The organism is Pseudomonas sp. NPDC088890, assembly GCF_044900155.1.
In the GTDB taxonomy this organism is placed as follows: Bacteria; Pseudomonadota; Gammaproteobacteria; order Pseudomonadales; family Pseudomonadaceae; genus Aquipseudomonas; species Aquipseudomonas urmiensis.
The window spans coordinates 1-356,041 of sequence record NZ_JBJDNG010000007.1; the positions used below are offsets into that span (position 1 = coordinate 1).

Sequence of the window (356,041 nt, forward strand, 5' to 3'; positions counted from 1 at the left end):
GCGGTCGACGCAGGTTTTGTGCCCAACGACATGCAGGTCGGCCAGACCGGCAAGATCGTCGCCCCGCAGCTGTACATCGCGGTCGGCATCTCCGGTGCGATCCAGCACTTGGCCGGCATGAAGGATTCCAAAGTGATCGTTGCGATCAACAAGGATGAAGAGGCGCCGATTTTCCAAGTTGCCGATTACGGCCTGGTCGCGGACCTGTTCGAGGCATTGCCTGAGCTGCAAGCCTCGCTCTGATCGATTCGTAGTTGTTTGTTCCCCGACGCGGCATGCCAGCAGGCATGCCGTGATCGGGCAGTTGTGCGCCCAACACTCATAGCAATAACAACAGAGGTCGGCAGAACATGTACAACACTCACTCTTTTGCGGGGTCTTCGCACGCCTTCGACAAAGCCTCCCTGGCCCTGGCCTTGCTGCTGGCTGGCAGCGGCCAGGCCAACGCCGCCGGGGCCTTCGACCCGCAGGCAGCCGGCATGACCGGCGATTGGGGCGGCACGCGAACGGCGCTGATCGAGCAGGGTTATGACTTGACCCTCGACTACGTCGGCGAGCTGGGCTACAACGCCCATGGTGGCTATGACCAGAACCGCACGGCGCGCTGGAGCGGGCAGTTCACCCTGGGTGCGCAGTTGGATTTGCAGAAAATCCTTGGTTGGCAGGATGCGACCTTCAAGCTGGCCATCACTGAGCGTGAAGGGCGCAATATCAGTAACGACCGGATCAGTGATCCGCGTGCGCCGATGTACTCCTCCAACCAAGAGGTCTGGGGGCGTGGGCAGACCTGGCGGCTGACCCAGATGTGGCTTAGCCAGTCTTATTTCGACCAGCGGCTCAACGTCAAAGTTGGTCGTTTTGGCGAGGGAGAAGACTTCAACAGCTTCCCCTGCGACTTCCAGAACCTGGCCTTGTGTGGCTCGCAGATGGGCAACTGGGCGGGCAGTGGTATCTGGTACAACTGGCCGATTTCCCAGTGGGCTGCCAGGGTCAAATACGCCTTGGCGCCGCAGCTCTATATTCAGGTCGGGGTATATGAACACAACCCCAGCCTGCTCGAAGACAACAATGGCTTCAAGCTGAACTTCAGTGGGGGGGAAGGGGTGATCCTGCCGGTCGAGCTGCTGTGGACGCCGACCGTCAATTCGTTGCCAGGCGAGTACCGCGTGGGCGGCTATTACAGCAGCGCCGATGCTGCCGACGTGCAGTCGCGTGTGGTACCGGGAGACCTGTCCAGTGCGATGGCCAGCCGCGACAGCAAATATGGCTACTGGCTGGTGGCCCGCCAGCAAGTCACGGCCCATCAGGGCGACCGGGCACGGGGCCTGTCGCTGTTCGCCAACGTCACCGTGCAGGATCGCGAGACCAGCCAGGTGGGGCACTTCATCCAGGCCGGGCTGACCTACAAGGGGCTGTTCGACGCCCGGCCCGAGGATGAAATTGGTTTCGGGGTGGCCCGCATCAGCACCAACTCGCGCTATCGCAACAATCAGAAGGCGATAAACCAGGCCAATGGTCAGACCGACTACCACAGTCCGCTGTATCAGCCCGTGCAAGGCAACGAGTACGACGCCGAGCTGTACTACGGCGTGCAGGTGGCCAAGTGGTTGGTGATTCGCCCTAACATCCAGTATGTGCGCAACCCGGGCGGGGTCAGTGAAGTGGATGACGCTTGGGTGGTGGGGCTGAAGATGCAGAACAGTTTCTGATCTGCCATCAACGACACCGAGCTGCAATGGCTCGGTGTCGTTCCTCCCCAGCGTGTCGCCTAGAGTGCTACCGCCGGGGTCAAGGGCGCAGGCTCACGACGAATGCTGGCCAGCGGTACGCTCACCAGCAGCAAGGTCAACACCACGGTCACGCCGATTCCCCAGGCCGCGAGGGTGAAGCCGCCCAGGGAGATCAGCCCACCGGAAATCGCCGGGCCTACCGCCAGGCCCAGGCTCAGGAAGCTGCTGGCGGCGGCTACCACGCGACCTTCGCGATCCAGCGCTGCGGCCAGGCCAGTCAGGTAGCTCAGGGCATAGAAATAGGTCACGCAAATGGTCATCACGCCTGCGGTATAGAGGGTCTTGGAGTGCTCGCCGAGCACGTAGCTCAGGCTGGTTGCGCCGGTCAGCAGGATCGCCAGGATCACCGGGGTGCTCATGCCGAAGCGTTTACCGACCATGGCCGCGATCAGCGGACCGATCAGGCCGACGAACGACTGGAACGACAACAGTACGCCCAGCTCATCGCCGCTGTAGCCGACCATCGTGCCGATCCGTTCGACGAAGGCCCAGCCCATGGTGTCGCGGGCCTGGAACACGAACATCGCCAGCATCATGCAGATCGCCGGCAGGCTGAGCAGGATATTGCCGCCGCCCTTGCCGTTGCCCAGGCTCACGGGTGCAGCGTCGGCCACTGGCGCACGTTGGGCCATTGCGGGGATGGCCAACAGCATCACCGCCATGGTCGCGGCCATGGCGTAGTACAAGCCCGACAGACCGTATAGGGCCATGACCTTGGCGTATCCGAGCATCACCACGATCATCAGGACCACCGAAAGCACGTTCATGTGCCCGGCGATCCGGTCAGGGTGCTTGGCGCTGGACACCGCCGCATTGCCACAGGCCAGGGCCAGGCCGGCGCCGATACCCGCGACGCAGCGGACTGCGGCCAGGCCATAGAGGCTGTCGACATTGGCACTGACCAGGTTGGCGGCGATCGCCAGCACCGTGCCGAGGAGGGCCAGGGTGCGTCGTGGCGCGCGGCCCATGAACGGCGCGACCAGCAACGAGGCGAGCATGGTGAAGCCAAATTCTGCCGACATCAGCAGCCCGGCCTGGGCCTCGTTGAGCTGCAGGTCATGAATGATTGCACTGATCAGGAACGGCAAGGCCCACAGGCCAAGCAAACCGACCCCGTAGGCGGAACCGGCGGCAGAGAACACCAGGCTCCAGCTTTCGGGCAAGACGTTGCGTATTGTTTTCATGGGTGAACCCTTGTTAGAAGCACGTCGTGGGGTAATGGCGCGCCCTCATCGGCGCGCCTGCGGGTTTGCATTTATTGCTGGCTTTCGTCGACCGGGGTGCCGTCGTCGTATTGCGCCAGCCAGCTGACCATGGCATCGCGGTAGCGGGTAAAGCCCTTGTAATCCACCAGCTCCTGGTCGAGGTCGCGGATCACCCGGTGCATGCGCTTGGCCCATTGCGGGGCAAACTCGGCCAGTTGCGCGAGGCTGACCAGGTAGGTGCGCACCGGGAACAGCACGGCGTTGCTGCGCGGCAGGCGGTGCAGCGGCTGCAGTTCGACCCGCAGGTTGACCAGCTCGCCGGCGTTTTCTGGGGTGACGATGGTGCGATCAGGCGCCCAGTCCGGCAGGGTTTCGGCGGAGGTTTCCAGGCGCGGATTGACCGTGATCGACCAGTTGGTCCGGCGCACCGGGTGGCCTGGACGCAGGCGCAGGAGGAACTTCAGCGCGCGCTGCAAGATGCCCATCTCGTGCAACTTGGGCACCGGGCCGTGGAACTCCATGAAGCTCATGCCCAGGTTGAAGCGCAGCGAGTAGTCGGCGCGCTGGGTGGCCATGCCGGCGCCCATCACCAAGGTGTCGTCACGTTCTTCGAGGAGGATGAACTCGCCCTGGGCCTGGCGGGTGATGTACTCCATCGGCTCCATCGGCAGGGTGCTGGCGTCGCCGAAGGTGAAGGTGTCGTCGATTTGCAGCGGGCGGTTGACCCAGTGCCACTGGCTGCCGTTCTTCTCCAGGCTGAAGTGCTCGGGGAAGTCCCGCGAATACGACTCCATCAACAGTTCGAGCAAGTCCCACTGGGCTTCCATCATGTGCGGCAGGGCGGCGTAGTGCACCCCTGGCTGGCTGTCGAGGGTCTGCGCGCGGTGATGGCATTCGGAGATGTAGTGCTCGTCGATGTCGAACTGCGCGCGCAGGGCGCCGTTGCCAAACGGTACATGCGGCTCGACGTTCATCGAGTACATGTACTGGTCTTCCGGATAAGGGAAGGGCAGGCGCAGGATCGCTTCGCGGCTGTTGCTGTAGGTGTGGCCGGCGCCAACGTCGGCGTAGGTTTCGATAGGCTTGAATACGGTCATGTTGTTGTTTTCCTGTCTCAGAGGTCTACGACCAGGCGGCTGCAATTGGCGCGGGATACGCAAGGCATGAATTTGCGATTGCTCAGCTTGTCTTCATCGCTGAGCCAGTCGTCGCGATGGTCGAGCTCGCCATCGACATGCAGGACTTCGGTCTCGCAGTAGCCACAGGCGCCGCCGCGGCACAGGTAGGGCACCTTGTAGCCGGCCTGCTCGGCGGCTTCGAGCAGCGACTGCTCGGCCGGCACTTCGAGGGTGACGCCCTGGCGCGCCAGGGTGACGCTGAACGGCTGGCCGCTGGAGCCTTGCTCGACGAAACGCTCGTAGTGGATGTGGCTGTCGGTCCAGCCCAGGGCGTGGGCGCTGTCGAGGGTGTCGTCGATCATGCTGTCCGGGCCACAGACGTAGACATGACTGCCCAGCGGGCGAGCGGCGAGGATGGTGCGGATATCCATGCGCGTGTCCTGGCCCTGCACATACAAGTGCACTCGATCGCCATAGCGCGCTTGCAGTTCATGGCCCAGGGCGGTGTGCTGCGGGCCGCGCACGGCCAGATGCAGCTCGAAGGTCGACTGCTTGAGCTGCAGCTCCTCGAGTTGCGAATACACCGGGGTGATGCCCACGCCGCCAGCGATGAACAGGTGCTGACGAGCGTGCTTGGCCAGGGGGAACAGGTTGGCCGGCTGCAGGATCTGCAGCAGCGCGCCTTCGCTGACGTGCTCATGCAGGTAGCGTGAACCGCCACGACCGTCGCTGACCCGGCGTACGGCGATCTGGTAGGCGCTGGAGTCGTAGGGCGAGCTCATCAGCGAGTAGGCATTGCGGTGGGTCTTGTCGCCGTCTTCCATTACCACCACCACATGGCTGCCGCCGGAGAACGCTGGCAAGTGCTTGCCATCCGGGTCGACCAGGGTGAAGCGCTTGATCTCAGGGGTCAGTTGCTCGATGCGGGCAACCCGCACGCTGAGCGTGCCGTTATGGGTATTCATGTGTCGAGCTCCTCGGCTGCGGGCAGTTCGCCTGGGACTTCGCCATCGGCCTTGATGCCCTGGAAGGCGGCCAGGCGGCGGGAATAGTGGTCACGCACCACCAGATCGAGCTGGCAGCCCGGGCAGCTGAAGACCCTTTGCGTTACGTTTTCGGTGTAGGTGTCGCAGTGCGCGCACCACACTCGGCGGACCAAGGTGCCGCTGTGTTCGCGTAGCACTTCGTCGCGGTTCAGGTCGACGGCGTTGGCCGCTTGCATGGCGGTGCCGATGAAGCTTTCCGAGCCGCTGAGATACAGCCGAGTGCCCATGCACGCCACGCCGAGCTGCGCACGCAGGGCGTCGAGCAGCGCTTGGTTGCTGGGGAACGCTTGCAGGTCGGCAACCTGCGCCGCTTGCAGCGCCTGCAAGTGGTCGTGGCCAGAGAACGACTCGCTGGAATAGAGCACGGTGCTGTGCTGGCGTTGGCCGGGGGTCATGTCTGCGATCAAGCGCAGCATGGCCACACCGCCGCTACCCTGGCCCGCGATCAAATGGCGCAGGCCACCTGTCATGGGTTGCAGCCGGTCGTAGACCGGACGGCTCTTGATGCCGGTAATAAGCATGGTGACACACCTCGTAAGCCGTTACCCCGGTTGTGCCGGGAAGTAACAAAGACGGCTGGTTTCAGGCTAGAGCAGGGTGCAAAGCAGAACCCATGCCATATTGCCTATGGTTTTATATGTTTTATGTCGAGGACGCGTTTGAAGCGTTTTTCATCAGGTTTGTTTGAGTGATGGTGCTGCTCGGTGGTGCGCGCCGCCCCGATCAGGTGCGCCGCGCATACCGGGGTTAGTGCTTGAACATGACGTGGCGCACGCAGGTGTAGTCTTCCAGGCCGTACATGGACATGTCCTTGCCATAGCCGGACTGCTTCATGCCGCCATGGGGCATTTCGCTGACCAGCATGAAGTGCGTATTGACCCAGGTGCAGCCGTATTGCAGGCGCGCAGCGAGGCGGTTGGCGCGGCCGACGTCGCGGGTCCAGACCGAGGAGGCCAAGCCGTAGTCGGAGTCGTTGGCATAGGCCAGGGCCTGGGCTTCATCAGTGAACGGGGTGATGCTCAGCACTGGCCCGAACACCTCGCGCTGAACGATCTCATCGTCCTGGCGGGCATCGGCCAGCACGGTCGGCTCGAAGAAGAAACCCGGCCCAGGGCCGCGCTTGCCGCCGGTGATCACGCGGATGTGCGGCTGCGCCTTGGCGCGTTCGACAAAGCCTTCGACGCGTTCCAGGTGTTCACGGGTGATCAGCGGCCCCAATTCGGTCTCAGGATCGTCCTGCAGGCCCATGTGCAGGCTGCCAACCGCCTCGCCAAGCTTGCTGACGAACTGCTCGTAGACCCCTTGCTGCACATACAGGCGGCAGGCGGCGGTGCAATCTTGGCCTGCGTTGTAGAAGCCAAAGGCGCGAATACCCTCGACGGCGGCGTCGATGTCGGCATCGTCGAAGATCAGTACCGGTGCCTTGCCGCCCAGTTCCATATGCGTGCGTTTGACGCTGCTGGCAGTGCTGGAGATGATCCGCGAGCCGGTGGCCACCGAACCGGTCAGCGATACCAGGCGCACCTTGGGGTGGTTGACCAGCGGTTCGCCAACGTTGGCGCCGCGACCAAAGAGGACATTGACGACGCCAGCGGGGAACAGCTCGGCCATGATCGCGGCCAGGGCCAGGGCGGTCAGCGGGGTCTGCTCGGATGGTTTGAGGACCACGCAATTGCCAGCCGCCAGGGCAGGGGCGAGCTTCCAGGCGACCATCATCAGTGGGTAGTTCCACGGTGCGATCGAGGCGACCACGCCGAGCGGGTCGCGGCGGATCATCGAGGTGTGCCCCGGCAGGTACTCACCACCGGCAGAGCCCGACAGACAGCGGCTGGCCCCAGCGAAGAAGCGGAATACGTCGGCAATGGCCGGAATCTCGTCGTTGAGCGCAGCCTGATAGGGCTTGCCGCAATTCTGCGACTCCAGGCGGGCCAGGTGCTCAGCTTCAGCTTCGATGCGATCGGCGAGTTTGAGCAGCAGCTGCGCGCGTTCCTTGGGCGGGGTCTGCGACCAACTGTCGAAGGCCTGGTCGGCAGCTTGCACGGCGGCGTCGACCTGGGCCGTGCAGGCTTCTGGGATGTGCACCAGCACTTCGCCCAGGGACGGGTTGTATACGGCGTAGGGCTCGCCTTGGCCCTCGACCAACTGGCCGTTGATCAGGAGTTTGGTTTGCATGGCGTATTCCTTGGTCGGTCTTATTGGTGGAAGTCGCTTGACGCAGGTCGCGCAGAACCCTGTTGCGGCCCGCTGAATCTCTAAACCTATGAAACCATATCTTAATGTTTGAAGTTTGCCAATATCTTCGAAAAGCTCCTTTTGCCCGGTAGAATGAGAAATTCAACGGTATCGGACGGGCGGCCGTTCGCTATAAGATGCGAAACTGAACCTTTTCGCCGAGGCCCCCGCCACGCCTTGCAATGCTTGTTAGGGAGAGGCAATGACTGCCCTGAATACTGCTCGAAATACCGCGTTCATCCGGCTGCGCCAGGAAGGGCGTACCGATGAGGTGGCGCGGCGGCTGGTCGAAGCCATCGAGCTCGGACTGTTCGCCGAGGGTCAGCAACTGCCCAGCGAGTCGGAGCTGGCCCTGCAGCTGGGGGTTGCCACAGTGACCTTGCGCGAGGCTTTGGTAGTGCTGCGTCAGCGCGGCCTGATCGAGACACGCCGGGGTCGCAATGGCGGCAGTTTCGTCTGCACCCCGGTCGAGTTGCCCGAGGCGTTGCTGATGCAGCGCCTACGCGAGATGAGTGGCCCCGATCTGCGCGACCTGGGCGATGAGCAAACTGCTATTTCGGGCACTGCAGCACGCCTGGCAGCCAAGCGCAGCTCACCCGAGCAGCAAGCGCGCATCGCCCAGCATATCGAAACCCTCAGGCAGGCGGGCTCGCGCCTGGCCCGCCACCGCGCCGACGCGCGCTTTCATATCGAAGTGGCGGCTGCCGCGCAGTCGTTGCGTTTGACCCACGCCGAGATGCGCTTGCAATCGGAAGTCGGGGAGTTGCTGTGGATGGAAGCCGCTGGTGGCGGCGATGTGAGCGTGGTCGAACACGAGCACCAGGCGATTCTACAGGCGCTGGTCGCAGGTGACGCGGTGTTGGCTGGAGCGTTGGCCGAGGCCCATGTCAGCCGCGGTATCAAGCGCTTGATCAGCTTGCGCCTGGAGCTGCTGGCCCAGGCCGAGGAGCACTGACGCCCCTTACCGCTGTGCCATCGCCCTATAACAAGAAAGCCGAAACCTGCGTGAGGTAATGCCATGTTTGCCCTGAGCGATAACGATCCCTTGTCGGCCTGTGCCGAACAGCTCGACACCACCCTGGGGACCATCTTCAGCCAGGTTCGCCTGTTGGTCGAAGAAACCCGAGCGCTGTGGCAACGGGTCCTGGCCGAAGGGCGCCAGCCGCTCGCCAAAGACCTGGCCACCTTGCGTCCAGCCATCGACCAGCAATTGCTGGCCACCGGCGCCTTTGGCTGTGGCGGCGGGGTTATTGTCGAGCCCCATTGCCTGGCCGACCGCGAGATGCACCTGGAATGGTGGTACTTGGCTGATGGCGGCAAGACCCTGCCTCTGCGGCCGAACTTCGACCGTCGCCGGGAGAACTTCTACGACTACACCGCAATGCCCTGGTACCGCCGCCCGCGCGATACCGGCAAAAGCGTGGTGGAAGGTCCGTACGTGGATCTGTACGGTACCAACATGTATGTGCTGACCTTCACCATGCCGATCGTGGTAGAGGGGCGCTTCATTGGCGTCGCCGGGCTGGATTTGTCGTTGCACAACCTTGAGCGCTTGCTGGTACGCAGCCTGATGCGCCTGGACCACGAAGCGGTGCTGATTTCCGCCGATGGCCGGGTGATCGCCTCCAATACCGCCAACTGGATGGTCGGTGATCTGGCTCAGGCCTTGTTGAACACGGTACCGCAGAATGGCGTACGGTTGGCGTTGGCTGAGTCGCAAGCGGGCTGGTCGCTGGTACGCTTGCCGGCGCTGCGCAAAGCGCCTTGACCTGCGAGCCCAGCCGCCCAGGACTCAGCCGGTGTTGCGCTGCTCCAGGCGCTGGGCAAACTGGCCAATCACCTGCACCACTTGCTGGGCGCCTTGATGGATGTCGCCAATCACCGCGCCTGCCTGGTTCGCCAAGGCAACGCCTTGCTCGGTTTTCAGGGTGCTGGAGTGCATGCTGGCAACCGCCTGTTGAGCCAGTTGGCGGTTTTTCCCGACCACCTCACTGATTGCCACGGTTGCCTTGCTGGTCCGTTGGGCAAGATTACGCACTTCGTCAGCGACCACGGCAAAACCCCGCCCTTGCTCGCCCGCACGGGCGGCTTCGATGGCGGCGTTGAGGGCCAGCAGGTTGGTCTGCTCGGCGATGCTGCCAATCGCATCGACAATGCTGCCGATCTGTTCGGATTGCGCGCTCAGGGCGCTGACCCCGCTGGCCATCTGCTCAAGCTCGTCGGCAATGCTCTGCACCACGGTCACGGTCTGTTGGACCACCGCAGCACCGCGCTGGGTATGTTCATCGGTCGCTCGGGAGGTCTCGAACGCCAGCAGCGCCGCGTGTGATTCGGCCTGGCGCTGCTCGACATCGGGGGTCACGTTGGTGGCGAACTTGACCACCCCATAGAGTTTGCCTTGGTCGTCGTAGAGCGGGTTGTAGCTGGCCTGTAACCAGATGCTGACGCCGCGGCTGTCGACACGCTGGAACAGCCCTGTTTTGTATATGCCGCGGTTGAGCTCAGACCAGAACGCTTGATAGCCGTCACTGTGGCTTTCACTGGGCAAGCAGAACATCTGATGATGCTTGCCGCGCACCTGCTCCAGGCGATAGCCCATCACCTTGAGGAAATTTGCGTTGGCGTTGATCACCACGCCATCCAGGTCAAACTCGATCACCGCCATCGAACGATCGATTGCGGTGTTGTAGCTGGATTGCTTGTGCGCCCGCAGCTTATAGCCGTCGATCTCCCGTTCAAAGGTCACCACCGATTCCCGCAGGGCGGCCAACTCACCTTCCAGGGCGGTCTGGTGTGCCTGGGACTTTTGCAACAGTTGCTGGTGGATGCGGGTGCGCATGAACATCTGAGAGGCTCCGAGGGACGATGCTGCGCAGCGGTAATCATCCGAGGAGGAGGGCGGCAGCAGTGGCGCTATTAAGCCATCATGCGCGGAATAATTGTACAAATATCTATCCTTGTACAACTTTTCGCGCTACTGCCAGTCGATCAACCGCTGATTGGGGGGCGGGCCTGTACGGTCTCGGCAACTGCTTCAGCACGGTCGGCGCGTAGGATCGACGCCCTGCGCTGCTCATATTGTTCCAACGTCAGGCCCTGACGGGCGAGGGCTTCGAGCTGCAACTGGCGAGTTTCTTCGGCGCTGTAGGGGCGCAGTTCGGGATGATTGGCACAGCCGCTTAGCACACTAAGGCCAATGGCTAGCAAGGTAGCGAAAAGCAGGCGGGCTGTGATGGTCATCGAGGGAGCTCCTTGGCGCGAGATTGGTGAAGGCGAGTCGATGACGCAAGGTTAAGGAGGGGGTGTATTGAGTTGAAATTGCTTTGGTCGATAGTGGGTATTGGTTTTGCCTAAGGGTAGATTTGGCGCCGCTTGCGCAGCGCCACGCTAGCGGGAGGCACAAGCCGTTCGATTATCGAGCACAGATCGCATGTTAGCGCTAAACCTTCCGCGATCAATGCCGAACGTAATGGGTAGTACATTTTACTGCCACCCGGATGCGTCGCCATGTCACTACGCCACCTCACCATCGCCACTCGCTCTTACTTGAGCTTCAGCCTGATCGCCGCCCTGGTGGTGGTGCTCGGGCTGTTTTCCATCGACAAGATCTCCAGCATGCGCGAAGCGGTGGTGTACACCGAACAGGTGACCAACGTCGGCACTCGCTACCTGGGCGAGGTGCGCAGCCACATGCTCGGCCTGCGGGTGATCACCCTGCGTATGGCCATCGCCCGCGATCCTGCCCAGCTGGCGCCAACCGTGGCGCGCCTGGAAGTGCTCAAGGGGCTGCTCGACAAAGGCGTCCAAGGTTACGGCGCAGTGCTGCCGGCAGCGGGCAAACCGGCGTTTGCCGAAATGCAGCAACTGATCGACCAGTACCGGGTGCTGCTCGACCAGTACAAGGACTTGTCCGAGCGCAATCAGTTGGCGTCGATGCAGACCATGCTCAGCGGCGCCATGCAGGACATCTCCAACCGCATCGGCGAGCTGTACGACAGCCTGGTCAGGTTCAGCAGCGAAGCCGCCGAGCAGCACACCGCTCAAGCCCGCGCCGATTACCAGCGGGCGCTGTACCTGACTTTCAGCGTCATTGGCCTGGTGCTGTTGCTGACCATTGCCCTGGCCTGGCTGCTGACGCGTAGTATCGTCAGCCCACTGCGCGAAGCCATCCGCGTCGCGCAGAATATCGCCGAGGGTGATCTCTCACATGCCGTACAGGCCACTGGCCGTGACGAGGCGACCCTGCTGATGCATGCCCTGGCGGCGATGCAGGCTAGTCTCACGGATGCCCTGCGGCTGATCGGCGATTCCTCGCATCAGCTGGCGGCAGCCAGCGAACAGATGTCGGCGATTACCCAGCAGACCTCCGGCGACCTCAATCGACAGAGCGACGAGATCCAGCAAGCCGCCACCGCGGTGACCGAAATGAGCGTTGCGGTGGAAGAAGTGGCGCGCAACACGGTGAGCACCTCTGAGATCTCCCGCCAGTCGGAGGATGCCGCACGGCGCGGGCGTGAGCGGGTGGGCGAGGCAATCAATTCGATCAGCAAGATGAGCCACGATGTGCATGAAGCATCGCGGCAGATCGAGGCCCTGGCATTGTTATCGCAGCAGGTAGGCAAGGTGCTCGATGTGATTGGCGCGATTGCCGGGCAGACCAACCTGCTGGCGCTCAATGCGGCAATCGAGGCGGCGCGGGCGGGTGAAGCTGGACGGGGCTTTGCCGTAGTGGCCGATGAGGTCAGGGCGCTGGCGGCACGGACCCAGAGCTCGACGTTGGAGATCGAGGAGATGGTCAATGCCATTCGCGAGGGCACGGCGCGGGTCGTCGAGTCGATGCACAGCAACAGCCAGCAGGTCGGTCATACCCTGCAGGTGGCTGAGCTTGCCGGGCAAGCGCTGGATGAAATCACCAACGGCGCAACCACTATCCATGAGCGCAACCTGGTGGTAGCCAGCGCCACTGAAGAGCAGGCTCAAGTTGCCCGCGAGGTGGACCGCAACTTGCTCAACATCCGCGATCTGGCGGTGCAGACCTCCGAGGGCGCGGATCAGATCAGTGCGGCAAGCCAGGAATTGGCCAGCCTGTCGATTGGCTTGAGCGGCATGATGAAACGTTTCCGCCTCTGAGCTGCGCTCAAGCGTGGCAACTAGGCAAGAAACTCAGACTCCGCAGGGCAAGCGGCCTGCTTGTCCTGCTGGATGCTGGTGTACACCGCGAGACTGCACACCCCGACCAGCCCAACACTGGCCAGCAGGATATCGCCCAGCAGCATACCGACCACCAGCAGGAATACGGTGATGCGAAAGAGGGTGGTCATGACTGCCTCCGATGCAGATGCGATGGTCTCCAGAGCCTCACCATAACGTCCTGCCCGCCAGAGTGCAGCCCGCTTGAGCGGAGCTGGCACTCCTTCCCTCTGATTTGGCAGATCGAGCGTCGCCGGCGCTGCTTTAGGGGGGAAGAGCGGGCTTGCCCCGCGTTGAGGCCAGAGCGCCCACAACCTACGCCCTAGCAATCAGCCCCCGGCATAGCCAACCGATTTCCCCGCCAACCGGCTGCGCATCACGAAATACGCCGCCACCACAATCAACGACGTCACCGTGGTGAACCAGAACTGGAACCGCGAGGCCGGATCGAATGCCTGGGTAACGATCACCGCCAGCAGGGCAAACAGCGCAACGATGTTGGCGTACGGGAAGAACCACGCGCGGAACGCGCTCGGGTCCACCGGCTCATGCCGGGTTTTCCAGCGCATGGCCCAGTGGGCAATGATGATGAAGATCCACACGATCATCACGAACGTGCCGCTGCTTTTGGCCAGGGTCATGAACAGGTCACCACCGCTGATGAAGTGCACGGTCAGAATCAACAAGCAGATACTCAAGCTGAGCAACAACGCGTTCAGCGGCACGCCTTTGGAGGTAGTGCGCGAGAACAACTTCGGCGCATGGCCACGCTGGCTCAGCGAGAACAGCATGCGCGAGTTGGAGAACATGAACGAGTTCATCACCGACATGAACGAGATGAACAACACGATCTTCATCGCCACCGCGGCACCGCTGAAGCCAGCCAGGGTGAACAACGAGACATACGGTGAGGCCAGGTTGGCGGTGTCGGTCCAAGGCAGGCACAGGATCAGGATCGACACGGAGCCCACATAGAACAGCATCACCCGCAGGATCACGCTCTTGATCGCGCGAATGACGTTCTTGCGTGGATTTTCCGATTCACCGGCCGCCACGGCGGCGATTTCACTGCCGCCCAGCGAGAAGATCACCACCACCACACCTGCCATGACTGGCGACAGGCCATTGGGCATGAAGCCGTCGTGAGCGGTCAGGTTGACCCAGCCAGGGGAGGGGATATCGTTGTGCAGGCCAAGCAGAATCGAGATGCCCAGCGCCATGAAGATGACAATTGTGGCCACCTTCATTGCCGCCAGCCAGTACTCCACTTCGGCGAAGGATCTAACCGAGTAGGCGTTACTCGCCATCAGCGTCACCAGCATGATGAAAGCGCCTGCCCAGATCGGTAGCCCTGGCAGAAAATCATTCAGGATTGCGCCTAGTAGCACTGCTTCCAAGGTGATGGTCAACATCGACTTGAACCAGTACAACCAGCCGACAGCAAAGCCTGCCCATTCGCCGAGGTAGGTGTTGGCGTAGGTCGAGAACGAGCCGGCATCTGGGTTGCGACAGGCCATCTCGCCCAGCATGAACATCACCAAGGTGACCACTATGCCGCCGATGAAGTACGACAGAATCGCGGCAGGCCCGGCCGAGGCAATCAGTTTGCCCGAGCCCATGAACAGCCCCGCACCGATCACCCCGCCCAGCGCGATCATGGTGATATGCCGTTGTTTGAGGCTTTGCTTCAGACTGTTGGAATGCATTTCCTTGTCCTCTCTTATTATTCGGGAGGAGTCGGCGACAGTTGCGCAGCGCACCAACCGGTGTCCCCCGCAAAGACTGTCGCCCCCCAACGCAGGCATCGTCGTGCGCCTGCGTCCACGCCCTGTAGCCTTTCTTTAGGCAATGGCTATCAGGCTGGCCACCTTGGACAAGGCAGGCGCGTAGCTCAAGCGAATTCTGCGCACAACATCCTGCGAATTTTTCTTGAGGGCGGTGCTTGCAAAGCGCCGGCGTCCGCCGAGCCAGGGCTAGAGGAACTTGATCGGGTAGTTGACGATCAGGCGGTTCTCATCGATGTCGTAGCTGCTGAAGTCACGGCGCAGGGTGGAGTTGCGCCAACGTAGCGACAGGTCTTTGAGCGGGCCGCTTTGCACCACGTAGGCCAGCTCCGATTCCCGCCCCCATTCCTTGCCGCGCCGGCCAGCGCTGGTTTGCACATGATCACCGGACAAGTAACGGTTCATCAGGGTCAGGCCGGGCACACCCAGTACCACGAAGTTGAAGTCGTGCCGCAGTTGCCAGGAACGCTCATGGGCGCTGTCGTAGCTGGAGTTGTAGGTGTCATTGGCCAATGGGTAGCCGGCCGTGCCGTTGACCCGCATCCAGCCGGTTTCACCAGCCACTCGCTGCAAGCCCAGGTAGACGGTATGCCCACCGATTTTCGCGCTCAGTAGCAACGAGGTGGTCTTGTTATCCAGTTGGCCGGCTTTGGCTGCGCCGTGTTCATCGCCGACGAACAAGCCGAAGTTGACGCCAAGGGTCCAATCACCGGCAGGCTGGCTGTGGATCACGTTGAGGTAGCGCTGTTGATAAATGTCCTCAAGCTGGGCATACCAGAGGCCGACTTGTGTGGCGTTGTCGTTGAACAGGTACTCAGCGCCAGCGAAGTTGAAACGCTCGGAGCTGGCGTCCGGGCGCCCGGCCATGAACATACGTTCCATGCTGGCGTCATTGCGCGGGCTGTTGCCGCGCATCTGGCCGGTATACAGGATCAGGTTGTCAATTTCTCGAGACGTCAGCTGAGCGCCGCGGAAGGTCTGTGGCAACGAACGGCCGTCATCGGAGCGCAATATGGGCAGTAGGGATAGCCACTCACCCACTTTCAATTCAGTGGTCTTGTAGCGGGCCTTGAGCGCTACGCCCAGGCGGCCAAAATCATCTGCAGGGCTGCCGTCAGCATGTACCGGCAGCAGTTGCGTGCCCGCCGTGCCTTGGCCGCCATCGATCTTGAGTGCATACAGCCCTAGCACGTCGACGCCAAGGCCCACAGTGCCCTGGGTGAAGCCCGAACGCAGGTCGAAGATGAAGCTCTGCGTCCATTCCTCGGCTTTGGCCTGGGGGTATGCGGGGTCGACGAAGTTGCGGTTGTGATAAAAATTGCGCAGGTTCAGCGTGGCTGTGCTGTCGTCGACCAGGCTGTCTGCCGCAACGCCGAGTGCGGCTGTGGTGCAGAGCAGGCCGATGGCTATTGAGCTTACGTCGCTGGTAGAGCGAGGCGGTGTAGCGCGTGCAAGGATGTTCATTATTGTTATGTCCTTTACGATCGGGCGCAGAACACCCTCACAGCGCCAAGGCTGCGAAGCAGGAGGGTGTTTGCGCTTGAGGGAGGAGGGGTTAGGCGCCCGTCAGGGCAATCAAGGCGGGTACGGTCAGTACGGCGGTGTAGTAACCCATGAATTGCACGCCGATGTTGAAGCCGAGCAAGCGTGAGAGGAAACCGCCCAACAGGCCGATGGTGACAATCACCAGCAACCCGAGCAGGCCGCCTTCCCAGATGCCGATCACCAGAATCAGCCCAACGAAGGTCGCGATCACCGCCTCATGGCTGATCTTGCGCGATACGTAGGAGGCGGCGCGGTGGGCATAATTCATGGTAAAGGGGTAGGCGATCAGGATCGCCACCACCACCGCCAACAGCCCGTAGCCGAGAAACTCCCAGGTGCTGAGCAGGGTGTGCAGGTTGTTTACCTGGCCGCTGGCAGCATCGACGCTAAAGCGCGGCGGCGCATTGAACAGCGGCGCGGCAGGGCCGGCGGCAACCGGGCTCAGCGGGAGGCCGAAGGCGATCAGCGGAATCAACGCCTCGGCCAGGTAGGTCGACTCGGTGACGCCGTTGCGGGCGGTGATGACGGTGGTCAGGCGGTGGTAGACATGCTTGACCCGCGAGCCGACAGCCTCGCCCATGATCACGGTCATGGCCACCGGGCTGAACACGAAGGTGGCACTGGAGACAACGGCAGTGGCCGCCGTCCACAGGCTCTGCTTGCTGTCGAGAACACGCAGTGGGTTGGGGAAGAACCCGCCCCAGCTTTTCACATCCGGCGACAACGAGAAGGTCCGCACTTGCTCACGACGCATGTTGGCTCGCTCAGAGGGGGCGAGCAGGCAGAACAGCGCGGCGATCAGCGGGCCGATGGCGATGCCGAGAAAGTAACTGACACTGAGCTTGACCCCGTACTGTGCGGTCAGGCTTTGCAAGCCGACAATCACCATGACGAACGGGATCAAGGTCAGCACTGCCGCCAGACGGCCTTTGGAGAACCAGGCGATGGCCACTGCCGCCAGCAGGAACACCCAGGGCGCGGCATGCTTGATCAGGTCCCCGAACGGCGCGAGCATCACCGCGAACAACACCGCCACAGGCACGGCAATCAACGCCGCGATCACCGCACCGGAGATCATCTTGCGCAGGGCAATATGCGGCACGCCCAGGTTGCGCAAGAAGTTGGCCTCGCGCATCAACGGCGTGGCCATGGTATCGCCCGGGATACCCAGCAGCGCGGTCGGTACGGCGTGGGTCATATGCTTGGCCACGGCACCGGCCAGGAAGAACGTCAGCACCCCGGCCGCCGGCACTCCGAGTAAAACCACCAGCAGGGTCAAGGGGGCGAGGGTGGTGGTTTCATCGCTGCCAGAGATCAGGCCGATGCCGGCAAAAATCACCGCGCCCACGATGCCCATGCCCAGCGCGATCAGGAACTGATCCATCACCAGGGCGATCATGGGCGGCCACCGGGGACGCTGACTGCAAGCACCGCGCCGGCAGGGGCAACATCGGCGTTGCTCGGCGCGCAGTGCAGGCTTTTTTCGTAATCGGCGAACAGATCATAAAGATCCATTTCCTTGAGCTCGGCAATGGTTGCCGCTGGCAGGTCTGCCAGACTGCCCAGTGGGCCAAATTCGTTCTGCAGTTCGACCAGGATCTTCGCCCGCCAAGCCGGGTCTGCCAGCTGCTCGACGACATTACGCTTGGGCTTGAACAGCGCCGCACAGATGCCGCCGCCGACCAGGCAGCCGACAATTCCCACCAGCATCGCGTAGGCACGGGCCATCTGCGCGGACTCCACCCAACCGAGCAGCAAATGTTGCGCGGTAGAGAACGCACCGAGGCTAACCAGCGCGCCAATGGCGATGGAGTAGAGCAGGTGGCGACCGTCTACGGTGTCGCCCCAGACTTCGAACAGTTCGGGTTTCATTGATGTTCTCCCACTGCCCTTGCGGGCTTTTATTGTTATCAGCGTGAAGAGATCGCGTTCAAGCCATTGTGCCTGAGGCGCGCTGGGCGAGCAGGGCACGGGCGACCCTGGATGCTGTTGGCCGGCCCAACTGGGCACTGATGAACTCACCCGCCGCGATCACGCCGTGCAGATCGACGCCATGGCTCATGCCCAGGCCATCGAGCAGGTACAGCAGCTCTTCGGTGGCAACATTGCCAGTGGCGCCTGGCGAGTAGGGACAACCGCCCAGGCCTGCGACCGAGCTGTCGAACACGCGAACACCGGCCTGCAGCGCGGCATGGATATTGGCGATGGCCATGCCATAGGTGTCATGAAAATGCCCGGCCAATGCGCTCACCGGCACAACCTGGCGGCAGGCGTCGATCAACGATTTGGTCGCCGCGGGAGTTCCCTTGCCGAGGGTGTCGCCCAGGCTGATTTCGTAGCAGCCCATGGCAAACAGCGAGGCACTGACGGCCGCCACGGCCTGCGGCGTGACCGGGCCACTGAACGGGCATCCCATGACACAGGAGACGTAACCGCGCACCCTCACGCCTGCCTCGCGAGCGCGTACCAGCACCTGTTGGTATTGGCGCAGGCTTTGCTCGATCGAACAGTTGAGGTTGTTTTGCGAGAACGCCTCTGACGCTGCGGCAAACACCGCCACCTCGCAGCAGCCGGAGGCTATTGCCGCCTCCAGGCCTTTGAGGTTGGGCACCAGCGCCGTCCAGGTCACTCCAGGGCGGATCGGCAGCGCCTTGAGCACTTGATCCGAGCCGGCCATCTGCGGCACCCAGCGAGGCGAGACAAATGCCCCGGCCTCCAAGGTTCGCAGCCCGGCGTCAGCCAACATTTCCAGCAGTTGCACACGACTCTGTGGCGCAAGGGTCAGCGCTTCATTCTGCAGGCCATCCCGTGCGCCAACCTCGACCAGCCGTACGGCGTCCATTACTGCGCCCGCTTGTGCTTGAGCAGTTCAGCCGCTTTGTCGGCGCGCACATCCCGGGCCTCGACCATCCGCTTGACCAGCCAGCCGATCTCCTCGCCCCTGGCGCCTGCGGACAGGGCAATGTTGCGCGCATGCAAGGCCATGTGGCCACGCTGAATGCCCTCGGTGGCCAGTGCCCGCAGCGCGCCGAGGTTCTGCGCCAAGCCCACGGCAACGGCGATTTCGGCCAGCTCCTGGGCAGTTTTAACGCCGAGAATGCGCAACGACAGCTGCGCCAACGGATGGGTCTTGGTAGCGCCACCGACCAGCCCGACCGGCATCGGCATCTCCAGCGTGCCGACCAGGTGGCCTTGGTGGTCTTTCTCCCAGCTGGTCAGCGAGCCATAGTGCCCATTGCGGCAGGCGTAGGCATGGGCTCCGGCCTCAACCGCGCGCCAATCGTTGCCGGTGGCGACGATCAGTGGGTCGATACCATTCATGATGCCCTTGTTGTGGGTGGCGGCGCGGTAGGGGTCGATCACGGCAAAGTTGTAGGCATCGAGGATGCCCTCGATGACCTCTTGGCCCGAGTAGGCGCTGGTGCTCAGCAGTTCAGGCGCGATACGCAGCTGTGCCCGGGCCAGGCGCAGGTCGGCCAGGTTGGAGAGGATGCGCAACCGCACCTTGCCGCCAGTGATCTCCTCCAGCAACGGCGCCACCGCTTCAGCCATGGTGTTGACGGTGTTGGCGCCCATGGCATCGCGCACATCGACGATCAGGTGGGCGACCAGCATGGGCCCGCGCGGGCTCTGGGCGAAGGTGTGCACTTCGATATCGCGGCAACCGCCGCCGAGGCTGTTGAGCAGTTGATCCTTGCGGTTGGCCAGCTCGATGATCTGGTCTTTGCGGCGCAGCAGGCTCAGGCGGGCATTGAACGGATCGGCAATGTCGACGATCTGCACCTGGGCGCGCATCAGCGGCAGCGAACTGGACGTGTGGAAACCGCCGGCCTCGCGGGCCAGCTTGGCCATGAATGAAGCGGCGGCCACCACTGACGGCTCCTCCACCACCAGCGGCACGATGACGTCGCGGCCGTTGATCTGGAAGTTGCTGGCCACGGCGTAGGGCAATTCGAAGGTGCCGATCACGTTCTCGATCATGCCGTCGGCGAGCTCCAGCGGCAACGCACCGGCATTGCGCAGCAGGGCGGCGTCTTGCTGAGGCAGGTCGAGGGCTTCTTGCAGGTAGTTCAGGCGTTCAGCGGGCGTCATGGCGCGGAACATGGGCAGGCGCGAATCGATGCTCATGGGAGGCTCTCGTGCAGTTATTGTTGTCAGTTGCCGCCACCCTAGTCCGATCTGTCCGGGCAAAGAAGGTACAGTTTGGCCAGACAGTACCTAAGCTGTACCCTCATTGGATAAAACCCCTTCAGGACACCTGACGATGGCGCGGCAAACACTCGCAGAACAGCTGGCCGCATCCTTGGTCGAGCAAATCGGCAATGGCACCTACCAGGTGGGCGAGCGCTTGCCGTCGCTGCGCGAGTGCATGCGCTTGTTTGGTCATTCGAAAAATACCGTGATCAATGCCTATGAGTCGCTGGCGTCCCAGGGCCTGGTGGAGGCGCGTCACGGCCAGGGTTTTTTCGTCAAGCAAGGTGCGCCGCGCAGCGCTGAAGCGGAGGAGCCACTGCCTTACACACGGGCGATGGACACCATCTGGCTGATGCGTCAGCAGTTCGTCCGCGAACCGGGCCATTCGCCGTTGGGCGAGGGCTTCCCACCGGTGGAGTGGTTGATGGACATGCGCCTGGACAAGTTCACCCGACAGATCATGCGCACTGGCGTCACTACGCTGTTTCGCTATGGCAACCGCTTGGGCAACGCCGGCTTGCGCCAACACCTGGCGCAGAAGCTGGCCAGCTACGCGATCACCGCCAGCCCGCGGCAAATCGTCACCACCCACGGCGCCAACCATGCCCTGGACCTGATCATCCGCCGCTTCATCGCCCCAGGCGACAGCGTGCTGGTCGAGGACCCAGGTTATTACCCGCTGTTCGGCAAGCTGCAGTTGCAAGGCGCACGTATGCTGGCGGTGCCCAGGCTTGCGGATGGTCCGGACATCGATGTGCTGGAGCAGCACCTGCGCGGGCACAAGCCCAAGTTGTTTTTCATTCAGTCAGTCGGCCATAACCCGACCGGCTCCGACATCTCTCCCAGCAAGGCGCATCGGCTGGTGCAGTTAGCTCAAGAACACGACTTCATTCTGGTAGACGATGATGCCCTGGCCGATTTCAAACCCGCCTCGGCGATCAAGGTGTCGGCCTTGGATCAGCTGCAGCGCTCGCTGTATGTCGGTAGCTTTTCCAAGTCGGTGTCGGCGGCCCTGAGAGTGGGCTTCATCGCTGGCAGCAAAGAGGTCATCGATGAATTGGGCGATCTGAAAATGCTGCTGCATACCAGCACCTCGGAGCTGTGTGAGCGCACGGTGGACTTGATCCTCACCGAGGGGCACTTTCTGCGTCACGTGATTCGCCTTCAGGAGCGCCTTAAAGCTGCCACCGCTGCGGGTTTGCAGAGGCTCGACGAGATCGGTGCCGAGGTGTTCGTGCGGCCTGAACAGAGCTTGTATCTGTGGGCCAGATTTGCCCATGTCGACGATGCCAGGGAGCTGACCCGGCAGTTGCTGCCCAAGGGTTTCATGATTGCCCCGGGGCATATCTTTGCGCCGGAGCAGGCGCGGGTTAATCCTTGGACGCGGTTGAATGTGGCGTATTTGAACGACGCGCAGCTCATGGCGGTGTTGCGCCAATAGCCAAGGGGAGGGCAGCCCCAACAGGGCTATTCTTAAACGATGATCCGTTGGGGGTATTCGTCATGAACAGGTTGATGCTGGTGCTAGCGATCACACTGCTTGCCGGTTGTCAGACGCCGATGCCGGCGGCCAACCCGCAGATGGCCTGGGTCGATTTCTCGACGCCATTTCCCAACGACAGAGTGCTCATGGCCGAACGCTTGGATAACCAGCGCCTGCGCGATGGGCGGTTTTTTCAAGTGACCCCGGGTCGTCATGAACTGGTGGTCAGGTTCGATTACGAAGTGAACGGTGGCGGTGGCATCAGCCTGATGGGTGGCACCACGGTTCGCCAATGCTACCTGACCGTCAACTACTCGCATTTCCAGGCGGGCCAGCGCTATGTTCTTGAGGCGCGCTCGATGGCACTGACGCCGGAAGCGCGGTTGTACGATGCCAAGGGCGAGGTGGTTGCAGAGATTAGCGAGTTCTATTGCTTGATGTGATTGGCCCGACTGTTTATTCGATGGCTGATGCAGGATGTCGCCGGTTGAGCCTCATAAGGTGCCTGCGTCAACTCGGGGTTGCAAGCTCGCTAAAAGCCGCGTTTTCCAAGGCGCTATATAGTTTAGATGCATCGAGATGTTGTAAGTAAAAGCTTTTTAGCGCGGTATAGATGTTCATGTCTGGCTCGCACACGGACCACGCTAATTCGACATGGTGATCGTAGTGTATGGTTACACCGTCATCGTCGCCATCATCGGCGAATCGTGGGTTGCTTTGATGAATGCTGCCGTGGTGGTTCTGCTTCATTATTAAAATCATATCATTGAGCTCGCATTGTTCTTTTTCACTCAAGTGATAATAGAACTCGGTCAGTTCAATCCTCAGCGGCCTTACACGATTATCCTGAGCAGGGGCGTGATGCACTATTTTAGCAATGATGGCTCTGACCGGGGTAGGTAGGTTGCTAAAGCTTCTTATAAAATCATTTAACTGATTTGTGACAGCTTGAAGTATGTCGTCTTTAGGCTCCATGCGGTCCCGGAGATTATGGTAATCAATGAAGGCCAGAGGCGGGTGCAGCAAAAGCTGTGGCTTTCTGACGTGGGGTAGTATTTTCTCATGGGGCATAAACCAACGTGATAATTTTTCTTTTACACTTTCGACCGCCAGGAAGAAGGCCTTGTCCGGAAGTACCGATATTTGACGGACAATATCGTTTATCGTTATGGTGCGGGCTGAGTATTTTCCGTGCTTTCTGGTGTTGCCGTGCCCATTCGTCGTAATCAATAGGAACCATATTTCGCTTGAAGTTTCTACTTTGTTTCGAATCACGCTGTCTATGCTGTCTTTGATTTTCGAGCCATCTTCAGTGACCGTGACCTGCAGACCTGTTCGATATCTAGTTTCGCGCCAGTCAATCCCAGGGTGATTTATTTTTATTGAGTTCAGGTTTATGAAGTTGCAGCTGTAAGCGAGATTCACAATATCAATAAGGCTGTCTTCAGCCGCTTTTGCGGAGTCTGTATACCCTTCTTTGGCCGCGAGTTGAACCTGACTCGCATAGCTTCCAAGCACCTGAGTTAACTGGAGCATGTATTCATGGCGTTTTGTGAGCATTGTTCTTACCTAAATGCGCTGCAATGCCATAATGATATCATCTCCTGCTTTAGATCTACATTCGGTGGGTGCCGGAGCCTCTCTTCAATCTAGAACAAATCGAATAGCCAACCCTGCCTAGGCATAATTTTCAGCTTATGGTTGGGCTAGGGCGCTCAAGGCTAAAGTCCTTGCGGTAAATAGCGGCCAGCCAGATCAGGGGCAGCTGCGCCAACACGGCCATGACGACACCTGCCCAAGGTGTGAACGCTAACTGGCCGTTGTCGACCATCGCGCTGCCGCAGATTTCTCCCAGCGCGATGCCAAGATTGAACGCTGAAATGTTCAGCGCAGAAGCGAATGCTAGTGCATGCGGCGTGAAGCGTTCAGCGGTACTCAGCATGCCAGCCTGCGCCGCGGGAGACAGGCCAAAGGCCAACGCGCCCCAGAAGAACAGCATGATAATCATTGGCAACGGGTAAGGCAGCAACAGCGCGACAGCAGCGAGGACCAAGGTCAGCAACAGCAAAATCAGTCGCAATGCCGGCTGCCAACCAATCCTGGACGCTAAGCGACCTCCTGCAAGGTTGCCCACCAGGGTCGCCACGCCGAAAACCACGAGCAACAGATTCGCGATTGAAGTTGAGAAACCACTGATATCGGTCAGGATCGGGGTGATGAACGTGAACGCAGAAAAGCTTGCCCCAAAGCCCAATACCGTAATAGCCATCATCGCCAAAATCGCCGGGTGCCGAAGGGCCGCCAATTGCACCGAGGCCTTGCCCACCGGAGGATTGGCGACATCAGACATCCATTTCGCAATGGCCAGCAACGCTACCCCGGCCAGTACTACGACAGCATAAAATGGCAGCCGCCATCCAAACGCGTTACCCAGGAAACTGCCGATCGGCACACCGACCACCATTGCCAGCGTCAGCCCGGCAAACATCACTGCAATGGCTTTGCTGGCTTGTTCCTTTGCGGCAAGGCTGGCGGCGACCGTAGCGCCAATGGCAAAAAAACTGCCATGCGCAAACGCGGTGACGATTCGTCCTGCTAGTAACGAGGTGTAGTCGGTAGACAATGCTGCCAACAAATTACCGCCCAAGAACACCCCAATCAGTGCCAGTAGAACGGGTTTGCGAGGCAGGCGCGCCAGCGCCAGGACGGTTAGCGGAGTGCCCACCGCAAGTGCCAATGCATACAGGCCAACCAAGCTGCCCGTACGTGCCAGAGGTACATCAAGGTCGAACGCGATAGAAGGCAAAATGCCGACTACGATGAATTCCGCCATACCGATAGCAAAAGCAGCCACCGCCAGTGTCAGCACCCCAGGGTGAAGGCGTTGCGCGCCCGAGTTCATCCACGACCTCCTGCATGCAACGCGATCAGTTGATCTGCTTCAACGGTGGCCCCAGCGACGCCAACTGCACCAATGACAGCACCGTGCTGATCGTGAAGTACGACGCCGCCGCCGAAACTGATCAAGCCACCATTGGTGGCCTCGAGTGAGTAGATGGCGCCACCTGGCTGCGCCTGCACGCCCAGTTCGGTGCTGTCGGTACGAAACAGCGCAGCGGTACGCGCTTTTTTGATCGAGACGTCAATCGCACCGGGCACGGCATCATCCATGCGAACGAATTGGCGAAGAAGTCCGGCATCGTCGACTATGCTGATGCACACGGCAAAGCCATGTTCGCGCGCCATCGATGCTGCACGATTGATGACTTGCTGGGAAATGATCTCGAACATCTAGGGCTCCATTAAGTAATACGACAAGGCCTCATGTTCCTGTCGTTTACCGCCCTAGGGAATACGCTTCAGACGTGCTGACGCTAAAGTTTGAGCATGTCGAACATATCCCGCATCGATTGCACCGCAAGCTTGCGCAACTCAGCCTTGGGCAGCCTTGCAGCGGGCGCTGCAACGCCTAACGCCGCCACGACACGACCTTGCATGCGTAACGGCAGCGCTACGCAATTGAGGCCTGGTTCAGCCTCTTCAAGATCCAGGGCGTAGCCGGTGTCAGCGATTGCCATCAACTCACTTCCCAGGTCGGCAGGCAGCAGCCCGGCACGGCGAAGACTGCGCTGCAAGTCTTCATCGTATGCGAGGAAAATCTTACCGATCGCCGAAGTTGTCAGACCTTCACGTCGTCCACGTGGGCTGGCGATGCGCAGAGTGCCATTGCCCTCAACGGCATCCATGTACAGATACTCACGGGTTCCACAAGGGACGGCTAAAAAGCAGGTTTCGCCACAGCGCGCAGCGAGGGCATGCAGGGCAGGGCAGAACGCCTCCCTTAACAGCGCGTCGGCATCGTTCAACGGCTGAGCGATATCACGCAGGCGTAGACCCAAGGCGTAGTGTGTGCCGCGACGAGAAATGTAGCCCATCGCCGCGAGCGTATTGAGCAAGCCGTGCAAGGTGCTCTTGTGCAGGCCCGATTGCGTTGCAAGATCTACTAGCCGGATTTGACCACCGGATGCCGCTATGGCCTCAAGGATGAGCATCGCACGCTCAACCGATTGGATGCCTTTGTTCTCGTTGATCATTGGTGGGGGTTCGTTTCCCGATGAGGGTTTCAGTATCCGGGGTGCTGTGCATTGGCATTTGAATGCTGCGTGATCGTCTGAGCAACAATGGATGCCGGGTTGTCGCGACAGTGTGCCGAGATGTCGTTGGATGATCAGTCATGCAGGTCTGTTCGCACGACGGACTACCAGTCAGGTTATCGCTCAGAGTGAGATTATCCAAATTGGCTGCACAGCGGTTTTTGTCGAAGAAGGAGTGGTTTAGACGCTCATGAGTCATCGCTGGGGAATATGCTATTTAACATAATATACATTATGCGTAGTTTCGTATTAAGGCGTGGCCCTGGTTGCCCACCAGATTCAAAGCCACGCCGCAGCCATCTACTGCTTCTGATCCAGCGCCTTACCCACTGCGTTCACGAACAACGCCTGTTCGTCATACAACGAGCTTGGTGTCTCGGCATTCTTCCAGGTCGACCATTGCACCATCACCAGATGCTCAGCTGGATTGATCGCGATCGTCTGCCCGTAGATGCCCAGCGCCCAGAACGTTTGCTCACTGGTGGCGGTCTTCTTCGGTTCGGCGTCTGCATCCGGTGCCGGTGCGTTGTACCACCATTGGTAGCCGTACTGACCATTAGGTGCGGCTTTGGTTACTGAGCCTTTGGCTGTAGTCCAGTGCGTCGAGCGTGCAAGCCAATCGTTGGGCAGCAACTTTTCGCCGTTCGGCAATTGGCCGCCGCTGAGCACGAACTGGCCGAAGCGCCCCCAGTCACGCAGCGTGGCATTGAAGCCGTGTCCGCCCATGTCGACTTTACCCGGTACCAATGCGTGCCAGACGCCATCTTGCTGCATGCCATAGCGGCTCCAGATCTGGCTTTCCAGGTACTTGGCGATGGTCTGCCCAGTGGCGTTCTCCAGCACGCGGCCGACCAGCCAGGCGCCGCCGGTGTTGTATGACCAGACTTCGCCAGGCTTCACCCCGGGCTTGCGCTTGACCGATTTGACCAGGTTGAGCACGCAATCGTAAGGATCTGGCTTGGCCTCGCATTGGGTCATGTGGGAGAAATCAGAGTCTGGCGAGGCGTAGTTCTCGTCCCAGACCACACCTGAGGTATGTTGCATCAGCTGGTGCAGGGTTACATCTTGCCACTCGGTGCCTTTGAGTTCGGGGATATACGCGGTGATCTTGTCATCTACCGACTTGATCTTGCCGTCTTTTATAGCTACCCCCACCAGCACGCTGACTACCGACTTGGCAACTGAGCGTGAAGTCCATAGGGTCTGGGCAGTGTTGCCTTTGCCGTAGTATTCGTAGGCAATTTTGCCGTCTTTTAGCACCAACAGCCCGGTTACGCTCTGGTTTTGCAGGTAGTCGGCCAGACCCCGGGGCTTGCCCTCCAGGTTGTATTGAACCTCGCTGAGCAGATGATCCGCTGCTGGTAACGGACTTGGCGTGGCGCCCTGGGTGGAGAATACATCGCCTTCGTACAGGCGATAGGTATTACGGAACCCCACTACCCGAGTGTCCTGGTCCCAAGTCAGCATTTCCTTGGCTGCCGGCAGCACTTTGTCGAACGGCTGCGGGCATGTGTGCAGATTGGGTACGCCGCACGGGCCCTTGCTATCGGCAGCCTGGGCGGTGCCGGTGGTAGCTGCCAGGGCCAGCGTAAGGATGGAAAAGACAGTGGACGGTTTGATTGTTATTGCTGTTGCCCGCATGGGGGTTTCCTCAAGATTTGCTGTGCGTGGGACACTTCACGGGGCTAGCCCGCGCCCACCGTGAGTCTCAGCAACTTGAACGGCGCGGAAAAGAACAATAAATTGACTGCCACTAATACAAAAACTAATACCCCGAGGCGTGCATGGCCATCGACCGGCTTCCCCCACTCAATGCGATCCGTGCTTTCGAGGCCGCGGCGCGGCTTGGCAGTTACGTGGCGGCGTCAGAGGCTTTGCATGTGACTCAGCCTGCAATCGGTCGCCATGTGAAGAATCTGGAAGGCTGGTTGGGTGTGCGTCTGCTTGAGCGCAGCCCGCGCGGCGTCACCTTGACGTTGCCAGGTGCGCACTATTACCAAGCCGTCTCGCAGGCACTGCAGATCGTTGCCGACGCCAGTGCTCGCCTGGCCGGGCAAGATAACCAGCGTTGGTTGCGCATCCTGTGTGTGCCGGCCTTCGCTTCACGCTGGTTGACCCCGCGGATCGACAGTCTGCGCAAGCTGCGACCTGACCTGAAGATCGCCATCGAGCCCAATGCCTCGTTTACCGCAGTGGATGCGAGGCAAGCTGACCTGGGTATTGCCTATGGCTTGCCTGGCGAGCTATCGGGCGTGCGTGAGGTCTTGCTTCGTCCGGCAGTGTTTGCCGTCTGCTCGCCGGGCTTCCTTGCGCAGTTGCCAGGGCCGCTGACGGTTGCGGATTTGCCCGCAAACAAGCTGATACACGTCGATGACGGCACGTGGTGGAACAGCTGGTTTGCCGCCAATGGCCTGCGTGTGCGGGTCAAGTCCGATGCTTCGCACATGAGCAATGACATTGTGCTCAACCTGGCAGAACGTGGCCATGGCATCGCGCTGGCGACCGAGGTGCTGGTTAAGCGCGAGCTTGAGCAAGGTACGCTGGTGCGCTGCCTGGATCAGGCAGTGCCGCTGGAAAGTTATCAGGTTCTCACGCCGACCCAAGCGCCAAGCGAGGATGCGCTGTGGTTCATCAATTGGCTCCAATCCAGCCTGCGCGAGGCATTCCCCCAGGCCAGAGTTGAATCCGCGCGCGTTCTCCCCTAAGGTACTGCCCTGCCCTATATTATAAGTTCTAGTGATAACTCAACTAAATATTCATTTAGTTGAGTTATAGAAGATTTAAAAACACTCCTATTGAAACGCTCTCTACAAGGATGTCCATGAAGCTTCAATCGCTGTGCTGGCCCTTTTGGGCGCTCAGTACGCTCGCCTGCGCCGCAGTGCCCGATGACGGTTTGGTCTTCTCCTACAAGGACTGGGACCTCGCCTGCAACAAGTCTGGCCAGTGCATCGCGATGGGGTACTCCCCTGGCGATGGCATCGATGGCATCAGCCTGGGGCTGCAACGCGAGGCTGGCCCCAACACTGCTGTCACGGGCACCTTGATGTTCGCCAACCTCGGTGGCGAGCCCCCTGTCCCGCCGGTGCAACTGGTGATCGACGAGGTAGTCGTGGGTATCCTGCGCGATGATGCTTCGGATTTTCATGTCGAGCACGACCAGGTCTTGGCCCTGCTCGCTGCGCTGCCTGGCAGCACGCAAATCAAGGTAGTCGACTCTCGTGGTGCTGTGCGCACGCTCTCGGATGCCGGCGCTGCGGCTGTTTTGCTGAAAATGGATGAAGTCCAAGAACGGCTCGGTACGCCAGGCGCGCTGGTCAGTCGCGGCGCTGAGGATGAGCAGCTGGTGCCAGGGCCAAGGCGCGCAGCGCCGCCTATCGAGCGCCCGCCCTTGGTTGAGAATCGCCCTGAAGACCAGGCTTTGGCGCAACTCCCGGCCTTGCGCCAAGCCCTGCGCCAGACCTTGAGCGGCCCTCGCCAGTGCCCCGACCTGCAAGACCCCACCCGTGCGCTGCCACTGACCGTGGAGCGCCTCGATGAGCAGCGTGTGCTGGTTGCCACGCAATGCCGGGCCAACAGCTTCAACACGGCCAACGGTTACTGGGTGGTGCAGGATCAGCCGCCCTACGCTGCGCAATTGGTCACCACTGAGGCCACACAATTCGAACGGCGCATGGCCCAGATCAGTTCCTGGCAAAAGAAGCGCGCCCTGGATGACTGCTCCACGCTATCGTTCTGGGTTTGGAACGGTGCGCAGTTCGAGCTGTGGTACCGCAACGGTTACAACCGCTGCCGAGGTTTCAGATACGGCGCCTGGGGGATGCCGACCTACGTACGCTGAGCCTCAGGCCAAGCCGCCGAAACGCTTGTAGAAGCTCTCGTTGACATCCGGCAACGGCCCGTCAGCGGTCTCCAGGGCGCTGTTCAGCCACTCCTCGGCCTTGGCGCACACCAGTCGATACAGGTTGCGGCATAGCTGGCGCGCCGCCCTGCCCTCCCAATCGCCCGGCAGCAACTCATCTGGCAGTTGGGGATCACGCAGCAGTAGCCGGCGGTATTCATGGATCAGCAGCGTGCGCGCCAGGAAGCAGTCCTGGGCGTCGAGCGCTTGCTGTTCCTTGAGGGCTTGCCACAGCGGCCGGAACAGGCGAATGAACTCGCTGTAATGCTCGCCCAGCTCCTCGATCCGCCAGCTTTCGCGAACCTGGGCGCGCATGGCTTTGGAGGCCAGCACTTCCTGGGTGTGGGTTTCAAAGACGATGCTATCGTCGGTGGCATCCAGCTCACGCAAGGTTGCGGCAAGATCGCTACGGTCGGCGCGCGGGCAGCCCAGCACGTTCGGGGCAATGGCACCATAACCTTGCCACTCCAGCTCTTCGCGAACGGCCTTGCGCTTGCTGGCTTCCAGCTGCGACAGCAAGACCAGCGTCCAGGCACCATCCCAGGCCGGCAGGCTTGGGCTGTAGACCCGCTTGAAGGCCTTTTCGAAACGCCGCCGGCCAGTGCCGGTGAGGCTGTAGTAGCTTCGTCGGCCGACCTTTTCGGCGGTCAACCAACCTTCTTTGCTCAAGCGGAAGATCGAGGTACGGATCAGCCGCTCATTGATGCCGATTGGCTCGAGCAGATTGATCAGGCTGCCCAGCCACACCGTGCCGCCATGCGGCTCGATGGCGTCGCCATACAGGGTGATGATCAGCGAACTGGCGCGGATTGGCGTCTGTTCCTGGAAGCGGGTGATCAGCGTATTAAGGGGGGCAAGGCTGCTCATGGGAGAACTGGAAGCGGATGGAACCCCGACTATACCTGCACGCCGCCCCGCCTGGCCATTACGTGGCAACGCTTGGTTCATGCACCCTGCTCCGCTTTTGGCCGCAAGCCCGAGTCACCCATGCGCGGTCGCGGCGCTTCGACTTCGGTCAGCGGCGGGCACTCGACCAGTGTGGCCATGCAGCGCTTGGCCAGCAGCTGATATTCGGCGGTCCCCCGTTGCTTCCAGGCGATTTCCTGGTCGCTGAGCGCGCGTTTGGCCTGGGCCGGTGAGCCGACCACCAGGCTTTGCCCAGGGCATTGGAAACCTGCTTTGACGAACGCCGTAGCGGCGACGATGCAGCGTGGCGCGATGTAAGCGCCGTCCATCACCACGGCGTTCATGCCCACCAGGGCGTCTTCACCTACCCGGCAACCGTGCAGCACCGCGCCGTGGCCGACATGCCCGTTGCGCTCGATGACCGTATCGCCGCCAGGGAAGCCATGCATCACGCAGGTGTCCTGAAGATTGGCGCCCTCCTCCAGCACGATGCGGCCAAAGTCGCCGCGCAGTGAGGCCAATGGCCCGACATAGCAGTGTGGACCAATGATCACGTCGCCAATCAGCACAGCGCTTGGGTGTACGTAGGCAGTGGGGTGGATTACCGGTGTCAGGCCGTCCAGTCGATAGCAAGGCATGTCACACCTCTCCAAATGATTCGGAATGTGTGTCGATCATGTATCACAATAAAACTGATCGTCAATCTCGATTTTCCTGTATCGCTTTCATAGGCTTGATGGACAGGCCGATAAAGCCGTTATTTTTCGGACGCTTAGCGGGTAAAGGTTGACTCGCGTGACAAGCATCAGCCCAATACGAGACACGGAAAACAAATTATGATGTTGCAGTTATGTATCGTATCGAGCATATACTTGGCGCACCTGAGCAGGTGTCGTGCTGCCCCCCCTGCTCGTGCAGACAATTCCAATAAATGCCGGCCTCAAGGCCGTGCGTGCAGCCTGAGGAACCAACATGCCTCGCTACCTCGTTGTGCAGGCGCCTGAGGACGGCGTCCGTCTGATCACCCTGCAACGTCCTGAAGCCCTCAATGCGCTGAATACCGAACTGCTCGCGGAACTCGCCGCTGAGCTGGACAGCGCCGACCGCGACCCGGCGATCGCTGTGGTGGTAATTACCGGCAACCGAAAAGCGTTTGCCGCCGGTGCCGACATCCGCGAGATGGCCGAGCGCGACCTGGTCGGCATCCTCAATGACCCGCGGGTCGCCCATTGGCAGCGGATCGCCGCCTTCTCCAAGCCGCTGATCGCCGCCGTCAACGGCTTCGCCCTGGGTGGCGGTTGTGAGCTGGTGATGTGCGCCGACATCGTCATCGCTGGCGAAGATGCACGTTTCGGCCAGCCGGAAATCAACCTGGGCATCATCCCCGGCGCCGGCGGCACCCAACGGTTGTTGCGCGCAGTCGGCAAGCCGCTGGCGATGCAGATGGTGCTGACCGGCGAGCCGATCAGCGCCCGCCACGCCCAGCAGGCCGGGCTGGTCAGTGAAGTCAGCCAGCCCGAGCTGACCGTTGAGCGCGCCATGCAGATTGGCGCGGCGATTGCCCGCAAGGCGCCGCTGGCGGTGCGTTTGGCCAAGGAAGCGCTGCTCAAGGCCGCAGACACCGACCTTGCCACCGGCCTGCGTTTTGAGCGCCACGCGTTCACCCTGCTGGCCGGCACCGCCGACCGGGCCGAAGGCATTCGCGCCTTCCAGGAAAAACGCCCGGCCCACTTCCAGGGCCAGTAATCGGCCCCTTCCCATCGACTGACGGAGCGAGTCTGCAATGACTTTCGAGCACATCCTGTTTTCCATCGAGGACGGTGTCGCCCTCCTCTCGCTGAATCGGCCCGACCAGCTGAATAGCTTCAATACCCAGATGCACAAGGAAGTGCGCGAGGCCCTCAAACAGGTGCGCCAGGACCCGCAAGTGCGAGTGCTGCTGTTGACGGGTGAAGGCCGCGGTTTCTGCGCCGGCCAAGATCTATCGGATCGCACTGTCGCACCAGGCGCGCAAATGCCCGACCTGGGCGAGTCGATCGAGCAGTTCTACAACCCGATGATCCGCACCCTGCGCGAGCTACCGATGCCGGTGATCTGCGCAGTCAACGGCGTGGCGGCGGGGGCCGGGGCGAATATCCCGCTGGCCTGCGATCTGGTCCTGGCAGCGCGCTCGGCAAGCTTCATCCAAGCCTTCTGCAAGATCGGCCTGGTGCCCGATTCTGGGGGCACCTGGCAATTGCCGCGGCTGATCGGCATGGCCCGGGCCAAGGCGTTGGCCCTACTCGGTGAGCGATTAAGCGCGGAGCAGGCCGAACACTGGGGGCTGATCAACCGGGTGGTCGATGATGCTGCGCTGCGCGACGAGGCCCTGAGCTTGGCACGCCACCTGGCAACCCAGCCGACCTACGGCCTAGCCCTGATCAAGCGCGCGCTGAATGCCAGCTTCGACAACCGCTTCGACCAGCAGTTGGAGCTGGAGCGGGACCTGCAGCGCCTGGCCGGGCGCAGCGAGGACTACCGCGAAGGCGTCGCTGCGTTCATGGACAAACGCCAGCCGGCATTCAATGGACGCTGACATGAGTGCTCTCAACAGTAATAGCCCGGTTGCAGTGATCGGCGCTGGTGCCATGGGCGCCGGCATCGCTCAGGTGGCGGCCCAGGCCGGTCACCCGGTGCAGCTCTACGACAACCGCCCCGGCGCGGCGGCCCAGGCGCTGCAAGGTATCGATCGGCAGCTCGGGCGGCTGGTCGACAAAGGTAAGCTCGACGCCGCCGAGCGCGGGGCGATCAGCGCTCGCCTGCAGCCGGTCGAATCGATAGAAGCATTGGCCGATGCACAGCTGGTGATCGAGGCCATCGTCGAAAAGTTGCAGGTCAAGCAGGACTTGCTGCGCCAACTCGAAGCGCTGTGCACTGACGACTGCATCCTCGCCAGCAACACCTCATCGCTGTCGATCACCAGCCTTGCCGCGGGGCTGCGCCGGCCGCAGCGGGTAATTGGCATGCACTTCTTCAACCCCGCGCCGGTCATGGCCCTGGTCGAGGTCGTCAGCGGCCTTGCCACTGATCCGCAGCTGGCTGCCCGGTTGTATCAACTGGCCAAGGCCTGGGGCAAGCAGCCGGTACATGCCCGTTCCACCCCTGGTTTTATCGTCAACCGGGTCGCGCGGCCGTTCTACGCCGAAAGCCTGCGTCTGCTCCAGGAAGGCGCGGCTGATTGCGCCACTCTCGATGCGCTGCTGCGCGATGCTGGCGGTTTTCGCATGGGCGCGTTCGAGCTGACCGACCTGATTGGCCACGACGTCAACTATGCCGTGACCTGCTCGGTGTTCGATGCGTTCTATGGCGACTTCCGCTTCCAGCCTTCACTGGTGCAAAAAGAGCTGGTCGATGCTGGCCGCCTGGGGCGTAAGAGCGGCCAGGGTTTCTACGACTACCGCGAAGGCGCCGAGCGCCCGCCAGCAGCTGAGCTTCAGAGTACGACGCGAATCGATCGTTGTGTGGTGGAAGGTTGCCTGGGTGTGATGCAGCCATTGCTGCATCGGCTCAAGGCCAGTGGCATCAGTGTCACTGAACGTCCAGGCAATGGCCTGCTGCGCGTGGGCGATGCGACCTTGGCGCTGTCCGACGGTCGCCTGGCCAGCCAGCGCGCACGCGAAGATGGCCTGAGCAACCTGCTGCTGGTCGATCTTGCCCTGGACTACACCAGCGCAGCGCGCATCGCCATCAGCAAGGCGGCGGACACCACCGCCCAAGCGCAAGACCAGGCGATTGCCCTGCTGCGACAAGCGGGTTTCAGCGTGAGCGAGGTTGCCGACCTGCCAGGCCTGGTGGTGCTGCGAACCGTGGCAACCCTTGCCAACGAGGCGGCGGATGCCGTGCTGCAAGGCGTCGGATCAGCCGCTGATATCGATCTTGCCATGCGCGCCGGCGTCAACTACCCGTGTGGCCCGCTGGCCTGGGCCGAGCAAATGGGCCTGGGCTACACCCTGCGCGTGCTGCAAAACCTGCAAACCAGCTATGGCGAAACCCGCTATCGCCCTTCCCTGCTGCTGCGTCGCGTGCATGCCCAAGGAGGCCACCTGCATGACTGAAAGCCAACGCACCCCCGATGAACTGGCCCGCGCCTGTAGCGACGCGATGTTCTCCCGCGACCGTGCGACCCAGGCCATGGGCGCTCGCCTGCTCGACAGCGGCCCGGGCCGTGCGCGCCTGAGCATGCAGGTTCGGGCAGACATGATCCAAGGGCACGGCACCTGCCACGGCGGTTATCTGTTCGCCCTGGCCGACTCGGCGTTCGCCTTCGCCTGCAACAGTTACGACGAAGCCACGGTGGCCCAGGGCTGCAGCATCGATTACCTGGCCCCGGCGGTTGAGCACGATGTACTCACTGCCACTGCCAGCGAACTCAGCCGCAAAGGCCGCACCGGCCTGTATGACGTCAGGCTGGAAAACCAGCGGGGTGAGCTGATTGCCCTGTTCCGCGGTAAATCCTACAAAGTGCGCGGCACGGTGCTGGCGCAGGAGAGCAAAGATGACTGACCTCACCCGCAACGATGCGCTGATCATCGACGCCGTGCGCACGCCCATCGGCCGCTATGGCGGCGCCCTCAGCACGGTGCGCGCGGATGATCTTGCAGCTGTGCCGATCAAGGCGCTGATGGCGCGTCACCCGCAATTGGACTGGAGCGCTGTCGATGACGTGATCCTTGGCTGCGCCAACCAGGCCGGGGAAGACAACCGCAACGTGGCCCGCATGGCCACCCTGCTCGCCGGATTGCCGCAGGCGGTACCGGGCACCACCCTCAATCGCCTGTGTGGCTCAGGGCTGGACGCCATCGGCAGCGCTGCCCGCGCCCTGCGCTGTGGGGAGGCTGGGCTGATGCTGGCAGGAGGGGTCGAATCGATGTCGCGCGCGCCGTTTGTGATGGGTAAATCCGAGCAGGCGTTCGGCCGTGGCGCCGAGCTGTTCGATACCACCATCGGCTGGCGATTCGTCAATAAGCTGATGCAGGCCCAATACGGCATCGACTCGATGCCTGAGACCGCCGAGAACGTTGCCGCCCAGTTCGCTATTTCCCGCGCCGATCAGGACGCCTTTGCCTTGCGCAGCCAGCACAAGGCCGCTGCTGCCCAGGCGCGCGGCCGTTTGGCGCAGGAGATCGTGCCGGTCGAGATTGCCCAGCGCAAAGGCCCGGCGAAGCTGGTCGAGCATGACGAACATCCGCGTGCCGACACCACCCTGGAGCAACTTGCCAAACTCGGCACACCGTTCCGCGAGGGTGGCAGCGTTACCGCTGGCAATGCGTCGGGCGTCAACGACGGTGCCTGTGCGCTGTTGCTGGCCAGCAGCGCAGCCGCCCGTCGCCATGGTTTGCAAGCGCGCGGCCGGATCGTCGGTATGGCGGCGGCGGGGGTCGAGCCGCGAATCATGGGCATCGGCCCGGTGCCGGCGACCCACAAGGTGCTGGAACTGACCGGCCTGGCCTTGGCCGACATGGATGTCATCGAGCTCAACGAAGCCTTCGCCGCGCAAGGCCTGGCTGTGCTGCGTGAGCTCGGCCTGGCGGACGACGACCCGCGGGTCAACCGCAACGGCGGCGCCATTGCCCTCGGCCACCCGCTGGGCATGAGCGGGGCGCGGCTGGTCACCACGGCGCTGCACGAGCTGGAAGAAACCGACGGGCGCTACGCCCTGTGCACCATGTGCATCGGCGTCGGCCAGGGCATTGCCCTGATCATCGAGCGCCTCGGACCAACGGACTGAGACTGAACCTGCTACGGGCAGTATGCTGCCCGCATGACACTCAAGGCCTCTGCGCCTACGTACAAGAACAATTCGAGTGAAGCCATGAACATGTACCACGATGCCGAACGCGCCTTGCTGGACCCGATGGAAACCGCCAGTGTCGATCAACTGCGCCAGCACCAACTGGAGCGCCTGCGCTGGAGCCTGAACCACGCCTACGCCAATGTGCCGCTGTACCGTCAGCGTTTTGCTGAGTCTGGCGCGCACCCTGACGACTTGAAATCACTGGAAGATCTGGCCAAGTTCCCCTTCACCGGCAAGAACGACCTGCGCGACAACTACCCGTACGGCATGTTCGCCGTGCCCCAGCAGGAAGTGGTGCGCCTGCACGCCTCCAGCGGCACTACCGGCAAGCCGACGGTGGTCGGCTATACCCAGAACGATATCGACACCTGGGCCAATGTCGTCGCCCGTTCGATCCGCGCCGCAGGCGGGCGCAAGGGCGACAAGGTGCATGTCTCCTATGGCTATGGGCTGTTCACCGGCGGCCTGGGTGCGCACTACGGCGCCGAGCGCCTGGGCTGCACGGTCATCCCCATGTCCGGTGGCCAGACTGAAAAACAAGTGCAACTGATCCGCGATTTTCAGCCTGACATCATCATGGTCACACCTTCCTACATGCTCAACCTGGCTGACGAGATCGAGCGCCAGGGCATCGACCCGCATCAACTCAAGCTGCGCCTGGGGATCTTCGGTGCCGAGCCTTGGACCGACGAACTGCGTCGCTCCATCGAGCAGCGCCTGGGTATCAATGCCCTGGATATCTATGGCCTGTCGGAAATCATGGGCCCCGGGGTAGCCATGGAGTGCATCGAAACCAAGGATGGCCCGACCATCTGGGAGGACCACTTCTATCCGGAGATCATTGACCCGATAACCGGTCAAGTGCTGCCCGATGGCCAGTTGGGTGAGTTGGTGTTCACCTCGCTGAGCAAGGAGGCGCTGCCGATGATCCGCTACCGCACCCGCGACCTCACCCGCCTGCTGCCCGGCACGGCGCGGCCGATGCGGCGGATTGGCAAGATCACCGGGCGCAGTGACGACATGCTGATCATTCGTGGGGTCAACGTGTTCCCCACGCAGATTGAAGAACAGGTGCTGAAAATAAAACAGCTTTCTGAGCTTTATGAGATTCACCTGTATCGCAATGGTAATCTCGACAGCGTTGAGGTGCATGTCGAGTTGCGCGGCGAATGCCAGGCACTGGATGAGCCGCAGCGCCAGCAGGTGGTTGGCGAATTGGGCCGGCAGATCAAGACTTACATCGGCATCAGCACCCAGGTATTGCTCAAGCCTTGCGGCACCTTGAAGCGTTCGGAAGGTAAGGCTTGCCACGTTTACGATAAACGTCTGGCTAGCTGAGTCTTCGCTGGTCCCCCTGCCCCGGCCAATGGCCGTCATGCTGTTCACTTAAGATTTTGGGGCCGCTTTGCGCCCCTTCGCGGGCAAGCCCGCTCCCACAGGTACGGCGCCGACCGCGAGAGCGGCGCTATCCCTGTGGGAGCGGGCTTGCCCGCGAAGGGGCGCAAAGCGGCCCCAGTATTTCAAAGCGATACACAATTAGTATTTGATACATCGAAATATGTTTGATGTTGTGTTTTGTATCGCTTATAAATGACTCATGCCCCACCCAGCCCTGAGGCAGGAGTCAGAACATGTACGCACAGCTAGTGGAAACCGGTGTAAAGCACATCAAGTCGCTCGAGGAGATGTCCCCCGAGGAGCGTGCCTTCCAGGAAAAAATCGACGCCGAGATCAAGATCGAAGCCAAGAACTGGATGCCCGACGCCTACCGCCAGACTTTGATCCGGCAGATCTCGCAACACGCCCATTCGGAAATCGTCGGCATGCTGCCTGAAGGCAACTGGGTCACCCGTGCCCCCAGCCTCAAGCGCAAGCTGCAGCTGATGGCCAAGATCCAGGACGAAGCCGGCCACGGCCTGTACCTGTACAGCGCCATGGAAACCCTCGGCGCCGACCGCGACGAAGAAATCGCCAAGCTGCACAGCGGCAAGGCCAAGTATTCGAGCATTTTCAACTACCCGACCTTGAGCTGGGCCGACATGGGCGCGGTCGGCTGGTTGGTCGATGGCGCGGCGATCGTCAACCAGGTGGTGCTGCAGCGCACCTCCTACGGCCCCTACTCGCGGGCGATGATCCGCATCTGCAAGGAAGAAAGCTTCCACCAGCGCCAGGGCTACGAGTTGCTGCTGACCATGATGCGCCACGGCACCCAAGCGCAAAAAGACATGGTCCAGGATGCGATCAACCGCCTCTGGTGGCCGGCGCTGATGATGTTCGGCCCCAGCGACGAGCACTCGCCCAACAGCGCCCAGTCGATGGCCTGGAAGATCAAGCGCCAGACCAACGACGAACTGCGCCAGCGTTTCATCGACCAGACCATCCCCCAGCTTGAACTGCTTGGCTGCACTGCCCCCGACCCAGACCTCAAGTGGAACGAGGCGCGCGGCCACTACGACTTCGGCGAGATCCAGTGGGATGAATTCTACGAAGTGATCAAAGGCAACGGCCCCTGTAACCAGGAGCGCGTCGCCACCCGCCGCCAAGCCATCGAAGACGGCGCCTGGGTACGCGAGGCCGCCGTGGCCTACGCACGCAAGCAACAGAACAAGAACGCCGCCTGAAGCGGCGATTGACGCGGAGATCGAACATGTCTGTCTGGACCCTCTACGAAGTATTCGTGCGCAGCAAGCACGGCCTCAACCATAAACATGTGGGCAGCGTGCATGCCGCCGACGCCGCCATGGCCATCGAGAACGCCCGTGAGCTGTACACACGTCGCAGCGAAGGGGTGAGTCTGTGGGTAGTGCCCTCGGCACTGATCACCGCCTCCTCGCCAGATGACAAAGACCCGCTGTTCGCCCCTGCCGACGACAAGGTCTACCGCCATGCCAGCTTCTACCAGCTGCCTGATGAAGTCGGACACATGTGAGGCCCGCCATGCACAATCAAGCACTCATCCAATACCTGCTGCTGCTCGGTGACAGCGCCCTGATCCAGGGCCAGCGCCTGTGCCAGTGGTGCGGCCATGCGCCGGCCCTGGAAGAAGAGCTGGCCCTGATGAACGTCGGCCTCGATTTGGTCGGCCAGGCGCGCAACTGGCTGGAATACGCCGCCCAACTGAGCGACGACGGCCGCGACGCCGACGCCCTGGCGTTTCGCCGCGATGAGCGGGCCTATCGCAACCTGTTGCTGGTCGAGCAACCCAATGGCGATTTCGCCGTGACCATGCTCAAGCAGTTCTTCTATGACGCCTGGCATTTCGCCGTGCTCCAAGGGCTGAGCCAATCGCAAGACCCGCGCATCGCCGGCATTGCCGCCAAGGCCCTGAAGGAAGTCACCTATCACCTGCGCCGCTCTGGCGAGTGGGTGCAGCGCTTGGGCGGCGGCACCGAAGAAAGCCGCCAGCGCATGCTCACCGCGATCGCGCTGCTGTGGCGCTTCACCGTGGAACTGGCCGCCGGCAGCGATGCCGAGCTGCGCCTGGCCGAAGCGGGCATCGGCGCAGATCCTGCGCAGGTCGGCGCGGCTTGGCTCAAGCAGGTCAGCGCGATCTTCGCCTCGGTCGAGCTGCCGCTGCCCAAAGCGGCCACCCCCTTCTATCTGAGTGGCCGCACGGGCCTGCACAGCGAGCACCTGGGCCTGCTTCTGGCCGAAATGCAGTTTTTGCCACGGGCCTATCCCGATGCGACCTGGTGAGCTGATCGCCAGCGACCGTGGCGCCCGCGCGGCTCGCGGCGATGACCTGGCGCGGGCCTGGGCGGTGCTGGAACAGGTAATGGACCCAGAGGTGCCGGTGGTCAGCGTGGTCGATCTGGGCATCGTGCGTGACCTCGGCTGGCGCGCCGGCCATCTGCACCTGGTGGTGACCCCGACGTACTCCGGCTGCCCGGCAACCGAAGTGATCGAGGGCGACATCCGCCAGGCGCTGGAGCAAGCCGGATTCGCCGAGCCGGACCTGGAACGGCGATTGACCCCGGCCTGGAGCAGCGACTGGATCAGCGACCAGGGCCGCGAGCGGCTGCGGCGGTACGGCATCGCCCCGCCCGAGGGCAGCCAGAACAAGCGCAGCCTGCTCGGCCAGGCGCCGCAGGTGTGCTGTCCGCAATGTGGCAGCAGCCATACCGAGCTGCTCAGCCAATTCGGCTCCACCGCCTGCAAGGCGCTGTACCGCTGTCGCGAGTGCCTGGAGCCCTTCGACTATTTCAAATGCATTTGAGCCGTGGAGAACACCATGAGCCAGTTTCATAGCCTGACCATCAAAGACGTGCGCAACGAAACCCGCGACGCGGTATCGATCGCCTTCGACGTGCCTGCGCACCTGCAGTCGGCATTTCGCTTCACCCAGGGCCAGTACCTGGTGATGCGCACCCAGCTGGATGACGAAGAAGTGCGCCGTTCGTATTCGATCTGCAGCGCGGTGCACGATGGCGAGTTGCGCGTGGCAGTCAAGCGGGTACCCGGTGGGCGCTTTTCCTCGTTTGCCAACGAAGCGCTGAAACCGGGCCAGCAATTGGAGGTGATGCCCCCCGCCGGCAGCTTCTTCGTGCCGCTGGAGCCGAGCCGCCAGGGCAATTACCTGGGCGTGGCCGCTGGCAGTGGCATTACCCCGCTCCTGTCGATCATCGCCAGCACCTTGGCCAGCGAGCCGCACAGCCGCTTCACCTTGCTGTATGGCAACCGCTCAAGCTCCGCTGCGTTGTTTCGCAACACGCTTGAAGATCTGAAAAACCAATACCTGGATCGCCTCAACCTGATCTTCGTGTTCAGCCGCGAGCAGCAAGACGTCGACCTGTACAACGGCCGTATCGACGCCGACAAGTGCGGCCAGCTGTTCTCCCGCTGGATTGATGTGGCGAGCCTGGATGCGGCGTTCATCTGCGGCCCGCAAGCCATGACCGAAACCGTGCGCGACAGCCTCCAGCTCAATGGCATGGCCAAGGAGCGCATTCACTTCGAGCTGTTCGCCGCGGCCGGCAGCCAGGCGCGGCGTGACGCGCGTGAGGCGGCGCGCCAGGTCGATTCGGCGATCAGCCAGGTCACCGTGATCAGCGATGGCCGCGCGCTGGCGTTCGACCTGCCGCGCAATACCCAGAACATCCTCGATGCCGGCAACGCGATTGGCGCCGAGCTGCCCTACTCGTGCAAGGCCGGCGTTTGCTCGACCTGCAAGTGCCGGGTGATCGAGGGCGAGGTGGAGATGGACAGCAACCATGCGCTGGAAGATTACGAGGTGGCGGCGGGCTATGTGCTGTCGTGCCAGACCTATCCGATCAGCGACAAGGTGGTGCTCGATTTCGACCAGCTGTGAGATCCAGTTGACCTCATCGCGGCTCCCACGCAATCGAATCCATTGCGTAGGAGCGGGCTTGCCCCGCGCTGAGGCCCTGAGCAACACCGCACTAACCGCGTGACCTCAGCCAAAACAATTACAACACCAAGAGATCGCTTCCCATGACCCCTGAGCACATCGAGCGCATCAGCAATCACCCCGACTTCCAGCAGCTGATCCAGCGCAAACGCCGCCTCAACGGCTCGCTGACCCTGATCATGCTGGCTGCCTACTACGGCTTCGTCCTGCTGGTGGCGTTCGCCCCCGGCCTCCTCGGTCAGTCGCTGAGCGGCGGCGTGACCAGTGTCGGCATGCTGGTCGGGGTGCTGATGGTGCTGTTGTCCTTCGCCCTTACCGGCATCTACATGCACCGCGCCAACAGCGTGATCGACCCGCTCAACGACAAGGTCAAGCAGGAGTTCGCCCAATGAACTGGACTGCCATCTCGATGTTCATGGTGTTCGTCTGCTTCACCTTGCTGGTGACCCGCTGGGCCGCCTTGCGCACCCGCTCGGCCAGCGACTTCTACACTGCCGGCGGTGGCCTGACCGGCATGCAGAATGGCTTGGCGATCGCCGGCGACATGATCAGCGCTGCGTCCTTCCTGGGCATCTCGGCGATGATGTTCATGAACGGCTACGACGGCCTGCTGTATGCCCTGGGGGTGCTGGCCGGCTGGCCGATTATCCTGTTCCTGATCGCCGAACGCCTGCGCAACCTAGGCAAGTACACCTTCGCCGACGTGGTTTCCTACCGCCTGGCGCAAACCCCGGTGCGCCTCACCTCGGCATTCGGCACCCTGGCGGTGGCCTTGATGTACCTGGTCGCGCAAATGGTCGGCGCCGGCAAGCTGATCGAACTGCTGTTTGGCATCAGCTACCTGTATGCGGTGGTCCTGGTCGGTGTGCTGATGGTGCTCTACGTGACCTTCGGCGGCATGCTGGCAACCACCTGGGTGCAGATCATCAAGGCGGTGATGCTGCTGTCGGGCACGACCTTCATGGCGTTCATGGTGCTCAAGCACTTTGGCTTCAGCACCGAGGCGATGTTTGCAAGCGCCGTGTCGGTGCATGCCAAGGGCCAGGCGATCATGGCCCCGGGCGGCTTGCTGTCCAACCCGATCGATGCGATTTCCCTAGGCTTGGGGATGATGTTCGGCACCGCCGGCCTGCCGCATATCCTGATGCGCTTCTTTACCGTCAGCGATGCCAAGGAAGCACGCAAGAGCGTGTTCTACGCCACCGGCTTCATCGGCTACTTCTACCTGCTGCTGATCGTCATCGGCTTCGGTGCCATCGTCATGGTCGGCACCGAGCCGTCTTATCGCGATACCAGCGGCGCAATCATCGGCGGTGGCAACATGATCGCCGTGCACCTGGCCCAAGCAGTAGGCGGCAACTTGTTCCTCGGCTTCATCTCAGCCGTGGCGTTCGCCACCATCCTGGCGGTGGTTGCAGGTCTGGCGTTGTCTGGCGCCTCGGCAGTCTCCCACGACCTTTACGCCTGTGTAATGCGCAAAGGCCAGGCCAGCGAGCAGGACGAAATGCGCGTGTCGCGCCTGGCGACATTGGTTATCGGCGTATTGGCGATCATTCTCGGCCTGATGTTCGAGTCGCAGAACATTGCCTTCCTCTCCGGCCTGGTGCTGGCGGTAGCGGCCTCGGTCAACTTCCCGGTGCTGCTGCTCTCGATGTTCTGGAAGGGCCTGACCACCCGGGGGGCGGTGTGCGGCAGCATGGCCGGGCTGATTTCGGCGATCGTGCTGGTGGTGCTCGGCCCGGCGGTGTGGGTCAACGTCCTGCACAACCAGCAAGCGCTGTTCCCCTACAGCAACCCGGCGTTGTTCTCCATGAGCCTGGCGTTCTTCAGCGCCTGGGCGTTCTCGGTCACCGACGGCTCTGAACGCGCCGCGCAGGAGCGTGGGCGCTACCTGGGCCAGTTCATCCGCTCCATGACCGGTATTGGCGCGGTTGGCGCCAGCAAACACTAAACCTTGAACTTCGAATGTCGGGTACAACAATAATGAACCACACTCGCTTCAAGTCGCTGGCCTGGCTGGCCAGTCTGGCCCTGCCCTCGCCCGCCATGGCGGATTTGATCGCAGACAGCCACGCACGTATCGAGCTGCGCAACCACTACATCAACCGCGATTTTCGCCAAGCCAACGCCCCCCAGTCCAAGGCTGAGGAATGGGGCCAAGGCTTCACCGCGCGCTTCGAATCGGGCTTCAGCGAAGGCCCGCTGGGGGTTGGCATCGACGCCATGGGACAGCTGGGGATCAAGCTCGACTCCAGCCGTGATCGGCGCAACACCGGCCTGCTGCCGTATGGGCCGAACAGCCACGAGCCGGTCGACAATTACAGCGAGCTTGGCCTGACCGGCAAGCTGCGGGTGTCCAAGAGCACCCTGCGCCTGGGCACCCTGCAGCCGATCCTGCCGGTGGTGGTGTACAACGACACCCGCCTGCTGTCATCGACCTTCCAAGGTGGCTTGCTGACCAGCCAGGAAATCGACGGGCTGACGGTCAATGCCGGGCGTCTGACCGAGGCCAACCTGCGTGACTCGTCCGGGCGTGACGATATTGGCTATGGCGCAGCGCAGAGCGATCATTTCGACTTTGCCGGTGGCAGCTACGCACTCACCCCGCAGACCAGCCTGAGCTACTACTATGCCAAGCTCGATGAGATCTACCGTCAGCAGTATGTCGGCCTGCTGCATACCCAAGCGCTGGGCGAAGGCCTGAGCCTGCGCAGCGACCTGCGCTACTTCGATAGCCGCGGTGACGGCGCCGAGCGCGCCGGGCGCATCGACAACCGCAACTTCAACGCCATGTTCACCCTCGGGGTGCGCGCGCATAAATTCACCGCGACCTGGCAGCAGATGTCCGGCGACAGCGCCTTCCCGTTCCTCAATGGCGGCGACCCCTACACCGTCAACCTGGTCACCTACAACACCTTCACCCGCGCCGGGATCGACTCCTGGCAGCTGCGCTACGACTACGACTTCGTCGCCTTGGGCATCCCCGGCCTGAGCTTCATGACCCGTTACACCGACGGCCGCCACGCTGAAACCGCAACCCTCAGCAATGGCCGCGAGCGCGAACGCGACACCGACCTTACCTACGTCATCCAGAGCGGCCCGTTCAAGGACGTCAGCCTGCGTTGGCGCAACGTCACGTTCCGCTCCGGCAACGGCCTGACCAGCAAGCTGGACGAGAACCGCCTGATCATCGGCTACACCCTGGCGCTGTGGTAACCGCGCCCCTGTCCATCACAACCGCTTGGAGAACAGTATGTCTGACGCCCCTACCCTGCAGAGCTTCATCGCTGGCCGCTGGATCGGCCAGCACGGCGCCCAGGCCCTGCGTAGCGCCCTGGACGGCCACATCCTGGCCTACAGCCATGAAGAGCGTCCTGATTTCGCCGAGGCTGTGGCATTTGCTCGCAGCCAGGGCCTGGCCCAGTTGCTGGCCATGGATTTCCAGCAGCGCGCTGCGCGCCTCAAGGCACTGGCCCTGTACCTGGCCGAACGCAAGGAACAGCTCTACGCCCTGTCCCATCACAGCGGCGCGACCCGCGCCGACAGCTGGATCGACATCGAAGGCGGCAATGCCACGCTGTTTTCCTATGCTGGCATCGGCAGCCGCGAGTTGCCTTCGGGCAATCTGCTGCACGAAGGCCCGGCCATCGCACTGGGCAAGCAAGGGCACTTTGCCGGCAGCCATATCCTGGTGCCGCGTGCCGGCGTGGTGGTGCACATCAACGCCTTCAACTTCCCCATCTGGGGCATGCTGGAGAAATTTGCCCCGACCTTCCTCGCGGGCATGCCGTGCATCGTCAAACCGGCCACCTCGACCAGCTACCTGACCGAGGCGGTGGTGCGGCTGATGAACGAGTCTGGCCTGCTGCCCACTGGCAGCCTGCAGCTGGTGATCGGCAGTACCGGTGACCTGCTCGACCGCCTGCAAGGCCAGGATGTGGTGACCTTCACCGGGTCTGCCGACACCGCGGCCAAGCTGCGGGTAAACCCCAACCTGATCCGCCATTCGGTACCGTTCACCGCCGAGGCCGACTCGCTCAACTGCGCCATTCTCGGCCCGGACGTGACTCCGGACGACGAAGAGTTCGAGCTGTACATCAAGGAGGTGGTGCGCGAGATGACCACCAAGGCCGGGCAGAAATGCACCGCCATCCGCCGCGCCATCGTCCCGGCCAAGTACCTCGATGCGGTCGCTACTCGCCTGCGCGAGCGCCTGGCCAAGGTGGTGGTGGGCGATCCCTCGGTGGAAGGCGTGCGCATGGGCGCGCTGGCCTCGCATGATCAACAGCGCGACGTCAGCGAGCGCGTGCGCAGCCTGCTCACCAGCTGCGACCAGCTGTTCGGCGCCAGCGATGGCTTCGCGCCGGTCGGTGACGGTGTGGCTGAAGGGGCCTTCTTCGCGCCAACGCTGCTGCACGCGCGCGACCCGCATGGCGAAGGCGGCGCGCACGACATCGAGGCGTTTGGCCCGGTCAGCACGCTGATGACCTACCACGACCTGGACGAAGCCTTGGCACTGGCCGCACGGGGTAAAGGCAGCCTGGTCGCGAGCCTGATCACTGGCGACCGCGCGGTCGCCGCCAAAGCAATTCCGCTGGCGGCGGCCTGGCATGGCCGGCTGCTGGTGCTGGATCGTGAAGCGGCCAAGGAGTCGACCGGGCATGGATCGCCCCTGCCCCAGCTCAAGCACGGCGGCCCAGGGCGGGCCGGGGGTGGTGAGGAGCTGGGCGGCCTGCGAGCGGTCAAGCATTACCTGCAACGCGCGGCCGTGCAGGGCTCGCCGAGCATGCTCAGTGCGGTGACGGGCGAGTATGTGCGCGGCGCCGAGGTGATCGAGACCCAAGTGCATCCGTTCCGCCGCTATTTCGACGAGCTGCAAATCGGCGAATCGCTGCTGACCCATCGACGCACGGTGACCGAGGCCGACCTGGTCAACTTCGGTTGCCTGTCGGGCGATCACTTCTACATGCACTTCGACGAGATTGCCGCCAAGCAGTCGCAGTTCGGCAAACGGATCGCCCACGGCTACTTCGTGCTGTCGGCTGCCGCCGGGCTGTTCGTCTCGCCTGGCGAGGGGCCAGTGTTGGCCAACTATGGGTTGGATACCTTGCGTTTCATCAACCCGGTTGGGATTGGCGACACCATTCAGGCGCGGCTGACCTGCAAGCGCAAGATCGACCAGGGCAAGAGCAGCCCGCTGGGGCAGCCGCAAGGCGTGGTGGCGTGGGATGTCGAGGTGACCAACCAGCTGGGTGAGTTGGTGGCAAGCTATGACATCCTGACCTTGGTGCTCAAGCGGGCGGGTTGATGCGGGTCAGTCTCGCGTGAATGTCCTAGCCTCTTCGCGGGCAAGCCCGCGCCTACACGATCAGCGCAACACCCGTGGGAGCGGGCTTGCCCGCGAAGAGGCCATAACTGACACCCCGCTCAATAGCGGCACTACGCCATGTCGTACATCTGCCCTAATCCCAGCGCCCCGTCCTCGGCGTTATAGTCCGGCCACTCACCCGCTATCCATGCGCCGTCCCCGCGGCGCCAGGTCGGCGTGTGGCCGAATAATCAGAACAACGCCAAGGAAGCACCCCATGAAGCCCCGTCATCCCTTGCTCAAGCCAATCCTGACCCTCGCAGCATTGGCCACCCTGGCTGGCTGCCAGACCGTCAAACCCACCGAAGACACCCTCAAGCAGCGTTCCGAAATCGCCCTCGGCGTGCCGGTGACCAAGGTCTCCAACGTGCGCAACGACAGCACCCTGACCTACTTCACCGCCACCACCGCCAAAGGCGAGTACGACTGCCAGATGCCGAGCGGCGCGATCGTTGCCGTCGCTGGCATGGGCCTGTACGACCCGACGCCGTCGTGCCTCAAGGAAGGCCAGCCGCTGATTCTGCGCTGAGCGACACTGTCCGCGTTTCCCCTTCAGCCCCGACGCCGGTCTAACCCACCGGCGTTGCTGGCTCCTCCCGCAAAGCCCGTAGGGCTGCACGCAGTTCGGCCGGACGTACCGGCTTGGACAAAATAGCGATATTCCGGTCATGTACTGCCGCCTGAATCCGTTCAATGTCGTGCCCGGTCATGATCAAGGCCGGCACTTGCCTGCCGCGTTGTGCGCGCAGGCTGTCGATGCAATCCAGCCCGGTGGCCTCTGGCCCCAGGTCGTAATCGGCGACGATCACATCACAGTCACTGCTCAGGCCCTTGGCCGAGCTTTCTGCCTGCACCTGGCAACCCCAGCGCCCGAGCAAGGCCGAGGTGGCCTGCAATACGTTGTGGTCATCTTCCACCAGGCACACCCGCAGCCCGGTCAGCAGGCCCGCCTGCAAGGCTGGGTCGACGCCGCTATGCGCCGCCCGCGGCGCTACCCGCGCCAGCCCCTGCAGAGTCACGCTGGTACCATGGCCCGGACGCGAACGCAGGCTGACGCGCAGATCCATCAGCTGGGCCAAGCGCTTGACGATGGCCAGGCCCAGGCCAACCCCTTCGACATCCTTGTCGCGCATTTCGCGAATCCGGTAGAACTCCTCGAACACCTTGTCTTGATGTTCGGCGGCAATGCCGCGGCCTTGGTCATGAATCTCGATCTGCAAGTGATCGCCGCGCTGGCGTACGCCAATCAGCAGCGGCCGCTGTGCGGCATACTTGAAACTGTTGGACAGCACGTTCTGCACCATGGTGGCGAGCATGCCTGGGTCAGCCAAGGTCCAGTGCCGACCGGCGCGCAAACGCATCTCCACCCCCGCCCAGCGCGCAGCTTCGGCGTTCTGGCGCAGCAACTCGCGCAAGAATGGCTGCACAGCGAAGGTTTCGTACTTGGGTTGCACCCGGCCGTTGTCGAGTGTGTACAGGTCGAGAATCGAGCGAAACAGCTGGGAGACGTTGAGCAAGGAGCGATCGATATTGTCCACCAGGCGCCGTTCTTGCTCACCCAACTGCCCTTCGCGCAGGCAGGCGGTGAACAAGCCGATGGAATGGATGGGCTGGCGCAGGTCGTGGCTAGCCTGGGCAAGGAACCGCGATTTCTCGCGGGTGGCGAGCATGGCCAGTTCCGAGGCCTTGCGCGTGCGCTCCAGCAGCAGGTGGGCATAGATCGGGATCAGTGTGCTGGTGGTCAGCAGCATCAACACCATGAACGGCTGCTGCTGCCAATACGGCGTGATCTGGTACACCACCAGCAACGCCGCCAGCGCCAGCACCGTGGCGATGGCCAGGTAGCGCGAGCCGAAGCGCATGCCGTTGCCCAGGTTCACCCAGACCATCACCGCATACAGCGGCAAGGCCGCCTCGCCGCCGACCACCAGGCCAAAACAGGTGCCGGTATAGTCATGCACCATGCCCAGCACGCGCCGCCACGGGTAATGCCCAGGCCAATGGGCGATGGCCTGGCGAAAGCCGATCGATACCAGCAGGAACGCTGCGATGTAGTACAACACCGGCAGGTAGGTCTGGTACGTGCGCCCCGGCAGAAAGCCGAGCAACCCCATGTAGACCAGCGCGCAGGTCGCGACGATGATGCGCAGGTTGGCCTGGTCCAGTTCGTTATTCTTGTCAAAGTCCATTGCAAGCATCCTTGTGCGCCAGTCGACATCCGCGCCATGCGCGCCAGGAAGGCTGCGCAGGCAGGTGCTAAATTAGCATGACCCGGACAACGGGCGTTTTCAGGAGCGACAAGACGTGAGCTGCCGCATCATCGTCGCGGACGACCATCCGCTATTCAGGGAAGCCATGGTCCGTACCGTGCAACGGATATTACCGCAGGCTTGCCTGGAGGAAGCGGGCAACCTCGGCCAAGTGCTGGAGCTGATCGATCACGGCGATACGCCGGATACGCTGATTCTCGACCTGCGTTTCCCCGGCCTGACCTGCCTTGAGCGGTTGGCTGCGCTGCGCAAGCAGTTGCGCCGCACCTCGCTGATCATTGTCTCGATGGTCGATGAACCGGAGCTGATCAGCCAGGTGATGGCCGCCGGCGCCGACGGCTTCATCGGCAAGAGCATCACCCCCGAGGAGCTCGGCGCGGCGATCCTGGCCATCCGTGAAGGTGAAGTCGTGGTCAAGTACCAGCCTTCTGGCCTGCTGCCCGCGCTGGGCGCAGAAAGCGAAGTCGAACAGCTCACCCAGCGCCAGCAGGACGTGCTGCGCCTGATCGCCCAAGGCAAGACCAACAAGGAAATCGCCCGCGAGTTGGATATCTCGCCGTTCACCGTGCGCATTCATGTGTCCTCGCTGTTGCGCACGCTGAATGTCTCGTCGCGTACAGCCGCTGCGGTCAAGTACACCGGCACCTGATGCCGCTGGTCGGGCACGTGTGACTGGCCATGGAGCATTGAGGGTGCTGAGCGGTTCTCAATTGCTGAGGGGCTTTCAGATTTAGGTCCGTTTTGCGGCCCTTCGCGGGCGAGCCCGCTGCCACAGGTACCGCGCTGTTCTCTGGGTAAGCGCTGTACCTGTGGCAGCGGGCTTGTCGGGCAGCAAAGCGGACCCAAAGGAGGTGTTATGAACAAGACTCTGAACATGGGCGGCGGCAATGTCGAGGACGACTGGCCAGAACTGCAACCTGATCGGCGCAACGACCGCGCTGATGATCCCGATGCCGATCCGAACCTCACCGATGAGGAAGAAAATCGCCCCGGCGTGCCGGCTAGCGATCCTGAGTCCGGTGCATGAGCTGAAAATGACTGGGGCCGCAATCAGCGGCCCCAGGGTCAAGCAATAGGCGAAGTGGCCTGGGCATCGTCGCCGCTGGAGGCCTCGACCGGGGTCGGCCTACTGCCCGACAGGCGCCAGTTCACCTCACTGATTCCATAGCGTTCAGCCATGGGCCGGCTGACCTTGCGAATCTTCTCCCGCCCAAACTTGGGAATGATGCCAATACCGGCATCGCAACTGGCCCAATGCCAAGCCTCGGCATTGTCCATCCGCTCCAGGCGAATAATGAAGCTACGCGGCTCGCCATGCAGCCGGTAGTCGATGATGTACAGCTGTGGGTTTGGCATCTGTGGGGCCCTCCTCTTCTCCATGGATGACAAGCCAATGGATCAGGGATTTACGTGAAAATTCAAAAGATTGTCGAACAACGTGAATGAACGGTCAGGTGGCAAAAAGCCGCCCCCTTAACTGCCGGCCGGATCGAGCTGTAAAAACAGGCAATAGCCGCCCAATAGCACCCAAAACACCAGAAACAACCACGGCGCGCGAATCGAGAACATCAGCGACTTGCGATAGCCGCGGTGGCTCGATTCGGTCTCGCAGAACAGCGGCCAGTCGTCATAGGCCATACCTACGCTGGGCTCACTGCGCAACAGCTGGCTCTGCTTGAAGTGCCAGTGATCGATGATGCCGTAGGCGGCGCGAATGCCTGGCCAGGCGTTGAGCGAACTGAGCGCGCCCAACAGTGCAAGAAACGGTGGCACGATCAAGGTGAATTGCCCGCCCCATTTCTGGTTGAGATTGGCCATGCACGAGATGAAGGCAATCACCAGAAACGACTGCGCCGCCAGAAAGGCGTCGGTGCGGTTGGCCAGGATCGTGGTCTCGTACTGGATCTCGCGTCGATAGAACTCCAGCCGTTCGCGCGGGCTTTCGAACAGCAGGCCTTGTTCTGGCGGGTGCAGATCCTCGCTGTTGACCGAAGTGATAATGCGTCGTGACATGCAATCCTCTCAAGGGTGAACGCTGAGCACTGCGTCTGCTGCCTCACCGGGCACCATGATCACCTTGCGGCAGCGTTCTTGTTGTTCATCGAACATCTCATAGCCGCGGATCGCGTCTTCCAGGGCGATGCGGTGGGTGACGATGGCTTCCGGGTTCAGGCGGCCGGCTTCGATATGTTCGAGCAGCTCCGGCAAGTAGCGCTGTACATGGGTCTGCCCCATGCGGAAGGTCAGGCCTTTGTCGAAGGCGTCGCCAAACAAGAAACCGTGGATAAAACCGGCGTAGACGCCAGGCACGCTGACCACGCCGCCGCGACGAACGGCTGCCATGCTCTGGCGCAACGCCTTGCCACTGCTGCCTTCAAGTTTGAGCGCGGTGAGCACCGACTCGGTGGTACTGCCTTTGGCTTCAAAACCCACGGCATCGATAACCGCGTCAACACCGCGCATGCCGCGGGTCTGGCGAATGATGGTGTCGGCCGGATCATCATCGTGGGAAAAGTCGATAGGGATCACGCCATAGGCATCACGGGCGTAGTCGAGGCGATAACCACACTCATCGACCATGAAGATCTGTTCAACCCCCAGCATCCGCGCGCAAGCCGCCGACAGCAGCCCAACCGGGCCTGCGCCGAAGATCGCCAGAGATGCGCCTTGGCCGACCTCGGCATTGAGCACCGCCTGCCAGGCAGTGGGCAAAATGTCCGAGAGAAACAGCACCTTGTCGTCCGCCAGGTGACCCGGCACCTTGAACGGCCCGACATTGGCCTTGGGCACGCGCACGTAATCAGCTTGGCCGCCAGGGATGCCACCGTACAGGTGGCTGTAACCAAACAGCGCCGCACCCGGTGGGATGGCCTTTTTGTTGAGGATGGCGCCGCGACCGGTGTTGGTGGTTTCGCATGCGGCAAACAGCTCGTGCTGGCAGAAAAAACAGCTACCGCAGGCAATCACGAACGGGATCACCACCCGATCGCCCGGGCTGACCGCGGTGACGTCGCTGCCTACTTCTTCGACGATGCCCATGAATTCATGGCCAAGGATGTCGCCAGACTCGACCGCTGGAATCTTGCCGCGGTACAGATGCAAGTCCGAGCCACAGATGGCCGTGGCGGTCACTCGCAGCACGATATCGTCATTTGCCTGAATCACTGGATCAGGCACGGTATCGACCCGTACGTCGCCAGCACCGTGGTAGGTCAATGCGCGCATGATCAGGTCTCCTTGGCACGAATTGTTCTCGTCATTAACTCCGAGCCTCGTGGCTGCCCTCGCGCTCAATCGCGGTCGCGTCTAACTGACGAGCGGCTCAGGCATGTACGCTCCATTGGCTGTCGTGATCCTCGATAGGCCGCTCATCGATGGCATGGATCATGCCGCTGGCCAATGCTTCGGCGGGCCCGAGGATGCGCGGATAAGCCATCAGGTAACGCTGTACATCGAGCGCTTCGGCCGCGCCCTGGGTACGCTCGGCGACAATCTCGGCGTACAGGCGCAGGTCGTAGTCCAGGCTCATGGCATATTCGGCCATGCGCGCGTGGTCGACCGAGCCATGCAACGTCCAATGAAACGGATGGAACAAGAATTTGCTCAGCGCGCAGGCCGTGCGATGGGCGCCAGCAAGGAAGATGATGTTGCCCATCGACTCCACCGTGCCCAGGTTGTGGGTATGCACCGGTACCGGCAGCGAGCGCAGGAAGTTGTACAAGGTAAAGCCATAGCTGCACTCGCCGCCCATGGTGGCGATGTTGAGCTGCAGTACCTCAGGACTCTGCTGGAGGATGCGCGAGCAGGTATTGATCAGGTTGCCGCAGGTGCTTGAGTTGATCGGGCCGGTGAAGTGAACGATATGCCTGGCCATGCGTGCCTCCAGAGTCGGCGGGTCTTGCCCGGATGGGCGAACGCTCAATCGGATGTGTCCTTGGCGGATGCTTGATCGCCCTGCTCGCCCATGCGCTGGTACTGCTTGCGTAAGGCATGCAGCTGGGCGGGGTCCATGTCTTCCAGATCCAGCAGGGCCTTGTGCGCCTTGCGTGTGGTGCGCAGCAGTTCGTCGATCTTCACGTGCAACTCGTCGCTCTCGCGGTTCTGGGTGTTCTGGATCAGGAACACCATCAAGAAGGTGATGATGGTGGTCGAAGTGTTGATCACCAGCTGCCAGGTGTCGTTGAAGTCGAACAGTGGGCCGCTGATCCCCCAGATCAAGATCATCAACAAGGCGATGGCGAACGTAACCGGGCGTCCCGTGCAGTTGGCCAGCCATTGGGCGAAGCGATCGAACTTCATCGGCGTGTCCTCCAATGTCAGGCGAGCGATGAAACTCATTGCCCACCTTTGGTGGAATCGTCCGGCGCGGCAAAGTTCAACTCATGCACACCTGCAAGCCCGGGCCATTCGTCAAATCCTGCTGAACCCTGGGCGATGGGCAAAGGTCGCAACTCAAGGATCGCCTGATTCCCGTTCCAGGATTGAAGGAGGCAGTGTGAGCGAGATCCGTATCGGTATTTCAGGCTGGCGTTATGGCCCCTGGCGCAAAGATTTCTACCCCGAAGGGCTGCCCCAGGACAGCGAACTGGCGTTCGCCTCGCGGGCAGTCAACAGCATCGAGATCAATGGCTCGTTCTACAGCCTGCAAACGCCAGAGCGCTATCTTCATTGGGCTGAGCAAACCCCGCAGGACTTCGTGTTTTCGGTCAAGGGGCCGCGCTACATCACCCATATGCGCAGGCTTAAAGACATCGAACAGCCGCTGGCCAACTTTTTCGCCTCCGGCCCCTTACTGCTGGGCGACAAACTCGGGCCGATCCTTTGGCAGTTTCCACCGAACATGCACTATGACGAGGAGCGTTTCAGCCAGTTTCTCGAGCTGTTGCCGTTCGACCGCAAGGCCGCCCGGCGCTGTGCCCAGCATTGCGCCGAGCGCTTGCTGGGCAATGGCGGTAGCCAAGTCAAGGGAGACGCGCCGTTGCGCCATGCCGTCGAGATCCGCCACGAGAGCTTTCTCTGTGAGTCGTTCATCAAGCTGCTGCGCGCCCACAATGTCGCGTTGGTGGTCGCCGACAGTGCCGGCAAATGGCCCTACGTCGAAGACCTGACCGCCGATTTCGTCTATATGCGCTTGCATGGCGATGTCGAGCTGTACAGCAGCGGCTATACCTCGCGCGCCCTACGCCGCTGGCGCATGCGCGTCGAAGCCTGGAGCCAGGGTGAGCAGCCGGCAGATGCCCAGCTGATCAGCGCGCACGCGCCGCGCAAACGGCGGTCGCGAGATGTCTACTGCTATTTCGATAACGACCAGAAGGTCCATGCGCCCTATGACGCCCGCCGCCTGCTGGCCAAGCTCAATCTCGATGGTGAGCTGGTGACCGAGCCCGGAGTGGAACCGGAGGTTGAACTGTGAACTCAACGCTTACCGACCCGCGCCAGATCATCGACAGCGAGACAGCGGTGCATCGGCTCAATGTACTGACGATCAACGTGCACAAGGGCTTCACCTTCTTCAATCGGCGTTTCATCCTGCCTGAGTTGCGCGAAGCGGTTCGGGCCACGGGGGCTGACCTGGTGTTCTTGCAGGAGGTGCATGGCAGCCACGAGCGGCATGCCGAGCGCCATGCCGCCTGGCCGCAGACCCCGCAGTACGAATTTCTTGCCGACAGCATGTGGCCGCAGTTCGCCTATGGGCGCAATGCGGTGTATCCCGACGGTGACCACGGCAACGCGCTGCTGTCGAAGTTTCCCATCAGCGAATACCACAACCTGGATGTGAGCATTGCCGGCAACGAGCAGCGCGGTTTGTTGCATTGCCGCCTGCAAGTGCCTGGGCATGAGCAGGTGCATGCCATCTGCGTGCATTTGGGCTTGCGCGAAGCCCATCGCCAGCGCCAGGTACGTTTGCTGTTGGAGTTTCTTGACAGCCTGCCAGCCAAGGCGCCGGTGATCGTCGCCGGAGACTTCAATGACTGGCGGCTCAAGGCCGATGCGCTGCTATCGGAGCGGCTGGTGGAGGCGTTCGGCGAGCACTTTGGCACGCCCGCCCGCAGCTTTCCGGCACGCCTGCCGCTACTCCGGCTGGACCGCATCTACCTGCGTAACGCCATGCCCTGCAAAGCCCAGGTGTTGGCCAAATACCCGTGGTCGCACTTGTCTGACCATGCGCCCTTGGTTGCGGAGGTGAGCCTGTGAAAACCCCTTGGACAGACGGCAACAGCGTACAGCTGCTGATCAATGGCGAGGAGTACTACCCACGCGTGTTCGAGGCCATGGCCCAGGCGCGTGAAGAGATTCTGCTGGAAACCTTCATCATCTTCGAGGACAAGGTCGGCCAGCAGTTGCAGCAAGTCCTGATCGACGCTGCCAAGCGCGGCGTGCGGGTCGAAGTGGCGGTCGACGGCTACGGCACAGCGGACCTGACCGATCAGTTCATCGCGGCCATGACCGAGGCGGGGGTCAGTTTTCACGCTTTCGATCCGCAGCCGCGGCTGGTCGGGATGCGCACCAACCTGTTTCGTCGCTTGCACCGCAAGATCGTCGTGGTCGACGGCGAGCGGGCGTTTATTGGCGGAATCAACTACTGCCTCGACCACTTGGGCGAATTCGGGCCGATGGCCAAGCAGGATTACGCCGTAGAAGTCACAGGGCCGGTGGTGGCCCAGGTACACGCGTCCAGTCGACGGCTGCTGGCACCCGTCTTGGAACCGCCAAGCCAGGTGCGGCCAGTCACAGCGCCTACCGGCAACGCCAGTGCGGTATTGGTGGAGCGCGACAACAACCGCCACCGTACCGACATCGAGCAGCAGTACCTGCAGGTATTTCGCCAGGCCCAGCGGCGGATTGTAGTGGCCAATGCCTACTTCTTCCCCGGCTATCGCTTACTGCGAGAACTGCGCAATGCCGCCCGCCGCGGGGTCGAGGTGACCTTGATCCTGCAAGGGCAACCGGACATGCGCTGGGTCCGGGCGCTGTCCCGGCTGCTCTACAACTACCTGCTGCGCGATAACGTGCGCATTCACGAGTACTGCCAGCGGCCGCTGCACGGCAAGGTTGCGCTGGTCGACGAGGAGTGGTCGACGGTCGGCTCGAGCAACCTCGACCCGTTGAGTCTATCGCTCAACCTGGAGGCCAATCTGCTGATTCGCGATCGCGCCTTCAACCAGATGCTCTACCAGCACCTCCACGAGCTGGCCATGCAGCAATGCAAGGCGGTCACCCTGGAGCGGATGATTCGCGGCTATTGGTGGCGAGCGCCGTTGATTTTCATGGGTTTCCACCTGACCCGCTGGTTCCCCCGCGTCGCCGGCTGGTTCCCGGCCCATCGCCAGCGCCTGCAATCGCTGCAACCGGACACTGATAGCCACGCCAACTTTCACGAGGGTAAGACCTGATGCAGACCAAGCGCTGGCATACCTGGGCCAAACGGCTGTTCACCGTGGCGATCCTGATCCTGATTCCTGTGCTGTTGTATACCCTGGCGCGCAATCTGGACTGGAACGAGGTGCGCCAATCGTTGCTCGCCTATAAACCCAGTACCCTGGTGATCGGCCTGGTGCTGGCGTTATGCAGCTATCTGGTATTTGCCAGCTACGATCTGCTCGGCCGGGCCTACACGGGTCACCCGTTGCCGGCGCGCCAGGTATTACCGGTGGCGTTCGTCTGCTATGCCTTCAACCTCAATTTCACCACCTGGGTGGGTGGGGTCGCCCTGCGTTATCGGCTGTATGGCCGGCTAGGGCTGGATACCGCGACCATCACCAAGATCCTTACCCTGGGTCTGCTGACCAACTGGATGGGCTACATGCTGCTCGCTGGCGTGGTGTTCGCTTCCCGGCAGGTCAAGCTGCCGGACAGCTGGGCCGTAGGCGTTACCGGGCTGCAGCTGATCGGTTTTCTGCTGTTGGCTATCGTTACCGGATACCTGCTGGCCTGCGCCTTTGCCAAGCGGCGTACCTGGCAGTGGCGTGAGCATGAGATCACCCTGCCCTCGTTGCGCCTGGCGCTGTGTCAGGTAGCACTGGGGGCCAGCAACTGGGCCTTGATGGCAGCGCTGATTCATTGGCTGTTGCCGCATGAGCTGTTCTACCCCTCGGTGCTGGGTATTTTGCTGATCAGCTGTGTGGCCGGTGTAGTGGCGCACATTCCGGCGGGCCTGGGAGTGCTCGAGGCGGTGTTCCTCGCCCTGCTCCATGGGCAGTTGGGCCAGGGTACGCTGGTGGCGGCGCTGCTTGGCTATCGCACCTTGTACTACTTGATTCCGCTACTGCTGGCGGTGGTCGCCTATCTGGTCCTGGAAAAGCGCGCCAGGGCCATGCGCCAGCAGGGCAAGGCGACATTGCGCAAGACCTGAACAAGGGCCGACGGCCCAGGAGGTTAGCCATGCGTGTCCCTGTTCTACTGTTGGTGCTGGCAAGCTTGACCAGTACCCAGGTGCTGGCCGAGGCCTGCGATGTGATCACGCGTTCGTCCAGCGAGGCGGTCACGCCGGTGGACCGACATACCTGCTACAGCTACAGCAACATGCCTGCCGAGGCGATCAACTGGTCATGCAGCAATGAAAGCAAGGACATGCTCAGCACCGAGAAGCATAAGGTCGCCCGCTGCGCCGATGGCAGCGTTGGCAGCTGCATCGCGCCGTTGACCCAGGAATCACTGGCCAATCCGAAAGCCGCCGGCAGTGACCAACCCTCGACCCGGCCAGCCCTGTCCAAGGATGCGCGGGTGATCACCTACTACTACGACACCCCAAGCCTGGGGCAGGCGCGTAACGATTGTGAGCGGAACAATGGTATCTGGCAGACTCACTGACCGGTGAGATGGCTGTTGGGGCCGCGCTGCGGCCCTTCGCGGGCGAGCCCGCTTCCACAGGGACGGCGGCGAGCCAAGATAGCGTCGTATCAGAAAGATACCTATTTTGAAGTCCACGCCGTCCCTGTGGAAGCGGGCTCGCCCGCGAAGGGCCGCAGCGCGGCCCCAAAAACTTAGGTCTGCTCAGATGGATCAGGCTTGCCGCAGGAACAACCACCCATCCGGCACCGTTCACCATTACGATGCCCTGTGGCACAGGCTTCACAGCAATAGGCCTTGCCTCCTTGCTGCACAGCATTGGCGTCTACCGGGCAATTGCAGTGCGGGCAGGCGCAGCGTTGATCGTTCATGGTCAGCTCCTTTTCTCTTCATCGTGCGAATCAACCGGCGAAACCTCATCGGTCCAAGGCTCGCCGTCCAGCGGTGCTGAGCGGGCCAGCTCTGCTTCATCCAGGCCAATCCCACCACCAATCTCATTGGCCTCGACTTCGCGCAGAGTTTGATCAGCCGGGCCATCGCCGTCTCCCAGTTCATCGGCATCGCGGGCACCGGTCTGGTCATACAAGGTGTCGGGGCTCAGATCGTCGAGGGTGACGTTGTCCTCGTGCAGGCTGTCGCTCAGGGCCTCACCGCCGGTCATGCCACTCTCGGCAACCCGCCGCGCTGGGTATTGGTGGTCCACTTCGCGTTCCGGACGCTCATCGCCAATGCGTCCCTGGCGCTGGTCCTTGCGCTCGTCGAAATCCAGTTCGTGGACGCTGCCCATACGGTCCTCGGTGTCGTCGATCTCGACCTGAGGGCGGTTTTTCCGATCATCTGGCTGGGCCATCTTGGTTCTCCGGCAAAGGGTTCACTCGGTCGACTGCCAAGCCCGGGCAATGATTCAGAGTTTCTGCCAGGTGGCGCCCGTCAACAGATTGAACTCTGTCTGGCGCCGGCCTCTCCCACCTCTAGAGACTCGCCAATCGTCCCGGAGCTGGTCATGGCCAAACCCTTGCAGGAGTACCAACGCAAGCGCGACTTCAGCGCTACCCCTGAGCCTGCGGGCAAGCGCCAGCGCGGCAAGCAGGTGCATGCCTTGCAGTACTGCATCCAGAAGCACGATGCCAGCCATCTACACTATGACTTTCGCCTGGAGCTCGATGGCACGCTGAAAAGCTGGGCCATTCCCAAGGGGCCGTCACTCGATCCGAAGGTCCGGCGCCTGGCCGTGCACGTCGAAGACCACCCGCTCGATTACGCCGATTTCGAGGGCAATATCCCCGAGGGGCACTACGGGGCGGGCGATGTGATCGTCTGGGACCGCGGCATTTGGGAGCCGGAAGGCGATCCGCATGCCAGCTACGCCAAGGGCAAGCTGCGCTTTCGCTTGCAAGGAGAAAAGCTCTCCGGCGTGTGGAACCTGTTTCGCACTCATCTGGCAGGCAAGAAAGAACAGTGGATGCTGGTCAAGTCGCATGACGGCGAGGCGCGCAGCGAAGCCGAATACAGCATCGTCGAGGCGCAACCCGATAGCGTGCTCAGTGATCGCACGCTGGTGACCCGGCGCGCCAAGGTCGCCGACCAACCGGCCAAGCGCCCCGCTGCCAGCCGCAAGCGCGCCACCTCTACAGCCAAGACAGCGTTGCCTGATCATCTGCAGCCGCAACTGGCGACCCTGGTCGACTCGCCACCCAGTGGCGATTGGCACTATGAGGTGAAATTCGACGGCTACCGGATTCTGGCCCGCATCGATGGCGATGACGTGCGCCTGTTCACCCGCAACGGCCATGACTGGAGCGCGAAGATGCCGCATCAGGTCCAGGCCCTGCGCAAGCTCAAGCTCAAGTCCGCCTGGCTGGACGGCGAAATGGTGGTCACTGGCGACAACGGCGTGGCTGATTTTCAAGCGTTGCAGAACGCCTTCGACACCGAGCGCGACGAGCAGATCAGCTATTACCTGTTCGACCTGCCGTTCTTCGATGGCCAGGACTTGCGCCAGACGCCGCTGCAGGCGCGTCGCGAACAGCTTGCCAAGCTGTTGAAGAAAGATCGCAGCGATGTACTCAATTTTTCTGCCGATTTCGATGAGCCGGTGCAGTCGTTGCTCGACAGTGCCTGCCGCCTGGGGCTTGAAGGGCTGATTGGCAAGCGCCTCGACAGTCCCTACGTCAGCCGGCGCAGCAATGACTGGATAAAGCTCAAGTGCCAACAGCGCCAGGAGTTCGTCATCGTCGGCTACACCGACCCCAAGGGCAGCCGCAGTGGCTTTGGCGCCTTGCTGCTGGCGCTGCATGACAGCGACAGCGGCGCGCTGCGCTATGCCGGCAAGGTCGGTACAGGCTTTACCGCCACCACCCTTGCCAGTATCCATGCCCGACTCAAACCCCTTGAGGTCGGCAAACCCGCCCTGGCCAAGCCACCCACAGGCGCCGAGGCGCGTGGAGTGCATTGGTTAAAGCCGACGCTGCTGGCCGAGGTCGCCTATGCCCAGATGACCCGCGACGGCGTGGTGCGCCATGCAGTGTTTCATGGCCTTCGCGACGACAAGCCGGCGCAGTCGATCGACCTGGAACGCCCGGCGAACCAAGCCGCCAAGAACAAGGAGAACACGCTTTTGAGCGACCTGCACCTGACCCACCCCGAGCGGGTCATCGACGCCACCACGGGTGTGACCAAGCGCGAGATCGCCGAGTACTACGCTGACGTCGCCAAGTGGCTCATGCCCCAGCTGAAAAACCGCCCCGTGGCGCTGGTCCGCGCCCCAGAGGGGCTGAGCGGCGAGCTGTTCTTTCAAAAAAATGCCGGCCAGCTGCACATCCCAGGCGTGCTCAGTTACGAAAAAGCCAAGGCTGGCCAGGCGGCGATGGTCCTCAATCGGCCTGACTCGTTACTGGGCGCGGTGCAGATGAACATGCTCGAACTGCACACCTGGAACGCCACCGACAAGGATTTCGACAAGCCCGATCGGTTCGTTCTGGACCTCGACCCAGACCCTGCGCTGCCGTGGAAATCCATGGTCGAGGCGACCCAGTTGACCCTGACCCTGCTCGATGAGCTGGGTTTGCAGGTGTTCCTCAAGACCAGCGGCGGCAAGGGCATGCACCTGGTCATACCACTGAGCCGGCGCGACAGCTGGGACCAGGTCAAGGACTTCAGCCACGCCATCGTCGACTACCTGGCCAAGCTGTTTCCGGATCGGCTCAGCGCGGTGTCAGGGCCGAAAAACCGCGTCGGGCGGATCTTCATCGACTACCTGCGCAACGGCAAAGGCGCCACCACCGCGTGCGCCTATTCGCTGCGCGCGCGCGAAGGGCTGCCGGTCTCGGTGCCGATCTGGCGCGAAGAGCTGCCCCAGCTCAAGGCCGCCAATCAATGGACTATCAGCAACATTCGCGAGCGTCTGGCCGAGGTCGATGACCCCTGGGCGCAGTTAGGCAAAACCCGCCAGATGATTACCGCGCGGATGCGCAAGCAGCTGGGGTTGACGTGATGGAGCAGTGGATCGACCTGCTGCAATGGCCCGCCATGCTCCTGACCGTACTGGCCGCCTGGTGCATTGGCTCGCGCCAGCCTGGGCGGCGGCGACTGGGTTTTTGCTGCTTTATCACCAGCAACGTGCTGTGGGTGCTGTGGGGCTGGCAGATCCAGGCCTGGGCGCTGATCGTGCTGCAGTTCTGTCTGGCAGCCATGAACCTGCGCGGCTGGAAGAAGAACATGAGCATGGAGTCGCAGACATGAATATCTTTACAAATCTTGCCCCGCCACGCCTGGAAGGCCTGCTGCAAGCATTCGCCGCGCGCGAGCAGCCACTGCTGCTCGAGGAGCAGCTGGCGCAGTTGATGCGGGCGTTGCAAGCCGCGCATCTGGATGTGCTGCCGTTGCCAGGTCAGGGCCAGACCCTGCAACGTTGGCAGATCCTGGCGCAAGTCGCTGGCTGCGACCTGGCACTGGCCAAGCTCTTCGAAGGGCACACCGACGCCCTGGCGATTCTGGCTGAATGCGGTGCACCGGAACTGGCAGATGATGGCATCTGGGGGGTGTACGCCGCTGAGCCGCCCGATGCTCGGGTAGAGATCGTCGACCGTGCCGGCGACCAGCTGCGTCTGCGCGGGCGCAAGGCCTGGTGCTCGGGTGCCTTGCAGATCGACCGCGCCTTGATCACTGCCTGGGACCAGGACAAGCAGCCGCAACTGGTGGCCATCGACCTGTCCGATCCGAGCCTGACCCTTGCGGCGGATCATTGGCAGGCGCTGGGCATGGCCAGCACTGCCAGCGCCGACATCCTCTTCGATGACTCGCTTGGCACAGCCGTGGGCCAACCCGGTCAGTATCTGGCCCGCCCGGGGTTCTGGCACGGCGGCGCAGGTATCGCCGCATGCTGGTATGGCGCTGCGCAGGCGCTGGCCACGTATCTGCGCGCGCATTGCGCAAAGCCGAGCCCCGAGCCGCACGCCGCGGCTCATCTTGGCGCTGTGGATGCGGCGCTCCTAGGCGCCAGCGCCGCCCTACGCCAATGTGCCGGCTGGATCGACCAGCAGCCGACGGCCGACGCCAGTTTGCAGGTACGCCGCACCCGCGCCCAAGTCGAACAGGCGGTGGACGGCGTGATCCGCCACGTCGGCCGCGCCCTTGGCGCCACCCCCTTCTGCCGCAACAGTCACTTCGCCAGGCTCAGCGCCGACCTGCCGGTCTTTCTGCGGCAAAGCCATGCCGAACGCGATCTGGCTGCCCTTGGCGTACAGCTGGCGCAGCTGCCAACAGGAGCCTGGCAACTATGAGCGAGAACCTGATCCAGTCCAGTGCTGGCACCCCGTGGGCCGACTGGCAACACTCTGCACACCTGGCCCGGGCCAGTTGGATCGCCCCCCAGCAGCTATGTCCGCCAGGCCGCCGCCTGGTGCTGGTGGCACCGCACCCGGACGATGAAATCCTCATGGCTGGAGGCTTGCTGGCCAGCTTCAAAGGCCGTGAGCAGGAGCTGGTGCTGATCTCGGTTACCGATGGCGAAGGCAGTCACCCTCATTCGACACTGTGGACCGAGCATCGCCTACGCCGCCATCGTCCGCTGGAGAGTCGCCATGCCTTGCAGCAGTTGGAACTGGACCTGAACACCCTGGACTGGCGGCGGCTGAACCTTAAAGACGGCGCCCTGCCCCGCGATGAAGCATTTTTGGTCAATCACCTGAACCAGTTGCTCAAGCCCGACGACCTGATCCTGACCACTTGGCGCAACGATGGCCATTGCGATCACGAGGCGGTGGGCCGTGCTGCCGCTCAAGCGGCGCTGGCACGCAAGGCGCAGTTGGCCGAGGTGCCAGTATGGGCCTGGCACTGGGCAACGCCAGACGACTCGCGGCTGCCTTGGCCACGGGCGCACCGTATCCAATTGGATGAGGCCGTTGTGGCCCGTAAGCGTCAGGCACTCGCCGCCCATGCCAGCCAGTTGCAGCCTGACGGCGACACGCCAGCGGTGCTGCCCCAACGCTTGCTCGATTGTCTTCTGCAACCCTTCGAATTGGTATTCCTATGAGCCTTGATGCGCAGTACTTCGCCCAGTTGTATGCCGGTAACGATGACCCCTGGGCCTTTCGTACCCGCTGGTACGAGCGGCGCAAGCGCGACCTGGTCATGGCCAGCCTGCCACGCCAATGCTACGAGCGGGTGTTCGAGCCGGCCTGCGCCAATGGCGAACTCAGCGTATTGCTGGCCGATCGCTGTGCCAGCTTGCTGTGCCAGGACCTCGACCCCACCGCAGTCAACCTTGCCCGTGAGCGGCTGGCCGGAGTGGATCATGCCCGCGTCGAACAAGGCCACTTGCCCGCAGACTGGCCGGGGGAACGCTTCGACCTGATCGTGTTGAGCGAAGTGGGTTATTACCTGGACCCTACCGATTGGCTGCAAGTCATCGAGCAATCGGTCGCCAGCCTTGATTACGACGGCGGCCTGCTGGCTTGTCATTGGCGCCATCCGATTGCCGGTTGCCCGCAGGATGGCCGCCAAGTGCATGACCTGCTAGCCAAGCATTTACCGCTGTACCCCGTGCTGCGCCATGAAGAGGCCGATTTTTTGCTCGAATACTGGTCGTGCCAGCCCAGCGTGGTTGATCTGGATGAGAGGTGCGAATGATTGCAGTGATCATACCGGCGCATAACGAAGCCCGGCGTCTGGGGCGATGCCTGAAATCGGTCAAGGCCGCCGCTCTGCTGGCCGAGCAGGCGGGCCATCGGGTCGAGGTGTTGGTCGTGCTCGATCGCTGCAGCGACGGCAGTGCCGCCGTTGCGAGGCGCCATGGGGTCGACACGCTCGCCGTCGATGCGGGTAACGTGGGCGTTGCCCGGCGTGCCGGGGCGGCGCTGATGCTTGAACGTGGCGCCTCGTGGTTGGCCTGTACAGACGCCGACAGCCGCGTGCCCAGTCATTGGCTGTTGTGGCAGCTCGCCTGTGCCGCGGATGCGGTGTGCGGCACCGTGCACATCGAGCGTTGGCAGCCCTGGCAGAAGGCGGCGTTGCGCCAGCTGTATCGCAGCCGCTATGAAGCGCGTGAGGGGCATCGGCATATCCACGGGGCGAACCTGGGCGTGTGCGCCAAGGCGTATGCGAAAGTGGGCGGGTTCGCGCCGTTGCCGGCACATGAAGATGTGCACCTGGTACGAGCGTTAGAGGCCCACGGAGCGCAGATCGTCTGGACGGCGAAGCACAGTGTCGCGACCAGTAGCCGGCGGGACAGCCGTGCCCGCGAAGGGTTCGGGGATTATCTGGCGGGGTTGGAAACTGTGAGTATTTGAGGGGCTGTGCTGGCCTCTTCGCGGGCAAGCCCGCTCCCACAGGGATCGCGGTGTTTTCAGGTCTGTGTTGTGCCTTTTGAAGACGCAAGCACAGCGCGCACTGGAAATCACCTAGATCACTGTGAAACTGTGAGTGTTGTGGGGCTGTGCTGGCCTCTTCGCGGGCAAGCCCGCTCCCACAGGGATCGCGGTGTTTTCAGGTCTGTGTTGTCCTTTTGAAGACGCAAGCACAACGCGCACTGGAATCCACCTAATCACTGTGAAACTGTGAGTGTTGAGGGGCTGTGCTGGCCTCTTCGCGGGCAAGCCCGCTCCCACAGGGATCGCGGTGTTTTCAGGTCTGCGTTTTGCCTTTTGAAGACGCAAGCACCGCGCGCACTGGAAACCACCTAATCACTGTGAAACTGTGAGTGTTGAGGGGCTGTGCTGGCCTCTTCGCGGGCAAGCCCGCTCCCACAGGGATCGCGGTGTTTTCAGGTCTGCGCTGTCCTTTTGAAGACGCAAGCACAGCGCGCACTGGAAATCACCTAGGTCCCTGTGGGAGCGGGCTTGCCCGCGAAGAGGCCGATACAGCCCCCATCAGATCAAGAAGCTTTGCGCGTGCGCTTGGCTGGTTTCTTGTCAGTTTCTTTGGCCGGTGCAGCCTTCTTCTTCGGCGCAGGCGCCCCCTTGCCACCCAGGCTGCGTTTGAGCAGCTCGGTCAAGTCGATGATATCGGCGCCTTTCGAGGCGCCCTCGCCTTCGGCTTTCTCCACCACGCTGATCTTGCCCTTGCTGGCCTTTTCTTCGACCAGGTCCATGATGGTCTGGCGGAAGGCATCGTGATACTCGTCAGGGTTCCACGGCCCGCTCATGTCCTGCACCAGCCGCTTGGCCATGTCCAGCTCACGCTTGTCGAGCTTGCTGTCGGTCACGCTCTTGTCCAGCTCCAGGGTATCGATACCGCGCACTTCCTCGGGCCAGCGCAAGGTGATCATCACCAGCGCATCCTCAAGCGGCCGCAGCAGCGCCAAGTGTTGCCGGGTGTGCAGGACCACCGTGGCCAAGGCGACCTTGCCGGTGCTTTCCAAGGTCTCGCGCAGCAAGGCATAGACCTTGCCGCCACGCCGGTCCGGGCTCAGGTAGTAAGGGGTATCGAAGTGCTGCAAGGGAATGTCACTGGCCTCGACGAACGAAAAGATATCGATGGTCTGGGTCGCTTCCGGCCGGGCGTTGCGGATTTCTTCTTCGCTGATGATCACGTAGCGGCCTTTCTCGTACTGCACGCCCTTGACGATGTTGTCCTTGTCGATTTCCTTGCCGGTGGCCTTGTTCACCCGTTTGTAGCCGACCGGGTCCATGCTGCGCTTGTCCAGCCAGTCGAAATCCACCCGCTCGGTACGCACGGCGGTGTTGAGGGTGACAGGGATGTGCACGAGGCCGAAGCTGATCGCGCCTTTCCAGATTGCCCGGGCCATGGTCGTTCAGCTCCTAGGGTTGGCAGGGTTGGCCAGACTGGCAGTAGCGCAAGGCGCCGCAACGTTCGCAGCATTGACACTGTAGCCCGGCAATTTCACCACTGAGCGTGCTGCGCCACTGGCAGCCACGCAGCAGGCAGAGGAGTTTCATTAGCCACCTCCTTGACCCGCGCTGTCGCGGGCTCTTACTTGCACTGACTGCGCGCTGGCACGAAGGTTTACTCGTATTGCCCTATGGCAGCGGATTTGCGCCGCTGGCGCAGCTACGGCCTTCGGCCAGCACCTGAGCGACCACCTGACGCAATGCCCTGGTGCTGTCCAGCCCGGCGCCACGGGCCTGTGCCAGGCACCTGAGCTGGCGATCGGCACTGGTGCCTTGCTCGAGGATGTTCAGACCATGGATGAAGGCTCGTTCGGCATCCGCGGTATCCGGTGGGTGCTGGCTGCGCAGTTGCGCCAGCCAGGCTTGGGCAGTGACCGGTTGTTGCTGATGAACGCCGAGGAACTGGCCGTGGCGGCCGTAGCGCAGCGCCCGCCAGTAGTTTTCCTGGGTGATCCAGTGCTGCTCACGGCTGAGCGGCAAGGGGCTGTAGTGCGCCATGGCGCACTGCTCGACCAGGTGACGAAATACTGCAGCGATGGCCAGTGCGTCGTCCAACTGCGGGCAGGCATCGCAGATGCGCAGCTCGACCGTGGGATAGCGCTGCGACGGCCGTATCGCCCACCAGAACGCGCCGTCCTTGGCCAGGGCACCGGTGCGCTGGTGCAAGGCGCGGTAGCGCTGGTAGGCCGCCCAGTCGGCCAAGGGCTCGGGCAGGCCCATGTGCGGCCACTCGCCACAGATCACCCGCCGATAACTCATGTAGCCGGTGTTCTGCCCGCTCCACAACGGCGACGAGGTGCTCATGACCAGCAGCAACGGCAACCAATACAGCACGCGGTTGATCAACTGCATGCGATCGCAGCCGGGCGGCACGCCGACATGCACGTGCAGGCCAGACAACAGACTGCGCTTGGCTACCTGTTGATAATCGTCGAACAACTGCTGGAAGTGCGCCGAGCTCCGCGGTCGTTGACGCCGCCAATGGGCGCTGGGGTGGCTGGCAGCGCAGTAGAGGCCAGCGCCCTCCTCGGCCAGTGCTTGGTTCAGGCGTTGCCGGTATTCAACAAAAAAGCCGCGTGCCTGGTGCAGGTTGGCAAACACCGGTGAGGCGATTTCGATCTGGCAGCGAAACATTTCTTCGGCAAAGTAGCTGCCGGCGACCTCCCGGCAGCGCCTGGCTATCGCTGGCGAGGGTGAACCCAGCACACGACCGCTGGCGAGGTCCACCAACAGGTATTCCTCCTCGATGCCAAAGGTACATGGCCGGTACATGGCCCGTCAGCCAATGCGGGTAACGCGCAAGGCAACCGCGGCGATGCGCTCGACCTGCTCATAGCCACGCTCAAGCAGTTGCTCGCCAAATACATCCGGATCCAGTTCTTGATACAGCCAACTCCAGCGCGGCCCCGCCAGGCGTTGGCGGGCGGCTTGCAGCAGGGCATCGCGCCCTTCGACGATGGCAACGCCAGTGTACAGTAGCAACGTCCCGCCAAGGCTCAGCCGTTGGCAGGCTTGCTCGATAATCCGCATCGACAGCTCAGCGCCGAGCGCAGCGCCACCATGACGATATTGGCGCTGCTGGGTATCGAGCATGTACGGCGGGTTGGCGACGATCAAGTCGAAGCTGCCCGTCAGCCCTTGTAGCAGGTCGCTTGGCTCGACGGACACGTTGCTGAGCCCGGCCAACGCGGCATTGATCGCGGTGTAGCGCAGCGCCAGCGGGTTGATGTCGACCGCACTGACTTGGGCATGGGGCGCGGCCTGGGCAATCAACAGCGCACCAATACCCGCGCCGCAGCCGATATCTACGGCGTGCTGGACCGGCTCGGGGCTGCGTTGTAGATGATCGCCAATGACCTGGGCGAAGCGGTAGCTGTCCGGGCCGAAAAACACCGAATCACTGGCCTCGGTGGGATAGGCCGAGTGCACCAGCAGCAGCTCGTCCAAGTTCGACCAGCGGACCTTGCTGCGCAACAGCTCAGCCTGTTGCTCGACAACCTGCGCAGTGTGTAGCAGTGCCAGTTCATCGGCAGACATCAGCGAGGGAGCAAACGGTCGGCTCCAGCCAAACACATCGCGCACATTGTGCGCCTGCTCGGCGCCGGGGCGAGCGTTGTTGCGCGCATGGGTGGCGGGCGTGACGCAGGTAAAGCGGTAGCCATCGGCGCGCAAGCGTTGGCCCAGCTGGAGCAGGGCTTGATCAGCGTGGATTTGCGCCTGGGACAGTTGCATCAGTGCGCGCCCTCCTGGGTAAGCCCGGTTGCGCGGATATAAGCCTGGGTGGCCAGCAGGCCTTCTGGCAATGCGTGGCGGTTGCCAGCCATCCGCTCGATCAGCACTTCAATAGCCTCGGGTGCAGGGTCGGCCACCAAGGGTTGCACGGATGATTCAGTTTCCCAGCTGCCGGGTATCAGCCGGCGTGGTCTGGGCCCTTGCCAGTCACCGGCGATCCAGTCGTACCAGAGCTGCTTTTCGTACGCGCTGAAGACCCCGAACATGGCGGCCGAGGGGCCTTCAATCAAACCCCAGAAGCGGCTCTGATCCGGCGCTTGATTGCGCTTGATCCAGCCTTGCGCTTGCATCGCTTGGACGAACTCAGCGATCGCCTCTGGACCTGCCAACCACTGGTTGACCGTACGGCCTTGCAGCTTGCAATGGTCAGAGTGCATGAACTGGCCAAATCCACGTTTGCGCTCCAGCGCTGCGAACAGCTCGCCCTGTAGGTCAAAACGGGCTATCAACTCGGCGGCCGGAACGCCTAGGTCATTCAAGCGATAGCCGTGTCGCACGCGTTGGTAGAACGCCTGCGTGTCGGATTGCGGACACAGTTGCAGCAGGGCCTGGATCGAGCGCTGGGCATGGCCGCTGGCGGCATTGTCGATGGTGACGTGGAGCTGAAAATAGTGCCCGTCGATACCCAGTTCAGCCAGCTCATAGGTGGTGATCAACAGGTGCAGCGGCGGTTGTTCGTAGCCCAGGTTGTAGCCGATCACTTCAGCCAGGAACTGCTCGGTGTTCTGCCCCAAGGCCAATTGCACAGCGCCTTGTAAATAGCAGGCGTCGTCCAGCGCAATCGACTCAAGGCAACCCAGGCGACTGAGCAGGCGCTGGTAGATCAACACATGGTTACAGCGCGAATCGCCGTCGCCCAGCTCTTCCAGATAAGTGCGGATCAGGCCGTGGTAGCGTGGGTCGCGCCACTGGTGCAAGGTGCCGTGCAACCAGGCGCCATCGACCGCCTTGGTCGGAGCGACGTGCTGCAAGTACCACAGCGCCTGCGCCCGGTTGGCGAAATATCGCCGGGGTTCGCCCTGGCGGCGCTGTTGGAGATAGGTTGCGTAGTCACGCGCGACCCGAGCAGCGGCGTGTGCGCTCCACTGCGCCAGTTGCTGCGGATCATCAGGCAGGTCATCAGGCAATTGCGCGGCCCGTTGCAACTGTCCGGCGAGCCACTGCGCGCCGTTTTCGCCTTGCAGCAAGGCGAGGTAGCGCTGTTGTACGTTGCTGCTCTGGGCCGGTACCAGCAGGCCAGTCTTGCGGGTCATCACCGTCATGCCTGACTCCTTGCCCAACTACGGACGTTTGGTGTCTTGGGGGATCGGCTCAGGGCCGGGGGTTGGCTGCGGTGCAGGTTGATCGGGTTTTTGCATTTGCAGTGAAGGCTTGCTTTGGTCGGCGTCTTCGGCCGGATGATCTGTGTCTCGGTCAAAGCAACCGCCAAGCAGCGCAAGGCTGCTCAACAGGCAAACGGTAGATACTAGGCGCATGGGCTGTCCTCCTGCGAAGAAAAACGCAGTGCCGCGCAAACGGCACTGCGTGCTTCATTTACGAGCGGCCACCTTTGCGGCCCGACTCGCTGCGGTCGGTAGTGGTGCTCGATTGCTGGCCGCCTTTACGGCCGGCTTCGGAAGCTTTCTGCCGGTCATTGGCGAAATTGCCAGGGTTCTTGGTACCGCCCTGACTGCCCGACTTGCCACTTTCTTTGTTAGCCATGGTCATGAACCTCATGAGGCTTAGGAAAATGCACAGCGCTGCGCCGTACATAGTGTGGGAGTACGGCGATAAGCGTGGATTCGCTTTATTTCCTTAGCGGCCTGACCGGCGGCATTAAATAAGCGCCAGGCGCTTATTTGGTGCGCAAGGCTTGCGCGCTACCAGGTCAGCACTGCGCCCACGGCGAAGGTGTCAGTGTCCTCGTTCTGCGCATCGCCTTCATGGCCATCGATCTCGAACTGATTGTACTCGGCGACCAATGTGAGGTTGTCATTGATATCGTGGAACAAGGCAATACCGCGGGTTTGATAGTCGGCCCCGGTATTGACCGCGCCATTGCCATCATCCTCGGTCTTGCCATACGACAGCGCCAGACGGTTCTTGCCCAAGCGATACGAGCCCTGCAGCAGGTAGCCCTTGCTGTCGACCTCGCGCAGGGTCGCCTCGCCGGCGTTGTTGGTGAAAAACGGGTTGATGCCTTTGGCAGTGAAACCTGAGCCGGTCAGGGAAAACGCCCCCATTTTGGCCTGCACGCCATAGCCCAGGCCCTTGGAGGTCACCGACTCGACCGTGCTGTCGGTGTTGTCGGAGGTCTGGTAGCTGCCGTTGAGCCAGCTGTAGATCTGCGCCCCGGCCAGGTCGAACTGGTAGGTGATCTCGCTCTCGGTGCGCGGGTTTTCCTGGTAGGCCTTGCCCACCGCGCTGTCATCGTTGGTATCGACCGGGTCCATGATGCCCACAGCGATGCGCAGGCCGTCCATTTGCGGGCTGCGGTAGGTGATCTGCGAGGTCGGGAACGGGTAGGTAACCGCTGCCGATGTTGCCGAACGAGACCCCGCCGCCGTCTACCAGGCCCAGGGTGTCGCTGACCTGACCGTAACCGGCGAGCAGTTCATCGAGGAGGATGTTGGAACGGGCGAACAGGCCGAAATCCTTGCCGATCAGCACTTCGCCCCATTCGGGGTTGGCCACGGTGCCGTAGAACTGGCGCACATCGATGGCGGTGTCGGTGCCGTTGGTCTCGCTGTCGTTGATGGTGACCCAGAACGAGGAGCGCCCGCCGAGCTTGAGGTCGTCGATCTGGCGGGTCATGTTGAAGCCCAGGGTGTTGGGCAAAAAGCCCATTTTCACCCGCGATTGGCGGCGGTCGTACTGCTCGCCAGCCCGGTCGATATCGCTGTTGACGTAGAAGGCGTTGATGTAGCCGTCGGTGGAAAAGGTGGTCTGGTCCTTGTCATAGAGCATGATCTCGGCGCTGGCCATTGGGCTCAGGGCCAGGCTGGCAAGGCCGCCAAGCAGCGGCAGGATAAGGCGTTGGGCATTGTTATTGTTGTGCATGGCGCGCTCCGCAATCGGTAGGGACGAGTGTCGGGCCGATTATCGAAAGCGCGTGCGCCCTGCCCTACGCTGCCTTGGCAGCGATTGGCCAGTGCCTTGGCCGGGCGCGAGTGGATGGCGCACAGCGAACTAATCCCTTGTCCGCCCGTGTCACCCGGCTAAAGTGGCAAGACCCAGTCCGGAAGGCGCGCCTTTAAGGTAAAAATGCAGGCAGGCCCTGCATAATTGTCGATTGTGCAAGGCAAATTCGCATGACAGGATCCCCTGATCCTCCAGCGCACTCCAGACTTCACTTGGAAAATCAATAACAAAGCAGGGAGAACGCGATGACCGCGCATGCTCACATTTCGGCAACGGATCATGTCTTGGCCGAAGTCCGCAATCAGATTGGCCACCTCACCCTCAACCGCCCCGCCGGCCTCAATGCCCTGACCCTGGATATGGTGCGCAGCCTGCAGCAGCACTTGGACGCCTGGGCCGATGACAGCCAGGTGCAGGCCATTGTCCTGCGTGGAGAAGGCCCCAAGGGCTTTTGCGCCGGCGGCGATATCCGCTCGCTGTATGACAGCTTCAAGGCCGGTAGCACGCTGCATGAACAGTTCTTCGTCGAGGAGTACGCCCTCGATAAGTGCATCCACCGCTACCGCAAGCCGGTTCTGGTGCTGATGGACGGCTACACCTTGGGTGGCGGCATGGGCCTGGCCCAGGGCGCCGACCTGCGGGTGGTCACCGAGCGCAGCCGTTTAGGCATGCCGGAGACCGCCATCGGTTACTTCCCGGATGTCGGCGGCAGCTATTTCCTGTCGCGCATCCCCGGCGAGCTGGGCACTTATCTGGGCGTCAGTGGCGCGCAGATCCAGGCCGCCGATGCCTTGTATTGCGGTCTGGCCGACTGGTACCTGGCCAGCGATAAGCTATCGGCCCTGGATCAAGCACTGGAGCGCATCAGCTTCGGCGAGCATCCACTGAAAGATCTCCAGGGCCTGCTGGCCAAGCTCGGCACCCAGGTCCTCGATGACGCGCCGCTGGCCAGGCTGCGCCCAGTGATCGATCACTTCTTCGCCCAGCCCGACCTGGCCAGCATCATCGAGCAACTGCGAGCGGTGACCATTGGCGACAGCCATCAATGGGCACTGGCCACCGCCGACCAGCTGGAAAGCCGCTCGCCGCTGGCAATGGCGGTTACCCTGCAGATGTTGCGCCGTGGCCGCCATCTGGGGCTGGAAGACTGCTTTGCCATGGAGCTGCACCTGGATCGCCAGTGGTTCGAATACGGCGACCTCATCGAGGGTGTACGCGCGCTGATTATCGACAAGGACAAGCAGCCCCGCTGGAACCCACCGAGCCTAAAGCAGCTGCAACAGGCCCGAGTCGACCAATTCTTCGAAGGCCTGTAAGGCTGGGAGTACGCAGATGCAAGACCTGGAACTGAGCGAAGAGCAAATCATGATCCGCGATATGGCCCGGGACTTTGCCCGTGGCGAGATCGCCCCGCATGCCCAAGCCTGGGAAAAAGCCGCCTGGATCGATGATGGCGTAGTGCGCAAGATGGGCGAGTTAGGCCTGTTGGGCATGGTCGTTCCGGAAGACTTTGGCGGCAGCTACACCGACTACGTCGCCTACGCCCTGGCGGTTGAAGAGATTGCCGCCGGTGACGGCGCCACGGGCGCCTTGATGAGCATCCACAACTCGGTCGGCTGCGGGCCGCTGCTCGCCTACGGCACGCCTGAACAGCAACAGACCTGGCTGCCACGCCTGGCCAGTGGCGAAGTCATTGGTTGCTTCTGCCTGACCGAACCCCAGGCGGGTTCCGAGGCGCACAACCTGCGCACCCGCGCCGAGCTGGTGGATGGCCAGTGGGTGATCAACGGCGCCAAGCAGTTTGTCAGCAATGCCCGCCGCGCCGGGTTGGCGATTGTGTTCGCGGTAACGGACCCGGAGCTTGGCAAGAAGGGCCTGTCAGCCTTCCTGGTGCCCACCGACAACCCTGGCTTCAAGGTTGATCGCAGCGAGCACAAGATGGGCATTCGCGCCTCCGACACCTGCGCGGTGACGTTGGACAACTGCCGCATTGCCGCCGCCAACCTGCTCGGCGAGCGCGGCAAGGGGCTGGCGATTGCCCTGTCCAACCTGGAAGGCGGGCGCATCGGCATCGCTGCGCAAGCATTGGGTATTGCCCGCGCCGCCTTTGAAGCAGCGCTGGTCTACTCACGTGATCGCATCCAGTTCGGCAAGCCGATCAATGAGCACCAGAGCATTGCCAACCTCTTGGCGGACATGCAGGTGCAGATCAATGCCACGCGCCTGTTGATCCTGCATGCAGCGCGCCTGCGCAGTGCCGGCAAGCCGTGCTTGTCGGAGGCCTCGCAGGCCAAGCTGTTCGCCTCGGAGATGGCTGAACGGGTGTGCTCGATGGCGATTCAGGTGCATGGTGGCTATGGCTATCTGGAGGACTACCCGGTGGAGCGCTATTACCGGGATGCGCGGATTACCCAGATTTATGAAGGGTCAAGCGAGATTCAACGGATGCTGATTGCGCGGGAACTGAAGAACTATCCGTTGTAGGCGCAACACCTGCCGGCCTCATTGCGGGGCCGGCCCGCGCCTACCCGCTGTGGGAGCGGGCTTGTCCCGCGATGAGGCCGGCCCTGATGCGATCATTCCGTCACATGCACACTGTCCAGGTAGGTACGCACCGCCCACAATGCCTCCTGGCTGAGAAAATCCGCCATCTTGGGCATATACACCCGCCCATCGCGCACCGCGCCATTGCGCACGCGCTCGACAAACCATTCATCTCCCGCCGCGCCTTCATCGAGCATGCGCAAGTCCGGGGCAATCCCGCCCGACTTGGCCTCCAGGCCGTGGCATGCCGCGCAGTTCTGGTTATACGCCGACGCACCAATGGACACCGCCTTGTCGTGATCCTTGCTGTCGCGATACGGGTTCTCGGCGCGCCATTCGCTGCCAAGCGGCTCCAGCCCTTCGGTATTGACGGCCGTTGGGGTGACGTTGCCATGGGCGCTGGCAGCGCCGGCAGCGCACAGGCCAAGCATCAGCAGGGTGGATTTGCAGGCGTTTTTCACGATTGTCATTGTTCTGGCCTCGACTTCAGAGAGTGCACGCGCCACCTCTGAGAGCGAGGCGGTTGGAGCATCCTAGAAAGCGGCCAGGGCGGCCCCCATGCTGCTTTGGTGGCCGCGCCCTCCTCCCTTGGTCGTAGCCCGTGCGGGGCAATGCCAAATCATGCCCGCCCTGGGAAGTTTTCCCGTAATGGCCGGGAAGATTTCCGTATCTCGCCGAGCGGTGGCGTTCCAGGCTATGCAGGCCACAACCTCACTGGGAACTCCACCATGACAACAAGAACGTTACCCGCCATGCTTTCGCCCATTTCTGCTGCCCTGCTGCTGGCGAGCCTGGCCATTGGCGGTACCGCCCAGGCCAAGCCGGTCACCTGGGAAGACATCGCCGACGACCACAAGACCACCAACAACGTGCTGCAGTACGGCATGGGGACCAACGCCCAGCGCTGGAGCCCACTGGCGCAGGTCAACGACCACAACGTGTTCAAGCTCACGCCAGCCTGGTCGTTCTCCTTTGGCGACGAGAAGCAGCGCGGCCAGGAGTCCCAGGCCATCGTCAACGACGGGGTGATCTACGTCACCGGCTCCTACTCGCGGGTATTTGCCCTCGACGCCAAGACCGGCAAGCGCCTGTGGACCTACAACCACCGCCTGCCAGACAACATTCGCCCCTGCTGTGACGTGGTCAACCGCGGCGCGGCCATCTATGGCGACAAGATCTATTTCGGCACCCTCGATGCGCGTCTGGTGGCGCTGAACAAGGACACCGGCAAGGTGGTGTGGAACAAGAAGTTCGGCGACCACAGCGCCGGCTACACCATGACCGGCGCCCCGACCATCGTCAAAGACCAGAAGAGCGGCAAGGTGCTGTTGATCCATGGCAGTTCCGGCGATGAGTTCGGTGTAGTCGGCCAGCTGTATGCGCGTGACCCGGACACCGGTGAAGAGGTATGGATGCGGCCCTTCGTCGAAGGCCACATGGGCCGCCTCAATGGTAAGGACAGCACCCCCACCGGCGACGTCAAGGCGCCGTCCTGGCCCGACGATCCGAGCACCGAGACTGGCAAGGTCGAGGCTTGGAGCCATGGTGGCGGCGCGCCTTGGCAGAGCGCCAGTTTCGATGCCGAAACCAATACCATCATCGTCGGCGCCGGTAACCCCGGGCCTTGGAACACCTGGGCGCGCACTTCCAAGGACGGCAACCCGCACGACTACGACAGCCTTTACACCTCAGGCCAGGTCGGCGTCGATCCCACCACCGGTGAGGTCAAGTGGTTCTACCAGCACACCCCCAACGATGCCTGGGACTTCTCCGGCAACAACGAGCTGGTGCTGTTCGACTACAAGGACAAGGACGGCAAGCAGTTCAAGGCCACTGCCCACGCCGACCGCAACGGCTTTTTCTATGTGGTCGACCGCAGCAACGGCAAGCTGAAAAACGCCTTCCCGTTCGCCGACAACATCACCTGGGCCAGTCATATCGACCTGAAAACCGGCCGCCCGGTAGAAAACGAAGGTCAGCGCCCGGCCAAGCCGGAGCCTGGGCAGACCAAGGGCAAGCCCGTGGAAGTGTCGCCGCCGTTCCTCGGCGGCAAGAACTGGAACCCCATGGCGTACAGCCAGGACACCGGCCTGTTCTATGTACCGTCCAACCAGTGGAAAGAAGAGTATTGGACCGAAGAGGTCAACTATAAGAAGGGCTCGGCGTACTTGGGCATGGGCTTTCGGATCAAGCGCATGTACGAGGACCATGTAGGCTCGCTGCGTGCCATGGACCCTACCACCGGCAAGATGGTCTGGGAGCACAAGGAGCGCTTGCCGCTGTGGGCCGGGGTGCTGGCAACCAAGGGCAACCTGGTGTTCACCGGCACCGGTGACGGCTACTTCAAGGCCTTCAACGCCAAGACTGGCGATGAGCTGTGGAAATTCCAGACCGGCAGCGGCATCGTCTCCCCGCCTATCACTTGGGAGCAGGATGGTGAGCAGTACATCGGTGTGACCGTAGGCTACGGCGGCGCGGTGCCGCTGTGGGGTGGCGACATGGCCGAGCTGACCAAGCCCGTGGCGCAGGGCGGATCGTTCTGGGTGTTCAAGATCCCTGCGTGGGACACCAAGACCGCTCGGCGCTGACCTAGATCGCCCATTTCCATCTCCCCTGCAGGAGCGGCGCACCGCCGCTCCTGCACATTTGTAAGCCTGGAGCCTGTCATGAACTACCTGCCACTGGCCCTGCTGCTACTGCTCCCCAGCGCCTTCGCCGACGATCAGGCCGACGTGCCGCTGACGATCAATGGCTGCGTCATCGCCGCAGAAAGCAAATGCCCCAACGCCAACCTGCGTGGCGCCGACTTGAACAACCAGGACCTGCGCAAGATGGACCTGTCCGGCGCTGACCTGCGCGAGGCCAATCTACGCCACGCCCGGCTTGATCTGGCCAATCTGGAAAAAGCCGATCTGCGCGGCGCCAACCTGACCCGTGCCAGCCTGCAACAGAGCAACCTGCGCCTGGCCCAGCTGCAAGGTGCGACACTGGTCGCGGTCCAGGCCTGGGGCATGTTTGCCCAGGGTGCCAACTTCGAAAAAGCCGACTTGTCTGCGGCCTACCTGGAGTTCGCCAGGCTGTCGGGGGCCAAGCTGCATGGCACCTCGCTGAAGGCGGCTGACCTGGAAATGACCTGGCTGAGCAAGGCTGACCTCAAGGGTGCGAGCCTGGCCGATGCCAATTTGCAGGAGGCCAAGTTTGGCGAGAGCAACCTTGAGAATGCCGACCTGCGCGGGACGCGGCAGCATTATGCGAATTTCCAGGACAGCAATATGGAAGGTTGCCAGGGCTGTCCAGACTCTTGGCAGTGAAGCGGTGTGGTTGTGTCAGTTGCGGCCTCTTCGCGGGCAAGCCCGCTCCCACAGGTACCGCGCTGATCCTGGAGCTGGCGCTGAGCCTGTAGGAGCGGGCTTGCCCGCGAAGAGGCCTGTATTGAACCCCCTCAGGCGGCAACCCGCAGCAACCCTGCCTCGATGGCCAGGTGCACCAGCTCCGCCTGGCAACTGACCTGCAATTTGCTCTTGAGCAAGGTCAGGTGATTGGACACGGTCTCCCACAGGTACCGCGCTGATCTTGGCGCTGGCGCTGAGCCTGTAGGAGCGGGCTTGCCCGCGAAGAGGCCTGTATTGAACCCCCTCAGGCGGCAACCCGCAGCAACCCCGCCTCGATGGCCAGGTGCACCAGCTCCGCCTGGCAACTGACCTGCAATTTGCTCTTGAGTAAAGTCAGGTGATTAGACACGGTCTTGCTGCTGATACACAGCTGCTCGGCGATAGTGCGCACCGCCGTGCCCTTGGCCAGCATCAGGAAAATCTCCGTTTCGCGCTGGGTCAATCCCTGCAAACGGTCCTGCCCATGCTGACGCGGCTGGCAAGCCAGCGCGGTCGCCAGGGCTTGCTCGATATAGGCATGCCCAGCCATGGTTCGCTGCACCGCTTCAAGCAACACTTGCGGAGCCACCTGCTTGGACAAGAACCCGCACGCCCCCGCTTCCAGGGCCTGACGTACCACGCCAAGCTCGGTGTGTTCACTGAAAAACAACACGCGTAGCTGCGGCAGGCGCTGGCGCAGTCGCTTGGTAGTTTCCAATCCGCTGATGCCGGGCAAATCGAAGTCCATGATCACCAGCCCTGGCACCTGGGCCTGGACCTGGGCCAGGGCCGCCTCGCCACTGTCGGCTTGCAGCACCTGCATCTCGGGCATCCCATCGGCCAAGGTTGCCGCCAGGCCGATGCGCAGCAGCGGATGATCGTCCACCAGCAAAATGGCCATGGGTGCTGCTCCTGCGCGAAGGTATCGCCCCATGCTAGAAGCAGCGCGCCTGCCACCCTCTACTACTTTGGTACTGGTTTGCCTGGCGATGGTCGCATTCACAAAGCCTTGCTACCGGCTCTTAATAGCGGCATAACAAGGGCTGCCTAGCGAACTGCCCCTTGCGTGCGAGCACACATACAACAATAAGGTGCACAGCCATGTACAAGATCCTCATTGCCGACGATCACCCGTTGTTTCGCGAGGCCATCCACAATGTGATCGCCGATGGCTTTCCCGGTAGCGAAGTGATGGAGACCGCAGACCTCGACAGCGCCCTGGCCCTGACCGGTGAACACGATGATTTGGACTTGATCCTGCTGGATCTGAACATGCCGGGCATGCATGGGCTGGGCGGGTTGATGAACCTGCGCAACGAAGCCCCGACCATTCCGGTGGTGATCGTGTCAGCCGAACAGGACAAGCAAGTGGTGTTGCAGGCGATCACCTATGGTGCGGTAGGTTTTATCACCAAGTCCTCGCCGCGCTCGCAGATGACCGAGGCGATCGAGCAGATTCTCAACGGCAACGTCTACCTGCCACCGGACATCATCCGCACCCAGAAACCGGGCAGCCGCCGTGCGACCAGCGAGCACCATGGCTTTGCCCCGGAGCTGCTGCAGGCGCTGACGCGCAAGCAACTGCTGGTGCTCGAGCGGATGACCAAGGGCGAGTCGAACAAGCAGATCGCCTACAACCTGGATATCGCCGAGACCACGGTCAAGGCGCATGTGTCGGCGATTTTGCGCAAGCTCAATGTGCACAATCGGGTGCAGGCGATTCTCAGTGCTGGGGATATCGATTTCAGTGCTTATCTGCGGCGGTGAACCTTAGGGTCTGTTCGCGGGCAAGCCCGCTCCTACAGCGGGCCTTGCTGGTTTTGAGAGCAATGGTGTGTCAGAAAAATCATTGCGCCGATAGCATTTATCCATTGAACACCTTGTTACAGGTGCAGTAAGCTCGGGCTCATTCACTGGAGAGCAACATGACCCACAGCATCCACGACCACGCCAACCACACCGCTCGCATCCTGCGCCGCGTGCTGGCCGTTGTCGGCTGCTCGTCTGTTGCCAGCTTTTATTTTGGGTATTGGTTTAGCCACTAGGCGCCGCTGATACCCCAACGGCGCCCACTCTTCGAGGGGCCGCCGAATACGAGAATACTCAACCCCCGGTCGGCTCCCCGACCGGGGGTTTTGCTTTTCCAGACCTTTGAAAACACACAGATTGCACCTGAGGACAGATCGATGAACTACGCCACCTACGCCTACCCAAGCACCTACGCCTGGCGATTTAGCCAATCCCGTTCGGGCCAGCCTGCCGCCTCCGTTCGGTCGATTCGTGGTGGCAATGCCGCACAACAACCCCATTTGACGATCTGTCGAACACCTCGATAGGGCCGACTGCGCGGGCATCAACCCGCCGTCCGCCCAGGGAACATTACGCCATGCAAGCCTCCAACCTCGCCCTGACCCAACCGCAAGCTGCCAACACCACCGTCAGCCAGCGCCTACCCAGCCCACACCTGCTCAAGCAGCAGATGCCGCTATCCAGCGAACTCGCCCAGCAAGTGCAGCGGCACCGCCAGGCCATCCGCAATATTCTTGACGGCCGCGATTCGCGCCTGCTGGTCGTCGTTGGCCCCTGCTCGATCCACGACCCACGTTCAGCCCTGGAATACGCTGACCGCCTCGCCGCCTTGAGCCGTGAGGTCGATGACCAGTTGCTGCTGGTGATGCGCGCCTACGTGGAAAAACCGCGCACCACGGTCGGCTGGAAAGGCCTGGCCTACGATCCGCACCTCGATGGCAGCGACGACATGCACGCCGGTATCGCCCTCTGCCGTGGCTTGATGCTGAACATGCTCGAACGCGGGTTGCCGATTGCCACCGAATTGCTGCAACCGATGGCCGCTGGCTACTTCGATGACCTGCTGAGCTGGGCCGCGATTGGTGCGCGCACTACCGAATCGCAGATTCACCGCGAGATGGTCAGTGGGCTTGAGTTGCCAGTGGGCTTCAAGAATGGCACCGATGGCGGTATTGGCATTGCTTGCGATGCCATGCGCAGCGCGGCGCACCCGCATCGCCACTTCGGGATGGATGCGCAAGGCTACCCGGCGATCATCGAGACGCTGGGCAATCCTGATACGCACCTGGTGCTGCGCGGTGGCCACAAAGGGCCGAACTACGATGCCGATAGCGTGGCTCAGGCACGCATTGGCTTGGCCAAGGTCGGTCTGGCGGCGCGAATCATGGTGGACTGCAGCCATGCCAACAGTGGCAAGGATCCGGAAAGGCAGCCGGCGGTGTTCGAACAGGTGCTGGCGCAACGCTTAGCAGGCGATACGTCGTTGGTGGGGGTGATGCTTGAGGGGCATTTGTTCGATGGGTGCCAGGCGTTGGGCAAAACACCGTTGAAATACGGTGTGTCCATCACTGATGGTTGTTTGGGTTGGGACAAAACAGCGCAACTTCTCACAACTGCAGCGAGCAAACTCGCCCGCCAGGGTGCTTGAGCCTTGGGCCAAAAGCACCCGCACTGCTGTCGGGCGGTTGCGGGTGCTGCTTAGCTGCATTTAGGCGTTGTACAGCCTCGCGCAGACTCCATTCAAGCGCTGGTGTGGGCCACCATCAGCGCCCCAGGCAGCGCTGGAGCGAATGGTTGTGTGAAAGAACCACCAATATCGCGGACTATTTGGAGGAACGCTTAACCAGGTATATTGCCTCAGCTGCATGGCGCCATACACTCGAGTGATGTCAGAGCTCATTGGCTGGCTAACATGCACACCCGTCTGTCTCAGCCAGGTATTGAACTGAGCATCACTAAGCTTGCCGGTGTTGACTACCAGAGTGTAGACGTTACTCACCTGCACCTGATAGGAAACCCGTGTTCCTCTTGCATCTGCAATAGTGATGGTTGCACTTCCATTCCTTTCCCCGACCACGCGCCCGGTAGAAGTCACTGAGGCAACCGCAGGATTGCTAGAACTGTAGGTGTAGGGTGCTTGTCCACCAGTCGCGGCCCTAACGGCGGTGTTATTAATAGAGTCCGCCCCGGTTCTTGTCCAAGTTGGCATTTTTACAGAAATGCCATTAAGCACCAGCGGACGTTGATCCACCATCAGCGGTGGGTTGACCAATAAGTCTAATTGGGCTGAATGCTGAGGAGCTTGCCCGTTTCGAGTCAAGGTGTAATAGACCCGCACGGTCTTCAGTAGACTGGACAAAATGACGTTTCGAGGAACAACAAACGTGAGCGGCCCAGGACGGCTGACGGTTTGAACTGCGCTGGCATGTGAACCAACACCGCTCACCAATAATTGCACTTGATCCAGCGGGAGCATCCCGGGGAAATTCACGGTAAAGGTTGCACCGGGTATCTCTGGAATCACGGCTGGAGCGAGCAGCCCACCGACAGCAAGCGGCGACTCTGGGCGCACCAGGTTCAACGGTTGAGGGTCGGCAACGATCATCGTCTCTTGCTGCGATAGACGTACGCGGCCGTTGCGATCCCTCACTGTGTAGAAGACCTGCACCACTTCATTCAGCCAGCTGGCAACGACATCTTGCTTAACGGTGATCGACACCGGCGTGGTAGAGCCGGACTGTTCGATGGTATGAGTTGCACTCGTCGACGGTACCAACACCAGGCTTACATAATCCTCCGAGCTCATGCCGTCGTAGGTGATCGTGACGGTAGCGCTGCTAGTGGAAGGTAAGGTTCTGTTCTGGCTCAGCCCCTGCACTAACGGAGCGGGTAGCAATGCCACTTGATCACCCACCAGCAAGTTAAGCGCTGCTGACGACACCGGCTCCGCCTCGCCTAGCTGCACTCGGTAGCTTACAGTCAATCGTCCGCCATCCACCTCAGCCAACATTCCAGACGCATTGAGCCTTACAACTTTGACTCCGCTCTCGACATCCCGGCTATCGATGGGAAATGCAAATGTATTCTGGAAGCTCCGGTTAGTCGCCGTAGTGCCATCGAGCACGACTGTAACCCTATCCTCCAGACTGATCGCTGGCCAGCGCAGCTCGACCGTCAGTTCAGGCAGATTGGCATCTAGCAACAGCCCCCTGGCTTCGCTTACTACGGGCGCCGGTAGACGACGAACCGCAGCTCTGATAAATCGGCTGATGCGCGGCGAACGATCGATCTGAACCCCGTTGCGTAACTGCACATAGCTGACCCACAACTGACCTGCGGCACCAAGCAGTAGATCAGCATTGGGGATTGCACTTTTAAGGTCCCCGCCCTCCGCGTCACCGACTGGCAAGATGGGTAAGTTTCCGCTTCGGACCGATTGCCCATCGCTGGAGGTGATTTCATAGCTGGTGACGATTTGGTCTGAAATCAAAAACGGTGGGCTGGTCGCGCGAATGCGTACCTCAAGATCTAGCCTGCCAAGCTCGTCCAGATGAATTTCCGTATCCTGCCGCACGTTGTCGATCAGCAGCAGCGGGACGCCAAGTCGTCCATCGCTGAAATTGGGCCTGAGCAGTGTTGATAGGGATGGTTTGAGCTGAGGGTTGAGCACCAGGTCTACCACTCTCCAGAACACCGTTACCGTGTCCAGACTCTGGATAGGTTCCAGCGCAGTGCTGGAGACCATCAGTACCAACGGTTGGCCCGCAATGACTTGGCTTGCCAACACCGTATGGCTGATCACGACGTTGCCGATGAACAGACTGATGACATCGCCGGCAGTTAGATTCACATACGGCGCAATGGTGACGGCAATCTGTGACTCGGGTACCAGCTGCGGCGGAAGCGTCAGTGTGGGCGCCAGTAAGCCCGGGTGCGTTGCAGCAGGACTCTCGTCGACTCCGCCGGGCACAGTGTCCTTATAGAACACATCGAGCGGTACAGTTTCAACTGGGTTGCCAACGCCGGCAGTGGTGACTCTGAGATACCACAACCCGTTACCGACTACCGCAGCGGCTGCCGGAATAACCGCCAGAATAGTTTCCTGTTCTTGCCCAGCCCGGACCGGCACAGTCAATACCGGAGCAGGATTGACGATGCCTGCTTCATGCCAGAACAGCTGGTAAGTGTGCTGGGTCGACCGGCCTTCGAACGGTCTGAGAGCCACCTGTAATCCCATGACTGCTTGGTTAGTATCGGGATCGAGGTGGCGCCCCAGCACACCGGCCAGATTGAGCCCGACAACCGGGTTGTCGTCAGTACCGATCAAGACAAAAACTGTCGGTACCGCCGGCCCGAAACCGTCTGGCTCCTGCTGGGTGGATACCATCGCGCGGTTAGTCGCCTGTCTTGCTACAACTGAAGCATAGGTCGACTTCATTGTTTCGATTGCTGCTTCCCCCTCTAGCAACCGATGGGAGCGCTCAGCCTCCAGGAATCTCAGGCCGAAGTGCATCCTCCCTTCAATTTTAGGCGCACTGTCTGGTTGCGAGGGTTCAACGGAGGGCACCACAACTGGGGTTGGCGTGGGTTGGGCAGTTGTCGGATTGTTGGCAGCTTCTACCTTCTTTCGGTACATCTCATCGAAAATATTCAGGTCGGTCATGGCAGCGTTTCCTGGGCGAAGAGCGGCGGTGCTCTAACGGCCAATCTGACGCCGCGCCCCAAAACCAACAACTGGCAAAAATGCTAGGTCCGCACCACAGCCCAGCTGTCAAAACGCAGCGATTAGGCTACCCTGTGCCTTTTCTCACAAGGAGTTACCCCATGGCCCGCGCCACTGCCCGTCACATCCTGGTTACCAGCGAAGACAAGTGCAACGAACTCAAAGCCCAGATCGAAGCGGGTGCCGATTTCGCCGAAGTCGCCAAAGCCAACTCGACCTGCCCGTCCAGCCGCCAAGGCGGTGACCTGGGCTCGTTCGGCCCAGGCCAGATGGTCAAGGAATTCGACACCGTGGTGTTCAGCGCGCCGATCAACGTCGTGCAAGGTCCGGTCAAGACTCAGTTCGGTTACCACCTGCTTGAAGTGACCAGCCGCCAGGACTGATCGGCGATTGTTCCTCAGGAACGCTAGGCAGCCTGTGGGGGTGAGGTGCTCGGTCGAGGGTGATCTGGCAGCTAACTGTGGTGACGTTGCTGACGCTATCGCGGAGCTAGCCCGCTCCTACAAGGTGCTGAGTCGTTTGGGGAAATGCGCCTGGCGCGGGTTGCTGGCCTGTCTGCTGGTGCAGTCGTCCAGCGCCTATGCGGGTGCTTCCCACGCACTCACGGTCTATGGCGAAGCCCCCCGCTACGCCGAAGCGTTCCGCCACTTCGATTACGTCAATCCCGATGCCCCCAAGGGCGGCTCCCTACGCCGCTCGGCGATCGAGATTGGTCAGTTCGACCATATCTTGCCTTACATCGACAAGGGCACTGGCGTCAGTGAAGTCGATGGCTGGCTGTATGCACCACTGGCAGTGCGTTCGTTCGATGAGCCTTACACCGTTTATGGGCTGATCGCCCGCCGCATGGAGCGTGGACCGGACGATGCCTGGTTGCGCTTTGACCTCGATCCGCGCGCGACCTTTGCCGATGGCAAGCCGGTGCGTGCCGAGGATGTGCGTTTTACCTTCGAGCTGCTGATGAGCAAGGGCAGCCTTAAATTCCGCACCCAATTCGCTGAAGTCGCCAAGGTCACGGTAGAAAGCCCGCAGCGGGTGCGCTTTGACTTCAAGCAGCCTCATGGCCGTACCCTGCCCTTGGATCTGGCCAGTCTGCCAGTTTTGCCCGAGCACGATTGGCAAGAGCGTGACTTTGCCAGTGGCGCAGGCTTCAGCAAACCCGTTGGCAGTGGGCCTTATCGTATCGGCCGGATCGATAACGGGCGCAGCATTACGTTTGAGCGCAATGCCAATTGGTGGGCCAAAGACCTGCCGGTCAGCCGTGGGCGCTATAACTTCGAACGTATCCGCATCGAGTTTTTCGGCGATACCGAAGTCGCGCGCCAGGTATTGCGCGGCGGTGGCTACGATTACAACCGCGAGTTCTCCGCCACCGCCTACACCATTGGCTACAACGGCGCGCAGCTCGACGATGGCCGCTTGCAGCGTGCACACCTGGGGCCTGCCAAGCCACAGACCGCCCAGGGCTTTGTGTTCAACCTGGACCACGCCATGTTCAAGGACCGCCGCACCCGTCAGGCGCTGGCCATGCTCTGGGATTTCGAATGGAGCAACCGGCAGATGATGCGCGGTATGTACATCCGCCAGCAGAGCGTGTTCTCCAATACCCCACTGGCCGCGCGGCAACTGCCGGATGGCGAAGAGCTCAAGCTGCTGGAACCGTTGCGCGGCCAGGTGCCGGATGAGGTGTTCAGCACAGTCTTCAGCGCCCCGGTCACCGATGCCTCCGGGATCATCCGCCCGCAGCAGTTGCAAGCGTTGCAACTGCTGCAAAGCGCGGGTTGGCAGCCCGAGGGGGATCGCCTGGTGAACGCCCAGGGCGAGCCCCTGGAGTTCACCTTCCTCAACGGCCAGTCTGGCCTTGAGCGGTTGTTGCTGCCGTGGAAGCGCAACCTGGCACAGATCGGTATCACCCTGAACATTCGCAACGTCGACTCGGCGCAATACATCAACCGGGTGATGGCACGCGACTACGACATGATCGTCACCGGCTACCCAGTCACCCTGTCGCCGGGCGCTGAGCTATACAACTACTTTGGCTCGGCATCGGCCAACGACCCGGGCTCGAACAACCTGATGGTGCTCAAGGACCCTGCCGTGGATACCCTGCTCGATGGCCTGGTGCGGGCTGACAGCCAGGCGAGCATGCTGCGCTACGCCCACGCCTTGGACCGGGTGCTGCAATGGAACTACTACTGGATCCCCAACTACTACCCGCCCGGCAGCTCGACTGTGTGGTGGAATCGCTTCGGCCTGCCCAAGGTGCAAGCGAGCTATGACGAAGGCCTGGATACCTGGTGGGAAATCAGCCCCACCGCCCTGACCAACGAACAGATGGCCGAGCGCCGGAAGACTTCGCCATGACGAGCTACATCCTGCGCCGGCTGTTGTTGATCATTCCCACCTTGCTGGCGATCCTGCTGGTCAACTTCGCCATCGTCCAGGCAGCGCCCGGTGGCCCCGTGGAGCAAGCAGTCGCGCGTCTGCAAGGAATTGGCGGTGGCGCACCTGGGGCACGGGTCGAGACGGTCCAGGGTGAATCGCGGGCGACACGCGGGCTGGACCCGAAGCTGATCGAAGAGATCAAGCGTCAGTACGGTTTCGACAAGAGCGCCCCGGAACGTCTCTGGTTGATGCTCGGCCAGTACGCCAGGCTCGACTTTGGCAGCAGCTTCTTTCGCGGCGCCAAGGTCACTGACCTGATCCTGGAAAAACTCCCAGTGACCCTGTCGCTGGGCTTTTGGGCAACGCTGATCACCTACCTGGTATCCATCCCCCTGGGCATTCGCAAAGCCGTGCACCACGGCAGTCGGTTCGACGCCTGGAGCAGTGCGCTGATCGTGATTGGCTATGCCCTGCCCTCGTTCCTGTTCGCCTTGCTGTTGATCGTGCTGTTCGCGGGCGGCACGTCGCTGAACTGGTTCCCGGTGCGCGGGCTGGTCTCGGAAAACTTCGACCAGCTGAGCCTGCTGGGCAAAGTCGCGGATTACTTCTGGCACTTGGTGCTGCCCGTCGGCGCGTTGGTGATCGGCGGCTTCGCTACGCTGACCCTGCTGACCAAAAATGCCTTTCTCGACGAGATTTCCCGTCAGTACGTGGTCACCGCACGCGCCAAGGGCCTGAGCGAGCGGCGGGTGCTGTATGGGCATGTACTGCGCAATGCGATGCTGCTGGTGGTGGCTGGGGTGCCGCAGGCGCTGATCACAGTGTTTTTCGCCGGCTCCTTGCTGATCGAAGTGATCTTCTCGCTCGACGGCCTGGGGCGGATGAGCTACGAGGCCGCTGTATCACGCGACTATCCGGTGGTGTTCGGCACGCTGTTCATCTTTACCCTGGCCGGGCTGCTGATTCGCTTGATCGGTGACCTGTGCTACACCCTGCTCGATCCGCGTATCGACTTCGACACGAGGGCGCACTGATGCTCTCGCCTGTCTCGCGGCGCCGCCTGCAACGCTTTCGCGACAATCGTCGCGGCTGGATTTCCCTGTGGCTGTTTGCCGGGCTGTTACTGCTGAGCCTGGGCGCTGAGCTGGTGGCCAACGACAAACCGCTGCTGCTGTCGTACAAGGGTGAGCTATACGTACCGGCGCTCAAGCGTTACACCGAGCAGGCGTTTGGCGGGCAATTGCCGTTCCAGCCGGACTATCGCAGCCAATACGTACACGAGCTGATCGAGGGCCAGGGTGGCTGGATGTTGTTTGCCCCGATCCCGTTCAGTGCCGATACCCCCAACTACGACCTGCAAGTGCCGACACCCAGCCCGCCCACCAGCACAAACTGGCTGGGCACCGATGATCAGGGACGCGATGTGCTGGCGCGGGTGCTTTATGGTACGCGGGTATCGCTGCTGTTCGCCTTCGCCCTGACGGTCGTCAGTGTGCTGATCGGGCTGCTGGCCGGCGCCTTGCAGGGCTATCACGGCGGTTGGGTCGACTTGCTTGGGCAGCGCTTGCTGGAGGTCTGGTCGGGGTTGCCGGTGCTGTATTTGCTGATCATCCTCAGCGGCTTTGTCGAGCCGGATTTCTGGTGGCTGCTGGGGATCATGGCGTTGTTTTCCTGGCTGACCCTGGTCGATGTGGTGCGTGCAGAGTTCTTGCGCGGGCGCAACCTTGAGTACGTCAAGGCGGCCCGCGCGCTGGGCCTGGCAGACACCCAGATCATGCTGCGGCATATCCTGCCCAATGCTATGAATGCCACCCTGACGCTCATCCCGTTCATGCTCACAGGCGCCATCACCACCCTCACCGCCCTGGATTTCCTCGGCTTCGGCATGCCTGCTGGCAGCGCCTCGCTGGGCGAGTTGGTGACCCAGGGCAAGCAGCATCTGGAGGCGCCTTGGCTAGGCTTCACCGCGTTCTTTGCCCTGGCCTTGATCCTCTCGTTGCTGGTATTCATGGGTGATGCCCTGCGCGAGGCGTTCGACCCGCGCAGGTAACAGGCTCAGCACTGGCAAGCGGATCGCTGCGCTCCCTGTTGGAGCGGGCTTGCCCGCGAAACAGCCAACCCGCTACGACTGACAAACCTTTAATCATGCTCCACCTATCCAGGCATCCCCATGCACGACAGCGACAGCCTCAAGGACTATCCCCAAGTACGCCAGTTGGCGATCCGTTCGCTGTTCGAGATCATCGAGCAGTCCAGCGAAGGCACGGTGATCGTCGACCGCCAGGCGCGCATTGTCTGGATGAACGAGCGCTACGCCCGCCGCTTTGGCCTGCCGGACGCCGCCACTGCCATCGGCCAGCCGTGCGAGGCGGTGATTCCCGGTAGCCTGATGCGCGAGGTGGTCAGCGATGGCAAGCCGATCCTGCTGGATATGCTCGATACGCCCAATGAACCCTTGGTGGTCATGCGCCTGCCGATTCATGACGACCAGGGCAAGCTGATCGGGGCGATTGGCTTTGCCTTGTTCGATGAACTGCGCAGCTTGTCACCGCTGCTCAAGCGTTATTCGAGCATGCAGCAGGAACTGGCTTCGACCCGTTCGCAGTTGCGTGCGCGCCAGGCCAAGTACACCTTCGCCCAGTTCGTCGGCACCAGCCCAGCCAGCCTTGAAGCCAAACGCCGTGCCCGGCGTGGCGCCAACAGTGATTCGCCGGTGTTGCTGCTGGGTGAAACCGGCACCGGCAAGGAGCTGCTGGCCCACGCCATCCACGCCGCCTCGGCCAGGGCGCACAAGGCCTTTGTCAGCATCAACAGCGCCGCGATTCCTGAAACGCTGCTTGAGGCCGAGTTCTTTGGCACCGCGCCGGGCGCCTTTACCGGTGCCGAGCGCAAGGGCCGGTCCGGCAAGCTGCAATTGGCCGAAGGCGGCACGCTGTTTCTCGATGAGATCGGCGATATGCCGCTGGCATTGCAGAGCAAGCTGCTGCGAGTGCTGCAAGAGAAAGAGTACGAGCCGGTTGGTTCCAACCAGATGCTGCGCAGCGATGTGCGAATTATCGCTGCAACCTCCATCGACCTGCAGGCGGCCATGGCCGAAGGCCGGTTCCGCGCGGATTTGTACTACCGGCTGAACGTGCTGCCGATCCAGGTACCGCCGCTGCGTGAGCGTCTGGATGACCTGCCGGCACTGTGTGAGGCGATTCTGGCGGATTTGGGCAGTCAGTATGAGCTTGAAGATGAGGCGCAGGCCTTGCTGATGCGCCATGCCTGGCCGGGCAATATTCGTGAGCTGCGTAACGTGCTGGAGCGGGCCACGCTGTTGGCGGATCAGCCGCGCTTGGGGTTGAGTGATTTGCAGGAAGCGCTAGGCCCTCTGCTGGCTGTAGAAGGGGCGCCGGTTGCGATGAATCTGCGCGAAGCGTGTGAGCAGTTTGAGCGTAAGGTGATTGTCGAGGCCTTGGCGCGTTGTGCTGGAAATGTGCCGCAAACGGCGCAGAGCCTGGGGGTGGGACGGTCGACGTTGTACAAGAAGATGGTCGCGCTGGGGGTATTGTCTCAATAATGAGATTAGCGATCTATAGTTAGAGACCGCAGAGTTGGGTCGCTTTGCGGCACATCGCAGCGGTTCGGCGCCCCGACAAGCCGGCTCCTACGGGTATTGCGAGATAGTCAAGAACGCCGCTGTACCTGTAGGAGCTGGCTTGTCGGGGCGCCGAACCGCTGCGATGGGCTGCAAAGCAGCCCCAACAATCTCAAATCAGAGACATATATTCCTGAGCTCAAAGATAAACGCATATAAATCAATCACTTAATCAACTGGCACGATTCCCGCTATCCCCTCCAAACCCATAAAAACAAGATTCACCCAGGAGATAGACCCGATGACTGTGCTCATCGCCTTGGCAGCCCTCGCGCTGCTGATGCTCGCCGCCTACCGCGGCTACAGCGTAATCCTCTTCGCCCCCATCGCCGCCCTCGGCGCGGTGCTGCTCACCGACCCTTCTGCTGTTGCCCCCGCTTTCACCGGCGTGTTCATGGAAAAAATGGTCGGCTTCATCAAACTGTACTTCCCGGTATTTCTGCTCGGCGCGGTGTTCGGCAAGCTGATCGAGCTGTCTGGCTTCTCGCGCTCGATCGTTGCCGCCGCCATCCGCCTGCTTGGCACCCGCCAGGCCATGCTGGTGATCGTGCTGGTCTGCGCCCTGCTCACCTACGGCGGTGTGTCGCTGTTCGTGGTGGTGTTCGCGGTGTACCCGTTCGCTGCGGAAATGTTCCGCCAGAGCAATATCCCTAAGCGCCTGATCCCGGCGACCATTGCCCTGGGTGCGTTCTCCTTCACCATGGATGCCCTGCCCGGCACGCCACAAATCCAGAACATCATCCCCAGCACCTTCTTCAACACCACGGCCTGGGCCGCGCCCTGGCTGGGCTTGATTGGCACAATCTTCGTGTTCTGTACCGGCATGCTCTACCTGCAGCGCCAACGCAACAAGGCTCAGCGCGCTGGCGAAGGCTATGGCAGCGAACTGCGCAATGAGCCAGAAACCGCTGACGACCTGGCCCTGCCCAATCCACTGCTGGCACTCGCCCCACTGCTGCTGGTGGGGGTGATGAACCTGCTGTTCACCCACTGGATCCCCCAGTGGTACGGCAGCAGCCATAGCCTGCAACTGCCGGGGATGGCCGCGCCAGTGCAGAGCGACGTGGCCAAGCTGACCGCGATCTGGGCGGTGCAGGCGGCCTTGCTGGTGGGCATCTTGATGGTGCTGGTGTGCGCCTTCGGCGCAATCCGCCAGCGCTTGGCCGAGGGCAGCAAAAGCGCTGTCAGCGGCGCCTTGCTCGCTGCCATGAACACCGCATCGGAATACGGCTTCGGTGCGGTGATCGCCTCGCTGCCGGGCTTCTTGGTGCTGGCCGATGCGCTACGCGGCATCCCTAATCCGCTGGTCAACGAAGCCATCACCGTGACCTTGCTGGCGGGCATCACTGGCTCGGCATCAGGCGGGATGAGTATTGCCCTGGCGGCGATGGGCGACAGTTTCATCGCAGCGGCCAACGCCGCCAACATCCCGCTTGAAGTGCTGCACCGGGTGGCGGCGATGGCCAGTGGCGGCATGGACACCCTGCCGCACAACGGCGCGGTGATCACGTTGCTGGCGGTCACCGGCCTGACCCACCGCGAAGCCTACAAAGATATTTTTGGGATTACCCTGATCAAGACCCTGGCGGTTTTCGTGGTCATCGCGACCTTCTACGCCACCGGCATCGTCTAAGGAGCTTTTGCATGACACTGACTGGCAAAACTGCACTCGTCACCGGTTCCACCAGCGGCATCGGCCTGGGCATTGCCCAGGTACTGGCAGGCGCTGGGGCGAACATTATCCTCAACGGCTTTGGCGATCCGGCGCCGGCACTGGCCGAGATCGCCCGCCACGGGGTGAAGGTTGCCCACCACCCGGCGGACTTGTCCCAGGTCACGCAGATTGAAGACCTGTTCGCCCTGGCTGAGCGCGACTTTGGCGGTGTCGATATCCTGGTCAACAACGCGGGTATCCAGCACGTCGCCCCGGTCGAGCACTTTGCGCTCGAAAGCTGGGACAAGATCATCGCCCTGAACCTCTCGGCGGTCTTTCATGGCACGCGGCTGGCCTTGCCCGGCATGCGTGCGCGCAACTGGGGGCGGATCATCAATATCGCTTCGGTGCATGGCTTGGTGGGCTCTACTGGCAAGGCCGCTTATGTAGCCGCCAAGCACGGCGTGATCGGCCTAACCAAGGTGGTGGGGCTGGAAACCGCTACCAGCAATGTCACCTGCAACGCCATCTGCCCAGGTTGGGTGTTGACACCGCTGGTGCAGAAGCAGATCGACGATCGCGCCGCGGCCGGGGCTGATCCGCAGCAAGCGCAGCACGATTTGCTCGCCGAAAAACAACCTTCTTTGGCATTCGTCACCCCCCAGCATCTGGGTGAGCTGGTATTGTTCCTGTGCAGCGAGGCCGCAAGCCAGGTCCGCGGCGCCGCCTGGAACGTCGATGGTGGCTGGCTGGCCCAGTGAGGGTTGGCGGTGGGCCTGGCGAGGTCTTGCATTCGTTCACTTGCAAGGAGGCCGCATGCGCCCATTCCCACTGACCGCGATCTTTTCCCTGACCCTGGCCGCCGCCGTTCCGGCAATGGCGGCCACGCTCAAGGACGTCGCGCCCTATCCTGAGGCGGAAAAAGGCTTCACCCGCCAGGTCATCCACCTGCCCGCGCAGGCTGATGAATCGGCCCACAAGCTGGAGATCCTGGCTGGCAAAACCCTTGAGGTAGACTGCAATCGTCAGCGTCTGGCCGGAACCTTGGAAGAAAAAACCCTGGAAGGCTGGGGCTACAGCTATTACCGGCTGGACAAAGTCGGCGGGCCAGCCAGCACCCTGATGGCCTGCCCGGATGGCAAGAAAACCAAGGCCTTCGTGCCGGTAATCGGTGAAGGCTTCATGCTGCGCTACAACAGCAAGCTGCCGGTGGTGGTCTACGTGCCCAAAGGTGTTGAGGTGCGTTATCGCATTTGGTCGGCGTCCGAAAAGGTAGAAACAGCTAAAGTGGAGTAATAGTGCCCCTGTAGGCCCGGGCCTGCCCGTGCCTACACGCCTTTGCGGAGATTTCGGCATGAACGATGTGCTCTGGCGCCCCTCCACGGCGCGGATCGAGGCCAGCCGGATGGATGCCTTCCGCCGCCGGGTCAACCTGCGTTTCAATCTGCAGCTCAACGATTACCCCGCCCTGCACCGCTGGAGCATCGAGCACCGCGCAGCCTTCTGGCAGACCCTGGCGGAGTACTTCCATGTACAGTGGCAATCCCCCGCCAGCCAGGTACTCGAAGAAGGCCCGCTGATGCCCGATGCGCGCTGGTTCCCTGGCGCCACCCTCAACTACGCCGAACACCTGCTACAGCGCCGCGACGACCGCCCGGCGGTTATTGCCGTGCGTGAAGATGGCAAACGCCAGGGGTTCACCCACAGCCAACTGGCCGCCCAGGTGGCCGGTTTCCAACGTGCCTTGAGCGCGTGTGGCATCCAGGCCGGTGACAGGGTTGCTGCGGTCATGCCCAATACCTGGGAAACGTTGGTGGCCATGCTCGCCTGCGCCAGTATCGGCGCGGTCTGGTCCAGCTCCTCACCCGAATTCGGCCTGCACGGCATCATCGATCGCTTCGGCCAGATCGAGCCGAAACTCCTGATTGCCTGCGCCGGCTACGAATACGCCGGCAAGCGCATCGACCAGGTGGACAAGATCAACCAAGTGGTCAGCCAGCTGCCAGGCCTTGAGCACTTGCTGATCGTGCCCTATACCCGCAGCCATACCCAAGCCGAGGAATTTGTCGCGCCCAACGTCAGCCTGTGGAATGCGTTCTACCAGGCCGAGGGCGAACCGCAGTTCACTGCGCTGGCCTTCGACCATCCGCTGTACATCCTCTACTCCAGCGGCACCACCGGCGTGCCCAAGTGCATCGTCCATCGCGCTGGCGGTGTGTTGTTGCAGCACCTCAAGGAACATGGCCTGCATAACGACTTGAAGGCCGACGACGTCCTGTTCTACTACACCACCTGCGGCTGGATGATGTGGAACTGGCTGGCCAGCGCTTTAGCCGTTGGCGCAACGATCGTGCTCTACGACGGCTCGCCATTTCATCCAAGCGCCGAACGCCTGCTCGACCTGATCGATAGCGAGCAGGTCACCGCGTTCGGCACCAGTGCCAAGTACCTGGCCGCGCTGGAGCAAGAAGGCCTGCAGCCGGCCACCAGCCATCGCCTGGACAGCCTGCGCCTGATCCTCTCGACCGGCTCGCCGCTGTCGCCACACAGCTACGACTACGTCTATCGCCAGATCAAGGCCGACGTGTGCCTGGCTTCGATGTCTGGCGGCACCGATATCGTCTCCTGCTTTGTCCTGGGGAATCCGTTACTGCCAGTGCGCCGTGGCGAGATTCAGTGCAAAGGCCTCGGCATGGCCGTGGAGGTGTGGGACGAGCACGGCCAGCCGCTGATCGACGAGAAAGGCGAGCTGGTGTGCACGCGCAACTTCCCCTCGATGCCGCTGGGGTTCTGGGGCGATACCGATGGCAGCCGCTACCAACAGGCGTATTTCAGCCAGTTTGCCGGGGTCTGGGCCCAGGGCGACTATGCCGAGCAAAGTGCCACAGGTGGCCTGATAATCCATGGCCGCTCCGATGCAGTGCTCAACCCGGGCGGGGTGCGCATTGGCACGGCAGAGATCTACCGGCAGGTAGAGAAGGTCGAAGAAGTGGTCGAGAGCGTCGCCATTGGCCAGCAGTGGCACAACGATGTGCGCGTGGTGCTGTTCGTGCGCCTGCGCGAGGGGCTGCAACTGGATGACGCCCTGCGCCAACGTATCCGCCAGGTGATTCGCCAGTACACCACGCCGCGCCACGTACCGGCGGTGATCGCCCAGGTCAACGATATTCCGCGGACCATCAGCGGCAAGCTGGTGGAGTTGGCGATTCGCAATGTGGTCCACGGCCAGCCTGTGAAAAATACCGATGCCCTGGCCAATCCTGAAGCGCTGGAGCAATTCCGCGACCGCGCAGAGCTACGCGATCAGGCATAATGACGCCCTTTTTTGCCCGATACACAGGTGTCCCATGAAAGCTCAAGCCCGTCACATCCTGGTCAAGACTGCTGCCGAGGCCGAACAGCTCAAGCAGCGCATCGCCAAGGGCGAGGCCTTCGACGTGCTGGCCAAGAAGTTTTCCACCTGCCCGTCGGGCAAGCGCGGCGGCGATCTGGGTGAAGTGCGCCCAGGGCAGATGGTCGGCGCGATCGACCAGGTGATCTTCAAGAAAGCCCTGCGAGAGATCCACGGGCCGATCAAGTCCAAGTTTGGCTATCACCTGGTGCAGGTGTTCTACCGCGATTGATGAAGCCTAGCGCCGCGCTGCCAGCAACCCTAACCCGGCACAACCAAGCAGCGAAGCACTGACCCGGTTGAATACCCGTCGTGGTCCAGGCCGATTGAACCAGCGCTGCAGGTAAGCGCCCAGCCCCGCATAGATCGCGATTGCCGCCCACTCCAACAGCAGGAACAGCCCGCCCAGCCAGAGGAACTGTTCACTGACCGGCATGGCGCTGTTCATCGAAACGAACTGCGGCAAAAAGGCGGTGAACAGCAAAATCGCCTTCGGATTACCCGCTGCCACCCAGAACTCCTGGCGCGCCAGGCGCCAGGTGCCGCGCGGGTGATCGCCCGCCAGTTGCGCCTCACCAACCGGTGCCCGCCACAGTTGCCAGGCGATGTAGAACAGGTAAGCCGCGCCAATCACCTTGATGCTCAGAAACAGGTATTCGCTGGTGTGCAGCACCACCGCCAGGCCCATTGCCGCCAGGGTGATCATGCCGCTGAAGGCAAGAATCCGCCCAGCGCCGGCCACACAGGCAGTGCGCAGGCCATAACGGCTGGCATTGTGCAGGGACAAGAGGTTGTTGGGGCCAGGTGCCATGTTCAGGGCAAAGCAGGCGGGGATGAAAAGCAGCAGGCTCGACAGGTCCATTATTGTTCTCCGTTGCGACCGGGCCAGCCTCGCCGCCCTGGCCTGCCGGCGTCAAGCACAGCCATGGGGTAAATGACCGCAACAGTGGGCCACAGGTTAGACTGCAAGCTCCGCTGACACCCGAGACAGCCCATGCATTGCGAGAGCAGTGAAATCTGGCATGACCCCGCCCTGCCCTTCGTCGAAAGCCGCCGCGCTTGTCATAGCCGCGCCTGTTACAAGGCCCATAGCCACCCCACGTTTTCCATTGGTGCGGTCGATGAGGGTTTTAGCCGTTTCAGCGGTGCCGGCAAACGGCAAGTGCGCCTGGCGCCAGGCACTCTGGTGCTGGTGCCGGCGCAGCGGGTGCATGCTTGCAACCCGGAACCGGGTGCGGCCTGGAGTTACCAGATGCTGCACCTGGATGCCCAATGGTTGCAGCAGCTGCGCCTGGAGATGGGCATGCCAGCGGCTGATGCGGGTGAACCGGCGCGCATCGTCCGCTCAGTGGCGCTTTACCAGCACTTTTGTCAGCTCAATGCGCTGTTGTTCTCAGACGCCGGGGTTGCCGAGAAGCACGCAGCGCTGGTGACGTTCATGGGGGATCATGATTTCAGTGCATACCCTGCTCTGGAGGCGGTCGCCCTTGCACCGCTTAGGCAGTCTGTTCTTGGCCAACTGATTGAGCATATCGATCAGGCGGAGTTGGCCGAGTTGAGCTTGGACTCGCTGGCACGCCAAGCCGACCTTGGGCGCTATCAGCTGATTCGCGCCTTCCGTGCAGCCACCGGTTTTACGCCCCACGCTTATCTGCTCAACGCCCGGATCAACCGGGCGCGGCAGCTACTTCGCCAAGGTGAGGAACTTGCCGAGGTGGCCTACCGCCTGGGTTTCGCTGATCAGAGCCATTTTCAGCGGGTATTCAAGGCCCATACGGCGGCTACCCCAGGGTATTACCGAACTGCTGGGTCGCCTGTATTGGGGCCGCACAGCGGCCCCAAGGCCGCATTTCAGTTTCGCTCCTCCAGCCCCCGCTGACGGCGACCCAGCCAACCACCGGTAACCGCCCAACCCAGGGCAATCGCCGCACCGATCAGCATGGCCAGCTGTGGGTGGTCGCCCATCACATCCAGCGCACGCTTGACCCAGCCACTCAAGGCATCGCCACCGCGATAGACCACGGTGTCGATGAAGTTCTTGGCTTTGTACTTGTCTTCAGCAGGTAACACGGTAAACAGCATTTCCCGCCCAGGGCGAACCAAGGCGTATTCACCGGCGCGGCGTACCACCATCACCACCACGAACACAGCAAACACCGGCGCCACGGCCAGCCAGAGGAAACCGGCCGCCATCACCAGCGGTACTGCCACCAAGAGCACGCCGACCCCAAGGCGCCGGGCCAGCCGGCCGGTGATAAATACCTGGGTCAGTATGGCCAGCGCCTGCACCACGCTGTCGATCAGGCCAAACACCTGGGTTTGCCGGGTCCGGTCAGAGAACGTTTCACTGACGATGCGTGCCTGTTCGAAGTACAAAAACGTACTGACACTGGCCAACAGCACCACGAACAGTGCGATGCCCAGTAAATAGGGCGAGCGCAGCACCGCAGTAGCGCCGGCGAACGGATTGCCACCCAAGGGCTTGGAGGCCGGATGCTCACTCATCGCCGGCAACGGATGGCGGTCACGCCAGTGCTGCAGGTAGAGCGTGGCGCCGATGCTACCAAGCAGCAACAGACATGCCAGGACCAGCAGCCCAGCATGCCCCAGCGGCGCCACCAGCAAGGTGCCGAGCACCGGACCGGTCAAGCCGCCAAAGCTGGCGCCGGCCGCCAGCAGGCCGAACAGTCGCTTGCCTTGTTCGCTGGAAAACAGGTCAGCCAACACGCTCCAGGCCAGGGATATGGCCAGCAGGTTGAACACCGACAGCCAGATGTAAAAAGCCCGCGCCTGCCAGATATCGTCAGGGTCGCGGGCAAACAGCACGGCAAATAGCAGCAGGTTGCTGGCGAAGAAGGCATACGTCCAAGGCAGGATCCGCCGCCGTTTGACCCGCGAAGCCAGCCAGCCGAACAGCGGCAGGCAGATCAGTGTCACCACGAAGGTGCCAGTGAACAGCCATTGCAGGTTGTCCACCCCGCCGGCCACGCCCATGGTCTCGCGTACCGGCCGCAGCATGAAGTAACCGGTGAACAGCAGGTAGAACAAGGCCAGGCCGGCGATCACCGCCGGGCCCTCGTCGGGCTTAAGGTTAAGCCCTTGATCCAGGCGCCGCCGCCAGTTGCTCATCGGCTCAGGCGAACTGCTCGATCAGCGCTTGCTGCTGCGTCTGGCTGAGTAACGCGCCACTGCCGGCTTTGAGTTGATCGAGCTGACGGTCCGGGCGACTGGTCGCGGGGATCACCGCCGTCACGGCCGGATGGCTGATGGCGAACTTCAGGAACAACTGCGCCCAGCTGCTAACCCCGGCCTCTGCCGCCCAGCCCGGCAACGGTTGATCCTTGACCTTGGCGAACAGCCGGCCGTCATCGAAGGCACGGTTGATCAGCACCGCCACGCCCTTGTCCTGGCACAGCGGTAGCAGGCTTTTCGCCGCCTCAGGCGAGTTGACCGAATAGTTGATCTGGATGAAATCGAGCTTCTCGCTGCGCACAATCCGCTCGACATCATCCTGGCCGCTGGCCAGGTAGTGGGTAATGCCGATATAGCGGGTCTTGCCCTGGGCCTTGAGCTCGCGGGCGTATGGCAGTTGCCGTTGCCAGTCTCGCAGGTTGTGGATCTGCAGCAAATCGACCTTGTCGGTGCGCAGGCTCCTGAGCGTGCCGGCCCACTGCTCCTGGGCGGCAGCGGCGCTGTCGGCGGCGATCTTGGTGGCGATGAAGCACTGGCGGTGCCAGCCGCCCTCCTCCAGCAACTGGCCGAGAATGGCATCGGCGCCGCCGTAGTTGGGCGAGGTATCGATGACCTTGCCGCCACCGTCGAAAAACGCCTTGAGCACCTGCTTGAGCTGCTGGTACTGCGCAGAGCCAGCCTCGACCTCAAAGCTGCCAGAGGTGCCAGCGCCGATGACCGGCAAGGCTTCACCGGTTGCCGGGACCTTGCGGGTGAGCATGCCGTTGGCGGCTTCAGCGCGTAGCCAAGGGCTGGCAACCAATAGGCCTAAAGCCGCACCAGTGCGTAGGACATCACGACGACCGTACATAGAAAAGCTCCCGTCATGAATCGGAAACTTTCAAGGCTAGCCGCTCCACCCTGCACCGGTGGGTGATTCTGTATCTGGATGTTAGCTTCAGGCTTGCAGCAGCAAGCTCAAGTCCAGGCCGCCGGCATTGAGCGGTGGGCACCAGTAGTAACCGCCGGTCAGTGGCCGGCTGAAGCGGTACAGGCCGTCGATCACGCCGTCTTCCAAGCCGCTCATGCGGCGCAGCTGCACCTCGAAAGCGTCGAAGCTATGCCCCAGGGCAACGAACGCCAGGCCCGCGCCACGCTCATCGGTCCAGGCGACCGAGCGCCTGACCATGAAGGCTTCAGGGTCGAAGCTCTCCTGAGCGGTACGTTTGACGTGTGCCGACTCTGGCGCATCGTCCAGCTCTTCGTTGTCGCTGAGACGGCGGCCAATGATGTTGTCTTGCTCAGCCTGCGGCAGCGACTTGAAGTAGTTCAGGTCATGCTTCCACAGCTGGAAGGCAGCAAAGCTCGAACCGCTCAGGCCTGGCTGCTCGCCGGCAACGATTGCCGCGTCTACTGCCGCTTGCTCGACCGGGTTCTCAGTACCGTCCTCATAGCCGGTCAGGTCGTGACCGCCGCGGTGCAGGAAGCCATCGACACTGTCTACCAGGCGCAAGGCCGGTGCCAGCAGTTGTTCCAAGGCCTGCGCGCGCAGGAACAGCTCACCGCGCTCAGCACCGCGCAGCCACAGCCACAGGGCGTGCTGGGTGCTAGGGTTCTCGACCGCCGCGTCCAGTTGCGGGAAGCTGCGTAGCCCCGGGACTTCGCGGCCCAGGGCCTTGGCCAGCGGCGCGCCGATGCCGACGATCAGTTGCTGGCCATCGACTTGCGTCAGCAAAGCGTCAAGCACCGCAGGCAGCGCCTGGCTTGCGTGCAAGGTGAAGAACAGGTGACGGGCGTGCGCCGGCACCGGGGTGGCAAGCAGACCTTGCTGGAACGGCATGACAGGCTAATCCTCGGCAAAAGCGCGAATCCTACTGCGCCCGCCGCCAGTAAGCAACGCGGCGCAGAGCCGCTGTAGCGGTGCTTTGGCCACAGGCGCAGTAACAAAACTTTACCAAGACCTGGCCCAGTGCGATTAGCTATCGTTCGGGCGCCACCTACACTGCTGGCACTACTTTGCTCGAGACAGTGCCCATGACCGCCTCACCCTTGCTTACCGCCGTCTTGCCTATCGCCTTGGGCATCATCATGCTCGGGCTTGGCTTGTCGCTGACCTTGGCTGACTTCGCCCGGGTGGTGAAGTACCCCAAGCCGGTAGTGATTGGCCTGGCTTGCCAGATCCTGCTGCTGCCGTTGGTATGTTTCCTGATCGCCAATGGCTTTGGCCTGGAGTCGGCACTGGCGGTCGGCCTGATGCTGTTGGCAGCCTCGCCCGGCGGCACTACGGCTAACCTGTTCAGCCACCTGGCCCACGGCGATGTGGCGCTGAACATCACCTTGACCGCGGTCAACTCGCTGATCGCGATCCTGACCATGCCGCTGCTGGTCAATCTGTCGCTGATCTGGTTCATGGAGTCAGACCAGGCCATTCCGCTGCAATTTGCCAAGGTCATGCAAGTGTTCGCCATCGTCTTGCTGCCGGTGGCGCTGGGCATGATGATCCGCCGCTGGGCGCCGGGCTTTGCCGCGCGCATGGAGAAACCGATGAAGCTGGTGGCGGCGCTGTTTCTGGCGTTCACCATCGTCCTGGCGCTGGCCAAGGATTGGCAGACCGTGGTCGAGTACGCGCCGATCGTCGGCGGCGCTGCGCTATTGTTCAACCTGCTCAGCCTGGGCGTGGGCTACTGGGTGCCGCGCTTGTTGAACATCCCCAAGCGCCAGGCGATTGCCATTGGCATGGAGATTGGTATTCACAACGGCACCTTGGCCATTGCCCTGGCCTTGAGCCCGTCGCTGCTCAATAACGCCACCATGGCAGTGCCAGCGGCGATCTATAGCTTGCTGATGTTCTTCACCGCGGCGGGGTTTGGCTGGTGGGTGAGTCGGGGCCACACGCTAGAGCCGGGCGCGGCGGGTTCTGGGCGTACCGCTGAAGATTGACCTTTGCAGGGGCGGGCTTGATCCGGGATGAGGCCCGCTGCCTCAGCGCTCGATGTGCGTACGCCGTGCACGCAATTGGCGCTTGAGCACGGCCAAGGGCGGTGCATAGAAAAACCCGAACGACACGCAGCCCTGGCGCCCCTTAACCGCATGGTGTAGCCGGTGCGCCCGGTGCAGTCGCTTCAGGTATCGATTGGCTGGGCGCAGCTTGCGCGGCCAATGCCGGTGAAACCAGCCGTCATGGGCCAGCACATACAGCAGGCCATAACCCGCTACCCCGCCGCCGACCCACTGCAATGGCGCATGCCCGGCCTTGCCCAGCGCCACCAGGCCGGTCGCAATCAAGGCCAGCGCCACCAGGTAGACGTCGTTGGTTTCCAGCATGCCCAGCTGCGGCTGATGGTGCGAGCGGTGCAACCACCAGCCCCAGCCATGCATGATGTACTTGTGCGCCAAGGTGCCGACGCCTTCCATGGCCAGCAGGGTGGCGAAGAGGATGGCGAGATTGAACAGCATGGGAAAATCCGCAGTAGATGACCAAAGGCGCAAGATTACCACCGCAGCCGGTAGGGATCAGCCCAGCCTGATCAAGCAAACGCCTCGATGACGCAATTGTCATCTTTCTGTCGTTGACCTTGCCCCGTGCCAGGGGTAAGGTCCGCCGCGCAATTACGCATCCCCGCACAGGAGTCCTGCATTGGACAGTAGCCCCAGTCGATTGCGACAGGTCCACACGGCGAGCTAGTCCGGCAGTATTTCTGCCACTGTCTCGCCAAACTTGGTAGACGGTGGTTCAGCACGGCCCAAACGGGTCAATGCTCCCTCCCCCCTCTTCTCTACACCGCCGCCCGATGGGCGATGGTTGCTGTGGTCCTGCGCATTCTCATTTTTCAACGTGCCATCTGCCGATGGTGCTCGTACGGGCGATTGCCCGTGCAACGAGGTTTGCTATGGATTGGAAAGTCTTTCTACTGCGCGTCAGCGTAGCCCTGCTGCTCGGTGCCTTGATCGGCGCTGAGCGACAACTGCGTCAACGCCTGACCGGCCTGCGCACCAATGCGCTGGTCAGCACCGGCGCTTGCCTGTTCGTGCTGATGACCCAGGCAGTGCCGGGCATGGCCCCGACCGATGCCTCGCGGATCGCCGCTTATGTGGTGTCGGGTATCGGTTTTCTCGGCGGCGGCGTAATCATGCGCGACGGCTTGAACGTACGCGGGCTCAATACTGCCGCGACCCTCTGGTGCACCGCCGCTGTCGGCGTGCTGTGCAGCGTTGGGCTGCTATTGGAGGCAGCGGTGGGCAGCCTGGTGGTGCTCTGCGCCAACATTTTGCTGCGCGATATCGCCCAACGCCTGGATCACCAGGAAGTGTTGCCGGCCAGCGAGGTCGAGCAGCGCTTCGAGGTGCGTATCGTTTGCCGCGCCGAGGACGAGATCCAGGTGCGCAGCCTGATGCTGCACAGCCTCAGCGACCCTGGCCTGCGCTTGCAGTCGCTGCACAGCGAGGATCTGCCTGACGCCAGCCGCCTGGAAGTGCGCGCCGAACTGCTGGGCAATCCGCAAGCCACGGCTCAACTGGAGCGGCTGGTCGGCCGAGTCAGTCTGGAAAAAGGCGTCAGCGCGGTGCGCTGGCAGGTGCGTGAGCTGGGGACAGACTGAACGCCAGCGCGGGGCGGCTCAGGCGCCGTCCCGCTGGTGCTTTTCCTTCATTTCCTGGCGCTCCTTGGCTTCAATGCACAAGGTGGCGGTCGGCCGCAACAGCAAGCGGCGCAGGCCGATCGGCTCGCCGGTTTCCTCGCACCAGCCATACTCACCACGGGCTAGGCGCTCAAGGGCCTGGTCGATCTTGTCCAGCAGCTTCTTCTCGCGCTCCAGCGAGCGCAATTGCCAGTGCCGCTCCTCCTCGGCACTGCCAATGTCGGCGGGGTCGCTGAGCACTTCCTGTTCGCGCAAGGCGCGAAACTCTTGCTCGATGCGCTGCTGCAGTTCGCTACGCTGGCTTATCAGCAATGTGCGAAAAAACTGGCGCTGCGGCTCGTTCATGTAGGCCGCTGGGCTTTGCTTGAGTAACTCTTGTTCGGTCATGGCGGTGCTTCCTTCATCGTTCAAACATCAACGGTAGCCCCTGGCAGCTGTCTATCACCTGGCCCTGGTGCCAAGCCAACTGCCCCGACACCACGGTGCTGCGCACGGCATGGCGAAAGCTGCGCTGGGCAAAGGGGGTCCAGCCGCAGTGGGCAAGTATCGGTTGCGCGCTGGCTGGCAGGGGCTGGGCCAGACGCTCGACCAGCGCAAAATCCGCCCAGTAGCCCTCACGCAGGTAGCCGCGCTCACGAATGGCGAACAAGTCCGCTACTGCATGGCTGGTCTTGCTGACCATCTGGCTCAGGCTCAATACCCCTTCGCTGACCAGCTCCAAGGCGGCCGGCAAGGCGTGCTGGACCAATGGCAGCCCGGACGGTGCCTGGAGGTAATCGCGCTGTTTTTCTTCCAGGCTGTGCGGTGCATGGTCGGTGCCGATCACATCGATGAGATCGCTGGCCAGCGCCTGACGCAAGGCGTCGCGCTCGGCGCGCGACTTGATCGCTGGATTGCACTTGATCAGGTGGCCAAGCACTGAGTAGTCGCTGTCGTCGAACAGCAAATGGTGCAGGCAGACCTCGGCGGTGATGCGCTTGCCGGTCACCGGGCCTGGCTCGAACAACGCCAGTTCGCGGGCTGTGGTCAGGTGCAAGACATGCAGCCGAGTGCCGAAACGCCGGGCCAGTTCGACGGCCAGCTTCGAGGAGCGATGGCACGCCTGGGCGTCGCGAATCTGTGGGTGCGCGGCGGGCGGGATGAACGTGCCATGGCGCTGCTGCCAGCGCGCCTGGTTGGCAAGGATGCTGGGGGTGTGCTCGCAGTGGGCGAGCAGGATAGTGGGGGCACAGCTGAACAGCTTTTCCAGTACCTGAGGGTCATCCACCAGCATGTCGCCGGTCGATGCACCCATGAACACCTTGATCCCGGCGACCGCGCGAGGGTCGAGCGCGGCGATGGTTTCAAGGTTGTCGCGGCTGACACCAAAGTGAAAACCATAGTTGGCACGCGAAGTCGCCGCCGCGCGGCGCTGCTTGTCGGCCAGCGCTGCCAGGGTCAGGGTGGGCGGATGGGTGTTGGGCATGTCCATGAAACTGGTAATGCCGCCGGCCACTGCGGCGCGCGACTCGCTGGCAATGGAGCCTTTGTGTGCAGCGCCTGGCTCACGAAAGTGCACCTGGTCATCGATCATGCCCGGCACCAGCCAGCGGCCATCGGCGTCGAGTTCGATGCGCGCCTGGGCGTTGTCGATGCTCGCGGCGATTTTTTCGATGCGCCCGTGGGCGACCAGCAGATCGGCGTCGAACTCACGCCCTTCATTGACCACCCGGGCATTGCGTATGAGCAAGTCGGCCATGCTCAAAACTCGTTCTGCAAGGCCTTGTAGCCCTGGACCAGATCGATATTGGTGCGCGCGACGTCTTCGGAGAACTCCGAGGCCGAAACGCTGACCGGCGGGTAACCCTGCAAATCGGTGTGGGGGCCAATGTGCTCGGTGGGCGGCACGTAGAAGCGTTCGGGCAAATCCCTGCCATCGACCACCGAGTTGTGCCGCACCACGCTGCCATTGCCCACGCGGCAGTTGAACAACACGCTGTTGAAGCCGATGAATACCCGATCACCCACCGTGCAGGGGCCATGGACGATCGAGCGGTGGGCAATCGAGGTGTATTCACCAATGCTTACCGCGGCGCCTGACTTGGAGTGGATCACCACGCCATCCTGGATATTGGAATTGGCGCCGATGACGATCGGCTGCATATCACCGCTGGCGTCGACTTCATCGGCGCGGATCACGGCGTAGGGGCCAACGAACACGTTGTCCTTGATCACCACCTTGCCGCAGATGATCGCGGTTTGGTCGATGTAGGCCGACTCAGCGATTTCTGGGAGGTGGCCGGAGGGGTTTCTGCGAATCACAGTGGTTGATCCTGAGAAAGTGGGCAGCCTCAAATGTTACGTTATAACAGTTAACTTGCAAGCCCTCCCTTGCTCCCTACTCCGCCAGCTCTCAGACTTGCCGCTTTGCATGCCGATGACCGCCCTATGCGTATTCGCCCTACCCTAGCCGGGGATATCCCGCTGCTGCCGAGCATCGAGCGTTCGGCAGCCCAGGCATTTCTCAGCGTGCCTAGCTTGGCCTGGCTGGCGGCAGGTGAGGTGCTGGGCGAATTCGAGCATCAGCTGTTCGTTCAGGCCCAGGCAAGCTGGGTGGCAGTCGATGAGCACGAACGGGTAATGGGGTTTCTCTGCGCCCGTCTGGAGGGTGATGCGCTGCATATTCATGAAGTGTCCGTTGCTCAGCAAGCGCAGGGCCAAGGGCTTGGCCGTGGGTTGATTGCCCAAGCGATTGGTGCGGCTCGAGGGATGGGTTGTGCAGAGGTGACCTTGACCACTTTTGCGCAGGTGCCTTGGAATGCGCCGTTTTACCAGCGGCTTGGTTTTGCCGTGATTAGCCAGGAGCAGTTGGGCGAGCGGTTGCTAGGGATCTTGGAGGAAGAACGGCGCCTTGGGCTGGTTGGGCGCTGCGCCATGCGCATGATTCTGGCCGGATAATGTCAGTGCCGGCCTCATCGCGGGGCAAGCCCGCTCCCACGCAGCCCTCTATGAAGCAGGTTAACGTGGGAGCGGGCTTGCCCCGCGATGAGGCCGGCACTGCAGCCCACAAGCCACTGGCTATGCACTCGCGGCAGCCGCCCCGGCCAGGCAATAGCGATCCCTACCCTGGCGCTTGGCCTCATACAATGCGCTATCAGCCACCGCCATCAAACTCTCAGCGGTAATCGTCTCAAGGGCCGGATAAGTCACCGCAATCCCGGCACTGGCCGACACCTGTCCCAACGGGCTGCCGGCGTGCTCAATACCCAAGCGGCGCAGCATGTGCAGCGTCTCTTGCACGATCAACACCGCACCTTGCGCGTCGGTATCGGGCAACAACAGGGTGAACTCTTCACCGCCATAGCGCACCGCCAAGTCCGCAGGGCGCTTCAACATGTGCCGTAATAATTCGCCAACCCGGCGCAGGCATTGGTCGCCTGCCGGATGGCCGTAGCGGTCGTTATAAGCCTTGAAGTAATCCAGATCCATCATGACCAAGGCCAGCGGGTAGCCTTGCCGACGTGCCCGGCCGACTTCAGCTTCGAACACCGCATCGAGTCGCCGGCGGTTGCCCAAACCGGTCAGGCTGTCGGTCAGGGCCAGGTCCTTGAGGGTCTGGTGCGCCTGGTGCAGAGCGCGTTCGATGGCAATCCGTTCGCGCAGCTGGCGCAGCACCACCCAGCCGAATACCGCCAAGCCCAGGAGCAAGACCAGCAGTACGCCAATCGACTTGATCATGTCATGCCGCCACGGCGCGATGATCGACTCGCGCGACAGCCCCGCTTCCACCACCAGCGGATACCGGCTCAGCGCCCGGTAGGCATACAGCCGCGGCGTGCCGTCGACCACTGCCACCGCTTGCGCGATGCCTTCGTTGGCATACGGCAGGTGGTTGCGAAACACCTCGCTGTTGGCCAGGCTGCGGCCGACCACCTGCTCGACAAAGGGCCGGCGTACCAGAATGGTCCCATCGCGCTTGGCCAAGACCAGGGCGCCGCGCTCGTCGATCTTGAAATCGCCGTAATAGCGCACGAACCAGTCGACTTTGATGGTGCCCAGCAGCACCCCGGCAAAACTGCCGTCGGGATAGTTCAAGCGCCTGGAAATCGGAATGATCAAATCGCCGGTCGAGCGGCTTTTGACGACCGAGCCGATGCGGACGTGGCGATCGGTGTGGCTGCGGTGATAGCTGAAATAGTCGCGATCGGCGTTGTTGGCATTGGCCGGGATGGCGTCCTGGTCAGTGACGATCCAGCTGCCGTCGGGGCCATACACGAACAACCCGTGCAACTGCGGCATGATGGTGGCCTGCTGACGCAGCAAGGCGTGCAGGCGCGGTCGGTCGAGGTGCTCGAAGCCGTCTCCTTCCAAGCGCTCGGCCAATGCTGCGGTAATCGCATCGACCTGGCGGATAGCATCTTCGGCGTGTTGCGCAGAGGCACGGGCCAGGTTGGTGACCGAGTCTTCGGCATTGACGAACGCATGCCGATAATCACGCCAGATGCGCCAGGTTTCGGTCGACACGAATGCCAGCATCACCACCGCCATGAACACCAATACCAGACGAAACAAGGCCACTGCGCGGCCCTCGCCGGTTACCGCGAACAGTCCGTCATCGTCGTGTTTCCTGGCAGCACGCATTGAAGTCCCTTGTTGTCGCAATTGCCGTCCTTGACTATAGATCAGCGCCGTTTGCGCGAGCCCAGCTCGATCCAGGTCGGCGCGTGGTCGCTGGCTTTGGGCTCGTTACGCACCCAGGCATCGACCCCTGCCGCCTTCAGATAGGGCGCTAGCGCGCGATTGAGCAGCAAGTGGTCGATTCGCAGCCCGGCATTGCGCGCCCAGTGATTGCGCAAGTAATCCCAAAAGGTATACACCCGCTCATCCGGGTGCAGGTGGCGCACGGCATCGATCCAGCCTTGCCCAAGCAGGCGCTGGTAGCAGGCGCGCGATTCGGGTTGGAGCAAGGCGTCCTTGAGCCAGGAGCGCGGGTTGTAGATGTCTTGATCGGTCGGCACAACGTTGAAGTCACCGGCCAGCACCGTAGGGTGTTCGCTGGCGCATAACCCCTGGGCATGCGTGATCAGGTTCTCGAACCAGGCGAGCTTGTAATCGAACTTCGGCCCCGGTTGCGGATTGCCGTTGGGCAAGTACAGACAGGCGACCAGTACGCCATGGACCGCGGCCTCCAGGTAGCGGCTCTGGCTGTCGTCTTGCATGCCTGGCAAACCACGGCGCACCTCCAAAGGCTCACTGTCGCGGGCCAATATCGCCACCCCGTTCCACGCTGGCTGGCCCTGGTACACACAGCCATAGCCGGCCGCCTCCAAGGCCTGACGGGGAAAGTCTTTGTCTGCGGCCTTAAGCTCTTGCAGGCAGGCGATATCCGGTTGTTCCCGTTCAAGCCAGGCCAGTAACCCAGGCAAGCGACTGCGGATGCCATTGATGTTGAAGGTGGCAATTTTCAGCGCTTTCATGCGTCTGGATCGTTGACGTGGGCCTGCACCGCCTCCTCAAGGGCGCGGACATGGGCCTGGTTGGCCAGCGCCTTGAGGGCCAGCCAATCATCCCAATCGAGTGCGCCGTCGTCGCGCAGCGCCTCGGCAGTACGAATCAGCTCGTGGTGATAAGCATCCGGCGATTCGCGCCTATAGCTCTCGTCGTCGTACTGGGCGTACCAGGCCTCAAGCTCGGGAATGCTGCGTTCGATGCTCATGCCCTGCTCCTTCATGCAACCTTTGAATCTCTGAGCCCTGCCCGCTGGCATCGTTCCACAGGCTTTCACCGGTGGCGCTGTGCGCAGAAAAATTAAACCTTTGCCCTGCGCCATGGCTCAACCATAAGCGACATTGAGGTCGCGCCAACTGAGAAGGAGTGCATCATGAACAATCTGTTCCTCAAGCGGGTCGGCTTGTCCGTCGCATTGGGCATGGCTTCGTTGCATGCCATGGCCGCAAACTCCGATGATTTCGTCGATGCTGCCACCGAAGCCGGCATTGCCGAAGTGGTGACCGGCAACCTGGCCATGCAGAAGAGCCAGAATGCCGACATCAAGGCCTTCGCTCAACAAATGGTCACCGACCATACCAAGGCCAATCAGCAACTCGGCGATGTCGCCCGCAAGCACGATATCAGCGTGCCAGATGAGGCCGCGCTTACCGACAAGGTGAAGAAGGTGATCCTGGAGTGGCGTGACGAGTCGTTCGACAAGTCGTACATCAACAATCAGGTCGATGCCCACGAAAAAGCGGTGGAGTTGTTCAAGAAAGAGGCCAGCTCTTCTGACAAGCCTGATCTGAAAGCCTTCGCCAGCGACACGCTGCCGACCCTGCAAAAGCATCTGGAGCATGCCAAGCAGCTGCAAGCCAAACACGGCAAATGAATTGATTCTGCGAGGTTAGCCATCCATGAGTAACGATCCACTACGCTCAGAAGTTCTCACCCGCCTGCTGCATGCCCACCCACAGGGGCTGGGCAAGGAAGTGCTGGACAATTATCGCGGCGAGAAAGCCGTGGCCGGCATGCTCAAGACCCTGCAGGACGAAGGGCTGATTCACGATGGCAGCGTTGGCGTCGACGCCGAGCACCAGATCAGCGTGCAGTATCCGATCAAACTCTCCAGCGCGGGGGTTGAGGCAGCCAAGCAAGTCGAAGGCTGACCATTCTGACTGGTTTAAGCCAATTCCGGCCTTTTTGCGGGCTCACCTGCAAAGAGGCCGGATGCTTCATTGTTTCTTCTCAAAATCCCGCGGCGGCTTGGCCGGCCCCTGGGGGTCAACTTGCGGATCATCGACATCTGGCGAGTCTGGATCAAACCCCAGATCATCCTTTTGAGTGGAATGCTCGGAAGAATGAGGCCCCTTCCCTGGCTGTTCAGTACGCTGTTGCTCTGGCTTGGACATGGTTGAGCGACTCCGGTAGGTGTTTATAGAAGAAACCACCGACAGCGCAAAGTTTGATTTATCCGCCTTCGCCAAGCCGATTGGCATGCTCTTTGGCAGTCAAAGCCGCGCGGCATTCGCTCAACGCGGCAGACCGACTGCCGAGCTCAGCCTTCAAATAATCCAACTGCTGCTTCTGCTCACTGCACAACTCACGCTTTTGCTCCAACTGCTGGGCTTGCGCCTCAAGCTGACGGCGCATCTCATCACTGCTGCCCTGCGCCTGGGCCAGGATCGAACGCAGCCCCTGCACTTGTGCATCGCGTTGCTCAAGTTGCTCGTTCATCAGGGTGTGCTGCGCGGTCAACTGACGGCTCTCGCCTAGCAAACGCTCATTGTCGCGGTGCAGGCGGGTCAATTCTTCCTGGCGCACGATCAAGCCCTGCTGCAATTGCCGCTGTTCGACCTGCAGCTGTTGAACCTGCGCCTCATGCCGGCGCTGTTCTTGCTCGCGCTGCTCGCGGCTGGCGGCGCGGTAGTGCTCGAGCGCATCGCGAGCGTGGCGATGTTTGTCTTCCAGCGAACGGATTTGCTCATCCTTGTCGGTCAGGCGCAGCTGTAACTCGCCCAGCGACTGGTTGAGGCTGGCACTGCGCAATTGCTCGGCTTGCAGCGTACTCAAGGTCGAGGCGAGCTTCTCCGATTCGGCCTGCAAGGCGGCGGCCTGGATCTGCTGCTGTTGGTGCGCCGCAGCCAGCGCCTGCTGAGCCAGCTGCAGCTGCGCCTGCAGCTGTTCACGTTGCTCGACGAATACCGCTTCGGCCTGGCGAATGTGCGCCTCTGCTTGCTCATGCAACTGCGCCGCCAGCTGATCCACCAGCTGTGCCAATTGCTCGTTCAGCCCTGACATCGCCAACGGCGCCGCGGGTTGCTGGGCCTCCAGTTCTTTGAGGTAGCGGTGAATGGTGGTTTTCGAGCCCGTGTTGCCCAACTCGATTCGTACCGCATCGATGCTTGGGTGTTCGCCACGGGCTATCAAGGCCTGGCGCGCCTGCTGCACTACCGCTTTGTTGATACCGCCGCGCGCCATGTTTGCTCCTACGATTTCGTAATGTAGTACGTACTATGTAATTACGTACCAATTCTGATCGCAGTTAAACGGCTTTTCAAGGACTAGATGACATTCAATAAACACGGCTTATCGCATGTGATAGGCAAATGAGTCGCTAAGAGTTGCCGGCAGATGTACAGAAGCGCGCGGCGGGAGTACTGGATAAGGAAAAGCGGCCGATACCCAGACGCAAGGAAACGCGGCCCGCTACTGTTCGATGATCGAACACAAGCGCCCCCCTTGAATTGACGGTCTGTGATTCACTGCGCACCATTCACCGACCTCGCGCCCCGCTCTGCCTAAAAGCTGGTCGCGTTGGATAAGCCCTTGCAGCTCATAACAAGTTCAATAAACGACCCTTAAATGACCGATTCCAAGATCACCACGCCCCGCCTCACGCAGGGAGGCATCGGCGACAAAGTTCGCGATGCCTTCGCCGTCGGCAAGACCCGCTGGGGCATGCTCGCCCTGGTGTTCTTCGCCACCACCTTGAACTACATCGATCGCGCTGCCCTCGGGATCATGCAACCGATGCTGGCCAAGGACATGAGCTGGACGGCGATGGACTACGCCAACATCAACTTCTGGTTCCAGGTCGGCTACGCGATAGGTTTTTTGTTGCAAGGCCGGCTGATCGACAAAGTAGGCGTCAAGCGCGCGTTCTTTGCCGCCGTGCTGCTCTGGAGCCTCGCCACGGGCGCCCACGGCTTGGCGACCTCGGCGGCGGGGTTCATGGTGTGCCGGTTCATCCTTGGCCTGACTGAAGCGGCCAATTACCCCGCTTGCGTCAAGACCACGCGGCTGTGGTTCCCCGCTGGCGAACGGGCGATTGCCACCGGCCTGTTCAACGCCGGCACCAATGTCGGCGCCATGGTCACCCCGGCGCTGCTGCCGCTGATCCTCGCCGCCTGGGGCTGGCAAGCCGCGTTCATCGCCATGGCTTGCCTGGGCCTGGTCTGGCTGGTGTTCTGGGGGCTGAAATACTTCGACCCTGAGCAGCACCCGCGGGTGCGCCAGAGCGAACTGGACTACATCCAACAGGACGTCGAGCCTGAGGCGCGCCGCGTACCCTTCAAGCGCATCCTGCGCATGCGCGGGACCTGGGCCTTCGCCGTGGCGTACTCGATCACCGCCCCGGTGTTCTGGTTCTACCTGTACTGGCTGCCGCCGTTTCTCAATCAGCAGTACGACCTGGGCATCAGCGTTACCCAGATGGGCATCCCGCTGATTCTGATCTGGCTGACCGCTGATTTCGGCAGCATCGGCGGCGGCATCCTGTCTTCCTGGTTGATCGGTCGCGGCGTACGGGCCACCCGCGCGCGGCTGATCTCGCTGCTGATTTTCGCCTGCACCATGCTCAGCGTGACCTTTGCCGCGCACGCCAGTGGCCTGTGGATTGCGGTACTGGCCATCGCGGTGGCGGTTGGCGCGCACCAGGCCTGGACGGCGAATATCTGGAGCCTGGTGATGGACTACACGCCCAAGCACCTGATCAGCTCGGTGTTCGGCTTCGCCAGCATGTGCGCGGCCATTGGTGGGATGTTCATGACCCAGATCGTGGGCAGCGTGCTGACTGCAACCCATAACAACTATGCGGTGTTGTTCACCCTGATTCCGGCCATGTACTTCCTGGCGCTGATCTGGCTGTACTTCATGGCGCCGCGCAGTATCGAAACGCTGTAAGCAGGCATGCTGCTTTCCTCACAGGCCCGTCATGGGCCTGTTTTTTGTGCCGTATGCCCAGTTACCACTACTGATGCCGCACCTTCGGAAAATTCTCAGACCTTGAAGCGGACTTTAGTCCTACGCTGATAGGCGACCGAGGGTTCAACCGGCTCAGGCTGTGCGGTGGATGTCGGTCACCACGCCACCCTTTGATACAGGAGACGCGAGCATGGGATACGTCACAACTAAAGATGGGGTCGAGATTTTCTACAAAGACTGGGGACCACGCGACGCCCAGGTGATCCACTTTCACCATGGCTGGCCGCTGAGCGCCGATGACTGGGATGCGCAATTGCTGTTCTTCCTTGGCCAAGGCTTTCGCGTGGTCGCCCATGACCGGCGCGGACACGGGCGCTCCAGCCAGGTCTGGGATGGACACGACATGGACCACTACGCCGATGACGTCGCCGCTGTAGTCGAGCACCTGGGGACGCAGGGCGCGGTGCATGTCGGCCACTCCACCGGCGGCGGCGAGGTGGTGCGCTATATCACCCGTCACCCCAACGATCCGGTTGCCAAAGCCGTACTGATTGCAGCGGTGCCCCCGCTGATGGTCAAGACCGAGGCTAACCCGGGTGGGCTGCCCAAGTCGGTATTCGACGACTTCCAGGTGCAAACCGCGACCAACCGCGCGCAGTTTTTCCACGATGTGCCCGCCGGCCCGTTCTACGGCTACAACCGCCCTGGGGCCGAGCCTGCCGAAGGGGTCATCCTCAACTGGTGGCGCCAGGGCATGATGGGCTCGGCCAAGGCTCACCATGACGGCATCGTTGCCTTCTCGCAGACTGACTTCACCGAGGATCTCAAGCGCATCACCATCCCGGTGCTGGTCATGCATGGCGATGACGACCAGATCGTGCCCTACGAAAACTCCGGCCCGCGCTCGGCAGAACTGCTCAGCAACGGCACCTTGAAGACCTACAAGGGCTACCCGCACGGCATGCCGACCACCCATGCCGATGTGATCAACGCCGATCTGTTGGCGTTCGTGCGCGGTTGATCAACGCGCGGCCATAGGCCTTGTCGGCCTATGGCTATGTGCGCAGTAGAAAAATTGAAAGCAAAGTGCCATCAGTCATTCAGCTGTCATCTGCCTGTCGTATTTTCCGAGCATTACCCAGGGTCGGGAACCACCAGCAGTGATCCGCCGAACATCATCCTCCGCAGGCCTTCTGCCGATTCTGATCCTGGTGCTGTGCGCCGTGACCCTGGCATTTCTCTGGGGCCTGCACTTCACCCAGAAGCACGCCGCCCGCCAGGGCGCTTTGTCAGCCAAAGCGGCCGAGCACCTGAACCTTGCCAGTATCGTCGCCGAGAGCCTGCGCCAATTGGTCGATCGCGCCCAGGCGGTGGGCCGCGGTACCCAGGATGATATGAAAGCGCTGCGCCAAGGCAGCTTCAGTCTGGCGCGGATTCTCGCCGAAGACCCGGTGTTCAAGCGCATGAGCCTGTATGACCGGCACGGACAGCTGGTCTCGGCCAGCCATGGCGACGAAGTCCAGCGCCTGCCTGATGATTGGCTGGAGCAGCTGAAAAACCACGTCTCGCGCTACGGCTTCAAGCCGTTCCTGCCGCGCATCGCAGCGAGTGACAATCCCTCCGCCCTGCCCGACTGGCGCTTGCCGTTCCTGCTGCCCCTGACTGATCTGCCGGGGCGCGAGATCGACACTATCCTGGTGGTGCAACTGGACATCGGCTACCTGGCGGTGTTGTTTCAGCACATCGACCTGGGCCGCAGCGGGCTGATGCGGCTGCTGCAAGATGATGGCCAGGAGCGCTTGCGGATCGACACCAGCGGCGTAGTGGTGGCCGGCGAGACATTGATGCCCGACCTGCCAGACACCGGCGATGACGCCGGGGTGCTGACCCAATATGCCGCCGAAGGGCCCTACCAGAGCCTGTATCGGCGCGTGGCTGATCGCGGTTTCAGCATCGTGGTCAGTCAGCGCTATGAAGAAATCCTCGCCCCGTCGGCACTGACCTACGAAGGCCAATTCTGGCTGAACCTGTGCATGACCCTGATGATCCTCGCCAGCCTCGCTTGGAGCCTGCGCCTGCTGGGCAAGCGCCAGGAAGCCTTCAGTGCGCTGGAGCAGGCCCAGCAGGTCAACCATGAGCTGATCGAGCGCCTGGAAGACGAGCACCGACGCAGCAGCCATGCGGCAGCCACCGATCACCTCAGCGGCCTGCACAATCGCCGCCAGTTCGTCGAAGTTGCTACCCAGACCCTTAGCCGCCAGCGTGGCAAACGGCGCCTGATGGCGATCCTGTTCATCGACATGGACCGCTTCAAGTCGATCAACGACTCGCTTGGCCACCGCATTGGCGACCTGCTGTTGCAAGCGGTCGCCGGGCGCATCCAGCGCCTGCTTGAACCAGGCGACGAAGCCTCGCGCTTTGGCGGTGACGAGTTCGTGGTGCTGCTGGCCGGGGAGCGCAGTGAAGAACAGATCAACACCTGGGTGCGCACATTGGTGCAAAAGCTCTCTGCCACCTATGCCCTGGATGGCCAGGAGGTCAACACCAGCCCCAGCGTCGGCGTCAGCATCTGCCCGCGCGATGGCCAAGACATCGACGCGCTGATCCGCTGCGCAGACGCCGCCATGTATTCGGCCAAGCAAGCCGGACGTGCCCAGTACCGCTTCTTCGATCCCTCGTTGAACCTGAGCGACATCCAGGCCTTCACCCTCGAACAGGCCTTTGGCAGCGCGTTGGCCGAGCGCCAGTTCGTGTTGCATTTTCAGCCGCAGATTCGCTTGGATACCCTGCAAGTGCTGGGTTACGAGGCTCTGGTGCGCTGGGACCACCCCGAGTTCGGCCTGCTTTACCCCGACCGGTTCATTGGCGTTGCCGAGCGCAGCGGCTTTATCGTCGAGCTGGGTTGGGAAGTGTTGCGCCTGGCCTGCGAGGAACTGGTGCGCTGGCGCCAACGCGACCTCGAGTCGCGCCTGGCGGTGAACGTCTCAGCGCTGCAACTGCGCCAGAGCGATTTCAGCGAACGCCTGCTCGCCGAGCTCAAGCGCCTGCAGATTGCCCCGCAACGGCTGGAGCTGGAGATCACCGAAACCACCGTGCTCGACCCTGAAGGCGCCGCCGTCGACCACCTGCACCGCTTGCGCGCGGCCGGTATCGGCATCAGCCTGGATGATTTCGGCCGCGGCTATGCAGGTTTTGCCCATCTGCACTCTCTGCCGCTGAGCAAGCTGAAAATCGACCGTGCGTTGATCGCGCCGCTGTGCAACAGCCACGACGACAGCCCGATCGTTTCTTCGACCATCATCCTGGCCAAGCGCCTGGGCCTGGAAGTGGTCGCTGAAGGCGTCGAGACCCGCGAGCAGGTGGTGTGCCTGAAGCTTGCCGGTTGCGACATTGCCCAGGGCTATCACTTCAGCCGGCCATTGTCGGTCGCCCAGCTGCAGGACTATCCACCATTCAGAAGCCTGGAGGTCAAAGCATGCGTGTAGCCAAGGCGCTGGCCGCGCTGAGCCTGGCCCTGGTTTTCATCAGTCACTCCCAGGCCGACTGCAGCCCACGTGGGTTGCGCCTGGCGGTCATTCCGATCAAGGGCGTGCAAGACATGCAGCGTGAACACCAGCCGCTGATCGACCGTTTGAGCCAGGCAACCGGAGTGCCGGTGGAGCTGACGATCGCCTCTTCCTATGAAAGTGTGGTCGATGCGATCGTCTCCGGCGGTACCGATATCGCCCGGCTGGGTCCGGCCTCCTACGTCCTGGCGCAGCGTCGCGACCCGCGCATCGAGCCCTTTGCCAGCTTCACCCTCAGCGCCGGCACCTATACCCCGGCGGGCAACTATTACCAGGCACTGCTGCTGACCCGCGCCGATGGGCCCGAACAGATCGACAGCCTGCGCGGCAAGCGGGTAGCGCTGAGCGATCCGGCCAGCACTTCAGGCAGCCTGGTGCCTAGCGTCGAGTTCGCCGCCACAGTGGGCGTGACGCTATCGCGGTACTTTGGCGCGCTGGTGTATGCCGGCAACCACGACAAGGCCCTGGAGGCACTGTTGGACGGGCGAGTCGATGCCGCGTTCATCGCCAGTGAACGGGCCGATGCGTATCTGGCCAGTCATTCAATCAAACCTGAACGGCTGCAGGTGTTGTGGCGTTCGCAGCCGATTCACTACGACCCGTATGTATTCAGTGCCAGCGTGTGCCCGGCGATCAAGGCGCGGGTTCGCGATGCCATGTTGAACGACCCACAGGCACTGGCAGGGTTCGTTGCCTCGCAGGAAGCCAGCGGTTTGGTGCCGGTGAGCCATACCGATTACGCGGCGTTGCAGCGGATGATGGACGCCGCCGTGCAGTGATACCCGTGCTGGCCTCATCGCCTCCCTGTCGCAACTGGTTTATCGTGTCAGCTCGATCCACTGCCTCACCACCCAGCCCATGACCGACATCGAGCGCTACGTACGCGCCGCCACCCGCGACAACACCCGGCGCAGCTACCAGTCAGCCATCGAGCATTTCGAAGTGCGCTGGGGTGGCTTCCTGCCGGCCACCGCCGACAGCATCGCCCGCTACCTGGTCGAGCACGCCGAACAACATGCGGTCAGTACCCTGCGCCACCGCCTGGCGGCGCTAAGCCAATGGCACGTCAGCCAAGGCTTCCCTGACCCGACCAAGGCGCCATTGGTGCGCCAGGTGCTGCGTGGTATCCGTACCCTGCACCCAGCGCCGCCCAAACAAGCCGCACCGCTGCTGCTGCAGCACCTGCAAACCGCTGTCGAGCGGTTTGAAGAGGAGGCCCGCCTGGCCCGCGAGCGGCATGACCTGCCCACCCTGCTACGCGCCCGACGCGATACCGCGCTGTTGCTGCTTGGCTTCTGGCGAGGTCTGCGTGGCGATGAACTCGCACGTTTGCGTATTGAGCATATCCAGGCCGAAGCCGGCGTTGGCCTGACCTTGTTCCTGCCACGCAGCAAGGGCGACCGCGAGGCACTGGGCGTGCAACACCGCACCCCGGCGCTCAAGGCGCTGTGCCCGGTTGCGGCCTATCTGCAATGGCTGGAGGTGGCCGCCATCGCCCATGGCCCGGTGTTTCGCAAGCTCGATCGGTGGGGCAATCTGGGCCAGGCGCCGCTCAACAGCAACAGCCTGGTTGCGCTGCTGCGCGGCATGCTTGAGCGCGCCGGGGTGCCCGCTGCGCTGTACAGCGGCCATTCGCTGCGCCGTGGCTTTGCCACCTGGGCGACGGCCAACGGCTGGGAGCTGAAGTCGTTGATGAGCTATATCGGCTGGAAGGATGCCAAGTCAGCGCTGCGCTACATCGATGCAGCGCAGCGCTTTGGCGACCTGGCGGTGCTGCCGGGAGGCCAGGATAACCGCCTCATTCCTTGAACAGATGACGCGCCACTCCCGGCACCTCGGGGCGAATCATGTACAGATCGCCGGCATCCGGATAGTCGACCAGTTGCGCCGGCGCCATGCCAAAGCGCGCGGTGGTGATGTACAGGGTATCCAGCCCCTCGCCGCCAAAGCAGCAGCTGGTTGGGCGCGGTACCGGCATCAGCACCTGATCGCTCAGGTGGCCCTCGCGATCGTAGCGCAACAGGCAACTGCCATTGAACTGGCACACCCACAGACCACCCTCGCGGTCCAGGGCGATGCCGTCCGGGCGCCCCAGCTCAGCTGGAGTTTCGGCAAACAGGGTGGCCTCGCCCATCGTGCCGTCGGCCAGGTATTGAGCGCGGTAGATCCTGCGGGCAACCGAACAGACGAAGAATAGGGTCTGGCCGTCCTCGCTCCAGGCCAGGCCGTTGGGCAGAGACAGGTCGCGCTGAATCACCTCGGCATGCAACTCACGGTCAAAACGATATAGCGCGCCGGTCTTGCCGCTGGGGCCTTCATCCATCAGGCCGGTGACGAAATACCCCTGCGGATCACAGGCGCCGTCGTTGAAACGGTAGCTTGAACGATGATGCACCGGCGCCGAATACTGGCGTACCTTGCCTTGCGCCACATCGAGCAGTGCTGCACTGGCATCTTCGGTAAAGATCAGGTTGCCCTTGTCTGTCAGGGCCAGGGCGCCGATACGTGCAGCCGACGCATAGACTTCCTCTACCTCGCCACCCGGGTGCAGCCGATTGATCCGGCCACCGGAGATATCGACGAAGTACAGCAGCCCGGTTCGTTCATCCCAAACCGGACTCTCACCCAGATCGGCACGGGTTCGGGCGACCTTGGTCGGTACGTAGTGACACTCCTTGATGCGGCTCCAGCGCTCGGCCACCTCGTTCAGGCTGCCCGCTTCGACCCGGGCCAGGTCGCGGGGATAATTGACGCCGCTGTTCTCGCAAAAGCGCGTAGCGGTGAACTGGCCATTGCTGGCGCGCAGGATATAGCCGGTGTCGCGACACAAGTCGCTGGCCAGGTACAGCACGCCAGGGGTAACCCACTCGGGCTTGAGGTCTTCTGGCGGCTGGGTTACGCCCCACATGCGAGTCTTGGCCACCGGCGAGATCGCATTGACCAGAATGCCGTGCTCCAGGCCCTCCATGCTCAGCGCGTTCATGATGCCGACCTGGGCCATCTTGCCGGCGGCATAGGCCACCAACCCTGGCTGGGCGTAGCGCTGGTACATCGCCCGGTCCGAGGTGGTCAGCACCACCCGCGGCGCAGCAGAACGCTTGAGGTGCTTCCAGGCATGCTTGGCCAGCCACACCGGCGCGTGCACGCTGATGCCCAGGGCGCGCTCAAGAAACGCCTCTTGCTGGTCTTCGATATCCTGGTAGCCGACCCAACCGGCGTTGTGGATCAGAATGTCCAAGGCGCCAAACTGTTCGATGGCCAGCTCCACCAGCTGCTGGCAGCCCGCTTCATCATCCAGATGGCCAATATGCGCCACCACCTGCCCGCCTGCGGCCTGCAAGGCGCTGACCGCCTCAGTCACCAGCGCCTGATTCTCACCTTGACCTACCCGATCAGTGCCCAGGTCACTGACCACTACGCGGGCGCCCTGGGCCAGTAGCGCCTTGGCATATTCAAGCCCCAGCCCCTGGCCGCCCCCAGTGACAATGGCGACCTTGTTCGTGAATGACATCGTCGAATCCCCTCCGATTCTTATTCACGAACCATAACAATAAAAAAATCAATGACTTAATACTAAAAGCATGCAACCTTGATATCTCCTGGATATCACCGAAGATTATCAATTGGATGAAGCAGGCTTTAAGACCTGTGCGTTTAGATAGGAAAAGCCCTCGTCTAGAGGCTTCTGCATGGCCAAGTCACACTCTATGATGGCGCGTTTGCAGGAATGGCCGGCGCCTGTCGCCGACCTGGCACCAGTTCGACTCGATGAAGGAACGTAGAATGATCGAGACACGTTTGCTCAGGCAGTTCATCGCCGTGGCCGAGGAGCTGCACTTTCACAAGGCAGCCATTCGCCTGCACATGGCGCAACCGCCCCTGAGCCAAGCGATCAACCGACTCGAGGAGAAGCTTGGCTTCAGCCTGTTCCTGCGCAACAAGCGCGGGGTCAAGCTCACAGCGGCCGGGATGGCTTTCCTGGAAACCGCGTATCGCACCCTCAAGGAGCTCGAAGAAGGCATCGAGTATGCGCGCAATGTCTCCGAGGGTATCTGCGGCAAGCTGACCATCACGGCCATTTCCATCGCTTACTACGAATCACTGCTCAATTCGCTGCGGCGCTTTCGCGAAACCTACCCCAACGTGCGCCTGACCATTCGCGAAATGCCCTCGGCCTCCCAAGCCACGGCGCTGATGGCCGGCGAAGCGGACATCGCCTTCATGCGCAAGCTGCCGATGCCGCCTGACCTGATCGAGTCGCGCTTGATCCTTAACGAGCAGATCGTGATGGCCTTGCCGGCCCATCATGAAAAAGCCCGCCAGTCGATGGTCGATCTGCGAGATTTTGCCGAGGAAGATTTCGTTTTCACCCCGCAGGTATTGGGCAATGGTTACTTCAGCCAGCTGATGGCCCTGTGCGAAGCGGCCGGTTTCTACCCCAAGGTGGTGCAGGAAGCTGGCCAGATCCATACCCTGATCGGCCTGGTCGCGTGTGGCTTCGGGGTGGCGCTGGTGCCAGAGTCGATCGCCCACTCGACCCTGCGCGACCGGGTGCTGTTCCGCCCGATCAAGCCGGTCAATGAACAGCCCAATCCGAGCATGGGCCTGTACATGAACTGGAACAGCCAGAACGCCTCCCCTGCCCTGGGCAGCTTCATCTCGATGCTCGACCTGGGCGCGCCGAAGCGCTTCAGCGATACCCTGCTGGACCTCGCTACCCAGGAAGAGATCGTGCGCCGCGAACTACACCGCTAGCCCATGCAGGCGCATCCAGGCATCCAGCGCCAAGGCCGTTTCCAGGTTGTTACGGCGTAACTGCGAATTGAAATAACCCTGCGCCTGGTTGAGCTGCGCCGCCAGCTGGGCGCGGTCGATGACCTGGAACACCGGGCTGTGTGAATCGCTCAGCAGCAGCCGGATGCGATCACGCAAGAACCGCTCATACGCCAGGTTGGCCGAGGTCGGGTAAGGGCTTTTCTTGCGTTCCAGCACCGCAGCGGGCAGCAAGTCGGCACAGGCCTGCTTGAGCAACCACTTCTCCTGGCCATCCTTGCCCTTGATCGACCAGGGCACGTTATAGACGTACTCCACCAGTTCGTGGTCGGTATACGGCACCCGCACCTCAAGGCTTGCGGCCATGCTCAAACGGTCCTTGCGATCGAGCAGGATCGGCAGCCAGTGATGCAGGTGCAGGTGGCAGATCTCCCGCATCCTTCGCTCGTGCGGGCTGTCGCCGGCCAGATGCTCGACCCGGTCCAACGCCTGGTGGTAGGCGCTGTCCTGATACCCGGCAAAGTCGCACAAGCGGTTGAACTCAGGGTTGATCAGGTCGGCTTGCAGCAGCTGCATGCGCGACAACCAAGGCAAGCGCGGCGCGGCAATCGCCTGGGGATCGCGGAACCAGGCATAGCCGCCAAACACCTCATCGGCCGCTTCACCGGAGATCGCCACCGTGGAATGCGCGCGAATCGCCTTGAACAGCAGATACAGCGAGGTATCGACGTCACCGAAGGTATTGGCCGAATCGTTGGCCCGGTACACCGCTTCGCGCGCGGGCCCTGCGACCAGCTCGCGGTTGTCGATCAAGATGGTCTGGTGCTGGCTGCCAATGAACTGGGCGGCGGCCAGCGCATAGGGCTCATCACGCTCGGGGCGAAAGCTATCGGCCTGGAATTGCTCGGCCTGGCCGACAAAATCCACCGAGAACGAATTGACCGTCGCGCCATGCTCGGCCTGCAGCTTGCCCTGGGCCATGGCGGTGAGAATGCTCGAATCCAGCCCGCCGGACAGCAGCGAGCATACCGGCACGTCAGCATAAAGCTGCTCGCCCAGCGCCTTGCCGAGCAGCTCGCGGGTGCGCTGCACTGTGCTGTCGAGGTCATCCTCATGCTCGCGCCGGCTCAGTTGCCAATAGCGACTGACCTTGACCCGGCCTTGCGGGCGCCAGGACAAACGATGCCCGGGCGGCAGCTCGCTGATGCCGCGAAACGCCGTGCGCGCTGTAGCGCGTGACAGGCTCAGGCCATCCACCAGGCCGACCACATCCAACGCTTTGGCGAACTCCGGGTGGGCCAGGATGGCTTTGATTTCCGAGCCAAACAGCAGCCCTCGCCCCTGCTGCGCGTAATACAGCGGCTTGACCCCGAGGCGGTCGCGCACCAGCAGGAAATGCCCGTCACGGGTGTCGAACACGGCGAAGGCGAACATCCCTGAGAGGTGCTCGCAGCAGGCCTCGCCCCACTGCAGATAAGCGTGTAGCACCACTTCGGTATCGCTGCGGGTCTGGAACTGGTGCCCCAGCGCCTGCAAGCGTTCGCGCAGCGGGTTGTGGTTGTAGACTTCGCCGGTGTACACCAGCGCCACTTGCTGGCCGTCGGCGAACCGATAAGTCATCGGCTGCACGCCACCGGCCAGGTCGATGATCGCCAGCCGCCGGTGACCGAGCAGCGCGTGGCGGTGGCGCCAGCTGCCATGGGCATCCGGGCCGCGCAGGGCCAAGGTGTCGGTCATGGCGGCGATGATTGGCTGTTGTTGTTCAAGGTCGCGGGTGAAGTCCACCCACCCTGTAATTCCACACATGTGCGCCTCTCCTACTGAGCCTGGGTGTCTGCCGGCACCAGGCCGACCAGCGCTTGCAAGCGCTTGGCGATATCCAGCAACTGCCGTTCACTGTCGCGTCGGCCCATGATCTGCACCGCCAGCGCCGCCTTGCCATCCGTGCTCTGGCTGATCGGCACGGTGATCGCCGGCAGACCGCTGAAGCTGGCCAGCGGGGTAAAACTGATTTTCTGCGCGTAGTCGGCGTCTGCTGGCGACGGGATGGTCGAGTCGCCGGGCTGCGGATGACGCAGGTCGAATGGCCGGTTGGGGTCCATCGGGAACACCACGAAGTCGACCTGGGCGGCGTCGAACCAGGCGTCAATCCCGCCACGAATCTGGTCCATGCGCTGGTGAATACGCTGGTATTCGCTGTCGCTCACCCCGGCGCCTACGGCCAGGGCGCTTTGCGTCGACCAGTGCAGCTCACAGTCGAAGGCCTGCTGCCAGGCTGCCGAAGCCAGCCAGGCATCGCGTGCGCACAGCTGCCAGGCGTCGCCACGGCAGGCCCACAGCTCAGGCATCTGCACCTCGCTTTGGCGCATGCCCAGCTCGGTCATGGCATGGCGGGTCTTGTCGAGCATGGCCAGCATCTGCGCGCTGGTCAGGCCCGGCTCGTGCACATGGCTGAGAAAGCCGACCTGGTATTGCTGTTTGAGGGGTTGCTGCTCGCCGAGCAGGCCTTCGATGCCCAGCAAGGGAAACAGGAAGTCGAGGTCGTCAGCGGTGCGTGTCACCCAGCCCAAGGCATCCATGCGGGGCGACAGCGGGAACACCCCGGCCAGGCTCTGGGCCTTTTGCGTCATGCGCAGGCCGACCATGCCGTTGTGTGATGCAGGCCAACGTACCGAGCCGAGTACGTCGGTGCCCAACGAGATATCACACAGCCCCGCTGCAACCGACACCGCCGAGCCCGTGCTGGAGCCTGAAGGGTCGATAGTGGGGAAACGCGGGTTGCGACAACCGCCACCAAAGGCAATGTTCAGCTCGGTGGTAGTGACCTTGCAGGTCAGCGCCACGCGCGGGTCCAGCCAGGTTAGCGCCTCGGCGCTGCGCGACGGGTAATGGCGGTAGCTGCGCAGGCCCAGGCGGGTGGGCAGGCCGGCGACGTCGACCGTGTCCTTGACGCCCAGGCGATACCACGGCGCGGCGACCGCTCGGCTACTGACCAGGCAGCGATAATGGTTATCGGCATGCACTGACCACTGCTCGTACTGGTTAGCCCATTCAGCGGCCAGCGCCGGGTTGGCTTCCAGGCGTGCGTGGCGCTCGCGCAGGCTCAGCGCCAGGTACTGCGGCGGCTGCCGGCCACGCGACGGATCGGCGCCGCAGTTGGCCAAGTAAGCGGCAATGGCATCTTCGGTTTTAACGTGTGGCATCGGTGTATTCCTTGACAGAAGAGGCAGCCGCCCAGGGTTGCGGCTTGCCGGTTGCAGAAAGCGGCAGATGCGCGACCCGCCGCACCGCGAGCGGGCGCGGGGTGGCAGGCAGCAGTTCGGTAAAAGCACCCAGTACTTCGCGCTCGGTCAGCGAACTGGAGCAAAACAACAGTTCATAAGCCTCGGCGCGCAGGGCGTCGCGCACCGGCACGCAGGCCAACGCCGGACAGCCGAGATGACTACTCAGCTCACTGCCCAGTCTTGCCAGATCGACGCGCAGGCCGTTGACCTTGATCAGGCTGCTGACCCGGCCGAGCCACTGGAAGCGCCTGGCATCGAGTGGCTGAATCAAGTCGTCGCAGCGGTGGCTGGCAGCGGTGGCCTGGCCTTGCTCACAGGCGATGCGCGGGCTGGCCACTTCAAGCGGCGCCGGTTGCCCTGCCGGGGTCAGCAGATCGACATCGTCGAGCAAGGTCCAGGGCTGATCGGCCGTGCTCTGCCCATCGAGCTGCCGAAACGCCATGGCACCGGTTTCAGTCGAACCCAGCAGCTCGACGAAACGCACTTTCGGCCCGGCAAAGCGCTGCACGATGGCCAAGGCATCCGGTGGCAACGATGAGGCACTGTGCAGGACCAGCACCTGGCGGTTGCCCACTAGCCTGGCCAGCAGCCCCGGCAGCAGGCGCCAAGTGCTGGCGATCGCCAGGATCACGCAATGCCCTGTGCCGTCGAGCCTTGGCAGTTGTTGCTGTTCCAACGAGCAAAACTGCACCGGCGCGCCGCTCACGCTTGCGCCGAACTCGCCGAGGATCTTGCCGTAGCTGTGGCTCGCCGGGGCAAACGAGATAATCTCGCCGGCATCCGCCGCCCAGCGCTGGTAGATCAAGCGCGCCTCGCAGACCATCTGCGCATGGCTGCGCAACCAGTGCCGCGGCGCCCCGCTGGAGCCGGAGGTCTGAAACAGCTGGTGCTGGCTCACACGCTGGCCTGCAAAGTCAGTTGATCCTCGAGCTTTTGCGCGACGAAGTGCTGCATCTTGTCCAGGGTCTCGAACCAGAAGCGCACGTCGTCGCTGAGGTAGTCCACTTCGATCTCAAAGCACTGCTCGATCGCGGTAATCACTTCGACCGCCATCAGGCTATCGAAGCGCTCACCAATGAAATCGCGGAAACTGGCGTGGCGATCAAGGCTGGCGACCTCGGCGCCGAGCAGTTGCTCAAGCGTGTGACGAATGCGCTGTTCAATAGAGGGGGTATTCACGAGCGTGTGCTTCCTTGTGGTGAGCCTGCGTTGATCAGCGCTGAACCTGCGCTGTAGAACACCTGTGCAGGCGCGATGGGGTCGAATTGCAAGTAAATGAATGCGCCGCTGTAAGTGGCGCGTAGCGCGGCATACAAGCCGTCGGCCAGCACCTGCTGGGCGAGCGCGTCGCGCTCTTCCGAGCAGGTGATGCGCAGGTGAAATTGCGCAGGCTTGCCTTGGCGATCGACGCTGGGCAGTGGCATGCCGGCGCTGAACACGCAATCCAGCGGCAAGGGGGCGAAGAACACCATGCAGTGCGCAGGGTCGGCGCCGAGCCCCTTGAGCACCCGGGTGAAGCCCAGGGCGATGCGCTTACGCTCGATCAGCGCCAAGGGCGCGCAGGCGACAGTAATGGTGGGCATGGGCCGGTCCTTAGGAGAGGTGGAGGTTGGGTAGCTGCGTACGTGTGCCGTTGACCAACGCCAGCAATAGCTGGCCCAGACAGGCAGACAGTGCGTCCTGGCCCTCCAGGTACAACGGCGACCAGGCAAAGCCCTGCCCAGCGCCGACCTTGTCGAGGAAAAAGCCCAGGTGCGGGATATCGATCGGCAACTCAAGGGCGTGCGCCAACGCCAGCGCCTGATAGGTGCTGAGCAAATCAGGGATGCGCTGGCCCTGATTGGCAAACCCTCCCTGGCGTACTTTGTGCGCGGCGAGCAGCGTCGCAGCCTCGGCCTTCACCTCCAGGCCCAGATAGGCCAGGCAGCCCAATGCCTGCAACCCCGCGCGCAAGGACGACTGGCCTCGGGGATAGGCCGAATAGGCAATTACACCGTCCTCCTCGCGGCGGCAGCTGAGCACGAAGCGTTCCAGGCTGGGCAGATCCACCCCGGCACTGTCGTTCAGCGCTTGCAGGATCGAAACCGCCGAGGCGCTGGAGACCAGATCCGAGCCACGCCCTTCCCAGAAACCGAAACCACCATCGGGGTTCTGTAACGAGGCCAGCCACTGGCCGATGGCCTGGCGCGCCCTTGGCTGCTCGGCAAACGCCCCAGCGGCCAGGCCCCAGGCAGTACAGCGCAGCTCGGCGCCACGCCCGGGCATGTACATGATGCCGGCTTCATTGGGCATCTGGCAGCCTTCGATCCAGCGCAGTGCAGCATCACGATCATCATCGCCAAGGCCATTGCCGAGCAGGCCCGCTGCGGTGCTCAAGACATCGGCGGCGCTGCTCACTTCACGGTAGCTGTAGCCACCCTGGGGCATTGCCAGGGTCGCGATGAACGATGCCAGCGCATCGGCCATATGCTCAACCGATTGGCCCATCGCCTTGAGCGAGCCCACGGCGCAGAACACCGCCCAGACATCCTCGCCGTCATAACCCTGCCAACGCACGAATCCGCCGCTTGGCCCACGCAAGGCCTCGATCCAGTTCACGCAGCGCTGTCGGTCCAGCGGCTGCGCGTTGAGTTCGGCCAGGCTTGCGGTGGCGCGATAGGTCGCCCACAAGCACGGCGATTGCGCCGTCTCGCTGAAGCGAAAGCCGCCTGCCTCGACTTGTTGCGCCTGCAGCCAGCCGATCAGCCGCGGCCGGTCCCAGGCCGGTGCGCGCAGGCCCGCTCGTTCAAGGGCGCGGGCGGCCATCACGCCATAGAAGCAGGCGCGGGTATCGGCCACATCACGCTTGGCGAAATCAGCTGACCAGCTCAGGCCGCCGTTAGCGCACTGCAAGCCGTCGAGCCAGCGGTACAGGGCGTCGGCGTCGTGTACCTGGCCATTGCACACGTCCAACAAGGTGCGCAGTGCATAGTGCGTTGCCCAGGCATCTGCGGTTTGCCCTGGGCACATGGCATAGGCGTCGCCATCGAACAGGGTATGGATCCACTGCGCTGTGGCCTCGCGCTGATCGACCGGTGCGGCGAGATCCTTGAGTGTTTCGGTGCAATAGAATGTCGCCCAGGCATCGGACGGCATGCCCTTGCTCCAGGCATAGCCGCCATCGCGATTGCGCCGAGACTGGATATAGGCCTGCAGCTGCGCCACGTTCGCGCTGGGCAGCCGCTCGATCCAGGCCAGGCTGCGGATCGCCGCGTAGGTGCACCACAAATCCGGTTGATGGTTAGCCAGGCCTCGCCCTTGCGGGAAGCGCGGCTGTTGCAGCAAACGCTCGCTCATTGCTGGCCACCGACAAAGCGCAGGTTGGTTTTCTTCCAGCTTTTCTGCGAAGCGCCGCTCTTGCTCAGGGCCGAGAGATTGTTGACGAACAGGATGCGGCTCCAGCGCAGGCGCATCCGCGCTTCGGACTGGGCTTGCAGGTGCTGCTGCAAGGCAGTCTCCTGGTCATTGTCCCAACGTACATCACGCTCCAAGATCAGTGCCGCGGTGTCGCTGTCACGGTCGACTTCGATCATGTAGCCGGTCGCGTCGCAGCTGCCGTACACCACCTCTTCCACTGCCCGAATTTCCAGGCCGACACCGCTGACCGTGACACTGTCATTGTCGCGGCCATTGATCAGCAGGGTCGGGCTGATCTGCCCCGGCTCACAGCCACCGGTGATGGTGACACTGTCGCCGGTGTCCAGGCGCAGGAGCGGCCGGGCGTAGAGATTGAGCGGCGTGACCAGCAAACGCCCAGTCAGGCCTTGGGCTGGCGCGACCACGCGGCCATCGGCCAGCAGCAGTTCGAAGTAGTTGGTCGCAGTGGCCAGGCGCATCACTTGATCGTCGCCCACCGCCGCCAAGGTGCCGGTCTCGGTGCTGCCGTAGCTTGCGTCGAACACCTGGCACTGCCACCAACGCGCCAGGCGCTGGCGAAACGGCTGGGTGTTGACCTCACCCAACAGCATGATCGACCGCACCGACTGGGCGAAGCCGTCGAGCATGTCGCGCTGCTTCAGGTACCGGGTCAGCTGCACCAGTACGCCTGGGGCGATGAACAATACCGTGGGTTGGTAGGTGGCGAAGGTCTTGCACACCCGTTCCCAGTCGGTGATACCGGTGGTGAACGGGTACAGCCGCACATGGGAGACATCCAGGTATTCGCAGACATTGGCGATCAGGTCACCGACTGGGACGATGTCCGAGGGCATCAGGTTGGCCACCCGTGCCCCGGCCGGTAACAGCGAGCGCCAGTGACTGGCAACGCTGATGGCGTTCCAGATGATGTCCTGTTTCAGGCGCGGGGTGGGCGTCGGCTCACCCGTGGTACCGGTGGTGGCGTAGTACTTGGCGGCGGCGCCAAGGCCTACGGTGCAAAAGTCCAGTGGCCGTGCCTTGAGGCAGGCCTTGGCGGTTGGTTGCAGCTGGTCAAAGGCTGCCAGGCTGAAGGCTGGCAAATCCCTGTAGAAGGTGCTGGCCCGAGCACGCTCCCAGGCCGCGTGCAACTTGCCGGTATAAAAAGCCTGTTCGGGCATGCGCCCAAGTTGCTGTCGAAGTTCGCTTTCGGCGTCCTTAACGACAGCGTAATCATGATCCGTGTGAACTAACATCGACCCGCCCCTCTCGAATAAGTCGCGACGAGAATTGGCGAGTGCCTGCGCTGAGTAAAATACTATTTTCGACCCTGCGGTGAGAGTCGCGAAGTATTAGTTGCCCTTGAAATACAAGGATTTAGCGTAGGAAGCGAGGACAAAAAATAACCATCTGCCGACGCCACGGGGGTGGTGGCCACGTATCAGATAAAGACGTTTATTGTATTTCCCAAGCTGTGTCGTCACTGCGCACTATCGCCGCCACCTGCAGCACTTGCAGATTGAGCGACGATCATTCAGGGAGACACAGATCATGTTGAGCACATGCGCCCAGGTGCTGGACGGCCAGACGGCCTGGACACCCGATTCATGGCGCGAATACAACGCCGCCCAGCAACCGCACTATGCCGATGTCCAAGGCTTGCGCCAGGCCACTGCCAGCCTGCGCCGGGCTGCGACGCTGGTCAGTGCGCAATCAATCGACCTGCTCAAAGCCCGCTTGGCTCAGGCGCAACAGGGCCATGCCTTCGTCCTGCAAGGCGGCGACTGCGCCGAGGCTTTTGCCGACACCGACCCCGCCGCGCTCAAGCGCCTGCTGGTACTGATGGAGAACATGAGCCAGGCGCTGATGCCCGGCCTGCAACGGCCGGTGATCAAGATCGGCCGCTTGGCTGGGCAATATGCCAAACCGCGTTCCAGTGATATCGAGACCCGTGCTGGCCTGAGCTTGCCGGTCTATCGCGGCGATATCGTCAACCAAGCCGAGTTCTGCCCGCAGGCACGCCGGGCTGATCCTGCCCGCTTGCTACAGGCCTACGCCCACTCCGCCAGTACCCTGGAGCATGCCAGGGCGATCCAGGCCATCATGCACAGCGACAACCTGGCCGAGCGAAGCCTATTCATCTCCCATGAAGCGCTGCTGCTCGAATATGAGCAAAGCCTGACCCGCCAACAGGCCGATGGCCGCTGGCTCAACCAGTCCACCCACCTGCCCTGGATCGGCCTGCGCACCGCCCAGCCCGACGGCGCCCATGTGGAGTACCTGCGTGGCGTGGACAACCCGCTGGCGGTCAAGGTCGGTGCCGACACCACGGCCAGTGACTTGCTGCAGTTGGTCGAGCGGCTCAATCCGGGCAATCAGCCAGGCCGATTGACCCTGATCCACCGCATGGGCGCGCTGTTGCTGGGCGAGCGTCTAGGTGCGCTGATCGATGCGCTAAAGCGCGCCGATGCCAAGGTGTTGTGGCTGTGCGACCCCATGCACGGCAACACCCGCACCCTGCCCTGCGCCACCAAGACCCGAGCCTTCGACGACATCCTCGCGGAAATCGCCATGGCCTTCCGGGTGCATGCCCGGCACGGCTCGATCCTCGGCGGCCTGCACCTGGAAATGACCGGCGAGGCGGTCACCGAATGCCTCGGCGGCCCCGCCGATCTGCAGCCGAGCGACCTCGGCCAGCGCTACCTGAGCAGGGTCGATCCACGCCTCAATGGCGAGCAAGCCCTGGAGCTGGCGCGGCGGGTCAGCCTCGATCGCCTCGCATGCAACGCCAACATTCGTTAACCTTTTCCTTCACTCAAGGATGAGTCTGATACACCAATGCCTATCGTCATTTACGTTTTTTCGCTGTGCACTTTCGCGTTCGGCCTGTCTGAATTCGTCGTCGCTGGCCTGGTCTGGGCCATGGCTGAGGATCTTGGCAGCCCCATCACTGCCGTAGGCTCGGCGATTGCCGCCTATGCCTTGGGCGCTGCCATTGGCGCGCCAATTGTCACCGCGCTACTGGTGACCTGGCGCGATCGCGCGGTATTGCTCTTGACCCTGGCGGTGCTCGGCCTGGGCAGTTTGCTGCTGGCCAAGGTCGATCAACTACTGGCTCTATACGTGCTGCGCTTCCTGATTGGCCTGGCCCATGGGGTGTTCATGGCCGTTGCCTCCAACGTTGCAGTCAAACTGGTCGAGCCGGCGCGCGCCGGCCGCGCGCTGTCGGTGGTGTGGATTGGCCTGACCTTGTCGTTAGCGCTGGGTGTGCCGCTTGGCACGGTGCTGGGTAGCTTCTGGTCGTGGCGAGTAATTTTTGTCGTGCTGGGTGTGCTGGGCTTGTTCAGCGTGATTGGGCTGCTGCGGCTGATGCCCAGCGGGGGCGCGCCACAGACTGCCGCGCAGGGTGGCCCGATGGCCGGTCTGGCGGCAATCATGCATACCGCGCTGCTGTCGGCTGCGGGGATTGCCATGTTGGTCAGCGTGGCGGTGTTCTCATTCTTTACCTATGTGTCACCGTTTGTGCTGGAGGTGACCAAGGGAAGCGTGCAGCTGCTGGGGCTGGCGATGCTGATGTTCGGGGCCTGCACGATCCTTGGCAACCTGCTGGGCGGCTATGTCGCCGATCGCTACGACAGCACGCGCTGCCTGATGGCTGCCCTGAGCTTGCTCGCCGCCAGCTTGGCGCTGTTGTACGTCGCCAAGCATTACGCGTGGGCGGTGCTAGTTTTGGTCGGCGTGCTCGGCGCGCTGTTCTTCGCCATTGTCACCCTTTCGACCTTGCGTCTGCTCAACCTGGCTAAAACCTTGGCCCCCCATGCCACCGGTGTAGCCTCTGGCCTGAGTATCGCCGCGTTCAACCTGGGCACAGCAGTGGGTGGGGCCATTGGTGGCGGGTTGATCACTCACCTGGGCTTGTCCTACCTGCCCCTGGCTGGGGTTGGCGCGGCGCTGATCGCGCTGCTGGCACTGGCCGCACAGGCAACGCCTGATCCGGCACCCACTGCGGATGCCGAACCGCAGCGCTGATCTTCAGCCTTGGCGGGCGCAGCGCCACAATCTGGCGATGTCACTGGCGCGAGCCCGCAGCAGCTTAGGTGCATTGGCACAGGCTTGCTCCAGGGTCATCGGGCCACTGGCCAAGGCAAAGGCGGCATCGATACCGTGGGCGTACAGTTGCTGATAGCCGTCGCCCAAGGTGCCGGCGAGCACTACCACCGGCACGCCGTGGCGCTTGGCGACCCGGGCTACGCCCATCGGGGTTTTGCCGCGCAGGGTCTGCGCATCGAATCGGCCTTCACCGGTAATCACCAGATCAGCCCCCTGGACCAGCGCATCCAAACCGGCCAGCTCGGCCACCACTTCGACCCCGGGGCGGAAACGCGCGCCCATGAACGCCTTGGCCGCAAAACCCATGCCGCCGGCCGCGCCACACCCTGGAAAGTCACGTACATCTTCACCCAGCAGTGGCACACAGTGATCGGCAAAGTGGCCCAGGGCATGGTCCAGCGCCTGCACCTGGTCAGGGCTTGCGCCCTTCTGCGGGCCAAAGATGGCCGACGCGCCGTTAGGTCCGCACAGCGGATTGTCGACGTCTGCCGCGACCTCGACCTGTACTTCGGCCAGACGCGGGTCGAGGTCGCTGGCGTCGATCCGCGCCAGCTGCGCCAGGGCCAGGCCGCCCTCGGCGAGCGGCTGGCCGTTGCCATCCAATAGGCGCAGGCCAAGCGCACGCAGCATGCCGCTGCCGCCGTCATTGGTGGCACTGCCGCCGATGGCCAGGACGATCCGCCGCGCACCGGCCGCCAGGGCCGCTGCAATCAGTTCGCCAGTGCCCCAGGTGCTGCTGCGACAAGCATCGCGCTGACCGGTCGGCACCAGTTGCAGGCCGCTGGCCTGGGCCATTTCGATGATCGCGGTGCGGCTTTGCGCAAGCCAACCCCAGCCGGCTTCGACGCTGTCGCCCAGTGGTCCCCGAACCCGTTGCCGACGCAATTCGCCCTGGCTTGCGGCCAGGATCGCCTCCATGGTGCCCTCGCCGCCGTCGGCCATCGGGCATTCAACGTAGTCGGCGTGCGGCCAGACCTCGGCCAGGCCGCTGGCAATGGCCTGGGCGACACCGGCAGCGTCGAGGCTGTCCTTGAACGAATCGGGGGCGATAACGACTTTCATGGGGATTCTCCTGATCCAGATAGCCCGCATGCTGACAGTTGCGCCGCGCAGGGGCCTCGGTCGGATGCACAAAAGCCTGGCTGGGTTGTTTGGGCATATGCCTTTGCACGGGTGTTTGGGGTTGCTTGGGCTGACCTCATCGCGGGGCAAGCCCGCTGCCACGATAATCAGCCGAGCTATTACTGCGCAGGTAACAATTGCAGTCCCAAGTACAAACTCAGCATCCCTTCCAGACGCTGCGGGTCGACCTCGCTCAGCTCGGCGATGCGCTCCAGGCGGTAGCGCAGGCTATTGCGATGAATCCCCAGCGCCTCGGCACAGGCCTGGCTCTGCCCATCATGCGCGCACCAGGCGCGCAGGGTCGCCAGTAGCTGGCCGCTGGCATCCTTGGCGCGAATCCGCTGCAACGGCTCAAGCAGCTCATCCAAGGCATCATCGTTGCGGTGGCGCCAGAGCAAGGTCGGCAGACGATAACGCGCCAGGCTCAGCAGCCGCTCGCCAGGCAATACCTCGCGGCCATAGGCCAACAGGTCACGTACTCGCCGATAGCCTTTGCGCAACTGCTCCAGGCTCTGCGCCGGTTGCCCCAGGGCCAGGCGCTGAACCTGCCAGCCGTGGCGCTGCAAACGCTCGAGCAAACGCTGCTCGTCCAACACCAACCCGGCTGGCCGGCACCACAGCAACGACTCGCGTGCGGGGCTGACGCACCAGCTGTCTGGGTAACGGCTCATCAGCCAGGCCGACAGTGCCTCGGCCGGTGGCCCGGAATGCAGCTCGAACAGGCACGGCACCCGCGCCAATTGTGGTTTCAGGCCCAACTGCTGGGCCTCGTCCAGCAACCGCGTGGAGTCGCCGCTACCGCCCAGCAGCAAGGCCAGCAGATCATCACAGCGCTGACGCCGCCATTGCTGCTCGACTTGCAGGTGGCGCTGGGCAAGCAGCATCTCGGCGGTCATGCGCACCAATTCGCCGAAGGTGCGCAGCTGCTGCGGATCGCCAGTCAGGCCGAGCACGCCGATCAAGCGACCATCGAGCATCAATGGCAGGTTCACCCCAGGTTGCACGCCCTTGAGGCACTTGGCCGCTTCACCGTCCAGCTCGACGATACGCCCGTTGGCCAGTACCAACTGGGCGCCCTCGTGGCGGGTATTGATCCGCTCCGGCTCGCCACTGCCCAGGATCAGGCCCTGACTGTCCATGACGTTGACGTTGCACGGCAAGATGGCCATCGCCCGATCGACGATGTCCTGCGCCAGGTCATGGTCCAGTTCGAACATTCAACGATCCTTGCAGTGATAGGATTTGGGCCGCAGCACAGCAGCCAGCGCACCGACCTGTGCAAAAGCACAAAGACAGTCGCGCCGCGGTCCCCGAGACTCGTCAGGGCGAGCGCCGGCACAGGCGACGCGGCGACAACCATAACAACAGAGAACCCGATCATGGCACACAGCCCTGCCCTTGACCAAGGCCAAGACATCAGCCGCAACGCGCTATACCGGCGCATCACCCTGCGGTTGATTCCGTTCATATTCATCTGCTACCTGTTCAACTACCTGGACCGCGTCAACGTCGGCTTTGCCAAGCTGCAGATGCTCGACGCACTGAAATTCAGCGAAACCGTCTACGGCCTCGGCGCCGGGATCTTCTTCATCGGCTACGTGCTGTGCGGCCTGCCCAGCAACCTGGCGCTCAACCGCTTCGGCCCACGGCGCTGGATCGCGGTGATGATGATCGCCTGGGGCAGCCTCTCGACCTGCCTGCTGTTCGTCACCACCCCCACCGAGTTCTATGCCCTGCGCCTGCTCACCGGCGCAGCCGAAGCGGGCTTCTTCCCAGGTGTGGTGCTGTACCTTTCGCGCTGGTTCCCAGCCGGGCGGCGTGGGCGGATCATGGCCCTGTTCATGTCAGCGATTCCGGTTTCCGGCCTGCTTGGCGGGCCATTCTCCGGCTGGATCCTGGAACACTTCGCTGCCGGGCAACATGGCCTGGCCGGCTGGCAGTGGATGTTCCTGATCCAGGGTCTGCCAACCGTAGTGCTGGGGATCCTGGCGATAAAGCTGCTTAGCGATGGCTACCACAAAGCCGCCTGGCTGAGCCCAGCCGAGCGCCAACTGATCGAAGCCGACCTCAAGGCCGATGCGGCCAGCAAGCCGGCCACCAGTGGCGACAGCGTGCTGTCGGTGTTGACCAATCCGCTGATCTGGACCTTCGGTTTCGTCTATTTCTGCATCCAGAGCGGGGTCTACGCGATCAACTTCTGGCTGCCATCGATCATCAAGAACATGGGCTTCGACAACCCGCTGCTGATTGGCTGGCTGAGCGCCATTCCGTACCTGCTGGCGGGCGTGTTCATGATCATCGTGGGCCGCTCGGCTGACCTGCGCAACGAGCGTCGCTGGCACTTGGTGGTGCCGATGCTGATGGGCGCCATCGGCCTGCTGATTGCGGTGAACTTCGCCGCCAACCCGACCATCGCCATCCTTGGCCTGTCGATTGCCACCATGGGCGCGCTGACTGGCCTGCCGATGTTCTGGCCGATGCCTACCGCGCTGCTCAGTGCCGGGGCTGCCGTCGCGGGGCTGGCGATCATCAACTCGGTGGGGCAGATGGCGGGCTTTCTCAGCCCGTACCTGGTGGGCTTCATCAAGGACCAGACCGGTTCCACCGATGCAGCGCTGTACTCGCTGGCCGGCTTGATCGTGGTCGGCAGCCTGGTGTCGTTGCGCGTTACCCGTAGCGGTGCGCTGAAGGCCGCTCGCGCCAACTAAAGCGTTTTGCGGGCAAGCCGGTCACGACTTGCCCGCACACTTGCCGTTTTAGCCCCTGCCCCGTCCAATCGTCAGTTCACTGCACCCTCCTCCCGGCAAAGGCGTCCAATGACCCACAAGGTCCTTGGAGAACGCTCATGACTCAGCACGCCGTGGCCCGCCTAGAACAGCTCGAACAACAGCGCCCCCTACGCGTACAGGTGGGCAGTGAAGAGGTGATCCTGCTCCGCCAGGGTGACCAGGTACACGCCTACCAGGCCAACTGCCCGCATGCCGGCGCACCCCTCGAAGAAGGCACGGTATACGGTGGGCTGCTGATCTGCCCCTGGCACAAGGCCGCCTTCGCGGTGGATGAAGGGGCCGTCTGCGAGCCCCCCGCCCTGTGCGACCTGCGCCGTTACCCCACCCAGGTCAAAGGCGGTGAGGTCTGGGTCGACGACCAGCCGCTGCCCGAATCGCAGCCCCCGCGGCACAGTGATGCGCGTTGCTTCGTGGTCATCGGTGCCGGCGCTGCGGGCTGCGCGGCCGTTGCCACCCTACTCGGCCGAGGTTTTGGCGGCCGCCTGGTGTGGATCGATCAAGAGCGCCAACCCGCCTACGATCGAACCTCGCTGAGCAAATTCGTCATTGCCGGCGAAATGTCGCCTGATGAAGTTCCAGCCTTGCTGGAGGCGGATGACCTGCGCCAAGGCCATCTGCAACGTGTGCACGGCAAGGTGCGTCTGCTCGATACCGGCAAACGCCAGGTGCTCCTCGCCGACGGCCAGCGCATCGACTATGACCACGCGCTGCTGGCCACCGGCGGCAAACCGCTGCGGCCCGCTATCGCTGGGGTGCAATTGAGTGGTGTGTGCGTGTTGCGCTCGCGTGACGATGCCGCGCACCTGCTCGACAGCGCCGAGCCAGGCCAACCAGTGGTGATCGTCGGTGACGGTTTCATTGGCCTGGAAGCGGCCTCGGCCCTGCGCAAGTACGGGATGCAAGTGCATGTGGTGAGCCGTCACCAGGTGCCATTGGCCAAGCAACTGGGCGAGCGGATTGGGCGCAGCATCCGCGAGCTGCACCAACGCAAGGGCGTGATCTTCCATGGCCCGACCGAGGTTGAACGCATCGAGGGCAGCGACAAGGTCGAAGCCGTGCTGCTGGCCAATGGCGAACGCTTGCCGACCTCGTTGGTGCTGCTAGGCACCGGAGTGAAACCGGCCACCGGGTTCATCCAGGGCGTGCAGTTGGCTGACGACCATTCGCTGCTGGTAGATGCGCGCATGCTGGCTGCAGAGGGCCTGTGGGCCGCCGGCGACATCGCCACCTTCCCCCTCGCCGGCCAGCCAGTGCGCATCGAACACTGGCGCCTGGCCCAGCAGCACGGAGTGATCGCTGCGGCCAATATGCTTGGCGAGCGTAGCCGCTATGACGACGTGCCGTTCTTCTGGACCTATCAACATGGGCGAACCTATGAAGTGCTCGGGCACGGCCGCCACTGGAATCGGATCGAGTATGTCGGTGAGCCGGAGCAAGGCGATTTCATTGCCTTGCAGTGTATCGATGATCAGGTCGAGGCGGTGATCGCCAAGGGTTACGGGCGGGCGATGGCGGTCTTGTCGCAGCGCATGAAGCGGCCGCTATCAAGCAAGGAGGCGCGGGCGTTGATCGACGCTTGGCCGCAGGGGTGAGGTTGCCTGGCCTGGCGCCATCGCGGGGCAAGCCCGCTCCCACACGATTGTTGTGGCGGCGTAACTACCGACACGCCCACTGCGCCCGTGCACCCTTGGCCACAACCAGCTATGGTTTCCCTCTAATCCGCCATTCGAAGCGGCCCCAGACAACGACAATACGGAAAGCGCCCATGCCCGCGCACACCGCTGACACCCGCGCCAGTGAACTGGCCGCCTTTATCGACTGCCATTTCGCCGAACGCGGCCTGGCGCCCGAGGCGCTGATTGCCGAGTCCTGGTACCGCAGTATCAACCAGCACCGCCTCGACCCTAGCCTGCGCCATGTCGACAATATCCTCAGCGCCGCCGAGATCCGTCAGCACCAAGCCCAGCACCAGGCATACCTGAGCATCGCCGGGCAAGGTGTCAACGGCCTGGCCCGGCGCGTGGTCGACGCCGGTTTCGCGGTGCTGCTCAGCGATGCCGATGGCATCACCCTCGACGCCCGCCTGCCCCAGGACCCGCAACGCTATACCCGCGCCGGGTTGATCGTCGGGGCGCGCTGGGATGAGTCGATCGCTGGCACCAACGGTATTGGCACTGCGTTGGCCTCGGAGCAGGCACTGACCATCCACCGCCAAGAGCACTTTCTGGCGGCCAATGCCCGACTCAGTTGCTCGGTATCACCGATTTTCGATGCGCAGAACCAGTTGCTCGGCTGCCTGAACGCCACCTGCCTGCACAACGAAGGCCCCAAGCAAGCCCAGCACCTGACCCTGCACCTGGTGATGCTGTATGCGCGGCTGATCGAAAACACCCATTTTCGCCAGTGCTACCGCGATCGCCTGACCCTGGCGCTGAAAGCGCATGACGACATTACTGATCTTGCCAACGAGCAATTGCTCGCGCTGGACGAAGGCGGCCGGGTGATCGGCGCCAACCGCGCAGCGTTTCTCGCTCAGCCCGGCCAACTGCTAGGCCAGCGCATCGAGCAGCTGTTGCCGGCCACCATCGATGAGCTGCTGGATCTCACTCGCGGTGGCGCGCGCGGCACCCAGCTGCGCGCGCCGAACAGTGAGCACATCATCGAAGTTGGCCTGCGCGTGCCGGCGGGCTACGGCCAGCAGGCAAAACCCAGTCGGCCCGCTGCAGTGCCGAGCCACCCGGACCTTGAACAACTGGCCGGTGGCGATGCCCAGCTGCAACAAGGCGTGCGCCGCCTGCGCAAGGTGCTGGACAAAGACATCTGCATCCTCATCACCGGCGAAACGGGCACCGGCAAAGAAGCATTCGCCCGCGCTATCCACCAAGCCAGTCAGCGTCATGCCGGGCCGTTCGTCGCCCTCAACTGCGCGGCGATCCCCGAATCGTTGATCGAGAGCGAGCTGTTTGGCTATCGCAGCGGCAGCTTTACCGGCGCCAATCGCAAAGGCATGAAGGGCAAATTGGAACTGGCCAATGGCGGCACGTTGTTCCTCGATGAGATTGGCGACATGCCCGCACACCTGCAGACGCGTCTGCTGCGGGTGCTGGCCGAGCGCGAATTGCAGCCGTTGGGCGCCGAGACTGCTGTTGCCTTGGATATCCAGGTGGTGTCTGCAACGCACCAGGACCTCAGCGCAATGATTGGCGAGAAGCGTTTTCGCGAGGATCTGTACTATCGCTTGTGCGGGATGCGCGTGTGCTTGCCGGCGCTGCGCGAGCGTAGCGATCGTGGGCAGTTGATCGAACGGGTGTTGGCGCGCTTGCCGGGAGGCGCCAGGGTTCGTCTCAGTGACGAGGCTCGGCAGTGTCTTGAGGGGTATGCGTGGCCGGGAAACGTACGCCAGTTGCTCAATACCCTGCGCTATGCGCTGGCTTTGGCCGAGGATGGGCTGATCGAGTGCGATTGCTTGCCAGAAGAGCTGTTCACCCGGCCAGTTGCGCGGGTAGCGCCTGCCCTGCCGCTGCGCCTTGGCGACCAGGTCGAGGATGCCGAAGCCAGGCATCTGCTGGGTGTTCTGCGTAACCAGCGGTGGAATATCAGTTCGGCGGCCGAGGCGGCGGGTATTTCCCGCTCGACCCTTTATCGCAAGATGAAACGCTACGGGATCATACCGCCGAACCTGGTCGATTGACTGGGCCGGCCTCTTCGCGGGCAAGCCCGCTCCCACAGGGGTAGCGCGAATATTACGAATGGCGCTCGACGCTTTATCGCCAGTGAAACACTACGGAATCGTACCGCCGAACCTGGTCGATTGACTGGGCCGGCCTCTTCGCGGGCAAGCCCGCTCCCACAGGGGTAGCGCGAATCTTACGAATGGCGCTCGACGCTTTATCGCAGGTGAAACGCTACGGAATCGTACCGCCGAACCTGGTCGGTTGACTGGGCCTGCCTCTTCGCGGGCAAGCCCGCTCCCACAGGGGTAGCGCGAATATTACGAATGGCGCTCGACGCTTTATCGCCAGTGAAACGCTACGGAATCGTACCGCCGAACCTGGTCGGTTGACTGGGCCGGCCTCTTCGCGGGCAAGCCCGCTCCCACAGGGGTAGCGCGAATCTTACGAATGGCGCTCGACACGTTATCGCAAGTGAAACGCTACGGGATCGTACCGCCGAACCTGGTCGATTGACTGGGCCGGCCTCTTCGCGGGCAAGCCCGCTCCCACAGGAGCAGCGCGAATATTACGAATGGCGCTCGACGCTTTATCGCCAGTGAAACGCTACGGAATCGTACCGCCGAACCTGGTCGATTGACTGGGCCTGCCTCTTCGCGGGCAAGCCCGCTCCCACAGGCACAGCGCCAGTCGTAAGGTTTGTACTGACCCTGTGGGAGCGGGCTTGCCCGCGAAGAGGCCAGTAGGATCAGCCTTGGATATAGACCACCTGGGTACGGGTGTATTCATACAAGCCATGCTTGCCATCCGCCCCACCGATCCCCGACTTGCGCGTCCCGGCGTGGAAGCCCTGCATGGCCTCGAAGTTCTCCCGATTGATATAGGTCTCGCCAAAATCAAGCTCGCGGCTGGCCTTGAGCGCTGCATTGAGATCGCGGGTATAGATCGACGAGGTCAATCCGTACTCGCTGTCGTTGGCCAGCGCGATGGCCTGGTCAAGGTCATCGATTACCTGGATCGGCAACACCGGGCCGAAAATCTCTTTGCGCATGATCTCCATGTCCGCCGCACATCCGGCCAGCACCGTCGGCTGATAGTGGAAACCCTCCCCTAGGTCCGCCACCTGCCCCCCCGTCACCAATTGAGCGCCCTGGCCAACGGCGGTACGCACCATCTGCGCGACCTTGTCCAGGCCGGCCTGGTTGACCAGTGGGCCCATGTCCAGAGCACTGTCCTTGGATGGGTCGCCATAGCGGGTGGCGGCCATGGCATGGGCGACTTTGTCGATGAACGCATCGGCCACCCCGCGCTGCACATACACGCGCTCAGCGCAGTTACACACCTGGCCGGTATTGATCACCCGCGAGGCAACGATGGCGCGCACTGCCAGGTCCAGATCGGCGTCTGCCAGGACGATGGCTGGCGCCTTGCCGCCGAGCTCAAGGTTGAGCTTGGTGATGTTCGGCGCTGCCGCCGCCATGATCCGCGCGCCAGTGGCCACGCTCCCGGTGAAGCTCACCAGGTCGATACCGGCATGGCTGCTCAACCCCTGGCCGACACTGGCACCGCTGCCGCCGACGACGTTGAACACCCCAGCCGGCAAGTCGGTTTCAGCGACCAGCTTGGCGAATTCATAGCAGTTGATCGGTGTCTCCTCGCTAGGTTTGATGACGATGGTGTTGCCAGTCAGCAAGGCCGGCGCCATCTTGCGCGCGATAAGGAAGAAGGGAAAATTCCAGGGCAGGATCCCGGCCACAACGCCCAAGGGCTTGCGCAGCAGGAAGATGTGTTCGTTGGCGCGGTCGCTGGTCAGTACCTCACCTTCCAGGCGGCGCGCCCATTCGGCCATGTAATCCAGGTAATCGGCAGTGAAGTTCACCTCTACCATGGCCAAGCCGGCAACCTTGCCCTGCTCCTGGGTGATCGTGCGGGCCAAGCGCTCGGCATTGGCGCGCACCTTGGCGGCGATCTGGCGCAGGTAGCCTGCGCGTTCGATTGCAGGCTTGGCCGCCCAACCCTTTTGCGCCTGGCGAGCTGCGGCAATTGCCCGCTCGACCTGCTCGTTGGAAGATTCGGGCACCCTGGCCAGTAACTGGCCATTGGCCGGGTTGAACACCTCGATCAGTTGCTCACTGGCGACAAAGGCGTTGTCGATGTAGTTTTGATAGATCGCGTCGTGCATGGTCGTCTCACTCCTTGGGATTGTTGTCAGCCAGCGGCGTAGCGGCGCTTGGCTTGGCGCTGAAGCGCTGCCAGGCAGTGCCTTCGCCTTTGAGGTCATGGGCGCGCTTGATCAGGTATTGATGCACCTGCTCCACCTGCTCAGGTTTGAGCGCATCGGCGAACGACGGCATGCCATCTGGCACCCGGCCGCCATAGAGGATGCCGAGGAACATCTGGTGTTTTTCCGGCGTCAGCTTGCGCAAGTCCGGCAATACCCCGCCGCTCACCGCATGAATGCCGTGACACTGCGAGCAGTTGCCGTCATACAGCGCAGCGCCGGCCGCCACGGTCTGCTCATCGGCGCTAAGCGCGGGCGGCTCAGGCGCATCGGCCGGGGGTGGCGGTTCGCGCAGCACCGCGTTGCCGCCAATCTTGTAGGTCAGCACCTGGGAGAACGGCTGCACCCCGGCGCGCAGCGACAGCGCGCCGGCGAAGGTCGAGAACGCTCCGCCCCAGCCGGCCATGAAGGTCACGTACTGTTCGCCGTCCACCGAATAGGTAATGGGTGCGGCCATCACCCCGCTGGCAGCGGGCGATTCCCAGAGTTTCTTGCCACTGTCGGCGGCATAGGCAATCACCCGGCCATCGGCGCTGCCCTCAAACACCAGGTTGCCGGCGGTGCTCAGGGTACCGCCGTTGAAGATAGTGATGTAGGGCACTTCCCAGGCCGCTGCTTGCTTGACCGGGTCCCAGGCGATCAGCTTGCCCGACCAGGTCTTGGCCATGTCCAGCAGGCCATCCGGGCCTTCAGGCATCATCCCGGTACGCAGGCCGAGCTGGTACACGCTCTTGAACGGGTTGCGCTTGGGCGCCTCGGGGATGTGCTCGTAGTAGGCCGACATGATGTGCGCCGGGATGTACACCAGCCCAGTGTTGGGGTTGTAGGACATCGGGTGCCAGTCATGCGCCCCCCAGAACGCTGGCGTCACCAGCTTGCGTTTGCCGTCTTTCCAGTAGGCGGCGGCCTGGTCATCGAAGATTGGCCGGCCGGTTTTCATGTCGATGCCCTTGGCCCAGTTCACCGGCACGATGTTCTTGGCCGACAACAGCTCACCGGTGGCCCGGTCGAGCACGTAGAAGAAGCCGTTTTTCGGGGCCTGCATCAGCACCTTGCGCTGCTGGCCGTTGATCGGCAGCTCGGCGAGGATCATGTGCTGGGTGGCGGTGAAGTCCCAAGCGTCGCCGGGGGTGGTCTGGTAGTGCCAGGCGTACTCGCCAGTATCGGCGTTGATCGCCACGATCGAAGACAGGAACAGGTTGTCGCCCTTGGCCTGGCTGCGCCATTTCGGGTCCCAGGTCGAGCCATTGCCAACGCCGATGTACAACAGGTTCAGCTCTGGGTCATAGGCAAACGAATCCCAGGCGGTACCGCCGCCGCCCTGCTCGACGAAGGCATCACCGTGCCAGGTTTTGCCGGCAATCTCCATGGCCTTGTCTTCCGGTGGCAGCTTGGGGTCGCCCGGCACGGTGAAGAAACGCCAGGCCTGTTTGCCGGTCTCGGCGTCATAGGCGGTGACATAGCCACGCACGCCGAACTCGGCGCCACCGTTGCCGATCACCACCTTGCCGTTGACCACCCGCGGGGCGCCGGTGATGGTGTAGCTGCGCTTGTCGTCGTTGCGCGTGTCGACCGACCAGACGCGCTTGCCGGTCTTGGCATCGATCGCTTCCAGGCGCCCGTCCAGCACGCCGACATAGACCTTGCCCTGCCACACCGCCACGCCGCGGTTGACCGCATCGCAGCAGGCTTCGCCGGCGCGGTGGCGGTCCGATTGCGGGTCGTACTTCCACAACAGCTTGCCGTTGCGTGCATCCAAGGCGTAGACCACCGAGAACGGGCCAGTGGTGTACATCACCCCATCGACCACAATGGGCGTGGCTTCCACCCCGCGATCGAGGTCGAGCTTGTAGCTCCAGGCCAGGCCCAGTTGGTTGACGTTGGCATCGGTGATGTTCTTCAGCGGGCTGTAGCGCTGCTCATCGTAGGTGCGGCCGTGGCTCATCCAGTTGCCGGGCTCCTTGTCGGCATCGATGATGCGCTGGCCGTCGACCTGGGCGGCATAGGCCGGGCTCAGGCAGGCCAGGGCGAACAAGGCGCAGCCTGCGGTGGTCATCAAGGCACTGGGCAGGGGCCGGCGGTGCGGGCCTGATCGGGTCATCGGCGGATCTCCGTTTCTTGTTATTGGCGAAAGCTCAGGGCTGTCGACAACAGCAGGAGCAACGCCTGTGCCAGCGTCGCGCGATTGCCCTGAAACGCCGAGCCAGAGCGGTCTGTGCGTACACCTTGAGCACATTGCCCGCGACCACACTGAGCCATCGCTGACGCACCTGGCGCAGACCTGACACAGGTGTGTCATGCCCTTGGTCACAGTTGAAGCGTCAAGCCCAGCACCCTTTCAAAGCCTGCAGGATGTGTGTAAAACAATCCGATCCCCCCTGATGACCGGAAAAGGATCCAGCGCATGATCTACCGCCCTCTCGGCCGCAGCGGCCTGCAGGTTTCCGCCCTTACCCTGGGCAGCATGATGTTCGGTGAGCAGACCAGCACCGAGGATTCGCTACGCATCATCGACAAGGCCTGGGACCAAGGCATCAACTTCATCGACACCGCCGACGTCTACAACAGTGGGCGCTCGGAGGAGATCGTCGGTGAGGCGGTGGCGCGTCACCGCCAGGACTGGATCGTTGCCTCCAAGGCGGGCTTTGGCCCGGCAGAAGGTCTGCCCAACCGCAGCGGGCTGTCGCGCAAGCACCTGTTCAATGCCATCGAGGCAACCCTGACGCGCATGGGCACTGACTATCTGGACATCTACTACTTGCACCGCGAAGACCACAGGACGCCGCTTGAGGAGACTGTCCGGGCGATTGGCGAGCTGCTGGCGCAGGGCAAGATCCGCTATTGGGGCGTGTCCAACTTCCGCGGTTGGCGCATCGCGCAAATCTGCAACGTGGCCGAGCGCCTGGGCGTGGCCAAGCCGGTGGTGAGCCAGCCGCTGTACAACATCGTCAATCGCCAGGCCGAGCCTGAGCAGTTGGCGGCTGCGGCTTACCATGGCCTGGGCGTGGTGCCGTTCAGCCCGCTGGCCCGCGGCGTGCTCAGTGGCAAGTACGCTCCCGGTGCGCAGCCCGATGCCGGCAGCCGCGCCGGGCGCCAGGACAAGCGCATCATGGAAACCGAATGGCGCCAGGAATCGTTGAGCATTGCCCGCAAGATCCAGGCCTACACCGAGGCCAAGGGCGTGGGGATGGTCGAGTTCGCCATTGCCTGGGTACTGAACAACCAGCTGGTCAGCTCGGCTATCGTCGGCCCACGTACAGAGGCCCAGTGGGATACCTATGCCGGGGCGCTGCAGGTCAAGGTTACGGCGGAGGACGAAGCCTTCATCGATACGTTGGTGACGCCGGGGCATGCCTCAACGCCGGGGTTCAATGATGTGGCGCATTACGTCAGTGGGCGGATTGCCCGATAGCTGCTCGGGGACCGCTGCAATGAAACGCGCAGCGGTCCCGGCTTTATACCTGCCCACCCAACAGATGACAGATAGCCGTCTTCAGCTTCATTGGCCTGACCGGCTTGTGCATCAAGGTATGGCCTAGCTCGCGCACCTGCTGCTTGAGCTCGTTGCTGTAGTTGGCGGTAATCATCAGCACCGCAATCGACCGGTCGCGCCGCGCATTGATCGCGGCTACCGCCTCGATCCCGGTGCGCTCATGATCCAGGTGATAATCGGCGATCAACAGCTCCACCCGCGCCCGCGCGACATTCACCTGCCGGGCCAAGTCTTGCTCGCTCAACGCCGTGGTCACCCTGCAGCCCCACTGCTGCAACAGGCTGCGCATCCCCTCGCAAATGGCCGCATCATTATCCAGCACCCAGATACGGACCCCCTGCAACGACTGCAACATGGGCATGTGCCCCACCAGCGTGTGGACCTGGCGCGGCACGCGCCGGCAGCACGGCACTTCGATCGAGAACACCGAGCCCTTGCCGGGTTGCGAGCGTAACTGTACTGGGTGGCCAAGGATGCCGGCAATCTTGTCGACGATGGCCAAGCCCAAACCCAAGCCACGGTCCTGATCGGGGCGCTGGGCCTCGCCACGTTTGAACTCCTGGAACACCTCGACGCACTTGTCGGCGGCAATGCCGATACCGGTATCCCACACCTCGATCAATACCTTGCGCCCACGCCGACGGCAGCCCAACAAGATCCGCCCTTTGGGCGTATAGCGGATGGCATTGCTGAGCAAGTTGCGCAAGATCCTCGCCAGCAGCTGGACATCGCTGCGCACCCGCAAACGGCTGGGTACATAGGCCAGGCGCAGACCTTCGCTGGCCGCCACCGTGGCGTATTCGGCGGCCAGGTTATCGAGCAAATCGCTCAGGGCGAAGCTGGCGACATCGGCGCGGATCACCCCGGCATCGAGCTTGGAGATATCCACCAACGTGCCCAACAGATTCTCCACGCCATCGAGCGCATTGCTGACGTTGTGCACCATCGGCCCCACGCCCGGTTGCTCAAGCAAGGCGCTGGTGAACAGGCGCGCAGCGTTCAACGGCTGCAGCAGGTCGTGGCTGACCGCCGCGAGAAACTTGGTCTTGGACAGGTTGGCCTGCTCGGCCTCGGCCTTGGCCTCGCGCAGGTTGGCTTCCATACGCCGGCGCTGGTCGATTTCGCGCAGCAGCTGCTGGTTGAGGCAGGTCAGCTCGGCGGTACGCTCATGCACCCGCAGCTCCAGGTGCTGATAGGCCTGGTGCAGCGCTTCGGCATGGGCATAGCGCTCGGTGATGTCGGTGAAAGTATTGACGAAGCCGCCAGTGGGCAACGGATGGGTGCGGATTTCCAGCATGCGGCCATCGAACAGGCGCTGCTCCAGCTCGTGTACCGGCTGGCCATGGTCATCGCGGCTGGCCGGTGTCAGCAGGGCCAGTTCACTGTCGGCAATCACATCGCAAAAGCGCCGGTGGCTGGCAATCGGCGCCAAGCCGCTGACCTCCAGAAACCTGCGGTTCCACAACTCCAGCACGCCTTCGGCATTGACCATGGCCAAGCCTTGCGACAGGTTGTCCACGGCGCGCTGGAGCAGGTACGACTTGTGCGCCAGGGCCTGCTCGCGGCGGTGATTCTCGCGCAGCTTGACCCGCGTGACATCGGTGAACAGCATCACCCGCCCGCCATCGCGGGTCGGTCGCTCGCTGACCTGCAGCCAGCGCTCATTGCGCAGCCGATACAGCGGTTGCTCGTCGCTGCTCGCCCGCGGCTCCTCGCGCAGCAGGCTGTGCATCAGGCGCTTGACCTCCACCAGGTGCATGCCGCTGGCAACCCGTAACCGGCTATTGGCCCACAGGGCCTTGAAGCGGCGATTGAACAGCACCACGCGCAAGCCTGGATCGAACAGCACAAAGGCGTCGGAGATGCTCTCGATAGCGTCCACCAGGCGCTGATGCGCGGTTTCAGCGCGCTGGTGGGCATCGCTGAGCAACAGGTGGCTGGCCTTGAGTTCGTGCAGCGCATGGTTGAGCGCATCGGTGCGCTCGCGCACCTGTTCGGCCAACACCACCGAGTGCTGAAAGGCGGCAAAGGCATCGTCGGGCCGCGCCGCGCCTGATTCCAGGCGCTCGATCAGCGCGGCGTTGATCCGCCTGAGCTTGGCGTTTTCCTGGTGTAGCTGGGCGATCTGCTCAGCTGGCAAGAGGCTCGCGGGGCCGTCCGATGGCAACGCCGGTGAAGGTCTGGTTGATGTGCATGCCATTGAACTGTTCCCCATAGGTGTTGAAGCCCAGCACCTGCTGCTCACGCAAAAACGCCCCAACCTCGGCCACACCGCCCTCACCTTCCAGCTCCAGGCGGCGCAGCACGCAATCGCAACCAATGGTCAGCAGCAACGGGCCAAGACGTTGCCGCAGCCCGGCAAACAACCCCTGCAAGTTGGCCAGCAACGGGCCGGGGTGCATGGCGGTGAGGACGATGCCGTTCTCCACTGCGCAGTAGAAACTCAGGCTACCGTCGTCATGCACCTGCTGGATGGCGCGCACGTAGTGCTTGTGGTTGATCCGCATCGCCAGCGGGTGGGCAGCGAACACGCGATGATCGAGCGCCGCTTGCGCCACACCGATCAGCTGCGCGTATTCCTGGGCGGCGGGCTCGGCGTTGAGTTCGTACACCCGGCGTAACTGGCGATCGGCACGGGTGACCACCAGTTTCTCCTGGCGCGGTTGGATGTGATCGGTACTGAACACTTCGAACTCAAGCCAGGTATTGACCAGCAGCAACACCGCCGCGCCGCTGTGAAAGGCGCCGTCGAAATACACATGGGTACGGCTCAGATGATTGTCATCGCCCGCCGAACCGCCAAATTGCGGGATATCACCCAACGCTGCGGCCAAGGCGGCGAGCACCACCTCTTCGCGGCTGGAAAGGCCATCGAACAGGGTCAGCGCAAAACTATGCCCCTTGATCGGCGCCAGGCTGTTGCCTCGGCACTCATCGACCAAGCGCGCCACCAGTGCTTGCGCCTCCAGCAGGCTGAAACCGGGCATGGCTTCCACCAGGCCGGCGGCGATGGAGAAATAGCGCCGATCAAAGCCTACCGCGGTAATGCAGCCACGCCCGTAGCCCTCTGGGGTGAGCTCGCCAGCGCTGGTGCAGCCGACCAGGCGCACCTCGGCGAACTGCTTTTGCAATGCCGTAGCCAAGGCCGGCAGATCGTATTCGGCCGAGCAGAAGAACAGCACCAAGCCCAGCTCGGCATGCAGCAACTGCTCGGCAAGCTCGCGCGCGGCCTGGGCGGCACTGCTGGCGCGCGAAAGTGCGCTGAGGACGCCTTCGCTCATGGTTCGGTTCCGTAGAGAGGGGAATGCCTTGGCGGCAGGATAGGCAAGCCAGGGGTTGGCTCGAATGCTACTTGGGTACTGGGTGGGGGTGGCATTGGTTGTACATATTCAAGACCCGGTCGCCGCGATCAGGCCCGTCAGCGTAACGGTCACAGCACCCCCTGCAACAGTTTGATCGCCAGCAGGTGCAGCGGATAGAACAGATAACCCCAGCGGCCGACACGCGGCACACGCCTGTAATCCTGGCCCAGCAACCAATACCCTGACGGGATCGACAAGGCGGCCACACTCATGATCAGCACGGAGACCGGCAACAGCGGGTACTCGCGCAACCAGCTGTTGGTCAGATTGCCAGCAACGGCCAGGGCGCACGGCAGCAGCCAGGTTGCGCCCCCACGGCTTCTGGCAACGACGACCGCAGCCGGCAGTAATACGCCCGGCAGGCCATACATCAGTTGCTCGCTGTATACAGCTGCGAACAGTGCCGCGCCTGCTGCAAGCCAACGCGCTGCCGATAGGCGGTGATGTACGCCCCAGGCAACCAGCAGGCCCAGGCTCAGCGTGGGGATCACGTTGAACGTCGTCGAGCCGTTGTCCAGCCACCGGTACGGCGCCTCGGAAACTACCGAGAACACCAGCAACCAACCCAGATACCGGGCACTTGTGGCGCTCGGCCAGGCAAGCGGATGGCTGCGCCCAACGTTGATGGCCAAGGCCAATGCAAACAACGGAAACGCCAGTCGGCCAATGATGAACAGACCGTCAGCCTGCGGCCACAGGTAACGCAGGTGGTCGGCGACCATGGTCAGGATCGCCAGCCACTTGACCAGGTCCAACCCGGCCGAGCGCATGCTCAGCGGCCAGGCTCGGGCGCTGCGGCCTGGCCCAGGTACTTGGCGGTCCAGGCCGCCAGCGGCAGCGGTGGCTGCTGATCGAAGATGCGTCGCCAGATCAGCGCCAGGTCATGCCCATTGAACATCGAATTGGGCGCCGTGCCCGACCACGCCGACGGCGTGCCGACGATCCACTGCCCGTGCCCATCGCGGCGGGCCATCTGGAAGCGGAAGGTGTAGTTGCCCGGGATACCCATGCGCAAATCGGTCACCACCAGCGCATCGCCAACCACGTCATAGCGCAACCAGTCGCCGGTGAACCAGCGCAGGCGCTCGTGCAAGGGGGCGCCTTGCAGGGGCTTGGCCGCTTCCAGGTTGAGCGACTGGCGGAGCATTTCCGGGGGCTGGCGATCGAACGCGCTGCTGACGCCTTCGTAGTAATGGCCGTCCGCGGTCTTGGCCATTACCCGCCAGACCAGGCTGTTGAACGCGATAGGCACTGCACGCACCTCGCTTACGGCGATGCCCTGCTGGTCCAGTGCAGCCTGAAAGCGCGCCTCAGCGGCCATGCGACTGGCCAGGCCCAAGCCCAGGTAGGCGGTAGTCAACAGCAGCGTAGCCGTGAGCAGTGTGGTTGCCCTGCCCTGCAAGCCCTTGAACCCGGCGATCAGCACCGCCGCCAACAATGGCAAGGTGTACACCGGGTCGATGATGAACACCGCCGCCCAACTTTCGGGGGTGAAATGCAGCGGCCAGAACAGCTGGGTGCCATACACGGTGAATGCGTCGAGCACGGGGTGGGTGATCAGTACCAGCCAGAACGCCAGGAACAACCGTGGCCAGCGATAGCCTTTTTGCGGCCAGTAGCGTTGGCCAAGCCAACTCACCAGCCAGGCCAGCAGTAGTGCGAGGCCGGTGAGGACGAACACGGAATGGGAAAAGCCCCGGTGGTAGGTCATCTGCGACACCGGGTCGGCGTAGCGGATGATCACATCCAGGTCAGGCAAGGTGCCCAGGGCGGCGCCATAGAGCAGCGAGCGCCGGCCCTGGATGCGGCCGAGCACGCTGCCCTGCAGCGCGGCGCCGAGGACGGCTTGGGTGATTGAGTCCAAGGAAACGATCTCAAGTAGGTGGTTTTTGGCAACCTACCTGCATCCTGTTCGACTGTGCAAATGCAATCGCCGTCCACGCCTAGCGTGGATCACTTCAGAACAACTCAGAACAACTGCCAGGTGTAGACCAGGATCAACCGATTCTCGTCGATATCGCTGCGATAGTTGGACCGCGCCATGGCGTTACGCACGCGGATCCCCAGGCCCTTGAGCACGCCGCTCTGTACCGCGTAACCAATATCCAGGTCGCGTTCGCGGTCCTTGCCCTCATAGCCCAGACCGGTATCGACATTGTTACCGGTGATGTAGCGCACGGTCGCGGTCAGCCCCGGGATGCCCAAGGCGGCGAAGTTGTAGTCGTAGCGCACTTGGTAGGAGCGCTCATCGGTGTAGGCGAACTCGTAGGTGGGTACCTCGTTGCCCAGCGGGGTGATGTTGGCGAACACCCGTGGGAATGGGCTGTCGCCATAGATGCCCTGATAGCCGACATGGAAACTATGCCCGCCATGCTTGGCAGTCAGCAGCGAGAAAAACGCCTGGTTGTCGATCCGGCCGAGCAAGGCGTCGCCGTCCTCGCGGGCGGTGAAGTAACCCAGGTTGGCGCTGAGCAGCCAGTCGCCCACAGGCGTGTTGTGCTTGAGGCCGACGAAGCCCTGTTGGTAGATGTCCTGCAACTGGCCGAACCAGAGGCTGGCGGAGGTCTGGTTGGCATTGAAGGCATAGTCGCCGCCCAGGTAGTTGAAGGCGTCGCTGGCGGCCTGACGCATCGGCACATGGCCGAGCATGGCATTGAGCTTGTCGTCACCGCCTTCGTTGCGCAGGTGAGTGGACGACAGATGCCCTGCCTGCAAGGTCAGGCCAGCGAGTTCGCCAGAGTTGAGGCTCACGCCCTGGTAGGTCGGCGGCAGCAAGCGGATATCGCTGAAGGTCAGCACTGGCAGGTTGGGTTGCAACTCACCGACACGCAGCTCGGTTTTCGAGACGCGAGCCTTGAAGGTCGGTGCCAGGCGGCTGTACTCCCCCGCCGCACGGCCATCGCCATGCACCGGCAACAGGCCGGTATTGACCCGGTCGGGGCTGCTGTCCAGGCGGATGCCGAGCAAGCCCAAGGCGTCCACCCCAAAACCTATCGGGCCTGGGGTGTAGCCTGACTTGAAGTCGAGGATAAAGCCTTGGGCCCATTCCTCGGCCTTGGATTGCTGGTTGGCGCCGACGATGTCTGAGAAATCCCGGCTGAAATAGTAATTGCGGGCGCTGAGGCTGGCCTTGGCATCTTCGAAAAATCCGCCTTCAGCGGCCAGCAGTGGTTGGCTGAGCAAGCTGATGCCCAGGGCGACACAAGGGGTATGGTTCATTGCGAAGCTCTCTATGATCTTGTTGTTATGGGTAAAGCGCTGCAATTACGTGTGGTGTGCGTGAACAGGCTCCTTTCAGGGGCTACGGCGCAGGGCCGCGCCAGGTTGTGGTGGCCGGCGAATCGCCAGCAGCGCATGGGCGCCAAGGCCGAACAGCAGCCCCCAGAACGCCGCCGACAAACCGAGGAACGACACCCCGGATGCCGTTACCAGGAAGGTAAACAGCCCCGCATCACGCTCCAGCGGCTCGGCCAGGCTGCGCGCCAGGGCGTCGCTGATCGCGCCGTACAGGGCAAGCCCGGCCAGGGCGGCGATCAAGGCGGCGGGGAATGCGGCGAACAACGACATCAAGGTCGCTCCGGCAATGCCCAGCAGCAAGTACAGGGCGCTGCCTGAAAGCGCGGCGATATAACGCCGGCGGGGGTTCTCGTGCGCTTCGCGGCCGGTGCACAGGCTGGCGGTGACTGCCGCCAGGTTGAGCCCGTGGCATGCGAATGGGGCAAGCAATAGCCCCCCCACTGCGCTGGCCGTGATCAGGGGGCTGGCCGGTGTCTGGTAGCCGGCATTACGCAGCACGGCCATGCCCGGCATGAACTGCCCGGTCAAGGCCACCAGCACCATCGGCACCGCCAGGCTGAACAGTGCAGACAGGCTGAAGTGCGGCGTGATGAATTGCGGCGAGGCCAACTCGAGCACCAGCGCTTCACTGCGCAATTGGCCGCTCAATAGTGTGACCGCAGCGCCGACACACAGCACAGCGGCCACGGCGTACCGCGGTTGCAGCCGGCGCATCAGCAGGTACGTGACGAACATTGCCAGGACCAATGCGGGCTGTACCGGCAAGGCGCGGAATACTTCGATGCCGAAACTGAACAGGATGCCGGCCTGCATGCCGGCGGCAATCGAGCCGGGCAGACGCGCGATCAGCCGGTCGAAAGCGCCGCTGACACCGATCAGCAGCAAGATCAGGTTGGCGAGCAGATAGGCGCCGATGGCCTGCTCCAGGCCGAGCTGTGGCAAGGCGGTGACCAGCAGTGCCGAGCCTGGTATCGACCAGGCGATGACCACCGGCACGCGATAGCGCAGGCTGAGTAGCGCACCGAGCACGGCGCTGCCGATGGACACCGCCCAGACCCAGGAAGACAGCTGGGCGTGGGTCAAGCCGGCGGCTTCGGCGGCATGGAAGATGATCACCAGCGGGCCGGCATAGGAGATCATCGTCGCGATCAGGCCAGCAACGATGGCGGACAGTGAGCAATCCTTGAACAGGTCTTTCATGTGACCTCTGGCAAGACATCGGGCCAGCCTGGGTGACCGACTCTGGGGTTGTGTGGCCTTCTTCGCGGGCAAGCCCGCTCCCACAGGGAGTGCGTCGATGCAGCGACGCTGGGGTGCCCGTTGATAACGCCGCGCGAGGGCGGCCTGGGTGACCGACTCTGGGTGTGTTGTCTTCTTCGCGGGCAAGCCCGCTCCCACAGGCAGTGCGTCGATGCAGCGACGCTGGGGTGCCCGTTGATAACGCCGCGCGAGGGCGGCCTGGGTGACCGACTCTGGGTTGTGTTGTCTTCTTCGCGGGCAAGCCCGCTCCCACAGGCAGTGCGTCGATGCAGCGACGCTGGGGTGCCCGTTGATAACGCTGCGCGAGGACGGCCTGGGTGACCGACTCTGGGATTGTGTTGTCTTCTTCGCGGGCAAGCCCGCTCCCACAGGCAGTGCGTCGATGCAGCGACGCTGGGGTGCCCGTTGATAACGCTGCGCAACTCCAGGTACTGCGCGGGTCGCCCGAGCGACTCAGTCCCTGTGGGAGCGGGCTTGCCCGCGAAGAAGACAACACGGTGGCTCAGGCCTGCTGCAACGCCCGCGGCCGGCCACTGCGCTGTTCGGCCTCACTGTCCGGGGCCTTTTGCAGCTGGAAGTCGAACCTGAGCTCGGCATAGCGCCCGGCCACACCCCGTGCGCCGTCCTCGCGGAACTCGACCTCACCGACCAGCCCATCACGGGTGGCATAGGCGAAGTCGTCCCACAAGTACTTGTCCCCGGCCAGGTTGATCTGGGTGGTCAGGTGCCGGTGGCCAGGCGCCGAGATGAAGAAGTGCACATGCGCCGGGCGCTGGCCGTGCCGCCCCAGCAGATCCAGGCACTCCTGGGTCGGTCCCTGCGGATCGCAACCATAGCCGGAGGGCACGATGGACCGCGCGCGGTAGCGCCCTTCAGCGTCCGTAACGATGCGCCGACGCAGGTTGTACTCGGATTGGCTCTGATCGAAGAACGAATAGGTGCCACGGGTATTGGCATGCCACAGGTCAACCGTAGCCCCGGGCAGCGGCTGGCCATTGAGGTCCAGCACCTGGCCTTCGAGGAACATCACCGTTGCCACGCCCTCCTCGCTGCCGTCATCCATGCGTACCTGGCCTTCGGCAAGCGGCGCACCGGCCACATACAACGGGCCTTCAATGGTCCGTGGCGTACCGCCGGTGAGGCCGGCTTCGGCGTCCTTGGCGTCCTGCAGCAGGTCGAGGAAATGCTCCAGGCCCAGCCCCGCCACCAGCAGCCCGGCTTCACCGCGCCCACCCAGGCGATTGAGGTAGTCGACGGCATGCCAGAACTCGTCTTCGCTGATCTGCAGGTCCTCGATCAGCTTGGCGCTGTCGTGCAACACGCGCTGGATGATGCGCTTGAGGCGCGGGCTGCCTTGGTCATTGGTAAAACCGGCAGCCTGCTCGAAGAACTTCTGGATATCAGCAGTGTGGGAAATCTTCACGGTCATGATTGCGTACCTCTGTTGTTCTTGTGCGAGTCGGTGGAAATCAGCGGTCGTCGGCATGCACCGACGAGGGGTGGCGACACAGGCCGTCGACCTCGATGTCCATGTACGGGAACAGCGGCAGCTGCATCAGCGTGTCGTGCAGCGCCTCGACACTGGGCACATCGAACACGCTGTAGTTGGCGTAGTGCCCGGCGATGCGCCACAGGTGGCGCCAGGTGCCGTCGCGTTGCAGGCGCTGGGCCAGCTCCTTCTCGTCGGCCTTGAGCTGGGCGGCTTTGGCCGGGTCCATGTCGAGCGGCAGTTTCACGGTCATCTTCACGTGGAACAGCATGGGCAGTTCTCCTTCGATCAAGTCAGGTTCAGCGGCGGGCGAAGCGCGTCAGGCGCGCTTCATCCAGGTTCAGCCCCAGGCCTGGGCTGCGTGGCACGTGCAGCTGGAAGTCGTGGTAGCGCGGTGGCTCGGTGACGATCTCCTCGGTCAGCAGCAGCGGGCCGAACAACTCGGTGCCCCAGGTCAGCTGACGCAGGGTGAGGAAGGCGTGGGCCGAGGCCATAGTGCCGATGGCACCTTCGAGCATGGTTCCGCCGTACACGGCGATGCCGGCCGCCTCGGCAATCTGCGCTGTGCGCAACAACGCTCGGGGACCGCCGTTCTTGGCGATCTTCAGGGCGAAGATGCTGGCGGCGCCGTCGGCGGCAAGGCTGAAGGCATCCTCGACGCTTTCGATCGACTCATCGGCCATGATCGGCGCCGGGCTGCGTTGGTTCAGGCGGATCTGCCCGCCACGGTTGATGCGCGAGATCGGCTGCTCGATCAGGTCGATGCCGTTGTCGCCCAGCACCTGGCAGGCGCGAATGGCTTGCGACTCGTCCCAGTACTGATTGACGTCGACGCGCACGCTGGCGCGCTCGCCCAGCTCGCGCTTGATCGCCACCACGTGCTTGAGGTCCTGCTCCAGTGGGTTGGCGCCGATCTTCAGCTTGAACACGCGATGCCGGCGAATGTCCAGCATGTGCTCAGCCTCGGCGATGTCACGGGAGGTATCACCGCTGGCCAAGGTCCAGGCCACTTCCAGGCTGTCGCGCACGCGGCCGCCGAGCAGCTCACTGACGGCCAGGCCCAGGCGCTTGCCCTGGGCATCGAGCAGCGCGCTTTCGATCCCGGACTTGGCGAAGGTGTTGCCCTTGGCCAACTTGTCCAGCTTGAGCATCGCGGCATTGATGTTGTCCGCCGCCAGGCCGATCAATGCTGGCGCCAGGTGCGCATCGATGTTGGCCTTGATCCCTTCCGGGCTTTCGTAGCCGTAGGCCAGGCCGCCAATGGTGGTGGCCTCGCCGATGCCCTCGACGCCGTCGCTGCAACGCAGGCGCAGCACCACCAGGGTCTGCTGCTGCATGGTGTGCATGGCCAGCTTGTGCGGGCGGATGGTCGGCAGGTCGACGATAATCGCCTCCAGCCGTTCGATAGTCGGGCTTGTCATGCAAGGCCTCCAGTTGGCTAAAGTCACAGGGTCACGCCTGGGCCGCCGTGGCCAGGCCGTGGCGCCGGCTGCTGGCCAGGTGCACGGCCATGGCCAGCGCGGCAATCGCGCCGGGGATGGCAAAGGCGATGAAATTAAGTTGCAGCGGCAGGTTGATGCCCATCAGCGCACCGCCCAGCAGCGGGCCGACGATGGCGCCATTGCGGCCAATGCCCGAGGCCCAGCCAAGGCCAGTGGAGCGCACCGCCAGGCCGTACAATTGCGCAGCGCCGGCATACAGCAGGATTTGCGTGCCGATGGTGGTGGCGCCGGCAATGAAGATCAGCAGGTAGAGCACCGGCATCGGGCTGTTGACCCCAAGCAGGCTGATCGACACAGCTGCAGCGATGAAGAACGCGACCTTGACCTTGACCAGGTTGTAGCGATCGCCCAGCCAGCCGCCGAGAATCGCCCCGGCCATGCCGCCGAAGTTCAACGCCAGCAGGAACGACAGGCTCGAACCCAGGCTGTAGCCGGCGTTGGCCATCAATTTCGGCAACCAGGAGCTGAGTGCATAGACCATCAGCAAGCAGCAGAAGAACGCCAGCCACAGGGCCAGGGTGCGTACCGCCAGGCCATCACGAAACAGCTCCAGCACCGAGGCGCCCTTACCTTTGCGGTCGCTAGCCTGCAATTGATCATCTGCCCGCACCTCACACTGCGGGTCCAGGCGTTTGAGCAGTTTGCGCGCCTCTTCGGTGCGGCCCTGGCGAACCAGGAAACCAATCGACTCGGGCAGGTAATAGAGAATCAGCGGCAACAGCAGCAAGGGCAGCGCAGCGGCGAAGAACATCGACTCCCAGCCAAACCGCGGCAGCAAGAAGATCCCTACCCCGGCCGAGAGCATGCCGCCCAGCGAATAGCCGCTGAACATGATCGCCACCAGGGTGCTGCGCAGGCGTTTGGGCGCGTATTCATTCATCAGCGCCACGGCATTGGGCATCAAGCCGCCGCAGCCAAGCCCGGCGATAAAGCGGTAGATGCCGAACTCGCTCGGGCTGCTGGCAAAACCATTGACAATGGTCGCGCCGGAAAACAAGGCGAAACAGATGGCGATGCCCTTCTTGCGCCCGATGCGGTCGGCCAGGCTGCCGAAGACCAAGGCGCCGAACATCATGCCGAACAGCGCATAGCTGCCCAGCGCACCGGCTTGCAGGGGCGTCAGGCCCCACTCCTTCATGATCACCGGCAATACCACGCCGTAGATGAACAGGTCATAGCCGTCGAAGATCAGCAGCAGGCCGCACCAGGCCATGACCATCCAGTGAAACGGCGTGAAGCGGGCATTATCGATGATCGGGTGGACGTCAATTGTTCGCATGGCATCTGTCTCTGTTGTTTTTGTTGTGTGAGGTGAACCTTGCCGGGCAGGCAATCAGCCGAGATCGCCGCCCCCCACCGGCAGGGTTACGCCGGTGATGTAGGAGGCTTCATCGCTGGCGAGGAAGAGAATCGCGCTGACCTGCTCATCGATGCTGCCGTAGCGTTTCATCAGGCTGCTGTCGAGGGTCTGGGCGACGATCTGCTGGTACCAGGCCTTGTCTTGCTCGCTCTGCTCGGCGTCATTGCGCGGCACCCTGCGCGGCGGGGCCTCGGTGCCGCCGGGCGCGGTGGCGTTGACCCGGATGCCCCGGCCTGCGGTCTCGAAGGCCAGGCATGCGGTGAGGGCGTTGACGCCCCCCTTGGCTGCGCCATACGGCACGCGATTGACTCCGCGGGTGGCAATCGACGACACGTTGACGATGGCGCCGCTGTTGCGTTCGAGCATGTACGGCAGCGCGGCGTGGCAGCACCAAAGGGTCGGGAACAGCGAACGGCGCACCTCGGCCTCGATCTGCTCGACCTCATAGTGTTCGAACGGCTTGGCCCAAATGGTGCCGCCGACGTTGTTGACCAGGATGTCGAGGCGGCCGAAGGTCTCGACCGCCTGGGCCATGACCCGGGCGCACTCACTGTGTTGTTCAAGGTCGGCGGTGAGGGTCAGCATGCCCTCCCCGGCCAACTCATGGACCCATTCCGAACGGTCCACTGCAATGACCTGCGCGCCCTCGGCCTTGAGCCGCCAGCACACGCCACGGCCGATGCCTTGGGCGGCGCCGGTGACCAGGGCGACCTGGCCTTGGAATCTAGCGTTCATCGTTGCCTCCTTGTTGGCGCGGTCGTGGGAGTAGGCTTGCCCCGCGATTGGATCTGCCAGGCCATCGCTGGCGCATGTCCGTTCGCTATCGCCGGGCAAACCCGCTGCCACGCCCTCACCCACTGTGTGCTTGAGCTAATAAAAAAGAGGCCGCCAACACCCGCACGATGCGGGCGGCCCCAACAAAGGTTCAGGCTGCTGCTGCGAACTTCTCGTAGTAGAAGTTGGCCGGGGTTATGCCCTGCTCGCGGATGTACTGGCTGACCGCCTCGACCATCGGCGGCGGGCCGCACAGGTACACGTCCACATCACCTTGGTTGAGGTGGCACGGCTCGATGTGCTGGGTCACGTAGCCCTTGTGTGGATACTGGCTGTCCGGGTTGGCCACACAGGCGCTGAAGGTGAAGTTGGGGATGCGCGCAGCAAATGCCTGCAAGCGGTCCAGCTCGACCAGGTCGAAGTCGTTGGTCACGCCGTAGATCAGGTGCAGCGGGTGCTCGCTGCCGGCCTCGGCGATCTTCTCCAGCATCGCCGTGAACGGCGCCAGGCCCGTGCCACCGGCCAGCAGCAACAGTGGCCGGTGGATCGCGCGCAGGTAAAAGCTGCCCAACGGGCCGGCCAGGGTCATGCTGTCGCCGGTCTTGGCAAGGCTTGTAAGAAAGCTGCTCATCAGCCCGCCCGGCACATTGCGAATCAGGAAGCTGACCTCGCCATCCTTGGGCAATGAGCTGAACGAATAGGCGCGGCTCTGCTCGCTACCCGGCACCTTGAGATTGACGTACTGCCCCGGCAGAAACGCCAGGCTGCTCAGCGACTCGCCCTTGATCGACAAGGCGATGGTGCTTTCGGACAACTGCCGCACATCGCTGATGGCCGCCTCGAAACTGGCCTGCTCGGTCTTGCACAGCTGCGAGGAAGCCGGGATGCGCACGACGCAATCGGACTCGGCGCGCATCTGGCAGGTGAGCACGTAACCCTGGGCGATTTCTTCCTCGCTCAAGGCATCCTCGATGAAGTTGTCACCCAGGTCATAGCGGCCGGACTCGGCTTGACACTTACAGGTGCCGCAGGCGCCGTCGCGGCAGTCCAGCGGGATGTTGATGCCTTGGCGGTAGGCGGCATCGGCAACGGTTTCCTGGCCATCGGCCTGGATGAAACGGGTAACCCCGTCTTCGAAATTCAGTGCGATCTGGAAGCTCATGGTGCACCTCGCAGGCGAGCCTGGCCGCGGCGCGCCAGAGGGCGCCCCGAACGGCACTCGCCAAGACCTGAAGTCAGATGTGGTAGATGTCGATGACCTGGCGAACGTAGTCGTTCTTCAGCACCACTTTCTTGGCCAAAATCTGCGGCTGCTCGCCGCGCAGATCGAGGGTGTAGAAGCTGCTGCCAAAGTAGCTGTCGGTGGTCTTGTAGCGAAAACTCAAGGTGTGCCAGTTGAAGCGCACCAGGCACTGCTCTTCGCTGCGTTCGACGATCTCGATGTTGCTGATGTTGTGGGAGGTGCGTGTGTCCGGCACGGTGGCGCTGGAGCGCTCGGTCTTGATGCGGAACACGCGGTCTTCCAGGCCACCGCGATTGCCGTACCAGATCAGCGAGATCTCACTCTGCGGATCCTCGGTGAGCTGGTCGTTGTCGTCCCAGGATGGCATCCAGAAGGTCGCGTCGGCGGCGTACAGCTCCAGCCACTGATCCCACTGGGCATCATCCAGGTAGCGCGCCTCGCGGTAGAGAAAATCGCGCACGCTGTCATAGAGATCGCTCATCGCACGGCCTCCACGGGAATCAGCTGAGGTTCCTGCTCAAGGGCCTTGAGCATGGTTTCTTGCCAGTACTTGTGCTGCAGCACGAACAGCCCTTCATCCTCGGTGCGCACACCCGACAGCAGCGGTTGCAGCTGGATTTCCTGAGCCGCCTCGTCGGCGCCCTCGACCCAGTGCTTGGCACCGCGGGACATGTCGTTCCAGCCGGTGCCGCCGCCGTAGCCGGTCTGGCACGAGCGGAACTCTTCCAGGTCATCCGGGGTGGCCATGCCACTGACGTTGAAGAAGTCTTCGTATTGGCGGATACGCTTGGCGCGGGCCTCGCGGCTCTCGCCTTTGGGGGCGATGCAGTAGATGGTGATCTCGGTCTTGTTCACCGAAATCGGCCGGGCGATGCGGATCTGCGAGCTGAACTGGTCCATCAGATAGACGTTGGGGTACAGGCACAGGTTGCGCGAATTCTCGATCATCCAGTCGGCGCGGGCCTGGCCGAAGTCAGCCGCCAGTTGCTCGCGGCGCTCATAGGCCGGGCGATCTTCGGGGTTGGCCCAGCGGGTCCAGAGCAGCAGATGGCCGTGGTCGAACGAGTAGAAGCCCCCGCCCTGCTTGGCCCAGGCGCCGGCGCTCATGGTCTTGATCTCGTCACCGCTCTCGCGTTGTTTGCGCTGGCTCTGGGTGGCGGCATAGTTCCAGTGCACGGAGCTGACGTGGTAGCCATCTGCGCCGTTCTCGGCGGTGAGCTTCCAGTTGCCTTCATAGATATAGGAGCTGGAGCCGCGCAGCACTTCCAGGCCTTCTGGCGACTGGTCGACGATCATGTCGATGATCTTGGCCGACTCGCCCAGATGCTCGACCAGCGGCTTGACCTCGGCATTGAGGCTGCCGAACAAGAAGCCACGATAGGACTCGAAGCGCGCGACCTTGGTCAGGTCGTGGGAGCCGTCGCAGTTGAAGCTGTCGGGGTAGCCGGCGTTGCTTGGGTCTTTGACCTTGAGCAGTTTGCCGCTGTTGTTGAAGGTCCAGCCATGGAATGGGCAGGTGTAGCTGGACCGGTTGCCGCGCTTGTGCCGGCAGAGCATGGCGCCACGGTGGCTGCAGGCATTGAGGAAGGCATTGAGCTCGCCGTCCTTGTTGCGTGCAATGAAGACCGGCTGACGGCCCATGGTCAGGGACAGGAAGTCATTTTTTTCGGGAATCTGGCTTTCGTGGGCCAGGTAGATCCAGTTGCCTTCGAAGATGTGTTTCATCTCCAGGTCAAACAGGCGCGGGTCGGTGAACATCTCCCGCTTGCAGCGGTAGACGCCCGATTCCCGGTCGTCCTCGAGCATGGCATTGAGGTAGTCGAATCCCAGGGACATGGCCAGGGTCTCCAATTGTTATTGTTTCAGGCCAGGTCAGGTTATGTGGCGGAGGTGTTACGCAATATCCGCTTCGTGCAGAGTGTTATCCGTTTTGTGCAGGCAGATTGGTTTTAGCCATGGGTGATGGCGGCGCCTGGGCTGGCGATATCTGTCGATAGTGACAGGTGTGGTGGATAGTCGGACGCCATCGCGGGGCAAGCCCGCTCCCACGAGTCACGTGGGAGCGGGCTTGCCCCGCGATGAGGCCGGAACAAACAACACAAAAGAAAAATTCAAACCTTGGCTTTGGCTTTGGCTTTGGCTTCTGCGAGAGCGCAGCGATTCGCCTGCTCTTGATCTTCGTGCGCGTAATTGCAGGCGCCGCAGATTCGCGACTTCAGGAGGCTGAGCAGAGGTGCCTGGAGGGCCAGGCGCGAGATGTAGATTTGCGTAGCAAATCGTAGGCCGCGCGGGCCCGGAAGGCGCCGGCGCGAAGGGATCCCGCCACGGGCGGGACTGATGGTGGAGCGCTGACTTTTTTGGTTACTTTTGGCTGGGCCGGCACACCGGGCGTTTGCCAAAAAAAGTGACCCGCCGTAAAGGCGGAAGGGGCCAGTAAAACCACCCCATCAAATGGATAAGCCCCGGCCCAAATGCCCAAGCTTCCAAGCTTCCATTTACCCAGACTTACCCCCAACCAACCCCTCGATACTAATCTCGCGCATCCTGAACTTCTGCACCTTCCCCGTCACCGTCATCGGAAACTCATCCACAAAGCGGAAATACCGCGGCACCTTGAAATGCGCAATCCGCGCCCTAGCCCACTCCCGCAGCTCGTCCTCACCCACCGAATGCCCAGGATGCAAACGCACCCAGGCGACAATCTCCTCGCCATAGCGGCTACACGGAATACCAATCACCTGCACATCAGCGACCGCCGGATGAGTGAAGAAAAACTCCTCCAACTCACGCGGATAGATGTTCTCACCGCCGCGAATGATCATGTCCTTGCTACGCCCGACGATCCGCACGTAGCCAGCCTCATCCATCACCGCCAGATCGCCAGTGTGCATCCAGCCATCGCCATCGATGCTCTCGGCGGTGGCCTTGGGGTTGTTCCAATACCCCAGCATCACGCTGTAGCCACGGGTACACAGCTCGCCAATGTCCCCACACGCAACGGTAATGCCCTGGTCATCGATGATCTTGCTCTCCAATCGCGGCTGGGTACGCCCCACGCTGGTCACCCGGCGCTCCAGGTCATCATCGGCGCCCGTTTGCAACGACACCGGGCTGGTCTCGGTCATGCCATAGGCAATCTGCACCTGGGCCATGTGCATCTCGTCGATCACCCGGCGCATCACCTCGATCGGGCAGGTAGCGCCAGCCATGATCCCGGTCCGCAGGCTGGACAAATCGAACTCGCCACGCTGTGGGTGATCCAGCTCGGCGATGAACATGGTCGGCACGCCATACAGCGCTGTGGCTTTCTCCTCGGCCACAGCACGCAAAGTGGCCAGGGGGTCGAAGGCATCACTGGGGTAGATCAGGGTGCTGGCGTGGGTCATGCAACCGAGGTTGGCCATGACCATGCCAAAGCAGTGGTACAGCGGCACCGGCACGACCATGCGGTCGTGCTCGGTCAAGCCCAGGCTCTCACCCACCATGTAGCCGTTGTTGAGGATGTTGTGATGGCTGAGCGTGGCGCCTTTGGGGAAGCCAGTAGTACCTGAGGTGTACTGGATGTTGATCGGGTCGCTGGGGCGCAGTTGCGCCTGGCGCGCAGCCAGGGCCTCAGGGCTGATCTCGACAGCCTTGGCCTGCAGATCAGGCCAGGCGAGAAACCCGCCCGGCGGATGGGCGGCCAGGCTGACCACCCCACGCAGTTCGGGCAGGCGTGCGCAGCTCAGTTCTCCGGGCAGGCCTTTGCCCAGGCCTGGGACCAGGCTGAGCAGCATGGCGTGATAATCAGAGGTCTTGAACGCATCGGCGCAGATCACCCAGCGACAGCCCGATTGGCTCAGGGCGTAGTTCAGCTCGCTGCTGCGATAGGCCGGGTTGATGTTGACCAGGATCGCGCCGACCTTGGCACTGGCGAATTGGGTGATACACCATTCGGCACAGTTAGGCGACCAGATGCCCAACCGATCACCCACTTGCACGCCCAAGGCAATCAGCGCGCGGGCGTGTTGATCGACCGCTGCGGCCAATTGCCGCCAGGTGTAGCGCAGGCCTTGATGACGCACCACCAGCGCCTCGCGCTCGGGGAAGCGGGCCACGGTGCTGTCGAAGGCGTCGCCGATGCACTGGCTGAGCAGCGGTTTGTCTTGTTGGCCTTGGGTATAGCTGGGCTGGGTCATGGTGATCTCTTGTTATTTTTAGGGTGTCAGTGCGGGCCTCATCGCGGGGCAAGCCCGCTCCCACGCAGCGGGTATCTTGGCTGCGTGGGAGCGGGCTTGCCCCGCGATGGGGAAGGCACAAGCAACCCACAACTACCTGACGAACACCTGCGGCGTGGTGGTCGACATGTCGCCACCCGGCAGCTTTATATTGCCGACTTTCTCCAGCGTATCGGGATCGAACACCGCCAGATCGTTGAACGTCCCCCCCAGGTACAGCTTGCTGCCGCTGCGGTTGAACGCCACACAGTAATAAGTGTGCTCCAGATTCGCCGCCTTGATCAGCTTGCGCTCCTTGATGTCGTAGCGCGCCAGCCGATTGAGCACGCCATACATCTGGTTGGGATCTTTGGGCGAGCGCAGTCCAGTGAAGTACAGCTCGGTCAGGTCGGCAAATTCCTGGGTGTGGGTCTTGCCGGTCTTGAGGTCCACGCTCAGGTAGCCATACAACAAATCGGCGGTGGCGGGGTCTTGCTTGTCGTCCTTGAACTTGGCGATGGTGTACAGCATCGAGAACTCGTGCCGGGCCGTCTGGTGCGGCCAGAAGTACAGCACGTCCGGCGCGCTGTAGCCGGGGCGGTTCCAGTTGCGTAGCGGCAACGCCACCTCGTACTTGCCATTGCTGACATCCAGCTTGTAGATGTCGGGCCCGGCGACGAACAGGCTGCCATCGTCGGCGGCGCGCATCAGGTACACCTGGCGCGGCATGGGGAAGCTGCGGACCGGCTTGGCGTTGAGGCCGTCGGCGGTATTGAACACTTCCAGGCGCGGCGGCTTGACCACGTAATGATCGTTCAGCCGCTGGCTTGGGTTGACCGTGGCATAGACCTCCTTGCCGTCCGGGCTGATAGCGAACGAGTACATGGCCTTGCCGATTTCGCCAGGGACGCTGGACAAGTTGGCGTGGAAAACGGTTTTGCAGCTGTCCAGGTCAATGCCGTAGATATCGGCAAAGTGGTTGTTCAGCACATAGGCGGTGCGGTTGTCCGGCGCCATCATCGCGGTGCCCGGGCCGAACGCGTCCGGCATGCGGCACGACTTGAATACGCTGTCGTTGGCCACATCCACCACGTGCAGGTTGTTCGGATAGTTGGTGACGATCATGTACTCGTGGCCAGGCGTCAGCGCAGCGCCGGCCTCAGCGGCCTGCGCCGAGGTCCAGGCGCCGGCACAGGCGGCGACGGTGAGCGCGAGCTGCGCGCAGAATCCAGGTTTCATGCGGTTTCCCCTTGTCGTTCTTGTCGGGCCGGTCACTTGTCTTTCGGGAATACGGTGCCCAGGTTGCGCCAGTCGTCCTGCGAGTTGCTCGCCTGGGCGTTCCAGTCCTGGTAGGTGCTCATCATGTCCGGCACCTGGGCCGGCCACCAGCAAGGATCGGAGCAGCCATACAAGTCGGCTTCCATCGGCTGGCACAGCGAGCTGACGCCGCCAAAGGCGTCGACTTCCCACCCCGGGTCGGTAGTCGCGGTGCAACCCGCTACCGCGCTCATGGCCATGACTTCTTCGACCCGGTCCTCGGCGGCGGCTTGTTCAAGGATGCGCGCCTTGTTGTTCATTGCCTTCAAGTGCTTCATATCAATGTGCCTTGCGCGGAGTGATGTAGCGATCGATGAAGGCCGGGTTGACGGCCATGATGCGGCTGTAGACTTCGATGCCGAAGTCGACCCAGTCGCGCATCAGTTCGCAGTAGTGATAGGTCGGATGGGTGGGGTCGCCGTAGCGTGCGTAGCTCTCGTGGTAACAGCCGCCCGAGCACAGGTTACGGATCCGGCAGTCGTCGCAGCCGGTGTTGCTGCGGTCCAGGCGCTGGGACAGGAAGTCGTTGAGCTGCGCCTGTTTGACGCCCTGATGGACATTGCCGAAGGTCGGCAGGCTGGAGCCGGTGAAGCGGTGGCAGAGGTTCAACTCTCCCTGGTGATCGACCGCCAGCATCTTCAGCCCGGCGCCACACGGCAGCGCCTTCTTGTGGCCTTCATGGATGTCGGTGATCAGCTGGTGCAGGTTGGAAAAGCCAATACTGCGGTGTTCCAGGGCAGCCTCAAGATAGCGCCGACCGAGCGCTTTCATGTTGGCGAACACTTGCACCAGTTCCTCGCCAGTCAGGTTGAAGTCGGCCATGTCGCCAGAGGTCACCGGGGCAAACCCCACCTCGGCAAAGCCCATCTCGTTGAACAGGTGATTCCAGATGGTCTCGACGTCGGTGATGCCCCGGGTCAGCGTCACCCGGGCGCCGACCGGGCGGCTGGTGTAGCGCGAGAGCAGCATGTCGGCCTTGCGCCGCACCACGTCATAGGTGCCCTGCCCACCAACGGTGATGCGATTGCGGTCGTGCACGGTCTTCGGCCCGTCGATGCTGATCGACAAGCCGAAGCGGTGGGCGTTGAGCCAGTCGACGATCTCTTCGGTGAGCAGCGTGGCATTGGTGGTCATGATGAACTCCACCTCTTTGCCAGCCTCGGCGAAACGCTGCTCGCAGTAGGCGACCATGTGCTCGATCAGAGGCCGATTGGACAGCGGCTCGCCGCCGAAGAACACCACGCTGTAGCGGGTTTCATCGGGTGACTCCTTGAGCAGCATTTCCACCGAGGCCTCGGCGGTGGCAGTGCTCATTTTCTTGCCCGCCGAAGGCTTGTCCAAGTCTTCCTTGTAGCAATAGGTGCAGCTCAGGTTACAGCCGGTGTTGACGTTCAGCACCACGGTGTTCAGCGCGGTGCGCTCGACCCGCTTGAGGGCGATTTCCGGGGTGAGCGGCGAGCCATCGCTGACCACTTCCAGGGCGATCAGCTCGCGCAGGGTGTCTTCGATATCCTGGCCGCTGAACTGCAGGCTCAGGCGCTGCACCAGTTCATCAGCCGAGCAGCCTTGTTGACGCAAGCTGTCGATGATCCCGCCGGTGACTGCATCGGTGCTGAACAGCGAACTGCTGGGGATGTGAAAGAGCATGCGGTCGGCATCGACCTGCACTTCGTGCAGGTTGCGTTCGACCAGATTCAATTGTGCGCCCATGGCGACCTCCAGTAATCGATCCGTTAGTGACGCGCGTTGCTCGCCCTTATGGCAAAGGCGGGTTGTTCCAACGCTGCACGGTGACGATCAGGTGGCCTTCGCCCTGCTGGCCGCCGTCTTCGAGCTGGGCGATGACCTTCAGGTTGCCGGCGTTGTTGGTCATCATCTTGCGCTCAGGGTTGGGCCCGGCACCGGCCGGCATGAACACACCGTCTGGCTGCATGGCACCGGCGAACTTGACGTCCTCATCCTCTATTGCCCGCTCGTTGAACGGCTCGACCTTCCACGTCGCCGGCAGGTAGCCGATGCGCAGTGGCTGGCCACTGGCATCCTTGCCCCAGGCTTCAGCTTCGAAGCGACCCTGGACCTTGGGCGTGGAGCCGCCATTCTCGCCAATCCGGGCGATGGAGAATGCCGGCACTACCTTGACCTGCTCGACCTTGTCGTAGACCGCCAGGGTCACACCTTTGAGCGCGCCAACGGCGACCTCGCGGGTGCCTGCGGCGGCGTCCTTGGCGGCGCGCGCCTTGACCCGGACCAGGGTTGCGCTCGACTCGAGCACCTCGCTCACCTCGACCCCAGCGCCGAGGTCCGGCTTGCCACTCAGGCCGCTGCCGACCAGGGTGATCTCGCTTTCAGCGCCGGCCTTGATGAACGCCGGCTGCACCGCCAGCAGGCGTGCCTTGCCCTCCTTCACCGCGGTGAAGTCCAGGCCACGCTCATCATGCTCGGCTTCGTACATGCGGCCCTTCATCTCGCCATCGAGCGCGGCGAACACCTGGCGCAAGGTGGCCTCGCCGATCTTGACGTTGCCGCGCCACTCGTAGCCGTTGTAGAGGATTGCCTCACCGCTGCCGTTGAACGGCGTGCCGTCGGCATAGCTGCCCTTGACCTCGACCTTGAAGGTGTCGCCCTCGCCTGCGCTAACGCTCATTACCCCGCGCACATCGCCCTTGGCCAGCATGTGCCCGCCAAACGCCCATTGCCCGGCCAACGCATCAGCCTTGGGCTTGGCCTGCTGCCACTGGCTCCAGGCTGGGTTGTCGAGGGGGAAGCGCTTGGCCAGGTCCGGCACCATTTGCTTGAGGGCGATGTCCAGCCAGTCGCGGTCACGCGCCTGGGCCTGGTACTCCAGGGACGGCCACTGGCCGAGGTGGAAGTTGACCAGATGTTCCCACTCCTGCGCCGGACGGCGCTGCAAGGCAACCCGGGCGCCGGAGTGGCATCGGCCGCACATCTGGCTGAGCGGGTCATCGAACTGCTCGACAGTATTGAGCCGGCGCTCCATGGCGTAACGCACGCCTTCGGTTTCGCTAGGCGCCAGGCCCTGTTTGTCGGCCAGGTACTTGACCAGGGTGCGGCGGTCATCATCGCTGATCTGCAAGCCATGCATGACCTGCATGCGGCCGATGCTCATCAACCAGCCTTCCGGGGTCTTGCGCTGGTGGCTGATGCGGCTGTAGGCGTCATTGCCTTCGGGGATGTGACACCCCATGCACTTGGTTTGCAACAGGCTCGGGCCCTGCTCGGCCGCCATGGCCTGGGTGCCCAGCAGTGCGGCGGCGACCAGCGCCAGTTTGCCCGCATGCCGCCGGAGTCGAGTCGTCTTCAAGGTCAGACCTCCACGGTGTCGTTTCTTATCGTTTTTGTGCACGCCTGGGTACTGCAGGTGCATGTGACAGTTGCAATACAGGAAGTGTGCCAGCCTTGCCAAAGCTGTTTGATTTCAACTGCTTGGCTAGTTCGGGTGGACGATTGCCGCGGATAGCCTGCGGGTCGGAACGTCCCATTTCGCGACTGAGTGTTTCACCTTGAGACAGCCATGATCGCAGGCTTGGCCAGCTTCCCCAGATAAACACGAGCTGTTCCACCCAGGTCGACAGCGACGTGCTGTTTCACCCCCGTCTCACGCCGTCTCAATGTGCAACAGCGCGCCCCTGCAATGGCATCTGTGCGCCAGGACAAACATCAGGTGGTTCAAAGGCTTAGGTCGATCTACAGCCCTTGGCACGGCCATTGCGCAAGCGCCTCTGACCATTCAATGACAAGAGGCACAGCCCCATGCTTTGTGATCTGCCTATCCTCCCCGCCACCCGCGCCTTTCTCGAACGCAGGCTGAAGATGCGCATTGGCGCCGACTGGCAAGACGCTGCCAGCGGCCGCACCATGACCTTCCGCAACCCGGCCACCGGCGCAGTTCTGGGCGAGGTGCCCTCGGCCGACCCACAAGACGTCGACCGCGCCGTCGCCGCCGCGCGCCGAGCCTTCGATGATTCGCCGTGGAGCCGGGTGCGCCCGCGTGAGCGGCAGAACCTGCTGTGGCGCCTGGCCGATTTGATGGAGCGCGACGCGCAGATCCTCGCCGAGCTCGAATGCCTGAACAACGGCAAGAGCGCGGCAGTGGCCAAGGTCATGGATGTGCAATTGGCCATCGACTTCTTGCGCTACATGGCCGGTTGGGCGACCAAGCTTGAAGGCAGCACGGTCGAGCCATCGATGCCATTGATGCCGGACGAGCAGTTCCATGGCTTCGTCCGGCGCGAGGCGGTGGGTGTGGTCGGTGCGATCGTGGCCTGGAACTTCCCCCTGCTGCTGGCCTGCTGGAAGCTCGGCCCTGCCCTGGCGACAGGCTGCACCCTGGTGCTCAAGCCCGCTGACGAAACCCCGCTGACCGCGCTGAAACTCGCTGAACTGGTCGATGAAGCAGGCTATCCAGCGGGCGTGCTCAACGTCGTCACGGGCACCGGTTTGAATGCCGGCGCCGCGCTGAGCAGCCACCCTGGGGTGGACAAGCTGACGTTCACCGGCTCGACCGAGGTCGGCAAGCTGATCGGCAAGGCGGCGATGGACAACATGACCCGGGTCACCCTGGAGTTGGGCGGCAAGTCGCCGACCATCGTCATGCCCGATGCCAACCTGCAGGACGCCGCAGCGGGTGCGGCCATGGCGATCTTCTTCAACCAGGGCCAGGTGTGCTGCGCCGGCTCACGGCTGTATGTGCACCGCAAGCACTTCGACAATGTGGTGGCCGATATCGCCGGCATTGCCAACGGCATGAAGCTGGGCAGTGGCCTGGACCCGGCGGTGCAGATGGGCCCGTTGATCTCGGCCAAGCAGCAGGATCGGGTCACTGGCTACATCGATCTGGGGCGTGAACTGGGCGCCACTATCGCCTGCGGCGGCGAAGGTTTCGGCCCGGGCTACTTCGTCAAGCCGACCGTGATCGTCGATGTCGACCAGCGCCATCGCCTGGTGCAAGAGGAGATCTTCGGCCCAGTGCTGGTGGCCATGCCGTTCGATGACATCGATGAAGTCGTGCGTATGGCCAACGACAACCCGTATGGCCTGGGCGCCAGCATCTGGTCCAACGACCTGGGCGCGGTGCACCGGATGATCCCGCGAATCAAGTCGGGCTCGGTCTGGGTCAACTGCCACAGTGCGCTGGATCCGGCGCTGCCGTTTGGTGGCTACAAGATGTCGGGCGTCGGCCGGGAGATGGGCGCGGCGGCGATCGAGCATTACACCGAGCTCAAGTCGGTGTTGATCAAGCTTTGAGTGTTCTTTGATCAGTTCCGGCCTCATCGCGGGGCAAGCCGCAGCGTGGTGATTCCCGTGGGAGCGGGCTTGCCCCGCGATGAGGCCGGAACAAGAAATACACCAACACAATAATAAGGAACATCCAAGATGGCCCGCATCCCTCGCCTGGCAATAACCGCCCTCACCGCCCTCGCCCTGCACACCGCCCACGCCCATGAGCTGTACAACCAGGACGGCACGGTGCTGAACGCCGACCTCGAAGCCCTGTTCGGCGTGTTCCACAGCGACGAAAGCTTCAACCAGGCCGGCAACCGCCAACCCGGCAGCAGCGCCTGGCGCGAGGGCTACGTCAAGTACGGCCTCAGCGCCAGCCAGGCCCTGGCCGGCAGCGGCAGTCTGTACGGCGCCTTCAACCTGGTCAGCTCGGCTACCTGGGGCGACGGCGATGCGGCCGGCCTGACCTTGGGCGATGAGCGCCGCACCGCCATCGAAGACGCCTACCTCGGCTGGCGCTCAGGCAGCCTCTTCCCGGCCCTGGGCGAAGACGGCGTGGATATTTCCGCTGGCCGCCAATTGCTGACCCTAGGCGACGGCTTCCTGATCCAGGGCGACCCGGTCAACCTCGGCAAGGTCGATTTGGGCGCCAATTTCAACCGCGGCGGCGCCTACTACCTGGCCGCGCGCAAGGCTTTCGACCGCACTGCGGTGCTGCGCATTGGCGGCAGCCAGGGCTGGCGTGGCGACCTGATGTGGCTCAAGTCCGACAACCATTACCAAGCCGACACCTCGCTGGCGGTGAGCAACCTTGAGCATGTCTCCGATGCAGGCACGGTCGGGCTGAGCTGGATCCGCGGGTTGGATGTCGACCAGCGCTACGCGCAGATCATGGGCCTGGAGCACCGCGATGGCATGGACACCGTGAGCCTGCGCGGGCGCGGCGGCCTCGGGGTCAAGGATCTGCAGCTGGCCGCCGAGTACGTCACCCAGGACCGCAGCGGCGGGCGCGAAGACGCCTGGTACCTGGAGGGCAACTGGACCTTCTCCGCGCTGCCCTGGTCGCCGACCGCCACCTACCGCTACAGCCGCTTCTCGCAAGACTTCGACCCGCTGTTCTATGGCCTGAGCCGTGGCTACGGCACCTGGTTCCAGGGCGAGGTGGCGGCCAACTATGCCGGGCCGTTCAACAGCAACAGCCAGGTGCACCACGTGGGCTTGAAGGCCAAGCCACGCGACAACCTGAGCGTCGGCGCGCTGTATTTCGACTTCGATACGCTCGCTACCGACCAGGGCAACCTGGGCGGGCGCGAGCTGGATCTGTATGTCGAGTGGATGGTCACCGAGCACATCCTGATCAGCCCGCTGGTGGGCTACTACACGCCTGAGCGCAGCGCCGACAACGGCGGCGTGCAGATGGGCAGCCGTGATGGCGGCACCTATCTGCAACTGCTGGTCGGGACGTTCTTCTAGGACCATTGCAGACTGCGCATGGGTGGCCCAAGCGTTTAAACTGCAGCGCTTCTCAACCCCACCTGGAGCCTGCGGTGAACGTCAACGACGCCAGTTTCGAAGAACTGCTCAACGCTTTGCATGACGGCGTGTACATCACCGATGGCGACGGCAAGACGCTCAAGGTCAACCAGGCCTATGAGCGTCTGACCGGCCTGAGCAGCGCCGACCTGATCGGCCGGCTGATGCAGGAGCTGGTCAAGGAAGGCATCATTTCCCAATCGGCATCCCTGCGGGTGTTGCAGGAAGGCCGACCGGTGTCGGTAATGCAAAGCCTGAGCAAAGGCAAGAAGCTGCTGGTCAGCGCCACACCGATTCTCGATGCCGAGCACCGAATCTCCTACGTCGTGAGCACCGTGCGCGACATGACCGAACTGCTGCGCATGAAGCATGAGCGCGATGAGCTGCAGCAGCTCAAGCAATTGCGCCACAGCACCGCGAAATTGCATGCAGGCCAGCGCGACAGCCTGTTGCACTCGCCGCTGATGGCCGACCAGGAGGTGTCCGGGCGAGTCTTCGCCTTGGCCCGACAAGTTGCCGACAGCACGGTCAAGGTCTTGCTACAGGGTGAAACCGGGGTCGGCAAGACCCTGGTCGCGCAGTTCATTCACAACGCCAGCGGGCGTGCCGGCGAGCCATTCCTGGCGCTTAACTGCGGCGCCCTGCCGGAGAACCTGATCGAGGCCGAGCTGTTCGGCTATGCACCCGGCGCCTTCACCGGCGCTGGCCCCAAGGGCAAGCGCGGCCTGCTGGAGTTGGCCCACAACGGCACCTTGTTCCTCGATGAAATCGGCGATCTGCCGCTGCCGGTGCAGGTCAAGCTGCTCAAGGTCATCGAAGAAAACCGCTTCATCCCGGTGGGCGGCCTGGAGCTCAAGGAAGTCGATGTGCGCATCATCAGCGCCAGCCATCACGACCTCAAGCAATTGGTGGCCGAAGGCCGCTTTCGCGCCGACCTGTACTACCGCCTCAACGTGGTGCCGATCACTATCCCGGCGCTGCGCGAGCGCAGTGAAGAAATCCCGCCGCTGCTGCATTACTACCTCGACAGCTTCAACAGCCGCTACCAGCGCCAGGTGCAATGGAGCCTGGCGGCACTGGATCTTTTGTGCGAGTACGCCTGGCCGGGCAACATCCGCGAATTGATCAACATCGTCGAGCGCCTGGTGGTGACCAACCAAAGCGGCACCATCGAAGCGCTGGACCTGCCCGAAGAGATCCTCGACCTCAGTCGGCAGAACACCGACGACAGCCGCCTGCCGCTGCGCAAGGTGCTGGAAAACGCCGAGCGTGCTGCGATCCGTGCCGCGCTACAGACCCACAAGACCACCCGCCTGGCCGCCAAGGCGCTGGGCGTGAGCCAGGCGACCGTGGTGCAGAAGATGAAGCGCTGGGAGCGCTCTGATTAGGATTTCAATCATCCCCGGCGATAGCGATCAAAAAGCTAATCGCCAGCGCCCCGTGCACAGCCGGTAAAACCCCATGCCTGCCCCGCCAAGCCGCACCGAACGGGGCTTGGCGCATCTTGGCACAGCTTTCGCTATCTGCTCTGGCACGTCTTCCACTACAACAATGCACACAGGACGCGCCTAATGAGCATTTCTGCCTTCAAGATCGCCAACAAATTGATCACAGGCCCCGCGGCCATCGAACAACTGGCCGCTGAGCTGACCCGCCTCAAGGTTGGCAACCCGCTGATCGTCACCGACGCCATCCTGCTCAAATCCGGCACCGTCGACCTCGCCCTGGCGCAGCTCGGCGCCCGCCCCTATGGCATTTTCGATCAAGTCCAACCCGAACCGGAAATAGCCATCGTCGAGGCCTGCACCCGCGCCTACCGTGAGGGCGGCCACGATGGCGTGATTGGCCTGGGCGGCGGCAGCGCAATCGATATCGCCAAAGGCGTCGCAGCGTTCGCCGGGCATGCAGGGCCGCTGGCTGAATTGTTCGGGGTTGACCTGGTCACGCGCAAAGGCCCGCCGTTGATCGCCATCCCGACCACGGCCGGCACCGGCTCGGAAGTGACCAATGTGGCGATTTTTTCCGACAAGCAAGCACAGCTCAAGAAAGGCATCGTCAGCGACTACCTGCTGCCTGACGTGGCCCTGGTCAGCCCGAGCATGACCCTGACCTGCCCGCGCAGCGTGACCGCTGCTAGCGGTGTCGATGCGCTGGTGCATGCGATCGAGTCGTACCTGTCGGTCAACGCTTCGCCGATTACCGACGCCATCGCCCTGGGCGCTATCAAGCTGATCGCCAAAGCGCTGCCCAAGGCCTACGCCAATCCGGCCAACCTGCAAGCGCGCGAAGACATGGCCACCGCCAGCCTGATGGCCGGCATGGCATTTGGTAACGCAGGGGTTGGCGCGGTGCATGCGCTGGCCTATCCGCTGGGCGGTCGCTTCAACATCGCCCACGGCGTCAGCAACGCCTTGCTCCTGCCCTACGTGATGGCCTGGAACAAACTGGCCTGCGTCGAGCGCCTGCGCGACATCGCCGCCGCCATGGGCGTGCGCGTGGCCGAACTGAGCGACAAGCAAGCCGCCGATCAGGCGGTTCAGGCCATGGCCGAGCTGTGCGCGGCGGTGGATATCCCCTCGGGCCTGCGCAGCTTCAACGTGCCTGCCGACGCTATCCCGGCGATGGCCGAAGAGGCCAGCAAGATCGACCGTTTGATGCGCAACAACCCGCGCCAGCTGAGCGCCGCCGATATCGAGCAGATCTACCGCGCAGCCTACTGATTAGCGAACTCGACGCCCAGCCAAACGGCTGCGGCGTCTGCCATTACAAAACCAATAAAACAGGTGCACCCAATGACCACTCCTGCTGAGCCGCGGGGCGAAAGCCCGTACATCCCGCTGGGCCCGTTCAAGGTCCGCTTACCGTTCATTCACTACCGCATCGAGCTGCCGGACTACCTGCAAGGCTTGCTGATGTGTGCGGTGGACCTGGCCGCCATTCCGCTGATGACCGAGCTGCTGGGCATGCCCTTTGAAGTGGCGCTGGCAGTAGTGATGCTCAACGGCCTGCTCTACCTCACCCACCATTTGCTCGGCGACCCGACGGTGCCGGGCTGGATCACCCCGGCGGTGCCGCTGCTGATGGCCTACTGCGCGCAATTTCCCGAAGGCCCGGAGCGGGTGCATGCGCTGATTGCCTTCCAGTTGATGCTCGGCGCGTTCTCGATAGCCCTGGGCGCGACCGGGATGGCCAAGAAGGTGGTCGAGTATGTGCCTTCGGCGATCAAGTCGGGGATCATCGTCGGCGCGGGCTTGAGTGCGGTGATCGCGGTGTTCCAGGTCGGTGGCAAGTTCAACGTCCTGCCGTGGACCATCTCGATTGCCGTGGGCATCGCCTTCTACCTGATCTTTTCCCAGCACTTCAACCAGCTCAAGCAACGCAACCGCTTCTGGTGGAACTTCGCCAAGCTCGGCATCTTGCCGATCATCCTGTTGGCGGTAGTGATTGCGCCGCTGTTCGGCGAGGCGCCCTGGCCAACCATCCAGTGGGGCATCAGCACGCCAGATTTCGCGGGTCTCTGGAACAACTACACCGTGTTCGGCCTGGGCATGCCACCGCTGTCGATGTTCATCTCGGCCCTGCCGACCATGCTCGCGGCGTACATCATCGTGTTTGGCGACGTGCTCAGTGCCAAATCGCTGCTCGATGAGGCCGAGACCGTGCGCACCGATGAGGTGGTCGACTATAACGCCGACCGCGCGCACCTGATCTTCGGCGCACGCAATGCGTTCATGAGCATCTTTGGCCCGGACGTGGCCATGTGCGGGCCGAAATGGGCGGCCATGCTGGTGGTGGTCATCGAGCGCTTCAAAGGCGGGCCGAAGGCGATGCAGTCGATCATCGGCGGGGTCGGCTCGTTCCGCTGGGGCACCAATACGGGCTTGTTGCTGCTGCCGGTGGTGACCTTGGTGCAGCCGATCCTGGGTGTCGCGCTATCGCTGACCCTGCTGATCCAGGGCTATGTCAGTGTGCGCCTGGGCATCCTCGAAGCGCGCAGCCAGCGTGACCTGGGGATCGCCGGGGTTATCGGCGCAGTGCTGGCGATCAAGGGCGCCAGCTGGGCGTTCGGCATTGGTGTAGTGCTGTGCCTGCTGATCTACGGCAAGAACTTCTTCAAGGGTGAGGTGGACGGCACCTTCGCCAAGGATGTGAAGGCTGTAGGGGGTAACGCCGAACCTGGCGTGCAACCGGCTGCCGCTGTCAAACGAGTAGAAGCACAAGCAGTAACGGACTGACCTGGCTCAGTGGGCTGCCATGCAGCCCACTTTCAGCGATAACCCTGCTCTGCCAACCAGCGACGCAGCATGCTCTGCTGATCCGTCGCTCGGCCACTCAACACGTCTTCGATAGCTGCGCCCGCCTGCAGCTTGGCCACCAACGGCGCCAGCTCGATGCCCTGCAAATGCCAGATGCCCAGCGGCTGATCAGCTGTCACCACCACTTCGGCTTGATCGACCAAACCATCGCGCAGCACCGGCCGACGCTCGATACGCACTGCGCTCCACTGCGCCGCTCCATGCATCGGCTGCTCATCCGGCCAGTCCTGGCGGTTGCGCCAGAATGGCTGCCCGGCCAGGCGCTGCTCCTGACGGTAGAAATCGCGCCCCATCCGGGCAAAACGCAGGAACAGTTGCTCGATCCGCTGCTGATGAAATTGCCGTGCCAGCGCCGCTCGTTCAGGCATGCGCAGCAGGGTGTTGATCACCACCGGCGCCTGCAATGCCGAGGACAACGACTGGAAAATCCCATTGCCCGACAATGGGTCAACTGCCATTGCCGCATCCCCCACCCGCACCCAGTCACTGCCCGCACAATCCCCAGCAAGGATCGCTGTGCTGCTACGAGCGTGGACGTGGGCGGGTTGCAGGGCCTGCGGGTCGAACAGTTCGCGGACCAAGGCCGACTGCCTGCGCCGGTCGGCGCAGTACCCGGGCAACTGTGCCTTGCCGGGCAGGCCGGCAGCGCCGGCGTCCAGGGTAATCTGCCAATAGCAGCGGCCGTCGGCCAAGCGCGCCATCCACGCCCAGCCATCGTCCAGGCTTTCCACCGCCGAGGCTGGCGGGCCTGGGGTCGACTGCCAGAGGTTGAGCAAACTGACGGTCTCCGGGCCGCGCAGCCGATCGCTCGACAGCGGTGCCTGGCGGCCACGTGCCTCTACCAAAAACCCACCCTGCACCACTGGGCCGTGCTCCAGCTTGACCTGGTAGCCGTGCTCGCGCTGCACCTCGCGCACCCGACCTTCGACCAGCACCACCCCGGCGCGGCGCAGTTCATCGCGCAAGGCCGCGTCGAAGCGCTGGCGATCGAGCAAGAACTCCTGGTTAAGCTGCAACTGCTCACCGTTCCAGCGCACATGACGGGTGGCCGGCATTGCCGCTTGGCCCAGCGCGCCACCGAGCCCGGCATGGCCCAGCGCATCCAGCACCCGCTGCGAGACGCCTTCTACGGCGGCGAAGCGGCGCCAGTCGGACACCAGCGTAACCGGGTAGCCCAGCCGGCGCAGGCCCATTGCGCAGGCGGCGCCAGCGGGGCCTGCGCCGAGGATCAGGATCGCTGTTTCAGGCATCCACGACACCTCGGCGCTCCGGGCCAATAAACGCTGCGTGGCGGCGCAACCGGTCCAGCACCTGCTGGGCGTCCATCTGCGGCTGATCGCGCAGCATCGCGGCAATCCGCCCGGTCAACGCTGCACACGCCATGCTCGCACCTGCCGAACCCTGGCCGCCCATATGCCCGCCAAAGTCAGCCTGGGCGCTGTTCAGCCATGACCATTGCCCAGCAGCGCAACGGGCATCCCCGGTGATACGGATAACCCCCGGATAATTGGCCGGATACACCGGCATGCCCTGGGCAGGGCTGGAGGCGCACAACAGCACCCCGGCCGCCTGGGCCTCGGCGCACGCCTGGCGCAGCACTGGCCGGTCCTGGTGCAAGCCGAGGCTGAGATTGACCACACTGACCCCCTGCTCGACCAGCCACAACAGCGCCGCAGCCACCTGTAGCGCGCTGGTACTGCCCTGCTGCTGAAACACCTGGGCCATCAGCACCGGCACCCGGCTCGCTTCACGGCGCAGCCGCGCCAGCACGGCAGTGCCGTGGCCCAATTGATCGGCCAACACCTCTCCCTCGCGCAGCACGCCGTCGTCCAGCCAGAACCTGCGCGCGCCGAGCAAGCCTGCCGCCTGGTCGGGCGAACAACCGCTGTCGATCACCCCGACCCGCAGCTCAGCGCCCATGGCCAGCCGTCTCCAGCGGCAACACCTGCAATTGCCCTTCATGCAAATGCAAACGCAACTGGGCATCGGCCAAGGTCGAGGCACGGTGGCTGATCAGAATCCGCGTCCGCCCGGCGAATAGCTGGTCGATGGCGGCGATCACTTCACGCTCGGTGGCTTCGTCCACCGCCGAGGTGGCTTCATCCAGCACCAGAATGGCCGGTTCCTGGAGCACTGCCCGGGCAATGGCGATGCGTTGCTTTTGCCCACCAGAAAGCTGTTGGCCGCGCTCGCCCAGCAGGCCATCGAGGCCCAGCGGCAGGCTTTGCACCAGGCTGTCCAGCTGGGTCAACTGCACCACCTGTTCCAGCTGGGCGCGGCTGGCCTCGGGGGCGCTGTAGGCCAGGTTCTGCGCCAGGGTGCCGCGAAACAGCACGATGTCCTGGCTGACCACCGCGATACGGCGGCGCAGCGCGCCCAGGTCGAGCTCGCGCAGGTCAGCGCCATCGAGCAGAATGCGTCCGGCATCGGGGTCGTAGAAGCGTTGCAACAGGTCGATCAGCGTTGACTTGCCGACCCCGGAGGCACCACTGATGGCCACCTTGAGCCCGCCTGGGATGACCACGTCGACCTCCCGCATTACCGCACCCTGGCGCCCGGCATGGGCGAACTGCACGCGTTCCAGGCGCAGCTCGCCCGGCCCTTGCGGCATCGGTCGCGGCACTGGCGCCTCGCGCACGGCCACCGGCTCCTGGCGCAGTTCCATCACCCGCCCCAGGCTCACCGCCATGCGCTGGATTGCCACGTACAGACCCAGCAGGCTCTGCACCGGCCCGACCGCCATGCCCATGTAAGTCGAAAACGCGATCAACGCCCCCAGTTGCCAGGTGCCCTGGATCACCCACCAGCCGCCGATCAGAAACGCACAGGCGCGACACCACGACGTCAGCGTGCCAGGCACAGCCTGGGTAAAGAACTCGGTGACCTGCACCTTGAGCAACTGGCCCATATACCCCTGGCCAAGCTGGTCCAGCCGCCCGGCCTCGCGGGCCTGTTGGCCTGAGGCCTGGATGAATTTCATTGCCGGCAAGGTTTCGACCAGAAACGACGAGACATCCGCCGAACGCTCACGCAGGCTGCGCACTTCACGCTCGACCTTGCGCCGCATCCAGCGCAGCCACAGCACCTCGATCGGGATCAACAACGCCAGCAGCAACGACAGCTGCCAAGACAGCATCAGCATCAGCGTGACCGCGCCGATCAGGCCAATCACGCTGGACACCGCCGAGAACAGCGAATCCACGGCAAAGCGCTGGATCTCGGCGACATCGCCGTCTAGCCGCGACAGGATATCGCCGGTACGTCGGCGGCCATAGAAGGTCGGCGACAACTGCTGCAGGTGCCGATAGAGGTCGTCGCGCAAGGCGAACAGGATGCGCCCCGACAGGCGCGTGTGCAGGTAGCGATTGACCCCGGCCAGCACGGTGCCGAGCAGGCCGGCGACGATCATGATCGCCGCCATGTGCCACAAGGTCTGGTAATCGCGCGCCAGCAGGCCTTCATCGATCAGGGTCTTGACCAGCCAGGGCTGGGCCAATGCCAACAGCGAGGCGCTCAGCGACAACCCTAGCAGCACGGCAATCGCCTTGCGCTGGGGGCGGACAAAGCCATACAGCCAGGCCAGTGCCTGGCGCATCAGCAGCGGATCGCCGGTTTCGATCAGCCTGGAAAATAACCCGCCCATGGCTTAACCGCGCAGCTGTTTGAGTTTGCGATAGAGCGTCGCACGGCTGATGCCCAAGGCTTGGGCCGCGGCCGAAACATTGCCCTGGTGACGCGCCAGGGCGCCACGAATCAGCTCAAGCTCGTTCTCGCGCAGGCTGCCAGAAGGCGCCGCACCGCTGGCCAACTCGTCCAGCAGGCAATCGGTCAGATGCTCAAGGCCCAGCAGCTGCTCGCCGTCCTCGCGCATGGCCAAGGCGGTGCGCAAGACCATCTCCAGTTGGCGGATGTTGCCCGGCCAGTCGAAGCCATCGAGTAGTTCGGCCAGGGCCGGGTCGAGCGCCACGCCCTTGGCGCCGAACTTGTCCAGCAGGCCCTCGATGATGCCAGCCAGGTCATCACGCTCACGCAACGCCGGCAAGCGCAGGGATACCCCGTTGACCCGGTAGTACAGGTCTTCACGGAACTGCTGATCGGCCAGCAAATGCTTGAGGTCGCGGTGAGTGGCGCAGATCAGCGCGACATCGATGTCCTGCTCCTCCCCTGCGCCCAGCGGCGCTACCCGGCGCTCTTGCAGCACCCGCAGCAGGCGCGCTTGCAAGGCCAGCGGCATGTCGCCAATCTCATCGAGGAACAGCGTACCGCCGTGGGCCTGCATCAGCCGGCCGGTCATGCCGCCACGGCGTGAGCCGGTGAAGGCGCCTTCGCGGTAGCCGAACAATTCGGACTCGATCAAGCCCTCAGGGATCGCCGCGCAGTTGACCGCCACGAACGGCTTGTCGGCACGTGGGCTGGCTTGATGCAAGGCACGGGCGACCACCTCCTTACCGGTACCGGTCTCGCCCAGCAGCAGCACCGGCAGCCCAGTGACCAGGCCCTGGCGGGCCATGCGCAGGTTGCGCGCCAGGCGCGGATCGCCACCGGCCAGGCTGTCCAGCGCGGGGGATTTACTCGAAGGGGCAGGCTTGCTCGCCGGCACGCTGCCATTGAGGTTGTTGTGCCGCGGCAGCTGCAAGGCACGGAAGAAGAACTCGCCCTTGGCGGTCTGCACACTGCTTACGCCGTTTTGCCACAACCGGGCGATAAACGCGGGCGAACGTTCGCCGAGCAGATCGCTGCAGCGTCGACCGATCAGGGCCTGGCGCGCCACCTGCAGCAGCTGACAGGCATTGTCGTTGGCCGCCAGCACTTCACCCTCCAGGCTCAAGGCCAACAGCCCCTGCCAGGCACTGGTCAGGTACTGCGCGCGGCTATGAAATGCCAGCACCAGTTGTTCAGGATGGCACAGGCCGAACAGCCGGCTTTCGATGTTGCCCGCGGCGAGCATCAAGGTGCAGAGGCTGTCCTGGGGCTGGCTCATCAGCCCTTCGCGGGTGACATCGAGCACGCCGATCACCTCGCCACGCGGGTCGCGCAGTGGCACCGAAGTACAGGAGAACGGGCTGAGCCGGTCGAGGTAATGTTCGCCGCAATTGATCAGGGTTGGCCGGCCTTCTACTACGGCCGTGCCGATGGCATTGGTGCCGCGCAGGGCTTCGCTCCAGCAACTGCCAGGGTGCAGGTCGCGCAGGCCCTCGCGGTTGAGCACATGTTTCTGGCCTTCGATGGCCAGGACGTTGGCCTGGGCATCGCCGAGGATGACGATACCGCTCTTGCCCTGGCGTTCGACCAGGTAGTCCAGTTCAGGGGTGACCGCGTCGATCAGCAGCCGGTTGTGTTCGAGCAGTGCGCGCAGGTCGAGGCTTTGCTGCATGCCCAGGCCGACCTGTTCGCCTTGCAGGCAGTCCAGGCCATGACCCAGGCTGCGGCGCCAGGAGGCATCGATTTCGTCACGCAGCATCCCGGACGGCAGTTCGCCTTCGCTGGCCAGTCTGAGACGGGCCTGACGGGATTCGTGCAAAGGATCTTGGGCGTTTGTTATAGGTAATTGTCGCGCCATTGTTTTACTCCAGCGGTGCCCCAGCCACGCTGAGACATCGGGCCACGGAATTTCCTGCAGTGTGCGTCAGAATCAACCAAGCGTCATCAAGGTAGGCCTGAGGGTGGCATAAGGTTACGTATACGTAAAGGCAGGCAATTGTACGTCGTCCACTTGGCGGATTGACCCGCGAAACGGCCCCGGAGGATAGATAGCCAATCCCTCCACCCATTTCCCCAATGCTGGGGACCACCGCCCACCCAGCGCACACCCAAAGCGCCTTGCCCTTCAGGGCTACAAGTCTTGCGCCACAAGGGCTGCACACCTATCACCAAAAACTGGCACGGCTGTTGCCCATACCCCCTCAGACGCCCCAACCCCTTGGGCCCGTTTGCAGGAGGGATTGACTCATGCACCGACCGATACCCCACCCGCTGGCAGTGGCGATCCTCGCCGGCATGCTCCAGCTTCCGGCCCAAGCTGCACTCTATGCAGTCGACCCTGGGCCTTATCATCCCGAAACCGGCGGATTCGCCTCGTGGTACCAGGACAGCCACGGGCGCACGCTCGACCTGTGCCTGTCCAAGGCGGTCAGCTCGCGGGTAGCAGGCGCCCCCGGCGCACCGTCGTACATGTGTACGCTGCTGCCGACCCCCGGGGTGTTCGACGACACCCAGCCAATCGTGTTTCCCAGCAACTTCCCCGACGAGACCTTCTGGTTTACCGCCGATGCGGCCATCGTCGACGCTGCCCGTGGCATCGACCTGAGCTTCGGCACGGCTATCGAGGCGGCGTTCGCCGCCGAAGAACCGATCGAAGGCGACCAGGTCAGCTTCGCCCGGGTGCGGATCCGCGTCGATGTACCGGTGGCCGGCACCTACATCGTCACCCACCCCTATGGCGTCGACGTATTCGACGTGCCTGCTGCCGGCCGGCGCGCGATCAACATGACTCGCGACATCGGCATTGCCGGCGCCGGCGACTTCAGCGGCGCACTCAAGGGCGACGTCGGGCCGTTCCTGCGCAGTGTCAACGGCCCCTACACCGAGACCAACCCGCTGACCGGCGCCAGCGAACGCTACATTGGCGATCCGAACCTGGAAGAAGCCGTGACCGGCAGCCCGTTCAACACCAACTTCGTGCGCATCGAAGGCCCCAATGGCATCGACCTGCGCACCGAGCTGTTCTCGATCTCCGGCAAACTGTCCACGGTCGAGCGCCCCACCCCGCTGATTCCTTTGCGCAGCACCTACTCGCGGCACACCGACAATGGCGACCTGCGCGCGCAGCAGGACGTGTTCGTCATGGCCCCACCGCCACCGGCCACGGTCAGCCTGACCAGCCAAAGCCCGAGCCAATCGCTGACCGAGGCCAATGGCACCGGCGCCTGGTACGCGCAGTCGGCCCTCAACCCGACCCTGCCCACCACCTTGGTAGTCAATGCCGACAACAGCGTGGCCATCGCCAGCAGCACGCCAACCAACGCCAGCCTGGCGCTGACTGACCTGGTGACCATCAGCCGCGCGGAATACAGCCTGGCCAGCGGCCAGCTGACCCTGGTCGCCAGCAGCAGCGATGAAACCTCGCCGCCGGCGATGACCGCCAGCACCCTCAATGGCGCGCTGATCGGCAGCCTCGCCGGCAATGGTGCAGTGAAAACATTGACCACCGGGCTCTCGCCGATCCCGCCGGCCTCGGTCACAGTGACCAGCGCCCATGGCGGCAGCGACAGCGAAGACGTGGTGCTGGTGCCATGAACAGACAACGGCCGTACCTCCAAGGAGGCATCATGAACACATGGTCACGCCGCACGCTGTACGCAGCCGGGCTCTCCTTTACCCTGAGCAGCGTTGCCTGGGCCGCGCTCAGCGAAGTCGATCCTGGTCCCTATACCTTGGCCACCGGGCGCTACCCGATGTGGTACAAGGACGCCAACGACCTGGCCCTTGAGCTGTGCCAGTCGCGCGCTACCAGCTCGCGGGCACCCGGTGCGCCTGGCGCACCTGCCTACATGTGCACCCTGCTGCCAGAGCCAGGCATCTATGACGATGCCCTGCCACTGGTGTTCCCGGATAACTGGCCGCCAGAAATGTTCTGGTTCCTGGCCGAGACCTCGATACCGCAAGTGGGTAATAGCGGCTACGAGCTGGAAGTCTATGTGGCCGGTATCGAGGCGGCATTCGCCTCGGAGAACCCGGTCGATGGCGACCAGCAGAGCTTCGCCCGCGTCCGCATCCGCGCCTCGGTACCCACTGCCGGCACCTACACCATCACCCACCCCTACGGGGTCGAGAGGGTCACGGTCGCGGCAGGTGGACGGCGTGCGATCAACATCACCCGCGACATCGGCATCGGCGCCCCAGGCAACTTTACCGGTGCACTCAACGGCAACATCGGGCCGTTCCTGCAGCGCGCCGCCGGCCTGGTGACCGAGGTCAACCCGGACACCAGCGCCATCGAGACCTTCATCGGCGATCCCAACCTCACCGAGGCGGTGGTCGGCAGCCCGTTCAATACCAACTTCGTGCGCATCGAGGGCCCTCCTGGGCAGATCGAAACCAACCTCTTCAGCGTCTCCGGCAAGGTGCTCGACCCGCGTGAGCAAACCCCGGCGCAGCTGCAACGCGCCACCTACCAGCGCAACAGCGCCGGTACCCGCGTCGAGGTCTTCGCCAAGGCGCCGAACAGCGCCAGCCTGTGCCTGCGCAATGGCCTGGCGCTGGTCGGCTCACCGCCCTCCCCTTGCCAATTCAGCATGTTGGCCGACAACAACGGGCTGTTCTTCAACCAGCAATTGACCCAGGCCGCACCGCCGCCAGTGGTGGTGGTCACCGCCAGCAGCGCGACCGGCGCCACCCGCCCGACTTCGCTGTCGAGCAAACTCACCGACGTGGTCAAGGTGCGCACCGCACGCTATGACTGGGCCAACAAACGCCTGCTGATCGAGGCCAGCTCCAGCGATGAAGTGCAGGTGCCTGACCTGGTCGCCCAAGGCTACGGGCGCATGTCCAAATCCGGCACGCTGCAAAGCCTGACGGTCAATGGCCTGACCCAACCTCCAGCAACGGTCACCGTCAAGTCCGCCCACGGCGGCAGCGATGTCGAGCCGGTGATCGTGGTCGGCAGCGCGCCAGTCGAAGCCGAGAACCAACCACCGCTGGCCCAGGCCGACAGTGGCAGTACCAGTGTCGGCGTGCCGCTGACCCTGAACCTGCTGGCCAACGACAGCGACCCAGACCTCAACGTGCCCCTGGCGATCACCGATCTGACCCAACCGGGCACCGGCCTGGGCTCAGTGGTGCTCAACGGCACGACCGCGATCACCTACACCCCACCGCCCGGCGCCGCCTCGCCGCTGGTGGCCACCTTCAGCTACCGCGCCCAGGACAGCAAAGGCCTGAAATCGGAGCTGACCACGGTGACCATCAACGTCGCGCCCAACCAGCCACCCACTGCGGTTGCCGAAACCGTTACTACCCTGGGCGTACCGCTGACCATCAACGTGTTGACCAACGACACCGACCTGGAAGGCAACCTGCCATTGACCGTCGCCAGCGTCGGCCAACCAGCACCTGGTCGGGGCACCGTGACCACCGATGGCACGACGGTCACCTATACCCCGCCAACCACCGTCACCACGGCCTTCACCACGACCTTCACCTACGTGGTGCGTGACGCGGTAGGGGCGTTGTCCAGTCCAGGCACGGTCACGGTACAGGTGTCGCCACGCCCAGTCGCAGAGAACTTCGCGGTAACCGCCGCCACGGTCTCGGCGCGCTCCAACAACCGTTACAACTGGGACATCAGCGGCACCTCGTCGGTGACCACCGGCAACACCATCACCGTGCAGGTGACCACGCCGAGCGGCCTGGTGACCCTGGGCACCACCACCGTACCGGTGACCGGTCGCTGGCGCCTGGCGGTGAGCAACAGCACCACGGTGATCCCAACGGCCACGCCATCGGCCACCGTGCGCAGTAGCCAAGGCACCACCCGCACCGTGCCAGTGGTCGTGCAGTAACAGCTGCCAAGGAGAACGCCATGAACCGCCTGTACCCGCTGCTGCTGTGCCTGGCCCTGAGTGGCCAGGCTGCCTGGGCCGACGACCTGATGGACAACGCCGACCTTGCCGCCGGCAACGACCTTGGCGAACCGCTGATCGTGCGCCTGCTACCGGCAGGTTCGGGCCAGGCAGCAATCATCGAGCAGCAAGGCACGGGCAACCGCGCCGCCCTCGACCAGAACGGCCAGGCCCTGCTGGGCCGGATCGTCCAGGCCGGGGGCGCGCAGGAGGCGTACATCCTGCAAGACGGCAACGACCTGATGGCCTCGATCAGCCAGCAGGGTTACGGCAACTCCGCCTCGATCCGCCAGAGCGGCAACAGCAACAGTGCTGCGATCGAGCAGATCGGCAACAACAACAGCGCCAGCATCGAGCAGGCCGGCACGGGGCTGACCAGCGCCGTGACCCAGGCCGGCAATGGCCAACACGTACAGATCACCCAATATCGATAGACCTGGAGGCACCACCATGTTCAAGCTCGCACCTTTAAGCGCCGCGATAGTCCTGACCCTGGCCGGCCAGGTCATGGCCGACGACAGCACCTCGACGCAAAACCAGCTCGGCGCCGACAATAGCGCTGAAGTCAAGCAGACCCAGTCGTCGTTCGCCTCGGCAACCCAGAACCAGACTGGCCAAGGCCACTACCACGTGGCCGTGCAGGACAACAGCACCAGCCACATCAACCAGAGCGCCACCGGCTCGAAGAACGCCGGCTACGGTGAGCAACTGTTCGAGCAAGGCAGCCAGATCACCCAGCAATCGGGCGGCAGCCTCAACGACAGTTTGTCCAGTCAGTCTGTAGGTGAAAGCAACCAGTCCTTGCAGACCCAACAAGGCAGTGCCAACAAATCGATCGTGTTCCAGGACACCCAAGTGGGCAGCCACGCCACCACCATGCAGTGGGGCGACCGTAACGAGGCGGTGGTAGAGCAAATGTTCGGTGGCACCAACAACAGTGCACTGATCATGCAAGGCGGTACCGACAACTTTGCCGCCGCAGAGCACCTCTATCATCAGGACGGTAATATCCAGATCTTCCAAGAGGGCAAGGGCAACTGGGCCTACGGCGACCAGCGTGATGGTTTTGCCGGGGTCATCGGCATCAACCAGCATGGCGACGGCAACTCGGTGGAGGTCTGGCAAGGCAATCAGACCGACAGCCAGGCCAGCGTCAACCAGAGCGGCGAGCGCAACGAAGGCTACATCGACCAGAGCTTCGGCGAAGCCAACCTGGCCAGCCTGAGCCAGAGCGGCACCGCCAACGCCAGCTGGTCCGATCAGTTCGAGACCAACAACTCGGTCACCAGTATTTCGCAGAACGGCAACAACAACCTGCACTTCACCTACCAGACCGGCGACAACCACAACCTGAGCATCACCACCACCGGCAATGGCAACAAGATCATGGCCAGCAACTGGAAGGGTGACAAAGCCGGGGGCCAGTTTGGTACGGCGCAACGCGCCGAAATCAACCAGAACGGCTCGCTCAACAGCGTCAACCTGACCCAGGACGGCGCCAACCAGCTCGCCCGCCTCAACCAGAAAGGCGTGGGCAACGAGATGCAAACCAATCAGGTCGACAGCAACAACGAGCTGTACTTCGAACAGAACGGCACCGACAACCTGCTGATCGCCGACCAGCGCGGAACCGACAACTACGCCACCGGCCTTTCCGCTGGCACCGGTAATACCATCACCCTGGAGCAATCGGGCTACAACAACCAGAGCTATACCAACCAGCTGTATGGCAGCGGCAACGAGGCCACCCTCAAACAGACCGACAGCTTCAACGTCGCCTACGTGACCCAAGGCGGCAATGCCAACCAGGCATTCGTCGACCAGAGCGGCGCCAACCAGAGCGCCACCATCACCCAATTCGGCAACGCCAACCTGGCGACCGTCAACCAGCAGTAATCCCTCCCCCCTTGGACCGTGGCGCTCACTCCCTGGCGCCGCGGTTCCTTTTTATCGCTTCTGGCGCTGTGGTGATTGGCCGACAGCGATACAATGCGCCTACTTCCACCCGAAGCCACCGGCATGATTCAGTCCGACCTCGACCTATTCGGCCCGCAGCCGCAGCGCCTGGCCAGTCACACCGTGCTGTTGCCAGGTTTCGCCCTGGGCGACGTCGAGGCGCTGCTCGATGCCCTGCGCCCGGTGCTGCGCGCCGCACCGTTTCGCCACATGCACACACCGGGTGGCTTGCGCATGGCGGTGGGTCTGAGCAACTGTGGCAGCTTGGGTTGGGTCAGTGATCAGCGCGGCTATCGCTACAGCCCAATAGACCCTGTCAGCGGCAAACCCTGGCCCACCCTGCCCCAGGTTTTGTTGGCGCTGGCAGCCCGGGCCGCCAGTGAAGCAGGGTTCGACGACTTCGTGCCCGACGCGTGCTTGGTCAACCACTATTTGCCCGGGACGCGTTTGAGCCTGCACCAGGACCGAGACGAGCACGACTTCGGTCAGCCCATCGTGTCAGTCAGCCTGGGCTTGCCGGCGGTATTTCTGTTTGGCGGGCTACAGCGCGCCGATCGAACCCAGCGCATTGCCCTGAACCATGGCGATGTGCTGGTCTGGGGTGGCGAGGATCGATTGCGCTTTCATGGTGTATTGCCCATCAAGCCCGGCGTGCATGAACGCCTGGGTGAGCGGCGGATCAACCTGACTTTGCGTAAGGCGGGGTGATATCGCTGCTCACTTAAGACCGGCGTCGTCTGTTTTGGGGCCGCTGTGCGGCCCGAATGGCGAGTGATCCTGTGAGCTCAGCAACTGCAACCTCGATCAGCTACCTTCAACCACCTTGTTCAACGCCGCGCCATCGATACTCAACGTCGCGCTGTCGAACATGCCCTCGACATAGGCCTTGGCCAACTGCTCCTGACGCTGGGCACGCAACACCTCGCGCAAACGCGGGGCAACTTCTTCCAACGTTGCCGTGCGCGCCGGCTCCTGGCTGACCAGCTTGATGATGTGATAGCCCGCAGCACTTTGCACCGGCTCGCTGACACTACCCTGCTTGAGTTTGGGCACCACCCCGCGCACCTCCGGTAACAACCCCGCTAAAGGCTGCAACCCGGTATCGCCGCCTTGCGCCGCGGTGCCTTCATCCTGCGAGTGCTCACGCGCCAGTGCGGCAAAGTCAGCGTCGCTGGCTTGCGCCTGCTTGGCCAGTGCCTGGGCCTGCTTGCGTACTGCCTCGTCATCCTTGGGGTTCTCCACCCGCAGGAAGATCTGGCTCAGGCGATAACGCACAGGTAATTGCAAGCCCGCCTTGCCATTGTCGTAGGCCTGCTGCAACTGCGCGTCACTGGGGTAATCGTCGGGCACCTTGCTGACCGAGCTCAGGTAGTCGCGCAAGACGATTTGCTCGGTCGCCGCGCGGGTCTGTGTCAAGATCTCAGGCCGTTGCGGCCAGCCCTGGGTTTGTGCCTGCTGGAACAGCGCCTTCTCCGCCAGGCGTGCACGAATCCAGGCTTCCAATGCTGGCCGATCGTTGCGCAACTGGTTGCGCGCATCCTCAGGCAACAGTGCCAGCAGTGCCTTGAGTTCATCACTGCCCACGTGTTGATCGCCCAGCCGCGCCAAGGTCGGCCCGCTGTCGGCAGCCGGCGCAGTACGCGCCGCTGCCACTGGCTCATCCCCCGGGCGTAGCGCCAAGGTCACTGCCACAGCGATCACGGCCAGCGCCCCGGCGCCGGCCCACAGGGTACGCGCGCTCAAGAGGCGCGCGCCGTTGCAGTGGCTGCCTCGCTTGGCGCCTGGTCGGCCAGGTTGCGGCTGTAATCACGCAGGTAGACGATGAACTCTTGCAGCAGGCGATCCCACAGCAGCAGGCTGCCCAGCAGGTGTTTCTCGCTGACCCCGTCGGCGACCACCACATCCATCTCCATCACCAGGAACTCGCCCTGCACCGACAACCGGGCAAACCGGCGGCTGGCGTTCCAGCGCTCGGCCAGGCCCGCGGGCAGCTCACCCTGGATACGCAAGGCGCAGCTGAAGGTGAAATCGAGGAACTCGCCCTCCTTGTTCGGCGCACGATTACCAAACCGCACGGCATAGCCCACGCCCTGGCTGGCACTGAGCAACTGCACCACCGCGTTCTGCTCGCTGCGGTTGACCCGGCAACCGGCATCTTGCAGCAACTGGGTGAGGGAGTCGGCGCTAACGGTTTCGATCAGGGTGACTTCGGTCATGTGTCGTCTTCCTTGTGATGAGGCAATGCACAGCTCAGAAATTGCCCGCTACCTGGGCAATGCGCTCTAGCGTAGCTGTTGCACCCAGCACCGGCCTTACTACCTTGGGAATAATCCCTTGCTGATCGACAACGGTTTCTCTATCGACCAGGCCGGCCTCATCGCGGGGCAAAGCCGAACACCGACTGGCGTGGGAGCGGGCTTGCCCCGCGATGAGGCCAGCCCGCTTGGAGTAAAGGCTTTGCGTCGCAGCGCCTGGCATCCGCGTGCAATATTCTTCAATACGCCCAAGCGATGGCGCTTGAGACTAGGGCTTTCGCCACCGGAGCCACCCTAGTCCATGGAGCAATTTCTGATTGTCGCCGCCGCCCACTTTCTCGCCCTGCTCTCACCCGGCCCGGACTTCTTCCTGGTAGCACGTACCTCAGCCAGCGCTGGCTGGCGGGTGGCCAGCGGTGCTTGCCTGGGCATCGCGCTGGCCAATGGCGTGTTCATCGGCGCCGCCTTCGCTGGGGTAGCGATACTGCGCGAAGGCAGTGCGCTGTTCATGGCCCTGCAGTTGGCTGGCTGCGCCTATCTGTTGTACATCGGCAGATTGTTCCTGCGCCATGCCGGGCAGAACGCCCTGGATAACCTTCAAGCCAGCGCAGCGCGGGCGACCCAGGGCTGGTTGGCAAGCCTGGCAATGGGCTTTGCCTCGGGCATTCTCAACCCGAAGAACGCGCTGTTCTACGCAAGCCTGGCGAGCATGCTGGCCAGCAGCAGCGCAGGCTGGAGAATCGCCTACGCCTGCTGGATGTTCGCCATTGTCTTGCTGTGGGACCTGCTGGTAGCAGTGAGCATCGGCAATCGCCGGGTACTGCGCCGCTTCAGTCGCGCCCTGCCCTGGCTCGAGCGCGCCTCGGGGATCATGCTGATCCTGCTGGCCAGCGCCGTACTCATTCACCTGGCGCTGGGCTGAGCAACACCAGCCGGTGCATGTCCAGCAGGCTGAAGTGGCCGCTGCTCCAGCCCCCGGTGTCCAGATGCCAGACATTGCCCAACTGTTTGACCTGCAGCACCGGGGTGTGGCCGACCAGCAGCGCTGCCAGGCCTTGCACGCGCTGCGTGTCGCCCTCCTTGAGCCGACGTCGCGACCATTGGCAGACTTCGCGCACCTGCGGGTCATCCTCGGCCTGAAGCCGCCTACGCAGGGTCGGCCAGTCGGCGAACGGGCTGTCGGCATGCAGCAGGCCGATCAAGCCCGCCTCGGTCGGTACCTCCAGGGCCAGCGGCAGATTGGCGAACACCTCGACAAAGCGCAGCTGCTCGCTGCTGGGCAGATCGAGAAACCAGCCACCGCCGGCAGCGCGGTACATGTCCAGATCCAAGCGCCCACCGCGCAGATAGGTAACGGCCAAGGCTTCGTGGTTGCCCTGCACCGGATGAAACCAGGGCTGGGCTAACCAGTGCAGCGCCTGTTCACTGTGCGGCCCGCGATCGACCAGGTCGCCGACACTGAACAGGCGGTCGACTAGCGGGTCGAAACCGACCGCATCCAGGCATCGCTGCAAGCGCGCGAAGTGCCCGTGGATATCCCCCACGGCCAGGTCGCGCCCTTTGCGATTGGCTGCTAGCCGGCGAAAAAGCATCATGGCATGGTTCCTCTGCTACTGCGCCAACGCCAGGCGTAGAATGAAAGTACACCCAGTCAGCAAAACCGGAGGTGCATCATGCGTTCTGTACTCGCCTGTGCCGTACTGATGGTGCTGGCATTCGACAGCATGGCACAAGGCACCCCGACCGCGCAGGTCGAGGTGCGTTTCGATCACCCGGAAAAATTCCGCGATGCCAGCCTCAACAGCCAAGGCTACGAGCGTGGCGCCGATGAGCAGGTGATGAAGGCGCTCAGCGCTCATCTGCAACAACTCGGTCAACGCTACCTGCAACCCGGTCAGCAGCTGCGCATCGACATCCGCGACATCGACCTGGCGGGTCGCTACGAGCCATGGAACAGCTACGCCTACGATGTGCGCTTCATGCGCGAGATCACTTGGCCGACCATCGAGCTGAACTACACCTTGAGCCAACCGGGAAAACCCGATCAACAGGCCCAAGAGCGAGTCAGCGACAAGATGTACTTGAGTCGTCCGGGCCGCCAGGTCAGCAGCAGCGACCGCTTGTTTGCTGAAAAAGCCATGCTCGATGACTGGTTCCGCCAGCGCTTTGCGCCCAAGCCGACCTCTTGAGTGACTAGCAATTGGCTCATGTTGATCTTCTATGCGTGGAATTGACCTGCTTGCACTGGTGTGTAGGCTGTGGGCGATAGTATCCTCGGCGCTCAGCCGTCGCCAGGATGGATCCAAAATGAAGCTGTGCGCTGTCCAACTTGCCTCTGATAAGGGCGACCTGCAAGCTAATCTCCTACGCCATGTCCATTGCGTCGAGCAGGCCGTGCGCCATGGCGGGCAGGTGGTGGTGTTTCCTGAACTGTCCCTGAGCGGCTATGAGCCGAGCCTGGCCCGCGAGCTGGCCCAGCCGCTGGACACGACGCTAGTCGACCCCTTGCAGGTGGTGAGCGACCGCCACGGGGTGGTCATCGCGTTCGGGCTACCGCTGGCGACAGCGGCGGGCGTGCAAATCGCTATGGCTGTACTGCGCCCTGGTCAACCTCGCCTGGGGTATGCCAAGCAACGCTTGCATGCCGATGAGCTGCCGTTCTTCGTCGCAGGCGATCAACCACTGCTGATTGCTGTTGACGACCTTCGGCTGGCGCCGGCGATCTGTTATGAATCGATGTTCTTCGAGCACGCACAGCAGGTGTGTCAACTTGGCGCCGAGCTTTACCTGGTCAGCGTGGCCAAGACTGCCAAAGGCATAAAGGAAGGCTACCAACACTACCCCGAAGTCGCCCGGCGTTTCGCCATGCCGGTAGTGCTGGCCAACTGCATAGGCCCTGCCGATACCTTTGTCGGCGCGGGCGGATCGGCTGCCTGGGATGCACAAGGCAACCTGCTGGCCACCCTGGATGACGTGTCGCCAGGACTGATCGTGCTCGACACCCTCACGGGCAAGGCCCAGGCCGTGCCATTGGCCGAGTTGGGGGCATGAGATACCTGTTGCTGATCCTGGCCAGCTACACCTGCAGCTACTGGCTGGTGGGCCTGCTGATTCGCGGCCAACTTGCCGATATTGCCCAAGGGCTGCGCCATCGGCCGGATGCGCCAACGCCTGGCCAATACTTGCGCGAAGTCGAGCAGCATGCCCGGCGCGCCCATCGCCAATACAGCCTGATGGCTGGTAGCGCCCTGGCACTGGTGATTTGCCTGTTGGCCTATTGGCTTAGTTGAGGGCTTGGCCGTGCCCCGCGCTGGCGGATCAGAAATCCAGCGCCAGGCTTTGCCGCCCCTCCAGGGCCAGCAGCAGTTGCTTGGCCGGCAGGCCACCGGCAAAGCCAGTCAGGCTGCCTGAGGCGCCGATCACCCGATGGCAAGGGGCGATGATCGAAATAGGGTTACGGCCATTGGCCGCGCCGACCGCACGGACAGCACTGGGGTTGCCGATCTGTCGGGCGATCTCGCTGTAGCTGCGGGTTTCGCCGAACGGAATGGTCAGCAGCGCCGCCCACACCTGGCGCTGGAATTCGGTGCCGACAAAGTCCAAATCCAGCTCGAAGCGCTGCCGCTGCCCGGCAAAATACTCACCCAGCTGACATGCAGTCTCTCGCAACAGCGGATGCTCGTCATCGCGCTGCAGCTCGCCCAGACGCACGCGATTCTCCCGCTCCTCCTGCCATAACACCGCAGCCAGCCGATTACCCCGCGCAACCAGGGTCAAGGTGCCCACCGGCGATTGCATGAGGGTGAATGCGCAAGACATAGCCAATACCTGGGTAACAAGGTGTTCAGCGAACTTTACCCGCAAATGCCTGCAACGGCACCTGGGCAGCTGAGCAGCGCTCAGGTTTCAGCACCCGAATCTCGCTTGCGCCGCTCAAGCCACAACGCGATACCCACCAGCGCGATCGCCAGGGTGTAGGCAAAAAGCCCCAGGTTAACCCCCAGGATCATCTTCTCTGAGCCATCCGAGAGCACCATCGAGCCGCCATAGCCATCGCGCAACCAGTACGCCATCAAGAAGCCGCCGGTGACGAAAGCGGTCAGCAGGCTGGCCAAGCGCAGATTGTCCTTGACCCAGACCAGCCAGACGCTGAACACCCCAAGCGCGGTATTGGTGAACAATTGCCAGGTCTCGTGCAGGCGTGCATGCGGCGCCCACGCCTGATTGAAGACATGGCTGTCATTGACCTCGAGAATCGGCACGATGACGGCGTAGAAGACTATGCCAACGGTCACCAAGAGCTTCGCAACCACCCCACCACCTCCATGTTCGTGACTTGGGCGTTTCCTGCCCTGGCCTGCACTGTAGCTGCTAGCTGCCAGCACAGCCACCTGGGGAGGTGGCTAGGCGTATGCGCGATCAATCCTCTTCAGTCAACTCACACACACCGTTGGCGCCACCTTTACCGGTGTAGGAGACGCTCGGCGAGCCATCGGGGCTGACGGTCAGGGAAATAGTCACACCACTGCCCTTGGCCTCGAAATAGTTGTCGTTGAACTTCTTCAGCTTGGCCTCCTTACCATTGATGTAGATCGGCCCGCCTTCATCGGCGTGCACTTCGATGTCGCCAGGGCATGTGGCGTTGACCAGTGGAATCTGCGCCTGGGCCAGCCCGGCTAGGCAAGCCAGCAGTGCCCCCAACAGAACCTGCCTCATACAACCTCCTGATTCGCTCCAGTGCCGACGTTTCAGCAATAGCCCACCTAAGGACAACGCGCCAATCCCAGCCACTGATAGCAACCAAGCCGATCAGCGCGATGACGCTGCGACTGAGCTCGGCCCTAGGCACTGTTGCATAAAAAAGCCCCGGCACTTGCCAGGGCTGAAAAACGAGCAGGCCCGACTCGATAGCCGGGCTGCGAAGATTTAGTTGGACGGCTGGCGACTGTGGTGCCAATAGAGGTACAGCAGTCCAAGCGGGGCGATAAAGATCGCCAGGAACCAGCATACGAACATCGTGAAGAACTTGACAGCCAGCATGAACAACGCGTTCACGAAGAATACGTTGCGCCCCATGATGAAACCCACCGCGCTCTCGTACACGAACCTTGAGTAGGGATAGAGCAATGTGCTCACCACGGAAATGGCAACGGTGGCGAAGTCAAGCCCGAGGGGAGCACGTGACTTCATGTAAATGAAAAAGGCCGCGAAGAGTGCGCCGAAAAACAATTGACGAGCGTAATAGCTTGGCGTCAGACCGCCAAAGGACATAGCAAGAACGTTGCGCATAAGATCCGTCTCAAGGTTTCAAAGGGCCGGTATTTTAGCAGCCTGGCCGTCTCAGTAAAGTCTTGATACAGACAGGCTGGGTAGACGAAGGAGAGCGACAAAGAGATAAGTGGAGAACGGCTGCTGACCGCCGTTCACCAAGACCGAGCAGGTGCGTACGTGTGGCAACAGCGTTAGCCCGCCGCCGATGGCAGCACTGGCGCGAGCCAATGATCCATGGCGGCGGACGGTATCGGAACTCGCGAGTGTTGCCTAGGAATCTCGGCGCTTGCCAACGACTACCGCGCCGCGGGTGATCGAGAATCCGACATCCCCTACGTAATTGCCGGTCGTTTGTGTGCATGACTCGGACTGCCCCATCGCAATCGGTACCACGTTGATAACGTCGTAGCCGGCGTGATCGAAGTCTTCGTACATTTTTTGTAAGTGCGCCGCGTACTCATCAAAATCCACGACCTTCTGATTGTGAACAACTTCGACCTTGTTCCCGAAGAGCCCGGCAGGCTTGGTTCCTGATTCCAGTGATGCGTAGAACCAGCGCGTGACAAACTTTCCTGACATAGAACCTCCTGTAAGCGGAACCCAACGATATCAAATGAGTGGCGCCAATCAATCGCCACGATTCGATAGGCTACCCTTCGTCGCATGGCGTCCAAGTCGGCCCACCCGACTAGTCGCTTCGTGTTCCAACCTGGCAAAGGTGGGCTGTGGATCAACGAGCCAAGTGTTACAATCCGCCACTTCAAATCGGCGCTGAAGGCGCTGAACATCCGTGAACGCCGTCAGTACGACACCCGCCACACCTACGCAACCATGTGCCTGATGCCTGGGATGAACCCCGCGTTCATCGCGAGCCAGCTTGGCCACAGCGTCGAGATGTTGCTCTCTACCTACGCGAAATGGATCAGCTCCTCCTCGGACTGGAGGGAGCTGGAGAAGCTGCCGCCCCGCGTCGAATTGGCCCAAAATTGGCCCAAGACTGACGACAGGGCCTAAATACACCTCTGGAATCCCCGCAGGACAAGCACTTGATTTCTACCGCTAACATCACCATGCAATTCGGCGCCAAGCCGCTGTTCGAGAACGTCTCGGTCAAATTCAACAACGGCAACCGCTACGGCCTGATCGGCGCCAACGGTTGCGGCAAGTCGACCTTCATGAAGATCCTCGGCGGCGATCTGGAGCCGTCTGGCGGCCAGGTGATGCTTGAGCCGAACACCCGCCTGGGTAAGCTGCGCCAGGACCAGTTCGCCTACGAAGACTTCACTGTGATCGACACCGTGATCATGGGCCATGAGCAGCTGTTCAAGGTCAAGGCCGAGCGTGATCGTATCTACTCGCTGCCTGAGATGAGCGAAGAAGACGGCATGGCCGTCGCTGAACTGGAAACCGAGTTCGCCGAAATGGACGGCTACACCGCCGACTCGCGCGCCGGCGAACTGCTGCTGGGCCTGGGTATTCCCCTGGAACAGCACTACGGCCCGATGAGCGAAGTCGCGCCGGGCTGGAAACTGCGCGTGCTGCTGGCCCAGGCGTTGTTCTCGGATCCGGACGTGCTGCTGCTCGACGAGCCGACCAACCACCTGGACATCAACACCATCCGCTGGCTGGAAACCATTCTCACGGCGCGTAACAGCACCATGATCATCATTTCCCACGACCGGCACTTCCTCAACAGCGTGTGCACCCACATGGCTGACCTGGACTACGGCGAGCTGCGCCTGTTCCCGGGCAACTATGACGAGTACATGACTGCTGCAACCCAGTCGCGCGAGCAACTTTTGGCCGACAACGCCAAGAAAAAGGCGCAAATCGCCGAGCTGCAGACCTTCGTCAGCCGCTTCTCGGCCAACGCCTCCAAGGCCAAGCAGGCCACCTCGCGGGCCAAGCAGATCGACAAGATCCAGCTGGCCGAGGTCAAGCCATCGAGCCGGGTCAGCCCGTTCATCCGCTTCGAGCAGAACAAGAAGCTGCACCGTCAGGCGGTGACCATCGAGAAGATGGCCAAGGCATTCGACGACAAAGTGCTGTTCAAGGACTTCAGCTTCACCGTCGAAGCCGGTGAGCGCGTCGCCATCATCGGCCCTAACGGTATCGGCAAGACCACCCTGCTGCGCACCATGGTCGGTGAAGTGCAGCCAGACGCGGGTGCGGTCAAGTGGACCGATAGCGCCGAAGTGGGCTACTACGCCCAGGACCACGCCCACGACTTCGAAGATGACGTCAACCTGTTCGAGTGGATGGGCCAGTGGACCCAGGGCGAGCAGATGATCCGTGGCACCTTGGGCCGGATGCTGTTCTCCAACGACGAGATCCTCAAGTCGGTCAAGGTGATTTCCGGTGGTGAGCAAGGCCGGATGCTGTTCGGCAAGCTGATCCTGCAAAAGCCGAACGTACTGGTGATGGACGAACCGACCAACCACCTGGACATGGAATCGATCGAGGCGCTGAACCTGGCGCTGGAAAACTACCCAGGCACCCTGCTGTTCGTCAGCCATGACCGCGAGTTCGTGTCGTCGTTGGCTACGCGGATCATCGAGCTGACGCCTGAGGGCGTGGTCGACTTCAGCGGCACCTATGACGACTACCTGCGTAGCCAGGGCGTGGTGGTCTGAGCTGAGCGACTGACTCAGTAGCCAGCAATCGCGGGGCAAGCCGGCCCTCACGCAGTGCGTGGGGGTGGGCTTGCCCCGCGGTCGTTTCGGCCTGCGGCCAGCGCGAGCCGACGAATAATTCGTTAGCCTGCTTTCATTTATCCCAGACTACGGCGATGATGCTTGCACGCCCAACCGCCCGCCCGCGAACGAGCCCATGACCGCGCAAGAACCCGCTCCCAGTAATAGCTTTGCCATCACCCAGCAGATCCTCTCGATCGTCTTCTATACCTTCATCGCCTTCCTGTGCATCGGCCTGCCGATTGCGGTGCTGCCCAGTTATGTGCACGACCAACTGGGTTTTGGCGCGGTGATCGCTGGGGTGACCATCGGCCTGCAGTACCTGGCGACACTGCTCAGCCGGCCGTTCGCCGGGCGGGTGGCAGACAGCCTGGGTGGCAAGCGAGCCATACGCTACGGCTTGTTTGGCATCGCCGGTTGCGGGGTGCTGACCCTGGCCTCGGCCTGGACCCTGAGCCTGCCCTGGCTGAGCCTGGCGCTGCTGCTCGGTGGGCGCTTGCTGTTGGGCATCGCCCAAGGCTTGATCGGCGTTGCCACCTTGAGCTGGGGCATCAGCCAGGTGGGCGCCGAGCACACCGCACGGGTGATCTCCTGGAACGGCATCGCCTCGTATGGCGCCATCGCCATCGGCGCGCCGGTGGGCGTGCTGATGGTCGATGGCCTGGACTTCAGCGTGCTGGGGCCGGCTCTGCTGATCCTGGCGGCACTGGCGCTGCTGGCCCTGCGCAAGCGGCCTGACGTCGTGGTAGTGCGCGGCGAACGCCTGCCGTTCTGGTCGGCGTTCGCCCGAGTAGCGCCATGCGGGATGGGCCTGACCCTGGCCTCGATTGGCTATGGCACGCTGACCACCTTCGTCACCCTGTATTACCTGGAACGCGGCTGGGCTGGCGCGGCGTTGTGCCTGAGCGCGTTCGGCGTGTGCTTCATCATTTCGCGGCTGCTGTTCGTCAATGCGGTCAATCGCTTTGGCGGTTATGCGGTGGCTGTGAGCTGTATGGCGACGGAAGTGCTCGGGCTGAGCCTGCTCTGGCTTGCGCCCTCGCCTGCCTGGGCGCTGGTTGGCGCGGGCTTGACCGGATTCGGCCTGTCGCTGGTGTATCCGGCCCTGGGCGTGGAAGCGATCAAACAGGTGCCGAGCAGCAGCCGTGGCGCTGGCTTGGGGGCTTATGCGGTGTTTTTCGACCTGGCCCTGGCAATCGCCGGCCCGGTGATGGGCGCAGTGGCGGTGCACCTGGGCTATGCCTCGATCTTCGGCGTGGCCGCCCTGCTGGCGCTTTCTGGGGTGGGCCTGACCCTAGTGCTCGCTCGCCGCCGCTGAGCGCTCGCCTGGCGCTGGCTCGCCCAGGGTCTGGCTAAAGAAATCGGCGGTTTCGCGCTGTAGCGAGTGATGAATCTGCCGACGGTCGACGCCCTCGGCATCCTTGCACACTACAGGCATGCGCGCATGCTGCTCGGCATCGCAGGGCGCCATGAAAATGAAATGCCCCGCCCCTGCCAACAACCGATAGTCGGGGGTGACCGGCAGCTTGCGCGCCAGAGCCTGGGCATTGCGATCCAGCGCCAGCAACTGATCGTTGTCCCCGCTGTAGATCAGCGCGGGGACATGCACGCCGCTCAAGGCGTGCCGGCCAAACATCAAGCTCAACGGCGCCATCAGCACCAATGCGCCAACCCTGGGGTCGGCCTGGGCGGTGAGCTCGCTGCGATCAGCGATCAGCACGCCGTGGGTCTTGCAGGCATCGGCATCACCAGGGCGCTCCAGGCAGTAACGGTGCAAACGATCGAGATCGGGCTGGGCGCCAGACACGATCAAGGCCGTCTCGCCCCCTGCCGAGTAACCAATCACGCCCACCTTGCCGTCGTTCAGATAGGGGCCGAGCACGCTGTCCGCACGCGCAGCGCTGATCGCTGCGCTCACTTGCAATGGCCGGCCATAGAGATTGCTCAAGGTACCCAGGCGACTATGGTCACTGGCGTTATCGCCCGGGTGGGTCAGCGCCACCACCACGAATCCCCGACGCGCCAGCGCGCTGGCTAAATCGTGCAGAGCCAAAGGGCTGCCGGTATTGCCGTGGGACACGACCAGCAAAGGGAATTGCCCCAGCGCGACCGGAGCATCCTCGGCCACGGTGAGCGGATAGCCTTCACGGCGAATGTGATGTGCTTGCCCTGTGGAGGGATAGAACGCCAAGGCCTGCATCGGGCGGGCGTCCAGCGGGTCGACCAGTTGCAACTGATGCAACCCTGCAACCCACGGCGCCGCGTCAGCGCGGGCCAACAGGCCGGCCAACAACAGGCACGCTACCAGCACAGGGGCTCGGTTCATCGCGGGCGTCTCCCCGCCAAACGGAAGGATAGCGCCAGCATAAGCCCCGGCATCGGCCAGCAGATGAAAACTGGATGAAACAACCCAGCGCGGGGCGAGCCAGCTCCCGCTACCGCCCTCTAAAAGGAAGCGGCGTGGGAGCGGGCTTGCCCCGCGATGGCGTCAGCACATCACAGCACTCAGGCAGCGACGAACAACTCACCGGCAATCTGTGCCTGAGCGTCGTCGATCGCTTGGCTGCGGTGCTCTGGGCCATAGGCCAGGCCGTGGGCACGGACGATTTCCAGGTCGGTGATGCCGATAAAGCTGAGGAACACCTTGAGGAAGTCCTCATGGCCAGCACCGGTCGGTTGGCCAGCGTGCAGGCCGCCTGCGGTGGAAACCAGGATCACCTTTTTGTTACCGCACAGGCCTTCTGGACCGGCTTCGGTGTAGCGGAAGGTCTTGCCAGCGACAGCAATGCGGTCGATCCAGGCTTTGAGCTGGGTCGGTACAGTGAAGTTGTACATTGGCGCGCCGATCACCACGGCGTCGGCAGCGAGGAACTCATCCAGGGTTTCCTGGCTCAGCTTGGCTTCGTGCGCCTGGGCGGCATCGCGCATTTCCTCTGGGGTGCCAGCGGCAACCAGGGTGGCGGCGGAGAAGTGGCTGATGGCATCGGCGGCCAGGTCGCGGTAGACCACTTCGATGCTCGAATCAGCGGCTTTCCAGGCGTCTACCACTTCGCGGCTCAGCTGACGGGAGGCGGAATTGTCGCCCAGAATGCTCGAATCGATATGCAACAGTTTCATGGGACTCTCCTGTGAATGACGACCGCGGTAGTGGGCGATCACGATGGAGAGAATCCTATAGAACCATCGAATAGCTGATAAGTCGGTAAAAATGCACTAGTTTGTCCTACTGATGGAACAATGGGCTTTCACATGCAAGATCTCAACGACCTGTTCTACTTTGCCCGCGTGGTCGAGGCTGGCGGCTTTGCCGCCGCCGGCCGCCAACTGGGTATCCCCAAATCGCGCCTGTCGCGGCGTATCGCCGAGCTGGAGGAGCGCCTGGGCACCCGTTTGCTGCAACGCACCACGCGTCAACTCAAGCTGACGGCGGTGGGCGAGCGCTATCTGCATCACTGCCAGGCCATGCTGCTGGAAGCGGAGATGGCTGATGAAGCCGTCGCCAGCATGACCAGTGAGCCGCGCGGGCGCTTGCGGGTGTCGTGCCCGGTGGCCTTGGCGCATGCCTTTCTCCCGGAGGTGATCAGCCGTTTTCTCGAGTTGCACCCGCTGGTGCAGTTGGACATGGTCCTGCTCAATCGCCGGGTCGACCTGATTTCCGAAGGCATCGACGTGGCCCTGCGGGTGCGCGACCTGGGCGACGAGGACCCGGCCTTGGTCACCCGCCGCTTGCGCCAGGCGCAGATGCATCTGGTTGCCGCGCCAGGCTTTGCCGACGACATCCGTGAGCCTTCGCAGCTGGCCAGCCTACCGGTGTTGGGCGCGGCCGAGGCTGATCGATTGGTGCACCTGCGCTTGTTTGGCCCTGGTGGGCGCCAGCAGGACCTGGCCTTGGAGCCGCGCCTGGCCATCGATGACTTTGTCGTACGCAAGGCCTCGGTGCTGGCCGGGCTGGGCTTCACAGCGCTGCCGAGCATGTACTGCGAACAAGAGCTGGAGCGCGGTGAGTTGGTGCGCCTGTTGCCCGATTGGTCATTGCCGGGCGGCTGGCTGCAGGCGGTGTACCCACACCGGCGGGGCGTGCTGCCGGCGGTGCGGGTGTGGATCGACCATCTGGCGGCCTCGTTCGAGGCCTGTGGAGAGCGTTATGTCTGAGCAACGCATGAGCCCTGAGCAGGTGGCCGAGTTTTGCCTGGGCCTGCCAGGAGCGCGAGAAGACTACAAGTGGGGTGGGATCCGGGTGTTCTCAGTGGCCGGCAACAAGATGTTTGCCGTGCTCGACCTGGCGGGTGCGGGGTTGTCGTTCAAGGTCGATGACGAGCTGTTCCTGGGGTATGTCGACCTCCCGGGCGTGCGCCCGGCTCCCTACTTGGCCAGGGCCCGCTGGATCAGCATGGCCCCGCCCTACCCCATGGGCCGAACCCAGCTGTGCGATCTGCTGCAGCGTTCCCACCAGTTGGTGGTGCAGCGCCTGCCCAAACGATTGCGCCTTGGCCTGCTTATCTGAACAACGGCGCTACCGCCGCGCCTAGCCAGCGCCCTTGCAGCGCCAGGTGATCGAACCAGAACAGCTGGTGCACGGCGACGATGGCCCAGAAGCTCAGCTGATAGGAGGCCTTGCGCGTCTTGTGCCGAAACAGCTGCTGGGCCAGCAATGCGCCGGGCCAGCCGCCGCACAGTTCGCTGGCATGCAGGACCTTTTCCGGCGTGCGCCAGGCCTGGCTGCGGGCCTGCTGTTTGTCCTGCCAATAGAGCATGAGGCTGATCAAGCTGACAGCTGGATAGGCCGCCAGTGGCAACCACGACTGCCCACTCCAGGCCATCTGCGCCGCACCCAGGCCAGGCATCAGGCACAGGACGGCGAGAACCAGCAGCTTCAGGCGTGCATTGCGCACGCCCTCTTGCCCGCCATTGCCGCGCCTGGCCGCAGTGTGCGTACGCGCCATGTCAGCCTTGCGCCGTCGCCCAGTCGACCCAGCCGAACTGCCAGGTCGCCAGGATGATCAGGCCAAAGACGATGCGGTACCAGGCGAAGGCCGCATAGCTGTGGTTGGCGATGAACTTGAGCAGCGCCCGCACGGCGATCATGGCGAAGATGAACGACACCACGAAACCGATGGCGAATACCGGCAGATCGGCCGGCTGGAACAGCTCCCGGTATTTGTAGCCCGAGTACACCGCAGCGCCCACCATGGTTGGCATGGCCAGGAAGAACGAGAACTCGGTCGCGGCCTTGCGCGACAAGCCAAACAGCAAACCGCCGATGATGGTCGAGCCGGAACGCGAAGTCCCTGGGATCATCGCCACACACTGCACCAGGCCGATCTTCAGCGCGTGGCTCCAGTGCATGTCATCGACATGGTCGACCTCGATACGATGCTCACGCCGCTCGGCCCAGAGCATGATCACCCCGCCCACGACCAAGGCGGCCGCCACGGTAATCGGGTTGAACAGGTACTCGTGGATGTAGTCGGCGAACAGCACGCCCAGCACCACTGCCGGCATGAACGCGACCAGCAGGTTGGCCGTGAAGCGTCGCGCCGGCGCTTGGCTGGACAGCCCCAGCACCACATCGAAGATCTTGCGGCGGAACTCCCACACCACTGCCAGGATCGCGCCCAGCTGGATGATGATGTTGAACGCCATGGCCCGCTCGCCACCAAAACCGATCAGGTCAGCGACGATGATCTGGTGCCCGGTACTGGAGATCGGCAGGAACTCTGTCAGTCCTTCGACGACGCCTAAGATGATTGCCTGAAAGGCACTCCAAAAATCCATCATTCCCCCGATGGGACGCAGCTCGTGGCACGCCCCTTGTTCTTGATTTACTGGTGATTGCCGCACGCGGCCCGGCAGTTTTACAGCGACTGCCAGGCGCAATGCCAGTTGAATTGTTCCAGATGCCTAAAGGTTTCATCCAAAGCGGCCGAGATGCTATCAGAGCAGCCCGCCGAAGGCTCGCGCGCAAACATCATGGATTGTCCTGCCGGACACCTAGCCATTGGTCGACTGGGGGAGCAACGGCAAAGCATGCTTGGATGCATCTCAATAACAAGAACAACGCGGGAGTAGCTTATAAATGAAGACCTTGAGGTCGATGTCGATCAGCCGCCGCTTGTGGCTGATCCTGCTAGTGGCAGTGGCGATGTTGCTGGTACTGGGGTTGCTGATGCTGCGCCAGATCCATGCTGACCTGTACCGAGCCAAGGCCGAGAAGACCCACCATGTGGTCGAAACCGCAGCGGGGGTGCTGGCCTACTACCAAAGCCTGGAAGCCAACGGTACGCTCACCCGCGACGCCGCCCAGCAGCAAGCCCTGCAAGTGGTGCGCGGCCTGCGCTACGACCAGAACGACTACTTCTGGATCAACGACCTGGCGCCGAAGATGATCATGCACCCGGCCAACCCCAAGCTCGATGGCCAGGACCTGGCGGCCATCCGTGACCCGGATGGTTTTGCCGTGTTCAACGAAATGGTCGCCCTGGCCCGCAGCCAGGGCGCCGGGCCCGTCGACTACCGCTGGCCTAAGCCGGGTGCCAGCGAGCCGGTGGCCAAGACCTCATACATCCAGCTGTTCAAGCCTTGGGGGTGGATCATCGGTTCGGGGGTGTACGTCGATGACGTGCAGGCCGAGTTCGCCCGCCAGGTTCGCGATGCCTGCCTGTTGGGCCTGGGTATCGCCCTGTTGATGGGGCTGCTGGTGATGCTGATCGCCCGTAGCATTGCCCGCCCGTTGCAGGAAGCGGTACAGGCCATGGGCATTATCGCCAGTGGCGAAAGCGACCTGAGCCAGCGCCTGGACACCCATGGTCGCGACGAGATCACCCACCTGGGCGAGCACTTCAACCGCTTCAACGGCAAGCTGCAGGGGGTGGTTGGTCAATTGCAGGGCACCGCCCACGCCTTGGCCCAATCGGCCGCCCATGTCGGCGACAACGCCGGCCAAGCCCAAGAGCGCAGCGCCCAACAGTCGTTGCAGATGGATCAGGTCGCGACAGCGGTCAATGAGGTTACCTATGCCGTCCAGGACGTGGCCAAGAACGCTGAGCAGGCAGCCAGCGAGATGCGCGCCGCGCAGGAGCAGGTCAGCCATGGCCAACAGGCGATCCACGGCAGCTTGCAGCAGATCGACCGGTTGTCTGCCACCATCGATCAAGCGGTCCAGGTCATTCGTGAACTGGCCGGGCACAGCACCAAGATCGGCGGCGTGCTGGAGGTGATTCGCTCGATTGCCGAACAGACCAACCTGCTGGCCTTGAACGCCGCCATTGAAGCCGCCCGAGCCGGCGAGCAAGGCCGCGGCTTTGCGGTGGTAGCCGATGAAGTGCGCCTGCTGGCCCAGCGCAGCGCGCAATCGACCGCCGAAATCCAGACCATGATCGAGCACCTGCAAGGCCAGTCGGAAGCGGCGGTGCGGGCCATCGACACCAGCAGCGAGGCGTCGCGCCAGACCGTCGAGCAAGCCCGAGAAGCAGGCACCAGCCTGGATGCCATCAGCCAGGTACTGCACAACCTCACGGCACTGAACGCGTCTATCGCCAGCGCTACCTTGCAGCAGTCGCATGTGGTCGAGGAGATCAACCGCAATGTGACCGAGACGGCCGGACTGTCGCTGCAAACGGCCGAAGCGGCGCGCCAATCGACGGATTCGGGAATGGCGCTGGCACGCCTGAGCGAGGAACTGGAGCAGTTGTTGAAGCAGTTCAGGGTGTAACAGCGTGGGCAGAGGTCGCCGCTGCCGACCTCTTCGCAGGCAAGCCCGCGCCTACAGGGTTGGTGTCGTTCGCAGCAATTGCGCGCGACACACCCTGTGGGTTTACCCGCGTCGAAGCCCGCACTGAGCCCTACTCCTGTCCGCCCCCACAGGCTACAATCGCGCCCTTTCCCTGCCCCCAAGGATCGCCGATGTCCGGCCTTGAACTGATCGCCGCCGTGCTCGGCGTCATTGCCGTGTGGCTCACCGTCAAGCAAAACCCTTGGTGCTGGCCGATCGGCCTGGTGATGGTGACCCTCTATGGCTGGTTCTTCTACGAGGTGAAGCTGTACTCGGGGATGCTCTTGCAGGCCACCTACGCCCTGCTGCAGCTCTATGGCTGGTGGCAATGGACGCGTCCCGAGCGGGTCGAGGATGCCCGCCAGGTATCGCGCCTGGCGCGCCGACAGATACTCGCCGGGCTGGCCGTGGGCCTGCTGTTGAGTATGGCGCTAGGCGCAGCCATGGCGCATTGGACCGATGCCGCCCTGCCCTGGCTGGACGCTACCCTGACCGGTTTCAGCCTGGTCGCACAGGTGTGGATGGCCCAAAAGCGCGTGCAATGCTGGCCGCTGTGGCTGGTGGTCGATGTGGTCTATGTCGGCCAATACCTGCACCAGCAGCTGTACTTCACCGCCGGATTGTTCGTCGTGCTCACCGTGATCGCGGTGCGTGGTTGGCTGGAGTGGCGCCGTGACCCGGCGCTGGGCAACGCATGAAGGTCCTGGTGTTGTGCGGTCCGGAGTCCAGCGGCAAGAGCTGGCTCAGCAGTGAGATCCAGGCGCACTTTGGTGGTGAACTGGTCGGCGAATACGTGCGTCATTTTATCGACGAGCAAGGGCGCGATACCTGCTACGCCGATATTCCGGCGATCGCTCGCGGTCAACTGGCCTGGGAAGACGCCGCGCGCGCCCATCAGCCTGAGTTGTTGATCCTCGACACCCACCTGTTGAGCAACCTGCTGTGGAGCCGGGCACTGTTCAACGATTGTCCGGCATGGATCGAGCAAGCACTGCTTGAACGCCACTACGATCTGCACCTGCTGCTCGACCCGCAGGGCGTCAGTTGGGTCGGTGATGGTCAGCGCTGTCAGCCCGATTTGCGCGAACGCCAGGCGTTCTTCAGCGACAGCCATGCCTGGCTGCAGCGCCATCAGCAGCCAGTGCAGGTGATTGGCGGTGATTGGCCGCAGCGCAGCGCTGCCGTGCTCGCTGCGGTGCAGCGTTTACTGAACGGCAAAGCCGCAGCGTGCCCCACCGAGTGTTAAGCCGCTGATACATCTCACTGGGCCATAGTCCCCGCAGTTGGGCCTCCCTCGCCAGTTATGGGCCTAGTGTTAAGCCGGTAATACACCCCCGGTAAAGCCCGCTCAGGCGCTGCCCGTGCTGGGCTGCGCGGGTATTTCAGGAAAAATTGTCTCAACGCTGATACAGCAAAATCCCGGCGCGCCCCATTCGCCCGCACAAGTTGTTGATTGCACTGCAATAAGCAAAACCGGCACAGCATCTGCTCTATTCCTCGCAACGCTGACTAGGACCAGCGCTCTGAAGAAGGAATTGCCATCGTGGGGAAATTCGATAAAGGCATCTATCGCCTGCTGCTGCTCAGTTGTGCCCTGGCGCCCAGTCTCAGTCTGCCAGTCCAAGCCGAAAACGGGGTTATCGTGATCACCCGCGATGTGCAGCCGCGCAACGCCATGCGCCCACCGCTGATCCCCGATCCAAGCCCCGTCACCGTCAATACCAATCCTTCGGCTCACATTCTCAAGCAAACCAACGAGCTCAGCGATGGCGACTTTGCCGGTATCAGCAGCGGTTCTGGCATCAGCACCATGATCACCCAACAAACCAACAACCTGGGCGGGCAGATCAACAACCAGAACCAGTTGCCCAACCTGGCCGGTGGACGCGCTTCAGGCTCGGGCAATGGCATCTCCAACATGGTCAACTCGAACGTCCAGCGTGGCATGGGCGCGCTGAAGATCCTCGGCGGAGGCCAATGAGATGAAGCACACGCTGCTGATTCTGGCCAGCCTTTGCAGTGCATCGGCCTTTGCCCAAGGCCCCATCATCGACACCGCCACCATTGACCGTTCCGGTGCGCAGTACCAGGGCAATCTAAGCGTCAACCAGGCGGCCGGCGACCTCCAGCAACAAGCCAACGCCCGCGCCTTCGCCATTGGTCATAACGCCAGCGCTACCACCCAGATTCGCCAACGCCTGCGCAGCGAGGTCGACCCTTCGCGCGATGCCAAGTCGAGCATCCAGGGCGATGCCTTCAGCAACGGCACTGGCGCGCTGGGCGTCAACCAGAGCGCGGGGGCCAGCAACCAGCAGGCCAACGCATTGCGCATCAGCATTAGTGCGCAACCGCAAACCATTGATGACAGCGTCCTGCTGCAACAGAACGTGGCGCTGATCAATAACTCCGATGCAACTGCCTCTGCACCCGGCTATCGCCAGATCACCACGAGTGACCAGGCCTTCACCGGTAGTCGTGGGGTGATCCAGTTGAATCAGAGCGCCGGGGTGGGAAACCGAACGGCCAACACCCTGAGCGTCCGGGTCGCGGACTGACCCACAGGTAATAACAACACTTAACCTAAAATAAAGTACGGAGAATCACCATGAAACCCTCGATGGCAATCAAGCCTCTGGTTTTCGCAATTGCTGCGATCATGGCTGTAGCTGTACAAGCTGACGATAGGCGTGGCAACGGCCACAACAATGGCCATAACAACGGTCACAACAACGGCAACAACAACCCTCGTCCGATCATCATCCCAATCAGCGCCACTGCCGAAGCTACCGATCGTCAAAGCAGTACCGGCAACCGCATCTGGAACGAAGGGACTGTCAACGAAGCTGAAATGAGCAGCTCTGCCGAAGGCGCCGCAGGCAACGTCGGGGTCAACGTGGCAGCCGGTAACGGCAACCAACAAGACAACGCCGCCGCCATCGCCAACGCGGCCTCCGACTCAAGCCTGGATAACAGCTTCGTGTTTGGCACCGCCACTGCCACTGCCGACGTCCGCCAGGTCAGCAACAACAACCGGGTCACCAACTGGTCCACCCAAAGCTCTGCGGTCATGAGCGGATCAGCCAGCGGCGCCAACGGCAACGTGGGTGTCAACATCGCCAGTGGCGACCTCAACCAACAGAAAAACACCATGGCCATTGCTAACACCAATGCGCCCATTGGCAACGCCGTGGCCACCGCTTCTGCCAACCAAAGTGGCCCTGGTCTGACCGTCAACAACTATGCCGATCGTGAAACCCGGCTGGATACGCTGACCCTGACCAAGACTTCGAGCGGCTCGTTCTCGCGCGAAGGCACCTTCGAGTCCAGCGACAATCGCAGCTCGTCTTCGAGCGGCAGTGTCAGCGGCTCGAAAAACTCGGCGTCCAGTGGCTCCAACAGCTGGAGTGCCAGCGGATCCAACAGCATGACTGCCAGCGGCTCCAACAGCATGACCGCCAGTGGGTCCAACAGCTCCAGCGCCAGCGGTTCAGGCAGCGCCAACGCCAGTGGTTCCAACAGCGCCAGTGCCAACGGTTCGGCTAGCGGCAGCGCCAGCTCGAGCTCTAGCGCTTCGCTGGACGCTACCTTGACCGCCGCAGCCGAGTCTACCCGGTCGACTACCGTCAACAACGGCTTTGGCGATCGCACTCGCAGCCAGAGTGCCAGCGGATCGCTTGACGCTTCGTTGAATGCGTCGATCGATACGTCGCATGAAAGCGCGTATGACGCTTCGTTCGAGAAGTCGTTCGACTCCTCGTTCGACAGGTCTCGTGACTACTCCTACGACAGGGCGCGTGATTCTTCGTACGACAAGTCGCGTGACTCGTCGTACAACAAGGCACGTGACTCTTCGTACGATAAGTCTCGTGAGTCCTCGTACGACAAGACCGCCTCCAGCTCGTTCGAGAAGTCCTACGAGAAGGCCAACGAGTCTTCGAAAGACATTTCGAAGAGCTACAGCGAAGCCAACTCGTATGAGCTGAGCAACACCATCTCGTACCAAGTGTTGACTCCAATTGGCTGGGCTAACCCTGTGACCAACACTGCAACCCTGAGCGGTTCGGTGAATGGCGGCAGCGGCAACCTGGGCGTCAACGTGGCCTCTGGTGTCGGCAACCAGCAAAGCAACTCGCTGGCCATCTCCAACACCTCGTTCTAAGTACTGTGGCCTGAGGCCCCCTTCGGGGGGCCTTTTTCAGCATCCGCAGGGGGACGTCGAACATGCGCATTATCGCCTTGGCGCTGTTGCTTTGCCTGGCAAGCCAAGCAGAAGCCGCGCAAATGCCACTTTCCGTTTTGCCGGGTGGCGCGGTGATATTCAAACCCATCCAGAGTGTGCGCGAACGCAAGTTCGCCGATCTGGTGCAACAGAAAACCGACTTCAGTTGTGGCGCCGCCGCGCTGGCGACCATCTTGCGCCAAGCCTATTGGCTGGACGTCGATGAACAGCAGATCATCGAGGGCATGCTGGCCAACGCCGATCAGGATCTGGTCCGCGTGCAGGGTTTTTCCATGCTCGACATGAAACGCTACGTGGAAACCCTAGGCATGCGCGCCCGCGGCTACCGGGTAGCCGTCGACACCTTGCACAGTATCCGTATTCCCGTGGTGGTCCTGATGGACATCCGCGGCTACAAGCATTTTGTGGTCATGCAAAAAGTCGACAACGGCTGGGTGTATATCGGTGATCCGGTACTGGGTCACAAACGCTTCAAAGTCGAAGACTTCATCAAAGGCTGGAACGGCATCATCTTTGCCATCATCGGCCAGGGGTACGACAAGAGCAATGCCTTGCTCGACCCGCCCATTCCGCTGACCGTCAAAGGTCGCATCAACAACTTCACCCCGGTGCAAGACGCAGAGTTGATGGATTTCGGATTCATCCAAAGCGACTTCTTCTAATAATGACAAGGGAGCACCACGCTCCGGGAGCATCCAATGAAGACTTCAACCTGGCTAGCCGTGGTGTGCCTGGCCGCCAGCCTGCCGCTCCAGGCGGAGACGTTCAAACCCATTGAGCTGAAGGATCAGGAGCTGGCCAACTTGCGCGGGCGCTATGTCATGCCAGGGCGAATCATCAGTTTCGGGGTTGTCATGACCAGCACCTGGCAAAATGCCAACGGCGAAGTGATTGGCGCCACCTCGTCGATGCAGATCCAGCAATCGACCATCAAGCCGCAGTTCTACGTGTCGATGATCAACCAAAAAGGCAGCGGCACCCCGCGTGGCCAAGGCCCCGGCACGGGCAGCGTAACCGGCGGCAAGGGGCTCAATAGCACCGAAGGCGTGACCCAGATCGTGCGGGCCGCCGGCGACCATAACCTGGCCTACAACGGCGTTGATATCAATGTCAGCAAAGGCGACAAAGCGCCCACCACGCAGCCCCAGGGCGAGGCCTTGGCCGCTGGCAGCAAAGTACTCGGAGCCAATGCTGCTGGCGCGCTGAGCGTGTCCTCGAGCGGCACCGGCGTGCAACTGAACATCAATGCCAACAATAACCAGGGCAGCACCTTCCAACGCCTGGGCCAAGGTGGGCTGATGCAGAACACCACGTTGCTCGGCGCCGGCAATCAGGTCAGAAACCTCACTTCGCTCAATGTCGTGCTGCGTGACAACGTCTCGGCAGCCGGGTCGGTGAGCGGCAACCTAGACCAGCTCAAAGGCCTTCGTACTCTCGGATTCTGATCTACGCTCTGTCTCATCAAATGTAGTCAGAAGGGACGGCTAACCCATGCACCGATCGTTAACCTTCAGAGCTATCGTCTGTTTGGGTAGCCTGACTCCAGCCGCATTGCTCTATGCAGCACCCGACCCTCAAGTCGAAGCCCTAAAACAAGAACTGATGGAGTTGAAACAACGTTACGAAGCCCAGCAACACGCGCTGATGGTGCTTGAACAGCGCGTTCGCCAGGTTGAGGAAGCACCCGCAACCCCTGCACCCAAGCGCCTGACCAAATCCCCTGCCGAAACCGTACGGGGCGGCCAGAGCGTTGCCGCAGGCGCGCCAGGCACTAGCGGCAGCTCATACGGCCAGTCGCTCAAGGAAGATTCCGAACCTGCGCAAAGCGTATCGAACCTGTATGACGAGGCCAGTGGCTTCTTTGGCGGCGGCAAGTTCAGCGTCGAAACCGGCCTGACCTACACCCACTACGATACCCGAGCCCTGGTGCTCAATGGTTTCCTGGCGCTGGACTCGATATTCCTCGGCAATATCAACCTTGACCGGATCAAGGCCGATAACTGGACCTTGGACCTGACGGCGCGCTACAACCTGGACCAGCGCTGGCAATTCGACGTCAACGTACCGGTGGTCTACCGCGAATCCACCTACTCATCTGGCGGCGCCGGTGGCGCAGGCCCTGTCACCTCCGATGCCACCGTCACCCGCGACCCGACCATTGGCGATGTCAACTTCGGGGTCGCCTACAAATTCCTCGATGAGTCGGAAAACTGGCCCGATGCGGTGGCTACCCTGCGGGTCAAGGCACCTACCGGTAAAGACCCCTATGGCATCAAGCTGGTCAACGACCCGACCAACGATAACCTTTCGGTGCCGGAGAGCCTGCCGACCGGCAATGGTGTCTGGTCGATCACCCCGGGTATCTCGCTGGTCAAGACCTTCGACCCGGCGGTGCTGTTTGCCAGCTTGTCCTACACCTACAACATGCAGGACTCGTTCAGCGACATCAGCCCGCAGGTCAACAGTAAAGTCGCAGGGGACGTGAAGCTCGGTGACTCCTGGCAGATCGGCGCCGGTATTGCCTTTGCCTTGAACGAAAAAATGAGTATGTCGTTCTCGGTGTCCGACCAATTTGCCAGCAAGAGCAAGATCAAACCCGATGGCGGCGACTGGCAGGACGTGCCCAACAGCGACTACAACGCGGCAAACTTCAACATCGGCATGACCTTCGCCGCAACCGACAACCTGACCATCGTGCCTAACCTGTCGATTGGCCTGACCGACGACTCGCCGGACTTCTCCTTCAGCCTGAAATTCCCTTATTACTTCTGAGTTTGCCAAAGGCACGGACCTGCTCGGCGGGTCCGTCTTTTGGTAACCAGGCTTGTAGCCAACCGCTTTCCTGACCCTGGCCTGTTATCATCGAGCACGGATGTGTGACGTTTTAATGGCAATAAGGAAAGTTTTCGTGAAAAACCTGTTCGGCCACCCGCGGACCCGGCTTGTCGCCCTGGCGACCCTGGTGCTGGTGCTTCCACTGGGTGCGCGTGCCCTGCTGGGCTGGTCCAACCCGCTCGGCTACTTGTCGGACCTCGCCCTGGGCAGCCTGCTGGTGCTGCTGCTGTTGCGTCGCCCATGGTGGCTGGCCTTGCCGGTGCTGCTGGCATGGGCTGCGCTGTGGGTGGCCTCGGCCGAGCTGGTGAGCGCGGTGGGCCGACTGCCGAACAGTGCCGACCTGGGTTATCTGTTCGACCCGCAGTTCATGGAAAACTCCACCGGCGGCGGCTTGGCCCACCCCTGGCTGCCAGCCGTGCTCGGCGCCGGCCTGCTGGCGTGGCTGATCAGCGCCTGGCGCAGCCGGGCACAGCCGCTAGCCGCGCTACCGCGCGTGGCGCTGGCGGTACCGCTCATGCTGTTCGGCCTGCATTGGGCGAGCCAGCACCTGGCCCCTTCCGACGCCGACCAGTGGCGTCAGTACAACCTCTCGCACCAACTGTTGTCGGCCGGGGTGGGCAACCTGCAGCGCCAGGCTCAGGGCTGGCTGGGCCAGACTCAGGCAGTTACCCCGTTACCCAGTGTTGGCCTGACCCAGTCTGACCTTAGCGGCCAGAAACTGTTGGCCGCTGCGGGGCAGGCGCGCAACCTGCTGGTAATTACCCTCGAAGGCATTCCCGGCGCCTATGTGCAAGCCAACCGTGAAGCCCTCGATAGCCGCTTCGACGAAGCGTTGATGCCCAAGCTCAGCCGGTGGGCCGAGCGCGGCATGAACACTCCCGACTACGTGCTGCACACCCATCAGACCATCCGCGGCCTGTATGCCATGCTCTGCGGCGACTACGACAAATTGGCCAACGGCACCCCCAAGGGCGTCGAACTGCTCACCCAGAACCAGCGCAACCAGGCCTGCCTGCCCGCTCAGCTACGTCAGGCGGGGTTCACCACCCACTACCTGCAAGGCGCCGGGCTGCGCTTCATGGCCAAGGACCGCATCATGCCGCACATCGGCTTTGACTCGGTGCATGGCCTGGAGTGGTTCAGCAATGCCAACTACCTGGAGTTCCCCTGGGGCAAGGATGACCGCGCCTTTTTCGAAGGTGCACTGGACTACATCGGTCAACTCGGCAAGCAGGATCAACCTTGGATGTTGACCCTGCTGACCGTTGGCACCCACCAGCCCTACTCGGCACCCGAGCAGTACTTGCAACGCTACGACACCCCCAAACAAGCGGCGGTCGCCTATCTGGATGACGCCATTGGTGCGTTCCTCGATAGCCTGGAGCGCCAGGGCGTGCTCAAGGACACCCTGGTGGTGGTCACCTCCGATGAGTCCCACGGCATCGATGGCGTGCGCCTGGCCTCCTCTTGGGGCTTCAACCTCACCCTGGCCCCGGAGCAGGCCGAACTCCCCCGAGTCAAACGTGGCACCTATGGCCATATCGACTTGGCCGCCTCCTTGCTCGACTACTTCGCCCTGCCGATTCCCGATGCGTTGGGCGGGCGCTCGCTGTACCGCGACTATGACAGCGGCCGGGAAATGATCGCCTACACCAATGGCATGCTGCGCTACCACAACGGCCAGGGGGTATTTACCGAATGCGATTTCCAGCAGCGCTGTCGCCGCTACGCCAGCGAGGGCTTCATTGCCGACCAGGCCAAGTACCTCGGCCCTGGGCAAGCTGCCGTCGGCGAGCAGATCAGCGCCCTGGCCGGCGTCCTCGATCAGTCGCTGTTGCGCACACCGCTTAACCTGCGTTACCAATTCGGCGGGCCCTCGCCGATCCAATTGCAGGCACGCATTCACGATGACTGGGCGGACAACCTGATTGGCGCGCAGTACCTGGAGATGCCTGAAGGCTCGCATACCCGCGTGCGGGTGAAGGTGCGTTCACTTGACCCGCAGCGCACTGCGCACATCCAGCTCAAGGCCAAGGAACTGGAACAGGATGTGCCGCTGGGGTTGCCGGATGAAATCCTGGTCACTGCCGATCAGCCACTGGACATGGAGTTCAGCTTCGACAACCCCAACATGCGCAAGGCGTTCTCCTTCCATCTGCTGGGCTATGGTGGCGGTGAGGTCGAGGTGAGTGACTTCAGCGTAATTACCGCGTTGCCTGGGGATGAAGAGCCAGCCGAAGAGCTCTCAGATGGGCATATCGCGCAGTCGAGTTGACCGATCAGCCCTGTTGAGTCAGTGCCGCCCAGGCGCCAGGCACTGAGATACCTAGCGAATCTGATGTTTGTGCAGCAGGCGATAGAACGTCGGCCGCGAAACACCCAAGACCTTCGCCGCGATACTCAGGTTATCACTGTGCCGGTTAAGCACATCGCACAGTGCCTGGCGCTCGGCGCGGTGCTTGTAATCCTCCAGTGTGCCCAGCGGCTGATCCTCCTGCTCGACCACCTGCAAACCCAGGTCCTGCGCTTCGATCTGCCGCCCCTCTGCCAGGACCAAGCCACGCCGCACCCGATTGGCCAGCTCGCGCACATTACCTGGCCAGTCGTGGCGGCCCATGGCGGCCAAGGCATTGTCACTGAAGGTACGCGGCCTGCGTCCGGTCTCCAGGCTATAGAAGTGCGAGAAATGGTTGGCCAGCATCGACAGGTCACCATGCCGATCACGCAGAGGGGCGGTCACCACCTGCAGCACGTTGAGCCGGTAGTACAAGTCTTCTCGAAAACGCCCATGCTCGATGGCCTTTTCCAAGTCCACGTGGGTCGCCGCCAACACCCGCACATCGACCGGAATCGGCTGGCTGCCACCGACCCGTTCAATGTGTTTTTCCTGTAGAAAACGCAGCAGATTTGCCTGCAGCTCCAACGGCAGGTCGCCCACCTCGTCAAGGAACAGCGTGCCATCATGGGCCGCCTCGATCCGGCCTAGCTTGCGCTGGTGAGCGCCGGTAAACGCGCCCTTCTCATGCCCGAACAGTTCGGACTGGATCAGGTGTTCAGGGATGGCACCGCAGTTGATCGCGATAAACGGCTTTTCGCGCCGGTGCGACTGGCGATGCAGCGTGCGCGCCACCAACTCCTTGCCGGTGCCGCTTTCTCCACGAATCAGCACAGGTGATTCGGTGGGCGCCAACTTGCCGAGCAACTTGCGCAACTCACGGATGGGCCGGCTTTCCCCGAGCAATTCGTGCTCAGGCTCGTCTACCTTGACTGCGCCTTTGCCGCGCAGGCGCGCCATGCCGAAGGCCCGCCCCAGGGTTACCTGCACCCGGGAGACGTCAAATGGCAGGGTATGGAAGTCAAAAAACCACTCGCAGACGAAGTCGCCTACGTTCTGCATGCGCAGTTCCTCGGCGCTGAGCACTGCGATCCACTCGGTATTACTGCGCTTGATCATGTCCTTGACCGCCTCGGGATGGCGCAGATGCGAGGCCTGCAAGCGCAGCAAACCGACATCACAGGGGTGCTCCAGTGCCGAGCCCAGGGTGCAGCCGTGAACGTCCCAGCCGGCGCTACGCAAGCCAGGCAATAGACGGAGGCAGTCGTCGCAAGGGTCGACGATCAACAAGCGGCGTTGCGGTGCGGGTTCTAGCATGACCGTTCCTTGGCGCCAATGATTGGTTTTTTTCGTAGAAACAGTAAGTTGCAGCGCCCGAATTAACAGTAGCAACGAAAGCGTCAGAACCCCCTACCGTTTGTCTGCCAGTTAACGGCATGTTCTAGCCGTACGGGAATTTTATTTAGTTGTCGGCGTCACACGCCGGATAGCCCGCCGCTAAAACCAGGCGCGGATAAAAAATTTCAACTGCCATGTGACTTCAACCCGGCCCCGGAGCATCAGTACCAATAACCCCGCGCTGCGTAACTTAACTTTTCAGCCTCGCGGACTTACTTTCGCTGTTTGGGACCAAAGAGAGACCGAACCATGAATGCCCCGCTCCGTGTCAACGAAGCACTGCTGATCGCCGACCACGCCTTCGAACCGTTCCAGTGCGTAGCCTGGGATGCACCCAACGGTACTGGTGAGCTAAGCCTGGCAGTGATCGACCGGACCAGCACGCGTATCGGCGCCAAGCAAGTCTCCTCACGTATTTACTCCGACCCTGCCCAGTGGGCCAGCTTGATCGAAGAAGTACGCGCCGAGCTGTGTGAAAAAGGTTATGACCTGCAACCCTGGTCGATGCCCAAGTAAGCCTACTTCGCCTGTAAGTGCGTGTTAAACCACGCACTTACAGCAACTTCCATCGACTAACTTCTGCGCGTGCGACATTGGGTCGCACAACAGCGAGTTATATCAATTCAGTCGTTTTAACCGGTCGATATGTTGATAGTCGGCCTGCAGCTGCGCGGCCAACAACTGCGCACGCCCCAGCCGCACTGGCGCCAATTCCATGTCGACCAAGCAGGTCGCACAGGGCATTGGCAGTACTGGCTGCCAGTGTTGCAGACGCCCATCGGTAAACACCAGGCAGCGCTGCAACTCGTGGGGATGGCGTTTACGCCGTAGCTGCAACCAGTCCCGCGCCTGCTCCAGGGCCGCGATCAATGGCGTTCCACCACCGGCGCCCAGTGCGTTTAACCATGGCTGCAGCGCCGCCGAGGCCTTCAGGCCGTGCCGTTGCCATTGCGGGCCACGGCCACTGGCGGTGAGCAAGGCTAGCCGGGCGCGCTGGCGATAAGCTTGATCGAACAACTGCGCCAACAACCCTTTGGTCTGGGCCAACGCCTGATGACGCCGGGTCGAAGCCGACGCATCGACAATCACCAGCCACAGCTCTGGCTGCTGGGCCTGGCGCTGCTGCCAGGCCAAGTCTCGACGCAGGCGGGGCTTGCCTTTGAGCAGGGTCGGTAACCAGGCGACCCGCCCTGACGCAGCACTGCGACCACGTCCACGCGGGGCGCCTGTCAATTTGCCGACGCGGGGTCTGGCATCCGCCGCCGCAGCGTTGGGCTGGCGGATGCTCAGGGCTTTTTTGCCCAGTTCGGCACCTCGCGCCGCGGGCCAGCTGCTACCGGTTGTGGCGGTAGCGCTCCCCAGTCACCCTGGCCACCCTCAGGCTTGCTATCGACACCATCAGCAGCGGGCGCTGCACTTGGCGGATTGGCGGCCAGCGCTTCTCGCCGACGATGGCGCAGGGCGAATTCTGCGACGGCGTCGACATCCTGCTCTTCGATAGCCTCACTGCCGCGCCAGGCAGCATGGGCACGCGCCGCGCGCAACCAGACCAGGTCAGCGCGCAGGCCATCCACTCCAGCAGCAAAACAACGCTCGGTAATCCAGGCCAACGCTTGGTCATCCAAGGCAATCTGCTCAAGCCGCTGGCGAGCGTTCTGGCAACGCTCGCGCAGCTGCGCCTGAGCGCTTGCCCACTGGGCGCAGAACGCCTGCGGATCGCTGTCGAACGCCAGACGCCGGCGAATGATCTGCTGACGCGCCGCAGGCTCGGGCAGGCCATCGAGGGAAACATTCAAGCCGAAGCGGTCGAGCAATTGCGGACGTAGTTCACCCTCCTCCGGGTTCATCGTGCCGATCAGCACGAAACGGGCGTCGTGCCGATGGGAGATGCCGTCGCGCTCGATGCGGTTGGTGCCACTGGCGGCGACATCCAGCAGCAGGTCCACCAGAGGATCAGGCAGCAGATTGACCTCATCGACGTACAACACGCCGCCATTGGCATGGGCCAGCACTCCTGGGGAAAACTGGGCCTTGCCCTGCCCCAGTGCGGCATCCAGATCCAAGGTGCCGACCAGGCGCTCTTCAGTCGCCCCCAGTGGCAAGGTGACGAACGGCGGGCTGTGCTCGGCATTGCCCAGCAAGTCGGCCAGGCCACGGGCCAAGGTACTTTTGGCCATGCCACGCGGGCCTTCGATCAGCACGCCGCCAATCTTGGGGTCGATCGCGGTCAGGCACAGGGCCAGTTTGAGCGGCTCGGCGCCGACTACGGCGGCCAGGGGAAATTGCACGGGTTCAGTCATTTAACGAATCTTCCTCGCCCTCGAGCAGCTGCTCTTCGAGGGCTTCGCGGTACGCGCCCGGCTCTTGCCAGAGGCCCCTTTGCTGGGCTTCAAGCAGCCGCTCGGTGAGGTCGCGCAGGGCTTCTGGGTTGTGCTCACGCATAAAGTCACGGGTCGCTGGATCGAGCACATAGGCCTCGGCCAGCGACTGATAATGATGGTCGTCGATCAGGTGCGTGGTGGCGTCGAAGGCGAACAGGTTGTCCACCGTGGCGGCCAATTCGAAGGCGCCCTTGTAACCATGACGCTTGGCGCCGTCGATCCACTTCGGGTTCAGCGCGCGGGCACGGATCACCCGATTCAGCTCTTCCTTGAGGGTGCGGATGCGCGGCCGATCGACCTGGCTGTGATCACCGTGATAACTGGCCACTGTCGAGCCAGCCAAGGTCTCGGCCGCTGCCAGCATGCCGCCCTGGAACTGGTAGTAGTCATTGGAGTCAAGCAGGTCGTGCTCGTGGTTGTCCTGGTTCTGCAACACGGCCTGGACCTGGCCCAGCCGTGTAGCGAACTGGGCGCGGGCCGGGGTGCCCTCGTCAGCGCCACCATAGGCATAGCCACCGTGGTTGAGATAAACCTCGGCCAAGTCTTCGCGGCCCTGCCACAAGCGCCCGTCGATGGCATTCTGCACCCCGGCGCCATAGGCACCAGGCTTGGCCCCGAACACCCGCCAACCGGCCTGTCGCGCCGCCTGTTCGGCGTCAACGCCTTGCGCTTGCAACGCTTCTCGCTCCGCTCGCACGCGCGCCGCCAGGGGGTTGAGGTCGGCGGGCTCATCGAGCGCTGCCACCGCCTGCACCCCGGCATCGAAAAGGCGGATCAGGTTGCCGAACGCATCACGGAAAAACCCGGAAACCCGCAAGGTGACGTCCACCCGTGGCCGGTCAAGCAGGCTCAAGGGCAGGATTTCGAAATCATCGACCCGCTGACTGCCGGTGGCCCAGACCGGACGCACGCCCATCAAGGCCATGGCCTGGGCAATGTCGTCACCGCCGGTACGCATGGTGGCCGTGCCCCAGACCGACAGCCCCAGCTGGCGCAGGTGATCGCCGTGCTCCTGCAGGTGCCGCTCCAGAATCAGGTTGGCCGAGGCAAAGCCCAGCCGCCAGGCCGTGGTGGTGGGCAAGTTGCGCACATCCACCGTGTAGAAGTTGCGCCCAGTGGGCAATACGTCCAGGCGCCCGCGGCTGGGCGCGCCACTGGGGCCTGCTGGCACGAAGCGGCCTGCAAGCGCCGCGAGCAGGCCGTCAAGCTCGGCCGCGCCACAGGCGTCGAGGTTCGGCGCTACCGAGTCGACCAGCTCACGCAGCACCGCGTTGACCCCTTGCCATTGCGCATCGGCGCCAAGCGTCAGTTGCCCCGCCAGCGCCTGCTCGATCAGCGCCAGGGCCAGATGCTCGAGCCGCTCACGGGTATCACCCTGGGTACGCCATGGGCTTTCACCGAGCGCCTGCAACAGCGGCGGCCGTGGCCCTTGCCAGGCCAGGCCAAGATCGCAGTCCAGCGGATCGAAGCCCAGCGCCAGGGCTTGGGCCAGGGCCCGGATCAGGCTGGCATTGCCGCCCTTGCCATCGCCGCGGGCAACCCGCAGCAACGCCAATAGGGTATCAATGCGCAAGCGCCCCTCGGGCGACTGGCCGAACACATGCAAGCCATCGCGAATCTGCGACTCCTTCAAGTCGCAAAGGTAGGTGTCAAGGCGTGGCAACCAGATGGCGGCGTCATCCAGCTGGCCTTCTAGCTGCAATTCACGGTCGATGTGGTTGGCTTTGAGCAGCTCGAGGATGTCCCGCTGCAGCTCACGCGCCCGGCGCGGGTCGAGCAACTGGGCTTCGTAGTATTCGTCGGCCAACTGCTCCAAATGACGCAACGGGCCATAGGTCTCGGCGCGGGTCAGCGGCGGCATCAGGTGGTCGATGATCACCGCCTGGGTCCGGCGCTTGGCCTGGGCGCCCTCACCCGGGTCATTGACGATGAACGGATAGATGTTCGGCAGCGGCCCCAGCAGCGCATCCGGCCAGCACTGCGCCGACAGGCCGACGCCCTTGCCAGGCAGCCATTCGAGGTTGCCATGCTTGCCGACATGGATCACCGCGTCGGCTGCATAGGCATGGCGCAACCAGAAGTGAAAGGCCAGGTAGCCGTGCGGTGGGACCAAGTCGGGGTCGTGATACACCGCGCTCGGATCGACCTGATAACCCCGCGCAGGCTGGATCCCGACGAAGGTCAGGCCGAAACGCAAACCCGCTACCATCAGCCGCCCGCTGCGGAACATGGGATCTTGTTCCGGTGGCCCCCAACGCTCGAGCACCGCCTGCTGATTGGCCTCGGGCAAGCGGGCGAACGCCTGCTGGTAATCGGCCAGGCTCAAGCTCTGTGCGCAAGGGCGTTGATCGAGGTGATCCAGGTCGTTGGTGACGCCACCCAACAGCTGATGAATCAGCGCGGTGCCCGTTTCAGGCAATTCCCCTAGCGGATAGCCCTCGGTCCGCAGCGCCTGCAAGATGTTCAGCGCAGCCGCCGGCGTATCCAGGCCTACGCCATTGCCAATGCGACCGTCGCGGGTCGGATAGTTGGCCAGCACCAGGGCGACGCGTTTCTGCCCATTGGGCAAACGCGCCAGTTCAACCCAGCGCCTGGCCAGTTCGGCAACGAAGTCCATCCGCTCCGGGTGGGCGCGGTAGCAGACCACATCCGCTTGGCTGCGCTCGCTGCGCCAGGCCAAGTCCTTGAAGCTGACCGGGCGGGTGATGATCCGCCCATCGAGTTCCGGCAAGGCAATGTGCATGGCCAAATCGCGCGCGCCCAGGCCCTGCTCGCTGGTTTCCCAGCCCTGCTGGTTGTCCTGGGCGCAAATGGCTTGCAACACCGGCACATCACGGCGTAACGGCCGCAGGTTGGGCTGCTCGGGGCTGGACAAGGCGAAACCGGTGGTATTGATCACCACTTCGGCCTCGACCTCATCCATCCAGGCCTCGACCTGATCGAGGCAGCCGCGCTCTTTCAGGCTGGCGACCGCGATCGGTAGCGGGTTCAGGCCCGCGGCCTGCAAGCGCTGGCAAAATACGTCGATGAACGCGGTATTGGCCGCCTGCAAATGTGAGCGATAGAACAGCAGCGGCGCCACCGGCTGGAGCGGGTCCCAATCAGCGAACCAGTCGCTTGGCTGGGCACTGGCCTTGTGCGGGTGGTAGACCGCGGTGCGCGGCAGCGGCTGCGGCTCGTCCCAGGGGTAATCACGCTCAAGCCACAGGCTGGCCAGGCAATTGAACAGGTTCAGCGCATTGGCCTTACCGCCCTGGCGCAAATAGTGCCAAAGCCGTTCGGCCTGTGCTGCCGGCACTGTGCTCAGGTCGGTCAACTGCGGGTCGGGACGATCATCGCCGGGCACCAGGATCAGTTGCACGCCGCGACGGGCCAACTCGACCAACTGTTCGACCCCGTAGCGCCAATAGCCCACCCCACCGTGCAGCGATAGCAGAATCACCTTCGCGTGGCGCAGCACCTGGTCGACATACAGATCGACCGAGGCATGGTTCTGCACCTGCATCGGGTTGGCCAGGCGCACGCTGGGGTAGTCGCCGGGCAACTGCTCGGCGGTGTCCGCCAGCAGCGCCAGGTGCGAATCACCGCTGCAGAGAATCACCAGTTCGGCCGGGGTCTGGCCGAGGTCGGCGATGCTGTCGTCCGGCACGAAGCCGCCGGGCTGGGTCCGCAGCAAGTGCATGGATCAGGCGCCCAGGGCCTGGCGCAGACGCGCTTCGAGCTCGGCGGCGTGCAAATCCTGGCCAATCAGCACCAGGCGGGTGGTGCGCGGTTCATCGGCACGCCAGGCGCGGTCGAAGTGTTTGTCGAAACGGGTACCGACACCTTGAATCAACAGGCGCATCGGCTTGCCGGGGATTGCCGCGAAGCCCTTGGCGCGCAGGATGCCGAACTCGACCACCAGTTGGGTCAGGGCGTCGAGCAGCAGGCTTTCGTCAGCCTCGGGCAAGTCGATGGAAATGGAATCGAAGGCGTCGTGGTCGTGGTCATCATGATCGTCGCCGTCGTGGTGCGAATCGTGGTGAGTACGACGCCCATCGATGTGCGCTTCAGACTCTGCCCCCACCCCCAACAGCACCTCAAGGGGCAGACGACCACTGCTCGCCTCGATCACTTTGACGGCCGCTGGCAGCTCCTCGGCGACCTCGGCGCGAACCTTGGCCAAGCCTTCGGCGTCGATCAAGTCGGCCTTGTTCAGCACTACCAGGTCGGCGCTGGCCAACTGGTCGGCGAACAGTTCATGCAGTGGCGATTCGTGGTCCAGGTTGGGGTCGAGCTTGCGCTGGGCATCCACCTGGTCTGGGTAGGCGGCGAAGGTGCCAGCCGCGACGGCCGGGCTGTCGACCACCGTGATCACCGCGTCGACCGTGCAGGCGTTGCGGATTTCTGGCCACTGGAAGGCTTGCACCAATGGCTTGGGCAGGGCCAGGCCGCTGGTTTCGATGAGAATATGGTCAAGGTCGCCACGGCGCGCCACCAGCTCGCGCATCACCGGGAAGAACTCCTCCTGCACAGTGCAGCACAGGCAGCCGTTGGCCAGCTCGTAGACGCGGCCGCTGGCTTCTTCTTCGGTGCAACCAATGCTGCATTGCTTGAGAATCTCGCCGTCGATGCCCAGCTCGCCGAATTCGTTGACGATAACGGCAATGCGCCGGCCTTGGGCGTTGTCGAGCATGTGCCGCAGCAAGGTAGTCTTGCCCGAGCCGAGGAAGCCGGTAACGATGGTGACGGGAAGCTTGGCCAGTGTTTTCATGTCTCGATGCCCTTGGCAGGATGGCGCGGGCATGCAGGACGAAAGCCTCAGGCCTATTGGCCGGGCTCGTTCGCCACCGGATCACCCCGCCCGGATTAAAAGTCGAAATCGCTACGAGGCAGGTCTCCTGGCTCGCACCGCTCCGGCGCCAGGCCGGTTGGATGACGCCTTCCCGCGCCGGGGCGCAGTGGCTGTGTCGATCCTGTCCAGTGCTTACAGTTGCGGGGGCAGCCGCGGCTTGTACCGCGTTCCCGTCTTAGCTGCGCCTACAGGCGCAGAACCTCGAAGCGGCAAGGCTACGCATCACGGCTATAAGCTGCAAGTAGATACGCACCTAGATCCCGTGGGAGCGGCCTTGCCCAGCGATGAGGCCAGAACAAACGACAGCCAATCGTCCCTGAACAGACCAAAAACAGCCGACTTTGCTAGCCATCGCATCGCTTACAGCTTGTAGCCTGAAGCTCAGGTGTGGTTTGCTAGCGCCTTGCGTTCAGGTGCCCCCACGGGGGTGAAACGGGAAACCGGTGCGTCGCAGGCTCTTCATCCAAGCCCACGACAATGCCGGTGCTGCCCCCGCAACGGTAAGCGAGGAAGCGTCTTGACCACTGTGCCGAGTTGTCTGGCATGGGAAGGTGACGCCTCTGCTGGAGCCCTGCTCCACCTCGCAAGCCCGGAGACCGGCCTGCCTACGTAGCAATGAACACCCCGCGGTGGGCGGGCGCTGTCGCATGTCCCTGGGCGAATCACGTCCGGGGCTGCCGCGCTTGCCCGTTGCCTACAACAAGCAGAGGAAAGCGTCATGCCCATCACCAGCGCCAAGCACAGCATCGCCACCCCCATCAGCCTCAGCCAGCGCGTGATCATCGCCGCCGGCGCCAGCCTGCTTGGCCTGTGCCTGATCTACTTTGCCGGTTTCTCGCACATCGAAGCGGTGCACAACGCTGCCCACGACACCCGCCACAGCGCCGCCTTCCCTTGCCATTGAGTAGTCTCGCATGATCAAGCGCATTGCCCGTACCGCTGGCTTCAGCGGCCTGCTTGCAGCCCTGTTGCTGACCCTGCTGCAAAGCGTGTGGGTCAGCCCGCTGATTCTTCAAGCAGAAACCTTCGAAACCGCAGCGCCTGCCGAGCAGCATGAGCATGCCGGCGAAGCGCACGCACCTCATGAACATAGCGCCGAGGCCTGGGCGCCTGAGGATGGCTGGCAGCGCGTGCTGTCGACCACGGGCGGCAACCTGGTGGTCGCGGTCGGCTTCGCGCTGATCCTGGCCGCGCTGTACAGCCTGCGCGAACCCAACCGGGTGAGCACCGGCGCGCTGTGGGGCCTGGCCGGTTTCGGGGTGTTCTGCCTGGCGCCGACCCTGGGCCTGCCACCTGAGTTGCCGGGCACTGCTGCGGCCGATCTTGGCCAACGCCAGACCTGGTGGATCGGCACTGCCGCCGCCACTGCCACGGGCCTTGCGCTGATCGTGTTCGCCCAGCACTGGCTGCTCAAACTGGTGGGGGTGCTGCTGTTGGTGGTGCCACACGTGATCGGCGCGCCGCAGCCAGAGGTTCATCAAAGCCTCGCCCCTGCGGCGCTGGAAACCCAGTTCAAGATCGCCTCCTGGCTGACCAACGCAGCGTTCTGGGTGGCCCTTGGCCTGCTCAGCGCCTGGTTGTTCCGCCGCTCCCGCCAGGCCTGATGCCTAGCGCCCCTGCCCTGCCGGTGCTGTATGCCGGCTTTGGCTGTCGCCAGGGCTGCTCGCGGCAGCACCTTGAAACCCTGCTGCGCCTAGGCCTGGCACAGCTGCAACTGCCGCTGGGCGCAGTGCAGGGCATCGCCAGTATCGAGCTGAAAGCCGACGAGCCTGGCCTGGTTGACTTGGCCAGGCAACTCGCGCTGCCTTTGCAGGTGTTCACCCCGGTGCAGCTGCAACGCTTCGAAGCGCAACTGTCCCATCGTTCCACTGCAGCCTTCACCCACAGCGGCTGCTGGGGCGTTGCCGAAAGTAGCGCCCTGGCCCTCGCTGCCCAGGCCCATGGCGCTGCGCGACTGGTACTTCCCCGGCAGATTCTCGGCGGCGCTACCCTCGCCTTTGCCAGTGGCCGATAATCGCGCCTATTTCATCTGCAAGGATTTTCCATGACGGTCTACTTCATCGGCGCCGGCCCCGGCGACCCGGAACTGATCACGGTCAAAGGCCAGCGCCTGATCCGCCAGTGCCCGGTGATCATCTACGCCGGCTCCTTGGTACCGGCCGCCGTGCTCGAAGGCCACCGCGCCGAAACACTGATCAACAGCGCCGAGCTGCACTTGGAGCAGATCATCAGCGCCATCCGCACAGCCCATGCCAAAGGCCAGGATGTGGCCCGCGTGCACAGCGGCGATCCAAGTCTGTATGGGGCCATTGGCGAGCAGATCCGCTGCCTGCGCGAGCTGGGCATCGACTACCAGATCATCCCGGGCGTCACCGCCACCGCCGCCAGCGCCGCCCTGCTCGGCTGCGAACTGACCTTGCCTGGGGTCGCCCAGACCGTGATCCTCACCCGCTACGGCGACAGCTCACCGATGCCCGCTGGCGAGCAACTGGCGGACCTGGCCCGGCACGGCAGCACCTTGGCCATCCACTTGGGCGTCAAGCACTTGCCACGGATCGTCGCCGAGCTGCTGCCGCACTATGGCGCCGACTGCCCGATTGCCGTGATTCATCGGGCCTCCTGGCCAGATCAGGACTGGGTCCAGGGCACGTTGCAGGACATCGTCGTACGCGCCTCGGCCAAGGACTTCCGGCGCACCGCACTGATCCTGGTTGGCCATGTGCTGGGCGATGCCCCCTTCAGCGACTCGGCCCTGTACCGGGCCGGTCACGCCCACCTTTATCGTCCTGGCAACTGAGCGTTGCCAGGCGCGCGGCTGGCGTAGCAGACTGCGGTTTACCTCGCCCACCGGAGTCATGCCCATGCTCGAGCTACGCCCCAACTGCGAATGCTGCGATGTCGACTTGCCCGCCGAAAGCACCCAGGCGCTGATCTGCTCATTCGAATGCACCTTCTGCCAGGCCTGCGCCGAGCAGCGTTTTCAAGGGCGCTGCCCGAATTGCTCGGGCCAGCTGCTGGCTAGGCCCAGCCGCGTCGGCACGGCGCTGAGTAATAATCCCGCTTCGACGCAACGCATCGTAAAACCGCACCCCGCCTGCGCCTGATCCCTACACGCTACGGTGAGCCAAATCGCTTGCCGGGGCGTGCAAAACCGCTCTTTTTTGTAGGCTTTTTCAACAGACCCTCCGCGTTTTTTCAACGCACCTATACTCGCCATTACCAAGGATTCTGAATCGACGTATCTTGCGCGCTGCCGGGCAGGCCCTACAGACGTATTCCTGGGTGATTCAGGAAACGGACTAAATTTCCGACAGGAGTTTCCCAATGACAACCGTGCTGATGGTCGATGACCACCCAACCGTAAGGATGGCCGTAGGCATGTTGCTGCAGCGTGAACGTTTCCAGGTGATCGGTGAGGCCGGCAACGGCATAGAAGCGGTCCAACTAGCGCGCAAACTCTCGCCCCAAGTGGTGATTCTCGATATCGGCCTGCCGGGCCTGGACGGAATGGAAGTGATCAAGCGTTTGCAGTTGCTGGAACCTGCGCCAAAAATTCTGGTGCTGACCGGACAACCCGCCGATCTCTACGTACGCCGCTGCCTGGATGCAGGCATCGCCGCCTTCGTCAACAAGGATGAAGACACCGAATCTTTGGTGTTCGCCCTCAAGGCATTGGTCAAGGGTTATTCGACCTTTCCGCAGATGTCGGTCAACAGCAACTCGCTGGAAAACGAAAACGTGCGCCTGGGCAGCCTCTCCAACCGAGAGATGGAAGTTCTGCGTCGCTTGAGCCGAGGCGAAAACAACAAGTCGATCGGCGAACGCATGAACCTCAGTACCAAGACCATCAGTACCTACCGCGGAAGGATCATGGACAAGCTCAAAGCCGAATCGCTGGTTGAGATGGTCGACCTTGCCAAGCGCAATAACGTCAACTGAACCTGCGCACATGATCAGGGGCGCTCTACTGGCAATGATGCTGGCGGTCAGCCTCGCCACGCCGGCCCATGCCGAAGGCGAAGTCCGCCAGCTACTGGCCCGCTCGGCGAGCGCGGCCCCGCCGCTGGTGCTGGATCAGCAAGATCGTGACTGGCTCGATAAGCGCAAGGTGTTGGTGCTGGGCAGCTCTCGCCCTGATTATCCGCCTTTTGAAATCAACATTGATCAGGCCGACTATGAGGGCTTGAGCGCCGATTACGCGGGATTGATCGCCGAACAGCTGGGCATTCCCATCGAGGTACGGCGCTTTCCCAGCCGCGAGGAGGCAATCGCCGCCCTGCATGAAGGACGCATCGATCTTTTGGGCAGCTCCAATGCCTTCGAAGCGGTCGAGGCCCAACTGAGCCTGAGCCAGCCGTATGCCGATGACTTGCCGGTGATCGTCAGCCGCCAAGGGCATACCCTCAATCAGAGCAACGCGCTCGCCGGCCTGCGCCTGGCGATGGTCGATCACTACCTGCCAACCGAAATGGTCCGCGCGCACTATCCCCAAGCGCAGCTGTCGCTCTATCGCTCGACCCTGGCAGGCCTGTCGGCTGTGGCACTGGGCGAGGTGGATGCCTACCTGGGCGATGCCATCAGCACCGACTACTTGATCGGCAAGAGCTACCAAGGGCAGATTCGGGTAGATCACTTCTCGCCCCTGCCTGCTGAGTTCTTTGCCTTTGCCTTGGCCAATGAAAACACCCAGTTGCGCCGTTTGGTGGATGATGCGCTCGACAGAATCACCGACAGCGAACGCCTGAATATTCTGCGTCGCTGGAGCAGCGGCAATACCAGTCTGCTGATGCAGCGCCGGGTGGCGGCGCTGACTACCGCCGAACAAGAGTGGATTACCCGCCACCCGGTGGTGCGCGTGCTGGTCAATCCCTCCCTGGCACCACTGACCTTCAACGACAGCCAGCAACGCCCTACCGGCATCACCATGGACCTGCTCCGGCAAATCAGCCTGCGCACCGGCCTGCAGTTCAATTGCGTTGAAGTCGACTCGGTGCAGGCAATGGTCGAACAGGTCGCCCAAGGTGAGGCGCAGATGATCGGCGCCTTGGGCTATGGCGGCGACCGAGCCGCCCGCCTGCGCTACACCCCCCCCTACCTGGTCAGCCCGCGGGTCTTGGTAACCCGCGCGGATATGGCGTGGCCGGCAGGTTCGCGCTCGCTGGAAGGCAAGCGGGTCGCGTTGATCCGCGGTTCGCCCCAGCGCGCCTTGCTCCAGGCCCAGTACGCCCATGCCCGCTTCGTCGAAGTGAACACCCCACTGGGCTTGATGGAAGCGGTAGCCAATGGTGAAGCCGATGTGGCCCTGAGCAGCCTGATCAATGCCGGCTATTACATTGGCCAGGTGTTCAAAGGCAAGCTGCGAATTGCCGGCCTGCAAAGCGACGATCCAGCGAGCGCTTCGTTCGCTGTCGCACCCGAGCTGGTCGAGCTGCAAAGCATCCTCAACAAAGCCTTGCTCAGCATTCCCCCCGACGAGATGGACCAACTGGTCAACCGCTGGCGCAGCAGTACCCTGGTCAGTGACAGCCCGTGGCGCAATTACCGCACCCTGGCTTTGCAGGTATTGATCCTTGCCGCGCTGCTGCTGGCAGGCGTGGTGTTCTGGAACAGCTACCTGCGCAAATTGATCCATCAACGTACCGAGGCTCAAGGTGCACTGCAGGCCCAGTTGGCACTGAGCCGCGGCCTGCTCGAACAACTGCGCCAGGCCAAGGACGACGCCGAACAGGCCAGCCAGACCAAAAGCACCTTCCTGGCCACCATGAGCCACGAAATCCGTACGCCGATGAATGCGGTGATCGGCTTGCTGGAGTTGGCATTGGAGGACGCTCAAAATGGCCAAAGCGACCCCCACACCTTACAGACTGCGCATGACTCGGCTGTCGGCCTGCTCGAGCTGATCGGCGATATCCTCGATATTTCCCGCATCGAATCCGGTCACATGACCTTGCAACCAGCACCGACCGACCTGGTCGACCTGGTTCGCGCAACGGTACGGGTGTTCGATGGCAATGCCCGCATCAAGGGCCTGCACTTGCGTACCGAGCTGCCCGAGCAGGCACTTTGGCTGCAGGCCGATCCATTGCGCCTCAAGCAAGTGCTGTCCAACCTGCTGAGCAACGCGATCAAGTTCACCGATCGCGGTGAAATTCTGGTACGCCTGTCGGCCGCTACTGGGCAAGCCAACCAACCCGTACAGGTCACACTCTGCGTGCAAGATAGCGGCGTGGGCATCAGCCCGGCCGACCAGGCCAAACTGTTCAATAGCTTCGCCCAGGTAGACGGTCCACGTGCGCGCCAGGGTGCAGGTTTGGGTCTGGTAATCAGCCGCACCTTGGCCGAACTGATGGGCGGCAAGTTGACCCTGCAAAGTGTCGAGGGCATGGGCACCAAGGTCGAGGTGACGCTGCAACTGACAACCGCCCAGGCGCCTGCCGAGGTCGAGCCAGCCGAAGCTGAACCCATCGAGCAGGGCGGGCCGCTGAACATTCTGGTGGTTGACGACTACCCAGCCAACCTGCTGTTGCTGGACAAGCAGCTCTCCACTTTGGGCCATCAGGTGACACTGGCCGAGCATGGCCAGGCGGCGTTCGGCCTCTGGCAGACCGGCCAGTTTGACTTGGTGATCACCGACTGCAGCATGCCGGTGATGGATGGCCATGAACTGACGCAGCGCATACGGGCCGCGGAAAAACTCACTAACCGCCCTCCTTGCCGGATCCTCGGCGTCACCGCCAATGCCCAGGTCGAAGAGCGTGAACGCTGTCTGGCCAGCGGCATGGACGACTGCCTGTTCAAGCCTATCGGTTTGCAAACCATCAAGGCGCACCTGCCTGTGGTCCAACCGCCTGAGGCAGAGCCTGGGTTATGCAGCAGCGGCTTTAACCTCGATGAACTGCGCCACCTGACCCAGGATGACGCCACCTTGATCAGACGCCTGCTTGAGCAGCTGGCACAGAGCGCCAGCGAAGACCTGCAGGGCTTACGCGCCTTAGGCCCGGCACCGCGCGAAGACGCTGTGCGGACCTTGGTGCACCGGATCAAAGGCGGAGCAAAGATGCTCAAAGTCAGGGGCGTGGTGCGCGACTGCGAAGCCGTGGAACAGGCCATCAGCCGCCACGAACCCACCTCGAAACTGCTCCAGCGCCTGGAGGCAAGCCTGCAGACGCTGCAACGAGAGCTGCGCGAAAACCTTAATGCAATTGCAACGTCGAGCTGATCTGGCTGATGGCATCGACCACATGCCGCGATCCCTGTTGAATTTCCTGGATCACCGTACCCGCCTCGTTGGCCAACGCTACCCCGCGCCCAGTGCGCGACAGGCTCGACTGCATGCTGGCCACCGCAGTCAGCGACAGGTCGTGGTTCTGACGCACCACATCAACGATCTCCAAGGTAGCCTTGCTCGTGCGCGCCGCCAGGCTGCGCACCTCGTCAGCGACCACAGCAAAGCCACGACCGTGTTCGCCTGCACGGGCCGCCTCGATCGCTGCGTTGAGCGCTAACAGGTTGGTCTGATCAGCGATACCCCGGATGGTCAGGACAATCTGGCCAATCACTTCCGACTGCTTACTCACCGCATCGATAGTGCGCGCGGCATCGCTCAACTCCTGGGAAATCTGCTCGATCACCTGCACTGTCTGTTGCACCACATCGCTGCCTTTGCGGGCACAGGCGTCGGTCTGCACGGAACTGGCATGGGCGGCGTCGGCGGCACTCTGCTGGGTGCTGACCTGAGCCGTGATATCACTGGCGAACTTGACTACCTTGTACAGTCGGCCCTTGTTGTCGAAGATCGGATTGTACGAAGCCTCCAGGTACACCGTATCGCCGCGCTTGTTGACCCGTTCAAAACGATGGGAGTGGTACTCGCCGCGGTTCAGAGAGGCCCAGAACTCCCGGTACTCAGCCGACTCGCGCTCATGCGCCAGGCAGAACAAGCCATGATGGCGACCGACGACTTCTTCGAGCCGATAGCCCATGGTGTCGAGGAAGTTCTGGTTGGCCTTGATCACCCGGCCTTGCGGGGTGAACTCGATGACCGCCATCGAGCGACCGATCGCCTTGAGCAGGCTTTCGCTTTCATGCTCCTCCAGCACCCGCCGGCTGATATCGGACGCCACCTTGATCACACTGGTAACCTGTTGGCGCTCATCGAGCACCGGCATGTAGCTGGCTTCCAGCCACACTTCGCGGCCAGCCTTGTCGACCCGCTCGAAGGTGCCACTGATCGCCTTGCCCTGGCCCAGCTCACGCCACAGCTGCTGGTACTCGGCAGTTTTGGCATAGGCCGGGTCGCAGAACAGGCGGTGATGTTTACCGCTGATCTCTTCAGCGCTGTAACCCATGGCTTTGCAGAAGTTATCGTTGGCGCCGAGGATGGTGCCGTCAGGGGCGAATTCGATCATGGCCATGGAACGGCTGATCGCCGCCAACTTCGCCTCCATACCCGCCAAGGCCTGGCGGCAACGCTGAATCTCGACGAGGTCAGACTTGCGATGATAATCGAACATGACGCCGGGCTCCTTCATCCATGGGATGCCCTGAGCATAGATCGACGCCGACGCCATGCAAGCAATCTGCTATCACTTTAGGATTAACCGTGCGCCGCGTGAAAGGGCTGCAACGCAGCCCCAACGAAGTAGAGCATGCGCATCAGCTGCTCTCGCGCACCATCAACTCGAAGCCCAGATCCTGCTGCTCACTGGCCACGCGCTTGCCATCGAGCATGGCCAGCAGCGCCTGCGCCGCCGCCCGCCCGACTGCAGCGCGGGGCGTGCGAATCGAGGTCAAGGGCGGGACCATATGCGCTGAGGCCGGCAGGTCGTTGAAGCCGACCATCGCCACCTGGCGCGGCACCTCGATGCCTTGGCGCAATGCCTGCAAGACTGCACCTTGAGCCAGGTCGTCGTTACAGAAGAAGATCCCGTCGACATCCGGCGCCTGGGCCAGCAAGCGGCTAAACAACTCCCCGCCCAGGCCAATCGACGACGGCTGCGGCGCCAGCACTTCCAGCTCAGGCGCCTGCATGCCGGCTTCAGCCAAGGCCTGGCGGAACCCTTCGGCACGCTGCAGCACCCGCGGATCGAGCTGCGCAGCGATGAACGCCAGACGCCGCCGACCGCGTTGGATCAGGTGCCGCGCGGCAGCGCGCCCGGCCTGTTGCTGCGAGAAACCAACCGACACCGCGCCCGCCTCACCACCGAGCTCCATCATGTGCACACAGGGCACACGGCTGGCGGTGAGCATTTGCCTGGACGCTTCGCTGCGATCAAAGCCAGTGAGTAGCACTCCACAGGGTTGATAAGCCAGATAGTTGCGAATCAGGTTCTCTTCTTCGGCAATATCGTAGTGATAGTTACCGATCAGCACTTCAAGGCCGCGTGGACGCATCACCTCATGGATGGCTTCCAGGGTGTCGATGAACAGCTGGTTGGACAGCGACGGAATCAGCACCACCACCGAGTGGCTACGCGCCGAGGCCAGCGCCCGAGCCGCTGGGTTGGCGATATAGCCCAGGCTGGCGGCAGCGCTGAGGACCTTTTCCACCAGTTCTGGGGCCACGGTACTGACGCCGCGCAAGGCGCGGGATGCGGTAATGGGCGATACGCCGGAAAGCCTGGCCACTTCAGCCAGGGTCGGGCGACCTGTAGTACGGGAGCCGGTGCGGGACATGGATGTTGTAATTTTACTACTTGCCAGGATAGGGAACGGCCACTAAGGTAGCGCTGTCCCAGGACACAGGCAATGTAATCTTCGCTAGCAAGCCTGTGTCCAACGGCCATACTGCGTTAGACAAGACTAATAACACCCGGGAGGGTGGCGCCCGCAATCACTCCTTGCCAGAGCTGAGACAGCGCTATCTTACCCCGCAGGAGGTACTGATGAACTCTCCCCTGTCCGCGATTGTGGTAATGGGCGTGGCCGGCTGCGGTAAAAGCAGCATCGGCGCCGCTATTGCTGCGCGAAGCGGCGGCCGCCTGATTGAAGGCGATGCCTTCCACCCGGCCGCCAATATCGAAAAGATGAGCGCCGGCATCCCCCTGGACGACGACGACCGTGCCGGTTGGCTGATCCGCCTGGGTGAAGAGCTGCAGGCCACGCTCAAATCCGGCGAACGGCCAATCCTCACCTGCTCTGCGCTCAAGCGCCGCTATCGCGATGCCCTGCGTCACGCTGTGCCGGACCTGGGCTTCGTGTTCCTCGAGCTGACCCCTGCCGAAGCCGAAAAGCGCGTGCTCGCCCGACCTGGCCACTTCATGCCGGCCAGCCTGATCGAAAGCCAGTTTGCCGCCCTTGAGCCGCCCCATGGCGAACCCCTGACCTTGCCGCTGGACGCTACCCGCCCCGTCGCTGCCTTGGCTGAAACCGTCAATGACTGGCTAAAGCCCTGCGGTGAGCGGACATTGGCGCGGACCGCCTGAGCGGGCGGTTTTTCCGGCTCACCAAAGACAGCGCTACCCCGACGCTTCATGGCGTCTACAGTTGCACCAATGCTCCGCCTAAAAACAAAGACAAGACCGAGGCTCATGAACCATGTTCGGACTGGCTACTGATACCTTCCTGCTACTCGATGCCCTGGTGACCATCATCGGGCTCATCCTGCTGATCACCCATTTCAAGGTTCACCCCTTCGTCGCCCTGACCCTGGCCGCAGGCTTTCTCGGCCTGACCTCAGGCATGCCGGTGGCTAAGGTCATGAAGTCGTTCCAGGACGGCTTTGGCGGTGTGCTCGGCTTTGTCGGCATCGTCCTGGCGCTGGGCACCATGCTCGGCAAGCTGATGGCTGACTCTGGCGGTGCCGACCAGATCGCCCAGACCCTGATCCGCGCCTTCGGCAAACAGAAGGTGCACTGGGCAATGATGTTCGCGGCCTTCCTGGTGGGCATCCCACTGTTCTTCGAGATCGGCTTCGTGCTGCTGATCCCACTGGTATTCATCGTCGCCCGCCGTTCCGGGGTGTCGCTGGTGAAGATCGGTATCCCGCTGCTGGCCGGCCTGTCGGTGGTGCACGGCCTGGTGCCGCCGCATCCGGGGCCGTTGCTGGCGATCGGCATCTTCCACGCCGACATCGGCAAGACCATCTTTTACGGCCTGCTGGTGGCGCTGCCCACGGCAGTGATCGCCGGGCCGCTGTTCGGTAACTTCATTTCCCGCTACATCCCCGGCAACCCCTCCCAGGAACTGATGGACCAGATCGCCAAGGAGTCCGACCAGCGCAACCTGCCCAGCTTCAGCGTTACCCTGATCACCGTGCTGCTGCCGGTGGTGCTGATGCTGCTCAAGACCTTCGCTGACGTGGTGCTGCCCGCCGAGCACATCGTGCGGCAGTGGATGGACCTGATCGGGCACCCAATCACCGCCCTGCTCGCCGCCCTGCTGCTGGCGTTCTACACCTTCGGCTCGGCCCGCGGCTTCTCGCGCCAACAAATCATGAAGATGCTCGACCAGAGCCTGGCGCCGACCGCCGCGATCGTGCTGATCGTCGGCGCTGGCGGCGGTTTCAAGCAGATGCTGGTGGACACTGGCGTGGGCAACGTGATCGGGCAAATGGCCGTGCAGGCAGAAATCTCGCCGATCATGCTGGCCTGGCTGGTGGCGGCGGTGATTCGCATCGCTACCGGTTCGGCAACCGTGGCGACGATTACCGGCGCCGGCATCGTCGCGCCAGTGGTCGACCTGGTGCCCGGGGTCAACCGCGAACTGCTGGTACTGGCCACCGGCGCCGGCTCGCTGATCCTCTCTCACGTCAACGATGCAGGCTTCTGGCTGGTCAAGCAGTACTTCAACATGACCGTGGCCGAGACCTTCAAGACCTGGAGCATGATGGAAACCATCCTTTCGGTGGTGGGCATCATCTTCATCATGCTGTTGGCCCAAGTGGTGTGACCGTTGATCGGGGTGATGGCACCCCGCTCCATCGGGCATGGCCCAACTGAGGTAGAAGCCTGGCGAACGTCTTCGCCCCCATGATGACGTTGGTCCAGGCAGCCTTTCTCGAAGCAAAGGAGCCTGCCCATGAAACACGCCCTGCTACTTGCAGCCCTGCTCGCCTCGCCCTTGGCCCTGGCAGCAGGCACCGGCACGACCCACCCCGACGACCCCCACAATCCGGCACCTCAGCCCGGCGTCGATAGCACCTTGAACCCGATCGAGACGCCGGTGCCGCGCGATACCGATCCACGGATCCAAGGTAACGACCCAGACAGCCCGCCCGCCGAGCGCAATGAAAATCGCGATCTGCCTGGAATGGGTGACACCGGCTCAGAGGGGACCGGGCGCCAGGGGCAAGGCGGCAGCAGCAAGCCCTGACTGACCCGGGCCGCTGGCATCACCACTGACGCTTGTCTGGACGACTCAGGCCAAGCTTTTCGATCTTGTAGCGCAGCATGTCGCGCGAGAGCCCCAGCAGGCGCGCCGATTTGGTCACGTTCCAATCGGTGCGATCGAGCGTTCGGCACACCAGGTCACGCTCCATCTCCGGCAGACTGGTACCTGGGTCGGGCTCATGGCGTGGCGCTTCATAGGCGCTGAGCATGGGCTGCGGCTGCGCCTGGGGCTCATCGATCAAGGTCAGACACAAGTTCAACTGATGCGCAGCTATCACTTCGGACGGCGCCAGCAACACCGTTTGTTCAAGCATGTTGCGTAGCTCGCGCACGTTGCCCGGCCAGCTGTAGCCAAGCATCAGCGATTCGGCCTCGGCCGAGAAACGCAGGTTGGGCTTGCCATAGCGGCGCCCGTGATGGGCCAGGAAGTGCCGCGCCAGCAGCAAGATATCCTGGCCGCGCGCATACAGCCTGGGCACCTTGAGGGCGATGATGCGCAGGCGGAAGAACAGGTCGCGTCGAAACTTGCCCTGTTGGACCATCTGTTCCAGGTTGCAGTTGGTGGCACTGATCACCCGCAGGTCGACCTTGCGCTCCTTGACCGCGCCAATCCGGCGAATGCTGCGGTCTTCCAGCAGTTTGAGCAGCTTGGCTTGCAGCACCAGGTCCATCTCACCGATCTCATCGAGGAACAATGTGCCGCCATCGGCGGCCTCGACCAAGCCTACCCGCCGCTCCTTGGCGTCGGTGAAGGCGCCTTTCTCATGGCCGAACAGCTCGGCCTCAAGCAGGTTGGCCGGGATCGAGGCACAGTTGAACTCGATGAACGGGCCCTTGCTGCGCATGCCATCAAAGTGCAGGGCGCGCGCCACCAGCTCTTTGCCGGTTCCGGTCTCGCCCTCGATCAACACCGGCGGCAGGTCATCGCTGGCCATGCGCCGTTCGGCATCGAGCAATTGGCGCAGGGTGTGCTTGAGGTTGTGCATGGGCGCCGACTCGCCAATCAGCGCCTGCAGGCCAGACTTTTGCGCCTCGCGCTCTTGATAGAACGACAAGGTGCGCTCCATCCGCTCGGTGGCCAGGGCCTTTTCCAGCATCAACTTGAGCTCTGCCAGCACCACCGGCTTGGTCAGGTAATGAAAGGCGCCTTCTTTCATCGCCAGCACGGCATCTTCGACATTGCCGTAGCCGGTCATCATGATCACTTTGAGCTCTGGCGCCTGCGCCACCAGATTTCGCAGCAGGTCGTGACCACTCATGCCCGGCAGCGAATTGTCGGTGAGCACCGCGTCCGGCTGGGCACGACTGATCTGCTCCAGGGCCAGCTCGGCGCTGTGGCAGACCGTCACTTCGAACCCCTTGAGGTTCAGGTAGGTGCGGATGTTGTCGGCGAGGATTTCGTCATCCTCGACTACCAGGATGCTGTGCTCCATGGTGCTCTCCCACTGCAATATTGAAGATCAGGCAGACCCGGGTTCCTTCCTCTTCGCGACTGCTCAGGCTGACCGAGCCGCCAAATCGTTCCATGATCCGCTTGACCAGGACCAACCCCACCCCCAGGCCGCCCTGCTTGGTGGTGAAGAACGGCTTGAACACCATCCGCTCCTGTTGCTGGCTCATGCCCTTGCCGGTGTCGCTCAGCAGCAGTTGCACCTGCTGCCCTTCCAACTCACTAAGCTGTGCGCTGAGCCGACCACCCTTGGGCATGGCTTCCACGGCGTTGGCGAACAGGCTGTTGAGAATTTGCGTCAGTTGCAACGACTGGCTGGCCACCCAGTACTGCGCCGCACCCTCGTAGCTGAACTGCACGCCGTTGCGCTCGATCTGCTGGGCGAAGGCCAGGCGGGTGTCTTCGATGGCTGCCACCAGCTCGACCGGTTCTGCTTCGTCACTGGTTGGACGCAGTGATACCAGCAGGTCACGCACCCAGCGCGACATGCGATCAACCTGGCTGATGATGTCGGCAATGTTCTTGCGTGCCGGCTCGTTGGCGATGTCCTGGGCAAGTTCGGCACTGGAGCGGATATTGGCCAGCGGGTTGCGCAAGCTATGGGCCACCGCCGAGGACATCTCGCCCAGCGCCACGTAGGTCTCGCTGGCGACCAAGCGCTCCTGCTGGTGATGCAGCATGCCGGCGGCGCGGCGCACGATCCAGAACAGACCGAAATAGATCAGCGCCCCACCGACCAGGGTCGAGGCCCAGATCAGCACGTAGCCGCGCTGGATGCGGCGGATCAAATCGACCGGTTCCTTGTAGATTTCCACCATCGACAAGACCTGCTCGCCTTGGCTGTCGAACAAGGGGATGTAGTTCTCGATGAACAGGTATTGCGGTTCACGCTGGAATTTTTGCTCCTCGCGGTCTTCTTCGGCCTTGTGATAACTGGCCGAGACCGGTTTGCGCGAGCGAAATGCGTGGTCCAGGTCACTGTCGACTTCGATGCGTTTGCCGATCAGTTGCGGGTTGGTCGACCAGACGATCGTCCGGTCGTGGGCATAGACATTGGCCAGCAAGGTGTCAGGCAGGTGCTCGACGTGATCGAGAAACTCTTCACGGGTGGACTTGGCCAGCGCCGCCGGTACCTGCAGGTGCTGATCGTCCAGGCGCGGGTCAAGTAGTTCGCCCATGGTGGTGCCCGGTGGTAGCTGCGAGTGGCGCACTTCCGCCTGGGCCATGGCCTGGATGAACTGAGCGGTGAGCATGGCATCGCGCTCAACGCTGTCACGCACCACAAACCGGGTCGAGACATAACCCAGGCTGCCTGCCACGGCGGTGATGATCAGCAGGCTGATCAGCGAGAACCAGCGCAGCAGATTGAACTCGCGCAGCGGCACGGCCAGCCCACTGGAGGGCGTCGAAGACTTGTCTGGCGCAGTGTTTTCCAGCGTCTGCATCGTGTAGTTCCCGCCTTGAACTGCTACCGTGCGTAACAGGGTGATATCACTTTGCTGCTAGCCTTGCAGCGGCCGCCGGTCGGTACGTACCTGCAGCAAGAAATTAGCCAAGAATGAATAACTCGTTATTATGTTTATTTTCAATGCCTTAGGATACATACCTAATGCTTGATATCATCCAATTTCCCCAATGCTGGGTAATTCTCACCCAAAATTTATTAATCTTTATAAATCATTGGGTTATATAAATAATCTAAGGCATTGCTTCAATCGTGGATTACGCGAAAACTCAATGACACTCGGGTGCCCTTGCCTTCGTAACTGCTCAGCCTGACTGATCCGCCGAAGCGCTCCATGATCCGTTTGACCAGCACCAGCCCCACGCCCAGCCCGCCTTGCTTGGTGGTAAAAAATGGCTGGAAGGCCAGGCGCTGCTGCTGCTCGCTCATGCCTTTGCCTGTATCGGAGATACGCAAGGTCAGGCTACGCCGATCACGCCGTACGACCTCAACCCGCAACTGCCCGCCCTGCTCCATCGACTCCAGCGCGTTGGCGATCAGGCTGCTGAATATCTGCCCAAGCAAGGCCGGCTGGCCGAGTACCCGCACCGCCGGCAACGGCTTGAGCTCCAGGCTCACCCCCGCCCGAACCAGCGGCACGGCGAACGTTTGCAGGCTCTCTTGCACGGCCTGGGTTAGATCCACCGGGACTGCGTCATCATTGAGTGGCCGCAACGATTGCAGCAGTTGCCGCACCCACTGCGACATGCGGTCGACCTGACTGATGATATCGTTGACGTTTTTCTGCGCCGGCCCCTCGTCGAACACCTGGGCCAGCTCAGCACTGGAGCGAATGCTGGCCAATGGATTACGCAGGCTGTGGGCCACCGCCGAGGACATCTCACCCAGCGCCACGTAGGTCTCGTTACTGATCAGGCGCTTTTGCTGCACCGCCATCACCTTCGAGGCCCGGCGCATGATCCCGTACAAGCCGACATAGACCAGCCCAGCGCCCACCGCGATGGCCAGCCAGATCAACAGCAGCCCGTGCTCGATGCGCACGATCAGGTCATGCGGCTCCTTGTAGATTTCCACCATGGCGGTGACCCGCTCACCGTCGGCATCGAACAAAGGTATGTAGTTTTCGATGAACAGCTGCTGCGGCGGGGTGACAAACTTCTGCTCGCTGCGCGCATCGTCAAAATCGTGGTAACTGGCCGAGACGCGCATCTTGTATTCGAAGGCGCGCTCCAGATCGTCGTCCGATTCGATGATCTTGCCGGTCAAGGCCGGGTTGCTCGACCAGATTACCGTGCGATCGGGTGCGTAGATGTTGGCCAACAGTACATCTGGCAAGTGGGCGATATGATCGAGAAACTCGCCGCGGGCCCTGCGCCGCGCGTCCGGGTCGACATCGGGCATGGCCTGGTCGGTGCGTGGATCGAGTAACTCGCCCATGCTGCGCACATTGGGTATCGCTACATGGCGCACCTCGGCATCGGCGATGGAGGTAATGAACTGGGCGGTGAGCAGCGCATCGCGCTCGACGCTTTCGTCAATGATGAAACGGCTGGAGATCAGCCCAAGTCCGGCTGCGACCGAGACGATGATCGCCAGGCTTACCCAGGCATACCAGCGCAACAGGTCGAATGGCTTGCGGCTTGCGCCCCCATCAGCGCTTGCGGGCACTTCAAGCGTGTCTGGACGAGGGACGAGGTCCATGGCGGACTCCACAACTGGGCACCTGTAAGAGGTTATAGCCCAGTGTTGGGGAAACCAGGATGGCAATTGACTTATTTCGCGCCGGGTCACGCTACAGACCCTGCTGCCGGCCAATCTGCGCGCTCAGCGGTGCATCATCAGCCAAACCCTGCAGCTTTCGGTATTCACGCAGCACGTTGGGCACATAACGGCGGGTTTCGGCAAATGGAGGCACTACGCGGCCACGGCTCAGTACGGCATCGGGGCCTGCGTTATAGGCGGCCACTGCCAAGGTGATGTCATTGTCGAACAACTTAAGCATGCGCTTGAGGTAGCGCGCCCCACCCTGCACGTTAGCGGCCGGGTCCAACGCATCCTTAACGCCCATCTCCTTGGCCGTCTCGGGCATCAGTTGCATCAGCCCCACCGCGCCTCTGGGTGAACGTGCCTTGGGGTTGTAGCCCGACTCGGCCTTGATCAAGGCATGCAGCAAAGCCTGAGGCACGTCGTGGGCACGCGCGGCGGCGGCAACCTCGTCGGCATAAGGCCGACCCGTGACCCATTGCGCGTTGGCCGGCCCGGACAGCGCCGCGACCTCGCTGATCACCCGCTCATAGTGGCGTCCTGGCCGATGCACGTTGGATAACACATAGCCGCCCTTGGCATCGATGGAGATATACACATCGGCCTGAGCAGCACCCGCCGCTAGCCAGATAAGTCCCAGGATAATTCCACGCATGTCGGTCACCTCCCCGTCGTGGCCCCCGATGTGGGGGATATGCCCCGGAAAACCCGAGGTTTGAACCTCTCACGCAAGCACTGTGCCGCTTGCCATCGCCCATGGCGCAAGGCCGCGAGGCAGACGTGCACGACAGTTGCATAAGGCTTGGCGAGAACTGCCTAACCGCACTGGAGGGTTTCACCATGCAGCGCAGATCCAACGCCCAGAGAGGCTTCACCCTGCTTGAACTGTTGGTGGTGCTGGTGGTGCTCGGCTTGCTGGCCGGCATCGTCGCCCCCAAGTACTTCAGCCAACTCGGCCGCTCCGAAGCGAAAGTGGCCCGCGCCCAGATCGAAGGGCTAAGCAAAGCCCTGGACCTGTATCGCCTGGAAGTCGGTCACTACCCCAACAGCGAGCAAGGCTTGCAGGCCCTGGTCAGTGCGCCGAGCGGCGAGGCACGCTGGTCGGGCCCGTACCTGCAGAAAGCCGTGCCGCAAGACCCCTGGGGCCGCGCCTATATCTACCGCCAACCCGGCGAAAACGGTGGCGAGTACGACCTGCTGTCGATGGGCAAGGATGGCCAGCCCGGAGGCGATGGGGAAAACGCCGAAGTCACCAGCTGGCAGTAAGGAGAGCGACTATGCGCTACCACCTCAAAGCATTGGGGAGCCAAGGCGTCGTTGAGCTGCAGATCGACGCCGAGGATGCCGAGCAGGCGCGCCGCCAGGCCCATGCGCAAGGCCTGCGGGTGGTCAGCCTGCGCGGCCAGGCCAGCAGTCTGCGTGGCTTGCCCTGGCGGCGTGCCCCGGCGTTCGACCTGGTGCTGTTCAGCCAGGAACTGAGCACCCTGCTCAACGCCGGCCTGCCGCTGATCGATGCCCTGGAAAGCCTGGCCGAAAAAGCCCCTGGCGGGTCGTCCCGCAAGGTGCTCGAACAACTGGTACGGCAGCTGTATGAAGGCCGCTCGCTGTCCCAGGCGCTAAGTCAGCAACCGCAGGTGTTTCCAACCCTGTATGTGGCGCTGGTGCAGTCCAGCGAGCGCACCGGCGCCCTCGGCGATGCCCTGTGCCGTTACATCGGCTACCGCCAGCGGCTGGACCTGGTCCGGCAGAAATTGGTGGGGGCCTCGGTGTATCCGTTGCTGTTGCTGCTGGTTGGGGGCGGCGTGGTGCTATTTTTGCTGGGCTATGTGGTACCGCGCTTCAGTTTGGTGTTCGAGGGCATGGGCACTGAACTGCCCTGGCTGTCGCGAGTACTGATGCAGATTGGCCTGTTCCTGCATGCGCAGATGCTGCCACTGGCACTGGCTACGCTTGGCGCGCTGACGGTGCTGGCGCTGATGCGCCGTAACCCGGCGTTACGGCGCTGGCTGGGGCGGCAAATACGGCGCTTTGGGGCACTGCACCAGCGCTTGCTGATGTATGAACTGGCGCGCTTCTACCGCTCGCTGGGGATCTTGCTGCAAGGCGGGATATCCATTCTCACCGCCATGGGCATGGCCCGTGGGCTGCTTGGCAGCGGCACCGCGCAGGGGCTTGAGCAAGCCAGCCAGCGGGTCGCTGAAGGCCTTCCGCTGTCCGATGCACTGGAGGCTGGCGGCTTGGTGACGCCAGTGTCACTGCGCCTGCTCAGGGCCGGCGAGCAGTCGGGCAACCTGGGCGAGATGCTCGAGCGCTGCGCCGACTTTCATGACCAGGAAGTCGGCCGCTGGGTGGAATGGTTCGTGAAACTGTTCGAGCCTTTGCTGATGACCTTCATTGGCCTGCTGATCGGCCTGATCGTGATCCTGATGTACATGCCGATCTTCGAGCTGGCTTCGAGCATTCATTGAGCGCCGGCCTCAATAATCGAAGCGATCCACCGCCCGCCGCCGCTCGTTGTCATCGCGCCGGTCATAGGCGGCGGTGGTCTGGATATTGGCATGGTGGGCCAGCTTCTGCGCGATCGACAGGTCATGCTCCTCGATCACCCGGGTGATGAAGGCCCGGCGAAAATCATGGGGCATGATCTTCACCCCGACCTGGGCGCCACGCTGGCGAGCGATGTAATAGATGGCATGCTTGGTGATCCGCGCGCGGGTGATGTGATTGCCCCGGCGAATTCGATTGAACAGAAAGCCGTCATCGCCCTCACCTTCCGGTAACTGCGCCCGGCGCAGGTCGAGCCAGGCCTGTAGCTTTTCGAAAGCCCAGGCCGGCGCATACTTGACCAACTGGCGGTTGCCCTTGCCCACCACTTGCAGGCTGCGGGCCTGGAAGTCGACCTGGGCCAGATCGACATCGACCGATTCAGACTTGCGCATGCCGGTGCCGTACAACAAGGCAATGATCGCCGCATCGCGTACACCTTGCGGGCGTGGGTCGGCGGCGCAGACGTCCATCAGCTCTCGAATCAGGCTACGGCGCAGATTGCGCCCCGGTGGCAAGCGGCTGCCGCTGTCTGGCTTGACTTCGCGTATGCGCAGCAACTGCTCGTGGTCGATCAGGCCCTGGCGCCAGGCTTCATTCATCACCCCGCGCACCGCGTTGACATACAACGACGAGGTATTTGGCGCATAGCCATCGGCACGCAGCGCCGCCACCAGAGCGATGACATGGCCAGGCTCAAGCCGGTGCCACGGCACCTCTTCGATATCGCAATCGACGAACCCCAGGCGGTCGGCGCCATCCTGGAGAATGTAACGCATGGTCAACTGGCTGGAGGGCGCCAAGCGCGCCAGATACTGCAGCAGCGGATTGTGCAGGAGATCAGACAAAACGTGGATCCTGTAGCGTGAAACGGGGGCGAAAACGGTGCCATCACCTTGATATACAAGGGCTTTGCGCAGTGTGAAGGCGTTGATGGTACCTCATTCCTACTGCGCTGATCGAACCTGAGGCCCAGCCCCTGGGTGGGCTAGAGTGGTAGCCATGACCATTGAGCGCCGAGGCAGCATGGCTTTGCACCGTTTGACCCGCACCCACCCGCGCCTGAGCTTCGCCGCTCTTGCCGGACTGGTGGGCGCCTGGCTGATCCCAGCAGATGATCTGACTCAACACATTCTCGCGGGCTGGAACCTGGGTGTCTGGCTGTACTTGCTGTTGGTCGCCTGGCTGACCTGGCGGGCCACGCCTGACACGGTGCGCAAGGTCGCCCGGGTCGAGGATGAGAACGCAGCGCTGGTGCTGTTCACCGTGTGCATCGCGGCTATCGCCAGCCTTGCCGCAGTGACCCTGCAACTGGTGTCCAGCCGCGGCCTGCAAGGCAGTGCGCTCGCCTTGCACTACCTGTACACCGGGCTGACGGTGGCGGGCTCCTGGCTGCTGATCGGCTGCATCTTCAGCCTGCATTACGCGCGCCTGTTCTACACCGACAAAGGCCACCAGCCGCTGTTGCGCTTTGCCGACAGCGAGCGCAACCCCGACTACTGGGACTTTCACTACTTCTCCTTCACCATCAGCGTCGCTGTGCAGACCTCTGATGTCGGTGTCGGCGGCCGGGGCATGCGCCGGGTGGTGCTGGCCCACTCACTGGTAGGCTTCGTATTCAATACCGCCATCCTGGGTTTCACCATCAACATTGCTGCCGGCCTGCTTGGCGCAAATTAGCTGCACCGTCGGTCGGAAACTGCTGGGCAGGCGCAGGCGGAAAAACAGCACAGCCCTCCTCTCGCCCCAGTACCTGCGGGCGGCGAAAACGTTTGCCTGCCAACCGCCGCCGGCAGGCGTCCAAGCAGGTGCTGTGACCGCCGTCATGCATTAGCACATTTGTCATATTTTCTGCGGGACACTGCCATGCCAAGTGCTATCGTTACAGTCCCACCGGCCGCATGAGTGGCCACATGATCACCGCGTTCAAGACGAGGACAAGGAGGCTGGCATGAACAAGATGACGTTCCCCAACGCCTGCCAGGTGATGCGCTGGCACTTCCACCCTTTGGGGTTCGAAGCCAGCATGGATGCGCCGCGCAGCATGATCGCCCGCCTGTTCGACCGCGCCACTGGCGAAACCGTACTGGCCATCGCCGGCATTCCCTGTGCGGCGATCATGGCCGCTGCCGATGTCGAACGGATCATCGAAGCGGTAGAAGATGAGATGGCCGCGTTCGTCCCGTCGTTCGCCTTGCGCGACGCGGTCTAGCCGACCTGCTGCTGTTTTTCCCGCAATGCCACCAGCCCTGCCATGAACTGTTCGGCAGGTACCGGCCTGCCCATCAGGTAGCCCTGCAGCGAATCGCACCCCAAGCGGGTGAGAAAGTCTTGCTGGCGATCGGTCTCGACCCCCTCGGCAACAATCCGCAGGCCCAGTGCCTGGCCAAGGGCGACGATGGCCGAGACGATCGCGGCGTCATCGCTGTCGTGCTCAAGGTCACGGACGAATCCGCGATCGATCTTCAGTTCGTTGGCCGGCAGGCGCTTGAGGTACATCAGGCTCGAATAGCCGGTGCCAAAGTCGTCGATGGAAATGTCCACGCCCATGTCGGACAGCTTCTGCAGCACGGTCAGGCTGGCATCGGCGTCGTGCATGGCCGTGGTTTCGGTGATCTCCAGGGTCAAGCGGTTGGCGGGCAGCTGATTGCGCTGCAAGGCGCTGGCAACACTGGCCACCAGGCCTGCGTGGCAAAACTGGATCGCCGACAGGTTGACCGCCATGCGCCAGTCTTGATGCCCCTGCTCCAGCCACTCGCGCATCTGCCGACACGCTTCATCGAGCACCCATTCACCGATGGGGATGATCAGCCCGGTTTTTTCCGCAAGGCCGATGAAGCGGTCCGGCAGCAGTAGCCCCTGCTGCGGATGATCCCAACGCAGCAACGCCTCGGCACCAATTGGCTGACGCAGGGTAGCGTCGAATTTAGGCTGGTAATGCAGGCGGAACTGACCAAGCTCCAACGCCGCGCGCAGGTCCTGGAGCAATTGCAGCTGCTGGCGAGCGTTGCTGTTCATCGACACGTCGAAGAAGCTGTAGCCGTTCTTGCCTGCGCTCTTGGCGTGGTACATCGCCGCATCGGCGTTACGCAGCAGTTCGAGCTGATCGACGCCGTTGCCCGGATAGAGGACGATGCCCAGGCTCGCGGTCAGTTGCAGGTCGTGCTCGGCCACGCGAAATTGCCGCGAGACCAGGTTGACCTGCTTGGCCGCCACATCCATGGCGTCTTCCGGCTCTTGCAGCTCGACCAGCAGGACGAACTCATCGCCGCCAATCCGCGCCAGGGTGTCCTGGCTGTGCAAGTGACCACGCAGGCGCGAGGCGACAGCCTTGAGCAACTGATCACCGACATGATGGCCAAACGCATCGTTAACCGGCTTGAAGCCATCCAGGTCGATGAACATCAGCGCGAAACAACCGCCCTGCTCGGCCACCTTGCCGATTGCCTGGTCGATCCGATCAGCCAGCAGGGTGCGGTTGGGCAAGCCGGTAAGGATATCGTGCAGCGCCAACTGGGTGAGTTCCTGGTTGGCTAGCGTCAGCGACCGCGCAAGCTCTGCGGTGCGCGCTTCCAGCCGGGCATCGAGGACCGAGGTCAACAGTGCCACTGAGAGCACCGCCAAGGTGGTGATCAGCACCAGATAATCCAGGCCCTCGCCACTGAGGCCTGTGGTCAACGCGCCGCAGAAGCTGCCCTCGGGGAAGTTCGCCGCCGCCATGCCGGTGTAGTGCATGCCCACGATGGCAACCCCCATCACCACGGCCGCCGCGCCGCGGATCTGCCGCACATAAGGTGTGTGCTGGCGTAGACGGAAGGCAATCCACAGCGCCGCGGCCGAAGCGCCGACCGCGATCGCCAGCGAGGCGCCGAACAGCGTCGGGTCGTAATCGATGCCTGGTTGCATGCGCAGGGCAGCCATGCCCATGTAATGCATGCTGCTGATGCCACTGCCCATGATCAGCGCGCCGCAGCCCAGTTGCAGCAACGGCAGGCTGGGCTGGCTCACCAGCCATAAGGCAAAGCCACACGACAGCACCGCGATCAGCAACGACAGCGCGGTCAGTGGCAAGTCATAGCCCAGGTCGATCGGCAAACTGAAGGCGAGCATGCCAATGAAGTGCATCGACCACACGCCGATACCCATGGCCAACGCCCCGCCAGCCATCCACAAATGCGCCGCGCGGCCCTTGGCCGTGGCGATCCGCCCGGTCAGGTCCAGGGCGGTGTAGGAGGCAAGAATGGCGACGCACAGCGAGATCAACACCAGCGAGGAAGAGTAGCTACCGATCAGCATTGGCACATCCAGCAGCGGGCGTGGGGGGGCCCGCAAAAAGCTGATAATTGTACTCAAGCTTTAGCGAAACGCACGGGTTTTCGCGAATGAGAACGGATCCAATCCTGTGTTAGCGGGGCCGCTGCGCGCCCCCTGAACTCGGCCGCCAACTACCTATAGACAGCCGCATACGCCTCACGCAAATCACACGCCCAGCCATCGAGCACAGCCTTGACGTTATCCGCCGTCATCACCTGCCGGTCATTCTCCAGCGGCACCCCGGTGCCCATCCTCATCACCTCGGCCACCACCGCCCCGGTCGCGCCATCCTCGAATGAAAGCTCAGTGCTGATCTCGCTGTCCTGATCACGTATCCCGGTGGCAGTGCTCACCCCGGCCGCGACCAAGGTAATCGGCAGCCACTCATAAAAGCGCAGGCCCTGGGTACTGGCCGCAACCCGGGTAATTGCAGGCCTGACCACCAAGGTATGCGGGCCTGGCTTGTCGACCACGGTCAAGACTTTGCCCAGCTCGTGCTTGAGCGACGCATCGTAATAGCCAAGCACGTTAGTCAAGGTAGCCCCAGGAATCCGCTCGGTCGGCTCGAACCGCGGGTAGAACACGCTGGGGGCAAAGTACACCTGGGTGTACTGCCCCCGACTCACGCCAGGGCTGACCCAGCTCAGCACCGTCTGGCCCGAGGGCGCTTGACGCTGGCTGAGCAGGCTATAGTCCTGGAGAAACCCGGCGTGCATCTCACTGGGCGCCTTTTTGCTGCTACAGGCCGACAAGGTCAACACGGCGGCAAACAGCAGCGACAGCGAACGGTTGCTTCTCATCACGGCAATCCCTTTAACAGCAACGTGGTCATACATGGACTTGGCTACCTTCAGCGCCTTCGGAGCAGGCGATGCGCAGTTGCCCATGGGCCATGATCCAGGCGATCAGCTCGGCGGTGGGCACGGCGTGGGCGTACTCGACCCAGTGACCGCTGTCCGGGCTGTAGTGCTCGACGTAGCGGCGCAGCACTACCTGGTGCTGATCCTGGGCCAGCCCCAGGCAGGACTGCTGGAAAATGATCGGCTCGTCGCGCCCGGTGGTGGTGGTGCGCTGCATCAGGATCAACGAGCGGGCGATGTCGTGTGCGGGATACTTGCTGTGCAAAACCTTCATGGACGCCCCCTTTGGCTTGGAAAGCCGGCAGAGTGCCCGGCGGGTTTTGCTGGAGAATGTCCGCTTGATGGCTGCGCTGACGCTTTGTTGCTCGATTGAAATATATGACCCAACCTGGGCAATGGTTTTACAGTTGCCCTTTTTCGCCTGTGGATCTGAGTGAACGTGAGCAGACTGCTGATCGTCGACGACGATATGGAAATCCTGTCGTTGCTGAAGAAGTTCTTCCTTCAGCATGCCTATGAGGTGGATGTCGCCCCGCACGGCGAGGCGATGTGGGCGGCGATCGCCCAGCAGCGCCCGGACACCATCATTCTCGACCTGATGCTGCCTGGTGAAGGCGGCCTGAGCCTGTGCCAGAAAGTCCGCGCGCAAACCGGCATCCCGATCATCATGCTCACTGCCATGGCCGAACTGAGCGACCGCATCGTCGGCCTGGAACTGGGCGCCGACGACTACCTGACCAAGCCGTTCGCCCCGCGTGAGCTGCTGGCGCGGTTGCGCGCCTTGCAGCGCCGGGTAGGCGAACGGCAAGTGCCCGTCAGCGAACCGTCACGGCCGATAATCGGCTTTGCCGGTTGGCACCTGGACATCACCGCGCGCGAGCTGCGCTCGCCTGAAAACGTGATGATTCCACTGTCTGGCGGTGAGTTCGATCTGTTGCTGGTGTTTCTCGAGCATCCACAGCGCATCCTCACCCGCGAGCAACTGATCGATCTCACCCACGGCCAAGGCCACGACGCTTATGACCGCAGCATCGACGTGCAAGTCAGCCGCCTGCGGCGCAAGATCGAGCCCGACAGCAAGCGCCCGGACCTGATCCGCACCGTGCGCAATGGCGGCTACATGTTCACCGCCAAGGTCAGCCGCTCGTGACAACACCGCGCTGGCGCCGCGATACCCTCAACCGGCGCATCGCCCTGACCATCCTGGTGGCGATGCTGATCTCGTTGGCCCTCAATGCCCTATTCGTGCAGGTGGCAGGCATCTGGGCGCGGCCGCCGATCGACCGCACTGGCCTGCTGGACCAGATTGCCGCCACCGCGCGAGTGATCGAAGCCGCCCCAGCGCCCCTGCGCCCGCAATTGGCCAATGCCGCCAGCAGCCCCATGCTGCAGGTGCAATGGCAAGCCGAGCGCCGCGCATTCGATTTGCCGCCGGGTGGCGCGCAGGTCGACCCCGGCAAAGTGCCCGTGCTGCGCCAATTGCTCGGCAATCAGCGGGAAATCGAAGTCTACCGGCCCAGTGACTGGCCCAGCGGCAGCGCCCAGGCGCGGTATGCGGTGCTGATCGAGTTCGGCGATGGCAGCTGGCTGTCCTTCGTGCCACCCGAGCGCAGCTGGGGTCTGAACTTGCCGGCCCGCATTGGCGTGATCATCGCCCTGGGGCTGATCGCCACCTTGCTGGTCGCCTGGATCGCCACCCACCAACTGGCCAAGCCCCTGCAACGCTTTGCCGGTGCGGCCCGGCGCTTTGGAGGTGATCTAAGCGCGCCACCGATCAAGCTTGAAGGTCCCCACGAAATCCGCCAGGCGATCATCGCCTTCAATACCATGCAAGCGCAGATTCAGCATTTCATCGCTGAGCGCACCCACATGCTCGCAGCCATCTCCCACGACCTGCGTGCGCCGTTGACGCGGATGCGCTTGCGCAGTGAGTTCATGGAAGACCTCGACCACCAGCGCAAACTGATTCGCGATGTCGAAGAAATGCAGTCGATGATCAACGCCGCCCTGGCGTTTTTCCGCGAAGACACGGCGCTGGAGCAAAGCACCGCGTTCGATCTGTCGGAGCTGCTGCAAACCATCATCGACGACTACCGCGACCAGGGCATTGCCGTCGACTTCGCCGGCCCCGCGCACCTCGTGTATGACGGCCGGCCGCTGAGTATCAAGCGCGTGGTGGTCAACCTGCTGGACAATGCAGTGAAGTATGGCCGACAGCCGCGCATTGATCTGAGCAGTGACCAGCAAGCTGTGCGCATCGAGGTTAGCGACCAAGGGCCGGGGATTCCCGAACCCGCCCTGCAGCGGGTGTTCGACCCATTCTTTCGTCTTGAGGGCTCGCGCAACCGCGACACCGGCGGGGTTGGCCTGGGCCTGTCGGCAGCGCGGGCGATCGTGCGTGAGCAAGGCGGCGAGCTCACCCTGCGCAATGGCAGCGGCTCAGGGCTGATTGCGCAGGTTGAGCTGCCGGGGCGTAGCTGAAGCAAATCTGCAGGGGCTGTACCGGCCCTATCGCGGGGCAAGCCCGCTCCTACAGGCCGGCGGGTGCCTCTGCAGGTACGGGCCCGCGATAGCGCCGACGATGCCCCCGTAGGAACGGGCTTGCTACGCGATAGCGCCGGCGATGCCCTCGTAGGAGCGGGCTTGTCCCGCGACAGGGCCGGCGATGCCCCCGTAGGAGCGGGCTTGCCCCGCGATAGCGCCGGCGATGCCCCCGTAGGAGCGGGCTTGCCCCGCGATAGCGCCGGCGATGCCCTCGTAGGAGCGGGCTTGCCCCGCGATAGCGCCGGCGATGCCCTCGTAGGAGCGGGCTTGCCCCGCGATAGGGCCAGCAACCGCTACCTCTCAGTCCTGGGCGCGCTCAGCCTCGGCAAACGCCTGCTCGGCATCCCAGCCACCACCCAGCGCAGCAATCAACTGCACACTGGCCACCAGCCGCCCTTGCAACAGGGTCAGCACACTGCGCTCGTTACTCAGGGCAGTGGTCTGCACATTGACCACATCCAGATAGCCAATCAACCCAGCGCGATACTGGTTCTCGGTCAGGCGCAGCGACTCACGGGCAGCGTCCAGCGCCTCCTGGCGCACCACCGCCTCGTCGCCGTAGACCTTGAGCTGGACCAGGTAGTTCTCGACTTCCTTGAAGCCGTCGAGCACGGTCTGGCGATACTGCGCCACGGTCTGGTCATACACCGCAACGGTGCGATCGACCTCGGCGCTGCGCTTACCGGCATCGAACAAGGTCATGGCCAGCGATGGCCCCACCGACCAATAGCGGTTGGGCAGCTCGATCCAGTTGCTGAAGCTACTGCTCGAATAGCCGCCACTCATGCTCAGGCTCAAGTCTGGGAAGTACGCCGCACGCGCCACGCCGATATTGGCGTTGGCCGCCATTACGTTGCGCTCCGCCGAGGCGATATCGGGGCGCCGTTCCAAGAGCTGCGAGGGCAACGAAACGGGAATCTGCGGCAAGGCCGGTATCGACTTGCTGTCAGCCAGGGCGAAATCGGCCGGGGCCTTGCCCATCAGCACGGCAATGGCGTTCTCGTACTGCGCGCGCTGCCAGATCAGGTCGATCAGGTCGGCCTGGGTGCTTTTGAGCTGGGTGCGCGCCTGGGCCACCGCATCCGGGCCGGAAACACCGGCGCGGTACTGGTTCTCGGTCATCTTCAGCGAACGCTCATAGGCAGCCACGGTGGCCTCCAACAAGCGCTTCTGCTCATCGATGACGCGCAGTTGCAGGTAGTTCTGCACCAGTTCCGACTGCAAGCTAAGGCGAATCGCCGCCAAGTCGGCAAAGCTGGCTTGCGCGCTGGCTTCGTTGGCATTGAGCGTCTCGCGCAGCTTACCCCACAGGTCGATCTCCCAACTGACGCCGAGCTGGGCGTTGTAGGTATTGCGGATGCCGCTGCTGTTGTTCGACAGGCTTGAGCTGCTACTGCCAGTACCTTGCGCCGAACGGGTCTTGCCGGCCGACAGGTCGAGGCTGGGGAACAGCGAAGCGCGGCTGCTGCGAATCAGTGCCGTCGCCTGGCGGTATTGGGCCTCGTACTGGGCAACGGTCTGGTTGCTGCGGTTGAGTTCTTCGACCAGGGCATTGAGCCCGGCATCGCCATACAGCTCCCACCAGGCGCCACGGGCAATAGCGTCGGAGGGATTGGCCTGGGTCCAGCCTTCGGCCTGCTTGAATTGCGCAGGCGTGGCCAGCTCCGGCCGCTGGTAGTCGGGGCTCAAGGTGCAGGCACTGAGCATCAGTGCGCACAGGCTGGCGCCGAGCAGTCGCGAGCCGCGGCCACGGCCCAGCTGCTGCAGGGCACGGTGAAGTGGGGTCTGGGCAAAGTTCATAGCGGGGTATCCAGAGCGGCGTCGGTGCGCACGCCGCGCCAACGGTTGAATCGGTGACGCAGGCGGTCGAGGTAGAGGTAGACCACCGGCGTTGTGTATAGGGTCAGGACCTGGCTAAACACCAGACCGCCAATGATGGTCAGGCCCAATGGCTGGCGCATCTCGGCACCTTCGGCGCTGCTGAGCATCAACGGCAGCGCGCCGAGAATGGCGGCGATGGTGGTCATCAGGATCGGCCGCAGACGCAGCAGGCACGCGCGGCGAATCGACTCCTCCGGGCTCATGCCTTGCTGACGCTCCAGTTGCAGGGCCAGGTCGATCATCAGGATGGCGTTCTTTTTCACCACACCGATCAACAGGAACAGGCCAAGCAGCGAGATCAGGCTGAACTCGCCACCGGTGACGTACAACGCCAACAACGCGCCGACGCCAGCCGAGGGCAAGGTCGAGAGAATGGTCAGCGGGTGGATGTAGCTCTCGTAAAGAATGCCCAGCACCAGGTAAACCAGCACCAGCGCGCCAAGGATCATCAGTGGCTGGCCTTCCTGGGTCTTGGTAAAGGCATCGGCGGTGCCACCGAGCTTGGCGATCACTTCCTCGGGCAGGCCGAGCTTGGCCACTGCCCTCTCCACCGCGGCCATCGCCTGGTCGGGGCTGTAGCCTTCGGCAACGTCGAAGGCGATGTCTTCGGCGGCGAACTGGCCCTCGTGGCTGACGCGGTCATTGGCCAGACTGTTCTCGTAGCGGGCGAAGGCCGACAGCGGTACACGTGCGCCGTCCGCAGTGATTACCTGGACTTGCTCCAGGGTGCTCGGGTCCCAGGCATACTTGGGGTTGATCTCCAGCACGACCTGGTACTGGTTGAGGCTGTCGTAGATGGTCGAGATCTGCCGCTGGCTGTAGGCGTTGTTGAGCACGCTGGTGACCATTTCCATGTCGATGCCCAGGCGCTTGGCCTGATCGCGGTCGACGACCAGGGTCACTTGCTGGGTGCCGGCGCCATCACGGGCGTCGATAGCGGTCAACTCAGGCAGTGCGCGCAAGGCCGCGGTGACTTTCGGGAACCACTCGCGCAATGCCGCCAGGTCACCACTTTGCAGGGTATACAGGTACTGCGAGGTGGTCTGGTCGCGCCCGCCGCCGCCCAATTGCAGGTCCTGGTCGGCCATCAGGTAAAGCCGCCCGCCTGGCACCTTGGGCATTTCCTTGCGCAGGCGTTCGATCACCTGCTGGGCGTTGAGCTTGCGCTCGGCAATCGGCTTGAGGCGGACCAGAACCATGGCGTTGTTGGTACCGCTATTGCCACCAATGAAGCCGGCCACGCTCTGCACGGCCGGGTCTGCGAGCAGCGCGCGGCGGTAGACCTCCATCTTCGGCTGCATCACGGTGAACGACAACCCGTCGTCGCCGCGGATGAAGCCCATCAGCTGACCGGTGTCTTGCTGCGGCATCAGGGTCTTGGGCACCACCACGTACAGGGCGACGTTGACCCCGATGGTCACCAGCAAGCTGAGCAGGGTCAGGCGGCGATGACGCAAGACCCAACCCAGGCTGCGGTCGTAACCGGCGACCATGCGCTGGTGAACCTTGTCGCTCCAGCGTTGCAAGCGGTTCTGCTCCTGCTGGTGCGGGCGCAACCAGCGCGCGCAGAGCATCGGCGTGAGGGTCAGCGATACCACCAGCGAGACGATGATCGCTGCGGCCAGGGTGATGGAAAACTCCTGGAACAGGCTACGCACGATCCCGCCCATGAACAGGATCGAGACGAACACCGCAACCAGCGAGACGTTCATCGACAGCAGGGTGAAGCCCACTTCCTTGGCGCCGAGGAACGCCGCGCGCATCGGTGGCTCGCCGTTCTCGATATGCCGGGAGATGTTCTCCAGCACCACGATGGCATCGTCCACCACCAGGCCGGTGGCCAGAATCAGCGCCATCAGCGACAGGTTGTTCAGGGAAAACCCGCACAGGTACATGACCGCGAACGTGCCGACCAACGACACCGGCACCGCTAGGCTTGGGATCAGCGAGGCGCGCAGGTTGCCGAGGAACAGGTACACCACCAGGATCACCAGCACCACCGCGATCAACAAGGTGTGCTCGGCTTCCTTGAGGGTCGCCTTGATCACCGGCGAGCGGTCCATGGCGATGTTCAGTTTGACGCTGGCCGGCAGCAGCGATTCCAGGGCCGGCAGCTGCGCCTTGATCTGCTCGACGGTTTCGATGATGTTGGCGTTGTTCTGCCGGTTGATCACCAGCAACACCGCGCTCTGGTCGTTGAAGAAGCCGCTGTTGTAACGGTTCTCGACGCTGTCGGTGATCGTCGCCACATCAGACAGGCGCAGGATCGAGCCATCGCTCTGGCGAATCACCAGCGGCGCGTAGTCCTTGGCTTTCTCCAACTGGTCGTTGGCGCGCACCTGCCAATTGCGTTCGGCGTCTTCGACAAAGCCCATCGGCCGGCGCTGGTTGGCGTTGGCCACCGCCGTGCGCACTTCATCCAGCGACAGCGCGTATTGGTTGAGTAGCTGTGGCTCCAGCGAGATGCGCACCGCTGGCAGCGAGCTGCCGCCGATCTGCACTTCCCCTACCCCGCTGACCTGGGCCAGGCTTTGCGACAGGATGGTGTCGGCCAGGTCATACAGCTGACCCTTCTGCAAAACGTCGGAGGTCAACGACAGGACCATGATCGGCGCCTGCGATGGGTTGATCTTCTTGTAGGTAGGCATGCTGCGCATGCCGCTGGGTAGCAAGTTACGAGTCGCGTTGATTGCCGCCTGCACCTCGCGTGCCGCGCCATCGATATCACGGCCTTGCTCGAAACCGATGATCACCCGGGTCGAGCCCTGGTTGGAGCTACTGGTCAGGGTGGTGACCCCGGCGATGGCACCGAGCTTGCGCTCCAGTGGCGTGGCTACGGTGGAAGCCATGACCTCGGGGCTTGCGCCCGACAGGTTGGCCGACACCACGATCACCGGGAAGTCCATCTGCGGCAGCGGCGCCACCGGTAGCAAGCCGAAGCTGACCCCACCGAGCAGCATGATCGCCAGGCTCAGCAGCATGGTCGCCACTGGCCGGCGGATGAACGGGCCGGAGAGATTCATGCCTTGGCCTGCTTGGCGTCAGCAGCCGGACGCCAGCGGCGGGCCAGGCGGTCGAAGTACAGGTAGATGACCGGCGTGGTGAACAGCGTCAGCACCTGGCTGACCAGCAGCCCGCCGACCATCACCAGGCCCAGCGGCTGACGCAGCTCGGCACCGGAGCCGGTGGCGAGCATCAGCGGCACCGCGCCAAACAACGCGGCCAGGGTGGTCATCAGGATCGGCCGGAAGCGCAGCAGTGCTGCCTGGTAGATCGCCTCCTGCGGCGCCATGCCCTGATTGCGTTCGGCCTCCAAGGCGAAGTCGATCATCATGATGGCGTTCTTCTTGACGATACCGATCAGCAGGATGATGCCGATGATCGCGATCATGCCCAGGTCATTACCGCTGAGGATCAACGCCAGCAAGGCGCCGACCGCTGCCGACGGCAGGGTCGAGAGGATGGTTACCGGATGGATGTAGCTCTCGTACAGCACGCCAAGCACGATGTACATGGTCACCACCGCCGCCAGGATCAGCAGCAAGGTGCTCGACAGCGAAGCCTGGAAGGCTTCGGCGGCGCCTTGGAAACGGGTCTGTACGCCAATGGGCATGCCGATGTCCTGCTGGACCTGCTCGATGGCCTGGACTGCCTCGCCCAAGGCCACGCCTGGCGCCAGGTTGAACGACATCATCACCGCCGGGAACTGGCCGATGTGCGAGATCGCCAGCTGCGCCTGGCGCTGCTCGATACGCGCCAGGGCCGAGAGGCGCACCTGGCCACCGTCGCTGGCCTTGACGTGGATCGACTCCAGCGCCGCTGGGCCGATGCTGGCCGCAGCCTGCGACTGCAGCACCACGCGGTACTGGCTAGCCTGGGTATAGATGGTGGAAATCTGGCGTTGGCCGAAGGCGTCGTACAGGGCATTGGTGATCTGCGCCACGTTGATGCCCAGGCGGCTGGCCATGTCACGGTCGATCACCAGGTAGACCTGTAGGCCCTTGTCTTGCAGGTCGCTGGCGACATCGCGCAGCTCGGCGCGCTGCTGCAGGGCCTGGACCAGCTTGCCGCTCCACTGCGCGAGCATGTCGGCGTCTGGGGAGGACAGGCTGAACTGGTACTGGGTGCGACTGACCCGATCTTCGATGCTCAAGTCCTGCACTGGCTGCATGAACAAGCGAATACCCACCAGCTTGTCGACCTGCGGTTGCAGTCGATCGATCACCTGGCTGGCAGTGACGTCGCGCTCGCCATGGGGCTTGAGGTTGATCAGCAGGCGGCCACTGTTGAGCGTGGCGTTGTCACCATCGACGCCGATATACGAGGACAGGCTCTGCACCGAAGGGTCTTGCAGAATGACCTTGCTCAGCGCCTGCTGGCGCTCGCTCATGGCGGCGAATGAGGTCGATTGCGGCGCTTCGGAGATGCCCTGGATCACCCCGGTGTCCTGCACCGGGAAGAAGCCCTTGGGCACGATCATGTAGAGGAACACGGTCAACACCAGGCTGCCAACCGCCACCAGCAACGTCAGCGGCTGGTGCTTGAGGACCCACTGCAGGCCCCGCCCATAGTGCTCGATCAGCCAGTCGATCCACGCGCCGCTGGCACGGTAGAAGCGGCTCTGCTCTACCTCCTTGGGCTCGCGCTTGAGCAAGCGCGCGCACATCATCGGGGTCAAAGTCAGCGACACCACCAGGGAAATCAGGATGGCCACGGCCAAGGTGATGGCGAACTCACGGAACAGCCGGCCGACCACGTCGGCCATGAACAGCAGCGGGATCAGTACGGCAATCAGCGAGAAGGTCAGCGAGATCAGGGTAAAGCCAATCTGCCGCGCGCCCTTGAGCGCCGCCTGCATCGGCGTCTCGCCCTCCTCGATGTGCCGGGAGATGTTCTCCAGCATGACGATGGCATCGTCCACCACGAAGCCGGTGGCGATGGTCAGAGCCATCAGGGTCAGGTTGTTGATGGAAAAGCCCGCCAGGTACATCACACCGAAGGTGCCGATCAACGACAGCGGCACGGCAATCGAGGGAATGATGGTCGCACTGAAGCGGCGCAGGAACACGAAGGTCACCATCACCACCAGGACGATGGCGATCAGCAGCTCGTGCTGCACGTCGGTAACGGCGGCGCGGATGGTCTGGGTGCGGTCGGTGAGTACCATCACATCGAGGCCGGCCGGTAGGTTGTCGGTGATCGATGGCAGCAGATCCTTGATCCGGTCGACCACTTCAATGACGTTGGCCCCCGGCTGGCGCTGGATATTGAGCAGCACCGCCTGGTTCTCGTTGGCCCAGGCCGCCAGGCGCTCGTTTTCGGCACCATCGACGATTTCGGCGACGTCCTTCAGCCGCAGCGGCGCGCCATTGGTGTAGGCGAGGATGAGGTTGGCGTATTCCTCGGGCGAGCGCAGCTGGTCGTTGGCATCGAGCATCGACACCCGGGTCGGGCCGTCGAAGTTGCCCTTGGGCTGGTTGACGTTGGAGGCGCCGATCAAGGTGCGCACGTCATCCAGGTTCAAGCCATTGGCAGCCAGGGCGTCGACGTTGACCTTGATCCGCACTGCCTGGCGCTGGCCGCCAGCGATGCTGACCATGCCCACGCCGCTGATCTGGGCGAGCTTTTGCGCTACCCGGGTATCGACCAGGTCGTTGAGCTTGGGCAACGGCATGGTCTTGGACGAGATGGCCAGGGTCAGCACCGGGGTATCGGCCGGGTTGACCTTGTTGTACACCGGGGGGGCCGGCAGGTCGCTGGGCAATAGGTTGCTGGCGGCGTTGATCGCTGCCTGCACCTGCTGCTCGGCGACGTCCATGTTCATGTCCAGGCTAAAGCGCAGGGTCAGCACCGAGGCGCCGCCGGAGCTGGTCGAAGCCATCTGGGTCAGGCCTGGCATCTGGCCGAACTGGCGCTCGAGGGGCGCGGTAACCGCACTGGTCATCACCTGCGGACTGGCACCGGGATACAGGGTCATGACCCGAATAGTCGGGTAGTCGACCTGGGGCAAGGCCGCGACTGGCAGCAGCTTGTAGGCGATCAGGCCGGCCAGGACGATGGCCAGCATGCTCAGCGTGGTGGCGACCGGCCGCAGGATGAACAGGCGCGAGAGGTTCATGCGCCCGCCTTGTCCGACTTACCGGCCTCGATCGCGCCATTGGCGTCCTGGCCTTGCAAATGCTGACCGGGGGTGGTCGGCACTTGCGAGCTGTCTTCGACCACTTCGACCTTGCTGCCTTCGCGCAGGCGGTCGGTGCCTTCCAGCACCAATCGATCACCGGCAGCCAGGCCTTCGAGGATTACACTGCGTTCGCCATCGCTGGCACCGACCTTGAGCTTGCGCACATTGACCGTGTTCTGTTCGTTGACCACGTAGGCGAAGGTGCCTTCGTTACCGAACTGGATCGCCGCGGCCGGCGCCAAGACCACCTGTTTGAGGGTATCGGCAAGCAGGCGCACGTTGACGAACTGATTGGGGAACAGGGCCTGGTCCTTGTTTTCGAAGCGGCCCTTGAACTTGAGGGTGCCGGTGGTGGTGTCGATCTGGTTATCCAGGCTGCCGAGCACACCGGTGGCCTGCAATTTGCTGTCGCCACGGTCCCAGGCCTCGACGGGTAACGCCGCGCCGCTGCGGTAGCGCTCGAGCACGGTGCTCAGCTCGGTTTCCGGCAGAGTGAAGGCGACGCTGATCGGCTCGGTCTGGGTGATGACCACCAGTGCAGTGGTGTCATTGGCAGCAACCAGGTTGCCCAGGTCGAGCTGACGCAGGCCCAGGCGCCCGTTGATCGGTGCGCGGATCTGGGTGAATTCGAGGTTCAGTCGGGCATCGCTTACCGCTGCCTGGTTGGTCTTGACCAAGCCCTGGAACTGCGCCACCTGTGCTTCGGCAGTGTCCAGGGTTTGCTTGGCGATGCTGTCTTCAGCGTACAGGCCTTTATAGCGCGCCACGTCGACCTGGGCGTTTTTCAACTGCGCCTGGTTTTGCGCCAGCGTGCCTTCGGCCTGCTGCAAGGCGATGCGGTAGCTGCGCGGATCGATCTCGGCGAGCAGATCGCCAGCCTTGACCTGCTGACCTTCCTTGAAGTGGATCTTGACCAGCTCACCGGCAACGCGGCTGCGCACATTGACCGTGTTGTTCGCCGTGACCGTGCCCAACGCCTTGTAATACAGCGGGAAGTCGCCGACCTGCACCGGTTCGACTCGCACCGGCACCGCCTCGGTCGAGCCACCAAAGCCTGGGCGGCCATTTTTCCCCATGCGCCCGGCCGGTTCCTTGGAGGTCGACGCAGCGGGCCACAGCCACCAGGCCAGCAAGGCCACCAGTAGCAGGATCAGCAGGCCGATGAGCCAGCGACGAGGGGAGCGGGAGACGGAAGCTTGCATGGGTTGAACGAACCTTGTTCGGAAACGGCGACGTGGGAGGGTGAACGATAAGCATTGAGACCGGTTTAGCAAAGCGGCTTTACCAGGCATTTACCTTTGGCTGACGTTGCTAAAACGATGAACTTTAAATGAAAACGGCCTGGAAATCGTTCCAGGCCGTTTCAGGGTGTTGCTGTTGGGGCCGCTGTGCGGCCCATCGCAGGCAAGCCAGCTCCTACAGGGGCTAAGTCGCCATTCAGATCCGCGATTACTTCAGGACAGCCAGCGCTGCCTCGTAGTTCGGCTCTTCAGCGATCTCGCCAACCAGCTCGCTATGCAGGACTTTGTCGTTCTCGTCCAGCACTACGACCGCGCGGGCAGCCAGGCCAGCCAGCGGGCCGTCAGCAATGGCCACGCCGTAGTTCTCGAGGAACTCACGACCACGCAGGGTCGACAGGTTCTTGACGTTTTCCAGGCCTTCGGCACCGCAGAAACGCGCTTGGGCGAACGGCAGGTCAGCCGACACGCACAGCACCACGGTGTTGGCCAGGTCATTGGCCTGGGCGTTGAACTTGCGTACCGAGGTAGCGCAGGTTGGGGTATCGACGCTTGGGAAGATGTTCAGCACCTTGCGCTTGCCGGCGAAGTCCTTCAGCGACTGGTCAGACAGGTCTGCACCAACCAGCGAAAAGGCCGGAGCCTGGGCGCCAGCCTTCGGCAGGACACCTTTGACCTGAACTGGGTTGCCTTTGAGGGTCACTTGAGCCATGAGCGTAATCCTTATACGGGGTTTGGAAAGGACACTGAGTTAAGCATGAAGCTGCGCCCAAGCCTATGGCCGCACATAAAAATGTCCGGGTGGCGACAGCCGACCCGGACATTTCTTACAACAATAACGCGATCAGCCCAGAAGGCTGTCTACCAGCGAGTAGACCACCGAGGTAATGGCGACCAGACCCACCACCACCACGAACACATTGGACATCGCGCCACTGTACTTGCGCATCGACGGCACTTTGCGGATGGCGTACATCGGCATCAGGAACAGCAGCACGGCGATGATCGGCCCGCCGAGCGATTCGATCATGCCCAGGATGCTCGGGTTGAGCGTGGCGACGATCCAGCACACCACCAGCATCAGCGCGGCGACCATGCGGTCCAGGGCCTTGGCGCCTGGACGCAGGCCGGCCTTGGTGATGATGCCTTTAAGGCCTTCGCTGGCGCCAATGTAGTGGCCCAGGAACGACTTGGCGATGGCAATGAAGGCAATCAATGGCGCGGCAAAGGCGATGGTCGGATTGCTGAAATGGTTGGCCAGGTACGACAGGATCGACAGGTTCTGCGCCTTGGCTTCAGCCAGTTGAGCGCTGTCCAGGGTCAGTACGCAGCTGAACACGAAGAACAGCACCATGGCCACCATCAGCAGGTGGGCGCGCGACAAGATCTGCCCGCTGCGCTGATCGGCATGCTCGCCATAGCGACGTTTCTGGTCGACGGCGAACGCCGAGATGATCGGCGAGTGGTTGAAGGAGAACACCATCACCGGAATCGCCAGCCACACGGTGTGCAGGAAGGCCGAGCCAGACGGCACCTGCATGGCGGTGTCGAGGATGCCGCCACTCCAGTGCGGCACCAGGTACAGCGCCAGCAGCGCCAGGGCAACGATGAACGGGTAGACCAGCAGGCTCATGACCTTGACCGTGGCCTGCTCGCCGCAGCGCACGATCGCCAGCAGGCCCAGGATCAACACGAACGACAGCAGCGCGCGCGGTGGCGGGGTCATGTGCAGCTGGTGCTGCATGAAGCTGGTGACCGTGTTGGTCAACGCCACGCTGTAGATCAGCAGGATCGGGAAGATGGCAAAGAAGTACAGGATGGTGATCAGTGCACCGGCCTTGATGCCGAAATGCTCTTCGACCACCTCGGTGATGTCGCCGCTGCGCCCGGACAGGACAAAGCGGGTCAGGCCGCGGTGAGCGTAGTAAGTCATGGGGAATGCGAGGATAGCGAGGATCAGCAGCGGCCAGAAGCCGCCCAGGCCTGCGTTGATCGGCAGGAACAGGGTTCCGGCGCCGATAGCCGTGCCAAACAGGCCCAGCATCCAGGTAGTGTCTTGACGCGACCAGCTGTCGAGGACGGCGGGGGACGATTGTTCGAAGCGTTGTTCAACGCCTTGGGCCTGCTCATTCATTCCGGGTGCAACTCCACTCGCAAGACTGCAACAGGCTGAGAGTGGCGAAACAGAGGGATCGCACACCTCAACCGAAAAGAGGGGCGCGATTGTGCACTGAAAGGTTGCACTTGCGAAGCCCCGCCCGAGGGACGGTTGCACCTTTTACGTGTACGAATGGGGGATCTGCAGTGTCATGGGTGTGGGAGCGGGCTTGCCCCGCGATAACGATCTGGCCGACAGCACTCGGCTACCGACCAGAACGCAATCCTATCAACCTTGCTGAACCGCGGCGAACGCCTCGGCAACACGGCGCAGGTTGTCTGGGCGCAGCCCCGACATGCAGACCCGGCCGCTGTCAATCAGGTAAACGCCGAACTCGTCGCGCAGACGGCGCACTTGCTCGACGTTGAAGCCGGTGTAGCTGAACATGCCACGCTGCTCGAGGAAGAACTGGAAGTCCTGACCTGGCAACAGCTCGCCGAGCAGATCGACGAGGCCCTGGCGCATTTGCAGGATACGCTTGCGCATCACTTCGACTTCCGCCGCCCACTGGGCATTGAGCCCGGCATCGCCCAGTACGCCTGCTACCAACTGCGCACCAAATGCCGGTGGGCTGGAGTAGTTGCGGCGCACAGTGGCCTTGAGCTGACCCAACACGCTCTGCGCGGTCGCCTGGTCATCACAGACCACCGACAGGCCCCCTACCCGTTCGCCATACAGCGAGAAGATTTTCGAGAACGAGTTGCTGACCAGGCACGGCACACCGGCACGGGCCATTTCGCGAATGGCGTAGGCGTCTTCAACCAGGCCTTCGCCAAAGCCTTGATAGGCGATATCGAGGAACGGGATCAGCTCACGCGCCTTGACCACTTCGACCACTTGCTGCCATTGGCTCTGGTCCAGGTCGACACCGGTCGGGTTGTGGCAGCACGGGTGCAGCAGCACCACGCTGTTTGGCGCCAAGGTCTGCAGGGTTGCCAGCATGCCGGCAAAGTCCACCCCACGGGTGCTCGCATCGAAGTACGGGTAGGTGTTGACCTTGAAACCTGCACCTTCGAAGATGGCCCGGTGGTTGTCCCAGGTCGGATTGCTCACCCAGACTTCGGACTGCGGGAAGTAGCGCTTGAGGAAGTCGGCGCCGACTTTCAGCGCACCAGAACCACCGACTGTCTGCACGGTGGCCACCCGCCCGCCAGTGACGGCCGGATGATCGCTACCGAACAGCAGTGCCTGGATCGCTTGGCGGTAGCTGGCCAGGCCTTCCATCGGCAGGTACAGCGAAGCTTCATGGGGCTGACCGGCCAGGCGCTTTTCCACCTCGGCCACGGCCGCCAGCTGCGGCACGACGCCGGCCTCATCGTAGTACAGGCCGATACTCAGGTTGACCTTGTCGGCACGCGGGTCGGCCTTGAAGGTTTCCATCAACGAGAGGATCGGATCGCCGGCATAGGCATCGACATGTTTGAACACAGCGCACAGCTCCTTGAATCAGGACAGTTCGGAAATGCTTGAGCGAGGATACCCGCAGTTGCGCCCAAGGAACATCACCTTGGTGCAACAGAGTCAGTGCAAGGCTGCACGACCCGCCAGGTGTGTCCCTTGCAGGACTACTAGTAGGAGCGGGCTTGCCCCGCGATAGCGCCAGTTCAGCCAGCCATTGCCTCAAGCTCGTGCAACTCCTGCTCGGTCAACGCCACCCCTTCACGCTCAGCCACCTCGCGCTCGCGATAACGCCGCTCACCCGGCATGCGCGTCAACCCCACCGCCTGCATCTGCGCAACCAGCTCGCGGCTGCGCTGGGCAAAGCGATCACCCTCGGCCTTACTTGGGTCAATGACGATGATCAGCTGCCCAGTCCAAGGCGTCTTCGCCCCCGGATGACCGTTCCAATCGAACTCCCAGGAGAAGTTGCCGCCGGTCAATGCCGCTGCCAGCAGCTCGACCATCATCGACAGCGCCGAGCCCTTGTGCTCGCCAAACGGCAATAGCGCGCCACCTTCAAGAATCGCCTTGGGGTCAGTGGTCGGCTGGCCATTGGCATCCACCCCCATGCCCAGCGGCAGTTGCTGACCGGCGCGCGCCGCGATCTGCACATCGCCATGGGCCATGGCGCTGGTAGCCATGTCGAAGACGATCGGGTCAGTCCCGGCGCACGGGGCAGCGAAGGCAATCGGGTTGGTGCCGAACAGCGGTTTGCTGGCGCCATGGGGCACCACGCAGGTCATGCTGTTGACCACGCTGAGCGCCACCAAGCCCTCATCGGCGAACGGCTCGACATCCGGCCAAAGGGCCGCGAAATGGTGCGAGTTGTGAATCGCCAGCACGGCAATCCCGGCGCTGCGCGCCTTCTCGACCAGCAGCGCGCGCGCCGCAGCCAGGGCAGGCTGGGCAAAGCCACCACCGGCATCGACCCGGACATACCCCGACGCCACATCACTGACCTGCGCGACGGCCTTGCCGTTGACCCAGCCACTGGCCAGGGTCGAGACGTAGCCGGGAATGCGGAATACGCCATGGCTATGGGCGCCGTCACGCTGGGCACTGGCGCAGTTGAACGCCAGCGCACTGGCGACTTGCTGGCTGCAGCCATGGCGCTCGAGGATCGCTTGCAGCAACGCCTGCAATTGGGCAAACGGCACGCGCACGACAGCGCTGGTGGAGGGTGCGGACATCTGAAGCTCCTTTCTTGGAATTATTGGAAACGCAATGGCAACAGCGTTGGCAATGACAAAAACTTTCATGCATGTGACAGCTATCTGTCAAATGTTGACTTGGTGACAGAAAAGATCCATTTTCTATTTCACGCCTCACCCAGCCCGGAGCACGTCATGAGCCAATCGATCAAGCAACGCCTGGAGCACAGCCTGCACAGTGCTGCCGCCTCGGGCCGCAAGATCGCCAGCTACATGCTCGGCAACCTGCACGAACTGCCGTTCCAGACTTCGGCGAGCATCGCCGAGAAGCTTGGTGTCAGCGAATCCAGCGTTGGTCGCTTCTGCCGCTCGCTCGGCTATGCCCACTTGAAAGCGCTCAAGCAAGACCTGCAAAGCGACCTGGGCGATGGCCCATGGCTGGTGGGTGACCGTTTGCAAGAATATCGCCAGAAGCACGACGACAGTCAAAGCAGCGGCAGCCTGGAGCTGGAAATCGCCGCCCTGGTGCGGGTGCATGAGTACAGCCGCACCGAGGCCTGGCACCAGGTTGCCCAGCGCCTGGCACAACGGCCGCGGGTGTTCATCGCCGGGTTTCAGACCGAGCGCGGCGTCGCCCAATGCATGACCCACCTGCTGCACTACCTGCGCGATGGCGTGCAGGTGGTCGACGGCAGCGCCGGGCACTTTGGCGAGGTCCTGCTTGGCCGCCCAGACCACAGTGCGCTGGTGGTATTCGAGGCGCGCCGCTATTCACGCCACGCCCTGATGCTGTGCCAGAAGGCACGCCAGGCGGGCATTCCGGTCACCCTGGTGACCGACACTTTCTGTGACTGGGCCGATGCCAATGCCGATGAGGTATTTCGCATCCCCACCGAGTTCAATCTGTTTTGGGAATCCACCTCGGCGATGCTGTCGTGGGTGCACCTGATGGTCAACGAGGTCTGCAAGAAACTCGGGCCTGATGTTGAAAAGCGCTTGGAAGCGACTGCCGCTCTACATAACGAGTTCGTCGGCTACACCTCGTGGCCGGCGGGAAAACAACAATAGCAAGCGAGCAACCCTAGAGGTGCAAGATGAACAAGACCATGGCTATGGTGGGTGCGTGCGCCCTGCTGCTGGCAGGGACTGCCAGCGCCGAGACCCTGCGTTTCGCCACTGAAGGCGCTTATCCGCCGTTCAACTATGTCGATGCCGACAACAAGCTGCACGGCTTCGATATCGATATCACCCACGCCCTGTGCGAGCAGATGAAAGTCGAGTGCACCCTGGTCGCGCAAGACTGGGAAGGCATCATTCCGGCGCTGATGGCGCGCAAATACGATGCCGTGGTCGCCTCGATGATCGACACCGAGGAGCGGCGCAAGAAGATCGCTTTCACCAACCACTATTACCGCACCCCGCTGACCGTCGCGGTAGCCAAGGACAGCCCCATCAGCGACGCCCAGACCGACTTCAAGGGCTACACCGTTGGCGCGCAGTCGTCCTCGACCCAGGCGATCTACGCCGAGGACGTGTACGCCAAGGCCGGCGCCGATGTGAAGCTCTACCCGACCATGGATGAGGCCAACGCCGACCTCGCTGCCGGACGCCTGGACGGCGTCATCGCCGACAAATTCCCCCTGCTCGACTGGCAGAAAAAGAATGGCCAGGACTGCTGCAAGATCCTCGGCGATGTCAGCAAGACCAAGGCCGATGCCGCCATCGCCGTGCGCAAGGACGACGACGCCTTGCGCGAGCGACTTAACAAGGCCCTAGGCGAGATCGTCGCCAATGGCACTTATCAGAAGATCGCCAGCAAGTATTTCGAGTTCGACATCTACAACTGATCACCTGGACATTTGCGTGGAGTGGGCGTGCCCCCTCCACGCAAGTTCGCATGCGTTTATTGCAAGTGGGGAAACGCCCATGTTCGATCAACTGTCCTTGCTGTCTTTCGCCAGCGGTGGCTGGGGCCAGGCGCTGCTCGCCGGCGCCCTGGTGACCGTGTCGCTGGCCTTGGCTTGCCTACCAATTGGCCTGCCCCTCGGCCTGGCTGTGGCCCTGGCCGCACGCTCGCGCAAACGCCTGCCACGGGCCTGGGCAACCACTTTTTCCACGGTGTTCCGCGGCCTGCCGGAGCTGCTGACCCTGCTGATCATCTATTACGGCTGCCAGATCGCTGCGCAGAAGATCCTCGCCGCCATGGGCTATCAAGGCGAGGTGCTGATCAATACCTTCCTCGCGGCGATGATCGCCTTCAGCCTGGTATTCGCCGCCTTCTCCAGCGAAATCTGGCTGGCCGCCTTCAAGACCCTGCCCAAGGGCCAGCTTGAAGCCTGCTCGGCACTAGGCCTGAGCAAGCGCACCGGGTTCTTCAAAGTGGTGTTGCCGCAATTGACCCGCATCGCCCTGCCCGGCCTGTCCAACAACTGGTTGTCGCTGCTCAAGGACACTTCGCTGGTGTCGACCATCTCCCTGGTCGATCTGATGCGCCAGACCAACCTGGCAGTCAGCGTGACCAAGGAGCCGATGTTCTTCTATGGCGTGGCCTGCCTGGGCTACCTGCTGTTCTCGGCGCTGTCGGGCCGGGTGTTTGCCTTCATCGAGCGGCGCTGCAACCGTCACCTGCAAGGAGCACGGGCATGACTGTCGAACAACTGCTGGGGCTGGTGCTCGACCCCGAACTGCTGGAGCGCTACGGACCGCGCTTTCTCGATGGCCTGCTGGTGACCGCCAAGCTGGTGGCGATCTCGTTTACCCTCGGGGCGCTACTGGGCCTGCTGCTGGCGCTGGCGCGGATGTCCAAGCAGCCGCTGCTCAACCGCCTGGCTGCGGGGTACATCTATTTCTTCCGTGGCTCGCCACTGCTGGCCCAGCTGTTTTTGCTGTACTACGGCCTCGGCTCGCTCAAAGGCTTCTGGCAAGACTTGGGGCTATGGTGGTTCTTCCGCGAGGCCTGGTACTGCGCCGTGCTCGCCTTCACCCTGAACACTGCCGCCTACCAGGCAGAGATTTTCCGCGGCAGCCTGCTGGCCATCGCCCCGGGGCAGTACGAAGCGGCGCGCGCGCTGAACCTCAAGCGCTCGACCACGTTCTTCAAGGTGATCATGCCGCAGTCGTTGTTGGTGGCCATCGGCCCCTTGGGTAACGAGCTGATCCTCATGATCAAGGCCAGCGCCATCGCCTCGCTGGTGACCATCTATGACTTGATGGGCGTGACCAAGCTGGCCTTCTCGCGCAGTTTCGACTTCCAGATCTACCTGTGGGCAGCGGTGCTCTATCTGCTGATCGTGGAAATCGTCCGGCGCACCCTGAAACACCTGGAAGCCCGCCTGGGCCGCCACCTGAACTGACCGAAGGATACGCTCCATGCATTGCCAAACCCTTGTCCTGGGCGCCGGTATCGTCGGCGTCAGCACTGCGCTGCACCTGCAAGCGCGTGGCCGTCAGGTGATCCTGATCGACCGCGACGAGCCGGGCAGCGGCACCAGCCATGGCAACGCCGGGCTGATCGAGCGCTCCAGCGTCATTCCCTATGCGTTCCCGCGCAACCTTGGCGCGCTGCTGCGCTATGGCCTGAACCGCCAGCCAGATGTGCGCTACAGCCCGCTGCACTTGCCCAAGGCGGCGCCCTGGCTGCTGCGCTACTGGCAACAATCGGCGCCTGGCCGCCTGGCTGCGGCGGCGGCCGACATGCTGCCGTTGGTGCAGCGCAGCGTCGAGGAGCACGACGCGCTGATCGAGGCCGCCGGGCTGGCCGCACTGGTCAAGGCCAAAGGCTGGATAGAGGTGTTCCGCAACCCAGCCCTGTTCGCCCAGGCCAAACAAGAGGTCAAGGGCCTGGCCCGTTATGGCCTGCACTATGAATTTCTGGAGCGCGAGCAGCTGCAAGCACGCGAGCAGCAATTGCAAGGCGATGTCGTTGGCGGCATCCACTGGCTCGACCCGAAAACCGTCAGCAACCCCGGTGGTCTGACCCGTGGCTATGCCGCACTGTTCGTCCAGCGTGGCGGGCAGTTCCTGCACGGGGATGCCAGTAGCCTGCGCCAGGTGGATGGCAAATGGCGGGTCGACAGCCAGCGCGGAACGCTGAGCGCCGACGAGGTGGTCGCCTGCCTCGGGCCGCAATCGGCCGAGCTGTACGCACCACTGGGCTATCGCTTCCCGCTGGGCATCAAGCGTGGCTATCACATGCACTACGCCACCCGTGGCGATGCCCAATTGCAGCATTCGATCTGCGACACCCAAGGCGGCTACGTGCTGGCGCCGATGGCCCGTGGCCTGCGCCTGACCACCGGCATCGAGTTCGCCGCCAGCGATGCGCCGGCCAACGAAATCCAGCTGCAGCGCTGCGAAGCCTTGGCCCGCAAGCTGTTCCCGGCGCTTGGTGAGCGCCTGGACGACCAGCCCTGGCTGGGCCGGCGCCCGTGCATGCCGGACATGCGCCCGGTGATTGGCCCAGCCCCCAGGCACAAAGGTTTGTGGTTCAACTTCGGGCATGCCCACCATGGCCTGACCCTAGGCCCGGTCACCGGGCGCTTGCTGGCCGAAATGCTCACCGGCGAACAGCCGTTTACTGATCCTGCGCCTTACAGCGCCGCACGCTTCGACTAGAACCCCAGCGGGAGAACAACAACATGACCGCCCCTCTAAGCCTTGCCAGCCTTGCCCCCGAAGCCGACTCGCGGCCGGTGCTGATCGACATCGAAGGCCTGAACAAACACTACGGCGCCTTCCATGTCCTGCGTGATATCAACCTGCAGGTCCGCGAAGGCGAGCGGATCGTGCTCTGTGGCCCCTCAGGGTCGGGCAAGTCGACCTTGATTCGCTGTATCAATCGCCTGGAAATTGCTGAACAAGGCACTATCCAGGTTGCCGGGATCGATCTGGCCAGTAGCCGCCGCGAAGCCGCCCAGATACGCAGCGAAATCGGCATGGTGTTCCAGCACTTCAATCTGTTCCCACACATGAGCGTGCTGGACAATTGCCTGCTCGCTCCCACCAGTGTGCGTGGGCTGTCGCGCAAGGACGCCGAGGAGCGTGCGCGGATGTACCTGAGCAAAGTCGGGATCGAGAGCCAGGCACATAAATATCCGAGCCAGCTCTCCGGTGGCCAGCAGCAGCGCGTGGCCATCGCCCGCGCCTTGTGCATGAAGCCGCGGATCATGCTGTTCGATGAGCCAACCTCGGCGCTGGACCCGGAGATGGTCGCCGAGGTGCTGGATGTGCTGGTGAAACTGGCCGATACCGGCATGACCATGCTCTGCGTCACCCATGAGATGGGCTTTGCCCGGCAGGTGGCCGAACGCGTGCTGTTTTTGGAGGGTGGGCAGATCATCGAGGACAGCCCGCCGCAGGTGTTCTTCGGGCAGCCGCGTACGGCGCGGGCGCAGGCGTTCTTGAAGCAGATCCTGCATTGAGCTAGGCAGTATGGCCCTATCGCGGGGCAAGCCCGCTCCCACGCGAACGCAGCGGCTTGCCCCCGATCATTGCAGCGCTGCAATGATCCAACTGCATCGTTAAATATATTTACCAGAAACCCTGCCAAACCCTTGCCAGCCAAGGCCGCGCTGCTCTACACCCCCCGAAAACCGGCGCCAAACCGCGCGCCACTCGTTTGACATATCGAACGGCTCTGGCAAGCTATGAGTAAGCCCCGACCGGCATCGTCTCCCTCTGCGAGCCGGCAGTGCTCGGGGCCCCAGGTCGTACACAAGGCCAAGGCCGTGCGCCTGCACAACAACGACAGGAAGCACCTGTCCCAAGGTGACATATGTCCAACAGCAACATTGGCAACAAGCAACCTTCCCTGCGCAAGCCCGTCGTCCTGATGACCATGGGCAGCCAAGAGCGCAAAGGCCATGACTATCAGGTCATGACCCACAAATACATCACTCCGCTGGTCGACTTCGCAGGCTGCATTCCGGTCCTGGTACCCACTTGCTGTGGCACCGAAGACTTGGAGAGCTACCTGGACATGGCCGACGGCGTCTACCTGACTGGCGCCGGCAGCAACATCGACCCAGCGCTGTACGGCCAGGAAAACGAAACGCCCGGCAAAGCCCAGGACAAGAACCGCGACCTGTTCGACATCCCCCTGGTGCAGCTGGCCATTGCCCGCGGCCTGCCGATCTTCGGTATCTGCCGCGGCATGCAGGAAATCAACGTGGCCCTGGGTGGTGACATCTACCAGAAGGTCTACGCCGAAGCGGGCTTCAACGATCATCGGGAAAACCCGGAAGATCCGGTCGACGTCCAGTACCAGCAAGTGCATGGCGTGAAGATCAAACCAGGCAGCTGGCTGCGCGACGCACTGGGTACCGACGAAATCCGCGTCAACTCGCTGCACGGCCAAGGCCTGCGCAACCTGGGTGAGGGCCTGGAGCCGATTGCCCACGCTGAAGATGGCCTGGTCGAAGCGATCCATGCGCCGAGCATCTCGCCGTTCCTGTTTGCCGTGCAATGGCATCCCGAGTGGCAAGCGGCGAAAAACCCAGATTCGATCAAGATGTTCCAGGCCTTTGGCGACGCCTGCCGCGCCCAGGTCCGCAAATCCCAAGTCAGCAAGCGCCACCAGGCCGCCTGACTCCTCGCTTCGTTAGTTTTGATCGCGGGGCGGCGCAAGGCCGCCCCCATTTCCCCGGTCACCCTCTGCTGGTCCCAGAACACTTCCCGTGGAAGCGGGTGGCGGGCTTGTGCCTGCCCCGCGATCTTTTTTTCCCTCCTAAGTCATACGACGACTGATTGCCGTAACCAGTACTGCGGATTCGGTTTCAACCGTCTCGTCATCTGTCATGGCCTCTTCGCGGGCAAGCCCGCTCCCACAGCAACTGCAGAGCTCTTAAGGCCCCTGCAGCATCAATGGGGGAGCCATGTTGGCCGCGAAGTGGCCGGCACTACATCCTGCCCATTTCCTGGCGACGCTGAAAAAATCTGCGTAGAGGTACTAGTCATCGCACATGTTGTACGATAACTTACCTCTCATCGCAGCACATCACCTTCACCCCAAGCGCCATAGGATGCCAACAACAATGAATCCACAAGAACTGCAATCCATCCTCTCCCACGGCCTGCTGTCGTTCCCGGTGACCGACTTCAACGCCCAGGGCGACTTCAACCAGGCCGGCTACATCAAGCGCCTGGAATGGCTCGCCCCCTATGGCGCCAGCGCCCTGTTCGCCGCCGGCGGGACCGGTGAGTTTTTCTCCCTGGCTGCCAGCGAGTACAGCCAAGTGATCAAGACCGCGGTCGATACCTGCGAGCGCTCGGTACCGATCCTGGCCGGCGTCGGTGGCTCCACCCGCCAGGCCATCGAATACGCCCAGGAAGCCGAACGGCTTGGCGCCAAAGGCCTGCTGCTCCTGCCGCACTACCTCACCGAGGCCAGCCAGGATGGCGTCGCCGCTCACGTCGAAGCGGTGTGCAAATCGGTCAAGATTGGCGTGGTGGTGTACAACCGCAACGTCTGCCGCCTCAACGCCGGCCTGCTCGAGCAACTGGCCGAGCGCTGCCCGAACCTGATCGGCTACAAGGATGGCCTGGGCGATATCGAGCTGATGGTGTCGATTCGTCGCCGCCTGGGCGACCGCTTCAGCTACCTGGGTGGTCTGCCGACCGCTGAGGTGTATGCTGCCGCCTATAAAGCCCTGGGTGTACCGGTGTATTCCTCGGCGGTGTTCAACTTCGTGCCCAAGACCGCGATGGACTTCTACAACGCCATCGCCCGTGACGATCACGCCACCGTGGCCAAGCTGATCGACGATTTCTTCCTGCCGTACCTGGACATCCGCAACCGCAAAGCCGGTTACGCGGTGAGCATCGTCAAGGCCGGCGCCAAGCTCGCCGGTTACGACGCAGGCCCAGTACGCACGCCACTGACCGACCTGACTGGCGAAGAGTACGAAATGCTCGCCGCGCTGATGGACAAGATGGGTCCGCAGTAAGCCCCACCCCGCGGCCTGCCAATGCCGCACACCGGAGCCAGGCGATGCCTGGCTCCGGTTACAACTCATTAGCCCGCACAAAAATAACTAGTGGGAGTACCCAGCATGCAAGCGACTAAAAAGACGCATGTGCGCTACCTGATCCTGTTCATGCTGTTCCTGGTGACCACGATCAACTATGCAGACCGAGCCACCATCGCCATCGCCGGCTCCAGCCTGCAAAAAGACCTCGGCATCGATGCCGTCACCCTCGGCTACATCTTCTCGGCGTTTGGCTGGGCCTACGTCGCCGGCCAGATCCCCGGTGGCTGGCTGCTCGATCGGTTCGGCTCGAAGAACGTCTACGCGTTCAGTATCTTCACCTGGTCGCTGTTCACCCTGCTGCAAGGTTTTGTCGGCGGCCTGCCGGTGGCCTGGGCGGTGGTGACCCTGTTCACCCTGCGCTTTCTGGTTGGTTTCGCTGAAGCACCGTCGTTCCCCGGCAACGCGCGCATCGTTGCCGCCTGGTTCCCGACGGCCGAACGCGGGACCGCCTCGGCAATCTTCAACTCGGCGCAGTACTTCGCTACCGCACTGTTCGCGCCAATCATGGGTTGGATCGTGTTCAGCTTCGGCTGGGAACATGTATTCGTGGTCATGGGCGTACTGGGGATCGTGTTCTCCGCGGTCTGGTTGAAGACCATCTATAACCCACGCCAGCACCCGCGCATCAGCCAGAGCGAGCTTGAGCACATCGAGCAAAACGGCGGGCTGGTCGACATGGACCAGAAACGCGGCAACGATGGCCCGAAATGGGGCTACATCAAGCAACTGCTGACCAGCCGCATGCTGCTGGGCGTGTACCTGGGCCAGTACTGCATCAATGCCATCACCTACTTCTTCCTGACCTGGTTCCCGGTATACCTGGTGCAGGAGCGCGGCATGACCATCCTCAAGGCCGGCTTCATCGCCTCCTTGCCGGCCATCTGCGGCTTCATCGGTGGCGTGCTGGGTGGGGTGCTGTCGGACTGGCTGCTGCGCCGCGGCAATTCGCTGACCTTCTCGCGCAAACTGCCAATCGTCTGCGGCCTGCTGCTGTCGACCACCATGGTCTTTTGCAACTACGTCGAGGCGGAATGGATGGTGGTCGGCTTCATGACCTTGGCGTTCTTCGGCAAGGGCATCGGTGCCCTGGGCTGGGCGGTGGTGGCCGATACCTCACCCAAGCAGATCGCAGGTCTGTCCGGTGGTCTGTTCAACACCTTCGGCAACATCGCCTCGATCACCACGCCGATCGTCATCGGCTACATCATCAGCGCCACCGGCTCGTTCAAGTGGGCCTTGGTGTATGTGGGCGCCAACGCCTTGGTGGCGGTGTTCAGCTACCTGGTGATCGTCGGCCCGATCAAGCGTATCGAGCTGCGCGAAGACGCCCCCCAGTCACAGCCTGAGCCAGCCGCCAATGGCGAACTGGCAAGCTCGCGTCACTGAGTGGACACGCCCGCACCGGGGGACCGCTGCGGGCGGATGGACAAAAGCCTGAGAACCTACCAGTAGGGCCTGAACATGCAGTTGATCGAACACTCCGACTCGCCCCGCTACGTCCGCCTGCACGACGACGATAACGTCGTGGTGGTAGTCAATGACGGCGGCCTGGGCGAAGGCGCCCGCTTTCCCGATGGCCTGACCCTGGTCGAAGCCGTGCCGCAAAGCCACAAGGTCGCCACCGTGCTGATCGGCAAAGGCGAGCCGGTGCGCCGCTACGGGCAAATCATCGGTTATGCCCTGCAAGACCTGCGCCAGGGCAGTTGGGTCCAGGAAAGCCAGCTGGCCATGCCGTCGGCGCCGGAATTGGACAGCCTGCCGCGCTGCGATGCCGTCCCCGCGCCCCTGCCGCCTCTCGATGGCTTCACCTTCGAAGGCTACCGCAACGCCGACGGCACCGTCGGCACCCGCAATATCCTCGGCATCACCACCACCGTGCAGTGCGTGACCGGCGTGCTGGAGCACGCGGTCAAGCGCATCCGCGCCGAGTTACTGCCGCACTACCCCAATGTCGATGACGTGGTCGCCCTCACCCACAGCTATGGCTGCGGCGTGGCAATCAACGCCCGCGACGCCTACATTCCGATCCGCACCGTGCGCAACCTGGCGCGCAACCCTAACCTGGGCGGCGAAGCGCTGGTGATCAGCCTGGGCTGCGAGAAGCTGCAAGCCGGCCAGGTGATGCATGACAACGACCCGTCGGTGGACCTCAGCGAGCCGTGGCTGTATCGCCTGCAGGATGCCAGCCTTGGCTTCAGCGAAATGATCGAGCAGATCATGGAGCTGGCCGAAACCCGCCTGAAAAAACTCGACCAGCGCCGCCGCGAGACGGTGCCGGCCAGCGAGCTGATCCTTGGCATGCAGTGCGGGGGCAGTGACGCATTCTCCGGCATTACCGCCAACCCAGCACTGGGCTATGCCGCCGACCTGCTGGTGCGGGCCGGCGCTACCGTGCTGTTCTCGGAAGTGACCGAAGTGCGCGATGCCATCTACATGCTCACCTCGCGCGCCGAAAACCAGGACGTCGCCCAGGCCCTGATACGCGAGATGGACTGGTACGACCGCTACCTGCAACAAGGTGCGGCCGACCGCAGCGCCAACACTACGCCTGGCAACAAGAAAGGCGGCTTGTCCAATATCGTCGAGAAATCCCTCGGCTCGATCGTCAAGTCTGGCAGCGGCGCCATCCAGGGCGTGCTCGGCCCTGGCGAGCGAGTCGAGCGCAAGGGCCTGATCTTCTGCGCCACCCCGGCCAGCGATTTTGTCTGCGGCACCTTGCAACTGGCGGCGGGGATGAACCTGCACGTATTCACCACCGGCCGTGGCACGCCGTATGGCCTGGCCATGGCGCCGGTGGTCAAGGTGTGTACCCGCAGCGAGCTGGCCCAGCGCTGGCCGGATTTGATCGACATCGACGCCGGGCGCATCGCCAGCGGCCGTTCGAGCATCGAAGAGCTCGGCTGGGAGCTGTTCCACTATTACCTGGACGTCGCCAGTGGCCGCAAACAGACCTGGGCTGAGCAGCACAGGCTGCACAACGACATCACCTTGTTCAACCCGGCGCCGATCACTTGATGGCTCAGCGTTCGACCCATGCCCAATCGCCGCAGCCCCCTGTGGGAGCGGGCTTGCGCGCGAAGCAGGCAACTCGGTGGATGGCACCGGCTTCGCCGGTGTTCGCGGGTAAACCCGCTCCCACAGGGGCCGGGCAAGCCCATCGCACCTGCATTCTTCCTTCAACTACATCGACAGGAGCACCCCATGCCTGAGATTCTTGGTCATAACTTCATCGCCGGCCAGCGCAGCGCCGCCGGCAGCCAACGCTTGCAGAGCCTCGATGCCACCACCGGCGAAGCCCTGCCCTACAGCTTCGTCCAAGCCACTGAGGCTGAAGTGGACCAGGCCGCCCGCGCCGCCGCTGGCGCTTTTGCCGAGTTCCGCCAGCTTTCCCCGGCCCGCCGCGCCGAGTTCCTCGAGGCCATCGCCGCCGAGCTGGATGAACTGGACGACAGCTTCGTCGCCATCGTCTGCCGCGAGACCGCCCTGCCCGCTGCGCGCATTCAGGGCGAACGTGGCCGCACCAGCGGGCAGATGCGCTTGTTCGCGCAGGTGCTGCGCCGTGGCGACTTCCTAGGCGCTCGCATCGACCAGGCGTTGCCTGAGCGTCAACCGCTGCCACGGGTCGACCTGCGCCAGATGCGCATTGGCGTTGGCCCGGTCGCGGTGTTCGGCGCCAGCAACTTCCCGTTGGCCTTCTCCACCGCAGGCGGTGACACCGCTGCCGCCCTCGCCGCTGGCTGCCCGGTAGTGTTCAAGGCGCATAGCGGCCATATGGCCACTGCCGACCTGGTCGGCTGCGCCATCATCCGCGCCGCCGAGCGCACGGGCATGCCCAAGGGCGTGTTCAACATGGTCTTCGGCGGCGGTGTCGGCGAGTGGCTGGTCAAGCACCCGGCGATCCAGGCGGTGGGCTTCACCGGCTCGCTCAAGGGTGGCGACGCGCTGTGCCGCATGGCCGCCGAGCGCCCGCAGCCGATCCCAGTGTTCGCCGAGATGTCGAGCATCAACCCAGTGATCGTCCTGCCCGGTGCGCTGGCCAAGCGCGGCGAAACCATCGCCCGCGAACTGGCAGGTTCGGTATGCCTTGGCGCCGGCCAGTTCTGCACCAACCCAGGGATGGTGATCGGCCTGCAATCGGCCGAGTTCAGCAGCCTGCTGAGCAATGTCGGCCAAGCCCTGGATGCCCAGGCCGGGCAAACCCTGCTCAACGCCGGTGGCCTACGCAGTTACGTCGCCGGCCTTGAGCACCTGCACGCTCATGCAGGCATCGAGCAGCTGGCGGGCCAACCGCAACAAGGTGCACAAGCCCGCGCGCAGCTGTTCAAGGCCGATGCCAGCCTGCTGGTCGATGCCGACCCGCTGCTGCAGGAAGAAGTGTTCGGGCCGGCCACTGTGGCGGTCGAAGTCAAGGACCAGGCGCAACTGCGTGCGGCCTTGCTAGGCCTGCGCGGTCAGCTCACCGCCACCTTGATTGGTGAAGCAGAAGACTTCGAGGCGTTCGCCTGGTTGGTGCCGCTGCTGGAGGAGAAAGTCGGCCGGATTCTGGTCAATGGCTATCCGACGGGTGTGGAAGTGTGCGACGCCATGGTTCATGGCGGGCCCTACCCAGCCACCTCCGATGCCCGCGGCACCTCGGTGGGCACCTTGGCGATCGACCGTTTCCTGCGGCCGGTGTGCTACCAGAACTACCCGCAGGCGCTGCTGCCTGAGGCGCTCAAGGATAACAACCCGCTGGGGCTGCGCCGGTTGGTCAATGGGCAGTGGAGCGAAGGTTCGCTGTGATCTGCGCACATTAAAAATGACTCGCATCTTTGCGGTAATGCAGTTCGCTTAAGCAATTGGGGCCGCTTTGCGCCCTTCGCGGGCAAGCCCGCTCCCACAGGGATAGCGCCGCTCTCACGGTCGGCGCCGTACCTGTGGGAGCGGGCTTGCCCGCGAAGGGCGCAAAGCGGCCCCAAGCAGACGACTCAGGTCTAAAGTGATCTCTCGCGCGGGCAGCCATGGCTTCATGGCTTGGAGCCCCCGATGAAGTACTCAGGCGCCCTGCGCCTCTGCCGCTTCATGCGCCTGGCGCAAGCGCTCCCGACTGTTGGACAGGTGCATGCGCATCGCCATCTTCGCCCCTTCGCTATCGCGCCGGGCAATCGCCTCATAGATCGCTTCATGCTCGTGACGCAGGCGGCTCATGTAGTGCGCCTGGTCATCATGGGCGATCCGTGCCGAATTGAGCCGGGTGCGCGGAATGATGCTGGTGCCCAGATGATTGATGATGTCGGCAAAGTAGTGATTGCCACTGGCCTGGGCAATGCGCAGGTGAAACTGAAAGTCCGCCGACACGGCATCGGAGGCATGCGCAGCGCTTTCGTTGATCTCATCCAACGCCGCACGCATCCCGGCCAACTGCTGGTCATCGCGCCGTTGCGCGGCAAGCCCGGCTGACTCGATCTCAAGCGCGATACGCAACTCGAGCACCGCCAGCACCTCACGCAGGGTGACCACAGTTGCCGGATCGATGCGAAAACCGCTACCCGCCGGCGCATCCAGCACGAAGGTGCCGATACCGTGGCGGGTCTCCACCTGGCCTGCTGCCTGCAACCGCGAGATGGCCTCACGCACCACCGTACGGCTGACGCCCTCCTCGGCCATGATCTGCGACTCGGTCGGCAGCTTGTCGCCGCGCTTGAGCTGACCACTGCGGATCCGTTCGGTCAGCACCGTGACCAGTTCCTGGGCCAGACTGCGCGGCTTGCGCCGGGTCCTTGCCTGTACCTGCTGCTCTGTCATGCCGTGTATTTCACCTTGAAAGACCAGCGTCATCATAGCGCAAGCAGTTGTACGATCACATACATCCATTACGGTTTTCGCTCACCCTGCGCACTGCCGGTTGCGCCCCTCCAGGGGCAAAACGCGAAGGCGCCTCGCCCAGCACCCTGCGGAACATGCTGGAAAACGCACTGGGGCTGTCATAACCCAAGTCCAGGGCGATCCGCGTCACTCCCTCACCGCCGGCCAGGCGTGTCACCGCCGCCATCAGGCAGGCCTGCTGCCGCCACTGACCAAACGACAAGCCGGTCAGCTGCCGAAACTGTCGATTGAAGCTGCGCATGCTCTTGTTCAATTGCTGCGCCCAGTGCTCAGCGGTCTGATGAATATTCGGTGCCTGCAAAAAGCCTTGGCACAGTGCAGCCAGTGCCGGCTCGACCGGCATCGGCGCATACAGCGGCAGGCTCGGCGCCCGACGCAACTCCTCGAGAATCAACGCCACTAACAGCCCATCGCGCCCATGCGGCTCATACAGCGCGGGCACATCGGCACTGGCCAGCAGCAGCTCATGCAGCAATGGGCTGACCAGCAAAGCCTGGCAGCGCGCATCGACACGCGGCAGCGCTTGCGGCTCGATGTACACACTGCGCGTGCTTACCCCCTGCATCTTCACCTGATGGCGCTTGCCAGGCGGGATCCATACGCCGTTATAGGGCGGGATCACCCAGGCACCATCGTCGGTCAACACCTCCATCAGCCCGCTCATGCCATACAGAAACTGCGCCCGGCGATGGCTATGCGCCTCGAGCAAAGTGCTCGGCGGGTAGTCGGTGCCGATGGCCAGTACTGGCCTGGGAATGCTATCGACCTGGGACAACGGGGTATTACGCATGCTGCACAGCCTTGGCCTGAACGCGATGATTATTGGCCAATTCACGCATGTCGGCCAAGCGTAACCTGCCTACTCTGCGTGCGTCCTATCACCTGCAGAGGCAGCACGATGCTGTACCCACTTTTAAGCATTTTCGGCGTCGCCGCCGGCATGACTACGTTGTTATTCGGCTTCGGTGGCGGTTTCTTCGCCGTGCCGCTGCTGTATGCGCTGCTGATCGCCGGCCATGGAGCAGACGCCCCCATCGGCCAACAGGCGATGCAGATTGCTGTAGCCACCTCGGCTGCGGTGATGATCTTCAGCAGTGCCCTGGCCACCTGGCGTCATCACCGCTCGGGCAGCCTGCGCTGGGATCTGATTGGCCAACTGGCACCGGCCATCGCCTTGGGCGCGATAGTTGGCGCCTATGCAGCGCTGCAGCTGGACGGCACCTGGCTGCGGTGGCTGTTCATCGGCTACCTGGTGCTGACGTTGCTCGATAGTTGGCTGCGCCCAGGCTTTGTCAGCGACGCCGGCGCCGTTCTGCGCCCAATGAGCCGGGCAGGCTCGGCCCTGGTCGGGCTGCCAATTGGCGCGCTGGCAGCACTGCTGGGAGTGGGCGGCAGCGTCATGACCGTACCGCTGATGCGCAGGCGTGGCGCAAGTATGCTCACTGCTACGGCCATGGCCAATCCGTTGTCGCTGCCCATGGCACTGAGCGCGTCGCTGGTATACGCCATGCTGCCTTCAACCGGTGAGCCGTTGGGCAGCGGATTTGTCGGCTTGATCGACCTGTACGCGGCGGCCGCCCTGGCGCTCGGCGCATGGCTGGGCATGCAGCTGGCTTCGCCGCTAGTGGGGCGCATCGCCGACAGCCTGCACGCCAGAGCCTACCTGGTGCTGCTAGGCACAGTCCTGCTGGTGATGCTCTGCGCCGGGCGCTGAGCGCTGGCCAATCGCCCTGCAACGGCGGTAACGTGAGGGTTTGAGCGCGTCTACTCCACGGAAGGAAGTACAGCATGATAACCCTCGACCGACTGTTACTGGGCTGCGGCCTGTTGATCCCCGTGTGGCTGCTGATGGGCGTGACCCTGACCGCGGCAAGCTACCCTGGCTACAGCCACCTGCATCAGGCCATGAGCCAACTGGGTGCGGTTGGCGCACCGACCCAGGGATGGTCTGCGCTGCTGAACAACTTCCCCCTCGGCGGATTGTTCGCCCTGTTCGCCTGGGGGTTGGCACGCCGCTGGCGGCAGTCGAATTGGGCACGCTTGAGTGCTTTGCTGGTGCTGGTGCATGCGTTGGGCAGTATCGGCACCGGCTGGTTTGCTTGTGACCAAGGCTGCGCCCCGGCGCAACCCTCGTTTTCGCAGCAGATGCACAACCTGAGCGGGCTGCTGATGTTCCTTTCACTGACCCTGGCCAGCCTGCTGTGGAGCTGGCTGGGCAAACGGGTGGCCGGCTCTGCCAGCCTCGCCTGGGGGTCACTGGCCTGCACAGTGCTGGCGATCGTCAGCGTGATACTCATGGCCCAGGCGGCGCATAGCGGCGAATGGTTCGGCCTGTACCAACGGATCAACTACGGCGTGTCGGTCATCTGGATTGCCATCCTGGCGCTGTACAGCCTGCGCAGCACCCGCCGCAATCCGCTGCGCATGGCGATCATCTGACGGCAAATTGCTGGCCCCCAAGTTTTTGAAGCGAAGGCAAACTCCCTTTTCCTTCATAAGCTTAGGACAGCATCATGCGGGTATTTCTAGCAACCATGGCCGGCTGCCTGCTGGCCTCCATGGCCTTTACCGCTCAGGCCCGGGCCCTGAGCCAGAATGATCGGCACGTCTGTGGCTGGGGTTCGCAGATCGCCGCCGAGGCCCAGCAGGCCAAGCTTTCCGGGGTCAACCTGTATGCGACCCGCAAACGTTTACAGGCGCGCAAATTCCCCAAGCCGTGGATGCGCATGACTGCCTTTGGCATTACCGAGCAGACCTACAACAGCCAATCGCGCCTCAAACCTGCGGCTATCAAGCAGACGTACTATGAGCAGTGCGTTCAGCATGCTGTCGCGAGACGTTAGTGTATAAATATCAGCCAGTTAACCAATCTTTCTAATATCGATTGGAAGATAATTCAGTATCGCTTTCTTCGCGGCGGTTATCTCCGACCGCGAAGAGATCCCGCACTGAATGCTAAGCAAAATATCTATATATTTCATACTGATACAGATGATTTCTAATCTATTTTGTTAATTCAGGCTTGCTGCCAGGGCGGCCCATGCTTGAAACACGTCTGCAGCCAATCCTTGAACGCGCCGAGGGCAGCGCTATTCAAGCGCGCCGAGGGCCGCACGAAGTAAATCCCGGCAGCGACATCCAACTGCCACTGCGGCAATACCCTGACCAACCTGCCAGCTGCCAGATCCTCGACCATTAACCAGTCGCCCCCAGCAATGATGCCTACACCGCGTCGTGCCGCCTCCAGTAGGGCCTCGTTGTCGTTACCGCGCAGCGAGCCGCTGATCTTGACACTCTCCTGCCGCACACCGGCCGTCAGATGCCATTCAGGAAACGAGCGCAAGCCACTGAAACCCAGACAATTGTGCGCGCTCAAATCAGCCGGTTGTTGCGGCTGTGGATGCTTGGCCAGATAAGCGGGTGCAGCACACAGGATACGCAGGTGATCGCACAGCTTGTTGGCGACCAGTCGATTGTCAGCCAGCTCACCAATGCGAATGGCCCCATCGAACCCCTCGGCGACCAGATCGACGAAGCGGTCGGCATACTCTATCTCCAGGGTGACCTGCGGATGGGCCAGGACAAACTCCGCCATTAACCCACTCAACCAACGCCGCCCCATCGCGGCGGGCAACGCCAGACGCAGACGCCCGCGCACAATAGCTGCCCCTTGCGAGGCCTGCTGTTCGGCTTCGTCGATCAGGCGACCGGCCAGGCGCAAGCGCTCAACCAGCCGCTCGCCCTCATCGGTGAAGCGCAACTGCCGCGTGGTGCGCTCGACCAGACGGATCCCCAGGCGCTGCTCCAAGGCGCCCAGGCGGCGTGACAGCACCGAGGGGTGGCGTTGCAGTTGCCGGCCTGCGGCGGCGAACGATCCCTGCTCATGCAAGGCCAGCAAGGTGGCAAGCTCATCGGCGCGGCGACTGTCGAATGGATCCATGGCAAGGCTCGTTGGCAGCTATCAAGGTGTCAGGATCAGCGCTCCCTGCGCGCGACCCTGTTCCAGGTCGGCATGGGCGCTGGCAACATCGGCCAGCGGATAACGGCGCCAGATCCGCGGCTGAATGATACCGCTGGCAAGCGCGGCCAGCACATCGCCAGCGCGCTGCTGGTACTCCTCGGTGCTGCGGGTGTGCGCGGCCAGCGACGGCCGGGTCAGATACAGTGAGCCTTTGCCATTGAGGGTGGCGACGTCGATGGCTGCAGGTGCCCCAGAGGTGGCGCCGAAAGACACCAACAAACCGCGCACGCGCAGACTGTCCAGAGAAGCTTGCAGCGACACCTTGCCGACACCGTCGTAGACCACATCGACACCTAGCCCGTTGGTGAGCTCTTTGACCTGCGTGGCCAACGTTGCGGCATCGAAGACCAGTACATGATCACAGCCCGCCGCGCGGGCACGCTCGACGCTCTGCGCCTTGGACACCACGCCAATCACCAAAGCCCCCAAATACTTGGCCCAAGACCCCATGATCTGGCCGACGCCGCCGCCAGCGCCGTAGATCAAGACGTAACTGCCAGGACCGACCGGATAGGTAGTCTTGAGCAGGTACTGCGCGGTTATGCCTTTGAACAGCAGCGCCGCTGCGTCCTCGTCGCTCACCGCAGGCGGCAGCTTGATCAGGCGCTCGGCGGGATACAACCGGCCGCTGGCATAGCCGCCGACAGGACCGGTGGCGTAGGCCACTCGATCGCCCACTTGCACGCTGTCGACCCCCTCACCGACTGCCGTCACCCGCCCGGCACCCTCCAACCCCAATCCGCTGGGCAAAGGCAGTGGTGCGCCGCCCTTGCGCTGCAGCACGTCGAGTGGGTTTACGCCAATGGCCGTCTGCTCCAACCAGACCTGCCCAGGCCCTGGGGGCAGTGCCTGAACAGTCTCCAACTGCATTACCTGAGCGCTGCCGGTTTCGCTGAGTACGATGCGTGTGGCCATGATCCATTCCTGAACAAGTAAAAGACCCATCCAGGCTAATTACCTTCTGTACATCGAACAATCATGCCCAGCGCAGATGATTTCTGCACCCAGCGCAGCAATCTGGGCCGAAAGTAGCGTTGCAGCAAACCTGCAAACTGTCGAAACTGCGCCTACGACCAACCTGACGACAGGCTCGCGCAGCGAGCCTTCAGGCCCCTCTCCAGGTGACCATGAATAACAACAAAGCCTGTAGCGCCCGCTTGCCTGGCCATTCGCTGTTGCTGCCCACCGTGCTCAGCCTGCTGGCGTTCGCTGCCAACTCCTTGTTTTGCCGCCTGGCCCTGCGCGATGGCGCGATAGATGCCAATAGCTTTACCGCGCTACGACTGGGTAGCGGTGCGGTCTTTCTCGCCAGTGTGCTGTGGTTCAGCCAGGGTAGACGGGCGCCGCGCGGCAGTTGGGCGGCGAGCCTGGCGTTGTTCGCCTACGCTTGGCTGTTTTCCCTCGCCTACCTGCAATTGGGCGCAGGGGTCGGGGCGTTGATGCTGTTCGGCGCAGTGCAGGTGAGCATGTTCGCCTATGGCCTGGTCAGGGGTGAGTCGCTGCAGCGGCGGGTGCTGCTGGGCATGCTGATCGCCTTTACTGGGCTGATCGCCCTGCTGCTACCCGGCGCCGATGCGCCGCCCTTGGCCAGTGCCCTGATCATGCTGGTGGCGGGAGTGGCGTGGGGCGCTTATTCGGTGCTGGGCAAGGGGTCGGCTGACCCGCTGGCAGATACTGCCGGTAACTTCCTGCGCAGCTTGCCACTGCTGCTGGCGCTGGGGCTGGGCCTGATCTTCAGCGGCGCACAAGTACAGCTGAGCAGCGAAGGCGTGCTCTACGCGCTCGGCTCCGGAGTGCTGGCGTCCGGTGCTGGCTACAGCCTGTGGTATGGGGTGGTGAAATACCTCAGCGCCCAGCAAGCCGCGACGCTGCAACTGAGCGTGCCGGTCATTGCGGCGCTGGGTGGGGTCATGCTGCTGGGCGAGCCGTTGTCCTGGCGCTTGAGCCTGACCTCACTGGTGGTGCTCGGCGGCGTGGCGCTGGCGTTGAATCCAGCGCGCAGGGGCTGATGCGCCTTAGCAGCCGCTCAAGGCGGGGGCGCGGCGTTCGCCAGCAAAGAACATCGGCCGCAGGCGCACGCCGATCAGGTTGCCCGCGTAAGCCGCAACCAACCACAGCCAGCCATGTACGCTGCCCGAGGCGATGCCACTGAAATAGGCGCCAATGTTGCAGCCATAGGCCAGGCGCGAACCATAGCCCAGCAGCAGGCCGCCGATCACCGCCGCAATCAGCGAAGGCAGCGGGATCTTCAGGCTCGGCGCAAAACGACCGGCCAGGCCCGCCGCCAGCAGCGCGCCGAGCACGATGCCGATATCCATCACCGTGGTGATGTCCTGCCACAAGGGCGCTGCCAGCGCCTTGGCATTGGCCGGCGCCTGCCAGAACACCCAGCTGCCGACATCCACACCCAGGCCGCTGAGGGTCTTGGCGCCCCACAGGGCGAAGGCCGACGTGATACCCCATGGACGACCCGCCAGGGCCAAGGTGGCGTAGTTCAGCAGCGCCAGGGCGACAGCGCCCCAGAGCAAAGGCCAAGGCCCACGCACAAAGCGCCCCAGGCCCTGATGCGCACTGGCCACTGGCGCTTCAAGCTGGCCATGGCGGCGTTTCTCCAGCAGCACAGTGACCCAGGCAATCAGGGCAAATACCGCCAGGCTCGCCAGCAGCGCCGGGGTCACGCCCCAGGCCTGGACAATCGAGGTCGCCGGGAATGACGGCAAGGCAAACCACCAGTCGGCATGATGGGTTGCAGTGACCGAGCCGATGATGAAGAACAGCAGCGTCACCAGCATCCGCGCGTTACCGCCGCCGACCGTGAACAGCGTCCCGGAAGCACAACCACCGCCCAGCTGCATGCCAATGCCGAAGATGAACGCACCGAACACCACCGACACGCCTGCCGGGGCAACCAGGCCGGTGACCGGAGTGCCGAACAGGCTGCCAGCCGACAGCGCCGGGAAGAACAGCAGCACGGCCAACGCCAGCATGATCATCTGCGCGCGCAGGCCTGCCCCACGACGTTCGTTGATGAACACCCGCCAGGCTGAGGTGAACCCAAAAGCGGCGTGATAGAGCGTCAGCCCCAACGCAGCGCCAACGATCAACAGCAACACCTGCTTGAATCCGGCGTTGAGATTGACCAACCAGGCACCGGCCACTAGCAAGGCCAGGGCGACCAAGGGGGCGCCCAGGCGGCGCGGTTCAGGTGAGGCAGTTGCAGAAAGACCCATCGGCATACTCGGATAACAGTGAAACGGGGGCGCGAGTATACCGCCGTGCGACTGTCAGTGCTCGCCGCCAGGCAAACGCCTATGCTTGCCATTTCCCCCTCAACTGCGGAGCAGCAGATGCCCTCAGCCGACGACGCCCTGCTGCAAAGCTGGCAGCACAATGCCCAAGCCTGGATTGAGGCCGTTCGCAGCGGTGCGATCGAAAGCCGCCGCCAGGTCACCGACCAGGCGATCCTGCTCGCCGTGCTTGGCCAGCAACCTGAGCGAGTGCTGGACCTGGGCTGCGGCGAAGGCTGGTTGTTGCGCGCCCTGGCTGAGCGCGGCATTGCCGCCGTTGGCGTGGATGGTGATGCAACGCTGGTACAGGCCGCTAGGGCGGCGGGCTCGACGTACGTGCACCTGGGCAGTTACGAGCAGTTGGCCGAGGCCCTGGTGGATGTCGGCACAGCGTACGACTTGATCTGCGCCAACTTTGCCCTGCTGCAGCAGGACATAATTCCCTTACTGACAGCCGTCAGCGCTCTGCTCAGGCCTGGCGGGGTGCTAGTGATCCAGACCTTGCATCCTTGGGCGGTGGCCAATGGCGATTACCAGGACGGCTGGCGGGAAGAGTCATTTGCCGGATTTCAAGGGCAGTGGCAGCCGATGCCCTGGTACTTTCGCACGTTATCGAGTTGGTTGCGGGCTCTGGAAATGGCGGGGTTGAGGCTGGTCAGTCTGGACGAGCCGCAGCATCCACAGAGCGCCGTGCCACAGTCGCTGCTGATGGTGGCTGGGCGGTTGGCTGAATAGCGGTCATTGCCACGTATTTGCAGTGTCCGGTCCGGCCTCTTCGCGGGCAAGCCCGCTCCCACAGGTACCGCGCAGATTTCAGTTCAGCGTTGAGCCAGCACTGACACCAGGCAGATCCTGCGAACCCCACGAACCCTGTGGGAGCGGGCTTGCCCGCGAAGAGGCCGGATCTGACACGACAACGCCATTGGCTGCACAAATCCGTAACCGGCCCAATTGTCAGTCGTCAGTCAGCTGCTCGGGGCTGACCTTGGCAACCTTCTGCTCAGCGGGCGGCATCAGGTGCAACACGCGATTACGCCCGCCTTCGGCCAGCAGATAACCGCCCTTGCCGTCGGCGACGATCGCCTGCGGCGCCTTGAGGAACGACAGCATGGTCTGGCGCAGGCCTTGGGCATCGATCAGCAGCAAGCGGGCGCGGTGGGTGGAGTCTTCGCTGATCCACAGGCCGCGCTGATCGCACATGAGAAAGGTCGGATTGCGCAGGCCTTGCACCACGACCGGGTCGTTGCCGTCATCACTGAGTGCGCGAACCTTGCCCTCGCCCTTCTGGGTGTAGAGCAGCCGACCATCATGGCAACGGGTCAAACCCTCGGTCTCGGTCAGGCCTGAGCGCAGCACATCGAGCTGCCCGCTGTGCCAGGCGTAGCGCATCAGCCGGCCATTGCCGCGACGGTCCTCGATGGCGTAGAGGTAATCGCCATCGTTCCACAAGCCCTGCACGCTCTCGCCTTCGAACAACGGGGTGATCTTGCCGTCACGCTGCAGGCTGACTGGCGCCTTGCCACCTTCCTGGCTGAATACCCAGCCGCCTTCGACGGCCACCATGCCATCGGGCTTGGACAGGCCGTCGACCACCACCACCCGGTCACCCTGGGCGGTGATCTTGAGGATGCTGCCGCGCCCATCGTCGAGCTCGCGACTGACCAGCAGGCTGCCATCGGCTTGCGGTAGCAGTGAGGCGGCCTTGGCCACCGAGGTGTGCAGCACGCTGACCTGCCAGCCCGTGGTCGCTTGCACCGGGTAGAAACCCTGCCAGGCGAAGAAGCCCAGCGCGCTGACCACCACCGCAGCCGTGGCACCCAAGGTGATTCGTACTCCGCGCTTGCGCAACACCTGCCACATCCAGTCGACTCCTCTGAGAGCAGGCGATGCTAGCAAGGGGATGTGAAAAATATGTCGTGGGAGCGTTGCCGGCTTGCGTTCTCCAGCGTTGTGCAAATCGAGCGCGGCCCACCTGGCGTTCACGCAATGGCCGGGCCAGACCACTCCTGGCTAAACCACAAAATGATATAAAAAGAACAAAACATTCTAACCAAATGGAATTAAAAAATTGAAAGCCTCAAGCCTGCTCCTTAATCTCAGGTCATCTTTCCAGCGCCTGATCAGGAGCCAATCCCGTGCCTACCCGTACCTTCTCCCCCCTGCGCCGCCTGTTGCTCGGCGGCCTGCTGGCCAGCGTTGCCAGCGCCGTGCTGCCCTGGTCCAGTGCGGTTGCCGACGACGCCAAGACCCTGCGCATTGGCTACCAGAAATTCAACAGCATCAATATCCTCAAGGGCAGCGGTGCCCTGGAAAAGGCCCTCGCACCGCAAGGCGTCAAGGTCAGCTGGCATGAATTTGCCGCCGGCCCGCAACTGCTCGAAGCGCTGAGTACCGGCGCCATCGACCTTGGCCACGCGGCCGATGCACCCTCGGTGTTCGCCCAGGCCGCAGGCAAGCCGGTGGTCTACCTGGCCGCCGAACAACCCTACCCGCGCGGCATCGGCTTGGTGGTGCGCGAGCAGGACCACATCGCCAGCGTGCAAGACCTCAAAGGCAAGCGCGTCGCCACCGGTCGTGGCTGGAACGCCCAATACCTGTTGGCCGTGGCCCTGCAGCAAGCCGGCCTGAGCTACCAGGACATCACCCCAGCCTACGTCAACAATGCCGCCGACGCCGTCGCCGCCCTGCAGTCGGGCAACGTACAGGCCTCGACCCTGTGGGATCCGTTCCTGGCCGCCGCCGAGCAGCAGCCGGGCCTGAAGAACCTGCGTGACGGCAGTGGCCTGAGCAACAACCGCACCTTCTATCTCTCCACAGCAGCTTTTGCTGACCAACACCGCGAGCTGCTCAAGACCTTCTTCAGCGAGCTGGCCAAAGTCAGCCAGTGGGCCAATGCCAAGCCTGCCGAGGTGGCTAGCCTGCTGGCACCGCAACTGGGCATCAGCGCCAACGTACTGGAAGTGGCCAGCGAGCGGCGCAACTACAACGCGGTAGCGATCACCCCGCAGATCGTCGCCGAGCAGCAAAAGCTGGCCGACACCTTCCAGGGCCTGGGCCTTATCCCGCACAAGCTGAGCGTGGCTGACGCGGTCTATCCAACCGCCGTGCTGCCCTGACGCCAAGGAGACCTGGATGTCACGCCCGATCCGCTTCAACGCCTTCAGCATGAACGCCGCCAGCCACCAGTCGCCAGGCTTGTGGCGCCACCCACGCAATACCAGCGTGCAGTTCAATCGCCTGGACTACTGGACCGACCTTGCTCGCCTGCTTGAGCGCGGCCTGTTCGATGCGCTATTCATCGCTGACGTACTGGGTATCTACGACGTCTACCAGGGCGGTCCAGAGGCGGCCCTGCGCGGTGGCGTGCAGGTGCCGGTGAATGATCCGCTGCTGCTGGTCCCGGCCATGGCCGGGGTCACCGAGCACCTGGGCTTTGGCGTGACATTCTCGCTGACCTACGAACACCCCTACCCCTTCGCCCGGCGCATGTCGACCCTCGACCATCTGAGTAACGGCCGGGTCGGTTGGAACATCGTCACCGGCTACCTGGATAGCGCCGCGCGCAACCTGGGGTTGGACCGCCAACTGGGCCACGACCAGCGTTACGACTTGGCCGATGAGTACCTGCAAGTGCTGTACAAGCTGTGGGAGAAAAGCTGGGAAGATGATGCGGTACTGCTTGAGCGGGACAGCGGGCGCTACATCGATCCGTCCCGCGTACACCCCATCGGCCATCATGGCCAGCACTTCCAGGTCCCCGGCATGCACCTGTGCCAGCCCTCACCACAGCGCACCCCGGTGCTGTTCCAGGCCGGCGCCTCGGCACGCGGCCAGGCGTTTGCCGCGCAACATGCCGAGTGCGTGTTCATCAGCGGCCCGTCGCCGACGGTGCTGCGCCGCTACGCCGACGGCGTTCGCCAAGCCAGCGCCGCGGCTGGCCGTGGTCGCGACGAGGTATTGATCTACGCCCAAGCGCTGCTGATCGTCGGCCACAGCCGCGAACAGGCCCAGGCACGTTTTGCCGAGTACCGGCGCTATGTCGACCTCGACGCCGCGCTGGCCCTGCTGTCTGGCTGGACCGGCATCGACTTCGCCGGGCTCGACCCGGATGCACTGATCGAGTACGTGGAAAATGACGCCGGCCGGGCGGCCCTGGCCGCCTTCACCGCGGCCGACCCGAGCCGCCGCTGGACCGTGCGCGAGGCTGCTGAGTTCATTGGCCTGGGCGGGCGCGGCCCGGTGTTGGTGGGCAGTGCCAGCGAAGTGGCCGATCAACTCGAGCTGTGGCTGGATGAGACCGGCATCGACGGCTTCAACCTGACCTACGCGGTGCAACCGGACGATCTGCACAACGTGGTCGAGCTGCTGGTGCCCGAGTTGCAGCGCCGTGGTCGCTATCCTCTTGCCTATCAAGACGGCACCTTGCGCCACAAGCTGTTCGGCCAGGGCGATCGCCTGCCTGAGCAGCATGCGGGGCGCAACGTCAGCATTCAGTAATCAAATACCGGGTATTTCAACATTTAATTTGTGGATGGCAGTGCACGGACCCTATCCTGTCCGTGCATCCCCTGCGGCGCACCGGCCGGTGCGGTTTCCGGCACGGGGAGAGAACAACAAGTCGAGACTGTCCATGTCGAATCACTCCTACTTCGCCCCTCACGGTGGGCACCCCGCTCAAACCGAGCTGCTGACTGACCGTGCCATGTTCACCGAAGCCTATGCCGTCATCCCCAAGGGCGTGATGCGTGACATCGTCACCAGCCACCTGCCGTTCTGGGACAAGATGCGCATGTGGGTCATCGCCCGTCCGCTGACCGGTTTTGCCGAGACCTTCTCGCAGTACATCGTCGAAGTCGCGCCAGAAGGCGGCAGCGAGCGCCCAGAGCTGGACCCGAACGCCGAAGCGGTACTGTTCGTGGTCGAGGGTGAAATCGACATCACCCTGGAAGGCAAGCCCCACACCCTGGCCCCAGGCGGCTATGCGTTCATCGCCCCGGGCGCCGAGTGGAGCCTGCGCAACCACAGCAAAGCCAACGTCACCTTCCACTGGCTGCGCAAGCACTACCAGAAGGTCGAAGGCCTGGACCTGCCAGAATCCTTCGTCACCCACCGCGACAAGGCCCAGGTGATCGAGATGCCGGGCACCGAAGGCGCGTGGAAAACCACCCGCTTCGTCGACATGGCCGACATGCGCCACGACATGCACGTCAACATCGTGACCTTCCAGCCAGGCGGTGTGATTCCGTTCGCTGAGACCCACGTCATGGAACACGGCCTGTACGTGCTGGAAGGCAAGGCGGTGTACCGCCTGAACCAGGACTGGGTCGAGGTTGAAGCCGGTGACTTCATGTGGCTGCGCGCCTTCTGCCCACAAGCGTGCTATTCCGGCGGTCCAGGTCCGTTCAGCTACCTGCTGTACAAGGACGTTAACCGTCATGTGCACCTGACCCTCAACCCAAAGCGTTGAGTTCAGGCTGAGATTGTTGGGGCTGCGCTGCGGCCCCAATATCTGCCACCCCTTCCAAGTTTGTGGCCATACTAGAAATCGATACCCTCAACAGCGGCCCACGACCATGCCCCGCCCCCGCCTGCTGGTCGCTTTGTTATTCCTGCTCCCGCTCAACGTTCATGCCGATGATTGGCGCCTGGCGCATCAACAAGACGGCATCGATGTCTACCTGAGCGCCGTGCCCAGTTCCGCCTATCAACAGTTTCGCGGCGTCACCCGAATCAAGGCCAGCGTGCCTACCCTGGTAGATCTGCAGGAAAACCTGCGGGTAGCCTGCAAGTGGTTGTATGCCTGCGCCCAGATGCGCCTGCTGGAAGTCGACGGCGACAGCACCTGGGTCTACCTCACGACCGACCTGCCCTGGCCAGCACAACCCCGCGACATCGTCCTCAAGGTGCGCAGCGAGCGCCTGGACGACGGCACGCTGGTGCGCCATTTGAGCGCAGAGCCGACCAAGCTGCCCCCGGTGCAAGGCTTGATCCGCGTGCGCCGCTTGCAAGGGGAATGGATCATGCGTCCGCTGGGCGAGCGCGAAACCGAGGTCATCTATCAGTTACAGGCCGACCCCGCCGGCGATGTGCCGGGTTGGCTGGCCAACCGTTTTGTGGTCGATGCGCCGATGGTGACCTTGCGCACCCTGCGCGCGGTTGCCGAGCGCCAGCCCTGAATGCAAACGATCGGATGACCGTTGGTGAAATGTTTGGAACGACTTTGCCGGCCTGGCTTCAAAAGAATGATGCTCGTCATCTTTCGCCAGGAGCCCCTTTATGACTTTTCACTCTCTCGAAGCGCTATGAAGAGTACCTATCGCGCTTCCAGTGCATGCCTTGAGCTGGACTTTGTCCGCGACACCCTGTTCGGCCCCGTGGCCCAACGTGTCGAGTGCCATGTGCAGTTGGCCGCTATCAACCTACAAGGCTGTCCCGCCTTGCGCTTGCATGTGTCGCCCCCGTTACCCGCCAAGCTCGACCGCGCCCACAGCGTGGCATTCACCTGGGATGGCCGCAGCTACCGCGGCGTGGTGCGCGATCATGGCCGGTGTGGCGATGGCGGGCTGAACTTGCTGCTCGAACTGCAGTAAGGCGATCAATGGCAGGTAATTAGGCTGAACCCAGCCGCCGCCACGCTTCTCCATTGAAAGAGGCTGCGCTTGTCCTAGCGCGAAAGCCTGGAGGAGATCGCCATGAACAGTCCATTGCTCAAGCTCTTCATTCACCCCGCTGACGCCTGGCTGGACATCCGCCATGCCGAAGAAGCCCATCCGCAGCAATACCTGCCTCGTCTGTTGGCGATGGCGCTGATCCCCGCGTTATGCCTGTTTGTCGGCACCACCCAGTTCGGCTGGAGCCTGGCCGGTGAAGAGCGGGTGCGCCTGAGCATGGCCAGTGCCGCTCAACTGAGCGGTTTGCTCTATGCCACCACGGTGGTCGGTGTGATGATCATGGGTGTGATGATTCGCTGGATGTCACGCGGCTTCGATGCCCAACCAACGCTCAATCAGTGCATCGGCTTTGCTGCCTATTGCGCCACGCCATGGTTTGTTGCGGGAGTGGTGGGCCTGGTCCCCATGCGCTGGCTGGCTGTCGCGGCGCTGGCAGCGGCATCGGCCTACGCCACGGTATTGCTGTATGGGGGGTTGCAGACGTTCCTGCGCTTGCGCAAGGAGCAGGCCATGCTGTTCGCCACCTGCGTGTGGGGAGTGGGCCTGTTGCTGATGGTGACCATCCTGGTGTCGATGATCCTGTTCTGGTTCAACACCTTGATGCCTGAATATGTGCGCCCGGCCAGCCTTGGCTGACCGGGGCAACCGACAGCGCTCAGGCGATGGCCCTGGCCGCTGTGGCAGGATGGGCCAGGCGCTGCTCAGCGCGAAGCTGTGCCACCAGCCCAACCAGATCACGACAACTATTGAGGTTGGCGACCGGTACATCGGTGAGAGTCACGCAATCCTCAAGACTCTGCCCTTCACCGAGCCGAATGGTCAGGTGGGCGCCATCGGGGCAACTAACTTCACAACGGTCTGGCAGGCAGGCTTGCTCAATGAGCTGACGCATTTCCAGCATCGAAACACCAATCAACGACATGGTACGACCCTCTCTTCATCGGATGGCCTGTTATGTTTAATTACGCCGTCAGCGGGCGAGACGCCAATTGATAGTGCGCATGTTCAAGCGGCCGTCCATTTGCCAGAACAATCCCAGCGCAAGCAATCCCCTAGCACCTTAGTGGAAGATCTCCAGCCGGCGGTGACCGTTCGTTCTACTGCGCCTATGATGCGACGGGCGGTCGCAGATCACTCAATGAAGTCCACAAATGCTGCGCCGCATAGGCTCGCCACGGTCGCCAGGCTTGAGCGCGGTGGGCCAAATCTGCCTCCACGCCTTCCAACACCTGCAGCGCCTTAATCAACGCGACATCACCCAGCGGTAACGCATCGGCGTCACCCAGTTGGCGCAGCGCAAGGTACTGCGCGCTCCATGGGCCGATCCCTTTGAGCTTGAGCAGGCGCTCAAGCGCGGTATGTGATGCCTGGCCAGGAGCGAGTAGATCAGGGCTGGCCAACAAGGCGTTGGCCAAGGTGGTCAGTGTGACTGCGCGAGCACGCGGCATGCCCAGGCCCTCCAGCGTCAGGCCAGCGATTGCACTTGCACGAGGGAAGACATGGCTCAGCCCGGCTGCCGCCAACGCCAGCGGTTGACCATGGCGCTGTACCAGGCGACCGGCCAGGGTCATGGCGGCGGCGACCGTGACTTGCTGACCCAGTACCGTGCGCATGGCTTGCTCGAAGCCGTCCCAACCCTGCGCCACGCGCAGGCCAGGACGGCGGGCCAGCAACTGGGCCATCAGCGCATCGCGCCCCAGTTCGGCCTGGATGCGCGCAGGCTCTGCGTCCAGATCGAACACCCGGCGCAGGCGCGCGACCAGCGCAGGTACAGCGCCAGGGGCAACCCCGGACAATTCCACCCGCAACTGCGCGCCGTTCGTGGGCGACACCTGCACTGTCCCCTGCCGCCCGCACCACTCGAAGCTGCGCCGGTACACCTCACCCTGGCAGCGCTCGATCCCGGGAATGCACCGCGCAGCCAGGAAGGCCACCATTGCCGGCCAGTCGTAAGGGGCGCGGTAGCGCAGCCACAGGCAAGCCCCGCCCTCGGGCCGTACGCTACGGCGCACGGCCTGCAAGCGGGACAAGCGGGTGATCAATGCGGCGCCCCCTCCCCTGCATCGGCCATCAGGCCGAAACGCCCGGCATGGAAATCATCGAATGATTCGGCGATTTCTGCCTGACTGTTCATCACGAACGGGCCGTATCCGACAATTGGCTCATCGATCGGCTCGCCGCTGAGCAGCAGCACCACGGCGTCGTCCAGCGCTTGCACGTGCACCTGTTCACCCGCGCGATCCAGCAACACCAGGCTGGCAGGACCTGCATCGCGCTCGCCATTGACCCGGACACTGCCGCGCAGCACTACCAGTGCGGCGTTGCGGCCCTCTGCCACGGGCAATTGCAGTTCGGCACCCACCTTGAGCTGCATGTCCCAGACGTCCATGGCGGTAAAGGTCCGCGCCGGGCCAGCATGGCCTTGGTAATGACCGGCAATCACGCGCAAGGTACCGCCATCGTTGGCCAGCGCGACCACTGGGATATCCGTCGACAGCAGGGTCTGGTAGCCCGCCGCGGCACGCTTGTCCTTGGCGGGCAGGTTGACCCACAACTGCACCATTTCCAGGGCGCCACCGCTGCGGGCAAAGGCTGGAGAATGGAACTCTTCATGGATGATGCCGTTGGCGGCAGTCATCCACTGCACATCGCCCGGCCCTATCAGGCCACCGGCGCCGGTGGAGTCGCGATGCTCCAATTCGCCTTGATAGACGATGGTCACCGTCTCAAAGCCCCGATGCGGGTGCTGGCCAACCCCCCGGCGGGCATTGGTCGGGGTGAAGTCATGGGGCCCGGCGTAGTCGAGCAGCAGGAACGGGCTGATCTTGCTGGCCAGATGGTCGTAGGTGAACAGGCTGCGCACCGGAAAACCGTCGCCTACCCAGTGGGCATTAGGGTTTTGGTGAATACCCAGAATCTTTTTCATGAGATGACTCCTCTCTTGGCTGGGTATAACCTTACCTATAGTGCTAATGGCGCGGTAGATGGCCAAAACAGCACTGATCGTCCCATCTATGGAACATCAACCTCAGATCGCCTGCATTGCCAGTAACTCCGTAAGCACCTCGGCCAGGGCCTTGACCATCACATCCGCCGTTGGCCGATGCACGATGACGATCTCGTAGCTATCGACCTCAGGCAACCCCTGCATCGCGCCGAGCACCCGATGTTCGGCTGTGGCAGCGCGCGGCGGGAGCAGGCTGACGCCCATGCCATCGGCCACCGCTGCCTGAATGCCGCTAAGGCTGGAGCTGGTAAAGCTGATGCGCCAGCGCCGACCCATGCCCTCGATGGCACTGATCATATCGTCGCGGTACAGCCCACGCGGTGGGAAGGTCACCAACGGTATGGGGTCAAGATCGAAGGTAGGCAGGCGCGCGCTGTCGATCCACTGCAGACGCTCCGGCCAGCATGCCACGCCTTCACGACTGTTGCGCCGCTGCTTGAGCAGCACCAGGTCGAGTTCGCCATTGTCGTAGGCCTGGCTGAGGTCGCGACACAGCCCGCTGGTGACTTCCAGCTTGACCTGCGGATGCTGGCGGCTGAAAGCCGACAAGGCGTTGGTGGTGCGGCCGCCGACGAAGTCTTCCGGAACCCCCAGGCGCACAGTCATACCGACCATGGCCCCGGCCAAGGCTTCAAGCATCTGATCGTTCAACGCCAGCATGTGCCGGGCATAGCCGAGCAGGGTCTGGCCGGCGTCGGTGGGCAATACGTCACGGTTGCCGCGCACCAGCAGACGATGGCCGACCATCTCTTCCAACCGGCGTACTTTTTGGCTGATCGTCGACTGGGTCGAGTGCAGCCTTGCCGCTGCCGTGGTGAAACTGCCGCAATCGGCCACCACGACGATGGCGCGTAGCAGGTCGAGGTCGAACAGGGCTCTATTCGATTTCACGCTAACAGACATCGCGCTATTCAACTTGTAAATGACAAGCGTGAGTTCTAACACGCCCACCCGCTGTCGGCCAGCGCAATCAGCGCCTATTCACAACGGCACTGCCTGCCATCCAGATAAATCACTTCACCCCCTCACGCGGTTTTCCTAGGATGGACATTCATTGACCAGGAGCCGCCGCATGCGTCTACCCTGCGCTGCACTGCTGATGCTGCTTAGCTGCTGCAACTTCACCGCTTATGCCGAGACTACGATGACCGACTCTTTGATCGACGCCGCCCACCGCGGCGATGGGCTAACCGTGCAGCGCCTGCTGGATCAGGGTGCGCCGCTGGAGGCCAGGGACGCTCAGGGCCGCACTGCGCTGCTGGTTGCGACCCAGGCCAATCAAGTGCAAGCGGCGCAGGCACTGATCGCGGCCGGCGCCGATGTGAATGCCAAAGACAATATCCACGACAGCCCCTACCTGTACGCCGGGGCGCGTGGGTTCAACGACATCCTGCGCCTGACCCTCGAACATGGCGCCGACCTCAAGAGCACCAACCGCTATGGCGGTACCGCCTTGATCCCTGCGGCTGAGCGTGGCCATGTTGAAACCGTGCAGATGCTGATCGATGCCGGGGTGGATGTGAATCATCTCAATCGCCTGCACTGGACCGCCCTGCTGGAGGCGGTAATCCTCGGCGATGGCGGGCCGCGCCATGTGGAGATCGTGCGGCGGCTACTACAAGCCGGTGCTGATCCGACGATTGCCGACAAGGACGGCGTTAGCGCCCTGGAGCATGCGCGCCAGCGCGGTTATCAGGAGATGGTTCAATTGCTCAACAAATAGACCTGGCGCTACGCTACGGCCCTTCGCGGGTAGACCCGCTCACCCTGTTGCCTTGGTGAGCGACGCTTTACCTGCGCGCCGGCTTACCCGCGCAGGCCAGGCCCGCCCCCCACCGAGTATTCCCCAGACAGGCCACCCCTCCACAGACCAGCACAACAACCTGTGGGAGCGGGCTTGCCCGCGAAGAGGCCAGACCTGACCCCCGCGGAGTATTCCCCAGACAGGCCACCCCTCCACAGACCAGCACAACAACCTGTGGAAGCGGGCTTGCCCGCGAAGAGGCCAGACCTGACCCCCGCCGAGGATTCCCCAGACAGGTCACCCCCTACAGACCAGCACAACAACCTGTGGGAGCGGGCTTGCCCGCGAAGAGGCCAGACCTGACCCCCGCCGAGGATTCCCCAGACAGGTCACCCCCTACAGACCAGCACAAGAACCTGTGGGAGCGGGCTTGCCCGCGAAGAGGTCGACACTGACGTTATTGCATCCAGGGCGGTGGCGGTTCCTCGGCCTTGACCGGCCCACGCTCAGCCTCCTCTCGGGCAGCCCGACGGCGGGCATCATCGAGACGCGCCGCTTCGATCTCGCGCAGCACGCCTCCCACATCGGCATCGTGGTCGTCGTCCTTGAACTGCCCGGTCAACGGCGTATCGGCCAGCAACTCACCAGCCTCGAACAGCGACCACATTTCCCGCGCATAACGGGTGGCCTTGAGCTCCGGGGCAAAGCGGCCGAAGTAGCCGCTCATGTTCGCCACATCGCGCTCGAGCATGCTGAAGGCATGGTTGTTGGCCGCAGCATCCACCGCCTGGGGCAGGTCGATGATCACCGGACCGTCTGGGCCAAGCAGCACGTTAAACTCAGAAAGGTCACCATGCACCAAGCCTGCACAGAGCATCAGCACGATCTGGCGAATCACGAAAGCGTGGTACTCGCGCGCCTGCTCTGGCTCCAGGTGCACGTCGTTCAGGCGCGGCGCGGCGTTGCCGTCCTCGTCCACCACCAGTTCCATCAGCAGCACGCCGTCCTGGAAATCGAACGGCTTGGGCACCCGCACGCCGGCATGAGCGAGACGGAACAAGGCCGCCACCTCGGCGTTCTGCCAGGCGTCTTCGGCTTCTTTACGGCCGTACTTGGACCCCTTGGCCATGGCCCGGGCCTGACGGCTGTTGCGCACCTTGCGTCCTTCCTGGTACTCGGCGGCCTGGCGGAAACTGCGTTTGTTGGCTTCCTTGTAGACCTTGGCGCAACGCACCTGGGTGCCGCAGCGCACTACATAGACCGCTGCTTCCTTACCACTCATCAGCGGCCGTAGTACTTCGTCGACCAGCCCGTCTTCGATCAGCGGTTCAATCCGTTTTGGAGTCTTCATCAGGTTTAATTCGGGGTCCTGTTCTGCCAGACACTGGGTTTGCCGGCCATCCTCTCATAGCCTGAACCGACTTGCTCGCTCCGCCGCTATTCGATACGCGGATGTTGTTGTACCAAATGCTTGCGCTTGGCTTCCAGCTCAGCGATCTGCTGGTCGATGTCTTCGATTTTTTGCTCGATATTGTCGTGATGTTCCTGCAAAAGCTCACGTGCCTCCTCGATGTCAGAGGCCGCTGGGGCCGCGCCGCGCAAGGGCTGGTTGGCGGTTTCCTTCATGGTCACACCGGTTACCAGGCCGACCAGGGCAATCACCATCAGGTAGTAGGCTGGCATGTACAGGTCATTGGTGCTTTCCACCAGCCAGGCGGCGATGGTCGGCGTGAGGCCAGCGATCAGCACGGAAATGTTGAAGGCACTGGCCAGCGCGCTGTAGCGAATATGGGTGGGGAACATCGCCGGCAGGGTCGAGGCCATCACGCCGATGAAGAAGTTGAGCAGGATCGCCAGCACCAGCAAGCCAGCGAAGATCACGCCGAGCACGCCACTGTTGATCATCATGAACGCCGGGATAGCCAGGATGAACAAGCCAACACTACCGCAGATGATGAACGGCCTGCGGCCGAATTTATCGCTGAGCAAGCCGATCACCGGTTGCACGAACAGCATGCCGACCATGATCGCGATGATGATCAGTACCCCGCGGCTTTCGCTGTAGTGCAGGTTGTGCGACAGGTAGCTGGGCATGTAGGTGAGCAGCATGTAGTAGGTGACGTTGGTCGCGATCACCACGCCAATGCAGGTCAACAGGCTGCGCCAGTGCTGGGTAGCGACTTCCTTGAACGACACCTTGGGGCCGGAGGCCAACCCTTCGCGGTCGCCCTGTTCGAGTTTGTCGACGTGTTGTTGGAACGCCGGGGTTTCTTCCAGGGCGTGCCGCAGGTACAGGCCGATGATGCCCAGCGGCAAGGCCAGCAGGAACGGCAGGCGCCAGCCCCACTCAAGGAACTTCTCCTCACCGACGATGGCGGAGATGAACACCACCAGCCCAGCACCAAACACAAAGCCTGCGATCGAGCCGAAATCCAGCCAGCTGCCAAGGAAGCCGCGCTTGCGATCCGGGGCGTATTCAGCGACGAAAATCGACGCCCCGGTGTATTCGCCGCCAACCGAGAAGCCCTGGGCCATCTTGCACAGCAGCAACAGGATCGGCGCCCAGATGCCGATCGAGGCATAGGACGGGATCAGGCCAATGGCGAAGGTACTCAGGGACATGATCACGATGGTGGCGGCGAGGACTTTCTGGCGCCCATAGCGATCGCCCAGCGCGCCGAAAAACAGCCCGCCCAAAGGACGAATCAAGAACGGTACGGAAAAGGTGCCAAGGGCTGCGATCATCTGTACGCCCGGGTCGGCGCCAGGGAAGAACACCTTGCCCAGCACATAGGCGACAAAGCCATAGACGCCGAAGTCGAACCATTCCATGGCATTGCCTAGCGCAGCGGCGGTAATCGCCTTGCGCATCTTGGCGTCGTCGACGATGGTGATGTCTTTCAAGCCAATCGGCTTGACGCTTTTCTTGCGTGATTTCATATCCGTCACTCTGTATCTGACTTGTCCTGTGCCTGGCTGCCATCGTTTTGGTGGCCAGGCTCTAAGGCATCAGATACAAAGGGATACGAAATAATTCACCACTCACTGCTTTTTTCAGTGAATTGACCGAAGTCATCGCGGGGCAAAACCGCGATGACTCCGGTACGGCTTGGCAGTGCCTCTACTGATTGCGCGTCACTCGCCACACCGTGTTGGCCAGGTCATCGGCAATGATCAACGCCCCGCGCGGATCGACCGTGACCCCGACCGGCCGCCCACGGGTCTTGCCGTCTTCACCCCTGAAGCCGGTGGCGAAGTCCACTGGCTCACCGGCCGGCCGGCCATTGCTGAACGGCACGAAGATCACCTTGTAGCCCACAGGATTGGGCCGGTTCCAACTGCCGTGCTCGCCGACGAAGACGCCATCAGCGAACGCCTCCCCCATCGCTGGCAGCGAGAAGTCGACCCCCAGCGCCGCCACATGCGAGCCAAGGCTGTAGTCCGGTTTGATCGCTGCGGCGACCTTGTCCGGGTTTTGCGGCTGCGCGCGCGGGTCGACGTTCTGGCCCCAATAGCTATAGGGCCAACCGTAGAAACCGCCCTCCTTCACCGAGGTCAGGTAGTCGGGCACCAGATCAGGGCCCAGCTCGTCGCGCTCGTTGACTACCGTCCACAACTGCCCGGTGCCTGGCTGGATGGTCAGCGCGGTCGGGTTGCGCAGCCCAGTCGCATAAGGCCGGTGGGCGCCGGTCTGGGCGTCGATCTGCCAGACCATCGCCCGGTCGATCTCGGCCTCCATGCCACGCTCGGTGATGTTGCTGTTGGAACCGATACCGACATACAGGTAGCGACCATCAGGGCTGATGGTCAGGGCTTTGGTCCAGTGGTGATTGATCTCGGCCGGCAGATCGGTGACTTTGCTGGGCGGGCCGCTGGCCTGGGTCTGGCCTTCGCTGTAGTCGAAACGCACCAGCGCATCCTGGTTGGCCACGTAGAGCTTGCCCTCGGCAAAGGCCAGGCCGTAGGGGGCGTTGAGGTTTTCGGCAAACACGGTCTTGAGCTCATAGTTGCCGTCGCCGTCGGCGTCGCGCAGCAAGGTCAGGCGGTTGCCGCCCTTGACCTGGGTATTGCCCTTGGCCTTGATCGAACTGGCGATGACGTCCTTGGGCTTGAGTTTGGCGGCGCTGCCGCCGCGCCCCTCGGCCACCAGGATATCCCCGTTGGGCAGCACCAGGGTCTGGCGCGGAATCCGCAGGTCAGTGGCGATGGCGCTGATACTGTAGCCCTGGGGCACGGTCGGTTTTTGCTCACCCCAGGCGGTTGGCTGGGCGATTTTCATGCTCGGCAGCAAGCCGCGCTGAGGATCGGGCAACTTGGGGTCGGCGCCGAAGGTTTGCTGGGCATCACCTTCGCCGCCACAGGCACTGAGCAGCAGGGCCATGCTCAAGGCAGTCAGGGGGTATCTAGGGTTCATTGCGCACCTCCCGATCGCAAGTTGGTCAGGCCGATCCAGGTCGCGCTACAGGCCAGCGCGCTGACGATCACCGACAGCACCAGGCCCGAGGGCATTACCGCCCAGGCGTCCTTGGCATGCTCGAAGGCATTGACCAGGCCCAACAGCCAGGTGGCCAGCAGCACCAGGAAATACACCAGCGCACGCCCGCCTTTGTGCTCGGCGCGGATCAGATTGACCAACCCGAACAGCAGCGCCAGCCCGCAGAACAGCAAGCCGCCAGCGATCAGCCAGGCGGCGAAATTACTCCACTGGATCTGGTAGCTCTGGTAGTAGGCGATGTCACTGAGCAAACCGCCGAGAAACAGCGGCACAGTACCGGCCAGCAAGGTCGCGTGTAGCGGACCTGGCGTGCAGCGGTAGACAGGTTGAGTGGTAACGGTCACGGCGGCTCCTTTTCATTCGACAATCCTTGAAGTCCTGCTCAGCGCCGCTGCGCAAGACGCGCGATCACTGAGCATAGAAGAAGATCCCCCTGGCAAAGCGTTAGTTCAGCGCATGTGCGCGAATTGAAACGTTTCGAAAGACTTGCCGTTGCGCCACCTCAAGCTGCCCTCAGAGAATTCCGGGGCACGATGGCAGGCAATGTGATAAAGGTGATCGAGCCCCCACCGTCGAGCCTGAGCATGTCCGATACCCCAGAGACCCACACGCGCCCATGGACGGTCTTGCTGATTTTTCTGCGCCTGGGCCTGACCTCGTTCGGTGGGCCGATTGCCCACCTGGGCTACTTTCGCGATGAGTTCGTCATGCGCCGGCACTGGCTGAGCGAGCGCAGCTATGCCGACCTGGTTGCGCTGTGCCAGTTCCTGCCGGGCCCGGCCAGTAGCCAAGTGGGCATCGCCCTGGGCTTGTCGCGCGCCGGCTACCGTGGGGCGCTGGCGGCGTGGGTCGGCTTCACCCTGCCCTCGGCGCTTGCCCTGGTGCTGGTCGCCCTGGGCCTTGCCCGGTATGCACACGCGATTGCGCCAGGCGTACTGCAAGGTCTGCAGATGGTGGCAATCGCGGTCATCGCGCAGGCAGTGTGGGGCATGGCGCGCGCATTGTGCCCGGACATCCCACGCATCATCTTCATGGCAGTGGCGACCTGCGCGGCGCTACTGCTGCCGTCAGCGGGCGGCCAGATCACCGTCATTGCCCTCGCTGCCAGCAGCGGCTTGCTGCTGTTCAGGCCAAGCCCAGGCACACCCCATGAGCCGCTGCCGATCATGATCCGCCACCGCGCTGCGTTGCTGTGGCTGTCGCTGTTTTGTGCCCTGCTGATCGGCTTGCCGATCCTCGCCGAGCTGTCTGCCAATCAGGCCCTGGCGCAGTTTGATGCGTTCTACCGGGTAGGCGCGATGGTATTTGGCGGCGGCCATGTAGTACTGCCGTTGCTGGAGGCAGAAGTGGTAGCCAGTGGCTGGGTCAGCCGCGATACCTTCCTGGCAGGCTACGGACTCGTGCAAGCGGTACCGGGGCCGCTATTCACCTTCGCGGCGTTTCTGGGCGCTTCGATGAATGGCGCCCCTAGCGGCTGGGCGGGCGGGCTGATCTGTCTGTTGGCGATTTTCCTGCCTTCGTTTCTGCTGGTCGTGGGTGTGCTGCCGCTGTGGGAGCGTCTGCGCCGTAACACGCGTGCACAAGCGGCGTTGATGGGCATCAATGCCGCCGTGGTCGGACTGTTGCTGGCCGCCCTGGTGCGACCGATAACGGCTACTGCACAGCATGCGCCACAAGACCTGGCCCTGGCACTGTTGGCCCTGGTTGCGCTGATGCTGGGCAAACTTCCGCCTTGGCTGGTGGTGATCGCGGGCGGCGCTGTCGGTTGGTTGTTGAGCTTTTTTTGAAATCGGCTGCATCCAAAACACCCACTGGCGGGTAATCCCTTCAGCAGCCTTTCGCTGCCGAGCCGTTCCCCTGCGGAGAAACCGTCATGAATGCCAAACCCATCCTCAGTCTCATCCCCCGCACACTGGCCATCGCCGGCCTGTCGCTGACCCTGCACAGTGCCAACGCCCAGACCGGCCTGCCCGACGCGGTGAAAGTCCCCGATGGCCACAAAGTGGTCATGGAAACTGTCGGAGTCGGCGAGATCACCTACCAATGCCGGGACAAGGCCAACGCCCCCGGCCAGAGCGAATGGTTCTTCGTCGGCCCCAAGGCCGTACTCAATGACCGCGCCGGCAAAGCCGTTGGCAGCTACTTCGGCCCGCCCGCCACCTGGCAGGCCAAGGATGGCTCGAAAGTCACCGGCACGCAGCTGGCCGTGGCGCCAGCGAGCAAGGCCGACCTGCCCTATCAGTTGGTCAAGGCCAATCCGGCCGAGGGCCAGGGCGCGATGATCGGCGTCAGCTACATCCAGCGCCTGGCCACCCAAGGCGGCGTGCCACCGAGCACGCCGTGCAGCGCGGCCAACAAAGGTGAGCAACAGGTGGTGAAGTACCAGGCCGACTACATTTTCTGGGCGGCCAAGTAACGACCCAAGCGGCTCGGTGAGCGCAGTGAAAGTCGTCTACGCTGTTCGACAAACCCCAGCCCGGTGGCCGGGGTATCGACCTGCTGCCGAGGGCTGAACTCACCGTGTCATTGCCCGAACCCGGCTTCGATTACCAAGGCTGTCTTGCAGCCTGCGCCCAAGGCCAGCGTCAGGCCCTGCGCGAGCTGTATGACCAGGAAAGCGCCCGCTTGCTCGGGGTCGCCCGGCGCATCGTGCGCGACAGCGCCACGGCCGAGGATGTGGTCCACGATGCTTTTGTCAGGATATGGACCCGCGCTGGCAGTTTCGATCCAAGTCGAGGTTCGGCACGCGGCTGGATCTACAGCATCACCCGCCACCTGGCGTTGAACTTCATTCGCGATAGCGCACGCCTGGTGCCTGCCGGCGAGGAGGATGAGCCAGTGTCAGCCGTCTCTGAACAGCAGCCTGGCTTCGACCTGCAAGCACGCTCGGCGAAGATCTTCGACTGCCTCGATCAGCTAGAGCCGTCGCGGCGCAGCTGCATCCTGCATGCCTATGTCGATGGCTGCACGCACGCCGAGATCGCGCAGAAACTCGGCGCGCCGCTGGGCACCGTCAAAGCCTGGATAAAGCGTGGCTTGAGCGCATTGCGGGAGTGCATGGGATGACCACCCAGAACGGCGACGAGCGCCCTGATGAGCTGCAGCAACTGGCTGGCGAGTACGTCCTGGGCACGTTGCCTGGCGAGCAACAACGCGCGGTGCAAGCACGCCTGCAACACGACCCGGCCCTGCGTGCGGCGGTGGATGCCTGGGAGCAGCGGCTGCTGGAGTTGACTGCCCTGGCCGAGCCCCAACAGCCCAGCCCACAGCTGCGCCAGCGCATCGAACGCAGCCTGGATACCCTTGAGTCACCCGCCCCGTCAACGTCGCGCCAACAGGCCGACTCGTGGTGGAACCTGCTGCCCTTGTGGCGTGGCTTGGCGGGTGCCGGGCTGCTCGCCAGCCTGCTCATGGCGCTGGCCCTGCTGCTGGGCGACCCGCCGCCGGCCACGCCCACTTACCTGGTGGTGCTGGTGGCGCCACACAGCCAGGCACCTGGCTGGGTGGTGCAAGCCAGCGATCGCCAACAGGTGCAGTTGATCCCCTTGGGCGAGACGATCATCCCGGCAGACAAAGCCCTGCAATTCTGGACCAAGGCTGACCACTGGCAGGCGCCGGTGTCACTGGGTTTGGTCAAGCCTGGGCAAACCCTCTCGCTGCCGTTGGACAAGCTGCCGCCGCTTGAAGCGAACCAGCTGTTCGAGCTGACCCTGGAGGGCGTACAGGGCTCGCCGACGGGCAAACCTACCGGGCCAATCCAGTTCATCGGGCGCGCGGTGAAAGTCATCTGATGCCCATTCCATTGGCCTGGCGCTGGGTCTACATCTCCACCTGAGTGCCCAGCTCGATCACCCGGTTGAGCGGCAATTGGAAGTACTTGAGGTTGCTGTTGGCGTTCTTCAGCAAGAACGCGAACAACTGCTCGCGCCAGCGCGCCATGCCCATGCGCTTGCTGGCGATAACCGTCTCGCGACTGAGAAAATAGGTGGTACGCATCGGGCTGAAGTCCAGGTCCTGACGCTGGCACAGGCTCAAGGCCAGCGGCACATCAGGCTCTTCGATGAAGCCAAAATGCAGGGTGACGCGGAAAAATCCGGCGCCGTAGGCCTCGACTTCCAAGCGCTGCTCGGGGCGGACCCGCGGCGAGTCTTCGGCGACCACCGTGAGCAACACCACCTGCTCATGCAGCACCTGGTTGTGCAGCAGGTTATGCAGCAAGGCATGCGGTACTGCATCGGTCCTGGCGGTGAGAAACACCGCAGTGCCCTGCACCCGATGCGGTGGCTGCGCCTGAATGCTGGCGATGAACAGCGGCAGCGCCAGCGCGGCTTCATCCAACCGCTCGAAGATGATCTTGCGCCCGCGCTTCCAGGTGGTCATCAGCACGAACAGCGCTAAGCCGGCGATCACCGGGAATGCCCCGCCCTGCACGATCTTCGGCGCATTGGCGGCAAAATACAGGCTGTCGACCAGCAGGAACCCGAGCAGCATGGGGATCGCCAGCCAGCGCGGGGTTTTCCACAACAGCAAGACCACCGCTGCGGACAGCAGCGTGGTGATCAACATGGTGCCCGTCACCGCCACCCCGTAGGCCGCCGCCAATGCACTGGATGACTCGAAACCGATCACCAGCAGCACCACGCCGACCATCAACGCCCAGTTCACCGTGCCGATGTAGATCTGCCCCTGTTCGTGACTGGAGGTGTGTTGGATGAACATGCGCGGCACATAGCCCAGCTGAATCGCCTGGCGGGTGAGCGAGAAGGCGCCGGATATCACCGCCTGCGAGGCGATGATGGTCGCCAGGGTCGACAGCGCGACCATCGGCAGCAGCGCCCAGCTCGGCGCCAGCAGGTAGAACGGGTTGCGCACTGCCTCTGGGTTGTCGAGGATCAACGCGCCCTGGCCGAAGTAGTTGAGCACCAGCCCCGGCAGTACCAGCAGGAACCAGGCCCGGGCGATCGGCTTGCGGCCAAAATGGCCCATGTCGGCATACAGCGCTTCGGCCCCGGTCAATGCCAGCACCACTGCGCCGAGGATGGCCACGCCCATGCCCGGATGAACCACGAAGAACTGCACCGCCCAGGCAGGGTTGAGCGCCAGCAGCACTTCCGGGCGCTGGACAATGCCATGGATGCCCAAGGCACCCAGGACCACGAACCACAGCACCATCACCGGCCCGAACAGAATGCCGATGCGCGCCGTGCCGTGTTTCTGGATCAAGAACAGCCCAACCAGCACGATCACGGCCAGCGGTACCACCCAATGGTCGATGCCATCGAAGGCCAGCTGCAGGCCTTCTACCGCCGACAGCACCGAAATGGCCGGGGTGATCATGCTGTCGCCGTAGAATAGCGCGGCACCAAACAAGCCAAGCAGCACCAGCACCCTGCTCAGCCGGGGAAACGGCGCCGCCGCCCGCCGCGCCAGCGCGGTCAAGGCCATGATCCCACCCTCGCCTTGGTTGTCGGCACGCAGGATGAATAACACGTACTTGATCGTGACCACCCAGACCAATGACCACAGCACCAGCGACAGAATACCCAGTACGCCATCGTGACTGGCTTGTACGCCATAGTGACCGGAAAACACTTCCTTGAGGGTGTACAGCGGACTGGTGCCGATATCGCCATAGACCACACCGACTGCGGCGACGAGCATGCCGAGACCTGTGGCTCTACCGTGGTTGGACTGATCTGCTGCGGTCGCTGCTTGGCTCACGAATCACTTCTCTGCACAGGGGGAGGCAACACAGTCAATCCATGAGCGTCACCGGCTCCCCACAACCTGCTAGAGCCAGACCGTCGCAGCAGCCTGGGTTCAAACAGGTCAAGTTGACACTGCCCGCCTGCGGGCAAAAAGTGTCGCTAGTATGCTGATCGGCAATCGTGCTCGTCGTAAAAAAACCGTAAAAAACCAGCCCCGGTAGCCACTGCCAAGCGGCCTGAACATAACCAGCGGTGGCAGCCCAAGCCGCGCGTTGGCTGTTTCAGCGCCAGCGGCTACGCTGACGTGCAAGCCTTGAGGAGATACTGTCATGCCCACGCTCAACTCGCTGCTCTGTGCGGTGCTCGCCGTTACGCTGAGCTGCACAGCAGTGGTGTCGCTTGCTGACCCTGGCAATGGCAAAGGCAAGGGACACGACAAGGGTGGCCAGCACGGCAAGCAGGACCCGGCAGGCGCAAGCCACCGGCACGGCGGACCTTCGATCGATGTCGCAGGGGTCAGGATCATTCTCGGCGACAATCGTGACTACTGGAGCCCGGGAGCGGCTTTGCCGCCAGGCATCCAGAAAAACCTGGCTCGGGGCAAACCCCTCCCGCCCGGTATCGCCAAGAAGCTGGACAGCCGCCTGCTGGGGCGCCTACCTCATTACGAGGGCTATGAATGGCAACAGGCAGGCAAGGACCTGTTGCTGATCACCCTCGCCACCGGCGTTATTTATGAAGTACTGCACAATGTGCTGGATTGAGCCAGGCAGTGAAGCTGCATGGGGCACTACTCTCTGAGACAGCAGCGCAAGCAAAGCGGCGACAAAGCATGCCGCAACTTGGGTCGCTGGCCGGCAGCGGATGCTCTGGCCATAGCCAGATAACCGCAGCCGCTGCGGGTTGGGCGCTACCAGATGGCAATCTCGTAAGTCAGGTAGATGCGGTTGCTGTCACGACCACGGGAGAAGTCCGAGCGATAGACGTAATTGCGCAGTTTCACCCCCAGCCCCTTCGCTACCCCTGCCTGGACCACATAGGCCAACTCGATGTCACGCTCCCATTCCGCCAGGCCCTCGTCGCCTGAACGGCCATTGTCACCGCTCAGGTAACGCGTCATGAAGGTCAGGCCCGGAATGCCGGCGGCGGCGAAGTTGTAGGCGTAGCTGGCCATCCAGGTCTTCTCTTGCTCTTCGATGAACTTGCCGATACCGACGTTGCTGAACGAGTAGACTGTCGCACCGCTGATGTAAGGCAACCCGGCGTCACCCTCGAGCATCTGGTAACCGGCACCAAGGGTGTGCCCGGAGTGGGTATACGATACCTGGCCGCTGAGCATGTGATTGTCGATCTTGCCGCCATGGGCGGCGCCGCTATCGCGACTCTTGAAGTAGCGCAAGTCGCTGGTGAACACCCCGCCGGCCAACGACAGGTCGTGGACCACGCCGGCATAGTCCTGGCGGTAGAAATGCTCTAGCTGAGCGTGAAAGTAGCTCACACGCAGTTGCTTGCTGACGGCATAGTCGGCGCCAGCGAAGCTGAAATCGCCAGACTCGCTGCCGCCGTAGCCATCGAGGTACAAACCGGTGCTATCGGATGAGTCGCGCAGCTTGAAGCGATCCAGGTAGCCGGCGGTCAAGGTCAGGCCATCGACATCGGTACTGGTCAGTTGCGTACCCTGGTAGGTCTGCGGCACAAGCCGCGCATCGTTGTAGACCAGCACCGGCGTCTTGGGCAGCAGGGTGCCATGCTTGACCACGGTCTGCCCCAAGCGCGCCTTGGCCGTCAGCCCGGCACTGGCGAACTCGTCTGCTGCCCGGCCATCGTCATGAACTGGCAGCAAGCCGGTCCCACTACGCCCGCGGCCTGAATCGAGGCGCACGCCAAGCAGACCCATGGCATCGAGCCCAAGGCCCAATGTGCCTTGAGTGAAGCCTGATTGGTAGTCGAGCAGAAAACCCTGCGCCCATTCCACTCGCTCACTCTTGGCGCTCGCCGCAGCGCGGGCGCTCATGCCTTGTTCGTCGCGAAAGTTTTCGTTGAAGTAGACGTTGCGCAGCTGCACTTTGAGCTTGCTGTCGTCAATAAATCCGGCAGCGCCGGCCACAGGCAACCAACCGCAGAGCAGGCCACAAGTGGCCCCACGGAAAACAGCTTGGGACATGATCGGTACTCTTTTGTTGTTCTTGGAGAGTTGGGCGCTGGCGCGCCCACTGCAGATCAGACGAAGAAGGACAAGGCCCCCGTGAGCAAGGCCAGTGCGGTAATGACCAACGAAGTCAGCACCGCCCATTTCACGGTGGCCTTCTGGAAGTCACCGATGTCGCGATCGACCATGCCCACCAGGAGCAGGGTCGAGGCCACCAACGGGCTCATCAGGTGCACCGGCTGACCCAGCACCGAGGCGCGAGCGATTTCTATCGGGTCGATGCCATAGGCAGCCGCCGCGTTGGCCAGGATCGGTACCACGCCGAAGTAGTAGGCGTCGTTGGACAGCACGAAGGTCAGCGGCATGCTGGTCAGCGCAACCACCAGCGGGAACCAGTGGCTCCATGCTTCGGGAATCCAGTCGACCAGGGTCTGCGCCAGGGCGTCGACCATCTTGGTGCCGGAGAAGATCCCGGCGAAGATACCTGCGGCAAACACCAGCAGGACCACGGTCATGGCATTGCCCGAATGGGCCAGGATGCGCTCTTTCTGCAAGTCCAGCTGTGGATAGTTGATCATCAGCGCCGCGACGAAGCCGATCATGAACAGCAGTGCGGAATGCATGACACCCAGCACCAGGGCGGTCATCACGGCGATTACCAGCACCAGGTTCACATACGCCAGGCGCGGACGCTTATGCGGGTTGTCGCCGAGGATTTCCTTGATATAGCAATTGCCGCCACCGGATTCCAAGGCAATGTTGCCGATCCGCCGGCGCTCCGCCCGCCCCAGCAAGTAGGCGGTGAACACCACCCAGGCAGCTCCGCCGATCACTGTCGGCAGCATTGGAATGAAGTATTCGGTCGCGTCCAGCCCTAGCGCGGCAATGGCTCGAGTGGCCGGGCCTCCCCAGGGGCTCATGCCACTCATGATGCTCAACGACAGCATCGACACCGTGGCCAGGATCATCGGGTTCATGCCGATGCGCTTGTACAGCGGCAGCATTGCCGCGCAGGTAATCATGTAAGTGGTGGTGCCGTCGCCATCGAGCGCTACCAGCAGCGACAGCAACGCAGTGCCGATGGCGATCTTGATCGGGTCGCCGTTGACGCGCTTGAGAATCTTGCGGATCAGTGGATCGAACAGGCCGGCGTCGATCATCAGGCCGAAGAACAAAATGGCGAACAGCAGCAAGGCTGCCGAGGGCGCCACCATCTTCAAGCCATCGAGCATCATCTTGCCAAGCTCAGGGGCGAAGCCACCGATGAGGGCGAAGACAATCGGCACCACGGTGAGCGCAACAATCGGTGAAAGGCGTTTACTCATGATCAGGTAGGTGAAGGTCACCACCATGATCAGGCCCAGGAGTGCGAGCATGGTCTTTTCTCTTGTTGTTATTCTATTGCGGCCATCGGCAAGGCAGACGGCCCCCTACCCCACTCGACATCGCTGGGATGTTGAGTGGGATTTTAAGTCAACGATGGGAGATACAAGTGCTTTTCAGCTGTGCTGCCGGGGCTCGGCAGTCCAGTCGGCCTGCGCCGTGTCCAGCTCGGTCGGGGCCACCGGGGAGCCGTTCAAGCGACTGAGCAAGGTTTCCCGTTCGCAGGCGTTTTCCGACAGTGAAATAACCACCGTGGCCACGGCATTGCTGGCCAGGCTGGTCAAGGCGCGCGCTTCGGACATGAAGCGATCGATGCCGATCAGCAAGGCCAGCCCTGCCAACGGTATGTCGTGAATGACCGTCAGGGTCGAGGCCAGTGCCACGAAACCACTGCCGGTCACACCTGCTGCGCCTTTGGAGGACAACAGCATGATCGCCAGCATCGTCACCGTCTGGCCGAGGGTCAGATCGATGTTGCAGGCCTGGGCGATGAACACCGCCGCCAGCGACAGGTAGATGGCAGTACCGTCGAGGTTGAACGAGTAACCCGTTGGCAACACCAGCCCCACTACACCTTTCTTGCAGCCAAGCTTCTCCAGTTTTTCCAGCATGCGCGGTAGGACCGGCTCGGTGGACGAGGTGCCGAGCACTACCAGAAACTCCTCGCGAAAATAGCGCAGCAGCTTCCACAGGCTGAAGCCGTGCGCACGGCAGATACCCCCGAGCACCACCAGCACGAAAAACGCGCAGGCGATGTAGAGCGTACCGACCAGCTTGGCCAATGCCCCCAGCGAGGTTACGCCGTATTGCCCGACAGTGAAGGCCAGCGCACCGAAGGCGCCGATCGGGGCGAAGCGCATCAGATAGCCGAAAATGCGAAACACCATGGTCGAGGCCGACTCCAGTACATCGAGTACCGGCTTGCCCTTCTCGCCCATCGATGACAGGGCAAAACCACTCAGTACCGCGATGAACAGCACCGGCAGGACTTCACCCTTGTTGAACGCCCCGATGAAGGTATCCGGGATGATGTGCATGAAGAAATCGACCACGCTGAGCTTCGCCGCAGACGCGGCATACTGGTCCAGGCCGGCCGTGCTGAGGGTGGCCGGGTCGATGTTCATGCCAACACCCGGGCGGAAAAGGTATACCGCGCCCAGGCCGATCACCAGGCTGACCACGGTCAGTACCAGGAACAGCAGCAAGGTCTTGCTCATCAACCGCCCCAGCGAGCGCTTGTCGGTCATCCCGGCGATGCCGGTGACGATGGTGCAGAACACCACAGGGGCGATCATCATCTTGATCAGCTTGATGAAGGCATCACCCAGTGGCTTTAGCGCAACGGCCTGTTGCGCCCAGAAGTGACCGACCACCACGCCCAGCAGGACGGCGCAGAGGATCTGGAAATACAGTGACTTGGCGAGTTTCATGAGGCATCACCCATTGTTGAAATTGTGCGGATGCGCTGGTTGTCGAGGTGCTACGCCCCTGCCTACCCCGCCAGCCTGCGCAAGGTGGGGGCGTAGACGAAGCCTGAAAACAGTCGGCGAGCGGTTCTCACCACCGATGCCTGAAGCGTCTTGCCATCGGCACCGCTGCGCGAAAGCGCCACGTCAATGCCGCCGCTGGGGTGCTCCAGACGCACTTCCTGCAACTGCTGGGCTTGCTCGCCGAGCATGTCCATGATCACCGTGCCAGGGCTGACGCAGGCAGTCGCCAAGCCGATAGCACCGGTGATGGCCAAGGCCCGGTGGCAGTTGTGAGGCATGAAGTAACGTACCTGCAGCGTGCCGTCATAGCGCGGCGCCGAGACCAGCACAGGCTTGGGGATCACCATGCCGCTGACATCGCCCAATCCCATCGCCTTGCCGGCTTTCAGGCGCAGGGCCTCCAGACGTTGCAGCAGGCGGGTATCGGCATCCAGCTGCGCCGGGGTCTCTGACCCGGTCATGCCCAATTCGCTGGCATGGACGATCATCATCGGCATGGCCATGTCGATGCAGGTCACCGGTACACCGTCGATCACATCCTGGGCCTGGCCAGTGGGGAACAGTTTGCCGGTCTTGCTACCCACTGCATCGAGGAAGGTCAGGTGCACCGGGGCGGCAGTGCCCGGTACACCGTCGATCGCCGTACGGCCTTCGTAGCGCACGATGCCACCCGGGGTTTCCACCAGCGAGTTGACGAAGGTACCGGTGTTGAGATTGCGGATGCGTACCAGGGTCTTGCCGTCCTGCGGCTTGACCAATCCTTGCTCGATGGCGAACGGGCCAACGGCGCACAACATGTTGCCGCAGTTGGGCGCGGTATCGACCCGGCGCTGGGCGACCATGACCTGCACGAACAGGTAGTCGACGTCGGCGTCGGCATGCAGCGACGGGCTAACGATCGCCACCTTGCTGGTTTGCGGGCTACCACCACCGATACCGTCGATTTCCAGCTCATGGCCGGAACCCATCAGGTTGATCAGCAATTCGTCGCGCTCGACCACGTTGGCAGGCAGATCCCATGCATGGAAAAAAGGCCCTTTGGAGGTGCCACCGCGCATGAGTACGCAAGGAATTCGTTGCATGATTTCGTACTCTTGTTGATCAATGGACATCATTGATGTTGTAGACACAAGACTGACAGGGATGGATAAATCATTCCAATGCAAATATCGTAGTGATTATTGCGTTTTTCAGATCAATCAAACCTGGCCGCAGGAGAGCGAACTCAGATGGAATATGAGCTGCAAGACATTCGATCTTTCGTGAAAATCGCCGAACTAGGCAGTTTTCATGAAGCTGCAGAAGCGCTGCACCTGTCGCAGCCGGCCCTGAGTCGGCGGATCAAGAAACTTGAAGAGGGCTTGGGTACTTCGCTGCTGGAGCGCACCACCCGTCGTGTCAGCCTCACCAGCGTGGGACGTGACTTTCTGCCCAAGGCCAGGCGTTTGCTGGATGACTTCGAGGACTCGATCCTGAGCATTCGCGAGCTCGCCGAACGCCAGACCGGCCAGGTCACACTCGCCTGTATTCCGACGGCAGCGTTCTACTTCCTGCCGTCGGTCATCCGCGACTACAACGAACAGTACCCGAAGATCCGCATTCGTCTGCTCGACCTCAGCGCCAACGACGGGCTCGAGGCGGTACTGCGGGGTGAGGCCGATTTTGGCATCAACATGATGAGCGGCCAGCACCCCGACATCGAGTTCGTCTCCCTGGTGCAGGAGCATTTCGTCCTGGCCTGCCGCAGAGACCATGCCTTGGCCACCCGTGAGGCCGTCACCTGGACAGAACTGGCCGATTACCGCCTGATCGGCGTCGGCCGTCTGAGCGGCAACCGGATGTTGCTGGATCATGCGCTCTCCGGGCTCAACTTGCGGCCCAAGTGGTTCTACGAGGTTCAGCACCTGTCTACCTCGCTGGGTATGGTCGAGGCCGGGCTGGGTGTCTCTGCCATGCCCAGCCTGGCCATGCCCAGCGCCGACCACCCGACCTTGGTCAGCGTGCCGCTGATCGAACCGCAGGTGACTCGCACCCTGGGGTTGGTCTATCGGCGCGGGGCGTCGCTGTCGCCAGCGGCGGAAAAATTCGTGTCGATCCTGCTGGACAAATGGCCCAACCGTTGAACCCAACGCCCCGCTTGCAGCCCGGCGCGGCATAGTCACCCTGGACAATGCGTACATGGCTCAGTCCTCGCCCAGACCCAGCGAGTTGGGCCGACGCTTCTCGATCGCGAACTTGAGCAGCGCAGCGCTACGGAACAGGCCATGGGCAAACTTGCCATAGGGCAGTGTGATGAACAGCGCCATGACCGTGCCCAGGTGAATCGCCAGCAAGACCGCCATCGCTGCGGTATCACGCAGGCCCAGCAAGACGAGGCCCGTGGCGCTGACCAGCAGCAGAAGCAGGAGAAATGCCCGGTCCATGGGGCGCTGGGCAACATCGCCGTGCTCCGCTGCCCTGCGCAGGCTCAGCGTCAGCAACCCGGCCGGCCCGATGATCAAGCCAAGACCGCCCAAGGTGCCCAGCAGCACCGGCGCGCTCAGCAGCGGGTACGGCGCCTGTTGGCCCAGCAAGTAGTGGTAACCGGTGGCGACCAGCGTCGCGGCAAAGCACAACATGAAACCGTAGAAAGTGAAGTGATGGAAACGTCGGCGCCAAAGCGTGAAGCGATCATCGGCATTGTTGCAGCCTTTGCCATGCCCACCGTCCAGGTACTTCAGGGTCAGTGCAGCACTCGACGCCTCGATCACCGCCGCCGTGGCTGGTTGCGCCAACGCCTCGGCAGGCGAGACCGAGCGCCAGAAGCGTCGTACCGCCATCGCCAGCGCAACACCTGCAGCGGCAAACACGCTGCCGAACATCAGCGCCAAGGTGTTATGTGGGAAAACCGCATAGAAATTTCCCGCCAACCGCCCGGGCAGTAGTGTGCCGTTGACCCACAAGGTCAGCAGCAAGAACAACGACAAGGCCACTGCCAAGGCGCTTGCGACAAACGTGCCGTTGCGCCGATACAGCCGCCCGAAGAGGGTTGGCCAGGCGTACTCGGCATACGTCTGCACGCGCACTTTGGCCATGGCCTGTGGCACGTTGACGGCGAATTCGTGGGGCTGGGCGTACTGGCAGGCGTGCAGGCAAGCCCCGCAGTTGTGGCATAGGTTGGCCAGGTAATGGATGTCTGCCTTGTTGAACTCCAGCCTGCGGGTCATCGCCGGGAAAACTGCGCAAAACCCCTCGCAGTAGCGACAGGCATTACAGATGCGCAACTGCCGGTCTACTTCCTGCTCCTCAAGGGTCAACAGCGGAATCAAATCGAGGGCCGGCTGGGCGGCATCGGGCAGGTAGGGTTCAGGCAGTTGCGCGGTCATGGCTATTCTCTTGTTCTGGATGAAGGTGGCCTGTCGCCGCAGCGGCGTGGGTCCCGGCGATGCGGCCGAAGGCTGTGCCGATGGACATGCCGACACCTGCGGTGTAGCCCTTGCCCAACACATTGCCCGCCATCATCTCGCCGGCGACGAACAGGTTCGGGCTGGCATGCCCATTGAAATGCACTGCAGCCGTTTCATCGGTGCGCAGCCCAAGGTAGGTGAAGGTCACCCCCGGTCGCAGCGGGTAGCCGTAGTACGGTGGCGTATCGATCGGGCGCGCCCAGTGGCTTTTCCCCGGCTCCAGGCCCTGGGTGTGACAGTCGTCCAGGCGGGTGTGGTCGAAGGTGCCCACCTGGCAGGCACGGTTGTAGGCCTGCACGGTTTCGACGAAGGCTTGCACAGGCAAACCGAGCACGCCGGCCAGCGCCTCCAGGCTATCGGCGGTGGCGCCGGGAAAAACCGGCGGCATGAACCGGCCGAGGGCTTTCTGGTCGATGATCGAGAACCCCACCTGGCCAGGCTGATGAGCCACCAGGCGCCCCCAGATGGCATAGCGTTTTGGCCAGAAATCCTCGCCTTCATCATAGAAGCGCTGCCCATCGCGGTTGACCACCACGCCCAGCGACACACAATCGATGCGCGTGCAGATCCCGCCATCGTAAAGCGGTGCGCGGGCGTCGATCGCCACCATGTGCGCCTGGGTCGGGTCGCCAATGGTGTCGGCGCCCTGTTCGATCAGGCAGCGTAACAGGACCCCGTCATTGAACCGCGTCCCGCGGATCAGGAAATTGTCCGAAGGCCACTCCCCTCGCTCATTCTGCCCCCAGGCTTCGCGCAACCATTGACGGTTCGACTCGAAACCACCGGCAGCCAGCACGCAACTGCGCGCCTCGATGCGCTCGGCAGGAAGGTGCCGGCCCTGGACCTCACGCGCCGGCACATGGCCGGCTACGAAACGTCCATCTTGCAGTTCGATATCGGCGACGGGCGTGTCGTAGCGGATCTGTACCCCGAGTTGTTCGGCGCTTCGATAGTAGGCATTGATCAGCGCCTTGCCGCCGCCCATGAAAAACGCATTGGTGCGTGCGGTGTGCAGCGCGCCAGACAACGATGGCTGAAAGTGCACGCCATGGCGGCGCATCCACCCGCGGCAGTTGGAGGATGCGCGAATCACCAGGCGCGCGAGCTTTTCGTCGGTCTGGCCACCGGTGACTTTCAACAGGTCCTGCCAGAATTCTTCTTCCGGGTACGCTTCGACCAGCACGTCCTGCGGGGCGTCATGCATGCACCGCAAGTTGCGCGTGTGCTGGGAATTGCCACCCCGCCAGACGCGCGGCGCAGCCTCGAGCAGCAGCACGCTGGCTCCCGCCTCGCGCGCCATCAGCGCGGCACAGAGGGCGGCATTGCCCCCTCCGATGACTAGCACATCGATCATTTCGCCTCCAAGTCACGCAGCGCCGGATGTTCGGCCGCTTTTCGGTGACCCAGGACTCTAAAGAGTGCTTCAAGGGCGCGAAACGCGATTACCGCGGGGAGGCATTCAGTTTTTCTAAAGGCCCGGATTAGGGGAAGACTGCGTCAAAGCAACTGAGCGCCCGGCCAGAGGCCCTGCTCCACCAACTCCCGCGAGACTTCCTGCAGTACGATCCGGGTAGCCAAGGCGGCCGGCGAGAGTTCGTCATCGCTCAAGCTGACAATCAGATTGCGTCGCTGCGCTTGCGCCTGATCGATGGAAAATACGCGTAAGCCTGCCTGATGCGCCCGGGCAACCGTTGCGCCCGGCTGAATGGTGGCGGCATGACCTGCACAGACGCAATCCATCAACAGCGACAGGCCATCGACTTCCAAGACGATCCGGGGTTCGCGCCCTGCTCGTTCGAAAATCGAACGCAGCGTAGTCCGCAGACCATGCTGTGTGCTGGGCATCACCAAGGGCAGCGTGGCGATCTGTGCCAGAGTAAGCGCCTCACCCCAATCGGCATTGACCAGCGCGGCAGGAACCAGGACGAACAGGCGCTCGTTCAGCAGTGGCCGGACATTCAGGCGAGGCCCGGCGTCTGCTTGGAACAGCACGGCCAAGTCAAGGTGCCTGGCGTTGAGCTGGTTCACCAGGTAACCGGATAGCATTTCTACCAGGTGCAGGCGGATGTCGGGATAGCGTTGGCGCATCCTGTCGATCAACGCCAAGCCAAGAATCGATGCGGTAGTCGGTGCCAATCCCACGCTGGCATAACCGCTCATACGGCCACTTTGCGCGGCAAGCACCGCATGCTCCGCCTGACGCAGCGCCAGGCGCGCATGGTATTCGAAGGCCAGGCCCGCCGCCGTCGGTGACACGCCGGTGCTCGAGCGGGTCAACAGCCGGGTACTCAACTCGCTCTCCAGCTTCGACAGCTGCTGGCTCAAGGCGGAGGCGCCGACACCAAGCTCGAGCGCAGCCCTACCCAGGCTGCCGTACTCCAGGACACTCAGGAAATAGCGAAGCTGACGTAACTCCATACAAGACTCTTTCACCGCTGGGGGCCGCAGAGGCTAGCCCGGATTTGCCGATACGTCAGCCAGTTCGAATGCATCATGCCAGGTAGCTCTAGCCTGAGCTGGCTTGACTGGGTGCCTTGCCGTTGAGTAACAGACCTACCTTGGACCCACTGCCTCGGGATTGGCTACGTTCTTGGGTGCGCCGGCAAAAAACGCCACGAGATTGTCGAACGCATCACCAAAATAAAGCTCGTAACCGTTCTTTTCCACGTACCCCAGGTGCGGTGAGCACAGCACGCGCGGGTGATTGAGCAACGGGTGGGCGGGGTCGAGCACCGGCTCGTCCTCGTAAACGTCCACTGCGGCATAACCTGGCCGCCCGGCCTGCAATGCCTGCAGCAACGCGCCCGGGGCAATCAGTTCGGCGCGACTGACGTTCACCAGCAGTGCATCGGCTTTCATCCTGGCAAGATCGTCCGGAGTGACAATGTAGCGCGTGCTCTGGGCCAGGCGCAGGTTGAGGCTGAGGATGTCCGCCTCGGCGAACAAGGCTTCACGCGAAGCTGCGGCGCGGTGGCCATCGGCTGCGGCCGCTGCCCGGCTGCTATCGCTGCCCCACACCAGTACCGGCATGTCGAACGCCTGGGCATAGCGCGCCAGCCGCTGGCCGATCTTGCCGTAACCCCAGATGCCCAGCACCTGGCCAGCCAGCGCCGAACCCAGGTTGACCTGCCATTGCCCTTGCCTGAATCCCTGTAGCGCCGCTACCAGCTGACGCCGCGCATTGAGCATCAGTGCCCAGGCGAGTTCTGCCGGGGCTACCGGCGAACCGCGGCCCTCGGTGACGACGATGCCACGCGCCGTGCATGCCGCCAGGTCAAGATGACCAGCAAGCTTGCCGGTCTGGCTGATCAGCTTGAGGTTGGGCAAACGATCCAGCAGCGCGGCATCGATGCGCGTTCGTTCACGCGTGAGCACCAGCGCATCGGCATCGGCGAACCTTATGGCCAATTCCTCCAGCGAGGCCGGTTGCCGCTCGTGCAGCACCGTGACGTGGTGGCCCGCCAACCGACTGAAGCAATCGAGCGTACGGATCACATTCTGGTAGTCGTCGGGAATGACGATATGCATGCCGGTGGCCCCTGGCGATGATGGAAGGATCGGACGATAGCTGAGTTGTGGCGCTTATGACGAGTGCCCCACTAAGCGGTGAAGCGTCATGCATCCGCTATTCGATGGCTGCGCCCACACTATCGAGTGGTGATCCCCCTCAATCCGCTAATCCGGCCAGCACCGCGTTGACCATGCTGCTGAAGGCTGCCGGCGAGTCCACAGCCCGCGCAGCAGCGTTGACCGCTCCGTGCGCATGGGTGGAGCGCCTGGCCTGGTCGGCGGTGGCCGACAGCTTGACGATCACCAGTTCGCGCCGAGGGTTGATGTAGAGCTTCTGCCCAAAACGCCCGCTGGCCTCCACCGACCCATCGCCATCATTCTTCTGGAACCAATAGTTGCGGTAGCCGTAGCCAGGGCGACCGGGGCCGAGGCTGCCTTGGGCGAACACCGCCGGGTCGGCGGGCTGGAACGTACTGTGCACTGCCTGGTTGAAGCTGTCGCCCTTGACCTCGCGAGCCAGTTCACGGCGTACCAGTTCGGCGAAGCGGGCGGTGTCTCGCAAGTTGCAGCTGATGCCGCCACTGGCCATCTCGGTCCCGAGCGGGTCGACCTGCACATAGGCATCGTGCTCGGCGAAACGTGACCACAACCGCTGCTCGACCAGTTGCGCCCAGTTCAGTCCAGTGATGCGCCGCAACACCCACGCCAGCGCCTCCGGCGAGCCGTTCTGGTAGAAAAAGGGCGCCTTGTCACCTGGCTGCGGGGCCTGATGCACGTGCTGAAGAAAGCTGTAGATATCACCTGGCATGTCGCCTCGCGGTATCAGGCCGGTGGCGGCAAACAGGCCGAGGTCCGGCGGCATCTGCGCTGGATACTCCACCGCAACTTGCATGTCGAGGTTAGCCTGCACGGTCGCCTCGCCGAACGGCGTGCCGCTTAGCTCCGGCACGTAATGCGCCAGTGTGCGCTGCGGGTCAAGCGCACCTTCAACGATCAACTGGGCGGCGATCAGGCCTGTGACCGACTTGGTCATCGATGCCCATATATGCGCCTGGCCCGGTTGGAACGCTTCCAGATAGCGCTCGTATACCACCTTACCCCGATGTAGCACGATCAGCCCGTCGGTGCTGGTTTGCTCAAGGTAGTCGGCCAGGGTCAAGGGCTGCTCGCCGACCCTCAAGGCCACCTGATCGAGGGCTAGCCGGCGGCCTTCGGCCAAGGCCAACGGGACGGCTGCGCGGCCAATGCCACGGGTCGGCGACACCTCGCGGGCGTGGCGCATCGACCAGCGCAAGTAAGGTGGCTGAAAAGCATTGGCCTGGTTGACACGCAACTGCGCTGGAGGAGGAAACCCCTGCATCACGCCCTGCCCGGCCGGTGCGCCGATGGCCAACCCTGGGCCCAGCGCCCCGGCCAGCACCAGGGCAAAGCCGGGCAGATTGGCGGAGTGGGCGTGCATGCTGCGCTTGGACATGGTCTTGCTCCTTGGTTGCATTAGAAATTGGCACCAACGCTGAACGCGAGGTAATCGCGGTCACCGCGGGTGCCGTAATCGCCGTCGAGGTAATCGGTATAGGCCAGGCTCGCCCAGTATTGGCTGGCCAAGTTGATGTCCACGCCCAGGCTGATCGAGCGCGAGCCTTCATTGAAGGCCGAGCTGTCAGCGGGTGAGTAACCCTCGACGTCATGGGCCCAGGCCAGGTTGGGGCGGATGTCCAGGCCCGGGATCAGATTCGGATAGCTCCAGGTTGCGCGCAGCCGGTAGCCCCAGGAAAAGGGCGTCACGAAGCCTTCGCCATTGCAATCGCCTGGGCTTTTCGAGATCGCCAGGCACACGCTGTTATCGGCAAGTTCGCCGTTGCCGTAGGCACCGGAGCGGCCATAACGCGGTCCGAACCGCCCCTCCAGTCCGCCGACGTAGGTGGCCCCCAGCTCGCCCATCAACAGCAACTGGTTGGCGCCCATGACCTGGCTGAACGCCTGTACGGCAGACACCTGGGCCTGGGTCACCTCCTTGCGCCGGTAACCGTCGAAAGCGGTGTTGTCAGTCGCAGGACGCAGGCCATCGGCATTCAACGGACTACGACCGGGGGCATTGAGCAAGGATTGCAAGACATCGTTGCCGTTGAGCTGCACCGGCATGTTCGGCCGGTAGCTCAGCTCCCCTTGCACGGCAGCGCCGTTGCGCAGGGTGGTGGCGAAGGTGATGCCGTACAAGCGAATGTCCTCGGGGTATTGCGCCCGGTACTGCGAGGTGCCCATGCGCAGCGCACCGGCCAGGGTCTGGCCGGTGCCAGACGCCAGGAAGGCAGCGCAGTTGGCCAGCGGCACGCCGAGATTGCTACACAGCGCCCCGGCAAAGCCGCTATTGGCGTAATAGCGGCTACTCACCGTGCCCAGGTAGGGCGAGCGGCTGTGGTAATTGGCGGCGAACAAGCCGAACTCGGTATCCAGCGATTGGACGTACCAATGCAGCGAAAATCCCCATTGGCCACCGTTGCGCGCCTCCTGGTCGGCGCCCCGGGGCACCCGCACGCCCTCCTCCGTCAGCCTCACATCGAACGGGGCCAAGGCCTGCGAAACCGCAGGGTTGGTCAGCATCTGCCCGCCGACATCCAGGCCTGTGCAGCCCTCAGGCATGAAGTCGTTGCCGGAAAAGAACGTTGCGCAGTTGTCCAACCGAGTCTGCTCCCAGTCCAACTGGTAGAAAGCGTCGAAAGACAATGCCTGATTGAGGTTCTGCGTGAGATACACCAGGTTGACCGGCGCCAGGGCGTCCTTGACCTCCGAACCTGGGCGGCGCAGCGCGGCCTGGTTTAAGGGGTTGACGACGTTCAGCCCGCCCTGGATGAACAGGCTTTCGCCCCAGTTGACCACCTGTTTGCCCAGGCGCAGCGAACCGGGCTCCCCGTCGATGTCGTAGAGTGCGTAGGCGAAGGCATCGAGCAGCTCCACACCCGCGGTTTTCGCCGATACCTGGCGGTTGTCGTCGTCGATATCGACAGCCCGCTGGCTGTGGTCACGCTGCGCAGTGTCATACCAGTAAGTACCCCGCACGAATACCCCAAGGTTGTCGCCGCGCAGCTCCAGATCGTGGGTGCCTTTGAAGACTGCCGAGAACACATCGCCCGCGCGGTAGTTGCGTCGCCCGTCGTTGCCGTTGGCAGCCTGCAATTGCTGTTTGTCAGGGTTGGCAGTACTGATGGCAGTACCGAACGACAGGGCCGAGTCGAATCGCCCTTGCAGCGGGCCAACATCCAATTGCACGCCCGCGACCGGGGTGGCTAGCAGGCAGCACAGGGCCGCCAGCGGCGCGCGGCGCCGGCAGGAAAGAAGGGTTGCGCTCACTCTTAACCTCTTGTTGTTTTATTAGAGAGGGAAATGATGGGTTCAGCGCGGACGCGCCGGCCGCCCAGGCCGGCGGTGTCGGTGACGAGGAGTATCAGGTAGGTTTGCCGACGCTCACAAATAGCGTCTTCAGATCAATGCCATGCCGGTTCGTTATGGCTCGATGGCGGTGGTTCAGAGCACCTCGAACAAGCCCGCCGCCCCCATGCCGCCGCCGACACACATGCTCACCACCACATAACGCACCTTGCGCCGGCGGCCTTCGAGCAAAGCATGCCCGACCATGCGCGCACCGCTCATGCCGTAGGGATGGCCGATGGCGATGGCCCCACCGTTGACGTTGAGCCGCGCAGGATCGATGCCCAGGTGTTCGGCGCAGTAAAGCACCTGGCAGGCAAACGCCTCGTTGATCTCCCACAAACCGACGTCCTCGACTCGCAACGCATGGCGCGCCAGCAGTCGCGGTATCGCCAACACCGGGCCAATGCCCATTTCTTCCGGGGCCAGGCCCACCACCGCCATGCCCCGGTACAGCCCCAGCGGCTGGCCACCTAAGCGCGCCGCCCGCGCACCACTCATCAGTACACAGGCGCTGGCGCCGTCGGACAACTGGCTGGCATTGCCTGCGGTCACGCAACCGCCCTCGACCACCGGTTGCAGTGCCTCGAGGTCCGCCAGCCGGGTCTGCGGGCGGTTACCTTGATCCTGGATCAGGTGCACGCGTTGGTGAGTCTGGATCCCGGTGACCTTGTCCACGACCTTGCACTGCGCCACTACCGGGACGATTTCATCGGCGAACAGCCCGGCAGCCTGTGCTGCCGCCGTGCGCTGTTGCGACAGCCAGGCGTAACGGTCCTGCGCCTGGCGATCAATGCCATAGCGTTTGGCGACATGCTCGGCCGTGTGCAACATGGGCATGTAGGCGTGCTCGCACAAGCGCCGTACCGTGGCGTCCTGGGCGGCGTTGGCGGCCTGCATGTGGGCCTGTTGCACCAGGCTGATCTGCTCTTGCCCGGCGCCGACCACCACGTGCATGCCCTCGCCGCGGATCTGCTGGGCGCCGATGGCGATGGCCATCAACCCCGACGCGCACTGCCGATCGATGGTCTGCCCGGCCACCGACAGCGGCAGTCCGGCCGCCAGGGCCGACAGGCGCGCCGGGTTGATCGCAGCGGTACCGCTTTGCATGGCGGTGCCCAATACCAGATCCTCGATTTCGCCCGGTTCTATGCCCGCGCGCTCGACCGCAGCGCGGATGGCAATGGCGCTCATGCTGGGTGTGGTGAGGTCGTTGAAAGCGCCACGCCAGGCCTTGGCGATAGGCGTGCGCGCGGTGGATACGATGACAGCGTCTTGCATGAAACGGCTCTCCTTGGAAAGTTACGCCGGCAGCAGGCGTTGGTAGGCGCTGCGCAGCTTGAGGGGAATGGCGACCGGGCGGTTGTCGCGGCGGTCGACGAAAACATGGCTGAAACGGCCAGCCGCGCAGGCCTCAGGTTCGCCCTCGACGAACACGGCCAGGGCGTAGTGCACTGAGCTGTTGCCCAGTCGCTCGACGGCCATGCCAACCTCGATGCGTTGTGGGAAGGCGACGGCGGCGAAATAGTTGCAGGCCGAACCCGCCACGTAGGCCACCACCGGGTCGCGATGAATGTCCAAACCGGCATGCTCGATCAGCCAGGTATTCACGGCAGTGTCGAAAAAACCGTAGTAGACGACGTTGTTTACATGCCCATACAGGTCGTTGTCATGCCAGCGGGTGGTGATCGGCTGGAAGTGGCGATAGGCGCTGCGCAGCGGGCGCTCCCTGGCCATGTTCAGAACGCCGCCTGATAGAGGGCCAGGGCATCGGCGAAGGTGACCTTGCGCGGGTTGTTGACCAATAACCGTTGCTGTTGCAGGGCATCCTCGGCCAGCAGTTGCAGGCTGTGCCGCGGTACCCCGACATCACGCAACCGATTGGGCAGGCCGCAGCGAGGCGCCAACTGCTCCAGCTCATCGATGAACTGGCTGCACAGTTCATGGGGGTCGCCAGGCACCAGCCGCTGGCCCAGCAGTGCTGGCGCCAGCGCCGCATAATCGGCGAACGCCTCAGGCCGGTTGAAACGCATCACGTGCGGCAGCACCAAGGCGTTGGCCAGCCCGTGCGGTACGTGGTAGCGCGCTCCCAGCGGGTACGCCAGCGCATGCACCGCCGCCACCGGCGCGTTGGCGAATGCCTGGCCGGCCAGGCAAGCGCCCAGGAGCATGGCCTGGCGTGCCGCCAGATTGCCACCGTTGTGTACCGCCTGGTCAAGGTTGCTGGCCAGCAACGCCAGCGCTTCGCGGGCCAACAGGCTGGACAGCGGGTTGCGCTTGAATTGGCTGGTTGTGGCCTCGATGGCATGGACCATGGCATCGATACCGGTTGCGGCGGTTATCGCCGGTGGCAGGCCCAGGGTGCGCTCGGCGTCGAGCAGCGCCAGGTCGGGCAACAACAGCGGTGAGATTACCGCCATCTTGGCCGCCTCGCCTGTGGTGATCACGGCCACGGGGGTGACCTCCGAGCCAGTCCCGGCGGTAGTCGGCACCTGGATCAGCGCCAGGCGCTGGCCCTTGGCCTGATCGATACCGTAGATCGCCTCCAGGGTCTGGTCACAGCCCGGATGTGCCAGCAGCGCCACCAGCTTGGCGACATCCATGGAGCTGCCGCCACCGAAACCGACGATCAGCTCGGCGCCGATATGCCGCGCCCGGCTGACCGCCGCCAGCACGCAGGCGTGGCTGGGGTCGGCGCTGACCTCACTGAAGATCGCCACGCTCAGGTGCGCCTGGGTGAAGCCTGGCAGCACATCATCGAGCATGCCCAGGTTGACGATGCCCGGGTCCGTCACGATCAGTACGCGGCGCACGCCACGCCGCTGACACAGCTGGGCCAGACGCCCGGCAGCGCCGGCTTCACACAACAGCTGGGGAGTCGTGACAAAACTGAAAGGCTGCATGTTTGTGTTCCTCTTGTTCTTGTGGGTGAACAGTTGGGCCAGGTCAGAAGGCGAAGTGCGCTTCATCCAGGCTCATCAGGCACAGGGCGCCGCCGCGTAACGCCTGGCAATGAGCACTGGCGCGCGGCAACACCCGCCGCCAATAGAAGGTGGCGGCATGCAGCTTGGCCTGGTAGAAGGCACTGTCCGCACTGCCTGCTGCCAGAGCCGCACTGGCAGTGTCAGCAGCCCGCAGCCACAATGCGGCCAGCAGCACGTAGCCTGAGTAGGCGAGAAAGTCCACCGACACCGCACCGATCTCCTGCGGGTCGCAGCGACAGGCATCAAGCACCTCGGCGCTCAGGTTGCGCCATTCCTGCAGGCGCTGGGTGACTGCCTGGGCCATGTTCGTCAGGCCGTCCGCGCGGCAACCTTGGGCCACTTCGAGCAATTCATCGATCAGCAGGCGCAATTGCTCGCCGTTGTCGCCGAGCACTTTGCGGCGAATCAAGTCCAGGGCCTGGATGCCGTTAGTGCCCTCATACAACTGGGTGATACGGCTGTCACGCATCAGTTGCTCCATGCCCCACTCGCGGATATACCCATGCCCGCCATAGAGCTGCACGCCCAGGCTGGCGGCCTCCTGGCCAACATCGGTGAGGAAGGCCTTGACGATCGGGATCAGCAACGCTGCCCGGCGACCGGCAGCCGCCTGAACTTCAGGCTGCGCGGCGCCATGTTCCAGATCCAGCGCTTGCGCCGCGAAGGCCGCCAGCATCCGGCAGCCCTCGCTGAGGGTTTTCTGCGTCAGCAGCATGCGCCGTACGTCAGGGTGGCAGATGATCGGATCGGCACTGCGTGCGGGCGCTACCGGGCCGGCCAGGCCGCGTGACTGCAAGCGCTCGCGGGCATAGGCCAGGCCACCCTGGAAGGCCGCCTCGGCGATACCCAGGCCCTGCAGGCCGACCTGGAAACGCGCGTCGTTCATCATGGTGAACATGCAGGCCAACCCCTGGTTGGCCTCACCGACCAGCCAGCCACAGGCATCATCGAAGTTCATCAAGCAAGTCGCTGCACCCTTGATGCCCATCTTGTGTTCGAGCGCGCCGCATTCGACCGCGTTGCGCGCGCCCAACCCGCCGCCATCGGTGCAGTGGAACTTGGGCACCAGGAACAGGCTGATGCCACGCACACCCACCGGCGCATCCGGCAGCCGCGCCAGCACCAGATGGACGATGTTGTCAGTCAGGTCCTGGTCGCCACCGCTGATGAAGATCTTGCTGCCACTGATGCGGTAGCTGCCGTCACCTTGCGGCTGAGCGCGGGTGCGCAACAGCGCCAGGTCGGTGCCGGCCTGGGGCTCGGTCAGGCACATGGTGCCGGCCCATTGGCCGCTGACCAGGTTGCCCAGGTAGTCGCGCTTGAGCGCAGCGCTGCCATGCCGGTGCAAGGCCAGCACGGCGCCCTCGGTCAGGCCGGAATAGATTCGAAACGACAGCGACGCGCCCATCAGCATTTCGTGAAAGCAGGCTGCAACCATTTGCGGCAGTCCCTGGCCATCGTGCTCCAGTGGGCCGGTCATGCCTCCCCAGCCCTGCGCCACATACTGTCGGTAGGCCTGACGAAAGCCATCGGGGGTGCGCACGCTGCCTTGCTCCAGGCGGCAGCCCTGCTCATCGCTCTGGCGGTTGAGCGGCGCAACCACCTCGCCGGCGAAGCGTGCACCCTGTTCGAGGATGCCATCGATGGTTTCGCGGTCCAGCTCATTGCCCAGGCGGGCACAGTGCGCTGTCACATCGAACAGTTCGTGCAGTACGAAATGCATGTCACGCAAAGGGGCTCGGTAGCTCATGCGCGGCCCTCGCGGACATCGGCCAGCTGTTTGCCGGCGGCCACCAGGCGCATCAACAGCGCGGCCGGACGCCAGTGCTCACCGAACAGGCCCTGCAGGCGCTCCAGCCTTGCCAGTAGCAGGCTCAAACCCTGCTGATCGGCCCAGCACATAGGCCCGCCGAGCGCTGCCGGGAAGCCGTAGCCATACCGGTAGACCCGGTCGATGTCGGCGCTGCAACTGGCCACCGACTCCTCAAGAATCTTCGCCCCTTCATTGACCAGTGCCAGCAGACAGCGCTCGCGAATTTCCTCATCGTCGATCGCGCGCCGGTGCATGCCCAAGTCCAGGGCAACCTTGAGCACCAGTGCATCGACCTCAGGGTCGTGCTCGGCATCGCGGCTGCCGGGAGCATACCGATAGTAGCCCTGGCCGCTTTTCTGGCCGAAACGCCCCAGCGCGCACAGGGCATTGTCAACCTGTACCAAAGGCGCATCCAGGTCCTTGCCAGCCAGCTGGCGCGCTCGCCACTCCAGATCGATGCCGACCACGTCATACATGCGAAACGGGCCCATGGCCAGACCGAACGCCTGCAGCGCCTCGTCCACCTGCCGCGGCGTAGCGCCTTCGAGCAGCAGCTTGCGCGCCTCGGCCACATAGGTGGCAAGCATGCGGTTGCCGATGAAGCCCGGGCAGTTGCCGGCCACCACCACTTCCTTACCCATGCGCTGGCCGAGGGCCTTGGCCGCATCGAGTACCGCAGGCGCAGTGCGCTCCCCACGCACGACTTCCAACAACTTCATGACATGGGCCGGGCTGAAGAAATGCAGCCCCAGCACCTGTTCTGGCCGGCGGGTCACGCCAGCGATGGCGTCGATATCCAGAGCCGAGGTGTTGCTGGCCAGGATGGCTTTGGCTTTGAGTGTGCTGTCCAGGGTGCGGAAGATGTCCTGCTTGAGTGCCAGGTTTTCGTATACCGCTTCGATCACCAGGTCCACTTCGGCGAGGTCGGCGCAGGCCATGACCTGGCGCACCCGCGCCAGGCAGGCGTCGGCCTCGGCCTGGTCGATGCGCCCCTTGGCCACCTGCTGTGCCCAAGTCTGCGCGAGCATCGCCAAGCCGGCTGCGGTAGCCCTGGGGTCGTTATCCAGCCACAGCACCGCAAGGCCTGCCCGGGCCAGGCTGATGACAATGCCGCGGCCCATCGTGCCGGCGCCGATCACGCCAACCTGCTGAATGTTGAAGGGAGTACTCACGGGTGACGCTCCTGATTAGTGGTGTCAAGGCATTGCCCTCACCCTAGTCAGGCGCCTACTATTTTTGAAATTTTCATTTTCCATCCCATGTATTTTTCGCATGAATATAGCCAACTTCGATCTCAACCTGTTGCGCGTGCTGGACATGCTATTGCGAGAGCAGAACGTCTCCCGCGCCGCCGAGCGTCTGGCCCTGACCCAGCCGACCGTGAGCAATGCCTTGGCGCGCCTGCGCGACCTGCTCGGCGACCCGCTACTGGTGCGCGTCGGCCGGCAGATGCGCCCCACTCCACGCGCCTTGGCCCTGGAAGGCCCGATTCGCGCGGCGCTGCAACAGATCGAACAGACCCTGGGCGTCGGCGACCGCTTCGACCCGCAGATCAGCCATCGGCAGCTGAGCGTCGCACTCACCGATTTCGCCGAACAGCTGTGCATGCCCAAACTGCTGGTCACTTTGCAAACCCAGGCCCCGCATTTGCGCGTGGACGTGCTGCACCTGACGCCCAACCTACCGGCCGAGGCCCTCGACCGCGGCGAACTCGACCTGGTCCTGGGGCGCTTCGATGATGTACCGGCGCGTTACGAGCGGCGCCACTGGCGCAGCGAAACCCTGCACGTGGCGCTGCGCCAGGGCCACCCGCAAGTGGCGGGCACACTGGACCTGCAGACGTTCCTCGGCTTGCGCCACCTGTGGGTGCACGGCGGTCAGACCCGCGGCATGGTCGACCAATGGCTGGCTGAACAGGGCCTGGCCCGGCAGATCGTCTACACCACCCCCAATTACCTGCAGGCCGCGCACCTGGCGGCAAGCTCCGACCTATGCGTGGTGCTGCCCACCGCACTGGCCCGCCATTTCGCCAGGCTGCTGCCGCTTCAGTTATTCGACCTGCCGTTCGCGTTGCAGCCGTTCCAGCTGGAACTGGTCTACCTTGCCCACCGCCAGCACGACCCGGCACTGGCCTGGCTGGTGGCGCGCATCATGGATATTGGCGCCGACTGAGCCATCGCATCCCGGCATGGGTAGCCATGCAAGAGTGGTATTGGTTCGTCGGCGAGTACTGTCCTTAGAGTGTTCGCACTCAGAACAACAAGGACCACCCCATGCGCGTACCAACATTGCCCTGCCTGCTGGCCCTGGCCCTGCCCTTTGCGGCGCTGGCCGAAGGACCGGGCAAAGATGCCACCGACCTCACCCGCCAAAGCAATCAACAATGGTTGCAGCGCCTGCCCTTTGCCGAGCGCAGCGACTTCGACAATGCCCGCCGTGGTCTGCTCGAAGCCGTCGACGACGCCGTGGTCAATGCCGACGGCAAAACTGTCTGGGACCTGCAGCGCTACGCCTTCCTGAACGGCGAGGCGCCGGCCACGGTCAATCCGAGCCTGTGGCGCATCGCCCAGCTCAATAGCATTGCCGGGTTGTTCAAGGTCACCGACGGCATCTACCAGGTGCGCGGCCTGGACCTGGCCAACATGACCCTGATCGAAGGCGAGCACGGCCTGATCGTGATGGACCCGCTACTGTCGGTGGAGACCGCCAGGGCCGGGTTGGCGATGTACTACCGTCATCGCCCGCGGCGACCGGTGGTCGCGGTGATCTATACCCATCCACACGTCGATCACTTCGGCGGAGTGCGTGGGGTGGTCGACGAGGCCGAGGTCAAGGCCGGCAAGGTGCAGGTCATCGCCCCGCAGGGCTTCTTCGAGCATGCCATCAGCGAAAACGTATTGGCCGGGCCTGCTATGAAGCGCCGGGCGCAGTACATGTACGGCGCGCCGCTGCCACGCGGGCCTCGCGGCCAGGTGGATGCCGGCTTGGGCAAGGGTGTGCCAGCCAATGCCACGGTCAGCCTGATCGCCCCGACCCGGCTGATCGAGCAACCCTTCGAAAGCCTGCGCATCGACGGTATCGATATCGAGTTCCAGCTCACACCCGGCACCGAAGCGCCCGCCGAGATGAATCTGTGGTTTCCCCAGTTCAAGGCCTTGTGCATGGCCGAGAACGCCTCCCACGTGCAGCACAACGTGCTGACCCTGCGCGGCGCCCAGGTACGCGATGCCAAGGTGTGGGCGTACTACCTGGATCAGTCGCTGTTGCGCTATGGCGAGCAGGCCGAGGTGGTGTTCGCCCAGCACCATTGGCCGACCTGGGGCGGCGCGGCGATCCGCGAGTACCTGGCCGATCAGCGCGACATGTACGCGTTCATCGATAGCCAGACCCTGCGCCTGATCAACCGCGGCCTCGGCCCCACCGAGATTGCCGCCGAACTGACCACGTTGCCGCCACGGCTGGCGAGCAAATGGTATAGCCGCGACTACTATGGCTCGCTCAGCCACAACGTGCGTGCGGTATATCAGCGCTACATGGGCTTTTACGACGGCAACCCGGCGACCCTCAACCCATTACCGCCGAGCGAGGCCGGTGCGCATTACGTAACGGCCCTGGGCGGTGCCGAGCGCGTGCTGACGCTGGCCCGTGAAGCTTACGCAAACGGCGAATACCGCTGGGTCGCAGAGCTCACCCGGCACCTGGTCTTCGCCCAGCCCGATAACAGCCTGGCGCGCGAGCTACAGGCCGACGCCCTGGAACAGCTGGGCTACCAGAGCGAGAACGCCACCTGGCGCAACGCCTACCTGACTGGCGCACAGGAGCTGCGCAACGGCATGGCGCCAGCCGCCAGCAAGGGCGGCAGTGCCGACGACCTGGTGCGCGCCCTGACCCCGACACTGTTCTTCGACTACCTAGGGGTACGCGTGGATGCCGCCAAGGCCGCCGAGCAGGACCTGACCATCAACTGGCACTTCACCGACCTGAACGAAGACTACGCCCTGACCCTGCGCAATGGGGTGCTCACCCACCGCGACCATCGCCGCCACGGACAGGCCGATGTCGAGGTAAAAATGAGCAAGGCCACTCTGGACCGCATCGCACTGAAGCAGACCGGCTTTCTCAAGGAAGCGACCGCAGGTGATATCGCCATCAGCGGCGAGCGCATAAAGCTCATGCGCTTCATGGCAGCGCTGGACGAACCGGATGGGCGCTTCAACATCGTCACCCCCTGAATCAGCACCAGCGCCGCTCTACAGCGAGCGGCGCAACCAGACGCCCAGCACCAATCCGGCCATCCCCACCGTACACAACGGCACGATCCAGGCACCTGCCTGTCCCTGCCCGCAGCGCAGCATGCCCAGGCCACGGCGGTAGATCCCGCGCTCGCGGGTCCTGCCCAACAGCGCCAATGACAACGCCATGCCTGCCACCATCTGCATTTCGCCACGCCAAGCCAGGCACGCTACCAGTAGCAACGCCACTTGTGTGCGCCGCCAGGCCAGCACTGTACGTTCGGCCTGCAGCCCGCTGTCGCACGCGCTATCAACCATGCCAACGCTCCCAGAACACCCCCACCAGCAGCACGCAGGCAAGCCCACACGCCACACTCAAGAGCGGCACCAGGCGCGCCAGTGGCAGCGGCGCCTCGCGACGCAGCGCCCGTTCAACCGCCAACCAGCGCCAGCCGGCGCCCAGGCTCACCAGCAAGCTCATGGCCAGCAACGCCAACTCCATCGCCACACGTGCTGGCGCGGGCCAGGCATGGGCGGTGAAGGTTTCGAGGGCGATGGCGCCGCCGAGCAAGGCCAGGGCGGTGCGGATCCAGGCAAGAAAGGTACGTTCATTGGCCAGCGTGAAGCGTGGATCGGGCGCCTTGCCCTGCCCCAGCAACCAACGCTCCCAAGGGGTGTGACGGTGTTCGGGGTTCATCGCGGGTCCTGTCTCAGCGCAGCCCTTGGCTGCGCAACGCGCCGGGGGAAAAATAAGAAGCACTGGTACGCACATCGAAGGCGTACGGCCTTGGCTGCTGGTTGGTCAGGCCTGACAATTGGTAGCGGCCAGTGCGCAGGTCATAGATCGCCTCCATGGCATTGACCAGTGCCTGCCCGGTGACGTGGTAGTAGCTGTGGGCCTGGGCTGTACGCCACAACTGCCCCTGGTGATCGAAGAAGTCCGCCTCGACGATGGCCCAGCTGTCCTCGTCCAGGTAGTAGCGACGACTGGCATAGATATGCCTGGCCCCCGGTTTGAGCGTACCCACCACTTCCCACACCCGGTGCAGCTCGTAGCGGGTGGGGTGCGGGTTGACGTGACCCGGCCCGATCAACGCGGCATAGCCGAGCACAGGCGAGGCCAGGCGATAGCTGTTGTACGGCACGTGCAGAACCTTCTTGCCCACCAGGGTCCACTGGTAGAGGTCCGGGGCACCATTGAACATGTCGCGGCTGTCGGCGGTACGTAGGCCGGCGGTGCCCGGGGTGATGCTGTCATAGGCAAGTGCCGGAGCCCGCCGCACCCGCCGCTGACTACTGCTGTACAGCCACGACAGGCGCGGCTGCGCGACCTGATCGAGGGTTTCGTGCAGCACCACGGCATCGCCCGCCAGGCGCGACGGGGCGGTCATGCGGTAGCTCAGGTAATACAGGACATTGCCGGTCTGGCCATCCTCCAGCACGTCGGGGCGGGCGAAGGTCTGCTGCAGACTCATCGTGGCGAAGCGGCCATCGCCACGCGGGGTGATACTGTCCGAGGCCAGGCTGTAGCTGGCATTGCGTGGCCGGGTGAGGTGGTTCCACAGAACCTGCAGGCCATTACTGGGCTTGGGGAATGCCAGGACGCCGGCAAAGCCTTGCACGCCGTTGCCGTCATTGACCAGTTGGGCACTGCGAGCATTGTGCCGGGCCCACTCGCTCACTGGTTGCGGCACCGCGACACTGCGGTGCGATGGGTACACCGGCAAGCGAAACGAGTTAGGGTAGCGCTGGAGCAAGGCCACCTGCCCGGCGGTAAGCTGCTCCCGGTACTGGGTGTAGTTGTTGGCGCTGATGACGTAAAGCGGCTGCTCATCGGCGTACGGGTCAAGGGGGGTACCGTTGACCGCCAGCGATACTTGCCCCGCTTGCAGGCCGCCGCTCCAGGCCGGGATGCGACCGTCGCTACTGGGCCCCCATTCGGCCCCAACCGGCGTCAGTTCTGCATGCAGCGGCTTGGCAGCCACGTGCAGGGTCAGCAGGCTGGCGTTGACGAGCAGGATGCAGCGCAGCAGGGCAACAGGTTTCATCGGGCTAGGCCTCTTGTTGTTGTGTGATCCCAGACGGGCTTGCCTTGGCCCGCCCTTTCGGGGTGATACTAGGAGCCGCGCTTCGAACCTCACAAATAACGTGTTCGGATACGTGCCATATCAGTTCGGCATACCCTTGGAACCGCTCCGATGACCCTGAAACAGCTTCGCTACCTGATCGCCATCGTCGAAGCCGGCAGCTTCTCCTCGGCTTCGCGCCGGGCCTACATTGCCCAGCCGGCGCTGAGCCGGCAGATAAGCCTGCTGGAAAGCGAACTGGAAATGCAGTTGCTTGACCGCCAGCACGACGGCATTGCCCTGACCGATGCCGGGCGCCAGCTCTACGAGGTGGCGCGTCAGGTGGTGCAAAAGCTCGACTCGGTGAAGGACGAGCTGAAGTCCAGCCGCGGCGACCCCAAGGGCCACGTGGCCATTTCCATTCCGGCCACTGCCGCCAACCTGCTGCTGCCGGAAATCGTCAGGCGCGCCGAACAGCGCTTCCCCGGCGTGATCCTGACGGTGTGGGACGGCCTCAGCCGCGAAGGCGGCCAAGCCATCGAGCTGGGCAAGGTGGACTTTGGCGTGGTGCCCAATGCCGAGGAACTCGAGCATGTCGAGGCTGAGCCGATCTTCACCGAAGCGCTGTACTGGGTCGGCGCATCAGCACCGAACGCCCCTGACACCATTACCCTGGCCGAGGCCGCCGCCACTCGGCTGGTGTTGCCGCCGCGGGCGCTGCACCTGCGCCGGCGCATCGAGCAAGCCGCCATGGAAGCCGGCGTGCCACTGAGCGCCGCCTACGAACAGCAATCGGCACCCGGCATCGCCAGCCTGGTGCGTGCCGGCCTGGCGGCGACCATCAGCAACTGGCCGCCGTTGAGCGAACTGCTCGAACCCACGACGGCGCGACGCATCGTCGAGCCGCGCATCAGCCGCACCATCGCCTTGGCGCACTCGCAGCACAAACCCCTGTCGTTCGCCGCCGGTTGCTTGCGCGACCTGGTGCGCAGCGTGCTGATCGACCTGGTCAACAGCGGCCGCTGGCGGGGCGATCTGATCGGCAAAGAGGCCGAACCGCTGGAATCAGTGCTCGGCGTTCAGCTGGCGGTCTGAGCGCGCGTCTGCCCGTCACCTGCAGCCGACTCGCGCAAGCGCTGCAGGGTGCGCTGCGGGTTCAAGCTGGCCAGGCCAACCAGTCCGGCCACCACCAGCACTGCACCGCAGACCAAGAACCCCTGGGCGTACCCCGCCGGATGCGCGGCTCCCGCGCCCTGCACCAGCACGCCGGTGACCACCGGCGCTGCCAAACCGGCCAACGAAGCGATGCCGTTGCCCATGGCCAGGATGCCGCCGCGCTGGGCCGCCGGGGTGAACTCGGCAAGCATCGCCGGCCCCACCGAATACATGACTAACGCCAGGCCGCCACTGAAGGTCAGCGCTGCAACCCGCACGGCGGTGCTCAGCCCTGGCAGGATCAGCGACGCCGACAACAGCCCGCCCAGTATCAGGCACATGGCAACGAATACCCCGCGTGCCACCCGCGAAGGCACGCCGCGGCGCATCAGGCGCTGGGACAACCAGGCCAGCAGCAAGCTCAGCGGCGTGGTCACGACCACGAACATGACGAAAATGCGTCCGGTCTGCAGCGGGTCGATGCCCAGGCCGACCTGCAGGTAGCTGGGCACCCAGGTCAGGGTCAACGCCAACGACCAGTTAGCGGCGAAGTGGCACAGGTAGTTGCCCAGCACACTGGGATCGCTCAGCAGTTTGCGGTAGGGAATTGCCGGTTCATCGGCCTTGAGCTGGCTGGCGCGCAAACGCTCGAGCGTGCCCTCCTGGCCCAACCGCCACCACAGCAGGCACCAGACCAGGCCGATCAGTGCCAGGATGATGAAGTTGGTACGCCAGCCATAATGCAGGCTGACCCAGGGGATCATTGCCCCGGCCACCAGCAGCCCCATGGCGCTGCCGGCATGCAGCAGGGCCACCGGCAGGTTGCGCCGGTCGTTGGGGAACCACTTGTACAGTGCATGGGTGGCGACCGGCGACGCCGGCCCCTCGCCGATGCCCAGCAGCACGCGGCAGGCGACGATGGTCCACAGTGAGGTGGCGAACAGCATCGGCAGCTGGATCAGTGCCCAGAACAGGCCCATGCCCAACAGCAAGGTGCGAGTGGGGCGGCGGTTGGCCATAAAACCACCGACCACGGCGGAGATCGCGAAAAACCAGTGCAAGGCGCCGCCGATCAAGCCGAACTCGGTGGCCGTCAGGCCCAGTTCGGCGCTCATCGGCACCGCCACCAGGCCGATCACCACCTTGTCGAGAAAGTTGACCAGCATCAGCAGCGCCAGCAAGACGGCCACCAGCCAGGCAGTACGGGGGTTGGGCAGGGAAGAATCTGCAGTCATGGCGAGTACTCTTGTTATTGTTGTGGGGTGATGCCAAACGGCCGCCGCAGCGGCGGCCGTCGATCAGGCAGGCATCAGCACGCCTTTGGCGATGGTGTTGCGTTGAATCTCGCTGGTGCCGGTGAGGATACGCATCATTCGCGTGGCGCGGAAAATCCACTCTACAGGGTGGCCCTGCATCAAACCGGCCCCGCCGTGCACCTGGACCGCCTTGTCGGCAATGCGGAAGGCGGCCTCGGAGACGAACAGCTTGCACATCGGCGCCTGAGTACGGATATCGCCCCCGGCGTCATTCACCTGGGCGGTGGCGTACACCATGCTGCGCGCAGCGTGCAGCTCGGTGGCCATGTCGGCGATCATGTGGTTGACCGCTTGGAACATAGCGATCGGCTGACCGAATTGCTTGCGGCTACGCGCATGCTCGATCGACAGGTTCAGGGCCAGGCCGGCCATCCCCAGCAGGGTCGGGCAATGCAATAGGCGGTTGAGGGTAATGCGCCCCATGGCCAGCTTGAAGCCCTGTCCCTGTTCACCGATCAGGTTGGCCGCCGGCACGCGCACTTGATCCAGCACGATGTCACCATGGGCACCGCCACCGGACATCACCGAATAGTCGCTGAGCACCTGTACACCGGGCGCCTTGAGGTCGACGAAGAACGCTGAAATACCCTGTGCGCCCTGCCCCGGTCCGGTCACGGCGAGCAGCACCGCCAGGTCCGCGTAAGTGGCGCCGGAGATGTAGCGCTTGTTGCCGCTGAGTACGTAGTGATCGCCCTCGCGGTGTGCCTGGGTCGCGATGGCTGTCGCATCCGAGCCGGCCTCGGCTTCGGTCAACGCGAAGCACACGGCTTTTTCGGCGCGGCACACGGGTTTGAGGAAGGTCTCGACCTGGTAAGGGCTGGCCACCTTGAACAGGTGGCCGACCCGCGGCGGCCCCGACAGCTCGCCCAGCACATGCGGCGCGAGCATGGAGCCGGTCAGCACCGTGGCCTCCTTCACCGCGCACAGGTCGGCCACGTTCAGGCCGGCCCCACCCATGCTTTCAGGCAGCATGACGGTGTACAGGCCTTGCTCGCTCGAGCGCTTCCATACCTGCCGCAGCACCGCCTGTGGATGCGGGCGCGCCCAGTCCAGCTGAGCTTGCTGCTCCAGCGGGCGAACCTGATCGCGAACGAAACCTTCGATCGCTTCGATGATCTGCGCAGCTTTTGCACTTGGTTGATACATGGTAATGCTCCCTGGTCAGATACGACGTTCGCTGTGTTGCCAGTAGGTGTCCCGGACCAGGCGGCGGACCACCTTGCCGTTGGGGTTTTTCGGCAGTTCGCTGACAAAGTCCACGCCGCGCGGCTTCTTGAAACCGGCCAGTGCACGGCCGCAACGCTCGATCAGCTCGTCGGCCTGCAACTGCGCCCCGGGCTTGAGCACCACCACCGCACGCACCGCTTCGCCCCACTGCGCATCGGGCACACCGACCACCGCCACCTCGAACACTTCCGCGAAGCCGTAGATCACCTGCTCGACTTCGCTGGGGTACACGTTGAAGCCACCGGAAATGATCATTTCCTTCTTGCGATCGACGATGAACACGTAACCCTGCGCATCGACCGTCGCCAGGTCACCGGTGAGGTAGTAACCGTCGCGCATGACCTCGGCGGTGAGCGCTGGCGCGCGCCAGTAACCCTGCATGACGTCCGGGCCCTTGACCACGATCTCGCCGACCTCGCCGGGTGCCACATCCTCGAACGCCTCATTGACCACTCGCAGGTCGGTCTCGAAATAGCACCGCCCACAGGAGGCCAGGCGCTGGTAGTCGCCGTCTTCCACCAGATGGTCCTGCTCGGTCAGTACCGTGACCAGCGAACAGGTCTCACCGGCACCGTAACCTTGCGCGAGAATCGGCCCGAACAATTCGATGGCTTTCTTCACCAAGGCCGGCGCCATGGGCGCAGCGCCATACATGACCAGCTTCAAGCTGGACAGGTCGAAGCGCTCGACGCCAGGGTAATTGACCAACCGGTTGATCATCGCCGGCACCAGGAACAGCCGGGTCACCCGTTCGCGCTGGATGGTCTCGAGCAACAGGCGGTCGTCGTAGCGCTCCAGCAGCAGGTTGCAAGCGCCGACTGCCAGCAGGGGCATGATCTGCATGCCGCTGGCATGGGTGATAGGCCCGACGTGGGCCATGACGTCGCCCGGCCCGGAGCGCCGCGTCGGGCTGGCGATACTCTTGCGCACCAGCGCCTTGCGGTTGCCGAAGGAGAGCATGGCGGCCTTGAGCACGCCCGAGCTGCCGGAGGTGTAGTGCAGCACGGCCAGCGCGTCGTCGGCCGGGTCCAGGTCCAACCGTGCTTCGCTGCCGCGCTCGAGCAATGCGGCATAGCCCAGGTCGCCGCCCTCGCCCTCCAGCACGATCAACTGGCGCAGCAGCGGCAACTGCGCACGCCGGGTGGCCAGCGCCTGGGCAAAACTGGCATCGGTGATCAGGGCAACGCTGCAGGAGTCTTCCAGCACCCGCACCGCTTCATCCAGTGACAGCCGGGCATTGATCGGCACCTTGACCATCGCCGCCTTGTACAGCGCCACTTCCGCTTCCACCAACTCCACGCGGTTGGCGGCGAGGATCGCCACATGCTCGCCGGCGCCCACGCCCAAGGTACCCAGCCCAGAGGCCAAGCGGTTGCTGCGGCGTTCCAGCTGGGCGTAGGTCAGGCGCGCCTGGCTGTCCGCTACGGCAATCTGATCAGGCCAGTAGCGGGCACTTCGGGTAATGATCGTTCCAAGGTTCACGTTGTTGTTCTCGTCGACAGGAAGACATCGACGATGCTAAACAGCCGTGCGCGGGCGCATCTAATACCAGTTTCAGATGCCGTCCATAGCGTTATTGGCTGGCATCCTCAGAACGCTGGCAGGCGTGGACCTTGCAACAGCCATGACCCCAGCTCAGAAACTCGCCTTGAGCGATACCATGAAGTTGCGCGGCTCACCGTAGTAGTTGCCGAACGTCTCGGTACCAATGGTGGTGTAGTAACGCTTGTCGAACAGGTTGTTGCCGTTGAGGGCCACAGACCAGGTGTCATCGATCCGATAACCGATTCGACCGTTCCAGATCGCGTAGCCCGACTGGCTGATTTTCTCGCCGCTGGAAGGCGAAACGCGGTAATTGTCGCTTTGCGCATTAACCCCGGCGCCGAGGGTGAAGCGTTCAAGTGCGCCAGTCAGGGCGTATTCACCCCACATGCGCAACACATGCCGCGGCACATAGCTGTTGAACGCGGCGCCGTTGAGGGTGGTGTCGATATCGTCGAGGGTCTTGGTCTGGGTGTAGGTGTATCCGGCGAGCAGTTGCAAGCGCTCGATGACTTCGCCGCTGATCTCGGCCTCGAAACCTTGGGCGCGAACCTTGCCGGCATTGACGTAACAGTATCCATCGGAGGACGGGCAGGAAGAGTTGTAGTCAGTTTGCGCCTGATCTTTCTGGATGGTGCGGAACAGGTTGAAAGCGCTGTTCAGGCGACCGTCGAACCAGGCGCCCTTGATCCCCAGCTCGTAGCTCTGGCCCACCAACGGCTTGAGCGCCGAGCCGTCTTCGGAGCGGTAATTGCCCTGCGGGGTGAAGATGTCCGAGTAGCTGGCGTAGGCCGTGAGGTTGTCGTTGAGGTCCAGCAGCACGCCGGCAAACGGCGTGACCTGGCCGGTCTCGCGGGTACTGGAATGCTGCGAAGGGACAGCGTTGAGGAAGTCATAATCGGTGTCGGAGCTGTACCAGCTCACCCGACCACCCACGACTACGGTCAGTGGATCGGCCAGTTTCAAGCGCAGGGTCGAATAGACGCCCTTCTGTTTGGTCACCGATTTGACCGGGCCGCCACGCGACGAGTTTTCGATGAAGTAGTTGTCATCCGGCTCAGGGATGGACTTGTCCGGGTTGAACACGTCCTGCCGTTGCGGCAGAAACGCCACCGAGTAGAAATCGTCCTTGTTCGCGCGGCTGGCGTTCATGCCCAGCACCAGTTCATGTTGCTGGCCGAACGCGGCAAATTTGCCATCGATGTAAGCGTCCAGGCCATAATCGACCTGGTCGTAGTCGTACAGGCTGCCGAGCATGCCGGTGGTATTGGTGCCAGGCGTCACCGCTCCGGAGGCGAAGGCGTATTTGATGGCCTGGGTGTTCTTGGTATAGACGCTGGCCACCTTGAGCTTCCAGTCGTCATTGAGCTGGTGGGTCAGGTCACTGAACACTGTGGTGCGCTTGCTGCGCCAGGTATTCCAGGAAGGGTCGAGGCAGGTCGAGCGGCTGAGCTTGAGGTCGCTGCGATCCTTGTAGCGCGGCAGGCCACCCCAGCATGGGTTGGCGTCGACATCTTCATAGGCGATGCCCAGGCCGAGCGTGGTGTCGGGGCTGACATCGAGGTCGAGCGCGCCGTAGTACACCTGGTCCTTGCGGCTGGCGTCGTCGACAAAGTAATGCCGGCTCTGCTCGGCGATCACCGCCCGCCCACGCAGGCTGCCGGACGCATTCAGCGGGCCGCCGGTGTCGACCTGGCCGCGATAGTTGTCCCAACTGCCGCCAGAAAGGGTGATGTCGGTATGCGCGACTGCCAGGCCGCGCTTGCGCACGAAGTTCACCCCGCCCGCAGTGCCACCGGAGCCTTTCATCATGCCGGCGGCACCGCGCAGTACCTCGACCCGATCGTAATAGGCCATGTCGCTGCTGAAGCTGTCGGCCTGGACATAGAGGTTGCCCATGTCCAGTGGCACACCATCGTACTGATACTGGCCCGACATACGAAAGCCGCGCGAGTAAAAGTACTTGCCGCCCATGGTCGAGTCGTAGACGGTGATGCCGGGGGTCTTTTCCATGACCTGATCGATGGTGTTGAGGTTCTGGTCATCGAGCATCTTGCGGGTCATCACCGTGACCGATTGCGGGGTCTCCTTGAGCGAGTGTTCACCCTTGCCGATGGTCACCGCACCGGTGGTGTACGAACCGCTGTTTTCGGTGGTAGCACCCAGCACTTGGGCGTTGACCGTGGTGGCGCCCAGCTCCAGCGCCGAGCCCGTTGCCGGCACTGCGCGCAGGACAAAGGTGCCGTTGGCCTGGGGCTCGGCTTGCAAACCGCTGCCACCAAGGATTCGCGCAAAGCCTTCGCTGACGCCGAACGTGCCTTTGATCCCAGGTGAATGCAGGCCATCTGTGTCGCGCGCGTCAAAGGAAATCGCAGCCCCGGCCGCACTGGCGAAACGGCTGAGCACTTCAGTCAGGCTGCCCGCGGCGATATCGAACGAGCGCACCGTACTGTGCTGCTGGGCGGGCACCTGGGCCGCCAGGGTGACGCTCGACCACCCGCCGGCAGTGGTTGCCACCAATAATCCAACTTTTACTGCTTTCGCCAGCCCACACCACTTGTACACAGCAGACATGCCTACCCTCCCCCCAAAGAACATCAAATGAACTCACTGGGGAATGAGCCGAACAGTGGATTGGAAAAGTGCAGGCGCTGACAAAAAATTTTCAACCGATGGCAATCGCGGCGGCGCCCTCAACTTCTGCCTACGACTTCCCGGTGGGCGCGGAGACATTGACCCAGAACCGGCTGTAGCGCGTCACCCGCAGCGACAAACCACTCTCCAGCGCGGCCAGCGCGCGGTCGGTGTCATCGATGGGGAACGCCCCAGACACCTTCAATTGCGCAATCCGCGGATCACAGCGCAGCACGCCAGGGCGATAGCGCGAAAGATCAGCCAGCAAGTGCGCCAAAGGACGATCGAGGGCGATGATGCTGCCTTGCTGCCAAGCACCCACCGACGCGTCATTGCGCCTTGGCGCCGTCACCGCGCGGGCATTGAAGTCTACCGACTGCCCGGCTTCCACGCGCACCGTCGATGCACCGCTGAACGACCTGACTTCTACCGCTTTCTCGAGCACCGCCACCTCACCACCCTGCGCCTGCGAGCGAACGATAAAACGCGTCCCCAGCGCCAACACCTGGCCATGCCGGGTGAGCACCTTGAACGGCCGCTGCGCAGGATCAGCGGCGGTGCTCACCAGAATCTCACCCGACAACAGCTCAAGCAGCCGCTGACGACCGTCGTACCTGAGGTTGACCGAGGTATCGGTGTTGAGTAGCAGCGAGCTGCCATCGGCCAAGCGAAACTCGCGGCGCTCACCCACGGCGGTACGAAAATCGGCAAGCAGGTTGTGCGAGGTCTCACTGCGCCAGCCCAGCCAGCCCAGTGAGGTGGCCGGCACCACTACTAACACGCTGCCAAGCAGCTGGCGCCGAGAGCGCTCGGCGCCGCGCAAGGCAGGGGCGGCCAGGCTGCCAGGCACACTGGCCATCTGCTCGCTCACAGCCGCCATGCGTTGCCAGGCTTGACGATGAACCGGGTCGGCAATCAGCCAGTCATTCCAGGCGCGGCGATCGGCATCGGTCGCCACGCCCGACTGCAGTCGGGCGTACCAGCGCGCGGCGGCGCTGATCGCTTGCAACTCGGCAGGCGAGAGGCTCATGCCAGTTGCATCTTGATCTGCATCAGGCAGCAATGCTCCATGGCCTTGGCCATGTAGTTATTGACGCTGCGCAGGCTGATGCCCAGGTGCTCGGCAATCTGTGGGTAGGTCAGGCCATCGAATTGCGAGAGGATGAACACTTGCTTGACCTTCGGCCCCAACCCTTGCAGCAGGCGGTCGATTTCGACCAGCGCTTGCAGCACGATCGCTTGCTCCTCCAACGAAGGATGATGCGCTTCAGGCAGGTTGGCCAAGGCATCCAGATAGGCCTGCTCCAACGAGCGCCGACGCAGCAAGTCGATCAGCAAGCCTTTGGCAATGCGTGACAGGTACGGCCGGGGCTCGCGAATCTCCAGCGCGCTGCGCGCCTTTAGCACTCGCACGAAGGTGTCCTGGGTCAGGTCGGCAGCATCGAAGGCATTTCCCAGGCGCTTGCGCAGCCAGCCATTGAGCCAGCCGTGATGGTCGCAGTACAGCTCATTGACGGCGCTACGCAAGGATAGATCGGTGGCGGACATGGTAATAGAACAGTTCGCGAGTGGTAATGAATCTTATTGTCATGCGTGCACTCGGTGATTTGCAATAGCCATGCATTGGCCCAGCAGGCTATTTACCATGGGGCGCTTAGAACTTTTGCCTATTTATCGGTCTATGTGAATACGCACATTTGCTCGCTAGACAGCCACCTCACCAGGTTTGCGCAAGCAGATGAGCACACGTCAAACTGCCACGTAGAGGTTGTCTTTGCTCATGAAATTCAATGCCCCCCGGATGGTGCTTTTGGCCCTGTTCGCCTTCGCGGCAGTGGGCTCGGCCTCAGCAACACAGATCAACCCCAAAGCGCCGGCCTTGGCCCAGCAACTGACAGCCGTTGAGCCAGCCAAGCAGTCGGCTGGCAACCCTTGGTCAAGCCTGGCCGACGTCGCCGATCAGCAGTCGGCGCCATTGCTGGCCCATGACGACCGTTACTGGCACGACGGCCGTTGGCACGATCGCCGAGATGAGTGGCGACGCGACAACTGGCGCCGAGATCAATGGCGTAGGGAGCAGGCGCGCCGTGAAGCCAAACGCCATCGTGACTGGGAGCGCCACCACGAACGGGTAATGCGCCACCGCTACGAAGAGCATCACCGTTACTATCGCCGCTAACACCCTGCACGCCTGAGCCTGAGTGCTCAGGCCGCCAGCACCTTGAGCACAATCATCCCGGCCAGGCCGAGCAAACACAGCACACCCATGCCATAACTGACCGTACGCCATGGCTGCACGCCCGCTAGATAAGTGACTGTGTGCAAGACCCTGGCGACGGTAAACAGCCCGCTCAAGTACTGGCTCATCACCCCAGGCGCATCAACGGCAACCGCCAGCCCACCCAGCGCAATGAACAGCGGGATGCTTTCAAGGTCATTGCTCCAGGCTTTCGCGCCGCGTCTGACTTGTGGGCATTCTTCGAATTCGGCCGAGCGCCGGAAAACAGCAGCATCTTCGGGGTTTGTGAAGATCTGGCAGCGCAAACGAAAATAGCCTTGATAGCACGAGATCGCGAGCATCTTGAGCAGCAGAACCACCACACAGATGGCATACACAGACAGCACACTGTTCATTGCCTGCCCCTGGCGCAAAAGCCCCGAACCACGATATACAACAGCGGCCCTGCTGAAACGAACACGATCGTGACCAGCACGTACGGCAGCACCCCGCGCAAAGGCTCCCCTCGGGCGCGGGTGTCGTTGACCATCCAGAGACAGGCAAGCCCGGCCATCAGGTACAGATCGATGACCACTTGGGCAGTGTCGGGCCTGGCCATCAGCTCAAGGCCGAATGCGATCAGCGACTGATCGGCAATTAGCATGCTCCAGCCGGTGTACAACGTGAAAGCCAACAGCAGCGGTAAAGCGATATAGGGCGCGCGCATGTGCTTCTCCTGGTGAGTTGCACGCAACCCTAGTGGTAGAGTTGCTCGCTGCTCAATGACCTGACAGGTCATGGACTCGCTACACAAGGACCGTCAGAGTGTACCCATGAGCCCTTCCCACTCCCTCACGACTCATCCGCTTACCGCCACAGCGGCGGGTGAGCATCTGCGGCGCCTGCGCCGTCAAGCCAGGCTGAGCCAGCTCGAATTGTCGCTGATTACTGGCATTTCCCAGCGTCACCTCAGCTGCGTCGAGACCGGCCGCGCCAAGCCCAGCCCGAGCACGCTGCATGCTTTGCTGTCAGCCCTCGACGCTCCACTGGAACAACGCAATGAGATATTTCTCGCGGCAGGTTTTGCCCCGCGCTACATGGCCTCGACACCCGACGCGCCAGCGATGGCAATGGTGCATGACGCGATCGAGCACATCCTGCAGGCCAACAACCCGGCACCGGCGTTGGTGATCGCCAGTAACTGGGACATCACCGCTGCCAATGCCAGTGCCGGCTTGCTCATGGCAATGCTCGGTGTTCAGACGACCCAGCCGTCCGGCCTGAATCTGCTCGACACGCTGCTGCGCCCCGGTGGCCTGGGCGACCACCTGGTCAATGCCGATGAGATACGCGCAATTGCCTGGCAACGCGCGGCCCGGGAAGCCTTCAGCAATCCTGAGTTGGCTGAGCTGTTGCGCAAGCTGCCTGGGCCAGCCGATCTGCCACTGAGCCCGGCACTCTCCCCTGTGGTGTTGACCCGAGTGCGCAGCGCGCAAGGCGAGCTCAATTTCCTGTCGACCTTTACCACTTTCGGCATGCCGCTGGACATCAGCGTGGCGTCACTGCGTATCGAACATCTGATCCCTGCCGACCGGCAAACCTGGCAGGTGATGACGGCGGCGTACGCGCAGTGGTCAGCGGCGGCAGTTTAGGCACAGCCCAAGGTCATTCGCTCGGCTGGCGCTTGGCATTTTTCTTGGCGATGGCTTTCAACCGCACAGCCGCTCGCTGCACGGTGGCCATCTTTTCCGGGCGTTTCATTGCACGCCATTTGCGAATCTCGTCCCGGCTTCGACCACAGCTCACGCACAGCTCGCTGTTGAGCTGGCACAGCGAGACGCAGGGGTTGTCGATGTCTTTGGCCATGGGTTTGCTCCTGAGCGGGCGCAGATCATACCTCAAGCGCATTGCTGCGGGGGCTCTCGCCCCTCATCGCAGGACATGTCGCAGCGATGTGGGGCGACTGGTCGTCAGCCATTGCACTGCGCCGTCAAGAACTTCTGACCCCCAGCATCCCGCGCTCGACGATGAAATCGATCACCGCCTGCAACCCCTCGCCCTTCTTCAGGTTACTGAAGGTCCAAGGCCGCTGCGGGCGCATGCGCTGGGTATCACGCTCCATCACTTCCAACGAAGCGCCAACATACGGCGCCAGGTCGGTCTTGTTGATTACCAGGAAGTCCGACTTGGTAATCCCCGGGCCACCTTTACGCGGGATCTTCTCACCCTCGGCAACGTCGATCACGTAGATGGTCAGGTCCGCCAGCTCCGGGCTGAAGGTGGCGCTGAGGTTGTCACCGCCGCTCTCGACGAAGATCACCTCAAGGTTGCCGAACTTGCGCGCCAAGGCCTCCACTGCGGCCAGGTTCATCGAGGCATCCTCGCGAATCGCGGTGTGCGGGCAGCCGCCGGTCTCTACCCCGACGATGCGCTCAGGCTCAAGGGCGCCGGCCTCGGTAAGAATGCGCTGATCTTCCTTGGTGTAGATGTCATTGGTCACCACGGCGATCTGGTAGTGATCGCGCATGGCCTTGCACAGCGCTTCGAGCAGCGCGGTCTTGCCGGATCCTACCGGGCCGCCGACACCGACGCGCAGGGGTTGCTGATAGCTTTGCATGAAGGCAGTCCTCAAGAACGGAACAAACGGGTGTATTGGGTTTCATGTCGCGACGAGGCAATCGCCAGCAGCGGCAAGCCGCTACCGAGTTGCTCGTCGCTCAGGCTCAAGGCCTGGTCAAGCACTGCGGGCAGCGCTTCACCGAGGTCGCGCAGCAGGGTCTGGGCGGCCTGCTGGCCGAACGGCACCAGCTTGACCCCAGCCATCACCGCCCCTTCCAACCAGGCAAAACCCAGGCCCAGGGCTAGTTGGCGTAACGGGATCGACCAGTGCACGGCGAGCCAGGCCATACCGCCCAGCTGGCTAAGCTCAAGGCTCGCTCGCCAGGCCGGGTCTTGGCCCAGCTGCCAGCCGTCGAGCATCCGTGCCAGGGCATATCCGCGCTGGCGCTCCTCAAGGCGCAGCTCGGCGGTCTCGCGGTTGGCCAGCAAGAACTGGCTCCAGCGCCCAAAGGCTTGAGCGTCATTGGCCTGGCAGGCATGGTACAGGCGCGCCAGCAGCGGCCAGTCGAGGTAGCCGAGGGTGTCGTGCAACTGCTCTCGCTGCCAGTCACAGAAGCTGGCAATGTTGTTCACCCAGCCAGCCTCGACCGCCCACTCCAGCCCTTGCGAATAGGTAAAGCCGCCCACCGGCAAGCCGGGGCTGGCCAGCTGCAGCAGGCGCAGCAGCGCCAGGTCGCTGCTCATCAACCGGCCACGACCAGCGCAGCGCCAGCCAGCAGGCCGCCGCCGAAGGCCTTCTGCAAGCCGCTATGGCGACGCAGCAGGCAACCTACGGCAAAGCCTGCCGCCAACAACAGGCCGCTGACGGTGACAAAGCCTGCACTGAACAGCCAGAACGCACTCGGGGTCGCTTCGACACCGTGCGCCCAGCCATGGAACAAGGCGAAGATCGGCATGGCCAACGCCAGCAACAGCTGCCGACCTGGCACCAGCAGCGCCGCGGCCGCCACCAGCAGCGAGCCGATGATCATGCTTTCCATCCCCAGCACATCACCGAACAGATGCCCCAGCACTGCGCCTGCGAACATCGCCGCCAAGGTCGCCAGCGGCAACGTCAGGCTGCGCCGGGTCAGTGCCGCCAACACGCCGGTACCGAGCAGCATCAGCAAGTGATCGAGGCCCGTCAGCGGATGCAGCAAGCCATCGTGCAGCGGGTTGCTGTCGTGGCCAGGGTGGGCGAAGGCCGGTACAGCGACCAGCAGCAACAACAGGGCAAGGCTTTTTTTCATTGATGATTCCTCAGGAATGGGCAGGCAGGCGCACGAACGGATGATCGTTGCCGTGGCTATGGCTATGCGGCGCACTCTGGTAGGCACCCGCTTCCGGTTCGAATGGCGCCTGCTCGGCGTCCACGCTCAGGCCAAGGCCGCGCACCATGTCATCGAGCACATAGTCATGCTGATAGCGCAGCAGCCCGGCTTCGATCTGCAGTGGCACATGGCGGTTACCCAGGTGATAGGCAGCGCGAGCCAGCAGCAAAGGGTCGCTGCAGCGCACCGTGGATACCGCCTCTGGCGCGGCCACCACACGCACGACCTGGCTGCCGTCGGCGTCAGCGAGCAGCTCGCCACCGCGCAGCAGATGACCGCGCTCGAGCATCAGCCCGGCCTCGCGGCCATCGTCGAGGGTGACGCGCAGGCGGCTCTTGATACGGCTGTCGACATCCAAGGTGACGCTAGCGGTCACCGGTGCGGCATCGGCGATGCGTCGGGTCAGGACAATCATGCTTGCTCCTTCAGAACAGAAAATAACGCTGGGCCAGCGGCAATTCGCGGGCCGGTTCGCAAACCAGCAACTCGCCGTCGGCGCGCACCTGGTAGGTTTGCGCATCGACTTCGATGACAGGCTGCAAGGTGTTGTGCAGCATGTGCGCCTTGCGCACCTGGCGACAGCCGTGGGCGACGCCGATCAGGCTGCGCAGGTTGAGCTCCTCGGCCAGGCCACGGTCAAGCGCCGCCTGGGGCAGGAAGGTCATGCGCGTGGCATGCCGGGCGGCGCCCATGGCGCCGAACATCGGCCGGTAATGCACGGGCTGCGGGGTGGGGATCGAGCCGTTGATATCGCCCATCGGCGCGGTGACGATCATCCCGCCTTTGATCACCAAGGCCGGCTTGACCGCAAAGAACGCCGGCGCCCACAGCACCAGGTCAGCCAGCTTGCCGACCTCGACCGAACCGACTTCATGGGCAATGCCATGGGTCAGCGCCGGGTTCATGGTGTACTTGGCGATGTAGCGCTTGACCCGGAAGTTGTCGCTGTAGTCGCTGTCTGGTGCCAGCGGGCCGCGGCGCAGCTTCATCTGGTGCGCCACCTGCCAGGTGCGCAGCACCACTTCACCGACCCGGCCCATGGCTTGGGAGTCGGACGAGGTCATGGCGAAGGCGCCCATGTCATGCAGGATGTCTTCGGCGGCAATCGTCTCGCGGCGGATGCGCGACTCGGCGAAGGCCACGTCTTCGGCGATGCTCGGGTCGAGGTGGTGGCAGACCATGAGCATGTCCAGGTGCTCATCGACCGTATTGACGGTGTAGGGCAAGGTCGGGTTGGTCGAGGACGGCAGCACGTTGGCCTGCCCCGCCGCACGAATGATATCGGGCGCATGCCCGCCACCGGCGCCTTCGGTGTGGAAGGTATGGATGGTGCGATCGCCAATCGCCGCCAGGGTGTCTTCGATGCAGCCCGACTCATTGAGGGTGTCGGTGTGGATCGCCACTTGGATGTCCATCTCCTCGGCCACGCCCAGGCAACAGTCGATGGCCGCCGGAGTCGAGCCCCAGTCCTCATGCAGTTTCAGGCCAACCGCACCTGCGGCAATCTGCTCGCGCAGCGCTTCGGGGCGCGAGGCGTTGCCCTTGCCCAACAGGCCGATGTTGATCGGCAGGCAATCGGCCGCCTGCAGCATGCGCGCCAGGTACCACGGACCCGGCGTGCAGGTGGTGGCATTGGTGCCGGTCGCCGGCCCCGTGCCGCCACCGATGAAGGTGGTGACGCCACTGGTCAATGCCTCTTCGACCTGCTGCGGGCAGATGAAGTGGATATGCGAGTCGATGCCACCGGCGGTGACGATCTTGCCCTCGGCGGCAATCACTTCGGTGCCGGGCCCAACCGGCACGGTGACGCCGGGCTGCACATCCGGGTTGCCTGCCTTGCCGATCGCGGCGATGCGACCCCGCTTGACGCCGATGTCGGCCTTGACGATGCCCCAGTGGTCGATGATCAGCGCGTTGGTCAGCACCAGGTCCATCGCCTCGCCCGCCAGCATCTGGCCCTGGCCCATGCCATCGCGGATGACCTTGCCACCGCCGAACTTGACCTCCTCGCCATAGATGGTGAAGTCCTTCTCCACTTCCACCCACAGCGCGGTGTCGGCCAGACGCACCCGGTCGCCTACGGTGGGGCCGAACATGTCGGCATAGGCCTGGCGGGAAATTCGGCTCATAGCCTGCCCTCCAGCGCGCCCATCACCTTGCCCTGAAAGCCATACACCTCTCGCTTGCCAGCGTAGGCCACCAACTGCACGGTGCGCGCCTGGCCTGGTTCGAAGCGCACCGCGGTGCCGGCCGGTATGTCCAGGCGAAAGCCGAGGGTCGGCTCACGCTCGAACACCAGCGCGTCGTTGACTTCATAGAAGTGGTAGTGCGAACCGACCTGCACCGGTCGGTCGCCATGGTTAGCGACGCTGACACTGACGGTGGCGCGGCCAACATTGAGTTCGATATCGCCGGCGGCGACCTGGATTTCTCCGGGGATCATGCGGGGCTCCTTAGACGATAGGGTCGTGAACGGTGACAAGCTTGGTGCCGTCGGGAAAGGTCGCCTCGACCTGGACGTCGTGGATCATCTCGGGCACGCCGTCCATGACCTGATCACGCCTGAGCACTTCACGCCCCAGGCTCATCAGCTCGGCGACACTGCGGCCATCGCGCGCGCCCTCCATCACCGCGGCGCTGATCAACGCCACCGCTTCCGGGTAGTTGAGCTTCAAGCCGCGGCCCAGGCGGCGCTCGGCCAGCAGCGCGGCGGTGAACAGCAGCAGTTTGTCTTTCTCTCTTGGGGTCAGCTCCACGGCGTCTCTCTCAGGTAGCCCAGATGCGCGGCGGGCATGGCGCCAGGCCGAGTACGGCCGGGCGCAGCACATGCCAGAGGCGCTGCAGGGTGTGTTGCAGATGTTGGTTGTCGTGATCGAGCAGGCGGATCACCAGCAATTGACCGAGCAGGGTCGCGCCTGCTGGGTTGGCGAGCTGCTCCAATTCGGCGCGGACCTGCTCGAGCAGGGCCTGGTCGGCCGGGGCCGCGCAGAAGGTCGCGAGCAATGGGTGCTCGGCAACTTTCGCCAGGCGCCCGCCTTCGATGCGCAGGCGCTCGTGCAGGCCCGGATCATCTGCCAGCTCGATGCGCAGCCGGCTGTCCAGCGCGCCCTGGCTGAAGCGCTCGTTCATCACTGGCCGGCCCAGGCACAGGGTCTCCCAGGCCAACAGCCGGGCACCGGGTTCAAGGGTAAAGCGGCTATCAAGGCTGGCCCTGGCGCCGGAGAAGAAGATGCTGTCTTGTGGCAGCCACTCCAAGGTGCTGCCCGCGGCCAGGTGAAAGTGCTGCGCAAGCCGCGCGGTGGGCCCGATGCTGCGATAGAACTTGCTGGCGCCCGGCATGGTGAGCAGTGCATGGCTGCCAGGTTCGAGCTGGATGTCCAGCTCCAGGCGGTCGCCCGCAACGATGCCCCCGGGCGGATGCAGGATGTACACATGGCACGGTGCACCTTCTGGGTAGAACGGGCGCTGCACCAAAAGAGGTCCAAAATGCTTGCGCGCACCAAGGCGGGTCACTCCGTCGCGCTCGACGAAGCGCAACTGCAGGTGGGCGCTCCAACCCGCGTCCTGTTCGATTTTCTCTGGTTGTTCCGCCTGCAACATCCTGCGGCCCCTGCAAATCCGTGGCGCTATGGCCGGTTATGAGGGTCGGGGCAAGCAGCGAAGTTGCTGTACCAGCCTGACCACTCGATCAAATTCGATGGCTGGATATAGCAGGTTGCGGGCCAACTACGCAGGTGAACGATTGTGAAACTGTTTGCGCAGATGCTCTGGCATCGAGCACCAGCGCCTGGGCGCACAATCGCAGGGCGATGGATTGCTCCGATACAGTGCCCACGAGGCGTCCATTCCACTCCCAAGATGAAATAGAGAAACTTCCTACACCCCTTTAGGAAGTCAAAAATATCACTGAGAAATGCTTCTTCGTTAGTGTCGGGACTTGAGCCCGAGGCAGCCCATTCCCTGCGTGGCTGTTAGCGCACAACCCGCAGATCCGCCAAATGGATGGCCGCTTCCCAGCAGACAAGGACTTCTCATGCCCCGCCAATCCAATCTTCGTTACAGCGTGCAACCCTTGGTCGGCGACGCCGCATTCGAGGTGGTCTCGTTCACCCTCGATGAAGCCTTGAGCACCCCGTTCAAGCTCAACCTGGAGCTGGTCAGCGCAGACGCCGACGTCGACTTCGCCCAGTTGCTCGACCAGCCTGTGCTGTTCACTATCTGGGACGGCCCACGCCCGGTGCGCTACGTGCACGGCCTGGTCAGCAGCTTCAGCCAAGGTGACAGCGGCTTCTCTCGCACCCGCTACCAGGCACTGGTCGAACCGCAGCTGGCCCGCGCCAGCCTGCGCTCGAACTGGCGGATCTTCCAGCAAAAGACCGTGCCGCAAATCCTTGAGCTGATGTTCCAGGCCCAGCGGCTGAGCAACGTCAGCCTGGTGGCCTGTTTCGACCATCAGGTTCGCGAATTCTGTGTCCAGGCCGGTGAAACCGACCTTGACTTCCTGTCCCGCCTGGCCGCCGAAGAAGGCTTTATCTACAGCTTCGAGCACAGCGCCACCGGCCATCAACTGATCATCACCGACCGCCTGCTGGAGATGGGCCTGATCAGCCGCAGCGTGATCAAGGCCGAAGACGACGATGAAGGCTTCTTCGATGACGTCGAAACACCCGACGCCGACCCCATCGCCGTGCTCTACCAGCCCAACGGTGGCGGCGATCAGGCCAAACCCGCCCTGCACCGCTTTCGCTACAGCGAACAGGTACGCAGCGCCCGCCAGGTGCAGCGCGACTACAGTTTCAAGCACCCCGCCTACCGCCAGGAGCATGCCGCCACTGCCAGCGACCTGCAGCACCAGTCCCCGGCCTACGAGCGCTTCGACTATCCCGGACGCTACAAGCGGGATGTGGTCGGCAAGCCGTTCACCCACAACCGCCTCACCGCCCTGCGCCACGATGCGCGCATCGCCCAGGTCGAAGGCGACGATGTGCGCCTGCAACCGGGCTTGAGTTTCAACCTGATCGACCACCCGCGCGAAGACCTCAACGCCCACTGGCGGGTGATCGGCGTGCACCACGAGGGCTGCCAGTTCACCAGCCTGCAGCAAGAGGCGGTGGGCGCCGACCAGGGCACCCGCTACCTGCAACAGGCGACGTTGATTCCCGGGCGCATCGAGTGGAAACCCGCCCTGCTGCCCAAGCCGCATATCGACGGCCCGCACATGGCCACCGTGGTCGGCCCCGCCAACGAACAGATCTATTGCGATGAATGGGGCCGGGTCAAGGTCAGCTTCCCCTGGGACCGCGACAGCCAGGAAAATGAGTTCAGCTCGTGCTGGGTGCGCGTCTCGCAAGGCTGGGCCGGCGGCAGCTGGGGCGCGATGGCCATCCCACGGATCGGCCAGGAAGTGATCATCCACTACGTCAATGCCGACCCCGACCAGCCGCTGATCACCGGCCGCACCTATTGCGCCAACCAGCTACCGCCGTACGAGCTGCCCAAGCACAAGACGCGCATGACCATCAAAAGCCAGACCCACAAGGGCCAAGGCTTCAATGAGCTGCGTTTCGAGGATGAGCTGGGGCATGAGGAGGTGTTCATTCATGCGCAGAGGGATCAGAACACCCACGTCAAGCACAACCAAACCACCTTCGTCGGCAACGACCGCAGCGAACGGGTCGAGCATGACGAAACGGTCTCGATTGGCAATGATCGCCGCGAAGACGTTGGCCGCGATGAGTCCGTCAGCATTGGCCAAAACCGCCTGCATGAAATCAGCAATGACGACAGCCTGACCATCGGCCGCACGCAGACCATTGTCACCGGCCAGGATCGGATCGAAACGGTCGGCAATCACCGCCAGGACAAAACCACCGCCAATCATTCGGTGGAAATTGGCGGCCATCTGCAGCAACAGGTGGCCGGCCATGTCGAGCTACGTGCAGGCCAAGCGATCAAGCAGCAGACCCAGGTGTTTGACATTGAAGTCGCCGACAGCCTGACCATCAAGAGCCCAGGCGGACTGCTTCGGCTCGATGGCGCCGGCATTACCCTCGAGGGCGTGGCCATCACTATCAAAGGCCCGGTGGCGCAAAACGCTACCGGCAGTAGCAACGCGTTTGCCATCGACGGCGCGCCAGTGGTAGGCGAGCCGATATGCGTCAGTTGCCTGCTCAAAGCCATCCAAGAGGGCCGTAGCGTGGTGCGCATGGAAGGAGCCGGCCAATGAATGATGCTTTCAGAGACGCCCTGTTCACGCCTTTGCGCGAGTCTTCGCAGTATCGCCTGGCCGCGATCGTCGAGCTCGGCCGGCTCAGCGAGCAAGGGCGAGAACGGCTCGCGAGCAAGTGCCCAGGCAGGCTGTGGTCGCTTTTGCAGCAGAGCGATTTCAAAAACCTGCTGTCGGTGGCCCCCTGCCTGTGTGTGCCGCGCGAGGGCGCCAGCCTGGAAGGCCAGTGGGACTTTTTCTGGACGCTCAATGAACTTGCCATGCAAGGCATCTGTGGCTGGATCGTCAGCAAACTGCCGGCCGCAGCGTTGCTTGAGCACCTTGGCCAAGCCAACATCGTGCGGGCTGCCGATGGCCATCGCTACCTGTTGCGCTATCACACCGAACACAGCCTGAAAGTGCTGCATGCACGCCGGGACCTGCCAGACATCGCGCACTGGCTGGCGCCTATCCATAGCTGGTGGGTGCCCTATCCAGATCATCAAAAACAATCCTGGCAGTGCCTGAGCGGAGCTGACCTGCCTGCCGGCAAGCGCCTGTCAGGCCTGGCGCTTGACCAGGCGTGCTGGCATGCACTCAGCGGTGAACCGCTTAGCCAGCGCCTTGCCGAGCAACTCAAAAGCACACTGGCCGCCAGCGGTATGCCTGCCCGTTGTCACGGGGTGCGCCTTGGGCTTGCCCAACACCATCTTGCTCAAGCGCGCGCCGCCGGCCTGACCCGGCAAGCGGACTTGATCACCTATGTCAATTGCATGGCTATCCACGAGAGCGCCTTGAACGCCTGCGCTGCGTGGCAGCACGCCTTGGATCAAGCCCGTGCCAATACCCGCCTGCTCGCCGACGCCCTGGCCCAGGCGAACATTCAATCGCTGCAGTAAGGACGCTCAGATGATCGCTTGGCAAGACTTCCTCGAGCTCAACCGCAAATCCTGCGAAGAACTCAGCGAGCAGTTCGACCTCGGCCCCGCCGTCAGCTGCACCCGCACCTTCACCATCCTGCCGCTGCGCTACGCCGTGGTTGGCGGCAACCCCGGCCAGCGCAAGCGTTTGCCCGATCTGGCCGAGCACCTGCGCCAGCCCCAGCAGGTCGCCACACTCAAGCATGCGGCCTACGCCATACGCCCTTTGCGCGAAGGGTTCCTGTACGTGATAGAACAGCGCACCAGCACTGGCCGCGCTACCCTGCACCGGCCCTATCGGATTGCCGCCAACGGCTCGTTGTCACTCACCGAGCCCGACGCGCCCTGGGAGCC

General features: G+C 62.9%; 324 protein-coding genes, 8 pseudogenes and 2 riboswitches. Of the genes and pseudogenes, 156 read left to right on the top strand and 176 right to left on the bottom strand.

The window, feature by feature from the left end; genetic code table 11:
- Both ACI2JX_RS15875 and ACI2JX_RS15880 read left to right on the top strand, forming a co-directional pair.
- The coding region (locus ACI2JX_RS15875) for an FAD-binding protein (protein WP_404690448.1) at nucleotides 1-243 on the top strand (243 nt) is incomplete at its 5' end.
- A 107-nt stretch (nucleotides 244-350) separates the two neighbouring features.
- Nucleotides 351-1,709: a carbohydrate porin gene (locus ACI2JX_RS15880; RefSeq protein ID WP_404690449.1), complete on the top strand. Its 1,359-nt coding sequence runs from the start codon at nucleotides 351-353 to the stop codon at nucleotides 1,707-1,709.
- A 59-nt stretch (nucleotides 1,710-1,768) separates the two neighbouring features.
- Here the strand turns inward: ACI2JX_RS15880 and ACI2JX_RS15885 are convergent, their stop codons facing one another.
- From ACI2JX_RS15885 to ACI2JX_RS15905, 5 genes are all read right to left on the bottom strand, one after another.
- Nucleotides 1,769-2,974 (bottom strand): MFS transporter, encoded by a 1,206-nt coding sequence (locus ACI2JX_RS15885; protein ID WP_404690450.1) that lies wholly within the window; start codon nucleotides 2,972-2,974, stop codon nucleotides 1,769-1,771.
- A 71-nt stretch (nucleotides 2,975-3,045) separates the two neighbouring features.
- Nucleotides 3,046-4,092, bottom strand: coding sequence for a DUF3445 domain-containing protein (locus ACI2JX_RS15890; RefSeq protein ID WP_186554507.1), 1,047 nt, complete (start codon nucleotides 4,090-4,092; stop codon nucleotides 3,046-3,048).
- A 17-nt stretch (nucleotides 4,093-4,109) separates the two neighbouring features.
- Complete coding sequence (locus ACI2JX_RS15895; RefSeq protein WP_186554506.1) at nucleotides 4,110-5,078, bottom strand: PDR/VanB family oxidoreductase; 969 nt, start codon at nucleotides 5,076-5,078, stop codon at nucleotides 4,110-4,112.
- A complete protein-coding gene (locus tag ACI2JX_RS15900) occupies nucleotides 5,075-5,680 on the bottom strand; it encodes a dimethylamine monooxygenase subunit DmmA family protein (protein ID WP_392467136.1) in 606 nt (201 codons plus the stop codon). Before ACI2JX_RS15900 ends, ACI2JX_RS15895 begins: the two co-directional genes overlap by 4 nt.
- Before the next feature lie 226 nt (nucleotides 5,681-5,906).
- Complete coding sequence (locus tag ACI2JX_RS15905) at nucleotides 5,907-7,331, bottom strand: gamma-aminobutyraldehyde dehydrogenase (protein WP_404690451.1); 1,425 nt, start codon at nucleotides 7,329-7,331, stop codon at nucleotides 5,907-5,909.
- A 262-nt stretch (nucleotides 7,332-7,593) separates the two neighbouring features.
- Here ACI2JX_RS15905 and ACI2JX_RS15910 point away from each other — a divergent pair, with 262 nt between their 5' ends.
- Complete coding sequence (locus ACI2JX_RS15910; RefSeq protein ID WP_186554503.1) at nucleotides 7,594-8,346, top strand: FadR/GntR family transcriptional regulator; 753 nt, start codon at nucleotides 7,594-7,596, stop codon at nucleotides 8,344-8,346.
- A gap of 63 nt (nucleotides 8,347-8,409) precedes the next feature.
- Nucleotides 8,410-9,159: a cache domain-containing protein gene (locus tag ACI2JX_RS15915; RefSeq protein WP_404690452.1), complete on the top strand. Its 750-nt coding sequence runs from the start codon at nucleotides 8,410-8,412 to the stop codon at nucleotides 9,157-9,159.
- 24 nt (nucleotides 9,160-9,183) lie between these two features.
- Here the strand turns inward: ACI2JX_RS15915 and ACI2JX_RS15920 are convergent, their stop codons facing one another.
- The 3 genes and pseudogenes from ACI2JX_RS15920 to ACI2JX_RS15930 all read right to left on the bottom strand — a co-directional run bounded on the left by ACI2JX_RS15920 (nucleotide 9,184) and on the right by ACI2JX_RS15930 (nucleotide 10,631).
- Nucleotides 9,184-9,753 (bottom strand): methyl-accepting chemotaxis protein, encoded by a 570-nt coding sequence (locus ACI2JX_RS15920; protein ID WP_404690616.1) that lies wholly within the window; start codon nucleotides 9,751-9,753, stop codon nucleotides 9,184-9,186.
- A pseudogene (locus tag ACI2JX_RS15925) lies at nucleotides 9,736-10,236 on the bottom strand (PAS domain S-box protein); the annotation flags it as partial. The pseudogene ACI2JX_RS15925 and the gene ACI2JX_RS15920, both read right to left, overlap by 18 nt.
- A gap of 143 nt (nucleotides 10,237-10,379) precedes the next feature.
- The gene (locus ACI2JX_RS15930) at nucleotides 10,380-10,631 is read right to left on the bottom strand and encodes a hypothetical protein (RefSeq protein WP_264232968.1); all 252 of its coding nucleotides are present in this window, start codon (nucleotides 10,629-10,631) and stop codon (nucleotides 10,380-10,382) included.
- A 267-nt stretch (nucleotides 10,632-10,898) separates the two neighbouring features.
- On the opposite strand from ACI2JX_RS15930, the gene ACI2JX_RS15935 reads away from it, so the two are divergent.
- Nucleotides 10,899-12,521: a methyl-accepting chemotaxis protein gene (locus ACI2JX_RS15935; RefSeq protein WP_404690453.1), complete on the top strand. Its 1,623-nt coding sequence runs from the start codon at nucleotides 10,899-10,901 to the stop codon at nucleotides 12,519-12,521.
- A gap of 20 nt (nucleotides 12,522-12,541) precedes the next feature.
- Here ACI2JX_RS15935 and ACI2JX_RS15940 read toward each other — a convergent pair whose 3' ends face one another.
- From ACI2JX_RS15940 to ACI2JX_RS15970, 7 genes are all read right to left on the bottom strand, one after another.
- Nucleotides 12,542-12,712: a hypothetical protein gene (locus ACI2JX_RS15940; protein ID WP_404690454.1), complete on the bottom strand. Its 171-nt coding sequence runs from the start codon at nucleotides 12,710-12,712 to the stop codon at nucleotides 12,542-12,544.
- A gap of 198 nt (nucleotides 12,713-12,910) precedes the next feature.
- The gene (locus ACI2JX_RS15945; protein ID WP_404690455.1) at nucleotides 12,911-14,287 is read right to left on the bottom strand and encodes an amino acid permease; all 1,377 of its coding nucleotides are present in this window, start codon (nucleotides 14,285-14,287) and stop codon (nucleotides 12,911-12,913) included.
- A 267-nt stretch (nucleotides 14,288-14,554) separates the two neighbouring features.
- Nucleotides 14,555-15,829: an OprD family porin gene (locus ACI2JX_RS15950; RefSeq protein WP_404690456.1), complete on the bottom strand. Its 1,275-nt coding sequence runs from the start codon at nucleotides 15,827-15,829 to the stop codon at nucleotides 14,555-14,557.
- Between the two features lie 91 nt (nucleotides 15,830-15,920).
- Nucleotides 15,921-17,309 (bottom strand): tripartite tricarboxylate transporter permease, encoded by a 1,389-nt coding sequence (locus ACI2JX_RS15955; protein WP_404690457.1) that lies wholly within the window; start codon nucleotides 17,307-17,309, stop codon nucleotides 15,921-15,923.
- Complete coding sequence (locus ACI2JX_RS15960; RefSeq protein WP_404690458.1) at nucleotides 17,306-17,782, bottom strand: hypothetical protein; 477 nt, start codon at nucleotides 17,780-17,782, stop codon at nucleotides 17,306-17,308. Before ACI2JX_RS15960 ends, ACI2JX_RS15955 begins: the two co-directional genes overlap by 4 nt.
- Before the next feature lie 58 nt (nucleotides 17,783-17,840).
- Nucleotides 17,841-18,752, bottom strand: coding sequence for a hydroxymethylglutaryl-CoA lyase (locus tag ACI2JX_RS15965; RefSeq protein WP_404690459.1), 912 nt, complete (start codon nucleotides 18,750-18,752; stop codon nucleotides 17,841-17,843).
- Nucleotides 18,752-20,038 (bottom strand): hydroxymethylglutaryl-CoA reductase, degradative, encoded by a 1,287-nt coding sequence (locus ACI2JX_RS15970; protein ID WP_404690460.1) that lies wholly within the window; start codon nucleotides 20,036-20,038, stop codon nucleotides 18,752-18,754. The genes ACI2JX_RS15965 and ACI2JX_RS15970 overlap by 1 nt, the downstream gene beginning before the upstream one ends.
- A gap of 136 nt (nucleotides 20,039-20,174) precedes the next feature.
- On the opposite strand from ACI2JX_RS15970, the gene ACI2JX_RS15975 reads away from it, so the two are divergent.
- A complete protein-coding gene (locus ACI2JX_RS15975; RefSeq protein ID WP_404690461.1) occupies nucleotides 20,175-21,545 on the top strand; it encodes a PLP-dependent aminotransferase family protein in 1,371 nt (456 codons plus the stop codon).
- 62 nt (nucleotides 21,546-21,607) lie between these two features.
- Complete coding sequence (locus tag ACI2JX_RS15980; protein WP_404690462.1) at nucleotides 21,608-22,030, top strand: hypothetical protein; 423 nt, start codon at nucleotides 21,608-21,610, stop codon at nucleotides 22,028-22,030.
- A gap of 67 nt (nucleotides 22,031-22,097) precedes the next feature.
- On the opposite strand, the gene ACI2JX_RS15985 is transcribed toward ACI2JX_RS15980, so the two are convergent.
- The 5 genes from ACI2JX_RS15985 to ACI2JX_RS16005 all read right to left on the bottom strand — a co-directional run bounded on the left by ACI2JX_RS15985 (nucleotide 22,098) and on the right by ACI2JX_RS16005 (nucleotide 27,382).
- Nucleotides 22,098-23,147: an SMEK domain-containing protein gene (locus tag ACI2JX_RS15985; RefSeq protein WP_404690463.1), complete on the bottom strand. Its 1,050-nt coding sequence runs from the start codon at nucleotides 23,145-23,147 to the stop codon at nucleotides 22,098-22,100.
- Between the two features lie 130 nt (nucleotides 23,148-23,277).
- Nucleotides 23,278-24,489, bottom strand: coding sequence for an MFS transporter (locus tag ACI2JX_RS15990; RefSeq protein WP_404690464.1), 1,212 nt, complete (start codon nucleotides 24,487-24,489; stop codon nucleotides 23,278-23,280).
- Entirely contained in the window at nucleotides 24,486-24,878 is a 393-nt protein-coding gene (locus tag ACI2JX_RS15995; RefSeq protein ID WP_404690465.1) for a heme-binding protein, read from the bottom strand. The genes ACI2JX_RS15990 and ACI2JX_RS15995 overlap by 4 nt, the downstream gene beginning before the upstream one ends.
- A gap of 83 nt (nucleotides 24,879-24,961) precedes the next feature.
- A complete protein-coding gene (locus ACI2JX_RS16000) occupies nucleotides 24,962-25,681 on the bottom strand; it encodes an IclR family transcriptional regulator (RefSeq protein WP_404690466.1) in 720 nt (239 codons plus the stop codon).
- A 360-nt stretch (nucleotides 25,682-26,041) separates the two neighbouring features.
- Nucleotides 26,042-27,382 (bottom strand): serine hydrolase domain-containing protein, encoded by a 1,341-nt coding sequence (locus ACI2JX_RS16005; RefSeq protein ID WP_404690467.1) that lies wholly within the window; start codon nucleotides 27,380-27,382, stop codon nucleotides 26,042-26,044.
- 143 nt (nucleotides 27,383-27,525) lie between these two features.
- On the opposite strand from ACI2JX_RS16005, the gene ACI2JX_RS16010 reads away from it, so the two are divergent.
- Nucleotides 27,526-28,446 (top strand): LysR substrate-binding domain-containing protein, encoded by a 921-nt coding sequence (locus tag ACI2JX_RS16010; RefSeq protein WP_404690468.1) that lies wholly within the window; start codon nucleotides 27,526-27,528, stop codon nucleotides 28,444-28,446.
- A 116-nt stretch (nucleotides 28,447-28,562) separates the two neighbouring features.
- The gene (locus ACI2JX_RS16015; RefSeq protein ID WP_404690469.1) at nucleotides 28,563-29,582 is read left to right on the top strand and encodes a DUF1176 domain-containing protein; all 1,020 of its coding nucleotides are present in this window, start codon (nucleotides 28,563-28,565) and stop codon (nucleotides 29,580-29,582) included.
- Between the two features lie 3 nt (nucleotides 29,583-29,585).
- On the opposite strand, the gene paaX is transcribed toward ACI2JX_RS16015, so the two are convergent.
- Together paaX and paaY are read right to left on the bottom strand one after the other, a co-directional pair.
- Entirely contained in the window at nucleotides 29,586-30,509 is a 924-nt protein-coding gene (gene paaX / locus ACI2JX_RS16020) for a phenylacetic acid degradation operon negative regulatory protein PaaX (protein WP_186554490.1), read from the bottom strand.
- 77 nt (nucleotides 30,510-30,586) lie between these two features.
- Nucleotides 30,587-31,186 (bottom strand): phenylacetic acid degradation protein PaaY, encoded by a 600-nt coding sequence (paaY, locus tag ACI2JX_RS16025; protein WP_404690470.1) that lies wholly within the window; start codon nucleotides 31,184-31,186, stop codon nucleotides 30,587-30,589.
- A gap of 334 nt (nucleotides 31,187-31,520) precedes the next feature.
- On the opposite strand from paaY, the gene paaF reads away from it, so the two are divergent.
- The 16 genes and pseudogenes from paaF to ACI2JX_RS16105 all read left to right on the top strand — a co-directional run bounded on the left by paaF (nucleotide 31,521) and on the right by ACI2JX_RS16105 (nucleotide 47,646).
- The gene (gene paaF / locus ACI2JX_RS16030; protein WP_404690471.1) at nucleotides 31,521-32,294 is read left to right on the top strand and encodes a 2,3-dehydroadipyl-CoA hydratase PaaF; all 774 of its coding nucleotides are present in this window, start codon (nucleotides 31,521-31,523) and stop codon (nucleotides 32,292-32,294) included.
- 37 nt (nucleotides 32,295-32,331) lie between these two features.
- Nucleotides 32,332-33,123, top strand: a complete 792-nt coding sequence (gene paaG, locus ACI2JX_RS16035) for a 2-(1,2-epoxy-1,2-dihydrophenyl)acetyl-CoA isomerase PaaG (RefSeq protein WP_404690472.1) — start codon at nucleotides 32,332-32,334, stop codon at nucleotides 33,121-33,123.
- A 1-nt stretch (nucleotide 33,124) separates the two neighbouring features.
- Complete coding sequence (paaH, locus tag ACI2JX_RS16040; RefSeq protein WP_404690473.1) at nucleotides 33,125-34,642, top strand: 3-hydroxyacyl-CoA dehydrogenase PaaH; 1,518 nt, start codon at nucleotides 33,125-33,127, stop codon at nucleotides 34,640-34,642.
- The gene (gene paaI, locus ACI2JX_RS16045; protein ID WP_186554485.1) at nucleotides 34,635-35,090 is read left to right on the top strand and encodes a hydroxyphenylacetyl-CoA thioesterase PaaI; all 456 of its coding nucleotides are present in this window, start codon (nucleotides 34,635-34,637) and stop codon (nucleotides 35,088-35,090) included. Before paaH ends, paaI begins: the two co-directional genes overlap by 8 nt.
- Nucleotides 35,083-36,315, top strand: coding sequence for a 3-oxoadipyl-CoA thiolase (gene pcaF / locus ACI2JX_RS16050; RefSeq protein WP_368972515.1), 1,233 nt, complete (start codon nucleotides 35,083-35,085; stop codon nucleotides 36,313-36,315). The genes paaI and pcaF overlap by 8 nt, the downstream gene beginning before the upstream one ends.
- Nucleotides 36,316-36,399: 84 nt before the next feature.
- A complete protein-coding gene (paaK, locus tag ACI2JX_RS16055) occupies nucleotides 36,400-37,719 on the top strand; it encodes a phenylacetate--CoA ligase PaaK (RefSeq protein WP_264232867.1) in 1,320 nt (439 codons plus the stop codon).
- Nucleotides 37,720-38,012: 293 nt separating this feature from the next.
- The gene (gene paaA, locus ACI2JX_RS16060; RefSeq protein ID WP_186554482.1) at nucleotides 38,013-39,002 is read left to right on the top strand and encodes a 1,2-phenylacetyl-CoA epoxidase subunit PaaA; all 990 of its coding nucleotides are present in this window, start codon (nucleotides 38,013-38,015) and stop codon (nucleotides 39,000-39,002) included.
- A gap of 26 nt (nucleotides 39,003-39,028) precedes the next feature.
- On the top strand, nucleotides 39,029-39,310 hold the full coding sequence (paaB, locus tag ACI2JX_RS16065; protein WP_186554481.1) for a 1,2-phenylacetyl-CoA epoxidase subunit PaaB: 282 nt from the start codon (nucleotides 39,029-39,031) through the stop codon (nucleotides 39,308-39,310).
- An 8-nt stretch (nucleotides 39,311-39,318) separates the two neighbouring features.
- Nucleotides 39,319-40,077 (top strand): 1,2-phenylacetyl-CoA epoxidase subunit PaaC, encoded by a 759-nt coding sequence (paaC, locus tag ACI2JX_RS16070; RefSeq protein WP_404690474.1) that lies wholly within the window; start codon nucleotides 39,319-39,321, stop codon nucleotides 40,075-40,077.
- On the top strand, nucleotides 40,064-40,597 hold the full coding sequence (paaD, locus tag ACI2JX_RS16075) for a 1,2-phenylacetyl-CoA epoxidase subunit PaaD (protein ID WP_404690475.1): 534 nt from the start codon (nucleotides 40,064-40,066) through the stop codon (nucleotides 40,595-40,597). The genes paaC and paaD overlap by 14 nt, the downstream gene beginning before the upstream one ends.
- Nucleotides 40,598-40,612: 15 nt before the next feature.
- Nucleotides 40,613-41,689, top strand: coding sequence for a 1,2-phenylacetyl-CoA epoxidase subunit PaaE (gene paaE / locus ACI2JX_RS16080; RefSeq protein ID WP_404690476.1), 1,077 nt, complete (start codon nucleotides 40,613-40,615; stop codon nucleotides 41,687-41,689).
- Nucleotides 41,690-41,832: 143 nt separating this feature from the next.
- Entirely contained in the window at nucleotides 41,833-42,141 is a 309-nt protein-coding gene (locus ACI2JX_RS16085) for a DUF485 domain-containing protein (RefSeq protein WP_186554477.1), read from the top strand.
- Nucleotides 42,132-43,700 (top strand): annotated as a pseudogene (locus ACI2JX_RS16090) (cation acetate symporter); the annotation flags it as partial. The gene ACI2JX_RS16085 and the pseudogene ACI2JX_RS16090, both read left to right, overlap by 10 nt.
- 32 nt (nucleotides 43,701-43,732) lie before the next feature.
- Complete coding sequence (locus ACI2JX_RS16095; protein WP_264232859.1) at nucleotides 43,733-44,965, top strand: OprD family porin; 1,233 nt, start codon at nucleotides 43,733-43,735, stop codon at nucleotides 44,963-44,965.
- Between the two features lie 37 nt (nucleotides 44,966-45,002).
- A complete protein-coding gene (paaZ, locus tag ACI2JX_RS16100; protein ID WP_404690477.1) occupies nucleotides 45,003-47,057 on the top strand; it encodes a phenylacetic acid degradation bifunctional protein PaaZ in 2,055 nt (684 codons plus the stop codon).
- Nucleotides 47,058-47,334: 277 nt separating this feature from the next.
- Complete coding sequence (locus ACI2JX_RS16105) at nucleotides 47,335-47,646, top strand: hypothetical protein (RefSeq protein ID WP_264232857.1); 312 nt, start codon at nucleotides 47,335-47,337, stop codon at nucleotides 47,644-47,646.
- Nucleotides 47,647-47,686: 40 nt separating this feature from the next.
- On the opposite strand, the gene ACI2JX_RS16110 is transcribed toward ACI2JX_RS16105, so the two are convergent.
- Nucleotides 47,687-49,306 carry a hybrid sensor histidine kinase/response regulator gene (locus tag ACI2JX_RS16110; RefSeq protein ID WP_404690478.1) on the bottom strand — a complete coding sequence of 540 codons (1,620 nt, stop codon included), beginning with the start codon at nucleotides 49,304-49,306 and terminating at the stop codon, nucleotides 47,687-47,689.
- Between the two features lie 115 nt (nucleotides 49,307-49,421).
- Here ACI2JX_RS16110 and ACI2JX_RS16115 point away from each other — a divergent pair, with 115 nt between their 5' ends.
- Together ACI2JX_RS16115 and ACI2JX_RS16120 are read left to right on the top strand one after the other, a co-directional pair.
- Nucleotides 49,422-50,036 (top strand): response regulator transcription factor, encoded by a 615-nt coding sequence (locus ACI2JX_RS16115; RefSeq protein ID WP_186554471.1) that lies wholly within the window; start codon nucleotides 49,422-49,424, stop codon nucleotides 50,034-50,036.
- Nucleotides 50,037-50,243: 207 nt separating this feature from the next.
- The gene (locus ACI2JX_RS16120; protein WP_404690479.1) at nucleotides 50,244-50,414 is read left to right on the top strand and encodes a hypothetical protein; all 171 of its coding nucleotides are present in this window, start codon (nucleotides 50,244-50,246) and stop codon (nucleotides 50,412-50,414) included.
- Nucleotides 50,415-50,452: 38 nt separating this feature from the next.
- On the opposite strand, the gene ACI2JX_RS16125 is transcribed toward ACI2JX_RS16120, so the two are convergent.
- The 5 genes from ACI2JX_RS16125 to ACI2JX_RS16145 all read right to left on the bottom strand — a co-directional run bounded on the left by ACI2JX_RS16125 (nucleotide 50,453) and on the right by ACI2JX_RS16145 (nucleotide 53,686).
- The gene (locus ACI2JX_RS16125) at nucleotides 50,453-50,743 is read right to left on the bottom strand and encodes a DUF6555 family protein (RefSeq protein ID WP_186554470.1); all 291 of its coding nucleotides are present in this window, start codon (nucleotides 50,741-50,743) and stop codon (nucleotides 50,453-50,455) included.
- Nucleotides 50,744-50,860: 117 nt separating this feature from the next.
- Nucleotides 50,861-51,400 (bottom strand): hypothetical protein, encoded by a 540-nt coding sequence (locus tag ACI2JX_RS16130; protein ID WP_264232854.1) that lies wholly within the window; start codon nucleotides 51,398-51,400, stop codon nucleotides 50,861-50,863.
- Nucleotides 51,401-51,409: 9 nt separating this feature from the next.
- The gene (locus ACI2JX_RS16135; protein ID WP_264232852.1) at nucleotides 51,410-52,612 is read right to left on the bottom strand and encodes a zinc-dependent alcohol dehydrogenase; all 1,203 of its coding nucleotides are present in this window, start codon (nucleotides 52,610-52,612) and stop codon (nucleotides 51,410-51,412) included.
- Nucleotides 52,613-52,709: 97 nt separating this feature from the next.
- A complete protein-coding gene (locus ACI2JX_RS16140; RefSeq protein ID WP_264232851.1) occupies nucleotides 52,710-53,261 on the bottom strand; it encodes an ATP-dependent Clp protease proteolytic subunit in 552 nt (183 codons plus the stop codon).
- A gap of 44 nt (nucleotides 53,262-53,305) precedes the next feature.
- A complete protein-coding gene (locus ACI2JX_RS16145; protein ID WP_264233075.1) occupies nucleotides 53,306-53,686 on the bottom strand; it encodes a low affinity iron permease family protein in 381 nt (126 codons plus the stop codon).
- 196 nt (nucleotides 53,687-53,882) lie between these two features.
- On the opposite strand from ACI2JX_RS16145, the gene ACI2JX_RS16150 reads away from it, so the two are divergent.
- Genes ACI2JX_RS16150 through ACI2JX_RS16170 form a run of 5 tightly spaced genes read left to right on the top strand, consistent with a single transcriptional unit; the run spans nucleotide 53,883 to nucleotide 58,198 of the window.
- Nucleotides 53,883-54,800 carry a DUF72 domain-containing protein gene (locus ACI2JX_RS16150; protein WP_264232849.1) on the top strand — a complete coding sequence of 306 codons (918 nt, stop codon included), beginning with the start codon at nucleotides 53,883-53,885 and terminating at the stop codon, nucleotides 54,798-54,800.
- Nucleotides 54,797-55,582 (top strand): endonuclease/exonuclease/phosphatase family protein, encoded by a 786-nt coding sequence (locus ACI2JX_RS16155; protein ID WP_264232847.1) that lies wholly within the window; start codon nucleotides 54,797-54,799, stop codon nucleotides 55,580-55,582. The genes ACI2JX_RS16150 and ACI2JX_RS16155 overlap by 4 nt, the downstream gene beginning before the upstream one ends.
- Nucleotides 55,579-56,781 carry a cardiolipin synthase ClsB gene (gene clsB / locus ACI2JX_RS16160; protein WP_404690480.1) on the top strand — a complete coding sequence of 401 codons (1,203 nt, stop codon included), beginning with the start codon at nucleotides 55,579-55,581 and terminating at the stop codon, nucleotides 56,779-56,781. Before ACI2JX_RS16155 ends, clsB begins: the two co-directional genes overlap by 4 nt.
- The gene (locus tag ACI2JX_RS16165) at nucleotides 56,781-57,740 is read left to right on the top strand and encodes a lysylphosphatidylglycerol synthase domain-containing protein (RefSeq protein WP_404690481.1); all 960 of its coding nucleotides are present in this window, start codon (nucleotides 56,781-56,783) and stop codon (nucleotides 57,738-57,740) included. The genes clsB and ACI2JX_RS16165 overlap by 1 nt, the downstream gene beginning before the upstream one ends.
- 29 nt (nucleotides 57,741-57,769) lie before the next feature.
- Nucleotides 57,770-58,198 carry a hypothetical protein gene (locus ACI2JX_RS16170; protein ID WP_264232841.1) on the top strand — a complete coding sequence of 143 codons (429 nt, stop codon included), beginning with the start codon at nucleotides 57,770-57,772 and terminating at the stop codon, nucleotides 58,196-58,198.
- Nucleotides 58,199-58,371: 173 nt separating this feature from the next.
- On the opposite strand, the gene ACI2JX_RS16175 is transcribed toward ACI2JX_RS16170, so the two are convergent.
- Together ACI2JX_RS16175 and ACI2JX_RS16180 are read right to left on the bottom strand one after the other, a co-directional pair.
- Nucleotides 58,372-58,548, bottom strand: coding sequence for a metallothionein (locus tag ACI2JX_RS16175; RefSeq protein ID WP_264232840.1), 177 nt, complete (start codon nucleotides 58,546-58,548; stop codon nucleotides 58,372-58,374).
- A 2-nt stretch (nucleotides 58,549-58,550) separates the two neighbouring features.
- Nucleotides 58,551-59,027, bottom strand: a complete 477-nt coding sequence (locus tag ACI2JX_RS16180) for a phosphotransferase system, HPr-related protein (protein WP_404690482.1) — start codon at nucleotides 59,025-59,027, stop codon at nucleotides 58,551-58,553.
- Nucleotides 59,028-59,180: 153 nt separating this feature from the next.
- On the opposite strand from ACI2JX_RS16180, the gene ligD reads away from it, so the two are divergent.
- The 6 genes from ligD to ACI2JX_RS16210 are packed head-to-tail and all read left to right on the top strand — an operon-like array spanning nucleotide 59,181 to nucleotide 64,965.
- The gene (gene ligD / locus ACI2JX_RS16185; RefSeq protein WP_404690483.1) at nucleotides 59,181-61,670 is read left to right on the top strand and encodes a DNA ligase D; all 2,490 of its coding nucleotides are present in this window, start codon (nucleotides 59,181-59,183) and stop codon (nucleotides 61,668-61,670) included.
- Nucleotides 61,670-61,918, top strand: coding sequence for a hypothetical protein (locus ACI2JX_RS16190; protein WP_264232835.1), 249 nt, complete (start codon nucleotides 61,670-61,672; stop codon nucleotides 61,916-61,918). The genes ligD and ACI2JX_RS16190 overlap by 1 nt, the downstream gene beginning before the upstream one ends.
- Entirely contained in the window at nucleotides 61,915-62,958 is a 1,044-nt protein-coding gene (locus tag ACI2JX_RS16195) for an acyl-CoA dehydrogenase (RefSeq protein WP_404690484.1), read from the top strand. The genes ACI2JX_RS16190 and ACI2JX_RS16195 overlap by 4 nt, the downstream gene beginning before the upstream one ends.
- Nucleotides 62,955-63,710 carry a PIG-L deacetylase family protein gene (locus ACI2JX_RS16200; protein ID WP_264232832.1) on the top strand — a complete coding sequence of 252 codons (756 nt, stop codon included), beginning with the start codon at nucleotides 62,955-62,957 and terminating at the stop codon, nucleotides 63,708-63,710. The genes ACI2JX_RS16195 and ACI2JX_RS16200 overlap by 4 nt, the downstream gene beginning before the upstream one ends.
- Nucleotides 63,707-64,306 (top strand): bifunctional 2-polyprenyl-6-hydroxyphenol methylase/3-demethylubiquinol 3-O-methyltransferase UbiG, encoded by a 600-nt coding sequence (locus ACI2JX_RS16205; RefSeq protein WP_264232830.1) that lies wholly within the window; start codon nucleotides 63,707-63,709, stop codon nucleotides 64,304-64,306. The genes ACI2JX_RS16200 and ACI2JX_RS16205 overlap by 4 nt, the downstream gene beginning before the upstream one ends.
- A complete protein-coding gene (locus ACI2JX_RS16210) occupies nucleotides 64,303-64,965 on the top strand; it encodes a glycosyltransferase (RefSeq protein WP_404690485.1) in 663 nt (220 codons plus the stop codon). The genes ACI2JX_RS16205 and ACI2JX_RS16210 overlap by 4 nt, the downstream gene beginning before the upstream one ends.
- A gap of 584 nt (nucleotides 64,966-65,549) precedes the next feature.
- Here the strand turns inward: ACI2JX_RS16210 and ACI2JX_RS16215 are convergent.
- From ACI2JX_RS16215 to ACI2JX_RS16245, 7 genes and pseudogenes are all read right to left on the bottom strand, one after another.
- Nucleotides 65,550-66,422, bottom strand: coding sequence for a Ku protein (locus tag ACI2JX_RS16215; protein ID WP_404690486.1), 873 nt, complete (start codon nucleotides 66,420-66,422; stop codon nucleotides 65,550-65,552).
- A gap of 13 nt (nucleotides 66,423-66,435) precedes the next feature.
- On the bottom strand, nucleotides 66,436-66,573 hold the full coding sequence (locus ACI2JX_RS16220) for a PSPA7_2676 family Cys-rich small protein (RefSeq protein ID WP_264232825.1): 138 nt from the start codon (nucleotides 66,571-66,573) through the stop codon (nucleotides 66,436-66,438).
- A gap of 81 nt (nucleotides 66,574-66,654) precedes the next feature.
- The gene (locus ACI2JX_RS16225; RefSeq protein WP_264232824.1) at nucleotides 66,655-67,797 is read right to left on the bottom strand and encodes a carboxylate-amine ligase; all 1,143 of its coding nucleotides are present in this window, start codon (nucleotides 67,795-67,797) and stop codon (nucleotides 66,655-66,657) included.
- Nucleotides 67,798-67,803: 6 nt separating this feature from the next.
- Entirely contained in the window at nucleotides 67,804-68,757 is a 954-nt protein-coding gene (locus ACI2JX_RS16230) for a class I SAM-dependent methyltransferase (RefSeq protein WP_264232822.1), read from the bottom strand.
- Nucleotides 68,757-70,079 (bottom strand): iron-containing redox enzyme family protein, encoded by a 1,323-nt coding sequence (locus ACI2JX_RS16235; RefSeq protein ID WP_404690487.1) that lies wholly within the window; start codon nucleotides 70,077-70,079, stop codon nucleotides 68,757-68,759. Before ACI2JX_RS16235 ends, ACI2JX_RS16230 begins: the two co-directional genes overlap by 1 nt.
- 271 nt (nucleotides 70,080-70,350) lie before the next feature.
- The gene (locus ACI2JX_RS16240; RefSeq protein WP_264232819.1) at nucleotides 70,351-70,518 is read right to left on the bottom strand and encodes a general stress protein; all 168 of its coding nucleotides are present in this window, start codon (nucleotides 70,516-70,518) and stop codon (nucleotides 70,351-70,353) included.
- A 158-nt stretch (nucleotides 70,519-70,676) separates the two neighbouring features.
- A pseudogene (locus ACI2JX_RS16245) lies at nucleotides 70,677-71,856 on the bottom strand (porin).
- A gap of 326 nt (nucleotides 71,857-72,182) precedes the next feature.
- Between ACI2JX_RS16245 and ACI2JX_RS16250 the strand changes: the two are divergent.
- Together ACI2JX_RS16250 and ACI2JX_RS16255 are read left to right on the top strand one after the other, a co-directional pair.
- Nucleotides 72,183-73,253 carry an enoyl-CoA hydratase/isomerase family protein gene (locus ACI2JX_RS16250; protein ID WP_368973355.1) on the top strand — a complete coding sequence of 357 codons (1,071 nt, stop codon included), beginning with the start codon at nucleotides 72,183-72,185 and terminating at the stop codon, nucleotides 73,251-73,253.
- Between the two features lie 16 nt (nucleotides 73,254-73,269).
- Nucleotides 73,270-74,421 carry an acyl-CoA dehydrogenase family protein gene (locus ACI2JX_RS16255; RefSeq protein WP_264232815.1) on the top strand — a complete coding sequence of 384 codons (1,152 nt, stop codon included), beginning with the start codon at nucleotides 73,270-73,272 and terminating at the stop codon, nucleotides 74,419-74,421.
- Between the two features lie 92 nt (nucleotides 74,422-74,513).
- Here ACI2JX_RS16255 and pedF read toward each other — a convergent pair whose 3' ends face one another.
- Nucleotides 74,514-74,912: a cytochrome c-550 PedF gene (pedF, locus tag ACI2JX_RS16260; RefSeq protein WP_372353281.1), complete on the bottom strand. Its 399-nt coding sequence runs from the start codon at nucleotides 74,910-74,912 to the stop codon at nucleotides 74,514-74,516.
- Nucleotides 74,913-75,209: 297 nt separating this feature from the next.
- On the opposite strand from pedF, the gene exaA reads away from it, so the two are divergent.
- Nucleotides 75,210-77,069, top strand: a complete 1,860-nt coding sequence (gene exaA / locus ACI2JX_RS16265; protein ID WP_404690488.1) for a quinoprotein ethanol dehydrogenase — start codon at nucleotides 75,210-75,212, stop codon at nucleotides 77,067-77,069.
- Nucleotides 77,070-77,147: 78 nt separating this feature from the next.
- Entirely contained in the window at nucleotides 77,148-77,792 is a 645-nt protein-coding gene (locus ACI2JX_RS16270; RefSeq protein ID WP_404690489.1) for a pentapeptide repeat-containing protein, read from the top strand.
- Nucleotides 77,793-77,923: 131 nt separating this feature from the next.
- Here the strand turns inward: ACI2JX_RS16270 and ACI2JX_RS16275 are convergent.
- Both ACI2JX_RS16275 and ACI2JX_RS16280 read right to left on the bottom strand, forming a co-directional pair.
- Nucleotides 77,924-78,022, bottom strand: a pseudogene (locus ACI2JX_RS16275) (DNA-binding response regulator); the annotation flags it as partial.
- Between the two features lie 95 nt (nucleotides 78,023-78,117).
- Nucleotides 78,118-78,753 carry a response regulator gene (locus tag ACI2JX_RS16280; RefSeq protein ID WP_404690490.1) on the bottom strand — a complete coding sequence of 212 codons (636 nt, stop codon included), beginning with the start codon at nucleotides 78,751-78,753 and terminating at the stop codon, nucleotides 78,118-78,120.
- A 200-nt stretch (nucleotides 78,754-78,953) separates the two neighbouring features.
- On the opposite strand from ACI2JX_RS16280, the gene ACI2JX_RS16285 reads away from it, so the two are divergent.
- Nucleotides 78,954-79,619, top strand: a complete 666-nt coding sequence (locus ACI2JX_RS16285) for a response regulator transcription factor (protein WP_264232797.1) — start codon at nucleotides 78,954-78,956, stop codon at nucleotides 79,617-79,619.
- Nucleotides 79,620-80,238: 619 nt separating this feature from the next.
- Nucleotides 80,239-81,309, top strand: a complete 1,071-nt coding sequence (locus ACI2JX_RS16290) for a 3-deoxy-7-phosphoheptulonate synthase (RefSeq protein WP_404690491.1) — start codon at nucleotides 80,239-80,241, stop codon at nucleotides 81,307-81,309.
- A 60-nt stretch (nucleotides 81,310-81,369) separates the two neighbouring features.
- On the opposite strand, the gene ACI2JX_RS16295 is transcribed toward ACI2JX_RS16290, so the two are convergent.
- Nucleotides 81,370-84,324 carry an Ig-like domain-containing protein gene (locus ACI2JX_RS16295; protein WP_404690492.1) on the bottom strand — a complete coding sequence of 985 codons (2,955 nt, stop codon included), beginning with the start codon at nucleotides 84,322-84,324 and terminating at the stop codon, nucleotides 81,370-81,372.
- Between the two features lie 161 nt (nucleotides 84,325-84,485).
- On the opposite strand from ACI2JX_RS16295, the gene ACI2JX_RS16300 reads away from it, so the two are divergent.
- The 10 genes from ACI2JX_RS16300 (at nucleotide 84,486) to ACI2JX_RS16345 (ending at nucleotide 95,686) form a co-directional block, all read left to right on the top strand.
- Nucleotides 84,486-84,767, top strand: coding sequence for a peptidylprolyl isomerase (locus tag ACI2JX_RS16300; protein ID WP_404690493.1), 282 nt, complete (start codon nucleotides 84,486-84,488; stop codon nucleotides 84,765-84,767).
- A 178-nt stretch (nucleotides 84,768-84,945) separates the two neighbouring features.
- On the top strand, nucleotides 84,946-86,748 hold the full coding sequence (locus ACI2JX_RS16305) for an extracellular solute-binding protein (protein ID WP_404690617.1): 1,803 nt from the start codon (nucleotides 84,946-84,948) through the stop codon (nucleotides 86,746-86,748).
- Nucleotides 86,745-87,803 (top strand): microcin C ABC transporter permease YejB, encoded by a 1,059-nt coding sequence (locus tag ACI2JX_RS16310; RefSeq protein WP_264232791.1) that lies wholly within the window; start codon nucleotides 86,745-86,747, stop codon nucleotides 87,801-87,803. Before ACI2JX_RS16305 ends, ACI2JX_RS16310 begins: the two co-directional genes overlap by 4 nt.
- Nucleotides 87,803-88,819, top strand: a complete 1,017-nt coding sequence (locus tag ACI2JX_RS16315) for an ABC transporter permease (RefSeq protein WP_404690494.1) — start codon at nucleotides 87,803-87,805, stop codon at nucleotides 88,817-88,819. Before ACI2JX_RS16310 ends, ACI2JX_RS16315 begins: the two co-directional genes overlap by 1 nt.
- A gap of 120 nt (nucleotides 88,820-88,939) precedes the next feature.
- Nucleotides 88,940-90,331, top strand: a complete 1,392-nt coding sequence (locus tag ACI2JX_RS16320) for a sigma-54 interaction domain-containing protein (protein ID WP_404690495.1) — start codon at nucleotides 88,940-88,942, stop codon at nucleotides 90,329-90,331.
- A 319-nt stretch (nucleotides 90,332-90,650) separates the two neighbouring features.
- The gene (locus ACI2JX_RS16325) at nucleotides 90,651-92,042 is read left to right on the top strand and encodes a GntP family permease (protein ID WP_404690496.1); all 1,392 of its coding nucleotides are present in this window, start codon (nucleotides 90,651-90,653) and stop codon (nucleotides 92,040-92,042) included.
- Between the two features lie 11 nt (nucleotides 92,043-92,053).
- Nucleotides 92,054-92,824, top strand: coding sequence for a 3-hydroxybutyrate dehydrogenase (hbdH, locus tag ACI2JX_RS16330; RefSeq protein ID WP_404690497.1), 771 nt, complete (start codon nucleotides 92,054-92,056; stop codon nucleotides 92,822-92,824).
- Between the two features lie 55 nt (nucleotides 92,825-92,879).
- Nucleotides 92,880-93,359: a serine protease inhibitor ecotin gene (gene eco / locus ACI2JX_RS16335; protein ID WP_264232784.1), complete on the top strand. Its 480-nt coding sequence runs from the start codon at nucleotides 92,880-92,882 to the stop codon at nucleotides 93,357-93,359.
- Nucleotides 93,360-93,417: 58 nt separating this feature from the next.
- A complete protein-coding gene (locus ACI2JX_RS16340) occupies nucleotides 93,418-95,376 on the top strand; it encodes an acetoacetate--CoA ligase (protein WP_368973344.1) in 1,959 nt (652 codons plus the stop codon).
- 34 nt (nucleotides 95,377-95,410) lie between these two features.
- Nucleotides 95,411-95,686 (top strand): peptidylprolyl isomerase, encoded by a 276-nt coding sequence (locus tag ACI2JX_RS16345; RefSeq protein ID WP_186554429.1) that lies wholly within the window; start codon nucleotides 95,411-95,413, stop codon nucleotides 95,684-95,686.
- A gap of 6 nt (nucleotides 95,687-95,692) precedes the next feature.
- On the opposite strand, the gene ACI2JX_RS16350 is transcribed toward ACI2JX_RS16345, so the two are convergent.
- A complete protein-coding gene (locus ACI2JX_RS16350) occupies nucleotides 95,693-96,316 on the bottom strand; it encodes a LysE family translocator (protein ID WP_404690498.1) in 624 nt (207 codons plus the stop codon).
- 132 nt (nucleotides 96,317-96,448) lie between these two features.
- Between ACI2JX_RS16350 and ACI2JX_RS16355 the strand changes: the two are divergent.
- A pseudogene (locus ACI2JX_RS16355) lies at nucleotides 96,449-97,255 on the top strand (AraC family transcriptional regulator); the annotation flags it as partial.
- Between the two features lie 50 nt (nucleotides 97,256-97,305).
- Here ACI2JX_RS16355 and ACI2JX_RS16360 read toward each other — a convergent pair.
- The 3 genes from ACI2JX_RS16360 to ACI2JX_RS16370 all read right to left on the bottom strand — a co-directional run bounded on the left by ACI2JX_RS16360 (nucleotide 97,306) and on the right by ACI2JX_RS16370 (nucleotide 100,465).
- Entirely contained in the window at nucleotides 97,306-98,583 is a 1,278-nt protein-coding gene (locus tag ACI2JX_RS16360) for an NTP/NDP exchange transporter (RefSeq protein WP_404690499.1), read from the bottom strand.
- 4 nt (nucleotides 98,584-98,587) lie between these two features.
- Nucleotides 98,588-99,496 carry an aldo/keto reductase gene (locus ACI2JX_RS16365; protein ID WP_404690500.1) on the bottom strand — a complete coding sequence of 303 codons (909 nt, stop codon included), beginning with the start codon at nucleotides 99,494-99,496 and terminating at the stop codon, nucleotides 98,588-98,590.
- 87 nt (nucleotides 99,497-99,583) lie between these two features.
- A complete protein-coding gene (locus ACI2JX_RS16370; protein ID WP_404690501.1) occupies nucleotides 99,584-100,465 on the bottom strand; it encodes a Dyp-type peroxidase in 882 nt (293 codons plus the stop codon).
- 194 nt (nucleotides 100,466-100,659) lie between these two features.
- Between ACI2JX_RS16370 and ACI2JX_RS16375 the strand changes: the two genes are divergently transcribed.
- On the top strand, nucleotides 100,660-101,565 hold the full coding sequence (locus ACI2JX_RS16375) for a bile acid:sodium symporter family protein (protein ID WP_186554423.1): 906 nt from the start codon (nucleotides 100,660-100,662) through the stop codon (nucleotides 101,563-101,565).
- A 42-nt stretch (nucleotides 101,566-101,607) separates the two neighbouring features.
- Here the strand turns inward: ACI2JX_RS16375 and ACI2JX_RS16380 are convergent, their stop codons facing one another.
- Nucleotides 101,608-102,081 (bottom strand): sterol desaturase family protein, encoded by a 474-nt coding sequence (locus ACI2JX_RS16380; RefSeq protein ID WP_404690502.1) that lies wholly within the window; start codon nucleotides 102,079-102,081, stop codon nucleotides 101,608-101,610.
- Nucleotides 102,082-102,515: 434 nt separating this feature from the next.
- Between ACI2JX_RS16380 and ACI2JX_RS16385 the strand changes: the two genes are divergently transcribed.
- Entirely contained in the window at nucleotides 102,516-103,223 is a 708-nt protein-coding gene (locus ACI2JX_RS16385) for an MgtC/SapB family protein (protein WP_404690503.1), read from the top strand.
- A gap of 18 nt (nucleotides 103,224-103,241) precedes the next feature.
- On the opposite strand, the gene dksA is transcribed toward ACI2JX_RS16385, so the two are convergent.
- From dksA to ACI2JX_RS16400, 3 genes are read right to left on the bottom strand one after another with little or no spacing between them, the layout of a single operon-like run.
- Nucleotides 103,242-103,649, bottom strand: a complete 408-nt coding sequence (dksA, locus tag ACI2JX_RS16390) for an RNA polymerase-binding protein DksA (protein ID WP_404690504.1) — start codon at nucleotides 103,647-103,649, stop codon at nucleotides 103,242-103,244.
- A 13-nt stretch (nucleotides 103,650-103,662) separates the two neighbouring features.
- Nucleotides 103,663-105,000, bottom strand: a complete 1,338-nt coding sequence (locus tag ACI2JX_RS16395) for a dihydroorotase (protein WP_368972108.1) — start codon at nucleotides 104,998-105,000, stop codon at nucleotides 103,663-103,665.
- Nucleotides 105,001-105,002: 2 nt separating this feature from the next.
- Entirely contained in the window at nucleotides 105,003-105,563 is a 561-nt protein-coding gene (locus ACI2JX_RS16400; protein ID WP_264232763.1) for a carbonate dehydratase, read from the bottom strand.
- A gap of 126 nt (nucleotides 105,564-105,689) precedes the next feature.
- On the opposite strand from ACI2JX_RS16400, the gene ACI2JX_RS16405 reads away from it, so the two are divergent.
- Nucleotides 105,690-106,199 (top strand): GNAT family N-acetyltransferase, encoded by a 510-nt coding sequence (locus tag ACI2JX_RS16405; protein ID WP_368972109.1) that lies wholly within the window; start codon nucleotides 105,690-105,692, stop codon nucleotides 106,197-106,199.
- A 120-nt stretch (nucleotides 106,200-106,319) separates the two neighbouring features.
- Here ACI2JX_RS16405 and ACI2JX_RS16410 read toward each other — a convergent pair whose 3' ends face one another.
- The 3 genes from ACI2JX_RS16410 to ACI2JX_RS16420 are packed head-to-tail and all read right to left on the bottom strand — an operon-like array spanning nucleotide 106,320 to nucleotide 108,957.
- On the bottom strand, nucleotides 106,320-107,882 hold the full coding sequence (locus ACI2JX_RS16410; RefSeq protein WP_404690505.1) for a diguanylate cyclase: 1,563 nt from the start codon (nucleotides 107,880-107,882) through the stop codon (nucleotides 106,320-106,322).
- A gap of 41 nt (nucleotides 107,883-107,923) precedes the next feature.
- Nucleotides 107,924-108,718, bottom strand: coding sequence for an exodeoxyribonuclease III (gene xth, locus ACI2JX_RS16415; RefSeq protein ID WP_404690506.1), 795 nt, complete (start codon nucleotides 108,716-108,718; stop codon nucleotides 107,924-107,926).
- Nucleotides 108,715-108,957, bottom strand: a complete 243-nt coding sequence (locus tag ACI2JX_RS16420) for a hypothetical protein (RefSeq protein WP_404690507.1) — start codon at nucleotides 108,955-108,957, stop codon at nucleotides 108,715-108,717. The genes xth and ACI2JX_RS16420 overlap by 4 nt, the downstream gene beginning before the upstream one ends.
- Nucleotides 108,958-109,122: 165 nt before the next feature.
- Here ACI2JX_RS16420 and ACI2JX_RS16425 point away from each other — a divergent pair, with 165 nt between their 5' ends.
- Nucleotides 109,123-109,623: a DUF4142 domain-containing protein gene (locus ACI2JX_RS16425; protein WP_264232753.1), complete on the top strand. Its 501-nt coding sequence runs from the start codon at nucleotides 109,123-109,125 to the stop codon at nucleotides 109,621-109,623.
- A 25-nt stretch (nucleotides 109,624-109,648) separates the two neighbouring features.
- Nucleotides 109,649-109,900 (top strand): hypothetical protein, encoded by a 252-nt coding sequence (locus ACI2JX_RS16430; protein ID WP_368972111.1) that lies wholly within the window; start codon nucleotides 109,649-109,651, stop codon nucleotides 109,898-109,900.
- Between the two features lie 66 nt (nucleotides 109,901-109,966).
- On the opposite strand, the gene ACI2JX_RS16435 is transcribed toward ACI2JX_RS16430, so the two are convergent.
- Both ACI2JX_RS16435 and ACI2JX_RS16440 read right to left on the bottom strand, forming a co-directional pair.
- Nucleotides 109,967-110,143: a DUF6021 family protein gene (locus ACI2JX_RS16435; RefSeq protein ID WP_368972112.1), complete on the bottom strand. Its 177-nt coding sequence runs from the start codon at nucleotides 110,141-110,143 to the stop codon at nucleotides 109,967-109,969.
- A gap of 58 nt (nucleotides 110,144-110,201) precedes the next feature.
- Complete coding sequence (locus tag ACI2JX_RS16440) at nucleotides 110,202-111,212, bottom strand: DNA-binding protein (RefSeq protein ID WP_404690508.1); 1,011 nt, start codon at nucleotides 111,210-111,212, stop codon at nucleotides 110,202-110,204.
- A gap of 384 nt (nucleotides 111,213-111,596) precedes the next feature.
- Here ACI2JX_RS16440 and ACI2JX_RS16445 point away from each other — a divergent pair, with 384 nt between their 5' ends.
- The 5 genes from ACI2JX_RS16445 (at nucleotide 111,597) to ACI2JX_RS16465 (ending at nucleotide 118,312) form a co-directional block, all read left to right on the top strand.
- On the top strand, nucleotides 111,597-112,916 hold the full coding sequence (locus tag ACI2JX_RS16445) for an MFS transporter (RefSeq protein ID WP_404690509.1): 1,320 nt from the start codon (nucleotides 111,597-111,599) through the stop codon (nucleotides 112,914-112,916).
- A 211-nt stretch (nucleotides 112,917-113,127) separates the two neighbouring features.
- On the top strand, nucleotides 113,128-113,958 hold the full coding sequence (locus ACI2JX_RS16450) for an alpha/beta fold hydrolase (protein WP_404690510.1): 831 nt from the start codon (nucleotides 113,128-113,130) through the stop codon (nucleotides 113,956-113,958).
- 139 nt (nucleotides 113,959-114,097) lie between these two features.
- On the top strand, nucleotides 114,098-116,422 hold the full coding sequence (locus ACI2JX_RS16455; protein ID WP_404690511.1) for a putative bifunctional diguanylate cyclase/phosphodiesterase: 2,325 nt from the start codon (nucleotides 114,098-114,100) through the stop codon (nucleotides 116,420-116,422).
- Nucleotides 116,413-117,282 carry a phosphate/phosphite/phosphonate ABC transporter substrate-binding protein gene (locus ACI2JX_RS16460; protein WP_404690512.1) on the top strand — a complete coding sequence of 290 codons (870 nt, stop codon included), beginning with the start codon at nucleotides 116,413-116,415 and terminating at the stop codon, nucleotides 117,280-117,282. Before ACI2JX_RS16455 ends, ACI2JX_RS16460 begins: the two co-directional genes overlap by 10 nt.
- Nucleotides 117,283-117,361: 79 nt before the next feature.
- Nucleotides 117,362-118,312 carry a site-specific integrase gene (locus ACI2JX_RS16465; RefSeq protein ID WP_264232738.1) on the top strand — a complete coding sequence of 317 codons (951 nt, stop codon included), beginning with the start codon at nucleotides 117,362-117,364 and terminating at the stop codon, nucleotides 118,310-118,312.
- On the opposite strand, the gene ACI2JX_RS16470 is transcribed toward ACI2JX_RS16465, so the two are convergent.
- On the bottom strand, nucleotides 118,302-119,411 hold the full coding sequence (locus tag ACI2JX_RS16470) for an SMP-30/gluconolactonase/LRE family protein (RefSeq protein ID WP_404690618.1): 1,110 nt from the start codon (nucleotides 119,409-119,411) through the stop codon (nucleotides 118,302-118,304). The genes ACI2JX_RS16465 and ACI2JX_RS16470 overlap by 11 nt on opposite strands.
- Nucleotides 119,409-120,014 (bottom strand): annotated as a pseudogene (locus ACI2JX_RS16475) (SDR family NAD(P)-dependent oxidoreductase); the annotation flags it as partial. The gene ACI2JX_RS16470 and the pseudogene ACI2JX_RS16475, both read right to left, overlap by 3 nt.
- 272 nt (nucleotides 120,015-120,286) lie before the next feature.
- Between ACI2JX_RS16475 and ACI2JX_RS16480 the strand changes: the two are divergent.
- A complete protein-coding gene (locus ACI2JX_RS16480) occupies nucleotides 120,287-121,258 on the top strand; it encodes a LysR family transcriptional regulator (protein ID WP_264232736.1) in 972 nt (323 codons plus the stop codon).
- Here ACI2JX_RS16480 and asnB read toward each other — a convergent pair.
- Genes asnB through ACI2JX_RS16515 form a run of 7 tightly spaced genes read right to left on the bottom strand, consistent with a single transcriptional unit; the run spans nucleotide 121,247 to nucleotide 129,134 of the window.
- A complete protein-coding gene (asnB, locus tag ACI2JX_RS16485) occupies nucleotides 121,247-123,082 on the bottom strand; it encodes an asparagine synthase (glutamine-hydrolyzing) (protein ID WP_404690513.1) in 1,836 nt (611 codons plus the stop codon). The two genes, ACI2JX_RS16480 and asnB, sit on opposite strands and share 12 nt — an antisense overlap.
- 11 nt (nucleotides 123,083-123,093) lie before the next feature.
- Nucleotides 123,094-124,479: an amidase family protein gene (locus ACI2JX_RS16490; RefSeq protein WP_404690514.1), complete on the bottom strand. Its 1,386-nt coding sequence runs from the start codon at nucleotides 124,477-124,479 to the stop codon at nucleotides 123,094-123,096.
- Entirely contained in the window at nucleotides 124,466-125,458 is a 993-nt protein-coding gene (locus ACI2JX_RS16495; RefSeq protein ID WP_404690515.1) for an AMP-binding protein, read from the bottom strand. The genes ACI2JX_RS16490 and ACI2JX_RS16495 overlap by 14 nt, the downstream gene beginning before the upstream one ends.
- Nucleotides 125,455-125,739 (bottom strand): acyl carrier protein, encoded by a 285-nt coding sequence (locus ACI2JX_RS16500; protein WP_404690516.1) that lies wholly within the window; start codon nucleotides 125,737-125,739, stop codon nucleotides 125,455-125,457. The genes ACI2JX_RS16495 and ACI2JX_RS16500 overlap by 4 nt, the downstream gene beginning before the upstream one ends.
- Nucleotides 125,736-126,143: a hypothetical protein gene (locus ACI2JX_RS16505; protein WP_264232726.1), complete on the bottom strand. Its 408-nt coding sequence runs from the start codon at nucleotides 126,141-126,143 to the stop codon at nucleotides 125,736-125,738. Before ACI2JX_RS16505 ends, ACI2JX_RS16500 begins: the two co-directional genes overlap by 4 nt.
- Nucleotides 126,144-126,153: 10 nt before the next feature.
- On the bottom strand, nucleotides 126,154-127,896 hold the full coding sequence (locus tag ACI2JX_RS16510) for a prenyltransferase/squalene oxidase repeat-containing protein (RefSeq protein WP_404690517.1): 1,743 nt from the start codon (nucleotides 127,894-127,896) through the stop codon (nucleotides 126,154-126,156).
- Entirely contained in the window at nucleotides 127,893-129,134 is a 1,242-nt protein-coding gene (locus tag ACI2JX_RS16515) for an AMP-binding protein (protein ID WP_404690518.1), read from the bottom strand. The genes ACI2JX_RS16510 and ACI2JX_RS16515 overlap by 4 nt, the downstream gene beginning before the upstream one ends.
- Nucleotides 129,135-129,504: 370 nt before the next feature.
- Between ACI2JX_RS16515 and ACI2JX_RS16520 the strand changes: the two genes are divergently transcribed.
- A complete protein-coding gene (locus ACI2JX_RS16520; RefSeq protein ID WP_404690519.1) occupies nucleotides 129,505-130,755 on the top strand; it encodes a 3-deoxy-7-phosphoheptulonate synthase in 1,251 nt (416 codons plus the stop codon).
- Nucleotides 130,756-130,791: 36 nt separating this feature from the next.
- On the top strand, nucleotides 130,792-131,982 hold the full coding sequence (locus ACI2JX_RS16525) for an MFS transporter (RefSeq protein WP_404690520.1): 1,191 nt from the start codon (nucleotides 130,792-130,794) through the stop codon (nucleotides 131,980-131,982).
- Between the two features lie 3 nt (nucleotides 131,983-131,985).
- Here ACI2JX_RS16525 and ACI2JX_RS16530 read toward each other — a convergent pair whose 3' ends face one another.
- Both ACI2JX_RS16530 and ACI2JX_RS16535 read right to left on the bottom strand, forming a co-directional pair.
- Nucleotides 131,986-133,125 carry a glycerate kinase gene (locus tag ACI2JX_RS16530; RefSeq protein WP_404690521.1) on the bottom strand — a complete coding sequence of 380 codons (1,140 nt, stop codon included), beginning with the start codon at nucleotides 133,123-133,125 and terminating at the stop codon, nucleotides 131,986-131,988.
- Nucleotides 133,126-133,304: 179 nt separating this feature from the next.
- Nucleotides 133,305-134,402: a sugar diacid recognition domain-containing protein gene (locus ACI2JX_RS16535; RefSeq protein ID WP_404690522.1), complete on the bottom strand. Its 1,098-nt coding sequence runs from the start codon at nucleotides 134,400-134,402 to the stop codon at nucleotides 133,305-133,307.
- 162 nt (nucleotides 134,403-134,564) lie between these two features.
- Here ACI2JX_RS16535 and ACI2JX_RS16540 point away from each other — a divergent pair, with 162 nt between their 5' ends.
- The 3 genes from ACI2JX_RS16540 (at nucleotide 134,565) to ACI2JX_RS16550 (ending at nucleotide 139,665) form a co-directional block, all read left to right on the top strand.
- Nucleotides 134,565-135,893: an MFS transporter gene (locus ACI2JX_RS16540; RefSeq protein WP_404690523.1), complete on the top strand. Its 1,329-nt coding sequence runs from the start codon at nucleotides 134,565-134,567 to the stop codon at nucleotides 135,891-135,893.
- Between the two features lie 137 nt (nucleotides 135,894-136,030).
- Nucleotides 136,031-137,566 (top strand): FAD-dependent oxidoreductase, encoded by a 1,536-nt coding sequence (locus ACI2JX_RS16545; protein WP_404690524.1) that lies wholly within the window; start codon nucleotides 136,031-136,033, stop codon nucleotides 137,564-137,566.
- Between the two features lie 173 nt (nucleotides 137,567-137,739).
- Nucleotides 137,740-139,665, top strand: coding sequence for a sigma-54-dependent Fis family transcriptional regulator (locus ACI2JX_RS16550; protein WP_404690525.1), 1,926 nt, complete (start codon nucleotides 137,740-137,742; stop codon nucleotides 139,663-139,665).
- Between the two features lie 728 nt (nucleotides 139,666-140,393).
- Here ACI2JX_RS16550 and aldA read toward each other — a convergent pair.
- Together aldA and ACI2JX_RS16560 are read right to left on the bottom strand one after the other, a co-directional pair.
- Nucleotides 140,394-141,827, bottom strand: coding sequence for an aldehyde dehydrogenase (aldA, locus tag ACI2JX_RS16555; RefSeq protein ID WP_264232706.1), 1,434 nt, complete (start codon nucleotides 141,825-141,827; stop codon nucleotides 140,394-140,396).
- Between the two features lie 7 nt (nucleotides 141,828-141,834).
- Nucleotides 141,835-144,027, bottom strand: a complete 2,193-nt coding sequence (locus ACI2JX_RS16560) for a PQQ-dependent dehydrogenase, methanol/ethanol family (RefSeq protein ID WP_404690526.1) — start codon at nucleotides 144,025-144,027, stop codon at nucleotides 141,835-141,837.
- Nucleotides 144,028-144,330: 303 nt separating this feature from the next.
- Between ACI2JX_RS16560 and ACI2JX_RS16565 the strand changes: the two genes are divergently transcribed.
- Nucleotides 144,331-145,338, top strand: a complete 1,008-nt coding sequence (locus ACI2JX_RS16565; protein ID WP_392466939.1) for an aldo/keto reductase — start codon at nucleotides 144,331-144,333, stop codon at nucleotides 145,336-145,338.
- Nucleotides 145,339-145,381: 43 nt separating this feature from the next.
- Here the strand turns inward: ACI2JX_RS16565 and ACI2JX_RS16570 are convergent, their stop codons facing one another.
- The 19 genes from ACI2JX_RS16570 to peaA form a co-directional block, all read right to left on the bottom strand.
- Nucleotides 145,382-147,619, bottom strand: a complete 2,238-nt coding sequence (locus tag ACI2JX_RS16570; RefSeq protein ID WP_404690527.1) for a NahK/ErcS family hybrid sensor histidine kinase/response regulator — start codon at nucleotides 147,617-147,619, stop codon at nucleotides 145,382-145,384.
- A complete protein-coding gene (nosP, locus tag ACI2JX_RS16575; RefSeq protein ID WP_404690528.1) occupies nucleotides 147,549-148,700 on the bottom strand; it encodes a nitric oxide-sensing protein NosP in 1,152 nt (383 codons plus the stop codon). The genes ACI2JX_RS16570 and nosP overlap by 71 nt, the downstream gene beginning before the upstream one ends.
- Before the next feature lie 149 nt (nucleotides 148,701-148,849).
- Nucleotides 148,850-149,551 carry a TraX family protein gene (locus tag ACI2JX_RS16580; protein ID WP_404690529.1) on the bottom strand — a complete coding sequence of 234 codons (702 nt, stop codon included), beginning with the start codon at nucleotides 149,549-149,551 and terminating at the stop codon, nucleotides 148,850-148,852.
- Nucleotides 149,552-149,553: 2 nt separating this feature from the next.
- On the bottom strand, nucleotides 149,554-150,645 hold the full coding sequence (locus ACI2JX_RS16585; protein ID WP_404690530.1) for a metal-dependent hydrolase: 1,092 nt from the start codon (nucleotides 150,643-150,645) through the stop codon (nucleotides 149,554-149,556).
- A 104-nt stretch (nucleotides 150,646-150,749) separates the two neighbouring features.
- On the bottom strand, nucleotides 150,750-152,000 hold the full coding sequence (locus ACI2JX_RS16590) for an OprD family porin (protein ID WP_404690531.1): 1,251 nt from the start codon (nucleotides 151,998-152,000) through the stop codon (nucleotides 150,750-150,752).
- A 75-nt stretch (nucleotides 152,001-152,075) separates the two neighbouring features.
- Nucleotides 152,076-153,278: a benzoate/H(+) symporter BenE family transporter gene (locus tag ACI2JX_RS16595; protein WP_404690532.1), complete on the bottom strand. Its 1,203-nt coding sequence runs from the start codon at nucleotides 153,276-153,278 to the stop codon at nucleotides 152,076-152,078.
- Between the two features lie 562 nt (nucleotides 153,279-153,840).
- Nucleotides 153,841-154,767: a catechol 1,2-dioxygenase gene (gene catA, locus ACI2JX_RS16600; protein ID WP_264232690.1), complete on the bottom strand. Its 927-nt coding sequence runs from the start codon at nucleotides 154,765-154,767 to the stop codon at nucleotides 153,841-153,843.
- Between the two features lie 40 nt (nucleotides 154,768-154,807).
- On the bottom strand, nucleotides 154,808-155,098 hold the full coding sequence (catC, locus tag ACI2JX_RS16605; RefSeq protein WP_264232688.1) for a muconolactone Delta-isomerase: 291 nt from the start codon (nucleotides 155,096-155,098) through the stop codon (nucleotides 154,808-154,810).
- Nucleotides 155,099-155,126: 28 nt separating this feature from the next.
- Entirely contained in the window at nucleotides 155,127-156,248 is a 1,122-nt protein-coding gene (locus ACI2JX_RS16610) for a muconate cycloisomerase family protein (protein WP_404690533.1), read from the bottom strand.
- A gap of 31 nt (nucleotides 156,249-156,279) precedes the next feature.
- Nucleotides 156,280-157,608, bottom strand: a complete 1,329-nt coding sequence (locus ACI2JX_RS16615) for an aromatic acid/H+ symport family MFS transporter (protein WP_264232684.1) — start codon at nucleotides 157,606-157,608, stop codon at nucleotides 156,280-156,282.
- A gap of 54 nt (nucleotides 157,609-157,662) precedes the next feature.
- Nucleotides 157,663-158,424, bottom strand: coding sequence for a 1,6-dihydroxycyclohexa-2,4-diene-1-carboxylate dehydrogenase (locus tag ACI2JX_RS16620; protein WP_264232682.1), 762 nt, complete (start codon nucleotides 158,422-158,424; stop codon nucleotides 157,663-157,665).
- Between the two features lie 190 nt (nucleotides 158,425-158,614).
- Complete coding sequence (benC, locus tag ACI2JX_RS16625) at nucleotides 158,615-159,625, bottom strand: benzoate 1,2-dioxygenase electron transfer component BenC (protein ID WP_264232680.1); 1,011 nt, start codon at nucleotides 159,623-159,625, stop codon at nucleotides 158,615-158,617.
- A gap of 73 nt (nucleotides 159,626-159,698) precedes the next feature.
- The gene (gene benB, locus ACI2JX_RS16630; RefSeq protein WP_186554376.1) at nucleotides 159,699-160,187 is read right to left on the bottom strand and encodes a benzoate 1,2-dioxygenase small subunit; all 489 of its coding nucleotides are present in this window, start codon (nucleotides 160,185-160,187) and stop codon (nucleotides 159,699-159,701) included.
- Nucleotides 160,184-161,542, bottom strand: a complete 1,359-nt coding sequence (benA, locus tag ACI2JX_RS16635) for a benzoate 1,2-dioxygenase large subunit (protein WP_368972138.1) — start codon at nucleotides 161,540-161,542, stop codon at nucleotides 160,184-160,186. Before benA ends, benB begins: the two co-directional genes overlap by 4 nt.
- Nucleotides 161,543-162,201: 659 nt before the next feature.
- Nucleotides 162,202-163,884: a fatty acid CoA ligase family protein gene (locus ACI2JX_RS16640; RefSeq protein ID WP_404690534.1), complete on the bottom strand. Its 1,683-nt coding sequence runs from the start codon at nucleotides 163,882-163,884 to the stop codon at nucleotides 162,202-162,204.
- Nucleotides 163,885-164,016: 132 nt separating this feature from the next.
- Nucleotides 164,017-165,141 carry a quinohemoprotein amine dehydrogenase subunit beta gene (gene peaD, locus ACI2JX_RS16645; RefSeq protein WP_404690535.1) on the bottom strand — a complete coding sequence of 375 codons (1,125 nt, stop codon included), beginning with the start codon at nucleotides 165,139-165,141 and terminating at the stop codon, nucleotides 164,017-164,019.
- Between the two features lie 32 nt (nucleotides 165,142-165,173).
- Nucleotides 165,174-165,497 carry a quinohemoprotein amine dehydrogenase subunit gamma gene (qhpC, locus tag ACI2JX_RS16650; RefSeq protein WP_186554372.1) on the bottom strand — a complete coding sequence of 108 codons (324 nt, stop codon included), beginning with the start codon at nucleotides 165,495-165,497 and terminating at the stop codon, nucleotides 165,174-165,176.
- Nucleotide 165,498: 1 nt separating this feature from the next.
- Nucleotides 165,499-166,929, bottom strand: coding sequence for a quinohemoprotein amine dehydrogenase maturation protein (gene peaB / locus ACI2JX_RS16655; protein WP_404690536.1), 1,431 nt, complete (start codon nucleotides 166,927-166,929; stop codon nucleotides 165,499-165,501).
- A gap of 46 nt (nucleotides 166,930-166,975) precedes the next feature.
- Nucleotides 166,976-168,541, bottom strand: a complete 1,566-nt coding sequence (gene peaA, locus ACI2JX_RS16660; protein WP_264232669.1) for a quinohemoprotein amine dehydrogenase subunit alpha — start codon at nucleotides 168,539-168,541, stop codon at nucleotides 166,976-166,978.
- 449 nt (nucleotides 168,542-168,990) lie between these two features.
- Here peaA and ACI2JX_RS16665 point away from each other — a divergent pair, with 449 nt between their 5' ends.
- From ACI2JX_RS16665 to ACI2JX_RS16685, 5 genes are all read left to right on the top strand, one after another.
- Nucleotides 168,991-170,484, top strand: a complete 1,494-nt coding sequence (locus ACI2JX_RS16665; protein WP_404690537.1) for an aldehyde dehydrogenase family protein — start codon at nucleotides 168,991-168,993, stop codon at nucleotides 170,482-170,484.
- Between the two features lie 129 nt (nucleotides 170,485-170,613).
- Nucleotides 170,614-171,933, top strand: a complete 1,320-nt coding sequence (locus tag ACI2JX_RS16670; protein WP_404690538.1) for a hypothetical protein — start codon at nucleotides 170,614-170,616, stop codon at nucleotides 171,931-171,933.
- Nucleotides 171,934-172,007: 74 nt separating this feature from the next.
- Nucleotides 172,008-173,381 carry a sigma-54-dependent Fis family transcriptional regulator gene (locus tag ACI2JX_RS16675; protein ID WP_186554368.1) on the top strand — a complete coding sequence of 458 codons (1,374 nt, stop codon included), beginning with the start codon at nucleotides 172,008-172,010 and terminating at the stop codon, nucleotides 173,379-173,381.
- A 183-nt stretch (nucleotides 173,382-173,564) separates the two neighbouring features.
- Nucleotides 173,565-174,713, top strand: a complete 1,149-nt coding sequence (locus ACI2JX_RS16680) for an iron-containing alcohol dehydrogenase (RefSeq protein WP_404690539.1) — start codon at nucleotides 173,565-173,567, stop codon at nucleotides 174,711-174,713.
- A gap of 72 nt (nucleotides 174,714-174,785) precedes the next feature.
- A complete protein-coding gene (locus ACI2JX_RS16685) occupies nucleotides 174,786-176,228 on the top strand; it encodes a hypothetical protein (protein ID WP_264232661.1) in 1,443 nt (480 codons plus the stop codon).
- Nucleotides 176,229-176,260: 32 nt separating this feature from the next.
- Here ACI2JX_RS16685 and ACI2JX_RS16690 read toward each other — a convergent pair whose 3' ends face one another.
- Genes ACI2JX_RS16690 through ACI2JX_RS16705 form a run of 4 tightly spaced genes read right to left on the bottom strand, consistent with a single transcriptional unit; the run spans nucleotide 176,261 to nucleotide 181,869 of the window.
- A complete protein-coding gene (locus tag ACI2JX_RS16690) occupies nucleotides 176,261-177,559 on the bottom strand; it encodes an NAD(P)/FAD-dependent oxidoreductase (RefSeq protein WP_404690540.1) in 1,299 nt (432 codons plus the stop codon).
- Nucleotides 177,552-178,229, bottom strand: a complete 678-nt coding sequence (locus ACI2JX_RS16695) for a S8 family serine peptidase (RefSeq protein WP_404690541.1) — start codon at nucleotides 178,227-178,229, stop codon at nucleotides 177,552-177,554. The genes ACI2JX_RS16690 and ACI2JX_RS16695 overlap by 8 nt, the downstream gene beginning before the upstream one ends.
- Nucleotides 178,219-179,952, bottom strand: a complete 1,734-nt coding sequence (locus tag ACI2JX_RS16700; RefSeq protein WP_264232656.1) for an ABC transporter ATP-binding protein — start codon at nucleotides 179,950-179,952, stop codon at nucleotides 178,219-178,221. Before ACI2JX_RS16700 ends, ACI2JX_RS16695 begins: the two co-directional genes overlap by 11 nt.
- 3 nt (nucleotides 179,953-179,955) lie before the next feature.
- Entirely contained in the window at nucleotides 179,956-181,869 is a 1,914-nt protein-coding gene (locus tag ACI2JX_RS16705; protein WP_404690542.1) for a sigma-54-dependent Fis family transcriptional regulator, read from the bottom strand.
- A gap of 389 nt (nucleotides 181,870-182,258) precedes the next feature.
- Here ACI2JX_RS16705 and ACI2JX_RS16710 point away from each other — a divergent pair, with 389 nt between their 5' ends.
- The 5 genes from ACI2JX_RS16710 (at nucleotide 182,259) to alkB (ending at nucleotide 188,593) form a co-directional block, all read left to right on the top strand.
- The gene (locus tag ACI2JX_RS16710) at nucleotides 182,259-183,605 is read left to right on the top strand and encodes a hypothetical protein (RefSeq protein WP_404690543.1); all 1,347 of its coding nucleotides are present in this window, start codon (nucleotides 182,259-182,261) and stop codon (nucleotides 183,603-183,605) included.
- Between the two features lie 32 nt (nucleotides 183,606-183,637).
- Nucleotides 183,638-185,869 carry an Ig-like domain-containing protein gene (locus tag ACI2JX_RS16715; RefSeq protein ID WP_404690544.1) on the top strand — a complete coding sequence of 744 codons (2,232 nt, stop codon included), beginning with the start codon at nucleotides 183,638-183,640 and terminating at the stop codon, nucleotides 185,867-185,869.
- A gap of 20 nt (nucleotides 185,870-185,889) precedes the next feature.
- The gene (locus tag ACI2JX_RS16720; RefSeq protein WP_368972346.1) at nucleotides 185,890-186,363 is read left to right on the top strand and encodes a curlin; all 474 of its coding nucleotides are present in this window, start codon (nucleotides 185,890-185,892) and stop codon (nucleotides 186,361-186,363) included.
- Nucleotides 186,364-186,379: 16 nt separating this feature from the next.
- On the top strand, nucleotides 186,380-187,825 hold the full coding sequence (locus tag ACI2JX_RS16725) for a curlin (protein ID WP_392467182.1): 1,446 nt from the start codon (nucleotides 186,380-186,382) through the stop codon (nucleotides 187,823-187,825).
- Between the two features lie 123 nt (nucleotides 187,826-187,948).
- Nucleotides 187,949-188,593 (top strand): DNA oxidative demethylase AlkB, encoded by a 645-nt coding sequence (alkB, locus tag ACI2JX_RS16730; protein ID WP_404690545.1) that lies wholly within the window; start codon nucleotides 187,949-187,951, stop codon nucleotides 188,591-188,593.
- Nucleotides 188,594-188,689: 96 nt separating this feature from the next.
- Here alkB and ACI2JX_RS16735 read toward each other — a convergent pair whose 3' ends face one another.
- Together ACI2JX_RS16735 and ACI2JX_RS16740 are read right to left on the bottom strand one after the other, a co-directional pair.
- Complete coding sequence (locus tag ACI2JX_RS16735) at nucleotides 188,690-189,628, bottom strand: peptidylprolyl isomerase (RefSeq protein ID WP_264232643.1); 939 nt, start codon at nucleotides 189,626-189,628, stop codon at nucleotides 188,690-188,692.
- Nucleotides 189,625-190,101 (bottom strand): YbjN domain-containing protein, encoded by a 477-nt coding sequence (locus ACI2JX_RS16740; protein ID WP_264232641.1) that lies wholly within the window; start codon nucleotides 190,099-190,101, stop codon nucleotides 189,625-189,627. Before ACI2JX_RS16740 ends, ACI2JX_RS16735 begins: the two co-directional genes overlap by 4 nt.
- A gap of 340 nt (nucleotides 190,102-190,441) precedes the next feature.
- Between ACI2JX_RS16740 and ACI2JX_RS16745 the strand changes: the two genes are divergently transcribed.
- Nucleotides 190,442-191,062 (top strand): LysE family translocator, encoded by a 621-nt coding sequence (locus ACI2JX_RS16745; protein WP_264232639.1) that lies wholly within the window; start codon nucleotides 190,442-190,444, stop codon nucleotides 191,060-191,062.
- Here the strand turns inward: ACI2JX_RS16745 and ACI2JX_RS16750 are convergent.
- Nucleotides 191,040-191,735, bottom strand: coding sequence for a metallophosphoesterase (locus ACI2JX_RS16750; RefSeq protein WP_368972351.1), 696 nt, complete (start codon nucleotides 191,733-191,735; stop codon nucleotides 191,040-191,042). The two genes, ACI2JX_RS16745 and ACI2JX_RS16750, sit on opposite strands and share 23 nt — an antisense overlap.
- 78 nt (nucleotides 191,736-191,813) lie before the next feature.
- Between ACI2JX_RS16750 and ACI2JX_RS16755 the strand changes: the two genes are divergently transcribed.
- The 3 genes from ACI2JX_RS16755 to ACI2JX_RS16765 all read left to right on the top strand — a co-directional run bounded on the left by ACI2JX_RS16755 (nucleotide 191,814) and on the right by ACI2JX_RS16765 (nucleotide 193,430).
- On the top strand, nucleotides 191,814-192,329 hold the full coding sequence (locus tag ACI2JX_RS16755; protein WP_264232637.1) for a DUF3016 domain-containing protein: 516 nt from the start codon (nucleotides 191,814-191,816) through the stop codon (nucleotides 192,327-192,329).
- Nucleotides 192,330-192,447: 118 nt separating this feature from the next.
- The gene (locus ACI2JX_RS16760; RefSeq protein WP_404690546.1) at nucleotides 192,448-193,191 is read left to right on the top strand and encodes a carbon-nitrogen hydrolase family protein; all 744 of its coding nucleotides are present in this window, start codon (nucleotides 192,448-192,450) and stop codon (nucleotides 193,189-193,191) included.
- Nucleotides 193,188-193,430, top strand: a complete 243-nt coding sequence (locus ACI2JX_RS16765; protein WP_186554351.1) for a hypothetical protein — start codon at nucleotides 193,188-193,190, stop codon at nucleotides 193,428-193,430. Before ACI2JX_RS16760 ends, ACI2JX_RS16765 begins: the two co-directional genes overlap by 4 nt.
- Before the next feature lie 28 nt (nucleotides 193,431-193,458).
- On the opposite strand, the gene ACI2JX_RS16770 is transcribed toward ACI2JX_RS16765, so the two are convergent.
- The 5 genes from ACI2JX_RS16770 to ACI2JX_RS16790 all read right to left on the bottom strand — a co-directional run bounded on the left by ACI2JX_RS16770 (nucleotide 193,459) and on the right by ACI2JX_RS16790 (nucleotide 195,990).
- Nucleotides 193,459-193,959, bottom strand: a complete 501-nt coding sequence (locus ACI2JX_RS16770; protein ID WP_368972354.1) for a methylated-DNA--[protein]-cysteine S-methyltransferase — start codon at nucleotides 193,957-193,959, stop codon at nucleotides 193,459-193,461.
- A gap of 80 nt (nucleotides 193,960-194,039) precedes the next feature.
- Nucleotides 194,040-194,453, bottom strand: a complete 414-nt coding sequence (locus ACI2JX_RS16775) for a hypothetical protein (RefSeq protein ID WP_368972355.1) — start codon at nucleotides 194,451-194,453, stop codon at nucleotides 194,040-194,042.
- Between the two features lie 106 nt (nucleotides 194,454-194,559).
- A complete protein-coding gene (locus ACI2JX_RS16780; RefSeq protein ID WP_404690547.1) occupies nucleotides 194,560-194,856 on the bottom strand; it encodes a hypothetical protein in 297 nt (98 codons plus the stop codon).
- A gap of 210 nt (nucleotides 194,857-195,066) precedes the next feature.
- Complete coding sequence (locus ACI2JX_RS16785; RefSeq protein WP_404690548.1) at nucleotides 195,067-195,429, bottom strand: hypothetical protein; 363 nt, start codon at nucleotides 195,427-195,429, stop codon at nucleotides 195,067-195,069.
- Nucleotides 195,430-195,681: 252 nt separating this feature from the next.
- A complete protein-coding gene (locus tag ACI2JX_RS16790; protein WP_264232627.1) occupies nucleotides 195,682-195,990 on the bottom strand; it encodes a hypothetical protein in 309 nt (102 codons plus the stop codon).
- Nucleotides 195,991-196,074: 84 nt separating this feature from the next.
- On the opposite strand from ACI2JX_RS16790, the gene ACI2JX_RS16795 reads away from it, so the two are divergent.
- The 3 genes from ACI2JX_RS16795 to ACI2JX_RS16805 all read left to right on the top strand — a co-directional run bounded on the left by ACI2JX_RS16795 (nucleotide 196,075) and on the right by ACI2JX_RS16805 (nucleotide 199,422).
- Nucleotides 196,075-196,425: an integrase gene (locus tag ACI2JX_RS16795; RefSeq protein WP_186554345.1), complete on the top strand. Its 351-nt coding sequence runs from the start codon at nucleotides 196,075-196,077 to the stop codon at nucleotides 196,423-196,425.
- Nucleotides 196,426-196,457: 32 nt separating this feature from the next.
- Nucleotides 196,458-198,044, top strand: coding sequence for an ABC-F family ATPase (locus ACI2JX_RS16800; protein WP_186554344.1), 1,587 nt, complete (start codon nucleotides 196,458-196,460; stop codon nucleotides 198,042-198,044).
- 196 nt (nucleotides 198,045-198,240) lie between these two features.
- Nucleotides 198,241-199,422, top strand: coding sequence for an MFS transporter (locus tag ACI2JX_RS16805; RefSeq protein WP_404690549.1), 1,182 nt, complete (start codon nucleotides 198,241-198,243; stop codon nucleotides 199,420-199,422).
- On the opposite strand, the gene ACI2JX_RS16810 is transcribed toward ACI2JX_RS16805, so the two are convergent.
- Together ACI2JX_RS16810 and ACI2JX_RS16815 are read right to left on the bottom strand one after the other, a co-directional pair.
- Complete coding sequence (locus tag ACI2JX_RS16810; RefSeq protein WP_404690550.1) at nucleotides 199,399-200,430, bottom strand: alpha/beta hydrolase family protein; 1,032 nt, start codon at nucleotides 200,428-200,430, stop codon at nucleotides 199,399-199,401. The two genes, ACI2JX_RS16805 and ACI2JX_RS16810, sit on opposite strands and share 24 nt — an antisense overlap.
- A gap of 179 nt (nucleotides 200,431-200,609) precedes the next feature.
- Entirely contained in the window at nucleotides 200,610-201,221 is a 612-nt protein-coding gene (locus tag ACI2JX_RS16815; protein WP_404690551.1) for an FMN-dependent NADH-azoreductase, read from the bottom strand.
- Between the two features lie 132 nt (nucleotides 201,222-201,353).
- Between ACI2JX_RS16815 and ACI2JX_RS16820 the strand changes: the two genes are divergently transcribed.
- Nucleotides 201,354-202,256: a LysR substrate-binding domain-containing protein gene (locus ACI2JX_RS16820; RefSeq protein ID WP_404690552.1), complete on the top strand. Its 903-nt coding sequence runs from the start codon at nucleotides 201,354-201,356 to the stop codon at nucleotides 202,254-202,256.
- Nucleotides 202,249-202,608: an MmcQ/YjbR family DNA-binding protein gene (locus ACI2JX_RS16825; protein WP_368972362.1), complete on the top strand. Its 360-nt coding sequence runs from the start codon at nucleotides 202,249-202,251 to the stop codon at nucleotides 202,606-202,608. The genes ACI2JX_RS16820 and ACI2JX_RS16825 overlap by 8 nt, the downstream gene beginning before the upstream one ends.
- On the opposite strand, the gene ACI2JX_RS16830 is transcribed toward ACI2JX_RS16825, so the two are convergent.
- Together ACI2JX_RS16830 and ACI2JX_RS16835 are read right to left on the bottom strand one after the other, a co-directional pair.
- Nucleotides 202,601-203,047 carry a DUF1294 domain-containing protein gene (locus ACI2JX_RS16830; protein WP_264232617.1) on the bottom strand — a complete coding sequence of 149 codons (447 nt, stop codon included), beginning with the start codon at nucleotides 203,045-203,047 and terminating at the stop codon, nucleotides 202,601-202,603. The two genes, ACI2JX_RS16825 and ACI2JX_RS16830, sit on opposite strands and share 8 nt — an antisense overlap.
- Nucleotide 203,048: 1 nt before the next feature.
- A complete protein-coding gene (locus ACI2JX_RS16835) occupies nucleotides 203,049-203,879 on the bottom strand; it encodes an undecaprenyl-diphosphate phosphatase (protein ID WP_186554337.1) in 831 nt (276 codons plus the stop codon).
- 391 nt (nucleotides 203,880-204,270) lie between these two features.
- On the opposite strand from ACI2JX_RS16835, the pseudogene ACI2JX_RS16840 reads away from it, so the two are divergent.
- The 11 genes and pseudogenes from ACI2JX_RS16840 to ACI2JX_RS16890 all read left to right on the top strand — a co-directional run.
- Nucleotides 204,271-204,942 (top strand): annotated as a pseudogene (locus ACI2JX_RS16840) (cache domain-containing protein); the annotation flags it as partial.
- Between the two features lie 138 nt (nucleotides 204,943-205,080).
- Nucleotides 205,081-205,815 carry a methyl-accepting chemotaxis protein gene (locus ACI2JX_RS16845; protein ID WP_372353276.1) on the top strand — a complete coding sequence of 245 codons (735 nt, stop codon included), beginning with the start codon at nucleotides 205,081-205,083 and terminating at the stop codon, nucleotides 205,813-205,815.
- 191 nt (nucleotides 205,816-206,006) lie between these two features.
- Nucleotides 206,007-206,573, top strand: a complete 567-nt coding sequence (pnuC, locus tag ACI2JX_RS16850) for a nicotinamide riboside transporter PnuC (RefSeq protein WP_264232615.1) — start codon at nucleotides 206,007-206,009, stop codon at nucleotides 206,571-206,573.
- Complete coding sequence (locus ACI2JX_RS16855; RefSeq protein WP_186554334.1) at nucleotides 206,570-207,121, top strand: AAA family ATPase; 552 nt, start codon at nucleotides 206,570-206,572, stop codon at nucleotides 207,119-207,121. The genes pnuC and ACI2JX_RS16855 overlap by 4 nt, the downstream gene beginning before the upstream one ends.
- 297 nt (nucleotides 207,122-207,418) lie before the next feature.
- On the top strand, nucleotides 207,419-207,856 hold the full coding sequence (locus tag ACI2JX_RS16860; protein WP_264232613.1) for a hypothetical protein: 438 nt from the start codon (nucleotides 207,419-207,421) through the stop codon (nucleotides 207,854-207,856).
- A 1-nt stretch (nucleotide 207,857) separates the two neighbouring features.
- Nucleotides 207,858-208,430, top strand: coding sequence for an adhesin (locus ACI2JX_RS16865; protein WP_264232611.1), 573 nt, complete (start codon nucleotides 207,858-207,860; stop codon nucleotides 208,428-208,430).
- A 50-nt stretch (nucleotides 208,431-208,480) separates the two neighbouring features.
- The gene (locus ACI2JX_RS16870; RefSeq protein ID WP_186554331.1) at nucleotides 208,481-210,034 is read left to right on the top strand and encodes a heme utilization protein; all 1,554 of its coding nucleotides are present in this window, start codon (nucleotides 208,481-208,483) and stop codon (nucleotides 210,032-210,034) included.
- A 62-nt stretch (nucleotides 210,035-210,096) separates the two neighbouring features.
- Nucleotides 210,097-210,777, top strand: a complete 681-nt coding sequence (locus ACI2JX_RS16875; RefSeq protein WP_186554330.1) for a C39 family peptidase — start codon at nucleotides 210,097-210,099, stop codon at nucleotides 210,775-210,777.
- 36 nt (nucleotides 210,778-210,813) lie between these two features.
- Nucleotides 210,814-211,560 carry a hypothetical protein gene (locus ACI2JX_RS16880; RefSeq protein ID WP_404690553.1) on the top strand — a complete coding sequence of 249 codons (747 nt, stop codon included), beginning with the start codon at nucleotides 210,814-210,816 and terminating at the stop codon, nucleotides 211,558-211,560.
- Between the two features lie 46 nt (nucleotides 211,561-211,606).
- On the top strand, nucleotides 211,607-212,887 hold the full coding sequence (locus tag ACI2JX_RS16885) for a hypothetical protein (protein ID WP_404690554.1): 1,281 nt from the start codon (nucleotides 211,607-211,609) through the stop codon (nucleotides 212,885-212,887).
- Between the two features lie 136 nt (nucleotides 212,888-213,023).
- A complete protein-coding gene (locus ACI2JX_RS16890) occupies nucleotides 213,024-215,225 on the top strand; it encodes an LTA synthase family protein (protein ID WP_404690555.1) in 2,202 nt (733 codons plus the stop codon).
- Nucleotides 215,226-215,276: 51 nt separating this feature from the next.
- On the opposite strand, the gene ACI2JX_RS16895 is transcribed toward ACI2JX_RS16890, so the two are convergent.
- The gene (locus ACI2JX_RS16895; RefSeq protein ID WP_368972199.1) at nucleotides 215,277-216,602 is read right to left on the bottom strand and encodes a sigma 54-interacting transcriptional regulator; all 1,326 of its coding nucleotides are present in this window, start codon (nucleotides 216,600-216,602) and stop codon (nucleotides 215,277-215,279) included.
- A 330-nt stretch (nucleotides 216,603-216,932) separates the two neighbouring features.
- Between ACI2JX_RS16895 and ACI2JX_RS16900 the strand changes: the two genes are divergently transcribed.
- On the top strand, nucleotides 216,933-217,199 hold the full coding sequence (locus tag ACI2JX_RS16900) for a hypothetical protein (protein WP_003247923.1): 267 nt from the start codon (nucleotides 216,933-216,935) through the stop codon (nucleotides 217,197-217,199).
- A 102-nt stretch (nucleotides 217,200-217,301) separates the two neighbouring features.
- Here ACI2JX_RS16900 and ACI2JX_RS16905 read toward each other — a convergent pair whose 3' ends face one another.
- The 4 genes from ACI2JX_RS16905 to cobW are packed head-to-tail and all read right to left on the bottom strand — an operon-like array spanning nucleotide 217,302 to nucleotide 223,817.
- Nucleotides 217,302-217,916: a VWA domain-containing protein gene (locus ACI2JX_RS16905; protein WP_404690556.1), complete on the bottom strand. Its 615-nt coding sequence runs from the start codon at nucleotides 217,914-217,916 to the stop codon at nucleotides 217,302-217,304.
- A gap of 53 nt (nucleotides 217,917-217,969) precedes the next feature.
- A complete protein-coding gene (locus tag ACI2JX_RS16910) occupies nucleotides 217,970-218,983 on the bottom strand; it encodes an ATP-binding protein (RefSeq protein ID WP_368972201.1) in 1,014 nt (337 codons plus the stop codon).
- A complete protein-coding gene (cobN, locus tag ACI2JX_RS16915) occupies nucleotides 218,976-222,746 on the bottom strand; it encodes a cobaltochelatase subunit CobN (protein ID WP_404690557.1) in 3,771 nt (1,256 codons plus the stop codon). The genes ACI2JX_RS16910 and cobN overlap by 8 nt, the downstream gene beginning before the upstream one ends.
- Before the next feature lie 3 nt (nucleotides 222,747-222,749).
- Nucleotides 222,750-223,817, bottom strand: coding sequence for a cobalamin biosynthesis protein CobW (gene cobW, locus ACI2JX_RS16920; RefSeq protein WP_404690558.1), 1,068 nt, complete (start codon nucleotides 223,815-223,817; stop codon nucleotides 222,750-222,752).
- Between the two features lie 99 nt (nucleotides 223,818-223,916).
- Nucleotides 223,917-224,117, bottom strand: a riboswitch (cobalamin riboswitch).
- Nucleotides 224,118-224,292: 175 nt separating this feature from the next.
- A riboswitch (cobalamin riboswitch) is annotated at nucleotides 224,293-224,518 on the top strand.
- A 98-nt stretch (nucleotides 224,519-224,616) separates the two neighbouring features.
- On the opposite strand from cobW, the gene ACI2JX_RS16925 reads away from it, so the two are divergent.
- The 7 genes from ACI2JX_RS16925 (at nucleotide 224,617) to ACI2JX_RS16955 (ending at nucleotide 231,117) form a co-directional block, all read left to right on the top strand.
- Complete coding sequence (locus tag ACI2JX_RS16925; RefSeq protein ID WP_186554322.1) at nucleotides 224,617-224,802, top strand: CbtB-domain containing protein; 186 nt, start codon at nucleotides 224,617-224,619, stop codon at nucleotides 224,800-224,802.
- Between the two features lie 10 nt (nucleotides 224,803-224,812).
- Nucleotides 224,813-225,502, top strand: a complete 690-nt coding sequence (locus tag ACI2JX_RS16930) for a CbtA family protein (RefSeq protein ID WP_404690559.1) — start codon at nucleotides 224,813-224,815, stop codon at nucleotides 225,500-225,502.
- A gap of 17 nt (nucleotides 225,503-225,519) precedes the next feature.
- A complete protein-coding gene (locus ACI2JX_RS16935; RefSeq protein ID WP_404690619.1) occupies nucleotides 225,520-225,912 on the top strand; it encodes a cobalamin biosynthesis protein in 393 nt (130 codons plus the stop codon).
- A 30-nt stretch (nucleotides 225,913-225,942) separates the two neighbouring features.
- Nucleotides 225,943-226,695, top strand: a complete 753-nt coding sequence (gene cobM, locus ACI2JX_RS16940; RefSeq protein WP_404690560.1) for a precorrin-4 C(11)-methyltransferase — start codon at nucleotides 225,943-225,945, stop codon at nucleotides 226,693-226,695.
- Nucleotides 226,696-226,759: 64 nt separating this feature from the next.
- The gene (locus tag ACI2JX_RS16945; RefSeq protein WP_264232596.1) at nucleotides 226,760-227,002 is read left to right on the top strand and encodes a DUF1272 domain-containing protein; all 243 of its coding nucleotides are present in this window, start codon (nucleotides 226,760-226,762) and stop codon (nucleotides 227,000-227,002) included.
- 220 nt (nucleotides 227,003-227,222) lie between these two features.
- A complete protein-coding gene (locus ACI2JX_RS16950; protein WP_404690561.1) occupies nucleotides 227,223-227,837 on the top strand; it encodes a response regulator in 615 nt (204 codons plus the stop codon).
- Nucleotides 227,838-227,850: 13 nt separating this feature from the next.
- Nucleotides 227,851-231,117: a transporter substrate-binding domain-containing protein gene (locus ACI2JX_RS16955; protein WP_404690620.1), complete on the top strand. Its 3,267-nt coding sequence runs from the start codon at nucleotides 227,851-227,853 to the stop codon at nucleotides 231,115-231,117.
- On the opposite strand, the gene ACI2JX_RS16960 is transcribed toward ACI2JX_RS16955, so the two are convergent.
- From ACI2JX_RS16960 to ACI2JX_RS16970, 3 genes and pseudogenes are all read right to left on the bottom strand, one after another.
- The gene (locus ACI2JX_RS16960) at nucleotides 231,092-231,586 is read right to left on the bottom strand and encodes a methyl-accepting chemotaxis protein (protein WP_392467266.1); all 495 of its coding nucleotides are present in this window, start codon (nucleotides 231,584-231,586) and stop codon (nucleotides 231,092-231,094) included. The two genes, ACI2JX_RS16955 and ACI2JX_RS16960, sit on opposite strands and share 26 nt — an antisense overlap.
- Before the next feature lie 42 nt (nucleotides 231,587-231,628).
- Nucleotides 231,629-232,468 (bottom strand): annotated as a pseudogene (locus ACI2JX_RS16965) (PAS domain-containing protein); the annotation flags it as partial.
- An 85-nt stretch (nucleotides 232,469-232,553) separates the two neighbouring features.
- On the bottom strand, nucleotides 232,554-233,573 hold the full coding sequence (locus ACI2JX_RS16970) for a LacI family DNA-binding transcriptional regulator (protein ID WP_264232593.1): 1,020 nt from the start codon (nucleotides 233,571-233,573) through the stop codon (nucleotides 232,554-232,556).
- Between the two features lie 209 nt (nucleotides 233,574-233,782).
- On the opposite strand from ACI2JX_RS16970, the gene ACI2JX_RS16975 reads away from it, so the two are divergent.
- The 3 genes from ACI2JX_RS16975 (at nucleotide 233,783) to ACI2JX_RS16985 (ending at nucleotide 236,210) form a co-directional block, all read left to right on the top strand.
- Nucleotides 233,783-234,322 carry a gluconokinase gene (locus tag ACI2JX_RS16975; RefSeq protein WP_264232592.1) on the top strand — a complete coding sequence of 180 codons (540 nt, stop codon included), beginning with the start codon at nucleotides 233,783-233,785 and terminating at the stop codon, nucleotides 234,320-234,322.
- A gap of 112 nt (nucleotides 234,323-234,434) precedes the next feature.
- Nucleotides 234,435-235,787, top strand: a complete 1,353-nt coding sequence (locus tag ACI2JX_RS16980) for a GntP family permease (RefSeq protein WP_186554314.1) — start codon at nucleotides 234,435-234,437, stop codon at nucleotides 235,785-235,787.
- A gap of 129 nt (nucleotides 235,788-235,916) precedes the next feature.
- A complete protein-coding gene (locus ACI2JX_RS16985; protein WP_264232591.1) occupies nucleotides 235,917-236,210 on the top strand; it encodes a hypothetical protein in 294 nt (97 codons plus the stop codon).
- A 19-nt stretch (nucleotides 236,211-236,229) separates the two neighbouring features.
- On the opposite strand, the gene ACI2JX_RS16990 is transcribed toward ACI2JX_RS16985, so the two are convergent.
- The 4 genes from ACI2JX_RS16990 to ACI2JX_RS17005 all read right to left on the bottom strand — a co-directional run bounded on the left by ACI2JX_RS16990 (nucleotide 236,230) and on the right by ACI2JX_RS17005 (nucleotide 241,561).
- Complete coding sequence (locus ACI2JX_RS16990; RefSeq protein WP_264232590.1) at nucleotides 236,230-237,660, bottom strand: sigma-54 dependent transcriptional regulator; 1,431 nt, start codon at nucleotides 237,658-237,660, stop codon at nucleotides 236,230-236,232.
- Nucleotides 237,629-239,122: a sensor histidine kinase gene (locus ACI2JX_RS16995; RefSeq protein ID WP_368972205.1), complete on the bottom strand. Its 1,494-nt coding sequence runs from the start codon at nucleotides 239,120-239,122 to the stop codon at nucleotides 237,629-237,631. The genes ACI2JX_RS16990 and ACI2JX_RS16995 overlap by 32 nt, the downstream gene beginning before the upstream one ends.
- Before the next feature lie 266 nt (nucleotides 239,123-239,388).
- Nucleotides 239,389-240,843: a sensor histidine kinase gene (locus ACI2JX_RS17000; RefSeq protein WP_404690562.1), complete on the bottom strand. Its 1,455-nt coding sequence runs from the start codon at nucleotides 240,841-240,843 to the stop codon at nucleotides 239,389-239,391.
- 91 nt (nucleotides 240,844-240,934) lie between these two features.
- Entirely contained in the window at nucleotides 240,935-241,561 is a 627-nt protein-coding gene (locus ACI2JX_RS17005) for a lytic transglycosylase domain-containing protein (RefSeq protein ID WP_404690563.1), read from the bottom strand.
- 185 nt (nucleotides 241,562-241,746) lie between these two features.
- Here ACI2JX_RS17005 and gspG point away from each other — a divergent pair, with 185 nt between their 5' ends.
- On the top strand, nucleotides 241,747-242,172 hold the full coding sequence (gene gspG, locus ACI2JX_RS17010; protein ID WP_186554309.1) for a type II secretion system major pseudopilin GspG: 426 nt from the start codon (nucleotides 241,747-241,749) through the stop codon (nucleotides 242,170-242,172).
- An 11-nt stretch (nucleotides 242,173-242,183) separates the two neighbouring features.
- On the top strand, nucleotides 242,184-243,374 hold the full coding sequence (locus ACI2JX_RS17015) for a type II secretion system F family protein (RefSeq protein WP_404690564.1): 1,191 nt from the start codon (nucleotides 242,184-242,186) through the stop codon (nucleotides 243,372-243,374).
- A gap of 9 nt (nucleotides 243,375-243,383) precedes the next feature.
- On the opposite strand, the gene xerC is transcribed toward ACI2JX_RS17015, so the two are convergent.
- Nucleotides 243,384-244,298, bottom strand: a complete 915-nt coding sequence (gene xerC, locus ACI2JX_RS17020) for a tyrosine recombinase XerC (RefSeq protein WP_404690565.1) — start codon at nucleotides 244,296-244,298, stop codon at nucleotides 243,384-243,386.
- A 178-nt stretch (nucleotides 244,299-244,476) separates the two neighbouring features.
- Here xerC and ACI2JX_RS17025 point away from each other — a divergent pair, with 178 nt between their 5' ends.
- Nucleotides 244,477-245,130, top strand: a complete 654-nt coding sequence (locus tag ACI2JX_RS17025) for a DUF1345 domain-containing protein (RefSeq protein WP_264232801.1) — start codon at nucleotides 244,477-244,479, stop codon at nucleotides 245,128-245,130.
- Between the two features lie 271 nt (nucleotides 245,131-245,401).
- The gene (locus ACI2JX_RS17030) at nucleotides 245,402-245,662 is read left to right on the top strand and encodes a DUF1652 domain-containing protein (RefSeq protein WP_186554305.1); all 261 of its coding nucleotides are present in this window, start codon (nucleotides 245,402-245,404) and stop codon (nucleotides 245,660-245,662) included.
- Here the strand turns inward: ACI2JX_RS17030 and ACI2JX_RS17035 are convergent.
- The 3 genes from ACI2JX_RS17035 to ACI2JX_RS17045 form a co-directional block, all read right to left on the bottom strand.
- On the bottom strand, nucleotides 245,659-247,746 hold the full coding sequence (locus tag ACI2JX_RS17035; RefSeq protein WP_404690566.1) for a putative bifunctional diguanylate cyclase/phosphodiesterase: 2,088 nt from the start codon (nucleotides 247,744-247,746) through the stop codon (nucleotides 245,659-245,661). The two genes, ACI2JX_RS17030 and ACI2JX_RS17035, sit on opposite strands and share 4 nt — an antisense overlap.
- A gap of 149 nt (nucleotides 247,747-247,895) precedes the next feature.
- Complete coding sequence (locus ACI2JX_RS17040; protein WP_404690567.1) at nucleotides 247,896-248,564, bottom strand: DUF3313 domain-containing protein; 669 nt, start codon at nucleotides 248,562-248,564, stop codon at nucleotides 247,896-247,898.
- A 28-nt stretch (nucleotides 248,565-248,592) separates the two neighbouring features.
- Nucleotides 248,593-248,898: a hypothetical protein gene (locus ACI2JX_RS17045; protein WP_186557094.1), complete on the bottom strand. Its 306-nt coding sequence runs from the start codon at nucleotides 248,896-248,898 to the stop codon at nucleotides 248,593-248,595.
- A gap of 165 nt (nucleotides 248,899-249,063) precedes the next feature.
- Here ACI2JX_RS17045 and ACI2JX_RS17050 point away from each other — a divergent pair, with 165 nt between their 5' ends.
- On the top strand, nucleotides 249,064-249,774 hold the full coding sequence (locus ACI2JX_RS17050; protein WP_264232581.1) for a response regulator: 711 nt from the start codon (nucleotides 249,064-249,066) through the stop codon (nucleotides 249,772-249,774).
- 62 nt (nucleotides 249,775-249,836) lie between these two features.
- Nucleotides 249,837-251,105, top strand: coding sequence for an ATP-binding protein (locus ACI2JX_RS17055; protein WP_404690621.1), 1,269 nt, complete (start codon nucleotides 249,837-249,839; stop codon nucleotides 251,103-251,105).
- 363 nt (nucleotides 251,106-251,468) lie between these two features.
- Here ACI2JX_RS17055 and ACI2JX_RS17060 read toward each other — a convergent pair whose 3' ends face one another.
- The 8 genes from ACI2JX_RS17060 to ACI2JX_RS17095 form a co-directional block, all read right to left on the bottom strand.
- Entirely contained in the window at nucleotides 251,469-252,968 is a 1,500-nt protein-coding gene (locus ACI2JX_RS17060) for an efflux transporter outer membrane subunit (protein ID WP_368972213.1), read from the bottom strand.
- Nucleotides 252,965-256,072: an efflux RND transporter permease subunit gene (locus ACI2JX_RS17065; protein ID WP_186557088.1), complete on the bottom strand. Its 3,108-nt coding sequence runs from the start codon at nucleotides 256,070-256,072 to the stop codon at nucleotides 252,965-252,967. Before ACI2JX_RS17065 ends, ACI2JX_RS17060 begins: the two co-directional genes overlap by 4 nt.
- The gene (locus ACI2JX_RS17070; RefSeq protein ID WP_404690568.1) at nucleotides 256,069-259,167 is read right to left on the bottom strand and encodes an MdtB/MuxB family multidrug efflux RND transporter permease subunit; all 3,099 of its coding nucleotides are present in this window, start codon (nucleotides 259,165-259,167) and stop codon (nucleotides 256,069-256,071) included. Before ACI2JX_RS17070 ends, ACI2JX_RS17065 begins: the two co-directional genes overlap by 4 nt.
- On the bottom strand, nucleotides 259,164-260,432 hold the full coding sequence (locus ACI2JX_RS17075; RefSeq protein WP_264232577.1) for an MdtA/MuxA family multidrug efflux RND transporter periplasmic adaptor subunit: 1,269 nt from the start codon (nucleotides 260,430-260,432) through the stop codon (nucleotides 259,164-259,166). The genes ACI2JX_RS17070 and ACI2JX_RS17075 overlap by 4 nt, the downstream gene beginning before the upstream one ends.
- A gap of 247 nt (nucleotides 260,433-260,679) precedes the next feature.
- Nucleotides 260,680-261,180, bottom strand: a complete 501-nt coding sequence (gene tpx, locus ACI2JX_RS17080; protein WP_264232576.1) for a thiol peroxidase — start codon at nucleotides 261,178-261,180, stop codon at nucleotides 260,680-260,682.
- A 132-nt stretch (nucleotides 261,181-261,312) separates the two neighbouring features.
- A complete protein-coding gene (locus ACI2JX_RS17085; RefSeq protein WP_404690569.1) occupies nucleotides 261,313-262,602 on the bottom strand; it encodes a serine/threonine transporter in 1,290 nt (429 codons plus the stop codon).
- Nucleotides 262,603-262,854: 252 nt separating this feature from the next.
- Entirely contained in the window at nucleotides 262,855-264,054 is a 1,200-nt protein-coding gene (locus ACI2JX_RS17090; protein ID WP_264232574.1) for an amino acid aminotransferase, read from the bottom strand.
- A gap of 176 nt (nucleotides 264,055-264,230) precedes the next feature.
- Nucleotides 264,231-265,256, bottom strand: a complete 1,026-nt coding sequence (locus tag ACI2JX_RS17095) for an Ldh family oxidoreductase (protein WP_186557078.1) — start codon at nucleotides 265,254-265,256, stop codon at nucleotides 264,231-264,233.
- A gap of 156 nt (nucleotides 265,257-265,412) precedes the next feature.
- On the opposite strand from ACI2JX_RS17095, the gene ACI2JX_RS17100 reads away from it, so the two are divergent.
- The 11 genes from ACI2JX_RS17100 (at nucleotide 265,413) to ACI2JX_RS17150 (ending at nucleotide 278,026) form a co-directional block, all read left to right on the top strand.
- Complete coding sequence (locus tag ACI2JX_RS17100) at nucleotides 265,413-266,285, top strand: MurR/RpiR family transcriptional regulator (protein ID WP_186557077.1); 873 nt, start codon at nucleotides 265,413-265,415, stop codon at nucleotides 266,283-266,285.
- A 26-nt stretch (nucleotides 266,286-266,311) separates the two neighbouring features.
- Complete coding sequence (locus ACI2JX_RS17105) at nucleotides 266,312-267,064, top strand: transporter substrate-binding domain-containing protein (RefSeq protein WP_264232573.1); 753 nt, start codon at nucleotides 266,312-266,314, stop codon at nucleotides 267,062-267,064.
- A 79-nt stretch (nucleotides 267,065-267,143) separates the two neighbouring features.
- Complete coding sequence (locus ACI2JX_RS17110) at nucleotides 267,144-267,863, top strand: ABC transporter permease (RefSeq protein WP_264232572.1); 720 nt, start codon at nucleotides 267,144-267,146, stop codon at nucleotides 267,861-267,863.
- Nucleotides 267,860-268,570, top strand: a complete 711-nt coding sequence (locus tag ACI2JX_RS17115) for an ABC transporter permease (RefSeq protein WP_404690570.1) — start codon at nucleotides 267,860-267,862, stop codon at nucleotides 268,568-268,570. The genes ACI2JX_RS17110 and ACI2JX_RS17115 overlap by 4 nt, the downstream gene beginning before the upstream one ends.
- 16 nt (nucleotides 268,571-268,586) lie before the next feature.
- Nucleotides 268,587-269,831, top strand: a complete 1,245-nt coding sequence (locus ACI2JX_RS17120; RefSeq protein ID WP_404690571.1) for an FAD-dependent oxidoreductase — start codon at nucleotides 268,587-268,589, stop codon at nucleotides 269,829-269,831.
- A 23-nt stretch (nucleotides 269,832-269,854) separates the two neighbouring features.
- Entirely contained in the window at nucleotides 269,855-270,637 is a 783-nt protein-coding gene (locus tag ACI2JX_RS17125; protein WP_404690572.1) for an amino acid ABC transporter ATP-binding protein, read from the top strand.
- 353 nt (nucleotides 270,638-270,990) lie between these two features.
- Nucleotides 270,991-271,803 (top strand): gamma-glutamyl-gamma-aminobutyrate hydrolase family protein, encoded by an 813-nt coding sequence (locus tag ACI2JX_RS17130; protein ID WP_186557071.1) that lies wholly within the window; start codon nucleotides 270,991-270,993, stop codon nucleotides 271,801-271,803.
- 445 nt (nucleotides 271,804-272,248) lie between these two features.
- Nucleotides 272,249-273,160 (top strand): 5-dehydro-4-deoxyglucarate dehydratase, encoded by a 912-nt coding sequence (gene kdgD, locus ACI2JX_RS17135; RefSeq protein WP_404690573.1) that lies wholly within the window; start codon nucleotides 272,249-272,251, stop codon nucleotides 273,158-273,160.
- Between the two features lie 105 nt (nucleotides 273,161-273,265).
- Nucleotides 273,266-274,630, top strand: a complete 1,365-nt coding sequence (locus ACI2JX_RS17140) for an MFS transporter (protein WP_404690574.1) — start codon at nucleotides 273,266-273,268, stop codon at nucleotides 274,628-274,630.
- Nucleotides 274,631-274,705: 75 nt separating this feature from the next.
- Nucleotides 274,706-276,259 carry a galactarate dehydratase gene (garD, locus tag ACI2JX_RS17145; protein WP_368973508.1) on the top strand — a complete coding sequence of 518 codons (1,554 nt, stop codon included), beginning with the start codon at nucleotides 274,706-274,708 and terminating at the stop codon, nucleotides 276,257-276,259.
- Between the two features lie 186 nt (nucleotides 276,260-276,445).
- On the top strand, nucleotides 276,446-278,026 hold the full coding sequence (locus ACI2JX_RS17150; protein WP_404690575.1) for an aldehyde dehydrogenase (NADP(+)): 1,581 nt from the start codon (nucleotides 276,446-276,448) through the stop codon (nucleotides 278,024-278,026).
- A 252-nt stretch (nucleotides 278,027-278,278) separates the two neighbouring features.
- Here the strand turns inward: ACI2JX_RS17150 and ACI2JX_RS17155 are convergent, their stop codons facing one another.
- Together ACI2JX_RS17155 and ACI2JX_RS17160 are read right to left on the bottom strand one after the other, a co-directional pair.
- On the bottom strand, nucleotides 278,279-279,028 hold the full coding sequence (locus ACI2JX_RS17155) for a FadR/GntR family transcriptional regulator (protein ID WP_264232562.1): 750 nt from the start codon (nucleotides 279,026-279,028) through the stop codon (nucleotides 278,279-278,281).
- A gap of 55 nt (nucleotides 279,029-279,083) precedes the next feature.
- A complete protein-coding gene (locus ACI2JX_RS17160) occupies nucleotides 279,084-279,899 on the bottom strand; it encodes an AraC family transcriptional regulator (RefSeq protein WP_404690576.1) in 816 nt (271 codons plus the stop codon).
- A 108-nt stretch (nucleotides 279,900-280,007) separates the two neighbouring features.
- Here ACI2JX_RS17160 and ACI2JX_RS17165 point away from each other — a divergent pair, with 108 nt between their 5' ends.
- The 3 genes from ACI2JX_RS17165 (at nucleotide 280,008) to ACI2JX_RS17175 (ending at nucleotide 281,952) form a co-directional block, all read left to right on the top strand.
- Nucleotides 280,008-280,823, top strand: coding sequence for a sulfite exporter TauE/SafE family protein (locus ACI2JX_RS17165; RefSeq protein WP_368973510.1), 816 nt, complete (start codon nucleotides 280,008-280,010; stop codon nucleotides 280,821-280,823).
- A 74-nt stretch (nucleotides 280,824-280,897) separates the two neighbouring features.
- Nucleotides 280,898-281,548, top strand: a complete 651-nt coding sequence (locus ACI2JX_RS17170; RefSeq protein WP_404690577.1) for a DUF998 domain-containing protein — start codon at nucleotides 280,898-280,900, stop codon at nucleotides 281,546-281,548.
- 74 nt (nucleotides 281,549-281,622) lie between these two features.
- Nucleotides 281,623-281,952 carry a hypothetical protein gene (locus ACI2JX_RS17175; RefSeq protein WP_264232556.1) on the top strand — a complete coding sequence of 110 codons (330 nt, stop codon included), beginning with the start codon at nucleotides 281,623-281,625 and terminating at the stop codon, nucleotides 281,950-281,952.
- 173 nt (nucleotides 281,953-282,125) lie between these two features.
- Here ACI2JX_RS17175 and ACI2JX_RS17180 read toward each other — a convergent pair whose 3' ends face one another.
- Both ACI2JX_RS17180 and ACI2JX_RS17185 read right to left on the bottom strand, forming a co-directional pair.
- Nucleotides 282,126-283,049: a LysR family transcriptional regulator gene (locus ACI2JX_RS17180; protein ID WP_264232554.1), complete on the bottom strand. Its 924-nt coding sequence runs from the start codon at nucleotides 283,047-283,049 to the stop codon at nucleotides 282,126-282,128.
- 21 nt (nucleotides 283,050-283,070) lie between these two features.
- The gene (locus ACI2JX_RS17185) at nucleotides 283,071-284,045 is read right to left on the bottom strand and encodes a quinone oxidoreductase family protein (RefSeq protein WP_404690578.1); all 975 of its coding nucleotides are present in this window, start codon (nucleotides 284,043-284,045) and stop codon (nucleotides 283,071-283,073) included.
- A 212-nt stretch (nucleotides 284,046-284,257) separates the two neighbouring features.
- Between ACI2JX_RS17185 and ACI2JX_RS17190 the strand changes: the two genes are divergently transcribed.
- Nucleotides 284,258-285,139, top strand: coding sequence for a DMT family transporter (locus ACI2JX_RS17190; RefSeq protein WP_404690579.1), 882 nt, complete (start codon nucleotides 284,258-284,260; stop codon nucleotides 285,137-285,139).
- 6 nt (nucleotides 285,140-285,145) lie between these two features.
- Here ACI2JX_RS17190 and ACI2JX_RS17195 read toward each other — a convergent pair whose 3' ends face one another.
- Entirely contained in the window at nucleotides 285,146-286,360 is a 1,215-nt protein-coding gene (locus ACI2JX_RS17195) for a YeeE/YedE family protein (RefSeq protein WP_368973515.1), read from the bottom strand.
- 117 nt (nucleotides 286,361-286,477) lie between these two features.
- Here ACI2JX_RS17195 and ACI2JX_RS17200 point away from each other — a divergent pair, with 117 nt between their 5' ends.
- Nucleotides 286,478-287,152 (top strand): class I SAM-dependent methyltransferase, encoded by a 675-nt coding sequence (locus ACI2JX_RS17200; protein ID WP_404690580.1) that lies wholly within the window; start codon nucleotides 286,478-286,480, stop codon nucleotides 287,150-287,152.
- A gap of 219 nt (nucleotides 287,153-287,371) precedes the next feature.
- On the opposite strand, the gene ACI2JX_RS17205 is transcribed toward ACI2JX_RS17200, so the two are convergent.
- Nucleotides 287,372-288,277 carry a hypothetical protein gene (locus ACI2JX_RS17205; RefSeq protein ID WP_404690581.1) on the bottom strand — a complete coding sequence of 302 codons (906 nt, stop codon included), beginning with the start codon at nucleotides 288,275-288,277 and terminating at the stop codon, nucleotides 287,372-287,374.
- A gap of 275 nt (nucleotides 288,278-288,552) precedes the next feature.
- Between ACI2JX_RS17205 and ACI2JX_RS17210 the strand changes: the two genes are divergently transcribed.
- The 6 genes from ACI2JX_RS17210 to ACI2JX_RS17235 all read left to right on the top strand — a co-directional run bounded on the left by ACI2JX_RS17210 (nucleotide 288,553) and on the right by ACI2JX_RS17235 (nucleotide 293,724).
- The gene (locus ACI2JX_RS17210; RefSeq protein ID WP_404690582.1) at nucleotides 288,553-289,533 is read left to right on the top strand and encodes an aliphatic sulfonate ABC transporter substrate-binding protein; all 981 of its coding nucleotides are present in this window, start codon (nucleotides 288,553-288,555) and stop codon (nucleotides 289,531-289,533) included.
- 16 nt (nucleotides 289,534-289,549) lie between these two features.
- The gene (locus ACI2JX_RS17215; protein ID WP_404690583.1) at nucleotides 289,550-290,914 is read left to right on the top strand and encodes an LLM class flavin-dependent oxidoreductase; all 1,365 of its coding nucleotides are present in this window, start codon (nucleotides 289,550-289,552) and stop codon (nucleotides 290,912-290,914) included.
- A 133-nt stretch (nucleotides 290,915-291,047) separates the two neighbouring features.
- Nucleotides 291,048-291,884: a bifunctional allantoicase/(S)-ureidoglycine aminohydrolase gene (locus ACI2JX_RS17220; RefSeq protein ID WP_186557047.1), complete on the top strand. Its 837-nt coding sequence runs from the start codon at nucleotides 291,048-291,050 to the stop codon at nucleotides 291,882-291,884.
- Nucleotides 291,885-291,990: 106 nt separating this feature from the next.
- Entirely contained in the window at nucleotides 291,991-292,593 is a 603-nt protein-coding gene (locus ACI2JX_RS17225) for an START domain-containing protein (RefSeq protein WP_404690584.1), read from the top strand.
- A 126-nt stretch (nucleotides 292,594-292,719) separates the two neighbouring features.
- A complete protein-coding gene (locus tag ACI2JX_RS17230) occupies nucleotides 292,720-293,007 on the top strand; it encodes a hypothetical protein (protein ID WP_264232541.1) in 288 nt (95 codons plus the stop codon).
- A gap of 102 nt (nucleotides 293,008-293,109) precedes the next feature.
- Nucleotides 293,110-293,724, top strand: coding sequence for a Yip1 family protein (locus tag ACI2JX_RS17235; protein ID WP_264232539.1), 615 nt, complete (start codon nucleotides 293,110-293,112; stop codon nucleotides 293,722-293,724).
- Between the two features lie 19 nt (nucleotides 293,725-293,743).
- Here the strand turns inward: ACI2JX_RS17235 and ACI2JX_RS17240 are convergent, their stop codons facing one another.
- From ACI2JX_RS17240 to ACI2JX_RS17255, 4 genes are all read right to left on the bottom strand, one after another.
- Complete coding sequence (locus tag ACI2JX_RS17240; protein WP_264232537.1) at nucleotides 293,744-294,010, bottom strand: DUF1652 domain-containing protein; 267 nt, start codon at nucleotides 294,008-294,010, stop codon at nucleotides 293,744-293,746.
- 184 nt (nucleotides 294,011-294,194) lie between these two features.
- Nucleotides 294,195-295,025 (bottom strand): DNA-3-methyladenine glycosylase family protein, encoded by an 831-nt coding sequence (locus tag ACI2JX_RS17245; protein WP_404690622.1) that lies wholly within the window; start codon nucleotides 295,023-295,025, stop codon nucleotides 294,195-294,197.
- 101 nt (nucleotides 295,026-295,126) lie between these two features.
- Nucleotides 295,127-296,014: a pirin family protein gene (locus ACI2JX_RS17250; protein ID WP_368971950.1), complete on the bottom strand. Its 888-nt coding sequence runs from the start codon at nucleotides 296,012-296,014 to the stop codon at nucleotides 295,127-295,129.
- 102 nt (nucleotides 296,015-296,116) lie between these two features.
- Nucleotides 296,117-296,998: a LysR substrate-binding domain-containing protein gene (locus ACI2JX_RS17255; RefSeq protein WP_404690585.1), complete on the bottom strand. Its 882-nt coding sequence runs from the start codon at nucleotides 296,996-296,998 to the stop codon at nucleotides 296,117-296,119.
- A gap of 169 nt (nucleotides 296,999-297,167) precedes the next feature.
- Between ACI2JX_RS17255 and ACI2JX_RS17260 the strand changes: the two genes are divergently transcribed.
- Nucleotides 297,168-297,818 (top strand): ankyrin repeat domain-containing protein, encoded by a 651-nt coding sequence (locus ACI2JX_RS17260; RefSeq protein WP_404690586.1) that lies wholly within the window; start codon nucleotides 297,168-297,170, stop codon nucleotides 297,816-297,818.
- Between the two features lie 478 nt (nucleotides 297,819-298,296).
- On the opposite strand, the gene ACI2JX_RS17265 is transcribed toward ACI2JX_RS17260, so the two are convergent.
- The 4 genes from ACI2JX_RS17265 to ACI2JX_RS17280 all read right to left on the bottom strand — a co-directional run bounded on the left by ACI2JX_RS17265 (nucleotide 298,297) and on the right by ACI2JX_RS17280 (nucleotide 302,678).
- Complete coding sequence (locus ACI2JX_RS17265; protein ID WP_264232530.1) at nucleotides 298,297-299,190, bottom strand: PA4780 family RIO1-like protein kinase; 894 nt, start codon at nucleotides 299,188-299,190, stop codon at nucleotides 298,297-298,299.
- Between the two features lie 86 nt (nucleotides 299,191-299,276).
- Nucleotides 299,277-300,779, bottom strand: coding sequence for a glycine betaine/L-proline transporter ProP (proP, locus tag ACI2JX_RS17270; RefSeq protein WP_186557035.1), 1,503 nt, complete (start codon nucleotides 300,777-300,779; stop codon nucleotides 299,277-299,279).
- 181 nt (nucleotides 300,780-300,960) lie between these two features.
- Nucleotides 300,961-302,253: a PQQ-dependent sugar dehydrogenase gene (locus ACI2JX_RS17275; RefSeq protein ID WP_404690587.1), complete on the bottom strand. Its 1,293-nt coding sequence runs from the start codon at nucleotides 302,251-302,253 to the stop codon at nucleotides 300,961-300,963.
- Nucleotides 302,250-302,678, bottom strand: coding sequence for a DUF2231 domain-containing protein (locus tag ACI2JX_RS17280; RefSeq protein WP_264232528.1), 429 nt, complete (start codon nucleotides 302,676-302,678; stop codon nucleotides 302,250-302,252). The genes ACI2JX_RS17275 and ACI2JX_RS17280 overlap by 4 nt, the downstream gene beginning before the upstream one ends.
- Before the next feature lie 240 nt (nucleotides 302,679-302,918).
- Between ACI2JX_RS17280 and chrA the strand changes: the two genes are divergently transcribed.
- From chrA to ACI2JX_RS17300, 4 genes are all read left to right on the top strand, one after another.
- Entirely contained in the window at nucleotides 302,919-304,121 is a 1,203-nt protein-coding gene (gene chrA / locus ACI2JX_RS17285) for a chromate efflux transporter (RefSeq protein WP_404690588.1), read from the top strand.
- Nucleotides 304,122-304,207: 86 nt separating this feature from the next.
- Nucleotides 304,208-304,750, top strand: coding sequence for a DUF3455 domain-containing protein (locus ACI2JX_RS17290; protein WP_264232525.1), 543 nt, complete (start codon nucleotides 304,208-304,210; stop codon nucleotides 304,748-304,750).
- Between the two features lie 110 nt (nucleotides 304,751-304,860).
- Nucleotides 304,861-305,400, top strand: a complete 540-nt coding sequence (locus ACI2JX_RS17295) for a sigma-70 family RNA polymerase sigma factor (RefSeq protein WP_368971992.1) — start codon at nucleotides 304,861-304,863, stop codon at nucleotides 305,398-305,400.
- A complete protein-coding gene (locus ACI2JX_RS17300; RefSeq protein ID WP_264232523.1) occupies nucleotides 305,397-306,125 on the top strand; it encodes an anti-sigma factor domain-containing protein in 729 nt (242 codons plus the stop codon). Before ACI2JX_RS17295 ends, ACI2JX_RS17300 begins: the two co-directional genes overlap by 4 nt.
- Nucleotides 306,126-306,153: 28 nt before the next feature.
- Here ACI2JX_RS17300 and ACI2JX_RS17305 read toward each other — a convergent pair whose 3' ends face one another.
- Complete coding sequence (locus ACI2JX_RS17305; protein ID WP_264232521.1) at nucleotides 306,154-308,055, bottom strand: potassium transporter Kup; 1,902 nt, start codon at nucleotides 308,053-308,055, stop codon at nucleotides 306,154-306,156.
- 316 nt (nucleotides 308,056-308,371) lie between these two features.
- Between ACI2JX_RS17305 and ACI2JX_RS17310 the strand changes: the two genes are divergently transcribed.
- Nucleotides 308,372-308,806, top strand: coding sequence for an anti-virulence regulator CigR family protein (locus tag ACI2JX_RS17310; protein ID WP_368971957.1), 435 nt, complete (start codon nucleotides 308,372-308,374; stop codon nucleotides 308,804-308,806).
- A gap of 146 nt (nucleotides 308,807-308,952) precedes the next feature.
- Here the strand turns inward: ACI2JX_RS17310 and ACI2JX_RS17315 are convergent, their stop codons facing one another.
- The 4 genes from ACI2JX_RS17315 to ACI2JX_RS17330 form a co-directional block, all read right to left on the bottom strand.
- Entirely contained in the window at nucleotides 308,953-310,206 is a 1,254-nt protein-coding gene (locus ACI2JX_RS17315; RefSeq protein ID WP_404690589.1) for an OprD family porin, read from the bottom strand.
- A gap of 56 nt (nucleotides 310,207-310,262) precedes the next feature.
- Nucleotides 310,263-311,567, bottom strand: a complete 1,305-nt coding sequence (locus tag ACI2JX_RS17320) for a CitMHS family transporter (protein ID WP_264232516.1) — start codon at nucleotides 311,565-311,567, stop codon at nucleotides 310,263-310,265.
- A 123-nt stretch (nucleotides 311,568-311,690) separates the two neighbouring features.
- The gene (gene dctA, locus ACI2JX_RS17325) at nucleotides 311,691-313,004 is read right to left on the bottom strand and encodes a C4-dicarboxylate transporter DctA (protein WP_264232514.1); all 1,314 of its coding nucleotides are present in this window, start codon (nucleotides 313,002-313,004) and stop codon (nucleotides 311,691-311,693) included.
- A gap of 62 nt (nucleotides 313,005-313,066) precedes the next feature.
- Nucleotides 313,067-314,146 carry a 4-oxalomesaconate tautomerase gene (locus ACI2JX_RS17330; protein ID WP_264232512.1) on the bottom strand — a complete coding sequence of 360 codons (1,080 nt, stop codon included), beginning with the start codon at nucleotides 314,144-314,146 and terminating at the stop codon, nucleotides 313,067-313,069.
- Between the two features lie 147 nt (nucleotides 314,147-314,293).
- Between ACI2JX_RS17330 and ACI2JX_RS17335 the strand changes: the two genes are divergently transcribed.
- Entirely contained in the window at nucleotides 314,294-315,187 is an 894-nt protein-coding gene (locus ACI2JX_RS17335; RefSeq protein ID WP_186557014.1) for a LysR family transcriptional regulator, read from the top strand.
- A 60-nt stretch (nucleotides 315,188-315,247) separates the two neighbouring features.
- On the opposite strand, the gene tcuB is transcribed toward ACI2JX_RS17335, so the two are convergent.
- The 11 genes from tcuB to ACI2JX_RS17390 all read right to left on the bottom strand — a co-directional run bounded on the left by tcuB (nucleotide 315,248) and on the right by ACI2JX_RS17390 (nucleotide 329,415).
- Nucleotides 315,248-316,429: a tricarballylate utilization 4Fe-4S protein TcuB gene (gene tcuB / locus ACI2JX_RS17340; RefSeq protein WP_404690590.1), complete on the bottom strand. Its 1,182-nt coding sequence runs from the start codon at nucleotides 316,427-316,429 to the stop codon at nucleotides 315,248-315,250.
- Nucleotides 316,410-317,864, bottom strand: coding sequence for an FAD-dependent tricarballylate dehydrogenase TcuA (gene tcuA, locus ACI2JX_RS17345; protein ID WP_404690591.1), 1,455 nt, complete (start codon nucleotides 317,862-317,864; stop codon nucleotides 316,410-316,412). Before tcuA ends, tcuB begins: the two co-directional genes overlap by 20 nt.
- Before the next feature lie 143 nt (nucleotides 317,865-318,007).
- Nucleotides 318,008-318,928 carry a LysR family transcriptional regulator gene (locus tag ACI2JX_RS17350; RefSeq protein WP_404690592.1) on the bottom strand — a complete coding sequence of 307 codons (921 nt, stop codon included), beginning with the start codon at nucleotides 318,926-318,928 and terminating at the stop codon, nucleotides 318,008-318,010.
- A gap of 135 nt (nucleotides 318,929-319,063) precedes the next feature.
- A complete protein-coding gene (locus ACI2JX_RS17355; protein ID WP_404690593.1) occupies nucleotides 319,064-320,038 on the bottom strand; it encodes a D-2-hydroxyacid dehydrogenase family protein in 975 nt (324 codons plus the stop codon).
- 139 nt (nucleotides 320,039-320,177) lie between these two features.
- Nucleotides 320,178-321,494, bottom strand: a complete 1,317-nt coding sequence (locus ACI2JX_RS17360) for a serine hydrolase domain-containing protein (RefSeq protein WP_404690594.1) — start codon at nucleotides 321,492-321,494, stop codon at nucleotides 320,178-320,180.
- Nucleotides 321,495-321,514: 20 nt separating this feature from the next.
- Nucleotides 321,515-323,368 carry a DUF1302 domain-containing protein gene (locus tag ACI2JX_RS17365; RefSeq protein ID WP_404690595.1) on the bottom strand — a complete coding sequence of 618 codons (1,854 nt, stop codon included), beginning with the start codon at nucleotides 323,366-323,368 and terminating at the stop codon, nucleotides 321,515-321,517.
- Between the two features lie 174 nt (nucleotides 323,369-323,542).
- Nucleotides 323,543-324,727: an acetyl-CoA C-acyltransferase gene (locus tag ACI2JX_RS17370; protein ID WP_404690596.1), complete on the bottom strand. Its 1,185-nt coding sequence runs from the start codon at nucleotides 324,725-324,727 to the stop codon at nucleotides 323,543-323,545.
- A 21-nt stretch (nucleotides 324,728-324,748) separates the two neighbouring features.
- Nucleotides 324,749-325,183, bottom strand: coding sequence for an acyl-CoA thioesterase (locus ACI2JX_RS17375; protein WP_404690597.1), 435 nt, complete (start codon nucleotides 325,181-325,183; stop codon nucleotides 324,749-324,751).
- A gap of 2 nt (nucleotides 325,184-325,185) precedes the next feature.
- Nucleotides 325,186-326,349, bottom strand: a complete 1,164-nt coding sequence (locus tag ACI2JX_RS17380; RefSeq protein ID WP_404690598.1) for an iron-containing alcohol dehydrogenase — start codon at nucleotides 326,347-326,349, stop codon at nucleotides 325,186-325,188.
- Between the two features lie 43 nt (nucleotides 326,350-326,392).
- Nucleotides 326,393-328,180 carry an acyl-CoA dehydrogenase C-terminal domain-containing protein gene (locus tag ACI2JX_RS17385; RefSeq protein WP_404690599.1) on the bottom strand — a complete coding sequence of 596 codons (1,788 nt, stop codon included), beginning with the start codon at nucleotides 328,178-328,180 and terminating at the stop codon, nucleotides 326,393-326,395.
- Nucleotides 328,177-329,415 (bottom strand): 3-hydroxyacyl-CoA dehydrogenase, encoded by a 1,239-nt coding sequence (locus tag ACI2JX_RS17390; protein ID WP_264232493.1) that lies wholly within the window; start codon nucleotides 329,413-329,415, stop codon nucleotides 328,177-328,179. The genes ACI2JX_RS17385 and ACI2JX_RS17390 overlap by 4 nt, the downstream gene beginning before the upstream one ends.
- A gap of 100 nt (nucleotides 329,416-329,515) precedes the next feature.
- On the opposite strand from ACI2JX_RS17390, the gene ACI2JX_RS17395 reads away from it, so the two are divergent.
- Both ACI2JX_RS17395 and ACI2JX_RS17400 read left to right on the top strand, forming a co-directional pair.
- Nucleotides 329,516-330,415 (top strand): LysR family transcriptional regulator, encoded by a 900-nt coding sequence (locus ACI2JX_RS17395; protein WP_404690600.1) that lies wholly within the window; start codon nucleotides 329,516-329,518, stop codon nucleotides 330,413-330,415.
- 101 nt (nucleotides 330,416-330,516) lie between these two features.
- Nucleotides 330,517-332,475, top strand: a complete 1,959-nt coding sequence (locus ACI2JX_RS17400; RefSeq protein ID WP_404690601.1) for an alkyl/aryl-sulfatase — start codon at nucleotides 330,517-330,519, stop codon at nucleotides 332,473-332,475.
- 18 nt (nucleotides 332,476-332,493) lie between these two features.
- On the opposite strand, the gene ACI2JX_RS17405 is transcribed toward ACI2JX_RS17400, so the two are convergent.
- Genes ACI2JX_RS17405 through ACI2JX_RS17415 form a run of 3 tightly spaced genes read right to left on the bottom strand, consistent with a single transcriptional unit; the run spans nucleotide 332,494 to nucleotide 334,523 of the window.
- Nucleotides 332,494-332,793 (bottom strand): DUF202 domain-containing protein, encoded by a 300-nt coding sequence (locus tag ACI2JX_RS17405; protein WP_404690602.1) that lies wholly within the window; start codon nucleotides 332,791-332,793, stop codon nucleotides 332,494-332,496.
- Nucleotides 332,786-333,172, bottom strand: coding sequence for a YidH family protein (locus ACI2JX_RS17410; protein WP_404690603.1), 387 nt, complete (start codon nucleotides 333,170-333,172; stop codon nucleotides 332,786-332,788). Before ACI2JX_RS17410 ends, ACI2JX_RS17405 begins: the two co-directional genes overlap by 8 nt.
- Before the next feature lie 13 nt (nucleotides 333,173-333,185).
- Nucleotides 333,186-334,523, bottom strand: coding sequence for a DUF1329 domain-containing protein (locus ACI2JX_RS17415; protein ID WP_264232484.1), 1,338 nt, complete (start codon nucleotides 334,521-334,523; stop codon nucleotides 333,186-333,188).
- Between the two features lie 150 nt (nucleotides 334,524-334,673).
- Here ACI2JX_RS17415 and ACI2JX_RS17420 point away from each other — a divergent pair, with 150 nt between their 5' ends.
- A complete protein-coding gene (locus tag ACI2JX_RS17420; RefSeq protein ID WP_404690604.1) occupies nucleotides 334,674-335,636 on the top strand; it encodes a LysR family transcriptional regulator in 963 nt (320 codons plus the stop codon).
- On the opposite strand, the gene ACI2JX_RS17425 is transcribed toward ACI2JX_RS17420, so the two are convergent.
- The 6 genes from ACI2JX_RS17425 to ACI2JX_RS17450 all read right to left on the bottom strand — a co-directional run bounded on the left by ACI2JX_RS17425 (nucleotide 335,621) and on the right by ACI2JX_RS17450 (nucleotide 343,963).
- A complete protein-coding gene (locus tag ACI2JX_RS17425; RefSeq protein WP_404690605.1) occupies nucleotides 335,621-336,931 on the bottom strand; it encodes an MFS transporter in 1,311 nt (436 codons plus the stop codon). The genes ACI2JX_RS17420 and ACI2JX_RS17425 overlap by 16 nt on opposite strands.
- A gap of 63 nt (nucleotides 336,932-336,994) precedes the next feature.
- The gene (locus ACI2JX_RS17430; RefSeq protein WP_404690606.1) at nucleotides 336,995-338,158 is read right to left on the bottom strand and encodes an acyl-CoA dehydrogenase family protein; all 1,164 of its coding nucleotides are present in this window, start codon (nucleotides 338,156-338,158) and stop codon (nucleotides 336,995-336,997) included.
- Between the two features lie 15 nt (nucleotides 338,159-338,173).
- On the bottom strand, nucleotides 338,174-339,721 hold the full coding sequence (locus tag ACI2JX_RS17435; RefSeq protein WP_404690607.1) for an AMP-binding protein: 1,548 nt from the start codon (nucleotides 339,719-339,721) through the stop codon (nucleotides 338,174-338,176).
- A 153-nt stretch (nucleotides 339,722-339,874) separates the two neighbouring features.
- A complete protein-coding gene (locus ACI2JX_RS17440) occupies nucleotides 339,875-342,355 on the bottom strand; it encodes a TonB-dependent siderophore receptor (protein ID WP_404690608.1) in 2,481 nt (826 codons plus the stop codon).
- A 130-nt stretch (nucleotides 342,356-342,485) separates the two neighbouring features.
- Complete coding sequence (locus tag ACI2JX_RS17445) at nucleotides 342,486-343,445, bottom strand: FecR domain-containing protein (RefSeq protein WP_404690609.1); 960 nt, start codon at nucleotides 343,443-343,445, stop codon at nucleotides 342,486-342,488.
- The gene (locus ACI2JX_RS17450) at nucleotides 343,442-343,963 is read right to left on the bottom strand and encodes a sigma-70 family RNA polymerase sigma factor (protein WP_186557003.1); all 522 of its coding nucleotides are present in this window, start codon (nucleotides 343,961-343,963) and stop codon (nucleotides 343,442-343,444) included. The genes ACI2JX_RS17445 and ACI2JX_RS17450 overlap by 4 nt, the downstream gene beginning before the upstream one ends.
- A gap of 232 nt (nucleotides 343,964-344,195) precedes the next feature.
- On the opposite strand from ACI2JX_RS17450, the gene ACI2JX_RS17455 reads away from it, so the two are divergent.
- On the top strand, nucleotides 344,196-344,594 hold the full coding sequence (locus ACI2JX_RS17455; protein WP_264232472.1) for a hypothetical protein: 399 nt from the start codon (nucleotides 344,196-344,198) through the stop codon (nucleotides 344,592-344,594).
- A 26-nt stretch (nucleotides 344,595-344,620) separates the two neighbouring features.
- Here ACI2JX_RS17455 and ACI2JX_RS17460 read toward each other — a convergent pair whose 3' ends face one another.
- Nucleotides 344,621-345,049, bottom strand: coding sequence for an MAPEG family protein (locus ACI2JX_RS17460; RefSeq protein WP_264232470.1), 429 nt, complete (start codon nucleotides 345,047-345,049; stop codon nucleotides 344,621-344,623).
- Nucleotides 345,046-345,360 carry a DUF2834 domain-containing protein gene (locus tag ACI2JX_RS17465; protein ID WP_368971981.1) on the bottom strand — a complete coding sequence of 105 codons (315 nt, stop codon included), beginning with the start codon at nucleotides 345,358-345,360 and terminating at the stop codon, nucleotides 345,046-345,048. The genes ACI2JX_RS17460 and ACI2JX_RS17465 overlap by 4 nt, the downstream gene beginning before the upstream one ends.
- A 106-nt stretch (nucleotides 345,361-345,466) precedes the next feature.
- Here ACI2JX_RS17465 and ACI2JX_RS17470 point away from each other — a divergent pair, with 106 nt between their 5' ends.
- The gene (locus tag ACI2JX_RS17470; RefSeq protein ID WP_264232468.1) at nucleotides 345,467-346,285 is read left to right on the top strand and encodes a helix-turn-helix domain-containing protein; all 819 of its coding nucleotides are present in this window, start codon (nucleotides 345,467-345,469) and stop codon (nucleotides 346,283-346,285) included.
- 13 nt (nucleotides 346,286-346,298) lie between these two features.
- On the opposite strand, the gene ACI2JX_RS17475 is transcribed toward ACI2JX_RS17470, so the two are convergent.
- The 9 genes from ACI2JX_RS17475 to ACI2JX_RS17515 all read right to left on the bottom strand — a co-directional run bounded on the left by ACI2JX_RS17475 (nucleotide 346,299) and on the right by ACI2JX_RS17515 (nucleotide 352,162).
- Entirely contained in the window at nucleotides 346,299-346,499 is a 201-nt protein-coding gene (locus ACI2JX_RS17475; protein ID WP_264232467.1) for a DUF1289 domain-containing protein, read from the bottom strand.
- A gap of 124 nt (nucleotides 346,500-346,623) precedes the next feature.
- Nucleotides 346,624-347,250: an urease accessory protein UreG gene (gene ureG / locus ACI2JX_RS17480; RefSeq protein ID WP_186556992.1), complete on the bottom strand. Its 627-nt coding sequence runs from the start codon at nucleotides 347,248-347,250 to the stop codon at nucleotides 346,624-346,626.
- Nucleotides 347,251-347,261: 11 nt separating this feature from the next.
- Nucleotides 347,262-347,936, bottom strand: a complete 675-nt coding sequence (locus tag ACI2JX_RS17485) for an urease accessory protein UreF (RefSeq protein WP_404690610.1) — start codon at nucleotides 347,934-347,936, stop codon at nucleotides 347,262-347,264.
- On the bottom strand, nucleotides 347,936-348,481 hold the full coding sequence (locus tag ACI2JX_RS17490) for a HupE/UreJ family protein (protein WP_368971985.1): 546 nt from the start codon (nucleotides 348,479-348,481) through the stop codon (nucleotides 347,936-347,938). The genes ACI2JX_RS17485 and ACI2JX_RS17490 overlap by 1 nt, the downstream gene beginning before the upstream one ends.
- Before the next feature lie 10 nt (nucleotides 348,482-348,491).
- Nucleotides 348,492-348,977: an urease accessory protein UreE gene (gene ureE / locus ACI2JX_RS17495; protein WP_264232461.1), complete on the bottom strand. Its 486-nt coding sequence runs from the start codon at nucleotides 348,975-348,977 to the stop codon at nucleotides 348,492-348,494.
- 10 nt (nucleotides 348,978-348,987) lie between these two features.
- Entirely contained in the window at nucleotides 348,988-350,691 is a 1,704-nt protein-coding gene (gene ureC / locus ACI2JX_RS17500; protein WP_404690611.1) for an urease subunit alpha, read from the bottom strand.
- Nucleotides 350,688-351,005, bottom strand: coding sequence for an urease subunit beta (locus ACI2JX_RS17505; protein WP_186556982.1), 318 nt, complete (start codon nucleotides 351,003-351,005; stop codon nucleotides 350,688-350,690). The genes ureC and ACI2JX_RS17505 overlap by 4 nt, the downstream gene beginning before the upstream one ends.
- 10 nt (nucleotides 351,006-351,015) lie before the next feature.
- Complete coding sequence (locus tag ACI2JX_RS17510; RefSeq protein ID WP_186556975.1) at nucleotides 351,016-351,318, bottom strand: urease subunit gamma; 303 nt, start codon at nucleotides 351,316-351,318, stop codon at nucleotides 351,016-351,018.
- A 10-nt stretch (nucleotides 351,319-351,328) separates the two neighbouring features.
- Nucleotides 351,329-352,162, bottom strand: coding sequence for an urease accessory protein UreD (locus ACI2JX_RS17515; protein WP_404690612.1), 834 nt, complete (start codon nucleotides 352,160-352,162; stop codon nucleotides 351,329-351,331).
- Between the two features lie 433 nt (nucleotides 352,163-352,595).
- On the opposite strand from ACI2JX_RS17515, the gene ACI2JX_RS17520 reads away from it, so the two are divergent.
- The 3 genes from ACI2JX_RS17520 to ACI2JX_RS17530 form a co-directional block, all read left to right on the top strand.
- Nucleotides 352,596-354,788, top strand: coding sequence for a type VI secretion system Vgr family protein (locus ACI2JX_RS17520; protein WP_404690613.1), 2,193 nt, complete (start codon nucleotides 352,596-352,598; stop codon nucleotides 354,786-354,788).
- Nucleotides 354,785-355,666, top strand: coding sequence for a DUF4123 domain-containing protein (locus tag ACI2JX_RS17525; protein WP_404690614.1), 882 nt, complete (start codon nucleotides 354,785-354,787; stop codon nucleotides 355,664-355,666). Before ACI2JX_RS17520 ends, ACI2JX_RS17525 begins: the two co-directional genes overlap by 4 nt.
- Before the next feature lie 10 nt (nucleotides 355,667-355,676).
- The coding region (locus ACI2JX_RS17530) for a toxin VasX (protein WP_404690615.1) at nucleotides 355,677-356,041 on the top strand (365 nt) is incomplete at its 3' end.

Coding starts and splice junctions, on each gene's coding strand:
- paaY (WP_404690470.1), bottom strand. CDS start 31,186: ATGCCTTGCTATCGACTGGACGGCCTGACACCGGTAATCCACCCCACT.
- ACI2JX_RS16235 (WP_404690487.1), bottom strand. CDS start 70,079: ATGACGGTGATGACCCGCAAGACTGGCCTGCTGGTACCGGCCCAGAGC.
- ACI2JX_RS16270 (WP_404690489.1), top strand. CDS start 77,148: ATGAACTACCTGCCACTGGCCCTGCTGCTACTGCTCCCCAGCGCCTTC.
- ACI2JX_RS16510 (WP_404690517.1), bottom strand. CDS start 127,896: ATGAGCGAGCGTTTGCTGCAACAGCCGCGCTTCCCGCAAGGGCGAGGC.
- ACI2JX_RS17490 (WP_368971985.1), bottom strand. CDS start 348,481: ATGAAAAAAAGCCTTGCCCTGTTGTTGCTGCTGGTCGCTGTACCGGCC.
- garD (WP_368973508.1), top strand. CDS start 274,706: ATGCAGTTGATCGAACACTCCGACTCGCCCCGCTACGTCCGCCTGCAC.
- ACI2JX_RS16835 (WP_186554337.1), bottom strand. CDS start 203,879: ATGGATTTTTGGAGTGCCTTTCAGGCAATCATCTTAGGCGTCGTCGAA.
- ACI2JX_RS15945 (WP_404690455.1), bottom strand. CDS start 14,287: ATGCATTCCAACAGTCTGAAGCAAAGCCTCAAACAACGGCATATCACC.
- ACI2JX_RS17300 (WP_264232523.1), top strand. CDS start 305,397: ATGACCACCCAGAACGGCGACGAGCGCCCTGATGAGCTGCAGCAACTG.
- ACI2JX_RS16725 (WP_392467182.1), top strand. CDS start 186,380: ATGTTCAAGCTCGCACCTTTAAGCGCCGCGATAGTCCTGACCCTGGCC.
- ACI2JX_RS17425 (WP_404690605.1), bottom strand. CDS start 336,931: ATGACTGCAGATTCTTCCCTGCCCAACCCCCGTACTGCCTGGCTGGTG.
- ACI2JX_RS17370 (WP_404690596.1), bottom strand. CDS start 324,727: ATGCAAGACGCTGTCATCGTATCCACCGCGCGCACGCCTATCGCCAAG.
- ACI2JX_RS16515 (WP_404690518.1), bottom strand. CDS start 129,134: ATGCCCGAACAGGCTTTTTATACCGGCAAGTTGCACGCGGCCTGGGAG.
- ACI2JX_RS16975 (WP_264232592.1), top strand. CDS start 233,783: ATGAACTCTCCCCTGTCCGCGATTGTGGTAATGGGCGTGGCCGGCTGC.
- ACI2JX_RS16745 (WP_264232639.1), top strand. CDS start 190,442: ATGGAGCAATTTCTGATTGTCGCCGCCGCCCACTTTCTCGCCCTGCTC.
- ACI2JX_RS16560 (WP_404690526.1), bottom strand. CDS start 144,027: ATGACCCGATCAGGCCCGCACCGCCGGCCCCTGCCCAGTGCCTTGATG.
- ACI2JX_RS17450 (WP_186557003.1), bottom strand. CDS start 343,963: ATGTCCGCCACCGATCTATCCTTGCGTAGCGCCGTCAATGAGCTGTAC.
- ACI2JX_RS17060 (WP_368972213.1), bottom strand. CDS start 252,968: ATGAACTTTGCCCAGACCCCACTTCACCGTGCCCTGCAGCAGCTGGGC.
- ACI2JX_RS17265 (WP_264232530.1), bottom strand. CDS start 299,190: ATGAAGACTCCAAAACGGATTGAACCGCTGATCGAAGACGGGCTGGTC.
- tpx (WP_264232576.1), bottom strand. CDS start 261,180: ATGGCTCAAGTGACCCTCAAAGGCAACCCAGTTCAGGTCAAAGGTGTC.
- ACI2JX_RS16350 (WP_404690498.1), bottom strand. CDS start 96,316: ATGGACCTGTCGAGCCTGCTGCTTTTCATCCCCGCCTGCTTTGCCCTG.
- ACI2JX_RS16010 (WP_404690468.1), top strand. CDS start 27,526: ATGGCCATCGACCGGCTTCCCCCACTCAATGCGATCCGTGCTTTCGAG.
- ACI2JX_RS16565 (WP_392466939.1), top strand. CDS start 144,331: ATGATCTACCGCCCTCTCGGCCGCAGCGGCCTGCAGGTTTCCGCCCTT.
- gspG (WP_186554309.1), top strand. CDS start 241,747: ATGCAGCGCAGATCCAACGCCCAGAGAGGCTTCACCCTGCTTGAACTG.
- ACI2JX_RS16240 (WP_264232819.1), bottom strand. CDS start 70,518: ATGGCTAACAAAGAAAGTGGCAAGTCGGGCAGTCAGGGCGGTACCAAG.
- ACI2JX_RS17520 (WP_404690613.1), top strand. CDS start 352,596: ATGCCCCGCCAATCCAATCTTCGTTACAGCGTGCAACCCTTGGTCGGC.
- ACI2JX_RS16170 (WP_264232841.1), top strand. CDS start 57,770: ATGCGTGTCCCTGTTCTACTGTTGGTGCTGGCAAGCTTGACCAGTACC.
- ACI2JX_RS17330 (WP_264232512.1), bottom strand. CDS start 314,146: ATGCAACGAATTCCTTGCGTACTCATGCGCGGTGGCACCTCCAAAGGG.
- xth (WP_404690506.1), bottom strand. CDS start 108,718: ATGAAAGCGCTGAAAATTGCCACCTTCAACATCAATGGCATCCGCAGT.
- ACI2JX_RS16700 (WP_264232656.1), bottom strand. CDS start 179,952: ATGGGCGGGTTATTTTCCAGGCTGATCGAAACCGGCGATCCGCTGCTG.
- ACI2JX_RS16325 (WP_404690496.1), top strand. CDS start 90,651: ATGACTGTGCTCATCGCCTTGGCAGCCCTCGCGCTGCTGATGCTCGCC.
- ACI2JX_RS16280 (WP_404690490.1), bottom strand. CDS start 78,753: ATGGCCATTTTGCTGGTGGACGATCATCCGCTGCTGCGCATCGGCCTG.
- ACI2JX_RS17170 (WP_404690577.1), top strand. CDS start 280,898: ATGATAACCCTCGACCGACTGTTACTGGGCTGCGGCCTGTTGATCCCC.
- ACI2JX_RS16370 (WP_404690501.1), bottom strand. CDS start 100,465: ATGCCGTTCCAGCAAGGTCTGCTTGCCACCCCGGTGCCGGCGCACGCC.
- ACI2JX_RS15880 (WP_404690449.1), top strand. CDS start 351: ATGTACAACACTCACTCTTTTGCGGGGTCTTCGCACGCCTTCGACAAA.
- ACI2JX_RS16670 (WP_404690538.1), top strand. CDS start 170,614: ATGGCCCGCATCCCTCGCCTGGCAATAACCGCCCTCACCGCCCTCGCC.
- ACI2JX_RS15940 (WP_404690454.1), bottom strand. CDS start 12,712: ATGACCACCCTCTTTCGCATCACCGTATTCCTGCTGGTGGTCGGTATG.
- ACI2JX_RS16380 (WP_404690502.1), bottom strand. CDS start 102,081: ATGCTGTTCAATCTCGCCATCCTCTTCGCCACCCTGCTGGCCATGGAA.
- ACI2JX_RS17040 (WP_404690567.1), bottom strand. CDS start 248,564: ATGAGAAGCAACCGTTCGCTGTCGCTGCTGTTTGCCGCCGTGTTGACC.
- ACI2JX_RS16610 (WP_404690533.1), bottom strand. CDS start 156,248: ATGACAAGCCCGACTATCGAACGGCTGGAGGCGATTATCGTCGACCTG.
- ACI2JX_RS17405 (WP_404690602.1), bottom strand. CDS start 332,793: ATGGTTGATAGCGCGTGCGACAGCGGGCTGCAGGCCGAACGTACAGTG.
- ACI2JX_RS17260 (WP_404690586.1), top strand. CDS start 297,168: ATGCGTCTACCCTGCGCTGCACTGCTGATGCTGCTTAGCTGCTGCAAC.
- ureG (WP_186556992.1), bottom strand. CDS start 347,250: ATGCAAAGCTATCAGCAACCCCTGCGCGTCGGTGTCGGCGGCCCGGTA.
- ACI2JX_RS17350 (WP_404690592.1), bottom strand. CDS start 318,928: ATGGAGTTACGTCAGCTTCGCTATTTCCTGAGTGTCCTGGAGTACGGC.
- ACI2JX_RS17320 (WP_264232516.1), bottom strand. CDS start 311,567: ATGCTCGCACTCCTGGGCCTGATCATGGTGGTGACCTTCACCTACCTG.
- ACI2JX_RS16885 (WP_404690554.1), top strand. CDS start 211,607: ATGCACCGATCGTTAACCTTCAGAGCTATCGTCTGTTTGGGTAGCCTG.
- ACI2JX_RS17315 (WP_404690589.1), bottom strand. CDS start 310,206: ATGTCCCAAGCTGTTTTCCGTGGGGCCACTTGTGGCCTGCTCTGCGGT.
- ACI2JX_RS17110 (WP_264232572.1), top strand. CDS start 267,144: ATGTTCGATCAACTGTCCTTGCTGTCTTTCGCCAGCGGTGGCTGGGGC.
- ACI2JX_RS16365 (WP_404690500.1), bottom strand. CDS start 99,496: ATGTACGGTCGTCGTGATGTCCTACGCACTGGTGCGGCTTTAGGCCTA.
- ACI2JX_RS16345 (WP_186554429.1), top strand. CDS start 95,411: ATGAAAGCTCAAGCCCGTCACATCCTGGTCAAGACTGCTGCCGAGGCC.
- ACI2JX_RS17470 (WP_264232468.1), top strand. CDS start 345,467: ATGAGCCCTTCCCACTCCCTCACGACTCATCCGCTTACCGCCACAGCG.
- ACI2JX_RS16425 (WP_264232753.1), top strand. CDS start 109,123: ATGAACAATCTGTTCCTCAAGCGGGTCGGCTTGTCCGTCGCATTGGGC.
- ACI2JX_RS15890 (WP_186554507.1), bottom strand. CDS start 4,092: ATGACCGTATTCAAGCCTATCGAAACCTACGCCGACGTTGGCGCCGGC.
- ACI2JX_RS16795 (WP_186554345.1), top strand. CDS start 196,075: ATGGCGTCCAAGTCGGCCCACCCGACTAGTCGCTTCGTGTTCCAACCT.
- ACI2JX_RS17125 (WP_404690572.1), top strand. CDS start 269,855: ATGACCGCCCCTCTAAGCCTTGCCAGCCTTGCCCCCGAAGCCGACTCG.
- ACI2JX_RS16180 (WP_404690482.1), bottom strand. CDS start 59,027: ATGGCCCAGCCAGATGATCGGAAAAACCGCCCTCAGGTCGAGATCGAC.
- ACI2JX_RS17025 (WP_264232801.1), top strand. CDS start 244,477: ATGGCTTTGCACCGTTTGACCCGCACCCACCCGCGCCTGAGCTTCGCC.
- ACI2JX_RS16780 (WP_404690547.1), bottom strand. CDS start 194,856: ATGAGGCAGGTTCTGTTGGGGGCACTGCTGGCTTGCCTAGCCGGGCTG.
- ACI2JX_RS17220 (WP_186557047.1), top strand. CDS start 291,048: ATGTCGAATCACTCCTACTTCGCCCCTCACGGTGGGCACCCCGCTCAA.
- tcuA (WP_404690591.1), bottom strand. CDS start 317,864: ATGATCGATGTGCTAGTCATCGGAGGGGGCAATGCCGCCCTCTGTGCC.
- ACI2JX_RS16620 (WP_264232682.1), bottom strand. CDS start 158,424: ATGAACGCTAGATTCCAAGGCCAGGTCGCCCTGGTCACCGGCGCCGCC.
- ACI2JX_RS16520 (WP_404690519.1), top strand. CDS start 129,505: ATGTTGAGCACATGCGCCCAGGTGCTGGACGGCCAGACGGCCTGGACA.
- ACI2JX_RS17445 (WP_404690609.1), bottom strand. CDS start 343,445: ATGAGCCTCTCGCCTGCCGAGTTGCAAGCGATCAGCGCCGCCGCGCGC.
- ACI2JX_RS16465 (WP_264232738.1), top strand. CDS start 117,362: ATGACCGACATCGAGCGCTACGTACGCGCCGCCACCCGCGACAACACC.
- ACI2JX_RS16255 (WP_264232815.1), top strand. CDS start 73,270: ATGCAAGACCTGGAACTGAGCGAAGAGCAAATCATGATCCGCGATATG.
- ACI2JX_RS17235 (WP_264232539.1), top strand. CDS start 293,110: ATGAACAGTCCATTGCTCAAGCTCTTCATTCACCCCGCTGACGCCTGG.
- ACI2JX_RS16785 (WP_404690548.1), bottom strand. CDS start 195,429: ATGCGCAACGTTCTTGCTATGTCCTTTGGCGGTCTGACGCCAAGCTAT.
- ACI2JX_RS16680 (WP_404690539.1), top strand. CDS start 173,565: ATGAGCATTTCTGCCTTCAAGATCGCCAACAAATTGATCACAGGCCCC.
- ACI2JX_RS16450 (WP_404690510.1), top strand. CDS start 113,128: ATGGGATACGTCACAACTAAAGATGGGGTCGAGATTTTCTACAAAGAC.
- ACI2JX_RS17190 (WP_404690579.1), top strand. CDS start 284,258: ATGAATAACAACAAAGCCTGTAGCGCCCGCTTGCCTGGCCATTCGCTG.
- ACI2JX_RS16220 (WP_264232825.1), bottom strand. CDS start 66,573: ATGAAACTCCTCTGCCTGCTGCGTGGCTGCCAGTGGCGCAGCACGCTC.
- ACI2JX_RS17360 (WP_404690594.1), bottom strand. CDS start 321,494: ATGTCCAAGCGCAGCATGCACGCCCACTCCGCCAATCTGCCCGGCTTT.
- ACI2JX_RS16230 (WP_264232822.1), bottom strand. CDS start 68,757: ATGCAACTGTCCCAGGCGCAAATCCACGCTGATCAAGCCCTGCTCCAG.
- ACI2JX_RS16190 (WP_264232835.1), top strand. CDS start 61,670: ATGGAGCAGTGGATCGACCTGCTGCAATGGCCCGCCATGCTCCTGACC.
- ACI2JX_RS16480 (WP_264232736.1), top strand. CDS start 120,287: ATGATCGAGACACGTTTGCTCAGGCAGTTCATCGCCGTGGCCGAGGAG.
- ACI2JX_RS16820 (WP_404690552.1), top strand. CDS start 201,354: ATGCAAGATCTCAACGACCTGTTCTACTTTGCCCGCGTGGTCGAGGCT.
- pedF (WP_372353281.1), bottom strand. CDS start 74,912: ATGCTTGGCCTGTGCGCTGCCGGCGCTGCCAGCGCCCATGGCAACGTC.
- ACI2JX_RS17085 (WP_404690569.1), bottom strand. CDS start 262,602: ATGAATGAGCAGGCCCAAGGCGTTGAACAACGCTTCGAACAATCGTCC.
- ACI2JX_RS16930 (WP_404690559.1), top strand. CDS start 224,813: ATGATCAAGCGCATTGCCCGTACCGCTGGCTTCAGCGGCCTGCTTGCA.
- ACI2JX_RS16830 (WP_264232617.1), bottom strand. CDS start 203,047: ATGGCGCGTACGCACACTGCGGCCAGGCGCGGCAATGGCGGGCAAGAG.
- ACI2JX_RS16385 (WP_404690503.1), top strand. CDS start 102,516: ATGGATTGGAAAGTCTTTCTACTGCGCGTCAGCGTAGCCCTGCTGCTC.
- ACI2JX_RS16525 (WP_404690520.1), top strand. CDS start 130,792: ATGCCTATCGTCATTTACGTTTTTTCGCTGTGCACTTTCGCGTTCGGC.
- ACI2JX_RS16340 (WP_368973344.1), top strand. CDS start 93,418: ATGAACGATGTGCTCTGGCGCCCCTCCACGGCGCGGATCGAGGCCAGC.
- ACI2JX_RS15995 (WP_404690465.1), bottom strand. CDS start 24,878: ATGTTCGAGATCATTTCCCAGCAAGTCATCAATCGTGCAGCATCGATG.
- ACI2JX_RS16590 (WP_404690531.1), bottom strand. CDS start 152,000: ATGAACCATACCCCTTGTGTCGCCCTGGGCATCAGCTTGCTCAGCCAA.
- ACI2JX_RS17515 (WP_404690612.1), bottom strand. CDS start 352,162: ATGTTGCAGGCGGAACAACCAGAGAAAATCGAACAGGACGCGGGTTGG.
- ACI2JX_RS16665 (WP_404690537.1), top strand. CDS start 168,991: ATGCTTTGTGATCTGCCTATCCTCCCCGCCACCCGCGCCTTTCTCGAA.
- ACI2JX_RS17120 (WP_404690571.1), top strand. CDS start 268,587: ATGCATTGCCAAACCCTTGTCCTGGGCGCCGGTATCGTCGGCGTCAGC.
- ACI2JX_RS15950 (WP_404690456.1), bottom strand. CDS start 15,829: ATGAACATCCTTGCACGCGCTACACCGCCTCGCTCTACCAGCGACGTA.
- ACI2JX_RS16205 (WP_264232830.1), top strand. CDS start 63,707: ATGAGCCTTGATGCGCAGTACTTCGCCCAGTTGTATGCCGGTAACGAT.
- ACI2JX_RS16105 (WP_264232857.1), top strand. CDS start 47,335: ATGAAGCCCCGTCATCCCTTGCTCAAGCCAATCCTGACCCTCGCAGCA.
- pnuC (WP_264232615.1), top strand. CDS start 206,007: ATGTCCGGCCTTGAACTGATCGCCGCCGTGCTCGGCGTCATTGCCGTG.
- cobN (WP_404690557.1), bottom strand. CDS start 222,746: ATGCACTTGCTGCGGACCCAGCCCGGCGGCTTCGTGCCGGACGACAGC.
- ACI2JX_RS16765 (WP_186554351.1), top strand. CDS start 193,188: ATGAGATACCTGTTGCTGATCCTGGCCAGCTACACCTGCAGCTACTGG.
- ACI2JX_RS16595 (WP_404690532.1), bottom strand. CDS start 153,278: ATGAAAGACCTGTTCAAGGATTGCTCACTGTCCGCCATCGTTGCTGGC.
- ACI2JX_RS15935 (WP_404690453.1), top strand. CDS start 10,899: ATGTCACTACGCCACCTCACCATCGCCACTCGCTCTTACTTGAGCTTC.
- ACI2JX_RS16710 (WP_404690543.1), top strand. CDS start 182,259: ATGCACCGACCGATACCCCACCCGCTGGCAGTGGCGATCCTCGCCGGC.
- ACI2JX_RS16095 (WP_264232859.1), top strand. CDS start 43,733: ATGAACCACACTCGCTTCAAGTCGCTGGCCTGGCTGGCCAGTCTGGCC.
- ACI2JX_RS16195 (WP_404690484.1), top strand. CDS start 61,915: ATGAATATCTTTACAAATCTTGCCCCGCCACGCCTGGAAGGCCTGCTG.
- ACI2JX_RS16285 (WP_264232797.1), top strand. CDS start 78,954: ATGTACAAGATCCTCATTGCCGACGATCACCCGTTGTTTCGCGAGGCC.
- ACI2JX_RS17455 (WP_264232472.1), top strand. CDS start 344,196: ATGAAATTCAATGCCCCCCGGATGGTGCTTTTGGCCCTGTTCGCCTTC.
- ACI2JX_RS16140 (WP_264232851.1), bottom strand. CDS start 53,261: ATGGCCAGGCATATCGTTCACTTCACCGGCCCGATCAACTCAAGCACC.
- ACI2JX_RS16550 (WP_404690525.1), top strand. CDS start 137,740: ATGCCCGCGCACACCGCTGACACCCGCGCCAGTGAACTGGCCGCCTTT.
- ACI2JX_RS17215 (WP_404690583.1), top strand. CDS start 289,550: ATGTCACGCCCGATCCGCTTCAACGCCTTCAGCATGAACGCCGCCAGC.
- ACI2JX_RS17165 (WP_368973510.1), top strand. CDS start 280,008: ATGCTGTACCCACTTTTAAGCATTTTCGGCGTCGCCGCCGGCATGACT.
- ACI2JX_RS17185 (WP_404690578.1), bottom strand. CDS start 284,045: ATGGCCACACGCATCGTACTCAGCGAAACCGGCAGCGCTCAGGTAATG.
- ACI2JX_RS15930 (WP_264232968.1), bottom strand. CDS start 10,631: ATGACCATCACAGCCCGCCTGCTTTTCGCTACCTTGCTAGCCATTGGC.
- ACI2JX_RS17180 (WP_264232554.1), bottom strand. CDS start 283,049: ATGGATCCATTCGACAGTCGCCGCGCCGATGAGCTTGCCACCTTGCTG.
- ACI2JX_RS17415 (WP_264232484.1), bottom strand. CDS start 334,523: ATGAAACCTGTTGCCCTGCTGCGCTGCATCCTGCTCGTCAACGCCAGC.
- ACI2JX_RS16540 (WP_404690523.1), top strand. CDS start 134,565: ATGGCACACAGCCCTGCCCTTGACCAAGGCCAAGACATCAGCCGCAAC.
- ACI2JX_RS16685 (WP_264232661.1), top strand. CDS start 174,786: ATGACCACTCCTGCTGAGCCGCGGGGCGAAAGCCCGTACATCCCGCTG.
- ACI2JX_RS16945 (WP_264232596.1), top strand. CDS start 226,760: ATGCTCGAGCTACGCCCCAACTGCGAATGCTGCGATGTCGACTTGCCC.
- ACI2JX_RS16985 (WP_264232591.1), top strand. CDS start 235,917: ATGAAACACGCCCTGCTACTTGCAGCCCTGCTCGCCTCGCCCTTGGCC.
- ACI2JX_RS17155 (WP_264232562.1), bottom strand. CDS start 279,028: ATGACAGAGCAGCAGGTACAGGCAAGGACCCGGCGCAAGCCGCGCAGT.
- ACI2JX_RS17290 (WP_264232525.1), top strand. CDS start 304,208: ATGAATGCCAAACCCATCCTCAGTCTCATCCCCCGCACACTGGCCATC.
- ACI2JX_RS17525 (WP_404690614.1), top strand. CDS start 354,785: ATGAATGATGCTTTCAGAGACGCCCTGTTCACGCCTTTGCGCGAGTCT.
- ACI2JX_RS15980 (WP_404690462.1), top strand. CDS start 21,608: ATGAACAGGTTGATGCTGGTGCTAGCGATCACACTGCTTGCCGGTTGT.
- ACI2JX_RS16410 (WP_404690505.1), bottom strand. CDS start 107,882: ATGCGTGCTGCCAGGAAACACGACGATGACGGACTGTTCGCGGTAACC.
- ACI2JX_RS16855 (WP_186554334.1), top strand. CDS start 206,570: ATGAAGGTCCTGGTGTTGTGCGGTCCGGAGTCCAGCGGCAAGAGCTGG.
- ACI2JX_RS17075 (WP_264232577.1), bottom strand. CDS start 260,432: ATGCAAGCTTCCGTCTCCCGCTCCCCTCGTCGCTGGCTCATCGGCCTG.
- paaZ (WP_404690477.1), top strand. CDS start 45,003: ATGTCTGACGCCCCTACCCTGCAGAGCTTCATCGCTGGCCGCTGGATC.
- ACI2JX_RS16290 (WP_404690491.1), top strand. CDS start 80,239: ATGCAAGCCTCCAACCTCGCCCTGACCCAACCGCAAGCTGCCAACACC.
- ACI2JX_RS16300 (WP_404690493.1), top strand. CDS start 84,486: ATGGCCCGCGCCACTGCCCGTCACATCCTGGTTACCAGCGAAGACAAG.
- chrA (WP_404690588.1), top strand. CDS start 302,919: ATGTCCGATACCCCAGAGACCCACACGCGCCCATGGACGGTCTTGCTG.
- eco (WP_264232784.1), top strand. CDS start 92,880: ATGCGCCCATTCCCACTGACCGCGATCTTTTCCCTGACCCTGGCCGCC.
- ACI2JX_RS17200 (WP_404690580.1), top strand. CDS start 286,478: ATGCCCTCAGCCGACGACGCCCTGCTGCAAAGCTGGCAGCACAATGCC.
- ACI2JX_RS15975 (WP_404690461.1), top strand. CDS start 20,175: ATGGCGCGGCAAACACTCGCAGAACAGCTGGCCGCATCCTTGGTCGAG.
- ACI2JX_RS15895 (WP_186554506.1), bottom strand. CDS start 5,078: ATGAATACCCATAACGGCACGCTCAGCGTGCGGGTTGCCCGCATCGAG.
- ACI2JX_RS16535 (WP_404690522.1), bottom strand. CDS start 134,402: ATGTTCGAACTGGACCATGACCTGGCGCAGGACATCGTCGATCGGGCG.
- catC (WP_264232688.1), bottom strand. CDS start 155,098: ATGCTGTTCCACGTGAAGATGACCGTGAAACTGCCGCTCGACATGGAC.
- peaD (WP_404690535.1), bottom strand. CDS start 165,141: ATGAAACCTGGATTCTGCGCGCAGCTCGCGCTCACCGTCGCCGCCTGT.
- ACI2JX_RS16615 (WP_264232684.1), bottom strand. CDS start 157,608: ATGCGAACAATTGACGTCCACCCGATCATCGATAATGCCCGCTTCACG.
- ACI2JX_RS17225 (WP_404690584.1), top strand. CDS start 291,991: ATGCCCCGCCCCCGCCTGCTGGTCGCTTTGTTATTCCTGCTCCCGCTC.
- paaX (WP_186554490.1), bottom strand. CDS start 30,509: ATGAGCAGCCTTGCCCCCCTTAATACGCTGATCACCCGCTTCCAGGAA.
- ACI2JX_RS16295 (WP_404690492.1), bottom strand. CDS start 84,324: ATGACCGACCTGAATATTTTCGATGAGATGTACCGAAAGAAGGTAGAA.
- ureE (WP_264232461.1), bottom strand. CDS start 348,977: ATGATTGTCCTGACCCGACGCATCGCCGATGCCGCACCGGTGACCGCT.
- aldA (WP_264232706.1), bottom strand. CDS start 141,827: ATGCACGACGCGATCTATCAAAACTACATCGACAACGCCTTTGTCGCC.
- ACI2JX_RS16435 (WP_368972112.1), bottom strand. CDS start 110,143: ATGTCCAAGCCAGAGCAACAGCGTACTGAACAGCCAGGGAAGGGGCCT.
- ACI2JX_RS16360 (WP_404690499.1), bottom strand. CDS start 98,583: ATGAGCAACTGGCGGCGGCGCCTGGATCAAGGGCTTAACCTTAAGCCC.
- ACI2JX_RS16990 (WP_264232590.1), bottom strand. CDS start 237,660: ATGGAGCACAGCATCCTGGTAGTCGAGGATGACGAAATCCTCGCCGAC.
- dctA (WP_264232514.1), bottom strand. CDS start 313,004: ATGAAACTCGCCAAGTCACTGTATTTCCAGATCCTCTGCGCCGTCCTG.
- ACI2JX_RS16695 (WP_404690541.1), bottom strand. CDS start 178,229: ATGGGCGCTGAGCTGCGGGTCGGGGTGATCGACAGCGGTTGTTCGCCC.
- ACI2JX_RS17255 (WP_404690585.1), bottom strand. CDS start 296,998: ATGTCTGTTAGCGTGAAATCGAATAGAGCCCTGTTCGACCTCGACCTG.
- paaI (WP_186554485.1), top strand. CDS start 34,635: ATGACTGAAAGCCAACGCACCCCCGATGAACTGGCCCGCGCCTGTAGC.
- catA (WP_264232690.1), bottom strand. CDS start 154,767: ATGACCGTGAAGATTTCCCACACTGCTGATATCCAGAAGTTCTTCGAG.
- ACI2JX_RS16225 (WP_264232824.1), bottom strand. CDS start 67,797: ATGTACCGGCCATGTACCTTTGGCATCGAGGAGGAATACCTGTTGGTG.
- paaD (WP_404690475.1), top strand. CDS start 40,064: ATGCGACCTGGTGAGCTGATCGCCAGCGACCGTGGCGCCCGCGCGGCT.
- ACI2JX_RS16810 (WP_404690550.1), bottom strand. CDS start 200,430: ATGAACCGAGCCCCTGTGCTGGTAGCGTGCCTGTTGTTGGCCGGCCTG.
- ACI2JX_RS17440 (WP_404690608.1), bottom strand. CDS start 342,355: ATGTCTGCTGTGTACAAGTGGTGTGGGCTGGCGAAAGCAGTAAAAGTT.
- ACI2JX_RS17175 (WP_264232556.1), top strand. CDS start 281,623: ATGCGGGTATTTCTAGCAACCATGGCCGGCTGCCTGCTGGCCTCCATG.
- ACI2JX_RS15990 (WP_404690464.1), bottom strand. CDS start 24,489: ATGAACTCGGGCGCGCAACGCCTTCACCCTGGGGTGCTGACACTGGCG.
- ACI2JX_RS17105 (WP_264232573.1), top strand. CDS start 266,312: ATGAACAAGACCATGGCTATGGTGGGTGCGTGCGCCCTGCTGCTGGCA.
- ACI2JX_RS16125 (WP_186554470.1), bottom strand. CDS start 50,743: ATGCCAAACCCACAGCTGTACATCATCGACTACCGGCTGCATGGCGAG.
- ACI2JX_RS16880 (WP_404690553.1), top strand. CDS start 210,814: ATGAAGACTTCAACCTGGCTAGCCGTGGTGTGCCTGGCCGCCAGCCTG.
- ACI2JX_RS16870 (WP_186554331.1), top strand. CDS start 208,481: ATGAAACCCTCGATGGCAATCAAGCCTCTGGTTTTCGCAATTGCTGCG.
- ACI2JX_RS17205 (WP_404690581.1), bottom strand. CDS start 288,277: ATGTGGCAGGTGTTGCGCAAGCGCGGAGTACGAATCACCTTGGGTGCC.
- ACI2JX_RS15960 (WP_404690458.1), bottom strand. CDS start 17,782: ATGAAACCCGAACTGTTCGAAGTCTGGGGCGACACCGTAGACGGTCGC.
- ACI2JX_RS16200 (WP_264232832.1), top strand. CDS start 62,955: ATGAGCGAGAACCTGATCCAGTCCAGTGCTGGCACCCCGTGGGCCGAC.
- kdgD (WP_404690573.1), top strand. CDS start 272,249: ATGAATCCACAAGAACTGCAATCCATCCTCTCCCACGGCCTGCTGTCG.
- ACI2JX_RS17015 (WP_404690564.1), top strand. CDS start 242,184: ATGCGCTACCACCTCAAAGCATTGGGGAGCCAAGGCGTCGTTGAGCTG.
- ACI2JX_RS16420 (WP_404690507.1), bottom strand. CDS start 108,957: ATGAGCATCGAACGCAGCATTCCCGAGCTTGAGGCCTGGTACGCCCAG.
- ureC (WP_404690611.1), bottom strand. CDS start 350,691: ATGAGCCGAATTTCCCGCCAGGCCTATGCCGACATGTTCGGCCCCACC.
- ACI2JX_RS16490 (WP_404690514.1), bottom strand. CDS start 124,479: ATGCCACACGTTAAAACCGAAGATGCCATTGCCGCTTACTTGGCCAAC.
- ACI2JX_RS15905 (WP_404690451.1), bottom strand. CDS start 7,331: ATGCAAACCAAACTCCTGATCAACGGCCAGTTGGTCGAGGGCCAAGGC.
- paaC (WP_404690474.1), top strand. CDS start 39,319: ATGCACAATCAAGCACTCATCCAATACCTGCTGCTGCTCGGTGACAGC.
- ACI2JX_RS16405 (WP_368972109.1), top strand. CDS start 105,690: ATGCGTATTCGCCCTACCCTAGCCGGGGATATCCCGCTGCTGCCGAGC.
- ACI2JX_RS17400 (WP_404690601.1), top strand. CDS start 330,517: ATGCGCGTACCAACATTGCCCTGCCTGCTGGCCCTGGCCCTGCCCTTT.
- ACI2JX_RS16910 (WP_368972201.1), bottom strand. CDS start 218,983: ATGACTGAACCCGTGCAATTTCCCCTGGCCGCCGTAGTCGGCGCCGAG.
- ACI2JX_RS17250 (WP_368971950.1), bottom strand. CDS start 296,014: ATGAAAAAGATTCTGGGTATTCACCAAAACCCTAATGCCCACTGGGTA.
- ACI2JX_RS16310 (WP_264232791.1), top strand. CDS start 86,745: ATGACGAGCTACATCCTGCGCCGGCTGTTGTTGATCATTCCCACCTTG.
- ACI2JX_RS16750 (WP_368972351.1), bottom strand. CDS start 191,735: ATGATGCTTTTTCGCCGGCTAGCAGCCAATCGCAAAGGGCGCGACCTG.
- ACI2JX_RS16740 (WP_264232641.1), bottom strand. CDS start 190,101: ATGACCGAAGTCACCCTGATCGAAACCGTTAGCGCCGACTCCCTCACC.
- ACI2JX_RS16215 (WP_404690486.1), bottom strand. CDS start 66,422: ATGGCCCGGGCAATCTGGAAAGGCGCGATCAGCTTCGGCCTCGTGCAC.
- ACI2JX_RS16865 (WP_264232611.1), top strand. CDS start 207,858: ATGAAGCACACGCTGCTGATTCTGGCCAGCCTTTGCAGTGCATCGGCC.
- ACI2JX_RS16790 (WP_264232627.1), bottom strand. CDS start 195,990: ATGTCAGGAAAGTTTGTCACGCGCTGGTTCTACGCATCACTGGAATCA.
- ACI2JX_RS17485 (WP_404690610.1), bottom strand. CDS start 347,936: ATGAGCAGCGACCTGGCGCTGCTGCGCCTGCTGCAGCTGGCCAGCCCC.
- ACI2JX_RS16460 (WP_404690512.1), top strand. CDS start 116,413: ATGCGTGTAGCCAAGGCGCTGGCCGCGCTGAGCCTGGCCCTGGTTTTC.
- ACI2JX_RS16690 (WP_404690540.1), bottom strand. CDS start 177,559: ATGCCTGAAACAGCGATCCTGATCCTCGGCGCAGGCCCCGCTGGCGCC.
- peaB (WP_404690536.1), bottom strand. CDS start 166,929: ATGGGCGCACAATTGAATCTGGTCGAACGCAACCTGCACGAAGTGCAG.
- paaH (WP_404690473.1), top strand. CDS start 33,125: ATGAGTGCTCTCAACAGTAATAGCCCGGTTGCAGTGATCGGCGCTGGT.
- hbdH (WP_404690497.1), top strand. CDS start 92,054: ATGACACTGACTGGCAAAACTGCACTCGTCACCGGTTCCACCAGCGGC.
- paaK (WP_264232867.1), top strand. CDS start 36,400: ATGAACATGTACCACGATGCCGAACGCGCCTTGCTGGACCCGATGGAA.
- ACI2JX_RS17045 (WP_186557094.1), bottom strand. CDS start 248,898: ATGAAGGTTTTGCACAGCAAGTATCCCGCACACGACATCGCCCGCTCG.
- ACI2JX_RS17005 (WP_404690563.1), bottom strand. CDS start 241,561: ATGCGTGGAATTATCCTGGGACTTATCTGGCTAGCGGCGGGTGCTGCT.
- ACI2JX_RS16120 (WP_404690479.1), top strand. CDS start 50,244: ATGAACAAGACTCTGAACATGGGCGGCGGCAATGTCGAGGACGACTGG.
- ACI2JX_RS16545 (WP_404690524.1), top strand. CDS start 136,031: ATGACTCAGCACGCCGTGGCCCGCCTAGAACAGCTCGAACAACAGCGC.
- paaG (WP_404690472.1), top strand. CDS start 32,332: ATGACTTTCGAGCACATCCTGTTTTCCATCGAGGACGGTGTCGCCCTC.
- benC (WP_264232680.1), bottom strand. CDS start 159,625: ATGAGCTTCCAGATCGCACTGAATTTCGAAGACGGGGTTACCCGTTTC.
- ACI2JX_RS16995 (WP_368972205.1), bottom strand. CDS start 239,122: ATGCAGACGCTGGAAAACACTGCGCCAGACAAGTCTTCGACGCCCTCC.
- ACI2JX_RS17335 (WP_186557014.1), top strand. CDS start 314,294: ATGGAATATGAGCTGCAAGACATTCGATCTTTCGTGAAAATCGCCGAA.
- ACI2JX_RS17035 (WP_404690566.1), bottom strand. CDS start 247,746: ATGCTGATCGGTAGCTACTCTTCCTCGCTGGTGTTGATCTCGCTGTGC.
- ACI2JX_RS16900 (WP_003247923.1), top strand. CDS start 216,933: ATGAATGCCCCGCTCCGTGTCAACGAAGCACTGCTGATCGCCGACCAC.
- ACI2JX_RS16895 (WP_368972199.1), bottom strand. CDS start 216,602: ATGCTAGAACCCGCACCGCAACGCCGCTTGTTGATCGTCGACCCTTGC.
- ACI2JX_RS15985 (WP_404690463.1), bottom strand. CDS start 23,147: ATGCTCACAAAACGCCATGAATACATGCTCCAGTTAACTCAGGTGCTT.
- dksA (WP_404690504.1), bottom strand. CDS start 103,649: ATGACCGAACAAGAGTTACTCAAGCAAAGCCCAGCGGCCTACATGAAC.
- ACI2JX_RS17375 (WP_404690597.1), bottom strand. CDS start 325,183: ATGGCCAGGGAGCGCCCGCTGCGCAGCGCCTATCGCCACTTCCAGCCG.
- ACI2JX_RS17505 (WP_186556982.1), bottom strand. CDS start 351,005: ATGATCCCCGGAGAAATCCAGGTCGCCGCCGGCGATATCGAACTCAAT.
- ACI2JX_RS15955 (WP_404690457.1), bottom strand. CDS start 17,309: ATGATCGCCCTGGTGATGGATCAGTTCCTGATCGCGCTGGGCATGGGC.
- ACI2JX_RS16375 (WP_186554423.1), top strand. CDS start 100,660: ATGACCGCCTCACCCTTGCTTACCGCCGTCTTGCCTATCGCCTTGGGC.
- cobW (WP_404690558.1), bottom strand. CDS start 223,817: ATGAAAACACTGGCCAAGCTTCCCGTCACCATCGTTACCGGCTTCCTC.
- tcuB (WP_404690590.1), bottom strand. CDS start 316,429: ATGACCGCGCAACTGCCTGAACCCTACCTGCCCGATGCCGCCCAGCCG.
- ACI2JX_RS17095 (WP_186557078.1), bottom strand. CDS start 265,256: ATGTCCGCACCCTCCACCAGCGCTGTCGTGCGCGTGCCGTTTGCCCAA.
- ACI2JX_RS16640 (WP_404690534.1), bottom strand. CDS start 163,884: ATGACCCAGCCCAGCTATACCCAAGGCCAACAAGACAAACCGCTGCTC.
- ACI2JX_RS16000 (WP_404690466.1), bottom strand. CDS start 25,681: ATGATCAACGAGAACAAAGGCATCCAATCGGTTGAGCGTGCGATGCTC.
- ACI2JX_RS16720 (WP_368972346.1), top strand. CDS start 185,890: ATGAACCGCCTGTACCCGCTGCTGCTGTGCCTGGCCCTGAGTGGCCAG.
- ACI2JX_RS17030 (WP_186554305.1), top strand. CDS start 245,402: ATGAACAAGATGACGTTCCCCAACGCCTGCCAGGTGATGCGCTGGCAC.
- ACI2JX_RS16705 (WP_404690542.1), bottom strand. CDS start 181,869: ATGGCGCGACAATTACCTATAACAAACGCCCAAGATCCTTTGCACGAA.
- ACI2JX_RS17245 (WP_404690622.1), bottom strand. CDS start 295,025: ATGGTGGCCTTCCTGGCTGCGCGGTGCATTCCCGGGATCGAGCGCTGC.
- ACI2JX_RS17130 (WP_186557071.1), top strand. CDS start 270,991: ATGTCCAACAGCAACATTGGCAACAAGCAACCTTCCCTGCGCAAGCCC.
- ACI2JX_RS17275 (WP_404690587.1), bottom strand. CDS start 302,253: ATGAACCCTAGATACCCCCTGACTGCCTTGAGCATGGCCCTGCTGCTC.
- ACI2JX_RS16130 (WP_264232854.1), bottom strand. CDS start 51,400: ATGTCACGACGCATTATCACTTCGGTCAACAGCGAGGATCTGCACCCG.
- ACI2JX_RS17410 (WP_404690603.1), bottom strand. CDS start 333,172: ATGAACCCCGAACACCGTCACACCCCTTGGGAGCGTTGGTTGCTGGGG.
- ACI2JX_RS17355 (WP_404690593.1), bottom strand. CDS start 320,038: ATGCATATCGTCATTCCCGACGACTACCAGAATGTGATCCGTACGCTC.
- ACI2JX_RS17070 (WP_404690568.1), bottom strand. CDS start 259,167: ATGAACCTCTCGCGCCTGTTCATCCTGCGGCCGGTCGCCACCACGCTG.
- ACI2JX_RS15910 (WP_186554503.1), top strand. CDS start 7,594: ATGACTGCCCTGAATACTGCTCGAAATACCGCGTTCATCCGGCTGCGC.
- ACI2JX_RS16440 (WP_404690508.1), bottom strand. CDS start 111,212: ATGGCGCGCGGCGGTATCAACAAAGCGGTAGTGCAGCAGGCGCGCCAG.
- paaB (WP_186554481.1), top strand. CDS start 39,029: ATGTCTGTCTGGACCCTCTACGAAGTATTCGTGCGCAGCAAGCACGGC.
- ACI2JX_RS16715 (WP_404690544.1), top strand. CDS start 183,638: ATGAACACATGGTCACGCCGCACGCTGTACGCAGCCGGGCTCTCCTTT.
- ACI2JX_RS16395 (WP_368972108.1), bottom strand. CDS start 105,000: ATGGCCGACTTGCTCATACGCAATGCCCGGGTGGTCAATGAAGGGCGT.
- exaA (WP_404690488.1), top strand. CDS start 75,210: ATGACAACAAGAACGTTACCCGCCATGCTTTCGCCCATTTCTGCTGCC.
- paaF (WP_404690471.1), top strand. CDS start 31,521: ATGCCTCGCTACCTCGTTGTGCAGGCGCCTGAGGACGGCGTCCGTCTG.
- ACI2JX_RS16145 (WP_264233075.1), bottom strand. CDS start 53,686: ATGAAGTTCGATCGCTTCGCCCAATGGCTGGCCAACTGCACGGGACGC.
- ACI2JX_RS17055 (WP_404690621.1), top strand. CDS start 249,837: ATGCTGATCTCGTTGGCCCTCAATGCCCTATTCGTGCAGGTGGCAGGC.
- ACI2JX_RS16005 (WP_404690467.1), bottom strand. CDS start 27,382: ATGCGGGCAACAGCAATAACAATCAAACCGTCCACTGTCTTTTCCATC.
- paaA (WP_186554482.1), top strand. CDS start 38,013: ATGTACGCACAGCTAGTGGAAACCGGTGTAAAGCACATCAAGTCGCTC.
- ACI2JX_RS17115 (WP_404690570.1), top strand. CDS start 267,860: ATGACTGTCGAACAACTGCTGGGGCTGGTGCTCGACCCCGAACTGCTG.
- ACI2JX_RS16430 (WP_368972111.1), top strand. CDS start 109,649: ATGAGTAACGATCCACTACGCTCAGAAGTTCTCACCCGCCTGCTGCAT.
- ACI2JX_RS16980 (WP_186554314.1), top strand. CDS start 234,435: ATGTTCGGACTGGCTACTGATACCTTCCTGCTACTCGATGCCCTGGTG.
- ACI2JX_RS17160 (WP_404690576.1), bottom strand. CDS start 279,899: ATGCGTAATACCCCGTTGTCCCAGGTCGATAGCATTCCCAGGCCAGTA.
- ACI2JX_RS16470 (WP_404690618.1), bottom strand. CDS start 119,411: ATGTGGGGCGTAACCCAGCCGCCAGAAGACCTCAAGCCCGAGTGGGTT.
- ACI2JX_RS15885 (WP_404690450.1), bottom strand. CDS start 2,974: ATGAAAACAATACGCAACGTCTTGCCCGAAAGCTGGAGCCTGGTGTTC.
- ACI2JX_RS16760 (WP_404690546.1), top strand. CDS start 192,448: ATGAAGCTGTGCGCTGTCCAACTTGCCTCTGATAAGGGCGACCTGCAA.
- ACI2JX_RS15900 (WP_392467136.1), bottom strand. CDS start 5,680: ATGCTTATTACCGGCATCAAGAGCCGTCCGGTCTACGACCGGCTGCAA.
- ACI2JX_RS16845 (WP_372353276.1), top strand. CDS start 205,081: ATGGATCAGGTCGCGACAGCGGTCAATGAGGTTACCTATGCCGTCCAG.
- proP (WP_186557035.1), bottom strand. CDS start 300,779: ATGAAATCACGCAAGAAAAGCGTCAAGCCGATTGGCTTGAAAGACATC.
- ACI2JX_RS17395 (WP_404690600.1), top strand. CDS start 329,516: ATGAATATAGCCAACTTCGATCTCAACCTGTTGCGCGTGCTGGACATG.
- ACI2JX_RS16210 (WP_404690485.1), top strand. CDS start 64,303: ATGATTGCAGTGATCATACCGGCGCATAACGAAGCCCGGCGTCTGGGG.
- ACI2JX_RS16320 (WP_404690495.1), top strand. CDS start 88,940: ATGCACGACAGCGACAGCCTCAAGGACTATCCCCAAGTACGCCAGTTG.
- ACI2JX_RS17420 (WP_404690604.1), top strand. CDS start 334,674: ATGACCCTGAAACAGCTTCGCTACCTGATCGCCATCGTCGAAGCCGGC.
- ACI2JX_RS16580 (WP_404690529.1), bottom strand. CDS start 149,551: ATGCGCTCGGCCGGGTTGGACCTGGTCAAGTGGCTGGCGATCCTGACC.
- pcaF (WP_368972515.1), top strand. CDS start 35,083: ATGACTGACCTCACCCGCAACGATGCGCTGATCATCGACGCCGTGCGC.
- ACI2JX_RS17140 (WP_404690574.1), top strand. CDS start 273,266: ATGCAAGCGACTAAAAAGACGCATGTGCGCTACCTGATCCTGTTCATG.
- paaE (WP_404690476.1), top strand. CDS start 40,613: ATGAGCCAGTTTCATAGCCTGACCATCAAAGACGTGCGCAACGAAACC.
- ACI2JX_RS17195 (WP_368973515.1), bottom strand. CDS start 286,360: ATGGGTCTTTCTGCAACTGCCTCACCTGAACCGCGCCGCCTGGGCGCC.
- ACI2JX_RS16315 (WP_404690494.1), top strand. CDS start 87,803: ATGCTCTCGCCTGTCTCGCGGCGCCGCCTGCAACGCTTTCGCGACAAT.
- ACI2JX_RS16445 (WP_404690509.1), top strand. CDS start 111,597: ATGACCGATTCCAAGATCACCACGCCCCGCCTCACGCAGGGAGGCATC.
- ACI2JX_RS16505 (WP_264232726.1), bottom strand. CDS start 126,143: ATGCCCACCATTACTGTCGCCTGCGCGCCCTTGGCGCTGATCGAGCGT.
- ACI2JX_RS16815 (WP_404690551.1), bottom strand. CDS start 201,221: ATGAAACTGTTGCATATCGATTCGAGCATTCTGGGCGACAATTCCGCC.
- ACI2JX_RS16770 (WP_368972354.1), bottom strand. CDS start 193,959: ATGTCTTGCGCATTCACCCTCATGCAATCGCCGGTGGGCACCTTGACC.
- ACI2JX_RS17460 (WP_264232470.1), bottom strand. CDS start 345,049: ATGAACAGTGTGCTGTCTGTGTATGCCATCTGTGTGGTGGTTCTGCTG.
- cobM (WP_404690560.1), top strand. CDS start 225,943: ATGACGGTCTACTTCATCGGCGCCGGCCCCGGCGACCCGGAACTGATC.
- ACI2JX_RS16085 (WP_186554477.1), top strand. CDS start 41,833: ATGACCCCTGAGCACATCGAGCGCATCAGCAATCACCCCGACTTCCAG.
- asnB (WP_404690513.1), bottom strand. CDS start 123,082: ATGTGTGGAATTACAGGGTGGGTGGACTTCACCCGCGACCTTGAACAA.
- ACI2JX_RS16925 (WP_186554322.1), top strand. CDS start 224,617: ATGCCCATCACCAGCGCCAAGCACAGCATCGCCACCCCCATCAGCCTC.
- ACI2JX_RS16950 (WP_404690561.1), top strand. CDS start 227,223: ATGACAACCGTGCTGATGGTCGATGACCACCCAACCGTAAGGATGGCC.
- ACI2JX_RS15915 (WP_404690452.1), top strand. CDS start 8,410: ATGTTTGCCCTGAGCGATAACGATCCCTTGTCGGCCTGTGCCGAACAG.
- ACI2JX_RS16970 (WP_264232593.1), bottom strand. CDS start 233,573: ATGTCCCGCACCGGCTCCCGTACTACAGGTCGCCCGACCCTGGCTGAA.
- ACI2JX_RS16805 (WP_404690549.1), top strand. CDS start 198,241: ATGACCGCGCAAGAACCCGCTCCCAGTAATAGCTTTGCCATCACCCAG.
- ACI2JX_RS16165 (WP_404690481.1), top strand. CDS start 56,781: ATGCAGACCAAGCGCTGGCATACCTGGGCCAAACGGCTGTTCACCGTG.
- ACI2JX_RS17100 (WP_186557077.1), top strand. CDS start 265,413: ATGAGCCAATCGATCAAGCAACGCCTGGAGCACAGCCTGCACAGTGCT.
- ACI2JX_RS16570 (WP_404690527.1), bottom strand. CDS start 147,619: ATGGCATGCACATCAACCAGACCTTCACCGGCGTTGCCATCGGACGGC.
- ACI2JX_RS16015 (WP_404690469.1), top strand. CDS start 28,563: ATGAAGCTTCAATCGCTGTGCTGGCCCTTTTGGGCGCTCAGTACGCTC.
- ACI2JX_RS16875 (WP_186554330.1), top strand. CDS start 210,097: ATGCGCATTATCGCCTTGGCGCTGTTGCTTTGCCTGGCAAGCCAAGCA.
- benB (WP_186554376.1), bottom strand. CDS start 160,187: ATGAGCGATCTCTATGACAGCGTGCGCGATTTTCTCTACCGCGAGGCG.
- ACI2JX_RS16250 (WP_368973355.1), top strand. CDS start 72,183: ATGACCGCGCATGCTCACATTTCGGCAACGGATCATGTCTTGGCCGAA.
- ACI2JX_RS17430 (WP_404690606.1), bottom strand. CDS start 338,158: ATGTATCAACCAAGTGCAAAAGCTGCGCAGATCATCGAAGCGATCGAA.
- ACI2JX_RS17475 (WP_264232467.1), bottom strand. CDS start 346,499: ATGGCCAAAGACATCGACAACCCCTGCGTCTCGCTGTGCCAGCTCAAC.
- ACI2JX_RS16825 (WP_368972362.1), top strand. CDS start 202,249: ATGTCTGAGCAACGCATGAGCCCTGAGCAGGTGGCCGAGTTTTGCCTG.
- ACI2JX_RS17230 (WP_264232541.1), top strand. CDS start 292,720: ATGAAGAGTACCTATCGCGCTTCCAGTGCATGCCTTGAGCTGGACTTT.
- ligD (WP_404690483.1), top strand. CDS start 59,181: ATGGCCAAACCCTTGCAGGAGTACCAACGCAAGCGCGACTTCAGCGCT.
- ACI2JX_RS16135 (WP_264232852.1), bottom strand. CDS start 52,612: ATGCGCGCATTGACCTACCACGGTGCTGGCGACGTACGGGTCGATACC.
- ACI2JX_RS16110 (WP_404690478.1), bottom strand. CDS start 49,306: ATGGACTTTGACAAGAATAACGAACTGGACCAGGCCAACCTGCGCATC.
- ACI2JX_RS17310 (WP_368971957.1), top strand. CDS start 308,372: ATGCCCACGCTCAACTCGCTGCTCTGTGCGGTGCTCGCCGTTACGCTG.
- ACI2JX_RS16755 (WP_264232637.1), top strand. CDS start 191,814: ATGCGTTCTGTACTCGCCTGTGCCGTACTGATGGTGCTGGCATTCGAC.
- ACI2JX_RS15970 (WP_404690460.1), bottom strand. CDS start 20,038: ATGAGCATCGATTCGCGCCTGCCCATGTTCCGCGCCATGACGCCCGCT.
- ACI2JX_RS17240 (WP_264232537.1), bottom strand. CDS start 294,010: ATGTCGTTGATTGGTGTTTCGATGCTGGAAATGCGTCAGCTCATTGAG.
- ACI2JX_RS16530 (WP_404690521.1), bottom strand. CDS start 133,125: ATGAAAGTCGTTATCGCCCCCGATTCGTTCAAGGACAGCCTCGACGCT.
- ACI2JX_RS17380 (WP_404690598.1), bottom strand. CDS start 326,349: ATGCAGCCTTTCAGTTTTGTCACGACTCCCCAGCTGTTGTGTGAAGCC.
- ACI2JX_RS17000 (WP_404690562.1), bottom strand. CDS start 240,843: ATGGACCTCGTCCCTCGTCCAGACACGCTTGAAGTGCCCGCAAGCGCT.
- benA (WP_368972138.1), bottom strand. CDS start 161,542: ATGTCCCTGGGATTCGACTACCTCAATGCCATGCTCGAGGACGACCGG.
- ACI2JX_RS15965 (WP_404690459.1), bottom strand. CDS start 18,752: ATGGACGCCGTACGGCTGGTCGAGGTTGGCGCACGGGATGGCCTGCAG.
- ACI2JX_RS16175 (WP_264232840.1), bottom strand. CDS start 58,548: ATGAACGATCAACGCTGCGCCTGCCCGCACTGCAATTGCCCGGTAGAC.
- ACI2JX_RS17065 (WP_186557088.1), bottom strand. CDS start 256,072: ATGAATCTCTCCGGCCCGTTCATCCGCCGGCCAGTGGCGACCATGCTG.
- alkB (WP_404690545.1), top strand. CDS start 187,949: ATGATTCAGTCCGACCTCGACCTATTCGGCCCGCAGCCGCAGCGCCTG.
- ACI2JX_RS17465 (WP_368971981.1), bottom strand. CDS start 345,360: ATGCGCGCGCCCTATATCGCTTTACCGCTGCTGTTGGCTTTCACGTTG.
- nosP (WP_404690528.1), bottom strand. CDS start 148,700: ATGAGCGAAGGCGTCCTCAGCGCACTTTCGCGCGCCAGCAGTGCCGCC.
- ACI2JX_RS17150 (WP_404690575.1), top strand. CDS start 276,446: ATGCCTGAGATTCTTGGTCATAACTTCATCGCCGGCCAGCGCAGCGCC.
- qhpC (WP_186554372.1), bottom strand. CDS start 165,497: ATGAAGCACTTGAAGGCAATGAACAACAAGGCGCGCATCCTTGAACAA.
- ACI2JX_RS17385 (WP_404690599.1), bottom strand. CDS start 328,180: ATGAGCTACCGAGCCCCTTTGCGTGACATGCATTTCGTACTGCACGAA.